The sequence below is a fragment of the Arthrobacter sp. Z5-13 genome (genome assembly GCF_056499105.1).
In genome coordinates, this window is sequence record NZ_CP096460.1 from 171,906 (window position 1) to 627,166 (window position 455,261).

The following is a 455,261-nucleotide window of genomic DNA, read 5'->3' on the forward strand; positions in this document are numbered from 1 at the left end:
GTGAAGGGCTGCCTTCCGCCAACCTTCTTGAGGCCATCAAACTGCGTACGGTGTCCACCAAGGCCCAGGACGGACCCCAGCACCCGGGAGCCGACGCCCTGGAAGTGGTCAAACCTCTGGCTGATGCCTCCAATGGTGACGTCTATATCTACATGACCGACATCTACCGCGGGTTCCCCTACCAGTGGCCCGGGAGCACGCCTGAAGCACGCCTGAACGACTACAAGGCCAAGGTTGCTGCCCAGGTTGATCAGGTGCTGCAGCTTCCCGTCGAGTACCGGGACAATATTGTTTTCGTGCCGTACAACGAACCCGAAGGGAACATGTTCGGCACAAGCACATGGAGCTACAACAACATCAGCTGGCTGAACGACCCGCAGTACTTCTTCAAGGCGTGGGATGACACGTACAAGCTCATCAGGGCCAAGATGCCAACAGCCCGGATCGCCGGCCCCAACACCAGCACGCTCTACAACCAGGTGGAGGGTTTCCTTAAGCACACGGTGGCGGCCGGAACGGTGCCCGACGTGATGACCTGGCATGAACTCAGCGCTCCGCAATTGATCCGCACCAATGTTGCCCGTTACCGCGGCTGGGAAGATAGAGCGTTCGCCGGCACTGCCCTGGCCGGGAAGCATCTGCCGATCAATCTCAACGAGTATGCCTTCAACTACCACACCTCAGTGCCGGGGCAGATGATCCAGTGGTTCTCCGCCATCGAGGACTCAAAGGTGGACGGCGACATCGCCTACTGGAACATCGACGGCAACCTCAGCGACTCGGCAGTCCAGGCGAACCGTGCCAACGGCCAGTGGTGGCTCCTGAACGCGTACGCCCAGATGTCCGGGGATACCGTGAAGGTCACCCCGCCCAAGCCGAATGTCAGCTACACCCTTCAGGGCGTGGCAACTCTGGACAAGGCCAAGGCGCAATCGCGCATTCTCCTGGGTGGAACCAGCGGCAACCAGCATGTGCAGGTCAACGGAGTGGATCCGGCAGTGTTCGGCAGCAGCGTGCACGCCCTGGTCAAGGAGATCGGCTGGAGCGGGCAGCTGGGTGATGCGGCCCAGCCGTCGGTGGTTGGTCAGCTGAACCTCCCAGTGACGAACGGCTCGATCGGCTTCGATTTCGGTGCGCACCTGCCCGCCCTCAACGCTGATTCCTCCTATGAGATCATCCTCACCCCAGGCGGGAAAGCCTCCACCGGCACCCCCGCAACCTCGCTGTGGAAGGGAACGTACGAGGCCGAGAACGCCGCCTTCACCGGAACCGGCTACACCAAGAACGGGCCGGAAGGCTCGCCGTCGGCCGTCTCAAAGTTCTACACCTCAGGAAACTACAACGTGGGCGGCCTTCGCACGGATTCAGACATCAAGCTGAACTTCGATGTCACCGTGCCGCAGAACGGGGACTACGATCTCAGCGTCTTCGCAAACTCCCTGAACACCTTCGGGCTGGTCCAGGAACAAGGGCCCACAAACGTGTTCCTCACCGTCGACGGCGGAGCCGAGCAGGAAATGTACCTCCCGCTGGGTTACAAGTGGGTGGTCTGGGACCACGCAGACACCAAGGTCAAGCTGACAGCCGGGAAACACACCATTTCCCTGTCTGCGAAGAATCTGGCCGGAACCAAGGGGACCAAGGGCGACGCCATTGTGGACAAGATCGACCTCATCCTGAAAAACCCAGCCGGGGCACAGGCCATATATGAGGGCGAAAACGCAACCTTCAAGGGGGCAGTAGCCGACTACACCCGTACCGGGGTCTCCGGTTCGGGAACGGCACGCATCACTCAGGGGCAAAGCGCCACGTTCTGGGTCTACTCCGCGGCTGACGGCGAGGCTGAGCTCTCCGTGGACATCCTTGGCACCGGCGCTGCGAACATGAGCGTAAACGGCCAGAGAGTGGCCGAAGGAATCACCGGGCCGCTCACCAAGCCGGTGTTCCTCGCAGGAGGCATCAACAAGGTCCAGGTAACAGCCGATTCGGGCACACTCTACGTGGACCGGGTCCGCACCGGGGCATCATCCGGGAAGCTCACTTCCACCGCCTATGAAGCAGAGACTGCTACGCTCTCCGGTTCCGCCGCCATCACCAACTACCTGCTGGCCTCAGGCGGCAAGGCAGTGACGAATGTTGGCGGAGATCCAAACAACACCAACACCCTCACTTTCGGAAACGTCCAGGCACCCGTGGCCGGTACATACGCGCTGACCGTGCGCTACTCCAACCAGGAGCAGTCACCCGCCACGCACTACAACCCGGACCCGCTGGCACGCCACGCCGAAATCCAGGTCAACGGCGGAACCACCAAGCGAGGCTGGTTCCCCCACACGTTCCACGCGGACAACTTCTGGGAAATCACAATCCCCGTGGAGCTGAAAGCAGGAACGAACACCATCAGGTTCTCCTCACAGGAGCTGCCGAACTACAACAGCACCGAACTGCTCTCAGCGTCCGCTCCGGAACTGTTGAGGTCGAAATACGCGCCAAACGTCGACCGCATCCGGGTGACCGCACTGAAGTGACATTCTGGTTCTTCATGACGTAGTACGGATGCACGACTCATCCTGACCCCGTGAGCAACGAGGGAGGGGAGGCCACAAAGCCTCCTCTCCCTCTTTGCGTTGTATCAGAACCGCGGAATACCCAGGGTGGAAAGAAGGTCTTCGTGCAGCTGGAACCAGACGGAGTGATACGAGGCCGGACTGTCCGTCACGTAGTCCAGGTCTCCGAACTTGCTGCGCTTGATCGCGTCCCCGAGCCGCAGGGCGTACCGCTCGAACCGGGGCAGTGCCGTGGCCAGCTCGGCACAGACCACTCCGGCGCGGGCATGGAACTCCACAAACCTGTACAGGATTCTCGCGTCATAGCCGGAGTCGCTGTGATCGTTCATCTTCAGTGTTCCCTCACCGGGAATCGTTTGCCACGCGGTACAGAGATCCAGGAGTTCCGGATTCAGCACCAGGAAGCGCACATATGCAGCAGTCAAAGCTTCCCTTGTGCCGGCCGCTGAGAGCTCGTTGGCGATCAGCTCCGCATCTTTTGTGCGACCGGCTTCCGTAAGGCCCCACCCACCGAAATGGCCGGAAACTCGGGTCACCAGACCAGCCACAGCCAGGTCCAGCAACTGCGACTCCGTCTTGGATTCAGACAGCCCGGCAGTTTGAGCAATGCGCTGGAGGCTCGCGAAACCGATGCAGCGGATGGTGTGTAGCACCAGGAGATCGACATTGCTTGGTTGGGGCAGCTCACGCATGGCCTGATGGTATCCGGTTGAAGTCGATCTGCGGCCACATCCTCCAAGTCCTTTGTCAATCCCTTTCTCGCCGAATTCGTATCCGCTAGGCTCACCTCACCACCGGTCCGGACGAAGATGTCCGGACCGGATTCCGCATAATTCAGGAGACCCCTAAATGCAGAAGAATCGGAAGTACGGCCGTGCGGCCATCGTCGCCACCATCGCACTCGCATTCACCTTGGCACCACCTGCCAATGCCGACAACGGAACGGACACCTTGGCCCTTCGGGAGGCCGTGTCTGCAGCCAACATCACAGATCACCTTGAAGCACTCCAGGCCATCGCAGACGCCAACGGCGGCACCAGGGCAGCCGGAACGCCGGGCTACGAAGCATCGGCCGTGTACATCGAACAGCAGTTGACCGCTGCCGGTTATGTGCCTACCCGGCAGCACTTCAGCTACGACCAGTTCAATGTGGTCAGCGCCGTGTTGGACCGTATTACACCGACAGCGAGAACGTACGTCCCTGACGGCGAGGAGCCTGAGTTCCAGGTGATGACGTACTCCGGGACAGGCGATGTCACAGCCGCAGTCACAGCCGTTGATATCAACCTGGCCGGGGACAGGGCGTCCACCAGCGGGTGTGAAGGTACCGACTTCGCCGGGTTTACCGCCGGAAACATCGCGTTGATCCAGCGGGGCACCTGCCCGTTCCGGACGAAGGTGGACAATGCCGCCGCAGCCGGGGCTGCGGGTGTGATTATTTTCAATCAAGGCAACGAGGTGCCCGACGACGACCGGTTTGGTCTCATTTTCGGCACCCTGGATCCGCCGCAGGCCTCCATTCCCGCCGTCGGAACCACGTTCGAGATCGGCGAGGAGCTCGCAGGACTCAGCAACCTGACCATGCGCGTGGCCGTGGACGCTACCCTCACCACGATCAACACGTTCAACGTCCTTGCTGACACCATCGGACGGACGGACAGGACCGTGGTTGTTGGCGCGCACCTTGATTCCGTCGCTGAGGGTCCCGGTATCAACGACAACGGGACAGGTTCAGCTGCCATCCTGGAGACCGCTCTTCAGATGGCCGCGTCCGGAGATGCCCCCACCAACCGGGTGCGTTTCGCTTTCTGGGGCGGGGAAGAAGATGGCCTGGTGGGATCGGACTATTACGTTTCCCAGCTGACGTCAGCGCAAATCAAAGACCACGCCGTCAACCTGAACTTCGATATGGTCGGTTCGCCCAACTATGTGCGCTTCGTGTACGACGGTGACGGCTCGGCCTTCGGAGAAACCGGACCCAACGGATCCGCACGGGTGGAACAGGTCTTCCTGGACTATTTCGCTTCCCAGGGTCTGGCCGCGGAACCGACCGAGTTTGACGGACGCTCGGATTATTTCGGATTCATAGAGAACGGCATCCCGGCGGGCGGCCTGTTCACCGGCGCCGAGGGGATCAAGTCTGCTGCGCAGGCGGCCGTGTACGGCGGTACCGCAGGTGCCCCCTACGACCCGTGCTACCACAACGTCTGCGACACCATTAACAATGTCAATGAAACGGTGCTCGAAGAGATGGCGGATGCGATCGCACACGCCACTCTGACGTTCGCCGAGACAACGTCTGCCATCAATGGCTCGGCCAAGGGCAAGGGGTCAGGCAATGTGGAACTCGAACACAGGGGACACAACGCGCTGAAGTAGGACTCAGCCCGGAATTCAGCCAGTAAGGCACGGCCGCATCATCGCCCTACCCGGTGGTGATGCGGCCATTCCTGTGCCGCAGCGTCGTCGACCCGGAACCCGGTACGTTGTCAGGGAGCCGCTACGGCCGCCGTGACCCTCCCCAGCGTTCCGTCAACCTGCACGCTCTGCCCATTGAGTAGTGTGCTGGTCCCCGAGCCGGTGCCCATGACAGCCGGGATTCCATATTCCCTGGCCACAATCGCAGCGTGGGAGCCGATCCCGCCAGCGTCCACCACCACTGCTGCCGCCCTCCGGAACAATGGCGTCCAGGCAGGGTTGGTGTACGGGCAAACGAGTACCTCACCGCTGCGCAGCAACCCGAATTCGTCAGGCCCCCGGATGATCCGAACCGTACCGGTGGCAACACCACGGCTGGCGGGCATCCCCGAGATGAGTGCCCCCGCAGCACGGCGCTTGTGTCGGAACAAGACTGCCGGATCCACCAGCGGAATCCCTTCCAGTTCCCGGCGTTTGGCGGCCCTGGCCAGCACCAGCCGGCGGTACCGTTCACGTTCGACGGCGGGCAGCGCGCCGCCGTCGTGCATTTCCTCGAGTTCCTCGAAGCGGAGGTGATGGACGTCCGCAGCGTCCGCGAGCACTCCGCCCTCGTGCAGCCGCTGGCCCAGGTCCAGCAACGCCTGGCGGAGGGAAGGCATCACCTTGGTGGCGTAGAAGTGGCTGTCCTCGCGGAAGGCCATGCCCGTTTTTGCGGCCTCTACCGCGGACAGCAGGTGCCGACGCACAGCTGGCCTCCTCGCGGCGGGATGTTTCATGAGTTCGGTCATCGCCGCCCCGGTCTGGTCGGTGGCCGGTCTCCTTTCACCAAGCATTGAGGTGATGAGGCCCAGCACGACGTCCGGAGCGTCGGACCATGTGGGCGAACTGCTCAGCACGATGCTCACCGTTTCCCGGTGCCCGTACTCCGCCAGGAAGGCCTGAAAGTTGCTGTGAAACTCCCGGAATTCCGGCTCCGATTCCAACCTGGCCAAGAGTTCGCCCGGGCCGCCTGGCCCAGCGAAGGCCAGCATCAGGCCGGGATCTGCCCCCACCTGCAGGGCGAGGTTTTCCAGCGCCCGGTTGGCCTGGCTGGTGCGTGTTTCCGCGCCTGCAATGAGGACTGAGCCGAGGTGCTTCTTGCCCAGCAGCAGGAGCATGAGGCGCAGCTTCAGCTGTGGAACAAACGCGCCGGGGAGGTAAGAGATCCGCAAATCGGTAATTCCGCGCATTGTAGCGAAGGCATCCTCCGCGAGCCCCACCACCCCGCGCCAGGTCAGGGACCGTGGATCCTGCTTCTCGAGCCGGCGGACGTTGTCCAGGAACATCGTGAATCTGCTGTCCTGCGTCCAAAGGGCAGGATTGAACCGGCGGGCCCTGCGCGCAACCGAGATGGGGGCGGCGAGGGTGCGAAGTGTCGGATGCGGCACCGGAGTAATCAGCTGCAGCACCACGCCGTCCTCCTCAGGAAGCAACTTTTCAACCGGGGGAAAAACGACACCCACGCTGCCCGCCATGCCACGCAGCATGGCCAGCACCCCGCGCTCCATCCATCCCGAGACGTCCAGCGGGTAGGGCCGCATCTGGAACATCTCAACAAAGAACGGTCCCATCAGGAGCTGGAACGGGTTCAACCGCAGCGGCGGCGGAGGAAGGGCCGTCACGGGGTGCGACTGCAGCACGTACACCCTCCCGTCCGCCACAGCCCATTCCATATCCTGCGGCCGGCCGAAATGGCCCTGGGCCCGGAGCGCCAACCGGGCCAGCTCCTCGAGGTGCCCGTCCGAAAGGGCCGGGCGGTTTGTGCCGGTACCGGCACTCTCCGCTGTGCCTCCGCCGGCAAGGGAACGGATGCTTAACTGGCGGCCTCCAGGGGTGAAGGCCCGGACCTTTCCCGTACTGTCCAGGACGTAATGCTCCGGTGTGACCAGCCCTGAAACCACGGCCTCGCCGAGACCGGCGCTGGCGTCGACTACGATCTCACCGCGCTCGCCAGTCACCGGGTTCGCGCTGAACATGACCCCGGCGGTCTCCGCCTGAACCATCTCCTGGACAACGACGGCGATGGCAACCTGCCGCTGGTCTATCCCCTGGCGCTGCCGGTATGAGATGGCCCGGTCGGTCCAGAGTGAGGTCCAGCAATCCAACACGGCCTGAAGAAGCGCTTCCTCGCCGACGACGTTCAGATAGGTGTCCTGTTGGCCGGCAAAAGCGGCGCCGGGCAGGTCCTCAGCCGTAGCGCTTGAACGCACGGCCACTGGCACGTCTCCCATTGCGGCGTAGGCCGCAGCGATTTCGGCGCGGACAGCGTCCGGTATCTCCGCTTGGGTGAATAGGTCCCGGATTTGTGCTCCGGATGCCTTGTCGGCGTCGTTGGACGTGACCAGCAGCCTGTCCAGCTCGGCGCCCAGGCCGCCTTCCGCCAGGAGAGCCGCATAGGCGGCGGTGGTGACAACGAAACCTGGCGGCACCGGGAAGCCTTGGCTCATCAGTTCGCCGAGGTTGGCGCCTTTTCCTCCAGCCAGTAAAAGATCGTCGGCACCAAAATCGGCCAGGAAGCCGACGGTCTTCTTCTCAGTCATTCGGGGCTCCTGACGGGAACTGGCTGGTTCTTCACAAGCTACGCTCAGCTGCCGGCCACGGCCACCCTTGAATGCAGGCGTTCCAGTGCAATCTTCCGGCATTGGGCCGCCTTCGCTCGAGGATGTTCCTCAACCACCACTGACACAGCCAAGGCGGCGCAAATCACCAGCATGCACACGGGAACGGACACTCCTACGGCGGCCAGCCCCACGCTGAGCCCAAGCAGAAGCACCACTACCGCTGCCACACCGATAATTGTCCGGTCAAAGCCCAGCATGGCGATGTACAGCCAGGTCAGCGAGAGCTTGAAGAGCGCGACGGGAACGGCCATGGTGGCCACCGCAACCGCGGCGCTGATATGGGCCTCATGGTCTATGAAGTAAGCGGCAACATGCAAACCGGCGCCAGTTGCGGCAATCGCGGCAAAAATCGGCATGTGGGCGTAGCCGAAAAGAAAAGAACGGTGCCGCTGGAGATGCAGCGACTGGCCGGCCGGCAAGATGAAGTAGATCCACCACATCCCGAAGGCAATGGCAGTCCCGGCAAAGCCCACAATCGCAGCATCAAGTGTCCAGTCGTGGTTCGCAACGATAGCGCGCAAGGTTTCGATGGCCCCGATAAGGCATTCGCCCAACGCGATGATGGCCAGGAGTCCGTAGCGTTCCGCGATGTGGTGGGCGTGCCAGGGTGTCCTGATCCTCCGTTCGGCGAGGGAAGGGGTGGCCATCTCGAACAAGAAGAGCGGCACCATCATCAGGAAAGTGGTCAGGATGTCGGCCTGGACGATCATCACCACAATCCAGCCGAGCTGTGCCAGCACAAGATACTTCGCATAGTTGAGGCAGGTTTGCCGCCTCTGTGGATCTTGCCTGGCAGCCCGCAGCCACTGGGAAACGAGGGCCAGCCGCATTATCACGTAGCCGGCAACCATCACCGCGTTGTCAACATGGCCGCCTTCCACCAGGGAGTGAAACATCGGCTCGATCCCCATCGCCAGGATCAGGACGCCCATCATCTGCACCATGGTGACAACCCTGAATATCCAGTCGTCGGTGTCGTAGGCGCTGGCAAACCAACTGAAGTTGATCCATGCCCAGATCACCGCGAACATGGCGAAGGTAAAACCCAGGAGGCCCGCCCCGAAGTGCGCCTCGGCAATCTCATGGGCAAATTGGCTGCCGGCCACGCCGAAGGCAATCACAAAGGTGAGATCGAAAAAGAGCTCCAGCGGAGTAGCGGCCCTGTGCTTCTCCCCGGGATCCCGGCCTCCCATCCGGATGAGTGCATGCCCGAGTGGGTTCGTGGCCATAAAAGCGCCTCCTGCTATACGCGACCGAGGGAGTCGATGTCCTCCAGGAATTCAGCGTAGACCTCTTTGCTGACGGTGGTCCGCGTTTCTCCGATCGCGTCCAGGTAGTCCTGGGTGGCCGGACCCTTCCGGACGGCTTCCCGGACTGAGGCGCTTCCGCCGGACGCGAGCCCGCCGTCGTCGTACACTGCTTTTTCCAGCGCCCGCTGGGACGCACTGCGCGCCGCATACTCGATGTCCGCCGGCGAGAAGCCTTCGGTGCGGTCCACAAGGAGTTCGATATCAACGTCGTCCACCACTGTGGGAGGGATGAAGCGCTGCCACATGGCCTCGCGGGCGATGCGGTCTGGAAGGCCGATGGGGATGACGTAGTCGAACCGGCCGTGACGCAGGAACGCACTGTCCAGGGCGCGGATGAAGTTGGTGGCGCAGACCAGCAGGCGGCCGGGCTGTTCGCGGAAGGCCGGGATGATTTTGAGTAGTTCATTGGTGACGCCCTGCAGCGGGGACGGCGGTTCGCCGGAGCGCTGGGCCGCAATCTCCTCCACCTCGTCAATGAACACCACCGCGTGCTCCAGTTCCGCGATCTCCAGGAAGGTCTCCCGCAGCGCACCCGCGAGGCCTTTAGGATCCGAGGCCAGGCGGGACGGGAATACCTCCACGAACGGCCACTCCAAGCGGGAAGCGATGGCCTTCGCAAACGTGGTTTTGCCGGTACCAGGGGGCCCGAACAACACCACTGCCCGGGGCGGAACCACACCGTATTCGTCAGCGAGATCCGCCTCGGCCAGCGGCAGGACCAGCCGCCGCTCCAGCAGTTCTTTCTCGTTGTGCATGCCGGCAACGTTCTCCCAGAGGTTCCGGGCCAGAACCCGGCCGCCCAGCAGGCCCAAAGGCTCCAGTTCCTGGCGTGCCACAGGAATTTTGCGTTCAAAGTAACGCAGGTTCTTCTTGAGCTGGAAGCCGCGGCTGAGGAAGGCCTCCACCCGGGTCTCGGATTCCGGCATCAACGCAGAGAGCTTGTTGAGCCCGTGCGGAGCCATCCGGTTTTCGACGGCGGCCAACAGTGACGTGCCGATTCCCCGGCCGCGGAACTCGGGCAGCGTGGCCAGGAAAACCACCCAGCCCTGGTCATGGGCGGCACGTCCGACGGCGGCCCCCACCACTTGCTCGCCCTGCACCGCCACTACCGCGTAGTCCTTCTCACAGGAGGCCAGAACTTCAGACAGCGCATAGACGGGTTCGACGTTGGTGGCTTTGAGGGATTCCCACAGGTGCAGGATCCCGTCAAGGTCGGCCGAATGAAAATCCCTGATCCGCCAGGTGGTCATGAGGTGTCTCCCGCGTGGTTCGTCGTTGAGCCAATGAGTGCCCTTCGAGCATATGGCAACGGAGGTGACGCCGGCGTGTGTACGGGGACTATCGGGGTACTCGGTTATGCCGGGAGATCAAAGTCCAAATCAAGGTCTTCGGGGGAGTGCAGGCGCCGCCAGGCCGAACCTACGCGTGCGGATGGCAATACCGCGGCGATGGGCATACGGTCCAGGGCAATCAGGTGTGCGAGTTCGAGACCACTGAGTGTGGCGATGTCCCGGATCGGTACTTGGAACGTCCGGAATGGACCAAGCGGCGGAGCGTCTTCCTCAACCCCGGGCCGCGGCACATCCGGCAGCTCTGCCAGTTGCGGTGACTGGTCTACCACATACCCCGTCGCAGCCAGCGCGCCGCTCTCGATAAACACGGCGACCTTAAAGAACTGCAAGGGAATTTCGACACCCCGGTATACGGGATCTTGTTCACTGAAGATGGGACCAGTGAAGATGACCAGGCGCCGGCGGTTGTCCGCCGCGTTCTCCAGCAGGTAAGACTCCAGGCCCAGCCAAAGCTCCAGTCCCTGGTTGAACTTGGCCGCCTGAGGCGCCGCGTTTGTGTAGTGAAAGGTGTCTTCATTCGCCATGGCCGCTTCTGCCAGCGTGTCACCCCACACGGCTGAAGCCCTGCGGACCAGGTGACCGCGGTCGATGTCGTTGCGGGCGTAGACCCTTTCGCCTGTCTGCTGGTCCTGGGACAACCGCGGGTCCAGCCTCCATTGGATTCCATCACGGTCCACGTTCATCAGCTTCTCACCGTCAATTCCGAGGGCGGTTACGGCGGCCAGTCGCTTGTCCAACCGCATCAGAACCGAGAAGTGCGTGTACGGGAGCAAGGCGGTGGCTGCGTCGTCCAGGGTGGGGAGGGGAACACGGGTCCCGAGGAATTGATCGTCGTATCCAGCGCGGTCAGAGAGATCGTTCACCATCAAGGACATGGGCTCGGGCAGTAGCTGGTTCATCCGCAGAACGTATCAGCGGCAGGTGACAGTAACGTGAACGTAAGCTGCACGGATCCCGAATTGACCCCCATTGTCAGGGAAGGGCACCTGCACCGTTCTCATGTCCTGGATCTGGATCGGACCACTAAGGCCCGGAGGAACGTCCCTGCCAATGCGATTGCCAACGCCAGCAGTACGGCGGGTCCTGCTGTGCCGGGAGCCAGCGCGGCGGCAAACACCCCAGCACCCTGCTCCGCCATCGCCGGCAGGTCGCCGCCGAGAACGCGCGAGCCCAACGCACTCCTGATCCCGCCAAACAAGGCTGGAATCACCCAAAGCAAGGCCAGGTTGACGGCCCAGACCAGCACTCGATTCATGGGCCGAAACCCGCACCATACAAGTGCCGTCCCCACAAGCACCGCCGGCAGCCAACGCCAAAGCATGGCCACCTCAGACGGCACGTTGTAGGCCCCTATAACGTGGGTGACCCCGGTTGCTGCCCAGGCGACAAAAGGCACTGCCATGACGCCGACGCCAAGAGCGGTCAAGGCCGTGGATTTTGCCGAGAGGAGCAAGAGTGCCACCAGACTTGCAACGATCGCCGCGCCCACCCCTGCCAGCAGACCGGCCAGGTAAAGGGCAGACCGGGCCCCGGGTGCCAGGCCGTTTTCAACCACCGAAAATGCCTGGATCGTTGCCGTGGCTTGGACTAACAGCAGACCTGCCGCAGCGCACCAGACAGTCAGACCGCGCCTTTTTGGAGACCAGCACCTCACTGCCAGGCCGGCTGCAGCTCCGCCAGTGGTCAAAAGGGCCACCAATGTGATGGCTTCGTACTGACTCAGTGGCAGCAGCGCCAGCGGCATCTCGGCGGCCCACACCTGCGTGCCCCAAAGGTTTTGCAGTGGCAGCCGTCCCCCGGTGATCAGCCACGGGACCAAACCCAGCAATCCGGCAGCGAGCCCAATTATGAAGGCAATTGTCACCAAGCGCGCTGTGCCCCTTGGTCCCCCCGAATGCGCTGGCCGCGGCATTGCCGCTCTATCATGCACAGCGTCGGCCGCCACTCCGGCAGTCATAGTCGGGGAAGTCGATGGATCTGGCCGGGTCATAGAAGCTCCTTCGGTTTTATGCGGAATCCGGGCGCCCGCTGTGCAGTCTAGGCGCCCGGATTCATGTCCGCCAGAGACCAAAGGCATCTGGTCGAATATACACCGAGTGGATAAATACTGCTCCGCAGCAGGGAATTTCTATGCGTCGCGCAGGTTCGGCGAAATTGTCTTTGCCGGATCCGTCTCGGCCACGGAGCCGATGGCGTCGTCAATCTGCTTCATAACGGCCGGTTCCAGCTTTACGCCGGCAGCCTTGACGTTCGATTCCACCTGCTCCGGACGGGAAGCCCCGATGATGGCGGCGGCTACGTTCGGATTCTGCAGGACCCAGGCGATGCTCAGCTGCGCCATGGTAAGCCCTGCCTCGTCCGCAATGGGCTTCAGTTTCTGCACGGCGGTGAGGACGTCGTCCTTCATCCAGCCCTTGACCATGTCGGCCCCGCCCTTCCCGTCGGTGGCCCGGCTGCCCTCCGGCGCCGGTTGGCCGGGAAGGTACTTTCCAGTGAGCACGCCCTGAGCAAGCGGTGACCAGACGATCTGGGACAGGCCCAGTTCCTCCGACGCCGGAACAACTTCTTCCTCGATGACCCGCCACAGCATGGAGTACTGGGGCTGGTTGGAAATCAGCTGGATGCCAAGGTCCTTCGCGAGGGCATGGCCCGCCCTGATCTGCTCCGCATTCCACTCGCTCACGCCGATGTAGAGTGCCTTGCCCAGCCGGACGACGTCCGCGAAGGCCTGCATGGTTTCCTCAAGCGGAGTGGAGACGTCGTAGCGGTGGGCCTGGTAGAGGTCCACGTAGTCCGTCTGCAGCCGGCTCAACGAACCGTTGATGGACTCCATGATGTGCTTGCGAGACAGCCCGACGTCGTTCTTCCCGCCGGGGCCGGTTGGCCAGAAAACCTTGGTGAAAATTTCGATGGATTCGCGCCGTTCACCCTTGAGAGCCTCGCCCAGGACGCTTTCGGCGGCAGTGTTCGCGTAGACGTCCGCGGTGTCGAAAGTGCTGATGCCGGCGTCCAAAGCGGCCTGTACACACTGGGTGGCGACGTCGTTCTCCACCTGTGAGCCGTGCGTGAGCCAGTTGCCGAACGTGATTTCGGAGATTTTGAAGCCGCTGTTGCCCAGATACCGGAATTGCATGGTGTTGAAGCTCGCTCTCTTGAATTGAACAGTCATTTCCCCGTGCGCAGCGGACAGCACTGCGGTTGCGGAGGTTGTCTCCAACCTAAGTGCTTCCCGTCCCGGGATAAACCCCTTTGCCTGTCCCTGCTCTTCCTAGGACTCGGAAACCTACCCTCGGCATATTGGGCACCTCCATTGGTTGAGAATGATTATCATGTGCTTTAGAGTCGAGAAGTTCCCCTTTGACCGAAAGCAGCCGTGCCCTTCATCGCCCGTTCACCTCGCCACGGCACTGCCGTGTCCGTCACCGTGCTCGCTGCCCTTGTGGGTCTGCTCCTCGCAGGGTGCGCGCCCCCGGTGCAGTTCAGTGTGCAGGACCCCCGGCTCAAGGTCATCGCGACGACGGGCATCATCGCTGATATCGCCCAAAACGTAGCGGGGCAGCGGGCTGTGGTGACCTCGCTAGTGCCACCAGGTGCGAGCGTTCACTCCTATGAGCCCACTCTGCGGGACGTGCGTTCCATCGCCTACGCGGATCTGGCGCTCTCGAACGGCCTCCTCCTCGAGGAGCACCGCATTGTCAAGGCTCTTGCGGCGAACCTGCGTCCCGGTGTCGGCAACCTGGCGCTGGGCGAAGAGGCCGACAAGCGTGGTGGCAAAGTCATCCCCCTGATTGAGAACCTCACGTTGGATACGGTGTGGCTCGGGATCCGGGCGCGCGGCAGTGGTGCGGCACTTGGGACGACAGCCGGATCCGACGTCGAGCTCCGTGCGGCCGCGGTCGAAGGGCCCGGCCGGCTGGTTGCTTACACCACCGAGACACTCGGCGCCCGCCGCATGTTCATTGACTCAGACCAGATCGGCGCCGACTCTGCCGTTCTGCCGCCCAACGCGCACTCGCATATGAGCTGGGCCTTCACCGCCCCGGGTGTCTACCGGCTCACGCTCGCCGCGGCTGTCCGCAGGGAGGCCGGGGCCACGCCATTGCCTGTCGGTGAGTCGACGTACACGTTCGCCGTCGGAGTGGCGCCGGAAACGGCGGCGAGGACGCTGGCCCATGCGAACCCTGCGGTTGATCCGGATGCCGTGACCGTCCTCGAGGGTGGCCATGTGGATGTCTCCGTGGACCTCGACGCCGGCCACCTCGACCTCTACGGCGATGTCCATGGACAGCAGGGCGAGCGGATGAGCTACGATCCGGAATCGACGGTAATTGAGGTCCCCAATAAAGCCATTCAGGAGATTCCCAGCGGACCCGGCTACCGCTTTCTGGGCAACCCCGGCGACCGCCTCTACCAGCTGCCCCAGGCGGTGCTTGGCAAACACGTCCATGGCGAGCTTGATCCACACTTGTGGCAGAACGTCAAAAATGCCAAGGCCTACGCGCTGACAATCCGGGATGCACTGGTACTGCGGGACCCGGATGGCAAAGCAACATATGATGCGAACACTGCCCGCTTCACCGCCGAACTTGATGCGCTCGACGCCGAGATCGCCGCCGGGATGAGCGCGATCCCGCGGGAGCGCCGGCAGCTCGTAACCACCCACGACGCCTTCGCCTACTTCGCGGACGCCTACGGCCTGACGGTCGCAGGTTTTGTCACGCCGAGTCCAGTTGTCCAACCGAGCGTCCAGGACCGTCGCAAGCTCACCGAGACCATCCGCAACCTGGCGGTCCCTGCCGTCTTTCTCGAGCCCAACCTTCTCACCCGAACCTCGGCATTAACCTCGATCGCCCGGGATGCCGGCGTGGCCGTCTGCCCGATTTACGGTGACACGTTCGACTCTGCCGTCACCACCTATGCAGCGATGATGCGCGCAAACGCAGACTCCGTCTCGCGCTGCCTCAACCCGGAAAGCACCACCTATGAGAAGCATTAAACATCTCCCCTCCCTGCTGCTCGCGGCTGTTCTCGCCACCGGCCTGGCTGGTGGGACGGCCCTGTTTGTGCCGGGCACCGTGCTTGTTGCGCATGCTGCCAAGCCCGCGCCTCCGGACGGTCGTGTGGTAGTTGACCGCGGGCACCTCGACCTCGCTCCTCGCTTCGTCGACGGTGCTTGGCGCGTCCAGGTTCGCGACGGCACCCTCGAGCCACCAGTGTGGCGTGAGACGGAGGATGTAGTGTTCCACGTTCGCGATACCGCCGAACTGACCATGCCGGACGACCCGGCCTACGCGTTCGTCGGAAAGGCTGCGGGGCAGGCCGTCCATGTGGTACCCCAGACGGAGATGCCAGGAGATGTCTGGATCGGTTGGAACACGCAGGATAGCGGCGTTATCCAGGGCGTTAAGCGGCAGATCGCTTTCACGCTGGTGGGCGCAGAGGGACCCGGCGATCTCCTGCTATATCTCCAGAGCGGCAACCTTACGGCCCCGCAGGTGCTGTGGGATTCACGTGTAACCGGGCTTCAGGACATCTTTATGGACACCAACGTCCACACTCACGGGAACTGGATCTTTACAGAGCCGGGCACGTACCTGCTGACGGTCGAGTTCGCCGCGGAACTCGCCGATGGAACGCCCCTGGTGGACCGGAAGGTGCTGCGCTTCGCCGTCGGCGACTCGGCGGACACGCAGGCGGTGTTCGACGCCGTTCCCGCCGCTGCAGCCGAGGGAAAGACGGAGACCAGGGGCAACAAAGACGGGGTCGAGTCGGCGGCACTGGCGGGAACGGGGCCGTTTGGCCTTCCTGCAGAAGCGGTGACTGCCGCGATGACGGGGGTCGGTGCCGTCGGAATCCTCGCAATTGGGGTGATCGTTGCAGCGGCGGCCGTACGTGGACGACGCGCCAAGGCTGCCGCAGCGGCGGAGCTTGCGCATACCCGCGGGGCCGACAAGGCGGCCGCCAATGCCGGGGAGACTCGGGCGTGAGCGCCTTGGCCCCAGGGGATGCCGCCGCAGGAGGAACCTTTCCAGGTCCGCCGGGCCCTCTTATCGACGTCGCGAACCTTGCTGTGACACTCAGCGGGCGCGAGGTGCTCAAGGGCGTGGATCTACAGGTCAGGGCAGGCGAACTCGTGGGGCTCGTAGGCCCCAATGGCGCGGGTAAGACAACACTCCTGCGCTCGATTCTCGGGCTGGTGAAGCCCTCCAAGGGGCATGTGCACGTCAGCGCGGCGCGAATCGGCCGGAGCCGCCAGCGGCTTGGCTACGTGCCGCAGAAGCACGAGTTCGCATGGGAATTCCCCATCACCGTCGAGGACGCCGTTATGACCGGCCGCACTGCAGCACTGGGTTGGCTGCGGCGTCCGGGTCTGGAGGATTGGCGCGCTGTCAACGCCGCGCTCGACCGCGTCCAGTTGGCCGATCTGCACCGCCGCACGGTGGGGGAGCTCTCCGGTGGGCAGAAGCAGCGCGTTCTGGTGGCCCGCGCACTGGCCCTGGCGCCGCAGGGTCTCCTGCTCGACGAGCCGTTCACTGGCCTGGATATCCCCACCCAACAGCTTCTCACCGGGCTCTTCGCGGAACTGACTGCCGAAGGAACGGCCATTGTGATGGCAACCCATGACCTGGCCGGCGCCGTTGCTGATTGCACGCGCCTGTGCCTCGTGAACCGGACCATCGTGGCCGACGGGACGCCGGCCGAGGTCATAACAACAGACGGGTGGATGCGGGCCTTTGGCGCGCAGCCCTTGCCTGGGGCCGGGCCAAACGCTGTGCTGGCTGCCGAACAGACCGAAATGGTGCGTGCATGATGTCCTTCGCTGATTTCCTCGCCGATCTGGCTAACCCGGACCTCGCCTTCCTGCCGCGCGCGCTGCTCGTGGCTGTCGCCTCGTCAGTACTGTGCGGGATCGTGGGTAACTTTGTGGTGTTGCGGGGCATGGCCTTTATCGGCGATGCCGTCTCACACGCCGTGTTTCCGGGCCTCGCCGTCGCGTTCGTCCTCCAAGGAAACCTGATCCTCGGCGGAGCGGTGGCGGGAGTACTCACGGCACTCCTCATCGCGGTGTTCACCCAGCACCGCCGGCTGCGCGAGGATTCGGTCATCGGTGTCTTCTTCGCCGCGGCGTTCGCCCTGGGTATCGTCGTGGTGAGCCGCGCGCCAGGGTATTCCGGGTCGCTTGAGTCCTTCCTTTTCGGCTCGATCACTGGAATCCCGGATGAGGACGTCATCACGGTTGCCGTAGGGACGGTCCTCGTTCTCGGCGTTCTTGCGGCTCTGTACAAGGAGTTCGTGGCCGTGAGCATCGACAGGGACATGGCGCGCGCGTCGGGGCTGCCGGTGATGTGGCTGGACATGGCGCTGTACGTGCTCGTCACCATCGCGGTGGTCCTCTCTCTCCAGACCATCGGTACCATCCTCGTCCTCGCCCTGCTCATAACACCGGCCGCAACCGCGCGCCTGCTCACAGACAGCCTGGGCCGCATGATGCTCCTCGCGCCGCTCATAGGAGGAAGCGCGGCAGCGGTGGGCCTCTATGTGTCATGGAGCTGGGACCTTCCCGTCGGCGGGACGATCGTGCTCGTGGCCACCGGGCTGTTCGTCGCGGCATGGGCTGTGGCTCCCCGGCATGGGGTCCTCTTGCGCCTGGTCCACCGCAAGACGCCGAACCCGCCGGATGAGATGTCTGAGCCGGCTGGGTTGACTACCGCCGAATAACCCAGTAGGGTCCAGCTTGTTTGAGAATCATTCTCAATAAGGATGGTTATCCACCGTCCGCACACTACTCGCACCAGAAAGGTGCCCATGCTGCACTCTTCTATTTCCGCCGCCTCATCCCCAACGTCCGGAGCGCACACAGCCACAGCCAAGGTAAGGACCCGCAGGTCCCTCGGGCTTGCCGGGTCAGTAGCCGCCGGCGTCGCGGCTCTCGTCCTCGCATTCGGGGTCCCGGCCGCTAACGCCGCGACATCCCACGTCTCACAAGGGCATGCTGACATTGCCCGCGCGAGCATCAATCCCACGACGAACAAACTCATCCTGGGCCTCAACCATGAGTACACGGGCGCGTACTACACGGCTGCCCAGGTTGCCGCGTCGCCCACCAAGGAACCGGTGGTCGACGTCGTCGTGACCCAGCGTGAAGGCTCTTCGTGGGTGATCAAGGCCAACGATTCCAATCCGTCCCAGCTCCTCGCGGGCTTCGCCCTGTCCGGCTCGGAAGCACCCCAGGGGATCGGCGCCGAAGGAGTTCTCGTCAACGGCGACCGCATTGCCTACAGCGTTGTCCCGGCGTCCGGGAACCCGGGCAGCGTAAGCGTTGTGTTTGATTCGACCCAGAACGTTGTTTCCTCCGGAACCACACACACCGCAACGGTGGCAGACGTGACGGCCCCCGAGGCGCTCCACGTCCACCCAAAGTGGACCTTTTCCGCCGCGGGCACCTACTACGTGACCATCAAGGCCTCGAATGTTGAGGGCAAAGTAGCCGCGTCCGATCCGCTGACCTACAAGATCGTCACCAAATAGTCGACGGCGGGTGCCGGGATTCTCATCCCGGCACCCGCTGGACATACCGCCTCACATCCCCACCCACAGCCACCCGAACCCCTGGAAAGCCACAACGTGACCCGCTTAAGCCCCCTCCGCACCGCTCCCGCCGTGGTCCTCCTGACCGCGGCGCTGCTCAGCTCCGCCGCGGGGGTCCCGGCGTGGGCCACCGAGCCGGCTCCAGCACCGGCGCCCACCTCGACTGCTCCCGAGCAGGAACCGGTTGATCCCTCTCCTGCCCCGGACCCTGATCCGGCTCCCGAGCCTTCAGGCCCGGCTCCTGGCCCGGACCCGGTTCCGGCCCCCGAGCCTTCAGGCCCGGCTCCTGCGCCAGCGCCTTCCGCCGACCCGAATCCACCGGCGCCGTCCCCATCCGAACCGCTCACCTCGACAGACCCAGCCTTGGGTCCTGACGCCGCCGCCGGGCAGACTGCGTTTGCAAAGCAGGGCGAGTCCTCGGAGTCCTCCGGGCTGCGGACGGTGCGCACGAGTGCGGGTGATCTTCCTGTCCTCGACAGAGGCCGCGTGAGCCTGGCACCCAAGATCACCCCGTTCGAGGGCAACCCGCTTGTGGTTGAGACCATCACGCCGGGCTATGGCGTGGACACCGAGCATTGGGGCTCTGGTTTTAACGGCGATTACCGGAGCCAGCAGTTCTACCCGGCTGGGGGTGCCGTCCTTAACATCCCGGCCGCGGATCGTGCTGACGACGGCACCTACGCCACACCAGGAATCACCCCTGACGGGACAGTAGGTACCTCCGGGCTGACTCCGGTTGATTATGCCACCGGGGCGAATGCGCGGCTCTTCCTCCAGACCCACCTGCTGAATGGGCAGGCTGACTTCGAGATCCCGGAAGCGCAGCCCGAGATTAACCGGCGCTCCACCGCTACAACGGACCTCAGGCCCAGCACGAACGGGTACCTGGCCCTTACCGGAGCATTCACTCCTGAGGGCGCCCATGCGACGGTGGCGGGCCGCGGCCCGGGCGGGATAGCGACATCGGTGGTGTGGGATACCCGTGCGCTCAGCCCTGACTCCGCACAGCAGCGCCTCGGCATGAGTCCGAATAACTCCGTCTACGCACTTCAGGCAGGCCTCAGCGCTCCAGGCGTCTATTGCCTCACCATTGAGATGGCACCCGTCCTGCGCAGCAGTGGAAGCCAACCCGCTCCGAGCACAGCAACCTACACGGTGGTGGCCGGGGACCTTCCGGCAACGGTTCCAATGTGCAGCGCCCAAGGCGAGCCTGACCCGGGCCCGGGAGACGGCGGACCCGGTCCGGGTGGGCCGGCTGAGAAGCCGGTGACTGTTTTCGCTACCGGCCACGTTGACGTCCGCGCCCCGCTGACCAACGACGGCGGGTCCCTGGCCCTGCTCATCGACGCCGGTAACTACGGCCGCATTCCCTTCCGTGACGTTGTTACTTCCGGACTTGAGCAAACCACAGTGCCCTCACCCAGCGTCGCCTCGGACCTGTCCGCGATAGCACCAGCCGGCAGCCCTCTCTGGTTCTGGAGCGAAGGCGGCGGCAATTCCGGAACAAACCTCTGGCCCGGTGTGAGCGGGCAGGACTTCGTGCCCGGGTCCATGGGCCCTTACGACTTACAGGACCTCAGCCTGATGGAGGTTCGTGGTCCCGCAGGCGGCTCGTTCGCCCTCTACGACAGCCGGGCTGTGACCGAACGCTTCGATCCGTCGTCGCTCCTTTGGTCCACGCGCAGCGGGCTGCCGCAGAGCCTTTCCGTGGGAGCCGCTAACCACCGCCACTTCACCTGGGCGTTCACTGCAGAGGGAAAATACTGCCTGGCCATCAACGCCAAGATGCTCAAGGGTGACGGCACGCGCGTGGGTCAGGACGCCCGCCTGACCGTCTGGGTCGGCGATCCTGCCAAGGCCCGGGACCAAGTCCCGTGCGACCGTCCAGCCGGGCTCGACGGCCTGGCCACGCTCTCACACGGCAAGGAGCCTGTGGCTGTAGCGGAGCCCGCGAGCAAAATGGCAGACTCCGGGCTCGTGGCACTGGAACCGCGTCTCGATTCAGGGAATATCGCAGTGGGCGCTCGCGTGCACGCCACCACCACGACGTCTGCCCGCGACGTGGATCCAAGCCGAATCGTCATCTCGAGCTCGGTCCGCAACGGCAGCAACTATGTATTCGGACCCGACGGGGCATGGGGTGCGCCCGGACTGCGCTTTTCAACGGACAGGCTCGACCCTGCAGGGATCGTGGGGGAGGCCGGAGTTAGCCTCGGGGCCGTAACCGGACCCGGAACTGTTACAGCGGAGCGCTCCACCGGCGCTGTCCTGTCCTCCGATCCCTCAGCAGGGCGGACCCAGGCGGACCTCGCCCCGCGCTCGCTCAACATGCTCGTATGGAGCTTCTCTGCGCCCGGCCTGTACTGCGTCCCACTCACGTTTTCGGCTGTTCCTGGCGGGACGGCGGCAGCCTCGAGCACGACGACGACTCTCACCATCGCGGTAGGGAGCACTACGCCGGGCGAGCCGGACTACGTCGACCGTGACGCCGTCGTGCCTTGCGGCTCCGGCGGGACGGGCACGCCCCCCTCCCCATCCCCAACGCCCAAACCGACGCCGGATCCCGGCCCGGGCACACAGCCCAGCAATGTGACCGTCATCGGTGCTGGGCACCTTGACCTGGCGAGCCGCCAGCTGGGCGGCCTGTTCACCACCCAGGTTAAAGATTCAAGCCAAGGCGCGGTCGTGTATCGCGACCCTGCCAAGACCGTCCTGCAGGTGCGCGATGCAGCCCGCAGGCCTGTCACTGCTGACTCGCCATTCGGGTTTATCGGCACCGAAGGCTCCACTGCCTATGTACTTGGGCAAAGTGAGGAGGCAGGGCTCATCTGGCCCGGCTGGTCCACCGAAGAGGTCCCCGAAGCCGGGGACGTGACGTGGACGCTCAAGAAGCTTGGCACCACAGGCAGCGAGGGTGCGGCACCCGGGAAGATGGCCCTGTACCAGCTGGGCACGTTCGGTGCGGCCGCGATGAAGTTCAACACCACGGACGGTACGAACCAGTTCACCATTCCGGCCGGCGTGCACCAGCACGGCACTTGGGCGTTCTCCAACCCGGGGGTGTACTGCATGGCGTTCAACCGGACTGCAGCCACAGGCGCCAGCAGCGACTTCACCGTCGCGTGGGCGGTGGGTGAGTCCGTGAACGCATCGACTGTGGATCCGGGCGACTGTTTCGCAGGGAAGTCCATCGACACCATCGAAGGTGGCGTGAAAACCGCACCGGTCGTCTCTTCCAGTGCGGTTCCGGGTGAGGCACAGGGCACCGCGGGTTTGAGGGCGGTTTCGGGCAGCGCTCTTGGGCCTGGCAGTGTCTGCCTGCCGGGTGCGCCTACGACGGCGGGCGGAGCCCCGGCGGGCTCGACCGGCGGATCGGCGGCGGGCTCGGCCAGTGGCTCAGCTGGAGCCGGGATCGCCGCCGGTGCGGCAGTGATATCGGCCGGGCATGTGGACCTTGCGACCCGCGTGATAGACGGGCGCCTGCGCTCCTTTCTGAAGGACGGAAGCACTGCCGTGCCGGTCTGGCGGGAGCCGGGCGCCGTTGTCCTGAATGTGGGAGCCGGTGCTGCCACCCGCGTTCCGGAGGGCGCATTCGGCTTCCTCGGCGCTCCTGGAGCGATCGTGTACCAGTTGCCGCAGACGCAGGCAGCAGGCCTTCCATGGCTGGGGTGGAACACCCAATCGCTCGGCTCCGATGTGGTGGGGCCTGTGACCTGGTCGCTCGATAATGTCAGCGGCCCTGGCGCTGTGACCATCTATGAACTCGGCGCGTTTGGAGAGCCCATCCAGCTCCTGAGCCCGGGGCGGAGCCTTTCAGTGCCGGCAGGCGTCCACGCGCATGCCACCTGGGCGTTCCCGGCTGCCGGTCAATACAAACTCACCATGACCCAGTCAGCCATCCTCGCGAACGGCAGCCGCAGCTCGGACACACAGGTGGTCACCGTCATGGTTGGCAACGGCGAAACTCCCGCTGCGGGGGAGGGTGTTATTGGCTCTGTAGCCGGGCCGGGTAATGCCACAGCCGGCTGCCTGCCCGCTGGGTCTTTGGCTGCCACTGCGTCGGAGGCATCTCCGGTCAGCGCAACGGTTACCACCGGGACGCGCCCCGGTCCAGGCGCCGCTTCCGCCGGAGACCTCGCACCGTCATCCGACGGAGTGCCGATGTGGCTGTGGATCGCCATGGCAGGGGGTCTTATGCTCCTGGGAGCCGGCGCAGGTGGCGGGACAGTCTGGTTCCTGCGCCGCCGGTAACGCCCCTGGAATGAGCCCCCCGGTCCCGCCCAAGCTTCCAGCATTCCTTCATCGGAAGTCCGCGGTCGTGTCTTTGGCTACCTCCAGGAGCGTTGCCTGGAAGGCCATTTCCGCCGCGGCACGCACCCTGTCATGGCGGTGAGCGAGGAGCACCCTCCGGGACGGGGCGCTCGAACCGAGGGAAACTATGCTGACCCCTGGATGCTTGTTAACCACTGCTGTCCGCGGAGCCAGCGCTATACCCAGTCCGACACTGACCATGGCTTGGGCCTCCTGGTAGTCGTTGGCCTGGAAAGCGATTCGTGGAGTGAAACCCGCAGCACGAGCACTTCTTTGCAGTACTTCAACCACAGGATGGGCGTCCCCACGGACGATCCATTCTTCAGTGGCCAGGTCTGCCATGTCCACCTGCTTCCGGCGCGCAAGTCGATGGTCCTTGCCCACAATGAGCGCCGTGGCGTCTTCGAAGACAGTAGTCAGGGCAAAGTCTCTTGGGTTGATCCGGTTCCATTCGTAGTCCCACAGGAGAGACATCCCCACCTGGCCGTTTTCCAGCATTTCAACCAGGTCCTCGAAGCGGCTGCTCCGGACGTGCAGCTCGATCGCCGGGTACTCCTTTTTGAACCGGCTGATTACGAGCGGAAGAAAGGAACCGCCCAATGTGGGGAAGGTCCCCATGGTGAGGCTGCCCCGGTGCAGTCCTGCGATTTCTGCCAGATCCGCCTCCGCCGCCGCCATCTGACGCAGGATACGGCGCGTGTGCGCAGCCAGAACATGCCCGGCATCCGTAGGAACCATCCCTCGCGTTTGCCGCTGAAGTAGCGGCTGCCCGATCTCGGCTTCAAGGCGCCGTAACTGCTGTGACACTCCCGACGGGGAGTACACGTGCTTTTCTGCGGCAGCGGTGATCGATCCAAGCTCCACCACGTCCAACAGCAGTTCAAGTCGCCGAATGTTAAGCACGGGTCCCTCTTCTAGTTTGAAGTATTTGTTACTCCCCCTGCACGATCTTATGCGCATGCTTCAGGCACTGGGCTATTCCGCTGGTTGTCTGATCCGATTTTTCTTTCAGTGGGTTGAATTGCTCCGGCTCCGGCTCCTTCTAGGTCCGGTGATTGAAGTAAAAGTGCATGGAGGTGCATTTACTGGTGCTTGTAATTCATATATGCCACGGACCACACTGAGACCCAGCCGGCAGGGTTTACAAGCCCCGGTGAAGGGCCAAGGAAGGTGTGAAAGCAATTATGTTCAAGATCCCAGCAGCGTGGATGCGCGGCGGAACCAGCAAATGCTGGGTGTTTGAGTGGGACAACCTGCAGGTTCCGGGGAAAACCATCGATGAAGTTCTTTTGCGTCTTTTCGGCAGCCCCGATAACCGTCAGGTGGATGGCGTCGGAGGTGGAACGTCCACCACAAGCAAGGCCGTCATCCTGTCCCGCTCCCTCAGCGACGAGGCCGATGTCGACTACACGTTCGCACAGGTGGCAATTGACGAGCAGCGGGTGGATTGGGGCAGCAATTGCGGCAACTGCTCAGCCGTAGTCGCCCCTTACGCAATCCAGCGCGGTTGGGTGGTACCGGGCCCGGAGAACACATCGGTGCGAACGCTGAACACCAACACTGATCAGCTCATCCTGCAGAAGGTTCCTACGCCCGACGGCAAACTTGAGGATCCGGGCACCCAGATGATTCCCGGCGTTCCGTTCCCCGGGCTGTCGGTAGGCATGGGATTCCTGGACCCTGCCGGAAGGACCACCGGAAAACTGTTCCCAACGGGCGAACCGGTGGAGAAAGTGACATTCGACGGACGTGAAGTTTCGGCCACGCTCATCGACGCCGGTGCTCCCCTGATCATTCTGGACGCGGAATCCATCGGCCTGACCGGTACGGAGACGGCCGCGGACATCGACAGCCAAGCCGCACTCCTTGTGCATTTGGACGATGTTCGCAGGGACGCCGCAGTACGCATGGGCCTTTCGGCCACAAGGGCTGAAGCCGCACGGGCCATACCGAAGCTGGCGCTGGTGGGCAAAGCTTCCCAGGACGATGAAGCTGACCTCAACGTGAGGATGCTGTCCATGGGCAGGCTTCATCCTGCCTTGGCCATCACGGGAAGCGTGGCACTGACGATGGCGGCACAACACGAAGGCACTGTGGTCAGCCACCTCCTCACAACTGATTCTTCGTCCGGGCTGATCATGCGCACTCCGGCCGGCATCGTCCAGACATGGGCGGAAATACGCGACGGCGTGCCAGTCGTCGGAACCATTCGGAGCGCCCGCCTCATCGCGGACGCCGAACTGCTGCTTCCAGAGTCCTGGTAAGCGGAACACAAAAACAACAGCCTGTCCTCTCATTGATGCCGGAGTGGTGTTGCATTGAGGTAGGCCCTAACCAAAAGGATTTCTCAATGACGAGTAAAATGTCATCCTTGGAACCGCCGGGGCTTTCTCCGGAAGGTATTGACGGGCAGGCCGAGCCGAGCGAACAGCCTGATCCGCCCCAGCACTCCCGGCGCACCATCCTTACAGCCGTAGGCGCCTTCGCGCTGCTGGGCACTGCAACTACCGTCCTGGGCGGAAGCTTGCTGAACCCGCCCTCCAGCACTGAAGACGGCGACTTTAACGGCGAAACCCTCGAATTCCTGATTCCCCTGGCTTCAGGCGGAGGAACAGATACCTGGGCACGGTTCATCGGCACAGAGCTGACCAACTACGTCCCGGGTCGGCCAGGTTTTGCGCCCGTCAACGACGCCGGCGGCGAAGGCATCCTGGGCACCAACAGGTTCGCCCGGTCGGCCAAGACCGATGGCACAGAGATCCTGGTGGGGACGGCCTCCACGGTGGTGCCGTGGGTTTTGGGACGCTCGGCGGTGAAGTATTCCTTCGAAGACCTCAAGCCTGTCGTTGTGAACGGTACCGGCGGAGTCATCTATGCCCGTGCCGAAGCAGGCGTGGCCGGTTTGGAAGACCTGATTAACAGGGACCAGCCGCTCGAGTTCGGTGGTATCAGCGCCACAGGCCTGGACATCACCACACTGGTTGCCTTCGACCTGCTTGAAGCTGACGTGACAAGCACGTTTGGGTTCGAGGGCCGGGGCCCCGTCAACCTGGCGCTTCAGCGCGGGGAAATCGACCTTGATTACCAGACAACCTCCGCCTACGGCTCCGCCGTCGCAGGAATCGTCAAGGAAGGCAAAGCCGTCGTCCTGATGTCCTTCGGCCAGGTGAACGAAGCCGGAGACGTCATCCGTGACCCCAACTTCCCCGACGTTCCCACAGTCGCAGAAGCGTACGAAACGCTCCATGGCAAGAAACCCTCGGGCGAAAAATTTGAGGCCTACAAGACACTGCTCGGGCTGACCTACACCTACCAAAAAGGACTCTGGGTTCCACAAGAGACCCCCGAGAACGCCTACGATCTGCTGCGCCAGTCCAGCGAAAAGCTCGGCACCGACGCAGAATTCCAAAAGAAGGCCGCCAAAGTGCTCGGCGGCTACCCCCTCGTTGCGGACCCCGGCGTAGCCGACCGCGTCAGGGACGCCTACAAAGTCAGCGGCTCCGTCCGGTCCTATGTCACAGGGCTGCTCGCGAGCAAATACGACATCCACGTTGAATAAGGAGCATCATGCTCGACTCCGCAATGGCAGCGCTGGCATCCCTCGCTGACCCCTCCCTGCTCATCATGCTCCTGATCGGCACTGTCGCCGGCCTGATCATGGGCCTCATCCCCGGCCTCGGCGGCACGGGCGCCGTCGCGATTCTTCTGCCCATCACGTTCGGAATGGAACCGCCCCAGGCTCTGGCACTCCTGATCGGCGCCCTCGCCGTAGTTCATACCTCGGACACCGTCTCGGCGGTATTGCTCGGTGCCCCCGGCTCCGCCTCAGCCAGCGTGACCATGCTCGACGGATACGCCATGGCAAAGAAAGGGCAAGCGGCGCGGGCCCTAACCCTGGCGTTCCTGTCCTCCATGGCCGGCGGCATCATCGGCGCCGTCGGTCTGACCCTGGCCATCCCGTTGGCCCGGCCTCTGGTCCTTTCCTTTGCCAGCCCGGAACTCTTCATGCTGACCGTCCTGGGCGTGGCTCTCGCAGCCGTGCTTTCGCGAGGAAATATCATCAAGGGAGTCTCAGCAGGCCTCCTTGGCCTGATCCTTGGGATGGTCGGGACGTCACCGACCACAGCAGAGGAACGCTTTACCTTCGGCAGCCTCTTCCTCGGCGACGGGTTGTCCCTCGTGGCGGTCGCTCTGGGCATTTTCGGTCTGGCCGAAATCGCGTCCCGCGCCAGCCAACGCCGTGGACAGAAGCAAATCATCACCCTCGGCGGCGGCTGGGGACAAGGCATCCGGGAATGGCTTACCCACTGGACACATGTCATCCGTGGAGCGCTCATCGGTATCTGGGCCGGCGTCCTGCCTGGCGTCGGCGCCACGGCAGGAACCTGGATGGCCTACGGCCAGGCCGTCGCGACGGCAAAGGATAAGCGGCAGTTCGGCAAGGGCGACCCCCGCGGCATCGTGGGCCCCGAAAGCGCCAACAACTCCGTGGAGGCGGGCGACCTGATCCCCACCCTGCTGTTCGGCATCCCTGGCGGCGTCCCCTCCGCGATGCTCCTGGGAATGCTCCTCACCTACGGCATCCAGCCGGGCCCGTCCATCATTACTGAGCACCTCGACCTGATGTACCTGATTGTCTGGTCCTTCGCCATCGCCTCCATTCTTGGTGCACTGCTCTGCTTCCTCAGCGTCAAGCAGCTCGCCAAGCTGACAAAGGTCCCCTTTGCTGTATTGGCGGCAGGCCTGGTAGCCATCATGCTCCTGGGCTCATTCCAGGAAGGCGGCCAGCTCGGCGACCTCTGGATCATGATCGTCCTCGGCGCTTTCGGCTGGCTGCTGAAATCGACAGGCTTCCCACGGGCACCATTCCTGATCGGCTTCGTCCTGGCAATTCCGCTGGAACGCTACTATTTCCTCACCGACAGCCTGTACGAAGGCTTCGATTGGATGGCCCGCCCCGGTGTTCTGTTCTTCCTGGCAATCCTGATCCTGCCAATGATCTGGGCGTTCATTAAGTTCATCCGCGCCCGTCGCCGCACCAATGTCGACGACGGACACCGGGACGAGCAGCCCGAGGACGACGAAGCCCCGCTGAAGAATTCAACCTGGTCCCTCGTAGCGTCAGGAATCTTCTTCGTCGCCTTCGCCGCGGCCTTAGTCGCGTCCTTCTCATTCTCACCGGAAGCCAGGCTGGTCCCCCAACTGGTGAGTACCGGAGGCCTGATCTTCTCCGGCATCCTGCTCTTCATTGAGACCAGGAGAAGGCTTCGCGACAGAATGCCCAAGGCAGATGCGACCCTTGCTGCGGAGGCAGAGGGGATCCTTGACACACAGACCACGAAGGCAGGTTGGACCCTTGACGCAAAGTTCGCCTTGAAGACCTTCCTATGGATGACAGGCTTCCTGGCTCTCACGGCCGCCTTCGGATACCTGATTGCAGTCACGATCTTCATCCCGGCGTTCCTGCTGATCGTGGCACGGGCCCGGGTCAAGACGGCCGTCGTGTACACGCTGGTGCTGTACGTCGTACTCCTGGCACTGCCCTCCCTGCTGCCAATAGACCTTCCGCAGGGATGGCTGAACACATTCGTCTAACATCCGGCACCCTGCACATCGAAAGCCATTGGAGAATCACAAGTGACCGTACTCGTAGCCTATGCACCCGCTCCCGAAGGCAGGGAGGCGCTGACTGAGGGGATCAAGGAAGCCCATCTGCGGAAGTCAGACCTGCTCATTGTTAACGTCGGCCGTGGCCACCACGACCTGGACGCGCAGGAACTGCAAGAGTTGGACGGCCAACTTACCCAGGCCGGGCTGGCACTGACCATCGAATCATCCATCCTGGCAGATCCTGGGGACGCGGTCATCCAGATCGCACAGGACCGCAACGCGGAAATGATCGTCATCGGACTGAGGCACCGCTCCATGGTAGGCAAGCTGATCCTGGGAAGCACCGTTCAGCGCATCTTGCTGGAGGCCACTTGCCCTGTACTCGCAGTCCGGTCTGACAAACTCTGACCGGCGCCACTGCTGCCGGACTTCATTTGTCCGGTGCGCGTGCTGCCGTTCCCGCACTCCATCGCAACAGGTAGCCCGAAGGACGGGCGCGCGGACAGTGCAGCATGCAAGGGAGGCAGGGTGACCAAAACGGTCGCCCTGCCTCTTCCTTTAACCACAAGCGTCCGGCCATGGACAATGGAACCCATGGGTCAGAGCGTGGAGTTTGGAAAGTTCCTGAAGGCGATGCGGTCACGGTTGAGTCCGGAGCAAGCCGGAATCAGCACGACGTCCAGCGCCCGCCGTGTGCCTGGTCTCCGGCGCGAGGAGATCGCGCGGTTGGCAGATGTCAGTACCGACTACTACACCCGGCTGGAACAGGGCAGGAACATTCATCCCTCCCGGGCGGTGCTGGATTCGGTAGCCCGGGCGCTGAGGTTGAATCCCAGTGAACACGCGCACATGCTTGACCTCCTCGAGAATTGTGCGGAGTCTTCGCCGATACCGGCACAGGGCGTCCGGCCTGCGCTGCTGCAGCTTCTCGATGCCGTGGGAAATGTGCCCGCCCTGGTCCTGGGTCGCCGGACCGATGTTCTGGCCGGAAACCCACTTGCGTTCCTGCTGCTTGCCGACTTCCCTGCCATGCCCGAAACGGAGCGGAACCTCACCCGCTGGCTCATTCTCGACCCTTCAGCACGGGAGCTCTTCCGGGACTGGAAGGCTGTAGCATCCGAAGCCGTGGGAACTCTCCGCTCGGATGTCGGACGGCATCCCAACGATCCGCGGGCCAACCAGCTGGTGGGCGAACTCGCTGTGCGCAGCGAGCACTTCCGCCAGTGGTGGGCAGGGCATCGTGTGGCCAAAGGATCCGCCGGTGTCGTGCGCCTCCACCACCCGATCGTTGGAGACCTGGAACTGAACTTCGAAGACTTGGCACGCCTGGACGATCCGGATCAGGTGCTGCGGGTGTTTTCCGCCAAGCCGGGGTCGCCGTCGGCTGATTCCCTCACGCTGCTTGGCAGCTTCGGTGCCGAAGCGGCCGCCTCCAAGCCTGCGCAATTAGAAACGGACGCGTCTCACAGCCAGGCTGACAGAATGTGAGGATGTCACGCGGCTCTCTTCGCATTTTCCTGGGCGCAGCTCCAGGTGCTGGCAAAACGTATGCCATGTTGCAGGAGGCCCACCAGCTCCTGGCCGCCGGACGGGATGTTGTGGTGGCCACCGCGTATGACAAGGGCCGGCCTCAGACGCGAAAGCTTTTTTCCGGGCTGGAAGTCATACCGGCCGCTGCCGCTAAGGAAATGGACCTCGACGGCGTCCTGGCCAGACATCCGGAGGTGGCAATTGTTGATGAATACGGCCATAACAACGCCCCAAGAAGCCGCAACGAAAAGCGCTGGCAGGACGTGGACGAGCTCCTGGCGGCAGGCATCGACGTCCTTTCAACAGTGGATATCCAGCAGCTGACGTCGCTGGGTGATGTTGTGTCAGCCATAACGGAGGTCCCCCAGCAGGAAACGGTGCCTGATGACGTTGTGAGGAGGGCGGACCAGATCGAGCTGGTTGATGTTTCCCCCGAGTTGCTGCGGAAACGGTTGTCGGAGGGAGATGTCTATCCGCCGGACATGATCGACACTGCACTCGCCAACGAGTTCAGGCTCGGAAACCTCTCGGCGCTGCGGGAGATCGCCCTCATCTGGCTTGCGGACAGGGTGGATGAAGGACTGGCGAAGTACCGGGAGGTTGAGGGCATCCGCACCAGCTGGCCCGCACGCGAACGCGTGGTTGTAGGACTGAGCGGAGGCCCGGAGGGGGAAGTGCTCATCCGCCGCGCGGCCAGGATTCTGTCCAGGGTCAGCGGCGGCGATCTGCTGGCGGTTCATGCCCGCCGTGCTGACGGTGTTGCAGCAGAATCTTTGCAGGACCTGGAGATCCAGCACCGCCTGGTGACAGAACTCGGCGGAAGTTACCACACGTTGGCCGTTGATGACCCGGCCGAAGGCCTGCTTGAGTTTGCCCGCGATGTAAATGCCACCCAGATCGTGGTGGGGGTGTCCCGCGGTTTCAACAGGTTCCTCGGCGGCGGCGTAGGGGCCAAGGTGGTCCGGGATTCCGGTGACATTGATGTCCACATGGTGTCGCACCCTTGGGCTCCGAAGTCGCTGCCACGGCGGCTGCCCGGGCTGCTGGGTAGGACAAGAACGGGCCTGGGTTTTGTGTTGGCAGTACTTTTTCCTGTCCTGGCCACGGCATTGATGTCCCTTGGCCCGGAGCTGAACCTTGCGACGCACGTGCTGGTTCATCTGACCGGCGTGATCGCGGTGGCGTTCATCGGAGGCCTTTGGCCGGCCGTGGTTGCGGCGATCCTGGACTCAGTGTTGATCAACTACTTTGAGACGGGGCCCATAGGCACATTCAGCATCGATGATCCCCAAAACCTCTTTGCCCTTGTGGTGTTCCTGGGTGTGGCGGTGGCCGTGTCCCTGATGGTGGGCATCTCCGCGAAACGATCGCGCGAGGCCGCCCTCGCCCGCGCGGAGGCAGCCACCCTTGCTGATTTGGCGCGCGGTGCTCTCCTCGCGGACGACACCGTTGGTGCATTCCTTGAAAAAGTCCGGGAAACCTTCCGCGTCCGGTCGGCAGGGCTGTTCACGAGAGGGGCAGCTGCAAACCAGGAGGAGTGGGAGCTGAAAGCGTATGCGGGCGACGCCCCGCCGCTGCCTCCGGGAACCGCCGAATCAGGTACCGACACCACTGAACTCGCTGATCCGTTGACCGCCGTCGTCGTGTCCGGCCGGACCCTTACCGCGGGAGAGCGCCGCCTGCTGTTAGCCCACGGAGCACATCTTCTCCTGCTGCAACAGCGGCAGGCCCTCAAGCGAAGCCTCGAGCAGACCACCAAGCTTGCCGAGGGGAACAAAATCAGGACTGCCATCCTGCGTGCCGTCAGCCATGACCTGCGGACACCACTGGCAGGAATCAAACTGGCAGTCACCGCACTCCAGCGGCAGCCCGCCCGGCTACCCGAGGATGTCCGGGCCGAGATGTTGCAGACCATTGACTCGTACTCAGAACGCTTGGAGGCCCTCATCGGCAATTTGCTGGACATGTCCAGGATATCCAGCGACGCCATCGCACCCCACACCGCCCCGGTCACGTGGCGCGACGCCATCGAAGACTCGCTGCGCGGAATACCCGGCGGACGCTTGCGCGTGGAACTGGCCCCCAACATGCCGGCGGTCGACGCCGATCTGGGCATGCTGGAGAGGGTCATTGCCAACATCGTGGAGAACGCCCTCAAGTACGCGCCGGACTCCGACGTCGTCATTCTGGGACCTTCAAGTGCTTCCGTAGTTGGCACCGTCAACGGGCGGCCCTGCGGTGAACTGCGGATTGTGGATCATGGCGAGGGTGTCCCGGCCGCCGACGTCATTGCCATGTTCCAGCCCTTCCAGCGCCTCGACGACGCACCGGAAGGCCTTGGGATCGGACTTGGCTTGGCCGTCGCCAAAGGTTTCAGCGAAGCGATGGGCGGAACGTTGACGGCAGAACCCACGCCGGGAGGCGGGTTGACCATGATCATCCGCCTGCCCCTCTCCGCCGGAAGTGCCGCATGAGAACAGTCCTTGTGGTGGATGATGAACCACAACTGCTCCGCGCACTCCAGGTCAACCTGCAGGCGGAGGGGTATCAGGTCCTGGTTGCCTTGGACGGAACGACAGCCCTCCAGCACGCTGAGAACCATCATCCTGACCTCATCGTCCTTGACCTCGGACTGCCCGATATCAACGGCGTGGACGTCATCAGAAAAGTCCGCCGCACGGCTGGCACGCCCATCATCGTGTTGTCCGCCAGGCATGGATCCGAGGACAAGGTACGGGCGCTGGACGCGGGCGCGGATGACTATGTGACCAAACCCTTTGGCCTCGATGAACTCCTTGCCCGGTTGCGGGTTGCGGAACGGCGCCTCACGGCCTCCGACGGCGGCGAACAGCTCAGCGTCGTGGATGCCGGTGGCTTCAGTGTCGACCTGATCAACCGGAAGGTCATCCGCGACGGCGGGATAGTGCGTCTGACTCCGCGGGAGTGGGCCATTCTGCAGCTCCTGGTCCTCAACCCGGGCCGCCTTATCACCCAGCAGCAGATGCTGAAAAAGATCTGGGGTCCCGCATACGGGAGTGAAACCCAGTACCTCCGCGTCTACATGGGGCAACTCCGCCGCAAGCTGGAAGCCGATCCCGCCCGGCCCAAGCATCTGCTCACCGAAGCCGGCATGGGGTACCGCTTCGAGCCCTGAGCGGGTCTATGTGCGTTCGAGAGTGGTGCATTCCCCCAGAAAGCAGGCGTAAAGGATTCATCAAAAGAATCCTCTTTCCGGAATTTCCGTTCCCTGTCAGTGCTAGTTTCGGCTCCGGTCGCGGTGCCAGGTGCACCGCACGGAAAGGAAGCAGTGACCACTTTGAGCAGGCCGCCGGCGGACCCCTCGTTTCCCCGGCAGGCGGGCAAGGCAGCAGTCAAAAGCTGGCTGCTGTTCGGACTCCAGGACAGCAGGGGCAGCCATCAGGGTCCAGGCGGCGTGACCTCGCAGCAGGAAAAGAAGCATTCCTGGTGGCAGGTGATGTGCCTGACGGGCGTGGACTACTTCTCCACGCTCGGCTACCAGCCGGCCATCGCTGCCCTGGCTGCCGGTGTTATCTCTCCGCTCGCCACCCTCGTTCTGGTTGCGGTCACCCTCTTCGGCGCATTGCCTGTCTACCGTCGCGTCGCCGGAGAAAGCCCCCGCGGCGAGGGGTCTATCGCGATGCTGGAGCGCCTCCTGCCACGCTGGGGCGGCAAACTCTTTGTCCTTGTTCTCCTGGGATTCGCCGCCACCGATTTCATGATCACCATGACGTTGTCGGCCGCTGACGCCAGCGCTCACCTGATCGAGAACCCGATCGTCCCCGACTGGCTTCATGGACAGAACGTCCTCGTCACGCTCGTCCTGCTCGCTCTCCTGGCAGCCGTGTTCCTGCGCGGATTCAAGGAAGCCATCAACGTCGCCGTCGTCCTCGTCATCATTTATCTTGGCCTCAATGCCGTGGTGGTGGCAGTAACGATCGTTGGCGTCCTCAACCATCCCGTCGCCGTCGGGGACTGGTGGACAACCCTGTGGACGTCCCACGGCAACCCGCTGATGGCCGTCGCCGTCGCACTCATTGTTTTCCCGAAGCTGGCGCTCGGGCTGTCCGGCTTCGAAACCGGCGTGGCCGTCATGCCCCAGGTCCGGGGACATGCTGGTGACACCGAGGACAACCCAACAGGACGTATCCGCGGAACCCGCCGAATGCTGACCACTGCCGCGGTGATCATGAGCTCGTTCCTCATCACCACCAGCTTCATCACGGTGGTGCTCATCCCTGCGCAGGAATTCCAGGACGGCGGCCAGGCGAACGGCCGCGCCCTGGCCTACCTCGCGCACGAATACCTCGGCCTTGGCTTCGGCACCGTCTATGACATCAGCACCATCGCGATCCTGTGGTTCGCAGGTGCCTCGGCCATGGCCGGACTCCTGAACCTCGTTCCCAGATACTTGCCCCGCTATGGCATGGCTCCCGAATGGGCCAAAGCCGTGCGCCCGCTGGTGCTCGTGTTCACGCTGGTCGGCTTCCTGATCACCTACCTCTTCGAGGCCGACGTCGACGCCCAAGGCGGTGCCTACGCCACCGGCGTGCTGGTGCTGATGACCTCCGCAGCCGTCGCCGTCACGCTTTCCGCCCGGCGGCGGAAGGAGCGCAGACAAACGATCGGCTTCGGGATCATCGCTGTGGTGTTTACGTACACCACAGTGACCAACATTGTTGAACGCCCCGAGGGCATCAGGATCGCCAGCGTTTTCATTCTGGGCATTGTTGTGGTGTCCCTGCTCTCCAGGGTCAGGCGTTCGTTCGAACTGCACGCCACCCGTGTCTACCTTGACCAGGAGGCGCTGGAGTTTATGTCCTCCAACCTGGACGGGCCCATCACCATCATCGCCCACGAGCCTCTCCGGACATCCGCCGAGGCGTACAGGGACAAGCTCAGATCCGCGATTGAGGTCAGCCACCTTCCCCTCGCACACGAGGCCCTCTTCCTGGAAGTGATCGTTGACGATTCCTCCGACTTCGAAACAGAACTCCACGTCCGCGGGGTGGTCCGTCACGGCTACCGGATCCTGGAAGTCCATGGTCCCGTGGTGCCTAACACCATCGCCTCCGTGCTGTTCCACATCCGGGACGTCACGGGTCTGATGCCGCACATCTACTTCCGCTGGACTGAAGGAAATCCTGTGGCAAACCTGCTGCGGTTCCTGTTCCTGGGGGAAGGTGAAATCGCGCCCGTCACCCGCGAGGTACTGCGCGAAGCCGAGCCGGACGTCACCAAGCGACCTTGGGTGCACGTGGGCTGAGGCAAACAAATAACAGTCCTGGACCCTCTTGCCAGGCAGCTATTCAGTGTTACTATCTAGTGGTAGTCAGTAACACTGAGTAGCTGTAGAGGAGCCTCCATGGGCAAGCAGATGACCGAGATGCTCAAGGGCACGCTGGAAGGCATTGTCCTCGCGATCCTGGCCGTGCAGCCGGCATACGGATACGAGATCACGGCGCGGCTTCGCGAGCAGGGCTTCTCCGACATCGTCGAGGGCACCGTCTACGCACTGCTGGTCAGAATTGAGCAGCGCGGCCTGGTGGACGTCGCGAAAATCCCATCCGAGAAGGGGCCTCCGCGCAAGGTCTATTCGCTGAACGCGGTGGGCGGCGAATACCTCGAAGAGTTCTGGAGGAGTTGGCGCTTCCTCGAACAACGGATCGAACAGCTCCACCACCACATTGAGCACGCTCAGACACAAGGAGAGAAGTAGCCATGGCAGCAAAGTGGATTGAAGCCATCACCGGATCGCTCGAGCAGAAGAAGCAGTACAGGCAGTACAAGGCCCGCATCGAGGCGCTCCCCGAACCATACCGCGCAGCCGCGAAGGCCTTCGAGCGGTACTTCATGTACTACGGCGGAGTCACCGACGGCGAGACCCTCGTCAGGATGTTCGGCGACTTCGCCGACCTCTGGGAGCGGGCCGCCGTCGACGGAACGCCGGTGCGGAGCATCGTGGGTGAGGACCCGGTGGAGTTCGCCGAGACATTCACCCAGGCCTACGGGGGTACGCGCTGGATCGACAAGGAGCGTGCCCGATTGATGAAGGCGATCGACGCCGCCACAAGTCAGAACGGGAAGGAGACCACAGCATGACCACCAGCCAGGCCCTTGAACCGGCTATACGGGTCCACGGCATCGAGAAGTCATTCAAGGACCTGCATGTGCTGCGGGGCGTTGACTTCGAGGTAAGGGCGGGCAGCATCTTTGCGTTGCTCGGCTCTAACGGTGCGGGCAAGACCACCCTCGTGCGGATCCTTTCGACGCTGCTGAAGTCCGACGCCGGCACCGCCACTGTTCATGGCCACGACGTCGCGGCGGCACCCGGCGACGTGCGCGAGTCCATCAGTCTGACCGGGCAGTTCGCCGCGGTGGATGAAGTGCTCACCGGCCGGGAAAACCTCGTACTGGTCGCGAAGCTGCGTCATTTGGAGGACCCGGGGGCGATCGCCGATGGCCTGCTCGCACGCTTCTCGCTCACCGAAGCAGGGAACCGCAAGGCCTCAACGTACTCAGGTGGCATGAGGCGCCGGCTCGACATTGCAATGAGCCTGATCGGGAACCCGCCCATCATCTTCCTGGATGAACCGACCACCGGGCTTGACCCCCAGGCGCGCATCGAGGTGTGGCAGACCGTGAAGCAACTTGCCGGTCAAGGAACAACGGTGCTGCTCACCACTCAGTACCTCGACGAGGCCGAACAGCTCGCCGACCGGATCGCAATCCTGCACAAAGGCAGAATCATCCAAAACGGGACTTTGAGTGAACTCAAGCAACTCCTCCCGCCCGCCAAGGTGGAATACGTCGAAAAGCAACCGTCCCTTGAGGATGTCTTCCTCGCCCTCGTCGGCGACACCGTACCGGAACGAAAGGAACCACGATGAGCACCCATGTCCTCGGCGACACCGGCATCCTGACCGGCCGCTCGCTGCGCCATATCCTCCGCAGTCCTGACACGATCATCACCACGGCTGTCACCCCGATCGCGCTGATGCTGCTGTTCGTGTACGTGTTCGGCGGTGCGATCAACACCGGCTCCGACGACTCGTACCTTAACTACATGCTCCCCGGCATCCTTCTCATTACCATCGCGTCCGGCGTCGCGTACACCGCGTACCGGCTGTTCCTGGACCTGCAGGGCGGCATCTTCGAACGTTTCCAGTCCATGCCGATCGCGAGGTCGAGCGTGCTCTGGGCGCATGTGCTCACATCCCTGGCGGCGAACCTGGTCTCGGTGGCGATAGTCGTAGCCGTCGCGCTGGTCATGGGGTTCCGCACGGGAGCACCCGTGAGCGCCTGGCTTGCCATCGCCGGCATCCTGATCCTGTTCACCCTCGCGCTGACCTGGATCGCCGTGATAGCCGGGCTGTCGGCCAAAACTGTCGACGGCGCAAGCGCGTTCAGCTACCCGCTGATCTTCCTGCCGTTCATCAGCTCGGCATTCGCGCCCACAGACTCGATGCCAGGCCCGGTGGCATGGTTCGCCGAGAACCAGCCCGTCACTTCCATCGTGAACACCATCCGGGCCCTGTACGCAGGGGAACCGGTCAGTGGTGACATCTGGACAGCCCTCGTCTGGCTCGTCGGGATTCTCGTCGTGGCGTACGCCTTCGCGACCGCCATCTACCGCCGCAAGATCAGCTGAGTGGCCTGAGCCGCAGCCCCTGCAAACCGCCGTCCACTGCCAGGGCAGTGCCCGACGTTGACCCTGACCGGGGGCTCGCCAGGTACGCCACAGCCTCAGCCACTTCCTCCGCCGCCACCAACCTGCCGTGCGGCTGGCGTGCATTGAGGGCGGCGCGCTCGGCGTCAGGATCAGCCGCTTGGCTCAGCAATCGGGATACCCACGGGGTATCCACTGTTCCGGGGTTCACGCAGTTCACGCGGATGCCTTCCCGGATGTGGTCCGCCGCCATGGCCAGCGTCAGGGACAGGACTGCGCCTTTTGATGCGGAATAGAGTGCCCGCTGAGGGAGCCCTGCTGTGGCGGCGATGGAGCAGGTGTTGACGACGGCGGCTGCGGGCGATTGGCGCAGGTGGGGGAGGGCCGCGCGGGTCACCCTGGCGACTCCCACCACGTTGATGTCCAGCACCCGGGCCCATTCGTCGTCGTCGTTTGCGGCAATGTCACCCATGGCTCCGATGCCCGCGTTGTTCACCACGATGTCCAGCCGGCCGAAGCGCTCAGTGACGCTTTCGACGGCGGCCCGCACCGAAGCGTCATCCGCAACATTGCATTCCATCCCGAAGTGGGGCGTGCCGTCCGGGTTCAGGTCCAGGACAGCTACCTGGGCGCCGCCGGCCGCGAGCCTGTCCGCGACTGCCGCCCCGATCCCCGATGCTCCTCCGGTGACCAAGGCCACCAGGCCTTCAAATTCGCTGTTCACTGCACTGTTTCCTAACGTGGTCACTGCGCTGCTCCCTGCCGGTAGAACTCCTGGCGCTGCCGGCCGAGTCCTTCTATGTCCAGCTCCACTACGTCCCCGGGCTGGAGGTACGGGAAGCGACCCGACAACGCCACTCCCTCGGGGGTGCCGGTGAGGATCACGTCGCCGGGCTCCAGCAGCATGTACTGGCTGACGTGGTGCACCAGGGTAGCCACGTCAAAGATGAGATCAGCTGTTGAGGAATCCTGGCGGACGTCACCGTTGACCAGGGAACGCAGCCTCAGCCGGCCCGGATCAATCTGGTCCGCGGGAACAAGCCAGGGGCCCAGCGGTGTGGAGGCAGGCAGGGATTTACCTTTGGTCCATTGGCCAGCCGCGCCCGGCAGTTGGTAATCGCGCTCCGAGAGGTCGTTGGCAACTACGTAGCCTGCGACGTAGTCCATGGCGTCTGCGGGGTCAGCAAGGTAACTGACCTCGCGCCCGATGACCACTCCCAGTTCCACTTCCCAGTCGTACTTCTCGGACGACGGCGGGATGGGGGCGGCGTCGAACGGTCCGCTGATGGTGTTGGTCGGCTTGAGAAACACCACCGGGATCTCCGGCGGCGCAGCACCTGACTCGGCGGCATGCGCAGCGTAGTTCATGCCTATGCAGACGATGGCGCCGGGCCGCGCAACAGGTGCTCCGATCCGAAGGCCGGGCGGAAGCTCGGGCAATGTCCCTGCTGAGAGGGCCTGCCGGGTGCGGGAGATGCCCTCATTTGCCAGGAAGAAGCCGTCGACGTCCTGGGTCAGTGGTTTCAGGCTGAAGTATTTCTCGTCCCCGTTGGCGTCGGTGGTGAGCACCGCCGGCTCTTCTTTGCCGTGTTCGCCCAGACGGGCCAGCTTGATATTCATGATCTCCTCTGACTTTGGCGCAAGGTGTGCCGCTAACATCCGAGCTTTTGCTGCGGGCCTCCCCTAATAGTACGCAATAGTTACCCATTGACAAGTGAAACATCGGATGTTTAGGTTAATCCCAGATTCCCCGGCCCGGCAGCTTCATGATGTGCCCGGTCGGCCACAAAGCGCCCCTTCCGGCCGCTGCACAGTCAGGAGCACAATGAGCGTCATTACTGCGGTAGAAACCTTTGATATCCGCTTCCCCACGTCCCAGGAACTGGACGGCTCCGACGCGATGAACCCGGATCCCGATTACTCCGCGGCCTACCTGATCATCAGCACGGATGCGGGAGATGAGCTCGAGGGACACGGCTTTGTGTTCACCATCGGGCGTGGCAACGAGGTTGAGGCCGCAGCCATCGACGCGTTGCGTCCCCACATTCTGGGCCGGAATGTCGAAGAGTTGCTGGCCGACATGGGCGGAACATGGAACCTCCTGGTCCATGACTCCCAACTGCGGTGGCTTGGTCCGGAAAAAGGGGTGATGCACATGGCGATCGGCGCCGTTGTGAATGCGCTGTGGGACCTGAAGGCCAAGCGTGCCGGGCTTCCGCTGTGGGAGTTGCTGGCGTCCTTGACGCCTGAGGAGATCGTGGCCCTGGTTGACTTCCGTTACCTCAGTGATGCGCTGACCCCTGAGGAAGCACTGGAAATACTCCGCCGCGCCGAGCCGGGCAGGGCGGAACGGCACGCAAGGCTCCTCGCCGAAGGCTATGCCGGCTACACCACAACGCCGGGATGGCTGGGGTACAGCGACGAGAAGCTTGCGCGGCTGGCCAAGGAAGCTGTTGCCGATGGGTTCACCCAGATAAAGCTCAAAGTCGGCGCCTCGCTGGAGGATGACATCCGACGTGTGCGTGTAGCCCGCGAGGCTGTGGGTTCCGACATAAAGATTGCCGTCGATGCCAACCAGCGGTGGGACGTCAAGGAAGCCATCGACTGGATGGCGCACCTGGCACCTTACGACATCGCCTGGATCGAAGAACCCACCAGCCCGGACGACATTCTGGGGCACGCCGCCATTGCCCGCGGTGTGGCACCGATCCCCGTTGCCACCGGTGAACACGTGCAGAACCGGGTCATGTTCAAGCAACTTCTGCAGGCAAATGCCATCGAAGTGCTCCAGCTCGACGCAGCACGCGTGGCTGGCGTGAACGAGAACATCGCCATCCTGCTGCTTGCGGCGAAGTTCGGCATCCGGGTCTGTCCGCATGCCGGCGGAGTGGGCCTTTGTGAGGCCGTTCAGCATATTTCCATGTTCGATTTCATCGCTGTCTCCGGAGAAAAGGAGGACCGTATGATTGAGTTTGTGGATCATCTCCACGAGCATTTCGTCACCCCCGTGGATGTCCGCGGAGGCTGCTACTGGCCGCCCTCAGCACCCGGTGCCGGCGCCGAGATGCACCGGCAGACGCTCTCCACTTTCAGCTTTCCCGACGGTGCGACCTGGAGCGGCCCCACCGTGGACGGTCAGTCCACCGAGCAGCATGCCGAGCGGGAACTGGCCCTGAAAAGAGGCCCCGGCTGATGCCTGAGACAGTTGTCCTGCACACCAGGCTGAAGCCCGGAGCAGCAGGGGCCTATGCCGAGGCCCACGCGGCCATCCCGGCCGAGCTGGTGGCCGCCTTGAAGGATGCCGGCGTAGCCAATTGGCGCATCTGGCGCAGCGGCCTGGAGCTGATTCACGTGGTGGAAGTAGAGGACTACAAGGCCATGCGCAGAGACCTCGCCCAGCACCCCGTTAACCTTGCCTGGCAAGCCCGCATGGCTGAGTTGCTGGAGATCGAAGACGATTACAGCGGCAACGATTCAGGCGTTCCGCTGGTCTGGGAGCTGCCATGAGCGCACAGACTACTACTGACGCCGGCAGCCTGAAACCTGGCAGCCTGCAACTCGGCAGGCTGGGCTACGGCGCTGCCGGGCTCGGGAATCTTTACCGTGCCATGACCGGCAGCACGGCCACGGCAACTGCAGATGCGGCCTGGGACGCCGGCATCAGGTATTTCGATACAGCCCCGCACTACGGCCTGGGCCTGTCTGAACACCGCCTGGGTGCTTTCCTCAAAGGCAAGCCCCGGCAGGAATTTGTCATCTCCACCAAGGTTGGGCGCCTCCTCGTACCCAAGCAGGGCGTGGGCGCCGCTGACACGTCTCCAGACAACGAACGCGATCCGGAAGGATTCGACGTACCAGCCTCCAGCCGCCGCGTCTGGGACTTCAGCGAACGGGGAATCCGGCAAAGCATCGAGGAATCCTTGGAACGCCTGGGCCTGGACTCTGTGGACATCGCCTACCTTCATGATGCCGAGGTGCACGACCTCGCCGGAGGTATCCGTACCGGACTTCCGGCCCTTGAAAAACTGCGCTCTGAGGGGTTGGTCCGCGCTATCGGCGTCGGACTGAACTCAGCCGAAGCTGCCCTTGAGTGCGTGGAGGCGGCCCACTTGGACCTCGTGATGCTGGCTGGCCGCTACACGCTGCTGGAGCAGCCCGAAGTGCCGCTGATGGAGCGCTGCATCGAGAAGGGCACAGGCGTGGTCAACGTCGGAGTCTACAATTCCGGGCTGTTGGCGCGGCAGGAAGTTCCCGATGACTCCCACTACAACTACGGGCAGGCACCGCATGAGCTGCTGGAACACGCTCGCCAACTGGCAGCAATTTGTGCCAGTTACGGGGTAGAGCTCCCGACGGCGGCGCTGCAGTTTGGTTTGCGTCATCCCGCCGTGGTCAACGTGACAGTCGGCGCAACATCTCCTGAGCAGATCCGGGACAACGCGCAGCGGATGGCTGAAGTGGTCCCCGAGGAACTCTGGACCGAGTTCACACGCCAAGGATTGATCCCGTCATGATTGACTCGCACCTTCATCTTTGGGAACTGACTCCGGCCACCGAGCAGCCAACCGGAACGGGAGCGCAACCGCGTCCGTACTCATGGCTGGGCCCTCAGCATGGTTCTCTCTTCCGCAGCTATGGCGAAGCAGAAGCCCATGAAACGCTTTTGGACGCCGGTGTCGGCGGAGCGGTACTGGTTCAGGCCGACGACGCCCTGGCTGACACAGAATTTATGCTCGCCGCAGCTGACCGCAACGACTGGGTGCTCGCCGTCGTCGGCTGGATTCCTTTGGAACAGCCTGAGGAGGCAGAGGCAGCGCTGGAACGGCTGGGCCAGAACCCGAAGTTCCGTGGTGTCCGCCACCTGGTCCACAATGACCCGCGGGATAACTTCCTGGAGTTGCCTGAGGTCCGGCAGTCGCTGAAGATACTGTCCGCCAAGGGACTGACTCTCGATGTCCCGGACGCCTATCCACGCCATCTCCAGCGTGCCGTAGACCTTGCGCAGGACATTCCGGAACTCACCGTAGTGCTGGATCATCTGGGCAAACCGCCGCTCTCGGGCACGGTCACCTCCGGCGGCAACGGGTCATGCGGCGAGCTGGAGCGTTGGCGCCGCGAATTCCGGGCACTGGCTGAATTGCCCAACACCGTGGCCAAGGTCTCCGGCCTGCACTTGCCGGGACTGGAATACACGGCCAAGGCATTGCGTCCCCTCTGGGAAGAGGCCCTTGAAGCTTTTGGACCCGAGAGGCTGATGATCGGCATGGATTGGCCGGTCAGCACGCTCGGAGCTCCCTACCGCCGCACAGTGGAGGTGCTGCTGGAACTGGCGGCGGACCTGAGTCCCGCAGAGCGGCACGCTTTCCTGGAAGGCACAGCAGTCCGTACTTACGGCCTGGAAACCTCCGCGCTGTCTTCGGCGTCGGCATCGACAGCGGGACAGAACGATGCCGGAAACGGAATCACTACCAAGCAGGATGAGGTGAAAGCATGACGGCGGATCAGACACCACTGTTATCCGTTCATGGCGTGGGAAAAACCTTCCCCGGAGTCAGGGCTCTGCACAACATGCAGCTGGACCTTCGGCACGGTGAAGTGCTGGCCCTCGTGGGCGAAAACGGCGCAGGCAAATCAACGCTGATGAAGCTGCTCTCCGGTATCTACGTCCCCGACCAGGGAACCTTCGAGCTCAACGGGGAGGCCTTCACCCCGGCCGGACCGAAGCATGCCCAGGAGCTGGGCATCAGCATCATCCACCAGGAATTCAACCTGATGCCGGATCTGACAGTGGCCCAGAATATCTATATCGGCCGCGAACCCCGCAGGTACGGGATGCTCAGCGAACGCGCCCTCAACCGCAAGACCCAGGACTTGTTCGATGGAATGGGTCTCAAACTTGACCCGCGTGAGCGCTGCGGTGAACTGACGGTTGCCAAGCAGCAGATGGTGGAGATCGCCAAGGCACTCAGCCACGACTCCAAGGTGATCATCATGGATGAGCCCACTGCAGCCCTTAACGACGCCGAAGTGGCCACGTTGCACGATCTGATCCGCGGCTTTGTCTCACCCAGCACCGGGGTTATCTACATTTCCCACCGGATGGACGAGCTCAAACAGATCTCCCAACGCATCACTGTGATCCGTGACGGCGAGTACGTGGACACGGTCGATACCGCGGAAACGACCATGCGGGAGGTTATCTCGCTTATGGTGGGCCGTTCCATCTCCGGCGAACAGCGGCCGGCGCCGGAAGAGGCGCAACGGGCGGACGACGTCGTGCTGTCAGTTGGGGGACTAAGCACCCCTTCTCTGCTCAAGGACGTCAGCTTTGAGCTGCGCCGCGGCGAGATCCTTGGGTTCGCCGGGTTGATGGGCGCGGGACGGACAGAAGTGGCCAGGGCGCTGGTCGGAGCGGACAGAGCCAGTTTCGAGCGGCTCCAGGTTAAGGGGGCCGACGAACGGATCCCCAATCCTGCAGCAGCCGCCAAGCTCGGCATCGGTTACCTCTCCGAGGACCGCAAGCACCTTGGCCTCATGCTGGAACGCGACGTGAAGGAGAACATCATGCTCTCCTCGCTGGTCAAGAACTCCTCCGCCGGCTTCATCAATGATGCGTCGCTCCGCCGGACCGCTGACGAATACGCCCGCAAGCTCAGGATCAAGACGCCGTCCATCAGGCAGCTGGCCCGGAACCTTTCCGGCGGCAACCAGCAGAAGGTGGTCATCGCTAAATGGCTCGTCAAGGACTGCGACATCCTCATCTTTGACGAGCCCACCCGTGGGATCGACGTCGGAGCGAAAGATGAGATTTACAAGCTTCTCAACGAACTGGCAGCCGCCGGCAAGGCGATCATCATGATCTCCTCCGAACTGCCCGAAGTCCTCCGCCTGTCGCACCGGATCGCCGTTATGTGCGAAGGGCGAATCACCGGCTTCCTCACCAACGCCGAAGCCACCCAGGAAAACATCATGGAACTTGCCACCCGGCGCGTCTCCATCACCACAGGAGCACCAACCTCATGAGCATCGTAGAAACCCCCGCGCCCAAAGAATCCAAGGTGCTAACCTCCCCGTCCTCTTCTTCACGGGGGCAGGGCCTCACTTTGCGGCTTCGCTCGTCCCTTCAACAGCTCCTGGCCTTTGGCTCACTGATTGTCCTGGTGGTGTTCTTCGGCGTCATGAACGCCCGGTTCCTGCTGCCGGGCAACCTCTCTGACATCCTGCTTTCCACGGTGGTCATCGGGCTCCTTGCCCTCGGTGCGACGTTCGTCATCGTCACCGGCGGCATCGATCTGTCCGTGGGCACCGGCATGAGCCTGTGTTCGGTGATGGTTGGCGTCTTGCTGACTTATCTGGGCCTGCCGCTATGGGCGGGCGTGCTGGGTGGCATCCTGATGGGAGCCCTGATCGGGGCCATAAACGGCTTCCTCATCTCCTTCCTGAAAATCCCCCCATTCATTGCCACCCTGGCCACCATGCTCGTCTGCCAGGGCATGGCACTGGTGGTCTCCGGAACCAAGCCCATCTATTTCACAGGCACCGAGGGTTTCGCCAACCTCGCCCTTGGCAAACCCATTGCCGGACTGGTGATTCCCAACGCTGTGTTCATTTTCTTCGGAGCGGCAGCACTGGCCGGCGTGGTGATGAGCAAAACCCTCTTGGGCCGCTACACCTTCTCCATCGGCTCCAACGAGGAGGCGACGGCACTGTCCGGCATCAACGTCCGCAGCTGGAAGCTCTGGATCTACACCGCCGCCGGAGCCTTCACCGGACTGGCTGGCGTGATCATCGCCGCCCGGTTGAACTCAGCACAGCCCGGCCAGGGCATGGGGTATGAACTCCAGGCAATTGCCGCCGTCGTCATCGGTGGAACCTCATTGGCCGGCGGCAAGGGCTCCATCATCGGAACAGTGATTGGTGCCCTCATTATGTCCGTCCTCACCAACGGCCTGCGCGTCATCTCGGTGCCGCAGGAGTGGCAGAACGTGGCGATCGGCGTCGTCATCCTGGTGGCTGTCTACCTGGACATGCTTCGCCGGAAGGAGGCCGCCACGTAGCCCCGCCAACTGCCCCGCGAGTGCATTGTCCGTCCCCACCATTCCCTACCTTCCTTCCCTATTCTTCCCAATGAGAAAAACAACGGAGTTTTCATCCATGAACAAGTCAACTTTTGACCGGCGCAGTTTCCTCACCTTGTCCGGCCTGGCGCTCGGCGTCGTTGCGATCGCCGGCTGCGAGGCCCCCGCCGGTACCCCCGGCGCCTCTCCCGCCGACGGAGCCAAGCCCTACATCGCCATCGTTTCCAAAGGCTTCCAGCACCAGTTCTGGCAGGCCGTGAAGCAGGGCGCTGACAAGGCAGCAGCTGAATTCAACGTCGAAGTGAGCTTCGAAGGTCCCAATACCGAGAAGGATGTGGATCAGCAGGTCCAGATGCTGACAACGGCACTGGGCAAGTCACCTGCAGCTGTCGGTTTCGCCGCCCTGGACTCCCAGGCCGCCACGCCGCTGTTGGAGCAGGCCAAGAGCAAGAACATCCCCGTGATCGCTTTCGACTCCGGCGTTGATTCCGACATCCCGGTGACCACCGCATCCACGGATAACAAGGCTGCTGCGGCTGAGGCCGCCAAGCACCTCGCCGAACTTATCGGCGGGAGCGGCGACATCGCGATCATCGGCCACGACCAGACCTCCAAGTCCGGCACTGACCGCCGCGACGGCTTCAAGGAATACATCGAAAAGAACCACCCGACCATCAAGATCGTGGCCATCCAGTACGCCGGTGGCGATCAGCTCCTTTCAGCCGACGCAGCCAAGGCTATTGTCACGGCCAACCCCAACCTCAAGGGTATGTACGGCACCAACGAAGGTTCGGCAATCGGCGTCGTCAAGGCGGTGGAAGAACTTGGCCTCAAGGGCAAGCTGACCATCGTCGGCTTCGATTCGGGCAAGGCCCAGATTGATGCCATCCGGTCCGGTCTCATGGCCGGCGCCGTCACGCAGAACCCCGTAGGAATCGGGTACGAAACGGTGAAGGCTGCCGTGGCCGCCATCAAGGGCGAAAAACTGGAGAAGATCATAGACACCGGCTTTTACTGGTACGACGCCAAGAACATTGATTCGGACGAGATCAAGCCGAACCTCTACCAGTAGCGGTTCTCTTTCTCTTCCCTCTGCTGCGGCCGCCCATCTTTCGATGGGCGGTCGTCGGCGTTTGTGGCTGTTAACGGCCCGGCCATCCAACTCCAGCCTGTTCTGATCCCGTGAGCGTACCGGGAGCAGACGAAAGCGGCGCCCGGCGGGGTAATCCCGGGCGCCGCTTCCTGGTCTCAGTTCTCGGTCTCAGAGAGAGCTGTACCTCTTATTGCATCGCCCGGCTATTGCATTGCCCGGCGACGTACCTTGCTGAACGTCATGGCTCCTCCACCAAGAAGAACCAGCAGGAGCGCGCCCAAGGCGAGCGGTCCGGCGTCGAGCCCGGTGTTAGCCAGGTTGCCTGCAACATTCACTGCCGAGACGGGTGCCAGCGTGGCGAGATTCGCCGTGGAGGAAGCCGAGTTGATGGCTGGTCCTCCCGGCGTGGCGCCGGTACCTGTTGCGGTATTGGTGATGTTCCCTCCGGTGAGGTCTGCCTGGGTGACCGTGTACGTTGCCGTGCACGTGACGCTCATGGCAGGAGCCAGTGATGCGGCTTCTGCCGGGCAGCTAACGGCGGAAAGATCACCGGTTCCGGTGAATTCGCCTTCCACCGCAGTGACGTTGGTCAGGGTTACGTTGCCCGTGTTCGTGAGGAAGAACGAGTACGTGAGCACCTGGCCAACCGTTGTTGCCTTTTCCGTGCCGACCGTCTTGAGCAGCGTCATGGCGGGCGCGTTCGGTGTGGGTACGGTTATGCCCGACGGCGGTGAGACCGGCGGGGGAGTGGTTCCCGGCGGAACGCCGGTGGCCGTAGCGGTGTTGGTGATGGAGCCGGCGTCGATATCTGCCTGGACTACCGTGTACGTGGCGGTGCAGGTGATGACGGCGGCGGGTGCCAGCCGCGCAGCTTCAGCCGGGCAGGTGACGTCGCTCAGTTCGCCGGCGCCGGAGAAGTTGCCTTCATTGACGGTGACATCCCGCAGAGTCACGTTACCGGTGTTGGTGACCAGGAACGAGTACGTGATGTTCTGGCCGACGACGAGGTCCGCCTGGGCGGCCTCATCAGCGGTCTTCACTACTGTGATGGCCGGTGCGGGAGGTGCCGGAACCGTGATTTCCGACGGCGGTGAAACCGGCGGAACCGGGAAGCCTTCGGGCGGGGTTCCGGTACCGGTAGCGGTGTTGGAGATGGAACCGGCATCGACGTCGGCCTGGGTGGCCGTGTAGGTGGCGGTGCAGGTCACGGTTGCTGCCGGGGCGACAGGGCCGGCCGGGCAGACAGCCACCGGGGCGTTGCCTGTTCCAGTGAATTCAGTTTCATCGATACGGATATCGCTGAGGGGCACGGCGCCGGTGTTGGTGAACGCGAACGAGTACGTGATGATCTGGCCAGGTTCGATGTTCTCCATGGCCGCTGCGTCAGCTGTTTTTTCCAAGCCGACGCTGACGGGCACGGGTGCGTTGGTGACTGCACACGTGAACGCTGCTGCCTCCGGAACAGTGAACGTCCATGGACCTGTGCCCTCGGTTGCGACCGCGTCACCGGTTGCTGTGTTGGTGCACGTTACCTCGGCGTTGTACGCGTTGATAGCGCCTGCCGAGCCTGCCGCCATGGCATCGGTGATCGTGTAGCTTGCGCCTTGGGATACCGGCTGGTCGGTGGTGCTGACCGTAGTGGCCGTTCCGGTAGTGGTGGCTGAGGTGAGGACAGTGCCGCCGGCGTTCTGCAGGCCAACTGTGAACTGGTCCGCAGGAGCCTGACGGCCTTCGACGGTCTTGGTCACCGTGAGGGTGGGGATCGGTGCCAGGGCACAGCGTGCACCGTCATTGCCGGCCGCCGCAGGACCGGCGGACAACAGGATCGTCGCCCCGGTGGTGGGGTCGATCCGGTAGATGTTTCCGGTGGCGTTGTTAGACGCGTAGAGGTAGCCTCCGGCATCAACGTAGACAGCACCTGCGGTCAGGCCGCTGAACTGGGTCCCGTCCGGGCCGTTCATGGGTCCAACAACCGTAGAAGCACCGGTAGCCGGATCGAACCTGACGACGACGTTGCCAATGGCATCGGTGCCGACGCTGTAGAAGGCGCCGTTGATGTATCCCCAGTCAGGGCTGACCACAATACCGAGAGGAAGTGTCCGGACGATGGTGTTTACAACCGTGCCGTAAGTGGGTGATCCGGGTGCAAGGTCAATTTTGTGGACGATGTTGTCGACGCCGCTGGGGGTAACCCAGTAGTGTCCGGCGTCATCGAAGTCGCCGACAAGGGAAAGGGTCCCGGTGGTCCCCGCCGGGATGCCGAGGTCGCTCAGTGAGCCGTTCGCCCCAACCTTGACCAGGTGGCCCGTAGCCGTGGTTCCGTAGAAGAAATTATCGAGTGTGTTGTAGCCGGCAGCATTGACGTGCTCCGGCAACTCGAACGCAGTGCTGTAAGCACCGGTCACCAGGTCAACCTGTTGAACCAGGTGGGGACCTGCAGGGAAGTTCGGGCTCTGGAACAGGTAGCCGGAAGCGTCGCAGGTCCAGGGCTCCTCAACGAATTCCACTGTGGATTCCCCGGGAGGATTGATCCCAACGCCGGTGATGTTCGACGGGCCGTTGGTGAAGGAGCCTGCTGCAGTGGCCTTTACGTTGACGGTGACAGTACAGGCGGCCATACCGGCATCAAGGTTTCCGGTCACAGCCACTGAAGTGGCCCCGGCAGCAGCTGTGACAACGCCCGCCGGGCAGGTGGTGGCGGCAGCACCGTCGGCTACGGTCAAACCAGCCGGAAGCGCATCGGTAAAGGACCAGCCGTTCTTGGCGGCCAGTTCATCGGTGTTGGTGACCGTGAGGGTCAGAGCGGAGGCTGCACCAACGGGCGCAGATGCGGGGCTGAAGGACTTATCCAGCTGCGGAGTCAGGTCAAGGACGCGGATGTCGTCGAAGGCGTGGTCATTACCTGTGCCTGATCCATTGGCATTGCGCATTGCGATACCAAGTGATGACCCGCTGAAGAGAACGGAACCGGTGGAGTGGAAGGTTGCAACCGCATCGCAAGGTGCGATGGGTGTGGTGTTTGCTGAACGTTCCACACCGTTGTCCACGAGATAGAAGTTCAGAAGAGGGGTACTCGCAAAACAGTTGATCGCTGCGACATTGACGGAGAAGCCGATGAACCGGTTCTGGACATTCACCGGGATCGGCGTCTGGGTGCCGAACTCGATCAGGTTCGCACCCGGGGACGGATTGGCTGTATAGGCGCTGACTGCATGGTTGTTTGCAGAATCAGAGGAGCCGTTTATGGTCCCGAGTGAATTGGCGAGATTCCTGATCTGGGTCTCTCCGCCACCCGAACTTGGATTACTGGCGCAGGCGACGTTGTTGGGGCTGTTGAGGCTCGTGACAATCCCGTTGCACGTGCCAGGGTTAGCCCACTGGCCCTCTGCCGTGTAGGCAGTTCCAGTGGCGCCCACGTAGTTCACCAGCGGCATTTCGGCGCCATCGGCAATGTTCTCAAAATCTTCGTGGAACAGGACCGTGCCGGACTGCGGTGTCCCCGGGCTGCCCGGAACGGTTGCCGCCTGGACGACGCTTGCGGTGCCTGCAAAAGAAAAAGCGAGGAGCGCTGCAACAGCAAAAATGGCTGTAGCTGGCTTCCCTCCGCTTCGCTGCGACATCCAACGGCTCATTGAGCCCGGATTCTTACTTTGCTGTCTCAAGTGCGATTCCCCCTGATAGGTGAACAGGGTCAGACCTTGACCCCCCATAGATCCGAGTGGCAGTCGACAGCGCTTTTAAGCGAGTGAGTGCTCCCCCCAAGCTAAATACTATTGAGCAATTCTTTATTGTCAAAGAATTGCTCAAAAATCGGACGAGGAACTGTCAAAAGAGTCGTCAGTGAGCTTACAATCAGCACGCCACCAGCAAATTATTGGAAGTTGACCTACCAAATTTAGCTCGGGAAATTTCATTTTCGGTGGTTGAGTCTCGTGTGGTCGAGTTACCGAATCGCCTGCTATGACAGGACACAGCGAGTCAACCGAAAAGTAAAGACACTTCTGGTGCTTAATCTCCCAAAAAGGATGCAGCAGACTGAACTTCTCCGCCTATCATGAGCAAAATCAACGGTTTTGAAGAACAAATCCATGCCAGAAGGTCGGAAAATACCACCACCAAGCAACGTTTATTGAGTGGTTTTTGGCTTTCTTCGCCGGCAGGGGCGCACCTTTTCCTTTGGCTGCAGCGAGACTCTGTGACAGTATCTGCACATGAATGCAGATAAGCAGACTTGTACATTCGACGTCGACAGTCCTTATGTTGAGTTGGCGGTGGAAGTGTTTGCCATGCTTGCAGACGCAACGAGGGTGCGGCTCATCCTGGCCCTGAGGGAAGGCGAAATGCCAGTGAACGCCCTCGCAGAAAAAGTGGGTAAACCGGCTGCGGCCGTCTCGCAGCACCTGGCGAAGATGCGTCTGGTGGGGATGGTCACGACGCGCCAAGAGGGCACAAAGGTCTACTACCGAATGCAGAACGGCCATGCTCGGCAACTCGTGGTGGATGCGGTCCATCAGGCGCAGCATTCACTCGGCACAGCCCCCCATCATGCCTCATGAGCGGCCCGGACCAGAGCCTTGGCGGGCGCGGGCACGAACACGGCGGCCAGCACGACCACCAGCACGGGCAAGGCCATGGGCATCCGCACGGCCACGACCACCAGCATGAGGAAAGCCACGGACATTCCCACGGCCACGGGCTGAAGGGATGGCTGAGGGAAGTGTTCGTCCCTCACTCGCACGACGCCGCCGACTCCATTGACAGTGCCCTGGAATCGAGCGCGCAGGGCATCCGTGCCGTCAAGATCTCCCTGCTGGGCCTTGGTGCCACCTCGCTGTTCCAGCTGATTATTGTGCTGGTCAGCGGATCGGTTGCGCTCCTTGCAGACACAGTCCACAATTTTTCGGACGCGCTGACCGCTGTGCCCTTGTGGATCGCTTTTCTGCTTGGCCGCCGTAAACCAACCAAGACGTATACCTACGGCTTTGGCCGTGCTGAGGACCTTGCGGGGCTTTTCATTGTTGCCATGATCGCCCTTTCCGCCGTGGTTGCGGCCGTCGAATCCATCCGCCGCTTCTTCGAACCCCAGCCGGTCCAGAACCTGGGCTGGGTACTGGCAGCCGGATTGGTGGGCTTTGCCGGCAATGAGCTGGTGGCGCTGTACAGGATCCGGGTTGGCCGGCGGATAGGCTCCGCAGCCCTGGTTGCCGACGGCATTCATGCCCGCACCGACGGATTTACGTCCCTCGCTGTAGTGGCCGGAGCGATCGGCATCATGCTCGGTTTCCCGCTCGCGGACCCCATTGTCGGGCTGCTGATTTCCGCGGCCATCGCGGTGCTCTTGTGGGGCACAATACGCGACGTCGGCCGTCGGCTGATGGACGGAGTGGACCCGTCCCTGACTGAGAGGTTGACGGACGTCATACGGCAGCATGCCCCAACAGGAACTGCCCGGCTGCGCTGGTCAGGCCATCACCTGAACGCAGAAGTCACTTTTCCCGCAGCAGCAGCCGCCAGCCTCGAGGAGTTCAGCCTCAATGCGGCAAAGCTGGAGCAGGATCTTAGGGCTGCCCTTCCTGAGATCCATTCCCTGACGGTGGTTCCGCAGCTGCAGTAGCCAGTGAGTCAAAGAACTCCAACTGCCAACTCTGCGTGGCTTGGGCTTGGCCGCTGGTTGGCAGGCTCCACGGCGGGTAAACACGAAAGGCCCGCTTGCCGCCGAGCAAGCCTTGCGAAACCACGCCGCGCTTGATCAGGGCTTCCTGGGGGAAGACGAACTGTCCCGAATTCACCGCGTCCCCAACGCTGACGACAAAAAGGTCCACTCCGTCGCTTACATCAAATGGCCGGATGGGCTGTCCGGGTCCTGGTGATCGCTGCCAAAGCGTCACGAACTGGCCGATCTTTGTCGGGGTGGTCTTGGCGATGCGGAAAACCACAGCCTGGGCGTTGAGGGAAAACGTGTAGGCGCCGTACTCCTGGCTCTCGGACTCCGCCTCAGGCTCGGAACACCGGTATCCGAGGGAACGATAATCGGCAATTGTGGTCAGGAGTTGGGGAGGCAGTGTCACTCACCTCATACTACGGCGGCCCATAGCGGACGACGGCGGCACCCAAGGTTCCGTAAAACAGAACCTTGGGTGCCGCCGTCGAACTTAGCCGGGTTGAACTTAACCGGAAGGGCTAGATGCGGTCAGCCTTGCCGGGAGCCGGGAGGTTGGCCACCACCGGGGACATACCGGTGTAACCATCGCGGGCTTCGGCGATCTCATGGATCTGCTTCCGGCACATGTACCAACCCACCACCATTAAGGCGCAGGCGATGAGCGTCACCAGGAGGGTCAGGGGTGACTCGATGAAGACCATGACCAGGACCCCGACAAGGAAAAGCAGCGAGAGGTAACCGGTGTACGGCGCGCCGAACATCCGGAAGGAGGGACGCTTGAGCCAGCCCTTGTCCGCCCAGCGCTTCAGCTGCATCTGGCACAGCACGATGGTGGCCCAGGTGACGATGATGCCTACGGAGGCGACGTTCAGGACGATTTCAAAGGCATCGGAAGGGACGAGGTAGTTCAGCGGAACGCCCAGGAGCGAGACGCCGGCCGTGATGGCGATGCCGCCGTAAGGGACGCCTGCCTTGTTCATGCGCTGGGCAAACTTCGGGGCGGAACCGGCCACGGACATGGAGCGCAGGATGCGGCCGGTGGAGTAGAGCCCGGCGTTCAGGGAGGACAGTGCGGCGGTGAGGACCACGAGGTTCATGATGACGTCCACGCCCTGGATGCCGATGGAGCCGAAGAAGGTCACGAAGGGGCTGACGCCCTTTTCGTAGGCGGTGAAGGGCAGCAGCAGCGCCAGCAGGATAACGGAGCCGACGTAGAAGACCGCGATGCGGAAGACAACCGAGTTGATGGCCTTGGGCATGATCTTCTCAGGGTTCTCGGTCTCGCCTGCGGCAGTACCCACCAGCTCGATCGAGGCGTAGGCGAACAGCACACCCTGCATCAGGATGATCATGGGCAGGATGCCGTTCGGGAAGATTCCGCCGTTATCGGAGATGAGGCTGAAGCCCACTTGCTGGCCGTCCACAGGGGTGCCGAAGATGACGAAGTAGGTGCCGATGACCAGGAACGCGACCAGGGCGGCCACCTTGATGATGGCGAACCAGAATTCCATTTCGCCGAAGACCTTCACGGAAACGAGGTTCAGACCCAGCACAACAACGAGGGCGATCAGGGCCCACGCCCACTGGGGGACGTCGGCCATCCAGGGCACGTAGTGGCCGAAGAAGTTCATGTAGAGGGCAGCGGCAGTGATGTCCACGATTGTGGTGGTGGCCCAGTTGATCCAGTAAAACCAGCCTGCAACGAATGCGGCTTTTTCGCCGAAGAATTCACGGGCATAGGAGACGAAGGAGCCCGAGGAAGGCCTGTGCAGGATGAGTTCGCCCAAGGCGCGCAGGATCAGGAAGGCGAAGAAGCCACAGACGGCGTACGCGATGACCAGGGAGGGGCCCGCGGCATTGAGCCGGCCACCAGCGCCGAGGAACAGGCCGGTGCCGATGGCGCCGCCGATCGCGATCATCTGGATCTGCCGCGGCTTCAGGCTCTTGTGGTAGCCCTTGTCCTCGGCATGGAGAAGGCTTTCGCTGGCGTGCGCCTGGGCCGGGACGGTGTGGTCCGTGATGGCCGCTTGCTGCTCGGCGGCCACTGGGGGCTGTGTCATGGTGGAGTCCTTTGTCTCTTGGTGGGCCCACGACCGCCGGGTTCCCTGACCGAGCTTGCGAGGTCAGGGGGCGGATGGGGAGGGACTATCTGGATGGAGCGGTTACTGTCGTTTTGCCAGGTTGGGGCTGAGCGGTTCTTCGCGCTGCGCTTCGGTGAGCAGCCCGTGTTCAAGGACCAGTCCCGCCGTGCCCTTGCCGATGGCGAGGGCTACCTGAGCGATTTCTGTGGCCGCCGTTGCATAGCCCGGGTAGGGGTTGAGCTCGGCGACCAGGCCGGTTGACGGTTCCACGGTCAATCGGAGGTTTTGGGGGTTGGCGGTGTTGCCGCGTCTGGGAAGAGGAAGTCTGCAGCCTGCAGAAGGCCCACCTGATGGCCGCCTCCCAAAACGGGCGCGGTGGCGATGCCCGCGAGCTGTGAGGTGTCGACGTCGAGCGCGTCCAGGACGCGTACGGTGACGGGCATACGCGCGCGGTCACCGCCGTCGGAAATTTTTACGGCCACGCCGCGGCCATCGGGGAGGCCCACCAGTTGCACGCCTTCAAAGCCGTCCTTTGCCACCAGTCCCGGGACCAGCCGCATGAGTTCGGTGACGTCGCGGCCCTCGCCGGCCACCATCTCCGGATGGCGGGCCATGGCATGGGCGACGGCGGCTTCCGGGCTCCCGTTTACGGGTTCGGCTTTCACCTCGGCTTGGGCATCAGCGGCGGTTGCCGCCGCAGCAAGCCGGCCGAATGCGCGGGCCATTCCCAGGAGGGTCAGGGCGAAAAGGGGAGTCCCACAGCCATCGGTACTCATCCCTGCCGGTTCCTCGCCAGTGAGTTCTCCGATGGTATCGGCCACAAGCTGCTGAAGGGGGTGACTCGGATCAAGGTAGCCGCGGACCGGCCAACCGTTGATCACGCAAGTGGCTGCCATGGCGGCGTGTTTTCCAGAGCAGTTCTGTGCCAGTTGGCTTGGCTCGCCGCCTTGCCGAAGCCATTCCTCACGCTCGGGCGTGCCATAGGGAAGGTCCGTGGTGTTTTCCAGGGCGTCCGGAGTGAGCCCGTGAAGTTCGAGGATCCTCAGGGCGCCGTCCCGGTGGATGGCTGCACCGGAGTGGCTCGCAGCCGTCAGGGCCAGCAGCTCAGGGGAGATCTTGAGTCCGCCACGGACCAGGGCAACTGCCTGCAGAGGCTTCAGGGAGGAACGGGGGTAAAAGGGTTTCAGGGGGTCGCCTGCCTCCAGCAAGATTCCGGCGTCCGGAGCCGTTGCGATGAGGGAACCGTAGTGAACGCCTTCAACCAGGCCACCGCGCGTGAGGACCGCGAGGGGAGTGTGCCGCGGCAGCAGGAACTGTGCCGGGTCGGAGGCGTGCTGGGCTAAGGCGGGGGAGAGCATGGAGTCCTTGAGTCTTGGGGGTTACTTGTTGAGGATGGAGTTGAGCGCGACACCGACGGCGTGGAGGTGCGCCTGCATTGCTACCTGGGCATCCGTGGCACTTCCGGCCTCGATGGCTCCAAGAATGCTTTCGTGTTCCCGATCTGAGGCGAGCTTGCGGTCGGCCACCATGTTCAGGGTTTCGGACTGGTTGGCCAGGGCTTCACGGATGTCCGCGACAACGCGTTCAAACACCCTGTTGCCACTGGCGCGGGCGATTGCTGCATGAAAGCTGGAGTCCAGGGTGACCCAGACCTCGGGATCGTCCTCGGATGCCATGGCGGCCACAATGTCGCGGAGGCTTTCGAGTTCTTCCTCAGTGCGGCGCTCGGCCGCAAGCCCAGCGGCAGGAACTTCGATGTGAGGCCTGGCCTCAGTGAGGTCCCGGGCGGAGTACTGGCCGAGAACCAAGTCAGCGGCCACCCTGTTGGCAATCACGAATGTCCCCTTGCCCGTCCGGGTCATGGTGAGCCCGAGGGCTGTGCAGGAGCGTAGGGCTTCGCGAACCACGGAGCGGCTTACGCCATACTCCTGGGCAAGCGCTGCTTCAGAACTGAGCTTGGCCCCGACTTCGAGCTTGCCGGATTCGATTTCCTCGCGGAGAACGTTGAACACAGCTTCGGCAGCGCCAAGGCGCGCCAGGGGGCGGCTCGCGGCTCTTTCCGATGCAGGCTGTCCTGCTGTCCGGCTGTCTGACAGGTTCACAAGAGAAAATATGGCACGGGTCACAGCTTGCTGTCAATGCCTGGCCGAGAAGTTCAAAAGTGTTAAGCACGCCCTTGCGGGCGAGCAGCACGGCCTCAGCCAGACCCCGCATGGTCTAGTGGAGTCATGCCAATGAACATTGAAATAAAAGCGCGGGTGGAAAGTCTCGCGAAGCTGCTGCCGGCGGTCGCAGCTTTGGCGGATGCGGAGCCCGCACATGTTGTGCAGGACGACACCTTCTTCTCCTGCCCGAACGGCCGGCTCAAGCTTCGGGTTCTCGGTGAAGGCCACGGCGTGCTGATCTTCTACAGGAGGGCCGACGCACCCGGCCCAAAGCCATCGTTCTACGTCCATTCAGAAACTGCGGACCCAGACGGACTCCGGTCAGTCCTGACTGACGCCCATGGGAAGTTGGGCGGATTCGAAAGCACCGCACTGTGTTCCGCATCGGTCAGGCCCGGGTGCATCTGGACCGAGTTGACGGCCTGGGCGAGTTCCTGGAAGTCGAAGTCGGCGTCGATGACACGCTGAAATACGAGGCCGCGGTTTCAGAAGCCAACCGGCTCCTTGCTGTTCTCGGAATTGAGGACTCCGCGCTCGTTGAAGGTGCGTACCTGGACATCCTCGCCGGAGCCGCCGCCACACCACTCCGGTCTTAACACAGGTCACTGACCCTTTCGGGCAAGCAGCACGGCCTGTCCCGTCCGCTCGAACTCGCCGGGAGCGCGCACTATCTGCGCAACGACGTCGAACCCGCCTTGGGCTAACAGGCACGTGATGTCTTCGGGCGTAAACAGAAAAGCGTCCAGCGATACCTCATGGCCGTACGCGTTTTCCATATGGCGCCGCCCCTCACCAATCTGGAAGCCGAGCAGGAGAAAGCCGCCAGGAGCCAGGACGCGGAAGAATTCACCGAACACGCGCGGGAGTTCGTCGGGTGCTGTATGGATGATGGAGTACCAGGCAAAGACCCCTCCGAACTGGGCGTCTTTGGCGGGAAGATTCGAGAGCTCGGCTACGTCGAACTTAAGATCCGGGTGTTTGCTCTGGGCGATCTCGATCATCGCGGGCGACAGGTCAACTCCACAAACCTGGGCTCCTTGAGCTGTGAGCAAGCCTGTCATCCGAGCGGCGCCGCACCCAGCATCCAGGACGGAACTCACGTCCGCTGTATTGACGTATTCCACGAAGGCGTTGATCATCGCCCGGTCGAGCGGAGCTTCGAAACTCGCGTCAGGAAGAACCTTCGAGTAGCTCTCGGCGACGGTGTCGTAGGCCGACTGAACTGAGACGAGCTCCTCGGAAAGGTTCATGGCCATAGGGTACCGGCCTCGAGACAGGGCTGCCGCGGGGGCGTCAGCTAGAGGTGCTGGATGCCTGCGCGCTGCATGGCGTCTTTGTAGATGTCCACGCTCTTGGTGAGGAGTTCCTCTTGCTTGGTCTCGGAGACCGCGAACGCCCGGCCGCCCAGTGCCGTGGCCTTGTAGATCTTGATGCCGTGGTTCTTCAGGGATGAGTGGTAGGTCTTCTCGAAGAGTGTCAGGAAGGTGTTGGCGTCAGCTCCGTGGGCGATGATCGCTGATACCCGCTTGTTGATCTTCAGGAACTGGCGGAAGGGCCTGAGTCCATCCGTTTTTTCCTGGACGTTGAGGGCGGAAGGCAGGTCCGGGTCGCGGACCCAGGGGTAGGCGTTCCAGGGCATCACATACCGGGGATCCAGTTCTGCCAGCTCATAGATGGACGTGGCCCGGCGGGCAGCTTCGTCATCGTTGAAGTGGGAGATGAAACCCGACTCAGTTCCCCGTCCGGGGCTGGTCTGCAGGCTGACGATCCGGCATTCGTCTTCGTCGTGGACGGGGTCGATGTACGGGACAACCGATCCTGGCCTCTTAGCCATGAGTTCGTCACAAAGCTGCGTTACAGCCGCGATATTCGGTTCCTGCAGCAGGGCCTTTTTTTCGTCCCAGTCAATCGTCACGATCTCTCCCTCAGCACACGGCGTCCAGAATCAGGCGTCTGGGTCCACTCTACGCGCTGGCGTGGGGTTGGTGGGCGGGAAACTTTCTGGCGCAGCAGTGATGGCCGTAATGTGTCCGCCCTGCTTTCAGCGGGATGCGCGTACGGTTGGCAGTCGATAGAGACGCCCTTACAGGGGTGGAAGGAACGGCAGTCAGATGGATAGACAGAAGCTTATCGACGATGGATTCACTGGATTCCGGGCGTTTTCGAATCTGGAAATAAACAGAATTCCGCAAGGTCCGGGCATCTTTGCTGTGTTGATTCCGGAAGGGTTCGAGCCGGTGTTTCTCCCAAAGAGCACGGCTGGCCGGTTCAAGAAAAAGGACCCTTCATTGAAGCCGGGCGAGCTTGCCTCCGAGTGGGTGGACGAGGCCGACATACTTTATGTGGGGAAGGCGGGCATCGGCAGTAAGGGCAACCGTGGCCTGCGGAGGCAGATCCAGGAACTAATGGATTTTGGGGAGGGGAAGCCTCCGGGGCACTGGGACGGAAGGTTGCTCTGGCAGCTCGCCGACTCCAAGTCCCTGCTTGTCGCCTGGAAAGAACTGCCCCCGGAGCGCGTAAACCGGGCAGAGGCGGAGTACCACGCAGCCTTTTATGCACTTCACGGCAGACTTCCCTTCGCCAACCTTGTCCAGGCACGGGTGTGAAGAACTGAATATTCCTCAACCGTTATAGGTGCATCTCCCGCCCACAACGGTTGCCGCCACGGGCATACTGGCGAAAACGTGGTCCGGTACAGCCAGCGGATCGCCGTCGAGTATTGCGATATCGGCCGGGTCTCCTACACGGATCCGCTTCCGTCCCCGGGCCGAGGATGCCAGAGCCTCTTCGCGTGTGATGGACTGCTCTGGGTGCCAGGGCTCCCGCCCGTCAGGCCTGGACCTTGTGGCGGCCGCCGACATTGCCGCCCAGGGATCCAAGGGCGCCACCGGAGCATCAGATCCCAGCGCAAGAGTGGCTCCCGCTTCCAGCAGTGAGCGCAAGGGGAAGGCCCGGTCAGTGTGACCGGCCCAGTTGGCATCTGCCGCATCCCGGTCATCCAGGGCATGCAGGGGCTGGACACTGGCAGTCACATTCAGTTCGGCGAACCGGACGAAGTCCTGCTCCCGGACAAACTGGGCATGTTCTATCCGTCCGGAGACGCCGGCATTCGCGAACGCATCAAGCGCCACCTTGTTGGCGGCGTCGCCGATGGCGTGGACTGCCGGAACAAACCCTGCCTCCCCCGCCCGCACCAACAGCGCGAGCAGTTCGGTTTCGCTCACCGTGAGGACGCCCTTTCCGCCATGGGGGTATGGATCCACACAGAAGGCGGTGCGCGTGTTGAGGGAGCCGTCGATGAGTACCTTCATCGGTCCCACCCGCAACAGACCACTTCCAGGAAACGCCTGCCCGGTCCGGAGCCCCAGGCCCGCGGCGCGCTCAAGATGCTCGGCATAGACACCGACGTCGACCCTCAGCGAATCAAATCCGGCCGCCTCGCGTCTGATCCAGGCATCCCGGTTCCAGGCCATTTCAAAGTCCACAATTCCCACTACCCCGCGGGATGCGGCCTTCCTTGCGGCTTCGGCCACCCAGGCGTCCACCAGGTGATCAGGCAGGTGATCCAGTTGACGGGTGAGGGCGAAGGCGGCGTCTTCCCGCACCAGGCCATCTGCCTTTAGTTGAACTCCATAGCGTTCGGCAGCAGCGCTGTTCAGCCACACACAATGGAGGTCGTGGCTGAGGAGCGCCGTCGGCTGGCCTTTGGTGACGGCGTCGAGCATCTCCAATGTGGGAGCGTCAGCCCATACGGCGTCCCGGAAACCGACCCCGACCATGGTTGTGCGGGGCTCCGCGCCGGCGAGGTGGGGGCGGAGGAGTTCGACGGCGTCCCTCGCCGACTCTGCGCGGGAAAGGTCCAGCCGCTGGGCGGCAAGTGCCCACTGAGTCATGTGGACATGTTCGTCCCAAAGCCCGGGGATGGCGTAGCCGCCGTCGAAATCTAAAACCGTGGGGCCGGCGGGACGGTCTCCTGCTGGTGAAATCCGCGAAACCACGCCGTCAACGATGTGAATATCAGATGACCGGGCATCGCCGGGTTGGCGGATGGAGGCAAGAACTACTTCGGGCGGGTCGGCTGCGGCGGGGTGGACCATATGCAACAGGCTAGGCGTGCTGGGGCAAGCAACAAAGTGCACCCCTGCCGGCGTCATCGGCCACGGGATCTAGGCAGCCTTGACGAGCGGGAGCTCGTCCCAGTGTGTGGTGTAGCGGGGGGACATCATGTCGCGTTTCATGGTCCAGTCCGGCCCGCCCCTGATCCCGGCATGGCCCAGGCCGATGGAGCCCCGGCCGTAGCGGCGGGCAACATCCTCCAGGAGGGGGCCAATGCCGCGTTCCTCGTGCGGGTTCTCGAAGGGAGAGAGCGGTGGTTGGTTGCCGGAGGGGCGCAGATCGGTCACCATGATTCCCGCCTTCGCGTACTTGATTCCCTCCTGGATTTGCGGGAGGAGAGCATGTGCGGCCCTGGTCAGGAGCACAGGATCGGCGGTGGGCATGGGCAAACTGATGCAGGCCGAGGGGTAGGAAGTGTCCTTTGGGTTGTAGTACGACGTAGCGGCGAATGCGGTGAGGACCTTGGCCTGCAATCCGTGCTTTGCAAGCCTGGCGCTGGCCTGCTGGCCATAGATACTGAGGACCTGGCGCAGTTCATGGACGGTAGTGATGGGCGTGGAGAAGGATCTGCTGAAAATCAGCTGATCCCGGCCGATCCGTTCCTCCTCCATCGGAATGCACGGGGTGCCCTGAAGCTCAAGGACGGTGCGCATCACCACCACTGAGAAGCGGTCCCGGATCATCACGGGGTCTGCTCTGGAGAGGTCAAGGATCGACTGGATTCCCATGGCGTTCAGTCGTTTGGTGAGACGTGAGGCGATTCCCCAGATCTCGATCACCGAAAGCCGGCCCATCAGCGCTTCCCGCTGGGAACGGGGGAGCGAATCCCAGAGGCAAACGCCGTTGAAGCCCGGGTTGTTCTTGGCCCACTTATTCGCGAGTTTGGCCAAGGTCTTGGTGCCTGCGATGCCGACGCACACCGGCACACCCACGTTGCGGCGGACGGCGGCCTTCATCTCCAACCCGAGCCGGAGGAGCTCATCAGGGCTTCCCTTGACGCCGAGGAAGGCCTCGTCAATGCTGTAGACCTCCAGCCAGGCGGAGAACCTGCTGAGGAGTTCCATCACGCGTGCGCTGATATCGCCGTACAGTTCATAGTTACTGGACCTGGCTACCAGGCCCCACTCTTTGACGCGGGGTGCAATCTTGAACCAAGGCTCTCCCACGGGGATGCCCAGTGCTTTGGCCTCTGGTGAGCGGGTAACGGCACAGCCGTCGTTGTTGGAGAGCACAATCAGCGGCCGGCCTTCCAATGATGGGTCAAAGGCGCGCTCAGCCGAGGCATAAAAACAGTTCACGTCCACGTGGGCGATCTGCTGCATGCGGTGCATCAGTGCCGGCTTAGACATGATGAAGGCACCTCGTCGCTACGCCCCAGATGACGAGGTCAGATAGTGCTGCTACGCGGATGTCCGGATAGTTGGCATTTTCCGCCTGAAGCAGGACGCCACGCGGTGTGAAGCGGAGGCGTTTGATGGTCAGCTCGCCATCCAGCACGGCGACGACCACTGAACCGTCCTTGGGTTCCAAGGCACGATCAACGATCAGTTCGTCACCGTCACTGATGCCCGCACCTTCCATGGAATTCCCTGAGACCCTCACCACGTACGTGCTGGTGATGTCCTTGATGAGATGTTCGTTGAGGTCGATCCGGCCGTCAAAGTAGTCCTGCGCGGGCGAGGGATAGCCGGCAGCCACCGCGACAGGGGAGATGAGCACCGTAAGCAGCGAGCTGCCGGCAGCTATCACACGAGGACCTACAACAGCGCCCACAACACACCTTTTTCGAATATATGTTCGATAATTCAGTGTACTGCGAGGTCGGACAAAAAGGCTCTTCCAACTGGATCAAGACCTGGTCCGCCGCATCCAGGATCCAGTAGGTGCCGGAAAGCATCGTTGGGAGCGGCCGGGTGAGAAGGACACATGTTACGTCTGTTACCTAAACGTGACTTTAACGGAGGCTTTCCTGTACGGTTTGGGGGTGGCCCATCTGGATCGGGCCGCGTCCGGGCTGACGCCGAGCTCTGCCACATCCCGGACTCCCAACACTAAGGCAGAGACGGGGGACCCAGAGTCTTCGGGCCGCTACCCAGCGGCCCGTGGGGTGAAGCCGTCACGTCTTACGTGCCGGCCGGTTGACCTCTTCCGAACCCGACAGCTAACCTCGCAGGCGTTTGAGAGGCAACCATCATGTCCCGTTCCTTGGAAGAGTCGCGCCCTTTGCGGGCCGGGCGGCATCGTGCAGAAGCCGCGGCACCCGTCACCGAACCCCTCACCGAACCCCTCATCCCGCCGGTTCCCACGGCGTCGGCCACCACAGCACTGCGGCGAAGGAGGGACAGGCGCCCGGCCTTCGAAGTACCTGCGGCTCCTGAAACCGCGCCCATAGCCGAAGTACCTCCCGCACCCGCAGCGACGCGACGGAGCAGGACCCGGCGTCTGGCAGTTGAAAAGCCTTCAGCGGCCACACTGCCTGCCACCCCAAGCAGCGGGCCGAGGAGCACACACAGCCCTCAGCTAGCCGCCATACTCAACTCCCAGCCCGATGACGTCTTAAGAAAAGCCGGTTCGGCTCGTGTCATGGGTCAAAGGATTGCAATGGTTGCCGGCGCGTTTGTTGTCCTGCTTGGCGTTGGAGCAGCCAGCCAGGCCACAGAGCTGCCCTTCTTCGGCAAGGAAAGTTCCGCCCAGGAGGCCGCCAGCCCAACAAAGGTGACTCGAGCGACGTCGGGAAACCGTCCGACCGCCGGAACCGCCACGCCCCAGCCAACCGTCTCGGCCACGTCCCCGGGAACAACCAGCGGCGCTCCTGCCCAGGCAGCCGCGGGCGCAGATGCCCCCGCTGCTGTGAGTCCGCAAGCCAATGGGTTGCCCGATATTGGCAGCCTCCCCCTTCCGCTCGATGCACCCACGTTGGCTGGAATAGCAGATGCGACGAGCGCTGCGGCTCCGCCGTCATCAGCCAGTTCCGTGAACGCACAGCCTCCGGCTTCTTCCTCGAACCCGCCTGTCCCTTCAGCGGCGCCAGCTCCCGCTCCGGCTTCCGGTCCCGCTCCCGGTCCCGCTCCCGCTCCGGCGACCGCGCCGACACCCACAACGGCGTTGACGCCAATTACCGGCCTTGTTGCGCCTTTGCTGGGCACGTCGCCGGGTACTGGGTCTGCCCCCGCGGATGGCACAGGCGACACCACTACCTATGCCAGCACCCGCCTGTCCTTGTACGGTCTGATGGCGAGGAGATAACGGCCCTGAACACGCTCTGGCACCGAGGCTTCCACCAGCAGCAAGGCTGACTTTTGTATCAGGCCCCCACGTAGGCGGCCAGGTGCTCGCCTGTAAGCGTGGAGCATGCTGCCACAAGGTCGGCGGGGGTGCCCTGGAAGACGATCCGGCCGCCGTCGTGCCCGGCGCCGGGACCAAGGTCGATGATCCAGTCGGCGTGTGCCATTACCGCCTGGTGGTGCTCAATGACGATGACGGACTTGCCTGACTCGACCAGACGGTCGAGCAGGCCCAGGAGGTTCTCGACGTCGGCGAGGTGGAGACCTGTGGTGGGTTCGTCGAGAATATAGACATCGCCCTTTTCCGCCATCTGGGTAGCCAGCTTGATGCGCTGGCGCTCGCCGCCGGACAGGGTGGTGAGTGGCTGGCCCAGGGTGAGGTAACCGAGCCCGACGTCCACGATCCGGTCGAGGATCTTGTGGGCGGCAGGAGTACGGGCTTCCCCTTCGCTGAAGAACGTGTTCGCTTCTGTCATCGACATTGCCAACACCTCGGCGATATTCCGCCCGCCGAGCGTGTATTCAAGGACCGAGGCCTGGAACCTCCGGCCCTCACAGTCCTCACACGTGGACTCGACGGTGGCCATAACGCCCAGTTCGGTAAAGATGACACCGGCGCCGTTGCAGGTGGGACACGCGCCCTCGGAGTTGGAGCTGAACAGCGCCGGTTTGACGGAATTGGCCTTCGCGAATGCCTTGCGGATCGGCTCGAGCAGACCCGTGTACGTGGCGGGGTTGCTGCGGCGTGAGCCTTTAATGGCCCCTTGGTCAACCACCACAACACCGTCGCGATCGGCCACGGAACCATTGATCAGCGAGCTCTTCCCTGAGCCGGCAACGCCCGTGACCACCACAAGAGCGCCGAGTGGAATGTCGACGTCGACGTCTTTGAGGTTGTGGGTGCTCGCTCCGCGGACCTCAAGCGCGCCCTTCGGTGCGCGCACTGCCTCCTTGAGGGCAGCCCGGTCATCGAGGTGCCGCCCGGTGATGGTGTCGCTCTTTCGCAGTCCTTCAAGGGTGCCCTCGAACACCACCTCACCACCGCCGGTGCCGGCGCCCGGGCCGAGGTCGACGACGTGGTCAGCGATGGCGATGGTCTCCGGCTTGTGCTCGACGACGAGCACTGTGTTGCCCTTATCGCGCAGCTGCAGCAGGAGCTGGTTCATCCGTTCGATGTCGTGCGGGTGCAGGCCGATGGTGGGCTCGTCGAAGACGTAGGTGACGTCGGTGAGGGAGGACCCGAGATGCCGGATCATCTTGGTGCGTTGCGCCTCTCCGCCGGACAGTGTCCCCGCCGGCCGGGCCAGTGAGAGGTAGCCAAGCCCGATTTCCGCGAACGAGTCGAGCAGATGCCGGAGCCCTTTGAGCAGCGGTGCAACCGACGGCTCCTGCAGTTCGCCGACCCACGCGGCCAGGTCGCTGATCTGCATCTCACACAGTTCGGCAATGTTCTTGCCCCGGATTTTTGAGGACCGGGCCTCCGCGCTGAGCCGGGTGCCATCACACTCGGGGCAGGACTGGAAGGTAATGGCGCGCTCAACGAAAGCACGGATGTGCGGCTGCATCGCCTCGACATCCTTGGAGAGCATTGACTTCTGGATCTTCGGGATCAACCCCTCATACGTCAGGTTGATGCCCTCCACCTTGATCTTGGTGGGCTCCTTGTAGAGGAGATCGTGCATTTCCTTCTTGGTGAACTTCGCGATCGGCTTCTCCATGTCGAAACCGGCGCCGCTGAAAATCCGGCCATACCAGCCGTCCATGCTGTAGCCGGGGACAGTCAGCGCACCTTCGCCGAGCGATTTGCTCCCATCGTAGAGGGCCGTGAGGTCAAAGTCGGAGACCGAGCCCATGCCTTCGCACCGCGGGCACATTCCGCCCAGATAGACCGCGTTCTGCACCACGGCCTTCTCCACCCGGCCGCTCTTCTCGGTGCTCATCACGCCGCTGGCCTTCCGGGTCGGGACGTTGAAGGAGAACGCCGTGGGCGGCCCGACGTACGGCTTGCCGAGCCGGCTGAAGAGGATCCGGAGCATGGCGTTGGCGTCAGTGGCAGTGCCGACTGTCGAGCGTGGGTTTGCCCCCATCCGCTCCTGGTCAACGATGATCGCCGTCGTGAGCCCCTCGAGGAAGTCGACGTCCGGCCGCGCGAGCGACGGCATGAAACCCTGCACGAAGGCGCTGTAGGTTTCGTTGATCATCCGCTGCGATTCAGCGGCGATCGTGGCGAACACCAGCGAGCTCTTGCCCGAACCGGAGACGCCGGTGAACACCGTCAGCCGTCGCTTCGGGATCTCGATGGTGACATCTTTGAGGTTGTTCTCGCGTGCACCCTGCACCCGGATCAGATCGTGGTTGTCGGCGGGGTGCAGGTCGTCTGACCGCATGTCCGTGCTCGTGGCCGTGGTCATCGTGTCTCCATCTGTTACGGGGGGTGCCTACGCGGGCTCCGTCGGCGTCACTTGGCTTGATCTTAACCAGCTTCCAGCAGCCATACTAGGTGCGCCTTGGCAGCCGCGCTTCTCCATTCCTGATCGCTTGCCTGCGGCACCATCCGATCTTGACCGGATCCTTGGTTGGTGTTGCCGGGACCTTAAGTAACGTTCGCAACACTTGAATTCAGGCACGGAATCAACCTGCTGAAGGACGGCGGATCCATGGCGAAAATTCTGAGCGGACCGAAGCTGCCGGCTGTTGTGCCGGCAACCCGGAAGTTGCTGACGCAATCTCTTGAGCAGTGCAGGCGTGTCCAAGGCTATTTGAAGCATTCGTGGAAGATTCGCACGCTCTCAAAGGCGCTGGCCCAAGCATTGGCCGACTCTCATGAGGCGTCCACCTGGCCCGGTGACCGTCTTCCTGTCGGGCTACAGATGTCTCAAGAGGTCGAATTGCTCACGCAGCGTATCCAGCGTGAAACCGAAGCCTGGGGCAACCAGGCCGCCCCCGCGTGAATCGGTTATTTTTGCCCGTTCTCTGATGCGCGGCGGACGGCGGCAAGAATTGCCTCGCCGAGTTCAGCAGGCCTGGTGAACTGGGGCCAGTGCCCGGTGGGCAGGTCTACGTAATCAACGTCTTGGATCCGTGCGAGCTCCGCCACGAACGGATGGCCCGACTCCATCCATTCAACGAGCAGGGAAGACGGGAATTCACAGGCGATAACGGTGGCCGGGACGTTGTAGCGGCGTTCATCGTGCAGATGCTGCCGGTCGCTGGTCACACGGCGTGGCTCAGGGATGGCACGTGCCCGGAATGCTGCACGCAGTTCGTCATTCAGGTCCGTGAGGTCGGCGTCTTCAAAACCCTCCCACGGGGGCAGCGGGACCTCATCCCCTTCGGCAGGGAGCTCGTCGTTGATGACCCCTCCCTCGCCCAGCGGGCCGCTGTCCACATAGACGGCCCGGGCCACACGGTCAGGCCGGGCATCTACAGCCCCATGGATAATGGCGCCTCCGCCGGAATGGCCCACCAGCACCACCGGATCATCAACGGCGTCTACGGCAGCAACGACGGCGTCAATATGGTCGCGGAGGCCGATTCCGGCTCTTGGCGCATCCTTTGACTCAAGCCCTGGCAGCGTCAACGGATGGACCCGATGGCCTGCTGCAACCAGCGGCGGGGTGACCTCTGACCACGATGAAGCATCCAACCAAAAGCCGGGAACCAGGATGATGTCCATGACCGTACCCTACGCCAGGCGTCCCCCGGTTTTCGAGCAGGCGCTGGGCATTTTGGACACTATCCGACCGGTCCTGGTCCCTCTCCTCTGACGACTGTTACACCTGCCATGGCCGGTTCCTGCGGCGTATCGTGAGTCTTAGCAAGAACGATGCCGTTCATTGCAGAGTACGGTGTCGCCGTCCTGAGGAGGGATCGCCGTGGCCAGCCAAAGCCTTCAGTCTGCTATCGATCAGCAGGGTAACGCAGTGGAGGTGTTGCGGAACGCGAAGTCCCGGCCGTTCACCTTCCCGGTGACGCCCGAGTTCACCAACTGGCGAAGCGAGCAGGCCTCCTGGCGGGATTCGTGCGCCTTGCTTGACCAGTCGCACCATATGGCGGACCTTTTCGTCAGCGGTCCCGACGCGACGAAATTTTTCACCTGGATAGGCTCAAATTCCGCCGCCGGCTATCAAGTTGGGCGGGCGAAGCAGCTGGTCGCCGTGAACCATGACGGACACCTCATTGGTGACGGTATTCTGTTCCACCTCGACGAGAACTCGTTCGACCTGGTGGGCCTTCCCATGCTGACCGATTGGGTCGAATACAACATCTCCTCCGGCGACTGGGACGTCACCCTGGAGCGCGATGACCACTCGCTGATCCGCAAGGGTGATCCAAAGCTTTTTAGATACGAGCTGCAGGGGCCGAATGCGCTCGCGATCGTTGAGAAGATCACCGGCAACCCGGCGCCTGAGCTCAAGTTCTTTCACATGGGAGGAGTGGAGATTGGCGGGCACCGGGTGGGTGCACTGCGCCATGGCATGGCAGGACAGCCTGGTTTCGAGCTCTGGGGTCCTTGGGCTGATGCTGCCGCGGTACATGCAAAACTGCTTGCCGACGGCGAGGAGTTCGGCATCACGCAGGTGGGGGCGAAGGCATATTCGTCGGCGAACCTTGGCTCCGGATGGGTTCCGTCCCCTCCGCCGGCGATTTTCCAGCCCGAGCTCAAGGCGTATCGCGAATGGCTTGACCTGTCCAAGGGGGGTTCGCTGGGAGGTAGCTTCTACTCCACTGACATCACTGACTATTACGTCACTCCTTACGACATCGGGCTCGGCCGTTCGGTCTCGTTCGATCACGAGTTTCTCGGCAAGGATGCGCTGCGGGAGCACTTCGAAGACCAGCGGCGCACAAAAGTCACGCTTGTTTGGAACGACGATGATGTGACTAATGCTCTTGGATCGATCCTTGGTGATGATGTTCCTGCCAAGTACATCGAGCTCCCCAAGTCGCGGTATGCCCTCTACCAAACTGACCGGGTCCTGAAGGATGGCGAGACGGTGGGGGTGTCGTTCGACGTCGGTTACCTCGCGAACGAGAGGGCATTCCTGTCCCTGGCGACGATCGACGTCGCGCATTCCCAGATCGGAACCGAGGTGGTGGTCCTTTGGGGCGAAGACCCTAACTCCAGCAAGGGCCAGGTGGAACGCCACCGCCAGGTGGAGATGCGGGCCACGGTGGCTCCGGCGCCCTTCTCGGAGTATGCGCGGGCAGGTTACCGGACACCGTAACGGTCAGATCAAGGCTCATCCAAAATCGTTGACAATTTCGTTTCCAATCCGTAGCGTCGGTTTCGAGTGGACGTGAATGATCGCTCCCATCCCGAGCATTGATGCGACAGGAAGGTACAGGGTGGCGGCAAGCCTGAGCCTCAAAGGCGTGAACCTTCACTTCGGCGGGGTCAAGGTTCTTCAGGAAGTGAGCTTCCACGTCGAGCCGGGAGTTATCTTCGGCCTCGTGGGCCCCAACGGTGCAGGCAAGACCTCGCTTTTCAACTGCATCAGCGGCCACTACAAGCCCAACTCCGGATCCATTGCCATCAGTGGCACAGAGGTGTCGGGGAATGCACCGTACAGCCTCGCCCGCCTCGGGCTGGCACGGACCTTCCAGCAACCCGCACTTCTGTTGCATGCCAGCGTGTTGGAGAACGTGCTCCTCGGAGGGCACATCAGGCTGCCCGGCGGACCTGTTTCATGGGCACTTCGACTGCCCTACACAGCGCGTGCCGAGCGCGGGATCCGAGCAGAAGCGCTTGAGCTTCTCGACCAGGCAGGTCTGGGCTGGGCCGCCAACCTGCCAGTCGGGGAACTCTCACATGGACTGCACAAAGGCGTGGAACTCTGGCGGGCACTTCTCTCCAAGCCAGCGCTTCTGCTGCTCGATGAGCCTGCCGCCGGGCTCTCACACGGCGAGGTGGAGCAGTTCATCCAGACCGTGAGGCGGCTCCGTGCCGAGCAGGACATTACGATCATCATTGTCGAGCACCACATGGGTCTCATCTCTGCCCTCACAGACAGGGTTGTGGTGCTGGACCACGGTCGAAAGCTCATGGAGGGCACCGCCGCCGAGGCCCAGTCCGATCCCCGTGTGATCGAGGCCTATATAGGGAAGGATGCGGCGGATGACGCTGCTTGAGCTTTCCGGCGTGACCGCGTACTACGGACCTGTGCAGGTCCTGAACGGGGTGGGGCTCAGTGTGCCGGAGGGCGGCTCCGTGGGCATTCTCGGCGCGAACGGGGCAGGCAAAACGACGACGCTCAGGGCTATCAGCGGCACGGTCCGAACGGGCGGACGGATCAGCTTCGAAGGACGCGACATCCGCGGATTGCGCCCTGACCAGGTGGCAGTGCGGGGGGTGGCCCACGTTCCGGAAGGCCGCGGAACGCTCGGCCAGTTAAGCGTGCGGGAGAACCTCCTCGTGGGCGCCTACTTGCGCAAGGACAGGGCGGCAATCGCCGGCGATATCGACTATTGTCTTGACCTGTTCCCACAGCTGCAGGACCGCGTCGGCTCGCGGGCTGCTTCGCTTTCTGGGGGTGAGCAGCAGATGCTCGCGGTAGCCCGGGCATTTATGGCCAAGCCCAAACTTTTGTTGCTCGATGAAGCGTCGCTGGGGCTTGCACCCAGCACATCCAAGGCGGTGTACGAAGCGATCAGGCGGCTGCGGCTCGAGTCAGGCATCGCCATGGTGGTGGTGGAGCAGAACGCAAACCTCGCCTTCTCGTTGGTGGATACCGCCACCGTGCTCGAAACAGGACGCAACGTGCTGACTGGATCCGCGGCCGAACTTAAGGGCATGGACGAGATCCGCCGTGCCTACCTGGGGGGCTGAACCACATGGGCACCTTCATCCAACTCGTGGTGGACGGGCTCGCGACCGGCTCAATTTACGCAGCTTTGGCCCTCGCGATCGTGCTCGTGAACCAGGCCACGGGTCTGATCAACTTTGCCCAGGGCGGCATGGCCGTGTTGTCCGCTTATATCGCCTACGCCTTCACGCGGCTCGGCCTGCCGCTCATCCTCGCCATCTTCATCGCTGTGGTGATCTCGTTCCTTATCGGTGCTGTGATTGAACGGTTTCTCATCCGCAGGTTCGAGGGCGGCGACCCCGACACGGCCGTTGTGGTCACAATCGGCTTGCTCGCCCTGGTCACAGGCATTTGCGCGGTGCTCTGGGGTTACAACAACCTGGCGTTCCCTTCGCTGTTTCCACTGACAAGCGTGGAAGTTCTGGGGGCGGTGGTGAGCGTCAGGTCCCTCGCCACGACCATAACGATCGTGGCCATCATGGTGGCCCTGCAAGTGCTCTTCCTGCGGACCAAGCTCGGGCTCGCGCTCCGGGCTGTCGCCGACAACCCGTCTTCCGCCGCTCTCTCAGGTCTGCCTGTCGGCCGCCTGCTGATGGTGGGCTGGGGCCTTGCCGCGTCTCTGGGAGCGATCGCCGGCGTGCTTGTTGCACCGCAGCTGACCCTTACCCCCGGCATGCTCGATACGGCGCTGGTATATGCGCTCGCAGCAGTGATCCTGGGCGGACTGAGCAGCCCCATCGGGTGCGTGGTGGCGGCTTCGGCCATTGGCGTCCTTGAAAACCTGGCGGCCGTTTATGTGCCGCTCGTGGGGCATGACCTCAAGATTGCAGTGCCGTTTGTGCTGATCTTCGTCATCCTCGTCATCCGGCCTCAAGGTTTGTTCGGGCGAAAGGTTGTGGTGAGGGTCTGATGCGAACGATGTCCGCCGTTCTAGCGAACAGGTCCACGCGCACCATCCTGATAACAGTGGTGGCCATTGCGCTGATCGTTGCGCCGCTCGTCCTCCCGGCGTTTACGAACCAGACTCTCGTGCGGATTGGCGTTTATGCCGTTGCGGTGCTGGGCCTGAACATCGTCATGGGCTACACGGGGCAAGTGAACCTTGGGCAGATCTTCTTCGTCGGGCTCGGGGCTTATGTGGCCGCTTACGGCGTCAACCACGACTGGAACATCCTCCTGGTATTCGTCGCGGCCTGCGTGATTCCGGGCATTGTTGGGCTGTTTGTGGCCTTGGCGGCAGCCCGGCTCGGTGGCCTTGCGATTGCCATGGTCACCATCGCCCTGCCGATCGTAGGCGTCCCGCTGGCCAAGCGCCTCGATGAGTTCACAGGTGGGTCCCAGGGCACCTCGGCCCGTTTCACGGATGCGCCCGACTGGTCCGGGCTGTACAACGACCAGTGGCAGTTCTACATCGTGTTGCTGGTGACCGCCGCCGCCTTCCTGCTGGCCCGCAACCTCGTCCGGGGCAGGTACGGCCGGTCTTTCGGCGTCGTGCGGGAGAACGAAGCAGTAGCGGCGTCCATGGGTATCTCACCGTACCGCACCAAGGTGCTCGCCTTCACTGTGGCGTCGATATTCGGCGGGGCGAGCGGCTTCCTTTATCTCGCCGCCGTACAGTACACATCGCCTGAGACCCTCAGCTTCGGGCATTCCATCAGTCTGGTAGCCGCGATGGTCATCGGTGGCGCGGGAAGCATCACGGGGGCACTGATCGGCGGCGCCTACTACGTCTTCGTTCCTCAGCTGACCAACGCCATCGATCCCAACCTGACCGCCATCAGCCAGGGCGCCATACTCCTCGCAGTGCTCTTCCTGCTGCCCCAGGGGCTGGTCAGCCTTCCAGGAGTTCTCCGTCGGCTTGCCCGCCGGCGGGGCGCTCCCTCCACACCATCGGGGAATCCCCCGCAGAACTCTCCTGTGCATCATCCGACTGCTGAAGCCGCCGTGCGGGAGGGAATCGAAACACAGAGAGGCAAGATCGATCATGAAGATTAGAAACAAGCCGGGCGGGGTGCTCGGTATCGTCGCGGCGGCATCGATCGTCGCGCTCTCCCTTTCAGGCTGCGTCCGGGACGGGGCCGGCCAGGGTGGTGGCGGCTCTGCTACGAGTCCAGGCATCACCGACACGTCCATCACGCTTGGCGTAACCACTCCGCTCAGCGGCCCGACTGCGGGGCCCGGAACATGCACTGTTGCGGGTCTTGCAGCCTACTTCGGAGCTGTGAACGCGGCCGGCGGGGTGCAATTCGGGGATGGCAAGAAGCGCACTGTGGACGTCAAGTCCTATGACGACGCCTACGATCCGCAGAAATCGCTGTCCAACTTCCAACAGATGGTGGCCGATAACGTGTTCGCCGTGACGTCCGGCCTTGGTACCCCCACCAACCGCGCCTTCCGTGATGCGGCTATCAGCCAAGAGGTACCCCAGGTGCTGGTAATGACCGGTGACCCCCTGTTCAGCGATCGGGAGGAGAGCCCCTGGCAGCTGGGGTTCGTGCCGATTTACCAGAATGAAGGAGCTGCCTTCGGCAAGCTGCTCGCAGAGTCCGGCGCTCAGCACAAGGTGGCGATCCTGTCGCAGAACGACGACTACGGCAAGGGTTACGTTTCGGGCTTCAAGGAAGCCATCGGCGGCGCAGCCAATGTCTCGGTGGTCGGAGAACTGACGTATGAGGCTACCGACACATCTGTGGACGCCCAGCTCACCCAACTTGCTGCCTCGGGCGCTGACGTGTTCTTCAACGCCATGTCTATCACTCCGCTGGTGATCTCATCACTCCAGAAGGCGCAGCAGATCGGCTGGAAGCCCAGTTGGTTCCTTCCGTCCAATACGTCGAGCCCGACGGCGATCCTCCAGCCCGGTGGTGCCACGGCGTACCCGGGCATCTACTCGGTTTCCTTCTCCAAGGCGCCGCAGAGCCCGGCCTTCGCTCAGGACGCTGACGTCGTCAAGTTCCTGGCCGACCTCAAGCAGTACGGCAACTACCCGGATATGCCGGCGTTCCCGCACTGTATGTGGAGCTACATGGTGGGAGCGACGCTTGAGGAAGCGTTCAAGAAGATGACCGAGCCCAACCGCGACAGCTTCATGACGGCATTGCGGGACATTAAGGGCCTCCGGGCTCCCCTGATGCTGGAAGGCACGGCCGTGGACACCACTACCGACGGCCAGCCGGCTGTTTCTTCGGTTCTTGTTCAGAAGTACGACGGGAGGGGATACACCACCGCTGAGAACTTCGGGTAGTCAGGCAGAACCGCACGCGGAGTCTGCACGCGGGACCTGAGGGGCGCGAGAGCGCCCCTCAGCCACGCCGATCAACTAAGCCGACTTGTAGTTGGTCCGCCAGCCGCCACGGTAGGAGGCGCGAGCGACGGCGGAGTAGGGGACAGGGCTTACCACCGCGCGCACCTCGGTCTGAACGTGCGGCTCAACGGCGGCCTTGGCGGTACCGCCGCCGGGTTCTCCCCAGACAACCCTCAGCTCTGTGCCTTCGGGCACGTCAGGATCGATGGTGGCCAGTGACAGTGCTTGCCGCTCGTTTGCGCTGTAACCGGTGAACATGGAATACCCCACCACGACGCCGTCCGCGTCGATCACGGAGTCGTAGTTTGCCGAACCGTAGTTGGCCAGCGGGAGGTCAAAGAACTTATAGCTGGGTCCTTCAGGCTTGAACAGCGACGCGAAGATGGATGTGACGTCGTCGCCGTCCCAGGCGAGGGTGACCTTCTTGCGCTGCGAAGCCTGGTCGATCCGCTCCAGGGCGTCGCGTCCTATGAAGTCATGGTCGAACTTCACGAAGGTGCCGTAGCCCAGCTCCCAAGGTGTGAGGTAATAGTCCTCGATATTCTCGGATACGAACGATCCGGCGAGGGTTCCGGTGGCCTCGTATCCGTCGGCGGGAAGCCACTCACGGTATCCGCGCTCCGCTTCCCCTGAATAGATGGCCGGCAATGGCGACGGAATCCAGCCCGATTCAAGGGTGTTGGACGGATAGGCGCGGGAACCAACAGGCACCAGCCCGAATTCGGCGCCGGCCTCGATGACCGCGTCCCGGATGCGACCGTGGTCCGAATACGGTCCAAAGATTTCGAGACCCGGAGCCCCCGCCATGCCATGCCGAAGGGTCCGGACGTTGGTGCCGTCGATGCTCATTGTTGACATGTTGAAGAACTTCAGCTGTTTAACAGGGCCGCGGTTGAGTTTTTCGATCACCTGCCAGGCGTTCGGCCCTTGGATCTGGAAACGGTAGTACTGACGGGTGACCGGCTGACCGTATGGCCGGGACGGCGAGCGGCGGTCCACGGCCATCTCCAGGTTGGGGTAGCCTCCGGTCTGGCCTTGGTACAGGAGCCAGTTGGCGGCCGGTGAGCGTCCAACATACACATACTCCTCCTCCGCCAGGCGGAAGAGGATGCCGTCGCCGATGACGTGCCCGGACTCAGTGGTGGGCACGTACTGCTTGGCCCTGTTGACGGGGAACACCTCGGTGGAGTTGATGGCTGTAGCTGAAATCAGCTTGATCGCATCGGGGCCCTTCATAAACAGATTGTCCATGTGGTGGGACTGGTCGAAGAGCACGGCCGTCTCGCGCCACGCCGTCTGCTCCTTGATCCAGTTCTGGAAGTCTGCCGGGACCACCGGATAGATATACGACCCGATTTGCGAATTGCGGAGCAGGTCCACTGCGCCACGGGACGAATCAAGGACTTCCTGCAGATTCCTGGGTGCCATGATCAACCTCTTTTTCTGTAGCGGTTTGTTGTTCTCTCTGTCTGTTCACGACGGCGGTGCCTCCTCACTCCTGCCCGGCCATAAAGCGCCGGGCCCAGTCGGCAGTCTCTGTCAGGCCGCCGAAGGTGTAGAAGTGGAGCCCAATCTGTCCCGGCCGGCCAGAGTCCCTGCCGGCAGAACGGTCGGCCAGTACGGCCGCAAGATCGTTGACAAAGTTGTCCGGGCCGGCCGTGCCCACGAGGTTGGTGAGCGAGAAGCCGTACTTTTTGACGATCATGGCATTCGCACCGACGCCGAAGCGGCGGGCAAAGCCCAGGAGCCGCTTGATCCCCGCCGGTCCCGGGGTCCCGACGCGGATCGCAGCGCTGATGCCTTTGGCCCGAACAGTCTCAATCCAATCGGCAACGGGATCTGTATCGAACGCGAACTGAGTGAAAATGACCGCATCAAGGCCCTGTTCCTGCAGAGCGGCATACTTGTCTTCGAGCGCGCGCCACAAGGTCTCCTGGGGGATGTCCGGGTGACCCTCGGGGTACCCGCCGATTCCGACTTCACGTACTCCGAACTCCTGCAGAAGGCCGCTGCGTATCAGCGCGAGTGAGTCGTTGTACGGCCCCTCGGGGTGGGCGGGATCACCGCCGACGGCGAGAATGTGCTCCACAGCGTCAAACTCCCGCAGTCGCCCGAGAAACTCCTGAAGGACCTCCTCGGACTTCAACCGACGCGCCGAGATGTGGGGTACGGGGACGAACCCCATTTCCCGGGCCGCTCTTGCCGCGGCCACCCGCATCTCAAGGTCTTCATTGCCGAGGAAGGTCACGTTGATTCTGGTACCAACCGGGATGAGGTTTCTTGCCTCGAGGAGCGAAGGGACGTCTTTGCCCGTCATCTCGAGCGAGAAGTCCTTCATCAGGTCCAGCGAGGCCGCCCGATTGATTGTTTGTGTACTTTTAGCCACAAGCCCACGTCCTTTCGGCGGGCCCTGAATCCCTCACAATTTTACCTTCGCGCCTCAGCCTGCGGACAGGGCCTCGGGATCGAGGTAAGCCAGTGAGCGCGTGTCCTGGAAGGCGCGAACGCCCTCAATGCCCTGCTCCCGGCCCATACCGGACTGCTTCATGCCGCCGAACGGCGCACGAAGGTCAAGCCGCGTGGCACCATGGTCGTTGACCCAGACGTAGCCGCAGACCAGCCGTCCGCCCACCCTGTTGGCTGACTCAGGATCGGCGGTCCAGACGGAGCCGCAAAGCCCTGACCAGGATTCGTTGGCGGCGCGGATGGCGTCATCCTCGTTGTCGAACGGAATGACCGGAATGACCGGCCCAAACTGCTCCTGGGTTACTACGCGCAGTGATGGGTCGGGGTTGATCACCAGCGCGGGACGCAGGAAGTTCCCGCTCTGCAGATCCGGATCGTCCGGCAGGGTTCCGAACTCCCTGACATCGGCGCCCGCCTCCTTTGCTTCCTCGATGATCTCCGAGACGAAGGCCTTCTGTGCCGATTGGTGCAGGGGCCCCATCGTGCTCCCCTCGTCCAGCCCGTAGCCGATCACGGCCTTTTCCAGCCGGGCGGACAGTCCAGCCACCAGCTCGTCCAGGCGCGAACGGTGGACGTAAATCCGTTTCGCTGCCATACAGATCTGGCCCGTGGTGTCGAAGATGGAGGCGTAGAGGCGGTCGAGGTGGGCGTCGTCAAGGACAGCATCTTCCAGCACTACGGCGGCATCATTTCCGCCCAGTTCCAGCGTTACCCGGGTCAGGGACTTGGAGGCCATCTCCATGATGCGCTTACCGCCGGCAACACTTCCGGTGAAGCAGACCTTCGCGATGTCGGGGCTCGTGATGAGGGCTGACATGTCCGCATCCTTGCCGGTGACTACGTTCAGCACGCCGGGCGGAAGCTTCTCCGCAACTCTCTGCACCACCCGTGTAGTGGCGAGCGGCGTGGTGGGCGGCGGCTTCACAATGGCCGTGTTGCCGGCAAGCAGGGCGTGGGGAAGCGAAGCGGCGAGGATGGCGATCGGCCAGTTGAACGGCACGATGACCGTCACGACGCCGAGTGGCTGGTACGCAACGGTAGTGGACACAGGAATTCCCGGCGCCGGCGGGAGCACCTTGGTGGCGTCCACCTCGTCCGCCAGTTCCAGCGCGAGGTTCCACCGCAGCTCGAACACCAGTGAGTCCACCCACGCCTCCATCCGGATCTTCCCGTTTTCCTGCGACAGGATGGCGGCATCTTCATCACGGTAGTCTGCGATTCCCTCTAGGGCGGCCCGCATCTGGTCGGCGCGTTCCCGTGCGCTCAGCGCAGACCATCCGGGGTAAGCCGCCTTCGCAGCCGTAATCGCGTCGTCGACATCACTGGGGTCCGCCGCTGCCGCGTAGCCGACTATCACCCCCGGTTTACCCGGATCGGCCACCTCCAAGGTGGCTTCAGCCTGACGTTCGGCGCCTCCGATGTACAGGCCGGTGGTCACTGGCGCCGACGTGTTAACTGTGTTGGTCATGATTTCGCACCTTTCTGGGCTGTGCTGACAGATTCTTTTGGTTCATCACTGACGACGTTTGGCGTTCCATGGGTGTGGAATGTTTCTATGGTCTTCATTCCCCAGGCCTGCCCTTTTTTGCGCTCCTCCTGGGTCCACTCCACTACCGGGGAGTCGGGGTCCAGCAACAGGCGGGCGCCGGCGTTGGCCAATTCAATGCGGTTGCCGCCCGGCTCCCAGACGTAAAGGAAGAAGGTCTGGTTGATCGCATGCTTGTGGGGGCCGGACTCGATGTGGATGCCGTTTTCAAGGAAGATGTCTGCTGCCTTGAGGATGTCCTCGCGGGTATCCGGGGCGAAAGCGACGTGGTGCAGCCGGTTGCCGTGCTTCAGCCAATCATCGGAATACACGACGTCATAGGACTTGTTGTTGAAGTGGAACCACCAGGCGGCGTAACCGCCGTCGTCGAGCTTGATGCGTTCGCTTTCGCGTCCCCGCAAGGCCGTAGCCACGAACTGCCCGTTGGCAACCACGTCCTTGGCAAGGAAGTTCACGTGGTCCAGCCGTCTTGCGTTGACGCCACGGCCCGGAAACGCTGAGGCTTGGTTTTTCAGGGCGGGTTTGTCGTCGGTGGCCACGTACCGTTCGGTCTCGTAGTAGACCGCCATGTCGTGTCCGTCGGGGTCCCTGAAAGCGTAAGCGGGGCCCGTGCCCACCTCGCCGTCTACCCAGCCGACGCCCAGGCCGGTGGCTTCGATCGCCGCCACCCGCCTCTCCAGCGCCTCGGCGCTGGTGGTACGGAACGTCGTCCGGCCCACGCCAGCGTCTGCGGATGCTGTGAGCTTCAATGTGTACAGCTGATATTCGTCCCAGGTGCGCAGGTATACCGACTTCCTGGCGTCTCCGGTTTCCGCCACTATGCGCATGGCGAGCAGATCGCGGAAGAACCACAGGCTTTCGTCGAAGGTAGGCGTCAGCAGCTCCACGTTCCCCACATGGGCTACGTCGAACGACGTGTACTCGGTCATGGACCTGTCCTCTCTCGGGCCGTCTCACAAGCGGGGACGCGGGAATATGCGCCCGTCAAAGATCTTCCGCGCCGTACGGAGAGCCGCAGAACGGCTAACCATGAACCCGTCCGGGGTCGAGTCGACCGCCACGTCGACATCGAAGTGGCCGGTGGGATGCTCGATGCGAAGCGGGGAACCCGGTGACGGCAGCGCCGCGAGTTCATGACCGACAGAGCCCTCAGCGAGCAGTCCGGCGCCGACGGTGAGGGCACCCAGGACGCCGATCGAGGTATGGACCCGCACAGGCAGGAAACTGCGGGTGGCGATGGCGCCGCCAGCGCGGGGCGCGGACAGAAGAACAAGCTTGGGCACTGTCGTGTCCGACACATCTCCCAGGCCCATTATTTTGGCCGCCTCAAGACGGAGGCCTCTCAAGCGGTCCGCCAGATCGGCGTCAGCCTCCAGATCCTCGGGGGACTCGTCGCCTCTGAGCCCGAGGTCAGCGGCGCGCATCAGCACCGTCGGCATGCCGTTGTCCACGCACGTTACGTCTATCCCGTCGATCCGGTCCAGCACGTTCCCGGACGGGAAAAGTGCTTCCGTTGACGAGCCCGCCGTTCCCTCGAAGTTGAGCTGGATGGCGCCAGCGGTACCTGGAACGCCGTCGACCGCCAGGCCGCCGTCGTAGTCCATCACGCCGTCGGGAGTAGCGAACCTGGCAGTGGCGTTGCTGTCCGTGTTGACCATGCGGATGCGCACTTCAGTCTGCTCGTCGCCGGCAGGAATGAGGCCTCGTTCCACCGCGAACGGACCCACGCCGGCCAGAATGTTGCCGCAGTTCTGGCGGTCGGTCACGAACGCACTCTCAACGCCCACCTGCAGGAAGAGATAGTTCACATCAGCACCGTCATCGGGGGATGGAGCGATCACCGCCACCTTGCTTGTCAGGGGATCTGCGCCGCCAAGCCCGTCGATCTGCCGGGGGTCGGGTGTGCCCATGATTCGCAGGAGAAGGTTGTCGCGTTCCTCGGGGTCTGCCGGGAGATCGGACGCCAGGAAGAACGCGCCCTTCGACGTGCCTGCGCGCATATAGAGGCAAGGGATCCCTTCAACCGCGGCCATCATCCGCCCCGTTCTCAGCGGCGCTGAACTCTGCAGCGGTGATGTAGCGTACGCCCAGGTCCTCCAAAAGGCCGCGAAGCTTGTTCCGGTCAAGGCTCAGCTCACCGGCAAGGTACGCGGCGCGCGAGACCGCTTCCTTCACCACCCTCGCATCGGCAGCTTCGCACACAATCTGTGCTTCCCGCCGCGGCACGCACAGCACGCCGTCGTCGTCGGCCACAATAACGTCGCCGGGGCGTACGAGGGTGCCGCCAACGGTGACGGGCACATTCACCGAGCCGGGAGTCGCCTTGACCGTACCCTGCGCGTTGACCGCTGCACACCAGACCGGAAAGCCCATTGCCCGCAGGTCGGCCACGTCCCGCACCCCGCCCGTTGTCACAAGCCCCCGCACCCCACGGTGCTGCAATGCCGTCGCGAACAGTTCGCCGAACGATCCGTCCAGCGAGGGGGAGGCCGTGGTCACAACAAGCACATCGCCAGCGCGGCACTGCTCCACCGCAACGTGGATCATGAGGTTGTCTCCGGGCCAACAAAGTACTGTGACAGCAGAACCTGCAATGCGGGTTCCTTCCTGGATGGGGCGGATTGAGGAGCCCACAAGCCCTGTTCGCCCCATTGCTTCGTGCACGGTGGCAACGCCCTGCGATCCGAGTGCGTGAATGGTGGAAGCACCGGCCCTCGGGATATCAGTGATCACAACGCTTTTCATTCAAGGACCTCGGTCACCTGGGGGTAGTAGCGCATGACGACGTTGCCGGCGAGCGCGCTCACAACCAGCACGGTGCCTCCATTGGCCATGATGGGTTCCTCCCGGACCTGTGTCCCATCTCCGCATCCTCTTGCCAGACAACCACTCTCTGGTACTGCGGTCAAGGCGTCGGCTACAATTTTGTTACCAATCTTGGTCCCGATATTTGTTGCTGCCCGGGGCGATCGATCGGAGGAAAACCTGATGGCGCAAAAGACCCTGCAGGACGTTCTCGACGAGGCAGGCAACACCGTCGAACTCCTGCGCAACTCCCGGCTCGGCACTTACATCTACCCGGTGGTCCCAGCTGAATTCACCAACTGGCGGCGCGAGCAGCGGGCGTGGCGGGAAACAGCGGTGCTGTATGACCAGTCGCACCACATGGTGAACTTCTTTATGAAGGGCCCGGGCGCCCTGAAGCTCCTTTCCGATACCGGCATCAACAGCTTCGCGAACTTTCCCCTCAACACAGCCAAGCAGTTTGTGCCGACGGCCTCCAACGGCGGGGTGATCGGGGACGGCATCCTCTTCCACCTGGCCGAAGACCACTTCGTTTTCGTTGGCCGCGCTCCTGCCGCCAACTGGCTCCAGTACCACGCCGAGACCGGAGGGTACGACGTCGAATGCATCTACGACGACAGGTCGCCGTCGCGTCCCTATGGCCAAGCGGTCCACCGCGAGTTCTATCGCTTCCAGATCCAGGGCCCGAACGCCTGGCAGATCATCGAGAAGCTGAACAACGGAACGCTCGAGCAGGTGAAGTTCTTCCACATGGGGCACCTGGGTATCGCCGGGGAGCAGGTGCGTACCCTGCGCCACGGTATGGCCGGAGCGCCGGGACTGGAAATCTGGGGGCCGTATGAACAGCATGGAAAGATCCGTGACGCCATCCTTGAGGCCGGTGCTGAGTTCGGCCTCGAACCCTGCGGCTCAAGGGCGTACTCGTCGAACACACTCGAGTCGGGGTGGATCCCGTCGCCACTGCCCGCGATCTACAGCAGCGAGGCTGAACGCGGTTACCGTGAATGGCTGCCCGCAACGAGTTATGAGGCGATCAACGCGCTCGCCGGATCCTTCGTCTCGCAGGACATCGAGGACTATTATCTGACACCGTGGGAGCTCGGCTACGGTTCGTTTGTGAAGTTCGATCACGACTTCATCGGCCGCGACGCGCTTGAGCAGATCGATCCCGCCCGGCAGCGGAAGAAGGTCACATTGGCCTGGAACGACGAGGACCTCGCGAAGATCTGGGCGTCCTTCCTGGACCGTGACACCCGGGGCTACCAGTTCTTCGACGTCCCGAATGCCAACTACGGATCCTCGAACTATGACTCAGTGGTGGACGCCGGCGGCACCAGGGTTGGGCTCTCACTATTCACCGGCGTCACCGCCAACGAGCGCCGAGGGCTGTCGCTTGCCGCTGTTGATCCCGCCGTCGAGTTCGGCACGGAGGTCCATGTCATCTGGGGCGAGCCTGACGGCGGATCCAAAAAGACCACCGTGGAACCGCACGATCAGTTCAGTGTGCGAGCAGTTGTGAGCCCCGCACCGTACGCCGTCACGGCACGCACTGAATATCACGGCGGCTGGCGGACCGCTGCCGGTGCAGCCGGAAACCCCGCCGCTGCCACCGGGAACGGCGGGTTCGGCAGGAACCTGTGACTCAGGTTCCGGCTGCCGGCCCAGTGTCCGAGGACAGTTGCCGCAGTGCGCCGATTACGCTCAGCAGGTGGCTTCGTACGGCTTGCTCGGCAGCGTCCGGATCGCGGGCGACCACTGCGTCGATGATTGCGACGTGCTCCAACACCGAGACCTTGGCCCGCTGCGGCCGGGACGACAGCTTGAACTGGTGCCGGACGCTCTGGGCGTGCAAGCGGGCCAAAATGTCAGAGGCGGTGGAATGATTGCTCAGTTCCCGGACCCGTACATCGAGGTAATGGTTCAGCCGCGCATATTCGACGAGATCGCCCTCGGCAACCGATTCGAGCAGCTGCGTGCGAAGGTGGATGAAGGCTGCAACGTCTTCATCCGCAATGCTGGCTGCTGTCTTCGCCGCGCACAGGCCCTCGACGCCAATCCGCACTTCAAGGATCTCTATGGCCTCCTGGATGGAGACGGCCCGGACCCGGGATCCGCGGTGGGGCAGGCGCTCTACGAGGCCTTCAGATGCGAGCTGAAGCAGCGCAGTTCGCACTGTGGCCCGGCTGGCCGAGAATTCCACGCCAAGGTCTGCCTCCACGAGCCTCTGGTTGGGGACGTACTCGCCGCGAATGATTGCATCACGGATGAGGTCGGTCACTCTCAGATCGACGGCTGCATCCGCATCGGCCACCGGTGAAGTACTTTCAAGCGCAGACGACATGTGTACTCAATCTCCCAAATCACACGATAACAAGGGGCCCGGAATGCGAGCCACAATTTTGTCTACAATCTTAGAACCAATGGAGCCGGCTGATCCCCTGCGAATTGCCGTTTTGGGTCTCGGAGAAGCCGGCAGCATCTATGCCGCCGACCTCGCCCGGCAGGGAGCGAGCGTTACCGCTTGCGATGTTGTGGCCACGTCAGTGCCGCCGGGCGTCAATTCTGCCAAGGACATCCGTGAGGCAGTCCAGGGGGCCGGCCTGGTGTTGAGCCTCGTTGGCGGCCAGGCATCGGAAGCCGCGCTGGATGAGGCCTTGCCTGCGATGGAGCCAACGGGCATCTTCGCCGACATGAATACCAGTGGGCCTGCGAAGAAGCAGTTGCTCGGGAAGCATGCGGAAGAGAACGGCATCCTTTTCGCAGACGTGGCCATCCTCGCCCCGGTTCCGCGGGCCGGCATCAGGACGCCCTTGGTCCTGAGCGGCACCGGCGTATCGGAACTACTCCGCATCTTCTCTCAACTGGGAATACCCGCGAGCAGCGTGGGGGATAAGGCGGGAGCTGCGGCGGAATTGAAGCTGCTTCGCAGCGTCTTTATGAAGGGACTTTCCGCCACTGTCCTCGAAGCCGTCACGGCTGCCCGGGCCATAGGAGCCGAGGAGTGGGTGGTGAGCCAGATCGCCTCAGAGCTTGGTCCCGATGGCCATGCACTCGTCGCGCGAATATTGGAAGGTACAGCCGCCCACGCAGTCCGGCGTGAGGACGAAATGCGCCAGGCGCGTTCGTTACTTGACTCGCTGGCTGTCCCGCACCCGATGACCGACGGTGCCATCGGCTGGTTGCAAGCACTTTCGCAAGCGAATCCAACCTGATCCGGTCTGTTTGCTTTTTAGTGGAGCCCAACGAAGTCATCTTTTCCTAACATGGTGTAAAGTTTTCTATACATCCTCCGAGTGGGGATTCCCTTGAAGAGGAGTGAAGATGGGTTCCGAAGAAAGAAGCGCCTGGATCATGCTGGTGGTGAGCATTGCCGCCTACGCGATCTACGTAGCAATAGTCCTGGGCCAGGCCGGCAAAGCTCCTCTCGAGGAAGCCCCCTACGTCGCCGCCATGTTGTGGATCACGGCAGGAGCCATCGTTGGCTCGATCCTGCTCAACATCATCGGATCAATGGTCATGCGCGAAGGGGCCGGCAAAAAGGATCAACGGGACCGGGAAATCTACCGGTTCGGCGAATCCATCGGTCAGTCTTTTCTCGTGATCGGCGGTGTGGCTGCACTTCTGATGTCAATGGCGGAGCTTCCCTACTTCTGGATCGCGAATGCCGTCTACCTCGCATTCTTCCTTTCAGCAGCATTGGCATCCGTTGCCAAAATCGTCGCGTACAGGCGGGGACTTCCCGCATGGTGAAGCCAACGCGGGTAACCAATGAGATTAGGCGTCTTCGGTTCGCCCACAACGAGATGACACAGGCCGAATTGGCCGATCGCACCGGAGTGACCCGCCAGACCATCATCGCCATTGAGCAGGGCAGGTATTCGCCGTCCCTCGAAATGGCCTTCCAGATAGCCCAGGTCTTTGGGGTCAGGCTGGATGAAGTATTCCAATACCCGGCACAAGAGAGAGAAACACCATGAAGGCTATCGTCCAGGATGTATACGGTTCCCCCGACGTGCTGCGGCTCGAGGACATTGACACACCGGTTGTTGGAGACAATGATGTGCTGGTCCGTGTCCATGCTGCGGGAGTGGATTCCGGCGTCTGGCACCTGATGACAGGCAAGCCCTACCTCCTGCGCCTCTTCGGCTTTGGCGTACGCAAGCCAAAACTGCGGGTCCGGGGGCGGGATCTCGCCGGGACTGTAAGCGCTGTGGGAGGGAACGTCACCCGGTTCCAGCCAGGGGATGAGGTATTCGGGACGTCCTTGAGCGGGACTTACGCAGAATATGCAGTCACAGGGGAGGGCAGGCTGGAATTGAAGCCGGCAAACCTCACGTTTGAAGAAGCTGCCGCCGTACCCGTCTCAGCCTCAGCAGCCCTTCACGGCCTTCGCGACGCCGGCCGCATCGAGGAAGGGCAGGAGGTCCTGATTATTGGTGCGGGTGGCGGTTTCGGTTCGTTTGCCGTGCAGTTCGCGAAGGCGTATGGGGCCAACGTCACCGGAGTGTGCAGCAGCAGCAAGGTGGAACTGGTACGTTCCCTCGGCGCTGATTACGTCGTTGACTACACTAAGGAGGACTTCGCCGACGTCGGCCGCCGGTACGACCTCATTTTGGAGATCGCGGGAAACAACACTCCGTTGTCCCGCCTTCGGAAGGCCCTGACACCAAAGGGAACCCTGGTCCTTGCTGGCGGTGAAGGCGGCGGCGAGATCTTTGGCGGCGTCGGCCGGCAGCTCGGCGGGCTCCTGTGGTCCGTCTTTACCAGTCAAAAGATCCGCGCCCTGGTGTCCGGCGAGGGTGTAAAGGACCTGCAGGATCTGCGGGAGTTCATCGAGGCAGGGAAGATCACACCGGCGATCGGCAAAACCTTCTCACTGGTGGAGGTTCCCGAAGCGATTCGCCAGCTGCGCGCCGGGGAGGCGCACGGCAAGCTGGTCATTTCTCTCGTGTGAAACTTCCAGGTGGGGCGGTTGTTACGCCCCGGTGCCTGCTTTTGTTCCAATGACTACCGTTGAGCAGAAATCCTCGGAGTAGATCGAGCGCGCATGTAACTCGGCGGTTGCCAGAATCTTGGCGGCCGCCGGGGCTTGGCGCCCGTCCGTCTCGATGAAGACGTTTCCACCCGGCGCCAGCCAAGGCAACACCCCCTCCGCCAGCCGCCGCAGGACTTCCAGTCCGTCGTCGCCCCCGTCCAACGTCACTCGTGGCTCATGGTCGCGGGCCTCGCCTGGCATCAGCCCGATAGCGCTTGTTGGCACGTAGGGGACGTTGGCAAGGAGGACATCCACTCTGCCGGCCAAGCTGGTGGGCAGCGGATGGAAAAGATCGCCCTCATAGACGCAACCGCCCACCTGCTCAAGGTTTTGCCGGGCACATTCGACCGCTTTCGGTTCGATGTCGACGGCGTGAAGTTCAGTAGCGCCCATCCGGGAGGCAAGAACCAAGCCGAGGGCTCCGCTGCCGCAGCACATATCCAGGATCACAGACTTCGGGAGAGTCACTCTCTCAGCTTGGTGTACCAGGAACTCCGTTCGTTGGCGGGGAACGAAGACATCCGGAGCAACCCCGATCCGCATACCGCAAAAGTCCACCCAACCGAGAATGTGCTCCAGCGGAATACCTGCCTCCCGTCTTGCGAGCATGATTTCCAGCGCTTCCCCTTTGCCGGAGCGCGACAGCAACAGTTCCGCCTCCTCCTCGGCGTAAACACAACCTGCTGCACGGAGTCGGGCGACGACAAGGGGCAAGGAATAGCGGGAACTTCGGGAATAAAGGGACGAGGAAGCCGGCATCGGAGCGCCTTTCGGTTAGTGCTGTTGGCGCTCCCGCCGGTGCACTAGTTCAGGTGCACCACGTGAAGGGAGAGCGCCATACCTGTGACTGCGGTAATTGGTCCCACCTCCTTGATCCGGATATTGCTGATGCGATCGTACTGGAAAACTTCCCAGGTGTATCGGTTGCTGCAGGGCCAGAACCGGAGCCGGGGCTCGTTGTTCGCACTGGAAGCCGCCCACCAGGGACTTTAGTCCCTTACGGCAGCGGCGCTGTGTCGGGCACTGTTAAGGGCGAGCGGTTCCTGAACAGCAATTGGGGGGAGGAACGGCTCGTTTACACCATGGTCTCGTGATGCTGTGGGGAGCACAGGAACTCCTCGCAGTTTCGGTACGCAGCAATACTCAGGAGACCTTGGGGACCATGACCGTTTTTCAGCACCGATGCATCAGCGGTGCGTTTCCCCTTGCTCTTCTTCTGGCCGACGGCGTGGTCTAGGACATGGTTCAGCAGTCAGGCAACTCACGGCTGAAAGTTACCGTTCGGATTCAAGAGAATCTGCAGACCGCACGGATCGAAGTGCGGGGAAGCGTCACCCGGGAGAACCTGCGCGCCCTGTATGTTGTCGCCCGGAGAACCAGTGCCATGCTCCCGGGCCGGGAAATAGTCCTTGATCTCACACATGCGCGGGCAGCACTCGAAGCAATCCTGGAACTCCACGACCCCGATCAGCTGCTGCGGGTGATAGGTGCCGCTGACAATAAGGAGCCCTGCCGGCTCAGGGTCCTGGACCCCATAACTGCGCGGGACACCAAAGAATCCGTGTAATCCCACTGCATTCAGGGCCACCGGGTATTGCCAGCAGCCACCCGCGGGAACATAGTGGAGAAATTCACTGCTCCGGCGTAAGGACGGCCGTGCTGTGTCTTCCTCGCTGGTAGGACACAATCCAAGCTCGACAAAGTGGCCGACGGGATCCGTGAGTTTTGCGGAGCAAGTGCCCTATCTGACGCTCTCGGATTTCGGGCGGGCAGCAAGGGAAACAAGGGAGCCGGTGTCGAGCAGGTCCTCCGTACCGGGCGCGGGCTTCTTGAATGACCGGGGAATGGGAACAGCGCTTCTGTCCGCAGGGCGGTGGTCCAACACCGATTCCACTAACGGGGCCACCCGTGTCACCTTTTCGGGAAGTCCTCCCGGGGGCGGGGCGTCAGGGGCGGTAACGGTGATGGCCGGCTTTTGCGCCCTTGCCCTTGCCACAGCGCGGGCATCCGCGCGCGCAACTGCCTCTGCCCAGTCAGCAGCCATTTCGGCCGGTGGGCGATGTGCTGTGCCGATCAAAGGCAGGTTACCCATGGCGGTCCGCAAGATCTCGGGAATCCGCTTCAGGTTTTGTGACGCGGAAGGGGCATTGGCTGTATTGGCCGAAGCCGGTTCCGTACTCTTCCGGGTAACTTCGCTCTCCGGCGTGCTGTCCGGTTCTGGTGTACTGGCCGGCGCGGACGTGATGGCCGGTTGGGGGGCCAACGCAGCGGGCAAGCGCACAACTTCCACGGTGTCCTCGCCGGGCAGCCTTCCAAACATGGCCATGACCAGCACTGTGGCCAACCTACCCACGCCGGCAATGACCAGAGTTGCAATGAACACCAGGAACAGGCCCAGGAACATTACGAATGCCACTCCCAGGGTGCCAAAAAAGGTCAGGTTCAGGGCGATGGTCGTCGGATCTTCCACTTACCTCTCCTATCCAGCCTGCAGCGAGGTAGTTGCCTGAGTCAGCCGCACGGGCAACTGCCCCTGTCCACCTTACGTACAATTCACGCGCCATGCTCCCGGCAGGCGGCTGGTGGCGGACTTCGTGTCGCAGCCGTTACCGTTTGTTCACTGCTTGCGGACGATTCGCCGGCCAGAACCAACTTCCGAAGGAAAGAACTTGACCTACAGCGGACGGTGCCCGTGCCTCTCCGGCGAGCAGTACAACGAGTGCTGCGGACGCTTCCACTCAGGAGAGGCGTACGCCCCCACCGCGGAGCAGCTGATGCGTTCGCGGTACAGCGCTTTTGTGGTGCTGGACAAGGAGTACCTGCTGCAAACCTGGCATTCCCGGACGCGGCCGTCGTCGCTGGAGCTGGATCCTGACATGCAATGGCGCCGGCTGGACATCCTGTCCACCAGGCTCGGTGGCCCGCTCGACGCGGAGGGGACAGTCGAATTCGCAGCGCATTACAGGTCCGACGGCGAACGGGGAGTCCACCATGAAACCAGCCGCTTCCTGCGGGAGGACAGGCGCTGGTACTACCTCGATGGACAAATGCCCGCATAGAGGCAGATGATGCACCGGACGCCGGGCATCGTTGCCCGCCGTCCGGCGATTCGCTACCGGTCCTCGTACGCCTCATCGGGAGTAAATCCTGCCCTGTCCACCTTGCGGTGGTACCGCATTCCCGCCAAACCGCCCAGAACAGCGGCGGCCAGAGCAACCGCTGCCACTACCACCGCAGCAATAATGCCCGTGGTGGTCACCTGGCCCTCATTCACCGGGATGCGGGGGAAACTGTTCAGGTTCGCCAGAATGTTGAACTGCTCGCCGGCAATCATGCCCAGCAATGCCACCAGTATGGCCACGATGACGGCCCAGAACCAGACCATCAGGCCCTGCTTGGCGCCGTTGAACCTGGCCATCCGTCCCGCCACATAGCCGCCGGAGTAGTAGGAGAGGAAGAGCACCACCAAGAGAACGATGATCCCCACGATTCCCACTGTCTGGTCCGACGCTGCCTGATTGACGGCTTCGTTGACATCAGTATTTGTGGCGAGACCCACGGCGGTTCCCGCGGCGGCGACCAAGGCGGTGAGCAGGACTGCCATTCCTGTTGCCGTCAGCCATCCGAAGAAAGCCGAGCCGATTTTGATTCCGCCGAATGCTTCCTTCTCGCGGGCCACCACAGTTTCCCGGGTGGCCAGGCCCGGATCCACGGGGGGAACGGCCTGGTAACTCCTGGTGGCGTCGTATTCGTCTCCGGAAGAGACGGCTGTCGCACCGGTGTCGCCATAGTCTCCGCTTGGAGAATAGTCGCGGCGGGTGGTGTCGTGCACTGGTGTGTCGCTGTAGTCGCGCCCGGCGTCGTCCCTGGGATCCACCGCGTCGGGAACGCCGTCTCTGTCGCGGTCATGCCTGGACTGCTTGCCGTCGGGGCCGATTGTGCTGCTCATCGGACATCCTCGCTTTCATTGGTCCAACCTGACCATTTTTTGGGCAGGCCACTGCAATGCAGAGACCATAGGTCTCAGTTCAACCTAACCACGCTGTGGATAAAGTAGCAAGGATGCTTACTATTTTTTGTACTGTCCAGGACTTGACCGTCAGCGGTATTTGCGGTGCAGATTTTCGCGGTTGGAGGCGCCGGGTGTTGCGTCAGCGATCCACGGTCCGGTGCCTTCGGACTGGTCCAGAACTCCTGCCTCAAGCCATTCATAATCACCGGCGAGCACCCGACGCGAAACCTCGTGGTCGGCGTCGTCCGTGTTTCGCCACAACTGGTCAAAGTATTCGTCTACCCGGACCCTTGCCTGCTCACAAAAAGCCTCCGCCAACTCGTACGCCGAGCCGCCCCGTTCCGGCGTCGTCCTGAGAATCATTTCCGCGCGGGAACAGCTTGCGGCCATGGCGAACAACTCGGCTCCGATGTCCACGATCCGGCCGAGGAAGGCCTGCTTGTGCTCCAGCTTGGCCTGCCACCGTCCCATGCCGTAAAACGTCTGCCGAGCCAGTCTCCGCGAGGACCTTTCCACGAATCTCAGCTGCTTGGCCAGCCTGCCAAATTCCCCGTATGACCTCGGGTCCATGCCCGCCCCGGCCACGAGCTTTGGCAGCCATTTGGCGTAGAAACCTGATGCCCCGACGGCGGCCTTGGCTTTATCGGACAGGCTCGCGTCAGCGGAGGCGAGGTCACCGGCAGCTGCCAAATGGGCGTCCACTGCCTCGCGGGCGATCAGAAGCTTCATGATTTCTGAGGAACCCTCAAAGATCCGGTTGATACGGAGATCGCGCAGCTGCTGTTCGGCTGCGACTGCACGCTCGCCGCGCGCCTGGAGTGAATCGGCTGTTTCGAAGCCGCGCCCGCCCCGGATCTGGACCAGTTCATCGGCGATCCGGCAGCTTATTTCCGTGGACCAGAGTTTTGCCAGAGCCGCTTCAATCCTGACATCCTTCTGCCCGGAGTCAGCCAGCTCGGCGGACAGCTCAAACACGGCATCCAAGGCGAAGGCGGACGCCGCGATAAAAGCGATCTTCTTGCCCACGGCCTCGTGCTTCCCCACAGGGCGGCCCCATTGGGTGCGGGCGTTGGACCATTCCCTGGCGATCTTCAGGCTCCAGCGCCCCGATGCCACACACAGGGCCGGAATGGACAGACGCCCTGTGTTCAGCGTAGTCAGGGCGATCTTCAGGCCCTGCCCCTCCCGGCCCAACCGGTTGGCCGCCGGAACGCGGACCTGGTGGAACCGGGTAACGCCGTTTTCGATTCCGCGCAGTCCCATAAAGGTATTCCGGTTCTCCACGGTGATGCCGGGAGAATCCATTTCGACGACGAACGCACTGATGCCGCCCTTGTGACTGGTGCCGTCGGCATCGGTATGGGCCGGAACCACCGCCATTACAACCACGAGCTCGGCGATGACGCCGTTAGTGGTCCAGAGCTTCACGCCGTCCAGAACGTAGGACTCGCCGTCGTCCGAGGGAACAGCCGTGCTGCCCATCCGGGCGGGGTCGCTGCCGACGTCGGGTTCTGTGAGGAGGAAAGCAGTGATGGCCCCGGCGGCGCATCTGGGCAGGTACTCGCGCTTCTGCTCCGGCGTGCCAAAGACCTTCACCGGCTCGGGCACACCGATGGATTGGTGGGCGGACAGCAACGCTCCCAGGCTGGGATGGACCGAGCCCATCATCGCGAGCGCGCGTCCATAATAGACAAGGGACAAACCCAGCCCGCCATACTCCCGTGGAATCTTCATACCGAAGACGCCGAGTTCGGACAGGCCCGCAATGTATTCGTCGGGTATTTTGGCTTCCCGCTCGATTACCCGGCCGGACATTGTCTTGCAGTACTCCGTCAGCCGGGCCATAAAAGCCTCGCCGCGTTCGACGTCGTCCGGCTTTGCCTCCGGCCAGGGATGGACGAGGTTGATATCAAAGCTGCCCAGATACAGTCCCTTGGCGAAGCTGGGCCTGTCCCATTGGGTCTCGCGGGCTGCCTCTGTAATGGCACGCGCATCCGCTGCTGTGGCCGCAGGGCCTATCTTGTCAGGTGCTACGGGAACATCTGCGGCTGGGCTGTCAGTGGCGGAGCTCATGGGGCATCTCCTCTAACCGGGGTGACCGGGTCGAGCCCTGGGTCCGCCGTGGGTGGAGAACCCTTCAGCTGTCCCTCAATGCTACCCGCGGGTAGCTTCCGGTGCTAGGGGATGGCTGACCGCTCAGATCCGCTGGCAAGTCCGAGGTAGCGGTGTGGTGGAGGACGCGGTCCCAGGCGTGGTTGATTCCGTGGACCACTGCGAGGAGAGTCCCTGCGACTATGAACCAGGCCAGCCTGCCCACGCCCAGCAGAACCAGGGCTGCGAAAGCCGCGGCCGCGATGAACGCGACAATCACCAAGGCAAATACCAATGTCCCGACGAACACCATTGTTGCCGTCTCCACCGAACTGAGATCAAACTGCATGCTTCCCCCTGCATCATTACTTTGGCCCACGTTGTGGCATGAGCGTAAAGCCAGGGAATGGTTGCCTGCCAGAGTCCGGGCGCCGCGCCGCGGCTGTTGATACGGGATTGAAACCCTACTGGCTCGTAGATCACGAACCGGTTTCGGAAACCCCACCAGTAACAGTGGTAACAGAGCTTACGCGTCCCACCGCAGGCTTATCTGCTCATCTGGTTCTGGCCGACTCTCCCGGAGCCCTGCGTTAACCTTGTACTTGGCAGTTTTCCGGTTTGCGCTGCCACAAGTCCCGCAGCTGAAGGAGAAACGCGTGCCCCGCTCCGCACTGTCCTCGGCTGAAGCGATCAGTACCAGGCTGGCGGAACTGGAACTCCTCACCAAGGGACCGGCCTGGGCGTTGACGCGTTCCGCACCGTGGGTCATCGCTGTCCTCCAGGCCTCCTTTACCCGCACCCGCCCGCAGCTTCCGCTGGAAGAGTTCCATGCCGACGTCGACGCCTTCCTTGAGCAGCTCCGTCGCCAGAATCCCGCTATGGGCGAGTCGCAGGGCGGCCCCGCCACCGGGGCATCTTCCGGCAAGAAGTATGCCGATGAATGGACACGGAAAAACTTCCTGACCCGGAGGAACCAGTCCGGGCAGATCGTTTACGAAGTCACGGAGTCGGCGGCACGTGTCCTCGCCTTCCTCGACAGCTTGTCCAGTGACCGGTCCACTTTGAACGGCTCGCGCCTGGGTACCCTGCTGGGCGACGTCGAAAAACTTGCGAACGAGACCAACCCTGACCAAAGTGCCCGGCTGGAATCCCTCGAAGACGAGATCCAGGAAAGGCAGCAGCTCATCCAGGACATCAGTTCCGGAGAATTCGACGGCCTGCTGGATGACGACGATGCTGTGGAGGCCGCCGGGAATATCCTGGATCTGGCAGCCTCCCTTCCCGCCGACTACAAGAAGATGCGTGACCGGATCGAAGAGCTGGTGGGCGAGCTCCGGAATCAGATCATCGAGGAATCTTTGAGCAAGGGTGCCACCATGGCCCAGGTGCTGGAAGCGGACAAGCGGCTTCGGCAAAGCCCGGAAGGCCGGACCTTCCGCTCCTTCGCAGCCTTCCTCGAGGACCCGCAGCAGCAGTTGAGGTTCCGCTCAGCAATCGGTGAAGTGCTCAGCCGACAATTCGCAGACGACCTGAGTCACGAGGACAGGGAGACCCTGAAAAACCTCGTAGCCGAACTCCGCACCCAGCACAGCCAGATCCAGCGCATCTACGGCAAGCTCAGTGAAAGCCTGAACACCTATGTGCAAAGCGACGACTACCGCCAGTCCGTGAGGCTCCGGAAGGTGCTGCGGGAGGCGGAACAGGCTATTCGCTCCCTTCCTTATGAGCGTGACCGCCCCGGCCTGGTCCAGGGCCCTGCACTGTTTAATGCAGGCTTCGAATCCGTGGCCATGGTCAAGCTGTTTGACCCGGACGAATTCGCCGTTCCGGCCAAGCTCGCAGACCCCATCGCGTTCAGTGACGGTGACAGAGTGCGCTCGCCCCGTACGGGCAAGGCCAAACCGGAGGCTGTTCGGGCCGCCCTGGCAGGCGCTTCCACTTTGTCCGAAGCCTGGAACCAGCTGCCGGCCGAGGAACGTCACATCAACTCCATCCGGGCTCTGCTCTCCCACGCGCTCCAGGACGGTGGAGGATTCCACAGCGAAGCCTGGGAATCCATCGAATTTGACCAGATAGACGGAACCACGCGAACGGCGTACCTGCCCGTGGTCACGCTCAAGAAGGACTGAAGATGACCGAACTTTCCGAAGACACATCCTCCGCAGACACATCTGTCGGGGGGCAGAGTGGGCTGCAGACGACGGGCGAACCACAGCACGTCCACCCCGATGCCTTCACACTGACTCCCCGGGACACGTTCGTCGACGGTGCCGCACTGTTTCCGGGTGACACTGGCGTCCTCCCAATGAAGGTCCGGCAGGCACTTGTGAAGTTACTGAAAGGCCCCTATATCGACGGCGGACGCGACGAGAAACTCTGGACCACCCTGCTGGATAACCAGCTCATTCTGCGCAGCCGCCTGTCCGAGCTGTTCCTGACCCTGCAGCTTGACCATGACAGAAAAATCGCTGTGCTCCGTCCTGTTGACCCTGAGGCCATCGGCGGCAGTACGCGGTCCAGCATCCTCCGCCAGCAGCGTGCCCTGAGCCGGGTGGAAACCATCGTCCTGCTCCGCCTGCGCCTCCTTCTTGATCGCCACGTCACCGCGCAGACAGACCCCACCGTCACACGCGAGGAAATTGCCGAGCTGGTTGCCCATTACCAGCCCTCCGGCCAACAGGATGCGCTGCGGGACTCTGACGTCGTCAACAGGGCCGTCAGCAAACTCCTGGCCCGCCAGCTTCTCCTGCCCACGGGCCTGGACGACGTCTACACCATCTCAAACGCCCTGCCGCTGGCCCTGCCCTTCGAAAACATAGGCGACATCCCCGCCCAAATAGAGGCTCTGGTAGCAGTAGCCTCGGACCCCGCAGGCACCGAACCGTTCTTAGAGCTCGACGACGATACTCCTCCTGACGCTGAGGACGCCGACGACGATGGCGCCCCCAATGACGACGCCGATGGGAGCGTCAAGTGAGCATTGCAACTATGCTCCCGATGGGGGAGCTGACGAATCCGGGCCAGATGCGCCTGGCCCTGGTGCAGGTGGTCAACTGGGGCACATTCCACGGGGCCCACTCAATCCACGTTGACCGGAACGGCACCCTGCTCACCGGCAATTCGGGCGTAGGCAAGTCCACGCTGTTCGATGCCATGTCCAGGGTCTTCGACGCCCGCCCCCGGTCCAACGAGGCCGCGGCCCAACGCGTCGGCGGGGCTGTGGAAGACAAGCGGACCACCTTTACGTATATGCGCGGCAAAGTCGGCGACAAGGCTGTGGGGGAGGGCTCCGCCAGCGCCTTCCAGCGCCCGGGCGCCATGTGGTCCGCCGTCGCCTTGACGTTCGATAACGCCGCAGGCAGCCGGGTGACCATCTCGGCACTGTTCGATCTGCCGAAGAATGGAACCGAGTCCAGCGTTGGCCGGTTTTACCTGATCGACAACAAACCCCTCGACATGGAGGCTGTTGACGGTGTCGCGGAGAAGCGTTTTACCAAGGCGTCCCTCGATGCCCTCTTCCCTGACGCACAGGTATTTGATGTGCACAAGGCCTTCGCAGAGCGGTTCCGACGGCTGCTGGGAATCAACTCGGATCAGGCACTACCCCTCCTGCGCGTAATCCAGGCGGGCAAGGGGTTGGGCGGAAGCGTCAACAATTTCTTCCGCGATCAGGTGCTGGATGCGCCGGCGACGCTGGCCGCGGCTGACGATGTGGTGGAGGAATTCAGCAATCTGATGTCCATCCGGCAGCGGCTGGAAGATGTGCGCCAGCAGCGGGACCAGTTGGCTCCGGTACCTGCGCTGAACAAGGAATATGCCCAGTCCCTGCTGGAGGCGAACCGGCTGAGGGAATTGGCGGGCGAGGAGTTTGACGCTTACAAGCAGCAGCTGGCAGTCAAGGTGCACCAGCAGACACTCGCCCGCATCAAGGACCTGGCCCATGCGAAAGCCAAGGAACTCGGCGCTGAGCGTGGCATCAGGGATGGCCTGGCCAAGGAACTGCGCCGGCTCGAGGCCGACTACAACAATCAGGGCGGCAACGCCATCTCCGCCATTGAGCAGTCGCTCGAGAACGCCCGCGTGGGGCTGAAGCTTAGGGAGCAGGTAGAGGAAGCGGCCCGCAAAGCGCTCGCCGACGCCGGCCTGGACCTCGAGTGGACCGCCGCCGGATGGGAGCAGGCACACGCGCAGGCTGCTGCCCGTTCCGAGGACCTTCATGAGGATTCGGAGTCGCTCAAGGAATTGCGCTTTGAAGCTTTCGACGGTCATGCCACCAAGAAACGCGAATTGGCGGCCGCTCAGCAGGAGCTCGTTTCGCTGAAGACGCGCAAGTCTCTGCTGCCGCCGTCGAGCATTGAAAACCGCGCGGCCATCGCAGCAGCTACGGGCGTGCCTGAGGATCAGATGCCCTTCGGCGGGGAACTGATCGACCTCGCGGAAGGCCAGGAACAGTGGCGGCCAGCCGCAGAGCGCGCGCTTCGGAACCTTGCGACCACGCTGCTTGTCCCGGGCCAGCATTTCCCGGCCGTAACGCGGTACCTCAACGATCACACCGTCCGAGGTGCCCTTCGCGCGGTAGATGTCTCCAAGCCTTTGCCCGGTGGAGCACTGGCAGTTGAGGACGTTGCCGACGGCGACCTCCTGACCAAGCTGGAGATCCTCACCACCGGGGCTGTCGCTTCTGCCTCCTCCTCTTCGTCACTGTCTGCCTTGTCGCAAGCGGCAGAGTGGATCCGTGAACGCATCGCGTTGGACTTCGATTACCCCTGCGTCGAAAACCCGGACGAGCTTGCCTCCCTGGAGAAGGGCCTGAGCCTGGGGGGAGTGGTGAAGCGCAACCGCTACACGGTGGAAAAGGATGACCGCTTTACCGGCAGGCAGGACTATGTCCTGGGTTTCGACAACGCCTCCAAGCTTGAACTCGTGGCCGCCCAGGTTGCGGACTTGCAGCAGGAACTGGCGAAGGCAGCCGAACTCGCACAAAGCCGCGAGGAATCCCATCAGGGGATGACCCGCCAGCTTGAGGCACTTCGCCGGGTGGCCGAGGATCATCGGCCCTGGGAGCAGGTCTCCGCGGCCGTTGCAGCCGACGAACTCGCCCGGATCGAACAACGGCTCAAGGATGCCCTGGCCGCGCAGAAAGACCTCGAACCCCTGCGCGCCAACATCGAGACTGCCCGGCAGAAACACCAGAGCAGCACCGAATCCGCGGCCGTCCTCCAGAGCGAGTACAAGGCACTGGACCAGCAGCTCACGGCGGCTGATTCACTCCTGGAAGCCGCCCGGGCCCGACTGAACCAGGCACCGCCGTCGGAATCCACGGTCTCGGCGCTGGAACCTTACTTCACCGGCTTCGGAGATGTGCTGGAGATGCACGAGCTGGACAACCTCGCCAACCAGGTGCGGACCCGGCTCCTGGGCGAGTTGCACGCCGCTGAGTCCAAGGGGCAGGCAACGGCCGAACGCCTGACCCGGATCTTTGAGGGATTCGTCCGCGAGTGGGGCACTGCGATTTCGGCGGACTACGGCACCTCCATTGGTGCGGCCGGCGAGTTCGAGTCCCGCTACCACGCGATTGTCAGTGACGGGTTGCCGGCCCAGGAAGCCGAGTTCCGGGCGTTCTTCAACCAGCGCACGCATGAGTCCTTCAGTACCCTGCTGCACCTGCTCGATGAGGAACGCCGCTCCGTCACCAGCCGCATCCTTCCCCTTAACGGGATCCTCTCGGAGGTCAACTTCCATGAGGGAAGCTTCCTGCAGCTGGATATTAAGCAGACCCTGCCGCCCACAGCCAAGCAGTTCAAGGACGCCATCCACAGCGCTCTGAAAACACGGCATTCGCGGCCGGCGAGAGCACAGGCCACCGCTACTGAAGGATCCGACGACGCCGAGCTCACCGCCCGCTATAAGTCCCTGGAAACGCTGGTGAAGCGTCTGGGCTCCCAGACACCCGAGGACCGGAGATGGCGGGCCGAGGTCCTCGACGTGCGCGGGCACCTGTTTATCCAGTGCAAAGAGCATCGGGAGGTGGCGCCCGCTGAGTCCGGGAAATCCGGGGCTTCAGCGGTTTCCGCGGCAAAAACGGAAGTATTTATGCATGCTGATACCGGCTCAATGTCAGGCGGTGAGCGTCAGCGGTTCACGGCCTTCATCATGGCTGCCGCGTTGAGTTACCAACTGGGCATTGCAGAGCAGGGCTTCACCACGTACGGCACGGTCATGATGGATGAGGCCTTCGTTTTGGCGTCGGAGGAGTTCGCCGGCGCCGGGATCAAGGCGCTGCACGAGTTCGGTTTCCAGTTGCTGCTGGCCGCTCCGGAGAACGTCATTGACCTGTCCCGCCACCTTGGTTCCGTCACGGAAATCCTGAGGGACAAGCGGACCAACCGCTCAGGAGTCCTCTCTGAACCCCTGATCAAACCCGGTCCCGACACATTGGGCAAGTGGCGTTCGGAGGCCAACCCGGTGGATATCGTCCTCCGCTGACCCCGCCCCCACCAGACGCTCCCTCACCTTTCGCACGTTTTTGGGTGACCCTCCCTCACAAGATGTGAGGGAGGGTCGGCGCATTGGGGTCGGGAAGGGGAGCGTCCTGGCTGGTCCGGGGACTGCCTACTTCCCCTGAACGCGCTCGAGGAACTGACCGGTCCGGGTCAGCAAACCGTCAATCTGCCGCTCAACCACCGCGCCCGGATCGGGATTGATGGCATTGGCCGGCGGCTCCACGCGCACATTGTCGGAGCACAGAAAGTCGGCGCAGATCAGGGTTCCCAGCGTGTTGCCATCGCGGCCGGACTGCCCGGCTCGGCGGGCTACCCACAGCAAGACGTCCTCTTTGGAAAACACGGCCCGGCACAGTTCACAGAGAACGGAGCGGCCCTTTTTTGGGCCGCCTTCCGGAGCCCGGAGCATGATGCCTGTCAGCCCTGTTGGCTGCGGAACCACCAAGTAACCGCGGAGAGGCATTTTTGGGTCTCGCCATCCCAGGAAGTCCAACCGTTCCCAGTCCAGTGAGTCAAAGTTCCTTGGCAGGTTCAGCTTGGACGCCTCGGATCGAGTGGCATTAATGAAGGAAGCGCGTATTTGGTTAGAGGTAATTGATTGCATTGACAGTACAGCTTTCGAATCGTCGGGATCCGCGCGACCACATGCGGCAGCCAAGACATGACCGCAGGTTGTAAGTGACCGCAGGGGCGTGGCAGCGGCGTCAGCTGTTTCCGTGCACACCGAATAAACTCGGTGCACCTTTCGGTTGGCGGCTCTGCTCAGAGACTTACGCTGCGGGCAAAAGCTGACGGAGAAGCGTCCGCGGAGCAGGCCATAGCGGCCACCCCACTCACCATGGCTGCCGAGACCTCTGTGGTGGTCTGCACGCTCATTACCCTCGATCCATTCAAAGTGCCGGATCCCAATACCAGCACCAACGCCATCCTGCCAAAAGGCATTGTTCCAAGTCCAGCCAAGCGACTCTCTTCGGTGACCTTCCTCACAAGCAGGAATTAGGTTACGCGACCCTTTCTTAATGGGCGCGAGGATAGGCTAGCCTTACTTGGGTTCGCATCGCTCACCTAAGGAGTTCCGTGGCTTCCCCCGTTTTCCCCACCCCGGCCGCAGTCGCCACCCGCCGTGCCGTCTTCAAGACCGCAGGCAAGGCGGCCGCCGTTCTGGCCGCCGCCGCACTGACCCTCACCGCCTGCTCTACAGGCCCGGTCAGTTCCGCAGATGCCGGAGCCAGCACCCAAGCCGCCAGCTCTCAGTTTCCGGTAACCATCAAGAATGTTTTTGGTGAGACAACCATCAAGGAACAGCCCAAGCGCGTTGTCACCATCTCGTGGGTCAACGACGACGTCGCTATTGCTTTGGGCGTAGTCCCGGTTGGCGTTCCGAAGAACGACTGGGGCGGAAACGACAAGGGATCCACCCCGTGGAAGGACACCGCCCTTGAGAAGCTCGGCGCCGGCTTTGGTACAGACAAGGCGCCGGTCCAGTTCTCGGAGACCGATGGCATCAACTTCACTGAGATCGCAAAGCTCAACCCGGACGTCATCCTGGGTGCTTACTCCGGCCTGACGGAAGAGGAATACAAGAAGCTCAGCGAGATCGCGCCCGTCGTGGCCCAGCCGGAGCTCGCTTACGGAACGTCCTGGCAGGACGCCACGACCATTATTGGCAAGGCACTGGGCAAAGACGCCGAGGCGACCAAGCTGGTGTCGGACACCGAGGCGACTGTGAAAGAGGAAGCCGCCAAGTACCCGCAGATCCAAGGTAAGACCTTCATCTACGGCTACGCCCTCCCATCCGATCTCACGCAGACCGGCTTCTACACCGCCAACGACAACCGGCCGAAGTTCCTGACCGCCATCGGGATGAAGCTGGCCCCTGTCGCAGAGAAGGCATCTGCCGGCTCCAAGGACTTCTTCGTGCCGTGGTCGGCCGAAAAGGCCAACGAACTCGAATCCGATATCTTCCTGAGCGCCGTCGAGGACGACGCTACCGCTGACGCAGTCAAGAGCGACCCCCTGCTGGGCCAGATCCCTGCCGTCAAAAAGGGCGCGTTTGTTGCCGACAAAGACAAGAGTCTGGTTCTCGCGATCTCAGCATCCTCGCCGCTGAGCCTGCCCTGGGCCCTGGACACTGTCTTGCCGCAGCTGGGCAAGGCAGCGGACGCCGCTAAGTAATACAGCCATGACAACGACGACGGCGGCCAAAAGTACGCGCCCGGCTTCGGCTTCCGCCGAGCCCGCCTCGCGCGAACAGGCAGCAAATGACGCCAAATCGCCCGCAACGGGCCATCAACCGCCGGTCCGCGGTGGTTCCAGGGCCGCCTGGCTGTTTGCCGTCGTCGTCGTTCTTGTCCTTATCAGCGCTGCGTCCCTGGCGATTGGTGCCAGGGACGTTTCCCTGCAGACCGTTTGGCAGGCGCTGACCAGTTTTGATCCCACCAACGGGGACCACGCCGTTGTGCAGGCACGCCTCCCGCGGACCGTTTTGGGCCTGGTGGTGGGCGCCGCGCTCGGGCTCGCAGGGGCCGCCATGCAGGGTGTGGCCCGCAACCCCCTCGCGGATCCGGGCATCATGGGCGTCAATGCCGGCGCTGCCCTGGCCGTCGTTACAGGCATCTACCTGTTCGGCATCTCGTCACTGACCGGCTACATCTGGTTCGCGTTTTTCGGCGCAGCCGCTGCCGCCACCGTGGTGTATCTGGTTGCGTCGCTGGGCAGGGACGGCGCGACGCCGGTAAAGCTCGCCTTGGCGGGGGCTGCCCTGAGCGCGGGCCTGTTTTCCCTGACGAACGTGATCCTTGTTTCCAGCCAGGACACGCTTGACCGGTTCCGGTTCTGGCAGGTCGGCGGCATTGCCGGGCGTGAATGGTCAGTGGTGCTTCCGGGACTTCCGTTCCTCGTGATCGGGGCCGTCATCGTCCTTGGCACCGGCAGGATTCTGAACAGCCTGGCGCTCGGGGATGACACGGCTAGGGGGCTGGGCCAAAACGTCAGCCTGGTTCGGGCAATTACCGCGGTCGGTATTGTGCTGCTGTGCGGCGCCGCCACGGCCTTGGCCGGGCCTATCGGCTTCGTCGGGCTGGTCATTCCGCACACCGTGCGTTTCCTCACCGGTCCTGACTACCGGTGGATCCTGCCGTTCTCCCTCATCCTTGCCCCGGTCCTGCTGCTGGCGGCTGACATCATCGGCCGAGTGGTGCTGCTTCCAGGCGAAGTTCCGGCAGGCATCATGACGGCGCTTGTTGGTGCGCCGGTGTTCGTCTGGCTGGTCCGACGCGGGAAGGGGGCTGGGCTATGACCACTCTGAAGACTGAACGCGGCGCCGAGGTGGCACTTCGCGGCAGTACGGGGCGCCAACATTGGCGTGTACTGCTACATGGGCGCACCGTCAATCGCACCGCGGTCCTCGCGGCCGCCGTCGTGCTTCTCTTCGCCGCGAGCGTGCTGCTGGGTAGCTACACGGTCACCATCCCGGACTTCTTCAAGATCCTCGTGTCCCACCTCACCGGCGGACCCAAGATCCCCGGCGCGAGCTTCATCGTCATGGAAAACAAACTGCCCCGGGCCGTCATCGGGACCATGATCGGGGCTGCCTTCGGCCTCGCGGGAGGGCTGTTCCAGACCATGCTGCGCAACCCCCTCGCCAGCCCTGATGTCATCGGCATCAGCTACGGCGCCAGCGCAGCGGCAGTGACGGCGATCGTCGTGTTCGGCGCCACGGGAGCAGCAGTCTCCGGTGCGGCTTTTGTCGGGGCCCTTGGTGTCGCCGCGTTGATCTACGCTATTTCGCGCAGCGGCTCACTCGGCTCAGGCGGCGGACGCGGGGGCAACGCCGCAGGTAACCGCCTCATCCTGGCCGGCGTCGGCATAGCCGCAGCCCTCCATGCGGTGGTGAGTTTCCTGATGACCAGAACGGATATCCGCACCGCCGCGGATACCCTCGTATGGCTCAACGGGTCCCTGAACTCGGCCACGTGGGACCGCGCCGGTGTTCTGGCATTGACCCTTCTTGTCCTTATGCCGGCCGTCGCGGTCCTGGCCGGCCCTCTGCGCATCCTTGAACTTGGTGACGCCGCCGCCACCGGCCTGGGCATTCGGGTCGGAAGGACCCGTCTGGCCGTCGTCCTCACCGCTGTGGCACTCGCTGCCGTTGCGACTGCGGCTGCTGGCCCCGTCGCGTTCGTCGCCTTCCTCGCCGGTCCCATCGCCCGCCGCTTCACGCGGAAGGCGAGTTTGCCGGCGTCGGCCTTGGTGGGCGTGCTCATCGTTCTCGCGGCAGATTACTTTGCTGCAAACATCGCTCCCCTGCTGCTCGACGGCACCGTACTACCGGTCGGCGTGGTCACAGGCGCCCTCGGTGCTCCGTTCCTGCTGTGGCTCCTGGTCACTTCCAACCGAAAGGATGCCTGACATGGCAGTTCTGAACGCCAAGGACCTGACGCTCAGGTATGAGCAGCGCACTGTCATAGAACAGCTGTCCGCAGAGATTCCGGAAGGCAAGGTGACCATGATTGTCGGCGCCAATGCCTGCGGGAAATCCACATTGCTGCGCGGACTATCCCGCCTGCTTAAGCCTGCGGCCGGAACCGTGACGCTGGATGGCAAGGACATTCACTCCAGGCCTGCACGGGAGGTGGCCCGGACGCTTGGCCTGCTCCCGCAGCACCCTACAGCGCCTGACGGCATCACAGTCCGTGACCTCGTGGGCCGGGGACGATACCCTCATCAGGGCTTTTTCCGCAGCTGGAGCCCTGAGGACGATCTCGCTGTGCAGACCGCGCTGGATGCCACCGAAACCATGGAACTTGCCGATCGGAACGTGGACGAACTCTCCGGCGGCCAGCGTCAGCGGGTGTGGATTGCCATGGCCCTGGCCCAGGAGACGGATGTGCTGCTCCTGGACGAGCCCACCACGTACCTGGACCTGGCGCATCAGGTTGAAGTGCTGGATCTCGTGACGGATCTGAACCGCAAAAACGGGACTACAGTAGCCATCGTCCTGCACGATCTCAACCTTGCCGCCCGCTACGCGGATCACGTTATTGCCCTGAAGGCGGGAAGCATCGTGGCAGAGGGTCCTGCGCTTCAAGTAGTCACGGAACACCTGGTCCGGGAGGTCTTCGGACTCGAATCCCGCGTGGTCCCCGATCCCGTTTCCGGGACTCCACTGATCATCCCGATCGGGCGCCATCACGCGGAGGACACCACCGCCCCAAAAGTGCCAAGCAAAAACCTGGAGTTGGTCTCATGAGCACAGCAAGTAACGTTCCGGCAGGCACCGTCAAGAACCAGCTGGCCACTGAACCCATGACCTTGGCGTTCGACGTCACCGTCAGCGCGGTCCAGGAACTCAGCCCTAACTTCCGGCGGGTGACCTTCGGCGGATACTCACTGCGGGACTTCGGTGTGCACGGAGGAACCCTCGATCTGCGCATCAAGCTGATGATTCCCTCGCTGGCAGCTGACGGGACCTACCTGCCACTGCCCGTTTTCGAGATGGAACAGTCCGGTTGGTACCAGGAGTGGCTGGCCATGGACCCGGCCATCCGGGGATCGATGCGTACGTACACCGTGAGGAACGAGCGCCTTGACGGGGTCTACCCGGAGATCGACGTCGACTTCGTGATGCACTTCGATTCAAAGGGCGACGGCGGCCCGGCGGCCAACTGGGCTCTGAACGCCAAGCCGGGCGACGCCATCACCATCATCGGACCGAACAACCGCGCGGCCCATTGCGTCACTGCGGAAATCTACTCGGGGATCGAGTGGCGGCCGGGTCTGGCTCAGCGGGTCCTGTTGGCCGGAGACGAGACGGCGGTGCCTGCAATCAGCGCCATCCTGGAATCCCTGCCTGCTGACATGACCGGACACGCTTTCCTGGAGGTCCCCGAAGCGGGCGACTTCCTGGACATCAAAACGGCGGCCGCCGTCGAAATCACCTGGCTGGCGAGGGGCGCCTCCATCGGCCGCTCCCGCCCGCATGGGCAACTCCTCACGGAAGCGGTTAAATCTGCCGTCCCGGTGCCGGGCTGGGTTGGCATCAGGACGCCGGATGGTGCTGCAGGGCCAGAACCTGAGGACGTGGACGTGGACCAGAACATCCTGTGGGAGACTCCAACCCGGATGGACACTGCCGCGATCGGGGCCACAAAGAACCCGGGAATGCCCGCAGGTGCCATGCCCTTCTATGCGTGGATCGCAGGGGAGGCGGGCGTGATCAAGGATTTGCGCCGCTACTTGGTGCGCGACGTCGGCATTGACCGGAAGCAGGTCGCGTTTATGGGCTACTGGCGGCAGGGAAAAGCGGAACTCTAACTGTGCTGGGCGTCTCGGACACGAGCCACCCAGTATCGTTTTCCGCCGAGCCTCCGTGGGCCGGAATCCCGGCCCACCGCAGTGGCAGCTAGATCAGGCTGCCATCCTCGATTGATGACGCGCCCGCGGACGGCGGGCCTTGTGAGGCTTGGCGGCAACGGCAACAAGACCGCCGTCGGGAATCCTGCTGTCCCCGTCAAGCGTGGTCCCGTGGCCCAGCTGGGCTCCGGCTCCAATCCGTGAGTGGCTGCCGATGCGGACCCTGTTGCCCACAATCGTTCCCTCGCCCACGTAGACGCCGTCTCCAATGAGGGCCAGGTCGCCAATCTTCGCCCGGCGGTCGATCCAGCTGCCATCCCCGATCCGGCAACCCGAACCGACGCATGCCCCTGCTTCGATATATGTAGTTGAACCGATGAAGGAACTCTCTTCCACTGCAGCGCCAGGGCCGATCAGCCCGCCGCCATTGGGGTGCCGGCGGTATCTGGTGATCTTGCCGGCGTCGTCCTCTACTGATTCGATTTTCTTGCTCATTCCATTCCTAACTAGTGCGCACACCGCACCCAAGAAAATTAACGTTTTCCGGGTCAAATTGATTCCACAGCGTTACTGATTCCCCGACCTCCCACACTCTCCCGGCCGCCGGCGAGTGCCGCCCGCGATTTACCGCATCGTTGCCTGCCCGCCGCCTCCCGGTCGACTGTTCGCCGCCTGTTCGTCGCGTGGGCGAACTAGGTTTCTGGGGTGGCTGTCGACCCATCCCCAGGGCATGCTCTTCCGGGCAAAGACGGACGACGGCGTTTTGTCGCCTTGGGGGATTCCTTCACGGAAGGCGTCGGGGACTGGAACCGGAACCTGCCTAACGGCGTGAGGGGCTGGGCGGACCGGGTGGCGGAAAAGCTGGCGAAGGCGGAGCCGGGCTGGGAGTACGCAAACCTGGCAGTAAGAAGCAAGCGCCTGCGGCATGTCATTAACGAGCAATTGGAGCCTGCGCTGGCCCTCAGGCCCACGCTGATCACGCTCTACGCCGGCGGCAATGACATCCTGGACTTCGGCACAGACATCGACGCCCTAATGGAGGACTACGAGTATCTGGTGGCCAGCCTCGCGGGCACGGGTGCCACCCTACTGCTCTTCACGGGGTTCGACGTCAAAGTGTCAGCGGTTCTGGAGCCGCTGAAGAAACGTAACAGGGTCTACAACCAGCGAGTCAGGGAACTGGCTGACAAGTATGGGGCCATCCTGGTGGACTACTGGTGTTTCGACGCCTTCCACGACCCGCGAATGTGGTCCTCGGACAGGCTCCACATGTCTAAAGCCGGGCATAAATACCTGGCAGCCCGCGTGCTCGATCACCTGGGCGTCCCCCACAAGATCAGCCCGAAAGATTGGGAGCCACCGGCGAAACTAACCCTGAAAGAGTGGGAACGGCTGCAACGGCGCTGGGTCCACGACTGGGTGCTTCCCCTCTTAGGCCGCAAACTGAGGGGGGTGACCCTAGGGGATCGCCTGGGACCGCGTTGGCCGGTGCCGGTCGAGGTTCCTGTCAAAGGCGGCTTGAAGCGAGTGGCTGAAATAGAGGACAACAAGGCGCGGTAGGGGTTACACAAGGTATGGCGTTGTAGGGCCGGGGCGACGCTAGGCGGGGATGACCCTCAGTTGTCCAGCAGATTGTCGAATCCGGGCGCCACCCTGTTGGCGTGGAACTCCATCACCTCAAATTCAGCTACGCCATTGACGTAGAAGGGGTCCTTGGCCAGGGACGCGTCCAGGCTGTTCCGGTCGGTCGTGGACAGAAGCAGCCCGCCGGTGCGCGGAATCTTGCGGCCGGCAGCAATGAACACACCTTCATCGAAGGCGTCCTGCAACCAGGAAACATGGTCCGCCAGGTGGAAATCCACGATGTCCATGGGCACCTTGTAGCTCAGGGAAATAACGTACATGGGGACAGCCTATCGAGGCAGCGCCAAGAGGGACTTGAACCGTCAAGCATTTTTCCTCTTAAGATGTACCTATGAGCGAACCACGATGGCTGAATGCAGACGAACGCCGCGCGTGGCTTGCCCTCATGAGCGTCAACACCCTGCTGCCGGCAGCTCTGGACTCGCAACTTCACAGCGTCGGAAAACTGTCCTTGTTTGATTACCACGTCCTGGCGATGCTCTCTGAGACCGAATCCCGTTTCCTGCCCATGAGTGAGCTGGCTGCGCGGACCAGCGCGTCCCTTTCAAGGCTTTCGCACGTTGTTACCAAGCTGCAAAGCCGTGGCTGGGTGGAGCGGCGCCCGCACCCCGGTGACGCACGGGTTACCACCGCACACCTCACCGATGCCGGGATGGACACGATCGTGGGTCTGGCGCCCGGGCATGTGGAATCAGTCCGCGCCCTGTTCCTGGACGCACTCAGTGAGGAAGACGTAGCGGATCTCGCCCGGATCGGTGAAAAGATTGTGTCCCGCCTGGACGATGACCACTGGATCCTCCGCGAAGGCTGAACAGAACCGGCGTTGCGCGTACTTTTGTTGCTCCCAGCAACTGATGGCAGACTGTCGCTATGGATTTTTCTACCCGGTATGTGGCTTTGGGGGACTCCTTCACAGAAGGCGTGGGGGATAACGATCCCACTCGCCCCAATGGCGTCAGGGGATGGGCAGACCGTGTAGCGGAACAACTGGGCGCTGCTGATCCGTCATTCGGCTATGCGAACCTCGCGATCCGCGGCAGGAAGCTGCGCCGGATCCTCGCCGAGCAGGTGGATGCCGCCGTCGAGCTTAGGCCCACGCTGGTGACCATCTACGCCGGAGCCAATGACATCCTCCGTCCGAAGGTTGATATCGACGGACTTCTTGAGGAGTACGACGCCGGTATCCGCAAGTTGAGTGCCACCGGCGCCACCGTGGTGATGTTCACCGGGTTTGACGCCCGCGGCTCGAAAATCTTCAGCACCACCCGCGGGCGCACGGCCATCTATAACGAGCTGGTGAGGGGTATTGCCGGTGACCATGGCGCCCTGCTGGTCGACTACTGGCGCTTCAGCGAATATTACGACTGGGGAATGTGGGCGCAAGACCGGATGCATATGTCGGCTGCCGGGCACGCCAACATGGCAAAGCGTGTACTCACTGTTCTGGAGCATGATCACTCCATTGAGGTCCCTCCCATGACTCCCGTTCCCGAGATGAGCCGTGCCGAGGCACTGCGTGCCAATGCGCGATGGGTCCGGGAGTTTGCGGGCCCGTGGGTCGTTCGCCGGGTAACAGGAAAATCCTCGGGCGACGGTCTCAATCCGCGGTATCCGGAGCTCACACGCCTCTAACGGTGCACGCAGCTTATACACCCTGGCAGGGCGGATTGGTCTTTAGTTGCCTTAACTCGTAGACTTGGTAGGCGCTAAGTGCGCGGAGCGTGCGCAATTGCTCCGGTGGCCCGGTAATTTTCTCCAGGGTAGCCGGTAGTTAGGGGCTCAAGTTGCGTGACTAACCGTTCACCCTGATCACTTTGGGTCGCACTTACACGCATGATCCAGCAGAAGATATGCGGATCATTACTTTCAATTCTTGAGGAGAAGTCATGGCAGCACACTGCCAAGTGACCGGAGCCGAGCCGGGCTTTGGGCACAGCATTTCGCACTCGCACCGCCGCAACAAGCGTCGGTTCGATCCGAACATTCAGAAGAAGCGCTACTGGGTTCCGTCCCTGCGCCGTAATGTCACCCTGCAGGTTTCTGCACGTGGCATCAAGACCATCGACGTTCGCGGCATCGACGTAGTCGTCGCCGGCATCCTGGCACGAGGAGTAAAGCTCTAATGGCAAAGGATAAGGACGTACGTCCCATCATCAAGCTCAAGTCGACCGCTGGCACGGGTTACACCTACGTCACGCGCAAGAACCGTCGTAACGACCCGGACCGCATGGTTCTGAAGAAGTACGACCCCAAAATCCGCCAGCACGTCGAATTCCGAGAGGAGCGCTAAACATATGGCTAAGAAATCCAAGATTGCTCGTAACGAGCAGCGCAAGGTCATCGTTGAGCGCTATGCCGAAAAGCGCCTCGCACTGAAGAAGACCCTGGTTGACCCCAACGCTACTGACGAAGCACGCGAAGAAGCACGCCTCGGCCTGCAGAAGCTGCCCCGCAACGCGTCCCCGATCCGTCTGCGTAACCGCGACATCATCGACGGCCGTCCCCGCGGTACCTTCCAGAAGTTCGGTATCTCCCGTGTTCGTTTCCGCGACATGGCTCACCGCGGTGAGCTCCCGGGCATCACCAAGTCTTCCTGGTAATCCAGCACTGCTGATTCCAGCTGCTTGAGAAGGGCCGGCAACCGTTTTGGTTGCCGGCCCTTTTGCTTTAAGACCGCTTCCGCACTTGGGTGACGCACCGCACACAGCTGAAGTGCGACGGCGGGTGGCCCAGTGAAGCCTTTTGTGGCCCGTTTTCCCCGGAACGGCGGGGATGCGGAGAGTGCCGCGGGTGGGTTTGCGGTGGGGCCGTTGTGGGTGTATTGTTTTCTAAGTCGCCGAAAGGGGCGCCAGCGAAGAGCTGGTTACCGGAGAGCGACAAACCCCCAAATTCAAGACCAGATTCTGGTAGAGCTTTCGAGTGCTGCCGATCGGGTTGGGGGACGTGTTTTCGACCGGTGCGGTCCTGAAAGATGGATTTGCACAGGAGCTGGAAACCGGGTAAGTTTGAAAAGTTGCTCCGGAGCGATCCACGGCTGTTTGTTGTTGTGGTGGTGCCGGGTGTGTCTGTTGTTTGAGAACTCAATAGTGTGCCAAGTTTGTTGATACCAATTGTTTTATTGATTGGTTGAATTGGCCAGGTTGTCCACCCCGTGGATGGTCTGGTTTTTTTGGCTGGTTTCAAATTTTGTGCGGCCTTGTTTCCCGTTTTCCCGGGGGATTTGGTTGTGTCTGTTTTTGTTTTACTTCAACGGAGAGTTTGATCCTGGCTCAGGATGAACGCTGGCGGCGTGCTTAACACATGCAAGTCGAACGATGATGCCAGCTTGCTGGTGGATTAGTGGCGAACGGGTGAGTAACACGTGAGTAACCTGCCCTTAACTCTGGGATAAGCCTGGGAAACTGGGTCTAATACCGGATATGACTCCTCATCGCATGGTGGGGGGTGGAAAGCTTTATTGTGGTTTTGGATGGACTCGCGGCCTATCAGCTTGTTGGTGAGGTAATGGCTCACCAAGGCGACGACGGGTAGCCGGCCTGAGAGGGTGACCGGCCACACTGGGACTGAGACACGGCCCAGACTCCTACGGGAGGCAGCAGTGGGGAATATTGCACAATGGGCGAAAGCCTGATGCAGCGACGCCGCGTGAGGGATGACGGCCTTCGGGTTGTAAACCTCTTTCAGTAGGGAAGAAGCGAAAGTGACGGTACCTGCAGAAGAAGCGCCGGCTAACTACGTGCCAGCAGCCGCGGTAATACGTAGGGCGCAAGCGTTATCCGGAATTATTGGGCGTAAAGAGCTCGTAGGCGGTTTGTCGCGTCTGCTGTGAAAGACCGGGGCTCAACTCCGGTTCTGCAGTGGGTACGGGCAGACTAGAGTGATGTAGGGGAGACTGGAATTCCTGGTGTAGCGGTGAAATGCGCAGATATCAGGAGGAACACCGATGGCGAAGGCAGGTCTCTGGGCATTAACTGACGCTGAGGAGCGAAAGCATGGGGAGCGAACAGGATTAGATACCCTGGTAGTCCATGCCGTAAACGTTGGGCACTAGGTGTGGGGGACATTCCACGTTTTCCGCGCCGTAGCTAACGCATTAAGTGCCCCGCCTGGGGAGTACGGCCGCAAGGCTAAAACTCAAAGGAATTGACGGGGGCCCGCACAAGCGGCGGAGCATGCGGATTAATTCGATGCAACGCGAAGAACCTTACCAAGGCTTGACATGGGCCAGACCGCCGCAGAAATGTGGTTTCCCCTTTGGGGCTGGTTCACAGGTGGTGCATGGTTGTCGTCAGCTCGTGTCGTGAGATGTTGGGTTAAGTCCCGCAACGAGCGCAACCCTCGTTCTATGTTGCCAGCACGTGATGGTGGGGACTCATAGGAGACTGCCGGGGTCAACTCGGAGGAAGGTGGGGACGACGTCAAATCATCATGCCCCTTATGTCTTGGGCTTCACGCATGCTACAATGGCCGGTACAAAGGGTTGCGATACTGTGAGGTGGAGCTAATCCCAAAAAGCCGGTCTCAGTTCGGATTGGGGTCTGCAACTCGACCCCATGAAGTCGGAGTCGCTAGTAATCGCAGATCAGCAACGCTGCGGTGAATACGTTCCCGGGCCTTGTACACACCGCCCGTCAAGTCACGAAAGTTGGTAACACCCGAAGCCGGTGGCCTAACCCCTTGTGGGAGGGAGCTGTCGAAGGTGGGACTGGCGATTGGGACTAAGTCGTAACAAGGTAGCCGTACCGGAAGGTGCGGCTGGATCACCTCCTTTCTAAGGAGCACCTACAGTCACCTTGCCTCATGTATGTGAGTGTGGAGGGGTTGTCAGGAGTAAAGGCCCATTGCGCAGGCGATTGTTCTGCGGTGGGTGCTCAAGGGTGGAATATCAACAAATAGCGGCCTCGTGGTTGTTGTCCCTGTTCAGTACGGTTGTTCTCCTTTTGGAGGGTGTCCTGGAACGGCGGGGGTGGTGGTTCACGGGTTTAGTGTTTGGCACACTGTTGGGTCCTGAGGCAACAGGACCGGGAGGGTAACTTTCCGGGTTTGTTTGTTTCTGGTTTCCTGGCTGCATCGATCATGCGCGTTGAACCCTTTTTGGGGTGGTGTGTGGGGTGTGTGGTTTGGGGTTGTTGTTTGAGAACTACATAGTGGACGCGAGCATCTTTTATAAGAAGCAATTTCCAAGAATATGAACCTGGATCTGTGCTGCGGATGTGGTTGTGCCTTTGCCTCTTTTGGGGGTTGGGTGTGGCTGTGTTTGTGGTGTGGTTCCCATAGGTTCTCTCGAAATGTTTTTTTGATCTTTTGTGGTCAAGTTTTTAAGAGCACACGGTGGATGCCTTGGCATTAGGAGCCGAAGAAGGACGTAGGAATCTGCGATAAGCCTGGGGGAGTCGATAACCGGACTTTGATCCCAGGGTCTCCGAATGGGGAAACCCCGCCAGACGCGCGAGTGATCTGGTGACCCGCATCTGAACACATAGGGTGCGTGGAGGGAACGCGGGGAAGTGAAACATCTCAGTACCCGCAGGAAGAGAAAACAACAGTGATTCCGTTAGTAGTGGCGAGCGAACGCGGATCAGGCTAAACCGTTCCATGTGTGATAGCCGGCGGGCGTTGCATGGTCGGGGTTGTGGGACTTTCCGTTCTGTCTCTGCCGGGACAGTGAGGTGAGAGTACGGGCATAGGTGAACGGTCTTGAAAGGCCGGCCAGAGAGGGTGTGAGCCCCGTAACCGAAATGTTGTGTACCGCCTGGAGAGTATCCCAAGTAGCACGGGGCCCGAGAAATCCCGTGCGAATCTGTCAGGACCACCTGATAAGCCTAAATACTCCCTAATGACCGATAGCGGACCAGTACCGTGAGGGAAAGGTGAAAAGTACCCCGGGAGGGGAGTGAAACAGTACCTGAAACCGTGTGCTTACAATCCGTCGGAGCAGCCGTGAGTAATCACAAGTAGCTGTGACGGCGTGCCTTTTGAAGAATGAGCCTGCGAGTTAGTGTTACGTCGCGAGGTTAACCCGTGTGGGGAAGCCGTAGCGAAAGCGAGTCTGAATAGGGCGTTGCAGTGGCGTGATCTAGACCCGAAGCGAAGTGATCTACCCATGGCCAGGTTGAAGCGACGGTAAGACGTCGTGGAGGACCGAACCCACTTCAGTTGAAAATGGAGGGGATGAGCTGTGGGTAGGGGTGAAAGGCCAATCAAACTTCGTGATAGCTGGTTCTCCCCGAAATGCATTTAGGTGCAGCGTTGCGTGTTTCTTACCGGAGGTAGAGCTACTGGATGGCCGATGGGCCCTACAAGGTTACTGACGTCAGCCAAACTCCGAATGCCGGTAAGTGAGAGCGCAGCAGTGAGACTGTGGGGGATAAGCTTCATAGTCGAGAGGGAAACAGCCCAGACCACCAACTAAGGCCCCTAAGCGTGTGCTAAGTGGGAAAGGATGTGGAGTTGCGAAGACAACCAGGAGGTTGGCTTAGAAGCAGCCATCCTTAAAAGAGTGCGTAATAGCTCACTGGTCAAGTGATTCCGCGCCGACAATGTAGCGGGGCTCAAGTACACCGCCGAAGTTGTGGCATTCAGATTTTTGCTAAGCCCTTGTGGTTCAGGCGTCTGGATGGGTAGGGGAGCGTCGTGTGGGCAGTGAAGTCGCGGTGTAAACCAGCGGTGGAGCCTACACGAGTGAGAATGCAGGCATGAGTAGCGAAAGACGGGTGAGAAACCCGTCCGCCGAATGATCAAGGGTTCCAGGGTCAAGCTAATCTGCCCTGGGTAAGTCGGGACCTAAGGCGAGGCCGACAGGCGTAGTCGATGGACAACGGGTTGATATTCCCGTACCGGCGAAAAACCGTCCATGCTGAACAGGGGATACTAACCGCCCGAGACCTGACCGATCACCCTTGTGGTGTGAGGTTTTTGGTGGAGCGCGGGACCTGATCCTGGGAGGTAAGCGTATTAACAGGTGTGACGCAGGAAGGTAGCCGAGCCGGGCGATGGTTGTCCCGGTCTAAGGATGTAGGGCGAACGGTAGGCAAATCCGCTGTTCATGATGCCTGAGATCTGATGGGACTCCCGTAAGGGGGGATTCGGTGATCCTATGCTGCCTAGAAAAGCATCGGCGCGAGGTTTTAGCCGCCCGTACCCCAAACCGACACAGGTGATCAGGTAGAGAATACTAAGGCGATCGAGAGAATTATGGTTAAGGAACTCGGCAAAATGCCCCCGTAACTTCGGGAGAAGGGGGGCCCCCATCGTGATGGACACTTGCTGTCCGGAGCGTGCAGGGGCCGCAGAGACCAGGGGGAAGCGACTGTTTACTAAAAACACAGGTCCGTGCGAAGTCGCAAGACGATGTATACGGACTGACTCCTGCCCGGTGCTGGAAGGTTAAGAGGACCGGTTAGCCGCAAGGCGAAGCTGAGAATTCAAGCCCCAGTAAACGGCGGTGGTAACTATAACCATCCTAAGGTAGCGAAATTCCTTGTCGGGTAAGTTCCGACCTGCACGAATGGAGTAACGACTTCCCCGCTGTCTCAACCATAAACTCGGCGAAATTGCAGTACGAGTAAAGATGCTCGTTACGCGCAGCAGGACGGAAAGACCCCGAGACCTTTACTATAGTTTGGTATTGGTGTTCGGAGTGGCTTGTGTAGGATAGGTGGGAGACGTTGAAGCCCGGACGCCAGTTCGGGTGGAGTCATCGTTGAAATACCACTCTGGTCACTTTGGACATCTAACTTCGGCCCGTAATCCGGGTCAGGGACAGTGCCTGATGGGTAGTTTAACTGGGGCGGTTGCCTCCTAAAAAGTAACGGAGGCGCCCAAAGGTTCCCTCAGCCTGGTTGGCAATCAGGTGTCGAGTGTAAGTGCACAAGGGAGCTTGACTGTGAGAGAGACATCTCGAGCAGGGACGAAAGTCGGGACTAGTGATCCGGCGGTACATTGTGGAATGGCCGTCGCTCAACGGATAAAAGGTACCTCGGGGATAACAGGCTGATCTTGCCCAAGAGTCCATATCGACGGCATGGTTTGGCACCTCGATGTCGGCTCGTCGCATCCTGGGGCTGGAGTAGGTCCCAAGGGTTGGGCTGTTCGCCCATTAAAGCGGTACGCGAGCTGGGTTTAGAACGTCGTGAGACAGTTCGGTCCCTATCCGCTGCGCGCGCAGGAAATTTGAGAAGGGCTGTCCTTAGTACGAGAGGACCGGGACGGACGAACCTCTGGTGTGTCAGTTGTACTGCCAAGTGCACCGCTGATTAGCTACGTTCGGATGGGATAACCGCTGAAAGCATCTAAGCGGGAAGCTCGCTTCGAGATGAGATTTCCATACACCTTGTGTGTGAGAGGCCCCCAGCCAGACCACTGGGTTGATAGGCCGGATGTGGAAGCGAGGACTAACGACTCGTGAAGCTGACCGGTACTAATAGGCCGATAACTTACACCACACACCAATGCGTGAACGGCATTCAAAAGACGTTCACACCAAGCACTGGTAAAAAGAAAACAAGACTGCTTGCGTCCACTATGTGGTTCCCAACCAACAAACCCGAACACGGTTTGCCTGGCCACGGGAACAATAACTGAATAACAACACCACAACTGCCCCCAAAAAGGGCAGGAAACATGTTGTAACCACAAACTTCCCACACCACCCCACCAGGGGTTGCGTGAACGGGTAAAAAGGTTACGGCGGTCATAGCGTGGGGGAAACGCCCGGTCCCATTCCGAACCCGGAAGCTAAGACCCACAGCGCCGATGGTACTGCACCCGGGAGGGTGTGGGAGAGTAGGTCACCGCCGGACAACCATTAAGGTCGAGAGCCCCAACCAGGAAACCGGTTGGGGCTCTCCCCATTTAAAAAACCCCCAACCCCCCCCACAAACCCTCCCTCACCACCCGCAGGATTTGACCGGGACCCTCCCTCACCACCCGCCCCGGCCACCGCCGTCGCCACACCAATCCGACGCAGAACCTGAGGGACCGTCGCGGTAGAAACCGCAGAACCTGAGGGACCGTCGCGGTAGAAACCGCAGAACCTGAGGGACCGTCCGGGCACAACCTGCGAAACGTGAGGGAGCGTTGAAGCCGGCACAAACCCGGCCCACCGCAGCTGACCCCTAGACTTACGATCATGACCCAAACCCCTGCTGGCCGCCGCTCCCAGCGAGCCACCATCCTGGACGTAGCTGCCGCAGCGGGTGTCTCGCGACAGACCGTCACCCGCGCCATGAACGATATGCCGGGCATCAAGACGGAGACCCGTCAGCGTATTCAGGAGCTTGCCAAGGAACTTGGGTACACCCCGAGCCGGTTCGCCAAGGGCCTGGTTCAAGGCGCTCGGACGTCGGTAGGCCTGGCAATCCCCGATCTCACCAATCCCTACTTTCCCGCTTTCGCCTCAAGCGTGGTGGAGCAGGCCACTCAACGTGGCTGGCATGTGGTTATGGACGACTACGGTCATGGCGGACGTAGCGGCCTTGACGCCGTCGAGCATCTTGCTCCTCACGTGGACGCGGTGATTGGATACCTCGGCGGTTATGCGGGTCAGGCCCAAGCGATCTTGGGCCGGCGGCCGCTGGTAGTCCTTGATGAGGAACCCGGTTCGGCAGCTGGTGCAGTTACCTTCGACTACCGTCATGCAGCAGAACTCGCCATCGGTCGCCTGCGAAGCGCTGGTCGCCATCGGATTGTGTATGTTGATTCCATCCGTGGCCCCGCGAAGCCCGCCTCCGATGACGGCTTCGCCACATCCAGGGGGAGGGCCTTCGCCGCCGTACTCGGGGAATCGTACGGCGATACCTTCGACTGCTCGGCCGTGGCAGTGGAGGAGTCGACCTCGGAGACTCGTATTGTGGTCGGAGAACTGCTTGCGCGGCAACCAGGGATCGATGGAATCGTTGCCTTCAATGACCTTGTGGCATCGGGAGTACTGAAGGCCCTGGCGGATGCCGGCAAGCGGGTCCCTGAAGATTGCCTGGTGATCGGTATGGACGGGATTCCACTCGGAGAACAGCTGTCTCCTGAGCTGACCACATTGTCGTTGGATCTTCGGGAAGTGGGCCGAACCGCCGTCGAACTCCTTGACGGGTTGTTGGCTGGATCCCCGGCTGCAGGGAGTGCGGAAGCGCACCTTGTGCTTCGGCACCGGCTGGTGGTCAGGCAGTCCGGCTGACCAGGAAATGGGACCGGAACTATGGCCAAAGTCTTTGGCCTGCCGTACTGTTGTACCCAGTCCGTGAACGTTCACGTTTCCACTATCCACCAACGAATCCCGCGACCAGCGAGACGAGGAACACTTATGTCAGTCGAATCATTGCCCGGCGCACGGGACCTTCAGCAGCCCCCGGCCCAGCAGACCCCCGCCCAAGCACCTGCACCGGCGCGGGAACGCAGCCTGGAACTCGGCGGGGGACGTGTGGCAGAACTGGCATCGGTCGCGCCGGCTGAAGGAACCCTCCCCGCCAGGGCTTTCCTTGATAGTGACGCTGCCCGGCTCTCGCTGAACGGAACATGGAAGTTCCGCCTGTTCCCTGGCGTCAGGACAGCACCCGAGGACGGCTGGCAGCTGGGTCAGGACCCATCCGGATTCAAAGAGTTGCCGGTGCCCTCAAGCTGGTCCATGCACGGCCACGGCAGCCCCGCATACACCAACATCCAGTACCCGTTCCCCGTGGAGCCGCCGCAGATCCCGGAAGCCAACCCTATTGGCCAGCACGTGTTTGAGTTCACCGCAGGGCCCGAGTTCAATCAAAGGTCCGTGCTCCGTTTCGACGGCATCGAATCAGCAGGAACCGTGTGGCTGAACGGGAAGCGTCTTGGTACCACCCGCGGCAGCCGCCTGGCGCACGAATTCGACGTCGCGGGCGTCCTGACTGAGGGTGTCAACGTGCTCGCCGTCGAGGTCGCCCAGTTCTCTGGAGCAAGCTACCTCGAGGATCAGGACATGTGGTGGCTGCCCGGCATATTCCGGGACGTCACCCTCCAGGCCAGGCCTGCAGGAGGAATCGACGACGTCTTCGTGCACGCCGACTTCGACCATCTGCGAGGCGAAGGAGTCCTCCGCATAGAGGTGAGCCGGGATGGTGAGGCGATTGACGCCGTCGTGCGTATTCCGGAGCTGGGACTGGAACTTGACGCGGGCGCAGAGCACGTCATCCCCGGAATCGAACCATGGTCGGCTGAGCTGCCAAAGCTGTATGCAGCCACCGTCAGCACGGCAGCTGAATCCGTGGAGCTTCAGCTCGGGTTCCGTTCGATCGTGATTGAGGACGCCCAGTTCAAGGTGAACGGCAAGCGGATCCTGCTCCGCGGCGTGAACCGTCACGAGCACGATCCGAAGCTGGGCCGGGCAGTGCCCAGGGAGCGGATGGTCAGCGAGCTGCGGCTCATGAAGCAGCACAACATCAATGCCATCCGGACATCCCATTACCCGCCTCATCCCGAATTTTTGGCTCTGGCTGACCAGCTCGGGTTCTACGTGATCCTCGAGTGCGACTTTGAAACCCATGGGTTTGAAAGCGCCGGCTGGAAGCAAAACCCGAGCGACGATCCCCAATGGGAGGCGGCGCTGCTGGACAGGATGCGCCGAACCGTGGAGCGGGACAAGAACCACGCCTCGGTGATTATGTGGTCACTCGGGAATGAGGCGGGGGCGGGTAGGAACCTTGGTGCGATGTCGCGCTGGACGAAGCACCGCGACCCGTCACGGCCCATCCACTATGAAAGCGACCGGAGCTCGGCCTACGTGGACGTCTATTCGCGGATGTACGCCAGCCACGAGGAGACCGAGCTGATCGGCCAGGGCATGGAGGAACCGCTGGAGGATCCCGCCCTTGACGCACGTCGCAGAGCCATGCCCTTCATCCTGTGCGAGTACGTTCACGCCATGGGTAACGGCCCCGGCGGGATGTCCGAGTATCAGGAACTGTTTGACCGCTACCCCCGGCTCATGGGCGGCTTCGTGTGGGAATGGCTGGAGCACGGCATCACCGTCATTGGAGCGGACGGCCGGGAACACTTCGCTTACGGCGGTGACTTCGGTGAGGAGATTCACGACGGCAACTTCGTGACGGACGGCCTCGTGGACGCCAACCGCAAGCCCCGGCCCGGACTCCTGGATTTCAAGAAGGTCATCGAACCCCTGACGCTCTCTGTAGCCCCCGACTGGTCCGGTTTCACTTTGCGCAACGGCTTCGACTTTGCTGACACATCCGCCTTCAGCTTCCGGTACGCGGTGGTGGCCGACGGTGCAACGCTCGACGGCGGGAGTGTCACCGCGCCGCTGGCGCCGGGCGAAGAAGTCTTTGTTGAATTGCCTGCGGGCTTGCTGGAACTCCCCGCCGGAAGCCCCGCGGTTCTCACCGTCAGCGCTGTGCTGAGTGACGACACTGAGTGGGCCGAGGCCGGTCATGAGATCGCCTGGGGGCAAGCAGCTGCTAACCTGACCAGCCCTGGCAAGCTGCCAGCCCAGGTTTCCGTGGAGGAAGAAGGCAACGAACTTCGGCTCGGCCCGGCCGCTTTTGACCGCGTGACCGGAGAACTGAGGCGGTTGGGGGACCTGGCTGTGGAGGGAATGAAGGTGACGCTTTGGCGTGCCCCCACTGACAACGATCTGGGCAGGGAGTGGAGCGACCCAGACCCGCGCACCATTGAACGACGCTGGCTGGACGCGGGTCTGAACCGCCTCCACTCGCGTCTGATCAGCATTTCAGCTGTTTCATCCGACGACGACGGAGGGGAGACGCTGCTGGTCCGTACCCGCATGGCTCCTGCCGACAAGCAGTATGGCGTGCTGGTGGACTACGCCTGGAGCAGTGACGGAACCAGCGTAAGCCTGAACACGTCTGTCCGCCCCGACCGTGAATGGATAGACAGGGGGACAGCCGTCCGATGGGCGAGGGTTGGAGTTGAGCTGATTCTCGGAGCAGGAACGCAGAACGTCGAGTGGTTCGGCCAAGGCCCGTACCAAAGCTACCCGGATACCGGCCAGGGCGCCCGCCTGGGCTGGTATGCACTCCCCTTGGATGAGATGGACGAGGACTACGTACGGCCTCAGGAGGCCGGGGCCAGGTCCGCTGTACGATCGGCTTCTCTGGAGCTCGACGGCGGTTCGCTCAGCATTGCCGGTGACGAATTTGCGCTCACTGTCCGGCCGTACAGCCAGCAAGTGCTGGATGCGGCAACACATTGTGAGGATCTAAGCCGCGATAGCCGGAGCTACATCTACCTGGATGCTGCCCGGGAAGGCGTTGGCACCGCTGCCTGTGGACCGGGAGCACTGGAGCCTTACCAGCTCACTCCCCGGGAAGTTGATTTCACGGTGGTGCTCACCGCCGGGAGGTAGGCTCCTCATGTGACTCAAGCCATAGAGGGCACGTCCGCCTGATTTCCGTCAGTGGAGGTTCAGGAGGGGTCCCGAATCCTTGATTTTCCGGGGATTTTGGGACCCCTCTGGCATGTGTGGGGCTGATTTGTTTTGGGGGTGACCTGCGTGTATTGTTTTCTAAGTCGCCGCGAGGGAGACCAGCGAAGAGCTGGTTACCGGAGAGCGGCCAACCCCCTGAAAACAGCCTGAAAATGGTTCGCTGATTGGCGTGCCGGATACAGGCGGGGCTGGTTATCTGAAGCTGAATTCGCCGAAACGCTAATTTGCAAAGCATAAGGAAACCGGGTAAGTTTGAAAAGTTGCTCCGGAGCGATCCACGGCTGTTTGTTGTTGTGGTGGTGCCGGGTGTGTCTGTTGTTTGAGAACTCAATAGTGTGCCAAGTTTGTTGATACCAATTGTTTTATTGATTGGTTGAATTGGCCAGGTTGTCCACCCCGTGGATGGTCTGGTTTTTTTGGCTGGTTTCAAATTTTGTGCGGCCTTGTTTCCCGTTTTCCCGGGGGATTTGGTTGTGTCTGTTTTTGTTTTACTTCAACGGAGAGTTTGATCCTGGCTCAGGATGAACGCTGGCGGCGTGCTTAACACATGCAAGTCGAACGATGATGCCAGCTTGCTGGTGGATTAGTGGCGAACGGGTGAGTAACACGTGAGTAACCTGCCCTTAACTCTGGGATAAGCCTGGGAAACTGGGTCTAATACCGGATATGACTCCTCATCGCATGGTGGGGGGTGGAAAGCTTTATTGTGGTTTTGGATGGACTCGCGGCCTATCAGCTTGTTGGTGAGGTAATGGCTCACCAAGGCGACGACGGGTAGCCGGCCTGAGAGGGTGACCGGCCACACTGGGACTGAGACACGGCCCAGACTCCTACGGGAGGCAGCAGTGGGGAATATTGCACAATGGGCGAAAGCCTGATGCAGCGACGCCGCGTGAGGGATGACGGCCTTCGGGTTGTAAACCTCTTTCAGTAGGGAAGAAGCGAAAGTGACGGTACCTGCAGAAGAAGCGCCGGCTAACTACGTGCCAGCAGCCGCGGTAATACGTAGGGCGCAAGCGTTATCCGGAATTATTGGGCGTAAAGAGCTCGTAGGCGGTTTGTCGCGTCTGCTGTGAAAGACCGGGGCTCAACTCCGGTTCTGCAGTGGGTACGGGCAGACTAGAGTGATGTAGGGGAGACTGGAATTCCTGGTGTAGCGGTGAAATGCGCAGATATCAGGAGGAACACCGATGGCGAAGGCAGGTCTCTGGGCATTAACTGACGCTGAGGAGCGAAAGCATGGGGAGCGAACAGGATTAGATACCCTGGTAGTCCATGCCGTAAACGTTGGGCACTAGGTGTGGGGGACATTCCACGTTTTCCGCGCCGTAGCTAACGCATTAAGTGCCCCGCCTGGGGAGTACGGCCGCAAGGCTAAAACTCAAAGGAATTGACGGGGGCCCGCACAAGCGGCGGAGCATGCGGATTAATTCGATGCAACGCGAAGAACCTTACCAAGGCTTGACATGGGCCAGACCGCCGCAGAAATGTGGTTTCCCCTTTGGGGCTGGTTCACAGGTGGTGCATGGTTGTCGTCAGCTCGTGTCGTGAGATGTTGGGTTAAGTCCCGCAACGAGCGCAACCCTCGTTCTATGTTGCCAGCACGTGATGGTGGGGACTCATAGGAGACTGCCGGGGTCAACTCGGAGGAAGGTGGGGACGACGTCAAATCATCATGCCCCTTATGTCTTGGGCTTCACGCATGCTACAATGGCCGGTACAAAGGGTTGCGATACTGTGAGGTGGAGCTAATCCCAAAAAGCCGGTCTCAGTTCGGATTGGGGTCTGCAACTCGACCCCATGAAGTCGGAGTCGCTAGTAATCGCAGATCAGCAACGCTGCGGTGAATACGTTCCCGGGCCTTGTACACACCGCCCGTCAAGTCACGAAAGTTGGTAACACCCGAAGCCGGTGGCCTAACCCCTTGTGGGAGGGAGCTGTCGAAGGTGGGACTGGCGATTGGGACTAAGTCGTAACAAGGTAGCCGTACCGGAAGGTGCGGCTGGATCACCTCCTTTCTAAGGAGCACCTACAGTCACCTTGCCTCATGTATGTGAGTGTGGAGGGGTTGTCAGGAGTAAAGGCCCATTGCGCAGGCGATTGTTCTGCGGTGGGTGCTCAAGGGTGGAATATCAACAAATAGCGGCCTCGTGGTTGTTGTCCCTGTTCAGTACGGTTGTTCTCCTTTTGGAGGGTGTCCTGGAACGGCGGGGGTGGTGGTTCACGGGTTTAGTGTTTGGCACACTGTTGGGTCCTGAGGCAACAGGACCGGGAGGGTAACTTTCCGGGTTTGTTTGTTTCTGGTTTCCTGGCTGCATCGATCATGCGCGTTGAACCCTTTTTGGGGTGGTGTGTGGGGTGTGTGGTTTGGGGTTGTTGTTTGAGAACTACATAGTGGACGCGAGCATCTTTTATAAGAAGCAATTTCCAAGAATATGAACCTGGATCTGTGCTGCGGATGTGGTTGTGCCTTTGCCTCTTTTGGGGGTTGGGTGTGGCTGTGTTTGTGGTGTGGTTCCCATAGGTTCTCTCGAAATGTTTTTTTGATCTTTTGTGGTCAAGTTTTTAAGAGCACACGGTGGATGCCTTGGCATTAGGAGCCGAAGAAGGACGTAGGAATCTGCGATAAGCCTGGGGGAGTCGATAACCGGACTTTGATCCCAGGGTCTCCGAATGGGGAAACCCCGCCAGACGCGCGAGTGATCTGGTGACCCGCATCTGAACACATAGGGTGCGTGGAGGGAACGCGGGGAAGTGAAACATCTCAGTACCCGCAGGAAGAGAAAACAACAGTGATTCCGTTAGTAGTGGCGAGCGAACGCGGATCAGGCTAAACCGTTCCATGTGTGATAGCCGGCGGGCGTTGCATGGTCGGGGTTGTGGGACTTTCCGTTCTGTCTCTGCCGGGACAGTGAGGTGAGAGTACGGGCATAGGTGAACGGTCTTGAAAGGCCGGCCAGAGAGGGTGTGAGCCCCGTAACCGAAATGTTGTGTACCGCCTGGAGAGTATCCCAAGTAGCACGGGGCCCGAGAAATCCCGTGCGAATCTGTCAGGACCACCTGATAAGCCTAAATACTCCCTAATGACCGATAGCGGACCAGTACCGTGAGGGAAAGGTGAAAAGTACCCCGGGAGGGGAGTGAAACAGTACCTGAAACCGTGTGCTTACAATCCGTCGGAGCAGCCGTGAGTAATCACAAGTAGCTGTGACGGCGTGCCTTTTGAAGAATGAGCCTGCGAGTTAGTGTTACGTCGCGAGGTTAACCCGTGTGGGGAAGCCGTAGCGAAAGCGAGTCTGAATAGGGCGTTGCAGTGGCGTGATCTAGACCCGAAGCGAAGTGATCTACCCATGGCCAGGTTGAAGCGACGGTAAGACGTCGTGGAGGACCGAACCCACTTCAGTTGAAAATGGAGGGGATGAGCTGTGGGTAGGGGTGAAAGGCCAATCAAACTTCGTGATAGCTGGTTCTCCCCGAAATGCATTTAGGTGCAGCGTTGCGTGTTTCTTACCGGAGGTAGAGCTACTGGATGGCCGATGGGCCCTACAAGGTTACTGACGTCAGCCAAACTCCGAATGCCGGTAAGTGAGAGCGCAGCAGTGAGACTGTGGGGGATAAGCTTCATAGTCGAGAGGGAAACAGCCCAGACCACCAACTAAGGCCCCTAAGCGTGTGCTAAGTGGGAAAGGATGTGGAGTTGCGAAGACAACCAGGAGGTTGGCTTAGAAGCAGCCATCCTTAAAAGAGTGCGTAATAGCTCACTGGTCAAGTGATTCCGCGCCGACAATGTAGCGGGGCTCAAGTACACCGCCGAAGTTGTGGCATTCAGATTTTTGCTAAGCCCTTGTGGTTCAGGCGTCTGGATGGGTAGGGGAGCGTCGTGTGGGCAGTGAAGTCGCGGTGTAAACCAGCGGTGGAGCCTACACGAGTGAGAATGCAGGCATGAGTAGCGAAAGACGGGTGAGAAACCCGTCCGCCGAATGATCAAGGGTTCCAGGGTCAAGCTAATCTGCCCTGGGTAAGTCGGGACCTAAGGCGAGGCCGACAGGCGTAGTCGATGGACAACGGGTTGATATTCCCGTACCGGCGAAAAACCGTCCATGCTGAACAGGGGATACTAACCGCCCGAGACCTGACCGATCACCCTTGTGGTGTGAGGTTTTTGGTGGAGCGCGGGACCTGATCCTGGGAGGTAAGCGTATTAACAGGTGTGACGCAGGAAGGTAGCCGAGCCGGGCGATGGTTGTCCCGGTCTAAGGATGTAGGGCGAACGGTAGGCAAATCCGCTGTTCATGATGCCTGAGATCTGATGGGACTCCCGTAAGGGGGGATTCGGTGATCCTATGCTGCCTAGAAAAGCATCGGCGCGAGGTTTTAGCCGCCCGTACCCCAAACCGACACAGGTGATCAGGTAGAGAATACTAAGGCGATCGAGAGAATTATGGTTAAGGAACTCGGCAAAATGCCCCCGTAACTTCGGGAGAAGGGGGGCCCCCATCGTGATGGACACTTGCTGTCCGGAGCGTGCAGGGGCCGCAGAGACCAGGGGGAAGCGACTGTTTACTAAAAACACAGGTCCGTGCGAAGTCGCAAGACGATGTATACGGACTGACTCCTGCCCGGTGCTGGAAGGTTAAGAGGACCGGTTAGCCGCAAGGCGAAGCTGAGAATTCAAGCCCCAGTAAACGGCGGTGGTAACTATAACCATCCTAAGGTAGCGAAATTCCTTGTCGGGTAAGTTCCGACCTGCACGAATGGAGTAACGACTTCCCCGCTGTCTCAACCATAAACTCGGCGAAATTGCAGTACGAGTAAAGATGCTCGTTACGCGCAGCAGGACGGAAAGACCCCGAGACCTTTACTATAGTTTGGTATTGGTGTTCGGAGTGGCTTGTGTAGGATAGGTGGGAGACGTTGAAGCCCGGACGCCAGTTCGGGTGGAGTCATCGTTGAAATACCACTCTGGTCACTTTGGACATCTAACTTCGGCCCGTAATCCGGGTCAGGGACAGTGCCTGATGGGTAGTTTAACTGGGGCGGTTGCCTCCTAAAAAGTAACGGAGGCGCCCAAAGGTTCCCTCAGCCTGGTTGGCAATCAGGTGTCGAGTGTAAGTGCACAAGGGAGCTTGACTGTGAGAGAGACATCTCGAGCAGGGACGAAAGTCGGGACTAGTGATCCGGCGGTACATTGTGGAATGGCCGTCGCTCAACGGATAAAAGGTACCTCGGGGATAACAGGCTGATCTTGCCCAAGAGTCCATATCGACGGCATGGTTTGGCACCTCGATGTCGGCTCGTCGCATCCTGGGGCTGGAGTAGGTCCCAAGGGTTGGGCTGTTCGCCCATTAAAGCGGTACGCGAGCTGGGTTTAGAACGTCGTGAGACAGTTCGGTCCCTATCCGCTGCGCGCGCAGGAAATTTGAGAAGGGCTGTCCTTAGTACGAGAGGACCGGGACGGACGAACCTCTGGTGTGTCAGTTGTACTGCCAAGTGCACCGCTGATTAGCTACGTTCGGATGGGATAACCGCTGAAAGCATCTAAGCGGGAAGCTCGCTTCGAGATGAGATTTCCATACACCTTGTGTGTGAGAGGCCCCCAGCCAGACCACTGGGTTGATAGGCCGGATGTGGAAGCGAGGACTAACGACTCGTGAAGCTGACCGGTACTAATAGGCCGATAACTTACACCACACACCAATGCGTGAACGGCATTCAAAAGACGTTCACACCAAGCACTGGTAAAAAGAAAACAAGACTGCTTGCGTCCACTATGTGGTTCCCAACCAACAAACCCGAACACGGTTTGCCTGGCCACGGGAACAATAACTGAATAACAACACCACAACTGCCCCCAAAAAGGGCAGGAAACATGTTGTAACCACAAACTTCCCACACCACCCCACCAGGGGTTGCGTGAACGGGTAAAAAGGTTACGGCGGTCATAGCGTGGGGGAAACGCCCGGTCCCATTCCGAACCCGGAAGCTAAGACCCACAGCGCCGATGGTACTGCACCCGGGAGGGTGTGGGAGAGTAGGTCACCGCCGGACAACCATTAAGGTCGAGAGCCCCAACCAGGAAACCGGTTGGGGCTCTCCCCATTTAAAAAACCCCCAAACCCCCCACAAACCCTCCCTCACCACCCGCAGGATTTGACCGGGACCCTCCCTCACCACCCGCCCCGGCCACCGCCGTCGCCACACCAATCCGACGCAGAACCTGAGGGACCGTCGCGGTAGAAACCGCAGAACCTGAGGGACCGTCCGGGCACAACCTGCGAAACGTGAGGGAGCGTCCGGGCAGAACCTGCGAAACGTGAGGGAGCGTCCGCTGTGGGCGAAATATGCCCTCGAAAGGGGAGATTTCGATGGTTTTTCCTCAAAAAAACGCGGAAACACGCGGAATTTGCAGCCCCCACCGCGGCAAGCTGGTAAGTTTTCGAACAGTGGCTTGTACGCATGCCGCATGCAGGCTCCAGAATCATGACCGTCCAGGAGGACATAAATGGCTAAGAACCGTAGTGAACTTGTTGCAGAGGTAGCAGGCAAGGCCGGCACCAGCCAGGCAGCCGTCAACTCCGTGCTGGATGCACTGTTCGAGGTTTTCGAGACCTCTGTCGCCTCGGGCGAAAAGATCACCATCCCGGGCTGGCTCGCAGTTGAGCGCACCGACCGCGCTGCCCGCACCGGCCGCAACCCGCAGACCGGCGAGACCATCCAGATCGCCGCTGGCCACAGCGTCAAGCTGACGGCAGGCTCCAAGCTGAAGGCTGCTGTCTCCAAGAAGTAGAGCCTTCCAGGCTTAAGGGAACGGCAGCCGTGAGGCTGCCGTTCCCTTGCTGTTTAAGCCCTACACTGCTGAAGCCCAGCATGTATTGGTGCCCCGCCCTCAAACCGGCCGCTCGATTCGCGGAGTTCACCGGTGTAGCGGACAATGGATAGGTGCCTTCCGCATCAAAATCCCCCTCCACAGCCCCGTCGCTGCCGCCTTCAGAAGGGCAGCGGGGAGCCGCCGGTGTGCTCGGCATCTCCAGGGCGTGGCTGCTGGGAGGCGTCATCGCCCTAATGCTCGGCCTCACAGCGGCACTGCTCTTTTCAGGGGCAGCAACCGACCGTGACGTCGCCGATCCCGGAGCCTTTGTCCGGTGGGGACTGCCCATCAGCAAGGCAATCCATAACGTCTCGCTGGCAGCGGTGATCGGCGGACTCATCTTCGCTGTAGGCATTCTCCCCACGTCAGTGGGGGGATCCCGCTCCAAGAACAACGAATCGCCGGAGCACCCTGCCTTTACGAGGGCCTTGGCTGTGGCCGCGGCGGCAGGGGTGGCGTGGACTCTGTCCGCCATCGCCGTCCTGGTACTTACCTACGCGGATGTCGCAGGCCAGGCCGTTGCAGGAGATGCGGAATTCACGCGTGCGCTGGTCTATTTCATGACGGATATTGAAACGGGCCGGGCCTGGCTCGCCGTCGTCATCATCGCTGCCGTCGCAACCACTGCACTGTTTGGCGTGCGGTCCCTCACCGGTCTGGCACTCACTCTGATACTCGCTTTGATCGGATTGGTGCCGCCAGCCCTTGTGGGCCACTCATCCAGCTCGAGCGATCACGAGGGCGCCATCAACTCCCTGGGCCTGCACGTGATGGGGGTAACCGCCTGGGTGGGCGGAATCATTATGCTGGCGGCCCTGTCCGGAATCCTCACAGGGTCCAAAGCGGCAACAAAGACCGACATTACCGAGGCTGTGCTCCGTCGATTCTCGGCCCTTGCCGGCTTCGCCTTTTTCCTGGTCTTCGCCTCGGGCGTGATCAACGCCAGCATCCGCCTCACTACCTGGAACGACCTGTTCGGCTCGGAATACGGCCAGCTGGTCGTGGCCAAAGCCCTTGCCACGCTGGTGCTGGGCGCTATCGGACTCATGCACCGGCAATGGATCATCCCGCAGCTGAGCCGGGCAGGAGTCGCGCTTTCGACCCGGCGGGTTCTTTGGCAGCTGGTGATAGCGGAACTGCTGATTATGGGCGCGACGTCGGGGATCGCCGTCGCGCTGGCACGTTCAGCCCCGCCCCAACCCACCACGTACGCACCGAACGCGTCTCCGGCCTTCATCCTTACCGGCTATGAGCTTCCCCCCGAGCTGACCCCGGAACGCTGGTTCACTGAGTGGCGGTTGGACTGGCTCTGGATCACTGTGGCTGTCTTCGGGCTTGTGGCCTACATCCTGGGTGTTCGGAAAGTCCTGCGGCGCGGTGATAAATGGTCCTGGTTCCGGACGGTCAACTGGGTCATCGGGCTTCTGGTCCTGACCTACATCACGTCCGGTGCGCCGGCGGTCTATGGACGTGTGCTTTTCTCTGCCCACATGGTGGACCACATGGCGCTGACCATGGTGGCCCCCATCTTCCTGGTGCTCGGATCGCCCGTGACTCTTGCTCTGCGCGCGCTCCCCGCCCGCTCAGACGGTTCGCGCGGGATCAGGGAATGGCTGCTGCTGTTTGTCCATTCGCGGTTCTCAAAGCTGGTGACCCACCCGCTGTTCGCCGCTGCCAACTTCGCCGGTTCGATTGTCCTGTTCTATTTCTCAGATGCCTTCAGCTTTGCCATGCGCGAGCATGTGGGCCACGAGCTCATGAACCTGCACTTCGCACTGACCGGCTATATTTTCGTGCTGACAATGATCGGTACTGATCCGTTGCCGCTGCGCGCCCCCTACCCCATGCGGCTCCTGCTGCTGCTGGCCACCATGGGCTTCCACGCTTTCTTTGGTGTTTCCATCATGGGAGGCACCGGTTTGCTCGCCGCCGACTACTTCGGCAACCTGGGACGGGCATGGGGCCAGCCAGCCCTCCTGGACCAACAAACAGGAGGCGCCGTGGCATGGGGAATCGGCGAGGTCCCCACACTGCTGGTGGCGATCGGCGTCGCCGTCATGTGGTCCCGCTCGGATGAACGGGAAACCCGGCGGACAGATCGGGCGGCGGACAGGAATAACGACGCCGATCTGACTGCTTACAACGATATGTTTGCCAAGCTGGCCGAGCGTGATGCCAAGGTTGCCGAACGAAACCAAAAGCTGGAAGGACGCTGATGAGCGACACCGTACGCACCCACCTCCGGGTCCGCGCTTCTGAACTCGTGGGCAGGGGTTGGCTCAACACGGGCGGAAAATCCCTGGACCTGGAATCACTGCGCGGCAAGATCGTGCTGCTGGATTTCTGGACCTTCTGCTGCATCAACTGCCTCCATGTACTTGACGAGCTGCGCCCCCTCGAGGAGCAGTACTCCGACGTCCTCGTCACAGTGGGCGTGCACTCGCCGAAGTTCGAGCACGAGGCCGATCCCGTGGCCCTTGCGGCTGCAGTGGAACGGTACGACATCCATCATCCGGTTCTGGACGACCCGGAGCTGGAAACGTGGAAGGCCTATGCTGCCCGTGCCTGGCCCACCTTGGTGGTGGTAGACCCTGAGGGCTACATCGTGGCCCACCTCTCCGGCGAAGGCCATGCTGACGGCCTGTCCGTGCTGATCCCTGAACTTATCGCCGAGCACGAGGCCAAAGGCACGCTGCACCGCGGCAACGGTCCCTACGTGGCTCCGGAGCCGACGTCGGGAACCCTGCGGTTCCCGGGGAAGGCGCTGTACCTGCCAGCCGGGCGTGGAACTGCTGCCGGCGACGCGACCGGCACGCCGTCCGACGTCGGATCCTGGCTTTTGACCGATACCGGGCACCACCGTCTGGTGGAACTGGATACTGACTTCCAGACCGTCCTGGGTACGTTTGGTTCCGGAATCAAGGGCCACGAAGACGGCGCCGGTGCCGGCCCGGACGCTACGGCCCGCTTTAACGAGCCGCAAGGCCTGGTTCTGCTGCCGGAAGACGTCGCCGCCGAAGCTGGATACGACGTGGTCATTGCGGACTCCGTAAACCACCGCCTGCGCGGACTCTCGCTGACGGACGGAACGGTCCGGACGATCGTGGGCAACGGGGTCCAGCGTCTCCTCGAAACCGGCCCCGCCCGGGTGGACGAAGACGGCGCCGGCTTCGGCGGGTCCCTGGGGGATCACCCGCTGGACGTCTCGCTCAGCTCACCGTGGGACGTGGTGTGGTCCAGCAAACTGGGTGCGGTGGTGATCGCCATGGCCGGCGTGCACCAGATCTTCAGTTTCAACCCCCGCTCCAAGGCTGTTTCCATCCTCGCCGGAAACGGGCTTGAAGGCCTCCTGGACGGCGATGCGCATGAGGCATGGTTCGCCCAGCCGTCAGGCCTGGCTGAAGACGCTGACGGCAACATCTGGGTAGCTGATTCTGAAACCTCTGCCCTTCGCAAACTTGTGATTGACGATTCAGGCTCGCTCACGGTGCACTCCGCCGTCGGTAAGGGCCTGTTCGATTTCGGCTTCCGCGACGGGGAGGCGTCCGCCGCGCGCCTGCAGCACCCGCTCGGCGTGACGGTCCTGCCTGACGGTTCCGTCGCCATCGCCGACACCTACAACGGGGCGGTGCGCCGCTATGACCCGGTGGCCGGAACGGTCTCCACTTTGGCCCGCGGACTCTCGGAGCCTTCCGACGTGATCGTGGATCACACCCAGGTTGCGGGAAGTGAGCCTCTGCTGGTGGTGGTGGAAGCCAACAAGCACCAGCTGGTTTACGTCCCGATCCCCAAGGAAGCGCAGCAGGTGGACGAGGGTGCCGTGCAGACCCACCGGCCCAAGAGCCCTGTAGCGCCCGGGCCAATGGAGCTCACAGTCCGCTTTACGGCTCCCACCGGGCAAAAGCTGGATGACCGCTGGGGTGATCCCACGCAGCTGAAGATCTCTTCCACGCCTCCTGAGCTGCTGGTATCGGGGGCCGGAACCTCGGTGGGTCTGCTCCGCACGCTTGAGCTCGCGTCCGATATCCCGGAGGGGATTCTGCATATTACGGCGCGCGCTGCGGCCTGTGACGGCCCTGAAACGGCCGACGGCGAGATCCCTGACCACGCCGCCTGCCACTTGTACCAGCAGGACTGGGGCATCCCGGTTCTCCTGCAGGCCGACGGCGACACTGAACTTGTGCTGGATCTGCGCGGTATGGACTAAGAAGAGTCTGAGGGGTGCCGGTCAATACGTCAGGATGGGCGTCAGGGTGATGGTGTCGGCGGCTATGTCCAGGCGGGTTGTGAAGCTGAAGTCCTGAACGACATTCAACTCCGAGACACGACCAGTGAACAAATCCTCCTGCTGCGCAGTGACCCTGGCCTTGCCATCCAGAGGTGAGACCACCCAGCGCCCGCCGAAGGGCTCAATGGAAATCTTGGGATACTCAGTAATTTCCCACTTGATGGTCCCGGGGGTAACCCGGTTGTCGGTGGCGTGATAGAACGGGCAGTCCGGTTGGAGTCGTTGCTGCTCAACAGCGCTGGCGGCACACGTATCGAGGAACTCCTTGACTTTGCCGCTCACTGCTTCCTTTAGCCCGTCAGTGGCCTGGGTCAACAGGTTCAAGGGCGCGGGCGAGACATCCCGTCCGGATACTGTGGCCTTGGTTGGCGGTGCCGAAAAGTACTCGTCGTTGAGGCTGGCTTCGTATTCGCCGGGATAAAAGACTGCGAAGGAATTACGGCCATTAGGCATATTCACCGGCACGCCATTGAGCGTTGCCTGGCTTGAGTTCACTACCGTTGCGTCCAGAACGGGAAGGGGGGCGGGAACAAAGGCCCAGGTATCAAAGAACAGCCACTCGGTTCCGGTTTTTTCCAGCAGGAAGTCGGTATGAAGGCGGCTGCCGTCAATGGTGTAGTCCATGGGGACCTTCACATGTCCATCTGACTGGATCTCTTCTTTGCCCAGCTTGACGTTGGTGATCCTCGCGGCAGAGGTCTGTAAGGCTGAACCGTCCAGCATCGCGGCGCTGCTCGCGGGTACGGATGCCCTCAACAACCCCAGGGCTTTTCCGCCGTCGCCCTTGTGTAACGCGTCAAGATACTCCCGGACGGGCTGCTGCGGGCTGGCGACGGAGTCGTTCACGAGGTTGACCGCCACAACGGCAGCGGCGACAGCAAGCATTAGACCCAGCAGCCATCCGGCCGCGATCTTCACCAACGCTTGACTCATCTGCACTTACCTTACGTTACCTGTTAGGCGCTGATATCCCGGTGAAGAGTGTCATGGGTATGACGAAAGGCCAGTAAAACAGCGTCCCAATGGCGGCAGGGGGCTAACGGCGGCGCCTCGAGGACGTGCCGAAAACGCTGCGCAAGAGTTCCCGCCCCAACTGGGTCCCAACTGACCGGGCCATGCTCTTCAGCCCGCCTCCCAAAGCATCCCCGAGAACTCCCGGGAACCCGTCATTCGTCCCGCCTCCGCGGGGCTCTGGCACAGGTGCTGTCCTCCGCTGACGAGTAGGAGACTCACCTTCGGTTGGAAGCTGCCGGCTGCTGGGGCGGCCCAGAATCTCCTCCTCGATTCGGCGGGCTTCGGCGTCGATGTCAGAAGTGTTGACGCCTCCCGTTTCGGCGTGTGCCCGTTCGCTGTGAACCCCGTCCCGTTCGAAAGGAGTGGGCGGCAAGCCGGGTGCTGCCGGCCCGGTGGGGGTAGCAGATTTGCCGGCAATTTTTTCATAGGCGGAGATGTTGTCAACGGCCGTTCCGTATTTTGCGAGCAGGGACGAGCCTGCCACGGTACTGGTCAGGAGCTCCGTCGAGCTGGGACCCATCACGGATTCAGGGGCTCGAAGCCGCGTAAGGGCCACGGGGGTTGGGGCTCCCTTCTCGTTCATTACGGTGACCACGGCCTCGCCGATCCCGGCCGATGTGAGGATTTCCTCGAGATCGTAGTCACTCAGGGGGAACGTGGAGACGGTGGCCTTGAGTGCCTTGGCGTCCTCGGGGGTGTAGGCACGCAAGGCATGTTGTATCCGGTTGGCGAGTTGTCCCAGAACATCGGCCGGAAGGTCCTTCGGAGTCTGGGTCACGAAGAAGATTCCCACTCCTTTGGATCGAATCAGCCGGACGGTGGTGGTGATTGCCTGGAGAAAAGACTTGGACGCGTCGTTGAAGAGCAAATGCGCCTCGTCGAGGAAGAAGACTAGCTTGGGCCTGTCCAGATCGCCGGCCTCCGGCAGTTCTTCAAAAAGGTCAGCCAGAAGCTACATAAGGAACGTTGAAAAGAGCATGGGCTTGGCCTGCAGTGTAGGAAGTTCGAGGCAGGAGATGACGCCTCGGCCATCCGGCGCCGTGCGGAGTAGCTCGGCTGAGTCGAATTCCGGTTCGCCGAAGAACTTCTCCATGCCTTGCGCTTCCAAGGAGACCAGCTCCCGGAGGATGACCCCTGCGGTGGCTTTGGACAGTCCGCCGAGCCCGGCCAGTTCCTCCTTGCCTTCGGCCGATGTGAGGAACTGGATGACGGCGCGAAGATCTTTCAGGTCGATCAGTTCCAGGTTGTTCTTGTCGGCGAAATGGAAAACCAACTGCAGGCTCGATTCCTGGGTATCGTTCAGTTCCATGACGCGGGAGAGCAGGATAGGGCCAAAAGAGGTGACAGTCGCCCGGACGGGGATGCCGATCCCATCACCGCCCAGGGCCAGGAATTCAACCGGGAAAGTTTTGCCCGCCCATGCCTGGCCGATCCCGTCTGTCCGGAGGCGCAGCTTTTCACTTGCGACGGCGGCGGTGGCCAGCCCTGACAGGTCGCCTTTGAGATCGGCAAGAAACACTGGCACGCCTGCTGTGGACAGCTGCTCGGCCATCATGTGAAGAGTGACTGTCTTGCCGGTGCCTGTTGCTCCTGCCACGAGGCCGTGCCGGTTCATCATGCTTAGGGGCAGTCTGACCGGGGCGTCCTTACGCAACCCGCTGTCGACTATTGCCGCCCCAAGGTCAATCACCGGGCCTTCAAGATCGTAGCCCTGCTGGATAGTGAGCACTTTGTCCGCAGTTGATTTCTCAGCCATGCGGCTTAGCTTAGCGGCGCGCTATGGGGAGGGTTACGTCATATCGGCGGTGATTTTTTCCGGCGCAGCGTCTGCGGGCAGGGTCTCCACTGCGCACGGTTCGCGACGGCTGGCTGCCCGGGGCACTGACGACGACGTCAATGAACCACCGGAGTAAGGCCTTGGCCCTGTGATTTGAGCGATCCCTTGACGATCGAACAGGCAGCGGTTAACTCTGTCAGGTGGCCGTGGGCGCAGTGGAAAATTCTCAAAGGCGAGGAAATTAAGACAATGTCACAGCAGTTGTTTACGCGTTCATCCATGTCCGCCTCCCATCGATTGAAATCGGACATCCTGGATTTCCTTAGGCGGCACGGGGCCTCGCGGGTCTCGTCCCTCACCGAAGAACTAGGGGCCAGCCGCGCACAGGTCCAGTATCAGTTGTCGCTGCTCGAGGCGGAAGCGTTGGTTCTCTCTGACAGACCGAGTGAACAACGCCAACGTTTCACTCCTTTCTACCGCCTTGCCCAACGGAACCAGTAAACTCCGCTAGCGCGAATACTTCTGGCTGGCCAGCTTCGATATACCCATTCCCGGCAGAGGCACAGCAAACGTTCAGAAATGATGCATTAATGGTTCTGAACTGCGAATTAATTCTTGTGGCTGTGCAAAAGCCGAAATTTCAGCTATTGGGAAGTGATACCGTTTTCTCATGGCAAAAAAGACGGTAATTCTCCTTGAAGATGACCTTGACGGTTCCGAAGCAAATGAGACATTGAACTTCGCAATCGATGGTGTTGGGTATGAAATAGATCTGAACGAACGGAATGCCGCCGAGCTCCGCCTCGTCCTTGATCGCTACGTCTCTGTTGCACGCCGTTCATCGGCAACAAGCCGTGGCAGGGGACGTCCTCGCGCCACCGCTCAGATCTCTTCGCCGACTTCCGGCGAAGTTCGCGAATGGGCCAAGGCGCAAGGACTGTCAGTGAATGAGCGCGGCCGGGTCCAGGCTGCCGTCATGGCTGACTATGTGGCGGCACACTAACGCCATTCCGAGCAGCGTGCCTTCCCTCCTGTAGCCCCCAACAACACAGGAGGGAATGCTGCTATTCCTGCCGGCAAGCCAGGCAATTCAAAGTGCACCCCTTTATAAACGACGCACTGCCTAAATCGTGACGGCATAAATGCCAGATTCTTTAAATAACGCCTGGGCAGTTCAGCGCGCGCTGCGGGGACCAACTGAATCATCGTGAACCCCGGACATTGGCGGCACATACTAAATGTGAGGATGACCACAAAAAGAATTTGCCAAATCAGCGTCACGATTATGCTCTATGTCCGTGGAACATTCTTAGCTCTTGTTTATTCCAGCGCGGTCTGAGCAGCCAGAAGCAAAGGGAGTCAGGTAAAGTTCCCGTACTCTGCCGGTCAGAGACCCAGGCAGACGGACACGACAATAATCACTGCGCAACTCTCGTCAGGATCCGTAGGGCTTTGCGGCACTGTTGGAACCGGCGTCACGATCAGACTTGGTACGGGAACTGATGTGACCAGCGGGATGGGGGAGGACGGCAGGACTCCTGCAAGGGGATCGGTTACTGCCGGTGGAAGGAGTGCCGGAGGCAGGAGGCCGATCAAAGGATCCGTCACCGCCGAGGGAAGGACTCCTGGAAGCAGGACCAGTTCTGAAGCGCCGGACGGTTGAGGAGGCGGGCTGGTCACAGCCAAGGCCTCCCTGTCCGTCCCGGGCTGTTCCCCGCCACGGTTCCCAAGAGCAGCGGTATCGGGCACCCCTGCAGGATCTGCCGGACTCCTAGGCGCTAAGACATTCGCGCTGGGCGGTGGATTGGATCCGATCGCCTGGCCCATTGGATTCTCTGGTGCGGCCGATACCTGAACCCTTGCATCTGCGGAAACACCGGGCGGTGGTGGGGCCAGCAGCGTAGGGGCCACGACCGCCGTCGCGATGCCTCCGACGACAGCTATGCCTGCCGCAGCCACCGACAACTGGGTAAGGGCAGCTTGCCCCGCCAACCAGGAACCCGGATCAGCAGGCAAAGACCCGAGCTGCCCGGCACCCTTGAGCCCCAGCATGGGGATCAGCGGGCCAACAAACCAGGGGCCCACCGCCAGGCGCATTGTTGAACTCACGTCTTCCAGATCGCCCAGCGCAGTCTTGCACTTGAGACAGCGGTCAGTGTGGATCCTAAGTTTCCTGGCCTCTCGTCCTGAGAGGTCTTCCACCACCGACTTCGCGAGCAACGGCAACGTTGGTTGGCACCCTTCATCGAGAGATCCGGCCACGTAGGCCTGCAGATACGCCTGTCGCAGGCCCTTGCGTGCCCGAGCGGCGACAGCGGACACCGCATTTGGCTCCAGTCCCAGCAGCGGGCCCACTCGCCGGGGAGGATCACCCTCAACATCGAGATGCCACAGTACTGTTTGCCAGCGAATGGGAAGTGCAGCGAATGCCGACGCCGCCAGGGACCGGTCAGCTTCATCCAGGACCCTTGCATATCCTGGGTCCTCTTCAGGAGCTGCCTCAACAGCCCCGTCAAGGGTATGCCTTGCTTGAGCGCCCCAATGGTCGGCCGCACAGGAACGGACAGCCCGGAACATATAGGGCCGGAATGGCCCCCGCGGTCCAAGACCGCGGCGAATGGCTGCGACAACCTTCAAAAAGGACTCGGACGCGATGTCCTCTGCGTCGAAGTCGTTTGCCATCAGCCGCTTGGCGAACACGAGGTTGGCATCCCAGTGACGCCGGTAAAGCTCTTCGACAGCCGTGGGGTCATCGCCATCTGCAACGGCCGCGACTAAATCTTCATCGGCAATCAGTGCGACATTGGTGGCAGTCATGTCTTCTGGCTCTGCGGGAACACCCTCTGCGGGCGCGCGATAGTGACTCTGGCCGTGGCATCATGGCCCCAAAATCCTGATTTCCGCTCCAGCGTCACGATTTCTCGTCTTCCACCCCATGGACGTGCCCTGGATTTCAGGGCATCTTCTTACGCACTCCATTGCAACTGACGGGGCCCGCAGAACGTCCACTCAGTTTACGGACTTCGAGCCGAATCGTGACGGTTAAATGGAAAAAATGTTTGCGCTACCAATCTGTCTACTTACGGGCTCGCTGACAGTAGGCCTCCACTATCAGTGCACATGGTGTGGGCCGTCCTCGGCGGCGTCTTTACAGGCAATCTCCTTCTGGGAAAGAGAACGGCCCGGAAGGGATGAACAGGCAGTGACGTGGTTACCGGAGAACGACAAGATCGTGAACTGAGTACTCACGGCCAAAACCAAGTAGTTGCCGCTCGAAGAGCAACCAAAAGACAGGTACTCATCACCCAAAAACGGGTGATGTTGTCTCGTGTTTAAGCTGATTGCCACCCGTACGATCGACCTTACATTGCGCTCAATGGGGGCGGCGGTGTTCGCTTTGGAGGCGCTGAAAATGAAGAATTATGGAGAAACTACGGGCAGGCGGTCGCTGCTTGCCACGAGCGGAGGATCTGGTCCACTCCCGAAGCATCCCTTAGGCCTGATAGCCAGGAAGGTCACTGCAGCCATTGCCGCCGGCGGTTTGCTGCTTGCCACGGCCGGTGTGGTGCACGCGGACCTGGTGGCGAACGACCTCGACAATGTTGCCGATGCGGTGGCCGAGGTCATGTCTCTGAACGTGGGAGGGACAGTCGGCACCACGAGTCTGAGGATCATCACGGCCAACGGTGACGGCAAGCAGGGCTGCAATCTTACGGGGGGCACGGCGCTGACTCTGGACCTGGCTTCCAGCAGCACAAGTGTGGCTACCGTCAGCCCCGCTTCCGTGACTTTCGGGAGCTGCTCAGATACGAAGCTCCTGACCCTGACGCCTGTTGGCGAGGGGAGCACTACCATTTCCGCCACGCAACGCGTGAACACTACAGGGGGTACTTTCAATCTCGCCCCGGCGAGCTTCAGGGTGGACGTTGCACCGCCCCCCAATGAGGCTCCGGTCCTGACCATTGAGGACGTTGCATCGGGCGGTACCTACAGCAAGGGTTCGGTTCCGTCGGCCACCTGCAAAGTCACGGACGCTGAAGACGGACCCTCCTCATTCGCCGCTGAAATCAGCGCAGTTACCGGCCCCGACGCAGAGTTTGGTGTTGGCTCCCAAACAGCCAGCTGCACTTACACAGATAACGGCGGGCTGTTTGTCAGCAGCTCGGTGACTTATAGCATTGCGGATTCCACCGCACCGGCTGTCAGCTACACGCTGAGCCCGGCTGCGCCGAATGGACTCAACGGTTGGTACACGAACAGCGTTTTCCTGGACTGGACTGTGGCAGAGTCGGACTCGCCCAGCACTCTGACAGCGGCAGGCTGTGGGGATCAGACAATTTCCGCAGATCAGAGCGCCACGAAGTACACCTGTTCGGCCTCCAGCTCCGGCGGCACCTCGAACGTTGAGACGGTGGCGATTAAGTTGGACCAAACGGCCCCTGAGGTCACCTACACCAGCGCGGCAGGAACCGTGGGGAACGCCGGTTGGTATACGAGCCCCGTAACCGTCACCTTTACCGGCGTCGACGGATTGTCCGGCCTGGCGCCCGCTAACCAGACGGCTGTTTCAAGCGGCGAGGGCGCTAATGTGCCTGTGGCGAGCCCGGCCTTCCAGGATCTGGCGGGCAACACCACACTGGCGGGTGCAGCGGGCACCGCCTTCAACATCGACTACACCCCACCGTCTGTGACATACACCGGGGCTGACCGTGGTCCTGATGCCAACGGCTGGTACAACAGTCCCGTCACGGCAACGTTTACTGGAGTTGATCTGATCTCTGGCCCGGCATCCCAGAGCCAGCCGGTCACGTCCACTACTGAAGGTGCTGCAGTGGAGCTGAAGAGCCCGGCCTTCGAAGACGTCGCCGGCAACGTGAGGTTGGCAGGCGAGGCCACGGCCACGTTCCAGATCGACACAACCGCCCCTGTTGCCGCATTCGCGGGGGATCCGATCGGATCGGTCTATTTTGGTTCCGTTCCGGTGGCTCCCAGCTGTACGTCTGCTGATTCCCTTTCGGGTCCAGATGGCTGCGCGGTCTCGGGCTACTCCGCATTAGTGGGCACTCATACTCTGACGGCGACGGCGAAGGACAAGGCCGGCAACGTCTCTACAGTGGAGCAGACGTACCAAGTTCTGCCCTGGACCGCCAAGGGGTTCTACCAGCCGGTGGATATGTCGAACGTGACTAACGTCGTCAAGGCGGGAAGCACAGTACCTGCCAAGTTCGAACTGTTCATCGGTAACCGGGAGATCACGGATACGAGCGTTGTGTCCATGAGCGTCGGCAAGACCACGTGCATTGCATCCAGTGCCTTCGACGAGATTGAGATTACGGCTTCAGGCAATACGATGCTGCGCTACGATGCGACAGTCGGCCAGTATGTCTACAACTGGAAAACCCCGTCCACGCCGGGATCCTGCTACAAGCTGAATATGACATCTCTCGACGGCAGTGTCATCAGCGCCTTGTTCAAACTGAAGTAAGAGCTCAAGTCAGGATGCTATAGCAGCGGCATCCGGGAAGAGGGCCGGTCTACATCAGACCGGCCCTCTTGCTGCGCCCCGTGCCCTGACCGCCGTGAGCCCTGCCCGCCGTGGCTTGTGGTCAACGTCGCGTGACGTTCAGAAATAAGGGGACTGCCGCCGTCGTTGTCCAAAGAGTGGGTCCGCCCGCAATCGCCGGGGCCGTGAAGCGGCCGGGACTAACTGCTGCTACGAAAGGCCGCTACCTATGACTATCCCGTTTTCCATCCTTGACCTGGCCACAATTGGCAAAGACCAGACGGCGGCGGAAAGTTTTGCGGGCAGTGTAGCCATGGCGCAACTCGCGGAGGAACTGGGGTACCGGCGGGTCTGGTATGCCGAGCACCACAACATGTCCGCCATCGCGTCGTCGGCCACCAGTGTGTTGATTGCCCACATTGCTGCCCATACAAAGAGCATCCGGTTGGGCGCCGGCGGAGTTATGCTGCCCAACCACTCGCCCCTGACCATTGCCGAACAGTTCGGCACGTTGGAGACGCTTCACCCCGGCCGCGTTGACCTAGGGCTTGGTCGCGCGCCCGGTAGTGACCAAAACACCATGCGTGCCCTCCGAAGGGATCCGTTGGCAGCGGACAGCTTCCCCCAGGACGTTCTGGAACTGCAGGGCTACCTGACTGGTCCCACCCGTATCCAGGGCGTGGAAGCCACCCCGGGCAAGGGCACAAACGTGCCGCTCTACATCCTGGGATCATCACTATTCGGAGCCAGGCTGGCCGCACAACTTGGTCTGCCCTACGCCTTCGCCTCGCATTTTGCCCCGAATGCCCTGCAGGACGCCGTCGCTCTCTATCGACGCGAATTCAAACCGTCCGACCAGCTTGAGGCGCCCTACGTTATTGCTGGCGTCAACGTGGTCGCAGCGGATACCACGGCGGAGGCGCAGGAGATTTTCCTGGCCACGAAGCGCGCACGGGTGGGCCTGTTTTTCGGTAACGGCCGCGTTTTTACAGACGACGAGGCTGACATGATCCTTGACTCACCGCAAGGACAGCACGTGTTGACCATGATGAAGTACTCAGCCGTGGGCACGTCCGAGGCCGTGCTGGAGTACCTTGACGGCTTTGCTTCCCATGCCGACGCCGACGAGCTCATCATCGCCCACCAAAGCACGGGAACCGAGGGCCGGCTCAGGTCTGTGGAGCTCGTGGCTGAGGCGGCCGGTCTTGTGAATAATGTGACTGCAAGGTGACAAGCCAGCATTCACAGAGTGTAATAAGGGAATGACTAACCAGCCGGACAAACGCCGTGCGTTGGTTATTGAGGATGACGAAGATATTCGGGGGTTGCTGGTCCACATCCTGACCAAGCAGGGCTTCGAAGTTTCCTCTGCCTCAAGCGGAGTGGCCGGCCTGGAGATTATGCGCCGCGATGGCGCCGAGCTGGTCACTCTTGACCTCAACCTGCCCGATATCGACGGCGTGGAAGTGTGCCAGCAGCTACGCACCTTTTCAGATGCGTACATTCTCATGATCACCGCTCGCGGAGAAGAGTTGGACCGCCTCACCGGTCTTGAAACCGGGGCGGACGATTACCTGTCCAAGCCCTTCAGCCCACGTGAGCTCGTGGCCCGGATCGACGCCCTTTTCCGGCGGCCCCGGGTCAGCGCCATCCAGCAAGCCGCTACCGACGACGAACTGCGGCGTGCTGTCGAGGTCCAACGCAGCCTCCTGCCAAAGGAAAAGCTGAGTATGGATGGATTCGACATCGCTGGGTCCTTCAGGCCGTCGCGTGAGGTCGGAGGCGATTTTTTCGACTGGTACCGCTTCGACGGCAGCCTGCAGATGACATTGGCGGACGCCATGGGCAAGGGGATGGGTGCTGCACTCATCGCGGCAACAGTCAGGGCGGTACTCCGCTCCGTGGCGCACAAGACCCCTATCAGCGGAGCCCTGAAGTCTGCCGGGGAGGTTCTGGAAGGGGATCTGGAGCAGTCCGGATCATTTGTCACCATCTTCCACGCCCGTCTTGATGCCACTACCCGCATCCTTGAGTACGTTGATGCCGGCCACGGCCTGGCCCTGCATATCAAGGCAGACGGCAGTTGTACCCGGTTGAAGACCGGGGGCCCTCCGGTGGGGGCGTGGCCCGGCCAGGAGTGGGACGCGTTCCAGGTCCGGTTGGAGCCAGGGGACATTGTTGCTGCTGTCAGTGATGCCCTGCTGGACATCTACCCCGACGTCGGTGTGCTGGCCGCGGTGGCCACCGGTGCAGTCCTGGGGAGTACAAGCGCGCAGGAAGCCTGCGACGCGATTCTGTCACTCATCGACGGGCGGGACGTCACCGACGACGCCACGGTGGTGGTTCTCCACTGCGCCGCTTAGCCTGCATCAATCCTTTGAGATCAATCATTTGAGCAGGAAAGCCACCGCGATCAGGACCGGGACGGCGACTACCGTCGTGATGAGCACCGTATCCTTGGCCACCGTAATTCCTGTCCTGTAGCGGCTTGCAGCCACAAAGACGTTCTGTGCAGTCGGCAGGGCAGAGGTGACCACAGCCGCAAACAGTGCATGGTCTTCCATTCCCAGGGCAAAGCGGGCGAACAGATAGGCCAGGAGCGGATGGACGAAGAGTTTGAACCCGCTGGCCAGCAACGTGTCCAGGCGCCGGCCGGCCGAGGCCTGCAGGGGCCGTGAGCCGTTCAGGCTCATGCCGAACGCTATGAGCATCGCAGGGATGGCTGCGCCCCCGATCAGGTGGATGGGTTGCATCACCAGCGCGGGAACTTGCCAGCCGGTTCCAGCTACCAGCAGTCCTAGCCCGGAACCGACGATCATGGGGTTCCTGACGATCAACAGGAGAAAGCCCAGTGGAGTTGTTCGATGTGAACTGGTGGTGGCATCAAGGGCCATCAGGAGAACAGGCGTGAAGAAAGCCAGTTGGAAGATCAGCAAAGGAGCCACATAGTTGGCGTCGCCGAGGACGAACACCGCGATGGGGATGCCCAGGTTCGCTGAGTTGGCCAGTGAGGCGCTCATGGTGGAGACCAGTGCCTCCGGCATTTCCCGTTTGAGGAGCAGCCGGGAAATCAGCAGGTAAATAGTGGCGGTTGCGACCGCGCCAACAGCAGCGACCAGCAGGGGAGCGGCGAAGACGTCCTGTAGCTTCGCCTTGCTCAGTGTTTCAAACAGGAGGGCCGGACTGGCCACGAAAAACGTCAGTGCACTCAGGACGGAACGGGCATTGTCACCCAGAAGTTTTCGCCTGCCGACGAACATTCCCACCAGGATGATGGACCACACCACAAAGAAGCCTGCGAGAACATCTACCACTGTGACAAGCCAAAGGCGTCAATGGTGCAATGTTCAGGGGTCACGGATACAGCTAATCAGATTTATTCGCCGGGAGTCGCCGGGGCACTCCATATCTCGGAATGCGGACTTCTCGGAATGCGGACGGGACGGGGCGGCACCACGGGCTCAAGCAGGGGACAGCCAGCAGGTGTCCCAAAGCAGTGAAGGTGAAGGAGGCCCAGTCAGCTCAGCGTGGCATTGTTCAAGGCGTAAGGCGGACGCATCAGCCCAGGAGTGATGCCCTCGGCGGGATCGTTGCCCAGCTGAACGATCTTGTTGTCCTTGTCCACGTGGACCACTTTGGGGTCGTAGGCTTTGGCTTCTTCAGTAGTCATCTCGGCATAGGTGATCAGGATGACGATGTCATTTACCTGCACAAGGTGGGCTGCCGGACCGTTGATGCCGATCACGCCGGATCCGCGCTCGCCGGCAATCGTGTATGTCTCCAGGCGCGCGCCATTGGTGACGTCGACGATGGCCACGAGTTCGCCGGGGAGGATGTCGGCAGCGTCCAACAAGTCGAGGTCAACAGTGACTGAACCGACGTAATGCAGATCGGCGTGCGTCACGGTGGCCCGGTGAATTTTAGACTTGAACATTGTGCGATTCATAACCCGCCCAGTGTAGCGCCACGTGCCCGGTAGCCACAGTGATGCAGGTAACCCCCGATGGCGGCTCGTCCGGCCTTTACGTCCCGGGCCTATCCGTTTTGGGGACGGCCGGCGCGATCGACTCTGCGGTGAATGCCAGGTTTTCCCGGGCTGCAAGGATGGCTGGGCGCTTGACACTGGAGCGGCGCACTGACGTAAACACCGTCCTGTGGGGATCCCCCGGCAGGGCCAGGAGTTGCGCCGTCGTCGTTTTCCCCGTCCAGACGAGGTCAGGCATAAAGGCCACAGCGTTCCCCGACTCGATCAAGCGGATCTGGGCCTGCAGGTCGGCGGTTTCGAAGCGCACATCGGGTTCGAATCCTGCGCTCCGGCAGGCCTGTTCTGCCCAGTGGCGGGAAGCTGCTCCGCGCGGTTCCATGACCCATGCAAGGTGGGCCGCATCAGCAATGGAAGTGATCGGCGGACGGTCCGCAGAAGGCGGCGGAACGGCGAGCCTGATGGCATCGCTGGTTAATTTGATGCGGTCAAGTTCGGGGTAGCGAGGGGCAGCGTGGCCTGGATACTGCTCGGCAATAACCAGGTCAAAGTCCCGGGCCCACGTCTCATGCAGGGCCGTCTCCGGCTCCCGTTGCGTCATCTCGATCCGGACTTCCGGATATGTGGCTGCCATTCTCGTCAAGGTATCCGGCATCAATGCAAGGGCTGCGGATTGGAAGACGGCGATCCTGACGGTTCCGGTCACAGTTGTGAGGGAAGCGGCGAGGTCGGCCTCTGCCTGCTCCAAAGTCTCCAGGAGCTGGGCTGTGTGGGCCACGAGGACCTCGGCTTGAGGGGTCAGCTGAACCCTTCGGCCGGTCTTCCGCAGCAGTTCAACTCCGGCCTCCTTCTCGAGCAGGGCAAGCTGCTGCGAGACCGACGACGGACTGTACTGCAGCGCCTCAGCCACCTCCGCCAGTGTGCCCCTGATGTGAAGTTCACGGAGCAACCTCAAGCGCCTTACGTCGAGCATGGTTCCTCTTCCGCATCGCTGATCCCTATATGATTAAAGATTCTAATGAATAATGTTTAGCAAAAGTCACTTTATCTAATGGGATGACACTTGCATACTGTTCAGGATGCAGTAACCCCCATCACAGGGCGGAGCGATGGGTCCACACACTAAGCAGGAGTCCCTGATGAGTACTAAAGATTTGACCCAGTCAATCATGCGGCGAAAGCCGATTGACGATATGGAAGAAGAAAACAAGCACAGCGGGTTGTTCAAGAGTCTTGGACTCTGGCAGCTCACGGCCATCGGCGTTGGCGGAATCATCGGCGTCGGGATTTTCTCCTTGGCAGGTCTGGTGGCTGCCGGCAGTGAAGGAACGCCCGGCGTTGGTCCGGCAGTGCTGTTCTCCTTTCTGATCGCCGGTCTCGCTTCCGCAGCTGCGGCGCTTTCCTACGCAGAGTTTGCCGGCATGATCCCTCGTGCCGGTTCGGCTTACACCTACGGTTATGTCGCTCTGGGTGAGGTGATCGGCTGGTTCATCGGCTGGGATCTTCTCCTTGAATACATTGCGATTGTTTCTGTGGTGGCCATCGGTATTTCCGGTTACTTCGACGCTTTCCTTTCCGGGATCGGCATCCACATGCCAACGTGGATGACCTCGACGGCGGATGAGGGCAAGGGTGGCATCGTCAATATTCCCGCCATCGTCGTCTGCCTGATCGTCACTTGGATCCTTTCCCGCGGCACCAAGGCCTTCGGTCGTTTTGAACTCGTGGCCGTGGCCATCAAGGTGGTCCTGATCCTGTTCATCATCGGCCTCGGTGTCTTCTACATAAATGCGGAGAACTACAACCCGTTTATGCCCAGCGGATTCGGCCCGGTCCTGGCCGGCTCGGCAACAGTGTTCTTCGCAGTGTTCGGATATGACGCCATGAGCACCGCAGCCGAGGAGGCCAAGGACGGTAAGAAGCACATGCCGAAGGCCATCATCCTGTCCCTCATCATCGCGATGCTCCTGTACGTTGCCGCCACACTGGTCCTGACCGGTATGCAGAATTACAAGGACATTGACCCCAAGGCCGGCTTCGCATCAGCCTTCACGGGTGTGGGACTGCCCGTCATTGCCACCATCATTTCCGTCTTTGCAGTGCTCTCCATCCTTACCGTTATGCTGACCTTCCTCCTCGGCGTCACCCGCGTCTGGTTCTCGATGAGCCGTGACGGGCTGCTGCCCGGCTGGTTTGCCAAGACAGACCGGCACGGCACTCCTCAGCGCGTCACCTGGATCGCCGGCGTCGCCTCGGCTCTCCTGGCTGGTGTGTTCCCGATCAAGGCCGTGGCGGACCTGACCAACATCGGCATCCTGGCTGCCTTCGTCGTCGTCTGCTTCTCTGTGATTGTGTTCCGCTACAAGAAGCCCGACGCCCCGCGAACCTTCCGCCTGCCACTGATGCCACTGATCCCTGCCTTTGGTGTGTTGGCTTCGGCATTCCTGATGTTCCAGTTGCACTGGGAGACCTGGGCTCGCTTCGGTGTCTGGCTCGTGATTGGTTTGGCCATCTACTTCTTCTACGGACGCAAGCATTCCCTGATGAACCCGAACAGCCCTCGCCATAACGAACCAGTTGAGGAGCCGAGCCGCGTCTAGCCGGATCAGCACTACAACGCTCCCTCACCTTCTTGAGTTCTAGCGGTCGTTGCAACACCCAGAGTTTTGGGAGTTGCAACGACCGTGTCGTCTTTGTCGAAAGAAGCGTCGGGCCGAGGGAAGTACACGCAGGAGCAGAAAGAGGAGTTCTTCGCCGTTCTGGACCGGGTCAGGAATGTGACCGTCGCCGCAGCCGAGCTTGGGCTGAACCGGATGACCTGTTATCACTGGACCCGCGCTGCGGGCATGGCCGGAAAGCGTCCGGACTCTTCGAGGCGTGAGGAGTTCCTGCGGTTGCGCAAGGCTGGCCTGGGCCGGCAAGAGGCCGCCGGGAACGTGGGTGTGAGCGTCCGCACGGCCAGGGACTGGGACAAGGGAATCCGACACTCCGGCAGCCGGCGCTTTTACCCTGACGGACGAGTTGTGGACTACAAACGGGGTGTGACCACTTCGACGACTGCCGCTGGTGGGACCGGGACGGTTCCCGGCCCCCAGATCCCCGTCTCGGAGTTGGAGAAGGCTATCGATCCGCGTTATCTGTCTTTGTCAGAGCGTGAAACGATCCGGGACATGTCAGCAACCGGGGCGTCTCTGCGGGCGATTGCGTCCGCATTGGGCAGGTCGGCTTCGACCATCAGCCGAGAACTCTCCCGCAACACCACCTCAAACCTCGGCTATCAGCCGTATGCGGCGCAACGGGCCGCTGCCGCCCGCCGTCCCCGGCCCAAGGATCGGAAGCTGCTAACAGTGCCCCGGCTGAGGGAATACGTTCAAACCAAACTGCTCGTGCGCCAATCACCGGAGCAGATCAGCAACACTTTGATCAAGGACTTCCCCAACGATCAGGAAATGCGCGTGAGTACAGAGACGATTTACCAGGCCCTCTACTTCCAGGCCCGCGGAGGTCTCAAACGCGAAATCCAGACCGCCCTCCGCACCGGCAGGACCCGCCGCAAACCCCACAACACCGGTGAACAACGCACTCAACGATTCAGGGACCCGATGGTGATGATTTCCGAACGCCCACCCGAAATTGAGGACCGCGCCGTGCCTGGCCACTGGGAAGGGGACCTGATCACCGGGGCATTGAACCAGTCCGCTATCGGGACCCTCGTCGAGCGCACGACCCGGTACGTGATGCTCGTCCATTTGCCCAATGACCACACCGCCGAAACCGTCCGCGACGGCCTCATCAACACCATGACCACGCTGCCGGCCCATCTCCGCGGTTCCCTGACTTGGGACCAGGGCGCAGAAATGGCCAACCACAAATCCTTCACGCTCGCCACAGACATGCAGGTCTACTTCTGCGACCCCGCGAGCCCCTGGCAGCGCGGATCGAACGAGAACACCAACGGGCTCCTGCGGCAGTACTTCCCCAAAGGCACCGACTTATCCGTCTACGGACCCGAAGACCTCGAACACGTAGCCCAGGAACTAAACGGCAGACCACGCAAAACGCTCGGCTGGGATACCCCGGCCGAGCGCCTCCGTGATCTACTTTTGACCACATAGCTACCATCTGTGTTGCAACGACCCCCAGAATCCGCCGTTTCGCCGGAATTCCTGCGACGCTCCCTCAGATAAGGGACGTTTATGGCGGACCCTCCCTCACTTCAGGTGAGGGAGGGTCCGCTGTTTTTAGGCGAAACGTGAGGGAGGATCGCCCAAAAAGCGGCGAAATGTGCGCGAGGGTCCGCTGTTTTTAGGCGAAACGTGAGGGAGGATCGCCCAAAAAGCGGCGAAAGGTGAGGGAGGGTTTTCGGGGATTTTTGAACGCTCGGACGGTTTATCCAAAACAATGGTTTTCCTAACCTGTATTGCTTAGAAAACATCGCTTTATCTTATGTGACCGGAAGCTCATACTGATGAATGAAGACGGTTCCACATCACGGAAAGAACGAGTACCAGTCATGACCAACATCTCCACGGAGCACGGTGCCCGCACTCGAAAGAGGGCCCAGGAGGCGGCTATCGCCGGAGCCCCCGAAGTCCTTGAGGCCCATGCCCTTGCCAACGAAACCATCGCACTGGTGCGCCATTGGCTGACCGCAGCTTCCAAGGTTCCCGTCGACGCCTCAGCAGAGCAGCTGGCCGGCGTCCTGAAGGATCCCAACGGCTTGGAATTCACCGTTGGATTCGTCGACGGCGTCATCCGCCCGGACGATCTCCACGTCGCCGCCCGCAACCTGGCCGAACTCGCCCCGAAGGTCCCCTCCTTCCTGCCGTGGTACATGCGCACCGCTGTACGGGTAGGCGGCACCGTGGCCCCGGTTCTGCCGCAGGTTGTAATTCCGATCGCCCGCCGCGTTCTGCGCGAAATGGTGGGCCACCTCATCGTGGATGCAACCGATGCCAAGCTGGGCCCGGCCATTGCCAAGATCCGCAAGAACGATGTCCGCCTCAACGTCAATCTGCTCGGTGAGGCAGTGCTGGGCGAGCGGGAGGGATCCCGCCGGCTCGAGGGCACCCACACCCTGCTGGCGCGCCCCGACGTGGACTACGTATCCATCAAAGTCTCCTCCACCGTGGCCCCGCACTCGCCGTGGGCTTTTGACGAAGCCGTCGAGCACGTCGTTGAGAAGCTCACGCCGCTCTTCGCACGCGCTGCCTCCTACGCCAAGAACGGGCAGAAGGCGAAGTTCATCAACCTGGACATGGAGGAATACAAGGACCTGGACATGACCATCGCGGTCTTCACCAGGATCCTGGACAAGCCCGAATTCAAGAACCTTGAGGCCGGGATCGTTCTGCAGGCCTACCTCCCTGACGCACTGGCTGCCATGATCCGCCTGCAGGACTGGGCAGCCGCCCGGCGCGCAGAGGGTGGAGCAGCCATCAAGGTGCGCGTGGTGAAGGGCGCCAACCTCCCCATGGAACAGGTTGAGTCCTCCCTGCATGACTGGCCGCTGGCCACCTGCTCCTCCAAGCAGGAATCCGACACCAACTACAAACGGGTCATCAACTACGCCCTGCACCCGGACCGGATCCGCAACATCCGGATCGGTGTAGCCGGCCACAACCTGTTCGACATCGCCTTTGCCTGGCTCCTGGCCAAGCAGCGCGGCATCGCGGATACCGCAGAGCAGAGTATCGAGTTCGAGATGTTGCTTGGCATGGCGCAGGGACAGGCTGAAGCGGTCAAGAAGGACGTCGGCTCGCTCCTGCTCTACACGCCTGTGGTCCACCCGGCCGAGTTCGACGTCGCAATTGCCTACCTCATCCGCCGCCTCGAAGAAGGCGCCAGCCAGGACAACTTCATGTCCGCTGTGTTCGAGCTCAGTGAAAACGAATCCCTGTTCGAGCGTGAAAAGCAGCGCTTCCTCAACTCCCTGGACAAGCTCGACGGCCAGGTACCCGGGCCAAACCGCACGCAGAACCGCAACCTGCCGCCGGAGCCAATGCCACGGACGGGTTTCCGGAATACCCCGGACACCGATCCTGCCCTGCCGGCGAACCGGGATTGGGGCCGGGCGATCCTTGGCCGCGTTCCGTTCTCCACTCTGGGCAACGCTTCCGTGGCAGCAGCCACCATCAGTGACGAGGAAACCCTCAACACGGTGATTGCCACGGCTGTGGACAAGGGCAAGGCCTGGGCTGCCCTGTCCGGAGCCGAACGTGCAGAAATCCTGCACCGCGCCGGCGACGTCCTGGAAGCACGCCGCGCTGACCTGCTTGAAGTCATGGCCAGCGAAACGGGCAAGACCCTCGATCAGGGCGACCCCGAGGTCAGCGAGGCCGTCGACTTTGCTCACTACTACGCCGAGTCCGCCCGCAAGCTGGACGACGTCGACGGCGCCACGTTCGTTCCGGCGAAGCTCACCGTGGTGACCCCGCCGTGGAACTTCCCGGTTGCCATCCCGGCCGGCTCCACATTGGCAGCGCTCGCTGCCGGCTCCGCCGTCGTGATCAAGCCTGCCAAGCAGGCCTGCCGCAGCGGTGCCGTGATGATCGAGGCGCTGTGGGAGGCGGGCGTTCCCCGCGATGTCCTCACCCTGGTGCAGTTGGGCGAGCGGGAACTGGGCAAGCAACTCATCTCCCACCCGTCTGTGGACCGCATAATCCTGACCGGCGGCTATGAGACGGCCGAACTGTTCCGCAGTTTCCGCCAGGACCTGCCGCTGCTGGCAGAGACCAGCGGTAAGAACGCCATCATCGTCACCCCGAGCGCCGACTTCGATCTGGCAGCGAAGGATGTTGCCTACTCGGCCTTCGGCCACGCCGGCCAGAAGTGCTCCGCTGCCTCACTGGTGATCCTGGTGGGCTCGGCTGCAAAATCGCGGCGGTTCCATAACCAGCTGATCGACGCCGTCACATCGCTGACAGTGGGCTACCCGGAGGACCCCACGAGCCAGATGGGCCCGATCATCGAACCCGCCAACGGCAAGCTCCTCAACGCCCTGACCACTCTGGGCGAAGGCGAAAGCTGGGCGGTGGAGCCGAAGAAGCTGGACGAAACGGGCAAGCTCTGGAGCCCGGGAGTCCGGTATGGCGTAAAGCGTGGTTCCTACTTCCACCTGACCGAATTCTTCGGCCCGGTGCTGGGAGTTATGACCGCAGACACGCTGGAGGAGGCAATCGCCATCCAGAATGAGATTGAATACGGCCTCACCGCCGGCCTGCATTCCCTCCACAGCGCCGAACTGGCTGTCTGGCTGGAGAGTATCCAGGCTGGAAACCTCTACGTGAACCGCGGGATCACCGGCGCGATCGTGCAGCGCCAGCCGTTCGGTGGCTGGAAGAAGTCAGCCGTTGGAGCGGGCACCAAGGCCGGCGGGCCCAATTACCTCGCCGGGCTCGGCGACTGGGTGAGCAAGGCCAGCACGGCAGAGCAGCGTGGCGGCGGAAAAGCCGCAGTCAGCAACTCCGGTGTGCAGAGGCTGCTCAACGCAGCGAAGGACTCGCTGGAACCGGCCGAGCTTGAAACCCTGCAGCGTGCCCTCGCTTCAGACGCCCTGGCCTGGGCCGAGGAATTCGGTACAGCCAAGGATGTGTCGGGCCTGAGCGCCGAACGCAACGTCTTCCGGTACCGCCCGCTCCCAGTGACGGTCCGGCTTTCCGAGGGCCAGGCACTCGGTGATCTCATCCGCACCGTTGCCGCCGGGGTGCTGGCCGGTTCGGCAGTGACCGTGTCCAGCGCCGTCGACCTCCCTGCCCGGCTTCAGGCAGTCCTTTCGGGGCTGGCTATCCACCCCCGGACCGAGAACGACGCCGACTGGCTGGCTGGCGTAGGCCGTCTCGCTACTGCGGGCAAGCTGGCGAACGGTCGCATCCGCCTGATCGGCGGTAATGCGTCAGCGCTGGCAGAGGCGCTTGGTGGACGGCCCGACGTTGCCGTCTATGCCCACGAGGTGACAGAGGCCGGACGGGTGGAACTGCTTCCGTTCGTGCACGAGCAGGCTGTCAGCATCACCGCGCACCGGTTTGGTACGCCAAATCACCTCTCCGAGGGCCTGATCTAGACCGGCTGTAATCGCTCAAACGGGAAACCGGGCTGGCACCGTTGGTGCCAGCCCGGTTTCGCTTAATGTTCAATGCCGCTGCCGTGCCGGGGAATTGCTCCGCGGCTGAGACCCAGTGGCTGGTTTCTAGCCGAAGTACCAGCCCGGCGGCACCCACGATGCCGGGACCGAGTGCGCAGAAAAGTCATCACAGCCGGTGCAGAAATAGGTGACTTCACCCAGCTTCTTCACGGAACCGTCGGACCGGTGCTTGGCCGGAACGAAGGCTTCCAAGTAGATGAACTCATCGGTGCCGCAACGCTCGCAGTACGGGTTGCCGACGTAATCGGCATCCACCCAGGTGGCGGCGGGGCTGCGGTTGGTGTGATGGGCCCCGGTGCTTGTGGGGCGCGTGGTTTCATGGGGGCGCACTACGGGCGCGGTGTGAGCGTGTGCATTCTGGGCTGTCGTCATTGGCGGCCTATCCCGAACGCTTCCAAGAGTGGCGGACACGCGTTCGTTGTCAGAGCGATGTCTCAGGCCTCTTCTTGACCATAAGCAAAATTCAGCATAAGCGATACTGGTTCGATGTTCAATCGTTATCTTTGCTAGGCGGATCGCTTGATGGTCCGCCCCACGATGGACTGCGTCAGGGCATCGATGACTTCCGAGTTCGCCAACGGGTTCCGGATCAGCGTGAAGTCGACGTCGCCTACGGGCGGGAGATCGAAGCGCCGGGTGATGATTTTCAGGTCCTCCGGAACCAGGGACGACGGCATAACTGCCACGCCAATTCCTGCCCGGACAGCGGCGAGCACACCACTGATCTGCTTGGTGGTGCAGGTGATGCGCCAGGTCCGGCCGCCGGCTTCGAGGGCATCGATGGCAAGTTTCCGGCTGAGGCTCGGGGAGGGGTAGGCAATCAAGGGCACTGGATCAGTGGGTGAAAGTAAGGTCTGTTCCAGCCCCACCCAGGCAAAGGAATCATGCTGGACCACGGTTCCGTCTTTCGCCCCGGCCACCCATTTCACAAAGACCAGATCGAGTTGCCCGGCGTTGAGGCGTTTGTACAGCTGATCGCTCTGTCCCACCGACAACTCAAGGTTGATTTGCGGGTAAATCTGCCTGAATTCCCTCAGAATGCGCGGCAGCCCGGTAATGGCCAGGTCATCAGCCGTGCCGAAACGCAGCCTTCCCCGCATTGCCGAACCTGAGAAATAGCGCGAGGCGGCATCGTGTGCGGCGAGGATGTTCCGGGCGAATCCGGCCATGGCATCACCGTTATCGGTCAACCGCACGTCCCTGGTATCACGCGCTATCAGGACCCTCTTCGCCGCCGTCTCCAGCTTCCTGACATGTTGGCTAACGGTGGGCTGCGCCAAGCCGAGGCGCTCGGCAGCCTTGGTGAAGCTGAGGGTTTCAGCCACCGCAAGGAATGACCGGAGCTGGGCTGGTTCGAACATCATTGTCTCCTCTTGCGGCCGGCGTCGCTTTCCAAATGGCGGAGCACCCACATCACAGGCATTGCGATACGCAATGTTAGTTATAGGCACCATAGGCTTCCATAATCACTGAGCGCCATCCTAGCGTTAAGAACGTCCCCGCTCACCGCTTCCTTAGGATTCTCTGTGGCACCCCCACCGCCGTCAACGGCAACTGTCAGCCAGCCCGTCATCGATTCCGCCACCTCCGCAACCCACCCTCCAGCCGAACCAGGCAACATTACCCAGCCGATCGACGTCGTCAGTGAAGGGTTGCCATGGCGCCAGACTTTTATTTCCCTTCGGGTGCCGAACTTTCGCCTTTTCGCCATAGGCCACTTCGTTGCCGTGGTTGCCGTGTGGATGCAGCGCATTGCCCAGGACTGGATGGTGCTGCAGCTCTCAGGTTCCGTGACAGCGGTTGGGATCACCGTGGCCCTGCAGTTTATGCCGTCGCTGTTCCTGGGTCCCTGGGCAGGGATGATGGCGGACCGCTTCGCCAAACGCAAAATCCTGATCCTGTGCCAGTGCATGGCTGGTGTCCTTGCCGCTACCCTGGCCGTTCTCGCCATCAGCCAGGTGGTCCAGGTGTGGCACGTCTATGTCATCGCCTTGGTGCTGGGGCTGGTCACCGTGCTGGATCAGCCGGCACGACAGGTGTTTGTCAACGAACTCGTGGGACCTAAATACCTCCGCAATGCCATCAGCGTGAACTCGACAACCTTCCAGCTGGGCGGACTGATCGGGCCCGCGCTCGCGGGAATCCTGCTTACTGCAGTGGGTGCGGGCTGGGCCTTCGCGGCCAACGCCCTTGCCTGCTGCTCGACTGTGACCATGCTGCTCCTGCTCCGCAAGGACAAACTCTTCATCACGGCCCCCGCTCCCAAGCGAAAAGGCATGCTCCGGGAAGGGCTGCACTACGCATTGAGCAAGCCCACCATCTTCTGGCCCTGGCTCATGGCTGGCTTTGTGGCAGTTTTTGCGATGAGTCTTCCCGTGATTCTTGCAGCCTTCGCTGACCACGTTTACGACGTCGGCGCCGCCGGCTACGGCCTGCTGAACGCCTTGGTGGCCCTCGGCGCCCTGGCCGGCGCTGTGGCATCAACGCGGCGGCGGCAACTCCGGCTGCGCTCGGTGGTGAGCTGCGCCGGCATGTACGGATTGATGCTCTGCCTGGCATCGCTGGCGCCGTCCCTGGTGTGGTTCGGCGCCGCGATGGTCCTCTCAGGCTTTTGGTGCCTCATGTTCCTCACCGGCTCCAATCAGCTGGTGCAGATCAGTTCCAACATGGGCATCAGGGGCCGTGTGATGAGCCTCTACATCATGGTGCTGATCGGCGGCCAAGCGATCGGCGGCCCGATGATCGGCTGGGTGGCCGAGCACGTTGACCCGCAGACCGCCATCCTTGTTTCCGGCGGGGTCCCCGCGCTGGCGGCGATGGTTGTCGCCGTCGTGATTGCACGCAAGGGCCACCTGACCCTCAAAGTGGATGTGAGGGACAGGCGGCGCCTGGTCCGCGTTGTCCGGCGGGCGTCGCCGGATTGAAGCCGGTTTAGGTGACGTCGACAATTGTCCATTGCTGGTGGGCGGAGCCACGGTAGAGCTGTTGCTCCGTGGTTGTTCCGTCCGTGGTTGCTGCGGATGTCAGGCCGAGGGCGTAGGTGGAGAAGCGGTTGGTGAGGGCCACTTTTCCGTTGCTTACGGGGGTGATTGCCCACTGCTGCTGCAGGACCTCGGCGCTGGAATAGATCGCGGCCTTCTCGCCGATGGTCCGTGAGCGGAAACCGATCTCGAGGACCTTTCCGCTGTTGGCGTCCCTTAGCTTGTAGTAGCCGTCGACGTCGGTGGTCAGCGTCCAGCGCTGGTTCGCGGCGTTGGTGTCGGCGGCCAGGACAACGGCGGCCCTGTTGGCAGTGGAGCCGTTGAGTACGGTCAGCGCCTTCCCGCTGGCGGGGTTGATGAGTTTGTAGGCGCGGTTAGGGGCGACGGCGAACGACTGCCGGACAGGCTTTGCGGTGCGGCCGCCCACCCGCAGGCCAGCCACGTTGGTGTAACCGCCGGAGCCTGCCTTGGCGGTGAGCCGGATGAACCCGGCAGTGACCGGGGTCCACTGGGCGAGCTTCGGGGTGGGGCCGGTGGCCCAGCTGCCGGCCGCGACGGTAGTGAAGGTCACGCCGTTGGTGCTGGTGGAGATCTCGAAGGAGGTCACGTCGCCGTCGGTGCCGTTTCCGCGGTTCCACTGCTTGGGCAGGTACTCCAGGATGCTGACACCGGTGTAGATTCCGCCCAGATCCAGCGTTATGGACACCGGAGCCGTGAGTTCGCCGGTGCCGGGCCAGGTGGACCAGCAGGTCTGCAATTTGTTGTCGGCGCGTCCGTCGATCGCGAAGTATGGGGGTTCGGGATCACGGAACGCGGATGCATAAGCCGCTACCGGAGTGATCAGGTGTTCGGCGCGGAGGGGCTGTGCAGGGAGTGCTCCTCGTGATGTGTTGGGGGACCACGCCGCGCCGACTTCAGCGAGGCGGGCCACCACGTTGGGGTCAAGCTTGCCGTTCCGGTTGGGTGCGCAGTTGAGAATAAACGAGGTCCACCTCGATTCGAGTTCGGTGAGGTGGGTGATGATTGCGTCCTTGGACATCAATCCTTCGGTGGGGGTGGATGGGTGCCAGAACCAGCCGTTGCTGATGGTCTGGCCCTGCATCCCGGCCCACGTGTTCCCGGCCGGCGCGGTGATCCCGAAGGGTTCTTCCCAGAAGATGGCATCGGCCAGCCAAGGGGTGAGGACGGCGCAGATGTCGACGATGAGGCAGTTGGGCTGGAGGGTTTTGACCAGGTCACGGATCCGTTGCATGGGGACCTGTTGGTGGCCCATCTGCCAGGCGTAGCCATCGAGCATCAGGACTTCGATCTCGCCGTACCCGGTGAGCAGTTCGGTGATCTGGTTAAGCACGTACTTGATCTGGGGCTGGTCGACGCCCGCGGCAGGGTCGCTGACATGGTATCCGCCGGTGGCCTGCACCGGATAGGTGCGGTCCCAGATGGAGAAGTAGAAGCCCACCTTCAGTCCGCGCGAGCGGAATGAGTCCACGTACTGCCTGACGACGTCGCGCTTGTAGCCGGAGTTCATAACGTTCTGGGTGCCGTATTTGGTGGGCCAAAGCGCAAATCCGTCATGGTGCTTGGTGGTGAGCACCCCGTAGCTCATCCCTGCTGCGAGGGCGGCGTCCGCCCACTGATCTGTGTCCACCGACGGCGGTGCGAAGATCGCGGGATTCTGGTTGGGCGCGGCCCACTCCTGGTTGGTGTAGGTGCCGAGGTTGAAGTGGTTGAACATGCCGAAACGCATGTCCATCAGCTTCTGCAGCAGAGCCTGTGTGTCCCACCCGTCTCCGACGGCGGCCGCCGCTGGCGATGCTCCACCGATAGATGCTCCACCGATGATGGAGGTAGTTAGCAGACCCGCAGCCGAGGCGCCTGCTGCGCCGAGAAAGTTCCGGCGGCCAAAATTAAGTGACGTCATCGTCTGTGCTCCATGTTGATTAGGTCCGCAAGGGGATTGTTAGCGTAAACAGCTTTTGTGATACGTCCGATGTTATGGCCAAATTTCCGACTGTCAATAGCAACTTTGGTGGGGATGGCGCGGACACTCCCGTCCGGCGGCTTTCTAACATATGATGTCTGTACGCTGCTTGGCGCCAGTTGAGAGCTCACATAGGAGGGTGACCCAGGAAGCGGTAGTGAGTCTCTTGGCGTGGTGGGTCAGGCAGGCTGGCAGTCCGTCCGTGGATGAGGCCTGCGATGCAGAGGGGCCGGGGCCGCTAGTCGGTGAAGGAAACGTCAAGCTGTGATGGTGAGGGAATTCCGGGCTCAGATGCCGGTAACTCTAACCTCGGCCAGGGGCGCGGGAGGCTTGCAGGCGCCGCGCAGGCAATTTGGCCTATTGATCTTGCAATGCTGAAGTCGGCCGCGGCTGTCACCCGCGGTCCGGATCACTTCTTTTTAGCGGCCGCCGGTTTTGAGGTGGCTTTGTCCAATGACGTGGCCGGCGCTGCTGCAGCCCTCTTGTCCGCGCGCTTTTCCTTGATGGACTTGCCGGCTTTTTTAGATGCTGCTTGACGGGGGGACTTGTCAGCCATGATCGCTCCTGTAGCGGAACCGAAGAGGTTCCTGACTCATGACGATACACCGGGGGTGCTAATGCCGGGCAGGAGCCCACACCGGGACTTCAATACCTTCCCGGGAACGGGTGATACCCGATTGTGCCAGTGGGCATCGGGTGTCAAAATGTGGCTGTGGGCACTGTGAGGGGCAGGCCCATCGAAAACAGGATTTGGCAATGGGTATTGTTCTGGAAAACACGGTCCTGGTGCCGTGTGCGCCCTCAGATTTTTACACGTTCTGTGTTGAGGGCAGGCACCATTACGACATTCCGGGCTACGAGAGCCTGGCTCCCGATTTTCTTGAGTGCGTGCCGGGCAGGTCCTGGGTAGAGAAGGTGGAAACAGGCAGCGATTCCATCCGCTACTCCTATACGCTCTACCCCATTGCGGACAGTACGCGCGTCACCATTGGCATGGAAATCGAACCCAAGGGTATTGGCGTCCTCATTGCGGGGCTCAAAGCTGCCGGTTACCGTAAGCGCGAGACTGCCCGGCTTGCTGCCATAAAGAAGAGCCTGGAAAAGAACCTGGTTCGAAAGGGGATCCGGGAGGTTGAAAGAGAGAACTCCCGCAGGGTCTTCCCCATGCGGTTTGGTGAGGAGAGCGGCTGACGGGAATCGAACCCGCGTGTCGAGCTTGGGAAGCTAGCGCACTACCATTGTGCTACAGCCGCAGTGGGACCGGCCAAAATGCTGGTGAATGGTCCCGGTGAAACATCGAGATTCACATTACCCCAGTCTTGGACTTTCCCGGAACATCTGAAACCCCACCTCCTTTGTGTCAGGCTGGTGATCGTCAGAATCGTCAGAAGCAGCGACGAAGGAGATCCCATGGCAACGCCGAACCTGTTTCTCATCTACGTGACCGATGTCCAACGCTCCACCGGCTTCTACAGCGACCTTTTCGAGATGGAGCCGGTCATGGTTACCCCTCGCTACGTCCCATTCGAAGTCGCCCCGGGTGTTTTGTTTGCCCTGTGGTCAGGAGGCGGCGAGGCTGTCACCGCAACTACACCTCGATCCAGTGAAGTGGGGCTCATGTTGCCCGGTTCAAGTGACGCCGTGGACCACTGCTACGCCAAATGGATGGCCAAAGGCGTTAACGTCATCGATGAGCCGCGCGATGAAGTCTTCGGACGTACTTTCGTGGTGGCTGATCCCGATGGAAACCTCATCCGGGTCTCTCCCCTGGATTGAACCTGGGAACGGTTCCGGCCCGGCGCTAAGCGGCGTCATATGAAGGGGTGTCCGGTAACCATTCGGTAAAGGCCCGGGCCTTGCTTAGGAGCCTCGAGAGCGGGCTGGCTATCCTGAATCAGTTAGCTGCAGTCGTTGGGGAACGGGCTACGCCGATCAGCCGTCCATCACCAAGGGGTTCCCCGTGGCATTTGCAGAGTACGAGGTGCTCATTCAGTGCGATGCCATCAGCGTTTATCGTTTCCTGGCTGACGGGCTGAACCTGCCACTGTGGTGTAAGGAAGTCCGCAGCATCGAATTGCTCTCCGGCGCCCCTGGAGCCAAGGGCAGTGTTTACCAACAGACCATCGATGGACCTGGTGGCCGCCCTGTCGCCTGCGATTTCCAGATCACCCAGGTCCGTCCTGGTGCAGAGATACAGTTCCAGGTCATCGCAGGTCCTTCACAGCCGCGGGGCGGGTACTACCTCAGCTCCGAGGGCAAGAGCACACGGGTCCGCTTCGCCCTCGAGTATCAACCGAAAGGGCTGATGGGACTGGTTAATGGTGCCGCCCATCAGTCCCTGAAGACTGAGGTTGCCCAACTGGAGCGGCTCAAGGTCCTCCTCGAGAAACAATCTCCCGAGGAGTAGGCCCGTCCTTCGCGGGCTTTGCCGCGCTCTACTGCGCCAGCTTCAGCCCTGTCCAGGGACCGGCAACCGTGCTGGGCGAATTGAGTCCGCCACCGGTGAGATCCCAGTACTGGACCAAGTCACCCAGACTGCCGCCGGAGCGCCGCAGCGCCAGCCCGGTTGAATTAAGGCCAGTGACATCCCGCAGTGCTCGGACGGCGGACACATCGTTCCACCCTGTGGCTACAATCGGGCGCGATTCGGCTCTCGGGGTTGTGCTGCCGGCCCCTCGATAGAGCAGCACGTTTCCGTCACTCCGCCGTGCCAGCAGATCCTCGAACCCGTCGTCGTCGTAATCCACCATGGCCACTCGGGTTGCAGCGATGCCCGTGGCGATCTGGGTCCGGATGATGTGGTCACCTGTGCCACGGTTTGGGTAGAGCCATAGATTTCCGGAAGGGTCCAGGGCCAACAACTGCGGCAGGCGGTTGTTGGCACACCATTCCCCGACGGCGAGGGTCATGGCTGCCCAGCCGGACTGTCCTAAGGTCACCAGCGGCATAAAGCCTCCGCCTGAAATGCCCTGGTGCAGGGTAATACGGCCGTCGCCCCACTGAGTCAGGACGTCAAAAACCCCATCCTTCTGCCAGTCGATGATAAACAGTTCCTTCGCTGAGGTGAAGCCTGACCCAATCACCTGTTGGGCGCCATACGCCCGGTTCCCCAGGGATGGCCGGTTGAGGAGCTGCCCCGACGGGTCCACTGAGACGAGGTCTCCTGCACTCTTAATTGCGGCCGCCGAGAGATCCACGGTGGGGGGCATGTGCCTTACCTGGGGATCGCACATGGTGGCCGGCGCGGGCGGGATGGCTCCGCTGCCGCCGGGTTGGTTGATGGTTCCGCCGGGGAGGGTGTTGTAGCCGAAGAAATTGACGACGCCCCACATGGTGTAGCGGTTGGGAGTGGTCTGCCAGTTGCCATCGGTAAACGTGATTCCAATGCCGATCACGTTGAATCTGGGGTCTTTCATGATGGCGTCGTGGGGCGCGGAGCCCTTCCACATCTCCACGAGCTGCGCTGCGTTCCTGTCCCACCGGACCGCAATGATCTCACCGGCTCCGTTGGTGGGATTCATGGCCCTCGGATCTGTCCAAAAGTTCGCCCGGTGCTCGATCACCTCGCGGGCGGCGATGTTGTCGGACCACTCCTGGGCCATGCCGGCGACAGTGGGGTGGTACTTGACGGACGCCAGCCCCAGGGAGTTCCGGTAGCTGTTGATGGCTGCGAATACTTCCCTGATGTGGGCGGAGTTGTCGTCACGGATCAGCGCTTCGGGGGTCATGGTTCCTGGCGTGGCGCCTGATGTGCCAGGGACATCGGCACCGGGCGCCTGCCCGGAAAGCTCTTCAAGGTCCGACGGCGACGCGGACAACGGCGGAATGAGCGGCGGTTCCGGCGGGGTGGACACAGTTCCGGGCGCGGGCGCGGGCGGGGCAAGGGCAGGCACACGCTTAACGGCTGGTGCAACTACGGTGGCGTTCCCACCCGGGTCAGCTGCTTGGGCGAGGCCTGACGGGGGCCAGATGGCCAGCCGCCTGGGGCCGTCGTCGTCGGGCGTCTTCGAAGGGACTTCCGAAACGTCAGTGGACGACATGGAGCGGGCAGCAGTGTTCAGGCCGGAACTGGGGGACGCTGGGCCGGCAGTCACCGGGCCGGCGGCCGGACCCAGAAGAACGGGACCCATCAGGGCCAGGGCAGAGAGCATGGCAACAACAGCGGGCGCAGCAAGTTTCTTCAAGACCAGACCCCAGTTCCCCTCATGCCGCATCCCACCCCTCTGCGGCGTGCATAGGAGGCCAGACTAGCCCTGAGAAAGCGCAGAGAACAGGTGCATGCGGTATTTTTGAGCTGTGCTGATCTCTGACCGCGATATACGCGCCGAAATAGACTCCCAACGGATTGTGCTGGAACCGTTCGACCCCGTGATGGTGCAGCCGTCCTCAGTGGACGTCAGGATCGACCGGTTTTTCCGGCTGTTCGACAACCACAAATACGCGCACATCGATCCCGCGGAGGAACAGCCGGAGCTCACGCGTCTGGTGGAAGTGGACCGCGGCGAGCCGTTCATCCTCCACCCAGGGGAGTTCGTGCTGGGTTCAACGTATGAGACAGTCACGCTTCCGGACGACATCGCCGCGAGGCTGGAAGGAAAATCCTCGCTGGGCAGGCTGGGTCTGCTGACGCACTCCACGGCCGGATTCATTGATCCGGGATTCTCCGGGCACGTGACGCTGGAACTGTCGAACATGGCCACCCTTCCGATCAAGCTCTGGCCGGGCATGAAGATCGGGCAGCTCTGCTTCTTCCGGCTCACGTCCGCCGCCGAATACCCCTACGGCGCAGGGGAGTACGGCAACCGCTATCAGGGCCAGCGCGGACCTACCGCTAGCCGCAGCCACCAGAACTTCCATCTGACGGACATCCAGGCACCCTGATGCCCGGCGGGCGGGGCCACTAGGCTTCACCTATGGCTAGAGGAAGCCAAAGACCGGCGGGAAGATGACGACGACGACGGCGGCCCACGCGCCGTAAACCGGCAGGTACCGTGTTTGCCAGCGCTCGAGCGAGGCAAACGGACGCCGCCCCCGCAGGAAGCCGACGGACAGCCAGGCAGACCGCAACAGGTGCACCAGCAGCAGCAGGTTCAGGCCCAGGGCTGCGATCTTGTTGGGGCTGGAGCCGAACTCGGCGATACGGGTGAGCATTGCCGTAAGCATCGCGGCATCGACGGCCAGGGCCGCAACGACGAGGACCAACTGCAAGGCGTCGAACAGTGCGGGAGGCGCGAGTGAATCGCGGGCGGAAATCGAGTAGAGCAGCAGGCACAGCACCAGCACGAGGATCGCGTCCATAAGGATCAGCAGGCTGCGGTCGATGTCCACGAATCCGCCAGCTGTAGCAATCACGGCCAGAAGGACCAGCAGCATAACGACCGTCAGGGGTGTGAAAATTCGGGTGAGGACCGGGGCGATGTTTTCGACGACCTGCTGCTTGGCCTCGACGAGCCAGGTTGCGACAACGAGGGCGCCGGGCACTGCGAAGGGCAGGATCCAGTCTTCCAGGACCGGTTCGAAGTCGACGCCAACCACCTGGAGTGTCGCGAGAGTGAGTCCAATCAGGACTGCGCCGCCGAGCGCAATCAGGGTGTAGTAAATGGCGAGTTCGCCGGTAAACCGGACGAAATCCATGCGCCCCTTGTCGGAGTTCCACCGTCCTCCGACGTACGCCACTCCCGCCAGCAGCCACAGAATCACCGGGGCGTGCACTGCGGCGAGGATCTCGGTGGAGCCGCCGGCGGCGAAGGGGTAGACGTTGAGCACTATCGCGAGGGCGACGAAGGGTATGAGCAGCATGGCCCCGACCCGGCCTGTAAGACGCCGCTTCCAGGCGAAGTAGCCTGCGAGGAACGGGAAGACGAGCAGGCCGAGGTTTCGCGTCAGTGCTGTGCCGTCGCCGATCAGTGCAAAGCCGGCCTTGACCGCGATTCCAGCGCCGACGGCCAGTGCGAGGACCACCGCCAGCTCCCGCCACCGTGGCGCGTCGCCGTCGGAGCCCTCGGGTACCAGGACAAGCTGCTTCCACAGCCGTTCCGAGTGTTCGCGGGCAAACTCCCGGGAGACGGCGTCGAGGTTGCCCAGGCGCTTGATGGCTACGAGGAAGGCCTCGTCGTCGTCGAGTCCGGTCGCTTGCCTGTCCGCTATCTGCTCACGGAGGTGGTCCTCCAGTTCGTCCACGTCCGAGGAGGAGATGGCCTGGCTCCGCTGAACGTATCCGCGCCACCGGTCGATTTGTGCCTCCAGCTCAGCATGCGGCTCCATCATGCCCAACCTTCAACCGGGGCGGAGGACCCTTGAGTGCTCCGCCACACCTGACGGAGGGCGTCTGCGACAACAGCCCACTGCTGCTGCCGCTCGGCAAGGGCATCACGGCCCGACGGTGTGATGGCGTAGTGCTTGCGTCGGCGCCCAGCCTCAGAGGTACCCCACGACGACGACACATATCCGAGCCGCTCGAGCCGGTGCAGTAGCGGATAGAGCATCCCGTCCGTCCATTGCATGCCTCCGCCTGACAGCTCACTGACGCGCTTGAGGATCGCGTAACCGTAGAGATCGCCGTCGGACAGGATCCCGAGAACAAGCGGCGTGGCCGAAGCAGCGACCAGATCCTTATCAATGCGCACTGCGCCTCCTATACCTAGAGCTGAAGGGTATCAAACATAGCACCTCTAGGTATAGGGAGTGGCGTTGAGGATTAGCAGTAGCTGGGACCCCCTGCTCCCGGAATTTACCTACTCGCAAGTAAACGGTTCCGCCCCTACATTTAAAAGTGGCATGGCTGGGAGCCGGGACGCAGCGTCGCGTTTCGTTAGTGAAACAGCCCCGAGGTCAGATTCCTCGGTTGAAAATATAGGGGTAATCATGTCTGGAACATTCGAACTGTTTGCTGATGGCAACACGTCCTACGCGTTCAGGATCAAAGCTCCCAATGGGGCGGTCGTAGCGGTGTCCGGGAATTTTCCGGACAAGGCCTCGGCAGTCCAGGGGATTCGCGCCGTCCGCGAATATGCCGGGATGGGGCTGATCAAGGATCTTTGCGAGGCATCCCCGGAGCCTCGGTCAAAGGCTGCCTAGCCCTTACTCGTTGGCGGCGGGCAAGTAACTGCCTCAGGCAACGCCGGTCGGCTGCGGTTTCGCGGGCCTTCGCCAGACCCTCACAAGCGGTTCGATGTACTTGGCTGCGAGCGGGCCGATGATGGCCATGATCAGGACATAGGCTGTGGCCAGCGCCGCCAGTTCAGGCAGCACTGCACCTGAGGCCACGGCGAGGCCGGCGATAACGATCGAAAACTCGCCCCGGGCAATGAGTGTTGCCCCGGCACGGAAACGGCCGGGAACCGCGATCCCTACCCGCTTGGCTGCCCAGTACCCGGTGAGCATTTTTGTGGCAGCCGTAAGCAGTGCAAGGATCAGCGCCCAGCCGATGACAGGCGGAATTGAGTTGGGATCCGTGTTCAAGCCGAATGCCACGAAAAAGATGGCGGCGAAAAGGTCCCGCAGGGGCTCCAGGATGCGCGTGGCGTTGTGCGCTGTCACCCCGGAGATGGCGATGCCGAGCATAAACGCGCCAACCGCGGCGGAGACCTGAAGGGCTGACGCCAGTCCTGCCACCAGCAAGGCGGCGCCAAGCAGGTTCAGCAGGAAGACTTCGGAGTTTTCGCTGTGCACCGCTTGGGACACGCGGTGGCCATGCCGCAATGCCACCAGAAGCACCACGGTGACGACGGCCAGCGAAATCCCCACCGTCTGAAGCCCGCCCAGGAAGCTGACCCCGGCCAGGATTGCGGTCAGGATGGGGAGGTACAGGGCCATTGCCAGGTCCTCGAACACCAGAATGGAGAGGATGGTTGGCGTTTCACGGTTGCCAACCCTGCCCATATCAGTGATGACCTTGGCGGCGATCCCCGAAGACGAAATGTAGGTCACCCCACCCATCACCATCGCCCCGACGAGGCCCCAGCCAAGAAGGACGGCCAGCCCGGCTCCGGGCAGGAAATTCAGGATGAGGTCCAGGATGCCTGCCTGCCAGGAGCGTCGCAGCCCCGTGACTAGTTCAGTGGCCGTGTATTCGAGCCCGAGCATCAGCAGGAGGAGGATGACACCAATCTCCCCCGAGATATGGGCAAATTCCTGGATCCCTTTGAACTCCATGAAACCGCCGGCACCAAAAAACAGTCCGCCCACGAGATAGAGCGGTATGGGCGACATTCCGATCCGTTCAGCCAGCCTGGCCAGCAGGCCGAGGCAGAACACAACGGCCCCCAGTTCGATGAGGGTCAGTGCCAGCGGATCCATTTGCCGCTTATCCGTTGCGCAGAATGTCGGCCGCTGTATCGAGGCCTTCCTGAGTGCCTACGGCAACGAGGAGATCCCCCCGGTGGAGGACGACGTCGGGTCCGGGGGAGGGGACCACCTCACCTTCGCGCATGATGGCCACGATGGAAACACCGCTTCGGGTGCGGATGCACGCCTTACCCATCGGCTGGTTCTCGAAGGGCGAACCTGAGGCAATGGAAAACTGCCGGGTGACGATCCCCGGGATTTCGCGGTGGGCTTCAGAAAGCTGCATGGCAAGGTGCTGCCCTCCCAGCAGATTGCCCAGCGTTGCAGCCTCGTCAGCTGTCAGTGGAATGGATGCCTGGCACGTGTCGGGATCGTCCCAGGTGGAAACGATGAGTTCGCTCTGGCCTTCCCGGTATTCCACGACGCCGATCCGGCGCCCCGATGCCGTCATAAAATCCTTGCGCCTGCCGAGGCCGGGGAGATCTGTCTCATCCACGTTCATGGGTCCAGCCTAATGCTGCAGTGGGCCCTGCGGGGCTGATGCGGCAGAGGATTCAGGAGAATACGCGCAGGGCTAAGCGTCCTCCCGCTGCGGGTTCTCCAGCCTGAAGAAGTTGGACTGGTTGCCGTCGCTTCGCTGTTCCTGATAAATGAAATTCAGGCCTCGTTCATCGAAGGTCTTGAACCACTCCTCCCAGCTGACGTGGCGGAGCTTGCTGTCGTCGCCGCCGAAATCGATGCGGAGCACCCCAAGGTGGTCCCCGTGTTCCGTTCCTTCAACGGTGGCCGGAAGTCCGTCGCGCTCCTCTGCCCACTGCCTGATGACTTCATGGTGGGTGGTAACGAGGCTCCTGCCTTCGCGCTCCGGCTCATCCTCCGTTGAGGTGACCTCCTGGGAGTACTTCAGTGAATCGGATGAGCCCGGCCCTTTGCGGACCTTGCCGTCGTCCGGTCCGGCGCCCAAGTCGCCTTCATTTCCTCGTTGGTCCTGCATCTGGTTGTCCGCTTGGTCTGCCACTGAACTGATCCTTTCCGGTCGGTGTTCCACCAAATAGTAAGCGTACTTATTAAGTGGGCAACAAGCGTGGGTGGACTGTCAAGAGGCCGTTTTCGCTACGCGGAAGGAACCACTGCAATCTCTGCCTTGCCTGGCGGTTTGACTGGTAGCAGGACCAGGAGTCCGGCCAGCAGCACCACCATAATGCCCAGGATTCCCCAGCGCTGGGCCTCTCCTTCGGCCACCAAGGGTGCGGCCACCGCAATGCAAAGGGTAAAGAGCGTGGGTGCCAAGAAGCTCACGGCGCGGCCCGTAGTGGCATAGAGGCCAAAGAGCTCACCCGACTCGCCATGTGGTGCGAGCCTGGCCAGGTAAGCGCGGGACGACGACTGGGCCGGGCCAACGAACAAACACAGGAACAGGCCGAAGACCCAGAAAGTGGTGGCCCCGGCCCAGGTGCTGCCGAAGAACACGTAGTCGCCGTTGCCCAGGACGAGGATCACCGTCCCGGCAATCAGGAGCCCTACCAGCGAGCCAAGGATCACCGCTTTGGGACCTACTCGGTCATCCAGGAAACCTCCAACCATGGCCCCCACTGCGGCCACCACGTTTCCGAAGATGGCGAAGAAGATCACGTCCTTCAACTCAAACCCGAAAGTACCCGCAGCGATGATTCCCCCAAAAGTAAAGACGGCGGCCAGGCCATCGCGGAAGATGGCACTGGCCAGGAGGAAATAGATCGTGTGCGGACTCGTCCGGTAAATGGCCTTGATCCGCCGGATCAGCAGCCCGTAGGACGCGAGGAAGCCAAGCCTGGCCGCCCCGGCCGGCCGGGGAAGCTCGGGAACGGCAAACAGCACGGGGAGAGCAAAGATGAAGAACCACAAGGCGGAAAAGACTGCGACGAGGCGGATGTTGAAGCCGTCCTCCGTCGAGGCCCCGAACCACTCGAAGCTCGGCTGGACAAACAGTTGCAGCACAATCAGCAGCGCCACGATCCCGCCGAGGTAACCCATGCCCCAGCCGAAGCCGCTGACCTTCCCAATGTTCCGGGGGTTCGAGATCTGGGCCAGCATGGCGTTGTAGTTCACCCCGGCAAATTCAAAGAACACGTTGCCCAGCGCAATCAGGGTGACCCCGAGGAGCAGGAACTCCGGCCGCGGGAAGACAAAAAAGCACAAGGCGGTCAGAAGCGCGACGACGGCGGTGTTGACTCCCAGCCAAAGCTTCCGCCGGCCGCCGATATCGGAGCGTTGCCCCGTAACCGGCGCCAACAGGGCGATGGCCAGACCGGCGACTGCCAATGCGCCGCCGAGGACGGCCGAAGCCTGATCTTCGCCGCCAAAGGCTTCGGAGGTGAGATAGACAGTAAAAACAAATGTGGTCATGATGGCGTTGAAAGCCGCAGAGCCCCAGTCCCAGGAGGCCCAGGCCAGGATCTGGCCCTTGCTGACCGCCTGGCTTCCGGTCTCAAGTTCCGACGATGGCTGTTGTGCCTCAGACGCGGTGGCGGAGTTCATGACCCGATGCTATCGCCCCTATGGCGGAAATCGCCGTCAAAAATGCTGGGGCCCACTTGGTAAACTAGTCATGCTGAACCCGACTACTGACCGCCAGCTCCAACCTTTGATAATCGAATTCCTGACGTTGCGGAGATACCAGTGATTACAGTCCTTGCCGTGCATTTTGCGGTGGCTGCACTGGCGCCCTTTTTGTTCGGAAAGTTCGGCAGGAATTCGTTCTACGCGTTGGCCCTGGTGCCCGCAGCATCGTTTGTCTGGCTGATTCTCCAGTATGCCTCTGTCTACTCTCCGCCCTCCGGACAAGGCGCACAGCCAGGAGCCGCCGTCGAGATAATTCCCTGGATCCCTGAACTCAAGCTTGAACTCGCCTTCCGCCTGGATGCCCTTGCCTGGGTGATGTCGCTGTTGATCCTGGGAATCGGATCGCTGGTGCTGGTCTACTGCGCCCGCTATTTCAAGGACAAGGACAGTAATCTGGGCGGATTCGGCGCTCAGCTGCTGGCCTTCGCCGGCGCAATGTTCGGCCTGGTCACGGCGGACGACCTGCTGCTGATGTTCATATTCTGGGAATTCACTACAGTCCTTTCGTATTTGCTGATCGGCTACGCCCGGACCAGGCTGTCGGCACGCCGCTCCGCCCTCCAAGCCCTCGTAGTCACCACAGCCGGCGGCTTGACTATGCTGATTGGCCTGATCATCCTTGGCCACAGCGCAGGCACGTACAGGATCTCGGCCATTCTGGAGCAGGCCCCTGCCTTGATGTCAGGTGACGAGGCCGCAGCGGTGAGCGCCGCCGTCGTACTTATCCTGGTCGGCGCGGTGACTAAATCCGCTCTGGTGCCCTTCCACTTCTGGCTCCCCGGCGCGATGGCGGCCCCGACGCCGGTGAGCGCCTACCTGCACGCCGCTGCGATGGTCAAGGCCGGCGTGTACCTGGTGGCCCGGCTGGCCCCGGGCTTCGCGGAAACAAACTTCTGGCTGCCGGTGGTGTTGGGGCTGGGCCTGGCGACGATGCTGGTGGGCGGTTACCGAGCCCTGCGGCAGACAGACATCAAGCTCATCCTGGCCTATGGCACCGTCAGCCAGCTCGGCTTCCTGATCATGGTGGTAGGGCTCGGCAAACCTGACGCAGCCCTGGCCGGACTCGCTTTGCTGCTGGCCCACGGCCTGTTTAAAGCCACTCTCTTCCTGGTGGTTGGCATCATCGACCACCAATCAGGTACCCGCGACATCAACAAACTCTCAGGTGTTTTCAGTTCATCACGCGCCCTGGGCATCGTGGCCGCTGTTGCCGCCGCATCCATGGCCGGAGTACCGCCGCTCGCGGGATTCGTTGCGAAAGAGTCAGTGTTGGTGGCCTTCGTGCATCACGCTGAAACGCCGGGAGCAGGCCAATCACCGGTCTGGGGTTATGTGGTGCTGATCGGGCTGGTGCTGGGCTCGGTCCTGACGTTCGCCTACAGCGCCCGTTTTATGTGGGGCGCGTTCGCCACCAAACCAGGCGTCGAACGAACAAAGTTCAAACCCATCAGCCCATCCTTCCTGGCGGCACCAGCGGCGTTGAGCCTCCTGACTATCGTCTACGGCCTGTGGCCGCTGCCCGTGGACGGTTGGCTGCAACCCTACGCAGCCCTGTTCGTCACCGGCAGCGTGGATGCAGGAGGGGCCGACGGCGGCGCTTCGGCCGTGGTGGAGGCAGGACACCTTGCGCTGTGGCATGGTTTCACCCTGGCGTTGGGCCTCACTGTCGTCACCTTTGTGCTGGGGTGGGCCATGTTCCGCTGGCGGGGAGGCTTCTCACGTCTCCAAGAGAGAGTCCCGGGCTGGATCGACGGCGACCGGTCCTACCAGCTGACCATCGGCGCCCTGGACGACGTTGCAGTCTGGGTCACCGGGCGCACCCAGCGTGGATCACTGTATTTTTACCTCGCAGTCATCCTGTCGGTGGCGTTCATCCTGCCGCTGACTGCCCTCTTCGCTGCCAACAAACCCCTGCCCGGTGACTTGTATTTCATCGACCCCAACTCGCCGCTGCAGATAGTGGTGGGTGCTGGGATTGTGATCGGAGCGCTGGCCGCGGTGAAGGCCAACAAGCGCTTCCTGGCCGTGCTCATGGTGTCCGTCACCGGATACGGAATCGCCCTGATGTTCGCCCTGCAGGGCGCTCCGGACCTTGCCCTGACCCAGATGCTGGTCGAAACCATCATCCTGGTGGCCTTCGTCCTGGCCATGCGCAGCCTTCCACCGGAACTGCGGGACAGGACGGGAGGCAAGTACAGGGTCACCCGCGTAATCATCGGCCTCGGCTTCGGGATCACCATGATCTTCGTGGGCATCTACGCCATGGGAGCCCGCATCGCGGAACCCGTCTCACTCGCCTTCCCCAAACTTGCGTATGAAGGCGGCGGCGGTTTGAACATAGTCAACGTCACGCTCGTTGACATCCGGGTCTGGGATACCTTCGGCGAAATTTCGGTGCTTGCACTCGCGGCCACAGGAGTTGCGAGCCTGATCTTCATCCGCGGCCGGGGTGACGGCATCAAGGCGTCTTCGACAGTTGCGGCAGGGACGGTAGGCAGGCGAACCGGCGTCGTGCGCAACTCCCGTGAAAGCGCAGCCCTGGCAGTGAGCCGCAAATTCGCTGCATCAACCCGCGATGCCTGGCTGGTTGCCGGCCGGACACTCGCCCCCGAACGCCGCTCCATCATCTTCGAGGTGGTCACACGACTGCTGTTCCACTCGATGATCATCTTCTCCCTCTACCTGCTGCTGGCGGGGCACAACCTGCCCGGCGGCGGTTTTGCCGGCGGGCTGATGGCCGGCCTGGCCCTGACTATCAGGTACCTGGCCGGGGGACGTTTCGAGCTGAGCGAGGCAACCCCCATCAGCGCCGGCACCCTGCTGGGAGTGGGCCTGGCGACGGCGGCGGCGTCCGGAGTTGTCCCGTTGCTGCTGGGCGGGCAGGTTTTTCAGACCGCCATTATCGAGCTGTGGCTGCCCGTCTTCGGCGACATCAAGTTTGTCACCTCAACCATCTTCGACATCGGCGTCTACATCGTGGTGGTAGGGCTGGTCCTGGATGTCCTGCGCAGCCTCGGCGCCGAAATCGACGAACACTTCGAGGAAGAACCAGCGGAGTCAACAACTGAGCAGGAATCCGCCGGAACGCCAGCCGAGACCACAGTTAAGGGCAAGGCATGAGTGTAAACCTGACCCTGCTCACAGTCATGGGGGCGCTGTACGCCTGCGGCATCTACCTGATCCTCGAGCGCAGCCTCACCCGCGTCCTGTTGGGCCTGATGCTCCTGGCCAACGCCACCAACCTGCTCATTCTTGCCACTGGAGGCTACGCCGGCCTCGCGCCCATCTTCAGCAAAGAGACGGCCCCGGCTGAGTACAACGACCCCCTGCCGCAGGCCTTGATCCTGACCTCGATTGTGATCTCGTTTGCCGTCACCGCTTTTATGCTGGGCATCATCTACCGCACCTGGGTGCTGGCCCGCCAGGACGAGATCCAGGACGACGTCGAGGACCTCCGCGTCGCCGAGACCCCCAGTTACGATGCCGAGGACGATGCGGAAATCCCCGTGGAAACCTCCGAGTTCCCACTCACCATGCTTGGCTCTGACGGGCGGGCAGTCTCGAACAGGCCCCGTGCCGACGAGACTGGCAGTGGAGAGCCGCATGCCGACGACACCGTGCACGCCGGCAGTGCCGTGCTGACTGTTGAAGATGCGGCGGCAGAGGAAAAACCCGGTTCCACCAATATTGACCCTGGACCGGAAGGAGGCCGAAAGTGAACATTGCCAGCCTTGCACCGCTCGCCGTCGTACTTCCCATCCTGGGGGCTGCCCTCACCTTCGTACTGATCCGGCACTCCCGGGCCCAACGGGTAGTGAGCATTACTCTTCTGTCCCTCACGCTGCTCCTGGAATGCGTGCTTCTGGCCTCCGTCTGGAACGGCGGGACCACGGCCGTGAACATCGGGGGCTGGCTCCCGCCGTGGGGGATCGTCTTGGTGGTGGACCAGTTCTCATCACTGATGCTGGTGGTGTCATCCTCGGTAAGCCTGGCGGTGCTGGTTTATGCGACCGGGCAGGGAATGGCCGACGGCGACCAGGACGCCCCGCTGTCAGTGTTCCACCCCACCTACCTGATCCTCGTGGCCGGCGTCTCCAACGCGTTCCTGTCCGGCGACCTCTTCAACCTCTACGTGGGCTTCGAAATCCTGCTCACGGCCAGCTACGTGCTGATGACCCTCGGCGGCACGGGCCCGCGGATCCGGGCAGGCGTGACATACGTGGTGGTGTCCGTGGTGAGCTCCGTGCTGTTCCTGATCGCCATCGCCATGATTTACGGCGCCACCGGCACCATCAACATGGCCGACCTCGCCATCAAACTGGCCGAACTCGATCCCGGCACACGCACCCTCCTGCACGTTATGCTCCTGGTGGCTTTTGGCATCAAGGCCGCCGTGTTCCCGTTGTCGTTCTGGCTTCCTGACTCGTATCCGACGGCGCCGGCTCCGGTCACCGCCGTGTTCGCAGGCTTGCTCACCAAGGTGGGCGTCTATGCCATCGTCCGCACGGAAACCCTCCTTTTCCCCGGAGACACCCTCAATACACCGCTCATGATCGCCGCGCTCCTGACCATGGTGGTGGGCATACTCGGTGCCCTGGCTCAGAGCGACATCAAGCGTCTGCTGTCCTTTACGCTGGTGAGCCACATCGGTTACATGGTGTTCGGGCTTGCCATGTCCTCTGTGGCCGGACTGGGTGCGGCCGTGTTCTACGTGGCGCACCACATCACCATCCAGACAAGTCTGTTCCTCGTCACGGGCCTGATCGAACGCCGTGGCGGAAGTTCCTCCATGGACAGGGTTGCCGGCCTGGCCAAGCTGTCACCGCTGCTGGGACTCCTGTTCTTCGTTCCGGCGATGAACCTTGCCGGCATTCCGCCGTTCTCAGGCTTCCTTGGCAAGCTGGGCCTTATGCAGGCTGGTGTTCAGCTGGGCACGCCTCTGGCTTACGCCCTGGTCATCGGCGGGGTGCTCACCAGCCTTCTCACACTGCTGGCGGTTGCGAGGGTGTGGAACCGTGCCTTCTGGCGCAAACCAAGCGACGCGGAACATCCCGATCCGGTGCTCCTGGCAGCTCCCGGTGACGCGGACACCGGAACGCGGAACGGACGCAAGAACGTGATCCTGCTGCCCCGGACCATGGTGGGTTCCACCCTGGCACTGGTGCTTCTGGGCGTGGGACTGACGGTCTTCGCCGGGCCAATCTTCAAGGTAGCGGACCACGCTGCGCAGGACATGCTGGACAGGACGTCCTACATCCAGGCCGTGCTTGGGGACAACGCGCCGGTCCCGGCGATTGCCCTGCCTGATTCAGCATCGTCTAATCGGCTGGAGCCGGCACTCCCAGGGGCGGGCAAATGAGCCGGCGTCGCGTTTCGCTGCGGCAGGAACTGCCGCTGCTCGTGTGGCTCGTGTTTGTGTGGGGTGCGCTGTGGCAAAACTTCACACCCGGAAACCTGCTGCTCGGCGCGGTCCTGGCCGTGCTCGTGTCCCGTATGTTCTACCTTCCGCCCGTAGAGTTGAGCGGCCGGTTCAGCATTCTGCAGGCCATTCCGTTTGCGCTGCAGTTCCTTGGAAAAGTGGCGGCCGCCAGTTTCCAGGTCTTCTACCTGGCCCTCGCCCGCGGCCCCAAGGTGACCAACGCCGTCGTCGCGGTCCCGCTGCGCAGCCACTCTGACCTGATGGTGACGGCTACCGGTCACGTCATCTCCCTGATCCCCGGGTCCCTCGTGGTGGAGGTGGACAGGTCCACCTCCACGCTCTATATCCATGCCCTGAACGTGCGGAACCCCGACGACGTCGTAAAGTACCGCCGGTCTGTCCGGGACGCGGAAGCCGGACTCATCAGGATCATGGGTACAGAAGAAGAACTCGCCGCACTCAAACAGGAGATTGGCGCATGATGCAGCTTGTCCTGGTAATTACTGCGGTGACCCTGTCCATTGCTGCGGCCGGGGCGATCGTCCGAATCGCCGTTGGCCCTTCGCTCCTGGACCGGGTACTTGCCGCGGACGTCCTGCTGGCCATCCTGGGAGCAGCGCTGTGCATTGACATGGCCGTCAACCGGCACCTGAACAACCTGATGCTAGTTGTGGCCGTCTCCGTCATCGGCTTCATAGGATCAGTCACTGTTGCCCGTTTTGTGGCCGACCGGCGGGAGCAACCCAGTGACTCCTGATATGACCCTGGACACAGTGATCGATGCGGTCTCGGCCGTCTTTATGGTGGTGGGGGCCGCGATGTCCCTCGGCGCTGCCATCGGCCTGCTGCGCTTCCCGGACCTCATGAGCCGCATGCACGCTGCCACCAAACCCCAGGTGCTGGGACTCTTTCTGCTGCTGGCCTCTGTAGGGCTTCAGCTGCGCACATGGTGGGTATGGCCGGTGCTGCTCCTCGCCTGGATATTCCAGCTCTTGACGGTCCCGGTCTCGGCACACATGGTGGGCCGGGCAGGTTACCGGACCAAGCACCTTCACCGCGAGCTGCTCAGCACCGACGAGCTGGAAGCAGTGGTGCAGAAAGCAGCTGCCAAGGACGCGGCGAACCCCGCCATAGAGGACGACGACGATCCCGCGTGAGCGGTAAGTGGTGAGCTTGGAGCGGCAAAGCGCTAAGGTGCTAAGGCGGTGAGCGGTGGGCCGTGCCGCTAGACGATGTCCTGGGTCTTGGCGAAGCGTGTGATGGCTCGCTGGGTTCCGCGGTTTGCGAGGACCTGGATGATGGCGCTGACTGAGGCGGAGACCAGGGCAAACGTCAATGCTGTGCGGAGCGTGGTGGGCACGTCATCCTTGTCGCCCTTGGGGGGCTTCCGGCCGGTGAACTTCTCCCAGGCCGCATCCACCACCTTGGTGCCGGCATAACCGGCCAGCAGGCTGATGCCCGTACCAAGCAACTTGATGAAAAAAGTCATTTCCAAAACACCTATCAGTAGAAACAGTAAAACAGGAGGAAACGGGACTTCCCCTAGACTAACGGCATCGTTGACGGAGTTCGGTCAAGGGCGGAGCTGCTACTGCCGCCGTTCCTCCCGGACGGGCCTGAGGCGGGCCGGCGTCCCTTCCTCTGACAGAGGGGGAAAGCTACACGTAAATTCGCCCCGGTAACCGAACAGGAAACCGAAGAGAGGGTTCCGGACCTGCATCTGGATGGTGAACACGCCGCGCTGATCGTCATAACCTTCGTATAGATCAGCCGTCCCCGTCAGGAAAGCGGGAAAGGTGAAACCCAGCCTGCCCTCGTAGAAGCGCTGCCCTTCGGACCGCAGGTGGAGGGAACCGTCGGGAAGGACTTCGAGCTTCAGATCTGTGGCCAGATGCTGGTGGGTCCCCAGGTAGTCCACAATGCGGCCCGTTTTCTTGCTGTAGATCATGGTGGCGTCAAAGCGGCGTTTCTTGCCCGGCTTCACAGTCATGGTCCGCACGAAGGTCACCGTCGGGCGCCCCAAGCCGTCAAGGTAGGGGTAGTTTTCGATGGTGAAGGGGATGTCCTTCCCCTGGTCCGGAAAGAGGATGTTCCGGAAAGCGCCGAGGCGGAGGAAAGGGACGGTCCACCATGCCCCGCGGCGCACTTCCGAGAAGATACCGGTGCCGATGCACGCATAGCCTGAGGCGAGGTCCACGCCGAAGCGCCGCTGCAGCATCGGGTGTAGCCGGTGGAAATCCGGGCCCAAGGCGGTGGCGAAGATGGAGGTCATGCCCGCGCTCCCTCAAATTGTGGCTGCGTCCTGTGGCCCGGATCCGGCAGCGTCTTCAGTGACGCCGGGGCTTCCGCTGAACCTCTGTCCGGTGGCTGACGAAGGCATCGTCTTGCTCTGGGCACCGTTGGATGGGAGGGCAGCGTCAGGGCCGCAGCTGCCAGGACCAAGCCGAGCGCTGCAGCGGGGGCCCTGGCCGGGAGATTCAACGCTTCGGGACTCTTTGAGGAAGCAGCCCGGGGACGTTCCGCAACAGCATGGCGGAGGAGCGCCGCCGCTCCTGCGAGGCCGGTGGCGCGCGCGGCAGCGTCAAGGAACCAGGCGTTGCGGCTCTTGGCCGGATCAACGCCCGATTCAGTCCACATACGGAGCCGGTCAAAGCTTAATGCTGTGGCCCAGCCGAGGCCGGGGCGGATCAACCGGGCGTCCAGCTTCCGGCCAATGGCACCCATGCCGGGAGCGTAGTTGTAGCCGGTGATGAAGCGGATGCCCTGATCCACGGGTACGTAGCGCCAGTAGCCCGAGCCCGGGCCGATCGGCGAGAGAGGGTTGCTGGTGGAGAATTTGAGTACCGACGTAGCTTGTCCGCCTGCTGTCGTTCTATGCCCCAGCGATGTACCGGTCCCGGTGATGGCGTAAAACGGCAGCTGGAATTCATACCGGAACTGTGAGTGCCCGTCGCTGCCCACGCCGGTCGAGATGATCCTGGAGAACCGGAGATCCCAGCGCGGATGCCGGGCCGGGTTCTGGCTCAGCTCCCAGAGGTTGTCCATGGACGATCGCACCAGGATCTCCACATAGATCTGCCGGCCGCTTCGCGCTTCATTCGTACGTGTTGTTTCCCCCATCCCAGGATCATAAGGGGTGAATAGGCCGGCAGCTGAAGTACCGTATCCCGCGGGAACGTGCTCCACGGAAACGCAGGAGTCCTACGCCGCCGATTGTGACATCCGCACAGGAACCCCACCACCGCCCAGGTGTAAACTGGACAACGCCCACAAGGGCAGATTGATTACGACAGGGGAGCGCCGCCGTCGGGCATCACCGGTTTTCCGGGAGTGCGATGGATGGGCGCTGAGAGTGCGGACAGCCGCAGACCCTCGAACCTGATCCGGTTAGTACCGGCGCAAGGGAGTCGAGTTCTCAGAGTGTCCGGCAGAAGCGGCGCGATTCCGCTCCAGCCGGGGAGCACTTTCCCCTCCTGTTCCTCAGGAGGAAGACATGACTGGAATTTCTGCAAAGCAGACCCCCACAACCAGCAAAAAGAGCTGGCGCGTTGTGGACATCGTGGTGGCGGCACTGATCGCCGTCGCCGGTGGCGTGATCTTCTGGGCTTGGTCCCAGGGCGCCAACGTTATTTCCGCTCCGCTCAATGCGGTTTACCCGCCACTGACCGGTCTCTACGCCGGTGGCTGGATGATCCCCGCAGTGCTGGGAATGCTCATCATCCGCAAGCCAGGCGCGGCCCTGTTCTGCGAGACCGTTGCGGCTACGGGTGAACTCCTCATGGGTTCGCAGTACGGCACCACTGTGCTGATTTCCGGCCTGCTGCAGGGCCTTGGCGCGGAACTGGTGTTCGCGGCCTTCGTGTACAAGAAGTTCAACCTGCCGATCGCTTTGCTGGCCGGTGCCGGCGCAGGCTTCTTCTGCGGCCTGAACGACTCCTTCGCACCATGGGGCTGGAACATTGCTTACGCAGCCGGTGACAAGGCCGCTTACATCCTGTTCACCGCCATCTCGGGTGCCATCATTGCCGGGGCCCTGTCCTGGATCGCCACCCGCGGCCTCGCCAAGACCGGAGTTTTGAGCTCCTTCGCCTCCCGTAAGGCTGCGACGGAGCCCGTCTTCTCCTGATGACACCGATTCGCGACGGCGGCGTCCGCCCCGCCGGGGTAACGGCACAAGGCTGGGCCTGGCGCCATGCCGGCAGGCCCCGCCCCGCCGTCCAAGGGCTTGACCTGGACATCCGGCCGGGGGAGCGGGTGCTCCTGCTTGGCCCGTCCGGTGCCGGTAAGTCCACGCTCCTGCACGCCCTCGCAGGGGTGCTCGGTGACGCGAACGACGACGACGGCGAGGCAGGGGACTCCGACGAGTCCGGTTCGCTGCTCATCGACGGCCAGCCTCCACGTGCGCAGCGTGGGCGGGCCGGGCTTATGCAGCAGGATCCCGAAACGCAGGTGATCCTGTCCCGGCTCGGCGACGACGTCGCGTTCGGTGCCGAAAACCTTGCAGTGCCCCGGGCAGAAATCTGGGCCCGTGTGCATGAGGCGCTCGACGACGTCGGGCTGGGTCACTTGCCATTGGACCACCCGACGTCGGCTCTCTCCGGCGGGCAAAAGCAGCGCCTGGCGCTCGCCGGCATCCTGGCCATGCGTCCCGGGATCCTTCTGTTGGATGAGCCCACCGCCAACCTTGATCCTGCCGGGGTGCTGGAAGTCCGCGACGCCGTGGGCCGCTGCCTGGAGAAAACCGGAGCAACGCTGGTGGTTGTGGAGCACCGTGTTGCGGTGTGGAAAGACCTCGTGGATCGAATCGTTGTGCTTCAGCCTGGAGCGTCGAATGACGGCGCGGTGCTCATTGACGGAACCCCGGACCAGGTCCTGGAGCAGGCAAAAGAGATGCTGATCAGGGCGGGGGTCTGGGTTCCTGGCCACATTCCGGCAACCCGCCCGCGGGGCTCGGCTGCCACCGCAGCGCTGCCTGGCGGAGCAGATTCCGGCCAGCTGCTCCTTGCCGCGGAAAAGCTTGCCGTCTCGCGTGAACGGCCCCGGCGTCGTGGCTTTAAGACGCTTCTTCCCACCCCGGTGCAAAGCGGCATCTCGGCGCAGGTCCGGGCCGGCGAAGCGCTCACCGTCACGGGACCCAACGGCTCGGGAAAATCCACCTTTGCCCTCACCTTGGCAGGGCTGCTGAAGCCCGTGGCCGGAGCGGTGTCGGCCACCCTCGAGCTCAGCGCGGGCGCCGGGATTGACCCGTACAAGTGGAAGGCAGAACAGCTGATTTCCAGGATCGGCACGGTCTTCCAGGAGCCCGAGCACCAGTTCGTGACCGGCCGGGTCCTGGACGAGCTCCTTTTCGGCCCCAAACATCTGGGCCATGGCGAGGAACGCGTGGACGAACTCCTGGAGCGGCTCAGGCTCACCTCCCTTGTGGACGCCAACCCCTACACGCTGTCCGGCGGCGAAAAGCGAAGGCTCTCCGTGGCAACCGTCCTGGCTGCCCACCCGCAGGTGCTGGTCCTGGATGAGCCCACCTTCGGCCAGGACGCCAACACCTGGGCCGAACTTGCGTCCTTCCTCTCCGAACTCCTGGACGCCGGCGCGGCAGTGGTTTCCGTGACCCACGACCAGGAATTCTCCTCGGTCCTTGGCGGCACGGAACTCGCCCTGGGAACCCCCGAAATGGCAGCATCATGAGGGAAGCCCTGACCCTGCGGGGGGATTCGCTCCTGAGCCGCGCCAATCCGCTGGCCAAGTTTGTGGCCGTCTTCCTCATCACGCTGGTCCTGGCGTTGTCCATCGACTGGGTCTCGGCGACTGTGGCCCTGGGCTTCGAGTTGCTGCTGTTTCCGCTGGCCGGTCTGACTCCCATTCTCCTGTGGCAACGCGGCTGGCCCCTGATCCTTGCGGCCGCCCTGGGAGGCTGGAGTACCGCCATTCTGGCTCCAGACACCGGACAGATACTGCTCGACGTCGGCATCTGGTCCATCAGCGCGGGTTCCCTCGAGCTGGGGATGGGATTCATGCTCCGGGGGCTGGCCATTGCGCTGCCGGCGGTGCTGCTGATGAGCTGCACCGACCCGACGGACCTTGCCGATGCCCTGGCTCAAAAAGCGAAACTGCCACACCGCTTCGTCCTGGGAACCCTGGCTGCGATGCGCCTCGTAGGGCTCATGGCGGAGGAATGGCAAACCATAGGGATGGCACGCCGCGCCCGTGGAGTCGGTTCGCGCGGCACCCCTTTGCAGCGGATCCGGGCAACGCTGGGCCAGAGTTTCGGGCTCCTGGTGCAGGCCATCCGCCGCGCTTCAAGGCTCGCCGTCACCATGGAGGCCCGTGGTTTTGGTGGAGCCGAGCGGACTTGGGCGCGCGAATCCACGTACAGCCCGCTGGACGTCTGGGTGCTCGTTGGGGGTACGCTGATCGCCGCGGCCGCCGTGGCGGCCGCCATCGGTGCAGGGACGTGGAACCTGGTCTGGGCAGGGACAAGCTGAAGCAGTATCGCACCAGATGGGTAAGAATGTGTGATTGCTCGCAGAATCAGCCCTTATTGAGGACTTCCGAACTCATAAATGGTATATTCCTGCTATGACTCAAGAGACTGCGGAATCCGTCGGTGCCATGCTTCGCGACGCTCGAACGGAGAAGGGCTGGACCCAAGGGCAACTTGCCGCAGAGCTCGGAACAAGCCAGAGTGCCATTGCCCGGATGGAACAGGGCAAGCAGAACCTGAGCCTCAAGATGATTCAGCGGCTGGAAACCATCTTCGGCCATGCCATCGTAAAAGTCGGCCGGCCACAAATGACCCACCTCCGGGTGGAAGGCGGACTTACCCTCTCCGGCTCGGTGGACGTAAACAGCAGCAAGAATGCCGGTGTCGCGCTTCTTTGTGCCAGCCTCATCAACAGGGGCACCACCACTCTCCGCAGGCTGGCCAGGATCGAGGAAGTCAACAGGATCGTGGAGGTCCTCACCAGCATCGGCGTTGAATGCACCTGGCTCAACGACACCGATCTCCAGATCCGCAGGCCCGCAGTTCTGGACCTGGGCTCAATGGACGCTGAAGCAGCCCGCCGCACGCGCAGTGTGATCATGCTCCTGGGCCCGTTGCTGGATGAGTCGGCAGAGTATCACCTCCCCTACGCCGGAGGCTGCGATCTAGGCACTCGCACAGTGGAACCGCACATGCAGGCACTGCGGCAATTCGGCCTTTCGGTGGAGGCAAGTGCAGGGTTCTACGCCGTCCAGGCTCCCCAGTCCGATGAAGAAGACCGCTCGTTTGTGCTCAGCGAACGCGGCGATACCGTCACCGAAAACGCAATCATGGCGGCAGCACATCGCCGTGGCACCACCGTCATCCGTAACGCCAGCCCCAACTACATGGTCCAGGACCTCTGCTTCTACCTCGAGATGCTGGGAGTGGAGATTGAAGGCGTTGGCACCACCACGCTCAAGATCACCGGCCAGCCCTCCATAGACGCCGACGTCGAATATTTCCCCTCGGAGGACCCCATCGAGGCCATGAGCCTCATCACGGCCGGCATTGTCACCAATTCCGAGGTCACAGTCCGGCGGGTCCCCATCGAGTTCATGGAGATCGAGCTGGCCACGCTCGGGCAGATGGGGCAGGAGTTGGAGGTGTCCGGAGAGTACTTTGCCCGGAACGGACGCACAAGGCTGGTGGATGTCACCACCAAGCCGTCAGAACTGCACGCTCCCCAGGACAAAATCCATCCCATGCCGTTCCCGGGTCTGAACATCGACAATCTGCCGTTCTTTGCCGTCATAGCCGCGAACGCGGAGGGTCAGACGATGATCCACGACTGGGTCTATGAGAACCGCGCCATCTACTTGACCGAGCTGAACAAACTCGGCGCCCAGGTTCAGTTGCTGGATCCGCACCGCATCTACGTCAACGGGCCCACCAAATGGCGCGCAGCTGAAGTCGGTTGCCCGCCTGCACTCCGTCCGGCGGCTTGCCTGCTGCTCGCGATGCTGGCTGCCAGGGGCGTCTCGGAACTCCGCAATATCTACGTGATCGAGCGCGGCTATGAAGATCTCGCAGAACGCCTCAACACCCTCGGCGCGAGGATCGAGTACTTCCAGGACTGAGTCCTGCCCTCAGCGCTGACGCACAATGGATCTATGCGGACCTTTGGCGTTGAGGAAGAACTGCTCATAGTGCACCCCGAAACGGGGGAGCCGCTGGCCTTGGCGGATGCGCTGCTGGCGGTCAGGACCCCCGCTGCCGATGACGGCCCGGAAACAGACGACGGCGACAGGGCACTAACCGCCGAGCTCAAGCTCGAGCAGATCGAAACGCAGACGCTGCCTTGCCGGGACTATACGGAGCTCCTCCAGCAGGTCCGGGACGGCCGAGCCCTGGCCGACCACGCCGCCCGGCAGCACGGTGCGCGTGTGGCTGCGCTGGCCACATCGCCAATTGCCTCCACCACCCACATCACACCGGACCCCCGTTATGCGGCCATCAAGGAGCGTTACGGCCTGACGGTGCACGAGCTGCTCACGTGCGGTTTCCACGTCCATACCTCCATCGAATCACCCGAGGAGGGCGTGGCCGTCCTGGACAGGATCCGGGACAAGCTGGCCGTCCTTGTTGCCCTGAGTGCCAATTCTCCGTTCTGGAACGGAGTGGAGACCGGGTTCGAAAGCTACCGCACCCAGGCCTGGAACCGCTTGCCGACGTCGGGTCCCTCAGCGATCTTCGGTACCTTGCCCGTCTACCGGCGCACGGTAGCCAGGCTCCTGGAAACAGGGGTGCTCCTTGACGAGGGCATGATCTATCTCGATGCCAGGCTGGCGCGGAACCATCCCACCGTTGAGGTCAGGGTGGCCGACGTCTGCCTTCGCGCTGAGGACGCAGCCCTCATCGCAGTGCTGGTCCGCGCGCTGGTGGAAACGGCAAGCCGCGAATGGCATGACGACGTCGACCCGCTCCCGGCGCCCACTGTCCTGTTGAGGACCGCGTCCTGGCAGGCCAGCAACCGTGGACTCCGCAGTGAACTCCTCCATTTTGGAACCTTCAGACCTGCTCCGGCGGCCGACGTCGTACACGCCCTGGTGGATTACCTCGAACCGGTCCTGCGCGAGCAGGGCGAGCTGGAACTGGCCCGGGCCGGCGTCGCCCGGATCCTGTCGCACGGTACGGGAGCCGAGCAGCAGCGACGGGCCCGGGATGAGGCGGAAGCGGACGCGGCGTTCGACGGCGGCGGGCTGAGCGCCGTCGTCGCCCACGCGGTGGAGGTCACCATGCGTGGAGCTGACGCACTTCCGACGGCGGCCCAGCCTCCGGTCCTCCAGCGCGTCAGGCGCGGCTGATCCGTTTCGTGAAACCGGTGTATCTGCGTGACACAAATGCAGGCCCCTGAAATCAGGAGCCTGCATTTGCTTACGGCCGGCTTTCACCAGGGCCGCTTTCGGTCACCGCCGCACCAGGGGGAAACAGCGGGGACCGAAGCTTCGGGTTAGAGCAGCGCTCCTCCCTCGGATGATGCGGCAATTGTCTGCGTTGCGCGGCGACGGCGGAAGTTGACCATAGCGAAGCCGGCGATCAGCAGCACCAGGGCTACTCCGAGTCCGCTGAGGATGTTCGTTCCGGTGTTTGCCAAGGCCACGGCCTGCGAGATCACTTTGTGGGTTGTGGTGCAGTCCGGGTTCTGGTCCTCGGCCGGAACGCAGACGCCTCCGACGCCGGGGGCGACGACGTTGGTCAACGTTCCGTCCCCGGATCCGACTGCTCCCGTGACCACCGAGTAGGTGATGGTGACTACGTCCCCAACGGCAAGGTCCCCGGTCCAGGTCAGTTTGTTGCTGACCTGGGCCACGCTGACGGCCCCGGCGGAGGCCTTGGCGTCATTGTTGTAGCTCGCGTCGTCCAGGACCTTGGCCAGATCGTCGGTGGCGAGGGCCCCTGTCACAGTTCCTGGCCCGGTCTGGCGGACCTGGACAGAATAGGTGACCTTGTTTCCTTCGACCACGTTAGAACCGTTGTCCGGATCCGAGGTCTTGGAGACGGTGTAACCACCCTGCAGATGGGTGGTGGTGCACTCGGTGCTCTGGCCCTCCACCGGAACACACTCACCGCCAGGTCCTGGAGTGACTACGTTGGTGAGGGTCCCGTCGCCTGCTCCGAAGGTTCCGGTGGTGACGGAGTAGGTGATGGTGACTACGTCCCCAACGGCAAGATCCCCGGTCCAGTTCAGTTTCTGCCCGCTCTGATCCGCAGCGACAGTTCCCTTGGAGGCGACGGCGTCACTGTTGTAGGCGGCGTCGTCCAGGACCTTGGACAGGTCATCGGTAGCAAGAGCGCCCGGTACTGCTGCGGGCCCGGCCTGACGGACCTGGACCGTGTAGGTGATCTTGCCGCCCTCGGTGACCGAGGAACCGCTGGCCGGGTCCGAGGTCTTGGAGACGGTGAAGCCGCCCTTGAGGTGGGTGGTGGTGCATTCCGTAGTTTCGCCTTCAGCAGGAACACATTCACCTCCGGTGCCGGGGGTGACAACGTTGAGCAGTTCGCCGTCACCGCCGTCCAGCGGTCCGGTGACCGTGACGGAGTACGTTAGCGTGACGGACTGACCCGGCATGATCTGCCCGGCTGACCAGGAGAGGTTATCCCCGTTCACAGAGGCCGTACCGCTGTTCGCTTCAACAACGGTGATGTCATCGTTGTAGTCGGCGTCATCAAGGACGCCGGCAAGGGTGTCGCTGATCGAAGGATTCGGGTACGGCGCTGCACTGGTTGCCGGCTCGGTGATGGTGACCGTGTAGCGGATCACGTCACCGGGCTTGACGTCGGAGCCTGACGCGGGGTCGGCGACCTTCACCACTGTGTAGGGCTCGGGGACGAGGAAACCTGCCGGATCCTCCGGAGTAAGAGCTGGCCCGTCCGGAGGGGTAACCGAGGCGGTTGCCGTGTTGACGGTGGTGCCCACGGCTGCCGTCATTTCACAGTTCACAGTGGCTGAAGCACCCACAGCGATGCTGGCAACAGTTGTTCCGCAGTCCGGAATCAGGGAGTCGGCGACCAGGACGTTGGTCAGTTCGCCGGTGCCCTTGTTCGTGGCAATGATCCGGAACGGAACGGTGTCGCCCACAAGGTACTGCGGGTAGTCAGCCGCGGCGTTGGCATCACGCCAGTCCGCGTCGTTTGCCGGATCCCCGCCCTTGACCAGGACGTACTTTTTCAGGTCCATGGCGTAGCAATCCCCGATGGTGGTCGATGCGGAGGAAAGCATCGGCAGCAGGGTGTGGCCGGCAATGGAGTTGGCCGTGTTGACCAGGACCTGACCGGGCTTGTTGTCTCCGGCGGCCGGGGCAACACAGTCCGTTCCTGCAGGCGTGGCGAAATTGATCGAGATCCGCTGGGAAGCACCGGGCTCCAGTGCGGGCCCGATAATCCTGACAGCAGTCGGGTTGGCAACAGGGGTGGTGGACCAGTTCACGGTGTTACCCGTGACAGATCCGGGAGTGCCGCCGTTGGAGGCATGGCGCGGATCGTTACTCAGGCCCGCGAAGGCCGCCGTCGTGTAGTAAACGGTGGAATCGGCAGGGGCATCAACCCCGGTGACGGAGTAGGTTCCGTCGATGTTCGTGCCGCGACCATCGCCTACTGCGGGAAGGATATCTATGGTGTCTGTGAACGGGTTGACCTCAGGGTCCTGGGAATTAACGATCAGTTCCCACGACGAGTTGTCGCCGTAGAAGGACAACACATTGTCCGCCGCAGACTTTCCCAAAGTGGTGGCCGAGGAGCTCGGAACCGTCACAGTGGCCGAAGCGGACCGGGCACCGACAGGGCGCTGGTCACCGGGGACGCTGATCACTGCTGTGTTGGTCAGTTTGCTGCCGGGAATGGGTGCACCGTCCTCGGGGACCTGGGCCTGGTACGTGATGGTCTGATCCACGTTCGCGGGGACATTCGTGAAGTTCCAGGTAATGGTCCGCCCGTCAACCGAAACCGATGACGGGGCAGGGCTGGCTGAGCCCGGAACGTAAACCATGCCCTCGGGAAGGGTATCCACTACCGGGAACGAGACCGGCGGAGGGCTGGTGACGAGGTTGTCGGCCCTGGCCGTAATGGTGTACGGGATGGGGACGCCCGGCCGGGCTGTTGTTTCGGTGGTTCCCTTGGTGATGACACCCTGCGGTCCCTGCAACCGGTACGCATCGGCGGAGCCGTTCATGTTCGGCCCGAAAGTGCTGCCCGGCAAGTCAATGCCACCAGGGGCGCTGCTGATATTGTGCCAGCCGTTCAGAGACGGATACTCGGGGAAAGCACCCGGAATCCAGTGGTTGAATGCTCCTACTGTCCAGCCTTCACCCGTGGTAGGAGCGCCAGGAGAAATGTAGCCAAAAGCCCGGAGGAAAGTGTGCGGTGAACGATCCACAGCCGGATCCCAGGTCATCTTCACCGCGGTCACGCCGGCCGGAAGAATCATCAGGCTATCGGTGGTGACACGTGGGTCATTTAGCGAGGTGCCCGGAGCAGGGGACATCTCAGTCCACATGGCACCCGGCGACGCCTGCCCGCACGTTTCGGTCTTCGGGTTAATAGCAGTGGTGGTGTAGAAGTACCGTGCAGTTGGGTAGTTGATGTATCCCTTCTCACCGCCAATAACGCCGTCGAAGCCCCCGCCATCCATATGGGTAGGAATGAAGGCCGGGTTCTGGTTCATCGTGCAAATGCCGGCCATCTGCGCTCCGCCGGCACCGGTGTAGGTCGCCCAGAACGTGCTGTTGGCCTGCATGTACATTCGCAAGTCGACGTCCTCGCCGGCTGAGGATGCAGCCAGCAGTTCGTTAAAACTGTCAATGCCAGGGATCGGCAGGGGCATGTCCTGGCTGGTGCCGGGGCTGACCCACAGATTCGCGTCCCAGGCGGTACGGGAATTGGTGGGAGTTCCGGCCCAGTGGTTACTGAAACCTCCGGGTGGCGGGAGCGTTGCCGAGGAGACGTTATTGGTCTGCGGATCCGGGGACGTGACATTGTCAGTGAACGTGAACGGAGGAGCGCCGGCCGCGCTGAACGTGTAGGTGGTGAGCACAGTTACCGGTGTTGGAATGCTGAACTCGATGGTTCCCGAAGCGATGTAGGCGCCGCTTCCAGGCAAGGGGGAGCCCATGCTGTCATTCACAGGAGTATTGACCAGCGTGTAGGTCAGGTCCGAGGCAGTAACCGAGTAGTTCGCACCCGATCCCGTGACCGTGCAGGTAGGGAAGTTGGTTTTATCCGCCTGTGTGGGATCGGAGTAGGGCTGGCCGGTTGACCTTGAACGAGCGCCCACAGGGACACAGCTTTCCCACTGGAAACCTGTCATTGCACCGGGAACCGAGCCTGTGACGTTGACGGGGAAGGTGTAGGAGGCGGGTCCGGGACGGCTGCCCGCATCGAGAATCAGTGAGTAGTTCATCTTGATAAATGTGCGGTTGCCGCCGGAGCGGCTTTCCTGAATGCCTCCCTGATATCCCTGCCCGGGAGCTGAGACGAGGGAGAGATCCATGCCGTGGGAATAGGAGATCGGCAAAGGTGTCGGACTGGCGGGCCCTGCCGGGGCAATGGCCTCGTCCGACGTCGCTGTGCCTGAAGCGGTCAGGTTGCCGCCGTTTTCGCCGGATACCCGGATGGCTGCCTGGATAACGGTGGACGTGCCTTCGACAACTGTCCCTACGTTGCACACGAGCGTTGTGCCATCGGCGGAGATCGAAGAAACGGGCGTGACGTCAGACCTCTTGCACACATCGGGGATGCTCGTGAAGACACCATTTCCAGTGGTCAGAGTAGCCCGGACGTTGTCTACGGGTTCATTGAGCTCCGGAGCGGCGGAATCGTTGGTGTTGACATGGAATTCCGCCATCCTGGAGGAGGCGAAAGGGGCGTCAGTAGGGGCAGGGTTGCCGGCCCAGTTCGCCGTAATTTCATGAATGGAGCCCGGGGCGGCCCAAGCTGCCGGGAGAGTTCCCATGATGAGGGCCGCCAACAGCGAGAAAGCGAGAGTGAAAGACAGGGTCTTCCGGGCGATGCTGCGGTCTCTGGTCATAGGGAAAGTCCGGGAATTTATACCCCCGGGGAGGTCACCTAGGCCTCTCCGGAGATTCTGGCCTTTACGTAAAAAGTTCAACTGAGTACCACCTGACGGTTGGATCAGGGCACAGACTCGACCCTAATGATTTCTTTGGGTCGCGTCATTTACAGCTGATGGCTCTGAAATTTGCTTCCCCCCAAGGTAAATATTAGGGACAAACAAGCGCCTGTCAATTACTGTCAATTCACATAGCAACTACGCCAGTAATGTAAGGATACTTACGTTCTTATAGAACGTTGTGACTTACTTGAACATTCAATACTTTGTGCTTACATGGCAAGGCCCAACAGGGCGGGATCATGAGAGCCTAGTGGATTCTGTGCGGTTCCCTGTAGAAATGAGGACCGTAAATGTAGCGAGGCAGAAGAATTCCGAGCTGTGCATAAATGCAGCAACTCTAAAAGTCCCCTTATCCTTTGGCGAAAGGCGAAGACAAAACCGTGACAAGATCACGGGAAATAAGTTGTCAAGGAATTCGCAATATGTTTGCTCAATTCCAGCACAACAAAAACTCTGCCGGGGAATTCCCCGCACTTTTCCACGGATGGGGTTTTCAGGTGATCCGGCATCCTGTTCCGCCCGACCCTGATGGCGGGCAAGCTGTCTTTCATGCCCGGAGAGTGTTCAACCACATCCAGGGAGGGGCTTTTTGTCCCACGCCCTACTAACCGCATGCAGGACAAATCGTGACGCGGTTACCGGAAGTGGTGAGGGAACCGCTACGGCTTGTCTTAGCGGCGGGAACCCGTAAGTCGATCCTTCACAGGTCGGCCTGACACGGTAACGATGTATTTGAAATGGATTTCTATGACCCGCAGAACCGCACTCGAGGCACCTCTGCGGGACGGTTTAGCGGGCCGGGTATACGGAAATCGGAAGCATCAGCATTCGTATTGGACTTTTCATGGTGGGGGAGTGGCGCGAAGTGGTGGCGGTGGAGGACCGGCTTACTGGCGACTTCCATTCAAACTCTCGTCCTGGTTGCGCAGGGGTCAGTGAATCCCAAGAACCCTCAGACAGGCGGATACTCCGGCAGCGGCGACCACAACAATGACAAGGGGTGCGTGCATCGCGGTCAGGCCGGCAGCCGCAGCCACCCCAGTGATGCGGGCCCACCCGGCGAAACCCTGTCCGTCATAGATAGTTGCGGCCGCGGCGACGCTTGCGAGAAGCACGATCACCGCGGGTTCACTCCATTGTTGGAGCCGGAGGGCGAAGCGGGACCCGCCGAAGCTGACCCCGCCGAGTCTGATGACATAGGTACCGACGGCGAGAACGAGAATCGCGAGAACGAGATTTATGTCAGCCACCGTGCCCCCGCTTTCGCACAAGTGTGAGCAACCCGACTAAACCCAGGACGGGGGCGACTCCAGCGGCCACGACGGGTGTGGCAGCCGCGGCGATCGTCGCGCCGGCAAGCGCAGGACCAACGGTGCTGCGCGTGATGGTTCCGAGGAGGATCGCGACAAAGATGGCAGGGAAAACCGCATCGAGCCCGAGGCGCCTGGGGTCGGGCACGACGTACCCGACAAGCACGCCAATCGTCGCGCCGAGCGGCCACGCGACCAGAATTGCGACCCCGACGACGCTGAATGCGTTGAGGCGTCGGGCTGGTTGCGGCTCGGCTAGCGCGAAGGCGACGCTTTCGTCGTTGATCAGGTGGGTCGACAAGTACCGAAGTAGGCGCGGCCGCGGCAGAAACGCGGAAGCCGAGAACCCATAGACGACGTTCCGAAGATTCACCAGCAGTGCTGCAGCTACCGCCACCCAAGGCAGCCCGCCCGCCGCGATGACCCCAACGAACAGCAGCTCCGAGGATGCGCTGAGCACAAGAACGGCGGCAAGCACGACGAGCCACGGCGGAAATCCCGCAGCAAGCGCCGTTGAGCCATAAGCCACCCCGACCATGAGCACAGCTGAGGCGATCGATATCGCAGGGGAAAGAGGCGAAGCTGTTCGATAGAATGAACGCATGACTATTATTGTGAACGACGCTCACTTGCCTGTCAAACCGATCGATTGTTCGATATGGTGAACGCATGGTGGAACAGCTCGGCGCACGAATCGGTGCGGGAATTCGACGGGAGCGCATTGCCGGAGGCCTGTCGGTTTCCGAGCTCGCCCGTCGCGCAGGATTGTCCAAGGGGACAGTTTCTCAACTTGAATCGGGCGGGGGTAACCCCAGCGTTGAGACGTTATGGGCACTGGGAGACGCGCTCGGCGTGCCATTTGCCCGGCTCGTAGACAAGACAGCTGAGCCTGTCACGCTGATTCGTGCCGCGGATGCGCCGCGCATCCGTTCTGCCGACAGCGACTATATGGCCGCACTCCTCTCCGCCAGTCCCCCCAACGCGCGCCGCGACGTTTACTTGGTACAGGCCGACCCCAGCAGCCCCAAGGTGTCCGCTCCCCATGCCTATGGCACTGTGGAGCACGTGGTGCTGATATCGGGTGCGGCACTCGTCGGTCCGGCGTCCTCGCCCGTCGCCCTGTCGCCCGGCGACTACCTTTGTTATCCGGGCGACGCTCCCCACATCTTCGACGCCCAGGACAATGGCACCGCCGCAGTGCTCATTTCAGAACTCAGGTAGCGCGCGAGCGAATGCGTTCGCGTGCACTACGTCCGCACGCCCCTGAGGGATCCTTCTCGGGCAATCGGATTGCCCGGTCAGGGTTCGGCGTACGGGCACCAGATACGACCTTTAGCACCTGAATCCGGGCTTGCAGCGATTTCCACTCTGCCTTGGTCCGTGAGTAGGGATATGACTGGGAGGATCCCGATGCCAAGGCGCAATCCTCTATTCGTCATAACGGGAGTGCTGGCCTGCCACAGCCAGACCGTGCGGCAAGGCGTGTTTGCGCATTTCCTCTTCAGTTAGTGGAGGAAAGCTTGCTCCGCAATCAGCTGCTGTAGCAGCGTTGGATGTGGTTTTACTGGGTTCGGCTGGATTGTCCGGTGGCTCTGATGTCTCCGGGCATTCAGCTTTGGAGGACCCGCTGTCACTCGTCTCTCCCGGTGAAGGTGTTGCAGATGGTAGCGGCGGCTTTTGCCCTTCTTGCTCGGGTCCGCTACTGGCTGTGTTCCCACAGGCAGCGACGGCGAAGATCAGGACGCACATGGTCATGAACACTTGTATGGCTCTGGGACATCTGACGCGTTGATTTCTAGTCGTCACCATGAACACCCCCCTTTTCCTATCCGTTTCGGAACTCGTTATAAGTCGTCCCAATATTCTGATTTGAAAAATAGGGCGAATTGCTAACAGTCGGATTTACGATCCGATCAAAAGTGCTCACAACGCCGTTAGCGTATCCGCTACTCGTGTCGTAACCCCTTAGCCAAGGGCCGCCGCTGCGCCCACGGGTCATGTTGCACGCAATTTGAATTTGACCGGTGCTCCAATGCATTGATTGACCGGTGCAGAAGTATTGTCCTGACGCGTCGAATGGAGGTTCAACAGGGTAGCCTTGCGCAGTGAACTGACCGATCTCTGGCTGGCCCCACGTAACTCCCAGACCACCTACGACATTAAACCAGATTTTGGCCGCTTAGTGGATAGACCACTTTCAAGGAACTGGGACAGTCGATCCCAGCATGCTAGGGCGGCGTGCATGACCGGTCTCTTCCTTATGTGGAGGGTTTCACATTCCTGCGAGTGATGGAGCCTCTTGGTCTTCGTTCCGGTACGAATGACCCCGGACGATGCCGGTGGTGCCTATGGCTATGCATGCCAGAACGGAGAGCAGAGAGAGTCCGGCGAGGGCCAGGGGGAACACGGCCCCGGCAGTATCGGCTGTGACGGTGGCACCGAGTAGAGGGGGGAACGCTATGCCACCGATCATTGAGATGGCGATCAATGACCCGCTCACCCAGGATCGTCCACCGAAGAGCTGGTTTGCCCAGGCCAAGGCAGTCGGAAAAATTGGTCCGATCGCGAACCCCGCCAGAGCCAGGCCTATGACGGCGGCGCCAGGGATGAAGGCGATAGCTGAACCAATTGTCATGAGGGTGCAGCTGAGGGTCACAACTGTCCCGGGACGCAGCCGCTTAATCGCTGAGGCCAGGATGAAACGACTTGCGGTCATGCTGAACCAGAACAGTGACGTGGCCGCGGCCGCCTGCTCGACACTGATCCCGCTAAAGATCAGGTAGGTTGCTTCCCAGCTGCCGATTCCGCTACCGACTGCGACATGGAAAACGAAGACGCAGACCATTCCCAGGAAAGCAACGATGAAGTAAAGCCGTTTACCTGACGCCATGGGAGCGGTTGCTGGGGTTTCTGGTGCCGCTGAACCCTGGGTGGGGAATGATCGGACTCCTTGGATTCCCAAGGCTGTGATGAGCGTAAGAACGGCAAAGCCGGTGAAGTATGCCGGGTAGTGTTCGGGACCGAAGACGGCGACCGCAAGAGGGGCGAGGATGGCCCCGATGCCGAAGAAGCCGTGAAGAAGATTCAGCATCTTTCCGGAACCGGAGCCAAATGCCAGGGCAAACAGGTGGCTGAAAGCATAATCAAGTGCTCCGAAGCCTAGACCGGCTGCAGCGGAGGCTGCGATGGCAAGAATCAGGTTCGGTGCCCAGCCAAAACCCAGGCTGCCCAGGAGTAGGAGTACATAGCCGGCCGTGAGTGTAATTCTGTTGCCCACCCGTGCATGGACACTTTGGCTGCCGACCACTCCGAGGAGACCTCCAATGAAGTGGGCGCTGACGACGATTCCTACAGCGGAGGGAGAGGTCTCGAAGCGTTCTATGAGCCGGATCAGCGATGGGCCGTAGAGCGCTTCGAGGGCGCCGATGAGTAGCATCCCACCGAAGGAGGAAGTGATTCCTAGAGGGGTGAACAGGCGGTTGGACATGAAGAATCCTTAGCGGGTGTGAGAAAGGGTGCAATCCGAATGCGGACTGAAAAGCGCCGCTCGTGCGGCGCGCTCAATCAAGACTGCGAGGCAGGCCGGATGCGGACAATGAAAACAATCCCTCTATACTTTTTTACTCATGGTCCCCGGACGGAAAGGCGGGGTGGCATGTGCTCGTCACCGGGTTCTGTTGAAAGAGGAGAAATTTGATGGTGATCCAGGCTCGTGCCGAAAAGACTCGATCCGCCGTCCTGCGGGCGGGGGCTGTTGTGTTCAACCGCGAAGGGTTTGCCCGAGCTACCGCCGCTGCCATCATTCGGGAAGCTGCAGTTACCAAGGGATCCATGCAGTTTCACTTCCAGACCAAGGAGAAACTTGCCCAAGCCGTGATCGCTGAATACAAGCAGGAGTTCAGCCCGGCTTCCGAGCACGTATCAAATCAAGCGGGCCGTGGCATGATTTCTGCGATGGAACTCTCGGCGGTGATCGCTCGCCAACTTACTGAAGAACCGTTCGTCGGGGCGGCTTACCGGCTCACCATGGAAGAATCTATCTTCGCCTCGCGCGTAACCAAGCCCTACCTGGACGCTATCGGGATTTTCGAAGGGCTGTTCCGCCAGGCGGTCTCTGCCGGGGAGCTCCGCCCAGGCATCAATGTAGAGGACTTGGCCCGCCATGTGGTGGCCTCATTCATCGGCGTGCAATTGGTCTCGAACGCCCTCACGAGCCGCACAGACCTGATCCAACGGGTAGCCCATATGTGGACATTCCTTCTTCCCTCCATCACAGAGCCCCGATACCTGGATCTACATATGAAGATGGCCCGAAGCATCTTCGTTTCCCACTACACGAAGTCTCGCTCGGATCTTTCCGCGAACTAATCCTCCGCGGCGCATACGGCTTTATCGTTCTGGTTGGGTGGGGGAGTGTCCCACGGTGGCTGTCCCGGTTCTAAGGAAGTGGGACAGGCCCTGACATTAGTCTTTGGATAGTGCAGTTGTAGGCCAAGTAGCCTGTTGAGGTGGTTGGAGATGAGCATGAACTGTCAGGTGGAAATGCGTCCGGACGTGTTGTGCGCGTAGGCGATACGGTACGAAAGCCCTGGCTGAAACATTCCGCGGCCGTGCAGAGCTATCTCACTGCACTCCGCTCAGCTGGCGTGGAGGTTCCCGGCCTCTGGGCCGGGATGAAGACGGCCCGGTATGTGATCGAGTACGTAGAAGGAGCGTCTGTGCTCGAGCAGTTGCCGCTTGGGCATGAGGATTTGATACGGGTTGGGCGGATGATCCGGCAGATCCATGATGCGAGCGAAAACGTGGCGTTTTCCGATCCTGACAGTTGGGACTGCTGCTGCCCGAGGCATTGACTATAAGAAGCTATCTTCCTATTCTCTAGGTATGGGGCGCAGAAAACAGGGAACCCTTCTCCCAATAGAGCTGAAGATCTTGCGGGTCGTTGCAGAATTGGATGCGGCGGACCGTCAGGCGTACGGCTTCGCCCTTGCAAGCGCGCTCTCCGCCCAAGAAGGAAAGAAGCTGGCTGCGCATGGAACTCTGTATAAGGCGTTGGCCCGGATGACAGAGGCAGCTCTGTTGGATTCCCACTGGGAGAGTCCCGAGGTCGCTGAAAGTGAGGGCCGGCCTCGTCGGCGGCTGTACAGCATTACCAATAGCGGAAGGGACGCGGTGTCGATGGCCGCAAAGGTTGCCCTTGCACCCGCACCGGCTCCGAGGGCTTTCAGGCCGGTGCACCCTTGAGAGAGCAGCAGGGATTCCAATCCTCTTGGAGCGCGAAGGTTGTCATGTGGTGGGCAGGGATCTATACGCGCTCAGTCCTGCCGGAGGTTGCTGCCGCCCGCCGCGAGGAACTGAAGTCTGACCTCCATGAACAATTTAGTGAGGGCGCACGAAGCGGCCTTTCTCCCGCGGCTATCAGCCGCTCCGTCGCCTGGCGGGCAGTGCGCGGGGTGCCGGGAGACCTTCGCTGGGGCGGCGCTCATTACAACCGAAAGAGGAACGCCATGGGGACGACAGCGGGTAATCGTGAGACCAGAAACCTGTTCCACGGTATGAACATTCTTTGGGTCGTCCTGGCAGCAGCGTTCGTCGTCGGATTTGGCGCCACGCTTGCAGAACACCTCGTGCGAGGTTACCTCTTGCCTCTCGTGATGTTCGGCAATATGGGCTTCCCCGCCTCGGCTCTTTTGGTCCTGACGAGCATGGTGGTTTTCCCTATTGCACGAGCCGCCCAACTGATTGGTCAGAAGTTCACCCAAATGCCTGCGCCCCATGAGGACTAGTCGAGTCTGCCGACAGCCATAGATTGGTGGCGTATCGACACACAGGCTTCTCGTCCGCCGTTCGGTACATCCCGATACCAAGGAAGTGGGACGGAGGGGAGCGCAGCGTTTAGGGCACCCCGAATATAACCGGGATGTCGGGCCTTTGAGAAAGCGTGCCAGGTGTTCTAGTGGTGACGGGTGGAGGACCGCTATCTGAAGCCATCCCCGCCCATCTGTCTTCAACCTGTGGGATGGAGCGAGCTGACCCAGCCATTCCAGTACCTTGCGGTTTGGCTCTCCTGGCGAACCACGCGGTCGGGCGCATCGCCCTTAGCGGGCCAGAAGCTGAGCTGGTAGGTGTCGATCGGCTCCTCCGTTTCAAGGATTGTGTCGACTGCTCGGGCAGAGTCCATTCCCCTTGCCGCGTACCGGACGCGGTATGTGCCAGGAGCTAGGTCAATTGGATACAAGACCTGGCCTGCCCACTCCTCTAGGAAGGGACGGGCGACCACTGTGGATGAGACTTCGACGACGTCCTCCCAAGCCCGGTCCAGTGGTGGTTCTGAATCGGAGAACTCGACGCTGAAATTCACATGGCCGGTGTGCAGACCCGTGATTAGAAATAGGAGGTTGGGGCTGGATGCGCCGCACAGGCCGTTGGACTGCCCTCGAAAAGATGCCTCCAAGTCAGAGCCGAAGACGGGCCCGGACACGACATAGGCCTGGCCATAGTGCACCCACAATCGACCATTGAAAAGGGTCTTCATTGCAACACTCTAGACGCCGGCGAAATGGCATCTCAGCACGCAATCTGTCCCAGCCACGGTTCCCCACATGGACGCAGTGCCCGGCGGCGTGACTAAAGGAAAGCCCACCAGATGGGGGACTGGCTGGCTTTCCGGATTCGACAGTAGTGAGCGGGGATTTAGACATCGAGTGGAGGTTTCCCCAATCTCAGCTCAACGGAAAGAGCCATTGATGCAGTTTTGACTAATTCCTTGTCGGTTTGGGCGTGTTCCTTGAGAGGCATCGGGGAACGTTGTTCATGCCAGCAGGGGGTTGGCCTGAACTAGTCAATCCTTCTAGTCTCCTGGCGGTCTGATGCAACCGAAAAAAGATGGCGGAACTGAGCCGGTACTGGACGGTTCCTGTTTCCGGGTCCTGGCCTACGAACTCGACGACGAAGCCATCGCCCTCCGGTTCATCGCCGAATTCCGGAACCTGCTCCCGTTCCGAACAAACAGGATCCAATGCGCCGTGGGCAATCAGGACCTGAGCGCAGCCCTGGACGCCGTACTGAGCCTGGCAACTTCAGCGTCCATGGTGGGAGGACTTCAGGTCGCACAACAATGCCGCTCGATCGGCCAGGCTGTGAAGAAGTCCGATTTCGCGACCGCCCAGCAGGCAAGCCTGACACTCGAAGGACAAACACAGGTACTAGCCAACGAGCTCACTGCGATGCTGGATCGCTTTTCGGCAGGGTCATGAGCTGGCTGCGCATATGGCGCGGTGGGTATTTGCCTTGAATGGGTGTGTGCCGTGGTCAATAAATGAGTACGCATTACTCGTGCCCCGGAATGGTTCATTCGAGTTCATTGGGGGTCAGGGCCGGCGGCAATCAAGCCTTCTGAGACCGAGGTTTGCCCCCCAGTCGCCGCCGACCCGGGGCCCGGAGGTGCGACCAGGGCCCACGCCCTGGCCAGCGCCCAAGGAACTGAAACCATTTCCTCCTGGCCATGGCGCGAGTGAACGAAAGGACACCATTATTGGGGCCATGATTGGTTCATGGCATGCCACTGTCATCGACTGCGCGGATCCGGATCCGCTGGCTACGTTCTATCAGCAATTACTGGGCATGATCCGCGTTCAGGATGATGATGGCTTTATCACGATCGGTGACGCTGAGGATCGGCCTGCGCTGGCATTCCAACAGGTGGAGGACTACCGTCCGCCACAGTGGCCGGGACAGGAGGTTCCACAGCAGGCGCACCTCGATGTGCGCGTGAAGGACCTCGACGAGGCAGAGCGGCAGGTTCTTGACATTGGAGCCACTTCACTCGATCGGGGCACCGACACGTTCCGCGTGTATTTGGACCCGGCAGGGCATCCATTCTGTCTCGTGCAGTGGTAACAGGAAGATGCGGGGAGTCCACCTGGGGTGTGCCAGATCCAAGGAAGTGGGACGGAGGGGAGTGCAGCGTTTAGGGCACCTTCACCGGGCATTTTTGCGGGCGGGTCATATGGGAATCAGGGAAAAGCGGGATGTCGGGCCTTTGAGAAAGCATGCCAGGTTTTCTTGTGGTGTCCGTTGGAGGACCCGCTTACGGGCATGGATCGGATAAGCGCTGAAGCGGAGACATATGCTGCAACTATGAGCGAAGTCATTCGAGTACGACGACACGTCGACCTCACTGAAATGGAAATTGATGGCCTCCAGAGCCTTTTCGATGGCGAGTACCTGAAAGAATTTGGCCCGTGGAACCCCGATGCGCCCTACGGCTATTCGCCTGCAGACACTCATGTCCTGGCGTTCCGCGGACAAGCGGTGGCTGCTCATGTCGGCTTTCAACGTCGCCGGATCGCAGTGGGCACAGATGATGTCATGGTGGCCGGCACGGGAGGTGTCTTAGTCGACGAACGCTCACGCGGTACGGGTCTCGGCCGGCGAGTAATGCGACACGCTCAAAAGGTAATGCGTGAAATCCCCGAGATCGACTTTGGCTTTCTCGGATGTCGAAGGGAAGTCGTGCCGTTTTATGAGTCAGCGGGGTGGGTTCAGGTCTATGCCACGGAACGGTGTTTGTCTCGTATGGACCAGAAAACCGTCCTCGTATCTCAGGGTGGGCCAAACCTCATCTGCTCCGCCAAACGCGATGCGAGCGAGTGGCCAGAAGGTGACATAGATCTTCGGGGAACGCCCTGGTGACGCATCTGTCCCAGTGGAGGATCCGCTTACGGGCGCACCTAGCGAGACGCCGTACTGGGGCCTCGAAGAATCCGGCCGGAGGTACGGGGCCCACGCCCCGGTAGTGTTGCTTGCAACAGTCTATGGAAGGGGCAACTGCTCTCGTGGATGATCCCTCGTTCGTTGACCATGTCGCCGGCCAGCTCGCCGCCCTTCCCGGAGTGCTTGCGGTTTCGCTGGGAGGGTCTCGAGCATCCGGCACGCATGGGCCAACCAGTGACTGGGACTTCGCCCTGTACTACAGGGATCGTTTCGATCCCGCAGACCTGCGGGCCCTCGGTTGGGAAGGAATGGTCTCAGAGGTAGGTGGCTGGGGTGGCGGCGTCTTCAACGGCGGAGCCTGGCTTGAGATCGAGGGCCGTCGGGTCGATGTCCATTACCGAGACCTGCATGTTGTCGAACATGAGCTGGCCGAGGCTCACCAGGGCCGCTTCCACATCGAGCCCCTCATGTTCCACCTAGCTGGTATCCCCAGCTATCTGGTCGTCGCCGAACTCGCGATGAATCGAGTCCTACGGGGAGATCTGCCCCGTCAGGCATACCCACAGCGACTCCGCGACGCTGCCCCGCCTGAATGGCTCGGGCGGGCCGACCAAACGTTGCATTACGCGCGCGCTGCCTACGTCGACGCCGGAAAGCTGACGGAATTGGCTGGAGCCCTTGCCACCTCCGCCATGATGTCCGCCCACGCGGTACTGGCTGCTCGTGGCGAGTGGGTTACGAACGAGAAGAGGCTTCTAGAACGTGCCGGGTTGCGTGACGTAGACGAGCTCATCCAGGGCCTCCGCGCCGATCCGTCCGTTCTTGAAGATGCGATCGAACAGGCCAGCCGCAGCTTTCACCGGGCCCTGGGCGCCGCTACCGGCTGATGTCCGCAAGGTGGCTCGAGAAGGCTCCTCCTGCGCCCCACCCGAACGCCTATCGGACATGGCAAGCGGCATGGAGCGCTGACATCCACAGCGTGGCGAGATGCCTCTGGACTGTCCGTTCAAGGTTCGGCTTACGGGCACCAAGGCGACATTTAGCGCCGCAAAATGCCGCCATCTATCGCTGCGATTCACAAAAAATCGACACGCGGATGGTAGCTATTCAAAACGGTCGCTACTGGCCGACTGACCGGCATCACCGTAGCAAGGGCTGCTGAATGGCACGCGGCGACATCAGCAAGCCAGGCACACAATCTTCCGGAGCCGCCTCGGCTTTAAAGGAAAACCGCTTCAGCTAACCTTTGATGAAATTGCAACCGACTGCCATTCGCGGCTGACAGCGCTACTTTTTGCGGAACACGTATTTCTCGTCAGTGTCAAAATCATGGACGATTACTAACCGCCGGGAGTCACCGCTGCCTCGTGCAAAAAGGTCCGTTCCACGACGGTTCGGGAAACCGCAGATCCTGACGTTGAGATATGAACAACAGGCTCATTCACGCCGGACTGCCTCTCCAGGATTTCCCATGTTCCGCGTTCCGACGTCAGAGTGCTCGGACCAGCAGGGGTGATGACGTCTCCGGGGACCTGGTCGAGTTGAAACATGGCATCGTCCTTGAACTCGATCTTTCCGTGCAGTGCTTCCCTAGCGTAAGTGCTTTCCGTCGGGACGTATTCCCACGTTCCGACGATCTCTTCCTGCGTGGGTACCGGCGCCGGCTCGCAAGAAACAATCGTCAGGCAAAGTAGCGCAGCGAAAATGACGACATATCGCGGGAATGGGACGGTTCTGCATCTGATCAGAGGGGGTTGGCCTCGCGGATCCCGCTGCCGGAGATTAGTCCGACCAGTAGAACAGCGGCTACGGGTCCAGACCAGACGTCTCTGACGTCTGGTCTTTGTCCGCGTTTCCCCAATGTCCATATCCGGAGTCTAAAGCGTCCTTGTCCCCACCTCTTTACGGCCGGCTCGGTTTCCTCGAGAGCTATTCGTTAGAAAAGCTACTCCGCAAACTACCGATAGACCATGTGGTCCGGCTGGCTTCAGTCTGGGGAGGGGGCCGACAATAAGTAGTCTCCACCGATCGTGCTTACAGAACTCCATCCAAGACGGTAGCTAGGGCTTTGTGTCGGGCCCCGCCGGGCCGTGGGTGAGCCGGAATGGGCTGGCTCCTTCTCCAGATGGTGTGATTTCGAAGACCGGTAGAGTCTGTCCGTCGCAAACTGCTTGTACCCCGGTTCGGTTTCCCGTGATCTGCGGAAGAGTCCAGGGGTCGAAGGCGTAAATCATCCCCCATTCGTTGAGCACGACGGCGCGGTCGGCGTACGAGGCTCCGTCGATCCTGAATTCCCCGTTTGGATCCTGGGGGAGAGAACGTGTTGCTGCGGTATAGCCGGCGGGCCAGCGCAGAATGACTTTTTCTGCGCTGGTCTGGAACGTAAAGCATGCCTCGGAGGCCGTGATGTGTCCGTGGATAGTTCCTTCCTGCATGACGTCATTGCCCGCTGGGACAGGCGGTGCGGCCGGATAGATTGACAGGGGCACGTCCCCGGTCGGCATAACCGAAATCCGGGAACGAAGATCCGCGCCGATGTCCAGGGGCTTCTGCATCAGGGGATCGCCCGCCGTGGCGGTTCGGAGGTTGAGGATCTGCACCAGGGCGTTCTGTTCGCTCATGAGCCGTCCGAAAGTGTCCGGGCCCTTCTTGATGAACGCAAGATATGTCAGTGGGGCGACGGTGTTGGTGTTTTTCCACTGACCGGCGTCCGGCATGGCTGAAACGTCCAGGGTGCTTCTGCCGGTGGTGCGAGTCCCTTTGAGTACTTGAAGCACATTCACCGGTTCCACGCCGAGTCCAGGCGGACCGTATGCAGTGCCTCCTGCTTGACCGAGCTGGGACTGGAAGGTTTTGTCTTGCTGCTGCCATACGGCAGTGTTTGGCAGGGCCTGGAGGACCAGGACCTCGTCGGCGGCGATAAACAGGTCCTCGAGTGGTCCTGACGGCGGAGGCTGCACCGCAGTGACTTCGACAGTCGGAGCTGCCGTCATATTGACCGGTTTCGATGCCAGATTCGAAGCGACGAGTACGGAGGCCGCGACGGCGGCCACCGCAATCCCCGCAGCGGCGAAACGCCCCCAACGACGTTTGGCTGGTGTGCGGTGGAAGTCGTGGACGGATCCACCGACGGCTATGTGGGTCACATCGGAATTCATGAACGAAAGAGACCGTTCCCGGCTGCGGTCCAGTTCCTCGTCGGTGATCATTCGAGCAGGATCGGCGGCTGAAAGCAGCTCGGCGGGGGATTGGTCCTGGCTCATTCTGTTGCTCCTTCTGACACTGTCTGCTCCTGGAGTATTCGGCTTAGTTCCTTGCGCGCCCGATGCAGCCTCATTCGCACGGCGGCCGCTGATGTGTTGAGGAGAGTGGAGACTTCGACGGCGTTGAGTCCGTCCCAATACGTAAGCAGCAGCACCTCCCGCTCCTGCGGACCCAATTGGTCGATGCCGTCCCGAACCGCCGACCCCTCTGCGGGTGTTCCGGGGATGCGCTCCAAGCGCAAAGCACCGATGAGCCCGGCGGAGCGGGATAAGGACCTGTCATGGTTTCGGAGCACGTTCTTGGCCACACCGAAAATGACGATCACCGAGAGGTCAGCGCCGTGTCCGGACTTCTCCCAGACAATCCTGAAAACCTCCGCGCACAGATCCTCCGCGGTAGCGGGGCAGGCCGTCCTGCGTCGAAAATAGCGGTAGATACGGTCGTGGGACGCCGCGTGGGCGGCCAGGAACCGTTTTTCCCTTTCCAGATCCACCCGTTCCCCCATAGTTTGCAAGCTCATGCCCTGTTAATGTCCGGCAGCCAACAAACTGTAACGAGAATCTTGAAAAACTTTGTCCAAGATGGTGGATTCGGAGCGAGAGCGCGGCTGGTACGTCTTGGGCTCCTTTACCCTCATGGAATTAAGTCCGGCGATAAGGATCAGATCCGCGCTGCGACGCAGCTTCCGCCTTCCGTCCTCAGGTTCCGACTGCCGTAGCTTTGACTCTCAGTGCTGGGCAGGGCGAAAACCATATTGGCGGCTCGGGAACCATTTCGGGCGCAGCGGACACTACAAGGCATGAGGCTAATGGCGGAGAACGACGAAGACCTGTGGCGTAAGTGCATTGCAGGAGATGCTGATGCCTTCGGGGTCCTGTTCGACAGGCACGCCGATGCGGTCTTCCGGTACTGCCTGTCCCGGTGCGGTATCTGGCACGACGCGGAGGAACTCGTCTCGATCACCTTTTTGGAGGCGTGGAGGCAACGGAACAGGCTCAGACCGGAGAGGGACACTTTGCTGCCGTGGCTGCTTGGCGTGGCAACGAACGCGAACCGCAACCGCGCCAGGGGATCCAGGCGGCATGCTGATTTCCTTGCTAGGTTGCCGCATTCGGATCCCCGGCACGGCCAACCCGAAGCAGACCACGCGGAAGTGGTCGCCGGGAGGCTCGACGCGGAACGTGCCGTCCGTGAGCTGCTCGATACGACCGCAGGGCTGAACGACGGGGAACGGGACGTCGTGATCCTGTGCCTGATGAACGGTGTCGGGCAGGAAGAGGCTGCTAATACCCTCGGCGTCCGGATCGGGACTGTGAAATCGAGACTGCATCGTGCACGAGCCAAGTTGGCCGTTATGAACCGGGACCTGGAGCCCACTGAACAACTCGACCCGACGATCGTTGAAGCGAGGCTGTCATGAATCTGTCTGAAGTGACCTATCCGAAAGACAAGAAGAACCGTGTCCGGAACCTCCTGGTCCAAGAAGCCCGGCGCACTCCAAAGCTCATCCCGCGATGGCGCAAACCCGCAATGCTGACCTTCGCCGGGCTGGCACTCGCCGGGACCACGGCCGCCGGGGTCTACGTTGCCCTGGCTCCGGTCGAGGACAAACGGGACATCCGCTGCTACTACCGCGCCGATCTCACCAGCAGACCTCCTGTTGAAAGCGTGCCTGGGGAGACCAAGCCCCCTTACATCACCACCGGGATCTTCATCACCGGATTCGACAGCAAGAACAACCCAAACCCCGACGATAAGAACGCCGGAATGAAACAGGTCGCTGATCCCATAAACCAGTGCAGCCGCGTGTGGGACATGGGGAATATGCACCAGACTGGCGTCAACGACGACCTCATCCCCAAGGGCTTCGTGTCCCCGACTCCAGGTGCTATGCCCAACGTAGAGGGAGCTAAAGACCAGAACGGCAAGCCCCTCTACCCGGATCCCACACTTAAGTCATTCGGAAACTACATTCCGTTCCTGACCGCATGCGTCGTGGACAACACCGTCTCTGTCATCCCCGGCCCGGCCGAGGTCTGCGCCCAACTCGGAATCCCCACATTGGAAAAATAGGCTTTAGGGCGGGGCCCTGCTCCGCCCCCGGCGAGTGAGCTATTCGTTGAAAAGCTACTCGGCAAGTTACCGGTACTCTCTTCGAATCGCGTGGTGTCCATTGTGGGGAGGGGTAAGACAGGAACGGGTTGCAGGCCCAATGTGGAGAGGGTGGTTTGCTCATCTGCCCTCCACAGCGGCCGCTGACTTTATTGAGCGGTTCCCGGCTGACCTTCCCCATGCCACTCCCGCGAACGTTCCCGCGAGGAAGCCGCCGAACCAGGCGTATCCGGCTGTACCCAATGCGAGCCACACCGAGATGAACAACACGAGCACGACAGATCCTATCCACCGCCTAGGCACACCAAAACGCACCAACCCGGCTCCTGCGAGCAACCCTGCCATCAGGACTGCAACCTCCAGCAGCACCTGCTCCGTTGGCACAAACACCATTACCGCAAGTGTGGTCAGCAATACGATCCCGCTGAAGATCAGCGCGCCCTTCCGCGGACGCCGACGTCTGTTTCCCACAACTACCAACATTCCTAACTCTGCTCGTCACCATCCAAGGCTTTGAAAAGAAGCTTCCGGCGAATCCGACGGCGACACCCTCGGATCATGCCCCAGAGTCCCACAGTATTCCTCTGGTTTTAGTTGAAGGTGCCATTCAGGGTCTGGTATCCGTTGCTCTCCTTTAGATGGTGCTCAGTGCGGAGCTTTGGGCCTTGTAACGCTGGATGTGAATCAACACCCCGAGTTCATGCTCCAGACCACCGCTGGTTGTTTTGTACCGGGTCAGTCGTGCCTGGTCACCCGTCCCGATTTCGAACCCGCGGCCGCGGCGTGCTCTTCCTGCAGGCCAGGGCCAAGGCTCCGGGCCACGGCCAGATCGTGCCTTCCCGTCCGGAGCGGGGCCCCGGACTGCTCTGCGATCCTTGCGGGACCCCTGATGTTGGGCAAAAAACTACTCCCCGCCCGTCAGACTGTTTTCAGTCCAACGTACGGGGAGCGGTTCAAGGCTTCCTGGCGCTTGCCAGCCTCGCAGGCGGCGAGGTTGTCAGCGCAACCAGCGCAATGACGGGTTTTTGATAAGGGCAGACCACTGTTGGCCCAGGCCCCAGGTGTCCCCTGCGCGTGCTGCCGCCAGGGCGATGATCACCGTGGCGTACACAACGTGTTCGTCAATGACGGGATTGTTCTGCAGGGGCAGGGATGACAGCCACATCAGGCCAAGAAGAAGGGTTCCGCCGGCAGCCGCGGTGCGGAGTGCTATTCCCAGAACCAGTGCGGTTCCCGCGCCCAGGAGTCCGAGCATAAAGAGCCAATCCACGATGGGTGCGCCGGCCAAAGCCTGGAACATTCCGGAGAACGAACCCTTTACGCTGCCCAGGTAGCCCGCAGTGGGGGAGCCGCCGGCAATCCACGCTTTAGCGGGCGAAGTGGCAAAGCCGAGTCCGAAAGTCTTGTCCAGGAATGCCCAAAGAAAAACGCTGCCAAGCACGATCCTGACGACGGCGAGGGGGCGGGCAGCTGCAGGTGGGAGGGCTGTGCCGCCGGCTGCTGGTTCCTGGGCGGCTGGGGTTGGGGTTGGGGTTGGGGTTGGGGCCGACGTGCGTTGCTCTTCGGCTTCAATGTCTTGTCCGGTCTGCATTGGTTCTCCTTTTATCGAACGATCTGAGTATCGCTGAACACCGAATGCCCTTCCTGCTGATGGCCAGGAACTGCAGTACCCGCGCCTGAAGGGCGCCGGGTTCTGATGCTGGGAAATAAACCAACACAAATGGCGGTCGGTACCGCCACAATATATACGACGTCAGACCTGCTTGAGCGCCTGCTCCAGGTCGCCGATGAGGTCATCCACGTCCTCCAGGCCCACGGAGAGCCGCACCACGCCGTCAGTGAGCCCGATGGCTGCCCGGCCTTCCGGGCCCATCGCCCGGTGGGTGGTGGTGGCCGGGTGGGTGATGAGGGACTTGGAATCGCCAAGGTTGTTGGAGATGTCGATGATTCCCAGGGCGTCAAGGAGGGCAAACGCGGCGTCCTTGGCGGTGCGCCCCGCCGAGGGGTTCAGCTCCAGGGTCAGCACCGTTCCTCCGGCCTTCATTTGCTTGGCTGCGAGTTCGTATTGCGGGTGCGACTTCAGCAGCGGGTACTTGACCCAGCTGACGCCCGGCTGCTGCTCAAGCCATTCGGCGAGGCGAAGCGCCGAAGCAGAGGAATGGTTGACGCGCAACGACATGGTTTCCAGGCCCTTGGTCAGCACCCAGGCATTGAAGGAGGACAGCGAAGGGCCGGTGTGCCGCATGAGCTGCTTCACGGGGCCGTCGATGAATTCCTTGGTCCCCATGATGGCGCCGCCCAACACCCTGCCCTGGCCGTCAATGTGCTTGGTGCCGGAGTAAACAATGACGTCGGCGCCGAGATCTCCACAACGCTGCAGCAGGGGGGTGGCAAAAACGTTGTCGACGACGACGGTTGCGCCGGCGGCGTGCGCCAGGTCGCTGACCGCCGCGATGTCCACGATTTCCTGCATGGGATTGGATGGTGATTCGAAGAAGACAGCGGTGGTGGGAACTGACAATGCCTCGCGCCACTGGTCCAAGTCCGGGCCGTCGATGAAGACGGTCTCCACGCCCCAGCGTGGCAGGATCTCGTTGAGGATCACAAAGCAGGAACCGAACAGCGAGCGGGCCGCGACCACCCTGTCACCGGCAGCCAGCAGTGCACCGAGGGCTGTGAAGACAGCGGACATACCGGACGCCGTCGCAAAGCAGGCTTCGGTGCCTTCCAAAAGCCGCAGGCGTTCCTGAAAGGTTGCCACGGACGGGTTGCCGTAGCGGGAGTAGACGAAGCGTTCGTCCTCCCCTGTGAAGGCGCGCTCGGCTGCGGCCGCGGATTCGTAAACAAAGCCGGAGTTCAGGAAAACCGGCTCAGCTGTCTCCTGGAAGTTGGTACGGTCGAGCCCGCCGCGAACAGCCTGGGTGTCAGGGCTCCAGCCGGCGGCGTCAGGGTTGAAGGTCACTTAGTTCTTTCCAAGGTTGGTGGGAAGGCCGCGGTTCTTCCAGCCGTTGACGGTGCGCTCGCCGTAGCGGTCGGGCTCGCCTTCAAACCCCTCCAGGACGTTGTACGAGGTGTAGCCGGCTTGGGTTGCGGCGATGGCTGCTGAGATGGAGCGTTGGCCCGACCGACAGAGGAAAATGAGCTCGACGTCGGAGTCCTCGGGCGCCTGCTGCTTGAGCTGGTCGATAAACTCGGTGTTCCTTACTCCGCCAGGGAACGACCAGGAAATGAACAGCGGATCGTTCTCCGTCGCCTTGGTTTCCGGGATACCGATGTGGGCCCATTCGCCCTCAGTCCGGACGTCCACCAGGATGGCGCCGGCTTCGAGTTTGGCCCAGGCATCCGTGGGAGTCAGATCTCCTGCGTAGCTCATGCGTGCCCCTCAAATGCACCTTCGGCGTCGTCAGCGGTTTCATCGGTTTCAAGCCGGTCAACAGCGGTGGCAACTGCGGCGTCGGCGCTGGCGATGGCCGTGGGGAGCACAAGGGCCTGCGCCACGATCACGTTGATGCCGTTGTAGGTGGCAGCCGGGCTTCCGTGCAGCACATAGCCTTCGGCCAACGCAGTGGAGATTCGCTCGCAGAAGCTCCGGTCATCCGGGCCGGTAATCAGGCGGTAGGCCAGTTTTTCTTCCGAAGCGGCCGCTTCGGCGCTGGGGGCCGGAATGGTTTGGGCAGGTGCGTCAGACACGAGGGTCTCCTTCTCTCACGCTTGCAGCTCGATGTGGTCGAATGCCGAGTATTCACCTGAGGCACCCCGCCGCGAAAGGAGGGTTGCCGACCGGTAAGTCAGGGCTTGGCACCGGTTCTCATTACTCCTCAAAAAAGTAACACTTACGACGGCGGCCTGCACCGCCGTCGTCGTCATGTTCCGTAACGGGTGGTCATGTCCACCGTTGCCATTCCGGTCCGCAAGAATTTTCCGCCTGGACGCAAGGGTTGCCCGGGGGCGGACGCAAAGAGTTGATAAGCATACTTGCCATAATGATAGTAAGCATGCTTATGGTAGAGCGTTGGACGTTTTTGCTGAGGAATGCCCTGAAGATGACGTCCAGGGCGCTGGAAGCAATGATCGCAACCAGGAGGAGAGCTGGACGGATGATTCGGAATCAGGACGCCAACACCTGGAGCACGCATCAGCTGCTGTCCATGGCTGCACGGCTCGTTGAACGGCGGCAGGACCGGGCCCTGGCAGCGTTAGGTCTCACTCATGCTGCAGTCATAGCCCTCCAGTGCCTCGATGGTGGTCCCCTGAATCAGGAACGGCTGGCAGCCCAAATAAAAGTCCAGAGCCAAAGCCTGGGCAAAGTGCTGGCGCGCCTTGAAGCCAGCGGCCTGGTGACGCGCTCCCGCAGCCCGGTGGACCGGCGCAGCATAGACGTGGCCATCACGGAAGCCGGGCGGAGGGCGCTGGAAGCCGCACGGCAGGCCGAACGGGATGCCCTGCCCCCAGGCATTTCCCGCCGCCGGTCGCTGCACGATGAGCTTGCCCGGGTAATCGATTTTTTTCCGGACCGGCCGGGTCCGATTCCGGAGATACGGACCGGACCGCAGGCCCTGGTCGAAGTGCGTCCCGAATCCCTTCCCGAGGCCCAGCAAGAGCAGGTTTCCGAGGAGTCCACGGAGCAGGATGAGCCCCCACGAGACCCGGTCTGACATCACCTCAAGACGCTCAAGTGGGCTTTGAAGCCTATTCAGTACCCGCGAAGAGTTCGCTGAGTTCTGCCGTCAGCTGCTTCCGAAGCGCCGGGGTCCCGATTTCCTTCCCGTCAATGTGGTTGACCGGTGCAAGGAGCCGGATGCTGGAAATGAGCCAGACGGCGTCGGCATCCAGCAGGTCCTGCGGTTCCAGCGGGCCGTAGCCCAGCTCCCAGCCAGCTGCCTTGGCAGCAGTGAAAAGAGCACCTTGGGAAGTGCCCGGCAGGATCCCGCTATCCAGTTGGGGAGTGATAAGCCGCTTGGCCGTACGACTGACGCCGCCCTCGTCGACCGTTTGAACATGGGCAAGCAGGACCGTTGAGGTGGGGCCCTCCAGGACCCGGCCGTCCGCGGACGTAAAAATCACGTCGTCAGCGCCCTGCTTATGGGCATACCTCAGGGCAGCCATGTTGACCGCATAGGACAGCGTCTTGGCTCCCAGGAGCAGCCACGGGGCGCGCTCGCCAGCCTCGCTGTCATAGCCGCGATCCAGCAGGATGACGTCAACGCCTGTTTCACGCTGACGCCGGCCGGTGGGAGGCACCGGTGAAGCCTGCACCCAGCAGGTGGGACCGGAGGAGCCTTCGACGCCGCGGGTGACCAGGAGCTTCAGCACCGCTTCGTCTTCCGCCGGGTCCGCAGCAGGATGCGTCGTGCGGTACTCCGCCAACGCAGTGCTGATGGCCAGCCGCCATGCCTCTTGAGCGGGGATGTGAAGGTCCAGGAGCCGGGCGGAACCATCGAGCCGGTCCAGGTGAGCCTGCAGCTTCCGCGGATGTCCGGCTACGGCAAGGAGGGATTCGAAGACGCCATCGCCGCGGGTGGCTCCCTGATCCGTGGCCATCAGTTGAGGCTGTGAGGCGTCGGCAATCCGGCCGCTGGGAAACTCGGGATCAAGGAACACCAGCACCGTGGCGGGAGCAGCAGAAGTCATGCCTCCAGCTTAGTGCGGGCTGCCGCGGGATAGGCTGGGCATTGCCCGCTCCGGAACAGGTCCGGCGGGCTGTGAACTATGGGGGTTCATTTTGCTCTGGCCGTTTCCGTTGGCTGGCACGTTGCCACCGTGGCTCATCTTGTTCCTGAGCCTGCTTGACCTGGTGATCCGCGTCCTGGCCGTTGGAATCATTCCCGGGAACCGCCGTCCCACCACGGCCATGGCATGGCTGCTGGGAATCTTCTTTGTGCCTGTGCTGGGCCTGGTGCTCTTCCTGCTGTTCGGCAACTTCAGGCTTTCCCGCCGGCGCAGGGCACAGCAGGAAGCCGTGAACAAGCGGATCCAGGCCGGCACCTCGCAACTGGCCACCCTCGCCAGCAGATACTCCGGCCCGGAGTGGGTGGGTTCCGCCGCCGAGCTCAACCGGAAACTTGGCTCGCTTCCCATGGTAGATGGCAACAGCGTGGAGTTGCTGCCCGGGTACCCGGACTCGATCAAGGCAATGACTGCAGCGGTGCGCAAGGCCAGGGTCTTCGTCAACGCCGAGTTCTACATCATGAGCACAGATCACATCACCGAAGATCTCTTCGAGGCCCTGGTGGAGGCAGCCGAGCGGGGTGTTGAGGTTCGCGTACTGTTCGACCACCTCGGCACGTTGCGTATAAAGGGCTACAGGAAGCTCATCAGAAGGCTCAACAACAGCAAGATCCAGTGGCGCCCCATGCTGCCGCTGCGCCCCGTCCATGGACAGTGGCGCCGGCCGGATCTTCGCAACCACCGCAAGATCATGGTGATCGACGGCGAAGTGGCTTTCACGGGTTCACAGAATCTGATCGAGCCTTCGTACAACAACCCCCGCCACCGAAAGGTCGGCCGCGAATGGGTAGAGCTGATGACGTGCCTGCGGGGACCGATTGTGACCACCTTGAACATGGTGTTCGCCACTGACTGGCTGAGTGAAACCGACGATTCCCTGGAGGACCAGCTGGAGTACCCGCCGGAACTCTCGCCCGGCACCGTGACGGCTCAGGTGGTGCCCAGCGGCCCGGGATTCAGCACCGAAAACAACCTCCGGCTGTTCAATACCCTCATCTATTCCGCCCAGCACCGCATCTCCATCTGCAGCCCGTATTTCGTCCCGGACGACTCCCTGCTCTACGCGGTAACCACAGCAGCGCAGCGGGGGGTAGCCGTCGAACTCTTCGTCTCGGAAAAAGGCGACCAGCTCCTGGTGCACCACGCCCAAAGGTCCTACTACCAGGCGCTGCTGGAAGCCGGCGTGCGCATTTACCTCTACAAAGCGCCGTTTGTGCTTCACGCCAAGCACTTCACCATCGACGACGAAGTGGCCGTCCTCGGTTCCAGCAACATGGACATGCGGTCATTTTCGCTGAACCTCGAGGTGTCCGTGATGCTGCTGGGGAAGGACATCGTCACCCGGATGAGGGACGTGGAGGACACCTACCGGGACATCTCGCATGAACTCCTCCTCGACGACTGGATGCAGCGGCCCATGCTGGTCAAGTACGTGGACAACGTGGCCAGGCTGACCGCCACCCTTCAGTAGCCGCAAAACCGGCCCTGGCCCACATGACCGGCCTTGCCCGGGGCCGTTCGAGCGGGTTTCGGACGGTCGTGGTGCGGCAGCGCTCGCCGGCAGGGCTAGTCGGGGAAGGCGGCGCCGAGCGCGGACAGCACGCCGAAGGCCTTGGTGCGGATCTCCTCGTACTCCTCCTGCGGCGAGGAATCGGCCGTGATGGCACCGCCGACGCCGAGGCTCAGTTCGCTGCTGCCGTCGTCCCCGGCAACAATCACCAGAGTCCGGATAGCGACGGCGAGATCCGTGGCGCCATTGAGTGAAAAGTAGCCGATGGCGCCCGAGTACACGCCGCGGGGCGCCACTTCCAGCCGGTCCAGGATGGCCATGGTGCTGATTTTCGGGGCACCCGTCATGGAGCCGGCCGGGAAGCACGCTGCAACAGCCTCGGCCCGCGAGGCCCCCGGCAGAAGTTGTGCATCGATGGTGCTCACCAGCTGGTGGACCGTGGCGTAGCTTTCCACCACGCACAAACGGCTCACGGTCACGGTGCCAGGCTCGGCAAAATGGCTGAGGTCGTTCCGCAACAGGTCCACAATCATGATGTTCTCGGCGCGGTCCTTTGGCGAGGATTCCAGGTCAGCCCGAAGGGCAGCGTCCTGCCCGGCATCCGCTGAGCGTCCCCTTGTGCCCTTGATGGGTTCGGCCCGCATGCTTCCTGCCGAAGTGATCTTGAGGAAACGCTCGGGGGAGGTGCTGGCCACGGCGAGGCTGCCGAAGCGCAGGAAGCTCCCAAAAGGGGCAGGATTTTTGCGCCGGAGCTGAACATAGCTCCGCCAGGGATCCACTGCCTCCCCTTTTGCGTGGAGCGCTGTGGTCAGGCAGATTTCGTAGGAGTTGCCTTCGGCAATCTCGTGCTGGGCCACGCCTATCTTGTGTTTGTAGCCCAGCTCAGTGTCCCGGGCTGTGAATTCCAAGGCACCTGAACCTGCTACTTGGAAAGGTTCGACGGCGTTGCCGCCCGTGCCGGTCCCGTCACCTGCGGAGTCCGTGGCGGGGCCGGAGGCAGCCCCCACGGCTTGGGCGGCGGTGGACAGCCACTCTGCGGCGTCAGGCGCTTCAAGGGCGAACAGCCAGACGGAACCGTCCCGATGGTCCAGGACCACAGCACGTCCGGCGAAGATCAGGGCGGAATCCGGGGCGGGGGATGCGACGTCGTTTCCGCCGGTCTCGCGCTTTAGCTCGTAGCCCAAATAACCCAGCCACCCGAGGGTGAATTCGCCACCGTAGCCCTCCGTGGAGGGGTCCATGCTGCTTCCCCAGGCCGCGTCCAGCCAGCGGAAGAAGGGGCCTTCGATCCTCACGGTGGCGCAGCCTGTGCGCACGGTGGTGATCCCGTTGTGGTGCGTGGCCAACCGGCCATGGCTTCCGCCGTCGTCGGCCAGAACACTGAACCGCCTCCGCTCCGCCGCAGGGGAGACCCCAGAGGCGTCGGCAGAAGAACCGGCATCCCGGGCGAGGTCCGGGCCGTCCGAAGAATCCAACCACACGGCATTGGCTGAGGCTCCGTACAGAGTTTCGTAAAGGGCAGCGGCGTCGGGCTCTGCCGCAATCCGTTCGGCCCGAAGCTTCAGGCCGCGGCGGGCTGAGAGCTCGGGCGCCATGACGCTGGAGCACGACGGCAGGTATTGAAGGGCATGCAGGACGTCCCCGGGAGCGTTGCCGTCTGCCCGGTTGGCTACCCGCACGTCAATGTTTTCCAACACGGCATCTGCGGCCAGCCACTCGACTTCCTGGGCGGCCCAGAGGTCCCAGTACGGCTCATAAGTGCTTCCGTCGCGGGACAGGGCGCGTGCCCGGCGTTCGTCGTCGGGGGCTTCCGCCCAGACCACAGCGTCTATCAGGGGCCGGGCGGCGTCCGAAGCCGCTCCCACACCTTCAACAATCACAATTTCAGCGGGAAGCGTGACCCTGGCCTCGCCGTCGTAATGCTTCTCCCAGTCCCACGTAACCCATTCGGCGGCCTGGCCCCTCCGCAAGGGAGCGAGCACGGTGGTGACGTAGCGTTCGACGCCGGCCGCGAGCCCGTTCCAGCCCGGATAGATGTCCTCAAGGTGGAAAAGGGAGACCTTGTGGTGGGCGCGCAGACGCGCCGCCAGCTCGATAGCGATGGTTGTTTTGCCTGCTCCGGACCGCCCGTCGATGGCGATGATCACAGGTGCTGGGCTCATGGAATAGAGCGTACCTGTTGCTCCGGAGGGTCCTGGTACTTCTGCTGCTGGAGCTGGGCCCTGGCATGCTCAACAATTCCGGGAACGGCGGCCTGGATGAGCCGCCAGGTTTCTTCGAAGTCGGACTGCCCTCCGTACCAGGGGTCGTCGATGCCGCGGTCAAGGTTGTCGCCGTCGGCTACCACCGGATCGAAGGAGCGCAGCATCCGGATGCGGGCGCGGGATTCCTCGTCTGGCGCCTCTGCCAGGAGCCAGCCGTAGTGGTCGACGTCCAAGGCCAGAATCAGGTGGCGCTCAGCGAACCATTCCTGTTGCCATTTCCTTGCGCGATGCCCGCTGGAGTCGATTGACCGGGCCGCAAGAATCCGGGCAGCTCGGGGATCAACGGGCCGGCCTGCTTCATAGGCCGTGGTGCCGGCGGAATCCACCACAACCACGTCGCTGAGACCGGCCGCCGCGAAGGCGTCTGCGAGCATACGTTCAGCCATGGGGGAGCGGCAGATGTTGCCGGTGCAGACCGCAATGATCCGGTACGGGTTGGGCGACGGGGACATGCGCTAAGCATGGTCTGGGGATGCCGCTTCGTCAACGGCAACGGCGCGTCTTGAATAGCCTGGATCCAGGCCAGGTCATGGCATGATGAATGCGGTTCAATCTTGGGGGATATGTTGCATAAGGACCGCCGGTGATCGGCAATCCAGGGCGCCGTGCGCTACTTTTGTCCGCGGCGGCCGCGTTGCTGGTCTCCGGCTGCAGGCCAGGCGCGGATCCGGGCCCCTTGCCATCCGGAGGACAGACCGCGGCCCTGCCCACCCCTGAGGCGCCAACCAGTGCTCCCGCTCCTGCCGCTTCCGCCACAGTGAAGACTCCAGTGACTCCACAACTAACCCCACAGGTCACCCCTCCAGTGACTCCGGCGCCGGCGGTAACAACACTCTCGCATGAGCAGATCTCGGCCAGATTCTCAGGTCACGTCCCGTCCTATTGGGGCCTGGAGGCACCTAAGGTCCTGCGGGTACTGACAAAGCCTGCGGCAGGAATCGCGTTGACCCTGGACTTTTGTGGTGGTCCTCGCGGAAACGGTGTGGACCACGCTGCCTTGGACATGTTGCAGCGGCTGCAGGTCCCCGCGACGCTGTTCATGAATGCGCGGTGGATCCAGGCCAACCGTTCCCTTGCAGGGGACCTGGCCGCGGTACCGTTCTTTGAATTGGCCAACCATGGCAGCCAGCACTTACCGCTGAGTGTGGCGGGGCACTCCGCCTATGGGATTCCCGGAACGCAAAGTAGCCGGCAGGTCTATGACGAGGTCATGACCAACGACAAGCTCTTGGCAGAGATTACCGGTAAACGCCCGCGTTTCTTCCGCCCCGGGACCGCTTTCCTGGACGAGGTTGCGGCGGAAATTTGCCATGCACTGGGCACCATCCCTACCGGATTCAGCATCAACGCCGACGGCGGGGCGACGTACCCCAAGGAACTGGTTGCGGAGGTAACAGCCAAGGCCAGCCCGGGCGACATCATCATCTCCCATGGAAATCAGCCCGGATCCGGAACCGCCGCCGGGCTGGCGATGGCAATCCCGGTGCTATTGGATCGGGCCTGCGCCTTCACCACTTTGAGCGCAGGCGTGCCTTCCCCGTAACCAACCTTTTGGTCCTTTCCTTTAGCTGGAAGGAGAGGGCTGGGCTGACTCGGTATGGAGTGAGAAATCTTCAAACGGGAGCGTTGTGAGGAACTCTTCAGCGGGAAAGGCGGAAGCCGGGGAGACGACGCCGGACGCTGCTTCGCCGGCAAGGATCCTTGCTGCTGCCTCCACCACGATTGGTGCCGAGCTGGCATAAATATCCTGGCCATGGACACGGGCTGTGCGGCGGAAGCCGTCGCGCATCGCAACCGCTTCCATAACAAAGCGCTGGGCGGACCGTCCGGCGGAATCTGCGGCGGCCGGTGGAGGCGTATGAGGGTCCCGCAGCTCGGCGAGTGCGCTCAGGTTCAGGTAACTGCTGATGCGTGTTGCGGGCAGGTGCCGGGAAATGCAGATGGTCTCCGCCAGGCCGAGTTCGCCCAGCTCGCAGGTGCCGAACGGGGCGGGGAAGGTCCAGCTTAGCGGTGGGCCTTCCTTCGAATGGGCGGAGGCAAGCGGGACAAGGCTGCCCCCTGCCACCTTGAACCTCGGTCCGGTGTTGCGTGCCCCTGTGCGACGCGTCCCTGATGTGGGATGCCAGTGATCAAGGGCGGTGAACAGTAAGATCTCCTCAAGGCCGTCCATCTGAGCCCAATCACCGGCAGCCGCAGTGGCCAGCAGATCGCCGAGAGCACCGAAAAAGCCAGCGGCCGGCATGACCGTACTGGCTACCGGGACACCATTGAATTCCCTGGCGAAGTCCAGAACAGGTTGCTGCTCGGCACTCAGGTCCAGATAATGAACGCCCGCCTGCACGGCGGCGGACGCCAAGGGGACGGCAGTATCCGCGAAGGGACCGGCGCAATTGATGACCAGGTCCACTCCTGCTAACAAGTCCGGTGCCTCCGTCACCCCGGCAGCCCTGTTGCTGAGATCGGGATAATCTCCGCACAGCGACTGGAGCCGCTCCGGGCTTCGGCCGCCCAACACTGGCCGGGAACCTCTGCGGACGAGTTCATCGATGACAAATCGGGCTGTATGGCCATAGGCGCCGTACACCAGTACGGACGCGGACTCCGGAAAGATGCTCATACGGCATTCTGCATGACGGAATCAGGAACATCCAGAACCGCTGCCCCTGCGCGTGGCATGCCCTAATCGTTGACTTTTTCAACAATCTATATTTTCATGGATATAGCAAGCATCCCGTGCCGGCTGGCCGGGTGCACACGTCCGCGGCATCACAATGCCAGCAGCAAAGGAGCAGCCATGAGCCTGTCAGGCAAAGTAGCAATCGTCACCGGGGGCGCCAGGGGCCTGGGGCTCGCCTATGCGAGGGAGCTTGCACGGCAGGGCGCCGCCGTCGTGGTCAACGATGTTGACGCCGCCGCAGCGGAAGAGGCTGTGGCATTGATCCAGTCCGACGGCGGCAGGGCAGTAACGGCAGTTGCTCCGGTAGGCAGCACAGAAGCCGCAAAACTGCTCGTAAATACCGCAGTTACCGAATTCGGACGCCTGGACATCCTGGTGACCAACGCTGGCATCCTGCGGGACAAGAGCCTGTTGAAGATGACCGACGAGGATTTTGACCTGGTGATCAACGTCCACCTGCGCGGAACCTTTACCTGTGCCCGCGAAGCGTTCGGCTACTTCAAGGAAAACGGGGTGGCCGGCCGCATCATCACCATCGGCTCGCCCACCGGCCAGCGCGGAAACTTCGGGCAGACCAACTACGCCGCAGCCAAAGCCGGAATCGTTGGGATGGTCCGCACCTGGGCCCTTGAAATGAAGAAGGCAGGGGTCACCGTCAACACCGTGGTTCCCGTGGCCGCCACCGCCATGACCAAGACCATTCCGTACTTCCAGAAGGCTGTCGAGGCAGATGAACGCGGCGAAGCGATGCCGGACTTCTTCCGGCAGGAACTGGGTTTTGGAACGGCCGGCGACGTCTCCGGACTGATTGCCTTCCTCGCCTCGGACGCGGCTTCCGGCATCACCGGCCAGGTGATCGGCGCGGGCGGGGACCGCCTCCAGCTGTGGACCCACCCGGAGGCAGCCATCACCCACTATTCTGACGGTGGCTGGAGCTACCAGGAACTCGTGGAAAACTTCACCCCGCTGTTCGGAGGCAAGCTGCAGAGTGTGGGCGAGGAATTTCTCCCGCTGCCGGAGGAGCTTCAGCCGGCACAGGACCCCGTACCGGCACAGGCGCGCTGACATGTCGGCACACTCCACAGTGCAGCGCTACGAGCTGGGCATTGATGCCTCGAAGCTCGCTGCAATCGACATGCACGTACACCTCGAGGTGGATGGGCACGGGCACGGTTCCCTCCCGGAAGCGCTGACTGAGGCATCAGCAAAATACTTCAAAGCCGAGGACCGGACGCCTTCGATAGACCGGATTGCTGAGCTGTACCGCGAGCTGAACATGGCCGCCGTCGTGTTCACCGTGGACGCCCGCACGCAGCTGAAGCATGAGCCCAACAGCATTCCGGAACTCATCGCCGGTGCCGCCCGGAACAATGACGTCCTCATTCCCTTTGGCAGCGTGGACCCGCGCACCGGCACGGATGCTATCCAGGGCGCCAAACACCAGGCGGTGGATCTGGGTGCCCGCGGCTTCAAGTTCCACCCCAGCCTGCAGGGCTTCGATCCCTCGAATGAACAGTTTTATCCGCTGTGGGAGACGCTGCAGGAACTGGGGCTGCCGGCAATTTTCCATACAGGGCAGAACGGCATGGGTGCCGGACTCCCTGGCGGTTACGGCATCAAACTGGCCTACTCCAACCCGCTTCTGCTCGACGCTGTCGCGGCTGACTTCCCCGGGCTGCAGATCATCATGGCCCACCCGTCGGTGCCGTGGCAGGATGAGGCCAACTCGATCGCCACGCACAAGGCCAACGTGTTCATTGACCTTTCCGGCTGGTCACCGAAGTATTTTCCGGAATCCCTGGTGAAGGCAGCAAACTCGATGCTGCAGGACAAGGTGCTGTTCGGCACGGACTTCCCGCTCATCACCCCGCAGAAGTGGCTTGGCGCCTTCGCTGACCTTCCACTCAAGGACGAGGTCCGGCCGAAGATTCTCAAGGAGAACGCCGTCCGGCTACTGCGGCTGGGCGCCTAACGTGACCGCGACTGAGATGACACCCGCTGAAATGACGGTGATGGCTGATCCGGTACAGGAACGGCTGTACGGGGTATGCGACTATTACGACGCCGAGTCTCTCCTCACTGACGCAGAGCGCCGGGTACTCGGCAGGCTTCGGTCCTTCCTCGATGAAACGGCAAGCCCGCTGCTCGCCGACTATTGGGAGCGGGGCGAGTTCCCCGAGGAACTGGTCCAGCCCCTCGTCGGCCTGGACCTCATGGAGCCCGCCGAACTTACAGCTGATGGGCCCGCGCGGGGAATCTACCACGGCTTCCGGATCTTCGAGCTTGCCCGGACCGACGCCTCGCTGGCTACCTTCTACACCGCTCAGGCCGGGTTGTTCCGCACCGCCCTCGGGGTGGGCGCCTCAGCCGCGCAACGGGCCGAGTGGATGCCACGGGTCATTGATTTCACGCTCAAGGGTGCCTTCTCGCTCACTGAACCAGGTTCCGGCTCCGACATTGCCGGCGGACTGTCGACGACGGCACGGCGTGAACCGGATGCCCGCGGAGAAAGTTGGGTTCTGCAGGGCGCCAAGCGCTGGATCGGCGGCGCGGCTACCGCCGACGTTCTGGCGGTGTTCGCTCGCGACGTGGCCGACGGCCAGGTGAAGGCTTTCCTCGTGGACCGGGATGCCGCCGGAGTGACGCTTGAGAAGATCAACGGCAAGACGTCATTGCGGATGATGCAGAACGCCCACATCACCTTGGAGGGCGTGCGGGTTGCGGAGTCCAGGCGTCTTCAGAATGTGAATTCCTTCCGCGATGTCGCCGCCATGCTCCGGGCTATGCGCTCGGATGTCGCGTGGATCGCCACCGGAATCCAGGCCGGAGCGTTTGAAGCCGCGCTCCGTTACGTCAAGGAGCGCGAGCAGTTCGGCCGGCCGCTGGGATCCTTCCAACTGGTCCAGGAAAAGCTGGCACGCATGCTGGGGAACCTCACTTCCTCCCTCTCGCTCGTGGTCCGGTTAACGGGGCAACAGGCCAACGGGATCTACCGCGACCAGGATTCCGCCCTGGCCAAGATGCAGACAAGTTTGCTGATGCGTCAGACCGTGGCATTGGCCCGTGAAGTTGTGGGCGGAAACGGCATCACGCTCGAATCCGGCGTCGCCCGGTTCCATGCCGATGCCGAGGCGGTCTACTCCTATGAGGGAACCCACGAAATAAACGCGCTCATCGTCGGGCGCGCCCTCACTGACGAAAGTGCCTTCACCCGCTGACCCTGCTCATCCAGGTCGCGCGCAAAACCCCAAACTTCCATACCGCCGTCGTACTTACCCACTAAAAACCCGCTACTTCTGGAGGCAACAATGCCCAATCTCGTCGTCGACTTCGACAAACTGCTCACCCTCGCCGGCACCGATCTCGGGGTCACCGAATACCGGGAAATCACCCAGGAACAGATCAACAGGTTTGCGGACGCCACGGGTGACGACCAGTGGATCCATGTGGACCCGGAACGGGCCAAGGACGGCCCATTTGGTGCGCCGATCGCCCACGGCTTCCTCACGCTCTCGCTCATCATCCCGTTCTGGGGCGAACTCTTCGACGTCGAAGGCGTAGCCACGAAAGTGAACTACGGGCTGGACAAGGTCCGCTTCACTTCACCTGTGAAGGTGGGCTCACGCATCCGGATGCAGGCCACCATTGCCGAAGTCACCGAAGTGAAGGGCGGCGCCCAGATCAAAGTGGCTAACACCATCCAGATTGAAGGCCAGGAGCGCCCCGCTGTGGTGGCAGAGTTCCTGGCCCGCTTCTACAAGTAGAGACTGCCCGGGGAACCGCAGCAGGACTAACTTGGGATAAGAGAGGATTCAGATGGAAAATTTTGGCATCGGCTCCTGGCTGCAGCGTCGCCGCCCGAAGTCGGGCACTAAGACGGCGCTGGTGGCCGGAGACCGGCAAGTCAGCTACGAACAGCTTGCGGACCGCACCTTGCGCCTCGCCCATGGGCTCAAAGACCGCGGCGTGGCGAAGGGCGACCGGGTGGCCTACCTGGGCGAGAACCACCCGGCGTTCCTTGAAACGCTCTTTGCCTGCGGCATTCTGGGGGCGATCTTCGTCCCGCTCAACACGCGGTTGGCGCCACCGGAAATCCAGTACCAGCTGCAGGACTGTGCCGTCACTGCCTTAATTCATTCGCGGAGCCTCAGCGAACTGGCCACCCGCGGAGCTGCGGGGACCGGCGTTAGGAGGCTCGTCGTCGTCGACGATTTGGTGGAGGGCGACAGCCGCACGGACGCCCGCAGCGCAACTGCCGGCGCAACCGGCGCCGTTCCGATCGAGGACTTTGAGGAGGTTCTCGCGTCCTCTGCTGCCGAGCCCCTGGATGAACCGGTGGGAATGGATGACACGGCGATGATCCTGTACACCTCGGGCACCACCGGTCAGCCCAAGGGGGCAATGCTCACACACGGAAACATCACCTGGAACTGCTTCAACGTGATCGTGGATTTTGACTTCTCCTCCGCGGATATCGCGCTCATGATCTCGCCGATGTTCCACGTAGCCTCGCTGGATATGGGTGTCCTGCCCACCATCCTGAAGGGCGGCACCGTGGTGCTTGAGTCCAAGTTTGATCCTCGACGGACCCTGGAACTCATCGAGCGCCACCGCGCCACCACCATCAGCGGCGTTCCCACCACGTACCAGTTGCTCTGCGAGCACCCGGACTGGCCGACGGCGGACATCAGCTCGCTGAACAAGCTCACCTGCGGCGGGTCTGCAGTGCCCATGCGCGTGCTGGAGGCTTACGAGGCGCGCGGCCTGCGGTTTTCCAACGGCTACGGAATGACCGAAACAGCACCCGGAGCCACCACCCTTCCGGCCGACCGTTCCCGGGAGAAGGCCGGTTCCTCGGGCCTGCCTCATTTCTTCACTGACATCCGGATTGCAGACCCCCTGGGAGATGTGGTCCGCGCAGGCGAGGTGGGAGAGATCCAGATCAAGGGGCCAAACGTCATCCACGGGTACTGGAACAGGCCAGACGAAGCTGCTGAATCCTTTGCCGACGGCGGCTGGTTCAGGTCCGGCGACATGGGCTACAAGGACCAGGACGGTTTCCTGTTCATCTCCGACAGGCTCAAGGACATGATCATTTCCGGCGGGGAGAACATCTACCCTGCGGAGGTGGAACAGGCCATCCTCGAACTTGTTGCGGTTTCGAGTGTGGCGGTTATCGGCATACCGGATCACAAGTGGGGCGAGGTGCCCAGGGCGGTGGTAGTGCTGCGCGAGGGCGCGCGCCTCAGCGAAGACGAGCTCAGGGAGCACCTTGAAGGCAGGCTGGCCCGCTATAAGATCCCGAAGTCAGTGATCTTCGTGGACGATCTGCCGAGGACGGCGAGCGGAAAGATCCGCAAGGCCGCGCTGCGTTCATCCTTTAGTGGATGAGTGCCAGCATTACACCGACCCCGACGAACAGCACACCAAAAACCCGGTTCAGGATGGTCTGTCCGCGGGCGTTCTGAGTGAAACGCTGGAACCAGGCGGCGGCCGCCGCGAAGAAGAACCACATCACCAGGACATCGATCAGCACAACGGTTGCTGTGAGGACCAGGTACTGGGGGATCAGGGACTGCTCAGGACGGATGAACTGCGGCATAAAAGCGAGGAAGAATACGATCGCCTTGGGGTTGAGGATGTTGACCCACAATCCGCGCCGGAACATGGAGGTAGCGGGTTCGTTCCGGAGGGATTCGACGACGGACTGGTCCAGGTTGGGCTTGTGCATAAACTGCCGGATCCCCAAGTACACGAGATAGGCGGCGCCCGCGTAGCGGATGACGTTGAACAGCAGCGGTGATCCGGATACCAGCACGCCCACGCCCAGCGCAGCAAGCAGGATGTGGATTATCAGGGCAGTCTGCTGGCCCAGGATTCCCCAGATGGAGCGACGGAAGCCGGAGTTCAGCGAGTTGCTCATCGTGTTGATCGCACCCGCACCAGGCGTCAGGCTGATGAGGACTCCGGTGCCCGCGAGAGCGAGCCACAGGGAAGGTTGCATCAATTAAGTTTACGGGCCACCTGTAGGTGATGAGTCCTCGAAGGGGCGGGACGGGATGGCGCTACGACGCGGGACTTCCTGCTGCGCTCGCGAGGCTGGCGGTGGATTCACGCGGAACGAGTTGGACGGGCAACCGGTGATTTCCCGTGCGTGGCTTCCCGGCGATGGCGTCCTGGAGTTCCTCCGCCACGGCCCGCCCCATCTGTTCGAGGTTCATGTCCACGGTAGTCAGGGGCGGCTGCGAGGTAGTGCTGAACAGCTCCCAGTTATCGAAGCCAACCACCGCAACCTCGTGCGGTACAGAGATCCCCCCGTTCCGCAGTTCGTCCACTACTCCGCGGGCAATCTGGTCACTGCCGCAGAAGATCCCATCCACGGGCAGCCCCGAGTTGAGCAGCGCCTGTACGCCTTGTCGTCCCCACCGTTCACTCCAGTCTCCGTACAAGACTTCGCCGGTGACTAATCCCAGCCCGTGACCCTTGAGGGTTTCCACAGCCGCATCCCCGCGTTCGAGGGCAGCGTCATAGCGGGGTTCGCCGTTGAGCATGGCTATGTGCCTCCGGCCGCGGGCCACAAGATGGTCGATGGCCAGCCTGGCACCCATGGCGTTGTCGGGTGTGTAGGAACAGTCGGTTTCGACATCCGATGGTGTGTAGGCGTACACCACGGGGACGGGGACGTCGCCGGAGATTGACTGGCGGGGATTGGCGTCAGCGCCCAGGACAATGATGCCGTCTACGCGCTTGGCAATCAGGGTCTGCAGGAGGAACTGTTCGCGGACCCTGTCGTTGCGTGCATCGCTGATAATCACCGACGTGGAGCCCGCCCCGAACGACTCCTCCACACCCATCAGGATGGGCAGGACGAACCTGCTGGACAGGTCGGCGGTGAGCACTCCGATGGTCCCTGTGACTGGAAAATTGAGCGCCTGCGCGAATGGATTCGGCGTGAACTTTAGTTGTTCGGCAGCGCCGAGCACCCGCTTACGTGTGGCCTCGTTGACGTGGTGCCTGCCATTCAGCGCCTTCGATGCCGTTGCCACCGAAACGCCGGCTGCCGCCGCCACGTCACTAAGAACCGGCCTTTTGCTGGTCTTCGCCATTACGTCCCCTTTGCATCATCCTCAACTACATCCTCGCACAACAGAAAATGTTTCGGGAAAGCGGAAGCGGGTGTTTTCGTAACTTGAGCCATGGTTGCTAGAGGAATCGTTGACGTAGGCGGTTTTCGCTGATACGTTTTCGGGCAGAAACTAGTTTCGTAGTTTTTCGGAAATGACTGATCGAGAGTCCGCTCCGGGAACTGACCTGAACAGTCCAGCAGTCAGAAGTCATCTTTCAACGGAGAAAAGGACAACCAGCCGTGTCGAAAAAATTCACCCAGATCGCCATGTCCACTTTGGGGGCAATATCCCTCACTTTCGCTGCCACCGGATGCTCCGGAACAACCGATCAGGCATCAGCTTCCCAGCAGGGCGGCGGCAGCTTCACTGTCTGGGACCCCTATCCCCAGCATGACGCGACTTCGGCCTGGGCCAAGCGGATCGAGAAGTGTGGACAGGAAGCCGGCGTTACCATTGCGCGAACGGCGTATGACACCCAGGCACTCACCAACCAGGCACTCCTCGCCGCGCAGGAGGGCAAATCGGCCGATGTGATCCTGCTGGACAACCCTGCCGTTTCCACCCTGGCCGAAACCGGTGCGCTGGTGGACATGAAGACAGCGGGCCTGGACACCTCAGCCATCGAACCCAACCTCCTCGCAGCCGGTGAGCTCGACGGCGAAACGTTCGGCATCCCTGTAGGGGCCAACACCTTGGCCCTGTATTACAACAAGGACATCCTGGCCGCAGCCGGCGTGGACCCGGCTTCCATCACCAGCTGGGATTCACTGACCGCAGCCCTGCAAAGCATCAAGGGTTCCGGACACAAGGGGATCACCTTCGCCGGCATCGGCACCGAGGAAGGCTCCTTCCAATTCCTGCCGTTCTTTTGGGGTTCCGGGGCGAAACTGACCGCTCTTGATTCAACCGAAGCGGTCAGCGCGCTTGACCTGTGGAGCTCGTGGGTCAAGGACGGGCTGGCGCCCAACTCGGTGATCAATAATTCTCAAAACACTACGTGGGAGGAGTTCCTCACTGGTGACTTCGGTTTCGTGGTCAACGGCACGTGGCAGGTCAACAGAGCAGCGAAGGCGGGCTTCGCCACCGGCTATATCCCCATTCCGTCCAAGGCAGGCGGCGTAGCCCCCGCACCCACTGGCGGCGAATTCTTGCTCATGCCCGTCCAGAAGGATGAAACCCGCTACAAAACGTCGACAAAGATCGTTGAGTGCATGAGCACCACCGAGGGCCAGGTGGAGACCGCCAACACCTTCGCCTATTACATCCCTGCAACCGTCCCGGGCCAGGAACTGCTGCTGAAGGAACACCCGGAGCTGAAGGTCTGGGTGGAGGCGGTAAACGAGGCCAAGGGCCGCACCAGCGACAACCTGGGCACGGACTACCCCGTGATCTCGGAGCAGCTCTGGACCGCCGTCCAGAATTCCCTCAGCGGCGCCCAGTCATCACAGGACGCACTCAAGGGCGCCCAGCAGAAAGCCGCGGCGACCACCGGCAAATAGCCCGGGGCAACGAAGACAGAACGGACAAGATGATGACTGTGACCCACACGGCTGAAAGCCGGCCGGACGTGGGGAAGAAGGTGGATGCTGCAGCGCCGGGAAACCGGCGGCAGCGTTCGCCGGGCCCCCGTACCGCGGCAGTGCTTTTCGCCGCACCACTGCTGGTGTACCTGCTCGTGTTCTATGCGTTCCCGCTGTACCGGAACATCGAACTCAGCCTTCACGATTACACTCTGCGGGCTTTTGTGCAGGGCAAGGCTGAGTTTGTGGGCTTCGACAACTACCTTGCCGTTTTCAGCAGCAGCACCTTCGTAACAGCACTCACCAACACGGCGGTCTTCACGGCAGTTTCCCTGGTGTTCCAGTACGCCCTGGGCCTTGCCCTGGCAGTGTTTTTCAGGAGCAGCTTCCGGCTGTCCGCCGTGTTGCGCGGCCTATTCCTTATCCCGTGGCTGCTGCCGCTCATCGTTTCCGCATCTGCCTGGTCCTGGATGCTCAACAGCGACAACGGCATAGTCAATGCTGCGCTGGTGGGCCTGGGCCTCGAACCGCTCAACTGGCTGACCAGCCCCGGGCTGGCCCTGACGTCGGTAATCATCGCCAACATCTGGCTGGGCATCCCCTTCAACCTGGTGATCCTCTACTCGGGACTTCAGAACATACCCAAGGACTACTACGAGGCGGCCGCACTGGATGGCGCTTCCTCGTGGAAGCAGTTCTGGAGCATCACCTTCCCGCTCCTTCGGCCGGTTACAGCCATTACGCTCCTCCTGGGCCTCGTCTACACGCTGAAAGTGGTTGACATCATTTGGATCATGACATCCGGCGGTCCGGGGGACACGTCCACCACGTTCGCCACATGGTCCTACCGTGAAGCGTTCGGCACCGGGACGCCGGACTTCAGCCCCGCCGCCACGGTAGGCAACCTGCTGATCCTGATAGCCCTCGCCTTTGGCCTGCTCTACCTCCGGGTACAGAAAAACCAGGAGGAATCATGACCCCCACACGAACCTGGTGGAAAACGGGCCTCGGCCTCATCTTCACCGCTCTGATGCTGTTTCCCGCCTACTGGATTGTGAACGTGTCCTTTACCCGGACTTCGGACCTGCGGAAATCCCCGCCCAGCCTGCTGCCACTGAACCCGACGCTGGAAGGCTACACCGCAGCCCTGAACCAGCAACTGCCGCACCTGACCACCAGCCTGATCCTCGGCGTCGCCACGGTAGCGCTGACCCTGGTTATCGCTGCCCCCGCTGGCTATGCAATGTCCCTCCTGGCGTTGCCGGGGCGCAACGCGCTGGGCTTTGTCCTCCTTGTGGCGCAAATGATCCCAGCAGTGGTGATGGCCATGGGGTTCTATGCCATTTACCTCCGCCTGGACCTGCTCAATACGCTGCCGGGTCTGATACTGGCCAATTCCACGGTGGCGGTACCGTTCGCAGTTCTGCTCTTCCGGGCGTTCATGTCCGGGATTCCCCGCGAACTGATCCAAGCGGCCCGGCTGGACGGTGCGGGCGTGTGGCGCACGTTCACGCTGATCGTGCTGCCTATCAGCAGGAATTCCATCCTTACGGTATCGCTGTTCGCATTCCTCTGGGCCTGGTCCGACTTCATTTTCGCGTCAACGCTCAACCGCAGCGGCGACCAGATTCCCATCACCCTGGGGATCTACCAGTACATCGGCAACAACACCACGCAATGGAACGCGATCATGGCCACAGCTGTTGTTGCGTCCGTTCCCGCGGCCATCCTCCTGGTGATCGCCCAGCGCTATGTCGCCGCCGGCGTCACCGCCGGGGCGGTGAAGGACTAGCGACTCCCGAGATCCGCAGTACCCACACAGCATGCCGGGGCCTTCCGAACCCGGCGTGCGCTGGTCTATGCCCTTCTATACCAACCATTTACTCTTGGAGATTCCTCGTGAGCATCACCAACCTGTCCCTGCTCGGCGGCCCAGTCCAGCCCAGCACCGGCACTCTCCGTCCCCTCGGCGCCCACGAGGTCAGGATAACGGGCGGCTTCTGGGGCGCACTGGTGGACCTCAATTCGCAGGTCATCCTGGCGCACTGCGAAAACTGGATGGAGCGCATTGGCTGGATCGGCAACTTTGACCGGGCAGCGGATGGAACCGTGGGAACGAGCCACTCGGGCATCGAATTTGTGGATTCCGAGGTTTACAAGCTCCTCGAGGCCATGGCCTGGGAGCTGGGCCGGGGGCACCAGCAGGCGCTGGCGGACCGATACGCCACGCTCGTTGCCCGCGTGGCTGCCGCCCAGGATGTGGACGGTTACCTCCACACCAGTTTCGGCCGTCCGGGCCAACGCGCCCGGTATTCCGATCTGGAGTGGGGCCATGAACTGTATTGCTTTGGGCACTTGCTCCAGGCGGCAGTCGCACGTTTGCGTACAGGGCACGACGACGGGTTGGTCACCGTGGCCCGCAGGTTGGTTGACCACGTGTACCGGGAGTTCGGCCCCGACGGACGTCCGGCCGTGTGCGGACACCCGGAGATCGAGCCGGCCCTGGTGGAGTTCGGCCGCGCCACCGGAAGTGCGCAGGCGGTGGAATTGGCGCGGCTGTTCGTCGAACGCCGTGGGACGGGGACGCTGGCCACCATCGAGTGGGGCCAAGAATACTTTCAGGATGATATGCCGGTCCGTGAGGCGACCGTCCTTCGCGGCCACGCCGTACGCGCCCTGTACCTCGCTTCCGGGGCGCTTGACGTGGGAACCGAGGCCAACGACCTTGGACTCATCCGCGCCGTGGAACAGCAGTGGGCCAACACCGTTGCCAAGCGGACCTACATTACGGGCGGCATGGGCTCGCACCACCAGGACGAGGCTTTCGGCGCGGACTACGAGCTGCCTTCGGATCGCGCCTACTCCGAGACCTGCGCCGGCATCGCCTCTGTGATGCTCAGCTGGCGCCTGCTGCTGCGGACGGGTGATTCGAAGTACGCGGACCTGATGGAACGGACCCTGCTCAACAACATCCTGGCCTCCCCGCGTGAGGACGGCCGCGGCTTCTTCTACACCAACACCCTCCACCAGAGGACCGCCAGCACCGTACCCAACGACGACAGCATCAACGTCCGAGCGCTTTCGACCCTCCGGGCGCCCTGGTTTGAGGTTTCCTGCTGCCCCACCAACGTGGCCCGCACCCTGTCCAGCGTGGAACTGTACTTTGCCACGGCCACTCAGGATACGGTCCAGATCCACCAGTTCGGCGACATCGACATCCGCACCACCTTGGTTGACGCCGGTGAGGTAGCACTCGCAGTACGCACCGAATATCCCCACGCTGGCACCATCCGGGTTGAGGTCATCGAGGCCCCGGAGCGGGAGTTCGGTATTGAGCTCCGCATCCCTTCATGGGCCAAGGGCGCCCGGGCGAGCATCAACGGGCAGAAGGTTCCGGCTGGAGGGGTCCTCCGGCGTCGTTTCCTGGCCGGTGACGTGTTGGTCCTGATACTGCCCATGGAGCCGCGCATTACCCACCCTCACCCGCAGATCGACGCCGTCCGGGGCAGCATCGCGGTGGAACGGGGACCTCTGGTGCTGTGCGCTGAAGACGTTGACCTGCCCGATGGATGTACCGTCAACGACATCGTGTTGGATGCGGGGCACGGCCTGCGCGCTGACGCCCACGGTCACACTGTGGCACGGGCCCGCCTGCGTTCTGCGGCAGCCAGGGTCTGGCCCTATGCCGACCATGACCAAGCCACCTCAACCGGAATCGTGGACCTGAACCTGGTGCCGTACTACACCTGGGGAAATCGCGGTCCGGCAACCATGCGCGTCTGGATTCCCACAGCAGAGCCTGGTTCCACATTCCTTGAATCACCGGGGGGAAAGGAGAACTGAACAGGGCAGTAATCCGGCCGGGAAGTACCGGCCGCCAACCTCACCTACGCAATGGAGCAATACGTGAAGAAAAACCGCTTTGTCCTCGGAGCAGCCGCCATGGCTGTCCTGGTTTCCTCCCTGGCCGTTCCAGCGCCGCCGGCAGAAGCCGCCGGCAACACCCTTGTGGTGGACGCCTCCTCGCCGATCCGTCCTGTTACCCGGGTAGGTGCGGGTGGACTTTACGCCCTCGCCACGGCAACGGCTCCCGCACCCGGTCTTCTAACCCCTTTGCGTCTGAAGCAGCACACACAGCCAGCCCCGGGCGTCCAGCAGTTGGGCAACGGCGCCACCTCACCCACCGGGGACATTCTCAAGACAGCCCCGCAGTTCACCTCCGACGGCGCGCAGTCCTACGCGCGGATGCCCGACGTCTACCCCGACTTCCCGTACCGCTGGATCAGCTGGGCGGACTGGGAATCCAAAATCAACACCATGGTCAAAGCAAGACTGGACGCAACAGCAACCACCAACATCAACGGCTGGGAGCTATGGAACGAACCCGACTGGACCTGGGATACAACCAAGGCCGGTCCCTTCCTTGACGGCTGGACGCGAACGTTCCGTCAAGTCAAGCGACAGGACACCGTGACTCCTATAGTGGGCCCCAGCTACAGCCGCTATGAGAGCCAATGGCTGCGTGACTTCCTTACCAAAGCTAAGGCGGACAACACACTGCCCGACGTCATTTCCTGGCACGAACTGGAAGATGGCACCTGGAACGCGGTGGACGAGCACGTAGCCGACTACCGTGCGATTGAACGTTCCTTGGGGATTTCACCGCGCCCCATTTCGATTAACGAGTACGGTTCGCCCAACCAGGTGGATTCGCCCAGCGTGGCTGCCCACTACATCGCGCAGTTCGAACGCACCGGTGTCAAAGACGCCGAACGGGCCTACTGGTACGAGTCCGGGACCGTGGGCGGCCTGGTCTGGAACAACCGTCCCACCGGTTCCTACTGGCTCTACAAGTGGTACGGCGAAATGGCAGGCAACATGCTCGCAGTCACGCCTTCCGGTGACCTGGATGGCTTCGCGTCCTACGATTCCAGCCGCAAGATCGTCAACGTGGCCTTTGGCGGGACTTTTGGCGATAACGCCGTGCAGGTCAAAGGTCTCTCCGGTTTCGGCACCTCGGCCAAAGTCACTCTGAAATACACGCCGCGCTCGGGTCGGCAGACCAACGTTGATGCACCCACCACGGTCTCCACCACAAGCCTTCCGATCACGAACGGCAGCATCACTGTTCCAGTGACTAACCAGGACTACCTGGGCGCGTACCAGATCGTGGTAACCCCTGCGGCCGGACCCACCACGAGCTACCAGCAGGTTTACGAGGCGGAGAACGCCACCGTCGTGAACGCAAGCATCCTCAGTGCGGGCTCGGCGTCGAATGGGGCTTACGTTGGCCGCATAGACGGTTCGGCAAACGCGCGGAACAGCAGTTTCGTGGACTTCGTTGTCGAGGTCCCCGCCCAGGGCACCTACTCGATGGCCGTTCGCTACGCCAACGGCGGAACGGGGACTGCCACGCAGGGTCTGGCAGCCAACGGCAGTCCCTTCACACAGGTGTCCTACCCGAGTACGGGCAGCTGGGGCAACTTCTCGCAGAGTGTCACCGCGCCGCTGACCCTCAAAGCCGGATTCAACACCATCCGGCTCGCCAAGGGTGCCCCGAACTATGGGGGCGGCACGGGGTTCGCCGAGATCGACTCCATTACCCTCACCCGCTAGCGCTTTCCGGGCCCGGTTCCTTCCATTCGGAAGGGGCCGGGCTCTTTTGCGCCCGCGGAACCTTCAGTGGTGGTCATCTCGGGCGGCTGTTCTTCCCATCCAGCCACAGTTCCGTGGATTCGTCGCGGTGGACGCCATCAGACCCGACGTGCTTTTCGCTGATCATCGGTCCGTTCTTGATGACGTGAACCAGTGCCATGGCGTGCCCACGGCCCAGGCCGTAGTCCTCCTTGAGCCAGCCGATGATTTCTCCGGCTTTGGTCTTCGGGTCATTGAAGCCTCGCTGGTGAGCGAACGCGACGAGCTCGCGAGGCGTCAGCCCGGTCTTATCTTCGATGGTGTCCAGGTAGGCCTGAAATGACATGAATTGGTTCCTTCCGCTTGGTTCCTGGTTTGAATTGCTTTCAGACCTTTGTCAGCTGGAACGGACTCCGTAGCTCAGGATCATGTTCCCCTTGCTGGTCCGCTGTGAGTCCTGCAGTTCCAGCCTCGTGAGGGGATCGCCATCTTCGAAGAGGTGCTTGCCCGTTGCCGCAATCACCGGGTGGATCATCAGCGTCAGCGAGTCGAGCAAGCCGGCGAACAGCAGTTGCCGCACTACTGAAATACTGCCGAACACGTTGATGTCGCCTCCTTCGGTTTCCTTCAACTGCCGGACGAAGTCCTCCAGCGGGCCCTGGATCAGTTGAGAGTTCTCCCACTCCAGCCGGTCCTGAAGCGTGCTGGACGCCACGAACTTCGGCAGTGAATTGATGAAGGATGCGAAATCCTGATCCTGGCTGGCATTGGGCCAATAGCCCGCCCACTCCTCATAGCTCACCCTCCCCAGAATGCCTGCGTCAACGCTCCGCATCATGCTGTCCAATCCTGCCCCGAGCTCATCATCGAAGCTGTCGAACTGCCACATGTTCGGGGACTGGGCGACGCCATCGAGAGAATAGAAAAGGCCGGCTGACAATTTACGCATTGATGTTCTCCCGGAGGACTCGGTAACAGATTGTTCTTGCACCCTATAGACGCTTCCGGGCAGAGGGAACCACCGCGGGACGAAAAATATCGGTCCTCATGACAGAGTCTGGATTGTAGGCCTTCCCGGGCGCTGGGTTAGCCTTTATAAGGCATGGGCGGATTCCGGAAGGCATACTGCCCCTCTTCCCGTGCCCCGGTGCTGTGCCGCACCTCTTGATTCTTCAACAACCAGAAGGCGCTCCAGCGCTTCTTCAAGACCACGGATGGAGCCAGTCATGGCCGTTAGGACGGACCCCACAGTCCCGGCTCCCAAAGCCCCTAAAGTCACAGCTCCGGCGCACACTCCAGAACAGCTTCAGTCCGTCCGGGGGACCCTGCGCTCCGCCCGTAGGCTGAAGACGGAAGTTCTGGGCGGGCTCGTGGTGGCCTTGGCCCTCATCCCGGAAGCGATCGCGTTTTCCATCATTGCCGGCGTTGATCCCCGGCTCGGCCTTTTCGCATCCTTCACCATGGCGGTCACCATTGCCCTGGTAGGCGGACGCCCGGCCATGATCTCTGCCGCCACCGGCGCCGTCGCCCTGGTGATCGCGCCCCTGGTTAAGTCCCATGGCGTGGACTACCTGATCGCGGCCGTCATCCTTGCCGGGATTTTCCAGATAGTCCTGGGCCTGGTCGGCGTGGCAAAACTCATACGCTTCATCCCCCGGTCTGTGATGGTGGGGTTCGTCAACGCCCTGGCCATCCTGATCTTCATGTCGCAGGTACCGGACCTGCTGGGCGTCCCGTTGCTGGTCTACCCGCTCGTTGCCCTTGGGCTCGCGATTGTCTTCGGGCTGCCGAAACTGACCAAGGCAGTTCCGGCCCCGCTTGTTGCCATCGTGGTCCTGACGCTCATTGCCGTAGTGGCTTCCGTGGACGTGCCCACTGTGGGGGACAAGGGCGCATTGCCGGAGTCGCTGCCGTCGCTGCTGATCCCCAATGTCCCGTTCAGTCTCGAGACCCTGCAGACCATTTTCCCCTTTGCCCTTGCCATGGCTTTTGTTGGACTGCTGGAATCGCTCATGACTGCCAAGCTCGTCGACGACGTCACGGACACCCGTTCGAATAAGAGCCGGGAGGCCTGGGGCCAGGGGGTCGCCAACATCGTCACCGGCTTCACCGGCGGTATGGGCGGCTGCGCAATGATCGGCCAGACCATGATCAACGTCAAGGCCTCCGGTGCGCGTACCAGGATCTCAACCTTCCTGGCGGGTGTCTTCCTGCTTATCCTGGTGGTCGCCCTCGGGGACGTCGTGGCCGTGATCCCGATGGCCGCCCTCGTAGCCGTGATGATCTTCGTCTCCTGGGCCACGTTCGACTGGCACAGCATCCACCCCCGGACGCTGAAGATGATGCCCAGGAGCGAAACCCTGGTCATGGTGGCCACCGTCATCGTCGTCGTCGCCACCCACAACCTGGCCATCGGCGTCGGGGTGGGGGTCCTTGTGGCAATGGTGCTGTTTGCCCGGCGCGTGGCCCACTTCGTCACCGTGGAACGGACTGTCACCAGCATCAACGGGCAGGAGACAGCGAGCTACGTTGTGGACGGGGAACTCTTCTTCGCTTCCTCCAATGACCTGTATACGCAGTTCGAATATGCCTTGGATCCTGAACACGTGATTATCGATATGCACGCCTCACACCTCTGGGATGCCTCAACCATCGCCACCCTGGACGCCATCACCGACAAGTACCACAAGCACGGCAAGGACGTGAAGATCATCGGCCTCAACGACGCCAGTACCCTCATGCGGGAACGACTCAAAGGAAAACTCGGTGCCGGAAACTAGTCGAGGGCCGGTGACCCCGGATACCCAGCCAGCAAATGATCATCACGGTTCCGCCCGGACCGAACGGCTTTTCAGTGCCCTGACGCGCTACAGAAAAACCCTGATCCCGGAAAAGCTGGAGCGGCGCCTCAACACGCCCTCAGGCTTCCTGTGGGGTTTTATTGTTGTCCACCTTTTTTTCCTGGTGTACATGCTGACCTTCGTGCTCCAGGGGCAGGCTTTCAGCGACACCAACATCTACCGTGACTGGGCCGCCGGAGGATTCCGTGAGGAGAACCTCGGCGGGCTGCCCAGCCCGTGGGTGTACCCGATTCTGGCCCTGCTGCCCATCGCCGTCGCGGGAATGGCCGGACCCGGGCCGTTCCTGCTCATCTGGGTGCTGATGATCATCGCACTCAACGCACTGGCGGTTGGCCACCTGACCAAGTGGGGCAAGAACACCACTGCCCTCCCCGCAGCCTGGTGGTGGCTCAGCTTCATCTTCCTCATGGGCTTCCTTGGGTTCGCCCGGGTGGATGGCTTGACCGCCCCGCTGGTCCTGAGCGCGCTTCTCTTCGGAGTCTCCCGGCCCTTCGCAGCCTCCCTGCTGCTCAGCGTGGCCACCTGGATCAAAGTATGGCCTGCTGCCGTTGTGCTGACGCTGCTCACCGTCGCCAAGCGCCGGCTCCACGTGCTCGCTGCCGGCATGCTGGTGACAGTTGTGGCCGTCGGAGCGGCACTGGTGCTTGGCGTGGCCCCGAAGCTCCTGAATTTCCTGACCGCCCAAGGGGACCGGGGGATGCAGCTGGAGGCAACCTTCACCACTCCATGGCTGTGGCTGAGCGTTCTGAATACAGGCAGCTCCCGGATGTACATGAATACCGAGATCAACTCAATGCAGGTGGATGGTCCCGGGACCGAGGTCATGTCCTTCCTGATGCAGCCGTTGCTGGCCCTCGCTGCCGTATTGGTCGGAGTCCTGATCTTCCGGGCGCTGCACGCTGGAAACCGTGTCGGCTTGTCGGACCGCACTGAGCTCCTGCTGGTCGGAACGCTCACTATGACCACTGCCTTTGTGGTGTTCAACAAGGTGGGATCGCCGCAGTTCATGGTCTGGCTGGCTCCTGCTGTTGCAGTGGGACTGGCAAGCCATTGGAAGCAGTGGCGGGTGCCTGCGGCCATCCTGATCGCCATCGCTGTCACCACGTACTTTATCTACCCCCTTTTCTACGACGCCTTGAGCCACAACAACCCCCTGATGGCGTTGGTTCTGACAATCCGGAACGTGCTTTTGGTGGTGCTCTTCTGCTGGTCCGTGCGGCGTCTCTACCGTCTGAGCAAGCACGAGACTGCGGGTGAAGTTGCCGACGAAGCCGAGGCCCGCTGACATGCTGCACAGGGTCGGCCAGGTACTGACACGGGTTGGTGACAAGATCCTGACACCGGCTGCTCTGAAGTGGCTGAGCAGGCCCTCATCTGTCTGGTGGGGTTTCGCAGTTGTTCATCTCTACTTCCTGGCCTGGATGATGTCCTTCATCCTCAAGGGTGAGATGTTCAGCGATACGCTGCAGTACCGGGAATGGGCCGTGAACGGAGCCAACCCCGGAAACGGTGCGGCATCGATCAGCCCGTGGGTGTATCCGGCCCTGGCCCAGCTGCCCATTTACTTCTCCAACATCGCCGGGCCGGATTTCTACCTGCTGGTGTGGACTCTCATGATCACTGCCTTGAACGCGGGGGCCGTGGCCTACCTTATCCGCGGCGGACGACGGCCTGAAGGTATCGCACCCGCCTGGTGGCTGCTGGGCTTTACCGTGTTCATGGGATACCTCAGCTTTGCGCGTGTTGAGGGCATTACGGCCCCGATTGTCCTGGTTGCGTTGCTGTTCGCGGCCCGCAGGCCGGCCGTTGCCACCGTGCTGCTCAGCGTTGCCACGTGGATCAAGGTCTGGCCGGCTGCTGTTCTGCTGCCGATCCTGATTGCCAGCAAGGACCGCCTGAAAATCATCGCCGCCGGCATCACTGTCAGCGCAGCCGTGGTGGTGGGCACCTACTGGGCGGGCGGAATCAGCCACCTGTTCGACTTCCTCACCAACCAAGGCGAGCGGGGGATGCAGCTGGAAGCCACGTTCTCCACTCCCTGGCTCTGGTTGAGCGTCCTGAACATAGGCGACGCAAAAATTGCTGACAATGTGGCCATCAACTCCTCGGAAGTTTATGGTCCAGGGGTTTCCATCGCCGCAGTTCTGATGCAGCCCCTCTTCCTCGTGGCCGTGGCGGCCGGTGCTGTACTCCTGATGTGGGCCTTGCGCAGGGGGGCCGAGCGCGAAGAGCTGTTCCTCGAAGGCGCGCTCATGATGACGGCCGCCTTCATTGTCTTCAACAAGGTGGGCTCCCCGCAGTTCATCATCTGGCTGGCTCCGGTGGTGGTAGCGGGACTGACCCATGACTGGAACCGCTGGAAGGTGCCGGGCGCCCTGCTGATGTCCATAGCAGCTCTCACCTTCGTGATCTATCCCTTGTTCTACACACCGCTGATCCACGGCCACCCACTGATTGCCCTGGTCCTCACGGCACGGAACGTGCTCCTTGTGGTTCTCCTGTACTGGTCCGTGAAGCGCACGCTGGAGTTGGCGGCCCGCAAGAGCCGGCCGGTCGCGGCTGCGGCCGGTACGGGACCTCCGCAGGACTAGCTTGGAACGTCCTCCGGGCGGCGCTGGCGGGACAGCAGCGCCGCCTTGGCCGCCGGTGTAACCAGCAGCCTGCGCGTCTTGTTATCTATGAACAGCAGGTACAGGACGAACGCGAGGGCCACGAAGAAGGCCAGGGTGGAAGCCTGGTAGTCCAGTTCCACAAATCCCCACACTGAGAGCTGGTCCTGCGCACCGAACACCACAAAGAAGGTGATGATGACGTAGACGGTCCAGATCTGCCAGTCGTCCCGTATGCCCGTTACAGCGAGCAGGGGGATGAACCACAGGACATACCAGGGCTGGATGATCGGGGAAAGCACCACGATTGCGGCGAAGCCCAGAGCCATCCTCCGGATAAGCCGGGAGTGGTCTCCCTTGAACATCAGCAGGATCACCAGGCCTACCCCTGCCCATTTGAGCAGCGACCGCAATCCCGAGGCGAGCATGCCGCCGTCGAGCCCTAACGCGTTTGCCAGGCCCTCCACCTGCTGGCCAAGGAAGCCCGACGGCGAATAGCCGGTGTACCCCGGGGTCGGATCCGTGATGGCCGAAACCCAGCCCATGCCCAGGCCGAACGGGAGGCCGCTTACTGCCAGCACGCCGAAACTGATGGCCGCTGTGAGGAACCAGTACCAGAACTTCCGTCCCCAACCGGCGGCCTGCCCGGCCCAGAGCAAGCCAATAAAGGGGAGGAGAACTATGGAAATGGGTTTGATGCCAATGGACGCTGTCACCAGCAGGACACCCCACAATCCACGGTTCGTGGCCGCGAAGTAGGTGCCTGCTACCGCCAGTCCCACCATGAGGGCATCGTTATGGGCACTGGCTACAAAGCTGATGAGGAAGAGCGGGTTGGCCACGGCTATCCACAGGGCCCTGCCGCCGTTGATTCCGTGAAGCTGCGCGAGCTTGGGAACGTAGACCATGCAGAGGACCACGCCGGCAACCGCAATCAGGCGGAAAAGGAAAACCGAGAAGTCAGGCTGCGCGCCAGTGATCTGGACCACCAGCCCCTCAAGCCAGAGGAAGTAGGGTCCGTAGGGCGTCCGTGCCTCCGCCCAGGCGGGGTCAGCGCCGAGGGCGAACCAGTTGCTGAGGGCAGAGATGCCGGTGTTGTAGGGGTTGAGGTTTTCCTGGACCAGCCGCCCTTGTCCTGTGTAGGCGTAGACATCGCGGGAATAGATGGGGACGGCAAAGAGCATGGGCGCTGACCAGACGGCGATAGCCCAGGCTACCGACCGGAGCGAGCCCGGGCCCCAGTTGCCCAGCCGCTGTCCGAGGCGCAACCAGGAACGCATCAGCATCATGGCACCAAGGGTGAGCAGCAGGGTTGCGGTGGTGACTCCCCAGCCTTCTGTCCGCAGGGCAATCACCAGCGGGTGACGGATCATCGGGGAACCGTTCGCGATCCATCCTGTACCGATGGATCCGACGAACATCATGAGGGACCCTACGAGGCCTTGGATGATTGCCCAGTAGGCACGCGGACGAGCCTCGACGGGGATCTCCCCTGTGCCGGAGCGGGAGGACTGACTCTCCTCTACTTGGTGCTCCACCTGACCTCCGGTGCCCTTGGACGAATTGGCGGACATCATGATGGGGAACTCTCGGGTGGGCTAGGCTGAACCGACAGCGAAGGCGGTTCAGACGACCCCCAAGCGCAGCTCCATGTTAGCACCGAGGCTCCAGCAGCCACTGTTGTTTAACAGCCCGACGCCGTCCGTTACGATCCGCCGCCGGCGGGCCTCCTGCTTGGGCTGCTCGAGCTCAGCTCCCGGAGGAGTGGCTGTCCTGGCCGCCGTCCGGCAGCTCCCGTTCCGTATCCGGACCGCCGTCGTCGTCGCACCCCGTCTGGTTGACCAGGGAGCTGGCCTGTGCGCCACCGAGGTGGAGGCCTGTGCTGGCGGTGGCAGGAAGGCGGTGGGCGTGGTCAGTCCCGTTCCGATGCTCAGGGCCAGCAGCACGCCCGCTGTTCCGCGAACGATCCTTCCCATCTCTGCACTCCCATCCCTCGCCTGCTTGTACCCAGCATGCGGCAGCGGGTTGTGGAAGGACCCTGTCAGGGCTGAGCGAGGACTGCGAGGCCTTCGCGTTCCAGATTCGAATCCGTCTAGCGCAACCGGGCCGCACGAGCGGCGAGGTAACGGCGCTCCGGCAGGCTCGCCGTCGAGCCAGCAGCGCGGAGATAAGCCTCGCGGGCAGCCGCCGTGTCCCCCGAGAGTTCGAGAAGGTGCGCGCGCACTGCGTCAAGGCGGTGGCTGCGGGCGAGCTGCGGATCTGCTTCCACAGTTCCCAGCACGGCCAAACCAGCGAGCGGTCCCTTCACCATGGCCACCGCTACGGCGCGGTTGAGCGTGACCACCGGGCTCGGGGCGATCCGCTCCAGCACATCGTAAAGTGCCAGGATCTGCGGCCAGTCCGTGTTGTCCGCCGTGGCAGCTTCGTCGTGGATTGCAGCGATGGCCGCCTGCAGCTGGTACGGCCCCACCGGGGCTTTGCCCAATGTGCTTGTCAACAGCGCAACTCCTTCCCGGATCTGGGACGTGTCCCACAGGCTGCGGTCCTGTTCCGCCAGCGGCACCAGTCCGCCGTCGGGCAGCGTGCGGGCCCGCCGCCGGGCATCGGTCAGCAGCATCAGTGCCAGCAGGCCGCAGGTTTCGCCGCGTGCGGGTGACGTTGCGGGGATGACGTTCAGCAGCAGTCGGGCCAGCCGGATGGCCTCGCCGGTCAGATCCGAGCGTTGCAGGGAACGCCCGGAGCTCGCGGCATACCCCTCATTGAAAATCAGGTAGAGGACCTGCTGGACGACGGCGGTCCTCCCCATCACCTGGTCAGGTGCCGGCGCTTCAAAGCGTGCACCGGCGCGGGCGATGGTGCCCTTGGCCCGGCTTATCCGCTGTGCCATGGTGGCCTCGGGAACCAGGAAGGCGCTGGCGATTTCAGCAGTGCTCAGGCCGCCGACGGCCCGAAGTGTCAGGGCAAGTTGGGACGGCGGCGAAAGGGCCGGGTGGCAGCACAAGTACAGCAGCGTCAGAGTGTCATCGGCGTCAGGTGACACCCCGCCGTCGTACTCCCGGTGCTCCCAGGCCGGCTCCCCGGCGGCATCCCCGTGGGCGGGCACGGCTCCGGCAGGCTGCAACACCGAAGACTCCAGGATGAACGTTTCTTCCCGACGGCGGCGGGCGCTCTCGCTGCGCCACTGATCCACCAGGCGCCGCCCGGCGACAGTCAGCAGCCAGCCGTGGGGATTTTCCGGGACGCCCTCGTCCGGCCATTTGAGGGAGGCTTCCAGCAGGGCCTCCTGTACCGCGTCCTCGCACGCATCAAACTGGCCGGAGCGGCGGGCAAGCACGCCGAGGACCTGCGGCGCGAGGGTGCGCAGCAGGTCCTCCAGCTGGCGGCTTCCCGGTTCCATAAGGGCTCGGTGCTTCCCGGCTTACTGCCCGCTAGACATCCGGCGGTCCGTCCTGGACGGCCCTCAGCTCCACGGTTCCCGCGTACTTGACGATGCTGGAGCAGATCTCGACGGCCCGTTTCTCGCTGGCCACATCCACCACCCAGTAGCCGATAAGGGACTCCTTGGACTCGGCGTACGGACCGTCTGTGGTGATCACACCGTCGTCAGTCTGCTTGACCAGTTTTGCGGTGCTGCCGTCGGCCAGGCCGGCATTGAACACCAGCTCGCCGGAGTCTGTGAGATCCTTGTCGATCTGGATCATGAACCCGATCATTTCCTGGATCCATGCCGGATCGGCGGTTTCCATCATGGTTTCGCCCGAACCGAACATCATGATCATGTATTTCATCTCTGGCTCCTTGGTTAGTGGCACCTGTGGGTGGTGCCTTCATTCATAGGTCGGAGGCGCTGCCTGTTTCTCTACATGCTCCGGAACATATTTTGAAAAAGTTCGACGGCGGTTTTGCGCCGGGTGTGGACCCGCCCTCGCGCCCGAGGGTCGCGCCTGTCGTCATGCCCGGGCGATGATCTCACCATTGGGAATCAGAAACCAGCCATCGTCAGTGGAGCCCCAGCGGTGCCAGCCGGCAGAGAGGCGGGTCAGGTCGGCCTCCTGGGCGAAGCCGTACTCCAATGCCTGCTCTGCGAAGGCGGAGTGCAGTACCCGCTCGCCCCAGACCCGCGCTTGCCAGCGGCGCTGCTGGCCGGTGGCGTAGAGCCAGTTGCTGCTGCTGGGCGCGACGTCCGTGAAGCCGGCGGCCTGTGCCCAGGAAACGAGCCTGCGCCCGGCATCCGGTTCGGCACCGTTGCGGCGGGCGATCTTTTGATACAGCTCCATCCACTCATCCAGTTCCGGGATGGCGGGGTACCAGCTCATGCCGTGGAAATCGGCGTCGCGTACTGCCACGATCCCGCCGGGTTTGGCCACGCGCCTCATTTCACGCAGCGCTTCCACTGGGTCGGTCACATGCTGGAGGACCTGGTGGGCATGGACGACGTCGAACGTTCCGTCTTCGAAGTCCAGATCGTAGATATTCCCGGCCACAAAGTCGACATTCTCCACACCGCGCTCGGCCGCGAGGGACCTGGCCTGGGCGATGATGTCGGGGGATCTGTCCAGCCCGGTCACTCTGCCAGGGGTAACCAGGGCGGCGAAATCGCAAGTGATGCTTCCCGGACCGCAACCCACGTCCAGGACGGACGATCCCCTGGTGAGGTAGGGGATCACAAACGCTGCCGAGTTCTCGGCAGTCCGGGACGCGTGGGCGCGCACAACAGATTCATGGTGGCCGTGGGTGTAGACGTCGTCAGGCTGCTCGGCACTCATAGTGAAACGCTACCCCCGGAGCGTTGAAAAGGAGCGCAACCCGGCACATCACAATGTGGGCCCAGCGCCTACAGTGAAGGAGGAAATCCAAGGGACGAAGGAAGAGGAGCCATGTCAGAAGGTCCGCGTCATTCGCTCTCTGATCTGCCGCGCCTGGCACACCCTGACGGAAGCCCCATCAGGGCCCTCGTTGTAGACGACGAAAAGAGCCTGGCTGAACTGGTGGAGATGGGCCTGCGGATGGCCGGCTGGACCGTTGCCATCGCCAATGACGGGCTGTCCGCCGTCAAGATCGCCAGGGATTTCCGTCCTGATGTGCTGGTCCTCGATGTCATGATGCCGGGGGCCGACGGACTGGAGGCGCTGCGCAAGATCCGGGTGTTCGCTCCCCAGATTCCAGCGCTGTTCCTCACGGCCAAGGACGCGGTTGAGGACAGGATTTCCGGGTTGGCGGCTGGCGGCGATGACTACGTGACCAAGCCGTTCAGCATGGAGGAACTGATGCTGCGGCTGCACCGCCTTGTCCAGCGGTCCGGGGTTGCCGCCTCGGATTCAGCTGAGCTGGTGGTCGGCGACCTGGTGCTGAACCTGGAGACGCGGGAGGTGACCCGCGGGGGCGACGAAATATCCCTGACTGCAACCCAGTGGGAGTTGTTGAGATTCCTGATGGAGAACCCGCGCAGGGTTGTGAGCAAGAGCCAGATCCTTGACCAGGTGTGGAACTACGATTTCGGCGGGCAGGCCAACATCGTGGAGCTCTACATTTCCTATTTGCGGAAGAAGATTGAGGCGGGGAAGCCGCCGATGATCCACACAGTCCGCGGTGCGGGCTACGTCATTAAACCGGCCGCGCAGTGACGGAGCCAAGCGTGGCGGGGGCCGGACCTGCGGGACCGGCAGGGGCCCGACCTGTCGCCCGACCTGCGGCGGTGCGCGCCGGGCTGGGAGCGGGGCGGAGGGCGTGGCATCTGCGCACCAAGCTGGTTGTGGCCACGCTTGTTCTGCTGACATTGATCTGCGCGGCGGTCGGTGTGGTGAGCCACGTGGCCATGAACGCCTACCTGACAAGTGAATTGGACGGCGGGCTGGCGGCCGCTGCCGAGCGTGTGGTGCGTCCACCTGGCGGAGGGCCGCGGCGGCCCTCCGCGCCGGATCCATCGGAAGCCCGCGGGCAACGCCCCGGCACTTTGAACGCTTTGTTCGACGACGGCGGCGGGAGAGTCTCCGCCGTCGTCCAGGATGACGGCAGCACCAAACCGCTGACGGCTTCTGACTTGATGGTTGTGTCCCGGCTGACGCCCGGGTCAACTCCGGTGGAAACTGTGCTGTCCAGTGGACGGTACCGGGTGGTTTCCGCCGTCGTCCCGGACACAGGCGATGTCCTGGTGACAGGACTTTCGACGGCGGATCGTGACAGGACGCTCGCTTCGCTGGACGGAACAATAGCCGCCGTTTCGCTGTTCGGGGTGCTCGTGACAGGCCTGGCCGGAACCCTCATCATCCGAAGATCGCTGCGGCCGCTGGAGGAACTGTCCGCTGTTGCCACCTCCGTAACGGAGCTTCCGCTCGCCTCAGGTGAAGTCGCCGTGAACGTCCACGTCCCTCCGACGGCTGCCCAGCCCGGCACTGAAGTGGGGACGGTGGGAATTGCCCTCAACGAGATGATTGACCACGTCACCCGCGCGCTTAAGGCCAGGCAGGACAGCGAGACGCGAGTGCGGAGTTTTGTTGCCGACGCCAGCCATGAACTGCGCACTCCCTTGACGTCCATCCGAGGGTATACGGAACTGGTCCTGATGGGCGACAGACTCCAGGATGCCGATAAGGCAGCCTTGAAGCGTGTGGCCAGCGAATCCGAGCGCATGTCCTCCCTCGTGGAGGATCTCCTGCTGCTTGCTCGCCTTGATGAGGGTCAGCGCGGCGAGCCAACGGAGGTGGATCTGACGGAGTTGGCGGTGGAGGTGACCAGAGACGTCCAGCTGTCCGCCCCGGACCATGTCTGGACGCTGGATCTGCCGCAGGAACCTGTGCACATCACTGCCGTCGAGTCTGAGATCCGTCAAGTGCTGATCAACCTCATCGCCAACGCCCACAAACACACTCCGCCGGGGACCACCATCCGGACAACGCTGCGGAAGGAAGACTCAGTGGTCACAGTTACCGTTTCAGACAACGGGCCGGGGATCGACGACGCCTTCCTGGGAAGCATCTTCACACGCTTCAGCCGGGCAGACACAGCCCGTTCCGCCACCGGCAGCACAGGTCTTGGGCTCGCCATTGTGCAGGCGCTGGTGCACGCCAACGGAGGAACCATCAGCGTCACCAGCCAGCCTGGGAACACGCGCTTTACTGTCACGCTTCCGGTTTAGCCCGCGACCAGCTCTGCTTCGAACCCGTCGCTGTTGGCGAGGTAGGCGGCGTAGTGTCCGGATCCACCCGCGTTCGGGTACTTTTCCTCGAACAAGGGCATCCATCCATGGGCTCTGGATTCCCCGGCCAGACGATCCACGTCGGTTTCGCTTCCCGCGTTAAAGGCCAAATGGTTCAGGCCGGGCCGGGTGCGCTCATGGACACGGCCGGTGATGTGGGGTGATTCCTCCAGCACGATGTATGTGGGACCCAGCCGCCAGCTCCGTCCAAGGGACCATTCCTGAAAAGGCAGATAGCCAAGACGGGACAGCAGCCAGCCCCATTCCTCACTGGCCCGCTGAAGGTCGGGGACCCAAAGTTCCACGTGATGCAGGGCGCCCACTGATTTTCCTGTCATGGTCCGAGTCTTGCATCCTTCCAATGCCTTGACGTTCAGGGCGCGGAGTCCACCACGGATGTCCGCACCGATCTCCAGCCCACGACGGTCCCTGCCGGCTCACCAGGGTAGTCCTTGAGCAGGATGTCCCGTTCCCCGATCACGAGTCCGGACACGGGATCGATGATGATGTCCTGCCGGGAACCTCCCCCGGGAATGGCCACGCCGATGGCGATCCCGGTCCTGCCGTCGACCGTTGCCTGTTTGTCCGCGACGGTGACGCCGGTGATGAGCGCGGCGGCCTTGTACATGGCGGCCCGCAGATCCGCGGGAACGACACCGGTGCGCAGGCTGTCCGCGATGGTAACGAAGGCCTCCAGCTCAGGAGATTTCCCGGCGCCTTTTGTCCGCTCGTAGATGAGGTCCAGTAGGGCCCGTGGATCCCTGGGCAGACTGTCCGTTTCCGTCAGTGGCGCCCCAATGATTCCTGCCTGTTCGCCCTCGTAGAAGACGCCCTTGTGGCCACGCTCCAGGCCGTACGGGGACCGCCCTTCCGGTCGTGCCTTCCGTATCTCGGCTTCCACGGCTTTGGCGGTTTCGCTGGAGAAGCTAACCGGGACGCTATCTTCACGGTTCCAGACCCATTCCCCGTCCCGGTCCGCCGGCACGTAGAGCTGCCCATTGGTCTTCTCCATCCAGGAGACCTGGCTTCCGTTCACTGCCGAGGTGCTGGCCCCGTAGACGGCGGTCGTTTCGATTTTCAGATACTGGCCCGGTCCCACCACCGGATCGGAAGTTCGGATGGTGGCCGCCGCAGCGTTGTTCAGGACTTCGACGGCTTCGGCGGTTGCTCCTGGACGGTTGGGCAGGACAACGTCAGCGGTCACGAGGACGCCCACGAGGAAAGCGGCGGCCGCGGAGGCCAGCGCGATGCGGCGGCGGATATGGATGACGCCCGCCTTCGGTAAGACGGGCGTGCTGGTGGACAAGGATCCGGGAAGGGAAGCTGATGAAGAAAAGCTGGTGACCGTTGCTAGTGGCGCTGTGGAGAGGATGCGTTGAAGGTCGACGGCGGCTCGTTGTGTATTGACGGGATCGCCATGGTCAGCGGCGTCGAGCGATCGAAGCAGGGTGTCAAAGTCTTGATTGCGGGTCATGGCGTGGGTGCCCCTTCGAGGGAGGGTTCTGACATTGGGGAGGGCTGGGGGAGATGTTCGGTAAGCAACCGAAGGGCCCTGCGGGCGCGGCTTAGTCGCAGACGGAACGCAACCGGTGAGATGTCGAGGACGGCTGCAGCCTGGGGCGCGTTGAGCTCTTCAAAGACGGCCAGGCCGAGTGCCTCTTGATGGACCTCGGAGAGGAGCCGCCACGCTCTCCCGAGGTCTACGCGGTCCATGACCAGTTCGGCGTCGTGATCAAGGCTCGAGACCAACGCGGCATCCGCGAGACGGACGCCGAGTGCTTGTCGCCGCTGCTCGCCGCGCTGTGAGTTCAGCAAGATATTCCGCGCTATGCCGAAAATCCATGCTCTCGCGTCGTCATGGATGCGAGGCAACTCATCGAAACGACGCCACACTACGAGGAACGTCTCCGCAACGACGTCCTCGGCGCGGTCCGGAATCTCACGGCGTTGAACGAACCGGAGCAGATCCTTGTAAACCGCCTCGTACAACAAAATGAAGGTCTGCTCCCGATCAGGAGCACGCGAAAGGTGACTCATAACCTATACCTGTCCGCCACCTGACCAAGTGTGTCGCAAAAGGCAGCAAGTGGCCTCACGTATATCGGCGCGTTCCCAAACGCCCGAAGATAAGCCTGGAGGCCAGAAACAGGCAGCTTTGTTTCAGCGGACCTTACGGAAAAACTCCCGTACGTCACCTACGAACAGGTCTGGGGCCTCCATGGCGGCGAAGTGGCCGCCACGGTCGAATTCGGACCAGTGCACCACCATGTGTTCGAGCTCGACAGTTCGCCGGATCGACGTATCCAGGGGGAACACAGCAACCCCGGTCGGCACCGGGGACCGTTCACTCGCGCCCCAGGCTCCGGCATGCGCGGTCTCATAGTAGCTGTTGGCCGAGGACCCGGCTGTGCCGGTCAGCCAATACAACATCACGTTGGTGAGCAACAGATCCCGGTCCACCGCGTCCTCGGGCAGTTCAGCGGCGGGGTCGGTCCACTCCTTGAATTTTTCCACGATCCAGGCCAGCTGCCCCACCGGAGAGTCGTGGAGCCCGTGCGCCAAGGTCTGAGGCCTGCTGATCTGGATCATGGCGTAGCCGGACTGCTCGGTCTCCAGATACTGCAGGTGCTCCAGCCGCTTCCGCTCGGCCTCGGTCAGCTCCGGCACCTCGTCAGGGTCAACCGCTGTGAATGCGGCGAGCCCGTTCGCGTGCACGCCAACCACCCTGCCGGGGTTGAGCCGGCCAAGCCCCGGGGAGATGACTGCTCCGGTGTCGCCGCCCTGTGCACCATAATGTTGGTAGCCCAGCCGCTTCATCAGCTCAGCGAACGCCCGGGTTACCCGGTTGGTGTCCCAGCCAACGTCGCTGGTGGGCCCGGAGAATCCGCTGCCGGGGATGGACGGGATCACCAGGTGGAACGCGTCCGCCGGATCTCCACCATGTGCCCTGGGATCCGTCAGGGGGCCGATGACATTCAGGAACTCAACGATGGAGCCGGGCCAGCCGTGGGTCATGATCATGGGCAATGCGTCCGGCTCGGGCGAGCGGACGTGGAGGAAATGGATGTTCTGTCCGTCGATCTCGGTAGTGAACTGGGGGTACTTGTTCATCTCCCGCTCGAAGACGCGCCAGTCGTAGCCATCGCGCCAGTACTCGGCCAGGCCTTTGAGGTAGCCGACAGGAACGCCGCGGCTCCAGCCGACGTCTGGCAGGTCGGCTGCCCACCGCGTCCTGGCGAGTCGGTCATGCAGGTCGTCCAGGTCTGCCTGGGGAATGTCGATAGTGAAGGGCAGGATCTCGTTGTTTTTCTCCATACAAAAAACTCTAGGAGGCAGCTAGGTCAGGTTCGGTCCTAGGTGATGGAATCCAGCGAGGTTTGGAGCCAATCCGGGCTTTCAGAGGTGGAGAAGTGAGAGGAATGCGGTGACGTGGGCGGCCATGTCCCCGTCGGGTGTGCGTGGCCGGTCCTTGAGTCCTTGGCACCACACGGTCCTGAACCTCGCCGAGAACCGGCGGCAGGGAACAATCCCTGCCGCCGGTTCTTTGGCCGTCTTTCTTGTTCAGGCCGCCTAGGCGGGGGTTCCGGTCACCGTCGTGCCGGACTTGGTGACGGTGTAGTCGATCGTGCCGCCGCCCCAGAAGTGGAAGGTCAGGGTGACGGGCTCGTCGTCCCTGATCTCCTTGAAGAAGTCAGGGGTGAGGCTGATCGTGCCCGCGTTGTAGTCGGGACGGAAGGTCACCCAGAACTCCTTGAACTCGGTCCACTCGTGGGGCCCGGCAGTGGTGCCGTCGGCGTACTTGGCCTCCATCGTGGAAAGCTCGTCGCCGTTGAACTCGGTCGGGATCGCGAAGCACGAGGAGTTGCAGGCCTCCCACTGGGACCAAGGTAAGCTGTCCGTGTTCCCGGTGAGGGCGGAGATCTGCGGCGTGTCGTAGGTGATGACGTGGATCTGCCACGGCACACCGTCCGAGAAGCGGGCCTCGATCGTGCTGTTCACGCCGTAGGCGCGGTCGCCGGCGAGGCGGGTGAGCGCGGCGGCGGTGAGGGTGAGCGTGTCGCCCTCAACGGTGTAGTCAGCGCCTTCGGCCAGTGCGGTGTCGCCGTGCCACAGGCCCGCGAACTCGAGGCCGTTGCGGTTGAGGGTGAGCGACTCGTCCGCGATGGTCCCGGCCTTCTCGAGGTAGATCGAGTCGAACGAGGTGGTGCCCGAACGCGTCGTCATCCCCGACTCCATGTACGAGCGCAAGAGCGGGTCGCGCCATTCGAGGGTGTTGCGGTTGAGGTACGAGCCGGCGTCCCAGAGCATCAAGGTCAACTTCTGCTCCCGGGCCTGGTACACGGTGGCCTCGAAGAACTTCAGCAGCTCGCCGTACTGCTGGGACTGGGGGACGCCAGGGCGCGTGTAGTCATAGCCGAGGACGCCCCACTCCCCGACGATGACCGGGATGTCGTTGTCGACAAAGGTGTCGTTCACGCGCTGGAAGGTGTTCTCCAGGTCCTGCTGGGTCGCCTCGTCGTAGGTGGTGACCCCGGCGACGTTGACGCCGAAGGGCCAGAACCCGTAGAAGTGGACGGTCGCGGCGATCATCGGGTCGTCGAGGGAGTCGATGGTGGCCTTGAGCGCATCCAGGTGCGGCTGCTCGGAGTTGGTGACCCACGTCGGCAGCACCAGGAGCCGGTCCTCGTTGTTGCCGCCGGTGGCGCGGACGGTCTCGTGGAAGGCGACGTTGAGCGTGGCGGTGTGGGCGTCCTTGTTGGCCTCGTCAGTGGGGAAATGCGGTTCGTTGATGCTCTCGAAGGACAGCTCGGACGGGTAGTACTTGAACCGCTCGGCGATCTGGGTCCACATCGAGTTGAACTTCGCCAACACGTTCTCGCGGTCGTCCGGCAGCTCCTTGGTAAACATCTGGTCGTGGATGTTGACCAGCACTTGGAGGTCGTTCGCGATCGCCCAGTCGACGACCTGCGCGACACGCTCCATGCGCTCGGGGGCGATCGTGTAGTCCGGTCCCGGGCCGGTGTGCTCGTAATCCCAGGCCACCGGGAGGCGGATCGAGTTGTAGCCCTCGGCTTTGATGGTCTGGAGGAGTTCCTCGGTGACCGGTGGGTTGCCCCAGGCGGTCTCACCGCCGGTACCGCCGAAGGCGTCGAGGCTGTTGCCGACGTTCCAGCCCGGCTGCATGGCCGCGACCTGCTCCATGGCGGTGAGCGGGGTGGCCGGCTCGCAGAGGTGGCCGTTGAGGCGGAACTCGGTCGGGTCGGTGTTCGCACCCGACCACGAACCGGTGAACCCGAACGACGTCGAACCGCCGGCGGCGAGCATGGCGTTGTAGCCCCGGCTGGCGGCCTTGGCCGATCCGGCCTTGCTCTTGTCCTTCGCGTTCCACATGTCGGTGACGCTCTGGCCGGTGGGCCAGGTCCACCCGAGGTCCCAGTTTTTGATCGGCTCGCCGAGGTTGGTGACCTCGACGTTGGCGTTAAAGCCGCCCGACCATTGGCCGGTGACCTTGTAATCGACCTCGCAGCCTTGGGCCGCTTGGGCGGTGACTGTGCCCAGGAATACGGTCGCCAGCAACGCGAGCACGGCGCCCATGACGGCGACCAGCCGCAGACGGGTTCTTCGATGGGGGTACAAACTCATGTGGGACTCTCCTTGACGGTTCGGGTTCTTGAAGTGAGCGAAGGCTCCGCCGTGCGAACGGCGGGTCTAAGTTTTGTCATACAGCTTTGTCGATCGTCATTACATAATCTGTCATTGTTCTACGAGCAGTTAGCATCTGGCTCGCCGCTACAGGAGACACGCCCTAGGCGTCCAGGAATCCTGCGTAGAACTCACGCAGTTCGTCTCCTCCGTTCTTCTTCCAGGTGGCGATGGCCCCGTCAAGCTCCGAAAGGCTCTTGCGCCCGCGGAGAATGTCCTTGGAGAGGTCATCGAACGGTTTCCCCAGGGACCCGAACTTGCTGGGCTCCTGGATCTGCAGGCCGTAGAAGAGGGGGTCAACCACGTAGGGGGCCTGGCGGATTTCCCAGTCCGTCTTGGCCTTCACGTAGCCGGGGTACTGGACCTGGTTGGTCACCGTGCTGGAGCTCACCAGAAACGCGTACGTGCTGGTGACTTCCGCCTTGCCCTTGGCCGTGGCCTGCGGAACGTTCTGTGCGTCGCGGGTGTAGTGGATGCCTTCAACGCCGTTGACGATCAGCATGTTCTCCTCCGTACCGAAGGGCGCGGCCGCAAAGTTGGCCAGGGCCAGCATTTCCTCAACCTTCGAAGGATCATCGGTCTTCTTGATGAAACTGAAGATGGCGGCGGGCGAGCCGCGGAACAACGTGGGCTTGCCGCCGTCAGGGGCAAAGAAGTCCATGGGCTGCATCTGGAACTTGGGGTTGCTGGGCAGGTTCAGGCCAAGGGCTCCATGCCAGCCACCAACCCCGTCGTTGGTCATCAGCGACGCGCCGGACCCAAAGCGCTGCCCCATCTTCTGGGTGTTACCGGCCACGGCGTCGGGGTGGACAGCGCCTGAAGCGTAGAGTTTTGCCCCCCATTCCAGGGCAGCCCGGTATTCGTCAGACTCGAACCTGCTCTGGAGCTTGCCGTCCACCAGTTTCCAGTTGTCCACGCCATGCATCAACTGCGCGCCCGTCCACACATCTTCAGAACCCCAGCGGTTCTTGGCCGGATCCGTGATTTCCTTGGCTATTGCGATGTATTCATCGGCGGACTTTGGCTGTTCCAGGCCCATTTCATCGAACAGGTCCTTACGGTAGAAGAAGGCGTTCCCGACCTGCTCGTTCGGGAACGGCAGCCCATAGAGGCCGCCCTCGAAACAGCTGTACTTCCAGGCAGCGGTGGGGAGATTTGCGAGGTTGGGGTACTTTTTGATCTTGTCGCCGGCAAGGTACTCGGAAAGGTCCGTGAAGAGGCCCTTGACTGCCTGTCCGAACCGCGGCGGGATGTTCCAGGACGGGATGACTATCCAGTCCGGCACGTCCTTGGGTGAGGCCAGTACTGTCTGGACTTTGTCTGCGTAGGTGTTTCCGTCACTGACCTGGAAGTTCAGCTTTGCGCCCAGCCGCTCGTTGACGGCCTGGTAGTAGCTGTTATCCGCCTGCGGGATTGCCCACCAGGCCGGGGTCATGACTGTATAGCTTCCGCCTTTACCCGGAACACCTTGGACTGACTTGACCAAGGTTGAGGGGATGCTGGTGAAGCCGGGCGCAGTACCGTTCACACTCGGGATGTCCGGCTTGACAATGTCGAGCGGGATGTAGCTGGGGATGAGCTTGGACGTGGCATCGGCCATCCCCGCGGACGTGGTGGCCTGCGGGGCCCCGCCACCGCTGCTGCATGAGGTGAGCGCAGGCAGGGCAGCAAAGGCCACGGCACCACCCACGAGGCTAAGGAAGGACCTGCGGCCCACGCCGGCGCGGCCCAGCTCCTTCAAGGACGCGCTGCCTTCCGGTGAGGCATTGTTTCCAAGCATGTTTGCACTCCTTTGTGTGGACATCTGTTGGCCTGACGCATGCGTAATTGCCGCGTCGGCTGCTGCCCTGCGCAGCTTTGCGACAGGGCAGCTAGGCCAGGAATCTGTCGAAGCGATTCGATTACTCAGCTTCCGGCTGCGTCTGCCGCGGACTGCATCGTTGTGAGGCGTAGTGCTGCTGGCAGAAGTCCGGAATGCGCCTCAAGGAGCTCGTCAGTCATGGCGCGGATCTGATCGAGTGTGAGCAGGGCGCTCGTCAACGGGTCGAGCATTACCGCGTGGTACACGTGTTCACGCACGCCTGTTAGCGCAGCTCTGACGGCGAGATCCTGTACGCCGATATTGGTTCTGTTGATGGCTGCGAGCTGAGCCGGCAGGTCGCCGACCGCAGTGGGTTGCACGCCATTCGCGTCCACCAAACAAGGCACCTCAACGCAGGCGGATTCCGGAAGATTCCCGATCAATCCGTCGTTCGGCACATTGCCGTAAACAACGCTCGGTGTTCCCGTCACGATCGAGTTGATGATGCTGGCGCCGTACTCGACCGAGGTGGCGAGGTTCGCTTTTAAATATTCGAGCTGGTCTTCGATTTCGCCCTGCTCATCATGGCTGGAACAGATTTCGTAGTAGTCCCAGCGTTGCGGAATGTATTCCAGAGTAAGGTCCGGCGACTTCCGGAAGTACGGCAGGTACTCGGACGCGTGGTGACTGGACTCGGTCTGGAAGAACCCGAAGGCGTCCATAATCGTCGTGCGTACTTGTTCGTTGCCCCCCTCGTAGTTGCTGGCAGCTTCAGCGGGCTCGCTGTGATCACCGTCGTCCTTTGCGAGGTTGTCTGCCCCCTGGCCTCGGAGGTGGCGGCTTTGCATGACCGCACGCAGGCCTGGATAGAGGTCTTCTTCGCCGCGGCGGAAACTGAGAATCCAGGCTTGATGGTTAATGCCGGCAGAGACAAAACTCACATCGTCGTAGGGAACATCGAGGGTCCTGGCCAGCATCCGCGTCGTCCCCTGGACACTGTGGCAGAGCCCGACGGCCTTAAGCCCTTTTGCGTTGAGGAATCCTGTGGCCATGGCCATCGGGTTGGCGTAGTTGATGAACTGCGCATTGGGGCACAATTCCAGAGCATCCGCTGCGATGGCTTCATACGAGTTGACGGAACGGAGGAATCGGAACACACCGCCCGGACCGACAGTATCCCCGACCGCTTGGTCTACACCGTATTTCCGCGGGATCTCAACGTCGTGCCTGTAGGAATCGATACCACCGACTTGGAAGGTAATGATAACGAAGTCAGCATCGAGGAGGGCCTCGCGGCGGTCGGTGGTCTCGACAATCCTGGCATCGAAACCATGGTGGGCTATGAGGGATCGGGCAGCATCAGCAGTGCGCGATAGCCGCTCCGGGTCAAGGTCCATCAAACACAGGGTGCTTGAACGGAGGGCCGGAAAACTCATCAGATCACCTATGAGGCGAAACGGAAACACGAACCCACCGGCACCGATGATCGTAATTTTTTGGGAAGAGGACGTTGTCATCCATCCAAGCTAGGCTGCAGACCAGAATCTCACTTCCGTTCCAAACGGCGAATGTTCCGGGATACTACGCTGGCCTGTATGTTTAGGGCCATGCCCGTCGAAACCCTGCTGCCAGAATCTCCTGACTCGGTCGAAATAACTGCGTCCCGGCTCGGGGTATGGCGAGGCGAGGTGCCTTCGATGCCGAGAGCGCACCGGCACGACGACCTTGAACTTAATTTCGTTCTGGACGGCGCCTTGGAGTATCTGTTCGGCGGCTCGCGGGTCAGAGTTGAAAGCGGTCAATTGGCGTTGTTCTGGGCGGCTACGCCCCATCAACTCATTGCTAAAGATGCGACGCCGAGCGACGTCTGTTGGCTGCACATTCCACTTGCCAAGGTTTTGAGCTGGGGGCTTCCCAACCGAAATCTCAACGAACTCCTCATGAATCAACTGATCGTTGTTCCAGCAGCCGCTGTCGAGCGGAACTTGGAATCAATGTTCAAGTCCTGGATAAGTGACTTGGAAAGCTGCGAGGGCGAGACGATTGCGCTCCTTGAGGCGCATGCGGTGACAAGACGGGCGCTGCAACACCATTTGCAGTCAAGCTCTGATGCCGACGAAAATCAAACCCTTCCTGCCGCGACAGGTGACTGCATGATGCGTGTTACTACGATGGCGCAGTTCATGACCACCCATTTCCGACAGAACATCTCGATGTCGGACATTGCCTCCTCCGCGCATTTAAGCCCAAACTATGCAATGACGCTGTTTCGTGACATGGTCGGCACGACGCTGGGCAACTATCTCACTCGTTGCCGGGTTGCTGAGGCCCAGCGACTGCTCATCACGACATCAATGACAACACTAGCCATCGCCCACGCGGCGGGATTCGGTTCGCAAAGCAGTTTCTACGACCACTTCACCCGCCTGTGCGGATCGTCACCAGGTACATACAGGCGGCAAAGAATATTACCTTGACCTGAGAGCACTGGTTGGGAACCTAAATCAAGGGCCACAAGTGGCGCTTCAGCCGGGCCTTTCAGTCAGGCCCTGACGCTCTGCACGGTGCCCATTGTCCTGGCTGCTTTGGGCTCGTCTGTATCCGCGCGTAGTAAATGCAGAGCTTCCGCTGCCGGTGTGCCGGGGTCGGCGGTGTACATCAGAATCCGGTGTCCTGACTCATCGTTTTGCGTCAGCACTTCAAAGTACAGCTCAAGGTCACCCACCTCAGGATGATGCATGTGCTTCAGGCCTGACATGCAGTTCACCACCGGATGCTTAGCCCACATCGTGGCGAACTCCGGGCTCTTCATGGTCAGTTCACCCACAAGGGCCGCCAGTTCAGGATCATCCGAAGACATACCGGCCAGAAGGCGAAGCGAAGCGACCGCGCGGGTGGCCTCCTTCTGCCAGTGCGGGTAGAGCTCCCTCGTGTGCGGATCCAGGAACAGCATCCGGGTCAAGTTCGGACGGGTCGATGGCGAATCGGGCGCGGCAAGATCCAGATGCCCGGCAACCAATCGGTGGCCAAGCGGGTTCCATGCCAGCACTTCGCTGCGGCGGCCCAAAACAACCGCTGGAGTGGTGAACATCGAGCGCACCAGGCGAACGGTTCCAGGCCTGGCCTTGTCCGGTTTGGCCAACGTGCGGCGTTTTGTTTTGCCGGGCCGGGCGAGGTTGAACAAGTGTGCGCGCTCATCGGTGTTCAGGCCCAGGGCCTGTGCAATGGAACCGATGACCGATTCGGAGGCGTTTGTGCTCAGTCCCTGCTCCAGCCGGGTGTAGTAGGTGTTACTGACTCCGGCCAGCATGGCCAGCTCTTCCCTTCGTAAACCGGGCACCCTGCGGATCCCGTAGTTCAAAAGGCCCACGTCCTCCGGCTGAAGGGCCGCCCTGCGGACGCGAAGGAACTCCCCAAGTTCGTTCAGATTACTCATGAACTCCAGTCTGCCGGTAACAGGAGTGATTGTCCTGTCACTGCCAGGGGTACCCACAGCGGGGTGTGGTTGATGTTGCCGTGTTCCTCGAAGCTGAGGATTGAGCCCGCCGCCTTGGCGGCCCGACAAGCGGACAAGGACCACCACATGACCACTCCATCCGAGACCATCGATCCAGGCGCACTACTGGGGCCAGCTGTTTCCAACACCTCATCGGCTCCTGGGATGAGCGGCAAACAGCGGCTAGCTCTGATCGTGCTCCTGACCGCAAGCTTTACGCTCGCCGTCGACTTCTCCATCCTCAACGTCGCCCTGCCCACCATCGGTGCCGACGTCGGCTTCAGCCTGGATAGCCTGCAGTGGATCGCCACGGCATTTTCCCTTTGTGCCGCAGGACTGACCCTCCTGTTCGGCAGGGTCGCCGACCTGGCTGGCAGGCGAAAGATGTTCCTCACTGGCATGGCGCTGCTGGGCGCGGCATCCCTGATGGGAGGTCTGGCGGTTGAGCCCGCCGTGCTGCTCATTGCCCGTGTAGGCCAGGGCGTCGCTACAGCCATGGTTGTGCCGGCGGCGCTGTCACTGCTGTTGGGCGCATTTCCGGAGGGCCCGCTGCGTGACAGGGCGCTGGGACTCAATGGGGCGCTCATGGCCGCAGGCTTCACCACGGGTGCCATCCTGGGCGGGCTCCTCACCGATATCTTCAGCTGGCGGTTGGCGTTCTTCATCAATATCCCGGTGGCAGTAGCCGTGCTGGCCATTGCGCCCGTCGTACTCGCTGAGAGCAGGCCGAACACCAAGACAAGACTGGACGTCCCCGGCGCCATCATGGTGACTCTTGGCCTCCTCGCCCTCGTTTTCGGTACGTCGCATGCTGCGGAGAACTCCTGGACAGATCCGCTAACGCTCGGTTCGTTGACCGCAGCAGCTGTTTTGTTCATTGCCTTCACCGCGGTGGAGCGACGGGCCGAATTCCCACTCGTGCCCCTGGCAATCCTCAAACGGTCCACCGTCGCTTGGGGCAACATCGCCGGTGTTCTGGCCTTCGTGACTGAGACGTCCCTGGTGTTCCTGCTGACCTTGTACCTCCAGCAGGTTCTTGGTTACACGCCCCTTGGTGCCGGACTCGCCTTTGCCGTGCTGGGCCTGGGCACCGTTCTGGGCGGAGTCCTTGGACCGAAGGTCATCGCCAAGGTAGGAAACAAGCAGGCTATCGTCTACGGCTTCCTGGTCCAGGCCATCGCGACAGCATCCCTGGTCATGCTGAGCAACCACGCCGCGGCCATTGCACTGCTTTTGGCCGCTACCTTTGTGGGCGGTGTTGCCAACCTGGTTGTCATAGTGGGCTTCATGGTCACAGCCACGTCCGGGCTGCCGGAGGGGGAGCAGGGCCTCGCCACAGGGTTGGCAACCATGAGCCAGCAGATCGGCATCACCATGGGCATCCCCGTCATGAGCGCCGTCTTTACTGCGCAGCTCGTGTCCCTGGGGTCTACCGATGGGCGGGCCGTACTCAGCGGAGTCACTCTGGCCATTGGGGTCAACGCAAGTCTCTGCCTTGCCGCAGCGCTGATGGTGGCGCTGTTCCTCAAGAAGCCGCGGAAAGCTTGCACCTAAGGGCGCGATGAGCCTGGATCCTCACGGCGGTTCCCTCTGTTGGCGCGGCGTACCGTCCACATAACAATGAGGGTCACTGCAACGATGACAACTACCGCCACCACCAGCATCGCCAGGAATAAAACTACGTGCCAGCCTTCAAGCCTCATGGATCCCCATTTCCAGTCGCATGCCTTGCGCGGACGCTATCCGTCGTGGGGTTCAGTATGACGCAGAAACGGCGGGACGCGGCGACCAGGATCCCAGGTTTTATGAACGTGAGGCCACGTCCGTCTCGCGAGCCCGTCCGTAGCGGGTGAGTCCGCGGGGCTTGTAGACGGAAAGCACTGTGGCCACGAGCAGAACCAACAGTGCGGCCCCGGCGTCGACCAACAGTTGGGTTCGCATCCCCGTCATTTCGCCCGGGGAGAGCTCAGACCCCGTAGCTGTGTGGGCCATCGCGGTGACCGGCTGCAAGTGGAGGAGCAAGAAAGCAGTGGCCAGGGCTGTGACTATGAGTTTGATGACCACCCAGTAGCGACGGAAAAGGCCCCACGCCGTGCCAAGCGCCTGAACGATGCCGGTGATCAGAGAGGCGAGACTCAGCGGAAGAATGACGAACCATCCCAGGAGGTCCATCCCCAGATAAGCCGCACGAACCAGCTGGGGGTCAGCGCTGAGCAAGCCCGCGAGGGACAGGGCGAGGAAAGAGGCTACGGCTCCGAGCCAGCCGACTGAAAAGACGACGTGGGCGGTCAGCATGAGTTTTCGCAGGCCCCCGGGCATCACTGTCACGGTGTATGGCTTGCCATTCCGCCCCCAGCCAGGTGCACAATGACGAAGACGGCCACGAGGATCGGGGCTGCGATCATAAAGCCTTTGACCCAACGCGGTGTTCCCTGCTGAGGGCCACGGGCGATGGAGTGATGCTTCTCTTCGGGCGATTTGGCGGGCTCAGTTGGTTCAGCCATTGCCGCAACTCCTCAATAGACTCCGGCGGGTTTTATAAGACAGTATGTATCCTATCCGACGGCCTGTATATAGGGGCGTCAGGTTGTATACTCCGTAGATGCCGAAGCTCTGGAACACGACAGTTGAAAGCCACCGGCAGGCAGTGAGAGAAGCGATTTTGGACGCCGCTGCAACGTTGGTGGCGGAGCACGGACTGTCCTCGCTGAAGATGTCGCAGGTAGCCCAGTCTGCCGGCATCGGACGAGCCACTCTGTATAAGTACTTCCCTGACGTGGATGCCATTCTGGCGGCCTGGCATGAACGTCAAATCCACAGCCATCTGCAGCAACTGGCCGAGGTTCGGCAGCATAATGAGGGCCCGGCCCGCCAGCTCGAGGCCGTCCTGGCGACCTACGCCCTGATCGCGCATTCGCACCGTAGCGGCGAAGAAGCTGCCCAGTTGCATCGGGGGCCGCATGTAGGTCACGCTCGGCAGCACCTCAATGACTTCCTCACGGAGCTGATTCAGGAAGGGGCTGAGGCTGCGGTATTCCGGAGTGACGTTGCCCCGAACGAGCTGGCTGCCTACTGCCTTCATGCCCTGGAAGCGGCTGCGGGGATGAGCAAACGGGAGGCTATTGCCCGCTTGGTGAAAGTCACCCTTGCAGGGCTGCAGCCGCCACTGCCCGCCGGTGAGTCCGTTCAATGAACGACGGCGGGCAGCGGCTGACAGCGTAAGCTGCGGCAGTTGGTCAGAGGGTACCCAGCAGGTTCCGCATTTCGACGATCTCCGCTTCCTGCGCGGTCACGATCACCTTGCTGAGACTCACGGCGTCGGGGTTCACCCCGTCTGCTGCTTCAGCTTTGGCCATGGTCACAGCGCCTTCGTGGTGGGTGATCATCTGGCTCAGGAAGAGCTTCGCAGCTTCCGTCCCCTGAGCGGCTTCCAGCTTTGCCATATCCGCTTCGCTCATCATGCCCTCCATGCCGTGCCCGGCGTGGGCAGTGGCGGATTCATTCCAGTTCTTCAGCCACCCGGTCATCGTTTCGATCTCCGGACCCTGGGCGGCCTTGATCTTGGTGGCGAGGTCCCTCACTGGAGCCGGGATGTCCTGCTTTTCCAGGACCATGTCGCTCATTTCCACAGCTTGGGCATGGTGCGGAATCATCATCTGGGCAAACATGGTGTCGGCCGCGTTGTGGAGCACGGCGGAGGCGGTTGCAGTGTCGGATGGAGAGCCGGCAGCAGTGCTGTGACCGGTCATGTTGTGCCCGCCGGATCCGGAATCAGCTGCACAGCCCGCGAGGGCAAGCGTAGCGGCGAGGGCGGTGGCGGACATGGTCAAAAACGTCTTCTTGTTCATCAGTCAGATCCTTCGAGTTTCAGGTGTGGCGTTTGCGCCGTCGGGGTGGTCCAAGTCATCAGTGCGATCACGGGCCGTTTTTATGTCCGACTGATTGACAGCTCGCCTGGAGAAGGGCTCGAAGGGTGGAAAGCCCAGTAGGCAGTTGCCTGGTTCGCCCTGGCATCGGTGTTGACGCCCACCCAGGTGCTGCCTGGAAACGGTGCCGCCAGGGTGGTTGTGTTCGTGGAGAGCGTGCAGGACGCCGCGGCCGCCTCCATGCTGGTGCAGTCCCCTGAGCACGAGCAACGTTCCATCGACCATGCGGCAGCCACATCCGGGACCGTGGTGTGAGCGTGGACTGATGCGTCATGCTGGGAGACCGTCTGCTGGTGAGCCGTTCCCTGATGATGGGCCGAGTGCGCGGGGCTTACGACGTGCATGCCGAAGATGCCGGCGATGATCGAGAGAACCGCGGCGAGCAGGCCCATCCTGCGCAGGAACGCCATGGCGTTATCTGTCCTGTTGCGGTTCATGGCGTTCCTCCTTCCAAAGATTCAGGCGGTTTCAAGGCTACCGTCCTGGATGCTGGCTTACTGTTCATCAACGACGGCGTCAGGCACCTTGGGGCTGCTTACCGTACCTGAGCGGGGTTCAATTTCACCCGCCGCAGCAGTTGCGCATTCAACGCCACCACGATGGTCGAGGCTGACATGAGGACGGCACCGGCAGCCGGGGAGAGCGAAACTCCGGCGAAGGCCAGCACCCCAGCAGCCAGCGGGACGGCGAGGACGTTGTAGCCGGTGGCCCACACTAGGTTCTGCCACATCTTCGCGTAGCTCGCGCGGGACAGGTCCACCATGGAGAGCACCGCCCGGGGATCGTTGCCGGCAAGGACCACTCCCGCCGACTCCATCGCGACGTCGGTGCCGGCCCCGATGGCGATGCCCACCTCTGCCCGCGCCAGAGCGGGAGCATCGTTGACGCCGTCGCCCACCATCGCAACTTTCAGACCGCGGGCCTGAAGTTCTGCCACTTTCTTGTCCTTGTCTGCCGGCAGGACTTCAGCGAAGACTTCGTCGATACCCAGCTCGGATCCAACAGCCTGCGCTACCTGCTTCGCATCTCCGGTGATCATGGCCACCTTGACGCCGCGGTCCTGCAGGGCCTTCACGGCTTGCCGCGATTCAGTGCGTACGGCGTCCTCGAGACTCACGGCGCCAAGGACCTTTCCGTCGTCGACAACGTGCAAAACGGCAGCGCCGCGGTCCATCCAAACCCGGGTTGCCCGGGACAGTTCCTCAGGCTCGGTGATCCCCAGTTCGCGGAGCAACGCCGGGCCGCCCACCTGAATGCTGCGGCCATCCACCGTGGCGCGAACACCCCTCCCGGTCATGGAAGTGAAGCCTGTGGCCCGGGGAATGTTCAGAGATTCTCGTTCAGCGGCGCGAACCACTGCACGCGCCACCGGATGTTCGCTGTCGGACTCCACCGCGGCTGCCAGCGCCAGCAATTGATTCCGGCTGACACCGTCTGCCCCCGCGGCGTCTTTAAGCTCCGGCTCGCCTTTGGTAAGCGTTCCCGTCTTGTCGAACAGGACGACGTCCACCGTCCGCATGCGCTCCAACGCCATCCGGTTCTTGATCAGCACCCCGGCCCGGGCGGCCTGTTCGGTAGAGATCGCGATGACCAGCGGGATGGCAAGGCCAAGAGCGTGCGGGCAGGCGATCACCAGCACTGTAACGGTCCGGGTGACGGCGTCGGGGACGCTCCCAAACAGCGTCCAAGCGATGAACGTGATGATGCCTGCGACGGCGGCGAAGTAGAAGAGGAACGCTGCCGCCCTGTCCGCGAGGGCCTGTGCCCTCGACGACGACGCCTGTGCTTCCGCGACCAGGCGTTGGATGCCGGCAAGGGCAGTGTCCTCACCGATTGCCGTAACCCGGACCCTGACCGCGTTGTCTGTGGCAACCGTTCCGGCGATGACCCGGTCACCCGGGGTGCGGGAAACAGTTTTGGATTCGCCCGTGATCATCGATTCGTCGAATTCGGCTTGGCCATCAATAACAGTGCCGTCCGCAGGCATCCGCGCTCCGGAGCGCACGAGGACGACGTCGCCGGCCCTGAGTTCGGCGACGCCGACTGTTTCCGTGCCTGAGTCAGTGACCCGCTCGGCCTCGTCAGGAAGCAGGGCGGCCAGGGCATCAAGGGCACCTTGTGCGGAACCGAGGGCGCGCATTTCGATCCAGTGCCCCAACAGCATGATGGCCACCAGCAGGGCCAATTCCCACCAGAAGTCGAGGTCAAATCCGCCAATGCCAAGGCTCGTGGCCCAGGACGCTACAAATGCGACACTGATGGCCATGCCGATCAGCAGCATCATGCCGGGCCGCCGGGACTTCAGTTCCTTGAGGCCGCCCTTGAGGAAGGGGTGGCCGCCGTAAAGAAAAATGACAGTTCCCAGTACCGGCGGGATCCAGCTCGATCCGGGAAAGACCGGCGCCATGTAGCCGAGCAGATGCCCTACCATCGGGCTGAAGTACACCACCGGTAGTGACAGGGCCAGGGTCAGCCAGAACCTGTTCTTGAACATCGCAGTGCTGTGCCCGGCGTGCTGGCCGTGGCTGTGAACCACGTGGTCATCGTCGTTGGTATGTGCCTCGTGGGCCTGGGCTTCATGACCGTGGGTGTCATTAGTCTGGTGGCTTCGGGTGGTTTCAGGGCCGGGCTCATGGTGCTGATGCTCACCGTGGTGTTGGTGGCCATTTGCGGCGGCCATGGTGGTTCCGGGGGCAGCTGGCTCCTGCAGCCCTTTTGCGTCTTCTGTTCCGCGCATGTCAGGTCCATTCCTAGAAGAAGTTATGGCGCTGGGGTTGAACGGCTGTGACGGCCGGGGGCCCGGCCTGGACATACCACTTCACTGACAACACGACCAATATACCCCTAGGGGGTATCTGAAGCAAGCGGCGAATTCAGTTGCCTGCATTGAACATGCGGCTAAGCACGGGTCACTGCCTCATCGATCAACCTGACCGGGTCCCAGGCACCGTTCTCGCTATTGGCTACGACCGCAACAGTGACGTCCTGTGCAGGATAGTGCCTCACCATCGCGCTGGCCCCTGTATTGATCCCCTCCTTGTAGAGCGAGCGGACCGCCCCCTCTGAAGTCATTTCGACGGCGGGCCCGAAAGCATAGTGCAGTTCCGCCGTCGCGCCTTCTGCCGGATCCGTTATCCGGTGGTGCAAGGCCTGCGGGGTGGTGACCGGAATCCGCCAACGGCGGCTGGCCATCCCGTGGGCCGATTCCAGCAGGACTTCGCCCCCATGCTCCACCCGGACGACGCCGGAGAATGCATCGGCGTCCGCAAGGTGGGCGAGTTTTTCGTCAACCGACGTCAGACGATCGAAAAGTGGTTCGGCCATCATTCTTCCTCCGCTAAACGGAAAAGGGGCAACAGTACAAAGCTACGATGACCTCATGCTGCTTGAACACCGAGGTGCCCGCCCGTCCGTTCATCCCTCGGCCTATATTGCGCCCACGGCCGTAGTGTCGGGTGCCGTGGTGATTGCCGAGGGAACCCGGATCCTCCACGGTGCGGTAGTGACGGGGGAGGACGGCGAGGTCCGGATCGGCCGGAACGTTGTAATCATGGAGAACGCTTTGGTCCGCGGACGTTCCCGGCATCCCGCCCTCATCGGGGACAGCGTCATGGTGGGACCACATGCCCACATCAACGGCGCCTCAGTGGAAGCCGAGGCCTTTATAGCCACCGGGGCTTCGCTTTTTCCCGGCTCCTATATAGGTCCCGGAGCAGAAGTCCGCATCAACGGCGTGGTTCAGGTGAATTCCAGGCTGGAGGCCAGAGCTGTAGTGCCCATTGGTTGGGTGGCAGTAGGCGACCCCGCCAGCATCCTTTCCCCGGAACGCCATGAGGAGATCTGGGAAATCCAGCGGACCCTGGACTTCCCCGGCACTGTGTACGGCGTGCCGCGCGGGACCTCAATGAGCGAGCTGATGCAAAACCAGTCGTCGTACTACGGGGAACACCTGAACGACAGAGTGCTGGAGGGCTGAACGGTGGGTTCTCTGCTGCTTCGCCCGTGGCGTCCCGGTGATGCTGCAGACCTCTGCCTGCTTTATCGGTCCGCCCCGGACCTCGGCACTCAGTTCAGCGATGTGCCTGATCACGATTCGGCTGAGCGGATCATCCGGACCAGCCTCACCTTCGACGCCGACGTCGCGTGTAATTTCGCCATCGAGCGGAATGGCGTGGCCGTCGGCAACGTGGGGATCAGCAACATCAACCGGACCCATCACACGGCCTGGGTGTACTACTGGCTGGCATCTGACGCTCGTGGCCAAGGGTTGGCCACGAGGGCGGCTGCCACCCTATCCGGCTGGGCCATCGAGGAACTCGGCATTTTCCGGCTGGAATTGGGGCACAGGGTCAACAACCCAGCGTCCTGCCGGGTGGCGCTAGGCTCCGGGTTCCAGCCGGAAGGCGTTGAGCGGTCCAAACTGCAGTACGGGGGCGAGAGATTCGACGTCGAAACCCATGCCAGGCTTCGAAGCGACCCGGCACCCGCAGTCGAATTGCTCCCCGTTCAACTTTAGTGATGAAGCGCCTCTGACCGGCGCGTTCCGAGTCATTACAGGCGGGCCTGAATCAATGCTCGCTTAATCTATACACTCAGTGTATAGATAGATCTGTGAACAATTCCCTGACCCTGCTGGGTCTTCTCAGCCGCCAGCCCAGTTACGGCTATGACCTCAAGCATTCCTATGACCGCTACTTCGGCATGGGGAAGCCGCTGGCCTTCGGGCAGGTCTACTCCACCCTGGCGAGGATGATCCGGGACGAGCTGATTCGAGCTCTGGGTGAAGAGACCGGCGCCGGCCCGGACCGCAAAAAATACGAGATCACGGGCGCCGGCCAGGAGAGGGTGCGTGAGTGGTTATTCACTCCGGATGTTCCCTCGGAAACCCTGCAAAGCAACCTTTTTGCCAGGACGGTCATCGCGTTGCTCATTGACGACGACGCCGACCGGCTGCTGGATTTACAGCGTGCCGAGCACATGGCCAGGATGCGTGAGCTCACCAGGCTCAAGCAGGACGCTGACATCCTGCAGGTCCTGATCTGCGACCACGGACTCTTCCACATTGAAGCCGATTTGCGCTGGATCGAACTCACCAGCGCACGCCTGACCCAACTCAAAAAGGAGCTCCAGAGCGCATGACTGCATCGGAAACCGCCTCACCGATCCTGAGAGCGCGTGCGCTGCATCAGTCGTACGGGCAGACACAGGCTCTCCGGGGTATCGACGTCGACGTCCACCGCGGTGAGGTGCTCGCCGTTATGGGCCCTTCGGGGTCCGGGAAGTCCACTCTGCTGCACTGTCTGGCGGGGGTTATCGCACCGGATCAGGGCACGGTGACGTACACCTCCAGCGGAGGGGATGCTGTGGAGATCAGTGCCCTCAATGAACCAAAGCGGTCCAGGCTGCGGCTGTCCGAATTCGGCTTCGTATTCCAGTTCGGCCAATTGCTGCCGGAGCTGACGGCGTTGGATAACGTCAGCATCCCCTTGCTCTTGGGCGGGACTAAGCGCGCTGAGGCATTGCACCGGTCCGGGGAAGTGCTTGACCGGCTGGGACTGGATGGAATGGGGGGAAAACTCCCCGGCGAGCTGTCAGGCGGGCAAGCTCAACGGGTTGCTGTTGCCCGCGCACTTGTCACCAATCCTGCAGTGCTGTTCGCCGATGAACCTACAGGTTCCCTGGATTCACTTGCCTCCGAGAACGTGCTGACGCTGATGCTCGAGCTGGTCAGGGAAGTCGGCACCACGGTGGTGATGATTACCCATGACGCGCGGACTGCGGCCTATGCGGACAGGGAAGTGATGGTGCGCGACGGCGTGATTGGCGCCGGCTACCGGGTGTCATCATGAATCCGGGGTTGCTGAAACTCGCAGTGGTCGGCAGCAGGTCCTCCTACGGCAGGCTTTTGGGAGTCACGGGCGGGGTAGCAATCGGCGTGTGCCTGTTGCTGTTGCTGTGGGGCGGGGCAAATGGATTGAGCCATCGCGATGAGCGCGGTGCCTGGTTGCGCGAAATGGGGAATCCGGCCGCCACTGTTGCCCTCGAGGCAGACGGGCGCTCGGCTTCGGGGCCAGCAACGCCGAGTCCTTTGACTTCCAATGAAGTGCTCATGAGAGCAAATACAGTGGAAGTTTTTCGCGATCAACTGATCAACCGCCGGGATGTTGCCTCACTCACGACGACGACCGTCAGGATTCCCGGGATTCCGGAACCTCCTGCGCCCGGACAGTATTACGCGTCGCCGTCCCTCCAGCGCCTGATCGAATCCACGCCTGCGGACCAGTTAGGGAACAGGTTCGGGCAGTTCGTGGGCACGATCGAGGACGCTGCCCTCCCCGGGCCGGATTCCCTGGTGGTCATCACAGGCGCTACGGAGGAAGAAGTCCGGTTGGGCGGGAGGGCAGCCCTGGTGTCGGGGTTCACGACGAATCCCTATGGAGGCAGCGCAAGCTCGTACATCACAGTGATCATCATCGGCGCGATTGCGGTGTTCTTTCCTGTGCTTCTGCTGATCAGTATCGTTACGGGTTTGGGTGCTGCCCAGCGCAGGGAACGCTTCGCCACCCTCCGTTTGATCGGCGCATCACCCCGGACCGTCGGGCAGTTTGCTGCGATAGAAACGGCGGTTCCCAGCCTTTTCGGGGCAGCTCTGGGCGTCCTGTTGGCTTACGGGCTGAGGCCGGCCGTCGCCCAGATACCGGTCAGCGGCACCCGGATGTTTGTGGATGATCTGGCTATTGGCTGGGCAGCGGCAGCCGCCGTCGTCGTTGTTGTGGTCACGGCTTCGGCGCTGGTGGCGGGCCACCGGACATCCCGGGCCGGGATCGGGCCGCTGGGGGTAACCCGTGCGGTTCTTGAAAAGACGCCCCGGGCCTGGCGGATTGTGCCCCTGCTGGCCGGGTTGGCGTCCATGACCATGGCCGTCATATTCATCCGGGTCCTGAAGGTGAGTTTGCCGTGGCTTGAGTCTCCGCTGCTGATCGGCGGTTTTGCGCTGATCCTCGTGGGAATAGTGGTGATCGGACCCTGGCTCACGCTGGTGGCGAGCCGGGTGGGGCTGTGGCGGGCGCGTAAGGTGTCTGCAGTCATAGCTGCGAGCCGGATCGGAAAGACACCGGTGGCCACCTTCCGTTCCGTGTCGGGGCTGGTGGTCGGGGTGTTCGTGGTGTCGGTCTTCGCGGGAGGATCCAGCATCATCCAGGACGAAGCGGTTCCACCTGCCCGCCCCGGCCTGCTCCAGCACACTGCCGTGCATGCGACCATAGCCGAGCAAAGCTCAACTGCTGAGGTACTGGAAGTCGCTCGGCGGGCTGAGGAGCTCCCTGGAATCACAAGCGCCGTCATCGGCTATTCCCAAGCACCGCTTTTGGGGGCAGCTTCCATCCCTGACATCAATATCCCGGCTGATGATGCTCCCAAACTGGGATTTGAGAACATCCCGGAAGCAGGAGTAGTTGCCTTCGATTTCTCCTTCCTCTATTTCTGGACCACACAGCCGGTGCCGCTGAAAGAGGCTCCTATTAACGAGGTGGAGGGACTGCTGCCGGCGGTGGTGGTGGTCGGCACCGACGGCTCGCCCGAAGCCCTGGACCGGGCGCGGACAATTTTGAACAGTTCCGGCATCACAGCCATGCCGGCGGCTTCAGCGGCGGACAATAAACTTCAAACCGGCACGCGCCTCGTCCAGGGTCTGGCAGTACTCGCCTACCTGGGTATGTTCGTGGCGATCGCCATTGCCGGAATCTCCCTGGCCGTGGCCACAGCCTCCGCAGTCCTGGACCGTGCAAGAGTCCTCGGCCTGATGCGGTTGATGGGAATGCCCGTGTCAGTCATACGCAGGATCATCGCCCGGGAGGCTGCCGTCCCCCTGCTGGCCGTGCTGCTCTTATCGATTGGACTCGGGTTTCTTGTCGCCTGGCTTATGGTCACAGGCATCAACGACACCTATAGGGTCACGTGGCCGGCTCCTGACTACTTCGTGGCCCTGGGCCTCAGCCTCCTGCTGGCACTTGGAGCCGTAACGGCAACCTTCGGGCTCATCCGGTCCAGCACTGCAGTGACCACCACCCGCTTCGAATAGCCGTTACTGTTCGCGCCACCAGGCCACCGTGGCGCGGGCGGCCTCGTGGTGGGGAGTGGGTTCCAGGGCAAGGGCCTGCTGGCTCACGCGGGAATCCATAACGAAAGGCCGCTCGAACTGGTACAGCATCTCGGCCAGCTCGCGCATGCCCGCCGAGAAGACCCCTGCCGTACGGAGAATCCACCCCGGCACAGAGCTCACCTTGGGAGCGTCCATCCCTGCGGCAACGGCGAATGAGATTGCAATGCTGCGCTGGGTGAGCGCCGGTCCGGTTGGGGCATGCCATACCCGGTTCCACAGTGACGGCGTCTGCGCAGCTTTGATCATGGCGGCCGCGAGGTCCGGAACATAGGTAAACGAGTGAGGCTGCTCTGCACTGCCGATCACCTGAACGCCCTTCCCTGACAGCAGGGTGGGCACCATGCGCTCGCCGGCGTGCGCCGTCCGGACCCGCGGCCCAAAGAAGTCACCGGCCACAACACTGACCGTGTCAGTGGTGGACGCAGACCTCCTGTTGAGCAGGGCAGTCCGGATGCCGCGCTTGCCGCCCCTGGCATCACGGGGACTGTGCTCGGCCATTGTTTTGTCGGGCTCGCTATAGGAGTAGAGGCTTTCCGGAAATACGACGACGGCGCCCGTCTCGCCAGCCGCTGCCAGGACTGCACGCTCCGCCTTTGGCAGTTCCTTTTCCCAGGCTGAGGCTGCGTACGCGGATCCATGAATGCAGTGAAAGATGGCTTTGGCACCTTCGAAGGCTTCTCCGAGCCGGGCAGGATCTGAAACATCCAGGGTGCGACGCTCCACGAGGGGGTGGTCCGGGCCGCTGCCGGAGCGTGTGAGTACCCGCACGGAGTGGCCCTGTTCGGCCAGCTGCCCGGCAACTGTCCAGCCAACGGGCCCGGCACCTGTTACTACGTACAAATCAGTCATGGGAAACTCTCTTTCAGTTTGGCTTGTGTCGAGAGCACTGCTCTCACAACACAGCATGAGCGAGCCGCAAAGCGAAGTCAAGAGCAGTGCTCTCTTTTGTTTGCACTGCTCTATTTGTGGCATGCTGAGGCCATGCCACGCGACAAAAGCAAAGTCCCGCTCCCAGCTGCGGCAAAGACCCAGACGCCGCGGGAACGTGCGAGGGCCCAGACGATTGCCGATATTGTCCGCCTGGGCCGGGAGCATTTGGCGGTGCATGGGGCGGCCGGGCTGTCGCTTCGTGCGGTTGCCCGGGAGCTTGGCGTTGTGTCTTCCGCTGTCTACAGGTACGTGGAAAGCCGCGACGAACTGTTGACCCTGCTGCTCATCGAAGCGTATGGCGACCTGGGGGATGCTGTAGACGCGGCGGTAGCGAGGGCCGGAGAGCGGGACCATCATGGGCAATTCCGTTCATTGGGCCGGGCTGTCCGCGAATGGGCAATCAACGAGCCTGCCCGTTATGCCCTGCTTTTTGGAAGTCCCGTTCCCGGGTACCAGGCCCCCGCGGAGCGGACCATGGAGCCGGGCACCAGGGTGATCAGGCGGCTGATGGGAATCTTCGACGCCGCCGCCCGGGCAGGTGCCCTGAAAGAGCAAGGCGGACCCGCCGTCGTCGTTCCTCCCCGGTTGGCTGCGGACCTGGAGCGGATCCGTGCAGAATTTGGCCTCGCCATCCCGGACGCGTTCCTGGCCAATTGCGCACTGGCGTGGACCTCCCTTTTCGGGGCTGTCAGCTTTGAGGTGTTCGGGCAGTATGGGGCCGACACTTTTGCCGCGCGCGAGGAGCTTTTTGACCATCATCTTGAGGTCCTGGCGAGGATGGCGGGACTTTCCGCCTAGCCCACCGTGGGCCGTCCAGGCACGGGATGCGTGGGGCTCTGTCACCGGAACGGCGGCGTGGATAGACTGCCAATATGCCCGCCTGGGCACCACTGACTGAGGAGGAAACCACTCATGTCCGAGAATGAAGAATTCGAAACCCCGCGCGAAGAAAAGCGCCACACCAGCACTCCAAATCCGTCCCTGGAGGGGGAGCGTGGCCAGTACGTCGACGGTGACTATGGGGATGCCGGTGTTGTGGATGAGTCCACTACCGGCCCCGGTGAAGGCGAATACCCTGAGGGTGACTACGGCGATGCCGGTGTTGCAGATGAGGCAACGACTGGTGGCGCGAAGGGTGCGTATGCGGAGGGTGACTACGGCGACGCCGGTGTACCTGAACCAACCACTCCCGGTGAAGGCGAATATCCTGAGGGTGACTATGGCGATGCCGGAACGGTGGACCCTTCCGGATTGACGCAGCGCCAGCGGAACGAAACCGGCGACGACGTCGTTCCCGGCCGTGCCGACGACGATACGGAGGGCCGCATCCAGCGGGACTAGCGGTTCCGTGGTTCATGCTGTGGACCCTCCGTGTCACAGCATGAACCAGTGTCCTGACGCCGACGGTCTGGCCGGCCTGGTGGGAGACCTCATCAGGAAGCCGCTTCAGGAGAAGCCGCACCTTGGAATTGGGGTCCATCGCGTCTTTGTCTGTCAGCAAGTCGTCCGGGTCCAGGAAGCTCGTTCCGACCAGTCCGATATCGATCAACCGAAAAAGCGTCCGACGAGCCGCCGACAGCTCTAGCTCAGGGTGGGCGCTTTCGCAGCGATTACGTTAGTCTGTTCGTCATGACCGAAGATGTTTCGCCGTTGCCGAATGAGGGTAGTGACCGCTATACGCTCCGCAGTGTTTCGCGCGCGCTGCGGCTGTTGGACCTCCTTGCTGGCGCTGGTGCGGCCGGGTTTACAGTGACCGAGGTCGCGGCTCAGCTGGACGCGTCAAAGAGTGCGACCTTCGCGTTGCTGCGGACATTGGTGTCGCAATCGTACGTAGCCGAGGTCCAGCCCGGTCCCCGGTACCGACTCGGCCGGGCAGTGGTCAGGCTCGCCGACAGCCTCAACGAAGGTCTCGGGCTGGTGGACGTGTGCCGGCCCATCATGCACGAGCTGACGGCACGGACGGGATGGACAACACGTCTGGCGGTCCCGGACGAGGGACACCCGGTGTTCATTGACAGGGTTGACGGTCCGGGAACCGTAAGGTTTCATACACCGCTGGGAAAGCGCGAATCTCCCCATCACAGCGCTGCAGGCAAGGCTCTTCTCTCCACCATGCCAGAGGACCAGGTCCGACGCATCGCCGCTGACTCGGGGCTGCCGCAGCGCACCCGCCACACCATAACCGATGTCGCATCCTTACTTTCGGACCTGGCGATAAGCAGGGAACGCGGTTACGCCATCGATGACGAGGAAGACGACGAGGGGGTGTACTGCGTCGGCGCAGCTTTCCTGGGCCGCAACGGCGAGACTCTCGGGTCCATCAGCATCACAGGACTGAAACACAACATCACTACCTGGCGCGCCCGCGAGCTCGGGGAGCTTGTGCGCGAACACGCCGACAAGATATCAACCGGCTTTGGAGGCCCATCATGGCAGGAACAACTGCGCAACAACCTCACAGTTCCCAGCTGACCCCGCAAAACCACGGGGGCCCGGCTCTCGTCGTTCGAGGACCCAACGATATTTTATGAGTCGTCTGACCGTGCCTCCCGCCAGCGTGAGCACATCCCCTTTGGTCATGTCGAGCCAATGGATCCGGTCGTCCGCCCAGACCGCCCCTTCGCCGTGGTATGTGACCGGTTCGGTGACCTGTTCTGCTGCTTTCATCGCATGACTCCAGTCGGGGTTTCGATATCGCTTCTCGCGGGCAGGCCTTCCCAGTCACCGAGGTTCCCGACGGTATGGGCGGCGCATTCCGTGCCCCAGCGCAGACAGCTACTCAGATTCTTGGTTTCTGAGCGTGCCGCCAGGTAACCAGCCACAAAGCTGTCACCTGCACCTATGACGTCAAGTACTCGGACGCCTCGAGCTGCAACGGATTCGATGGCGCCGTCGGAGCGGTAGACGGTAGCGCCGGCGGCGCCTTGCTTGATCACTACCTCGCTCACGCCTTCCCGGAACAGCATCCGGGCGCCATCAGCGGAGGCAGGTATGCCCAGCTCCTCCAACTCATCGTCACCGACGAAGACCACGTCACTCAGCACGGCGATCTCTCTAATGGATGCCCGTGAGGATTCCGGATAGGGGAGGGTCCGCCGGAAGTTCACGTCGAAGGAGACGCCAGCGCCGTGCCTGCGCGCCTCCATGACGGCGTACCCCACCGCGTCCCGTGCACTGGCACTGAGCCCCAGCGTGATCCCTGTAACATGCAGCATGTCGAAGCCTGGCACTGTGCGAATTGCGTGCGTGATGTCCGAGCGTTCGAGCGCCGCCCCGGCGCTCGAAGAGCGGTAGTAGGAGACCTGTGTGCGGCTGGTGGAGCGGTGATCACGGAGCATGAATGCTGTCGCCAGGTCAGGAACGGTCCTAATGCTGTGAACGTGCACTCCTTCGCCCGATAGGTCCCTAACAATTCGTTCTCCGAGAGAGTCCTTACCGATGCATCCCACGTAGGTAGCCTCGTGGCCCAGCCTTCTCACTCCAATTGCCACGGTGGCCTCCGCACCCGCGGTGCCCAGCCGTAGTTGTCGGGCTGACTTGAGCGGGTCGCCCGTTTCGGTCGCTGCGTAGCCGAGCATCTCACCCACCACGATCAGGTGCATTGTTCCACGAACCCTTCTGCAGCGCAGATGATCCACCTACACATCGCGTACTGCCTCGATGAGTAGTGCTGCACGGCCACGCAGGGCGCGGAGCGAACCGCCCTCTGTGGAGTCACCGATCAGGCTCCGACCCACACCTACCGCGATGGCGCCCGAACGGATGCATTCACCGGCGTTGGTTCGGTCGATGCCTCCTGTTGGAACGAGTGGGATGAAAGGCAACGGATCACGAAGGGCCCGGACGAACTGAGCCGCTCCGGGTCCCGCAGGAAAGATTTTTACTGCCAGGGCGCCGGCGCGGTGGGAGGTAAGGGCTTCGGTTGCCGTGGCGGCACCACATAGAACTGGGAGGCCGAGGCGTTGTGCGTCGTCGAGGACTTCTGGGACGACAGCGGGTGTGACAAAGAAAGAGGCTCCCGCGTCTGCTGCTGCCAGTGCGAGATCGCTGGTAATGACAGTGCCCGCACCCAGTCTCACCCCCGCCGGCACCTTCGGGATGATTGACGCTACCGCGTCGACCGCTCCGGGAGTCGTCAAAGCAAATTCGAGGGTGGTGATCCCTGCTTCGACCAGGGTTTCTACGACAGCGGGAAAGTAATTGGTCCGTTCGCTGCGCAGGATAGCGACGATGCCGCTGGATCGTAGTTCCTCAAATGTGAGCGGCATTATGCTCCGGCACCTTTCGTTGGGAGTAGCAGAACTTTCCCTCGCGGTTTATCACTGGAGCTGGTTTGTCCCCTGAGAGTTCTTAGCGCCTGTTCATACTCCCCCAAAGGGAACCGGTGGGTTATCACGGCTTGCGGTTCCAGATCGCCACTGTTCAACAGGTCGACCACAAGGCTCCATGCCTTGGCGGTGTATCCGAAGCTGCCTCTGATGAGCAGGTCATTGTTGACTATGTCGTCAGTGTTGATCGGAACCGCGCGATCGTGACCGGCAATGCCCAGAAGCAACAGCTGCCCGCCGCGCCGCGGTGCGGTGAAAGCGGTCCTGACCGCCTCCGCGGCGCCAGCGGCCTCAATAACGTAATCGAATGAGCGCGGCTCGATGTCCTGGGTTGTGAACTCAGTGGCTCCAAGTTCCTCGGCCAGAGCGCGTTGTCCTTGCCGCCGTCCGGAAACGACCACGGACGAGGGCGACCATAGACGGACTGCGTGTGCTGCGAGCAGACCGACTGTCCCGTCGCCGATTACGAGAACACTGTTGCCGCGGCCTGGGGGCAGTTCCATCAGCCCACGGAGGACCACTGCAAGCGGCTCAACCAGGGCGCCGACTTCAAGCGGCACTTCCGGTGCAAGCTTGTGGACTAGGTGTTCGGCCACCGTCACGCCTGGTCCGGCGGCGCCATCCCGGGTGAAACCGAGCTCGTCGTACACTTCACACAGATTGGTATCGCCAGCCCGGCAAGCCGCACATACGCCATCAGGGATAATTCCTTCAGTTACGACGTTGTCGCCAGGGGAAAGGCGGCTGACTCCTGGGCCGACCTCAGCCACGACTCCGCTCCACTCGTGGCCAATAACCATCGGGTATCGCACGTAATCGGGGTCCATCGCCCCATCAATTATCTCGAGGTCAGTCCCGCACATCCCGACGAATACCGGAGTGATGCGTACTTCATTCGGGCCGGGTAATCTGTTGCTCCGGTTCTCCAATCCAATATCGTTGGGTCCTCGAACGACGAGAGCCGGGCCCCCGTGGTTTTGCGGGGTCAGCTGGGAACTGTGAGGTTGTTGCGCAGTTGTTCCTGCCATGATGGGCCTCCAAAGCCGGTTGATATCTTGTCGGCGTGTTCGCGCACAAGCTCCCCGAGCTCGCGGGCGCGCCAGGTAGTGATGTTGTGTTTCAGTCCTGTGATGCTGATGGACCCGAGAGTCTCGCCGTTGCGGCCCAGGAAAGCTGCGCCGACGCAGTACACCCCCGCGTCGTCTTCCTCGTCATCGATGGCGTAACCGCGTTCCCTGCTTATCGCCAGGTCCGAAAGTAAGGATGCGACATCGGTTATGGTGTGGCGGGTGCGCTGCGGCAGCCCCGAGTCAGCGGCGATGCGTCGGACCTGGTCCTCTGGCATGGTGGAGAGAAGAGCCTTGCCTGCAGCGCTGTGATGGGGAGATTCGCGCTTTCCCAGCGGTGTATGAAACCTTACGGTTCCCGGACCGTCAACCCTGTCAATGAACACCGGGTGTCCCTCGTCCGGGACCGCCAAACGTGTTGTCCATCCCGTCCGTGCCGTCAGCTCGTGCATGATGGGCCGGCACACGTCCACCAGCCCGAGACCTTCGTTGAGGCTGTCGGCGAGCCTGACCACTGCCCGGCCGAGTCGGTACCGGGGACCGGGCTGGACCTCGGCTACGTACGATTGCGACACCAATGTCCGCAGCAACGCGAAGGTCGCACTCTTTGACGCGTCCAGCTGAGCCGCGACCTCGGTCACTGTAAACCCGGCCGCACCAGCGCCAGCAAGGAGGTCCAACAGCCGCAGCGCGCGCGAAACACTGCGGAGCGTATAGCGGTCACTACCCTCATTCGGCAACGGCGAAACATCTTCGGTCATGACGAACAAGCTCGTTCTTCTCGCCAGACAGCGTAATGGGAACTCACTGAAGGGTCTCTAACGATGGCATCGTCACTGAACACCTTCCGCTCCGACTGCTCCGACGTACGGACGTCGTCCAGTCTGTCTACGGTGGCGGGAGCCGTCATGCGTTTTCGGTATCCGAGTCCCGTACGGGTACCGTGCCGAAGCACAGGACCACAGTATTGACATACGTCTCGCCGGGTCGAAGCTCAGGTGAGGGAAAATGTGCCATGTTCGGTGAATCGGGAAAGGTCTGCGTCTCGAGAGTGAAGCCTGCAAACTGCTCGTATGCGGTCAAAGGCGCTTTAGCACTGACTCCGCCCAAATACCCGCCGGTGTAGAGCTGTACACCGGGCTGGTCTGTCATGAGTTCAAGCACGCGACCGCTTCCGGGATCGGTGATCTTGGTGACCGGCCTCAAGCCTCGGCCGGATAACACCCAGTTGTGGTCGTAGCCGGGATTGTTGGCTACTGTCCTGCCGGCAGCGTCGTTCTCGACCATATGCAGGTCAGCGCCGATTTCCTTCGCTCGGGTGAAATCGAAAGGGGTTCCCTTGACCGAAAGGATCTCCCCAGTAGGTAGTAGTGCGGAATCCACTGGTGTGTAGAAGTCAGCATTCAACTCCACCTCGTGCTGGAGGATGTTTCCCGAGTCGTGCCCACCTAGGTTGAAGTACGAGTGATTCACGACGTTCACGATTGTCACTGCGTCCGTTGTTGCTGTCATCGTGATGCGCAGTGCGTAGGACTCCAGTCGGTACTCTGACGTGATAACCAGTTCGCCCGGGTAGCCTCGGTCGCCGGTGGGGGAGGTCAGGCGGAACATCACCGAGCCGCTGTCCGAACTTATGATTTCCCACAATCGGCGGTCGAAGCCATTGTGCCCGCCGTGCAGGTGATTTCGCCCTTCATTGGTGTCCAGTTGGTGTTCGATGCCGTCAAGCTCAAAGCGGCCGTCCCGGATACGGTTTGCGTAACGGCCCGCCGTGGATCCCATGTAGTTAGGGTCGTCGAATGCTTCGACAAGCGAGGGACGGCCCAGGACAACATCAGCATGTTTGCCTTCTCGGTCGGGCACCCAGAGTTCAAGCAGGCGTGCTCCGGCATCCGTGACTACGGCGCGCAGGTTTTCGTTCTTCAGGATGATGATCTGAGGCTGGGGGTCAGGTTCCGATGTGAGGTGCGGCATGAGTTGTTCCTTTTATTGTCCTGTAAGGGTGGCGGGTTAGTTAGTGGAAAATCGGTCTGATGGTCAGGCTTGGCAAAGTTCTGCCGCCCGCCGCTGGACTTGTATACAAGTGCGGACATGGTCCCGCGCGATTCGCTGCCTGATGTGGTGGTCGCACCCTTTCATCAGAGAGAACCTCCACGTACGAGGCGCCGGACGAACTTGGCCGCCTAACGCGGGATCTCAACAATCGGCTGCCCCAGCCGAAGCGCTGGTCGTGCCTTTCACCAGAGGGACCCTAACAGGAGTGGCCGTATAGTATTGGGTATCGCCACCAGTTCGCAACAGCCGAAAGTTGTTCTGTACAGCAAACTAATGAAGAAACTGACACCTGTCAAGAGCGCCCTATGAAGGAGGGATATTGACGTAGTCCCCCGGTAACTGGTTTTATACGAACAGCGTTTGTCTTTAACGAACAATGCCAATGCAGCCTCGGACCTCGAGGTATCGCTGAACTGTACGACCTTAGAATTGAGCTGACGATGATCCAAGGTGTGCTTCCGGTTCTCCTTACTCCCTTTGACGCAGATCTTGCTGTGGACAAGAGGGCACTCCGCGACGAGATCGAATGGGTGCTGCAGCACGGCGTTGACGGCGTCGTGATGGGCATGGTCTCGGAGACCCATAGGCTCTCTTCGACAGAGCGTGACAGCCTTGTCCATTCGATTTGCGAATTCACGAACGGCAGGGTGCCCGTCATCGCCAGCACAGGGGCCGAAAGTACCGCCCAGGCCGTCGCTCATGCTCGTTCTGCGGCTGCATCAGGTGCAGGTGCGGTGATGGCCATCCCTCCGATCTCAGTTTCACTAGATGATGACGAGGTGTACGGGTACTACTCTGCAATGGTCAATGCGATCGATATTCCAGTGATCGTCCAGGACGCCAGCGGTTACCTCGGTAACGGCCTGAGCATCTCGATGCAGGCCAAGCTTTTCGCCGAATTTGGTGACCGAGTACTTTTCAAGCCCGAGGCCCAGCCGATCGGCCCGAAGCTGTCTGCCCTTCGCGACGCTACGGGAGGAAAGGCAACGATCCTGGAGGGCAGCGGCGGAATGGCGCTGGTAGATAGTCACGCGCGTGGCATAGCGGGAACCATGCCCGGTTCCGACATTATCTGGGCGGTTGTCGAGCTTTGGCGTGCGCTGGAGGCCGGGGATATCGCTCGAGTTAATGAGCTAAATGGTCCGATCAGTACACTGGTGCTCATCCAGAGCAGCCTGGACGCCTATGTGGCTATTCAGAAGCATCTTCTGGTTCGACAGGGCGTCATCTCCAATCCCATCGCGCGAGGACCTGTTGCTTACCGCTTGGATGCGGAATCGAAGCGGGAAGTGGACAGGCTCTTCGACGTTCTCCTCACAGCGATGTCACGTACGACCGTGGTGCCGGCGGGACGGTGACCGGGATGGAGTCCTCACATACAGCTCTGCGAAGCGCGGCGTGGTTCTCACGCGATGATGAGGTTGGACTGGAACACCGCGCAGCCATGCGCAGTTCGGGCTTTCCTGTGGACGACAGGGAGCCGCGGCCCATCATCGGTTTGATCAGTTCCGTGAATGAGCTGAACCCCTGTAACCAGCCTTTGAAGAAGCTGGTGGAGGCCGCCCGAGCCGGCGTCACCGCAGCCGGTGGCACTGCTGTCGAACTGCCCGTGATGTCTCTTGGTGAAGACTTGATGAAGCCGACGGCGATGCTATACCGCAACCTGCTCGCGATGGAGGTCGAGGAGTACATCCGCTCCCAGCCTATCGACGGCGTGGTGTTGTTCGGGAACTGCGACAAGACCGTGCCCGCCCAACTTATGGCCGCCGCGAGTGCGGATGTCCCGGCCATCCAGATCACCGGGGGGTACAGGCAGCCTGGACTCTTCAGGGGAACGGAAGTCGGTGCGGGCACCGACCTGTGGTCGTACTGGGCGGAGCGTCGAGCTGGGATGCTCGATGACGAAAGTTGGAAAGGGCTGGAGACTGCCCTCTCGTGCAGCCAAGGTGCCTGCAATGTGATGGGGACGGCCATGAGCATGGCGATCGCCGCCGAAGCGCTTGGAATGATGCTCCCGGGCAGCGCCGTACTCGCGTCCAGAGACCCGCGGCTTGAGGAGTTTGCCGAACAAGCAGGTCGTCGGGTCGTGGACATGGTTTCAACGCAGCTGAAGCCCAGCCTGGTCCTCACAGAGGAGGCATTCGAGAATGCCCTGCACGTGTTGGCGGCCTGTGGAGGTTCATCGAACGCCGTCGTGCATCTGGCGGCTATCGCAGGTCGACGAGGCATCAAGCTCCCGTTGGTGAATCTTGCAAGAGCAGCCCGACGCGCCCCAGTTCTTGTCGATGTCACGCCCATTGGGCGTGGACACATCGCTCAGTTCGACAGGGCAGGCGGGGTACCTGCACTCCAGAGGCAGCTACACGGGCTACTTGTGGAGGGACTCACGACGGTCGCACTCCCCTCGGATTCGCCGGCAACGTCCGCAACCCACGCTGCCGGCACCGCAGTGAGGACGATGGACAACCCCGTCACTACAGTGCCAGCGTTCTCCGTCGTGCGGGGAAACCTTGCACCGGACGGGGCGCTGATTAAGACGGCGGCTGCCACGCCGCAGCTGCTTCAGCATTCAGGGCCAGCGATCGTGTTCGACAGCTACGATGACATGCTCTCCCGAATCGATGATCCCAACCTCGGCGCAACCGAGTCCTCCGTACTGGTCCTCAGGAACTGCGGACCGCGAGGCGGCGACGGCTTCCCCGAATGGGGCATGATTCCGATCCCTAAGTATCTCGCCGAAAACGGTGTCACGGACATGGTGCGACTAAGCGACGCCCGAATGAGCGGAACGAGTTTCGGTACCTGCATATTACACATCGCCCCCGATGCCGCTTCAGGAGGACCCCTCGCCCTCGCACGGACAGGGGACATCATCGAGCTCGATGCCGAGGCCGGCATCCTGAATCTGGTCGTCACGGACGACGAATTGGAAGCCCGCCGGTCGCGATGGTCACCTCTGAGCCCCCGACACAGGCGTGGATGGCCACGCCTGTTCGACGAGCACGTCCTGCAGGCACCACAAGGTTGCGACTTCGACTTCCTCGTGCCCGACGACGACGACGCTCTTCAATGGCACGAGCCCACTGTAGGCAGGTCATGACAGCCCGGTGTCGTCGACCGCTGCATGCGATCCCGTCCGTACCTCGGTGCTCATTCGATCCTGTACCTGTGGTCGGTGGTCGCGGTCTCACAGTCGGCATATCGAGACACGTACCCGTACAGGCACCCGCGAGTGCGGGGTGGACAGTGAGGCACTCCCAGGGGCCATCCGACCATACCGGGCGAGGAGCACGACGGCCGACCTGCATGGTCATCGAGTCATCATCAGGCTTCACAGCCATTGGAAACGGATCCCTTCTCGGAATCAGCAACCTCATCTGGATCCTCACCCTGGTTTTTGCTGCAGCTGGCGTCCTGCTCAACCGCACTGCTTTCGGGTCCAACGTTTTCGCCCTGGGTGGTAATGAGATGCCGCGCGCATGATGGGGGTGGATGTCATCCGAACAAAAGTCATCGTCTACGTCATCAGCGAAGGCCTCGCAGGACTCGCGGGTGGACTACTCGCCTCAGGGCTTTCCTCAGGCGTAGCCACCTTGGGGGCCCGAACCTCGTGAAGCACCAGGTGAAGCATCAGGTGAAGCACGCCCATCCGTTAGGAGGGTCCATGTCGGCCTGCTCACCCGCCTTATGACGATAGGCTCGTGCCTTCTCCGCGTCCAGCGGGACTAGCGGTCCGGCTGACAGCCAGAACTGGAGGCTTTCCGGAGACCCGTTCCACTGGAAGAAATCAAAGTTGAGTGGAGTGCGCTCAACTACGATTGACAACGTGCTGCTCCTGAGTAAAGTTGAGTGTAGATCGCTCAACAACCGGGCGTGCCCTGATTTTCGACCCCGATTGCGACAAGCGTTTCGACGGGTTCGAGCGCCGGGGCCAGCTAGTTTCCAAGGAAAGAAGGAAGCAACACATGTCACGTGCAGTAGGTATCGACCTCGGAACCACCAACTCCGTCGTCTCCGTTCTCGAAGGTGGCGAGCCCACCGTTATTGCCAACGCCGAGGGTGGCCGCACCACGCCGTCGGTCGTTGCGTTCTCCAAGTCCGGCGAAGTCCTAGTTGGTGAAATCGCCAAGCGCCAGGCCGTCAACAACATCGACCGCACCATCTCCTCCGTCAAGCGCCACATGGGCACCGACTGGAACGTCGACATCGACGGCAAGAAGTACACTGCGCAGGAAATTTCCGCGCGTATTCTCATGAAGCTGAAGAACGACGCCGAGTCGTACCTGGGCGAAAAAGTCACGGACGCCGTCGTTACCGTTCCCGCCTACTTCAACGACGCTGAGCGCCAGGCCACCAAGGAAGCCGGCGAGATCGCGGGCCTGAACGTCCTGCGCATCGTCAACGAGCCCACCGCGGCCGCTTTGGCATACGGCCTGGACAAGGGCAAGGAAGATGAGCTCATCCTGGTCTTCGACCTCGGTGGCGGAACGTTCGACGTTTCCCTCCTTGAGGTAGGCAAGGACGAAGACGACTTCTCCACCATCCAGGTTCGCGCCACTGCCGGTGACAACCGTCTCGGCGGCGACGACTGGGACAACCGCGTTGTGGAGTACCTGCTCAAGCAGCTCAAGGTCAAGGGCATCGACCTCTCCAAGGACAAGATCGCCCTGCAGCGTCTCCGCGAAGCAGCAGAGCAGGCCAAGAAGGAACTCTCCTCCTCCAGCAGCACCAACGTTTCCTTGCAGTACCTCTCCGTCACCCCCGACGGACCGGTCCACCTGGACGAGCAGCTCACCCGTGCCAAGTTCCAGGACCTGACCAAGGACCTCCTGGACCGCACCAAGAAGCCGTTCCACGATGTCATCACGGAAGCCGGCATCAAGCTCTCCGACATCGACCACATCGTGCTCGTTGGTGGCTCCACCCGTATGCCCGCTGTGTACGATCTCGTGAAGGAACTTGCCGGCGGCAAGGAGCCCAACAAGGGCGTCAACCCCGATGAGGTTGTGGCCGTTGGTGCTGCACTGCAGGCCGGCGTCCTGAAGGGCGAGCGCAAGGACGTTCTGCTGATCGACGTCACCCCGCTGTCCCTCGGCATCGAGACCAAGGGTGGCGTGATGACCCACCTCATCGAGCGCAACACGGCTATCCCCACCAAGCGGTCCGAGACCTTCACCACGGCTGATGACAACCAGCCCTCGGTGGCCATCCAGGTCTTCCAGGGCGAGCGCGAGTTCACCCGCGACAACAAGCCGCTGGGCACGTTCGAGCTCACCGGCATCGCCCCGGCTCCCCGTGGTGTCCCGCAGGTGGAGGTCACCTTCGACATCGACGCCAACGGCATCGTGCACGTCTCCGCGAAGGACAAGGGCACCGGCAAGGAACAGTCCATGACCATTACCGGTGGCACCGCCCTCTCCAAGGACGACATTGACCGCATGGTCCGTGACGCCGAGGAGCACGCCGCAGAGGACAAGGCACGCCGTGAGGCAACGGATACCCGCAACACTGCCGAGCAGCTCGCCTACTCCGTTGACAAGCTGATCGCCGACAACGACGACAAGCTGCCTGAGGACGTCAAGACCTCTGTGAAGGCCGACGTCGACGACCTCAAGAAGGCACTCGAAGGCACCGACGACGCCGCTGTGAAGACCGCGTTCGAGAAGCTGCAGGCTTCCCAGACCAAGCTCGGCGAGGCCATCTACGCGCAGGCCGGATCACCGAATGGTGATACGGGCGCAGCCGGCGCTGAGGGTGGTCCCGCAGGCGGCGCGGCTGGTTCCACTTCTGATGAAGACATCGTTGACGCCGAAATCGTCGACGAAGAAGAGAAGAAGTAGCCATGCCCCATCACGGTAACGAAGAAGAGCACGTTTCTTCCGAAGACCGGGCTCAGCAGAGCGAGAACGAGAACCAGAAGCCCGTCATCCGGGACAACCGCAAGGTTGACCCGGAGACCGGGCAGGCCAGGCGGCCGGACAACGAGGCTCAGTCAGGCAGCGCGGGCTCACAGTCGGGTTCAACCCCGTCCGGTTCAGCCCAGTCGGGTTCAGACGAGCTGGATGGTGACGCGTTGTCGCAGGTGGAGGACATCCTCAACAGTGTTGAGGTGCCGGCCGAGGAATCGGTGGCGCAGGGTGTTGCGTCTGCCGAAGCTGAGGAGCTCCGGAACGACCTCCGCAGGCTTCAGGCCGAGTACGTCAACTACCGCAAGCGGGTGGAGCGCGACCGCGCCGTGGCAGGGGAGATGGCCGTCATTGGCGTCCTGAACTCCCTGCTCCCGGTGTTGGACGACGTCGACGCCGCCCGCCAGCACGGTGACCTGGCAGACGGTCCGTTCGCTGCAATCGCCGCCAAGCTGGAGAACGCGCTGAAGACCTACGGACTGGTGCGCATCGATGAGACCGGAGTGGAGTTCGATCCCACCATCCACGAGGCCCTCATCCAGCAGCCCGGCGAGGTGGAACTGGATACCGTCAGCCAGGTTCTGCGCTCGGGTTACAAGTCCGGTGACAGGGTCCTCCGCGCGGCACAGGTTATTGTCGCGGTTCCGGCCTAGCATTACCCCATCGAGATGACAGTTCGCGGCAGTGATTCGAGAGAACATTGCCGTGAACTGTCATCTCGGCACACAGATTTGAAAGGAAACGCCATTGGCTAGCCAGGACTGGGTGGACAAGGACTTTTACGCGATCCTTGGAATCGCCAAGGACGCTTCCGATGCTGACATCAAAAAGGCCTACCGCAAGCTGGCCCGTCAGCACCACCCTGATACCAACTCAGGAAACACCGCCTCGGAGAAGAAGTTCAAGGACATCTCCGAGGCCTATTCCGTGCTTTCGGACCCCGATGAGCGCCAGCAGTATGACGCCATCAGGGCCATGGGCGGCGGCGCGCGCTTCGCCCCAGGCGGCGCAGCCGGAGGAAACGCCGGCTTCGAAGACCTCTTCGGCGGCCTGTTCACTGGCGGCGGCGGCCGTCATTCGGGTGGCTTCAGCACCGCCGGAGGCATCCCGCCCGAGTTCGCTGACCTGTTCGGTGGCGGCTTCGGGGGCGCGCCCGCCGGGTACCAGCGGGCACCCCAGAAGGGCGCCGATCGTACGGCGACCACCACGATTTCGTTCGCCGGTTCCATCCGCGGCACCACCATCGGCCTGCGCGAGCCCGACGGCGAGGTCATCGATGTCCGTGTTCCGGCCGGTATCAAGGACGGCCAGAAGGTCCGTGTCCGCGGGAAGGGGCAGTATGGCCCCGCCGGCAACGGAGACCTCATGGTCACAGTTAATGTGAAGCCGCACGAGTTCTACACCCGCGACGGCGACAACCTGCGGATGCATGTGCCGGTCTCCTTCCCCGAGGCTGCGCTGGGTGCGGACATCGAGGTCCCCACCATCGACGGCGACAAGGTCAAGGTCCGCGTCCCGGCAGGCACGCCCTCGGGCAGGACACTCCGGGTCAAGGGCCGCGGCGTTAAGACAGCCAAGGGTGCCGGGGACCTTTTGGTGACCATCGACGTCGCCGTTCCCAAGAAGCTGACCAAGGAAGCCGAAGAAGCCGTCAAGGCCTTCGCTGCTGCCACTGCTGATGCCGACGTTCGTGCCGGTCTGGCTGACAAGGCCCGTCTGTAGGGAAGGGATTCGCCATGGACATCGAGTTCGACCAGCCCATCTTCGTCATCTCGGTGGCGGCGGAGCTCGCTGACATGCACCCTCAGACCCTGCGCCAGTATGACCGCCTGGGCATCGTGTCGCCGCGCCGCGCGCCCGGGAAGTCACGGCGCTATTCGCAGCACGACGTGAACATGCTCAGGCAAGTGCAGCGGCTCTCGCAGGAGGGCGTCTCCCTGGAAGGCATCAAGCGGATCCTCCAGTTGGAAAACCAGGTAGCCGCTCTTCAGCGCCGCGTCAGTGAGCTGACCGAGGAACTGAGCCAGCGGCGTCGTCCTTTGGATGCGAGGATTTTTGCCGCTGGTGCCGCCGGCGACGTCGTCACCCTGGCCAGGGGCCAGCGGCCGAGGGCACGCTCCCAGGCACTGGTTGTCTGGAAGCCCCGGGCCGAGCAGCAGTGATGGGGACCAGCAGTGATTAAGAAACGCGGTCGGATTGCTGAAAGGCTATTGGCCGGCGGAAACGAACCCGATCCCCGGTTTACGTTGGCCAACGAGCGGACCTTTCTGGCGTGGATTCGGACCTCGCTTGCTTTCCTCGCCGGCGGCGTGGCCGTCGAGGCCTTTACCGGTGATCTTTTCCAGGAGCCGGTCCGCAAGGCGCTCTCTGTGATTCTGCTGCTTTTGGGCATGTTCATCAGCGGGGGATCAGCCGTGCGCTGGATCAACGTTGAGCGGAGCCTGCGGCATGGCCTGCCGTTGCCGCTGCCCCTGATTGCGCCGATTCTGGGCATCGGCGGCGCAGTAGTGGCCGCCGTCGTCGTGCTTCTGGTACTTCTTTCCTGAACGTGGACAGCGACTGAACATGGTCAGCGACGACGGACAGCCTCCGGTCCGGCTACACAGTGACCCCGGTCTTCAGCCGGAGCGGACATCGCTCGCCTGGGGCCGGACCATGATGGCGCTGGCCACCGTCAGCACCATCTTCCTGCGGTGGATCGAACAGCACGGCCTGTTCGTCCTGACGCTATGGGGCATCTCCTGCCTCACGGCCGCCGCCATCTTCGTCACCCAGCGGCCCCGCTACACCCTGCACGGGGAAGGGATCAACAGGGGGCTGATGGGCCCCAACATCCGGTCAGTGCTGTGGACGGCGTCTTCTGTGCTGGTCCTGGGAGTGTTGGGGATCTACGTTGTGGCCATCACCCGCTAACGCACGCCACTAGTGCTACGCGGTCTGCTACCTCAGGGGTCAGTCGTTGAACAGCCCGGCCAGGTCCTCGGCTGTGAGCGATCCGCCAGCGAGGGTATCGCCTTCCATCACGTCCGAGAACAGCTGGGATTTCCTGGCTTTCAGAGCCATGACCTTTTCCTCAATGGTGTCCTTGGCTACCAGTCGGTAGACCATAACGTTCCGCGCCTGGCCGATCCTGTGGGTCCGGTCCACGGCCTGGGCTTCCGAGGCGGGGTTCCACCAGGGATCCAGGAGGAATACGTAGTCGGCCTCCGTGAGGTTCAGGCCAAAGCCGCCGGCCTTGAGGCTGATGAGGAAAACGGGTGCGGTTCCGTTTTTGAATTCGTTGACCACATCGGAGCGGTTGCGGGTGCTGCCGTCGAGGTAGCAGAATTCGATCTTTTCCTCGATGAGCCGCTCACGGACCTTGCCCAAAAAGCCTGTGAACTGGCTGAAGATGAGCGCCCGGTGGCCTTCAGCCACAAGATCGTCCAGTTGCTCAAACAGCACATCGAGCTTGCTGGACCGCACCGCGGTCAGGGCAGGATCAACCAGGGAGGCGTCCAGGGCCAACTGGCGGAGCAAGGTAAGGGACTGGAAGATGGTGAAGCGGTTCTTTTTGACGTCGTCTATCAGGCCAAGGATCTTTTGGCGCTCACGTTGCAGGTGGGTCTGGTAGACCTTCTGGTGACGCGGATTCAGGACCACTTCCAGGATCTGCTCCTGCTTGGGCGGCAGGTCCCGGATGACTTGCTCTTTGGTGCGGCGCATCATCAGCGGACGGATCCGACGCCGGAGCTTGTCCAGCTGCGCCTTGTCCCCGTTCTTTTCCACCGGCTTCTGGTAGTTCTCCGCGAAACGGCCCGGGCTGGCGAAGAGCCCGGGAGCCACAATGGACGTCAACGCCCAGAACTCCATCAGGTTGTTCTCCAACGGCGTGCCGGTGATGACCAGTTTGAAACCCGCCTGCAGCTTCCGCGCGCACTGGTAAGCCTTGGACTGGTGGTTCTTCACGAACTGAGCTTCATCCAGCATCAGGCCTGCCCAGGCGCGGGACGCGTAAGCGTCATAGTCAATCCTGAAGAGGGCGTAGGAGGTAATCACGACGTCGGCTCCGGCCATCGCTTCCACCGGATCGGCGCCGCTTTTGGCAAAGGTCTCGCCGACTGCCCGGACCGTCAGCCCCGGAGCGAAGCGTGCAGCTTCGGCCTCCCAGTTACCCACCACACTGGTGGGCGCGACCACGAGGAACGGCGCCTTCCCGGAGGCGGCTGCAGTGCCAGCTGTATCAACCCCGGCCGCCTCTTTGGCCGCGCAAATCAGTGCCAGCGCCTGGACTGTCTTGCCTAGCCCCATGTCATCTGCCAGCACTCCGCCCAGGCCGTGCTTGTACAGGAAGGTAAGCCAGTTGAATCCTTCGAGCTGGTAGGGGCGCAGCTCGGCGTTCAGGGAAGCCGGCAGCGGAAGCCCCTTGGTGCCGCCGTCGAGCAGCCCGCCAACCGCTTCCCGCCAGGCAGCCGCCTGCTCATCCACAATTCCCAGATGCGCCAGCTCGTCCCACAGGCCTGCCTGGAACCGGCTGATCTGGAGCGGTGCGTCCTTGTTGTCCTGCAGCGACCGGGCTTCGTCAATCAGGGCCCTGAGCTGGTGCAGCTCCGGAAGATCCAGGGAGAAGTAGGCGCCGCTTGGCAGCAGCATGCGGGTCTGTCCTGCTGCCAGCGCGGAAAACAGTGCGGCGAAGGAGACGGGCTGGCCTTCGAGGGTGATGACGATTCCGAGGTCGAACCAGTCCCGCTGCTCGGTGGCCTTGGTGGAAATAGCGACGACGGGGGCTTCGTCGGCCTCGCGGTAATCGGCGATCACCCCTGCCGTGTCCACCTCGACGCCGGCTGTTTCGCGGAGCCGCGGCAGCACCTCCTCGGTGAACGCCAGCGTATCCAGCCCTTTGAGCTCAACAGACGCCGCGATCCGTGGCGTGCCCCAGCCTCCGGCTGCGGATTCACCTAGGGCGGGCACAACGTCCCACGGCTGGCCCACGGCCTCCAGAATGCGGGCTTCGCTGGGGTCGTCGCGGTAGCCATGGTCGTCCGAATGGCGCCACAAAGGCTGGGCGGTCACCAGGTTTCCGGACTTGTAATGCCATTCCCAGTGCAGCCGGACCCTGTGGTCTGCGCCATAATTTGCCAGCAGAGACAGCGTGGGAACGGCCAAGGTGGGCAGTTTCACCGACTCATCAGAGGCCGTCACTCGGGCAGCCTGCTTGAGCTTCGGATAGAAGCCCGTGAGGAACCGGCTCTCATCCTTGGCTGGGATATGAAGGGTGTTCGCAGCGGTCACAAAGTTCAGGAGCTCTTCGCTGAGCCCATTCTCCAGCGGAGCGAGTGTGATCACCGGTTCGGCGGAGGAGGTTCCGGGACCTGACGCGGGCCCGTCCACTCCCGGAAGCGTGGCGTGGTCCGAAGTCAGGAAGATTCCATGGGCTGGCCGGCCAATGGTGCCCACTGAAGCGGGGTCCACCACTTCGCCTTCAACGGTGACCGTGGGTGATAGCACCAGCCCGCCGCCGTCGGCTCCCACTACACCGTCAGCTGCAACAATGCCGCCGGCCGCATCAGCGGCGACTTCAGCCGCCGTCCCTTCGGCTGAATCCGATGGGTCCCCGGCGCCTGACCCGGAACGGGTGAGGTTAAGCCCGACGACGGCGGGAGACTCCGCGAAGCGCACAGGTTCCTGTCCTCGTCCGTGGACCAGGGCGACCCCGATCTTCCGTGCTTCAGCGAGCAGGCTCCACAGGTTCTTGCCGGCGTAGGTGTTCAGCCCAAGCCATGGGGCCGAGGCGACATGCTGGCGGTTGGCCTGGACCGTATGCGAGGCCAGGAACTCCTGCATCCACTCCACATGCTCCTGATTGCACTCCCGTTTGAAGTTCAGGTAGCTGAGGGTGTTCCACGAGACGTCGCCGCGGATCCATTTCCCCTTCGCCCCCATGATCACAGGCCGGGCCTTCAGCTGCCGGACGCTTCGGAGCGGGTCACGGCGCCCTGTGTAGGAGAAGTGCGGCGCCGGCTCTTCGATCTCAAATTGCAGGGCCAGGGGGATGCCGTTGGTGGACTGGGTGATACCGGGCTTGGCGATGAGTGGGCTCAGTGCCTGCTCCCAATCAGCCAGTTCCACGGTGTGCTGATCACGGGACAGGCGCGAGATCTCGGCGGGTGCCAGCAATTGGACGCGGGTGGCGGGATTGTCCTCGGCGGCAAACAGCAGCGCAGCGACGTGTTTGCAGTCCTTGCGAACCGGGCAACTGCATACGCCCACCGTGCAACTCCAGCCGCCGGCCTTCCGGACAAGCTTGGCGGTGGTCGAATACGGGACCTCTGCCCCGCCCCTGACTTTGCCGAGCATTAGCCCGGTTGCGGCGTCGAAAGTGATGCCCGAGACGCGGCTGCCCATGGCATAGGCCAAGCCGGCCGCAAGGGAGCGGTCGTTGATAGCGGGGGTCTGAATTGCCAGCGCCGAACTCTGGTCCGGTTGGGATGGAATGGTATGCACTACTTTCGGCAGGTCAAAATGCTGCAGGTTATCTGATCCATCTTAGTCAGCGAAACGAGCGCCTGAACGTAGCCCCGGACGGTTCCCCTCGAAACAGCCCGATGCTAGCGTTGAAAGTGATCTGCAGAACGTTTGGCCTTTGGTTCAAAAGGAAAGGAGATCAAGATGGTTGAGCGGGGAAATACCACCCATGGCGCGAAACACAGCCACTTCCAGACGACACCGAATACCCGGGAAGCGGGTGAACGGCATGAATTCAACCCTTGAGAGGTTCTCGAAGCTCCTTGAGATGGACGGCACCTGGTGCACAGTGCTGGCCGACGCCGGAACGGGAACAGTCGACTCCCTCGAAGCGGCAGACGTCCGGCCCGGGCAGATCCGTGACGCTCTCCTTGCAGCAGGGGCTGCCAAGGCAGATGCCCAGGCTGTGGAGCAAGCTATCCAGCCACTGGAGGGTGTGCCGAATCCGGTGGCCCGCTTCCTCCTGGTCCACGACGGCCGGGTAGAAGTGGACGAGGTGCTCGCGGGCGAGCGAGTCGACAGTCCCTACGTAAAAGTCGGCGTAGTGCCCGACCTCCTGCCGCTTCTCCGGCATGCCGATTCGGATATTCCGGTGGTGACGGCCAGCGTTGACCGCTCGGGCGCTGACATCAGGCTCGCCTATGCGCGCCGCGCCATGACGGGTGGGCCTGAATCCAGCCGATCAGTGCAGGGAAGCACGGAGAACCTCAAAAAGGTGCCTGGTGGCGGTTGGTCCCAAGGGCAGTTCCAGCACCGGACCGAGGAGATCTGGCGGAAGAATGCCGAAGACGTGGCGGCGGAAATAGACCGTCTTGTTCGGACTGAACGCCCCGCAATCGTTGCTATTGGCGGGGATGTCCGGGCCCGGGACCTGGTCCTGCATCAGTTGTCGGAGAACGCACGGACTATTGCTACCACCGTGGACTCGCACACCAGGGCCGGCGGTGCACATCCGGAAGTTATGGATACCGCCGTCGAGAAGTTGTTGGCTGAAAACCAGGCGTATTTACAGCGCCGGCTGCTCGAACAGCTCGAGGAAGAGAAGGGGCACAACAACGGAAAGGCGGCATTCGGCGTCGGGTCCGTGGTTCACGCCCTTCAGCAGGCACAGGTGCAAACGCTGGTCCTGAGCACGGAGCTGACGGCAGATCCAGGCGCCGGAAACACGGCTACCGATCATGACAACCACCCGGCGAGGGAAATGCTGGTCCTGGGCTCAAGCCCCTGGGTAGCAACAGTGGAAGAGGAAACCCTCGGAGCGCAGATCCTGGGTAAGGCTGCTGCGGCTGCTGCGCTGGTCAGGGCTGCCGTACTGACGGACGCCGACGTCGAAATCCTGCCCAAGGCAGCGATTCCGGGCGGCGCGATGGTGGCGGCGCTCCTGCGTTGGCAGGTGGGTCCGCCGGTTCCCGGAGAAGGCTAGCAACTGCCGAAAGCCGCACCCGACGGCGGGACGCCCGGGAACATCTGGGCGTCCCGCCGTCGTGGTAGGGGCGGTTATCCGCCGCTATTGCTCCTCCGCGACTGCCGGTTCCCCCACAGATGCTTCCTTGCCCGCGCTGATGGTGGCCTCGATCATCGAATTCATGAATCGGGTGGCGACTTCGAGCTCCTCCGGTGTAAATTCCGCCAACGCCTCGCCCATGTGCCGGGCGAGTGGCAGGAACATGGCTCCGCCGTCGCTGTATGCCTTCGGCGTCATCCGGAGCTGGACCTGCCGCCGGTCCGTGCCTTGACGTTCGCGGACCACATGGCCTGACGCGTGGAGCCTGTCGATGAGCGCAGTGGTGGCCGGCGAACTGAGGTTCAGCTCTTTTCGCAGAACGCCGGGGGTCACCACCTGGCCCTTCGCGGAGTGGCGGATGATCACGGCCAGGGCGTTCAGGTCGGTACGGTGCATGTCGTTCCGCCCGCCGGCAGCGTCCACATATCTGTTGGCTTCCAGGGTGAACTCCTGAAGCAGCCGGACCAAGGGTGGTGACTCGCGCTGTTGGGATGGATCGAGTGACACAACTGCCTTCCGGTATCGCTTTCAGTGGAGCATATCGCTGTTCCTTACATCAGAGCTTGTTTTACTGATCCAATTGTATCCATCATGGAGATACTTTACGATGGAACTACTTCGGTTTTGGCAGGATTGCTGCTGACCTTCCGGAGCCCACTGCCAAAGGAGAACCATGAGCCGCTTCGGCCGCGGGCAAGCCAGCCAGCAGGACCCCAGGCAAGCCAGCCAGCAGGACCGAACGGAAAACCGTTCTCCTTTCTGGCTGCGCGCGCTGCTACCGGCTCTCCTTGTTCTCACCTGGATCGGCGTGGCTGGGGTCGGCGGCCCCACCTTCGGCAGGCTCGACGAAGTATCCTCCAACGACCAGGCCTCTTTCCTGCCCGCAGGGGCGGAGGCTACGGCGGCGCAGGAATGGCAGAACAAATTCCGCGATTCCGCCGTCATTCCTGCAGTGATCGTCGTCGAAAATGAGGCGGCTTTCACTCCTGCCCAGCTGAGCGAAACAGCCGCCTTGAAGGACAGGCTTGAAGGAGTGCAGCCCGGCGGGACCGTGATTGGTCCGATTCCCTCCGAGGACGGGCAAGCGGTGCAGTTTCTGGTTCCGGTGCCCTCGGAAGGGGAAGTCAAGGAAGTGGTCCAGGAACTGCGGGCTGTATTGATGGAGTCTGCCCCCGCCGGAATGGAGACATATGTCACCGGCCCAGCTGGCCTGACGGCAGATCTCGTCAATGCATTCGCAGGGATTGACGGCATCCTCCTGCTGGTGGCGTTGAGCGCTGTCTTCGTGATTCTGCTGATCGTTTACCGCTCGCTGCTGCTACCGATCGCCGTCCTGCTGACCTCTGTCTTCGCACTGTGTGCTGCAATCCTGCTGGTGTTCGGCATGGCCAAGCTCGGCTGGATCCAGCTCAACGGGCAGAGCCAGGGAATCCTGTCCATCCTGGTGATCGGTGCCGCCACAGACTATGCGCTGCTCTATGTCGCCCGGTTCAGGGAGGCGCTGACCCACACCATCAACCGGACGGCCGCGACGGGTGTCGCCTGGAAGGCCTCGTTCGAACCGGTCCTGGCATCCGGAGCAACGGTGATCATTGCCCTCCTCTGCCTGCTGTTCTCCGACCTCAATTCCAACAAGGCCCTTGGGCCCGTGGCTGCAGCCGGCATCCTCTGCGCCCTCCTTGCGGCCTTGACCCTGCTTCCGGCCCTGATGGCGCTCCTGGGCCGCTCCGCATTCTGGCCATTCCGCCCGAAACTGGTGCCCGACGTCGACCGCGAACCGCGCCTGACCACGGGTTTGGAGGGTCAAAAAGGATTGTGGAAGGCCACGGGCTCGCTGGTCTCCCGGCGGCCCCGGATCGTTTGGGTGGCATCGGTCCTGCTGCTGCTGGCAGCATCAGGGGGCATCCTTCAGCTGAAGGCCAACGGTGTGCCGCAAACGGAAGTCATCCTTTCGCCGTCGAACGCGGTGGACGGCCAGGACGCGCTGGCCCGCCATTTCGACGCCGGTTCAGGCAGCCCCGCTGTCATCGTCACCGGCGAGTCCAGCGCCCAGGCGGTCCTCGACCAGACAAAGGCCACTGACGGCGTCGGAAACGCCTACGTCCTGGCGGAAGGAAGCGTGCCTGTCACCGGGGCTTCCGGCGTCCCGGCGGTGCGTGAGGGGAAGGTGCTCATCAATGCCACCCTGGACTTCGCGGCTGATTCCCCTGACGCCGAGAAAGCGGTCTCGAACCTGCGCAGCAACGTCAAAAAGGCGGACGCCGATGCCGATGTTGGCGGCGTCACGGCTACGGCCCTGGATACGAACACCACAGCCCAACGGGACCTGGTAACCATCATTCCCATAGTCCTTGCCGTCATCCTGCTGATCCTGATGCTGCTGCTGAGATCCGTGCTGGCCCCGGTCCTCCTGGTGGCGTCTGTTGTGCTTTCGTACGCCGCCGCCATGGGCGTCTCAGCAGTGGTGTTCAACGAAGTTTTTGGCTTCCCTGGCGCTGACGCCACTGTGCCGCTTTTTGGCTTCGTCTTCCTGGTGGCGCTTGGGGTGGACTACAACATCTTCCTCATGAGCCGCGTCCGCGAGGAGTCGCTGAAGCACGGCACCAGGCCAGGAATCCTGCGCGGACTGGCCGTGACTGGCGGAGTGATCACTTCTGCGGGAGTGGTGCTGGCAGCCACCTTCGCTGCCTTGGGAGTCATCCCCATCATGTTCCTCGTGCAGTTGGCATTCATTGTCGCCTTCGGCGTGCTCGTTGATACTGTCCTGGTCCGCTCTCTCCTGGTTCCCGCTTTGGCCTACGATCTGGGCCGGAAGGTGTGGTGGCCGGGAAGGCTGAGCAGGAGCACAACAGGCGAGGACGCGTCAGGTCCACGCGGGCGGAGCGAGGGCGACGACGGCGAAGGGGACTTCGCGGGATCGGCTAGCCGTTCTGCTCCAGGGCGCTCTGCAGGATAGCCAGGGCCTCGCCATCAACTTCTGAAGGGGTTTTGAGGCGGAGCCGGCGGGTGAAGGGGTCATCTGCCCGGGCCTTCACGGCCTCCAATCTTCCCTGAGTGGGTGAATCCAAACGAAGGGTTACGTCCACGATTGTGTTGGTGGTCCGTGCCACCTGTGCAAACTTCCGCCGTGGGCTGTGCAGGGAAACGTAGCCTTTCCGCAGTTGGATCTCCACACCGTCTGTCGCCGCCGCCCAGGCCAGCAGGGCATCGGCGATCGGTCGCAGCTCCGGATGCTCGGCGTACTGGGCATCGAGTAGTTCGTCCGCATCGCGCAGCATGAACTCCGGGTAGCCGAACATCTCCCAGGACACTGCATATTGGGCGTAGCCGGTGATGCTGTGCTCCTGCCGCATCCACTCCCGGAGTTCGGCGTCGTTTTTCAAACCTGCAGCCCGGGCGCGTTCCGCCCACCAACCCACATCGTGCCCCGATTTACGCAGCAGCAGGGCTTGGTTGCTATCCACCATGGTCTGCCACGTTTTGGCAGCATTTTTCAGATCGCTCGGCTCGGCCATGCTCTAAATGCTAGCGGCTGGCGGCCATAGTATACTCACGCCGCTTATGGCAAAGTTGCTGCTACGTCCCCAGGTGCTGTGGACAGCTTTCCGGGTCCGGGGATCGGTCTTGGCGTTGGTCTGGGGGATTGGTCGGGGGATCGGGGGCTTCACATGCTTACGCTTGAAAACAAACCTGCCGTGGAAGGGCGAGGCTCTACAGGACGAAGGGGGAGGCTACCCTGGGTGTTCGCCGTTGCCTCGGCTGTATTTGTGGCTGCCCTGGGCGTGGTCCTGGGCTCCAACCCGGGGGCACCTTCGTCCCAGACCCTTGGCAACATCTGCATCCTGCTGGCGGCACTCAGCGCCGCAGTCAGCTGCGCCCGGGGTGCACGCAAAAAGCCGCATCAGGCCCGGGCCTGGCTCTTCCTCAGTATCTCCGCTCTTGTTTATGCAGCCGGCATGTCCGTCTGGACCTACTACGGCCTCACCCTGAATCACCAGTACCCGTTTCCTTCAGCGGCTGACCTCGGCTTCCTTGGCTATGCCATACCAGCCGCCATAGGGCTATTCCTGTTTCCGAGGGACCCTGCACCACTGGTTGCGCGGCTGCGGGTGGTCCTGGATGCGCTGGTCATCGCCAGCTCCATCCTCTTCATCAGCTGGGTAACCGTACTAGGTCCCCTTCACCAGGTAGAAAACGCCGACCACCTCAGCCAGATCACCGGCCTCGCCTACCCCATGGTTGATGTGCTGATGGCCTCCCTGGTGCTTTCGCTCGGCATGCGCAGCCTCCCCGGAGACCGGCTACCGTGGCTCTGCCTTGGCGGGGGACTCCTGGTCCTGGCGATGACAGACAGCATCTACGTGAGACTGGTTTTCGAAGGCTACACCGGCTCCACCGGAACACCGCTGGCAATGGGCTGGGTGTCAGCCTTCCTCCTGCTGGCGCTGGCGCCCCTCGTCCCGGAGAAGCCAAGATCAACTGGTGATCGGCGCGAATATGTCCTCATGCTGGAGTTGCTCCCGTATGTACCAGTGATCGGTGCTGTAGTAGCTTCAGCCGTGCATTCGGTCACCAATTCTGACGGATTCCTCCTGATCAATGGAGCGGTGCTGCTTGTGCTGGTCATGGTGCGCCAGGTCCTGATTGTCTTCGAAAACGTCACGCTGACAAGGGAGCTGGAATCCAAAGTAACCAAGCGAACGGCAGAGCTGGAGGGCCTGGCAGCCATCGTTAACTCCTCCGCTGACGCCATTATTGGAACCACCCCAGAAGGAGAAATCACCAGCTGGAATCCCGGGGCGGAGCGGATCTACGGCTACCGCATGGAGGATGTGATCGGCCGGAACATCTCCTTCCTCATTCCGGACCACCTTCGCGGAATCGAGGAATCCTTCACCGCGAATGTTACGGAAGAGGGGGAAACCCGCAGCTACGAAACCGAACGGGTTCACAGTGATGGAGCCACTATCATTCCGGTCGCCCTGACGATGTCTCCGATCCGGGGAGAAACCGGAACCCATGGAATAGCAACTATCGCCCAGGACATCACGGAACGACGGCGTAATGAGGCGGAGCTCCGTGACGCGAGGGAGGCAGCACTCGAATCCAGCCGGCTAAAGTCCGAGTTCCTGGCAACCATGAGCCACGAAATCCGGACGCCCATGAACGGGGTGGTGGGACTTACCGCTCTCCTCCTGGAAACGCCCCTCGATGCGACCCAGCGGCAATATGCCGAAGGAGTCAAGGGCGCAGGAGAAGCGCTGCTGGCACTAATCAACGACATTCTCGACTTTTCAAAGCTGGAAGCGGGCAAGGTTGATTTGGAGTACTCCCCGTTCGAGCCCCGGCTCGTAGTGGAGGAAGTGGCCGGACTGTTGGCGGAAGCAGCGCAGGGGAAGCAGCTGGAACTGATTGCGTATTGCCACCCGGAAGTCCCCGCCCAGCTGGTGGGGGATTCCGGCCGGATCCGGCAGATCCTGCTGAACCTGGCGTCCAACGCCGTGAAATTCACCCCGTCGGGGGAGGTTGCCATCCGCGTCACTGTCACGGACCAAGACGCGTCTGAGGTAGTCCTTCGCTTCGAAGTGAGTGACACGGGTATCGGGATAGCTCCGCACGACCATCAGCGGCTGTTTGAATCTTTCTCGCAGGCAGATGCCTCCACAACCCGCCGCTATGGAGGGACCGGGCTGGGACTGGCCATTTCCCGGCGCCTCACCGAAGCGATGGGTGGGCAGATTTCCGTCGAGAGTGCCTTGGGTGAAGGCAGCACCTTTTGGTTTATGGTGCGCTTGCCGATATTGGAGGGCGGCGTTCCGGCTGCTCCCGTGCAAGGTGCCCTCACCGCGCTCCGGGTTCTTGTGGTGGATGACAACGCCACCAACCGACTCGTCCTGGAATCACAATTGAGCGGCTGGAGCATGAAGCCCGAAGCATATTCTGACGCCCCCTCAGCCTTGGCGGGATGCCGCCAGGCCGCCGCCGAGGGCCGGCCTTACGATATTGCTGTCCTGGACATGTGCATGCCCGACATGGACGGCTTGGACCTTGCACGCGCACTGAGCAGCGATGCGGCCCTTCAATCAACCCGGATCATCATGCTGACGTCCACTATGCAGGTTGACCGAAAAGAGCTGGCGGCCGCGGGGGTGCGCGAATGGCTGACCAAACCTGTTCGCAATTCGGAATTCTTTGACCGGCTGATGCGCTTGACGGCTGTCACTCCTTCCCCGGGCCCTGACGAGAAACCGGTGCCGGCACCAACCGTCAAACCCGATGTTCCCTCCAAAGGCAGAATATTGGTGGTGGAGGACAACGAGGTCAACCAGTTGGTGGCTCGCAGCATGGTGGTGAAGCTGGGCTACGAGGTGGATATTGTGTCGGACGGCTCGCAAGCCCTGGAATCCACTGGGGCCGTTGATTATGTGGCCGTTCTCATGGACTGCCACATGCCTGTGATGGACGGGTTTGCAGCTACGAGGGCCATCCGGGCACGAGGAGGCAAGGGGGCCACGCTCCCTGTCATTGCCATGACCGCCGGAGCCATGGCCGAAGACCGCGAAGCTTGCCGGGCAGCCGGTATGGATGACTACCTCACCAAACCAGTGGACATGGCGGAGCTCGATCAGGCCCTTGCCCGCTGGGTAACGTCAACGCCGGCGGCGTCGCTGGCCCCGGCGTCGGCTCCACAGCCTGCTCCGGACGCCATGACTGTTGACCCGGCACGCTTGGCCGTGCTGCGTGAATTGGGTCCGGACGACGGAATGGGCCTTTTACCGGCAGCTGTTCAGGCATTCAGTCAGGACATTGCCCCGAGTCTGGAGGCACTCCGTCAGGCTTTGGATAATGGGCCCGATGGATCACTTGAGCGGGCCGCGCACAAGCTGAAAGGCGCGGCAGCCAACATCGGCGCCCGGGGCGCCGTCGCACTTTGCGAGCAGCTTGAGGAGCAGGGACGTTCCCGTCAAAAAGGCGATTCCGAACTCCTGAACCGGTTGGCGGCCGAGCTCGCCCTAGTGGACAAAGCACTGCACGACGCGTTGGCAATGGCGCCATGAGGGTGCTGGTGGCCGATGATGATCCGGGTTCGCTGCTTGTAGCCAAGGCCGCCGTCGAACAATCGGGTCATGAATGCATCGCGGCCGCCGACGGTGATTCGGCCTGGAAGCTGTACCAGCAGTACCGGCCGCAGGCAGTGGTTACAGACCTTGTGATGCCCGGGCTCGACGGGCTTTCGCTGTGCCGGGCAATCCGTGCCGCGGGGACGGACTCTTACACGTACATCGTCCTGGTCACCTCGCAGGGTTCACGGAAAGATGTCCTTGCAGGGCTGGAAGCAGGGGCGGATGATTACGTCACCAAACCGCTGGATCCCTTCACTCTGCACACACGTCTGCTCGTGGCGCTCCGGATCACTTCCCTGCATGCGGACCTTGCCCGCTACCGTTCCGCTCTTGCCGAACAGGCACGGACAGACCCGCTGACAAAGCTGTCCAATCGGCTCAAGCTCGACGAGGACCTGAAGTTGTTACACGGCTTCAGTGAAAGGCATGGCCAGGACTATTGCCTGGCCATGTGCGATGTGGACAATTTCAAGAGTTATAACGACATCTACGGACATCCGGCGGGTGATATTGCGTTGCAGGAAGTGGCGGCAGTGCTGTCCAAGCAGGGCCGAAAGAGCGATGGAATTTACCGGTTCGGCGGCGAGGAGTTCCTGCTGGTGTTGCCGAATCAGTCCTGGCGCACTGCGAAAACCCTGGTGGAGCGCGCCAGGGCCTCTGTACAGGCCCTGGGGATCGTTCACAGCGGTGACCCTACAGGCGTTTTGACGCTCAGCGCGGGGATCGCGGCCTTCAGGGAGGGTCACAGGCCAGGCAGCGAGCAGCTCCTCGAGGAGGCAGATGCCGCACTATATGCAGCCAAAGCTGAAGGACGGAACAGGGTGGCAATGAACTCCAGAATCCCCCGTGACGGGGCCTGATCTGCTGCTGTTTTTGGGAAGCAATGGTCCTGTCCCGGGTTCCCTTCCCTGAAGTGATTGATTAGTGTGAGTCACTATGGTCTCTCCAATGTTCACCGTTTTACCGACGATGACTGGTTTCCATGGGGGTCTTCGACGCGCTGCTGCAGCCGGTGTAGTCGGAGCGATGCTGGTTCTTTCCGCAGGAATTCCTGCGGCCAATGCTGCAGGCCCAACGCCACAGGACTCGTGCTTCCTGTTGTTCTGCTCCCCGTCCCCACCTAAGACGGCCGAACCCACACCCACCCAACCTCCGCCGAATCCGGGAGATCCCCCGGAGGCTCCGGCTCCTCCGGGAACGCCTTCAAACCCGACTGCGGCCCCCGCACCCACCTCTCCCGCTGAACCCTTCAACCCGGGTCCGACGGAAGGGGCCGTCGCTCCATCCGAGGGCCCCCGTCCAAATCCTTCTGCCTCACCCGACAACACAGCAGCCGTGGGTAGCCCCGGCGCATCCTCCACAGGCGCCGCTCCGGTAGCCGACGGTTCTGGCTCAAACACCCAACAGGCCCAGCCAGCCGGGGGAATAGGATCCGCTGGCCAAGGTATCGCTCCTGCCTCCGGCGCAAAGGATAACGGCGCCACATCCTCACGGAACCTTGAGACGGCGTACATGGTCAACCAGGACAAGGGAAACATTGCATCACTGTGGTGGGGGATCGTTCTGCTTGCCGTCGCCGGCATGGCACTGGTGATCTTTTTCAGGCTGCGGCGGACGGAAAAGCTGCTCACAATGTCTGCGTGAAAGTCTCCGGAAAAAACTTTTGGATATCGCGTAACCGATCCGTGGTGCAGGGCGATGTATAGGGAGTGCGGGCGTTGCTTCGCACCACCTGACCTACCGGTTGTACACGAACCGGTTTTGCACCAGTCCCAAATTCTTCGGAGGGTTTCATGTCCTTGTTCACTGTTATTGCCACCAGTAAAGTCGCCGCGAGCGCATTGGCCGCAGGCGCCCTGGCCGTTGGTGGCACCGGTGCCGCAGCATACGCCGGCGCACTTCCCACCGAGGTCCAGCAGAGCGCCCACGAGCTGCTCGGAGCCCCGGCACCCCACGTTGACGGCGTTTCAGACGCAGCCAAGGCTGCCGCTGACGCTGCCCCCAAGGCTGTTGAGGACACCAAGGTTGAGGCCGGAGCAGAAGCCGGAGCAGAGGCTTCGGCCGCTGCCAGCGCGACCGCTGCTGTTGACGCAGCCGGTCCTGCCGCTTACGGTCTCTGCACCGCCTTCACCAAGGGCGGCCTCGCAGCTTCCTCCGAAGGATTCGTTTCGCTGAGCATCGCTGCCGGCGGCGAAACCGGCATTGAAAGCTACTGCGCCGGCGTCATCGAGGCAGGCAAGGCTGCAGGTAACGTTGAAGGCCAGGCTGAGGTCTCCGGATCGGCCGCTGCTAAAGTAGAGGCTCCGGCACTCCCCGAGCTGCCGACCCAGGCTGCCGTACCGGCAGCTCCGGAACTGCCTGTCGCGGTTCCCACGGAGGCCGCTGACGTTGCCTCATCGGCTGTACGCCCGTAGCGCTTTATCTCTAGTGGCCGCGGGGCCTCGTGCCTAACCGCAAGGAGCTCCGCGGCCCACAAACGCGCGCGACGTCAGGGCCGTTCCATGATCAGGAACGCTGACTTCGCCGCACGGATGGAGGAGCCCGATTGCTGGACTCTGTGACTGATGAATACGTGCACACTGACGGCGCAGATCCGTCCGTGCTATTCACGGTCGCTTACCGCAGATATTCCGGCGCAGTATTGGGCTACCTTCGGGCCAGGGGAGTAGACGACCCCGAGGCTGTCACCCAAGACGTCTTCCTGGCCTTCTTTCCCAAACTGGAAAGCTTGACGGGCGGGCTGCAGGGGGCAAAATCGTTGATCTTCTCCATTGCACATGCCCGGATGGTGGACCACTACCGCCGCAGCGAACGTACGCTCGCTCTGAGCCCTTACGAGGCAGAGCTGGATGGACGCAGATCGGCATCTGCTGAAGACCAGGCGATGTCGCAGGCCAACGGGCTGGGAGCCGCCGCTTTGTTGGAGGACCTCAGCGAGGACTACCGCGAAGTGTTGGCGCTGCGGGTCGTAGCCGACTTGTCAGTAGAACAAGTGGCAGACATTATGGGCAAGACTCCGGGAGCTGTAAAGCAGTTGCAGCGCCGGGCACTTTGCGCACTTAGGGACCGTGCGTCAATTACGAAACAAGGCACATCATGAGCTACACACCCGTATCCGGAAGCGAACGGATCATTGACCAGGTCCTGGCTGAAGCCGGACTTGAAGACGCAGACGATCTCCGCCCCGTCCTGCTTGAGCTTCGTTCTTTGGGAGCCGAGCAACCAGGGCCAAGCGCCGAGATCCTTGCCCTCATGGAGGGAACCAAGAGCGCTGGATCCGGCCTCGATGCCGGAACCCCCGACGCCGTGATTCACCACGACGAGACCGACGCCGGAAGTGCTGTCGTCGTCGACCTCGCCGCCCGCCGTCGTAACAAGCGCCGGCTCCCGCTGACAATCTTTGGCGTAGCTGCTGCGCTTGCCGCTGGAGGCGGTGCAGCGGCAGCAGCCGACCAGGGCGTCCGCGATACCCTGCACTCGGCCTTCAGCTCCATCGCCGCCACTTTTGCGGGCGAGAGCAACAAACAGGATCCTAAGAACCAGACGGTACCGGCACCAGCGGAAACCGGTGGGGAGGTCCAGGGGACGCTGCCGTCGCCGACTGGTGCTGCCCCTGCCCCGTCGGGGACGCAGGGGAGCCCAGGCAATGGCGCCCAGCCCGGTCAGGACGTCGGGTCACACGGTACCGCCGATCCGGGTGCAGTGCCCGGGAAGTCATCCCAAAACCCCTGGCTGAACAGGACACCGCCTGCGATTCAGGACGTGCCGGGAGCGCCCGGGATCCCTGCCCCGGGATTAACACCACCGGACCTGGGCCTGCCGTCCCTGCCGGCAGTCCCCACTCCGCAACGTACTGACGGGGCCACCCCGCAGCCCTGAGCCACGGCAGCGAGTGGAGCTTTCTGCACAGCAACGTATTCAGCTGCTTGAGTGCCACCCGTCCAGCACAACCGGGCCGAGCGGCGATTCCAGCGTCGCGGTGAGCGGTGGATTCTGCGCGACGCCGGTAGGACCTGTGTGAACGGCGGGAAGCTTCAGCACATCGAGGGCCTGCGCCGGAAGCTCGCGCTGCTGATGGCAATCACCCGGTTGTGAGTACCCATGAACGCATGCTTGCCACCACCGGATGGCTGAACGCCGAATGCGGCCGCGCACCAGGCCTCGCCCTGCTCCAGCGAATCGGCGGCAATGACCAGGTGATCGATAGTGGCGTTCAAAACTCAACCGTACCGCTCGGGGCATTCGACAGAGCGTCCCTGCGCCCCTGCGTCAGTATCCGCCGGCTGCCGCCGACTTGATCATGTCTCCTGCGGGACTGACCAGATACCAGACATCCATGACCCCCTGGCCCAGAATGTCGCCAGGCTCCTTGTCCTGGGCGAAGTAGTAGATCGGCAGGCCGTTGATGGTGATCTGCTTCGAGCCGTCCGCTGTATTGATGGTGCCGATTGTCCCAGTGACGCCTTCCACTGTGGGTGCATCGGACGTGGTAGTGACGGCAGGCCAGGCAGCAACACAGGCATCCTTGCAAGCACTGGTTCCGGAATCCTTGACGTCCTTCGTGAAGAAGTAGACACTTTTCCCTTCGGCGTCCACCACAATCTGCCCCGCCGTCGAGGAGGCAGTCTTGAGTTCGACGTCGGCTGCCGCAGCGGTGGTGGCGCCGGGCGCCGGAGCTGAGGTGACCGGGAGAGGCGCACCGGTGGTGGGGCTGGTGGTTCCGGGGTTTCCGCCGCAGCCAGCGAGTGCCACCGCCAGTGCCAGTGCGGAAAAGGCCACGCCCCATTGCTTGTTCATATCTGCTCCTTGAGGTGAGTACGGAGTCTTGCATGCATCGATGATTCTGGTTGGGCTACCACCAACGATGGCACTCAGCCGGGGATAACAGGTATGACGCCAAGGGGCGGAGAATGGTTCAAATGAACCAATCACGGGGCTGGAACGTCGTACGGGGCGGGATAGAAAAGAGGAAGGCACGTGCCGCTTGATGAAGAGGTAGTGGCTGCCATCTATCGGGAACACGGGCAAGCGCTCCGCCGTTTTGTCCTGAACGCTTCTCCTGACCCGCACGGGGTGGATGACATCGTGCAGGAGACAGTGCTCAGGGTGTGGCAGCATGCTCCGCAGATCACAGGCAGCCTTCGCAGCTACCTCTTCCGTACCGCCAGGAACATCATGATTGACAACTACCGCAAGGCCCAACGGCGTCCCATCGAAGCGACGGAACGCGATGTAGCCGATCCCGTCGAGGCGGCCGAACGCGTCGACGAACTGCTGAACAGGGTACTCATGCAGGAAGCACTGTTGCGGCTCAGCGCAGAGCACCGGGACGTCCTTGTCGCGCTGCACTACCGGCGTTTCACGGTCAGCGAAGCCGCCGTCCAACTCAACATTCCACTGGGCACGGTGAAATCGCGCGCCTATTACGCAGTCAAAGCGCTGAGAACCATCCTGGATGAAATGGGAGTGCAGCGGTGAGCGGGGACCAGCTCCACCACTTGTTGGGCGCCTACCTCCTGGGCGGCCTTGATGCGGCCGATACTGGCCGCTTCCAGGAACATCTGAAGGTTTGTGCAGAGTGCCGCAACGAGCTTGAGGATCTCAAGAGCCTTCCCTCTCTGCTGGAGACACTTCCCGTCCCGGACGCAGTAGCCCTGACCTGTAACCGCTCGCCGGAGGGCGAAACTGAAGATGCCCGTACAGTTCCGCCGGCTTTGCTGGATGAACTTGCTGTGCGTCGACGGAAATTACGACGGCGCTGGTCGGCTGTTGTGGGCGCCGTCGCTGCCGCTTGCCTGGCTATCGGCTTCGTCGCCGCGCCGCTGCTGAACCCGCCACCCACGCCCGATGCCAGCTATTCGGTGGAGGCAAGCAGCGGGCTGCAGGTGACAGTTGGGCTGGTCAAGAAAAACTGGGGGACCGAGCTCGCCCTGGAAGGCCGCAGCATGCCCTTGAACGGAACGTTGTCCTTGTGGGTGAAGGACCGCTCCGGCGTTGAGGACAGGGCGTGCGCGTGGACGGCAACGCCCAGTGGCCGCATCCGCGTCACGGGGGCAACGCCGGTGCAGCTCACCTCCATTTCCGAAGTCGAGTTACGCAATGATCGGCAGCAGGCTGTGGCTGTTATCTCGGTACCGGAGGGTCCGTCCTGATTGATGTTTCTGCAGCCGGAGAGTGGAACCGTCCACCGTGCGTCAACTGTCGAGTATGAAATCCCGCCAGGAGCCCCGACGCGATGGCAAGACTGGCTCCGATGACCGCCGGAGCAGAGCCAGTTGCTCCGAGGAATATGAACGCGATGGCAACGTAAATGAGTGCTATTGTGCCGGCTCCGACCCCTGCAGTAAGTGCCCGCGGCAGCACTTGTGTTGGGGCCTTATTTGCTTCAATCCACAAGGCGGCCAGGGAACCGGCACACGTTGCCAGGCCGGCAAGGGCTCCGAGGATGAGGCCAAGCATGGCCATGAGGAGGATTTGTCCAGCGTTCATGCCCCAAAGTCCGAACTGCCCTGGATACAGGTTTGCCTGCAGCGTAGAAAAACCCGCTATCCCAGCGCTGATGCTCGCTCCCAGCAGGGCTCCGGTGGTGGCAGCCCGAACCAGGAGCACCCCCGCAATCGTTTTAACATTGCGCACAGCTACCGTACCCATGGTCGACACACTAGCGGATGTCGAGGAAAGCCCTGCTTGTACTCCATTCGCTGGTTCTCGAGCGAATACAGTTTGGAAGTGAACATTCGCCCACTCAAGCGCTTTATCGGCCTTGCGTCTGTTCGAGGCCACGCAATTAGAGCAGCACCCAAGACCTAAGGGATCCCTGCATGCAGAGCGAAGATGTTCCGAAGATGGAGACGGACCTATACGAGGCCATCGAGGGTGCGCAATCCAACGAGAGCTTTGTGCTCGCGAATTACTATCCGCTTCCCTTCGATGCGGAAGAAATCAACAGCTGCGTTATCGAAGTCAAGTCGTTCCCTGATCGAACTGAGTGGACTCCTATCCTGCCGCTTCCGCTCTGGTTTCAAAGCATCACGCGACTGGCTGCTGGCGGTTTTCTGCTCAGCTCCGATGATGGCACCCTGATGCGGGTGATCGATGACACCGTTGAAGAACTTCCACTGTCGCTCAGCTTCGCTGTCACGGAGATTTGGGAACGCGCCAGCGACGACTATTGGATTTTCCACAGCAAGGGCCTGGTGCACTGGGATGGTGGGCAGACCTTAAGCGGCGCAATCAAGACAGGCCGGATCTTGAACGTGCATGCCTTTGGGCCTGATTTCGCCGTCGCTGTGGGGCAAGCGGGGATGGTGCTGGCGTTTGACGGCCAGCGTTGGAGCGAGGTCGGCTCGGTTCCCACCAAGAAGGTACTCAATGGCGTTCTCTGCGTTGCCCCGAACGAAATCTATATTTCAGGCTGGCAAGGGGTTTTGTACAAGTGGGATGGAAACGCCGGCTGGAAGAGAATCAAATATGTGGGCGATGTGGATGGCAGTGAGATTTACGGCGGCAGCCTCGCCTGCTATCGCGGCACCGTCTACCAATGTGCCGATGCATATGGTCTTTATCGGATCGCCGGTAAAAAGGCCAAAGCAGTGGAGACATTCTTCTCGGCACGCGCCATGGTGCTTCATGACAAGCTCATTGTCACGGGCGAGAACATGTGGAATGAGTATGACGGGAACGAGTGGATTCAGGTCGAAATGTCGCTTTAGTCTAGGTGGCCTAGTTTCTGGGGGTACGCCCCAGGAGCTTCAGCGCAGTGCGCGCAGGTAACGCCTCTGGACAATGCGTTGTGCGGTCAGGAGGAGTGGGAAGAGCAGTTTCCATGGTTGTTGTGTTGCCGCCCTGGTGAGCGAGCGAACGGTGAGATGCACTTCGTCGCCGTCGCGGTGAACAACGAAGGCTTCCTCACCGTCCACTGGATGGCCGGGCAAGGTGCGGTAAGAAAATCCGCGCCTCGCATCTTCTTGGACGACAGCCATGACTTCCACTGGTTCTGTGACGGTGAGGCCAAACAGGCGCGCAAAGACGAGGACACGATCCCCCGGTGAAACCGGACCTGTGGTGTTCACGACGAAGCCGCTCTCGGTCTTCACCCTCCAGAGGAGCACTTCCTGAGCTACGCGTTGCCATACCGCATCGCCACTGCCGAGGTGAGTTGTCAGCTCTGAGCGACGGTACTTGCGGTCGCTGGCAGGCCACTGGTCAAGATGCGGTGTCGTCATGCGGTTGTCCCTCTCGCGGTTCTGAATTGCGGCTGTTTTTTGGTTGTCTGGGCGCGTGATCCGGTTTCATCTACCGCTGCAGCTCTTCGACAATGCTGTTGCCGGTTTCGGGACGTGATTCCCAAGCCCACGTCTCATGGAAACGTACCCGGCCGTCACCAAGAACCTCGATACTCGATTCACAAACTCCGGTTGAGGTTTCCTTGTTGGTACCAAGGTGGGCATAGCGAAAGTTCAACTTCCCGGCGTTTCGGGTTCCGACGAGGTAGCCGCGGATGACCGCACCTCCTGAGTACTCCGCCCAAATCACGTCATCTTCCTGGTGATAGGTGAAAGTAGTGGATTGTCCGACTTCGCCGGTTGCGGAGTTCTCAACTCCGGCGAATATGCGACCGTCCAGGGACACTGTTTCGGCTTTGGCCGCTGCTTCATTGCTCACGCTCCGAACCATAGCAACGGTTTGCGCAGGAATTCCCAATGGTCCGGATATGCAGCCAAGGTCCGGTCAATGGCGCGTTGTCGCGTAGAGCAGCATGTCGCGGCGGAGACCACCAATCTCCTGGTGGCTGCGGAGCAGGCCCTCACGCTGGAAACCGGACGCCTCGGCAACGCGACGTGAGCTGCTGTTCCACGGCTCGATATACAGCTCGATCCGGTGCAGTGCAGGAATGGTCCAGGTGAACGCGGTCAGTGCTTTCGGTGCGCTGCTGGCGATCCCGCGGCCCCGGTGTGCGGGGGCAACCGAGTAGCCGACCGTCGCGCGTCCGGCTGACATGTTCTGCAGCCACAGTCCGATCGCACCAACGGCGTTGTCGGATTCGGCATCGGCAATGGCGAAGGACAGTCCTGCTCCTTCGGAGTACCGCCCGCGCTGCCGGTAGATCCATTCCAGAGCCTGCTGTGCCGTGGGGAGTGCGGGAAGGCTGCCAATGAGGGGGATGTAAGGATCGTTCCCCAGCTCGAAGGCGAGATGTACGTCGTCGTCGGTGAACGGGCGCAAAATGACTGAACCGTAGGTGGGTGGTGTGGTTGGCCAGGGCGGGAAGGGCTCAGTCATGCGTCGATTACCGCCGTTGTCATCGTCCCTGCTCGAGTCAGACAGCGGCAAGGGTCACTTCCGGGCCGACGATCATAGCTAAGAGGTCTTCTAGAGTTCCGTGGCACTTCTCCACCTCAGGCAGGTGGTAGAACGCGCTGGTGGTCTCAAGGTTGTTGATGACTTCGTCCGGCGCATGCAGGATTGTCCTTTTCCCTTGAGCGATTCTTTTCAAAGCTTCTGCCTCCTGATTGGAACTGCGACCATTGTTCCTTATTGACCCGGCCCAATGCCTTAGGTACGCCGCCTAGAAGCCAGCTGCCCGCACCTGGGCGGATTGGTGCGCCTCGGGGACTTGGGTTAGGCTGTCAACATCTTGACAATAGCTGTCAAGAGAAAAATTTGGGGAAATTTTCATGCGTTCTTTGTCGTTCAAAAAAATTGCTGGTACCACTGCGTTGACCGGGCTTCTGGCGGTGGGGGCACTCACGTTCGCGCAACCCGCTTCGGCGATTTCAGGCTTGTGCGGTGACTACACCAGCAGCCGGGCGATAAACGCTACCTGTAGCTTTCCTATCAAGAGCACCGTGACCGTCAACTTCGGGACTCGGTATGAAGGACCTGCTGCTTATCGAGGACAGACATCTTGGCAGTTCATGGACTACGCCAACATCACCTCATACGGGTGGGCCCGGGTCTAACTCCGCAATGGCTCTTTTCCCGCAATGTGCGCGCATTGCCTTGGCATCGGCGTTCCTAGCCGTATCGCTGATTGGATGCTCTGACAGCAGCGGCCCAGAGGTCACAGGTTCCAAGGTCCAGCAGGATGCCGGTACGCCGGCCTTCTCTGGGCCTTGGGCCGACCTTTTCCGCACCGCTTACTCTGAAGCAACGACTGACCTTCAGAAAAAAATCCTAGCTGATGAGAAGATCACGGACCAAGAGAACAACGAGGTCAGGACTGCTTTCGTTACCTGCATGGCCGGCTTCAATATTCAGGTGGAGCTTCAAGAACGAGACTCCATTAAGTCCCAGGCGCCCACCAGCATGACGGACGAGAAGTATGAGGACATCAGTAAGAACTGCCGCGCAGAAACGTCCAGCCACATTTCGGGCCTATATTTTCAGATAAACAGGAATCCCGAGAACAAGGATGAGTTTGCGATCATGGCTGACTGTCTCGCCCGCAGCGGTTTAGTGGAGAAGGGATACACGGCCAACGACTACGAAGAAGGTTTCGCCGCGGAGAACTTCCCATTTGATGAGGCGGATCCAAGATTTCGAACTTGCGGCTTGGACCCACTAAACCTAGAAGCGGCCGGTTCTTGACTCTACGGAAGACAGTAAAAGAGGCCACATGGAAACTTCCTGCCATCGCGGCAGTGATTGCGGCCAGCGTTGCCTTCGGAGCCGGCATGGCCTTGACTCCGTCGCCGGTTCCTAGCGACCTCGCATCGGCCACGCCAGCGGCGATAATGCCCGTCTCTACCGTGAAGTTCAAGGATTCAATGAGTGTCCAGGTCACCCTCGGGCTATCTGAGCCACGCAAACTCATCGCGGGACTGTCCGGCACGGTGACAGCATCGTCCTGTATCTCGGGCCAAGCTGTGGCCTCCGGGAGCAGCACATTCGCGGTGGATGGCAAACCTTTGCTCAATTTGGCAACGGCGACACCGCTCTGGCGAGATCTCAATACCGGAGACGTCGGCGAGGACGTCAGGGCGCTACAGGCAGAATTGACACGCCTTGGGTATCAAACACCCGTGACCGGTGTCTTGGACGCGGCAACTCTTGACGCATACGCAAGTCTTGCCGCCACGCTCGGCATTACGGGCGACGGCACTCGTGTTCCTCGTGACCACATGATGTGGCTTCCGTTGGCCGAGCAAACGATCCAAAAGTGTGCAGCCCTGCCGGGTGCAAGAGTTGTTGAAGGAGATGAGCTGGCCGACTTGCCGGCGCAAATTACCACAGCACGACTAGCTAATAGCCTGGAGCGCCGTACACCTGGTGGGAGGGTGCTCGTCGTGGATGGCGTCCAGTTCGACGTGGCGGCTGACGGAACTATCACTGACGCAACGGCCTTAGCGGAGTTGGCAGGATTGGCGAGCTATGCGGCGGCCCAAACGTCAGACACGCCCGGAACTCTCACTGGACAGTACGAACTCGCTACTCCAGCGGAGGTGCTGGCGGTTCCGCCAGGTGCGCTTTTCGGCGTTGAAGGAACGAAGGCCTGCATCTCTTCCCGCGACGTCGTTTACCCGGTAGCCATTGTGGGGTCACAGCTTGGCGTCTCGTATCTCACTGGTGAGGGCACCGGCCAGCTCTCCGAAGTGGACCTTGACCCAGGACCTGAGGACCTGTGCGAGTAAGTATTCAGAAGCTCAGCCACGCGTTCAGCGAAACAACTGTGCTGTTTGACGATCTGAGCCATGATTTTCACCTGGGACGAAAATATGCTCTTGTAGGGCCGTCAGGATCCGGCAAAAGCACTCTACTGAGCATCATTGCTGGCTGGGTAGCCCCAACCGCCGGCACAGTTACGTTGGAGAATATTGAGCGGATCGGATGGGTTTTCCAAAACCCGCACGGCGTTGCTCGGCGCAGCGCACTCGATCACGTGGTGCTGCCCCTCTTAGCCCAAGGAATGTCTAGAGCTGCCGCCGAAGTCTATGCTCTGGACTTCATGTCGTCAGTGGATCTGGGAAACATTTCAGGGCGACGCTTCCAAGAACTCTCCGGAGGAGAAGCCCAGCGGCTGATGCTGATTCGTTCAATTGCCGCACGGCCGGACCTACTCCTAGTCGACGAGCCAACAGCCCAGCTGGATCCCAGGACCGCCGCGACCGTCAACCAGACCCTGCAGAAAGTCTCAGCTGAGGGAACGATCATCATCGTCGCCACACACGACCCCCGCACACGCGATGCCTGCACAGACGTATTGGATCTAGAGGCGACCAGCCGATGAAGATGACAGCAGTGTTGAGTGAAGCCTGGCGCAATCTCATTTCAGGTACATCCAGAGCCATATGGTTCGCTCTGGCTCTGGCCCTCGTCGGAGGTGGGCTCGGCATAGCAGATCTATCCGCAACCGCCGCCCTACTCGCGAAAGCGAGTGTTTATAAGAACTCAGGTGCGGCCATCACTACCTTGGTGGCACCGGGGCAGATAGACGGCAGAAAATGCACTATGCTCTCGGAAATGCCAGGTGTTACGGCGGCCGGTGCCATAAGATCCGCAAGCAATGTCAAGCTCCTTGCCCTGCCTGCCTCGCCGGTTCCGGCGAAGGAAGTGACAGCTGGATTCCCCCAGTTGCTAGGACAGATCCCTGCCACCCAGCCGGGTATCTTTATCCCTCAGGAGCTAGCACAAGCATTCAACATCACAAGAAAAACGCTAGAACACGACACTCAAGTTGACACCGATCAAGGGCCTGCGGCCGTGGCAGGCATTTTCGATTATCCCTTGGATGGACGCCGCCCTGGGTTAGGTTATGCACTGCTCATTCCTGCCTCTACCAACGCTGCATTCGATGAGTGTTGGGTCGAGTCCTGGCCACAGTCAATCGAACTCCGAACGCTCATCCGTTTATCACTGTCGGCAGACGATCCTGGCGCTTCGACGGAGGAGCCACTTGTTACCCAGCTCAATAGCCGCCATGGAGCTTCCTTTGACGGCTTCTCGCAGTTCGAGGAACGCGTCACCCGATTCGGTGGCCCCGCAGCTCTGATCGGTGGGGCGATACTGGGGTACCTTTTCATCCGCGTTCGCCGACTGGAACTCGCTGCTGCCAAACATAGTGGCGTCACTTTCGCGGACCAAGCCATACAAATAAGTATCGAATGCATTCTGGTGGCCCTAACGGCGTCTGCTCTATGTATCACCAGCGTTTCGTGGGCCATAGCAGTCGGAAACGATTCTGGCGATCCAGCCCTACTTACCATCGGTCTCAAGCCGATCCTGATCGCCTCAACGGCGTTCATTTCGAGTGCCTGCTTTAGCTCCACTGCAGCTAAAGAAAAGCATCTGTTTGAGTACTTTAGGAACCGGTAGCTCTACGAGGGCACGCACAATGTAAGCAGTTCTCCTAGTGAACATTTGAACTTTATCTGGCGGCGGAGGTGAAAGCCGAGCTACACCGGTTCTGAGTGCGTGCTGCGGAACTCGGCCACCAGCGCAGGGTCTTCACAGGCGCGTGCAAACGCGTCAATACGCTGTTCGATCTCGCGGGCCAGGAGCCAACTGCCCACCTTCTCGGCCACGGGCTTCAGCCAGCGGGGGCGGCACGAGAACGTGTATTTCCACACAGCGCGCGTGCCGTCGTCGTCCGCCGTGAAACGCCAGCCGCCGCCGAAGTTCTCAAAGAACCACGGCCCGGACACCATCGTCATCCCTACGTTCCGAGGCGGGACGAAAGAGACGTATTCGCTGACCATCACCAGCCCCATCCGGGACACCGTCCGCGTCCGGACTCCCTTGCCGGCCGCCCGGGCGCCGTCGAGCCAGCCCTGGGCGGAAATGAACGGGTCCCACTTCAATCGGAATTCCCCCGTGGTCTGTGAGAATGCAAAGGCGGTTTCCGGATCGAGGTTGATGAACCGCTCGGCGCGTACTTGTGGCATCCCGCCAGTGTAGTGGTGACGAGTGCCGGCCCCAGGGAGGAGACCGCCCGTCAGGAGCCCACGGACTCGGCCCGGTGGGGGATGACAACGTCGTCGGCGGAGCGGCCCGCAGTGGGGAAGAGGACCAGGAGAAGGCCCATCCCTGCTGCTGCGCCCACCAGCTGTGCCAGGACGAAGCCCGGCACGGAGCCGGGTACGATTCCCGCGAACGTGTCACTGAACATGCGGCCCACCGTCACCGCCGGGTTTGCGAACGATGTTGAGGAGGCGAACCAATAGGCAGCCCCGATGTATGCGCCGACGGCCGGGGCCGCAAGGACTCCACGCGAGGTCCGGGCCAAGGCGAAGATCAGCAGGATCAGCCCGGCGGTGGCTACGACCTCGCTGAGGAGATGGCCCGGCGTGAGACGTTCCTTGGTGGAAATTGAGGTCCCGACGTCGAACATTGCGTTCGCCAAAACGCTTCCGCTGATTGCCCCCACGGTCTGGGCCACCACGTAGGTGCCCACCTCTGGAAGGCTCAGCCCGGAACCGCTGCGCCGCCCCAGAATCCAGTCGGCGAGGGAGACCACGGGGTTGAAGTGCGCTCCACTGACGGGCCCGAATATCAGAATCAGCACGGTCAGGCCGAACACGGTGGCGGTGCTGTTCTCGAGCAGTTGCAGGCCGACGTCGCCCGGCGAGAGCTGTTCGGCGGCGATCCCGGAGCCTACGACGACGGTCACAAGAAGGCCGGTACCGAGAAGTTCAGCGATGGCACGGCGCCATAGAGGTGGCTGGGAAAAATTCATGGAACCAGCTTGACCCAAAGAATTATCTCAGTCAAGCTTGAGGCAATGAATATTGACGTAATTGACGAGTTTCGAGAGCGGGTAGCCAAGCATGCCGCCCTCGCCGATGCAGCGCGTCTGCGCATCGTGGACCTCCTGACCCTCGGGGACCTTTCTCCTACCGAGCTGCAGGCCGAGCTCGGCATGCCTTCGAACCTGCTGTCCCACCATCTGCGTACTCTCGAGGAAGCCGCGCTGGTGACCCGGCGCCGCTCGGAAGCAGACCGGCGGCGCAGCTATATCCGCCTTGCTCCCGGCGCTCTCGAGGGCCTGGTCCCAGGGATCGAGCACGGAGCCCGCCGCGTGGTCTTCGTCTGCACACGAAACAGTGCACGGTCCCAACTTGCCACAGCGCTCTGGCAACAGATCAGCGAAATCCCATCAACGTCAGCGGGAACCCATCCCGCCGATCACATCGCCCGCGGGGCCATAGAGGTTGCCCGCCGTCACGGCCTCAGCCTTCCGGACAGGGCGCCGCGTCGCCTTGACCCGGTGGCCGGAGAGGGGGACTTTGTGGTGACTGTTTGTGACAACGCCCATGAGGAGCTGAGCGGACTCGGAGGCGTTCACTGGTCAGTGCCCGATCCCGTGCGTCAGGGAACCCCTGAGGCGTTTGAGCATGCCTTCGAGGAGATCGCCCACCGGGTAGGCGATCTTGCCCCGCGCGTTCGCGCGGCCTGACCCTTCCCGTAAATTCCATCAACCAGGAGAAACACGATGACCACCGAAACAACAAAGAAGCCATCCGTCCTGTTCGTCTGCGTCCACAACGCGGGCCGCTCGCAGATGGCCGCAGCCTTCCTCACCACCCTGGGCAAGGGCGAGATCGAAGTCCGCTCAGCAGGTTCCCAGCCCGCCGAGAAGATCAACCCTGCCGCCGTCGAGGCCATGGCCGAGCTCGGCATCGACATGTCAAAGGAGACCCCCAAGGTCCTCACCACCGAGGCCGTCAAGGAATCCGACGTCGTGATCACCATGGGCTGCGGCGACGAATGCCCCTACTTCCCGGGGAAGCGCTACGAGGACTGGGTCCTGGAGGACCCCGCAGGCAAGGGCGTCGATTCCGTCCGCCCGATCCGGGACGAGATCAAGGGCCGCATCGAGAACCTGATCGAGTCCCTCGTTCCTTCAGCGAAATAAAGCGAAATAACAGGAGTCCTGCCATGAGCGACACGAAGAGCCCCGACACCAAAAGCACAGAGCAACTGATCATCATCGGGTCCGGCCCCGCTGGCTACACCGCTGCCATCTACGCGGCGCGGGCCGGGCTGAAGCCGCTCGTCCTGGCCGGGTCCGTCACCGCGGGCGGTGCACTGATGAACACCACCGACGTCGAGAACTTTCCGGGTTTCCCGGGCGGGATACAGGGGCCGGAGCTTATGGACGGTCTGCAGCAGCAGGCTGAACGGTTCGGCGCGCAGGTGGTGTCCGACGACGTCACCGAGGTGACGCTGACCGGGCACCTTAAGCGCGTGGTCACCGGCGCGGGTGAGACCCATGAGGCGCCCGCCGTCATTCTCGCCACCGGCTCCGCCTACAAAGAGCTCGGCCTGCCGGAGGAGAAGAAGTTCAGCGGCCACGGCGTCTCCTGGTGCGCCACTTGCGACGGCTTCTTCTTCCGTGACCAGGACATCATTGTGGTCGGCGGTGGGGACTCCGCAATGGAGGAAGCCACCTTCCTGACCCGCTTCGGAAAGTCCGTGACCGTCGTCGTCCGCAAGGACCAGCTGCGTGCGTCCCGGATCATGGCCCAGCGGGCAAAGGACAATCCCAAGATCAGTTTCGCGTGGAACTCGGCCGTCACTGCCATTCATGGCGATGGCAAGGTCAGCGGCGTGACATTGAGGGACACCCGCACCGGCGAGACCCGGGAGCAGGCGGCGACCGGTATCTTCGTGGCGATCGGGCACGTGCCGCGTACCGAGCTGGTGGCCGGGCAAGTGGAGCTGGACGCCGAGGGCTACATCAAGGTTGATTCCCCCACCACTGTTACCAATCTTTCCGGTGTGTTCGCATGCGGCGACGCCGTGGACCACCGCTACCGCCAGGCCATCACTGCCGCAGGCACCGGCTGCGCCGCAGCCCTGGACGCCGAACGGTACCTTGCCGCGTTAGACGATGCGGACAGCATCGCCACCGCACTGGTGGAAGAGCCAACACACGCCTGATCGAGGGATGGGACCGGGTCCGCTACATCTTTCCGAACTTGGCCCGCACCGCCTGGAACACCCCATAACAGGCCAGCCCCACTCCCACGGCAGCCAGGGCATACACGCCCAGAGGCTGCTCGCGGAGTGCCCTCAGCCCGCCGTCCAGTCCGGTGGACTGCTCCGGTTGCGCCTGCACCGTGGCGATGACGATCAGCAGGCCCACAAGAACAAGGGCAATTCCCTTGGCCGCGTACCCGGCGATTCCCACAACCTTCACGGCGCGGCGGGCAGGGGCGGAAGCGGGCCATCGGAGAAGTTTGGCGAAAGATTGCCGGAAACCCCGAATGCCGTAGACCACGCCGGCAATGGCCACTGCCGAACCTACCAGGATCAGCAGCACCACGCCCCCGGGGAACGTCATCACAGCAATAGTCAGATCGCTCGCGGACTCCCCGTTGTCTTGTCGTGCTCCCAGGGCGAAGGAGATTAGGGTGACGGCAAAGGTAACGAAGACCAGAGCAAGGCCGGCCGCCTTCAGTTTCTTCTTGAGCTTCTGTTTGCCTGGGAGGTGGTTGAAATCGAAGATGGCGTCGCCGGTCTGCCAGAGGGCAAGTGCCACGCAGGCTACAAAAGAGCTCCAGAGCAGGATAGGGCCAGCGGGCTGGCTTGAGAGCTCAGCCACGGCTCCGCTCACATCTGCCTGGCCCTCACCGCCGGTTGCGAGGCGGATGGCGATGGCGCCTACGAGAAAGTGGAGGACGCCGCTGACGGCGAATCCGGCGCGCGCCAGCAATTCAAGCGCCCGTGACTCGCTCGCTTCTTCGGCGGTCGCTGCCGCCTCTTTGAGTTCCTTTTTGATGATCGGCCTCTCGTTCTTGACTCAGTGATGGTGATTCCGTGAGAGGCCTGTCACGGTGATGATTGCATGTTCTGTTGCCGGATCAATCTTGATGACGCGTTTGTTGTTGGCTGTGCTCGAAGAGCGGTCGGATGGCCGCGGTGTCATAAATGATGTGCAGTTCGGTGATGAGCCCTTCGGGGTTTAGTTTTGCGATGTCCACCACCGAAAAGGGCGCCGGAGACCCATTCGCCAGGGTCCAGTCGAAATCAAACCAGAAGGCCACAGTCGGCGAGCCATCGTGGTCTCCGTGCAGCACAGTTTTGAGTGTCAGCTTGGATTCGGCAGTATCTGCGAAGAGGGCGGGGTAGAACTCACTGGCCGGCATCTCGCCATATAGCGGTGAGTGCACCACGCCATCTGCAGTGAAGAGCGTAAGGATCCGTTGCACATCGCCAGCTTCCAATGCCGCCAAGTAATCATGCACAAACACGCTGGATCCTCACTATGTTGTATGTATCCCTACAACATAGACCGTGCAACGGTGAGACGGAACAAGGGGCCGGCCGCCCTGTTGTCAGGTGCGGCCGGCCCCTGTCCTGCAGGAAGGGCTTAGGGCTGTCCCCAGAATGCGTCCTCTGCCTGGCCGTCCTCCGAGAACAGATGCACTTCGGCGATCTTTCCGTTGCGGACGGTGAGGAGATCGACGCCGGACATGTCCATCGATCTATCCGCACGCTTGCCGGAAAACCGCACCGGAACGGCCACAAGTTCGCCGTTGACCATTGCGGGTCCGGTGACGGCGAGCTGGAACGTGCCCTGACTCGTTTCCATCATCCCGCCCAGCAACGAACCCACGCCGTCGAGGCCTTTATGGTCGCCGGAGAAGCGGTTCGAACCCGGCTGGTGCCACACCACGTCAGGGCTCAGGAGCGCCATTGCCGCTGCTACGTCACCGCTGCCGAGGGCGTCGAAGTATGAGGCGGATACGGCCGCCGGAGTCTGGTCAGTCATCTGGTTCTCCTTCGTTTGGGCTTACCCGCCTATAGTTACAGTCGGTAACCTGTTACATCAACGTAACTAAGGAGCTTGATTCAGTGAGTGTTCCGGCCTGGAACGTAATGGTGGCCACGTGCCCCTCGCGGACTTCCTTGGCGAAGATCGCAAACAAGTGGACGGCCATGATCGTCATCGCTCTCAGCGAGGGTCCGTTGAGGTTCGGGGAGCTGCGGCAGGCCGTAGACGGCATCAGCGGCAAAGTCTTGGCCGACACGCTGCGGGACCTGGAACGGGACGGGATCGTGGACCGGACCGCTTATGACGAGATGCCGCCCCGCGTTGAGTATGAGTTGACCGCCCTCGGCCAGACGCTGCGGGAGCCGCTGACGGCGCTGGGCCTCTGGGCGGAGGAGTACATCGAAGACGTGATGTCAGCGCGGGAGTCTTACGACAAGCGCGTCCACCCGGCTGCCTTCACTTAGGTTTCACTTGGGTCAGCCGGCTACAGCTCAATCCGCCGGTAGCAGAGATCGAAAATCAGCCGGCCGGCCTCGTGCGCTTTGTTCTCGAAGCTGGTCCGGATCCTGCCCTCGAACCGCGGTGCCCAGCCGCCGGTTTCATCGATCCCTTCGTTAGGGCCGGTGTGTTCCGTACTCACCGGGGCGCGGCCTTCTTTGACCGGTGCGCCGCCCACCAGGGATTCGACGCCGGACTGCCACACCTGGGTAAGAGGGCTCTGCGGGCCGCGGCGCTCGCCGTCGTGCAGGTTCTCGAAATGAGGGGATCCGGCCATGACGTCACGGACGTGCACTGCGTAGTTGGACCAGTCAGTGGCAATCCGCAGCAGCCCTCCCGGTTTGAGGGACTTTGCCGCGAGCTCGGCGAATTCCGGCTGGATGAGGCGGCGCTTGTGGTGGCGGGACTTGTGCCACGGGTCGGGAAAGAACACCCAGATCTCGGTGACCGAGCCCGGCGGCAGCATAGTGGACAACACCTCGGGAGCGTTGGCTTCCACAACCCGGACGTTGCTGAGCTTGCGGCTGTTGATCTTGATGATGGTGTTGGCCAGGCCCGGGGTATAGACCTCCACGGCCAGGAAATCGGTGCCCGGGTTTTCCTCCGCTGCATGGCACACGGCATCGCCGAGGCCTGATCCGATCTCCACAATCAGCGGTGCCTTGCGTCCAAACTCCTCTTCGGCGTCGAACACGTAGTCAGGGTGCACCGAAGTGTTGGCTACATGGCGGGGGACATCCAGCGCCCAACGGTCGGCATGCTCTTCCCAAGCCTGCTGGCGACGGCCCTGGAGCCGGGTCCCGCGGCGCACAAAGCTGACCGGCCGGCCGCCGTAGGTACCGAAGGAAGCCTGCGTGCCAGGCGTGACCGGCCGCGGAGTCTGCGGCTGCTGGGGATTTTCTGGGGATTCACTCATCACTCCCAGAATAGTTGAGTCCCGGACGTGTACTCCCCTCAGGCTCCCAGCGGCGGGGACCGCTTCCGCTGCCCGTCCCGCCGAGTTCGTCCTGCGGATTCTGCAGCCGGCACGCTTTCAGGCTCAGGCAGCCGCAGCCGATGCATCCGTCCAGGTCCCGGCGCAGATGCTCCAGGGCCTCAATCCGCCCGTCGAGTTCGGAGCGCCACAGCCTGGAGAGGCGGGCCCAGTCCCGCTTAGTGGGGGTTCGGGCCTCGGGCAGGGAGTCCAGCGCAGCTCCAATGTCCTTCAGCGGTATCCCCACGCGCTGGGACACCCGGATGAATGCGACCCGGCGAAGAGCATCACGGCGGTACCTGCGCTGGTTTCCGGAAGTCCGGATGGAGGAGAGAAGGCCGTTGCGTTCGTAGAAATGAAGGGCCGACGGCGCCACTCCGCTACGCTCGGCCAACTCGCCTATCGATAGAACATGATGCGTTCCGCCCGGTACCTGTGGCATGCTTCCCCTTTAGCGTTCCCTCGGCCCCAGACCGACCAAACCAGAGACCAGCACCACGAAAAACCGACGCCGGACCGAACCTTGACCTCAACCTTAGTTGAGGTCCTACGGTAACGTCCATGACTACCGATCAGGCCGTACCAGTGCAAAGTTCCGCCCCTCCCACCGTGACCGCAAGCGCCGGGATCTTCCATCGCCCATACCTGCTGGTCACCGTGGGTGCCTGCGCCCTCGTGTTTCTGGCCGCTTTCGAGTCCCTCGCCGTGACCACCATCATGCCGGTGGTGAGCCGCGAACTGGACGGGGCGACCCTGTACGCCCTGGCCTTCGCCGGTCCGCTGGCCACCGGAGTCATCGGCATGGTGGCAGCAGGAAACTGGTCCGACCGGAACGGCCCTGTAGTTCCCCTCTATACGTCGGTTGTGATGTTCGTCCTGGGGCTCCTGATAGCAGGGACTGCCGGGACCATGGGCATCCTTGTTGTGGGCAGACTGGTTCAAGGACTGGGCGGCGGCGCCATGACGGTGGCCCTGTACGTTGTGGTGGCCCGCGTCTACCCGCCGGTGCTGCACCCCAAAATCTTCGCCGGATTCGCGGCAGCCTGGGTGATCCCTTCCCTGATCGGACCGTTCGCCGCCGGAATCGTGGCTCAGGCAACCAGTTGGCACTGGGTCTTCCTGGGAGTGGTGGGGCTGGTTGTGCCAGCCTTGATCATGATCATTCCTGCCCTCCGTGGCCTGCACGGACCATCCGAGGACGCGCAGGAAGGGACGCAAAAGCCATGGGCCTACGGACGCCTCGCCTGGGCCGGGCTCGCTGCCGTCGCTGTCCTCGGCATGAACCTTGGATCCGGAGTTCCCACGGTAGGGGGAGTTCTGGCCGTGGCCGCCGTCGTGATTGCGTTGTTTGCCGTACGCCCCTTGGTTCCACGTGGAACCCTCACTGCATGGCGTGGCCTGCCGAGTGTCATCCTCAGCCGCGGCCTGGTCTCTGCCGCGTTCTTCGGCGCTGAGGTTTACCTGCCGTATCTGCTGGTGGAGCGGTATGGGTTCTCTCCCACATTTGCCGGGCTGACCCTGACGGGCGGGGCACTGGCCTGGGCGGCCGCTTCCGCCGTGCAGGGGCGGCTCGGCGGTCGCCTCAAGAACCAGATGGCCGTAACAATCGGATCACTGCTGGTGCTGGGAGCAGTTGCCACGACGCTGGTGACAACCCTCTTCAGCTGGCCGGCCGCCGTCGCCATTTTCGGCTGGATTTTCGCGGGAGCCGGGATGGGCCTGATGTACCCCCGGCTGAGCGTCATGACCCTGGCACTGTCAACGCCGGACAACCAGGGCTTCAACAGCTCGGCACTGTCCATCTCGGATTCCCTCGGCGGGGCCCTGGCCCTGGCCACCACCGGAATTATCTTCACGGCCCTGACGACGGCGGGAGCCTCCTTCTCCGGCGTCTTCGCCCTGACGGTGGTAATCGCCGTCGCCGCGGTTTTCATTGCCCCACGCGTGCAGGCGCGAGCTGTTCAGGCAGCTGCAGCGGAGGCCCCTGGGGCGGAGACTCCTACGCGAGCTTCGTAGCGCGGAGCACGGCGTCGGCTACCGTTATCTGGCTCCCGTCCGGACCTTTGGTGCTGCGCTCCCGAGAGTCCATTGTCTCCACTTTCCAGCCGGGAGATCTGATCCCGAGTTCATAAGCGGCCTGCTCGGCGGTGAAAAACTTGCCGGGGGAGTGATGCCTTCCCCCGGGCGGCAGCCCGTCCGGATGGTGGCCCACGATCAGCAGCGTCCCGCCGGTACGGACCGCTGTAACTGCCGGGCGCAGGGGGTCCTGCCAGGCCATAACGTCCGAATGCAGGAACTGGGCGCTGACCAGGTCGTATTCTTGCTCCGGAGTCCAGTCGGCGAGGTCCTGCCTGATCCACTCAACCAGGCAGCCGGCGTCGGCCGCATGGGCAGCAGCCCGTTCAAGGGCGACGGCGGAAACGTCCACACCGGCAACCCTCCAGCCGTGCTGGGCGAGCCAGATGGCATCTGCTCCTTCGCCGCAGCCCAGATCGAGGGCGCTGCCGGGAGCAAGCGCGGAAGCCTCGGCAATCAGTTGGGCATTGGGCTGGCCACTCCACACTTTGGGTCGGCTGCTGTACATGGCGTCCCACACTTCGGCGTTGCCGGCCTTTCGGGTCCCGCTGCCGGCGTCGTCCGTTGAGTGCTCGTGCTGCTCAGAGTGACCGGGGTGGCTGTGGTGCGGATCCTTGGCGTCCTTCATGGGCACCACCATGCCACAGAACCTCGATCGATTCATGAGCGGCCAGCGAATTCCCGCTGGCCTGGATTTCTAAAAGGAACTGTCGTAGCTGGTCAATGTGCCCCTGGCGGACGCGCCGTGCCGAGACTGTCCTAATGGCTCACATAGTGGCGGTCGAGCAGTTAGGCGGGATGGCAAAAGAAAGCCCACCAGATGGGGGATTGGCGGGCTTTCCGGATTCGACAAGTGGTTTTCGCCGACCGTTGCGCAGGTATTAGTTTTCGCCATGTTTCGAGTGAGGGGTTCGGGACCTACACTTAGTCATGGATACGATCCCGACGATGTTTTTCGTTATCGTGGCGGCCTTTGTCTGGCTGGGCTTGATCGTATTTGCAATCCTTCGCTTACGGCGCCGGCGGAGCGGTTCGTCAGCAGTCGTTCCGTCTTCCGTTCCCGTTGACCCGAACCGTGGACGGCTTCGCATGGGTCGAGGGCGTTACGGCCGGCGGCGGGTCCTAGTGCGGCGCGACCGATCCAGGGCGACCGTCAAGAAGGCCGGCGGATAATTGCGGGCCAGTCACCTCGACTGACCAGGCGGATTTTCGCTGGGCTAAATGTCGCCTCTGGTGCCCGTAAGCCCAACCCTGGACGGATCCAGGCAGTCTTGAGCGTTTATTGCCGGTTCCTGTCAAAAAGCTTGGGAGAAATCGACGGATCCTTGAGTACGGACCGCAAGAATTCTTGCAACAGGACGCTAAGGTCCCGGGCAGCAAAAAGGTCTCAGCCACCAGACAGGTCTTGGCGAGAACTTAGTGCAAAAAAACAACAAAAGGCGCCGTAGCAGCCGGCGCCCGAGGGGTATCTGCTCCTGGGGGAGCAGGTACCCCTTGCGCTATGGGGCGGTTACTCGGCGAGACTCACGCCCTGAATTCGACTGCCCTGGCTTAGGGGTGCTCCATCAGGACCTTGAGGGCGGCTAGGGCCTTCTCGACGTCTCGCTTGAAGATCACCGATTGGCCCATGGGTCAGCTCACCGATGCGTTCATGACTGTCTACGGTGACAGCACGTACCACCAGCTCGTTGTCGAGCGCGGCTGGAGCCACGATCAGATCATGACATGGCTCTGCGACGTCCTTTCAGGCAGGCTGAAGGCTGAAGGCTGAACGGCGTTACGCATCCAGCCTGGCAGTTGCGCGCTTGCGGAGCAGCAGTTGGCCGATGGTTCAGGCCCGTGAGAGCAGGGCTTCTCCCAGTTCGCCTCGCTGGTAGAAGACCTCACGGCCGGAGCGAAGCGACTCCGCCAGGCCGCTCCCGGAGAGCACCCGGAGGTGACCGCTGACGGTCGCGGCCGCGAGGTCCAGGGCGCAGGCGAGTTGAGTGGTTGTCATTGGGACGTCCAGTTGCGCCAGGATCTGTGCGCGGGTGCGCCCGAGCAGGGCGGAGACGGGGGATTCTGAGGTTTCCCGCACCGTCTCCCAGAGTCGCCCGACGCCGCGCGGGGCGTAGGTGATGGTGGGGACGAAGGGTTGTACGTTCAGGACCATGGTGTCCGGCCAGACGAAGGCGTTCGGGACCAGTATGAGGCCCATTCCGGGTTCCGGGACGTTGTTCGTGTAGTGGCAGCAGGTGACGCCTCGCATGATCTCCAGACCGGTGCTGTTGGGGCGCACTCGCGGATGCAGGGTCTTGAAGACCTCTTGGATGCCGTGCCGGGCCAGCTGTTCCAGCCGGGAGTCAACGTCGGCCAACAGTACCGAGCGCAGCCGGGGCCAGAAAGGCTCGACGGCGGTGGCCCAGTACCATTCGAGGGCTGCGAGGATCCGGGAGACGGCGGTGTCGAGGTCGTTCAGGAGCTCGTCGATGGTGAGGCGGGAGGGGCTTCCGACCGTCCGGTCCGCTAGATGGCGAAGATCACGTTCCCAGAATTCCGTAGGGACGGCCCGGATGGCCTCTAACGACTCCCCGAAGCTGTCCTGCCGTGGCTGAGTCGGAGTCAGCGAGTCAGCGATGTATCCGTCTGGCAGCACGAGCGTTGTGAGGATGCTGAGGTGCTCCTGCGCCCGCGAGTCCGAAGATGCCGCGATGCGCTCCTTCGCCATCTTGATCCACGGCCGATGGAGAGGGGTTCCCTTCTGCAGCGCTCTAATGCTCCCGACGGTTTCCCAGAGGGGCGAGATGAGGAAACGGACCTTCGTAAGGTCCTCAGTGCCGAGCGCGATCTGCATGTCTTCACTGTATTCTCCGCGCCGCGATGCGCCACGATTCGAGCTGGGCCGAATCGTGGCATGAATTACTGGAACGGCTCAAGCTGGGGACATGAGCACAAACACCCGCACCGCGTCCCTGGCCCCTGCCGGCCGCCGTCTATCCGCCCTGGTCCAATCAAGGAACCGTCTCGCGGCCCGTGTTCAGGGTCCTCGCGCGGGGCTGCTGCGGAAGATCGGTGCTTCCTTGCTCTCCGTCCTTCGCGAGGCAGTTCTTATGGATGCCCGTCTTCGGGAGCGACGCGAGCACGACCGGGTCGAGTTCCATCGAGCCGGCGGCAACATCCGTCACTTCTGAGCATTCAAGGCGTCCCGGCGAAAGACCCTGACGGGAGGATAAACGGGGGACGTCACTTCACAGTAAAGCTTGGTAGTAGTTGCTGAGAGAGTTCACTATTCGGAACATGATGCCGTTCCAGAGTTGGTTTTCGTGCGTCCATCAGCCTTATTGCCTGACCGGTTGCGGAATTGGTCTTCGCCGACCGGACGTGCGGATCACTAGCCACACGAGGAGGGCCGCGGCTGCAAGAGGTGCAATGAAGGCAGCCATCATCACCAGATTCAGTCCGACAATGGCGCCGGCCAGACCGAGCACCGCCGTCACGCTAACGCGCAGCAGGCGGGCTCCGGGGACGAGTCGTTCGAAAGGCAGCGCCAGCGCGAAGCCCATCAGTGTTGCCGCAGCAAGGATCAGTGGCCACTGCGTGGGATGCCCAGCCCCGAGAAGCTGCGCGATTGCAACCACGATCAAACTTAGACAACAGAGGAGGGCAGACCAGCGCATGGCGCTGCCAAACCGCGGCGTAAGGACCATCCCGGCTGCGAGGGACACAGGGATGGCGGCCAGTGCGCCGCCAGCCAAACCGAGGTTCATGGCATGGGTGGAATCGTTGATCATCGGTGCCCAATCGCTGCCGGTCAGGGCAAACACTGCGCAACAAACTCCGGCTATCAAGGTCACTAGCGCCGCTGCATAGGCTGCAGCACCCGTCCACCGGTTCAACAACAGCGCCCGTGTCGGCGGGGACGGCTGCGCAGCTGCCCGAACAGTCTGATGCATTCCTGCCGGTCGTTTGACACTGCTGCTGTGCCGCAGCGCCACGACGAGCAGGACGGCGGCACCAAGTGTCCCGAGCATCGGTGCCGCCACTGTAACGGCACCGAGGGCCAGCGCGACGGGTGCTGCCAGGACACTGCTTTGCACCAGGCGGAGGGGCAAGGCACCATGTTTCCCCAGCATCGAGCTGATCGGTGGAACGAGAGCGATCGTGCCGGCACTCCAGGCAAGGATGAGAAATACCAACGTCGAGGATCCAAACCAGCTGCGCCCGGCACCGGCATCGGCCTCCTCGAAACCGAGAGCCCAGCTGGCTGCAGTCAGCGCCGCGAAAGCGCATGCCGGGAGGGCGGTGGCCGCGGAGGACAATGCAGCCGGGGCGGAAAGCCTCCCGGCCTGATGGAGAAGTACGACGACCGCGAGGGCAAAGGCAAATGGTCCGATGAAAACCGCCAGCAGTAGCTTGACAACGCCCGCCCCAGGGAGCATGCCCACGCTGCTGAACAAGAGTGCCGTGGCACCCAGGAAGGCGGTCAAAGCTGCACCGGCGAAACCTGGGGCCCACCCAGGTGTTGCCCTCTCGCCCAGTCCGTGAGCCCGAAGAGACCAGGCTTCCGGAATGGACGGGCGCGTAATGCCCTGGTCGCTGGCATGCTGTTCGAGACTGTCGAGCACGATCCTGCTGTTGTCCTCCCGCCAGGACCGCGGATACCAGCGCAACAGCCGGGCATACCGGCGCCGTCGGTCAACGCTCATTGCGCAAACCCCCAAGACATTGTTGCTGCAGCAGGACGGCTGTTAGCAGGCCGGGCTGCCAGCCGGTTTTCCACAGCACGAAGCCTGGCAGCGAGCCTTTCCGCTTCCGAGGCCAGTGCTTCACGCCCGTCGTCTGTGAGTTCGTAATAACGGCGCGCGCGTCCGTCGACCGTTTCTTCACCTGCCCGGCGTACGTACCCGTCCCGTTCCAGACGCTCCAGGGTGGCGTAAAGGGTGGTGACCCGCAACGAGACCGCGGCCGCCGTCAGTTGCTCGACGTCCAGCAGGATGGCGTATCCGTGGCGGCGTCCCCCCGCCAGCGCCGTCAGAATCCAAAAGGCAACTTCGCTCATGTCGGTAATATACCCGTAATGGGTATATTGGGACAAGGTAAGATTTCCCAGTCCCTGCCGGTCTTACAGAACGTGCCGGGGCGATCCGTCAGCCCAGTTGCAGCACGATGTTGTGGTCCGCGTCCACAAAAACCGGGTAGGTCTGCAGCGGCGGGGCGCCGGTGCTCGAACAGCCCGTGTCCAGTTCAAACGCATGCTGGTGGAGGGGACACAGGACCTCCCGCTGGTCGATGGTCCCGTCAGCGATCGGGCCGCCCCGATGCGGGCAGACGGCAGCGACAGCCCGGAGAGAACCGTCCCGCAGACGGAACACCGCAATTTGCTGGCTGTTGACGCCGAAGGACCGGCCTTCCCCAACCGGCACCTGCTCAAGTGGTCCCAGCCTGTGCAGCCCCGCGCTTGCCGCACCGGAAGTCATGGCATCGGCGCTCATCGGACCGGCACCTGGGGGAGGACCGCAAGCGGAAGCGAGGTGCGGAACTGTCCGGGAGTGAACGGATCGCCGCGTTCAGTCCAGGGGTCAACGTAGTTGTCGATGGACGCCTGCATCGCCGCGTCCAGGTGAGCCCCCAGCCCTTCAGAGTCATCAACAATCACTGAGCGAAGGTGGTCGATGCCCACCCGGGGCACAAAGGAGTACGTCCGTTCGAGCCAGTTGGCGCGCTCGCGGTAGTACTGCATAAAACGCCCGGTCAAAAGCTTCACGGTCTCAGGACTGTCCACTGTGGCCAGCAGATCCCCCTTGCGGATGTGAGCGCCCGCAGCGCCGCCGATATAGATTTCCCAGCGGCCGCCGTCGACCGCTACCACCCCCACGTCCTTGACCAAGGACTCGGCGCAGTTCCGGGGACAACCGGAGACTGCCAGTTTCAGTTTCGCGGGGGATTCAATGCCCTGGAACCTGGATTCGATCTCGATACCGAGCTTGGTTGAATCGCCGGTGCCGTAACGGCAGAAGTCCTGCCCCACGCACGTCTTCACCGTCCTGAAGCTCTTGCCGTACGCGTAACCGGAGGGCATGTCCAGGTCAGCCCAGACTTTCGGGAGGTCCTCTTTCCGGATCCCCAGGAGGTCGATCCGCTGCCCACCGGTCAGCTTCACCATGGGCACGCTGTACTTGTCCGCGACGTCGGCAATCCGGCGGAGCTGGTCCGGCGTCGTTACCCCGCCTTTCATCTGGGGCACCACCGAGAAGGTGCCGTCGCGCTGGATGTTGGCGTGGACGCGGTCGTTGATGAACCGGGCATCACGCTCGTCGATGTACTGGTCCGCCCACATCATCTTCAGCAGCGAGGCGAGGCCCATCTTCGACTTCGCGTCTTCCACACCGTCCGGAGCCAGTGCAGCAAAAACCGCGGAGACGGAGCGGAGTCCCTGCTGCCGGATGGCCTCCATCAGCGCGGCCTTCTCGAGCGGCACGCCCGGCACATAGTAGCTGGCAGCGGGATCCTCTGCCACGGCGCCGTCGGCGGCCCATTCCACAACCTGGCGCACCAGCAGCTTGCACGAGCCGCAGCCCTTCCCGGCCCGCGTGGCATCCATAACCCCTGCAACGGTGTTGCAGCCGCCCTGCACGGTTTCCACGATCGCTTTTTTGCTGATGCCGTTGCAGTTGCAGACCTGAGCGTCCGGATCCAGCTCAGCCACGCCCTCTTCCTCGCCCGGTCCGCCAATATCGAAGAGCAGGGAGACCCGCTCCTCCGGCAGTGGCAGGCCACGGTCGAACGCCTGCGTCAGGTAAGCCACCTTGCGGCTGTCACCGAGCAGCGTTGCGCCCACAATCTTGCTGTCCCGGATCACTATCGATTTGAAAACACCGCGGCTGGGCTCCGAGAAAACAACGTGCTCGTCGGTGTCACGTTCCGGCGCCTGGAGCCCCATGGAGGCGACGTCGACGCCGGCGACCTTGAGTTTGGTGGCGGTCCGGGAACCAAGATAGGCCGACGACGGGTCAGCCCCCGTTACATGGTCTGCCAGGACGGCGGCCTGCTCCCACACGGGTGCCACCAGCCCGTACACTTCGCCGCGGTGCTGGACGCACTCACCCACGGCGTAGATCTCATCCTCGTCCGGTACCCGCATGTGGTCATCGACAACAATTGCGCGCTCTACTGGCAGCCCGCTGGTGACAGCGACGTCGACGTTCGGCCGGATCCCCGCAGCAACCACCACCATGTCGCACTCAATGTCCGGTTTGTCCCGGAGCTGGACTCCCTCAACCTTGTCCGTTCCCAGGATTGCCGTCGTCCGGCTGCTGGTGTGCACCTTGATTCCCAGAGCCTCCACGCTGCGCCGCAGGACGGCGCCGCCGTCCGGCCCCATTTGCGTATTCAGCAGGTGCCCGCCCGAGTGGACCACTTCGACGTCGATACCGTGGCTTTGCAGACCGCGCGCGGCTTCCAGCCCCAGGAGGCCACCGCCGATTACCACCGCCCGGTGATGATGATCCTGTTGGGCGTACGCCACCATGTTCTGTGTGTCGTCGATGGTGCGGAACGCGAAGATCCCAGGACGCAGGAGCCCGCCCGCGGTGTACAGGCCGTCCACTGCGGGCATGAACGAGCGGCTGCCCGTGGCAATGATCAGGACGTCGTAGGGAGTGGCCCTGCCGTCGTCGGAAAATACCAGCTTGGCGAAGCGGTCGATCCGCTCCACCCGGATTCCTGCATGAAGGGTGATGTTGTTTTCCTGGTACCAGGCCAGGGAGTTGAGGAAGATGTCGCCGGCATCCTCGTCACCGGAAAGGACGTGACTGAGCATGATGCGGTTGTAGTTGCCGTAGGGTTCGTCGCCGAACATGGTGATCCTGTGCTGGGCACCACCGCCGCGCGCCAGGATTTCCTCCACAGCACGGGCTCCCGCCATGCCGTTGCCGATCACCACCAGCCGGCGGCGGGAGTCCTTGGTGCTTGGCCTCGCGGCCCTGCTGACCGTGGCGGTCATCAGTGCTCCACCATTCCCAGGTCCACCACCACTGAACCGGTGACTCCCGTGTCCGCCAGCAGCCTCAACTCAATCAGCGAACCGCCGTCGATGTCCTCCACAACGCGCAGGGGTACATGGACATCACCTTTCGCTCCGATCGGGAAGTACCGCAGCGGGATGCCGTCCCTCATGAGCGCCACGGTGATCAGCTCCGGAGAGGAGTTGCCGCCGCGGAAGTAGAGAATCTGGTTGATGACGCCGTCCGGAACGAAGTGGGAGAGCTGGCTGTGGATGGGGACGGGTTTATCCAGCCCGGCTCCCACAAAGGGGAAGATGCCTTGGAGGAAGAGGTTCTTCAGAATCATGGGCAGACCCTTTCGGCAAGTGGTGCACTTATCCCGGCATAGGGCCATCCTGCGCTCGCCGTGTTACAGCCTGCTGCGGGCTGTGTAATTTCCGCATAACACCTTTCTCACCACAGTCCTCCGTCCTGCCCGTGAGCGGTGGCGGTCAGTAACAGGTCCAGCCGGATGCTAAGCTGGTGGAACTTGATGTGCAGTGATGCCCACTTTTGAACCGGTTCATCAACCGGTTCCCCAAAGGATTTATCCGGCAGGGAGTGGGTTTTTTCATGTGAGAGGCACATCCTGCGTCGATGAACGCGTTCTATTTGGTCCCGACTTCCGCCTTGCACTACGGCAGCAGCCTGGTTGATCACCTGACTTTTCTTCGGCGAACCCCTGAGCCAACCGGCGTCGGGGGCCGATATCCGCATGGATACCGCCTGAAAGACCTTGAAACACATGACTACTTTCGCTGCCCTCGGCACGCCCAAAGCACTTGCCGATACCCTGACAGCCCAGGGGATCGTGGAACCGTTCCCCATCCAGGTCAAGACCCTCCCGGACACGCTGGCCGGACGCGACGTCCTGGGCCGCGGCCGCACGGGCTCGGGTAAGACCATTGCCTTCGCCATCCCGCTTGTAGCAAGACTCGCTGAGCGGGAAGCAAAGCACTTCCGCAAGCCCGGTCGCCCCATGGGCCTGGTCCTTGCACCTACCCGTGAACTGGCCACCCAGATCAACGCAACCATCGAGCCGCTTGCCAAGGCTGCCGGGCTGAACACCACCGTGATCTACGGCGGCATCTCCCAGGCCCGCCAGGAGAAGGCACTCCGCGCTGGCGTCGACATCGTCATCGCCTGCCCGGGCCGCCTCGAGGACCTGATCCGCCAACGCATCCTGACCCTCGAAGCCGTCGAGATCACCGTGCTGGACGAGGCCGACCACATGGCCGACCTCGGCTTCCTGCCTGTCGTGAAGAAGCTCATGGACATGACCCCGAGCCAGGGCCAGCGCCTGCTGTTCTCGGCCACTCTGGATAACGGTGTGGACAAAATCGTCCAGCGTTACCTGTCCAACCCGCTGACGCACTCCGTTGACGATCCCCAGGCCGCCGTGACCACCATGGAGCACCACGTGCTGGTGGTCAACGACCAGACCGTCAAGAAGCAGCTGATCGTTGAGCTCGCCTCGGGATCCGGCCGCCGTGTGCTCTTCATGCGCACCAAGCACCATGCCCGCAAGCTTGCCAAGACCTTGACCGACGCCGGCATCCCCGCCGTCGATCTTCACGGCAACCTTTCGCAGAATGCCCGTGACCGCAACCTCGCCGAGTTCTCCAACGGTGACGTCCGCGTCCTGGTGGCCACCGACGTCGCCGCCCGCGGTGTCCACGTGGACGACGTCGAACTGGTTATCCACGTTGACCCGCCCACCGAGCACAAGGCGTACCTGCACCGTTCAGGGCGTACGGCCCGCGCGGGATCCGACGGAACCGTAGTCACGCTGACCCTGCCCGAGCAGCAGTCGGACGTCAAAAAGCTGATGAAGGCTGCCGGCGTCGAAGTTAGCTTTGAGCGCGTCACCGCCAACTCACCGCTGGTTGCTGAACTGGTGGGCGAAATGGCCGACAAGATCGATCCCCGCACCCGCGCAGCTCTCCTTGCTGCCAAGGCGCAGCAGCAGGGCGGCGGCACCTCCACAGGTGCAAACGCGGAGCGCAAGCGCGCCCGCCGCTCCACCCAGGGTTCTCCAACCGCCGGTGGCCGTGGCGGCCGTGGCGGGCGCGGACGCGTTTCAGCTGAAGCGCCCCGCACCGATCTCCCGCGTGCCGAGCGTCGTGCAGTGGCCTACGAAGGCCAGGCTGCGGCCCGCAATGCTGCAGAGCGCGTCACCGAGCGTAACGAGGACCGCCTGGACGCCGAGCGCGCAGCACGTCGCAGCGCCCGCACCCGGACTTCCTCGTACAACTCACACCGCAACGATGTTCCCGCGGCAGGTGGCCGTGCAGCGGCTGGCCGCGGATCGGACGGACGTGCTACTGATACCCGCGGCGGCGCAGCCCGCTCCGGTGCAACAGGTGGCCAGCGTGGCGGACGCCCGGCAACCGGCCAGCGTGCCGCAGCCAGCGGTGCCCGCACCGGCGCTTCGGCTGGCGGCCAGCGTGCCGCTGCCGGCGCTTCAGCTGGCGCTAAGTCAGGCGGAAACGCTGCTGTCTGGTCCTCGAACACCGGTGGCACCTCGGGTGGATCCTACTCGGGTGGCGGCAACGGCGGCTCGAAGTCCGGCGGCAACGGCGGCTCAGGCCGTCCTGCGCGCAGCGGCCCCCGTCGCGCCTCGGCTCCGGCATCGAACGAACGCCGCGGCCGCTAAGGTCTTCCGGCCTTAAGAATTACCGCGACAGAAAAGGACGGCCGCACCCTGGATCCAGGGTGCGGCCGTCCTTTTGCGTAGCGCAAACGCTAGTGGGAGACCTCGGCCGGGAGCAGCCATGAACGCTCGGCTTCGAAGGCGACTGAAACGAAGGTTCCGGCCGGCATAATGTCGCCAGGAAGCGGATCGTAAACCATGGCGGTCATGTTGCCGGCTTCTGTTTCCACGTCGTACTCAATCCATGCCCCATAGAAAACTGAACTGAGGATTCGCCCGGTCCGGCCAACAACTTCCAGGCCCTCGCCCGGGAGTTTTCGCACTGAAACGGACTCGGGCCGGACCAGCAGCACAACAGCAGAATCCGGGGTGATGCCCGAATGGGCCGGAACAATCTGGTCCACGCCGAGCACGCTGACCCGTGCCGTGGTTGTCGCGCCCGTACCGTGCACAGTGAAACTGGCGACGTCAAGGAAGTTCGCTTGTCCGATGAAATCCGCCACGAAGACCGAGGCCGGCCGCCGGTAGACCTCCTCCGGCGATGCGAGTTGCTCGATTTTCCCGTGCCGCATGACCACGATCCGGTCCGAGAGACTCATTGCCTCGTCCTGGTCATGGGTGACGTAAACACTGGTGATTCCGAGCTTCTGCTGGAGCCGGCGGATCTCGGTACGCATCTGGACCCGCAGCTTGGCGTCCAGGTTGGAGAGGGGTTCATCGAAGAGCAGGACCTTGGGCTTCATCACCAGCGCCCTGGCCAGAGCCACCCGCTGTTGCTGACCACCCGAAAGCTGGTTGGGGGACCGGTCTGCAAAGGCCAAAAGACTCATCGATGTCAGGGCGAAGTTGACCTCCTGTTCGATCTGTTTCTTGCCCATCTTCAGGAGTTTCAAGCCATAGGACACGTTGTCGTACACGGACATGTGCGGGAAGAGGGCATAGGACTGGAACACCATGGCCATTGGACGTTTATCCGGCGTCAAGCCGGTCATGTCCTCGCCGTCCAGTGTGAGCTCACCGGCCGTCGGGTTTTCGAACCCGGCAATCATCCGCAGCGTAGTCGTTTTGCCGCATCCTGAAGGGCCAAGCAGGGTAAGGAACTCCCCGGACCTGATCTGCAGGTTGATGTCGTCGACGGCGGGTGCGGCAGTGCCATCGCCGTAAGACTTGCTGATTCCGGTCAGTTGGAGCGAGCCGGCCTCGGCATTGTTGGTATCCGGGCCGGACGTCATTTCAAGTGTTGTATTGGCCATGGTGTCCTCGTGGAAGTGTGTTGGAAGCAGCCGGTTCAGCGGGTGCGGGTCTTGGGGCGGGGGTCCCGGACCAGGAGATTCATCAGACCGATCACCGAAAGCACGACGACGATCAGGATGGTGCAATAGGCGAAAGCGTTGCCGAAGCGCCCAGCGTCTACTTCGGAGAGGATCTGCGAAGTCATGATTTTGGTCTGGGGAGTTGTGATGAAAATGATGGGGGAGAGCGTGGTCATGGCCCGGGCGAATGCGTAGGTCAGCCCGGACAGCAGCGCCGGCCTGATCAGCGGAAGCGTGATGGTGCGGAACGTCGTGATGCCCGATGCACCGAGCGACGTGGAGGCCTCATCGATCGCCGGATCAATCTGTTGCAACGCCGCGACGCCGGAGCGCTGCCCGGAGGGCATGGAACGGATCACGTACACCATAACGATTGCCATGGCGCCGCCAAAGATCGCTCCACCCCCTGCCAGGGCTGGCAAGAGCTGGATGTTCCCGATAATCAGTGGCTTGTTGAAGGCCAAGGCGTATCCGATGCCCAGCACTGTTCCGGGGACGGCAAGCCCCAGCATGCCCATAAAATCCAGCACACCACGGCCGCGCTTGACCTTACGGACAATCAGCCAGGCGAGGATCATGCCCAGAACTCCGGCAATGGGCGTGGCGATCAACGCGAGGATGGTGGTGGTGAACATAGCGTCAGAACCGATTCCAGCCAGGACGTACTGATAGTTCGCCAGGGTAAAGCTGTTGTTGACGCCCAGGATCTTTGTGAAAGCCCCTACAAAGACCGTGACGTAGATGGTCACGATGAGGGCTGCAATCAGAAGCACGACGCTGAGGAGGGGAATGCGTCCCAGAGGGGAAGAAATCAGGTTCACCCTGCCCGACGGTTTGCCGGTAACGGACACCACACTCTTGCGCTCGGCCCAGTAGCGCTGAACAAGGAAGACGAGCAGCCCTGGCAGCAGGAGCACCAGCGAGTACGCTGCACCACCAGCCACGTTGTATTCGCCGGTGATGGCGATGTAGGCGCGGGTCGAAAGGACAGTGAAGTCGCCGCCAATCACCAAGGGGTTGGCAAGGTCAGCGATCGCCTCGACGAACAGCAGCAGGAAGCAGCTGGCAAAGCCTGGGATCAGCATGGGGATGGTCACGCTGCGGAAAATTTTCCATTTGCTCGCGCCGAGGTTTGACGCTGCCTCATCCATCGCCGGATCCAGGCTGCGCAGCATCCCGAGCAGGTTCATGTACGCCACAGGAAAGAACGACAGGCCCAGCACCACCGTCAGCCCGGTCAGGCCATAGATGTTGTAGTCCAGGCCGAGCAGCTTGTTGCTGATCAGGCCGCTTCGCCCGAAGAGGCTGATGACGGCGGTCGCCACGGCGAACGGTGGCGAGACGATCGGTAGGAGCGCGATCAGGTGCAGGATGCGCTTTCCACGGAAGTCCAGCCGGGCCTGCGCATACGCAAAAGCGAACCCGATGCCCGTGCCGACGGCGCCGACTACAAGGCCCAGGACCACCGTGTTGAGCAGGACGCCGCGGTTGGTGGCGGAGGTGAGGATCTGGCCGAGGGTGTCCCGGCCTTCCGGGCTGAAGGACTGTGTGAGGATCCGGACCAGCGGATAGCCGATCAGGAGAAGGAGAATGCCTACCACAAGGCCGATAACTACCTTGGTGACGGTGTCGAGCTTGCTGAATTTCGCGCCCGCCCGTTTGGCGGGAAGAGGGGGAGGAGCGGCCGGCGCTGTTGCCGGCTGCAGGGTGTCAATACTCATGGGAGCTCCTGGCTCGGGCGGCCCGGGGTGCACGGGCCGCCCGCCTTGATGGATCGGATGGTGGGAGTTTCTACTCCTTGGGCTGTGGCGCGATCTCCGCGTCAAACCGCTTGGTGAGCTTCGACTTCTCGGCCGCGGCCAGAGTGAAGTCGTAGTCCACCAGCTTGACCTCGTCGAGGTCCACCATCCGGTCGTCGTGCTTGGCGTCGGGGTTGGTAAGAATCTGGTACGAGCCCACTGTCGGGCCCAGGTCCTGCGCCTCGGCTGTCAGCGCCCAGTCCACATAAGCCTTTGCTGCGGCCGGGTTCTTCGAGTTTTTCACCACACCGACACCGCCCACTTCATACCCTGTGCCTTCCTTGGGAAAGGACACCTGCAGGTCCGTCATACCGGCTTCCTTGTACTTGACGCAGTCATGGGAGAACACCAGTCCGACGGCGACCTCGCCGCGTCCCGCTGTCTGGCCAGGCGCCGTCCCGCTCTTGGAATACTGCAGGACGTTGTTGTGCATCTTGCGCATGTAGTCGAGCCCGGCATCCTCGTTTCCGTTGTTCAGCGTGACCTGGGTCCAGAGTGTGGTGAACGCTGTCCCTGAGGTGGACGGGTGGGCTGTGGAAACCTGGCCTTTGAGTTTGCTGTCCAGGATGTCGTTCCAGGAGGTGGGGACACCGACCCCCAGCCTTTCCAGGCCGGCCTTGTTGGAGCAAAATCCAAGTGCTCCTACATAAACGCCTGCCCAGTAACCCTCGGCGTCCTTGTACTTGCCTGGAATTACGCCGGCATTCGGGGACTCGTACTGCTCCAGCAGGCCCGCCTTCTTGGCCGCACCGTAACCGTCGGCAGGGCCGCCGTGCCATACGTCGAATTCCGGCGAGTCCTTGCCGGCGTTTAGCCTGGCTACAGTCTCCCCTGAGGAGAGCCGCACGAAGCTTGTCTTGACGCCTGTCTTTTCGGTGAAGGCCTCGGTCATGGCCTGGCACCAGTCTTCCATCGCGCCGCACGCGACAGTCAGGTTTCCGCTGAGCTCGCCACCCGCTGCCGCAGCCTTGGGGCTGGTGTCCACGACGCAGCCCGTAAGGGCCAGCGACGCAGAGGCCGCGACGGCGAAGGAGAGCGCGATTTTGCGCTTCATGTCATACCTTTCGTAGGTGAAGCAACGTTGCTTCACGACGTCGGAGCTGACCGCTAAGCGGTTCCTTCCGTGTCGATGTCAAAACCTTAGGCAGCGTCATGGGGCCTTGGAGTGTCGTGACGGTCACACATGGTCACAGCTGTGTGACCTTCAGATTTTCCCGCCACAAGGGCAGGTTGTGGCATGACTCATTCATTGAAGGGGATCAGCTGATAGCCGTCGCCGCGGACGGCCTTGATGGAACGAAGGTAGCCTTCGGCCGCGAGCCGGTGCCGCAGCCGGTAGATGGCGGTCTTCAACATTTGGCGCCCGCCTGGACCTTCGGTCTGCCGCCAGCCAGCGAGGAGCAGCTCGTCGAAGGGGACGGTGCGTCCGCTGTTTTGGACGAGCCTGGTTAACAACCTCAGTTCCGTGGAGGACAGGTTCAGGTAGCGGCCGTGAACGCTGGCCCTGTCAGCTTCCAGCCGCAGCGGGCCGTGGTGGATCACCGCTTCAGCGGCTCGGGGCCGTGTCCTGCGGACAATTGCCTCGGCGCGCAGGGCCAGCTCCCGGGGATGGAACGGTTTAGTAACGTAGTCGTCGGCGCCGGATTCCAGTCCCGAGACCCTGTCAGAGCTCTCGCCCCGTGCCGTCAGCAGGATAATCGGCACCTCGCTGACCTCGCGGATACGGCGGCAGAGAGCCAAGCCAGAGGAATGCGGCAACATAACGTCGAGGACCAAGAGGTCCAAAGCTTTTTCCCTGAAGAGGTTCCAGCCGGTTTCCGCATCCCTGGCCGTCACTGTGGTGAAGCCCTGGGTCTCCAGCGCAAAGGTGACGATGTCCAGCATCTGGGGTTCGTCGTCGACCACCAGTGCCGTCAGAAGAGGGGCACTCAAGGGGAAACCTCCAGCCGTACTGCTGCGGGGCCTGCCGGGTGGTTCTCACCGTTCGGCAGGCTGAACATCATGGTGGTGCCGCGCTGGGGGGTTGAGTCAACAAACACTCCACCGCCATGCATCTGGACGATCTGCCTGGTGATGACCAGGCCGAGGCCTGTGCCGTCGCGCAAGGGCTTCCCGCTGGAAAAGCGCTCGAAAAGCTGCTGGCGCTCGGCGGGCGACATGCCTGCACCGTCGTCGCTGACTGAGACGAGGATCTGCTGGTCGGTGTTGATGATCCGGACTGTTACCAGGGTTGCGTCGTGGGCGTGGATCACCGCGTTGTTGATCAGGTTCGTCAGCGCCTGGCGCATAAGTTCGGCGTCTGCCCAGGCCCGCGGCGGTGCCCCCGGGCAGTCCAGCGCTATTGCCAACGTGTGGAGGAGGCGCAGCTCGGAGATGACCTTGGTGGCCAGGGACCTGAAATTCACTCGCTGAAGGTGCAATTCAAACATGCCGGCATCGATCCGGGCTTGGATGAGCAGGTCCTCCGCCAAGCTGATCACGGAGTGGCAGTTGCTGCTTATGGTCCTGATGAAGCGTTCCTGGCTCGGCGTCAGGGGCCCTGGCGTCCCCTCGGCCAATAAATCGGACGCGCCCTTCATCAGAGCCAACGGAGTCCGGATCTCGTGGCTGACCACGGAGATCTGGTCCGCGTTGCGTTGGGCTGTGGCGCGGAGCCGTTGGATGTCTGCCCTGTCAGCCAGCCACGATCTGGCAAGCAGGAACAGCCAGAGACCCGTAGCTGCTGCAACGGCTGCAAGGATGACGGTGGCTTCATCACCAGAAGAGTCGCCTGCAAGCCCGGCAAGGATCAGGGCGCCCGACCAGGCCAGGATCAGCCCGCTCGCACCAAACTTGTAGGGACGCAGCAATGAGGTTCTCCATACGGGAATCAACGCCGCCAGGCCGCTTGCCCCCACGAAGTACCACAATGTATTCACCGAACAACTGTAACGAGGAGAACAACCCCAACATCAGAGTCTTGGCGAAGCGCGGCGTCACGCTACCAGCCGCGGGTGCGCCACTCCTCCAGGTGCGGACGTTCGGCGCCCAAAGTGGTCGGCTTGCCGTGGCCCGGGTGCACCACGGTATCGTCCGGGTACACGGCAAACAGCCGCTCGGTCACATCAGTGATCAGTTGGTTGAACCGCTCGGGATCCTTCTGAGTGTTGCCCACTCCGCCCGGGAAAAGGGAATCGCCCGAGAAGATGTGGGCCGGACCTGCCGGGTCCTCATAGACCAGTGCTACCGAGCCCGGGGTGTGCCCGCGCAGGTGCACTGCCGTCACGTCGAAGCCGTCGAAGTTGCCGACGTCCCCATGATCCAGCAGCACATCAACGGGCACGGGCAGTTCCGGGGCATCGTCGGTGCCTGCTGCCGTCATGGCTCCGGTGGTTTTCACGAGCTCCGGAAGCGCCCGGACGTGGTCCCAGTGCTGGTGGGTGGTGGCAATCAGTGTCAGTTTAGGCGCAGCAGCAGTATCCGCCGCCGCGTCAGAGAGCAGATCGAGGATCGCCGGCAAATCATCTGCCGCATCGATCAACAGCTGGGCACCGGACTTTTTAGCGGTGAGCAGATACACGTTGTTGTCCATCTCGCTGACGGAAATGCGCCGGATGGTGATGTCCCGGAGTGAGTGAATGAGCGTTTCCATGCGTTATTCGCGTCCCTGCGAGACCCAGTTCGGGTCAGCGGACCGGGAGCCGACGACGGCGTCCGCAGCGGCGTCGAGCGTCTCCAGTTGTGATGAGGTGAAGTCGAGCGAGAGCGCTCCCAGGTTCTCGTCGATCCGGTGCGCCTTCCGGGTACCGGGGATCGGCACCACAGGCATGCCGAGACGCTGGCCGTGGGCGAACAGCCAGGCAAGGGCAACTTGGGCGGCAGTTGCTCCGAGCTCCTCAGCGACAGACTGCACTGCCGCCACAACCCCCTGGTTGGCGTCGGCTGCGACTTCGGCAAAACGGGGGATCTTGCGCCGGAAGTCGGTCTCGGACAGCTGGGCGGCGTCCACGGTTCCGGTCAGAAATCCGCGGCCCAGCGGCGAGTAGGGGACAAAGCCCACACCAAGTTCGGCAGCGGCTGGAACCACGTTCTTTTCCACGTCGCGGCTCCAGATGGACCATTCACTCTGGACTGCCGCGATGGGATGGATGTTGTTGGCTTCCCGCAACTCAGCGGCGGTCACCTCGGACAGGCCGAGGTGCAGGACTTTGCCCTCGCGCACCAGCTCGGCCATTGCCTCAACGGTTTCCGCAATCGTAACGTTGAGGTCGCGGCGGTGCATGTAGTAGAGGTCGATGGTGTCCGTGCCCAGGCGGCGCAGACTGTTTTCCACTGCCTGCCTGACATAAGCGGTGTCCCCTCGGACACCTGAGTAGCCGCCGGCCGGGTTCCCGACGATGCCGAATTTGGTGGCAAGCTGGACTTCACCCCGCCGCTCAGCCAGCAGCTGTGCGATCAGTTCCTCGTTGCTGCCGCCGCCGTACACATCCGCGGTGTCAATGAAGCTGACTCCCGCATCCACAGCGTGATGAAGGGTACGCAGGGCATCGCCTTGATCTACCCCTCCGTAAACCGGCGTCAGCGCCATCCCGCCAAAACCCAAGGGGCTTACCTTGAGGCCATCTCCCAGGTCTACTGATGCTGCAGTCATAGGTCGCTCCGTTCGTTGCTGTGAAGTGGTGTCCCAGCCAAGAACCCCACCGCCGTCCGAGGTATTCCTGCGTGTCCAGCTGATGTGCTCCTCCATTCGCTATCCGTCAAGGGTTATTCCATTATCGAAACGCTTCGATTATTCTGGTGACGCACGCCGTGTCGCACCTGCAGTAACTGAAGCGGCGCCAGTGCCCGGAACAACCACAAAGGAGTGTACGAGATGCACCGCGCCCGAAGAATCACCGCCCTTATCGCTGTGGGAGGTTTCACTGCAGCGCTGATGAGCGGGCCAGCAGTTTTGGCCGCCCCGCCCTCAGATCCCACCCCTGCTCCCGGCTATACATGGAGTAATGCTGAAATTGTGGGCGGCGGATTTGTGCCCGGCATCGTGTATAACGAGACCGAGCCAGGCCTCGCTTATGCTCGGACGGACATCGGTGGCGCCTATCGGTGGGACGAAGGCTTGGAGCGGTGGAAGCCTCTCATGGACTTCGTCGGCTGGGACGATTGGAACCTAACTGGAATCGAAGCGCTTGCGTCGGATCCCGTAGATGCGGACAATGTCTATGTCCTTGCGGGCACTTATACGGGGGCTTGGGCCAGCAATGCAGCCCTGTTCCGTTCCGGCGACCGCGGCGAGACGTTTGATCGTGTGGACCTACCGTTCAAGGCAGGGGGCAACGAGAACGGCCGTTCCATGGGTGAGCGTCTCATGGTGGACCCAGGTGACAACAACAACCTCTACCTGGGAACCCGCAACGACGGGCTCTGGCACAGTACCGACGGCGGCCGCACCTGGTCCAGGAACGAGCCCTTCCCCCGGTTGGGTGATGCAGGTATCGGAATCTCGTTCATAGAATTTGGCCTGCCTGCCCCGGGGGCGCCCACTGAGGTCTATGTCGGCGCGGCGGACAAGGCAGGGGGTATCTTCAAGAGCAAGGATGGCGGGCAGTCCTGGCAGCAGCTACCGGGCCAGCCCGCCGGCTTCTACGCCCACCATGGCAAGCTCGCTCCAGATGGGTTCTTCTATGTCACCTACGGTGACCTGCCGGGGCCGTATGTAATGCACGACGGTGGTGTCTGGCGGTTTGACCCTGCCGGCATGGCTTGGAAGGACATCACCCCGCTTCGTCCCAATACGGGAACCGAAGGAGGCTTCGGCTATGCGGGATTGGCCGTGGACGCGTCCAGGCCAGGCACTGTTATGGCCGCGACGATGGGCCGCTGGGGTCCCGTTGATGATATTTTCCGAAGCGTCGACGGCGGCGAAACCTGGACGTCCATCACTGAGAAGAAGGTGATGGACACGTCGGCATCTCCGTATCTCAACTGGCACGGCGAGCCCAAGCTTGGCTGGATGATCGGGACCCTGGAGATCGACCCCTTCAACTCTGACCGTGTCCTTTTCGGCACAGGGGCGACCATTTTTGGAACAGATAACGCCACGGACGCGGAGGATGGTGGGTCCACCACATGGTCCGTTCGCGCACAGGGACTCGAAGAAACGGCTGTGCTCGATTTAGCAAGCCCCACCTGGGGTGACGCCCCGTTGTACAGCGCCCTTGGAGATATCGGAACCTATCGCCATGACAACCTCTCCGAGGTTCCGGCCAACGGAATGGACCCCAACCCCATCTTCGGCACGTCCACGTCCATCGAATACGCGCCACTTCGCGAAGGATTCCTGGTCCGCTCGGGCTGGGGCGAAAAGCGCGGTGCATACACCCTTGACGGCGGCGATACGTGGCAGCCGTTCCCTGGCGAACCGGTAGGAATCACCGAGCCCGGACATGTTTCACCATCCGCCGACGGCTCAGCAGTGGTGTGGTCCACACCAGGGATGCAGGCCTTCCGCACTACCGATCTGGGCAACTCCTGGACGCAGGTGCAGGGCCTGCCCAACGGTTTGGAGGTCGTGGCGGACAGAGTGAATGCCGCACTCTTCTTCGCGTTCGACCCCGCAACCGGAACCGCGTATGCCAGCAACGACGGCGGTGCCACGTTCAGCGCAACCCAGACGGGGCTGCCTTCCGGTTCAGGGGTACTGGAGCCGGTCACAGACCGTGCCGGGAACGTCTGGCTTTCCGCTGCCGGGGGCGGACTCTGGCGATCCACGGACGCAGGGATCTCCTATCAGCAGGTCCTCAGCGGGGTGGGGTCGGCAGACCAGGTTGCCTTCGGTAAGGTGGCGAAGGGCGCGAGCCACATGGCCGTGTATCTGAATGGTGTGGTGGGCGGCATCCGCGGGATTTTCCGCTCCGACGACGCGGGTGCCTCCTGGTTGCGTATCAACGACGACGCCCATCAGTGGGGCTGGACTGGTGCTTGCCTCGCCGCCGATCCTGATCAATACGGGAGAGTCTTCATCTGCACCAACGGACGCGGCATCCAAGTGGGCGAACTGACGGCTGCCCCGAAACCGGGGAAGGGTAAGGAAGACAAGAAGGACAAGAAGGACAAGCCCGGGAAACCAGCCCGGTCTGTCCATTCCAACCCCGAGGACTAATCACCTCAGTAGTAGCTGCAGCGCAGGCGGCGAAGTCAACCGTCTGCGCTGCAGCACTGCCTTAGGACCAGCTGATAATCCGGTCAGCAGAGGCCTTGGTGCTCTCGATCAGCTCGGCGTTGACCTGATCCGAGCCGCCCGCCCACGCCTCTGCCGCTGCCTGTGCCTTCCCAAAAAGCACGTGACGTTTCACGAGGCGGGAAAGGCGCACGCTGTCCTGGACCTCAATGAACCAGACTTCGTCCAGTTGCGCCCTGACCTCCCGCCATTGCGGGTGGTCCGCCAGCAGGTAGTTTCCCTCTGTGATCACGAGCGGAACGGAAGCCGGAACCGCAATCGACGCCGCCACGGGTTCCTCGATGGAGCGCCGGTATTCAGGCGCATAGACGACGTCCTCATCCCGCCGCCTCAGCCTCTGCAACAGCGAAAGGTAGCCCCCGACGTCGAACGTATCAATGGCGCCTTTGCGTTGCTGCAGTGGCTTCCCGTCAATGATCGCGTTCCCAAGGTGGAAGCCGTCCATAGGGACTACGACGGCGGTTTCGGGACCGAAAGCGTCCTGGAGGCAGGCCGCGAACGTTGATTTTCCCGCTCCCGGAGATCCCGTAATGCCCAGGAGGACGCGGTTTCCGTCGGCCAACCGGGCCCGGAGATCATCGATTGCCCCGGCAATTTCGCGTGAGCGCAGGGCCGCGGGCAAGGGGGGATTCACGGAGTCCATTGGTGAATCCTAAAGCACGCTGGACTGCTCCGGTGCCGGCCGCACAGCGTCGGGCCCCGGCCCCGCTGGCAGCATCTTCAGCCCGGCCGCACAGGCAACGATTCCCGCGATGAACAGCAGCTTGAGCGGACTCGCCGGTTCGACGCCGCTGGCCATCGCCCAGCCAACGGTCAGGGCCGCACCGATCCCGACCCAAACAGCGTAGGCAGTCCCCAACGGAATCTGCTTCACAGCCAGGCCGAGGCCAAGCATGCTCAGGGTGGCCGTGACTGCGAAGACCATAGTGGGCAGGGGCTTGGTGAAGCCATCGGAGAGGCCAAGGGCTGTGGCCCACACGGCTTCAAGGACTGCGGAAGCCAGCAGGACACTCCAGGCAATTGCTGGTTTGGAGAGCATCACGCCACCACCTTCAGCCCGACCACGCACGCGGCTATCCCGCCGAGCAGCAGGAGCCGGGCCGCCGTCGCCCGTTCCACTTTGGTGATGATGGCATAGGCGCTCGTCAGCACAACCCCCACGCCCACCCACACTGCATAAGCAGTGCCGGTGGGAATGGATTGCATGGCGATGGCCAGTCCGCCGGTACTCGCCATGACTGACACTAGAAACAGCAGGGCGGGAAGGGTCCGGCGGCGGCCCTTGGCTTTGAAGGTATGGTGCAGCGCGGCGGCCCAAACGGCCTCAAGCGCACCGGAGAGGATAAGAATTACCCACGACATGACAGATCCTTTGGCCAGTCTTGTCGCGTGCCGGGTACTGAACCGTCGTCCGGAGGGTCCGGTGCGGACCCTTCAGGCCAGCCTAGCAACGCCCGACGCCGGCGGGCCACTTTTGGTGGCCAACCTCACCACGGACAGTGTGCTTGAGCTAGCTAGGACGGAGAAGGCTCCGTCCCGGATGGGACGGAGCCTTCTCCGAAGGGCTGAGCCTCTCGCCGCTAGAGCGACTACCTCACCCCTCGGTGGTTCTCGATGAATCAATCAGGCCCCGTAGCGCGTGGCGAGTGCTGACAAGTTCCGCAATTCGCTCGTCATGGGCGCGAAGGTGCTCAACCAGGGTTGGTATCGCGCAGGGCTCCAGGCGGCGTGGGTCGTGGACGCAGTCCAGGAGCTCGTTAATGATGCGTGTGGGTAGTCCAGCTTCCAGCAGCAGACGAATGTGCCGGACATGGTCCACCGCGGCTTCCTCGAAGAGTCTCTGTCCGGTGGAGGATCGTTCTGCCTCGAGAAGGCCCTGGTTCTGGTAGTAGCGAATAAGCCGTGGACTTACACCGGTACGAGAGGCAAGTTCACCGACTCGGAGGAGCTTCCCGTCCCCAGGACTTGCCTTTGACACTAGTGTCAACTCCTAAATTCACAGGTATGTCATTCTCATTTGCTTACTTCAACGGCCGGTCCGCTACGCCAGAGGACCTTTTACCTTTGGCCTTCGCAGGCTACGCCCATTTCACCGCCATGCAGGTACGCGACCACTCGGTGAAGGGCTTGGACTTGCACCTAAGCCGTCTCCAAACCGCCAGCAACGTGCTGTTCGGTAAGCAACTACCGGATTCCCACATCCGTGAGTACCTTCGCATGGCCGTGGAGGCCACACCGCCGGACTCGTCCGTGACATGCTTCCTCTCCTCGCGTCCCGGGGAGTTCATGCCAGCTGACCCAAAGAGCGCTCTCGATGTCCTGATCAAGGTTGTTGACCCGGCGGAACCACCCACGGGACCTCTGGCTTTCGATGTGGTGAGGCACGAACGCCATCTGCCCCACGTCAAGCATGTGGGCGAAGTCTCCAAGACGCTGTACCTCCGAAGGGCTAACTCTCGCGGTTTTGACGACGCCGCCTTCGAAGATGGCGTGGGTCGCCTAAGCGAAGCCACGATATGGAATCTGATCTTCTGGGATGGCGAGTCAGTCATCTGGCCAGAGGCCGGCATCCTCTCAGGGGTGACTATGCAGATCTTGGTTCGACAGCTCGAAGCCCGGGGCATACCCCAGCAGACTCGGCCGGTCCGTCAGTCCGACTTGACGGACAGCATGTCGGCGGCAGCGATTAACTCTTGGACCCCAGGCATATTGCTTACACGCCTCGGCGAACGCCAGCTAAATCACGATCCGGCATTCACACGGCTTCTTCACGACGTCTACGCCGCCGAGCCACTGGTCAGATTTTGACCAGTGGACTCGTGAGGGTGTTGTTTACGGGCCCCTAGAGTGCGCCGCCCGCCGCTTCGGGGGCTGAGGAGTCGTGCCCGCCGTCGCCGATGGTTTCCCTGGCGATGAAGTTTTCGATGTCGAACAGATTGTCTGCGCGCTGGGCGATGTTCAGGAGCGTGGTCATGGACGCCACTTCCTCCACCTGCTCTTTGAGGAACCAGAGCATGAACTGCTCGCCGAGGGCGTCGTCCTCCGCGCGGGCAGCACGGAACATGTCCTCGATGTTCTTGGTGACTTCCTTCTCCTGCTTCAGCGCGAGCGCCAGAGGCTCGGTCACCGACGTGAAGTCATTGCGGACGGCGGGAATGCCGGGAATGTTCACGGGAAGGTCCCGGTCCAGCATGTACTGCACCATCATCATGGCGTGGTTCCGTTCCTCAACGGATTGCCGGTAGAAGTACTTGGCAAGTTGGGGCAGATCCTGGTTCGCAAACCACGTGGCCACGGCGATGTATTGCTGGGAGGCCGAGAATTCGTTGCCAACTTGAGTGCTCAGCAGTTCGTTGAAAGATGCTTTTCTCATGGACCGAGTCTATGGTTCGCCAGGCTGAACTTGCCACAGCGGGCTCATCAGCCTCCCGATGCGGCTGGATCCACCCGGTCGATGGACACGACGCGGTCGATGGACACGACGGCCAGGAATCCGCGGCCCAGGATTTCCGGCGTTTCGGTATCAGAACCGACGACGGCGTCGTAGCGGCCCAGGGGCTGCGCCCCGTCGTCGGGACCTGCAGCGGATGGGCCTGTGTCGGATGAATCTGCGCCGCCGGGACTGACAGTCGCCTGGCCGTGGAGAAGGATGCCCAGTTGGCCGTCGAAAACCGGGTGGGCGCGCTTCTTGGACAGCTCGATGATGGAGGTGTAGCCCTTGAACGATCCCTTCCGGGTCAGGACGTTGAGGGCCTGGACGTTGCCTGTGGGGAGGGTGGCCGAGGACGGCGCGTCGCCGGAAAACCGGAAAGGCCGGTGCTTCTCCAAGGGCTGCTCGGCACCGTCCACGTTGAGGAGCAGTAGTTCTCCATCGATCACGGTCAGCACGCGGTCTGTGCCGGCAAAGGGGGAGAAGGGCCCCGCCTTGGAGATCTCTGCAATGCTCACGCGCCAATCCCAGGCGTCGTCCTGGGCAGATGCAGCCTCCGGGTGGCTGGCGAGCTCCCTGGTCACCCCGCCGCCGTTGCGCCATGGTTGGGGCTTCAGCTGGGAATAGCGGATGATCTCCATCCGCCCAGCCTAACGGGACAGCGCCAGCCTCGCGGGACAGCGCAGCCTGCCGGGCCCACCTTCAGTCGATGGTGTCGAACCAGTGGACCACGCTGTTGCCGCCGTAAGCCCTGGCCAGGGTTTCCTGTAACCCCTCTGCCTGCTGTGCGGCGAGGTCAAGCTCGGCTACGGAGGTCATGATCCCGAGAGCGCTTTCCTCGTGCCCTTCGGCGTAGTGGACACCGGGGGAGGTGGTGCGGTGCCATTCGGCGAGCTGCCGCAGGGTCTGTTCGATGGCCCGCTGGGTCTCCAGGAGCTCGCCCAAAACCGCGTAACTGTCGGAGGGCCGGCTCAGGCTCCTCGTGGAGTGCGCAAGCTGCGCAGCGGCTTCTGCCATCCGCTGCGCAGATCGGCGCGGGTCATCTGTTTCGGCCACGGTGACTTCCTCTCCACAGGATGGGTGCCGCTTAGGTTCATTCTGCACCATGGAAAACCTGCTGCCACCGATTGCTTGCTAACGTCAGAAGAGCAAGAGAATTGAAGGAGCCTGATGTTTGTCAAAGTGTGTGGCCTCAGTACCCCGGAATCGGTCCAGGCGGCCGTCCACGCCGGTGCCGACGCCGTCGGCTTTGTCCTCACCGCCAGCCCGCGCGAAGTCACTCCGGCGCAGGCCCTGGAGCTGCTGGGGCACGTTCCCCATGACGTACAGGCCGTGGGCGTCTTCAGGCATGAACCTGTGGCCCGGGCGATCGATCTGGCCCGCCAGGCAGGCCTGCAGTGGATTCAGCTTCACGGCGAGCGGACTCCGCTGGACGTCAAAACAGCGCACGACGCCGGGATGAAGGTCATCCGGGCCGTCACCATGGGTGCCGCTCCGGACGCCTTCACCGACTGGGGTGAGGAGCTGCTGCTGATCGACGCGGCGGTACCCGGCTCCGGTGAGGCCTGGGACTATGCCTCCGTCCTCGCTAAAGGGCTCGAACACCGGGTGTGGCTGCTGGCCGGCGGACTGGACCCGCTCAACGTGGCCAACGCGGCGAAACAGGCAGGTGCGCCGGGAGTGGACGTCTCCTCCGGCGTCGAAAGTTCCAGGGGTGTAAAGGACCTGGCCAAGGTCACAGCATTTGTCAGGGCGGCCAAAAGCTAGGCCACTCCTTCGCCCGCGGGAATGAGACTGCTGCCCACTTTGTTGCCCTTCCCATGAAGCGCATTGGATTTCTCTCGTTCGGCCACTGGGGAAACGTTGAGGGTTCACAAACCAGGACCGCGCGCGACGCCTTGCTCCAGGGCATCGAACTTGCGGTAGCCGCCGAGGAACTGGGAGTGGACGGCGCCTTTTTCCGGGTCCACCACTTCGCCCGCCAGCAGGCTTCACCGTTCCCGCTCCTTGCCGCCATCGCTGCCCGGACCAGCAGGATCGAGATGGGCACCGCCGTCATTGACATGCGTTACGAAAACCCGCTCTACATGGCCGAGGAGGCAGCCGCCACTGACCTGATTAGCGGAGGACGCCTGCAGCTCGGCATCAGCCGTGGTTCACCCGAACCCGCCCGGGACGGCGCGGCTGTGTTTGGCCACGTCCCGGCAGAAGGCGAAAGTGCCGCTGACATGGCCCGCCGCCACGCGGCAGTCTTCAGGCAGGCCGTCACAGGCGCCGGAGTTGCCGAGGCTGACCCGCGCTACGCCGGAGGCGCCACCGGCCTGTTGCCCGTCCAGCCGAATTCCCCCGGCCTCGGCGAGCGGATCTGGTGGGGCGCCGGAACCAGGGCAACGGCGGTCTGGACTGCGGAGCAGGGGATGAACCTTATGAGTTCTACGCTGCTGACCGAGGACACCGGTGTGCCGTTCCATGAACTCCAGGCCGAGCAGATCAACATGTTCAGGAAGGCCTGGGCGGATGCCGGGCACGGGCATGAGCCGAGGGTCTCAGTAAGCCGGAGCGTGCTGCCCCTGGTGGATGAGGAGGACCGAAGGTATTTCGGGCTTAGCGCCTTGCGGGAAACGCGGGACCAGGTGGGCATCATTGACGGGTTCACGGCACGGTTCGGCAAGAGCTACGTCGGCGAGCCGGATGTGCTGGCCGAACAACTCGCTGCCGATTCCGCAGTCCAGGCCGCCGACACCCTGCTGCTCACCGTCCCCAACCAGCTGGGCGTCGACTTCAACGCCAAGCTTCTGGGCAACATCGCCACACACATAGCCCCGGCCATCGGCTGGAAGCCCAACCGGTCAGAGTAGCGGGTGGTGGCTCAACCGGCGTTCGCGCTTGGCCGATCAGGCCGAGGAGTCCTGCAGGGTTTTCACTGCGGACGTCAGGATCTGGATCGCTTCTTCGTATCTCTCCGGCTGTGGACCGGAGTAGTTCAGACGGATGAACTGTCCGGAGGGTTCCTCGGGAAACCACTCAGGACCCGGCGAAATCAACAGGCCCTCGGCCTCGCAGCGCCGGGCCAGTTGGAGCGTATCCACGGAATCGGGGAGTTGGAGCCAAAGGTTCATTCCGCCCTTTGGTATGCGCGTGAGTGTTTCCTTGCCGAGGTACTTGGTGACCAGGGCGGCGAGGTCGTCGCGGCGCTGACGCAACTGCCTGATCCGTTGCTTGTTGTGCGAGTGCCAGCCCGGCTGGGTCACGACGTCAAGGGCTGCTGATTGAAGGAAGCCGCTGACGTAGAGGTGGTCAACCGTTCTGTCGGTTTGGATCCGCTGCATGGCCGGACCCTTCGCGATGATTGCTGCCACCCGGATTGAGGGCGACACACTCTTGCTCAGGGACCGCATGTAAACCACGTGGCCATCTGCGTCGTCGGCCGCAAGCGGTTTGGGGGTCGAGTCGATGGCAAAGTCATGGGCCCAATCGTCCTCGACGAGAAAGGTGCCGGTGTCCCGCATGACTTCCATAACTGCCTCGGACTCAGATTCGGTCCACTGGTACCCGGTGGGGTTGTGGAAGTGGGGTTGGGCATAAAACACTTTTGCACCGCTGGAGCTGAGCGCTGCCCTGAGGCTTTCGGGGTCGGGGGCTGCTGAACCACTGGAGGCTATGGGGATGATGCGCAGTCCGGCCTGCCGGGCGGCGGCAATTGCTCCCCAATAGGTGGGCGATTCCATGACAATCGCCCCTCCCCGGGCCGTGAGCGCGCGGAAGATGGAGGAGAGTGCACTCTGCCCGCCCGGGGTGATGACGACGTCGTTCTTGTCCGGCGCCGGCCCGCCTCTCCGGGAACCCGCGGCTAACTCGTTGGCGAACCATCTCCGCAGCTCAGGAAGACCTGCGGCCGGTGGCCGCACCTCGACGGCATCGGAACGGCTGGACCTGATGAGGGCTGCCCGAAGCAGGCGCAACGGCACAAGGTCCGAGGTTGGATAGCCGGCGTGCAGGGCAATGGCGCCATCGGGGAGCGAGGACATGATGGAACCAAACTGAGAGGTTCTGTGGGCCGGGCCCAGGGCCGTGGTCTGCCAGCTGAAATCCGACTTCCCCTTTGGGCGCTGAGCCGCCACGAAGTTGCCTGAGCCCGGCCGGGTTTCAATCAGACCTTCACTCACCAGATTTTGAACCGCGCTCTGTACCGTCACCGGGCTCACCGATAGCTCGGCAACGAGGCTCCTGGTGGAGGGCAGTTTGGTTCCGGGCCGAAGACCGGAAGACATTTGCCGCAGGTACTCTGTTGTCCGCCTGCTGCTACTGCTATCGTGGTTCATGAAAGACAACAATAGCGCTACTGTTCCAAGGAAGAAAGCGCTACTCTCCCGCCCGGCCCGTTCAGCGACGATTCTCCGCGAACCCGGCCCGGCCCTGTATCGGGCATCCCAGGCCGTAAATCAGGCATCGCCGAATATCGCTTCGCCCAAAAGGCGGCAGGGCAATTCTTTGCGCCTGAAAGCAGGCACCCCCTTCTCACCCTCAAGGGGAACCGGCACGGCCGGGCCCGACTCAACCTCCAAGAAAGCGAGTTCGAAATGCTGCTGATAGTCGCCGTCGTCGTCCTGTTGGTTCTTGTTCTGTCGGTGTTTCTTGTTTCCGTTGTGCGCAGCGACGGAAACGGCAAACTGCCGCCCGAGCCCACCCATCGCCCGTGGACTGCAGGCGAGCTCCCCAGTGAGCCTTACTCCTCAGCGGACCTCCCATAACTCCGGCCGGGGTAGCGGCTGGGATTGTGTGGCGATTAGCATGCACAGTGGGAGCGCCCCGTCGACGGAACATTGTTGGTGTGGGCCGCCGCTCCCGGCCAACCGGCTCGAAGGAGACAGCAATGACACTTCCCCAAGGACTGACTCCAGGCATCTGGACTCTTGATTCGTCCCACAGCGAGGTCGGCTTCACTGTCCGCCATGCCGGGATCAGCAAGGTGCGCGGCCGCTTCACGGATGTCACAGCGGAAGCCCACGTGGGGGACTCGCTGGCGCACTCCAGCCTGAATGCCACGGTTAAAACTGCGAGCTTCGATTCAGGCGACGCCAACCGGGATGCCCATGTGCGCGGCCCCGAGTTCTTCGACGTCGAGGAGTATCCGGAGATGACCTTTCATGCCACAGGCATAGAGGGCGACGGCGAGGACTACACCCTCACGGGCGATCTCACCATCCGCGGGGTCACCAAGCCTGTAGAGCTGGAGGTCGAGTTCACGGGCATAGCTGTTGACCCGTTCGGTGCCACCCGTGCAGGTTTCAGTGCCGAGGCTGAAATCAGCCGCAAGGAATTTGGACTGACCTGGAATGCGGTGCTTGAGACGGGTGGGCTGTTGGTCAGCGACAAAGTCAGGATCACCGTGGACGCTGCAATGGTGAAGCAGGCCGCATGAAAACACTCCTGAACATCATCTGGTTGCTTTTTGGCGGTCTGTGGTTGGCGCTTGGCTATTTCCTCGCCGGCATTATCTGCTGTGTGCTGATCATTACGATTCCCTGGGGCATCGCCTCGTTCCGGATCGCCGCGTACACACTGTGGCCTTTCGGTCGGATGGTGGTGGACAAACCCGGCGGCAACGGAGTGTTTGCGCTCCTAGGCAACGTTATCTGGCTGGTGGTGGCGGGCATCTGGATCGCGATCGGGCACGTGGTGACTGCAATAGCCATGGCCGTCACCATTATTGGCATCCCGCTGGCCATCGCCAACCTTAAGCTCATTCCCGTCTCGCTCATGCCGCTGGGGAAGCAGATCGTGCCGACGGACCGGCCATTCGTGCAAAGCTACCGGTAACGGGCCAAGGACGGCGGCACCGGCTGCCTGTGTGCAGTTAACTGCAGATCGAGGTTCTCTTCGGTAGCGGACACTCCCGCGTACCCGATCACGGCTATTGGCTGGCCACCGTATTCTCCTATTCCCGACAATTTGCAGTTGTGAGACAGTCGGTTGTTAGACGGCAATTCGAGACGGCGCACTTGAGGCACCTCTGCGGGACAGCTTTTCGGGCAGGGTATACGCGCATCCGAGAAGCCTCTATTGGACAGCGATGTCACCGATGAGCACTAGTGAGCTCGCACTCGTCAGTGCATTTGGTTACGGCAGCCCATACCTAAACACTCGAAAGTCTAAAGCTAAGCCTCTACGGGTCCTGGGGCCGAAGTCGTCTTCCTCTAGGCGCCAAGGGAACGTATCGCTTCGGCCTCAGCCCACCCGACTGCTTTGAAGGCAGCGTTGTCAACTGATGTCTGTCGCCTCCACTTAGCCGGGTCAGCAAAGATTTGAGAGCGACAAGGGGATGAGATAGCAGCATCGAGGCGACTAACAGCGGGAGATCCCGCTTCAGAGGCTGGATGGTCATGAACCGGGATTCAGGACCCTGCCCGGCCAGAGTCTTATCACAACACTCCGAAAAATTCCCTTCCTGCATTTGCGACTCAAAACAAATCATGTGTACTGTTCATCTCGCGGAGGGATTGTCCAGCGAGTGGAATATCCGGTCTGTCTCGGCACTTTTTCGCCACTAGTCGAGACCTGCTAATCATGAACGCCGTGCAGCTGGCGGGCTAGGGCGTCCGATTTATTTCAGAGGAGCAGCGTTGGATCCGCAGATACGTAGTACTCAAGAGTGGCTCAACAGCACGTACGGGTCCGTGGCCGGCTGGGTGCCAGTCAGCGAAAACGGCATGACAGGGTGGGATGTCATCTTTGGTCTGCGCCGCGCGCTCCAATCCGAGTTGGGAATTTCTCCGGTTGCCTCAGGGTTTGGTGCAGCCACCACCTCGGCATTTATTTCCCAAGTCGGCCGCATTGATGCCACTTCCGTAACCAAGAAAAACCTACTGGAAATACTCAACGGCAGTCTGTGGTGCAAGGGTATACAGGGTATCTACAGTGGCGGCGACGACGACGTTGTTTTTTCGGATCTTGCTGGGTCCGTCAGTGGCCTGAGAAGTGACCTGGGTTTGCCTGCCGGTGATCCCTACGTAGACGTCAAGCTCATGGCATTTTTGCTCTCTATGGATGCTGAGGTTATTCCCTTTTTCAGCAGTGGCACATCATCCATACGCGACGTACAGCGGTGGCTCAACGGGAAGTACTCCACTAGAACGGATTTCTCACTGGTGCCGTGTGATGGCATCTTCTCGAGGCAGGTGCAGACGGCGACAATGTTCGCCCTCCAATATGAGTTTGGCATGGCGGACGGAGTTGCGAACGGCAATTTTGGTCCAGGGACAAGAGACGGGATACGCACGAAGGCGTCCGTTGGGCCGGGCAGTGTGGACTCGACGAAAAACTACGTGCGGCTTTTTCAGGCAGCGATGCGGTTCAACAATTTTGATGTTCCGTTCAGTGGGACATTCGACACCACGACATCGTCGAAAACCAGTGAGTTTCAGAGGTTTATGGAGATTCACGCGTCCGGAGCCGGGGACTACACTACTTGGTGCAACTTGCTGGCGTCTTCGGGGGACACGACAATTGCTACAAAAGGGTTCGATACAAATCGGCAATTATCTGCAAGTCAAGCTTCGGGAGCGCGTGCACAAGGCTATACGCATGTTGGGCGATATACGGTGGGTGCAGGTAAATTCATTACCTCACCTGAGCTGGACATTCTGAAATCCGCCGGACTACGTCTATTTCCGATACACCAGCGCTACAACAACAGTGTTGAGACCATGACCTACTCAGCAGGACAAACTCACGGGCGAGAAGCCATCGAGAGGTGCAGGGCGCTAGGTCTTCCGAACGGTAGCTTGGTTTTTTTCACGGTTGACTTTGATCCAGTTGGGGAGATTATCCAAGGGCCGGTGGTCGATTTCTTCCAAGGTGTGAACGACCTCATGAATTCCGCGTTGAGTACTAAGTTCACGGTCGGTGTCTACGGTACGCGCAACGTATGCCAAGTAGTACTTGATGAGGGGAAGGCTCACGGGGCCTTCGTTGCTGGGATGTCTACCGGATTCTCCGGCAACATGGGTTTTGCCATGCCCGCCCTGTGGCACTACAACCAAATTGTTGAGGTGACGGAAAGCCTCGGGGGTGTACAAACTGGCATCGATCACGTGACCGTTTCCTCGAAGGCCTCTTCTGTGGATCTGTCAGGAGTTGTATCGCCACCAATCGAGCGGGAGAAGCCTTCGGACTCGGCAACCGGGTTTGATCTAGCGTTTGAGTGGGTCATCCGGGCTGAAGTCGCTTGCGAACTGGCTATTAGCGCCGCAAGCTCTGTTTTCAACCCCATTACGTCCTACCATCTCTTCAATGCAGAATACATCCTGGATTGGCTGCGGACCCCCAAATACTCGGGTGGGCAAATGTGGCCTTACTACACGCCTACAGTCGATGCGAACGAGGGTGCGGTCATCGCCAGGGCAGCCGCAAGAAGCGCATTGCAGAACATGAGTCCAACCACGCCATCAAGCGGGCGGGACATTCCCCACTGGGCAGTAACTATCCTCGGATATCTAACGTGGGGAGTGCCAACCTCAGTCAGTGACTATGGACTCGGCGATCTTGGAGGCTGGTCGCTAGATCTCCTGCAGGCGTGGGGCGAATATGAGAAGTTGACCTCCAAACCGGATCTCATGACATGGATGGTGGACAACCTTGGAGGAGCGTCCAGTGCTTTCGGTTACGCCGACGTCGTTGCCGACGCAGATGCATGGTTGATCGCAAAGGCGCTTAGGTCGAATGATGGACTTTCGCTATCAGGCGCCATGCGCGTTTTGTATAAGCTGACGCCGGGTCAACGGATCAAGAAGTTTTACCTTGAAAGGTTCGGATCCTCTGAAGCAAATGTTGCATCTGCTTTCAAGCCTCTGGCTGATGGAATCGATGCGGCCGGAGCCAACATTCCGTTGACCACGTCTGTGCTCCTGAAAGCAGCTACTGCAGAAACACTTCCGACTCAAAGCCAAGCGGATATTTGCGGCCGTGCATACGCTCGGGTAATGGCGCGACTGGGGGCCTGATGGGGGAAGAGATCAAAGCCGTCAGCAATGAGACGACAGTGAGTCTGGCAGGGGGGAGGAGTAGAAGGTTTCTCCAAAGATTCTTGCGCGTTATTCAGTTGTCGGCTGGGTTTTGTTTCCTGGCTTCAGGAGGCTATTGGGTCGGCGTCGGAGGAGCAGGCTTAGCGACAATTTCTCTCGTACGACCCTCCCTGGTATATCCAGGCCAGGAGACTGGGATTTGGCTGCTCATGACCTTGGTCGTCACGGCAGGATTGGCCCTGTGGTTCACGCCGAACTCGTGGAGTCACTACCGAACCGACTTCGTGCAGTTGACCGGTGCCGTGATTCTCACTGTCCTTGTTCTGGCATTTCTGCCCTTCGTATCTGGACCTGAATTCTTGAACCCGTCGATGTCGTGTGTCTATGCCACATGCTGGCCCCAGCCTTATCAAGAAGTGCTTTTGGCCGCACCTGTCCTCATTGCTGCTCTCGCTATGGGCGTAGCCGCAGTCATCGGCAGCCGGATGCGGCTCTGGCTTCGCATAGTTCTTCCCGTTTCCCTGTATGTCATCCTTGCCATCGTGCAATACGCGACTTGGCAGCCTATCATCGTCCCTTTTTTGACCGCTCCCGCGTCTAACTGACTGCAAGGAAAATCATGCTAAACACAATGCAAACTACAACCGGACTAAGCAGAATTGCTCGACGAACGGTTCTCTCGGCGGCTCTCGGCGGACTTGCCGCAACGACGCTGGCACTGATAACTGCTGAGCAGGCGCAAGCCACTGATGCCGGAACTACGTTGAGATTGCAGGCAGAGCCAGAGCAGTTTTACGTTCCCATGCCTGAAGGACAGGTTCTGGCGACACCGAGGCTGTTAGGAGGAGGGTTGTCAGTCGAAGGGAATGCCCTTCCTGCCGGATCTACGATTGTGGTCCTTTGGGATGATCGGTTGTACCAGTCTGAGTCGCCGGTCTTGCTTCATGGTAAACGTGTGATCAAGTCACAAGCACTTGGTGACGCCCTCCTGCGAGAAGACGGCCGCATGCAGCGGACCCTCAGGATAGATGAAAATCTGCAGTCCGGAACTCAGTATTCACTGCGCTTGGGATCGGGGCGCACACGTCAATACCCCAACGACATTGTCACCGGGCCGCTACCGACGGCCATCGAGGTCCAGAGCGTGCGCGGCGTCATGAGCGCAGAGCCTGTGCTTATCCCGCAGTCAACGTTGAACAGCAGCGTATGGGGAGTATTGCTAGGCGCGTCATGGGTACCAGCCATTTGGGGTAAGGATTATCATACGTGGCGACCTGACTTCGTGACCATCCGCTCAGCCGGACCGAACGCAATCCCTTCTGGAACTCTTCTACGAATACAGCTTGACCGAACGCTCTTCAAAAATCTGTCACTGCGGAACCTGTCGGATAACACGATTTTTGGTAAAAACTATTCGAGTGGCCAACTGATCGGGATCTCCTGGCCACTACCGTCAGGTCTGGAAGTGGGCCAGCGGGTAACCCTTCAACTCACAGCAGACTTCGCACAGCCGCATGGTGAATTCCCTACTCTTCAAGCGCCCACAGTAGCGATGGATGCTGCCCCAGCCTCAGTCGGGCAGCGAACCACTGGATTTGAATCTCTAACCAGAACCGACAGTGGGAATACAAAAAAAACGAGGGAGCAGTTTCCTCTCGTGCAGTTTCCGGTCAGATCATGATGGGAGAAAACTTATAGGTGGGACGCGGCTGTAACCCCGGCCACTCCACTGGTCCTACCCGAGTTTTTTCAGTGAATGTCCAAAACTAGCTACTCGCGCATCATTGATGAGATGGGGGTATTGAGGGCACGTATGGCTGGTGCCCCGCTCCCTAACAAGGCTGTCATCATTCCCAAGCCCAGGCCCATAAATGCTGACGTCCAAGGGTAGGGAGGGCTTCCTACCCCAAATGGTGCCCCAAATTGTGCCGCAACAACAGGGTAGATAAGGTAGGAAACAGGCACGGCCAGCGCTCCGGCGAGCAAGGCAATTATTTGCGATTCCAAGATCATTAGGCCGGGAATCTGCCACCGGCTTCCCCCTAAAGCGCGTCGAAGCGAAAGTTCAGCTGACCTTTCCCGAAGTGCACTCAATCCAACGTTAGCTACAGCAAGCGCCGTGGATAGAAGGCCTAGTATCCCCACGATGAGGAAGCTGGATCGCGTCGCGAAGACTTCGGAGGACAGCTGTTCAACTGTGTCCCTTCTATTCACCTGCCACGATGTTGTTGTTCCCGATAGATTGTCCAATTCGCTTAAGCGGGCGGTAATCACATTGCTGGTCAGCTCTGGCGAAGACAACTCCAGAGAAATGCTGATGAGGTTCTCTTGGTTTACCATCAGGCCGGGAAGGTGATTGATGTTGGCGTAAGCAGAAGGACGGGAGCTGCCATCATTGATGACTCCTGTGACTGTGACAGGGATCTTCTGCGCGTTTCTCTCCACGCTCACTCTGAGCTGTTCGTTCTCGGTCACCTGGCTCGCTTCGAACGCCGCCTCATTCAACACAAGAACCATTCCTGGCTGCTCATCATCGATCCACTGTCCGGCGACGATCGGGAAACTACGTAGTTCTCGGAGATACGGTTCTGTGAATATCAGGTCTGCGTCGAATGGCTTACTTCCCAGCTCAAGCTTTGTTGCGGATGAACTGGCCAGCCGGCTCCCGCGCACGTTAGAGGAAAAGCTGCTTCCGAGCTGGGCCAAGAGCACACCACTCCGCTCCAGACCTCCTTTTCCTCGGAGGCCAGAGATATCGAAAGTAGAGGCTTGGCCCCCGGTCAAGATCGCTTTTTGCTTGACAGTCGCGACTATTGTTTCAGAGGCAGAAAAGACCGATACAAGTCCGACTATTCCGACCATGAGCCCTAACGTCGTCAATACTGTTCGAACAGGGAAACCACGGACGCCTTGCCAGGCGATGGCGATCATCCTCAACGATTTCCCCAGCCATTGGGGAGAGACTGAGGCGCAAATCCCTCGATCAGTGTGCCGTCCTTCATGTGGGCCATACGATGCGTTCTCGCGGCGATATTGATGTCATGAGTGACCACGACAATTCCCGAACCCTCTGCAGTTCCCAGTTCAAGAAGCAGTTCCATCACCGAGCTTCCGATCTCTTCATCCAGGGATCCCGTGGGCTCATCCGCAAGGATGAGTCTCGGATTCATGACCATTGCTCTAGCAATGGCAACGCGTTGTTGTTCACCGCCAGAGAGCTGCCGGGGCTTCTTCATGGCCATGCGGTGCATCTGGACGCGCTCGAGAGTTTGCATGGCCGCGCTACGCATTGACTGAACTCCTCCTCGTCCACTGTGCCTGAGCGGGACCATCACATTCTCGATTACGGAGAGATGTGAGATGAGGGAGAACCGCTGGAAAACGAAGCCGATTTCGTTACCTCTTTGATGGTCTAGCTGCCTATGGCTCAGGTTGGCGACAGCACTTCCCCTGTAGAGGTGCTTTCCTGAATCGAACGTATCCAAAAGGCCAAGTACAGAGAGTAAGGTGCTCTTCCCCGAGCCGGATTTGCCAAGGAGAGACAGAGATTCCCCGGCAGCCAGGGACATGCTCACCTTCTCAAAGAGGATCTTGCCATCAGGTAACAGCTTCTTGGCGTCTACGATGTCCAGAATGTTCCATTGTTCAGTCATCAAGCAACGACGGGCTGGGGAGGAGGACCACGTCACCCTCTTCCAGGCCCTCCGAGATGACGACGTGAATTCCGTCCGACGGTCCTAAGCGAACTGAACGGAGTGAGGACGTTGTAGTCTCCTGGATCCTGACGCTTCCGTCGGCTACTGTGCCTCCAACCGCTTCAATTGGAAGTAGCAAGGCGTTTTGAACAGTGGGGAAACGCAGAGCCAGAACTCCTGTCAGCCCACCTATAGCCGGTTGCTCACGGGGGACGACGCAGTAAAGGCGTCTGAGTGAAGGTTCAGCAGAGGGCGTGGGAACCATGTCCAAGAGTTTGCAGGGGAAGGGAGCAGCTCCACCACTGATTTGTGCACGAGCCGATTCCGGCGGTGACTGCATGCGTAAAAGATCAGCGCCTCCGACGTCGCTTCCCATCACAAAACCTGCGTAAACAGACCTAGCAATTGGGAGACCGCGAGAAACGGGGGCTCCGTCTGGAACGAGGTATTTCACCTCGGTATCGAGTTCATGCAAGGGAATTTGATGAGCCTTTCCCAGCACGTCCACGACCGTTAAGCCTTCTGGCCCACGAACCAAACGGCCGTCTGTGGGGGAGGTAATTTCGTACTCGACCGAACTGCCGACAGCAGAATCCAGCGCCAGGACCGGCGTCAGGCTTCCGCGGGTCACGGTGGCTGTTTGAATGCCCCCGCCGACAGCGTCTATGGCAACCGGTGTGGTGGCTTCACTGGAGGAGTTGCAGCCCCCGGCGCACACCACAACAAAGGCTAAAAGCCCCAAAAAGCCAATGCGCCGCCGCATGTCCACTCCTGATCCAACTCGTCCACTATCCACTGACGCTAACTCAGGCTCTTCCTGTCCAGCGCTGACTCATTGGAGGGCTTTTGCGCCACTACCTCGCCGAGTGTATGGTTCTCACGATATCAGTTTCTAAACCGACTTGATGTGCCTCCACCATTGCCTCATTACACATTATGACTACTTTGTCACTAAAAATTAGGGGAATACATGTTTCGAACACTTAAGCGTGCTGGCATCGCAGCGGCCCTGTCCCTGTTGATGCTTGTAGGCGCCAATATCCCAGCTCAGGCTGCAGACACTTTTCATGACGTCACCGGTTACACAAGCATGAATGGAAGCGTCGTCCAGCACGCTACCTGGCGTTGGCATGGCGGAGGTGAGGCTCAATGGCGTATGAACGCCATGAATAGCTGTGGTGGCTGGACTCGGGTCGCACTGCGTTACCAGAATGGGGTTCAGTACACCCAAGCCAAGGAGTACTACGGAGCGTCAAACTTTTCGAGCTTCCTAGTCGTGGGCGGCACTGGGACGCAGTTGGTTACTGGCTCGTATGCAATGAATTCCTCGGGGCTTGGCGCTGGTTGCGGAGTCACCAGTAAGTACTTCAATGGGACTCTCTACCTCTAAAGCGTTTAGGAGCAAAATGTTCGGCAACAGGTCGGGGCCCGGTCTCAGGCTGCAGCTTGCACTTATAGCAACGGCGGCCTGCTTGACGCTCTCGGGGTGCTCAGGTAGTGCAGGTAGTCCCACTGCAAAGGGGGGAGATGCGGCCAGCGGTCCTGTCCTGCACGAGGCAAGCGAGATGGACGAAGAAGTTAGGAGCGCTATCAGTGCGTTTACGGAACCTCTCCCGTCCGGTGTCGACTGGTTTCAAGGTACCCCTGAGTCACTCAAGAAAGCTGACACGCAGTACGAAGAGGGCGTTGCAGAAGGTGAAGTGGCTTTCTACTGGTTGTGCGCGTGGGAAAAATCCTATTTAGTGGCCTTCGAGAAGTCGGATGACGAAGGACAGGTCAAGTCATTAAACATGATCGAGAAATTTCCTAACCTCCCTTGGTATAAAGCCCACATGCAAGACCCCGAAAAAGGTTGGATAAAGACTGTTGTAACTCCTGCAAAGTTGGGTGATCCTTCCGGCCTTAAGAAGGAATTCACTTCCGCCTGTTCACAGTTTTCACTTTAGTTGGGTAAAAGCTCCTTTTAGGGAAAACGCTACGCTCAATGCGCCGCGGCCTGGAATCCGTCCTTAACTGGCGGGTCCGGGTCGCGGCGTTTTCTCCGTGAAGGCCGTTGCCCATCCGAATCCTAAGGCCGTTCTTTCAAATGCTCCGATACTTCCTGATGAGGCCGCGCAGACAGACGGGGAATGGCCTGGTCTAGATGCCGCCGGTTGGGGAAGTCATGTCGTGTCGCTGCCGTGATGGGCCCTCAATGAAGTCGACCTGGAAGGCATCCTGCAGGTCTTCGGGGACGTCATGGGAAGCTGTAGAACGAGTCAAATGGTGAGGCGGCGATGACTTCGTTGGCCTGCCAGCACTCCTGGGTGAAGTCTGCGGAGGCTTCAAACGGTGAAAGTGCAGGTCTACGGGACAAGCTCCTGCGGGTTTGCCAGAATCCTGCGGAGGCAGCTTCCCGCTGCGCCCATCAGTGCGGCAGTCTGCCGCAGCGAGGAAAACGCGACGGCGTCCGCAGCCACCACGCCGGGGGCAAACTCGCCCAGGCTTCGCTGCAGGGCCGGCCGGATCCACTCCTCGAGCACGGCAAAATGGCCGCCCAGCACCACAGCGGCCACGTTCATGATCCTGGCGCTGGTGGCTGTCGCCACTCCCAGATAGTAGCCAGCCTCGTCGACTGCCGCTAAGGCCTTGGCGTCCCCGGTTGCCAGAGCAGCCAGAAGCAAAGCCATCCGCTGTCCGGTGGGCCCATCGCCGATGCCGGAGGCCGAGAAGATGGCTTCCTGGCCTGCGAATGTTTCCAGGCAGCCGTGGCCGCCGCAGGTGCACTTTGGTCCTTGCGGGTGGACCACGGTGTGCCCGATTTCGCCGGCATGACCGGCTGGTCCGGTGAAAAGCTGTGAATCGATGATGAGGCCACCACCGACGCCTACTTCACCGGAAATATAGAGGTACGCGCGGAAGGATCCTCCCTGCCCGTACCAAAGCTCGGCCAGGGCGGCACTGTTGGCCTCGTTGGAAAGTGTGACCCCAAAGGCCTTACGGGGAAGCAGGGCTTCAAGCTCTCCGGAAAGTTCGACGCCGGACCATCCCAGGTTTGGGGCGGTGGCCACTAAATCCCTGTCCGGGTCAACGAGGCCAGGAACGGCCAGCCCTCCGCCAAGGAGGAGAATGCCGGCATCCGAGGCGGCATCAGCAGCGCGCTTGGTCATCACTCGCAATTCCCCAAGGACTTCCTCCGGGCTGCTTCCGCTGTTGTGACGCTCCACTGTTTCCTGGAAATGGAGATTGCCGTTGAGATCGACAACGCCGACTCCCAGGTAGTCGACGTTCACTTCAGCCCCCAGCGCCCCACGCAAAGGATTGAGCGCCAGCCCCACTCCGGGCCTTCCCCTCTCGCCGTCGCGGGTGATTCCCACCTCAGTCAGCAGTCCGGCGTCGAGGAGATCGGCCACGAGGCTGGAAACAGAAGCCTTAGTCAGGCCCGTTTCGACTGCCAGTTGGGCCCTGGTTGTTGGGACGCCTGTGTGGACGTTCCGCAGCACCAGGGCGAGGTTCTGCTTGCGCACGTCTCCCACGCGGCCGGGCGTGGGTCTCTCCTCCGGGCGTGCAGCGGACATTTCACTCCTAGAAATTCTCAGCGGGTCATTGACCTCAGTTGATCATGCCACTTATAGTTCAGAACGAAAACTAATTGTTGTTTTTTCTCCTACAAGCCCAACGAGGTGCCTGAATTGTCAACACATCCCACACCTGAGGACCGCTTTACCTTCGGACTTTGGACGGTCGGCTGGACCGGCGCAGACCCCTTCGGCACGCCCACTCGCGCCGCTTTGGACCCCGTGGAGGCAGTCCACCGCCTCAGCGACGCCGGCGCCTACGGCATCACATTCCACGACAATGACCTGATCCCGTTTGATGCCAGCGCCTCAGAGCGCGAGCTGATCCTGAAGAACTTCCGGGCAGCCTTGGCCGAGACGGGCCTGAAGGTCCCCATGATGACCACCAACCTGTTCAGCCACCCGGTGTTCAAGGACGGCGGCTTCACGTCAAATGACCGCTCAGTACGCAGGTTTGCCCTCAGCAAGGTGCTCGCCAACATTGACCTCGCCGCCGAGATGGGCGCAGAGACGTTCGTGATGTGGGGCGGGCGTGAAGGCAGCGAGTACGACGGCTCCAAGGACCTCTCAGCAGCCCTGGACCGCATGAAGGAAGGCGTGGATACGGCCGCCGGCTACATCAAGGAGAAGGGCTACGGGCTGCGGATCGCGCTGGAGCCCAAGCCCAACGAGCCCCGCGGTGACATCTTCCTCCCCACCGTTGGCCATGGGCTCGCCTTCATTGCGCAGCTCGAACACGGCGACATTGTTGGCCTCAACCCGGAGACCGGCCACGAGCAGATGGCGGGCCTGAACTTCACCCACGGCATCGCTCAGGCGCTGTGGGCCGGGAAGCTTTTCCACATCGACCTCAACGGCCAGCGCGGCATCAAGTACGATCAGGACCTCGTCTTCGGCCATGGCGATCTCACCAGCGCGTTCTTCACCGTGGACCTGCTGGAGAACGGCTTCCCCAACGGCGGGCCAAAGTACGACGGCCCCCGCCACTTCGACTACAAGCCCTCCCGCACCGACGGGTACGACGGAGTCTGGGAATCGGCCAAGGCAAATATGGCCATGTACCTGCTGCTCAAGGAACGCGCTCTCGCCTTCCGTGCCGACGCAGAGGTCCAGGAAGCCCTGAAGACCTCCGGTGTGTTCGAGCTCGGGGAACCGACGCTGGCCGCTGGCGAGACCGCAGCAGATCTGCTGGCCGACCCTTCTGCCTTTGCAGAGTTCGACGCCGACAAGGCCGCCGAGCGCTCCTTCGCCTTTGTCCGGCTCAACCAGCTGGCCATCGAGCACCTCCTCGGCGCCCGCTGAACAATCCGCTTCACTAGCCCTCCTCTGAAAGAGCCCAGCAATGCCCTTGGTAGCCGGAATTGATAGCTCCACCCAGTCCTGCAAGATGGTCATCCGTGATGTCGAAACGGGAGTTCTGGTGCGCCAGGGGCAGGCCCGGCATCCGGAAGGAACGGAAGTGGACCCGGAAGCCTGGTGGAGTGCGCTCCAGGAGGCCATTGAGGCAGGCGGCGGCCTGGACGATGTTTCAGCTGTTTCGGTCGCAGGGCAGCAGCACGGGATGGTCTGCCTTGATGCCGATGGCGCAATAGTCCGGCCGGCACTGCTGTGGAATGACACACGCTCGGCAGCCGCGGCTGAGCTCCTGATCAGTGAGGCGCCTGAGGGTGCTGGTTACTGGGCGAACGCCACCGGGACGGTCCCGGTGGCGTCGCTCACGGCCACCAAGCTGTTGTGGCTGTCCCAGCATGAGCCGGGGAACGCCGCCCGCACTGCTGCCGTCTGCCTGCCGCATGACTGGTTGAGCTGGCGCCTTGCCGGGTTCGGGCCCGGAAGCGGTGCGGAGGGACTTGCTGCCCTGCGGACAGACCGGTCCGATGCGTCCGGCACCGGCTACTGGTCCCCGGCCACCGGCGCGTACCTTCCCGAGGTCCTCGAGCGGACTTTGGGTCACGTCCCGGTGCTTCCGGAGGTGCTCGGTCCGCTGGATGCAGAGCTCAAAACGCCGTCGGGCATTCTGATTGGCGCGGGCGCCGGTGACAATGCCGGAGCCGCGCTCGGAGTGAACGCCCGATTGGGCGATGTTGTGGTGTCGGTGGGGACATCGGGAACAGTTTTTGCCATCGCCAACCAGCCGTCCGCGGACCCGCGAGGGCTGGTGGCCGGCTTCGCGGACGGAACAGGGGCCTACCTTCCCCTGGTCTGTACCCTCAACGCCTCGCGGGTCTTCGATGCCACGGCTGCCGTGCTGTCTGTGGATTTGGCGGAGCTTTCCCGGCTTGCGCTGACTGCGCCCGCCGGGGCCGGCGGCCTGACAATGGTGCCCTACTTCGAGGGGGAGCGGACGCCCAACCTGCCCGGTGCCACAGGCTCTCTCCATGGCCTGACTCTCGCTAACTTCACACCGGCAAACGTGGCCCGGGCCGCCATCGAAGGCGTTGCCTGCTCCTTGGCTGACGGATTGAAGGCCCTCACTGACCTCGGAATCACGGCGGACCGGGTCATCCTCGTGGGCGGCGGCGCGCGGTCACTCGCGTTGCAGCAGGTCATCGCAGGGGTCTTCGGCCTGCCTGTGACAGTCCCGGAACCGGGAGAATACGTGGCCGACGGCGCTGCCCGTCAGGCCGCGGGGGTCCTGCTTGGAGGGCTCCCTGTCTGGGACGCGGAGGGCACCGCCACGGTCAACGCGGGGCCGACGCCGGAGGTCCTGGACCAGTACAGGGCCGCGGCTTCCAGCGTGCAGTTGTTGGCCCGGAACAATGACAGCAGTGGCGGTCAGGCCCCCGCGAGACGCCCGGCCAAGGCAGCCTCGGAGGGGCTAAGCGTGGCCGCTGCGCCGTGAAGAAAGTCCCAGTGGGCGGAGGTACCGTCCGGCCTGCTGACCGTTCCCGCCCGCAGTGCCTTCTCTATCCTTTTGCGCACCTGCTCTTCGTTCTCGGGCTGCGTCGCGAAGACCACCCGCACCGTCAGGGCTCCGTCTATCCGCTCCGCCCTGCTGTTATGCGGCGCTAGAGGGCACGGCGGCGGATGCTCCAGGCTGCCGCACAACTCCAGCGTCACAGCGGCGCCCGGGGCGTCGTCGTCGGAGTTCCCACTCATCGCAAGAACCGCCTCGTGAACATAGGGTGCCAGCATTACTCCCCCGATTCTTTTGGGCCGGATAACTCGCCGGCGAGGTTCCGACGCGCTGCTTCCAGCCAGAGCTCCCGTGCGCGCAGGGTGTGGAAAAGCGGATCGAGACGCAGTAAGTGACGCACGACGGCGGCCCTCCCGGCAGCGAAGTCGGCGTCACCGATGTGTCCGTATTCTTGGCGGACGGCGCTGACGTACCGGGCATATTCCTCCGGTTCGCCGCCGAGAACTGAAAGGTCAGCGTCCGACAGGAGGGCGCCGTCGCGGTCTCCCTGCTCCGGGCGGTGATCAGCTGTCATGCGTACCAGCCGCGCCACTTCCGCTATCTCGGCAGGGGGAAGCCCGGCGTTGTGGAGGCGCTCCTCAGCCAGGACTGCCGAATCCTCCTCGTCCTGGCCTGCTATCCCGTGGTAGACGGCGTCGTGAAACCAGGCAGCAAGGACCACGGTCCGGGGTGGTTCCTTCGGTTCGGTCAGCACATCAAGGGCTTCGAGCACGGCCAGGAGGTGGGTGCGCCCGTGGTACTTCCGGTGCTCTTCACCCCACCGGTCCAGCAGGTCAAGGAACAGCGCATCATGGCCAGGCATCACACTGTTCCACCGGTTCAGGAGCGGGACTTTGAGCGACTTGTTCCGCAATCGTGCCGGGATGCGGAGGCCGCTGGCAAGCAGTTTGCGGACCAGGATCCGGGCCTCCACGGGAATGGCACCGGCCTCCACCAAGGCGGCATAGCGGATCTCGGAGACGTCGTAGTGGTCGCCGTCGAACGCCCGCTCCGGAATGCCGGCCTTGGCCGTGAAAGCGTGGAGCTCCTCAAGGGAAGTGTCCGAGATGAGGTGCGAGAAGTGCGTTCCGTGGGCTGGCCACAGCGGCGGATCCAAGTAGATGGCCATGGAGGAAGTCTAGTGCGCCGGGGCGGAGCCGCCCAGTTGCTCGCTACGAATGGAAGAACATTTGCGGAAGAAGCAGGCCCCATACTCCGCATCTGAGGATTATGCTGAATTCATGCCCATGATCCGCATTGCCGAAGCTGCCCGATTCCTGGGCGTCAGCGACGATACCGTCCGCCGCTGGACCGAGAACGGGACGCTGACCCCGATGAAGGATCTGACGGGACGCCTGGCCGTGGATGGGCTGGAGCTGGCGAGGCTCGCGAAGGACCAGGCCCAGCTTCCCGATGACCCCACCAAGGTAGGCAGCTCTGCCCGGAACCGGTTTGTGGGGCTGGTCACCGGGATCACGATGGATAAGGTCATGGCCCAGGTGGAGCTGCAGTGCGGTCCCTTCCGCGTGGTCTCCTTGATGAGCAGTGAAGCCGTCCGGGAACTTGGGCTGGAACTGGGCTCCGTAGCGACGGCGGTGGTCAAGGCCACCACCGTCATCATCGAGACGCCTCGGGGCAAGTCCCTAGGATGAGCGGGCGCAGTAGGCGTGGCATGAGCGGGGGCAGCAAACGGGCGGTCCTGCTCGCGGTGAGACTGGGGGCGGCGGGCCTGTCTGTAGCTCTCAGCGTCGGACTTTCCGGCTGCGGAAACATCAGCGCGTCCGGATCCGGGACGGTCACGGTCTTTGCTGCCGCCTCGCTGAAGGGGAGCTTCACGGAGCTGGCTGACAGCTTCGAAAGTCAGCATCCGGGAGTCAAGGTGGTCCTCAGTTTCGCCGGCTCCTCGGACCTGGCAACGCAGATTATCCAGGGTGCGCCCGCGGACGTCTTCGCCTCGGCAGACACCCGGAACATGGCCAAGGTAGCGGAGGCCGGCCTGGTCAACGGCAGTGCCAAGGACTTCGCCAGCAATACGCTGGCCATCGCCGTACCGCCTGCCAACCCGGCGTCGGTCCATTCCTTTGCCGACCTCGGCAGACCCGGTGTGAAGGTCGTTGTCTGCGCTCCCCAGGTTCCCTGCGGTGCGGCAGCCTCAGCGGTTGCACAGTCCGCCGGAGTGGAGCTGAAGCCCGTGAGCGAAGAATCCTCGGTCACGGATGTGCTGGGCAAGGTGGCCTCGGGAGAAGCCGACGCCGGCCTTGTCTACGTGACCGATGTCCGGGCAGCCGGGAGCAGGGTCCAAGGCATTCCGTTCCCTGAAGCTTCAGCAGCCGTGAACACCTACCCGATCGCGGCCTTAAAGTCGGCGGGAAGGGCAGAATTGGCGGACGAGTTCATCGCCATGGTCAGCGGCAGCGAAGGGCGGCGGGTATTGTCCGCTGCCGGCTTCGGTAAGGCCCAGGGGGAGTAGCCTTATGCGCCCCAGAACGCCGGCCCCGGTCAACCGCTCCGCGGCGTACAGCGGCATACCTTCATGGGTTTACGCAGTAGCAGCCGCAGGGGCGCTGCTGGTCATATTGCCGCTCGTGGCCATGCTGGCCAGGGTCAACTGGCCACAGTTCATTCCGCTCATCAGCTCCGAATCCTCTCTCGCCGCCCTTGGCCTCAGTCTCCGGACCTCTGCGGCGAGCACGGTGCTGTGTGTCTGCCTCGGTGTTCCGCTTGCCCTGGTCCTTGCGAGGGGGCACTTTCCCGGTCAGCAACTCCTCCGCGCGTTTGTCCTGTTGCCGCTGGTCCTTCCCCCGGTAGTTGGCGGCATCGCACTGCTCTATACGTTTGGCAGGCAGGGCCTGCTTGGCGGAACGCTTGAAGTGCTGGGCATGCAGATCGCGTTCTCCACGACGGCGGTGGTCCTCGCCCAGACGTTTGTGGCGTTGCCGTTCCTGGTGGTGAGCCTTGAGGGGTCCCTGCGTTCAGCTGGCGGCCGGTTCGAAGCCGTGGCCGCCACGCTCGGCGCCCGCCCCACCACAGTGCTTCGCCGGGTGACGCTGCCCCTGGTTCTGCCTGGGCTGGTTTCGGGTGCAGTCCTTTCCTTCGCCCGCAGCCTGGGCGAATTCGGTGCCACCCTGACTTTCGCCGGAAGCCTTGAAGGGGTGACCAGAACTCTGCCGCTTGAAATATATCTGCAGCGGGAAGCGGACGCCGATGCCGCCGTCGCCCTTTCATTGGTCCTTGTGGCCGTAGCCGTCACGGTGGTGGGGCTTTCCTACCGTCGTCGCGGTTTCCTTGGCGGGTGCGGCGGCAGCGGGACGGTCAGGGAAACTCCGACGGCGGCTGTCACCGGCGGGAGCCTGCGGTGACGTTCACGTTCAACGCCGCTGTCAGCGAGCGCAGTTTCGACGTCTCTTTCACCGTGGGACCGGGGGAAACGGTGGCGGTTATGGGACCCAACGGAGCGGGGAAGTCCACGTTGCTGGATCTGATCGCCGGGTTGCTCCATCCCGACTCGGGAAGATCCGTGCTGGGCGGCAAGGTGCTTTTTGAAGCCCGCGACGGCGAACGCACCTGGCTGGCGCCGCACCGCCGGGGGACCGCGCTCCTGGCCCAGGACCCGCTCCTCTTCCCGCATCTGAGCGCCCTGGAGAATGTCGCCTTCGGTCCACGCAGCACTGGAGCAAGCCGGACCTCCGCCCGGACCACGGCGCAGGAGTGGCTGGACGCCGTCGAAGCCGGAGGCCTGGCTCAGAGGCGGCCGGGTGAGCTGTCCGGCGGGCAGGCGCAGCGTGTCGCCGTAGCAAGGGCTCTGGCGGCCAGTCCCGAACTGCTGCTGCTGGACGAGCCGCTGGCCGCGCTGGACATTCACGCCGCTCCCTTGCTCCGGCGCCTGCTCAAACACGTACTCGCCGGCCGGAGCGCCATCATCATCACGCACGATGTCCTCGACGCGCTCATGCTGGCTGACCGCGTTATTGTCCTGGAGCACGGCAGGATCACCGAAGAGGGGCCCACGCGCCAGGTGCTGCAGCGGCCCCGGAGCAGGTTCGCGGCCGGGCTGGCCGGGCTGAACCTCCTGGCCGGAACCGTCACAGAGGACGGCATCACCACTGCGGACGGCGTGCACTTTTCAGGCCAGCACGACGACGGCCTGGAACCCGGGCAGGACGGCGTGGCTGCCTTCCCGCCGTCGGCCGTTTCGGTATTCCTTAGCGAGGCCCACGGCAGCCCGCGGAACTCCATGGCGGTGACCGTAACGGACCTTGAACCCCACGGTGACCAGATCCGCGTGCGTGCCGGGGCCCGCGGTGAGCTGGCAGCCGACATCACGCCGGCAGCAGTCGCGGACCTCGGACTGGCGCCGGGAATGCGGGTGTACTTCGTGACCAAGGCGGCAGCAGTGGCTGTCTATCCTGCCTGATTCCTTGTGTGCCTGAGCCCCGGCGGAGCGTCAACACGCCCCGGGCTCTGCAGCCTGGATCCAGGAATCGTTACTTTGCGGCTGTGTCCGTTGCCTGATTGAACATGCATTGGCAGCCAGGTGCAGATCAAGGCTGATCATCCCGTCGCTCCGTTGAGACGTGAACATAGGCAACAGCCCGTGGCGCCGTGCGTGGGACGACGCACAGCAAGGGTTTGGTTGAAGTCATTGTTCGCGGATTTCTGGACTAGCAGGCTCGGCTTGGCCGGCGAGGAGACTGGCTGTCAGGCAAAAAGCTCCGGGCAACGTCTCTGTTGCCCGGAGCTTTGCATGAATCGCGTTCGTTACCGATCAGGCTGGGTGAAGTTCGCGTCCATGGAAGTAGCGTGAATGGGTAATCTTGATGGCGTCCAGAGATCGAGCATTCAGGGAGACGATTTCGATATCTCCGTCGGTGCGCTCAGTTTCGAGCTGAAGGCGACGCAGCATGGCGTCGCGGGTTCCCCCGACACCTTCGAAGGCTTCAAGGGTGTAATCACCGTTCTTACGATGGTATTGGATTACGTATCCGGGCATAGTTTCCTACCTTTCTTCCTTGGCACCGATTGTGAAGTACTCTTCTAGCTGCAATAGCTGCTGGGCAAGGGATTGCTCCCGATGATACACCTGCTGGATTAAGGCTTCGTCGCCTCGTCGAAGTTTGACCATTCTTGCGCGCAGCACCTCCCTGGTTTCGGCGGGCAGGTGTGAGTCATCGAGATCGGCCTCCAATTCCGCGTATTGCAGAGCTAAGCGCGCGAGTCGCTCCTTGCTTTCCTCCAGCCCCACAATCCTCTCGCGGGAGATGGTCTGCAGGCCCTCGACTACGTCGCGGCCCAAGGCGAAGTCTGGGTATTCGCCGTAGCGAATCTTGCGTCCGAACCGGTCGGCGGCGCGTTCGTACATGTTGGCCCAATTTGCTTGCAGCTTGGTCCGGATCTGCACCTCAGCCTTACCGCGGAGATGGGTGAAGTCCACCCAGACATGGACCGCGCGGTATCCGCTGTGCTCACCGTCCCGTAGGTCTTTGATGGTGCATGTGGCTTCATCCTTGAGCGCCTCCGCAATGGTGGTGGCGACACGCATTTGTTGGGTCAGTGTCATGTCGCATTCGATCCGGACTCCGCAGATATCTTGGATCCGGCCCAACGTATACGTCGGAAGGCGTACCAGCTTCTCTTTCAGCGTGTCCAACGTCTTGGTCCGCGAGGAAACATTGGGCGGGGTAGCCAGCCTAACGACTGAAAAGTCGGTGCCCTCAATGTGGGCATGAAGGTAGTCTGTTAGTTCGCTGAACCAGAGCATGACGTCGTCATAGGCGGGATGATTATCCGGGACTGGATTTCCGTCTCTTAGGCATTTTCCAAGGCGTCCGAGTGCTTTTCCTGACCACGGCAGAGGATCCACTATGGTCCGCCGTTTCCGGGTGGTAGTTCTAGCCTCGGTTTCTCATACACCGTGTCTGGTCCTCGCAGTTCCATGCCAGGCAGAGCAGGAGGAGGAGTGACTGCTTGGATGTCTCGCAGCGTGTAGCTCGTCTTGACCGTTTCGGATCCTGCCTCGGGTGAATAGGTCCGTATTTCTATCATGGCGACAACGAGGGCCTCTTCAGCGTCAAGCTTGGCGACCTTGCGATAGAGATCGCTGTCTGTGACGCCCACGGGGAAGGACTTCGATTGCCCTTGCTGTATGAACCAGGCGGCACCGAGAGATCGCTTGTGCCCGTCTATCTTGCCGTAGAACTGCTCTGTCTTGGTGGAATCGACTTCGGCACGTAGTGCTTCAATGATTTTTGCGGCGCCCCTGCGAGTGAGTTCCAGTTTTTGGTTCTTCTCCCCGGGCTGCTTTAGTGTTCCTTCGATGTGCCAGGCAGACTCAACGACTGGCTTGAGCGCTGCCCGAAGCTTCTTCTGGGCGGATGGAGGTAGGTCTGAGACTTCCCCGGCTAGTGGTGACTCCGGAGACTCGTCAGAGGATTGGGCCAGGATGGCCGTGATGACAGCCAATGCGTCAGAATCAGTCGAGATTGGAGGTGGGACTGAGTCATGAGGTTTTTCATTTCGCGGGTTCGTCGGCTCGGGAACCGTGAACGTGACTTGAACGCTGCCGCGCGCAAATTCCGCGAGCAAACCTGTGTGGGCACTGGAGGTGCCTGACAGTTTTTTCCCGACCTCTTTTACCGCTTCGGCAAACCGGGCGACGAATGTACCGAAAGGTAAGGCCTCTGCAGAGTGCTCAATGATCGTCGAACCCGTGAGATGAAGTTCCAAGGCGACCTGTGTGGGGGCGGTTAGCTGCTCCAAGACGATGAGGAGTTGCGGGTCGTCCATCGCGCGGAATCGCAAGTCCATGCGTTCATCGCGTGCGAGAGCGTCATCGCCGTCGATGGAGCGCCAGGCATCAGCAAACAGTTGCTGACGCTGCGTATAGGTCACGCCATCACCTCCACGTAGCCTTTTTTCATACCGCGCACGATGAGCCTGTCAGGTCCTCTAACACTGGACCAGTCGTCGTCCCAGCTCAACCAACTTGCCTGATTGGCGATGTTGAACCGGGATGCATCGACTGCACCTCCCATTACCTTAATTTTGTTGCCGCTGGCCGAGACGGTGTTGAAAACAAGTGCCCTCTCCCAATCCTGCATTGCCCGGTACTGGGCGAGCTCGACGCCGACAGTCACATCGATGTCATCCGGCGCTTCCCATGGTTTGTGTGTCGTGAATCCGCCATCCAGAAGGATTCTGCATGAGGGAAGGTGCGCCCTCACCTTGCGAACGTATGTGGGAAATACATCCCAAAGTTGCTGTCTGCGTTCAGCATAGGGTGCACCAGCGACAAAATGTTCGAAGATCTCTTCGAGTGTTGCCAGGTGCGGCGTAGCAGATTCCGGCAGCAGCCCGTACTCCCCCTGTAGAGCTGGTAGCAATTACTTCCCCTTGGATTTCGTGCCGGCTTCTCGTTGAAAGCGCTTTTTAGCGGACCGTGCAATTCTTACTGCTGTCTCGTCGGGCGTAGCTGTAATTGTGCCGTTGTAGTCGTCTTCGAGGTCGTATGGAACATTCACAGTCTCCAGACTATCCATTTCAGTGGACAACTCGCCTGTACCTAGCTAGCCGACTCCATGTGCCGTGCCCCGACGTCTTCGAGGCCGAAGCGAGTAAAATTGTCCGCGCCGTGACAGAAGTATCAAGAAATGAACGTCATCGAGATGCCGATCGACATAGCAGGAAAAGGACGGCATGAGCCTGGATGTGCTTTTTCTGGTTCTCCAAACATCCTTAAAGCTCCAGGTTGATAGCTGAAAGGCCCGTCTCCGTGCAGACAATCGCCAAAGTGAACAACACTCTGCCGCGAACTGGGCGCAAGGCGGGGCTAAATTTGCTTGCCGAATGAAGATCTTCTTATTCAGTAGCGGCTTCGTACAGGCTGGCTACCACAAAAGCCGGTCGACGTTGGTGCCCGGGATAAATGCGGGGCCCATGCCTGAGGGGTTTACCCGTCTGAGGTTATCCAGCCCTGAGCCTTTGGGCCTGGAGCCAGCTCTCAGGCGTCGTTCTGTATGGGGTGGTGGCTGATGATGGACACCCGGTTGAAGGCGTTCATGGTGATGGCCAGCCAGGTCACAACCGAGAACTCCTCATCGCTCAGGTGCTCGCGGGCGGACTCTTCCTCGCGCTCCCGGGTGGCCGCATCAGGGAGTTCGGTAACGGATTCGGCCAGGGCGAGAGCAGCGCTTTCCTGCTCGGTGAAGAGGTCGGTCTCCCGCCAGGCTGAAAGCACAGCGAGGCGTTGGGTGGTCTCGCCTTCCTTCAACGCGTTTCTCACATGCATGTCCAGGCAGAAGGCGCAGCCGTTGAGCTGAGAGATGCGGACATACAGGAGTTCGACCAATGAGCGGCTGATTCGGTATATATCAAGCTGTTTGTGACAGCTGGTTGGTTTTGTAGTTGATGCCGGCGTCGGCCGGGGCGTCTGGTGCGGTGGGTTTGTTGCGGTAGCGATGAGGATTCCGGGCGTGGCAGGCGTTGAGTGTTGTCTGGCGGCGTCGGCGTGCCTGCTCGACTCGTCCTTCGTGGACGGTGTCGGGCGTGTAGTAGTTCAAGCCGCTGTGGCGGTGGCTGGCGTTGTAGTCAGCGAAGAATGCCGTCATGTATTCGCGGGCTTGCTGGAGGTCGCGGAATCGGCGGGGAAAGTCCAGGTCGTATTTCACTGTCTTGAACAGGGATTCTGAGTAGGGGTTGTCGTCGGAGACCCGCGGGCGGGAGTAGGACAGTGTGATGCCCAGGGATTGGGCAAGCTGGAGGGTGCTGCCGGCCCGCATGGGTGCGCCGTTGTCGGAGTGGAGTACGGAAGGGTGCTGCTGGTTTTCGGTGACCGCGACATTGATTAGGGCGGCTGCGAGGGCAGCCGTTTCGGTATGTTCGACGCGGTGGCCGACGACTTTGCGGGAGAACACGTCCAGGATCGTGTATAGCCGGTAGGTGTGTTTACCCGGTCCGTGGAGCATAGTGATGTCCCAGCTCCAGAGCTGGTTCGGGGCGGTCGCATGCAGAATGGGTTTGGCTCTTTTAGGGCCGGTTCCCATGCGCTGTTCGCGGCGGTCACCATTCTGCCCGTTCCGGGCCACGATGCGGTGGGCGGCGGCGATGGAGAAGAAGCAGTGCCCCGCATCGAGCATCCGGTAGTAGGCCTGAGTGACGGAGAGGTTGGCGTATTCCCTGGAGTTCAGCAGCCCCATGAAGGCGTCGGCTTCGGCGCCGGTGATCCGGTTCGGGTAGTCGCGGTCGGCATGTGGCACCATGATTCCCGGTGGCGTGGATGGGCTCAGACGCCGGTACCAGGCCGTGCGGTGAACACCCACCAAGGCGCAGGCCTTCACCGCGGACCAGCCGGCCGTGATCAGTTTCCCGGCAAAGGTCAGGGCGATGTTTTTCCAGGTTTTGGCGTCAGCCACTCCGGCCGGCCCGGCTCCGGCTCCTCCACTTTTGGATCCGTCGCGGCCGCGCTCTTGGCCATCGCGTCCAAGAGCGCGGAAGCTTTTCCCAAAATGTCCACGGCAGCCTCGGACCGCGCCAGCTTGGCCTTGAGGATTTCGTTTTCCTTCAGGACCCGTTTGAGCATCTGTTTATCGCCCACGTTCAATCGCTGATCCTCCTCTAGATTGTCGGATCTGGACCTCAGCTGCCCGGACTCCCGCTCGCGGCACCAACGGTTCATAGTGCCCTCGGTGATCCCCGCTGTCCTGATAAAAGCGGCTTTAGAGCCCCACTCGAGGCATTTATCGTACTCATCCAGAATCGCGTGTTTCTGATCGGTAGTGAAGTGCTTCCGATTCGAAACACGGACAGGCATAACGAAATCCATGATGGACCTTTCCCCCGCTCTGAGCACCAACTCCGGGTAACAGGGAACCTGTCACACAACAGCCTGACACACAGGGGATTCCAGCCTCCTCGGCGGCCTCCCGCACTTTCAAACCCAGTCCATTCAGCGCCCGCCAGAGTGGAGGATGCTGCTTGTCGATGAAGACATGCTTGGTGGGAGTATCTTCATGCGGATTTTGGTTCATGTCTCCCACAATAGGCACCTAATCCTGGCAATGGAGGTTGACGCTCCTGCGAGGATGAGGGCATGTCATTCTTCGATGATTTGCCTTCTCGAGCTGAACGGCCACGTCGCCCCAAGCAGGTACCGCCTGCTTGGGCGGGGCCGCCGTCGGACGAACTGCCAGCAGTAATTCCAGTAGGTCGGTTCCTGTACCGCTCAGCCCGGATGGTGATGGCAATGAAGAAGGTGAACGTGTTCTCCACCGGGTGCCACATCGAAGTTGTGCGGTCGGTGCGTAGAGGGGAGAACGATACGGACACTGAATGGAGTTGGATCACCGAGCAATGCTTCAACCGATCAGCCTTCCAATACCCTGATGCGGCAGGCGATACCGGGGGTCTGCGATTCGGGGTAGCGTACCCGGACGGGAGCAAAGCTACAACGGCGCCTCCGAGCGCCGGAATGTTTGACGGTACTGAACCGGTCACAGGTCCCTTGCTGATGATGACGGGCGGGGGAGGAGGATCGGGCAATGACGATGAAGTGTCCTCGTCCACCAGATTCTGGCTCTGGCCAATGCCCGGCAACGGCGACGTTCGCTTCGTAGCCCAGTGGAATAACCTGGGCATGAAGGAAACATCCATCATCATCAGTCGCGACCAACTGGCGGAGGCTGCCGGTCGCGTGCAGAAATACTGGGATCCGTAGGACGAGATCGTGCAAGGGCCGTCGGAGCCGGCATTTCCATGACGACCCGCGGCCACCTGTTCAGCCCGTTGGCGTCCTCTTCTGCGACGACCCGGCGGACGCCTTCTGACCATTCGTTCTCCGGGACCTCCTTGAAGCCGAGACGCCGGTAGTAGGGCGCATTCCAAGGTATGTCCCGGAACGTTGTCAGCGTCAGCCCTTCAAGACCACGCTTGGCAGCCCAACGTCCAGCTTCCAGAATCAGGCTCTGGCCGAGGCCTTGACGGGAATGGTCCGGGTGGACGGTCACCTGGTCTATGTGCGCCCACCCATCAAGTTCCTCCAGGGCCAGGTAGGCAATGGGCAGGTCCACCGTGTCTGTGGCCACCAGGATGTACCCGGCCCGCTGCTGAGCAGCCAAGTCGCTGAGCTCCGGCGGAGGATCCTCGGCTACCGCGTCCATCCCCACGCTCAGGAACATCGCTCCCGCGGCCACTTCGATGTCCTGAAGCGTGGAGAGTTCGTCGGGTCGTGCTGGCCTGATCAAATGGTTGCCCTGATCACTTCGCAGATCAGTCCGCAAGGATGTGATAGAGCGCCCGGCGGGTTTCATCGATTTTCTCGATTGCCGCATTGCGTTGTTCCTCGGTGGCTGAGAAGCGGAACTGGTGGATGACGCCCATCAGCTTTCCCACGCTTTGGTGGAACGCGGGACCGGTTCCCTTGGGGTCGGAGTTCCAGGCGTTTTCGAGCTCCTCGGCGTTCTCTGCGACATAGGCCCTGCCCTCGTCAGTGAGCGTGAACTCCGTGCGCCGGCCTTCGCCAACCGGGGTAATGAGCTCCTCATCAACCAGTTGCTGCAGAGTCGGGTAGACGGAGCCCGGGCTTGGACGCCAGGTTCCTGAGGTCTTCTCGGCGATCGTCTTGATCAGCCCGTATCCGTTGGATGGTGCTTCGGCGAGGAGGGAGAGGATCGCCGAACGAACGTCCCCCCTGTTGGCGCGCCGTGATCCACCGGGACCAAAACCCGGGCCAAAGCCAGGCCCAAATCCGGGGCCGAAACCACGGCCGCCGGGTCCGAATCCGCCCGGTCCGAATCCGCCATGTCCATGGGGTCCGCGTCGGCTCCTGCCGCGCCCGAAGCGACCTGGCACATGCTCCATATGACCCGCGTGCCCTTCTTGACCCGCTTCATCGGGGTTTGCAAATTTGTTGTCGTGAATGCCCTTCATAACGGCATCTTCCTTCCATTTGGTTGTCTCTTGTCAGAGTATCGCCGATGCCTCGGCGATAGTTAACGATATATCGGTAAGTATCGCCGGTCAAGAACAAGTTTTGAGCAGCTGATGAAACGCCATCTCGTTGGCAATCAGAGCCGCGGGACCCTGCGCGAAGAGCCGAAGTTCAGGCAAGATGGAGAAATGGACGCCACTGATGCACTCAATGAGATTGCTTTCTGGCTCGAGCGTGACCTCGCCCCCTCTTTCAAAGTGAAGGCTTTCCGGAACGCAGCGGACACCATTCAGGGAATGGGACGGGATGAGCTGGCTGAGGGAGTCCGGACCGGCCGGCTCAGGAAAATGGGTGGAATCGGGGACAGGACATTCGAGGTCATCAGGCAGGCACTGGAAGGCCAGGTGCCTGACTATCTGGAGAAGCTCCGCAGTGCGGCCAAGCCCCTCGTCCAAGGGGGCCAAGGGCTACGGAAAGCGCTCCGCGGGGACCTCCACAGCCACAGTGACTGGTCCGACGGCGGTTCCCCCATTGAGGTCATGGCGGACACGGCGCGGATGCTGGGGCACGAATATCTGGCCCTGACGGACCATTCCCCGAATCTGAAAGTTGCCAACGGGCTGACACCCGAACGCCTCGCAAAGCAGCTTGACGTGGTGGCCCTCATCAATGAACAAAGCGGGACTGAACAGTCCGACGGGTTCCGCCTCCTGACGGGTATCGAGGTGGACATTCTGGAGGACGGCACCTTGGACCAGGAGCCCGCCATGCTGGACACCCTCGACGTCGTGGTGGCGAGTGTGCATTCGAAGCTTCGCTCGGACAAGGGCACCATGACCAGGAGAATGCTGGGAGGCATCAGGGACCCCCACACCAATGTTCTTGGCCACTGCACTGGCCGGCTCGTCACCGGCTCCAGGGGCACGCGCCCCGAATCGGAGTTCGACGCCGAAAGGGTGTTTGCAGCATGTGTTGAGAACGACGTCGCAGTCGAAATCAACTCCCGGCCGGAGCGTCAGGACCCGCCGGACAACCTGATCCAGCTGGCCCTCGACGCGGGCTGCCTGTTCAGTATCGACAGTGACGCCCATGCCCCCGGCCAGCTCGATTTCCTCCAGTACGGCGCGGAGCGGGCTGTCCTGAACGAGGTGCCGGCGGACAGGATCGTCACCACGTGGCCCCTGGAAAAACTCCTTGAGTGGACGCGGCGTAAACGCTGAGAGCAGCTGTTCGCCCACGGCAAAAGTGCCCCCGCACGGCCGCAGCTTAAAGTTGAGCGTTGTACACTCAACTTAGAAAATCTTCCCCGAAAGGAGCCCTGTATGGACGCCAATTTCACCATCAAGAGCCAGGAGGCTCTTTCGGCCGCAGCCATGAATGCCTCCACGGCAGGAAATCCGCAGGTGGAGCCTGCGCACCTGCTGAAGGCGCTCATGGACCAGCGCGAGGGTGTCGCCGTCGCACTCCTGCGCGCCACCGGTGCCGACGTCGATGCTGTCAGCGTCCAGGCCAGCTCGGCCATCAAGGCCCTCCCCGCTACATCGGGATCTTCCACCCAGCAGGCCCAGCTGTCCCGGCCCGCTCTTCAGGCTATCCAGAACGCCAAAAACGAGGCTGACAAGCTGGGGGATACCCACATCTCCACCGAAGTCCTGCTGCTCGGGATTTCTGCCGGCAACGACGCCGCTGCAAGGTTATTGCGCGACGCCGGTGCCTCCCATGAAGCGCTCCTTGCCGCCTTGCCGGGCCTCCGCGGGGACCGGAAGGTGACCAGTGAGAACCCCGAAAACACCTTCCAGTCGCTGGAAAAGTACGGCACGGACCTGACGGACATGGCCAGGGCGGGCAAGCTGGACCCCGTCATCGGGCGCGATTCCGAGATCCGCCGCATCATCCAGGTGCTGAGCCGCCGCACCAAGAACAACCCCGTCATCATTGGTGAACCAGGCGTTGGCAAGACGGCCGTCGTCGAAGGCCTGGCCCAGCGGATCGTGGCCGGCGACGTCCCGGAAAGCCTCCGTGGCAAAAGCCTGATCGCCCTGGACCTGGCTTCAATGGTGGCCGGGGCTAAGTACCGCGGGGAATTTGAGGAGCGCCTCAAGGCTGTCCTCGAGGAGATCAAGAACTCCGAGGGGCAGATCGTCACTTTCATCGACGAGATCCACACCGTGGTGGGCGCGGGCGCCACCGGGGACAGCTCCATGGATGCCGGCAACATGCTCAAACCCATGCTTGCCCGCGGAGAACTGCGCCTGATCGGTGCCACAACCCTTGACGAATACCGCGAGAACATCGAGAAAGACCCGGCGCTCGAGCGGCGCTTCCAGCAGGTCTACGTCGGGGAGCCGAGCGTGGATGACACCATCAGCATCCTGCGTGGCCTCAAGGAGCGCTACGAGGCCCACCACAAGGTAGCTATTGCCGACTCCGCCCTTGTAGCTGCTGCCACGTTGTCCCACCGGTACATTTCCGGGCGGCAGTTGCCGGACAAGGCGATCGACCTTGTGGACGAGGCCGCGTCCCGCTTGCGGATGGAAATTGACTCCGCCCCGGAGGAAATCGACCAGCTGCGGCGCCAGGTGGACCGGCTCACCATGGAGGAACTAGCCCTCAGCGGCGAAACCGACGCCGCTTCCGTGGAACGCCTTGCTGCACTCCGCGCGGACATGGCGGACAAGAAGGAACAGCTCGATGCGCTGAACGCGCGCTGGGAAGCTGAAAAGGCCGGACTCAACCGCGTGGGCGACCTCAAAGCCAAGCTGGACGAACTGCGCTCCGCGGCGGACAAGGCCCAGCGCGAAGGTGACCTGGAGACGGCGTCACGCGTGCTTTACGGTGAGATTCCTGCCCTTGAATGGGAGCTGAACGCCGCCGCCGAGGCCGAGGCGGCCGTGACGGACAAGTCCAACCAGATGGTGGCCGAGGACGTCACCGCGGATGACATCGCTGAAGTCATCTCCGCCTGGACCGGGATTCCGGCAGGGCGGATGCTGCAAGGCGAAAGCCAGAAGCTGCTGAACATGGAGCAGGTGCTGGGGGCGCGGCTGATCGGTCAAACCAAGGCAGTCGCTGCCGTCTCGGATGCTGTTCGCCGTGCCCGTGCAGGCATCAGCGACCCCAACCGGCCCACCGGTTCCTTCCTGTTCCTGGGCCCCACCGGCGTGGGGAAGACGGAGCTGGCCAAGGCGCTGGCGGACTTCCTGTTCGACGACGAACGGGCCATGGTCCGGATCGACATGTCCGAGTACTCGGAGAAGCACTCCGTGGCACGGCTGGTGGGTGCCCCTCCCGGCTACGTGGGTTATGAGGAAGGCGGTCAGCTGACTGAAGCCGTCCGTCGTCGTCCGTACTCCGTGATCCTTCTGGACGAGGTGGAGAAGGCCCACCCTGAAGTCTTCGACATCCTCCTGCAGGTGCTCGACGACGGCCGGCTGACCGACGGCCAGGGCCGCACCGTTGACTTCCGGAATGTGATCCTGGTGCTTACGTCCAACCTGGGCAGCCAGTTCCTGGTAGATCAGACCCCGGATGAGAAGGCGAAGCGGAACGCCGTGATGGCTGCAGTGAACGCATCCTTCAAGCCCGAATTCCTCAACCGGCTTGACGAAGTGGTGCTCTTCGACGCCCTTACCATCGACGAACTCGCAAAGATCGTTGAGCTTCAGGTGAACGAACTCGCCGCGCGGCTGCATGGGCGGCGGCTGACGTTGGAGGTCACGGATAGTGCACGGGCCTGGCTGGCGATGTCCGGATTTGACCCCGCCTATGGCGCCCGCCCGCTGCGCCGCCTGGTCCAGCGCGAGATCGGCGACCGGTTGGCCAGGGCGCTGCTCGCCGGGGACATCACCGACGGCGACACAGTCCTCGTTGACACCGCCGCCGACGTCGACGAGCTCACCGTCGAGGGCCTGATGACAGCAGGCATGAATGACGGCAGGGAACTCGTAGGAAGCGGTCTGTCGGTCCGCCGTAAGGACTAGCGAAGGCCCCGGGATTATCAGGGCCGGAAAGGGCAGCAGCGTTCGGGGAAACTGCTCAGGGGAGCAGGGTCTCCTTGATGACGTTGCCGTCCTGGGCGGTGACGTAGCAGTCCACGCGGCGGTCGCCTGTTTCCCAGCTTGTAGTGCTCGGGAATGCCGTGCGCTGTAAGAGCACGTAGTTTGCCTCGGCGCCATTGAGTTTGGCGTTCTGGCAGATTTCGCGCCCCTTGGTTCTGAGCGCATCTTGCCCCGGGTAGGCGTCGCTTTCCGGATAGTGATGGACAGCGACGAGTTGAGCTGAGTGCTCCGTGTCGCATGCCACCATAGTGGAGCCTGTGGCGTTGGGGTCGAAGTCCTTGAAACAGTCACCGAGGCGGAAGTCCAACGGACTCACGCCTTCCCTGGGGAGCGGAAGGGGGCTCGCGTCGGCAGTGGGCGCAGGGGTGCCGCCGTCGGAAGCCTGTTCACTCCGGGAATTTGTATTGAGGAAGGTCATCAAACCCCAGGCCATCAGCCCCAGCAGCACCAGGCCGGTTGCAATGATGCTGCCGTTGATGAGGAGCTGCTTGGTGCGGTCTGACATAGGCTGTCTCGGCTTCCGTTCGGCTGCCGCTGGCTTAAATTCAGTTTGTTCCCGAGTACTTGGCTCAATCGGTTCCCAGGTGCCTGTTTCGGGCGCGTCAGGTTCAGGAGTTCTTGTTTCAGGCGCGCTGGGTTCGGGCGGCATCTTGGCCGTTTCCGGAAGGACTGCCGGTTTTAGTGGCGGGGCGGGAGGAGTTACGGCATTGGGAACGGTGGGAGGTTTTGCAGGTTGCGGCGGCACATGCGGGGTGCTTTTACCCGTGCCGGAGGCGGGCTGATGCGAGTCGTCTTTGTTCTGCCCGGCATCTTTTCTATCCACTGCGGACCTCACCTCTTCCCTGCTGGTTCTGGTGCGGGATACAGGCTGTAGCCAGCAAATCCGTGCATCCCCCACCCCGACTCTACCCAAGAAACAGTCAGGGAAGTGGTCTACGAAGTGTGCACCACGCGAGACTCTTCCCACAGGGGCGGTGAACTGGCGCGCAGTTGCCCCAGAAAGCATGTAACCTAGGTGTACGACAAATTGACCAAACATTCCGGGGCCTCACCGATCGCCAAGGTGACCACCTCCGGTCCAAGTACAAAAGGGGGTCACGCCATGGGGCGCGGCCGTCAAAAGGCAAAAGCTACAAAGCAGGCTCGGGACATCAAGTACTACTCCCCGAACACTGACTACACGGCACTTCAGCGTGAGCTGACGGGCCCGGGAAGTCGTGCCACGAGCCATTTCGCGGATGACCCGGTAGAACCGGACTATTCAGCTTATGTGGATAAGTACGCGGACGATTTGGAAGAAGACGACGACGAGGTAGACAGCCGCCGCATCGGCTAGTTGTCGCTCACTGAACTTGCCGTAAGGCTCACTCAGTAGCGTGTCGCCGTCGTACATGAAGTGCGATGCTTCTTTTTCGGTACCCGAATCCATGCGTGCATGGACGAGGAGTTCCGACCTCAGTTATCAGGCCCGTTGGCACACTGTTTCTTTGTGTGCCAACGGGCTTTCTGTTTAACCAATTCATCTTGCCGGCCTGCGGTTCGACTGTTGGTAGGGACCCTTTCCGGCACTAGATTGATTGGGTTACCGAAAGCTGTGGAGGGATGATCATGTCGCGAGTTGAACGCTACCAAGAAGGCGAACCCTGCTGGGCGGACGTCCAAACTCCAGACGTAGAGGCAGCCAAAACCTTCTATGCCGCCGTCTTCGGGTGGACCTTCCAGGACCTTCCCACGCCGGACGGCCGAAGCTACGCTCAGGCGTTCATCGGCGAGGAACTGGTCAGTGTGATCGCGCCCCAGAACCCGAGCCAGGAGGCTGCAGGCCAGGCCGCCCAATGGAACGTGTATTTTGCCGCCGATGATGCCCGGAGCCTTGCCCACGACGTGGTCCACGCTGGCGGCACAGTCCAGTTCGGGCCGGAGGACGTGGCGGATACGGGGGTGATGCTCTTTATGGAGGTGCCCGGCGGCGGCACAACGGGAGTATGGCAGGCCGGCACGCATAAGGGCTCGGGGTTGCACAACGAGCACGGCGCATTCGCCTGGGCGGAGCTGCTGACGCCCGAGCCGCAGACCGCCGTCGCGTTTTTCCAGCACCTTTTTGGCCACGACGTCACCGAATACGCCCAGGACGACGGCGGCACTTACATCACGCTGATGGTGAACGGCGCTGAGGTGGCCGGAATCGCATCGGCGGGAGGTGCCGTCGGCGATAAAGCGACGGCATCACCTGCCGGCCAGGGCTGGCAGGTCTACTTCGGTGTGTCCAGCGCTTCCGAAGCTGTTATGGCAGCTGCGGCGGCCGGAGCGGAAGTTCTGGTGGAGCCTGAGTTTGCTGAGGATGCCGGAACCCTCGTGGCAACGCTGAAGGACCCCCAGGGCGGCGTCTTCAGTGTGGTGGAAATCGAGCCCACTCCCTAAACACCATCGCGGTGAAGCGGTAGGGCTAGGCGTAGGCGTTGACCAGGCGGACAGCGCCGCCGTCCACACCCTTGGCACCCTGGACGTAGTCCACTCCGGTCTTGATGATGGAGTCGGAATCCTGTTCCACTGTGCCCATGATCCATGAAGGCAGGCCTCGGTCGTTCAGGCGATTCACAGCGGCGTCGGCAACTTCCGGAGAAACAATAGCCACCATGCCCACGCCCAGATTCAGTGTGCGCTCCAGATCCGCGAGAGGCACGTTGCCGAGCTCGGAGACCAGCTTGAAGATGGCCGGCAGTTCCCAGGTTGCCCTGTCCACCGTGGCTACGAGGCCCTGCGGGAGAACGCGGGCGAGGTTCGCCGCGAGGCCTCCGCCGGTGACGTGGCTGAAGCCGTGGACTCCTGCCCCGGAGTTGACCGGGAAAGTCCGGGCAAGGTCCAGGCAATCGGCGGCGTAAACGCGGGTGGGTTCCAGCAGTTCTTCGCCGAGGGTGCGCCCCAGTTCGGAGACCTGGCGGTCCAGTGCCCAGCCGGCGTGGTTGATGACCCGGCGGACCAGGGAGTAGCCGTTGGAGTGCAGTCCGGACGAGGCCATGCCGATCACAACGTCGCCCGCACGGACACGGTCGGGGCCAAGCAGGGAATCGGCTTCGACCACACCGGTGGCAGCACCGGCAACATCGTATTCGTGCTCGCCCAACAGGCCCGGGTGCTCTGCGGTTTCGCCGCCCACCAGCGCGGTACCGGCCACGGAGCAGGCGGCGGCAATGCCGCGGACGATGTCCGCGATGCGTTCGGGAACAACTTTGCCGCAGGCAATGTAGTCAGTCATGAACAGCGGCTCGGCGCCCACCACCACGATGTCGTCCACCACCATGCCCACGAGGTCGTAGCCAATGGTGTCGTGGATGTCCATGGCCTGGGCGATGGCGACCTTGGTGCCCACGCCGTCCGTGGAAGTTGCCAGCAGCGGACGCTTGTAGGTCAGCAGCCGGGAGACGTCATAAAGGCCCGCAAAGCCGCCCACTCCACCAAGCACCGAGGAATTGTGGGTCGCCTTGACCGCGCCCTTCATCAGCTCGACGGCGCGGTCGCCCGCTTCGACGTCGACGCCGGCAGAGGCGTAGGTGATTCCGGTGCTGTTGGCTCCGGTGGCTGGGGAAGCGGAAGTCATACTGGCTCTTTCTTGTCAGAGTCGATCAGGCGATCAGCGTCAGTCAGCAGGTTTTCAAATTCGGAGTCGGGCCCCGGATCGCAGCCGGTGGCGCCGGCTTTTTCCGCGGGATCCTCGTCAGCCGGTACCTCGTCGGAGGGGCTGACCGGAGCGGAGGCTCCGGCGGCCGGGAGGCCGCCGAGGTCTGTGCGCTCAAGCAGGTTCTTGCCCAGCTTGTCCGCGCCCGGGAGCTCGATGGGATATTTGCCCGTGAAGCAGGCGGTGCACAGGCGTTCGCGCGGCTGCTGGGTGGCGCCGATCATGCCATCTTCGGAGATGTAGGCCAGGGAGTCGGCCCCGATGGCCTGGGTGATCTCATCCACGGTGGCTCCGTTGGCAATGAGCTCTGCCCGGGAAGCGAAGTCGATGCCGTAGAAGCATGGCCATTTCACTGGTGGCGAGGAAATCTTGATGTGGACGCTGGCGGCACCGGCCTCGCGGAGCATCCGGACGATGGCGCGCTGGGTGTTGCCGCGGACAATCGAATCGTCCACCACGACAACACGCTTTCCGCGGATCACTGATTCCAGGGCGTTGAGCTTGAGCCTGATGCCCAGTTGGCGCAGCGTCTGCGATGGCTGGATGAAGGTACGGCCCACATAGGAGTTCTTGACGAACCCGTGGGCGAAGGGGATGCCGGATTCCTCGGCGTAGCCCACGGCTGCCGGCGTTCCTGATTCTGGGACCGGGATGACCAGGTCGGCTTCCTGGGTGTTTTCCCGGGCCAGCTGACGGCCCATTTCAACACGGGACTCGTACACGGAGCGTCCTGCGATGGAGGCGTCCGGGCGGGCGAGGTAGACGTACTCGAAAACGCAACCGGCCGGCGTCGCCTCCGCAAACCGTACGGACCTTACGCCGGCTTCGTCGATGGCGATGAATTCGCCGGGTTCGATCTCGCGGATGAAGCTGGCGCCGACGGTGGCCAGGGCTGATTGCTCGGAGGCGACAACCCAGCCGCGTTCCAGCCTGCCGAGGCACAGGGGGCGGATGCCGTAGGTGTCGCGTGCGGCGTACAGGGTGCCTTCGTCCATGAAGACGAAGCAGAATCCGCCCTTGATCTTGGGCAGGAGCTCGATTGCAGTCTGCTCCAGCGACTTGCCGGGTTCGCCTTCCAGGAGCGCCGTGACCAGGGCGGTATCTGAGGTGTTTCCCTGCTTCATTTCGCCGCTGAGCTGGCCGCCGTTGCGGCTCATGATCATGGCCTTGAGCTCGGCAGTGTTGGTGAGGTTGCCGTTATGCGCCAGGGCGACGGTGCCCGTGGAGGTGGCGCCGAGGGTGGGCTGGGCGTTGGCCCAGTGGCTTGCGCCGGTGGTGGAGTAACGGCAGTGGCCTACGGCAAGGTGCCCCGTCAGAGTGTTCAGCGTGGTCTCGTCAAAGACCTGGGACACCAGGCCCATGTCCTTGTAGACGTTGATCCGCTTGCCGTCGGAAGTGGCTATGCCAGCCGACTCCTGACCGCGGTGCTGCAATGCATACAGCCCGTAGTAGGTGAGTTTTGCTACTTCTTCACCTGGTGCCCAGACCCCAAAGACGCCACATGCGTCCTGAGGGCCTTTTTCGCCAGGGAGAAGATCATGAGAAAGTTTTCCGTCGCCGCGTGCCACTGGTCGATTATCTCACGCCCTACGCTAAGACTTTTCCGGCGGGGCATTTATGACTGCGGGGAAGGCCGGCCGTCCGAGCCTGCGTCGGGGTTGATTTCCGTCTCACCATCAGTATCGGGAACGGATTCGACGACGGCGTGCTCGACGCGCCGTACGCTCAGGCGGTCCAGTATGAGGGCTGCAGCGGCGCCGAGGAGGGCCCCGCCGGCAGCGAACAGGATCATGAAGAAACCAAAAACTGAACCGGGGTCATAGCTGGCACTCCCCGGCACTGCAAAGGCGACGACGGCCGCTACCGCCACGCCCACAATGCCGCCCAGTATGAGGAAAGGCACATACCTGGGAGCCCTGCGAACAGTGACGCCCCGGCGCTCCGGCTCCGGAAGCGGATTGTTGCCTGCAGGGCCGGGAGTTTCTTCGAAAGACATGCCATCAAGCCTACTGTGCGGTGTGTCCTTCAGTGATGCGGGTAGCAATCGACAGGGTTACTCGGGCTGCCTACGATTAATTCCCAGAGGAGGACGATGAAAGCATATGAATCGCTCCCGCCTGCAGCGCGAAGGCTCGCGAAGTGGGGGTCTATTGGATTGCTGTTGGCTGTAGGGCTTGGCCTGGTGCTGATGACGTTCCTGGAGTTCTGGACGGCGTTCTTCATTGCCCTGGGACTGTACCTGGCGCTTTTCGGCCCGCTGAATGCGGCGGCACGAAGGGAACACCTCCAGATGCTGCGGAATCGAAACCGGTCCTGAGAGTTCACCTCATGTCAGCCAGGGGCCGAGATGCCGTAACTGTACATGGAAACTAAGTACGCTTACTATTGCTTACCAAAGGAGAACACCTGCTTGTCCGAGCAGCCACTCCGGGCCTCTTGGTCCCGGCCCGATCGCTGAAGGGAGACCTGGCATGGCCACTGATTATGACGCCCCCCGGAAGTCCGAAGCAGATGTGGTCCCTGAATCTCTCGACGAGCTCCAAGCAGTCCCGGGCGCAGTCCGCACCAGGGATGCCGACATCGATGAAGCTGAGACTGCAGAAGGCGTTGAGCTACCCGGAGCTGACCTCTCGAATCTGGAACTGACAGTCGAGATCGTTCCGCCCCAGAAGGATGAGTTCGTCTGCTCGTCGTGTTTCCTGGTCCGCCACCGGTCACAGGTTGCCCGTGAGGCCAACGGCATGACCTACTGCAGTGAGTGTGAAGGGTAGACCCGTAATGGGTGAAGACAAGGAACAGCACCGCGACGACGATTTGTACCGTACCGGAGTCAACGATCACGCCTGGGAACGAGAGCATCGCACTCCCACCACCGGCCAGCTCCGGGCCATCGGCTACCGGCGCCGTGACGCCGAAGCGAAGCTGGAGCAACACCTCCAGGAAGCCCGCCACAAAAATGAGGATGAGCAGGACGTCAAAAGCGAAGACGATAGCAAGCAGCCGCCGTCGGACAAGCAGTAAGAATAAGTTTCAGAATGGCCCATCCGTTGTGCCTTCGCTCCCGAATACCTGCTAGAACCAGCAGGTTCTGTTACCCATTCCTCATAGGTATTCATCAGGAGCGATCATGACAACAGTCAGCAACTCACGCACCGGGGTGCGCACTAACGTGCAAAAGGCAGCTTTGGCTATCGGTGCCGTTTTCCTCCTCGTCGGAATTCTGGGCTTCATCCCGGGGATCACCAGCAACGCGGACCAGTTGAGCTTCGCCGGGCACCACTCAGGCGCCATGCTTCTGGGCCTGTTCCAGGTTTCCGTGCTGCATAACGCCGTGCACCTGTTGTTCGGCGTTGCGGGACTGGTCCTTGCCCGCAACGCCTCAGGGGCCCGTTCCTACTTGCTCTTCGGAGGCATCATTTACCTGGTCCTCTGGATTTATGGACTGGTGGTTGATCAGGAATCGGCCGGCAACTTCGTCCCGCTGAACGCTGCTGACAACTGGCTTCACCTGCTGCTGGGCGTGGCCATGATTGCGCTCGCCCTGGTTCTCACCAGGGGCCGGAACAACCAGGCCCGGGCGCACGCATAACGGACCACGTGTAAAGCCAAAGCCGCACTAAGGGAAGCTGAGCTGGTGCGGCCCGGCGGATGGTCAGGGCTGACCTGTCCTCCCCGGGCCGCCAGCCAGCAGATAGGAATCCTCCAGGAGCTCACGGAGCTCCTCTTTGGTCACCTTCTCCAACCGCACCAGGACCAGTTGAGGCGAGCGATCGTGATGGGGAGTCCAGAAGTACGTTTCGGGATCCGTGCCGGCCAGCGCCTCACGCTCTGAGGTTTTGACTGTGAGAACGCCCTCCTCCCAAATCCTGGCCATGAGCGTTCGGGCAAACCAGGCCGGCTGGTTCCAACTGAGCCGCTCAGTCACCCCTGGCATGGCCAGACAGATGTTCCGCACGTCCTCTTCGCTGGGCATGCCTTACTCAGCTGCCGCGGTAGGTGGAGTAGCCAAAGGGGCTCAGCAGCAGGGGCACGTGGTAGTGCTCACCGGGGCCGGTAATGGTGAACACCAGGTCCACCTCGGGAAAGAATGTTTCGGTTCTCAGGGCCTCGTAGTAGCTCCCGGTACCGAAATTGAGGCGATACCTACCCTCCGGTAACTCTGCGGGTCCCAGGTCCTTGATCCGGCCGTCTGTATCTGTGGTGCCGGTGGCCAGCAGGTCCCAGCCGTCGCCGTCGTGAGCATAAAGCCCGACGGCGACTCCCGCAGCCGGCTTCCCAGAGGCTGTGTCCAGGACATGGGTGGTTATCTGTGAAACGCTCATTTGCTGATTACTCCTTGCAGGCGCAGCAGGGCGATTTCCCGCAGCTGTTGGGCAACGATGGCGTGTTCCTGGTCAGGGGTATGGGTGAGGCGTTGCCTGAGTGCGGCCAGGACCTCGGGCGCTGTTCGGCCGGCCGCGCGGATCAGGAACACCTGCCCGAACTTTTCCTCGTATTGGCGGTTGCCTTCAGCGAGTTCCTGTGCCGCCTTCGCATCTTCCGGATCCACCCCTGCCTGCTCGGAACGGGACATGGAGGCTTCGGCGGATTCCGCCGTCGGGCGTTCCCCGATCCGGGGGTGATGGCTTAGCGCCCGCTGGAGCTCTGCGTTGGTGAAGGGGTTTGCGGCAGTCCTGGCCAGATCTGTTAGGGCTTGCAGTGAAGGGAAGGGGCGGGCGTCCGCAATCTGCTCCAGCCAGCGGTCCACATCAAGGCAGGGGCGGAGCGCCGCGAGGGCATCCCCCCGTTGGAGGGCATTGAATGCTGCAAGCTGCATGCTGGATCTTCCTGTGCACAACGTGAAGAGACGGGGAGCAACGGTGTCACGAGACTACAGCACAGCCCTTCGGGACTATGATCCTGATTGGGGGCTGGGGCTGGAGGCCGGGGGTCCTTCAACCAGGGGGTCTCATTGTTCAGTGGCGCTACGCTTCGCTTGCTCCTGATACGCCTAATCGCGCTTTGCATCTTGCTGCTCCTGTCCGCTCCGGCTGCCGCGGCCGTTGCTTCCGAGCACGACGGCGACTCCCTGGCTACCCGTCCCGGCCAACCACTGCTGGGTGCGGTGCTGGAATGGGGCGAGGACGACGCCGTCGGGTTCTCCGAGCGGCTGGGGGCAACGCCGGCCATCCTGGGCCATGAGGTTTCCTTTCCAATGAGCGACGTCGAGCGGCGGTACCTTCGCGAGTTTCTGTCCCAAAATGCAGCCGTGGGCGCCCATGCTCTGCTCACGGTTAACCCCAAAGTTTCCCTGACAGATGTGAACGCGGGCAATGCTGCTGAGCTCGCGGGGAGTCTGGAGCAGCTGGCCGAAGGGTTCCCCGGGAAGCTGCTGATCAGGTTTGCCCCGGACATGAATTCAAGCTGGATGCCATGGGGGCAGCAGCCTGAGGTGTATGTCGCTGCCTTCCGGACAGTGGCGCAGGCATTCTCGGACATGGACGCTGCAGTTATGGTGTGGCAGCCATTCCTCGGCCGCGACTACCCCTATTCCCCCAATCACGCTGCTCCGTCGCCGGGAACCACGGGCTTCGCGGCGCTGGATACCAACGGGGACGGGGCTTGGAACCGCGATGACGATGCCTACTCCCCGTACTATCCGGGCGACGAGTCCGTGGATTGGGTGGGGCTGACTGCCAGCCATGACGATACCGGTGGTGCTGCGGCATTGAACACACTGCCCGCGGACCGGGAACTGGCAGCCATGTTGACCGGCAGTGGGGCTGATGGAGGCAAGGCCGGAGGCGAAAACTTCTACAAGCAATACTCGGGACCGAAACCTTTGCTACTGCAGACCTCGGCATACTACAGCCCGTCCGCCGGCGGTCCCCGCGAAGCTGACGTCAAGTCCGCGTGGTGGCGGCAAGTACTCGCAGAAGTCTCTTCCCCGGCCTTTGACCGGGTGGGGGCCGTGGTGTGGGATGAGCGCACGGCGCAGGGCGACACTGGAACTGTTGCCATCGACTGGCGGCTAACGCGCAACGGCGAAGTTGCTGCGGAGGCCGGGAAGCTTCTCAAGGAGTCCGCTCTGGTCACCGGCCCGGTGACGGAACAGGCCCAGGACTTGGCCCCCTCGTCATCCTCAGCCCCGGCCGGAACGGGATTTTCCGGAAGTGTTTTGTCGGGGCCGGCAGCGTGGCTGGTGGGCGGTGGTGTGTTACTGGGTGCCTGCGTTTTGTGGCTTCTTCCCGCCCGGCTGGGCTCGGCGCGTAACTGGCGCTACGAGGACACTTCTACCCGGGATGCAAGGGTGGACATGCTCCGTGGCCTGGCCATCCTGTTCGTGGTTGTTAACCACGTGGGCATCTCGTCCTTCTTCCAGCTTTTGACCCAGGAAGCAGTGGGCTTCGTTTCGGGTGCGGAGCTGTTCGTGCTGCTTTCGGGGGTGGTGGTGGGAATGGTTTACGGTCCCAAGGCAGCCGATGGCATGGGGGTAGTCCTGGACAAAACCAGCAAACGCGCCGGCAAGCTCTATTTGACAGCGTTGGCTGTGGTGACCCTGGTCTTCATCGTCAGCCTCATCCCGGCGGTGAACACACAGGCCCTGACAACCTTTACGGATCAAGGGACTGGAGGAGCGGGGAGGACTGCTGCGGGTCGGAGCTACGATCTTTTCAGCGGAATGCAGGGGCTCTTGGAGTATCCGGTTCCAGGTGCCGTCATCCCGGCTGTCCTCTTATTGCAGTTCGGGCCTTGGCAGTTCAACGTGATGGGCCTCTACGTGGTGATGCTGCTGCTCAGCCCGCTGATTCTGTGGGCGTTGAGCAGAGGAAAAACAGCCTGGGTTCTGGCCGCCAGTGCTGGGCTCTACGTTATTGGTACAGTGTTCCGCTTCCGGCTGCTGCCCTCCCAGTTTGAGGACTCCTTTCCTTTGCTGGTGTGGCAGGTCTTGTTTGTCCTTGGCATCGCGGCAGGCTACCACCGCGGGCGATTGGTGAATTGGCTAAGAGATCATCGATGGGTGGTGGCGGTGTGCGTGGCACTTACGGTGGCCTTCACGTTTCTGTCGTGGGCAAACCCGTACCTAGCCAACGAGTTCGACGTGCGCGTCGCTTCCCTGAGTGACACGAGTTTCCGTGCCCTGTACGAGAATCTGTTCGGCCGCACGTATCTGGAGCCCGGCCGCCTCCTGAACGTCCTGGTCCTGCTGGTCACCGTCTACGCCCTGCTGACCGCGTACTGGAAGCCACTGGAGCGTGCCTTGGGTTGGCTCCTGATTCCCCTCGGGCGGGCCACGCTTTACGTTTTTATCATCCACATTGTGCTGATCGCTGTGGTTTCCAACATCCCCGGGCTGCAGCAGGACAACATCTGGTTGAACACTGCTGCCTATGCCGGCATGGTGGCGCTTCTTTGGGTGATGGTCCGGACGAGGTTCCTGTTCAAGATCATCCCAACCTGACGCCGTCGTAGATTTTGCCCCAATGACACCCACAACTGACGGGAAGACCTCACAGATGGAAAATGAAACAGCACCGCTGCCGCGGGTCGACGGCGACGACCTCGAGTGGGAGGGCCAGGTTCAGACCTGGAACGATCAGCCCTTCACCGGAATCGAAGTGTGGCGCTTTCCGAATGGCGCCATCGAGAGCGAATCGACGTACAAGGATGGCTTCAAGGACGGACTGGCGCGCACCTGGGACGAGCACGGGCAGCTCCGGTCGCAGTACACATGCCGGCTTGGCGCCGCGTACGGCAACCGCAAGAAGTGGCACGCCAACGGGCAGCTCGCCGAGGACAGCAATTACGAATGGGGCGTACGTCTGGATGAAAAGGCGTACAACGAACAAGGGGTGCTGATCAATGAGTTCATCATGGATCCCTCCGACCCCGAGTCGCACTACGGCATCCTGCTCAATTTCAAGGCTGCCTACGACAAGTACCTGTAAGGAGCCCTTGCTTGTGCGGATACCTCGGCGCATCAAGTGAAGTAGCGCAGCCAGGTGAGCGTCACGTCAGTTCGTCCATGCGCCGGGCAAGGATGTCGTTCATCGCGAGCAGGCCGACCAGCCGGTTGCCTTCGACCACAACGAGCCGGCTGAGGTGGTAGCGGCTCATCAGGGCCGCTGCCTGGCGCACCGACAGGTCCTCGTTGACTGTGATGGCAGGAATTGTGGCGGCGTCGTATACGTTCAGAAGATCCACATCGCCCTCCTGGGCGACCACGGTGTCCAGGAGTTCTCGGTAGCTCAGCATGCCGTAGGCGTCGTGGGCGTGCTGCCGCTCCACCACAAGACTCTTGACCTGGCGCTCCTTCATCATGGACAGTGCCTCGCGCAGGCTGCTGTAGGGGGAGATCGTGACCACCTGGGGGACCATGACATCTTTGACCGTTAGCATCTTCTTCTCTTCCTCCTCGTAAAAGAGTGGGTCGTGTTCAGGCGCCCTCTCGGCGCAGGTGTTCCTCGAAACTGACTACCTGCCGCCTATCTATGCCCGTGAGGTGTTCGATCGGGACGGCGAACGCCAGGCCGCGGGATTCAGTCCCCTTGACCAGGACCTGGTGAAGTTCCTTCAGGATCGGAGCAGTCAGGTGTGCCCCGACAACCATCAGCAACACGGACTGGGTTCCCTCGAAGGTCAGGCCGAAAAACGTTCTTCTGGCTTCGCCACCGATGCCCTTCCCCGCCAGAATTGTCACCCCCGTGGCGCCGACCCGCTGGGCGTGCTGAATCACCTGCTCTTCCAGGTCGTCGGGGGCGATGACAACTATGGCCGTGAATTTCATGCGGGTTCCCTCCTCAGCCGGGGAAATCTCTCCATCACCATGGCATACACCATGACGGATATGACAGGGAATATGGAGGCGAAGGCGATCAGACCGAACCCGTCGATGAGCACGTCCCTTCCCTCCACCGCCGCGGCCAGTCCGATGCCGAGGGCGGTCACCAGCGGGACGGTGACTTCCGACGTCGTCACCCCGCCAAGATCAAAGGCCAGCGCTGTGATGTACTTCGGGGCGAAGAACACCAGGACAATGGCCACTGCGTAGGCGCTCATGATGAAGTAGTGGAACGGCCCTCCCACCAATATGCGGCAGACGCCGAAAGCGATGCCGAGCGCAACCCCGACGGCGACAATGATGCGGACGGCGAACGCGCTGATCCGGCCCGGGGCTGCGTCCTGGGCCTGCTCACCGATCGCCACCAGCGCAGGTTCTGCCATGGTGACAGCGAAGCCGATGAGTAGTCCGAACAGCACAATCAAAACCGGTGTGCCCTGTTCGATGAGCTGCTCGGCCATCATCGTCCCGATCGGAAATAGACCGAGCTTGAGTCCCACCACGAAGGCATAAAGTCCTACCAGGACCATCATGAACCCGACGACGACACGGACAGGGTGGGGCAGTCTTCGCCGGAGCGCAACGAACTGGAAGAACAGAACGACACCCACAATGGGCAGGACCTCGCGGACCATGCCCGCAAGGCCAAAGATCATCCCCACCACCCAGTCGGTTGGATCCGCCCCGGAGTCTGTGACCGGAGGGGCGCCCGCGGAGTCGCCAAAAGTGTAAACCCAGATGCCGTAGAGCTGAACCCCGATCATGGGCACCATCACACACAACGCCACCAGACCAAAACCATCGGCGAGCAGGCTGCGCCCCCTGATCGAATTGGCCAGACCAAGGCCAATCGCGGCGATAAGCGGGACACTGACGATGTTGGTGGTGACCCCGCCCGAATCGTAGGCAAGACCGATGATCTGCGGCGGGGCGATATACGTGAGCCCCAGCGCCAACGCGTAGCCCCCGATCAGCAGTTTGTACACCGCCCAGCCCCGCAGAACACGAAGGATGCCCAGAACCATGACAAGCCCCACCGAAACGGCGATGACAAAGCGGAGCATAATCCCGTTGACCCGCCCCTCACTGACCAGCTGGGCCTGCTCGGCAACAGCGATCACCGCCGGCTCGGCAATAGAGGCTGCGAAGCCGATCGCAAAACCAAACGGCAGCAACAACGCCAAGGCACCGCGGCGGACGAACTGATTGGCCAGGTTCTTTCCAACAGGGAAGATGCTCAGGTCAAGACCGTAGAGGAACAGGGCAATGCCCACGGCTACTATCAGGAGCCCCGTCATCAGCTGCAGAGGCTCATCAGGTAAGGAGCGGAATACCAGCAGTTGAAACAGGACAACGACGATAACGATGGGCAGGAGGTTCTTGAGCGCCTTTAGGAATTCGCTGGCGAATCGACTGAGGTGCTTCATCCGGTCCTCTCCCGGGAATGATCCTGCGAGTAACTGGCTCTCAGTTGTCCGCGAGCTGGGCAACCCGCCGTTCAAGCCGGGAGATCTGGTCGGCGAAGGACGGGCCGTGGAGGATCTCGGAGACCTGCTGGGCCTCGTCCTCCTCGAGCACAAGCGTCACCACGGCCCGATCTGATTCGCTCGAGTCGTAAACGAAGATCTCGCGGCTGCCGGAACGCGAGACAAGGATCCGGAATTGCTGGCCGTCACGGGTCAGGCAGTCGTGCAGCACCCCGGCGCCGGCCAATGTGCTTTGGGTGGTCTCCATTTCGGCCTCCGTCCGTCGGTTTCCAGGTGTACATTCAGTATCACTTCCGGCGACACAGAGGTGCCATCGGGGCTGACACCCATTTTCGGACCGTCGATTGTGCGAGCTCTGGTGCTCGTGGGTGCGAGCCCTCATGGACAAAGGACCAGGCGCGCGCAAGGCTAGTCGCATGCGGACCCTGCCCGAAACCAGGCCTTTCGGCACAATACGCGGCATGCCTCTCAAAGGACCGGCACAGTTGCTGTTCTGGCGGCTGTTCGTCATCAACGGATTGCTCTTCGCGATGGGCACGCTCGTCTTGGCGCTCTCTCCCGCGACAGTGTCGTCGCCCGTCCTGCTCACTGAAGTACCTGTCCTCCTCGTTGGACTGGCTCTCATACTCGCCGCGAACGCCGCATTGGTTCGGGCCAGCCTCGCGCCGCTTGACGCACTGACCGATGTGATGCGCAGGGTGGGCCTGCTTCGACGCGGCGGCGATCGGGCGATCGAAGCCGGCAACGGTGACCTTGGACACCTGATCCGCACCTTCAACGAGATGCTCGATCGGCTGGAGGCGGAGAACACCGCGAGCAGCGCCCTGGCGCTGGCGGCGCAGGAGGGGGAACGCCAGCGGATCTCGCGGGAACTGCACGACCAGATCGGCCAGAGCCTGACCGTTGCTCTCCTGAGCTTGAAGCGAGTCGTCGACAGGTCTCCCGACGATCTCCGCGAGGAGAGCCTCGTCGCCCAAGAGGCCGTCCGCGAGAGCCTTGAGGAGGTCCGTCAGGTGGCGCAGCGCCTGCGCCCGGGCGTGCTCGCGGATCTCGGCCTGCGGAGTGCGCTGAGTTCGCTCGGCTCTGAATTCATGCGCTCGAGCGGGATCCCGCTGAAGTGGGAAATCGATGAGGAGCTCCCGGAGCTCAGCGGGGAAGTCGAACTGGTGCTGTACCGCATCGCGCAGGAGGCACTCACCAACGTGGCCCGGCACGCGCACGCGACACGAGTCGAGTTCAGACTCACCTCATCGGCGAACGGGCTGACCCTTCGGATTCTCGACGACGGGCAGGGCGGGGATCTCCGCGAAGGAGCGGGCATCCGTGGGATGCGCGAACGCGCCCTTCTCATAGGTGCCGCGCTGACTATCACCGTACGGCCAGGTGGGGGGACCGACGTCTGCCTTGTCGTTCCAGGCAGGGAAGCAGGGAGCTTGGACCGTGGCTGACCCGACGCGCATCCTCCTCGCCGACGACCATGCCCTGGTTCGCCGCGGCCTTCGCTTGATCCTTGAGGCGGAACCGGACCTCACCGTTGTGGCCGAGGCAGCCGACGGGGCAGAGGCAGTTACAGCCGCGACTGGGGGTGGGGTTGACCTCGCTGTTCTTGACATCGCCATGCCCCGGATGACCGGCCTTCAGGCGGCACGGGAGATATCGCGGAGCGCACCCAGCGTGCGGATCCTCATCCTCTCGATGTACGACAATGAACAGTACTTCTTCGAGTCGCTGCGGGCCGGGGCCTCAGGTTATGTGCTCAAGTCCGTCGCCGACCGGGACCTCATTGAGGCATGCCGCTCAGCGATGCGTGGGGAGTCCTTCCTTTACCCGGGAGCTGTCACCGCGCTCATCCGCGACTATCTGGAGCGAGACCGTCGTGGTGACCGGATGCCGGACACTATCCTCACTCCCCGCGAGGAGCAGATTACGAAGCTGATCGCAGAGGGGAACTCAGCCAAGGAGATCTCGGACATCCTGACCATCAGTGTGAAGACCGTTGATCGGCACCGGGCGAACATCCTGCAGAAACTGGGGTTGCGCGACCGGCTGGACCTCACCAGGTTTGCCATCCGCACCGGGCTCATCGAGCCGTAGCCGGCCCCTTCTTCGGTCCCTCGTTTTGAGACAGGTTTGAACGGCTCTTCAGCCCGTGGGAGCGTGTTCTCATGAGTAAGGTCTACGACGCGATTGACGAGCGGTTGAGAAGCTTCATTGCACGGCAGCCGGTGTTTTTCGTGGCCACGGCGCCGTTGTCTGCCGATGGCCACGTCAATGTCTCACCTCGGGGACTGCCAGGCACCTTCGCAGTCCTCGACGAGCACACCTTTGCCTGGCTTGACGTCACCGGCAGCGGGAGCGAAACCATTGCCCATCTCCGCGAGAACGGCCGGGTCACGGTCATGTTCTGCGCCTTCGATGGTCCTCCCAACATCGTCCGCCTCCATGGCACCGGGCGTGTCATTAGCCGGTACGACGACGGATTCGAGTCACTCGCCCGTCATTTCGACGACAAGCCCGGCACGAGGGCCGTCATTGTGGTCGACGTCGTACGTGTTTCTGATTCATGCGGATGGGGCGTACCGCTGATGAGTCTGGAAGGTCATCGCGATCTGCTGGGACCCTACTTCGAACGTAAAGGGACTGACGGTAGCGCCCAATACCGGATCGCCAAGAATCGGACAAGCATCGACGGGCTTGCCGCTTACGACTTCGACCCGAGGGCAGCTGATTAGCTGGGGAACATGGAGTCGATGTTTGTGCGCTACCAGGCAAGGATCCCCAACGCCCGTGGCAGCTACCCGGGAATCTTTGCCCTTGCTAACGGCCTGGCAAGGGACGGCAGGCTCAACCGCCAGGACTGGGCTGCCTGGCGGAGAGCGAACGATTACTTCGACTCCGCCTACACAGACCCTTCAACACTGGACAGATCGATCTACGACCGGGCAATCAACCCATTGGCGGAATCCTGGTTTAAGCGCACGGCCACCGGTTTACTAGTCGGAGTCGAGTTCTACACGGATCTCCTTCGCCGCTACGGCGTTGGCTGGCAGGTGGTTTATTCAGACGATCCAGGAAAGGTCCTGTACGCAGACGACGTGCAGATAGTTGTTGCCCCTCATCGAAGGAGATCCGATACGGCGGCAGTGAATCGTCCTTAGCGGGACGCCTTGAAGAGAACGAGCTCTGAACGTCCGTCGTCAGCTGTCACTCCGTGAATCTCGAGGGAACGGGCGACGGGCCGGAAGCCGAGTGTTTCATGCATTCTGATGGATGCCGTGTTGTGCTCGTTCGCGAAGTAGTAAGCATTGAGAGCCCGGCGCCAGATCCAATTCACCCTCATCCGCGTGAGGGCAAGGCCGACTCCTAATCGTCGGAAACCCGGGGCGACCATTACGCCACCCAAATAGTGGCCTGCAGGGGCGATGCCATCGGGGTCAGAGTGATGATGCGTCTTGGCCGCCCCAACGACGTCGCTGTTCATGACCGCCACTAAAACGAGGCGGTTGTTCCCTGGCGCGATCACCTCTTGGGTCCAGCGTGGGCGACCGCTGGCATCGCAAACTGCGTTCACACGTCCGAGGTCATCCGACGCCATTTCACGAATCTGCACGAAACCAGCGTATTAGACGAGTCCATCGGCTCCTTCATTCGTGCGCACTGGCAGCTCCATCTGGTAGTCCTTCACACCATTACGTCTCTTTCCCGGATCAGGCGGATGGCAGCGGCCGCCGCAGCGATGGCGATAGCGGCCATTAGCATGGCGCCCTCGGGGTTGAAGGCTTCAACGGGCATGGCTGAAGAATGCCGGAACGGGCTCAGCTCCTGCAGCCAGACGGGCAGTCCCAGCAGTTCCCCGAACTGTCCCAGGACCAGGGCGGCGGCTAGAGCCCCCCATCCGACTGCGCTGCTCCAGCGGGGTGCGAGTGCGAACACCAGCAGGGTCACGGCAGGGAAGACGAGCGCCGCCGGGATATGTGCCAGAGCTGCGGCAAACACCGTACCGGGGCTGCTGCCCCCTGCTTGTCCCAGCGCGAGCACGACGGCGGCTGAGGCTCCAGCGGCAACGGCAGCCGCCGTCGTCGTAAATACCGCGACGGCGAGGGTACTGCCGAGCCAGCGGAACCGCGACGTCGGGACGGCCAGCAGCAGTTCGGCCCGCCCCTCGGCCTCTTCCGCCCGAAGCCGCAGCACAGCCTCGATGCCCGCGGCAGCTGCCAGGATCCCGGCGATGCCCAACATGGCGGTGGTAAACAGGTCGACCAGACCGGCGTCGCCCGGAACAATGCGGCTCATCAGTTCCGCCACGGACGGATTTCCTTCCAATGCGTCGCGGACCACCGGGCCCAGACCGCCGGCCACGGCCCCCAGCGCAGCGGTGGTGAAGCTCCAGCTGGCTACGCTTCCACGCTGCAGCCTCCACGCCAGGCCCAGCATCGACGCCAGGCCGGCGCCCGCCCGTTCCTCGCCCGAATCGTCCGCCGCGATGTAGCTGGCGCCCAGGTCCCTGCCGCTGCGGAGCGCCACGGCAACCACCACCAGGACTACTGTTGCGGCACCGATAACCAGCAAAGGCAGCGGGTCTGCCTCAGTGAACGGCCGGATGCGCTGTACCCAGCCGATAGGTGAGAACAGCGAAGGCCAGGCGGCGGTGACGTGCAGCAGCGATGAGTCGGCGATGCCGAGGGCGTCGCCGGCACCGCGGATCAGATAGGCGCCACCCACCAGCGCCGCGGCTGTCCCGTTGGCGCTCCTTGCGGAGGGCATGACCTGTGCCAGCAGCGCGGCGGAACCCATGAAGAACAAGCCTACGGCGCCGACAGCCGCGCCGGCCAGGAATGATCCGGGTACCGGGAGTCCTGCACCGATGAATCCGGCGGCAACGGCCACCGCAAGGACGACATTTGCGCAGGTGCCGAGGAGCAGTGTTGCGTACAGGGAAGTCACCCGCGTGACCTGTGTGGAACCGACCAGCTCAAACAGGCCCTGGTCCTCATCGGCGCGCGTGTGCCGGACCACCAGGAATGCACTCATCAACCCGGCCAGCACCGCTGTGAACGAAAAGCCCTGGAAGAACGTGACCGCCCCGGCGCTGATGCCGTCGGGAAGCCCCCGGAGGAACAGGAAGGCCGGACTGGCCGCAGCCACAGAAATCAGGGCGGCCCGCTCATTGTCCTCGCCAAACTGTATAGTGACGGCGGTGGCGGCCGCGTATCCCAGACCGGCGATGCCCAGGATCCCGGCAGCCAAGCTCCCGCGGTCCCTGTGTGCCTGGAGCAGTGCCAGCCGGAGAACGGCGGGCATCAGAGCACCTGGCTCTTGTGGCTGGCTTGCCCGGCATCATGTCCGGCGGCCTGCGCGCCGTAGTGGCGCATGAACAGCTCCTCGAGAGAAGGGGGCGCGGCCGTGATGCCCGTAATGCCTGCGGTAGCCAATGCATCAAGGACGTGGCCCAGGTCCGCTGCATCGGCGTCGAACTCTATAGCAGTCCCGTCGACGCGGAGGTTGTGAATGCCCTGCCATGCGGACAGTACCTCGGGTTTCGCCGCTGCCGTCACTCGGAAGCGGGTACGGGTGAGGTGCCGGAGTTCGGCCAGGGTCCCGGATTCCACGGCCACCCCGGACCGGATGATGGTCACCCTGTCACAGAGCTGTTCCACCTCGGACAGGATGTGGCTGGACAGCAGCACGGTGGCCCCGTCCGACGTGACCCTGCGGACGTGACGGCGGAACACGGTGTCCATGACCGGGTCAAGGCCCGAGCTCGGTTCGTCCAACAGATAGAGTCTGGCGGGGCGGGAAAAGGCCGCGATCAGGGCTGTCTTCTGCCGGTTGCCCTTCGAGTAGGTCCGTGCCTTCTTCCGTGGATCGAAATCGAACTCGTCGATGAGTTCCCGACGCAGGTTTTCATCCACGCCGCCGCGCAGCCCGGCGAGCAGGTCAATGACCTCGCCGCCGGTCAGGTTGGGCCAGAGCGTCACGTCCCCGGGGACGTAGGCAACATCCCGGTGGGCCCGCACCGGCTCAGCCCACGGATCGATGCCGAACACGCGGGCCGTTCCCGCTGTTGGCCGGATGAGGCCCAAAAGTATCCGGAGCGTTGTGGATTTTCCTGCGCCGTTGGGTCCGAGGAAGCCGTGGACCTCGCCTGGCATCACGGACAGGTCCAGGCCTGCCAGCGCGGACGTGCGTCCAAAATTCTTGACAAGGCGCGTGGTGTGGATGACGGGAGTTGGGTCGGTGCTCATGGCCGGTTCCTTAATCGCAGCGATCACGCCCAAGGCAGTTGCCAAGGCATGCCGCAGGCGTTTCCACTTGCGGGCCGACCAGGCTTCCCGGCTCTCCGGTCCTCATCATACAAGCGGTGCAGGGCCTCCGGAAGGGGTGCGATTTAGGCCTCAAACCCTCTTGCGGTCCTTAACTCCAAGTGCTATAAAATCTGTATCAGCGGATATACATCCGGTTCATCGATTGGATCACAGGAGGTATGCGATGTTGATGCTCAACGACCCGTTCCGCCAATTCGACAGGCTGGCCCAGCAGGTCCTCGGCACCACGGCCCGCCCTGCAGCGATGCCCATGGACGCCTGGCGTGAAGGGAGCGAATTTGTGGTTGCGCTGGATCTTCCCGGTGTAGACCTCGACTCGGTGGATCTGGACGTCGAACACAACGTTTTGACGATTAAGGCCGAACGGAAGGACCCTGTCAGCGAAGATACCGAGATGTTCGCCTCCGAACGTCCCCGCGGCGTGTTCAGCCGGCAACTGGTCCTCGGTGAGACCCTGGACACCCAGAACGTCAAGGCCACGTACGACGGCGGCGTCCTCACGGTGCGGATCCCTGTCGCGGAACAGGCGAAGCCCCGCAAGATTGAAATTGAAACCAAGGGCAAACAGCAGCAGATCAACGCCTAAAAGCGCCGCCTAAGAACCGAAAAACAGTGGTCCCCGGCCAACAAGGCCGGGGACCACCTCACCCAGAGCTGCAGGAGTCAGCAGCAACACCCACTTGCCTATAACACGGCTGTTGATCGGGGAGTCCAATGGACGAAGCGACGATCGTCGGCTACCTTGCCGGATACCTCGCGACTTTCATCGCAGTGTTCCTTTACTTCCTCCCGGGACTACTGCTTTTCATTGCGCTGGTGGTGACCGTGGGCCTGTTGCGCCTTCTGGCCCAGCCATTCCTCTTCCTGATCCACAGACTGCACAGGTGAGTTCCTAACCAGCCGCCACGAGGCAGGATTCCGCTGCCCCCTCAGTCCACCATCCGGAATGTAGCATCGGAACGGTCGAGGTCGCTCGCGATCGTGGTCAGGCTGAGGGTGTAGTTCTTGTGCCTGATGTAGCGGTCCGGATAGTTGTGCGAGCGGAACGATTTCAGGTAATTATGTGCCAGCCCTGCTACCGGGAGGAAGGTGGCGTCTGCCTTGAAGGTAGCGGAACCGTCATTTTGGACCAGGCTGAACTGGTAGTTCCAGTGGCGCAGGAAGTACCCGGGCATGTCAACGGACTCGAACGAGATGCGACCGTCCGCCTGGCTGGCCAGCCCGGGGACTATCCGGAACTGTGAGTCCTTCACCGGCGATGTGGTGGGATCGAGGCGGACTGTTGCACCGGAGTGCCGAACGTAACGGTCTGGCACGTTGAAGCTTTGCAATCGGGAGACACGCCTGCCGATCTGGGCCGGGTACTGCATAAGGGTGCCGAATCCCAGGGCGTCATATCCTCCCGAGTTGCTGCCGTAGTCGCCGCCTCCGCCGTCGGGCCGAAGAGTGGCGGCGATCTGGCTGACCCAGGGGGTGTTGAGGCCCTTGCGGCCGGAGTAGTGTCCCAGAACCTGGTCCCAGACAGGCCGTGCCTGCCCCCGCGAGTCCGCTCCCGGGACTGTGTGGGTCTGCCAGCCTGCGTGGGCGGCGGTGCTCGAGGGGCCGGACTGCCAGGTGTACGGGGTGAAGGGGACGTCATTGCCCAGGTTGTACTTCGCGACGTACTCGGCAGCCTTGAGGAAGCGGTTGTTGTCGTGTCCGTAGCAGTCGATGCCCTGGTTCCAGGCCATTTCGCAGAAGGCGCCCATGAGCCCGATGCCCATAATGCTGTGTGCCTGGTCGCGGCCGCTCTCCTGCCACTGGGCCAAGCCCTCGTCTTCGTAAACGTAAGGCACAGCGTTCGGCAGTGAACCGTTGCCAGCGCCGCTCTGGAAGTAAGTAACAGCGCGGTCCACCAGGTCGTCGCGGTCCGCGAAGATGCCGATGGCCAGGACCGATGCCATGTTGCAGAGGTCCCAGTTCGCCCAGTAGTTGGTGATGACAGCACCGTTGTGATTGGTGAGGAAGTGCTCATTCATCGGGTGGAAAATGTTGAGCAGCATGCCGCGGAACCGCTCAAACTCGAAGTCCGGATGGTCCCGCACCAGCTCGGCCGCGTTCGCAAACTGGTAGCCGTAGATACCTGCAGCCAGGAAGCGGTCAGCGTTGCCGGTGACCGTCGTCAACTTCCCGGACCAGGCATTGAGGATCCGCACGGCAGCTGCGCCATGGGCGGCCACGCCGGAGATCCGCCACCGCAGGGCATTCTGGTACGCGGCATGGATATCCGTGAACAACGGCCCGTAGTTTGAGCCGTCACCACCGCGGATGACTGTCTCCAGCGGACGGGGCTGCCAATCGGAACCGGAGCGGCCGTTTACCACCAGGCGGTTCCAGCCTCCCAGCCAGGGCTGAGCGCTGTCCGCCACGCGCAACGATGTCGCCTCAACGTCAGCCAGAGTATGAACCATGCCTGGATGCGCATACTTGGACGGTCCAAGAGAGACTGTCGCTTGCGGAATGGGGCCGGGCTTGGGCTTCGCCCAGGAGGCGCCGGCTGCACCGGCTGCCACCAGGGGTACAGCAAGGGAGGCACCAGTGATGAAGGACCTGCGTGAAACCGCACTGCGGGATGACCGAAGGGGGCGATAATTCGTCGTCATTGACTTCCGTTCGCTAGGGAATTCCTGAGAAATGAGCCGATCGGACACCGGGACGACGACACCGTCGCTCTGGCAGGGGCCCAAACCCGCGGCGCCTCACAGCAACAGAGCGAGGGAAGGGAACGGGGAAGGAGGCACGCGAATGCACCCACCCGAGTAAAACACCCGTCCGCAGCACTGAGGACTTGATTTGTGAGACCCGAGAGGGCGGGAAATCGTTATCCCGCTCGGGCCTATACTCACACGTGCAAGGCGGAGGTTCAAGAGGTCAGGCTGCCTTTTCTTCAGGGGAACCCTATGCCACCGTGTTACTCAGGCTTCCCAATCCTCCGAGGCCCTCGTGTAGTTGACCCCGGCCTTCCCTTGGGAGTTCCGCTCGTTCACGGCCCCTGGTCCACGTTTGTGACGTCATTGACCAACGTGAACAGGTGCTGATTTCCCTGGCCATCACACGGGAGCTTGAACTGCCGGGATTGTTCAGGTTCAATGACGAGATCGACGACTTCATTGCCACACTGGCCGGCGGGTCCCTGTTCGTGGACCCCGTCATCACCCGCGTCTTCCCCTTGGAGCAAGGCCTCGAAGCGTTTGAAAAGGCGAAGAACTCTGCCGAGTCGAGCAAGGTGCTGTTGAGCTTCGCACCAGATTCCCCAGCCGGTGAGGTGGCCCCGTGACTGCTATCCGTCCCATAGTGGTCATGGGCGTGTCCGGCAGCGGCAAAAGCGTCCTGGGACACGCCCTGGGGGAAAGCCTGGGGATACCCTTTATCGACGCCGATGACCTCCATCCCCCGCCCAACAAGGCGCTGATGGCCGCGGGCACTCCGCTTACCGACGAGGGTAGGATTCCCTGGCTGAAAGTGGTGGCGGCGACCATTGCGAAGGGAGTCAGCGAGGGCCGGCCCAGCGTCGTGGCCTGCTCGGCGCTCAAGCGCTCCTACCGGGACCTGCTGCGTACCCAGGTGCCGGATTTGCTCCTTATCTACATCGACGGTGCTGCGGAATTAATCGCCCGCAGGCTCGAGGCGCGGGAGCACGAGTTTATGCCGGCGACGCTTCTGGCTTCCCAGCTCGCCACGCTGGAACCGCCCCAGGCCGACGAGGCCCACCTCCGGGTTCCGGCCGATCTGACGGTCGAGGAGGCCGTGGAGCTGATCCGGAAGACTCTGGGGCAATCAGCGGCCACTCCGCCGCACTGACACGCTCAGGATGAACCGGCAGAGGGCCTGACGGAGGAGGATCTTCTCCGCCGGTACGTGGTGCTCATGCGTCCTGCCAGTGCGATGGCATGGTCAGATCCGACGGGAGAAGTGTTGCGCGGCTGCCTCGTGCAGCATTGAGCTGCGGTTGCGTTACGAACAGGGCCTTGGACAGATCAGCGCCTTCAAGCCGCGCATCCCGTAAGTCGGCGCCGAGCAGGTCCACGCCTGCCAGGTCAGCGTCGCGCAGATCAGCCGCAATAAGGTAAGCCCCTCTGAGATCCGCCCCGCATAACCGCCGGGACCTGAGAGTCCTGCCCATCAGATCCGCTCCGGCTTTTAGCTCGGACCCCAAATGATCATCCCCGGCCGCGAAGTAGGAAGTCCGCACGTCTTCGCTGACCTCAATGAGTAGTGCCCTCACCTCGAAGTGAAGCTGTTGGAGATCGAGTGCAACGAGCGCGGACAGCTCGCCGCTGACCGCGTGTTCGATCGTTTTTCGCATTTGTCCGGCAACTGCTGATAAGTCAGGATCGAAGGTTCGTGATTGGGCCTCGGCCAGATACCAGAGCATTTCGTGCAGCTGCCGGGCGGCTTTGAATGCTGAAAACATCCCGTCTTTGGTCTCTGGATGTTCAAGCCAGCTCTTTCCGGCGAAGAACCGTTGAGACACGTTTTGGCCAGCCCCGAAGCAGTCAAAGACCGTGCAGCCTCTATATCCCCTGGGGCGAAGGCGGTCATGGATGGTGCAGGAGAAGTCGGCCGCCAGGTTTTGGCACGGTGAACCTGCCGGTTTGTCCAGTGCAAAATCAGCTGAACGTGAGAACCCGAAGGCAGTACAGCAGAGGGCAAAGCAGTTTGCGCAGTCAGGGCGCAGGGATTGCCGATCGAGGGCAGGTGAAGAGGGCTCGGCGGAGTTTCCAAGTATTGTTTTCATGCGATCTTCCAGTGGTGAGTTCGGTGTTGGGCCTCTGGGCGAGGGGACTCGAATGGAGTTCCCCTCGCAGGGCGCACGGAATCATCGCTCCTCCAAGGAGCGGACTGGAATCCCTAAGTGGATTCTGGGTCACAGAGAAAATTGAAATAACACTGCCGTCAGAATAATCGACGGCCGAGGGTAGGTGCTACTTGCGGCGTTGCCGTTCTGCCGCCCTGATCATCTCCCCGGCCCCAGGCACTGCTTCATGGACCCGTCTGCGGACTTCCTTAAGGATCTCCTGCATGTCCCCTGGCTGGGAGGCGATGTAGTCGTCTATGGAGTCAATTGCCATGGGCTTCAGCTTCCTTCGGGGGAGTAAATCCACTGTAGAACGCTGCACGGATAATCACGCTGAGGATCACCAGGTCATATACCACCCAGCCAATGTTGACGAGGGTCCCGGCAGGGGCACCGAGTCCGGTAAACATCCGAACCAGGCCCACCACGGCGGCGAACACCAGGGCCGCGATTGCAACCAGTTGGGGACGGATCAGGGACCAGGCTGGTCCCCCGTTCTGCCGGGTTTTGGGCGTGACGGCGAAGCCCAGGTCACGGCCGAACAGAACGTTCCCTGCCGCCGTCGTGCATGCTTTGATCCAGACCGGGAAGAGCGCGAGGCTGTACTGCTGGCCGCGCCAGGTTTTCCTGCCCCGGGCCGCAACGAAGAACAGGAGCTGATTGAAGATCAGGAATGGCACCAGGCGGACGAAGAAGTCACTGCTGAAAGCGTTCACCGGCATCACGCCGAAGCACAGGAAGATGATGGGCGCCGCAATGTAGACAACGGCTGCGAAGCCGGAGAGATAGCTCCACATGGTGGCGAAGTACATCAGCCGCTGACCCGCTTTGAGCCCACGCTGGAGGAGCGGGTTTTCGCGGAGGAAGACCTGCATTGTGCCCTGCGCCCAACGCAACCGCTGGGTCAGCATCGTTCTGAGATCCTCAGGCGCCAGTCCTTTGGCCAGGATTTCGTGGTGGTAGACGCTGTCCCAGCCTGCAGCATGAAGATGCATACACGTGGCCATGTCCTCGGTCACGGAGTTTGTGGCCATTGGCATAACCGGCAGGGCCTCATGGGACCGGTCCACATCCAGCGCCTGGACCATCTTCCGGACCGATCCGATCGCACCAAGCGGTGACCAGTCACGTTGGGCAAGGCGGTCAATGGCGTCGTCGTCGATAAAACCGCCTGAGGACGTGAGCCCTGAAAGACGCTCGATCTCCACAAGGTCAGCTTCAAGAGAAGTCACGTCCACCGTGACGATGCCGCGGGCGGCGGCGTCGACCTTTCGCTGGAAGTCGTAGGTGACGTTCCCTACCGGCCTGTTTTCCTTGAGTTCCCGGCGTGCCCCGCGTACCGCCGATCCGATGTCCGTCAGAGCCCTGGTCACATGCAGGCCTGACGCACCGTGCTCTGACCTGGCGTTGGCGATGACTTTATCGGCTGCCTTCAGGGCCCGCTCTACGGTGGCCCTTACCCCTTTCACATAGCCTGTGACGCCGATCTGCATCAGCGCCTCACGGCGGATGATGGCGTTGGAACCGCAGAAGAAGGCAGCGTTCCAGCCGTCCTTCCCTTGCTGGATGGGTCCGTAGAACAGCGGGGCCTGGCTCCCTAGCAGGTCATCGTCATTGACGTTGGAGAACCACTGCGGCGTCTGGACCAGGGCAACCTTGCGATTGTTGAAATGGCCCAGCATCCGGTGCAGGATCTGAGGTTCGGGGATCTGGTCTGCGTCCAGGATGAGCAGGAATTCCCCTCCTGTCGCGGCGAGGGCGTTGTTGAGGTTGCCTGCTTTGGCGTGGCGGGGGAGATCCGCCCAGTCGGCGGAGCGGGTGATGTAGCCGATCCCTGCCTTCCCGGCGGCCTGTTCGATTGCCGGCCGTGCACCGTCGTCCAGGATCCACGTTTTGTGGGGATAGCTGATGTTCCTGGCGGCGAGGGCTGTGGTCATCACCAGGTCAACCGGTTCGTTGTACGTGGTGATGAACACGTCCACATCCAGGCCTTCCGGTGGGGAAGGAGCCGCGGGGCGTTCGCGGAGCCGCCACATGGTGACGCCGAAGAGGAAGGCGTCGATCAGACTGTAGGTTTCGACCATGACCAGCGGCACGCTGATCCAAGCAGCGGACCAGTTCACCGAGAACAGCCACCGCCAGAGGATGTAGTTCACGCCCAGGACTATGGTCAGCGTGGTGAGGATCCGGACCAGGAGCTGGTGATTGAGGACCCGGTGAGCCGGGGGTCCGGGCCTCAGGGCTCGGGTGTTATCGATTCTGTGGTTCACAACGGCCCTTCGATCCTCAGGCTCGATCGGCCCCGCCGGACCTCCGGAAACATCTCCGGAGGTGCGGCGGGGCAACGATCATGGTGAATGGATTCCTAGTTTCTCGCGGCCAGTGCTGCGGCGAGGGCGCTGGTGGAGGTGGTGGAGCTGTTGATCCGCCAGTCCACTTCCTTGTTGTGATGGAACCAGACCAGCGCGGTGACGTCGGATTGGGCGGCGAGGTAGGAGACGAGGGCGGTATTCCAGCTGGCCTTTGAACCGCCGGCTTCAGCGGATCCGGTCTCGGAAATCATGATCGGCTTGCCCGGGGCGAGGCTGCGGAGGGCCGTCAACCCGTCGCCGAACAGGGCGGACGGTGAGGTCCAGGAACTCCATGACACCGCGGTTCCCCAGTTGTAACCGTCCAGGGACACGACGTCGACGTATCCGGCGCCGGGATAAAGACCGCTGAGGGCGGTGGATCCCCAGTACGGTACGTTGGGGCTCCACACCCACGAGACGTTGGATGCGCCCGTGGCGGCTACAACATCATGCACGTGACGCCAGGCGGCCACGTAGTCCCCGGCCCCGTTGCCGTTCGCGGACTCGGCCCACGGGTACCAGTTCCCGTTCATCTCATGGGCGAACCTGAGCATCACCGGCTTGCCCCAGGAAGCCAGGGCGGTGCCCCACTGAGCGATATAGGTGTCGTAGTCTCCCGCGGTTATGCGGTCCAGTGCGAAGACCGGCTGGTTGGCGCCGTTGCCGCTCCAAAGCCAAGGCTCCCAGGTGATAAGGCTTGTGGCGCCACGGGCATCCACGGCATTGAGGTCTGCGATGGGTGCAGACTGGCTGAAGTCCTTGTAGGACATCACGATGGACGGGCTTTCGTTCACAAGCGTAGCGACGGCGTCCAGCTCGCTGGAGGCCAGTGGGCCGCCCGGGGTAGAGACCCCGAACCGCAAGGGATCCGAGCTCATCGGAGGAGGCGTCGTCGTCGTGGTGGTTGTTTTTGTCCGGGCGGCCATGGTCATGGGGGCGGGACCTGCCTCAGCAAGGCTGTCCCTGCCGGCGCTGGTGGAGGCGGGGCTGTACGTTACCGCGTACGACGCCGAGGCTGAGGCTTTGCCCGCAGTGGCGGTAACAGCCACTGTGGGGGATGTGGTGACAGGGATGGTCACCGCGGCGGTAAAGGTGCCCTTGCCGCTCGTCGCGAAGGGCACACTGACAGTGCCCGCTGTCAGCGTACCCGCACTTTGCCTGGTGAAGCCTGTGCCGGTAACGGTCACCGAGGATCCGGCCGGCCCGGCGGAAGCGCTGAGCGTGACCTCAGCACGCCCTGCTGCTCCGGCCGGCACGGCAATACCAAACAACACACTTAGCGACAGTACAAGGCTGGCGACAACCAGCCGAAGGAAACGATGATGCACGAGGCACTCCCAGCATTAGTAGACGGTCCCGGAGGAGTAGTGGGGGTCCGAATCGTTCCTTCCAAGCCCTGTCCGGGCGAGCTGACGGGTGCCCCGGTTCTATGGTGGCAAGGGTTACGGGCTGCGAGTATCAAACTGTTCGAATCCTCGGCCAATCCTGCGGACCGGGGACCTAAACCTTGCAGTTTCCTTGGTAACTGCTGAAGCGGGCTCACGGGAGTCACTCATGCAGCCGGTCAGGGGCGGGTCAGGGTCTGAAGGCCACCGGGCCGGCCGACGAAGTTGCCAGGTAGATTTCCGCCGAATTGCCCAAGGCCGCGATCCGCAAGGCAGAGACCTTGTACTCGCCGGCCACAGACGTGCCCGCGGCGGCGGCAGTGGCGGGTGCTCCAGGTTGGTCCGGCTGGACGTTCACGGTGAAGGACAGAACCCCGGCCAAGGGACCCAGTATGACCCCCAGTTCCTGAGTGACCGCCGCCGTGGCTCCTGCAATTTCAGCCACAGCCGTGGGGATCACCCCTGTGGCTCCCTGCAACGCCGGAACCAATGCGTCCTGGACAACCGTCCCGGCTCCGTTGGTCACGGCAGTAAGGATTGGTGCAAGCAGCGTATTCAGTCCGGGAAGGGGTGTTCCTAGAACTTGGGTGGTGATGGTCGGGGCGGGTACGGTGGCCCCGAGGAAGGCTCCCACGGTGGTTCCGTAGCTGATGGTGAGCCGGGCGACGTCGACGGTGGTAAGCAGAACGTCAGCGCGGAGCACCACTTGTGTTTGCATGGAGAATGTGGCTGCTCCCAAGGCCTGCTTGAGTTCAAGGACAGTGTCCGAGGACCACTTTCCGAGCAGCGCCGTTGTCCGCTGGCTGGCTTTCGTAAGCAGGGCCTGGTCAATGCCGATCACAGTGTTTGGCGGAAGGCCGTTGAAGCCGTTGGCGTCTCCCCGGAGTGCGGCGAGATCGACTGTGGCGCTGCTGTTGCTGAGGTCTATCGTGACCGCGCCGTCGCTGAGGGACCCCGTCAGGTGTTGAGGCAATCCGCTTAAATCGAGGGCTCCTATGGTGATGACGGTGCTCACGGTACCCACTTTGAGGGTGCCTGCAGAGCCCTGAACAAGCCCGGCGATACCGGCGTTCACCGTCGTCGTGACCTGCCCGCCGACGTCGTCCAGGGCGGCAAAGTCATCCTCTGCGTCATCAATGGCGGACGTTGCTGCCGCCGTCATCGCTTGAACTGAAGGGACTCCGGCCTTCAGGTCAGCTCCCGCAATCCCATAGGCCCGCTTCTCTACGGGCACGGGATTGGGAGCAGGCCAGCCATTCACCAGCACACACGCATCAACCTCAGCGGAACTTGCCACAGCACCAACATCCAAGGTCATGGCTGCAGTGGCCGCCGGGACGAGCGATCCCATATTGATGCTCGCAGACTTGGGCATTGTGGCTGAACCGTCGGCCGTTCCGGTGGCATCGACTGCCCCGGACTGATCGTTCACTGCCCCCGCGGAAGCTGCAGACTGCCCGCTTGCTCTGGCACGTCCCCACTGGTTGTACGCGCCCGCATCTCCCGCAGCCGCGTCAAGCCCCAACGCCGCCGAAAGTACCGGATTTCCCAGGGCGCTGACGTCCAGCGGAGCGCTGAAAGTAACGGGGTCGATCTGGATGGCCGAGCCCGGGGCCACTGAAAGGGTTCCGCTTGTATTCTCGACGGCGAGGCCTTGGAGGGCTGCCAGCGAATCCAGGTTCTGGGCTCCCAAAACGCCCGAGAGGTGGCGTGAAGCGGACTGGGTCTGGAAGAGCGTTGTTGTGCTGCAGTCTCCGGCAATCATGACTCCGGCTGTGCTGCTGACATATTCGTCGTCGGTCCAGACAGCATCAGTGACCGAGCTGAGGCTCAGCAGAGATGCGGCAGCGATGGCCATTGCGGCTGTCCCGGCCACAGCCTGGCGCCTTCGGCTCGGGAACCTCATGGCTGCTCCTTCCGGCGTGCGGTCCGGATCAGGACTGTGCCGATCAGGGCAAAGCCGGCGGCACCGGCGAGGTAGGGCAAAATGCTCATTCCTGTGACGGCCAGATCCGGCTGCGGGTGGGTCCCGTCGTCGTCATCGCCGGCCACAATGCCGATGCCGAACGCCAAAGTCCCGTCAGCTCCGGCGGCACCCGCGGGACGTTCCAGCCGGAACAGCACCCAGGGCTGGTCGGCAGTGGTGAACCGACCCAGCGGGTAGGCCACGCCTCCGCCGCTTCCAAAGCTGTCGACGGCGGCAATCTGCCTCGCTCCGGGCCCGCACAAAAGTGTCGCATTCTTGCCGCTGGTTCCGGTCCATTGCGCCGGGCAGGACTGCGCCGTAATGGAATAGGCATCAGGGCCGGCGGACAGCGAACCCGAACCCTGGAGTTCCAGAGTGGCGGTGGCCGAATCGGGACCGTCCAGCACGGCACCAACCTGCCAGCTGAATGACTCTCCGGGGCCCAGATGGGGAATGTCCAAGGGGTAGACGGAGGAGGTGAGACGGAGCATGCCGTCTTTACCCGTTTGCGGTACCGGTAGTGCCGGGTCCGCGGCCAAGGCCTGGTTCTGCCCCATGAGGGACAGGACCAGGCAGGCAGCGGCCAACGCCGCGGCACGTTGAAGTCTTCTCATCCGGTGCCACTCCTTCGCGGCCAGAAGGACCAAGCCACCAGCGCTGCCAGGAGTGCGGTGCTGCTGCCCAGAATTGCGGGTGATCTGAGGCCCATCACCCATCCGCCCAGTTCAGGTACGGCGAAGAGCATCTGCCGCGCCGTGGCTACGCGGTATTCCACAGGGTCCGGAGAACGGTTGGCGTCACCCTTGAGGACCAGGATCGAGTGGCCGGGCGATGCTGGATCGGATTGAATGCTCACCACGCGGTGCGTGATGGGTGTCGAGGTAGGTGTCCGGGAAACGGTGGCCACGTCACCGGGTTTCAGCGATGAGGCTGGTACTTCCCTGACGGCGGCGAGCGAGCCAACAGGAAAGGCCGGCTCCATGGACCCGCTGCGGAAGACCACAAAGTTGACGCTGAAAACGGCAGAAGCGATCACGGCAGCAAGGCAAAGCGACCCGAGCACGGCAAGCACGGTGAGTGCAGTCTCGCGCACTCCTGTCCGAAGCCCTATGGCTCTTGGCGCCCACACTTGTGCCCTGATTCCTTCCACGGGCGTCACGGATGCCGCCACGCTAGGAGCCGACGACGCTGGTGAACCTCCACAGCGGAATCACGTTCTTGCCCTGAAGGGTCACATCGGAAGTTCCAGCAGGGAGGGTCAGCGCGAAACAGAGGTTCACGGCGGCGCCGGCAGCTCGGGCCGCTCCTGCTGGCAGGGCGAAGGGGGCAGCCCCTGCCGTGTTCAAGCTGGAATCGGCAGCAACAAGGACGGTCCCGGCGGTCTTATCGCCCGCGTCGCTGCAGTTTGCGGCCCCGACATTCACCCAGGCCTGGACGGTCAGTGCGCCATAGAGTGCAGCGCTGTTGGCGTCCCCTGCCGCTGGAACTGTCGCCTGTTTTGCCTCGGCGAGGCTGACCGTCAGCGCCTCAGACCCGGCCTTCGCCCGAAGCTGGAAGGGAGCGTAGACGGTGTCGCCGGGAAGGAGACTGGCAGCCTGGACGGTGAAGTCCAGGTACCCGCCGTTTTCCTCCGGCTCATCCGTCCAAGTTCCTGCGGCGAAGGGGGCTACGGTGTTCTGCTCCATGGCATAGGTCTTGGTGCCGGGATTCTCATCATCCGGACCGGCGCCGCCAAAAACCCATTCGTTATCCGTCCAGGCGGCCAGAGTGAAGGCCGCCCCGATCCCCAAAACCAGGCCCCCGGCCAGCAGCGCCCGCACCTTGTCCTTGCAATGCGTAGAGAATGCGGTCGTGTTCTGGTCAGTCATTCCTGGTCCCCCCAGTTCTAGCGCAGGACCAATCCCATTGGGCCTGCGGATATCCATGATCGAGCGATGCGCCGGATTTTCGCCTTGCAGCGCGGTCCGCTCGGAGGCCCCTTTAGTGCCCTACAGGGATCCTTCAAGGGCCCGATCAATATCCGGACAGGATTTCCGCAGGATTGGCCAAGGTGATCGGAAGGATCACCTAGGCCGGATGCGTACGGCGCCTCGCGTTTGATTGCTTGGGCCGACGTTTCCTCATAGCTGTGAACTGAAATGCGAGAAGAACACCAATGGCGAGTGGAACCCACTGTGCGGCCAGAGCCCCGGGCGAAAGGATTGGAGCTACAACAAGCCCTAAGACCAGGCAAAAAGCTGTTGCTGCAATTACGGTGATCTCCGATGCCGATAAGCGGCTTGATTTGGTCATTAGTTTTCCCCCAAGTTGTAGACCTATGCCTCGCGTCAACTATTTCCAGGGGTGTCGCAAATGTCAAAGGGAGTCAGGACCGCCGTTAAAAGCAGCCGGCACCACAACTTCTGTGGTGCCGGCTTTGCGAGATGTGAGGGAGGGCGTGGGTTTTTCCTGCGAGAGGTGAGGGAGGGTGCGGGTTTAGACGCCCAGTTCGGCCCGCAGCTTCTCTACGTGGCCCTGGGCCTTGACCTGGTATTCGGCCAGTTTCACTTTGCCCTCGGGGTCCAGCACAACGGTGGAGCGGACAATGCCTTCGTGGACTTCGCCGTCGATCAGCTTCTCTCCCCAGGCGCCGTAGGCAAGTGCTACTGCGTGGTCCTCGTCAGCGAGGAGGGGGAACGTCAGGGAGAAATCGCCCGTGAAGCGGGAGAGCTTCTCGGGGGCGTCCGGAGACACTCCCAGCACCTCGTAGCCGGAGCCCTTGAGGGATGCAAGATTGTCGCGGAAATCGCAGGCCTCGGTAGTGCAGCCAGGGGTTGCAGCTTCCGGGTAGAAGTAAACGATCACGTTTTTGCCGTGATAGTCCGACAGCGAGATCTTGTTGCCGTTGGCGTCGGGCAGGCTGAAATCAGGGGCCTGCGATCCGGGCCGCAGCTTGTTGATCAGGTTCGGGCTCATAGTGGTCCTTAAGGAGATTACTTGGAATCAATCATAATAAGTGAAACCGGTGGTCGTCTCTGAGATCAACTCCGCCGTCACATGCAGTATTCCTCGGCCCTCAGAAACCGCTCCTGTCAGACGCCTGGACGACGGATTAAACGGCCCCGCGGATTCCTGAAATCCACAAGGTTGCCGCGGAGGTAGGTCCGCCGGATCACACCGGAAAGTTCCCGCCCGTCGTACGGGGTGATGGGGTTCTTGTGCTTCAGCCTGGACACGTCCACAACGAACCGTTCGTCCGGGGCGAAGACGGCAAAATCGGCGTCGTGGCCCGGCGTAAGCTGCCCCTTATCCTTCAGGCGGACCAGTTCCGCAGGCTTTGCAGCCATCCAGGAGACCACTTGTTCCAACGGGATGCTGCGCTGCCGGGCTTCGGTCCAGATGAGGGACAGGCCCAGTTGAAGCGAGGATACTCCGCCCCAGGCCACCGCGAAGTCCCCGTGTTCCAGGTCCTTGAGATCAAGGGTGCTGGGGGAATGGTCCGAGGCGATGAAGTCGATGGTGCCGTCCAGCAGACCGTCCCACAGCCGTTCGCGGTTTGAGGCCTCCCGGATGGGCGGGCAGCACTTGAAGGCGGTGGCGCCGTCGGGAATTTCCTCGGCGGTGAGGGTGAGGTAGTGGGGGCACGTCTCCGCGGTGAGGCGGACGCCGTCGCGCTTTGCGGCGGCAACCAGGGGCAGCGCGTCCGACGACGAGAGGTGAAGTATGTGCGCACGGGCGCCTGTTCGCCGGGCCCGCTCGATCACTTCGGTGATGGCCTGATTCTCGGCAGCGCGCGGCCGGGAGGCCAGGAAGCCGGAGTAGCTGCTGCCCCCGGCGCCGGGGGCCTCGTCGATAGTGTGAGGGTCCTCGGCATGGACGATCATGACTGAATCGAAGGACTTGAGCTCGGCCATGTCCTCTTCCATCTCGTCCGCGCCCAGCTGGGGGAATTCGTCCACTCCGGAGTGCAGCAGGAAACACTTAAAGCCGAAGACCCCTTCTGCGTGGAGTGGCTGCAGGTCAGCCTTGTTCCCGGGGATGGCTCCACCCCAGAAGCCCACATCCACAAAGGCCTGGTCCGCGGCGGCTTCACGTTTGAGTTTCAGCGCCTCAACCGTTGTGGTGGGCGGAATGCTGTTCAGTGGCATGTCGATGATGGTGGTGACTCCGCCTGCCGCTGCCGCCCGGGTGGCTGAGGCGAAGCCCTCCCACTCCGTGCGGCCAGGCTCATTGACATGGACGTGGGTGTCCACAAGGCCGGGAATCAGTGTTTCGTCATCGGACAAATCCACAATCTCCCTGCCGGCCAGGCCATGCCCGCGCGGCTCGACAGTCACGATGATTCCTCCGCGGACACCCACTTCCCGGGGCGCCGTTCCGTCCGGGGTCAGAACGCGTTGGCCACGGATCACCAGGTCAAAGGCCTCATCAGTCACGCAGGTCTCCTTCAGCCGGCTTCTACCCACGTGTCTACCCTGCTTTGGGGCTGCGTCCAAGCAAGCCGCGGCGGTTAAACAGCAGTTAAACAGTTCCGTCCCGCCGCCGTAGCGTTGTGGAAACACCCGGAGCCTAGCGTGACTTGTGACCACAGCGGTGTTCCCGGATGCCGCCCCCACGATGATTGGCGGCCTCGATGAAAATCCCACTCACTGCGGAGACCCTGACGGCGGAAACAACGGTTACGGCGAAGAAACCCCTCTATAAGTCCCTGTTCTTCCAGCTCCTCGTGGCTGTAGTCCTGGGCATCGTGATCGGTCACTTCTGGCCAACCATCGGGTCCACTCTGCGTCCGTTGGGGGACGGGTTCATCCAGCTCATCAAGATGATCATTGCCCCGTTGATTTTCCTCGTGATCGTCACAGGCATCTCGGCCGTGGGCGACGTCAAGGCAGTGGGCCGGGTGGGCGTGAAGGCCCTGGTGTATTTCACCGGTGCCACGCTGTTCGCGCTGGTGTTCGGCCTGATTGTGGCCAACATAGTCCAGCCCGGAGCCGGACTGAACATTGATCCCGCAACGTTGTCCCAGGATGCTTTGAAGGCCAAAACGTCCACCGCCCCTCCCGGCGACGCAGGCCAGTTCATCCTGGGCATCATTCCCACCAGCGTTGTGGGCGCCTTCGCCTCCAACAGCCTCCTCCAGGTCCTGTGCTTCTCAGTCTTCTTCGGCGCAGCGATAGTGGTGGTGGGCCGCGAGCGGTGCATGCCGGTTGTCAGTCTCCTCGAAACCGTGCTGGAGCTCTTCTTCAAGATCATGGGCTGGGTTATGCGGGTGGCGCCGATCGGGGCTTTCGGAGCCATGGCCTTCATCATCGGGCAGTACGGCCTGGGCACCCTAAGCACTTATGCGCTGCTCATCGCCGCCTGCTACGGCGCCGCCATCATCTTCATCGGACTCCTGTTCGTCGTCGCGTGGGTCTACCCTCGGGTACCGCTGTGGCAGTTCATCAAGTACTCCCGCGAGGAGTTCCTGTTGGCCCTCGGCACGGCGTCCACTGAATCGGTGCTGCCATGCATCATGACCAAGCTGACCAACGCCGGCTGCTCGCGCGCCACCACTGGGCTGGTGGTTCCCACTGGATATTCGTTCAACCTCGACGGCGCCGCGCTGTACCTCTCCATCTCCCTCCTGTTCCTGGCCCAGGCATTCGGACACAACCTGGACCTCGGCCAGCAGCTTGCTGCCCTGGGAATCCTGATGCTCACGTCCAAGGGCATGGCCGGCGTCCCGGGCTCGGCGTTCCTGGCCCTCTCGGCAACGGCAGGCGCCCTGGGTATCTTCCCGGTTGCAGGGGTGGCACTCCTGCTAGGCGCTGACCGTCTGATGGATTCGATGCGGGTGGTGGTCAACCTTTTGGGGAACTGCGTCGCGACGTTCGTAGTGGCCAAGTGGGAAGGACAGTTCGACCGGGATGCAATGTTGGCGGCATTCCAAGCGGGTCCCGCTGCTGAAGCTCCAGCTGCTGAAGCTGCGGCGTCAGGCCCCGCGGTTGAAGGCGGCAAGGAGTCTTCTTCCGCTGCCGGACTGCCGGGATCAACCGATGGTGCTGTGCCGGAGGCGGTACTGCTGAAATAGGGATTTGGACCCGGCTTCTCTGCTACTCTGGCGCCAATATCCCGGCTGCCTGAGGATCCTCAAAGATGAAGCCCAACTCGAGTGCCCTGGCTCAACTGCCTGCAACCCTCTGCGCAGGCAGGACGGTCTGATGGAACCCCTCGCAACTGTGCGCCAGCGACTGGCGAACCAGCGTCTGGCGGGGGAGCCGTTCGAGGGTGCGGCGGAGGCGGTCCGTTGGCTCGGGGCCGTGCAGGCGCAGGAGTTCGCCGAGGCTAAATGGTCGCTGGCTGAACGTACGAATGGTTGCACGGACGCCGAGATCGAGGCCGCCTTCGCCCGGGGCGACATCATCAGAACGCATGTGCTGCGCCCCACCTGGCATTTCGTGGCGCGCGAGGATCTGCGCTGGCTCCTCAGGTTGAGTGGCCCCCGTGTCCACGCGCTCAACAAGCATTGGTACGGCAAGTTTGGCGCCAGCCCTGAGCTGCTCATCCGGGCCCACGCCGTGTTCGCCAGTGCACTCGCCGGCGATGGTCCTCTGACCCGGAAGGAGCTGGTGGAACGCCTGGCTAAGGAAGGCATCGAGACAAGCGGCCCTCAGCTTGCCTACTTCCTTATGTACGCGGAGCTCGAAGAGCTCATCTGCAGTGGCCCACGGCGCGGCAAACAACACACTTATGCCCTGGTAGATGATCGTGTACCGGTAACCGCACTGGACGACCGGTCCCGTGAATCAGCGCTGGACGAGCTTGTGCTGCGGTACTTTCGCAGCCACGGCCCGGCCACGGTCAAAGACTTCACCACCTGGTCCAGCTTTACTGTCGCCGATACCAAGGCGGCTCTTCAGCGCCTGGACGGGCAGCTCGAGTCCATCACGAATGAGAATGGAACCAGCTGGTACTCCTCGCCCTCTCCCGGTGCTGCGACGTCCAGACTTACCGAGGGTTTCCTTATCCCCATGTTTGACGAAACCGTGGTGGCCTACCAGGACCTGCGCGTTGTGCTCGCCCACCAGCCGCCGCGCCCCGGGTTGTTCCTGGACCGGGCCATTGTGATCGACGGGCGAACGGTAGGCAGCTGGAAGCGAACCCTCAACGGACGTTCCGTCGTCGTGGAGGCGACCCTCTTCGGAGCCCTGACCAAGCCGGAGGAAGAGAAGCTTGATCACGCGGTCCAGCGGTTCGGACGCTTCCTGGAGATGGAGGCCACCTGGTCCAAGGTTGAGTGAACAACGGACGGAGCCGACGCTGACGAAAAGCTCTCCTTCCCGGGCACCCTTATTTGGCTAGACCGAGCTGTTTTTCGATCGCCGGAACCGAGGGCCTGTAGCTGCGCCGGTTAGCCAGTCTTAGTTCAAGGAGCCGCGGCAGCGATAGAAGCGGGGTGAGGTCGCCGTCCAAGGCCCTTGTGGACTCGTAGAGATACAGCCGCCTCAATTCCCTTAGATTCTGCAGGGGCTGGAGCGATGCTATGTCGCCGCAATTTCCCAAATTGAGGAACCGGACGTTGGCGGCTGAGGCGACCTCGTCAAGGACGCTGATCCTTTTACATGATTCAAGCTGCAATTCCATGAGATTCTGCGCTGCGCCAGAGTCGCGAAGGGTTGAAAGATCCGCCAGTTTGGAAGCTCCATGGATCGATAGCTGGAGCAACTTCTCAAATTCCCCAAGTCCGTTAAGCGATTGAATCTGCGGATAATGCTTCATGCTCAGGACACCCAAAGATTTACACGATGCAAGGGGTGCGAGGTCTGCACCTTGGTAATTGAGCAAGAAAAGATCGGTCACGTTTGCCATCGCTTCTGTCTGGCTCTTTATCAGTGACCAGGGCAGAGAAAGCGTTCTCAGCGAATCGAATCCGCTCAGGTCTAGAGTTCCCTCAGATGAGGGATGGACGGGTCCCACGCGCAGTTCTGTAAGAACGTGCTTAAGACGAGAGACGGGCTCTAAATCCCTTATGTTTCGATCCAACAAGTCCAACCTGAGTATTGGCCACGGCCGAATAAACTCTAAGTTTGGCTCGCTAAAACCGTGGGCGTAATTCAGGATGACTTCGCGGATACGCCCGCTTTGTACGACGCCTTCAACTGTGGGGGTCCACCGCCCATTGACGAAGAGCCTCGTACCGTCTGCGGTTTCCTCCAAGGAGTAGCCGTCGTACTGCACCATTCTCTTAGGGTTATACATTCGCCATGTCCGCTCCCTCTCATCCGCAGTGGATCAATCATCGTCCACAGCTGCCAGTAAAGCCCACGGCTTTATCGGCGAGAAGCTCGCCCTTAGCAGCAGGCTAGAGGCTCGCCAGGAGGCCCGCCGTCTGTTCGAGCGCACCCGGGACCAGCGAGTAGTAGGCCCAGGTGCCGCGCTTTTCCCGGTGCAGCAAGCCGGCGTCGACCAGGATCTTCAGGTGATGGGACACGGTGGGCTGTCCCAGGTCCAGGGGCTCAGTGAGGTCGCACACGCACGTTCCGCCCTCGCCGCCGGCTTTGACGATGGAAAGCAGGCGCAACCGGTTCGGATCGGCAAGTGCTTTGAATGCCAGAGCCCTCTGCTGGGCGTCCTCGGCGTTCAAAATCATTCCACCTGAAGGCTCGCAGCAGGTGTCGGGCGGCGCGACCTCGAGAGTTGGCAGAGAGTTCATAGCCCAATTATGCACATATATTGACACTCGTCGATATATCTGGTGATACTTCCATATCGACATCCGTCGATTTAGTAACCCTCATCCCGGGTCAGCCACCGCGATCAGAAAGAGGACACGATGGAGTCATCTAAGACCCTTCCCATCGCCGTGATCGGCGCAGGTCCGGTTGGTCTTGCCGCCGCCGCGCACCTGCTGGAGCGTGGCCTGGAACCGCTGATCCTGGAAGCGGGAGCGTCCGCTGGTGCTGCGATCGAACAATGGCGCCACATCCGGCTATTCTCACCGTGGCGGTTCAATCTTGACGCCGCTGCCGTCCGTCTCCTCGAAGCATCCGGTTGGGAGTCCCCCCGCGCAACGGCCCTGCCCTACGGAGGGGAACTGATCGACGGATATCTTGCACCGCTGGCGGCCCTCCCCGAGATCGCGTCACGGCTGAAGACCGGTGCGCGTGTTACCGCCGTGACCCGGCAGGGAATGGATAAGACCCACACCCGCAACCGGGACACCACACCTTTCATCGTCCGCGTGGAGCACGACGGCGGCAGCACCATCGATTACCGGGTGGCCAGCGTGATCGATGCCTCGGGTACCTGGTCCACCCGCAACCCCCTGGGAACCTCAGGGCTCTCCGGCATCGGCGAAGAGGCGGTTGCGTTCCGGATTTCTTCACCTCTTCCTGACGTTCTGGGCCGGGACCGTTCAGCCTTTGCCGGCCGCCGCGTGCTGGTGGTGGGGGCCGGCCACTCGGCGGCGAACACCCTGATCAATCTCGCCGACCTCACCAAAGAAGAAGCCGGCACCCGGATCCTTTGGGCCGTGCGGGGCGCATCCGCAGATAAGGTCTACGGCGGCGGTGACGCAGACGGGCTGCCGGCCCGCGGCCAGCTCGGCTCCCGGCTCCGCCGCCTCGTGGACGCCGGAACCATCCAACTGAGCACAGGCTTTGGTATCGCGGCTCTGAAGGATTCCGACGACGGCGTAACGGTCACCGCTTTGGACGGACGCACCATCGAAGCCGACGTCGTCGTTCCTTGCACAGGTTTCCGGCCTGACCTGGACATCCTCCGGGAACTCCGGCTGAACCTGGACCCCGCCGTCGAGGCGCCGCTGGAACTGGGGCCGCTCATCGATCCCGAGTTCCACTCCTGCGGCACCGTCCCCCCGCACGGCGCACGGCTCCTGGCTCATCCGGAGAAGGACTTCTACATTGTGGGCATGAAATCCTATGGCCGTGCGCCCACGTTCCTGCTGGCTACCGGGTACGAACAGGTCCGCTCAGTAGCAGCAGCCCTTGCCGGAGATCGCGAAGGCGCCGATACCGTCCAGCTGGAACTTCCCGAAACGGGGGTCTGCTCCAGCGGCGCCGGGACTAGTTGCGACGCCCCGGACACCACCCTCGAGGAGACCGAGGCGGTTTGCTGCGGCACTCCTGAGCCTGTGCTCGTGGGCTTCCCGACGGGCCTTTCCCATGGCCGCTCCGGGGACCAGTAGCCACGGTACCTATCCGGGGCCGGTCCACGTGAGCGTGGCGGCATACCCGATCCGCGCATTGACGGACAGGATTCTGCAAGGATCGGTTTCAGCTCCTAAGCGGCGTCCATCCCATTGGGAGGGGACCCCGGACAGCTGCTCTGCGCCGGTCCTCATCAGCTGACCAGCCTTGGGCGGCCTCGGCGTGCGGATCACCGACCGCGCCGCGGGCAACCCTGAAACCCACGTCCTCCAGTACAGCGTCCGGCGCGCTGCCGCGGCGCACCGATGCCCTGCAACTCCATTCCGGATCAGCCCAACCTCCACCCCGGAGGCTTCGGTAATCGCCATACCGGGCGGTATCGGCGTAGTCCCAGCACCATTCCCAAACGTTGCCGATCATGTCGAAGAGGCCAAAGCCGTTCGCTGCTTTCCCGGCAACTTCCTGAGGGCCGGCCACGTCGTCTGTTGCTGTCCAGGCGATATCTGCAAGTGCCGCGTAAACAGGGGTCCGGGTCCCTGCCCGGCAGGACCATTCCCACTCGGCCTCGGTGGGGAGGCGGAAACCGTTGGAGCTCACATCCCAGATGACCTCCCGGTCGCGAAGCCTGTACGCCCGGTTGAAGCCGGCGGCGGAGGACGCCCTGTTGCACCACCGGACGGCGTCGAACCAGGTCACCGGATGAGCCGGAGCGCTCATTAGTGAGTCTGGAGGCGGGGCATCGCTCAAGACAGTGCTCCAGATGGCCCACGTGAGCTGCGTTTGCCCTATCTGGAAGGGGTGCAATTGGACTTGGCGCGAAGATCCGGAACGGGCGTCGTGCAACTCAACTGTGCCTCCGGGAATCGCGGCGAGTGGGACAGCCCCGGCACCCACGTCTTCAAAAGTCATGTTCCCAACCTTGCACTACCGGCAAGACCTGGAACGCGAAGAGGCTCTTCTCAATCGCGTTTCCGCTACATGTAGGCGACGGGATCCACGGTCTGGTCGTTGAGCATGACCTCAAAGTGCAGGTGGCAGCCTGTGGAGTTGCCGGTTGTCCCTACGCCGGCGATCTGCCCACCCTGGGTCAGGGCCTGCCCAACGGAAACGCCGATCCTGTCGAGGTGGTTGTACGTGGTCTTCAGGCCGTTGCCGTGGTCGACGACGATCCGGTTTCCGCCGCCGTACTGGCTCCAGCCGGCCTCTGTCACGGTTCCCGCAGCTGCTGCCAGCACAGGGGTTGAACACTGTCCGGACAGGTCCATGCCCGTATGCATTTCGTCGAGCGAGCCGGTCAGCGGATTCACGCGGAAGCCGAACGGAGAAGTCACGCTCATCGAGGCCAGGGGAGCCCGCAGGGCCGGTGAAGGTGGAGCAGGCGGGGCAGGCACTGGTTCCGCAGCGGGGGCAGGTGCCGGGGCAGGTGCTGGTTCGGCTTGTGGTGCCGGGACGGAGCTCACCTGCGGGCGGTCAAAGGCCAGCGCTGATGCGGCATCTGCCGCCACCGCGGGCTGCGCCGTGGGAGAAAATACCGTTCCGGCGGCAAGGTCCTGCGCGGCTGATATCAGGCCGGGCTGGGCGTGGGCATTGGAAAGGGCAGTCAGTGCGAACATGCCCGTCACCACTGCCGCAATTCCCAACTTCCGGCCGCGATCCCGCAGGGTTGGGGTGGGGGATGAGGGCGCCCGGTGGCTGCCCTTGGCTGACATGGATGCGAAAAGGGCATGGCGATAGCCGCGTTTGTCCTGGGAAGTCAAAAGTAGGTCCTCTCGGCGCCGGCGAAATTAGCTGTCGGATTCGGACGAGTGGACTGTCCGGCCTGCCCCGGCGGACGCTCAAGGCGTGCAGCTACAGGGCCAGGCTTCACCCCAAGATGCTCAAGGCATCATCAGTGGGTTTTCCGCCCCCGCCAAGGGAAATAAAGGTTTCATGGACCGCCGGCGGGGTTTGGCGAGGCGGTCACACGCATACCAAATGAAGGTATGTGGTCCCTCTATGTAAGCAAGAAAAACCATGAGTTACAAATCCGTTACCAGAATAAGGTCACGTTTCGTCTTGCTGCAGGGTAGGATGCGGCGGCTGGGTGACGATGCTGGCTCATGCTGCTACCACCGTCGTGATCGCGACGGCGGCCCTTGGCCTACGATTGGCTGCGTGAGGATCGGAACTCTTGTCGCAGTGCTGGAAAGGCACCAGATCGGGTTCTATCTGGCCGCGATCATGGCTGGTGGAGGGGTTGGATTACTCGCCCCTGACTCGGCCGGGGCGCTGGAGTATGCAATCAATCCCGTCCTTGGCCTGCTGCTCGTCGCCGCATTTCTTGGGATCCCTTTTGCCTCGATAGGTACGGCCACCCACGATCTGCGCTTCATGTCCACAGTGCTGATACTGAATTTCGCTGTTGTGCCCGTGGTGGTGTTCGCCCTCACTCGTTTCATCGCCGGAGAGCGGGCGCTGCTGGTCGGTGTCCTCCTGGTCCTGCTGACCCCCTGCGTCGATTACGTCATTGTGTTCACCGGTCTTTCGGGAGGGGCCAGCGACCGTCTCCTTGCCGCGGCGCCGGTGCTCATGCTGGTGCAGATGCTCCTGTTGCCGCTGTACCTGATGCTTTTCGTGGGCCCGGAGATAGCAACAGCGATCGACCCTGCCCCCTTTGTTCAGGCGCTGGTGGGGCTCATCCTGGTTCCGATGGCACTCGCGGCGCTGACGCAGGCCCTGGCCCGGCGGGCGGCACTTGGGCGGGGGATCCTGGCCGTTATGCAGGCCCTGATGGTTCCGCTGATGATGGCAACCCTGGCCGTGGTTGTGGGCTCCCAGATCGTGGGAGTCCGGCAGGAGCTGGGCGTCTTGCTGGCCGTTGTTCCGCTGTATGCCGCGTTCCTGATCGTTATGGTGCCGGTGGGACTGCTTGCGGCCAGGCAGGCTCGCCTGGATGTTCCGGCCACCCGTGCCGTGGTCTTCAGCGGGGCCACCCGGAATTCATTGGTGATCCTTCCGCTGGCATTGGCTTTGCCCGGCCCGTTGGCGCTGGCTGCACTGGTGGTGGTCACGCAGACCCTTGTCGAACTCATCGGGATGGTTCTCTACGTCCGGTTTCTGCCGCTCATCATCCCTGCTGTTCAGCGGCAGCAGCTCACCTAAGCGGACTCACTGCTAAGCGGACTCACTGCCGGGCATCCTTCATCGCAGCGTCGAAGGCCGGCAGGCTTCGTTCGATCATGTCCTCGTTGGCAGTCAGGGAGATCCTGAAGAAGCCCGGCGTCTCGAAAAGCACGCCCGGCAGAACGAAGACGTCCCGGCGGGCAAGTGACGCGGTGAAGGCCTCGTCGTCGGGAATCGGGGAGGGGACGTAGAGGTAGAACGTTCCCTCCGGGCGCCAGATGCGGTATCCCATCCCGCCGAGCTCCTCCACCAGCCGGTCCCGGCGGCGCTGCAGCTGATCAATAGAAATGGAGAATCTTTCGAGCTCGGGAAGCGCATGCTGCAGCAGGGCGTTCGGGTACACCCAGCCCATGGCTACTTGCAGGCTGGTTATTGCCGGGGCCATTTCTTCCCTGTGCGGCATGGTGGGCGGCAGAGCCAGATAGCCTACGCGCTGGCCTGGGGAGAGATGCGTCTTGCCGTAGGAGTAGGCCAGGAGCGTGTGCGCATAGAACTCCACGGGGCTGTGGAAGCGCAGCCCGTCGAACACAATCCGGTTGTAGGGCTCGTCCGAGATGAGATAGATCCGGCGGCCAATCCTCAAAGAGGCGGCCTCCAGCACTTCCGCCAGCCGCAGCAGCAGTTCAGGCGGGTACACGCGCCCGGTCGGATTGTTGGGCGAATTCACGATCACAACCCGGGTCCGCTCCGTGATGGCTGCCTCGATCGCACCGAGGTCGAGGTCGAACGTGGTGGTGTTGATCGTGACCTTCACCGGTACCAGCCCTGCTTCAAGGACCAGCGGCTCATACAGGAACCAGGGCGGCAGGCTGTAGATGACTTCGTCGCCGGGATCAGCCACCGTCTTCAATGCCAACGCAATCGCCGCGAAGCCACCTGTGGTGAGGTAAATGTCCTCCGGCAGGAAAGGCACGTCCAGCAGCCGCTGCAGTGACTCCGCGGCCGCTTCCCTGGCGGCCTCGCCGTTGGTCTGGTACGCGAACCACTGGTCATTCTGAGGTGTCAGCGCGTCCCGCAGGGTGTTGACGTAGCGGTCGGCAGGCATCTGGTGCGGGTTCCCGAAAGTGAAATCGCAGCCAGGTGCCTGCCCGTGCCCGCGTGAGCCGTATTCGCGGATGTAAGCCTCAACCCTCCGGAACGAGGGGATGGATGCCAATTGAGCAGCGCGGGCAGATACTGCGGAAATGGTCTGGGCTGTGGCCGTGGGGTCGTTCATGTCAGCTCCTGTATAGGGCAGCCGGATGTGGCGGCAGCCGGGCGGACAGCGCGCTGCTGAGCCAGTGGAGGCCGTGCTGGGACCCATTCTCGACTTCAGCAAAGTTGATGTAAAGGCCCTTGGGAAAGGTAAAAGCCAAGGACGCTAGGACGACGGCGGGACTCACGGCGGACCGCCAGATGGCGGTCCGCGGGAACTGCTTTGAGCCCGGCTGGCGGTTAGAATCGCTGAACGAAATGCCTAGGCTGAATCACGTCACAACGCGGTGACCAGCCATCCAGGAGATCCATGATGCCAGCCTCTAAAGCCACCCCTAAAGCGCCGCCGTTTGATGTTGAGCTGGGCTCGACTCTTGAGGCGCTGGGGGACCTGCTCAATCCAACCCTTACCCCGGACATGATTCAAGGCATGCGGGGCGGGCCACTTACCGCATCCATCGAAGAGCAGCTTGCAGGCCATGCCGTCCGCCATGAGGAGCGGATAATCCCCGGCCCTGCAGGTGCGCCGGACATCATCGTTTCGATCTTCAGAAAAATCGACCACGTCCCCGGCGGCCCCGGGATCTATCACACCCACGGCGGCGGAATGATCATCGGTGACCGCTTCCTCGGCGCGGACATGCTCATCGAATGGGTCGAACTGATGGACGCCGTCGCCGTTTCGGTTGAGTACCGGCTGGCGCCCGAAAACCCTGACCCGGCCCCCGTCGAGGACTGCTATGCGGGCCTCGTCTGGACAGCGGCGCATGCCGACGAGCTTGGCTTCGACCCCGAGCGGCTCATCATCGCCGGCGCCAGTGCCGGCGGCGGCCTGGCTGCGGGTGTTTCCCTCATGGCACGGGACAGGGGCGGCCCGGCGCTCGCCGGCCAGGTCCTGATCTGCCCCATGTTGGACGACCGCAACGAAACAGTCTCCAGCTACCAGATTGACGGTTTCGGACTGTGGGACCGCACCAGCAACGACACCGGATGGGATGCCCTGCTGGGCGACAGGCGCAGGACCTCCGAGGTGTCCATCTATGCCGCACCGGCCAGGGCAACTGACCTGTCAGACCTCCCGCCTGCGTTCATCGATGTTGCTACCGCGGAAGTGTTCCGGGATGAAGTGGTGGCTTACGCCTCCGGTATCTGGGCAGCGGGAGGAGTCGCTGACCTGCACGTGTGGGCCGGCGGATTCCATGGTTTCGACATGATCGTCCCCCAGGCAGCACTGTCCATCCAGGCCCGCGATGTGCGGACGAAGTGGGTCCGCCGCATCCTTGGCGCCTGACCCGCCTGGCGGCCTGTGAACAGGCCAGCCTGTTGGGGGCGGAGTAAAATTCGGGCTACAAGCTAACTCGACGAGCGGCAGATATGCAGGGACTGGTGTGGCGCCTCAAAGCGCTTGACCCTGAGGCGTCCGAAAGCCTTAAGGTGATCGCGTACTTCGACGCGCTTGTTGACGGGCACGCCAGCGCCCAGGTTCTGCTGAGCGGCGCTGCGGTGCTGAGTGGCTGCCCGGCAGGATATGTCACTGACGGCAACGCCGTCCGGGTTGACGCCTCCGGAACCAAAACCGCCGTCGGGCTCCCGGCGCCGGGAGAGCCCGACGGCGGCTGGCCCGGGCACGCTTTTGGCGACGGCGGCCGGGTGTGGATTGAGCGTCCGGGCCCGGCCTTCGCCAACGACGAGATGATCCTCGAGCGCGTGGCCATTGCGCTGGGGATTTCCTTCGACCGCACCAGCCCGGTGGCCGCTTCCCGCCGGGCAATCGAAACCCTCCTGGACGTTGCGGTGCCATTGGAGAGGCGGATGGACGCGGCCGCCATGCTCCGCCTTGACCGCCAAACGTCCTACCGGGTGGTCGCTGTGCCGGCGTCCACAGACGTCGCAGGGCCAAGTGCCGTCATTTACACCGTCGTGGGGCCGGTGCGGGCAGCTGTGCTCCGGTTCTCCGCAACAGAGATGTTGGATTCACAGCTTCCACAGCCCGGGTCCACGGCAGGCGTCGGCCTGGCCATGACTCCGGAGGCGCTCCACCGCTCGTGGGCCACTGCCCTCCTGGCTCTCCGGCTGACCAGCCCGCGCCACCCCCGGCAACTTGCGGACGATCTGGGCAGTCTGCTCGTTTTTGCGGAGGCCGCCGATGCTTCGTCGTATGAGACGCCTGACCTTACGGCGCTCAAACGGCTGCTGACATCCCAGCCCAAGGCCCTCGCTCTCCTGGAGTCAATCGCCGAAACCACCAGCCTGCGTGCTGTGGCCGAAGAGATCGGACTGCACCACTCCAGCGTCCAGGCCCGCGCAGCCGAGTACTCCACGGTTTTGGGTTTTGACATCCGCACGGCCGCCGGACGTGTCCGTTTGTCCCTGGTGCTGACGCTTTGGAGACTCGCCCCCGATTCGTAGGAGGGCAGTTTCCAACGATCGTCGCAACACCTTGAACGTTTATCGGACGGTCGACGTCGACGCTTGTGCGATGACAGCCCCCACGGTGACGACGCCCTGGGCGAGGACCAGCCATGGATGAACAGATCCTAGAAACAGGGCGAGTAGGACCGGAACCATCGCCAGGACCGTGATGTCCGTTCCCCGCAGTAGGGATGACATCTGGTCCCTTGGCACAGGCCCGAAAGGCGTATCTACTGGCGGCTTGGTCCAGTCCGGCGCGGGACGTGTTGCCGCACGTACCGCTCCTGCGCCCATTCCTGCGCCAGCGAGCAGCCCGAGAAAAATCAGCGAGGGAGGAGTGGGGCCGAGGGCTACGAATGTTGTGGTCAGCGCCCCCATCCACACCGCCATGCTTAAGGCGGGCATGAGCATTCGGCTGCAGCGCACCAGCGCCGGGCTGACGGGCAGCAGCGAGTCGAGCCCGGTGATGACGGCGGTCCGTCGAGCAACTGTCCCTGTTCCCGAAGTCGTGAGGCAACCAGCAATGAGGATCACACCGAGCTGGAGCAGCACGGGAAGGGCCGGAGTGATTAGCGCGACGCCTACGCAGATACCCAACCACAGGAGCGGAATGGTGGGTGCGGGCTGCAGGCGCAGGAACGCCACGATATCGGCGCGCACCACGGCAGCGAAGGCCCAACGGGTAGGCCTCCCATAGAACCGGGAACCGCGCCTGCGGAGGGCCTGGCGCGGTTCTGATGCCAGGGCCCGGTGTAACTCGTTGACGTTGATAAAGAAGATGGACGCGGCGGCGTGGCCTGAAACAGCACCGCCGCGTAACAGCTCCGCACCACTCACCTCACCAAGACGGGGAAGCACATACGCGACGAGAGCCACCACTGCAATGAGCGCCAAAACGAGTGGCCAGGCAGCAGGGGCCTGGAAGGGCAAAACTGCTACGGGGATGAAGCCGGCGAAAATCGCCACCCGGTGTCCCCTGGATGTTGGAGTGCGTTGCAGGATCGCAGCGCTGGCAACAGCCAGTACGGCTCCGAGTCCAAAGGTCGCCGCGGAGCTGGCGTGCGCCCAGGCGGACCGGTCGATAGCAGTCAGGAGGCTGAAAGGGATGTAGGCCGCCGAAGCCGCACCGCCAGACGCCACGAGACGGGAACGAAAGGAAGGAAGGACCATCAGGCGCCGGTCAATCGGCAGCGGCAGCCACCACGCGCCTTCTGCGCGGCTGACCGTTACCGGTCCCAGCCGACGCGCTGTCAGTGCGATTCCGACTAGTGCCAGGTAGGTCAAAAACATCCACAGGAACTCCGCGGGCAACACCTGCCAATGTGCCGCGGTCAGGCTTACCTCGCCCAGGCTCCGGCCAGCAATTTCGTTGCGGAGCGCCACGACGAGTGACGCAGCGACCATGAGCACGCAGCCTCCGGCCAGGGCGTACGAGTACACATCCACGAAGATGTCGCGAAGCGATGAACGAACCCTGTTGTACTGCCGGGTCCTGCTCCGGGTGAAACGGACCACCTCCCGTACAAGGTGCGACGTGTCCCCGCGGGACGTATCTGGTTCCGACACCGGCCGCATCGAGTCAGGCGCCAGCAATTATCTGTGCACCTCGTTCCGTATCAACTGTCTCAACAACCTCATCAATGACCAGACATGTGGTTGCTGTCCGAACGAGCAATCGGGGATCGTGCGTAACAAGCACTACGGTGGTGCCAGCGTCGGCGAGCTGTTGAATGCGTTCGGCAAGCGCGTCCCTCATCACCGGATCCAGGCGCTGCTCCGGCTCATCGAGAATCAACAGAGATGACGGCCGGATGAAAGCAGCGGCCAGGAGCAATCGCCGGCGCTGGCCCGAGGACAGTGCATCAGGAACAGCATGCGACCGCTCTGCAAGCCCGAAAAAGCTCAACTCGGCCTCGACCGCGTCCTCAGGGGAGCGCAGAGAGTGACCCCGCGCCACCAACAGCAGATGCTCACGGACCGTCAAGGACGGGAAGAAGACATCTTCATCGAATACAACCGCAACATGCCGCCGGAACCACACAGCGTCAGGCATCACCGGCAACCCATTCACACGCACGTCTCCGGCCAAGGGGTCCTGGCGACCAGCCAAGGTGCGAACCACCGTGGACTTACCGGCACCATTGAAACCCACCACCCCAAGGACCTTCCCGGCAGCAACACCGAAGGAGACCTCTCCACATACCGGAGCCCCGGCATACCCTACTAACAATCGCTCCGCTTCAAGCACATCCCCCATCTTTCAACCCTATACGGGAGGCCAGCGCCGCCCGGGCTCACCACCTCTGGTCATCGGTCAGGAGGGGCTCTAGCGGTTGGCCGTCAACGTATGTTGACTTTCCAACTCTGCGTCAACTAATGTTGACGCAGTGGAGGTGGAACGAATGAAAACACTGGTGGCATCAATGGACGGGAAAGGTCCCGCCGAGGCGCTGTACGCCGTCGCAGAATTGCAAAAGGAGGTGGGCCGCACGGAGGCATCGCTGGTCCGGAAAGCCAGGCAGTCCGGCTTGTCTTGGGAGGCCATAGCGCTGTGCCTTGGAGTCAGCAAACAAGCCGTCCATCGCAAATACGGGAAGCAATAACCTTGGATCGATTGCTCCGTAGGTGCCCTTTTGGTGGGTCTAAAGGGCACCTACGGAGCAATCGATGGGCGCCGCTGGTTAGTGCCCGTCCGGGCCCGGCCGAAAACCGCTTAGTCGTTCACCAGCTGCAGGATCCCTGCTGAGGTGAGACGGGCAGCAAACCCGCTGGCGACGTCGGTAATTTCAGCTTCTGCGGTCCGCCGGCTGCCGTCGACGTCCATGTTGAGGACAGTGGGTGCGAAGCGCACGTGGGTGGCGTCGTTGATGCCAACGAAGTTCAGCCAGTCGGCAAAGAAGGTGCTGCTGAAATCCTGGCCGAATGCCGGAGCCACCCCTGGGCTGTACACGCCGCTGGTGTGGATGGCGAGGGCCTGCTTGCCCTCCATCAGGCCTTTGTAGCCACTGTCGGGATCAAAACCGAAGCTCCAGCCGGGCTGGGTAACGATGTCGATCCACTGCTTCAGCGCGTAGGGAACACCGGCGTTCCACATCGGGATGTTGAAAACGTAAGCGTCGGCGTCCGCAAACTGATCGAAGACAGCACGTGCAGCTTCCCAGGCGTTGACCTGCTCAGCGGTCTGATCCTGGCCTGAGAAGACAGCCATCTTCGCTGCTGCAGCAGTACGCCCGAAATCCGGAAGGGCGCCGTCGTCGAACACATTCAGTGTTTCAACCTCAAAGCGCTCCTCAGCCGCTGCCTGGATGGCATCGAGAGCATGGCGGGCGAGGCGGAGGGAGTCACTGTGGGCCTCGCGGGGTGATGCATTGACGTGAAGGATCGTAGGCACGGTCTACCTTTCGGTGGTGGCAGGAACGGGCCGAGCGACGGCCCATGAACCATCCTTGCTGCGGCTGCCGCCGGGGGTAAGAACGCACTTGGATGTGCCTAGGGCACTTTCAAGTGCCCTTGCCTGGCCTTTGGGCTGCCCTTCCGTGGAAGTAGTAGGCTGGCGGCCGGTACAGAACCAGCAGAGGAAAGTTTGGGGCAATGACTCTCACGGCGGAAGAAAAGCGGCAGGAAGCACAAGCGGAATTCAACAACGATCTGGGACAGTGCCCTGCCCGCCAACTGCTTGAGGCCATCAGCAGCAAATGGGTCACCTTGGTGATGCTGGCACTCGCAGACGGGCAATTGCGCCACAGCGAGCTCCGCAGGGTCATTCCCGGTGCGAGCCAGAAGATGCTCACCTCGACGCTCCGCTCGTTGGAGCGTGACGGCCTTGTATCCCGCCTCGTCACGGCCTCGGTTCCGGTCCGGACCGACTACGAGCTGACACCTCTGGGCCACTCCCTGCTTGGCGTGGTCCATCGGATGAAGGACTGGGCCGAAGCGAACATGGACGATGTCTCGCACGCCCGCATGCAACACGACCGCCGCCAGCTCAACCTGGAGTAGCGAGCCAGGATGTCCCTGGCTCATTCACGCTGTCAGTCCCTTCTGGTCCGCCCACGCCCGGTAGCTTCCTTCAAGCTCGACGACGTCGTACCCCTCGCGGCGCAGGACACTGGCCGCTACAGAGCTTCGGGCGCCGCTCCGGCAGTAGGCCACGATAGTCGAGTCCCGGGGGAGCTTGTCCAGGTTCCACAGCACTCGGCCGCCGTGCAGGTGCCTGGATCCGGGAATGTGGCCGTCCGCATGTTCGCTCGTTGTCCGGACATCCAGCAGCACGGCGGTGGTCAGCGCTGGGAGGTCTGCGGGCCGGATCAGCCGGGGAGTACTCTGAGGCAGGCCTTCAAGAGTGGTCACGTAGCCGGCCACCGAGTCGATGCCTACCCGCACTAAGTGGTTCCGCATTTCCTCTGCCCGCTCCGGCGCGCTGGCAAGTAGCACCAGAGGACGCGGATCACGTTCAGGATCGATGGCCCAAGCCGCATAGCTGGCGAGGTTTTTACCGGCAGGGATGTTGAGGGAACCGGCCACAGTGCCTTGGTGAACTTTGGCATTGTGGCGGGTATCAACGAAGGTCACGGCCTCGGCTGCGAGTTGCCTGGCGACTGTCTCGGCGTCGAGCTCCTCGAGCGGAGCATGCTCTGCCAGGATGGCCGGGCCCTGCAGGTTCTGCCGTTTCATGCGGCCGAAGTAAGAAGGGGCGTCGGGCTGGCCGTCGAGGAATTCCTTGATAAATGCCTCTTCGTCGTTGTTGGCCAGGTACCGGCCCCACCAGGCATAGAGCCTTTCGTAGCCCACAGTGGAGGAAGGGACGGACCCGATGGCCTTGCCGCACGCGCTGCCAGCCCCATGCCCGGGAAAGACCTGGATGTAGTCCGGCAGGGTCAGGAACTTGTCCCGGAGGCTGGCGAACATTTGCCTCGCTCCGGCAACATCGGTACCGCCAGCCTCCAGCCCGCCGGTTTCCTCCAGCAGGTCCGGCCGTCCGAGATCGCCTGAGAAGACGAAATCCCCGGAGAGCAGGTAGCCGGGATAGCCGCTGAAAGCGCCATCGGTCACGAGGAAGGACAGGTGCTCGGGAGTGTGGCCGGGGGTGTGCAGGGCCTGGAGGGTGACGCTGCCGATGGTGACCTGATCGCCGTCGTGCAGCCGTTCACCGTCGAACTTGTACTGCCAGTCCGGTCCGCCTTCCCCGGAGAGGTAGACCCACGCGCCAGTAGCGGCGGCTAGCTCGCGGGTCCCGGAGAGGAAATCGGCGTGGATGTGGGTTTCGGTGACGGCGGCGATCTTCACGCCGTGAGCCGAGGCGACAGACTGGTACACGGCGATGTCCCGGCGGGGGTCGATGACCATCGCTTCCTTGCTGTGTTCACAACCGATGAGATAGCTGGCCTGGGCAAGGTCGTCATCGTAAATGCGCTCGATCAACATGGTGTGCTCCTTTGACACCATTATTCCTCCGGAGCGAATGTCCAAGCCCTGAAGCAAGGGTCCTCGTCGTTGCGGAAGATTCACTTTGGTTTTGCTGGCGTTTGCGGCGGCGTTCTTCTGCCAGTCCGATACCGTCGCGAACCGCGGCACGGATGACGCCATAAAGGACGTAGAAAACGATTGCTGCGAAGACCAGGTTTACGACGATTCCGCCCGGATTAAACATTTTTGCTGTCCTCGTCCGGCCAGAACGGTTGCACGCCCTCCGCCGCAGTTCTCAATTGTCCTCCGTCCAGTTCAATCGAGGTCTCTTCCATGCCGAAGTCCGTCCACTGCGTGACCAGCCTGAGGGTGCCGGCGGGAGGAAGGGGCCAGAGCCAGAGGGTGCCGACGCCGGCCAGTTCGTCGTCCGCTCCGCTGCCGCCACCGTTGTTGAGGGCAAGTGTTGGGGGGTCAGGTTCCTCGTTGGTTCCCATAAATCCATGGGAGCCTCGGTTCCCCGTACTGGCTTTGGACCCGTCGGAAAGTTCTACGCCGAACATGAGCCAAGATTGCTGACCTGTTCCGCGGCGGAAGCCCATGCCCGGCTGAAAGAACAACGAGTGCTTTACGGCCCAGTCATCCTCGGTTTCTTCGCCACGGCGGAGGACCCAGGACAGGTTCAAGTAGCAGCCAGTGGAGAACACTTCGACGCTTCTGAGCGCCATCACCATCGCCGGACTGCGGTGCAGGAACGTACCGATGTGGACAACTGCGGGCAGTTCGTAGGCCGGAGGGCCGGCCCACGGTGGCGGAACAAACCTGGCGGCGGATGGTTTGGGGCTGGACGGTGGGATTGGAAAGTCTTGGAAGAAGGTCACGGTCATCCTCGGGTTCGCTGGTTGCGACCGACCAGAGGGACGGCGGCGCTGCCGCCCGGGATCCCCCAATCCGTCCTTGCCCCGCAAGTCTAACCGCGGCACCTCGACGGTGCATGGAACCGACAGGAATGTCCAAGCCGGCGCCGTCTGGGGGCGAGTCCTGGTCTCATCGGACTCGATCGTCGCCGGCTTGGAATCCCATTGAAGCCTGTCCGGACCACCTAAAGCACGAGTAATGCGTACTCGCTTTTCAGGGCGTATGTTACTTGCTGGTACGTGGAAAATGATGCGCTGGGTATTGGTTCTCTGACGAGGATATGAGGCTCGGTAGGTGACAAACTGTAAACCATGACTTCCGCCGGTGCCGCCGTCTTCGTCCACGGGCTTATCGGCCCCTTTTCGGAGCCTGCGGCTCTTCAGGCACTTCACCCACGCCCGACGTCGGCCCCTCACCTGAACGGGTACGGAACCTTGAATGGCTGCGCGCCCGCAGCCAGAAGCGCTGGGCTCGATGAGATTTCCACCGAATCCCAGGTGGCGGCGCTGCGTGAGCATGTTGAAGAGGTCAGCAGCCGCGACCCGGTCCACTTAATTGCCCACTCGGTCGGGGCCGTGTATGCCTTCACACTGGCGGCCCGCTATCCGGAGAAAGTGGCGTCCATCGTCACGGTGGAGGGTAACTTCTCTCTTGCGGATGCCTTCTGGTCCGCTGCGTTGGCGGCCATGCCTGTTGACCAGGCTGACATCGAAATCCGGGCTTCCCTCTCCAGTGCTGATACCTGGTTGGCCGACTGCGGGGTCGAACCCACACCAACGCTGACCGTCCGCGCCGAGGAGGCCTTGGCTTACCAGCCGTGGAGCACTGTCTGGTCTTCCGCCCGAGCAATCGTTGAGACCACCGGGAAACCGGACTACGACAAGATGCTGCAATACGTGTTCGGGCGCATCCCGGTGCATCTGCTGGCAGGAGAGCACTCTGCGTCGGCGTGGGCCGTTCCTGAGTGGGCAGTTGCCGCCTCGGCCTCCAGCACCGTGCTTCCTGGAGTAGGCCACATGATGATGCTGGAGCGGCCTGAACTGTTCGGGGCAGCGGTTGCCCGGATCCTCGGCTGACGGCTGTCAAGCCGAGGTTGCTCCACTAGGCTGGCAGGGAGAATTCCTGTCCTATTGAGCCGCAAGACCGAGGAGTCCCATGACCCGGAAGATCACCGTGAGCCTGCCCGATTCGGCACTTCGTCAGTACCTGAAGCCGAATCCGGACGTCACAGTGCTGGAATGGGACCTCGCGGGTGAACCTCCGCAGCCGAAAATCGACATTGTGGTGCCCCCGTACATGCGAGGCCCCGGAGTCCTGCGCAATCTTGAGGGCGTGGAGACCGGGCTGGTTCAGAGCCAATCGATCGGGTACGACGGTGTGGCGGACGCGCTGCCGCCGGGACGGGTTTTCGCGAACGCCGCCGGAGTGCATGAGACGTCCACTGCCGAGCTGGTTTTGGCCTTGATCCTGGCCAGCCAGCGGGAGCTTCCGCGTCACTTTCAGAACCAGCAACAGGGCAAGTGGGAGACAAGGCCTACTGCCAGCCTGGCCGACCGCCGCGTCCTGATTGTGGGCTACGGAGGAGTGGGCAAGGCCATTGAACAACGGCTTCTGCCCTTCGAAACCACCGTCACCAGAGTGGCCAGCAAGGAGCGGATCGACGGGACCGGCGTCGTCCACGGCATCGAGGAGCTCCCCGCCCTGCTGCCGGAGCATAACATCGTGGTGGTGGGGGTTCCGCTCAGCGACGCAACCCGGCACCTTATCGATGATGATTTCCTCTCAGCAATGCCCGACGGCGCGCTGCTGGTCAACGTCGCGCGCGGACCGGTGGCAGACACTGAGGCCCTGGTGCGTCACACGGGCAATGGACGGATCCGTGCCGCGCTGGATGTTACAGACCCGGAGCCGCTGCCCGCGGACCATCCGCTCTGGAGCACTCCAGGGGTGATCATCACCCCGCACGTCGGCGGGGCGAGTTCGGCGATGCGGCCGCGCATGGGCAGGCTTCTGCAGCGCCAGATCGATCTCATGGTTGCCGGGGAGCCGCCGGTCAACGTGGTGCTGGGCGGCTAACCCGGCTGGTAGCCAGGGTCGAAAGCGGCCGTTCATTTGAGAACAAGTCTCAATAACTGTTGACAATCCGTCGCCCCTTAATTTAGATTCAAAGAGAATCAAAAAGAGCTACACACACCACCCCAACCTTCCACAGCACCCCAACCTTCCACAGCACCCCAACCTTTCCGCAGCACCCCAACGAAACTATCTTTCCCTAACTCGTCGACAATCGACGACCATCTTCACCGAAGGAAACTAATGGCATTTGAATTCGAGACCAAGCCCAAATTCGTTACGTTCGACATGAACGGAACGCTGATCAAGTTCGCTATCAGCGACGCCCTGCGCGAGGTCCTTGGCGACCGGCTGCCGGCCGAGATCGCCGATGAGTACCTGCAGGCCTGCAAGGCATACCGCATTGACGAGTGCATGGGCGAATACAAGCCGTTCCGCCAGATCGTCGCCAACTCCATGGAACGCGCCTCAAACAGGCTCGGCATTGAGTACCGTGAGGCCGACGCCCAGGCTGTCTACGAGACTGTGACCACCTGGGGCCCGTACCCGGGAGTCACCGAGGCACTGAACCGCCTGGCCGAGGAAATCCCGCTGGTCATCATCACCAACAGCGACACCGCTGATGCCGCGCTCCTCGCAGCGAACCTCAAGGCCCCCTTCGAACTCATCATCAGCGCCGAGGAGATGGGCATGTACAAGCCGCGGCTCGGTGCGTTTGAGTACATGTTCAACAAGCTTGGCGTGACACCGGATGAGATCGTCCACGTCTCCGCCAGCCCGATGTACGACCTGCGCAGTGCCGCCATCCTGGGCATCAAGAACAAGGTGTACGTGGACCGCGGCTTCGAGCAGGACGAGCACTGGCTCGGCTACGAGCGGATCACCGACATCGCCGAACTCCCCGTCCTCTTCGGCCTGCCGCGTCCTACTTCCTGACAGTGGAATCAAGTGAAGGGCCGGACCGCGCTCGATGTGAGCGCGGCCCGGCCCGCGACTTCAAGCGGCCTATCGTCAGGCGGCTATCCGCAAGCCCGTTCGGCGTAAGCAATATCAGCGGTGTGGGTGACCAACTGTCCACCCACTGCCGCCTTGGCTTCCACCTTCACCGCTCCGGCCGGGACCGACGCAACACGGGCCGGGAAGGTCTGCACGGTTGACTTGCCGGGCTTCACGGCCTTGACCGACTTCTGCCCATAGGCCGACGTGAGAGTCAGCGCCATCGGCACGGTCCCGTCATTCCGCACTTCGACAGTGAGGACCACTTTGCCCTTTTCGCATTTGGTAGTCGCCGTAGCGGTCAGGGCCAGCGCAGGTTTCGGCTTCGCACGGACGATTGCAATCTGGTAGTTCACCTTCGTCACATGATCCTGCGCGTAGGACGTGAGAACGATGTTCGTCGGTTCCGTGCCGGCGTTCACCGTGATGGTTCGCGGTCTCGTGTCGTCGATCAGGATGTCGCCGATGGTGACCAGTCCGCTCGGGACTGCGGGGTCGGCGTCGAGCGCCACACTCGTGGCGTTCGTCGGCACCGTCAGGGTGTACGAGTGGAGGCCGGAAGCAAGCGCCGGGCTCAGCACCCCGGTGTCGGAGGTGAGTGCCTTGAGCTCAGCGTTGGTGTCGAAGGTGTTGGTCGTCGTCGTGTACACGCCATAGACACCGCCCACAAAACTGACGCCGTTGCCCTGGAAACGGACCGTGACCACGGGGATCTTTGCACCGTTGGCGTCCAGCACGTAATTGCCGTTCTGGTCGCGCTTGTAGCTGTCCTTGCCCGCGATGCCCTCCAGAACAGCCTGCGGGATTTGGTCGTACTGGAGGTACCAGCTGCTGGCGCCATTGGCGTTGGTGATCACCTCGTTTTTGAGCAGGACGTCGTTGAGGTACACGTCGAAGGTCCGGCCGTTATCGCCCCCGAAGTAGCGGACGCCGAGGTAGTTCTTGGCCAGGGTCGGGTCAACGATCATGTCGTACTGGAAGTAGGCGTCGGTGGCCCGCTGCCCGTCCCGGTACGGCTGCCCCAGGTGGGTGCCAACAGCGGACTTGTTGTACTTGTAGTTCTTGTCAGCCTCGCTGTTGTTGTTATCGAACGATGTCAGCGAATCGATGGTGGTCTCGTCAATCCGCAGCTGCTCCTTCTCCCGCCGGATCAGGTCCTGCGCTTCGGCGGAATCGGGCTGGACGAGGGTCATGTAGATCCCGTAGCGCGCGTTGTAGAGGCTGTAGTACGGCTCGAAAGTCAGAGCGGCCGACGCCGGATCGACGTTCTTCAGTGAGAACCGCATGGTTTCCACACCGTTCGCGTTCACGCCGTTTTCGTTGCGCACAAGGTTGTTCTCGATGCCGGCCTTCCAGGCCACAGCATCTGTGACGACGACGTTCGAGTTGACGGTCTTGTCTGCGGTGCTCATCCGGACGAGGACGCCGGCAGTGTAAGCCGCGTCCACGCTGTTCCGGTTCAGTTCGGTGGCAAGAAGCACCGGACCATACTTGAAGGCCACCCAGTTGGCGTTCTCCGTTTCGTCGTCGACCGTTACCTTGGCGGGCAGGGTGTATGAAATCGCATCGCCGGCACTAACCGGGACCACGATGTAGCCCGCGGACGTGAGCGGTGCGATATCGGTGATCGCGCCGTTGATGCTGAGGGTCGGTGTTCCGTTGACCCAGGACGGGATGCGCAACCGGACGCTGGTTCCGTCAACCACCGCTCCGCCGTCGAGCCCGGCAACCTGCAGCGTGACGGTCTCCTTGTTGGGGACATCGGCAGTCTGGGTCAGCTGCAGGTTGTGCGCGGACGAACGGAGGGCGGACGTGCGGAACTGATTGACGTACACCGAGTTTGTGTCTTCGAAGTAGATCGAATCGCCGAGCTTGGTGAAGCTTTCGATGCCGGTGCCGTGATCGCACCAGAACTCGTCCTGTTCATGTCCGAAGATCTTGGCGTAGCCGGCGGCCATTGGCTGGAAATAGGTGACCATGCCTGTCTCGGGGTTCTGGACCGGCAGGACGGAGTTGATGAAGGCGTGTTCGTAGTACTCCGCGTATTTCGCGTCCTTGGTGACCTGGAACAGCTCGCGGGTGAGCTTGAGCATGTTGTACTCGTTGCAGCCCTCTGAGGTGGAGTTTTCGCCGTAGCCGGTGGTCTGGCCGTTGGTTGCGTACTGGTGGAGGGTGTCCGGAGCATGGAAGTGCTCGGACTGGCTGTTTCCACCGTTGGCGTACGTGTGGTGGTCATGCACGATGGGCCAGAAGTTCTCAGCTGCCGTACGGTACATATTCAGGTTGGACTTCTCAGCATCCGTCAGCGTTGCATGGAGACGTGGATTGTCCGTGAACACCGTGTAGCGCTTGAGTGCCCCGATGAGCTTGGGGATGGTGGTGTTCGCGTGGAGGCCGTTGAGGACGTCCTGGCCGGCGGCGAGCTTCTGGAACAGCGTTACCTCATCGAAGTACTCCGCAGCGCGCTTGTGGGCCGGCTTTTCCGTGATGCTGTACAGCTCGTACAGGGCTTCGTTCATTCCGCCGTATTCGGTGCCGAGCAAGACTGCGGGGTTGGCCTGGCGGCCGGCCCAGTTGGTGATCCAAGTACCGAAACCGTCAGCAACCGCGAGGGCTTTTGCGGCTACAGCGTCAGGGGCATTGTCGTGGGCTTCGATCAGCCCGGCTACCACTTTGTGCAGGTTGTAGAACGGAACCAGCAGCCCATTCGCCCCCGACGGCAGATACGTCACGGGGAAGGGAGAAACGTAACCCGCATTGGCGGAATCCTTCGCCGCGTAGGCGTCCTGGCACCGCTTCAAACCGTCGACGGCGGCAGTCAGTTTCGCAAGCAGCGCGGACTTCGTCGTCGGGTCGGTGGTGGTGGAGTACGCCTGGGACAGGGCCGAGATGTAGTGGCCGAAGAAGTGACCCTGGAACCGGGTACCGGTTTCGCGTTCCCAGCCGCCGTAACCGGCCGCCGTCGTGGGTGTCAGTCCTGCCTGTTTGTAGAAGGAGAAGAGGAACTTCTCCGGGTCCAGGCTGAGCAGATAATCAATGGTTTTCTGGTTGCCGTTCACCAGGTAGGGATCCTGGACAGTCACGTCGCTGAGGCCCGCCTCGAGCAGGTAGACCGAGGATTCGAGGCCCTCCGGGAGTACCTCTACGTTGAATGTTCTGGTCACGGGGTTACTTCCTCCATAGGTGCCTGTTGCCGTGAGAGTCACTGTGACGGGCGAGCTCGGCGGGGTGACTGTTGCTGCGCCACCGTTGATTGCGATGGCGGCAGGGTTGGATGACGCCCAGCTGATGGCGGTTCCCTTGGAACCCTCCACAGGGACGGTGAAATTGGTGCTGACGGTCGGTGGAACGGTGACCGCATCAAGGTCTGACTGTGCAACAGCGCCGGCGTCGAACGTGGGGTTGTGCGCCTTGGTGAGGGCGACGACGTCGGTGGTGGACGCGACGCCGTCGTAAACGGTGTAGTCATCCAGCAGACCGTTAAGGTGGGCACCGTTGTAGAGGGGGCCGTTGTAGCCGAGGGTCTTGGTGGTGGTGCTCTCGGAACCCAGGACGCCAGTGGCAGTGCCAGCCACGGGGAACTTCACGATGGCTGACTGGCGGACGCCGTTACGGTAAATGGCAACGTTCTTGGTCGCCTTGTCGTAGGTGGCAACAATGTGAGTCCACTGGTCAGTGGGGAAGAAGGTGGACCGCGGAGCGTCAACGGCGACTTTGTACGGCTGTCCGGTGGAGGGGCCGATGGAGAGGGCCAGGGGCGTTGTGTTGTTCTCCGAGGTCAGGTACCAGCCGTCGGAGTTGTAGGCCTGCTTGTTCCAGCTGAACACCTGCTCGCCGGCCATCGCGATGTTCGGCTTGAACCAAAACGAAACGCTCAGGTCCGCTGGCTGCAAATGCCCGGCAGTGCCGAGGTTCACTGCGTTGGAGCCGTTGAAGTTGAAGGCTTGACCGGACAGTCCGGTGCCGTAGCCTGCCGTCCCTTTTTGCACGGTGGGTGCGTTGGCCTTGGGGCTGACGTCGGCGAGGCTTCCGTCGAAAGGCAGTTCCAGCACCTTCCTGTCATCCAGTGATGTTTCCGCCGAGAAGGCAGGTGAAGTCATTGAGACCAGTCCTGCCGCGAGCATGATCACGCTTGTGGTCGCGATCGAGCGTTGTAGTAGAGCCACTCTTGGTCTCTCTCCCTTGAGAAGACCCACCTGCTGAACGATGGGGAGCGTCGCAAGGGGATGCGAAAGCCAGCGGTGGATAGCTCATGTTAGCGTTCACAGTTGGAGCGCACAAGAGGCTTCTACAACGTGAGTAAGTGGGAAGCGAGTAGCAGTTGGGACGTGAGCGCTGCTGGCTACCGTGCCCCTTGAATTGCCGCCGAAAGCAGGCGGTCGAAGCTGTCGGTCCCGTTCTCCGGAGGGACTACGGTGAACACTGCGCGCCATCTCCCGGGTCCGCTCAACTCCAGGATTGACGCCCGTTCCACATGCAGATTCAAGCCCGGCACTCCGTTGACGAGGAGTGGAACGTGCTCGCCGCTCTTGACCAGTTGCCGGAACTGCCTGACTGAGAGCTGATCACCGGGAGTGCCCGTCACCTCGACGATTGTGTCGTTGACCCTCTTGGTCAGCCCTCTCATAAAACTCCTCTCGTCGGAGACAGCGGGAGCAGTGAGAATGGCTGCGAACATGAGAGTAAACAAGGCAATGGCCCCAAAACTCTGGAGGAAGGGCATGAACATCATCAGAATCAGCCCCAGGATCAAGCCCAAGATGCTGAGCAGGATGAACCTGACAATGGGATCTGGCTTTTTCGACCAGCGCACCAGCGTGACAGTGCTCTTGCCCGGTTGATTAAGCGCCAGGTTCTTCATGTTCAGTACCCCTTCACTTCCATAAGCGCTTCAGCCAGGATGACTGCCTGGCGTGCTTCCTTGAGATCGCTGTGGAGCCCCAGATCGGAGACGACGACGGCGGCACGGGTTGGGCCCGCAAGTTCAGAAAAGGCCCTGCTCAAGTTTTCGCGGTCTTGGGACAGCATCCGGGACGAATGCAGCTTGGCCCTGCTGACCTCAAGCTCCAGGAGCGACTTGTCGATCGCCTCGCGGCGTCCTTGCATGACCGCCAACTTTTCGGTCAGGTGCAGGATGCGGGCACGGAGCATTGACTCCATCTTCTGTGCGGTGTCGTGGAGCTCGCTCAGGGCAGTGTACGTCTGTAGCGAACCGGAAGGGGCGGCCGACGATGTGCCCGATGGTGCGCCAAAATGCAAGGCGAGCTGCTCGCCTACGTGGATCCGGCGTCGTTCCCATTTACGGAGTGCCACTGTGTACGGTCCCACAAGCAACGAGACGGCTTTGAGCGCATTGTCCAAGGAGGCGGCCCTTGTGATGAGATTTGCGGTGGCAGCGTCCAACCTTGCCAGGAAGGCGGCGTAGCTGTCAGGAGGGGGATCGTTTTTCCTGTTCATGCGTCACCGCCCGCAGGCCATGACGACGCCGGTGGGAATCCCTGCCGGTCTATCAGATCCTGCTCACGCTGGCGTGATTCCGCTCGCCAGAACGTGACCCCAACGCTCATGTCAAGAGGATAGATGTTCCGGGGCTGATTGTCATAGGGCTAATGGCCTGCGGGTTTGGGCCGGACTGTGGCGACGAATCCCGTAAACCCGGAGTACTCGCTCCTGGATGCTCCTATGTGAATCAACAAGGCAATCGACCTGAGGACATGCTGCCACGGCTCAGGCAGTTTGAGCATTGGGAAGACAGGCAGCTTAGCGGAACATCGCGTTCGGCTGTCTCGAGGTGTATGGAGGCTAGACTGCCGATCATGTTGTTGGAAACCGGTACGACGCGGCTCGTCAGTGAGTCTGAATCTTCAGTGCTGAGGTTCGGTGAGGAAAAACGATCGGATGGCCAGGGGGCCGGACGACGGCTGCTGTGGCATGGGTCAGACCCCGCGTTTGAACTCTCTTGGTGGTGTGGATCCTGCCCGCTGCTGTTCAAACGTCTGGAAGGTGCAAACGAGATATTATCGCTTCCAGAAATGCAGCAGATCCTGACCTCGGGCATCGACAGAATTGACGACGGTGTGCTCGATGCATTCACTGCACTGCTGCCGGGTGGATCCTACGTTCCTATGCTTCTAAGAGTGCAGCCCGAGTTGGTCTATCCGGGCCTTAAAGGAGACTATTTCAGCGAGGAACAAGTCGATACCTGGGGCGTGTCAGAATTCTGGGGTCTCCCCGAGTATCCGCAAACGCCGTACTACCGTACGTGGCAAGCACCGGTCGATCCGTCGGGGCACGCATTCGAGTTCGTCGTCCCGATGGTCCCTCCTACTTGGAATGACGCCGGTCGGGTGGAGGCGTACGCCCAAAAACTTTTGGGCTCGTCTGAGCTCACGGCCGTGGCTGTGTCGATTCTTGACGTTTGTCAGCCGGCCATGGACAACGGCACGGACTACTACGCCCACTGGGGTATTACTCATTTTCTACTCGATGGCCACCACAAAATGCAGGCCGCCGCAGAAGCGAACCGTCCGCTGCAGCTGCTGTCATTGCTCTCGGTTGAAGGCAGTCTCGCTGATGGATCCGATGTTGAACGGATCGTCGAACTACGAGCCAAGTCTCCCGTACGCAGGAATGCCGCAGCGCCTCGTTGAACTGTAACCGTCCGAATCGGGCCGAACCCAGGTTGAGAGGCAAATCTGATCCGCTGGACGCCTGGTTTCCGCTTGAGTCACACCGGTTCAAGTCCGTGTCCAGTATTACCGTTTCCGCTGCGCCCATTCTTCCTTTCTTCCTTGAGCATCTGGTCAGTTGGCGACACTGACGTGCGTGCGATTCAGGTCGTTGCGGACGGCGATGTCGAGCATCGCGGTCGCCATGTCGGCCGCCGTGATCGCCCAGCCTCCCTTCAGTGGGCCCTCGTCGCTCAGGCGATAGCGGCCTTTGCCCTCTGCAGACCGAATGCGCGGGGCTCGGATGGCAGTCCATTGCGCCTCGCTCTCCCATAGGACAATGTCCATGCGGCGCATGTCGTCATAGGTCGCACCGAGAAACTTCTGCAGTAACGGGAGCACGATCCAGAGCTTGAGCGGGCCCTGGTGCGCCCAATGATCAGCGACCTCTGAGGAGATGACCACGATCCGCGGAACTCTGTGCTCGTTCATGCACGTGATGAGGTTTCTGGTGCCCGCCGAGTACAAGCGGGTCGGTGTCCTCGATGCGCCGATGCCCACAGTGCTCACGACGGCATCGACCCCATCGAGCAGCGGTCGGACCGTCGCGAGGTCGAGTATGTTTGCTGGGCGTTTCATGAGCCTTGAGTGCTCGACGTTGAGCTGGTCGGGGTTGCGTGCGATCGCAACCACCTCGTGCCCTCGTTCCAGCGCCTGCTTCACAACGTTTCCGCCCACGGCACCTGACGCCCCGGCTACGAGGATCCGCATGTTTCCTTCTTTCCTGCGATGCGATCGCTACACTGGGACATATAGTACTGAAAGCGTATGGTTCCGATTCGGAAGTAACTCTAGCAGGAGGCTCGGAGATCGATGGCTGAGGAACAGGTCGCGTCGGTGCGCGCAGCGATGCAACGGCAGCTGGTCCACGCGGTCCTCAGCAACGACCGGGTGGCGCGCGACCATGGCCTGATGGTGACCGACCTGCAGGTGCTGCACCTACTGGTCCTGCGCGACGACGTGCGCTCCCCGCGTCAGATCAGTATGGCCACGGGGACTCCTCCCAGCACGGTGACCAAGCTTATCGACCGACTCGAGGCAGCCGGTTATGTGCGGCGAACCTCCGACCCAGGAGACCGCCGCCGGACAGTGCTCGAGTTGGTTCCGAATGCAATCGCCCCACTCCGTGTCCTGTACGGCCGCAGCGATGAGCAGTTCGATCAGATGAGCCGGCAGTTCACGCCTGCTGAACTGGAAGTTGTGAGTCGCTATCTCGATGCCGCCGCCGACTTCTACGCCGTTGACGGTGGATGAGCGCAGCCACCCTCGACCTGAATGTACATCGAGCAGTCGCGTAATGGTCTCCCCAATGTCGCTTCCCGCCGTTCCACCCAACAGCAGCCCACTTAGGGTTCCCCGCGGACGCCAAAAGACAAGTGAGCGACATCTGTCGCGCACTGGCAACTGCACTCTCACTGGCCCAGAGGTCAGCACGGCGGCGCTTCAAACCAGCAGAGAAATCCGTCGAGTCCTTGCCCTGGCGGGACCGTGGCGAAACCCCGCCATCACGCACAAAATAACCGCTGGACCCATCTCACTTGGGTTCCAACAACAGGGGACCCCCCCGTAAAGCGCCAGCCTCCAGCATCCGCTCCACCGCCACCCGGTGCCTTCGACGAGGTTCGGATCGGGCAGGTTCGGATTGACTAGCGTCGGAGCGAGCAGTTTTGGAGAAGCAGCCAGGGGAGGCCGGTGCCTAGAGTCAAAAGCATCACCCACCTACTCGCCAAAGGACCTGACATGACCTCCATCGAATCCGTCACCCTCGAAGTATCTGACCCGGCCGCCGCCACCGCCTTCTACGACGCCGCCTTGGGGTTAGGCGAGCGGTTGCGCGTGCGGGCCTCGGATGCCGGCACCACCGGGTTCCGCGGGTACACACTGTCGCTCATCGTGTCGCAGCCGTCCACGGTCAGCAGCCTGATTGACTCGGCTGTGGCTGCCGGCGCCGCAACACTGAAGCCTGTCAGCAAGTCGCTTTGGGGCTACGGCGGGGTTGTACAGGCTCCCGATGGCGCCATCTGGAAGGTCGCGACGTCGGCGAAGAAGGACACCGGCCCGGCTACCCGGGAGGTCGACAAGATCGTGCTCCTTGTGGCTGCCACTGACGTTGGCGCGACCAAGAAGTTCTACCTGGACCGGGGCCTCGCCGTCGGGAAGAGCTTCGGCAAGTACGTCGAGTTCGCCATGCCGTCGAGTCCTGTCCAGCTGGGGCTCTATGGGCGACGAGCCCTAGCCAAGGACGCCGGTGTCTCTCCCGACGGCGCCGGATCACACCGCATCGCGATCAGCAGCAACGCCGGCCCGTTCACAGACCCTGACGGATTCGCGTGGGAGGCTGTGTCGATGTGAGCCAATCCCGCAGCACTAGGTATGGCGGAGGCCTGGCGGCACCATTTTGAGGCTCCCACCGATTCCGTTAGGGTCTTCTGATGGAGCCACTCCTTCGATTCCCGGGTGACGTCCATACGTGGAGGCGGCCGCCGAGCTTCCTGCAATCTGCCGCTGTACAGGGACAGGTCTAAAGGAGATTCGTGAAATTCGTTGTCATATTTGGGCCCCCTGCGGTTGGCAAAATGACTGTCGGTCACGAGCTTTCGAAAATCACCGGCTACAGGCTTTTCCATAATCACATGACAATTGAACTGGTACTGAACTTCTTCAATTTTGGGGAGCCCAAGTTCGAAGCTTTGGTGTCCGAGTTCCGCCAACGCGTGTTCGAGGAAGTTGCCACAAGCGATTTGCCTGGGCTTATCTTCACCTTCGTTTGGGCTGTGGAGCACGAGGCTGAACGGGAGTACGTGGAGCGGATTTGCGACATCTTCAGGAACAAAGGTGCAGGCGTGTACTTCGTTGAGCTCCAGGCAGACTTGGAGGAGCGGCTGCGCCGGAACGAAACTGAATTCAGGTTGTCGCACAAGGCGTCCAAGCGGGACATAGAGAGTTCCAGGAAACGCTTGTTGGACGACGACGGGAAATACAAGATGAATTTCGACGGCGACTCTTTTATCAAAGACAACTACCTCAAAATTGACAACACGAATTTATCCGCAGCCGAAACAGCGCGGATAATTTCGGACGAATTCGCCTTTAGGGCGACTACCGAATGAAGACAGCCGGGTGCTTCAGCCAGCGAAAGTACCGTTGAGCAATGACGAGAAATTTTGAGGTGCGCCGCGCTAGACCCTCGGACGCGTCAGCTATGGCGAGAGTTCACGTGGACACTTGGCGCGAGACGTACCGGGGGTTGATGAGCGATGCCGTGCTGGACGATCCCGAGCTCCTGAGACAGCGCGAGGCATTCTGGGCAGCGGCTCTGACCGATCCAAAGTACAGCTTCAACACGGTAGCCGTGGCGTCGTACGAAGGCCGTCTGGTAGGCATCGCGATGTCAGGCCCTGCCCTCGGGGATGCCCGGCCGCAGCAGTTGCACTTGCTCTACGCATACGCTGCGCTGCACGGTTTAGGCGTGGGGACGGCGCTACTCAATGCAGTAATCGACAGCGCTGGGCCTGCTGCCCTTTGGGTTGCCGATCCGAACCCACGGGCTCAGACCTTTTACCGAAAGAACGGATTTGTCCTTGACGGGGCGGTGAAAACCGAAGACGGCGTCCGGGCAGTTCGAATGGTCCGGATTCAAGCTGCGCATCCCTAGGCTGGGTGGATGAAACAGCATGCTGAGGTAGTACTCGTGCATGGCCTGTGGCATCAGCCGGCGCACTTTGACCGGTTGGCGGACAGCCTGCGCGGGCTTGGAGTCACTGTCCATGTTCCCCCGCTGCACCGGGGGTCCGTTGCTGCTGACACAGCTGCAGTGCAGAGGGTCGTGGATCAATGCCGGGTGCCGCCAGTCGTGTTGGGGCACTCGTACGGCGGATCTGTCATCACCGGCCTGGAGCGCCTCAGGCATCTGATCTACGTTGCGGCTTTTGTACCGGCAGCGGGTGAAAGCGGTGCGCTGCTGGGAGGCGTTGACGCTCTGGTCAACGAAGCTTTGCAACACAACGACGACGGGACAACCAGCATCCAGCCGGGGCGGGCCCGTGAGATTTTGTATGCCGATTGCACTGAGGCTGACAGTAGATGGGCCACGGCGCTCCTAGTGCCGCAACAGCCCGGTCACGGCCGCGGGGTGCCCAATCGCATTGCCTGGCAGAACATCGAGAGCACCTACATCGTCTGTCGGCACGACAAAGCAATCAGCCCGGCCCTTCAGGAACGCATGGCCACACGGTGCACCACGACGATCAGCTTGGATTCAAGCCATTCACCATTTCTTAGCCGGCCGGCAGAGCTCGCTGCAGGGATCCTGGGAATCAGCGCTCCTTGAGCGTGATGACCGCGACCGCGACTGGCGAATGTCTTTCAACCTGGGAATCGTCCCAGCGCCCGAGAAGGTGGAGAGTCGCGATTCGGAACACCAGTGCTCTTAGCAGCAGCTGGCGCCACTCCGGAACACTGTGGTCATCAGTCAGCCCATCGTGTGGGTACCCATGCCAACACGCAGCGTCGACCACAGCTATCGCCGCGCCGAACCCGGGCGGCCGCCAGTATGGTGCCCAGTCAATAATCGCCGGCGGACGCCCTTGTGCAAACAGAACGTTCCCGAGCAGATCACCGTGGATGACCTGGGAAGGAGTATCGACGGGACGGTACTCCGCCACCAGCAGTTCCAGAAGCTCATCGGCAGGCGGGGCCGCCTCGCCCCAGGCAATCCGATCGGCCTTGCTCCATGGATCGTTGGACGCCGCGATGAAGGACGGGCGCGGGATCCCGGCGATTGCACGGTGAAAGGCTTGTCCCGCGCGCACAATGTCGGGGACACGGGTCTCGTCCGCGGCACCAGGAATCCACTCGCTGGCCTGCCAGCCATCGTGGACCCAGTTGCCTTGATTGTCGGGAATCGGCCGCGGGACGGTGAAACCTTCGGTGCGGATCGTTGCCAACACCTCGGACTTCCAGCTGGCCTCCTCAGAGCCGGCCGTTGGCCTCACCACCACCTGTCCCGATCGCCAGGTCAGCCCCCGGCCGCCGTCTAACCGTTCCGGTGCCTCAATTGCGCCGAACGCCTCGAAGACCGTGTGCGGGGGCATTGGTGACGGCGCGCTGGTTTCAGCCATGCGTCAAGTATGCCTGCGGGGGAGAAGGCTGTGACTGAGGGAGACTGTATGAATGTCTAGTGCCACGTCTGTACTTGAACGCTTCGTCAACGCCGTCAACGAAGAGAAACTCGGCGCCTACGGCGTTCATGTCCTGATGGGCGATGATGCCGTGCAGCATCGATGGCGCAGCGACGACCGGGAGAATATCTACTCAGTGTCTAAGGGCGTATGCGCCCTCGCAATTGGGATGGCAATCGACGAGGGCATTCTGTCGCTCGAGTCAACAGTGCCGGAACTGCTCCCCACAATGGAACTTGGGGCCGGAGTAGAGACAGTGACGATTAGGCATTTGCTGTCGATGTCGAGCGGGATCGACTTCGCATGGTTCGGCGACCAACCGGTGTCATGGCCAGACCTGGCCCAGGAGATGCTCAGGAGGCCCACGTCCGGCCCCGGTTCAAAATTCCAGTACACCGACGCGAGCACGTATGTAGCGATGCGTATGCTCGGCGCCGTCGTCGGCGATGTTCGTGACTGGCTCATGCCGCGCCTGTTCGACCCGCTGGGCATCCACAACCCGCAATGGCACCGGTGCCCCCTGGGCTGGATTATCGGCGGGAGCGGACTGGAACTGCGCACAGAGGAGCTCGCACGGATCGGCCGCCTGCTTCGCGACCGCGGCCGCTGGGAGGACAAGCAGCTCGTCGATTCAGCATGGGTAGACCGGATGCACACCTCGTGGGTGGAAACCGGCGGTAGCCCGCCTTCGGAAGGTTACGGCCTCGCTGCGTGGAACGGGCCGGGCAATTGTTGGCGGCTCGACGGAAGATACGGGCAGTATGTGGTCATCGACGACGCCCAAAACGCAGTAATCACCATCACCGCGCACGAAGAGTCACGCGACTGGCGCCTGACTGAACTCGCTCACCTGGCACTTATCGGCGGGTGAATGTGGAAATACACGAAAGCATTAAGCCCCTCGAACTCACACACTGTGCAAATGCGGCTTGGGCAACGGTGAGCCAGCGCGGCAATCAGCCCGGTTGGATGTGACGGGCAGCAGCGGTTGTTTCTCGGAAAAGCTTCGTGTTCACGTACGCCATGGGCCCCTGGAGGTAGCTCGCCAGCACCCGCTCCCCGGAGACGGTGAGCTCGTAGATTTTGCGCTTGGCACCGGTACCCGCCACTGATTCCTGGCTGTGGGTGATGAGGTTCAGACCTTCCACACGCCGCAGGGCCCGATGCAGGCTCTGTTCGTCCACCGCCAGATAGCCTTCGCTCAGGTCGGTGATGAAGCCGCGGATCTGTCCGGACCACCGCGGTTCTTCGGATAGGGCCAGCAGGATGAAGAGCATCAGGGTGCCCTTTTTATGGGTGTCGGTCCACGCGGCGAGGACTTTGCGCTCATAGTCGGACAGCCCAAGGTCAGGCCCGATCCCCGATTCAGACCTCGACATGTTCATAGCCCCTGCTGAGCATGGCGCCGATTGTGTGGGCCAGGAGCCCGGCGCCCCACAGCACGCTCATAGACACCAGAGGACCTGACCACCCCTGCTGCAGCAGTTCATTCCTTCCACTGAGCATCAGGATCCACGCGTGCAGCCAGAAACTGCCGTTGATGATCAGGTAGGCGACAGCGTGTGCGAAGTAGGTCCCGTACGCGCGTTGGCGCAATGCCCTCGCATTCCTCACCGTGAACACCACCATGTAGAGCGCCACTCCGGCCAGCAACAGTGCGGTGCCGGCTGTGACTCGTCCGTCCGTCACGAAGGCGGTATATCCCTGTACAACCAGTACGCCGACCACCAGGGTTCCCATGTGGCGGGCGAGTCGTTGATTCGTGATCGGCATGACGCCATCGGGTCGGTTCCCCATTCCAAGCTCCTTAGTAGACTATAGGTATAGTACCTAAGGCGGTCACGTTGGTCCAGCTCCAGTTCCAGCTCCAACTCCTTGTTTCCGCGGCGTATTCGGACATTCGCTAGCGTGGTCATGGGTGCGATCGTCCGAAATCGCCGCGCAGCCTGGACAGCACCTCTGCTCACCGCGAAACCGCAGCTCTCCCTCAGGAATCCGGTCGTAAACTGAACTCCGAATCTCTTCGCGTGAGTTGGAGCCGTGCATGCTCTGGAAGTTGCTCGTTGAATACCTGAAGCCTCACCGGCGGTTGCTGCTCGCCGTCGTCGTCTTCCAGCTGGCGCAGTCCATCGCGTCCCTGTACCTGCCTACCCTGAATGCCGACATCATCGATCAGGGCGTGGCGAAGGGGGACATCAACTACATCCTGGGCACCGGCAGCATCATGCTGCTGATTACCCTGCTCCAGATCGTCTGCGCGGTGACGGCCGTGTACTTCGGCGCAAAGGCGGCAATGGGTGTGGGACGCGATCTCCGCGGGGCGATCTTCACCAGGGTGGGGGAGTTCTCCGAGCAGGAGGTCACGCGGTTCGGGGCGCCGAGCCTCATCACCCGCTCCACCAACGACGTCCAGCAGGTCCAGCAGCTGGTGCTGATGTCGGCCACCCTTATGGTCACGGCGCCCATGCTCAGCATCGGCGGCGTGATCATGGCGGTGCGGCAGGACGTGCAGCTGTCGTGGCTGATCGCGGTGAGCGTGCCCGTGCTGCTGGTCGGCGTGGGGTTGATTGTCAGCCGGATGATTCCACTGTTCCGCAAAATGCAGGTGCGGATCGACGCCGTCAACCGGGTGTTGCGCGAACAGCTCACCGGCATCCGCGTGGTCCGCGCCTTCGTCCGGGAGGACATCGAGAACGCCCGCTTCGCCCGGGCCAACGACGACGTTACCGATACCGCCCTGCACGCCGGACGCCTTATGGCACTCATGTTCCCCGTGGTGATGCTGGTCCTGAACGTCTCCAGCGTTGCCGTGATCTGGTTCGGCGCATTCCGGATCGACGACGGCTCCATGCAGGTGGGCACACTGATCGCCTTCCTCAGCTACCTCATGCAGATCCTCATGTCCGTCATGATGGCCACGTTCATGGCAGCCATGATCCCGCGCGCCGCAGTGTCCGCGGACCGAATCGGCGAGGTGCTGACGACGGAATCGAGCGTGCGGCCTCCCTTGAACCCGGTTGGCTTTCCTGACAGCTCCGGTGCTGTTTCTTCCAACGGCAAGCGCCGCGGCGAGCTGGAAATGCGCGACGTCGGATTCGCCTACCCGGGTGCCGAGCAGCCCGTCCTGAGCGGCATCAGTTTCACTGCCCGGGCGGGGCAGACGACGGCGATCATCGGCAGCACCGGCGCCGGCAAAACCACACTGGTGAACCTCATGCCCCGGCTCTTCGATGCGACGAGCGGTTCGGTGAGGATCGACGGCGTCGACGTCCGCGAGCTGCACCCGGACCTGCTCTGGGGCCACATCGGACTGGTCCCGCAGAAGCCTTACCTATTCTCCGGAACGGTGCGCAGCAACCTCTTGTACGGAAAGCCCGACGCCACGGAGGACGAACTGTGGCAGGCGCTCGCCACCGCCCAGGCGCAGGACTTCGTCCGGGAGATGGAGGGTGGCCTGGACGCGGACATCTCCCAGGGCGGCACCAATGTTTCCGGAGGTCAGCGGCAGCGGCTCGCCATCGCCCGCGCGCTGGTGAAGCGGCCCGAGCTCTACATCTTTGACGACTCCTTCTCCTCGCTGGACACCGCCACCGATGCCCGGCTCCGGCAGGCGCTCAAGCACAACACCTCCGGCGCCACCCTGGTGATCATCGCCCAGCGGGTTTCCAGCATCGTCGACGCCGACCAGATCCTGGTGCTCGACGACGGCAGGATCGTTGGGCAGGGAACGCACGACGAGCTGCTGGAGACCTCGGAGACATACCAGGAGATTGTGAACTCGCAGCTGGCAGTGGAGGACGCGGCATGAGCGGCGCCGGAACCCCGGCGGCGGCCACGTCCAGCCCCACCCGCATACCCCGTCCGGCGGGAGGTCCCGGCCGCGGCGGACCCTTCGCTGGGATGAACGTCCCTGCCGAGAAGCCCATGAACTTCTGGCCCTCGGCCAAGCGGCTGCTGGGGACGCTGCGACCGGAGCGGCTCTGGCTGGTGCTGGTTCTGGTGCTGTCCGTCGTCGGCGTCGCGTTCTCGGTAATCGGTCCGAGGCTGCTGGGCGAGGGCACCAACCTGATCTTCGCCGGCGTCGTTTCCAAGGATCTTCCCGCCGGCGCCAGCAAGGCCGACGTCATCGCGGGACTGCGCGCTTCCGGCCAGAACCAGCAGGCCGACATGCTCAGCGCGATGCCGCTGACGCCCGGCGTCGGCATTGATTTCCAGGCGCTGTCCACCGTGCTGCTGTGGGCGCTGGCGCTGTATGTGCTGGCCTCGGCGTTTGGCTGGGCGCAGGCGTACATCCTCAACGGCGTCGTGCAGCGGACGGTGTACCGGCTCCGCGAGCAGATCGAGGCGAAGATCCACCGCCTCCCGCTGCGGTATTTCGATTCCATCCAGCGCGGTGAGCTGCTGAGCCGGGTGACCAACGACGTCGACAATATCTCCCAGAGCCTGCAGCAATCGATCAGCCAGGTGGTCACGTCCCTGCTGACGGTGGTGGGCGTGCTGGTGATGATGGTGCTGCTGTCGCCCACGCTCGCGGTGATTGCGCTGGTGACGGTGCCGCTGACGCTGGGGATCACGGCGCTCATTGCGAAGCGGTCGCAGAAGCTGTTCGTGGCGCAGTGGAAGAACACGGGCGAGCTGAACGGGCAGATCGAGGAGACGTACACCGGGCATGCGCTGGTGAAGGTGTTCGGGCGGCAGCGCGAGGTGGACGAGCGGTTCCGGCAGAAGAACGTGGAGCTGTACCAGGCGAGCTTCGGGGCGCAGTTCATCAGCGGCCTCATCATGCCGGCCATGACGTTCATCGGGAACCTTGTGTATGTGGGGATTGCTGTGGTGGGCGGGCTGCAGGTGGCGTCCGGTGCGATGCAGCTTGGTGATGTGCAAGCGTTCATCCAGTACTCGCGACAGTTCACCATGCCGCTGGCGCAGCTGGGGTCGATGGCCAACCTGCTGCAGTCCGGGGTAGCTTCGGCCGAGCGGGTGTTCTCGTTGTTGGATGAGGACGAGCAGTCGCCTGATCCTGCTGACGCTGCGACGCCGGATGGCAAACGCGGGCGGCTTGAGTTTGAGGAAGTCTCCTTCTCCTACTCGCCTGAGAAGCCGCTGATCTCTTCGCTTTCTTTGGTGGCGGAGCCGGGGCAGACGGTGGCCATTGTGGGGCCGACCGGGGCGGGCAAGACGACGCTGGTGAACCTGATGATGCGGTTCTATGAGATTGATGCGGGGCGGATAACGCTCGACGGCGTGGATGTCACCTCGATGACGCGGCACGAGTTGCGCTCGCGGATGGGGATGGTGCTGCAGGATACCTGGTTGTTCGGCGGGACGATCCGGGACAACATTGCGTATGGCCGGCCGGAGGCTTCGGAGGCGGAGATCCTGGAGGCGGCGCAGGCGACCTACGTGGACAGGTTTGTGCGGTCACTGCCGGAGGGGTACGACACCGTGCTGGACGACGAGGGTTCCAACGTGTCGGCGGGGGAGAAGCAACTGCTGACGATTGCCCGGGCGTTCCTGTCCCGGCCGTCGGTGCTGATCCTGGATGAGGCAACCTCTTCCGTGGACACCCGCACTGAGGTGCTGGTGCAGAAGGCAATGAGTGCTTTGAGGTCCGACCGGACTTCCTTTGTGATTGCGCACCGGCTTTCAACGATCCGTGACGCCGACCTCATCCTGGTGATGGAGGCCGGTCAGATTGTGGAGCAGGGGACGCACGCTTCCTTGTTGGAGGCGGGCGGGGCTTATGCGCGGCTGTATGAGGCGCAGTTCGCGGCTCCTGTGGCGGAGGTTTAGGGGCTGGCATCCCTCACAGGTTCGTTCGGCTCCCCAGCCAGCTAGCCATCCAACGGGCGATGCCGGGAACGGATCCGACTTATCGTCCAAATGACGACCCAAAACAGGACAACGAGAGTCAACGTTTCAGTCCCGTTTGGCGCACCGCCCAACCTCGCCAAGATGTAGGGAAGTGCAAACACAAGAAGAAGCGTGCCCGCCAAGCCGATGACCAGCACTCTTTTGCTCATCTCCATGTCTCCTTCGTACGTCTGGCCGGTGTTATGACCGCCACGATCCGCGCCTACAGATCCTCGGGGATGGGCGGCATGCCTTTCAGCCTCGTCGTTCTGGCATAGCTCCAGATACCGTGATCCAGGTCTTTTTGACTTACACCGAGCACGATGGCGGCTTCCTTCACGAGACCTCCGGCCTCCTCAGACGTTACGCGCCGTCCGACTGCTGTCCTCACGAACGCAGTGATCCATGTATCTGCCTTCACCCCTTCATGGCGTAGGAGCATGGTGAAGTATTCCCACGTCACAGGGCCCAGACCCGACACTCCTATGTACTGTTCCCGGTGATCAGCGTCTGTGGGGTCGAGATGAGTCGGTTCGGTTATGCCAACATCCGTGAATCGTTTTGCTGCCTCGATGATTGCAAAGGCCTTGGTCTTGCCGGCATGTACTTTCTGCCTATTCAGTATTTGTTCGAGCGCTAAGGGTTCTTGATGCGCCAGATAGTTCATTCTCTCGAGAGCGTTGATGTGTTGTGTGTGCTTCGCATATCTCAGCACGGCGCCCCGGGCTCCCGTCCACGTTCCGTCTGCTCGTTCCCTACCGTAACGAAACCGGATAGACATGACGGCGTCTACCAAGGCAAGGTCCAACCTGTCCGGGTAACCGCCGGGCCACTTGGGCCATGGCTTGGGAATCAGGTTAATGGCGAAAATAACACGCTCGATGTCCGTCAGGGGCGAGGCCGTCACAGGTAGCTCTTGACACTCGCGCGGAGCGCTTCGGTGTGTTCGTAGATCTCCTCAAGCGAGCTGATGGGGACACGGGTTTCTTCTTTGTCAGCGTCGAATATCCCGAGGTACTTCTGTGTACGGTTGAAATGCAGGCGGGCGATCGGCTTGCGATTGTTGTCGTCGAGCAGCACAGCGAAGTAAGACTTGGCGTCACGCTGGACTACCCGCGCGGGCTTGACCTCGCTGCAAACGATGGCGCGAACGATCTGGTATCCCTCGATTTCCTCCAGCGTTGTTGCAAGACCATCCGCCTCGGCCAAGTCCGCGTCCGCCACCGGGGCACTTGTAACGCTTGCGGCTGCCGCGGAGTCTTCAGCCTGCGGGAAGCCTGGAGCGCCGAGGGCCTTCTTGAGCCGCTCGTTCACCTGGTCGTTGAGGAACTGTTTGGAAGCTTTGGTCACCAGTGCCGTGAACTGTTCTCGAACCTTCTGGGTGTAAGGGCCGGGATAAACGCGGCCGGTTAGAAACTTCACCCATTCGTCCTCTGGTTCCTTAAACTGAGCGGCGAGAGTTCGCTTCAGTTCGCCGATGTACTTCAGTTCGCCAGCGGCACTGATGATCGAGTCAAGGTCAAAAACATCCTTAGACAGCTTCTGGAGTTCAGGGATGAGCGACTCGTCGATATCGTTCAAATCCAGAACCAAGAATGGCTTGGCGTCCATGCGGTTGGGGGCATCGAGGTCAGTAAAGAATTGGTACACCTCGCCGTTGGTGAGGATGGCGATTCGAGCGTTCGTCACAGCGAAGTACCGGAAGAGCTGGGAGGCATGCTCGATTTTCACCGGCTCTGATGACTTCTTGCACTCGATCAGGATTTGCACCTCGCCGTCCTTGACGATGGCGTAGTCGATCTTCTCGCCCTTCTTCAAGCCCACGTCCGCGATGAATTCTGGAACGACTTCCATTGGATTGAAGACGTCATAGCCAAGAATCGTTGAGATGAAGGGCATGACAAAGGCATTCTTTGTTGCCTCTTCGGTTTGAATCACTCCGCGCTGCTGGCGCACTTTTGCTGCCAAAGCCGAGAGTTTTTCTGCAAATTCCATTTGTCCCCTTTGAAAAATGTTGTGTTGCCAACCGTAACCCAGCACTAGGACAAATTTGAGGGAATCACCGGACTCAAATTGGTAAATCAATCCGAGTGCAACTTGGATTCGAGAGTTTGGAATCGTCGCCGTGATGGCTGGCATCTCGGCTTCGTGCCACACATCTCCTGTTCTAATCTCGTGGCGGAGCCGGGGCAGACGGTGGCGATCGTGGGGCCGACCGGCGCTGGCACGCTGGTGAACGTGATGATGCGGTTCTATGAGATTGATACGCGGCGGATACGGAGTTGGCCGCAGCATCCGAGACAAACGGGCACTCGTCGAAGAGATAGTCATACCTGATAGAAATGATTGCTGAACGTCAGTTTCCCGCCTGTCAATTCAGACAGATGTGCAGGCGGCTGTGCAGAAATCACTAATGCCGTCCGGCTGCGATCTGAGCAGCGGCCTGCCCTTTCCTTAAAGCCGAAGCTCCATGAAAACACTGTTGGGATCAAGGACGTAGTCCGCAAAGGGCGGGCACTCGGTGAAGCCGTGGCGGGCATACAGGCGTCGCGCGGGAGCGAAGTACTCCTCGCTGCCGGTCTCCAGAAGGACGCGCTCGAGGTTGCGGGTCCGGGCGTTGTCGAGGATGTGCCGGAGCATGAGCGTGGCCACGCCGCGACCCCTTGCCGTTGCTGTGGTGCGCATCGACTTTATCTCGCCGTGTGTGGCTGAGTCGGGCGCCGAATCTAGGAGCTTCAGCGCGCCGCACCCCAGCAGATTCCCTTCCTCGCGTGCCGTCCAAAAAGTAATCGACGGCCCGGACAGCGCGGAGTGGTCCAAGGCGTGAACGCTTTCGGCAGGCGAGGTGGCGAACATGTCTGCCAAGTGCTCGCTCAGGAGCCGGTGAACATCGGCGCGTGCGGGGTCGTCCCGGTCAATCTCAATCATCGCCTCAAATTTACCCGCTCCAAAGTGATTGTTCGTGCCCCGGGCCGGCTGCAAGAACAGCCGGCCCGGACGCATCCGTCAGCGCAGGTCGAAGCGGTCCAGCTCCATGACCTTCACCCAGGCGGCCACGAAGTCGTTGACGAACTTCTCCCGGCCGTCCTCGCTCGCGTAGACCTCAGCCAGTGCCCGGAGCTGGGAGTTTGAACCGAAGATCAGGTCCACGGGCGTTGCGGTCCATTTCAGCTCCCCGGTGCCGGCATCGCTGATCTCGAAGACGTTCTCCTCACCCTCCGAGGCCTTCCACTTGGTCCCCGGGGAGAGCAGGTTGACGAAGAAGTCGTTCGTCAGCACCTGGGGCCGGTCGGTGAGGACACCGTGGGTGGAACCGCCCACGTTCGTTTCCAGGGCGCGCATGCCGCCGACGAGCACCGTCATCTCCGGCGCGGAGAGGTCCAGCAGGTACGCCTTGTCCAGCAGGAGGGTCTCCGGCTGGAGTTTCTCGCCAGGGCGCACATAGTTGCGGAACCCGTCCGCCCGCGGCTTCAGGTACTGGAAGGACTCGACGTCGGTCTGGTCCTGCGCGGCGTCGGTCCGGCCGGGACGGAACGGCACGGTGACGGCGAAACCGGCGTCGCTTGCGGCTTTCTCCACCGCCGCGCAGCCGCCGAGGACGATCAGGTCTGCCAGCGAGACCTTCTTGCCGTTGGCCTGGGCGGAGTTGAACTGCTGCTGCACCGTCTCAAGCGCCTGCACCGCCGTCGAAAGCTGTTCGGTTTCGTTGATTTCCCAGCTCCGCTGGGGCTCCAGCCGGATCCGCGCACCGTTGGCGCCGCCGCGCCTGTCGGTCTTGCGGTAGGTGGACGCGGCGGCCCAGGCAGTACCGGCCAGCTGCGAGACTGAGAGGCCGGAGCCCAGCAGCTGGGCCTTGAGCGATGCGATGTCCTGCTCGTCGATCAGCTGGTGGTCTACCTCCGGGACAGGGTCCTGCCAGAGCTGGGCCTCCGGGACCCACGGTCCGAGCATGTGCGGCCCGACGGGGCCCATGTCGCGGTGCAGCAGCT

The 455,261-nt window shown here is 62.1% G+C and carries 423 protein-coding genes, 1 tRNA gene, 6 rRNA genes, 4 pseudogenes and 5 riboswitches (2 of these 439 cut by a window edge); of the genes and pseudogenes, 228 read left to right on the top strand and 206 right to left on the bottom strand.

Annotated elements, in window-relative coordinates; translation table 11 throughout:
• Positions 1–2,528 carry the 3' portion of a LamG-like jellyroll fold domain-containing protein gene (locus M1E02_RS00805; protein ID WP_479376282.1) on the top strand. The gene continues 925 nt to the left of window position 1, outside the view, so only the last 2,528 of its 3,453 coding nucleotides appear in the window; its start codon lies beyond the left edge, outside the window; it ends in the stop codon at positions 2,526–2,528.
• Positions 2,529–2,632: 104 nt separating this feature from the next.
• Here M1E02_RS00805 and M1E02_RS00810 read toward each other — a convergent pair whose 3' ends face one another.
• A complete protein-coding gene (locus M1E02_RS00810; protein ID WP_479376283.1) occupies positions 2,633–3,259 on the bottom strand; it encodes a transcriptional regulator in 627 nt (208 codons plus the stop codon).
• Positions 3,260–3,416: 157 nt separating this feature from the next.
• On the opposite strand from M1E02_RS00810, the gene M1E02_RS00815 reads away from it, so the two are divergent.
• Complete coding sequence (locus M1E02_RS00815; RefSeq protein WP_479376284.1) at positions 3,417–4,946, top strand: M28 family peptidase; 1,530 nt, start codon at positions 3,417–3,419, stop codon at positions 4,944–4,946.
• A gap of 110 nt (positions 4,947–5,056) precedes the next feature.
• Here the strand turns inward: M1E02_RS00815 and M1E02_RS00820 are convergent, their stop codons facing one another.
• From M1E02_RS00820 to M1E02_RS00845, 6 genes are all read right to left on the bottom strand, one after another.
• Positions 5,057–7,564 carry a PEP/pyruvate-binding domain-containing protein gene (locus M1E02_RS00820; protein ID WP_479376285.1) on the bottom strand — a complete coding sequence of 836 codons (2,508 nt, stop codon included), beginning with the start codon at positions 7,562–7,564 and terminating at the stop codon, positions 5,057–5,059.
• Positions 7,565–7,608: 44 nt separating this feature from the next.
• Positions 7,609–8,874 carry a low temperature requirement protein A gene (locus M1E02_RS00825; RefSeq protein WP_479376286.1) on the bottom strand — a complete coding sequence of 422 codons (1,266 nt, stop codon included), beginning with the start codon at positions 8,872–8,874 and terminating at the stop codon, positions 7,609–7,611.
• 14 nt (positions 8,875–8,888) lie between these two features.
• Positions 8,889–10,205, bottom strand: coding sequence for an ATP-binding protein (locus tag M1E02_RS00830; RefSeq protein WP_479376287.1), 1,317 nt, complete (start codon positions 10,203–10,205; stop codon positions 8,889–8,891).
• A 104-nt stretch (positions 10,206–10,309) separates the two neighbouring features.
• Entirely contained in the window at positions 10,310–11,206 is an 897-nt protein-coding gene (locus M1E02_RS00835; RefSeq protein WP_479376288.1) for a DNA/RNA non-specific endonuclease, read from the bottom strand.
• Positions 11,207–11,304: 98 nt separating this feature from the next.
• Positions 11,305–12,171, bottom strand: coding sequence for a hypothetical protein (locus M1E02_RS00840; RefSeq protein WP_479376289.1), 867 nt, complete (start codon positions 12,169–12,171; stop codon positions 11,305–11,307).
• A gap of 264 nt (positions 12,172–12,435) precedes the next feature.
• Positions 12,436–13,440 carry an aldo/keto reductase family protein gene (locus M1E02_RS00845; protein ID WP_479378250.1) on the bottom strand — a complete coding sequence of 335 codons (1,005 nt, stop codon included), beginning with the start codon at positions 13,438–13,440 and terminating at the stop codon, positions 12,436–12,438.
• 240 nt (positions 13,441–13,680) lie between these two features.
• On the opposite strand from M1E02_RS00845, the gene M1E02_RS00850 reads away from it, so the two are divergent.
• The 6 genes from M1E02_RS00850 to M1E02_RS00875 all read left to right on the top strand — a co-directional run bounded on the left by M1E02_RS00850 (position 13,681) and on the right by M1E02_RS00875 (position 23,147).
• Positions 13,681–15,303: an anchored repeat ABC transporter, substrate-binding protein gene (locus M1E02_RS00850; RefSeq protein ID WP_479376290.1), complete on the top strand. Its 1,623-nt coding sequence runs from the start codon at positions 13,681–13,683 to the stop codon at positions 15,301–15,303.
• Entirely contained in the window at positions 15,290–16,294 is a 1,005-nt protein-coding gene (locus M1E02_RS00855; protein ID WP_479376291.1) for a choice-of-anchor M domain-containing protein, read from the top strand. The genes M1E02_RS00850 and M1E02_RS00855 overlap by 14 nt, the downstream gene beginning before the upstream one ends.
• A complete protein-coding gene (locus M1E02_RS00860; RefSeq protein WP_479376292.1) occupies positions 16,291–17,118 on the top strand; it encodes an anchored repeat-type ABC transporter ATP-binding subunit in 828 nt (275 codons plus the stop codon). Before M1E02_RS00855 ends, M1E02_RS00860 begins: the two co-directional genes overlap by 4 nt.
• The gene (locus tag M1E02_RS00865) at positions 17,115–18,026 is read left to right on the top strand and encodes an anchored repeat-type ABC transporter permease subunit (protein ID WP_479376293.1); all 912 of its coding nucleotides are present in this window, start codon (positions 17,115–17,117) and stop codon (positions 18,024–18,026) included. The genes M1E02_RS00860 and M1E02_RS00865 overlap by 4 nt, the downstream gene beginning before the upstream one ends.
• An 87-nt stretch (positions 18,027–18,113) precedes the next feature.
• The gene (locus M1E02_RS00870; RefSeq protein ID WP_479376294.1) at positions 18,114–18,836 is read left to right on the top strand and encodes a TIGR03769 domain-containing protein; all 723 of its coding nucleotides are present in this window, start codon (positions 18,114–18,116) and stop codon (positions 18,834–18,836) included.
• A gap of 96 nt (positions 18,837–18,932) precedes the next feature.
• Positions 18,933–23,147: a TIGR03773 family transporter-associated surface protein gene (locus tag M1E02_RS00875; RefSeq protein WP_479376295.1), complete on the top strand. Its 4,215-nt coding sequence runs from the start codon at positions 18,933–18,935 to the stop codon at positions 23,145–23,147.
• 48 nt (positions 23,148–23,195) lie between these two features.
• Here M1E02_RS00875 and M1E02_RS00880 read toward each other — a convergent pair whose 3' ends face one another.
• Positions 23,196–24,110, bottom strand: coding sequence for a LysR substrate-binding domain-containing protein (locus M1E02_RS00880; protein WP_479376296.1), 915 nt, complete (start codon positions 24,108–24,110; stop codon positions 23,196–23,198).
• A gap of 281 nt (positions 24,111–24,391) precedes the next feature.
• On the opposite strand from M1E02_RS00880, the gene M1E02_RS00885 reads away from it, so the two are divergent.
• From M1E02_RS00885 to M1E02_RS00940, 12 genes are all read left to right on the top strand, one after another.
• Positions 24,392–25,471, top strand: a complete 1,080-nt coding sequence (locus M1E02_RS00885) for a PrpF domain-containing protein (protein WP_479376297.1) — start codon at positions 24,392–24,394, stop codon at positions 25,469–25,471.
• Positions 25,472–25,557: 86 nt separating this feature from the next.
• Positions 25,558–26,766, top strand: coding sequence for a Bug family tripartite tricarboxylate transporter substrate binding protein (locus tag M1E02_RS00890; protein ID WP_479376298.1), 1,209 nt, complete (start codon positions 25,558–25,560; stop codon positions 26,764–26,766).
• A gap of 8 nt (positions 26,767–26,774) precedes the next feature.
• Entirely contained in the window at positions 26,775–28,802 is a 2,028-nt protein-coding gene (locus M1E02_RS00895) for a tripartite tricarboxylate transporter permease (RefSeq protein ID WP_479376299.1), read from the top strand.
• Positions 28,803–28,844: 42 nt separating this feature from the next.
• Positions 28,845–29,225 carry a universal stress protein gene (locus tag M1E02_RS00900; protein WP_479376300.1) on the top strand — a complete coding sequence of 127 codons (381 nt, stop codon included), beginning with the start codon at positions 28,845–28,847 and terminating at the stop codon, positions 29,223–29,225.
• Between the two features lie 186 nt (positions 29,226–29,411).
• Complete coding sequence (locus M1E02_RS00905) at positions 29,412–30,305, top strand: helix-turn-helix transcriptional regulator (protein ID WP_479376301.1); 894 nt, start codon at positions 29,412–29,414, stop codon at positions 30,303–30,305.
• 2 nt (positions 30,306–30,307) lie between these two features.
• On the top strand, positions 30,308–32,821 hold the full coding sequence (locus tag M1E02_RS00910; protein WP_479376302.1) for a DUF4118 domain-containing protein: 2,514 nt from the start codon (positions 30,308–30,310) through the stop codon (positions 32,819–32,821).
• A complete protein-coding gene (locus tag M1E02_RS00915; protein ID WP_479376303.1) occupies positions 32,818–33,501 on the top strand; it encodes a response regulator in 684 nt (227 codons plus the stop codon). The genes M1E02_RS00910 and M1E02_RS00915 overlap by 4 nt, the downstream gene beginning before the upstream one ends.
• A gap of 153 nt (positions 33,502–33,654) precedes the next feature.
• Positions 33,655–35,631, top strand: coding sequence for an APC family permease (locus tag M1E02_RS00920; protein ID WP_479376304.1), 1,977 nt, complete (start codon positions 33,655–33,657; stop codon positions 35,629–35,631).
• Positions 35,632–35,730: 99 nt separating this feature from the next.
• On the top strand, positions 35,731–36,084 hold the full coding sequence (locus tag M1E02_RS00925) for a PadR family transcriptional regulator (RefSeq protein WP_479376305.1): 354 nt from the start codon (positions 35,731–35,733) through the stop codon (positions 36,082–36,084).
• Positions 36,085–36,086: 2 nt separating this feature from the next.
• Positions 36,087–36,467, top strand: coding sequence for a DUF1048 domain-containing protein (locus tag M1E02_RS00930; RefSeq protein ID WP_479376306.1), 381 nt, complete (start codon positions 36,087–36,089; stop codon positions 36,465–36,467).
• On the top strand, positions 36,464–37,255 hold the full coding sequence (locus tag M1E02_RS00935; RefSeq protein WP_479376307.1) for an ABC transporter ATP-binding protein: 792 nt from the start codon (positions 36,464–36,466) through the stop codon (positions 37,253–37,255). Before M1E02_RS00930 ends, M1E02_RS00935 begins: the two co-directional genes overlap by 4 nt.
• Positions 37,252–38,016, top strand: coding sequence for an ABC transporter permease (locus M1E02_RS00940; RefSeq protein ID WP_479376308.1), 765 nt, complete (start codon positions 37,252–37,254; stop codon positions 38,014–38,016). Before M1E02_RS00935 ends, M1E02_RS00940 begins: the two co-directional genes overlap by 4 nt.
• On the opposite strand, the gene M1E02_RS00945 is transcribed toward M1E02_RS00940, so the two are convergent.
• Both M1E02_RS00945 and M1E02_RS00950 read right to left on the bottom strand, forming a co-directional pair.
• A complete protein-coding gene (locus M1E02_RS00945; protein ID WP_479376309.1) occupies positions 38,009–38,758 on the bottom strand; it encodes an SDR family NAD(P)-dependent oxidoreductase in 750 nt (249 codons plus the stop codon). The genes M1E02_RS00940 and M1E02_RS00945 overlap by 8 nt on opposite strands.
• A 20-nt stretch (positions 38,759–38,778) precedes the next feature.
• Positions 38,779–39,654 (bottom strand): fumarylacetoacetate hydrolase family protein, encoded by an 876-nt coding sequence (locus M1E02_RS00950; protein ID WP_479376310.1) that lies wholly within the window; start codon positions 39,652–39,654, stop codon positions 38,779–38,781.
• A 205-nt stretch (positions 39,655–39,859) separates the two neighbouring features.
• On the opposite strand from M1E02_RS00950, the gene M1E02_RS00955 reads away from it, so the two are divergent.
• The 7 genes from M1E02_RS00955 (at position 39,860) to M1E02_RS00985 (ending at position 47,184) form a co-directional block, all read left to right on the top strand.
• The gene (locus M1E02_RS00955; protein ID WP_479376311.1) at positions 39,860–41,227 is read left to right on the top strand and encodes an L-fuconate dehydratase; all 1,368 of its coding nucleotides are present in this window, start codon (positions 39,860–39,862) and stop codon (positions 41,225–41,227) included.
• Positions 41,227–41,541, top strand: coding sequence for an L-rhamnose mutarotase (locus M1E02_RS00960; protein ID WP_479376312.1), 315 nt, complete (start codon positions 41,227–41,229; stop codon positions 41,539–41,541). Before M1E02_RS00955 ends, M1E02_RS00960 begins: the two co-directional genes overlap by 1 nt.
• Positions 41,538–42,548 (top strand): aldo/keto reductase, encoded by a 1,011-nt coding sequence (locus tag M1E02_RS00965; protein WP_479376313.1) that lies wholly within the window; start codon positions 41,538–41,540, stop codon positions 42,546–42,548. The genes M1E02_RS00960 and M1E02_RS00965 overlap by 4 nt, the downstream gene beginning before the upstream one ends.
• Positions 42,545–43,528: an amidohydrolase family protein gene (locus M1E02_RS00970; protein ID WP_479376314.1), complete on the top strand. Its 984-nt coding sequence runs from the start codon at positions 42,545–42,547 to the stop codon at positions 43,526–43,528. Before M1E02_RS00965 ends, M1E02_RS00970 begins: the two co-directional genes overlap by 4 nt.
• Positions 43,525–45,057 carry a sugar ABC transporter ATP-binding protein gene (locus tag M1E02_RS00975; RefSeq protein WP_479376315.1) on the top strand — a complete coding sequence of 511 codons (1,533 nt, stop codon included), beginning with the start codon at positions 43,525–43,527 and terminating at the stop codon, positions 45,055–45,057. The genes M1E02_RS00970 and M1E02_RS00975 overlap by 4 nt, the downstream gene beginning before the upstream one ends.
• Positions 45,054–46,091 (top strand): ABC transporter permease, encoded by a 1,038-nt coding sequence (locus M1E02_RS00980; RefSeq protein ID WP_479376316.1) that lies wholly within the window; start codon positions 45,054–45,056, stop codon positions 46,089–46,091. Before M1E02_RS00975 ends, M1E02_RS00980 begins: the two co-directional genes overlap by 4 nt.
• Positions 46,092–46,188: 97 nt before the next feature.
• On the top strand, positions 46,189–47,184 hold the full coding sequence (locus M1E02_RS00985; RefSeq protein WP_479376317.1) for a substrate-binding domain-containing protein: 996 nt from the start codon (positions 46,189–46,191) through the stop codon (positions 47,182–47,184).
• 224 nt (positions 47,185–47,408) lie between these two features.
• On the opposite strand, the gene M1E02_RS00990 is transcribed toward M1E02_RS00985, so the two are convergent.
• Positions 47,409–50,837, bottom strand: coding sequence for a DUF7507 domain-containing protein (locus tag M1E02_RS00990; RefSeq protein WP_479376318.1), 3,429 nt, complete (start codon positions 50,835–50,837; stop codon positions 47,409–47,411).
• Positions 50,838–51,416: 579 nt separating this feature from the next.
• Between M1E02_RS00990 and M1E02_RS00995 the strand changes: the two genes are divergently transcribed.
• Together M1E02_RS00995 and M1E02_RS01000 are read left to right on the top strand one after the other, a co-directional pair.
• Positions 51,417–51,761 (top strand): ArsR/SmtB family transcription factor, encoded by a 345-nt coding sequence (locus M1E02_RS00995; protein ID WP_479376319.1) that lies wholly within the window; start codon positions 51,417–51,419, stop codon positions 51,759–51,761.
• Positions 51,758–52,819 (top strand): cation diffusion facilitator family transporter, encoded by a 1,062-nt coding sequence (locus M1E02_RS01000; RefSeq protein WP_479376320.1) that lies wholly within the window; start codon positions 51,758–51,760, stop codon positions 52,817–52,819. The genes M1E02_RS00995 and M1E02_RS01000 overlap by 4 nt, the downstream gene beginning before the upstream one ends.
• On the opposite strand, the gene M1E02_RS01005 is transcribed toward M1E02_RS01000, so the two are convergent.
• The 5 genes and pseudogenes from M1E02_RS01005 to M1E02_RS01025 all read right to left on the bottom strand — a co-directional run bounded on the left by M1E02_RS01005 (position 52,764) and on the right by M1E02_RS01025 (position 57,050).
• Entirely contained in the window at positions 52,764–53,273 is a 510-nt protein-coding gene (locus M1E02_RS01005; RefSeq protein WP_479376321.1) for a MepB family protein, read from the bottom strand. The genes M1E02_RS01000 and M1E02_RS01005 overlap by 56 nt on opposite strands.
• A gap of 112 nt (positions 53,274–53,385) precedes the next feature.
• Positions 53,386–54,927 carry an amino acid permease gene (locus tag M1E02_RS01010; protein WP_479376322.1) on the bottom strand — a complete coding sequence of 514 codons (1,542 nt, stop codon included), beginning with the start codon at positions 54,925–54,927 and terminating at the stop codon, positions 53,386–53,388.
• A gap of 102 nt (positions 54,928–55,029) precedes the next feature.
• Positions 55,030–55,284, bottom strand: a pseudogene (aspA, locus tag M1E02_RS01015) (aspartate ammonia-lyase); the annotation flags it as partial.
• A complete protein-coding gene (locus M1E02_RS01020; RefSeq protein ID WP_479376323.1) occupies positions 55,221–56,306 on the bottom strand; it encodes an asparaginase in 1,086 nt (361 codons plus the stop codon). The gene M1E02_RS01020 and the pseudogene aspA, both read right to left, overlap by 64 nt.
• Before the next feature lie 21 nt (positions 56,307–56,327).
• The gene (locus M1E02_RS01025; RefSeq protein WP_479376324.1) at positions 56,328–57,050 is read right to left on the bottom strand and encodes a FadR/GntR family transcriptional regulator; all 723 of its coding nucleotides are present in this window, start codon (positions 57,048–57,050) and stop codon (positions 56,328–56,330) included.
• Positions 57,051–57,487: 437 nt separating this feature from the next.
• On the opposite strand from M1E02_RS01025, the gene M1E02_RS01030 reads away from it, so the two are divergent.
• Positions 57,488–57,709 carry a CYTH domain-containing protein gene (locus M1E02_RS01030; RefSeq protein ID WP_479376325.1) on the top strand — a complete coding sequence of 74 codons (222 nt, stop codon included), beginning with the start codon at positions 57,488–57,490 and terminating at the stop codon, positions 57,707–57,709.
• A 6-nt stretch (positions 57,710–57,715) separates the two neighbouring features.
• Here M1E02_RS01030 and M1E02_RS01035 read toward each other — a convergent pair whose 3' ends face one another.
• Positions 57,716–58,363, bottom strand: coding sequence for a class I SAM-dependent methyltransferase (locus M1E02_RS01035; protein WP_479376326.1), 648 nt, complete (start codon positions 58,361–58,363; stop codon positions 57,716–57,718).
• A gap of 47 nt (positions 58,364–58,410) precedes the next feature.
• Positions 58,411–59,028, bottom strand: coding sequence for a uracil-DNA glycosylase family protein (locus tag M1E02_RS01040; RefSeq protein ID WP_479376327.1), 618 nt, complete (start codon positions 59,026–59,028; stop codon positions 58,411–58,413).
• A gap of 196 nt (positions 59,029–59,224) precedes the next feature.
• On the opposite strand from M1E02_RS01040, the gene M1E02_RS01045 reads away from it, so the two are divergent.
• A complete protein-coding gene (locus M1E02_RS01045; protein ID WP_479376328.1) occupies positions 59,225–59,719 on the top strand; it encodes a hypothetical protein in 495 nt (164 codons plus the stop codon).
• Between the two features lie 15 nt (positions 59,720–59,734).
• Here the strand turns inward: M1E02_RS01045 and M1E02_RS01050 are convergent, their stop codons facing one another.
• The 5 genes from M1E02_RS01050 to M1E02_RS01070 all read right to left on the bottom strand — a co-directional run bounded on the left by M1E02_RS01050 (position 59,735) and on the right by M1E02_RS01070 (position 66,924).
• A complete protein-coding gene (locus M1E02_RS01050; protein ID WP_479376329.1) occupies positions 59,735–61,210 on the bottom strand; it encodes an amidohydrolase in 1,476 nt (491 codons plus the stop codon).
• A 69-nt stretch (positions 61,211–61,279) separates the two neighbouring features.
• Positions 61,280–62,578 (bottom strand): Y-family DNA polymerase, encoded by a 1,299-nt coding sequence (locus tag M1E02_RS01055; RefSeq protein WP_479376330.1) that lies wholly within the window; start codon positions 62,576–62,578, stop codon positions 61,280–61,282.
• Positions 62,571–63,002 (bottom strand): LexA family protein, encoded by a 432-nt coding sequence (locus M1E02_RS01060; protein ID WP_479376331.1) that lies wholly within the window; start codon positions 63,000–63,002, stop codon positions 62,571–62,573. Before M1E02_RS01060 ends, M1E02_RS01055 begins: the two co-directional genes overlap by 8 nt.
• 259 nt (positions 63,003–63,261) lie before the next feature.
• Positions 63,262–63,420: riboswitch (cyclic di-AMP (ydaO/yuaA leader) on the top strand.
• Between the two features lie 397 nt (positions 63,421–63,817).
• Positions 63,818–64,375, bottom strand: a complete 558-nt coding sequence (locus M1E02_RS01065; RefSeq protein ID WP_479376332.1) for a hypothetical protein — start codon at positions 64,373–64,375, stop codon at positions 63,818–63,820.
• Between the two features lie 158 nt (positions 64,376–64,533).
• Entirely contained in the window at positions 64,534–66,924 is a 2,391-nt protein-coding gene (locus M1E02_RS01070; protein WP_479376333.1) for an ATP-binding cassette domain-containing protein, read from the bottom strand.
• A 246-nt stretch (positions 66,925–67,170) separates the two neighbouring features.
• On the opposite strand from M1E02_RS01070, the gene M1E02_RS01075 reads away from it, so the two are divergent.
• Positions 67,171–67,464, top strand: a complete 294-nt coding sequence (locus tag M1E02_RS01075) for a hypothetical protein (protein ID WP_479376334.1) — start codon at positions 67,171–67,173, stop codon at positions 67,462–67,464.
• A gap of 5 nt (positions 67,465–67,469) precedes the next feature.
• On the opposite strand, the gene M1E02_RS01080 is transcribed toward M1E02_RS01075, so the two are convergent.
• The gene (locus M1E02_RS01080; RefSeq protein ID WP_479376335.1) at positions 67,470–68,189 is read right to left on the bottom strand and encodes an alpha/beta fold hydrolase; all 720 of its coding nucleotides are present in this window, start codon (positions 68,187–68,189) and stop codon (positions 67,470–67,472) included.
• 199 nt (positions 68,190–68,388) lie between these two features.
• Here M1E02_RS01080 and M1E02_RS01085 point away from each other — a divergent pair, with 199 nt between their 5' ends.
• The 6 genes from M1E02_RS01085 (at position 68,389) to M1E02_RS01110 (ending at position 74,563) form a co-directional block, all read left to right on the top strand.
• On the top strand, positions 68,389–69,741 hold the full coding sequence (locus M1E02_RS01085) for an aminomethyl transferase family protein (RefSeq protein WP_479376336.1): 1,353 nt from the start codon (positions 68,389–68,391) through the stop codon (positions 69,739–69,741).
• A gap of 76 nt (positions 69,742–69,817) precedes the next feature.
• Entirely contained in the window at positions 69,818–70,645 is an 828-nt protein-coding gene (locus tag M1E02_RS01090; protein ID WP_479376337.1) for an ABC transporter ATP-binding protein, read from the top strand.
• Positions 70,632–71,342, top strand: coding sequence for an ABC transporter ATP-binding protein (locus tag M1E02_RS01095; RefSeq protein ID WP_479376338.1), 711 nt, complete (start codon positions 70,632–70,634; stop codon positions 71,340–71,342). Before M1E02_RS01090 ends, M1E02_RS01095 begins: the two co-directional genes overlap by 14 nt.
• A 5-nt stretch (positions 71,343–71,347) precedes the next feature.
• Positions 71,348–72,229 (top strand): branched-chain amino acid ABC transporter permease, encoded by an 882-nt coding sequence (locus M1E02_RS01100; RefSeq protein WP_479376339.1) that lies wholly within the window; start codon positions 71,348–71,350, stop codon positions 72,227–72,229.
• Positions 72,229–73,314: a branched-chain amino acid ABC transporter permease gene (locus M1E02_RS01105; RefSeq protein ID WP_479376340.1), complete on the top strand. Its 1,086-nt coding sequence runs from the start codon at positions 72,229–72,231 to the stop codon at positions 73,312–73,314. Before M1E02_RS01100 ends, M1E02_RS01105 begins: the two co-directional genes overlap by 1 nt.
• A complete protein-coding gene (locus M1E02_RS01110) occupies positions 73,304–74,563 on the top strand; it encodes an ABC transporter substrate-binding protein (RefSeq protein WP_479376341.1) in 1,260 nt (419 codons plus the stop codon). Before M1E02_RS01105 ends, M1E02_RS01110 begins: the two co-directional genes overlap by 11 nt.
• A gap of 75 nt (positions 74,564–74,638) precedes the next feature.
• Here M1E02_RS01110 and ligM (M1E02_RS01115) read toward each other — a convergent pair whose 3' ends face one another.
• From ligM (M1E02_RS01115) to M1E02_RS01140, 6 genes are all read right to left on the bottom strand, one after another.
• The gene (gene ligM / locus M1E02_RS01115) at positions 74,639–76,051 is read right to left on the bottom strand and encodes a vanillate/3-O-methylgallate O-demethylase (protein WP_479376342.1); all 1,413 of its coding nucleotides are present in this window, start codon (positions 76,049–76,051) and stop codon (positions 74,639–74,641) included.
• A 64-nt stretch (positions 76,052–76,115) separates the two neighbouring features.
• Positions 76,116–77,009 (bottom strand): methylenetetrahydrofolate reductase, encoded by an 894-nt coding sequence (locus tag M1E02_RS01120; RefSeq protein ID WP_479376343.1) that lies wholly within the window; start codon positions 77,007–77,009, stop codon positions 76,116–76,118.
• Between the two features lie 54 nt (positions 77,010–77,063).
• Positions 77,064–78,557, bottom strand: a complete 1,494-nt coding sequence (locus tag M1E02_RS01125) for an aldehyde dehydrogenase family protein (RefSeq protein ID WP_479376344.1) — start codon at positions 78,555–78,557, stop codon at positions 77,064–77,066.
• A complete protein-coding gene (locus M1E02_RS01130) occupies positions 78,554–79,564 on the bottom strand; it encodes a VOC family protein (protein WP_479376345.1) in 1,011 nt (336 codons plus the stop codon). Before M1E02_RS01130 ends, M1E02_RS01125 begins: the two co-directional genes overlap by 4 nt.
• A gap of 24 nt (positions 79,565–79,588) precedes the next feature.
• Complete coding sequence (locus tag M1E02_RS01135; protein WP_479376346.1) at positions 79,589–80,671, bottom strand: 4-oxalomesaconate tautomerase; 1,083 nt, start codon at positions 80,669–80,671, stop codon at positions 79,589–79,591.
• The gene (locus tag M1E02_RS01140) at positions 80,655–81,380 is read right to left on the bottom strand and encodes a 4-carboxy-4-hydroxy-2-oxoadipate aldolase/oxaloacetate decarboxylase (protein WP_479376347.1); all 726 of its coding nucleotides are present in this window, start codon (positions 81,378–81,380) and stop codon (positions 80,655–80,657) included. The genes M1E02_RS01135 and M1E02_RS01140 overlap by 17 nt, the downstream gene beginning before the upstream one ends.
• 243 nt (positions 81,381–81,623) lie before the next feature.
• Here M1E02_RS01140 and ligM (M1E02_RS01145) point away from each other — a divergent pair, with 243 nt between their 5' ends.
• On the top strand, positions 81,624–83,081 hold the full coding sequence (ligM, locus tag M1E02_RS01145; RefSeq protein ID WP_479376348.1) for a vanillate/3-O-methylgallate O-demethylase: 1,458 nt from the start codon (positions 81,624–81,626) through the stop codon (positions 83,079–83,081).
• Position 83,082: 1 nt separating this feature from the next.
• Here the strand turns inward: ligM (M1E02_RS01145) and M1E02_RS01150 are convergent, their stop codons facing one another.
• A complete protein-coding gene (locus tag M1E02_RS01150) occupies positions 83,083–83,781 on the bottom strand; it encodes a GntR family transcriptional regulator (protein ID WP_479376349.1) in 699 nt (232 codons plus the stop codon).
• Between the two features lie 79 nt (positions 83,782–83,860).
• Here M1E02_RS01150 and M1E02_RS01155 point away from each other — a divergent pair, with 79 nt between their 5' ends.
• The 4 genes from M1E02_RS01155 (at position 83,861) to M1E02_RS01170 (ending at position 86,394) form a co-directional block, all read left to right on the top strand.
• A complete protein-coding gene (locus M1E02_RS01155) occupies positions 83,861–84,652 on the top strand; it encodes an NAD(P)-binding domain-containing protein (protein ID WP_479376350.1) in 792 nt (263 codons plus the stop codon).
• Between the two features lie 109 nt (positions 84,653–84,761).
• Complete coding sequence (locus M1E02_RS01160) at positions 84,762–85,190, top strand: hypothetical protein (RefSeq protein WP_479376351.1); 429 nt, start codon at positions 84,762–84,764, stop codon at positions 85,188–85,190.
• Positions 85,184–85,417, top strand: a complete 234-nt coding sequence (locus M1E02_RS01165; protein ID WP_479376352.1) for a helix-turn-helix transcriptional regulator — start codon at positions 85,184–85,186, stop codon at positions 85,415–85,417. Before M1E02_RS01160 ends, M1E02_RS01165 begins: the two co-directional genes overlap by 7 nt.
• A complete protein-coding gene (locus tag M1E02_RS01170) occupies positions 85,414–86,394 on the top strand; it encodes an NAD(P)-dependent alcohol dehydrogenase (RefSeq protein ID WP_479376353.1) in 981 nt (326 codons plus the stop codon). The genes M1E02_RS01165 and M1E02_RS01170 overlap by 4 nt, the downstream gene beginning before the upstream one ends.
• Positions 86,395–86,415: 21 nt before the next feature.
• On the opposite strand, the gene M1E02_RS01175 is transcribed toward M1E02_RS01170, so the two are convergent.
• On the bottom strand, positions 86,416–87,234 hold the full coding sequence (locus M1E02_RS01175) for a putative protein N(5)-glutamine methyltransferase (protein WP_479376354.1): 819 nt from the start codon (positions 87,232–87,234) through the stop codon (positions 86,416–86,418).
• Between the two features lie 481 nt (positions 87,235–87,715).
• On the opposite strand from M1E02_RS01175, the gene M1E02_RS01180 reads away from it, so the two are divergent.
• Positions 87,716–88,042: a hypothetical protein gene (locus tag M1E02_RS01180; protein WP_479376355.1), complete on the top strand. Its 327-nt coding sequence runs from the start codon at positions 87,716–87,718 to the stop codon at positions 88,040–88,042.
• 174 nt (positions 88,043–88,216) lie between these two features.
• On the opposite strand, the gene M1E02_RS01185 is transcribed toward M1E02_RS01180, so the two are convergent.
• Positions 88,217–88,945 (bottom strand): hypothetical protein, encoded by a 729-nt coding sequence (locus M1E02_RS01185; RefSeq protein WP_479376356.1) that lies wholly within the window; start codon positions 88,943–88,945, stop codon positions 88,217–88,219.
• 199 nt (positions 88,946–89,144) lie between these two features.
• Here M1E02_RS01185 and M1E02_RS01190 point away from each other — a divergent pair, with 199 nt between their 5' ends.
• On the top strand, positions 89,145–89,534 hold the full coding sequence (locus tag M1E02_RS01190; RefSeq protein WP_479376357.1) for a YchJ family protein: 390 nt from the start codon (positions 89,145–89,147) through the stop codon (positions 89,532–89,534).
• Between the two features lie 53 nt (positions 89,535–89,587).
• Here the strand turns inward: M1E02_RS01190 and M1E02_RS01195 are convergent, their stop codons facing one another.
• From M1E02_RS01195 to M1E02_RS01205, 3 genes are all read right to left on the bottom strand, one after another.
• The gene (locus M1E02_RS01195) at positions 89,588–90,424 is read right to left on the bottom strand and encodes a TIGR04086 family membrane protein (protein ID WP_479376358.1); all 837 of its coding nucleotides are present in this window, start codon (positions 90,422–90,424) and stop codon (positions 89,588–89,590) included.
• 150 nt (positions 90,425–90,574) lie between these two features.
• Complete coding sequence (locus M1E02_RS01200) at positions 90,575–92,560, bottom strand: acyl-CoA dehydrogenase family protein (protein WP_479376359.1); 1,986 nt, start codon at positions 92,558–92,560, stop codon at positions 90,575–90,577.
• 64 nt (positions 92,561–92,624) lie between these two features.
• Positions 92,625–92,927, bottom strand: coding sequence for a hypothetical protein (locus M1E02_RS01205; RefSeq protein ID WP_479376360.1), 303 nt, complete (start codon positions 92,925–92,927; stop codon positions 92,625–92,627).
• 307 nt (positions 92,928–93,234) lie between these two features.
• Between M1E02_RS01205 and M1E02_RS01210 the strand changes: the two genes are divergently transcribed.
• Genes M1E02_RS01210 through M1E02_RS01220 form a run of 3 tightly spaced genes read left to right on the top strand, consistent with a single transcriptional unit; the run spans position 93,235 to position 99,064 of the window.
• Complete coding sequence (locus M1E02_RS01210; RefSeq protein ID WP_479376361.1) at positions 93,235–94,707, top strand: DUF3375 family protein; 1,473 nt, start codon at positions 93,235–93,237, stop codon at positions 94,705–94,707.
• 2 nt (positions 94,708–94,709) lie between these two features.
• Entirely contained in the window at positions 94,710–95,555 is an 846-nt protein-coding gene (locus M1E02_RS01215; RefSeq protein ID WP_479376362.1) for a DUF4194 domain-containing protein, read from the top strand.
• The gene (locus tag M1E02_RS01220) at positions 95,552–99,064 is read left to right on the top strand and encodes an ATP-binding protein (RefSeq protein WP_479376363.1); all 3,513 of its coding nucleotides are present in this window, start codon (positions 95,552–95,554) and stop codon (positions 99,062–99,064) included. The genes M1E02_RS01215 and M1E02_RS01220 overlap by 4 nt, the downstream gene beginning before the upstream one ends.
• Before the next feature lie 126 nt (positions 99,065–99,190).
• Here M1E02_RS01220 and M1E02_RS01225 read toward each other — a convergent pair whose 3' ends face one another.
• Positions 99,191–99,685, bottom strand: a complete 495-nt coding sequence (locus tag M1E02_RS01225; RefSeq protein WP_479376364.1) for an FBP domain-containing protein — start codon at positions 99,683–99,685, stop codon at positions 99,191–99,193.
• Positions 99,686–99,817: 132 nt separating this feature from the next.
• Here M1E02_RS01225 and M1E02_RS01230 point away from each other — a divergent pair, with 132 nt between their 5' ends.
• From M1E02_RS01230 to M1E02_RS01255, 6 genes are all read left to right on the top strand, one after another.
• Complete coding sequence (locus M1E02_RS01230; protein WP_479376365.1) at positions 99,818–100,081, top strand: hypothetical protein; 264 nt, start codon at positions 99,818–99,820, stop codon at positions 100,079–100,081.
• 77 nt (positions 100,082–100,158) lie between these two features.
• Positions 100,159–101,256 (top strand): iron-siderophore ABC transporter substrate-binding protein, encoded by a 1,098-nt coding sequence (locus tag M1E02_RS01235; RefSeq protein ID WP_479376366.1) that lies wholly within the window; start codon positions 100,159–100,161, stop codon positions 101,254–101,256.
• A 7-nt stretch (positions 101,257–101,263) separates the two neighbouring features.
• Positions 101,264–102,379 carry a FecCD family ABC transporter permease gene (locus M1E02_RS01240; RefSeq protein ID WP_479376367.1) on the top strand — a complete coding sequence of 372 codons (1,116 nt, stop codon included), beginning with the start codon at positions 101,264–101,266 and terminating at the stop codon, positions 102,377–102,379.
• Positions 102,376–103,491 carry a FecCD family ABC transporter permease gene (locus M1E02_RS01245; RefSeq protein ID WP_479376368.1) on the top strand — a complete coding sequence of 372 codons (1,116 nt, stop codon included), beginning with the start codon at positions 102,376–102,378 and terminating at the stop codon, positions 103,489–103,491. Before M1E02_RS01240 ends, M1E02_RS01245 begins: the two co-directional genes overlap by 4 nt.
• A gap of 1 nt (position 103,492) precedes the next feature.
• Positions 103,493–104,332 carry an ABC transporter ATP-binding protein gene (locus M1E02_RS01250; RefSeq protein ID WP_479376369.1) on the top strand — a complete coding sequence of 280 codons (840 nt, stop codon included), beginning with the start codon at positions 103,493–103,495 and terminating at the stop codon, positions 104,330–104,332.
• On the top strand, positions 104,329–105,396 hold the full coding sequence (locus M1E02_RS01255) for a siderophore-interacting protein (RefSeq protein ID WP_479376370.1): 1,068 nt from the start codon (positions 104,329–104,331) through the stop codon (positions 105,394–105,396). The genes M1E02_RS01250 and M1E02_RS01255 overlap by 4 nt, the downstream gene beginning before the upstream one ends.
• Positions 105,397–105,489: 93 nt before the next feature.
• On the opposite strand, the gene M1E02_RS01260 is transcribed toward M1E02_RS01255, so the two are convergent.
• Positions 105,490–105,930 carry a transferase gene (locus M1E02_RS01260; RefSeq protein ID WP_479376371.1) on the bottom strand — a complete coding sequence of 147 codons (441 nt, stop codon included), beginning with the start codon at positions 105,928–105,930 and terminating at the stop codon, positions 105,490–105,492.
• A 210-nt stretch (positions 105,931–106,140) separates the two neighbouring features.
• On the opposite strand from M1E02_RS01260, the gene M1E02_RS01265 reads away from it, so the two are divergent.
• Positions 106,141–106,995, top strand: coding sequence for an SGNH/GDSL hydrolase family protein (locus M1E02_RS01265; protein ID WP_479376372.1), 855 nt, complete (start codon positions 106,141–106,143; stop codon positions 106,993–106,995).
• Between the two features lie 56 nt (positions 106,996–107,051).
• Here the strand turns inward: M1E02_RS01265 and M1E02_RS01270 are convergent, their stop codons facing one another.
• Positions 107,052–107,339, bottom strand: coding sequence for a YciI family protein (locus M1E02_RS01270; protein WP_479376373.1), 288 nt, complete (start codon positions 107,337–107,339; stop codon positions 107,052–107,054).
• Positions 107,340–107,410: 71 nt separating this feature from the next.
• Here M1E02_RS01270 and M1E02_RS01275 point away from each other — a divergent pair, with 71 nt between their 5' ends.
• From M1E02_RS01275 to M1E02_RS01350, 16 genes are all read left to right on the top strand, one after another.
• On the top strand, positions 107,411–107,890 hold the full coding sequence (locus tag M1E02_RS01275) for a MarR family winged helix-turn-helix transcriptional regulator (protein WP_479376374.1): 480 nt from the start codon (positions 107,411–107,413) through the stop codon (positions 107,888–107,890).
• Positions 107,891–107,949: 59 nt separating this feature from the next.
• On the top strand, positions 107,950–108,711 hold the full coding sequence (locus M1E02_RS01280; protein WP_479376375.1) for an SGNH/GDSL hydrolase family protein: 762 nt from the start codon (positions 107,950–107,952) through the stop codon (positions 108,709–108,711).
• Between the two features lie 254 nt (positions 108,712–108,965).
• Entirely contained in the window at positions 108,966–109,202 is a 237-nt protein-coding gene (gene rpmB / locus M1E02_RS01285; protein ID WP_309108344.1) for a 50S ribosomal protein L28, read from the top strand.
• Positions 109,202–109,369, top strand: coding sequence for a 50S ribosomal protein L33 (gene rpmG, locus M1E02_RS01290; protein WP_013602737.1), 168 nt, complete (start codon positions 109,202–109,204; stop codon positions 109,367–109,369). Before rpmB ends, rpmG begins: the two co-directional genes overlap by 1 nt.
• Positions 109,370–109,373: 4 nt before the next feature.
• Complete coding sequence (gene rpsN, locus M1E02_RS01295) at positions 109,374–109,679, top strand: 30S ribosomal protein S14 (RefSeq protein WP_247048144.1); 306 nt, start codon at positions 109,374–109,376, stop codon at positions 109,677–109,679.
• A 646-nt stretch (positions 109,680–110,325) separates the two neighbouring features.
• Positions 110,326–111,850: ribosomal RNA gene (locus tag M1E02_RS01300) — 16S ribosomal RNA — on the top strand.
• 537 nt (positions 111,851–112,387) lie between these two features.
• Positions 112,388–115,523: ribosomal RNA gene (locus tag M1E02_RS01305) — 23S ribosomal RNA — on the top strand.
• A gap of 240 nt (positions 115,524–115,763) precedes the next feature.
• Positions 115,764–115,880, top strand: a 5S ribosomal RNA gene (gene rrf / locus M1E02_RS01310).
• The 16S, 23S and 5S rRNA genes sit together here, the layout of an rRNA operon.
• Before the next feature lie 329 nt (positions 115,881–116,209).
• Positions 116,210–117,250 carry a LacI family DNA-binding transcriptional regulator gene (locus M1E02_RS01315; protein WP_479376376.1) on the top strand — a complete coding sequence of 347 codons (1,041 nt, stop codon included), beginning with the start codon at positions 116,210–116,212 and terminating at the stop codon, positions 117,248–117,250.
• Positions 117,251–117,376: 126 nt separating this feature from the next.
• Positions 117,377–120,421: a glycoside hydrolase family 2 TIM barrel-domain containing protein gene (locus M1E02_RS01320; protein WP_479376377.1), complete on the top strand. Its 3,045-nt coding sequence runs from the start codon at positions 117,377–117,379 to the stop codon at positions 120,419–120,421.
• A gap of 574 nt (positions 120,422–120,995) precedes the next feature.
• Positions 120,996–122,520 (top strand): 16S ribosomal RNA (locus tag M1E02_RS01325).
• Positions 122,521–123,057: 537 nt separating this feature from the next.
• Positions 123,058–126,193 (top strand): 23S ribosomal RNA (locus M1E02_RS01330).
• Between the two features lie 240 nt (positions 126,194–126,433).
• Positions 126,434–126,550, top strand: a 5S ribosomal RNA gene (rrf, locus tag M1E02_RS01335).
• 454 nt (positions 126,551–127,004) lie between these two features.
• Positions 127,005–127,289, top strand: coding sequence for an HU family DNA-binding protein (locus tag M1E02_RS01340; protein WP_247046834.1), 285 nt, complete (start codon positions 127,005–127,007; stop codon positions 127,287–127,289).
• Between the two features lie 152 nt (positions 127,290–127,441).
• Complete coding sequence (locus tag M1E02_RS01345) at positions 127,442–129,586, top strand: bifunctional copper resistance protein CopD/cytochrome c oxidase assembly protein (protein WP_479376378.1); 2,145 nt, start codon at positions 127,442–127,444, stop codon at positions 129,584–129,586.
• Positions 129,586–131,577, top strand: a complete 1,992-nt coding sequence (locus M1E02_RS01350) for an NHL domain-containing thioredoxin family protein (protein WP_479376379.1) — start codon at positions 129,586–129,588, stop codon at positions 131,575–131,577. The genes M1E02_RS01345 and M1E02_RS01350 overlap by 1 nt, the downstream gene beginning before the upstream one ends.
• 21 nt (positions 131,578–131,598) lie before the next feature.
• Here the strand turns inward: M1E02_RS01350 and M1E02_RS01355 are convergent, their stop codons facing one another.
• Both M1E02_RS01355 and M1E02_RS01360 read right to left on the bottom strand, forming a co-directional pair.
• Entirely contained in the window at positions 131,599–132,591 is a 993-nt protein-coding gene (locus tag M1E02_RS01355; RefSeq protein WP_479376380.1) for a hypothetical protein, read from the bottom strand.
• Positions 132,592–132,694: 103 nt separating this feature from the next.
• Positions 132,695–134,428 (bottom strand): annotated as a pseudogene (locus tag M1E02_RS01360) (helicase HerA-like domain-containing protein).
• Between M1E02_RS01360 and M1E02_RS01365 the strand changes: the two are divergent.
• The 3 genes from M1E02_RS01365 to M1E02_RS01375 all read left to right on the top strand — a co-directional run bounded on the left by M1E02_RS01365 (position 134,427) and on the right by M1E02_RS01375 (position 135,452).
• The gene (locus tag M1E02_RS01365; protein ID WP_479376381.1) at positions 134,427–134,585 is read left to right on the top strand and encodes a hypothetical protein; all 159 of its coding nucleotides are present in this window, start codon (positions 134,427–134,429) and stop codon (positions 134,583–134,585) included. The pseudogene M1E02_RS01360 and the gene M1E02_RS01365 overlap by 2 nt on opposite strands.
• Before the next feature lie 113 nt (positions 134,586–134,698).
• Positions 134,699–134,950, top strand: a complete 252-nt coding sequence (locus tag M1E02_RS01370; protein WP_479376382.1) for a hypothetical protein — start codon at positions 134,699–134,701, stop codon at positions 134,948–134,950.
• A gap of 169 nt (positions 134,951–135,119) precedes the next feature.
• Positions 135,120–135,452, top strand: a complete 333-nt coding sequence (locus tag M1E02_RS01375; RefSeq protein ID WP_479376383.1) for a histone-like nucleoid-structuring protein Lsr2 — start codon at positions 135,120–135,122, stop codon at positions 135,450–135,452.
• 383 nt (positions 135,453–135,835) lie between these two features.
• Here M1E02_RS01375 and M1E02_RS01380 read toward each other — a convergent pair whose 3' ends face one another.
• Complete coding sequence (locus tag M1E02_RS01380; RefSeq protein ID WP_479376384.1) at positions 135,836–137,266, bottom strand: RNA polymerase sigma factor; 1,431 nt, start codon at positions 137,264–137,266, stop codon at positions 135,836–135,838.
• A gap of 595 nt (positions 137,267–137,861) precedes the next feature.
• Here M1E02_RS01380 and M1E02_RS01385 point away from each other — a divergent pair.
• The 3 genes from M1E02_RS01385 (at position 137,862) to M1E02_RS01395 (ending at position 142,315) form a co-directional block, all read left to right on the top strand.
• Positions 137,862–139,934, top strand: a complete 2,073-nt coding sequence (locus tag M1E02_RS01385) for a PxKF domain-containing protein (protein ID WP_479376385.1) — start codon at positions 137,862–137,864, stop codon at positions 139,932–139,934.
• A 247-nt stretch (positions 139,935–140,181) separates the two neighbouring features.
• The gene (locus tag M1E02_RS01390) at positions 140,182–141,183 is read left to right on the top strand and encodes an LLM class flavin-dependent oxidoreductase (protein WP_479376386.1); all 1,002 of its coding nucleotides are present in this window, start codon (positions 140,182–140,184) and stop codon (positions 141,181–141,183) included.
• A gap of 31 nt (positions 141,184–141,214) precedes the next feature.
• Positions 141,215–142,315 (top strand): PP2C family protein-serine/threonine phosphatase, encoded by a 1,101-nt coding sequence (locus tag M1E02_RS01395; protein ID WP_479376387.1) that lies wholly within the window; start codon positions 141,215–141,217, stop codon positions 142,313–142,315.
• 24 nt (positions 142,316–142,339) lie between these two features.
• Here the strand turns inward: M1E02_RS01395 and M1E02_RS01400 are convergent, their stop codons facing one another.
• From M1E02_RS01400 to M1E02_RS01410, 3 genes are all read right to left on the bottom strand, one after another.
• Positions 142,340–143,266: an AEC family transporter gene (locus M1E02_RS01400; protein ID WP_479376388.1), complete on the bottom strand. Its 927-nt coding sequence runs from the start codon at positions 143,264–143,266 to the stop codon at positions 142,340–142,342.
• A 203-nt stretch (positions 143,267–143,469) separates the two neighbouring features.
• Positions 143,470–143,898, bottom strand: coding sequence for an aspartate 1-decarboxylase (panD, locus tag M1E02_RS01405; RefSeq protein WP_479376389.1), 429 nt, complete (start codon positions 143,896–143,898; stop codon positions 143,470–143,472).
• A gap of 76 nt (positions 143,899–143,974) precedes the next feature.
• The gene (locus M1E02_RS01410) at positions 143,975–144,907 is read right to left on the bottom strand and encodes a LysR substrate-binding domain-containing protein (protein WP_479376390.1); all 933 of its coding nucleotides are present in this window, start codon (positions 144,905–144,907) and stop codon (positions 143,975–143,977) included.
• 166 nt (positions 144,908–145,073) lie between these two features.
• On the opposite strand from M1E02_RS01410, the gene M1E02_RS01415 reads away from it, so the two are divergent.
• The 3 genes from M1E02_RS01415 (at position 145,074) to M1E02_RS01425 (ending at position 151,996) form a co-directional block, all read left to right on the top strand.
• Positions 145,074–146,534 (top strand): amino acid permease, encoded by a 1,461-nt coding sequence (locus M1E02_RS01415; protein ID WP_479376391.1) that lies wholly within the window; start codon positions 145,074–145,076, stop codon positions 146,532–146,534.
• Positions 146,535–146,843: 309 nt separating this feature from the next.
• Positions 146,844–148,049 (top strand): IS30 family transposase, encoded by a 1,206-nt coding sequence (locus M1E02_RS01420; protein ID WP_479378031.1) that lies wholly within the window; start codon positions 146,844–146,846, stop codon positions 148,047–148,049.
• Between the two features lie 398 nt (positions 148,050–148,447).
• The gene (locus tag M1E02_RS01425; RefSeq protein ID WP_479376392.1) at positions 148,448–151,996 is read left to right on the top strand and encodes a bifunctional proline dehydrogenase/L-glutamate gamma-semialdehyde dehydrogenase; all 3,549 of its coding nucleotides are present in this window, start codon (positions 148,448–148,450) and stop codon (positions 151,994–151,996) included.
• Between the two features lie 126 nt (positions 151,997–152,122).
• Here the strand turns inward: M1E02_RS01425 and M1E02_RS01430 are convergent, their stop codons facing one another.
• Positions 152,123–152,449: a hypothetical protein gene (locus M1E02_RS01430; protein WP_479376393.1), complete on the bottom strand. Its 327-nt coding sequence runs from the start codon at positions 152,447–152,449 to the stop codon at positions 152,123–152,125.
• A gap of 134 nt (positions 152,450–152,583) precedes the next feature.
• Complete coding sequence (locus M1E02_RS01435; RefSeq protein WP_479378032.1) at positions 152,584–153,438, bottom strand: LysR substrate-binding domain-containing protein; 855 nt, start codon at positions 153,436–153,438, stop codon at positions 152,584–152,586.
• Positions 153,439–153,603: 165 nt separating this feature from the next.
• Here M1E02_RS01435 and M1E02_RS01440 point away from each other — a divergent pair, with 165 nt between their 5' ends.
• The gene (locus M1E02_RS01440) at positions 153,604–155,001 is read left to right on the top strand and encodes an MFS transporter (protein ID WP_479376394.1); all 1,398 of its coding nucleotides are present in this window, start codon (positions 153,604–153,606) and stop codon (positions 154,999–155,001) included.
• A gap of 7 nt (positions 155,002–155,008) precedes the next feature.
• Here the strand turns inward: M1E02_RS01440 and M1E02_RS01445 are convergent, their stop codons facing one another.
• Both M1E02_RS01445 and M1E02_RS01450 read right to left on the bottom strand, forming a co-directional pair.
• Positions 155,009–156,979, bottom strand: a complete 1,971-nt coding sequence (locus M1E02_RS01445; RefSeq protein WP_479376395.1) for an alpha-L-fucosidase — start codon at positions 156,977–156,979, stop codon at positions 155,009–155,011.
• 469 nt (positions 156,980–157,448) lie between these two features.
• The gene (locus M1E02_RS01450; protein WP_247046689.1) at positions 157,449–157,595 is read right to left on the bottom strand and encodes a hypothetical protein; all 147 of its coding nucleotides are present in this window, start codon (positions 157,593–157,595) and stop codon (positions 157,449–157,451) included.
• 200 nt (positions 157,596–157,795) lie between these two features.
• Here M1E02_RS01450 and M1E02_RS01455 point away from each other — a divergent pair, with 200 nt between their 5' ends.
• The gene (locus M1E02_RS01455) at positions 157,796–158,230 is read left to right on the top strand and encodes an SRPBCC family protein (RefSeq protein ID WP_479376396.1); all 435 of its coding nucleotides are present in this window, start codon (positions 157,796–157,798) and stop codon (positions 158,228–158,230) included.
• Here M1E02_RS01455 and M1E02_RS01460 read toward each other — a convergent pair.
• A tRNA-Gly gene (locus tag M1E02_RS01460) sits at positions 158,222–158,292 on the bottom strand. The two genes, M1E02_RS01455 and M1E02_RS01460, sit on opposite strands and share 9 nt — an antisense overlap.
• Positions 158,293–158,449: 157 nt before the next feature.
• Between M1E02_RS01460 and M1E02_RS01465 the strand changes: the two genes are divergently transcribed.
• Both M1E02_RS01465 and M1E02_RS01470 read left to right on the top strand, forming a co-directional pair.
• The gene (locus tag M1E02_RS01465; protein WP_479376397.1) at positions 158,450–158,815 is read left to right on the top strand and encodes a VOC family protein; all 366 of its coding nucleotides are present in this window, start codon (positions 158,450–158,452) and stop codon (positions 158,813–158,815) included.
• Positions 158,816–158,999: 184 nt separating this feature from the next.
• On the top strand, positions 159,000–159,446 hold the full coding sequence (locus M1E02_RS01470; protein ID WP_479376398.1) for an SRPBCC family protein: 447 nt from the start codon (positions 159,000–159,002) through the stop codon (positions 159,444–159,446).
• A gap of 28 nt (positions 159,447–159,474) precedes the next feature.
• Here M1E02_RS01470 and M1E02_RS01475 read toward each other — a convergent pair whose 3' ends face one another.
• Complete coding sequence (locus M1E02_RS01475) at positions 159,475–161,223, bottom strand: CAP domain-containing protein (protein ID WP_479376399.1); 1,749 nt, start codon at positions 161,221–161,223, stop codon at positions 159,475–159,477.
• A 112-nt stretch (positions 161,224–161,335) separates the two neighbouring features.
• On the opposite strand from M1E02_RS01475, the gene dcd reads away from it, so the two are divergent.
• On the top strand, positions 161,336–161,920 hold the full coding sequence (gene dcd, locus M1E02_RS01480) for a dCTP deaminase (RefSeq protein ID WP_247046670.1): 585 nt from the start codon (positions 161,336–161,338) through the stop codon (positions 161,918–161,920).
• A gap of 36 nt (positions 161,921–161,956) precedes the next feature.
• On the opposite strand, the gene M1E02_RS01485 is transcribed toward dcd, so the two are convergent.
• Both M1E02_RS01485 and M1E02_RS01490 read right to left on the bottom strand, forming a co-directional pair.
• Positions 161,957–163,306, bottom strand: coding sequence for a permease prefix domain 1-containing protein (locus M1E02_RS01485; protein WP_479376400.1), 1,350 nt, complete (start codon positions 163,304–163,306; stop codon positions 161,957–161,959).
• Positions 163,303–163,665, bottom strand: a complete 363-nt coding sequence (locus M1E02_RS01490; protein ID WP_479376401.1) for a PadR family transcriptional regulator — start codon at positions 163,663–163,665, stop codon at positions 163,303–163,305. Before M1E02_RS01490 ends, M1E02_RS01485 begins: the two co-directional genes overlap by 4 nt.
• A gap of 238 nt (positions 163,666–163,903) precedes the next feature.
• Here M1E02_RS01490 and M1E02_RS01495 point away from each other — a divergent pair, with 238 nt between their 5' ends.
• A complete protein-coding gene (locus M1E02_RS01495; protein ID WP_479376402.1) occupies positions 163,904–164,116 on the top strand; it encodes a YegP family protein in 213 nt (70 codons plus the stop codon).
• A 33-nt stretch (positions 164,117–164,149) separates the two neighbouring features.
• On the opposite strand, the gene M1E02_RS01500 is transcribed toward M1E02_RS01495, so the two are convergent.
• The 4 genes from M1E02_RS01500 to M1E02_RS01515 all read right to left on the bottom strand — a co-directional run bounded on the left by M1E02_RS01500 (position 164,150) and on the right by M1E02_RS01515 (position 167,842).
• Positions 164,150–165,337: a cation:proton antiporter gene (locus M1E02_RS01500; RefSeq protein ID WP_479376403.1), complete on the bottom strand. Its 1,188-nt coding sequence runs from the start codon at positions 165,335–165,337 to the stop codon at positions 164,150–164,152.
• A 7-nt stretch (positions 165,338–165,344) separates the two neighbouring features.
• A complete protein-coding gene (locus M1E02_RS01505; protein WP_247046665.1) occupies positions 165,345–165,827 on the bottom strand; it encodes a cation:proton antiporter regulatory subunit in 483 nt (160 codons plus the stop codon).
• 72 nt (positions 165,828–165,899) lie between these two features.
• A complete protein-coding gene (locus M1E02_RS01510) occupies positions 165,900–166,343 on the bottom strand; it encodes a Rho termination factor N-terminal domain-containing protein (protein ID WP_479376404.1) in 444 nt (147 codons plus the stop codon).
• A 95-nt stretch (positions 166,344–166,438) separates the two neighbouring features.
• On the bottom strand, positions 166,439–167,842 hold the full coding sequence (locus M1E02_RS01515) for an MFS transporter (RefSeq protein WP_479376405.1): 1,404 nt from the start codon (positions 167,840–167,842) through the stop codon (positions 166,439–166,441).
• A gap of 141 nt (positions 167,843–167,983) precedes the next feature.
• Here M1E02_RS01515 and M1E02_RS01520 point away from each other — a divergent pair, with 141 nt between their 5' ends.
• From M1E02_RS01520 to mnhG, 6 genes are read left to right on the top strand one after another with little or no spacing between them, the layout of a single operon-like run.
• Positions 167,984–171,046 carry a Na+/H+ antiporter subunit A gene (locus M1E02_RS01520; RefSeq protein WP_479376406.1) on the top strand — a complete coding sequence of 1,021 codons (3,063 nt, stop codon included), beginning with the start codon at positions 167,984–167,986 and terminating at the stop codon, positions 171,044–171,046.
• Positions 171,043–171,645 carry a Na(+)/H(+) antiporter subunit C gene (locus M1E02_RS01525; RefSeq protein WP_479376407.1) on the top strand — a complete coding sequence of 201 codons (603 nt, stop codon included), beginning with the start codon at positions 171,043–171,045 and terminating at the stop codon, positions 171,643–171,645. Before M1E02_RS01520 ends, M1E02_RS01525 begins: the two co-directional genes overlap by 4 nt.
• Positions 171,642–173,285, top strand: coding sequence for a Na+/H+ antiporter subunit D (locus M1E02_RS01530; RefSeq protein WP_479376408.1), 1,644 nt, complete (start codon positions 171,642–171,644; stop codon positions 173,283–173,285). Before M1E02_RS01525 ends, M1E02_RS01530 begins: the two co-directional genes overlap by 4 nt.
• Positions 173,282–173,827: a Na+/H+ antiporter subunit E gene (locus tag M1E02_RS01535; RefSeq protein WP_479376409.1), complete on the top strand. Its 546-nt coding sequence runs from the start codon at positions 173,282–173,284 to the stop codon at positions 173,825–173,827. The genes M1E02_RS01530 and M1E02_RS01535 overlap by 4 nt, the downstream gene beginning before the upstream one ends.
• Complete coding sequence (locus M1E02_RS01540) at positions 173,824–174,102, top strand: MrpF/PhaF family protein (protein ID WP_479376410.1); 279 nt, start codon at positions 173,824–173,826, stop codon at positions 174,100–174,102. The genes M1E02_RS01535 and M1E02_RS01540 overlap by 4 nt, the downstream gene beginning before the upstream one ends.
• A gap of 1 nt (position 174,103) precedes the next feature.
• Positions 174,104–174,502, top strand: a complete 399-nt coding sequence (gene mnhG, locus M1E02_RS01545; protein WP_479376411.1) for a monovalent cation/H(+) antiporter subunit G — start codon at positions 174,104–174,106, stop codon at positions 174,500–174,502.
• A 68-nt stretch (positions 174,503–174,570) separates the two neighbouring features.
• On the opposite strand, the gene M1E02_RS01550 is transcribed toward mnhG, so the two are convergent.
• The 3 genes from M1E02_RS01550 to M1E02_RS01560 form a co-directional block, all read right to left on the bottom strand.
• Positions 174,571–174,834 carry a DUF4235 domain-containing protein gene (locus M1E02_RS01550; protein WP_479376412.1) on the bottom strand — a complete coding sequence of 88 codons (264 nt, stop codon included), beginning with the start codon at positions 174,832–174,834 and terminating at the stop codon, positions 174,571–174,573.
• A gap of 99 nt (positions 174,835–174,933) precedes the next feature.
• Positions 174,934–175,617, bottom strand: a complete 684-nt coding sequence (locus M1E02_RS01555) for a DUF4166 domain-containing protein (RefSeq protein ID WP_479376413.1) — start codon at positions 175,615–175,617, stop codon at positions 174,934–174,936.
• The gene (locus M1E02_RS01560; RefSeq protein WP_479376414.1) at positions 175,614–176,465 is read right to left on the bottom strand and encodes a hypothetical protein; all 852 of its coding nucleotides are present in this window, start codon (positions 176,463–176,465) and stop codon (positions 175,614–175,616) included. The genes M1E02_RS01555 and M1E02_RS01560 overlap by 4 nt, the downstream gene beginning before the upstream one ends.
• A 161-nt stretch (positions 176,466–176,626) precedes the next feature.
• Positions 176,627–176,768: riboswitch (TPP riboswitch) on the top strand.
• A 70-nt stretch (positions 176,769–176,838) separates the two neighbouring features.
• Here M1E02_RS01560 and M1E02_RS01565 point away from each other — a divergent pair.
• The 5 genes from M1E02_RS01565 to M1E02_RS01585 all read left to right on the top strand — a co-directional run bounded on the left by M1E02_RS01565 (position 176,839) and on the right by M1E02_RS01585 (position 182,675).
• On the top strand, positions 176,839–177,471 hold the full coding sequence (locus tag M1E02_RS01565) for an ECF transporter S component (protein ID WP_479376415.1): 633 nt from the start codon (positions 176,839–176,841) through the stop codon (positions 177,469–177,471).
• Positions 177,471–179,033, top strand: coding sequence for an ABC transporter ATP-binding protein (locus tag M1E02_RS01570; protein ID WP_479376416.1), 1,563 nt, complete (start codon positions 177,471–177,473; stop codon positions 179,031–179,033). The genes M1E02_RS01565 and M1E02_RS01570 overlap by 1 nt, the downstream gene beginning before the upstream one ends.
• Positions 179,030–179,830 carry an energy-coupling factor transporter transmembrane component T family protein gene (locus tag M1E02_RS01575; RefSeq protein WP_479376417.1) on the top strand — a complete coding sequence of 267 codons (801 nt, stop codon included), beginning with the start codon at positions 179,030–179,032 and terminating at the stop codon, positions 179,828–179,830. The genes M1E02_RS01570 and M1E02_RS01575 overlap by 4 nt, the downstream gene beginning before the upstream one ends.
• Positions 179,831–179,924: 94 nt before the next feature.
• Complete coding sequence (locus tag M1E02_RS01580) at positions 179,925–181,448, top strand: UDP-N-acetylglucosamine 1-carboxyvinyltransferase (protein ID WP_479376418.1); 1,524 nt, start codon at positions 179,925–179,927, stop codon at positions 181,446–181,448.
• Positions 181,449–181,481: 33 nt separating this feature from the next.
• Complete coding sequence (locus tag M1E02_RS01585; RefSeq protein ID WP_479376419.1) at positions 181,482–182,675, top strand: glutamate--cysteine ligase 2; 1,194 nt, start codon at positions 181,482–181,484, stop codon at positions 182,673–182,675.
• Between the two features lie 146 nt (positions 182,676–182,821).
• On the opposite strand, the gene M1E02_RS01590 is transcribed toward M1E02_RS01585, so the two are convergent.
• From M1E02_RS01590 to M1E02_RS01600, 3 genes are all read right to left on the bottom strand, one after another.
• Positions 182,822–187,393 (bottom strand): DUF7927 domain-containing protein, encoded by a 4,572-nt coding sequence (locus M1E02_RS01590; RefSeq protein WP_479376420.1) that lies wholly within the window; start codon positions 187,391–187,393, stop codon positions 182,822–182,824.
• Positions 187,394–188,430: 1,037 nt separating this feature from the next.
• Positions 188,431–188,748 carry an AzlD domain-containing protein gene (locus M1E02_RS01595; RefSeq protein ID WP_479376421.1) on the bottom strand — a complete coding sequence of 106 codons (318 nt, stop codon included), beginning with the start codon at positions 188,746–188,748 and terminating at the stop codon, positions 188,431–188,433.
• Positions 188,741–189,412 (bottom strand): AzlC family ABC transporter permease, encoded by a 672-nt coding sequence (locus M1E02_RS01600; RefSeq protein WP_479376422.1) that lies wholly within the window; start codon positions 189,410–189,412, stop codon positions 188,741–188,743. Before M1E02_RS01600 ends, M1E02_RS01595 begins: the two co-directional genes overlap by 8 nt.
• Positions 189,413–189,477: 65 nt before the next feature.
• Between M1E02_RS01600 and M1E02_RS01605 the strand changes: the two genes are divergently transcribed.
• Entirely contained in the window at positions 189,478–190,029 is a 552-nt protein-coding gene (locus tag M1E02_RS01605; protein WP_479376423.1) for a helix-turn-helix domain-containing protein, read from the top strand.
• 1,051 nt (positions 190,030–191,080) lie between these two features.
• On the opposite strand, the gene M1E02_RS01610 is transcribed toward M1E02_RS01605, so the two are convergent.
• Entirely contained in the window at positions 191,081–192,295 is a 1,215-nt protein-coding gene (locus tag M1E02_RS01610) for an MFS transporter (protein ID WP_479376424.1), read from the bottom strand.
• A 209-nt stretch (positions 192,296–192,504) separates the two neighbouring features.
• Here M1E02_RS01610 and M1E02_RS01615 point away from each other — a divergent pair, with 209 nt between their 5' ends.
• The 4 genes from M1E02_RS01615 (at position 192,505) to M1E02_RS01630 (ending at position 194,594) form a co-directional block, all read left to right on the top strand.
• Complete coding sequence (locus M1E02_RS01615; protein WP_479376425.1) at positions 192,505–193,176, top strand: ScbR family autoregulator-binding transcription factor; 672 nt, start codon at positions 192,505–192,507, stop codon at positions 193,174–193,176.
• Between the two features lie 140 nt (positions 193,177–193,316).
• Entirely contained in the window at positions 193,317–193,661 is a 345-nt protein-coding gene (locus M1E02_RS01620) for a BUD32 family EKC/KEOPS complex subunit (protein ID WP_479376426.1), read from the top strand.
• Between the two features lie 31 nt (positions 193,662–193,692).
• Positions 193,693–194,052, top strand: coding sequence for a PadR family transcriptional regulator (locus M1E02_RS01625; RefSeq protein ID WP_479376427.1), 360 nt, complete (start codon positions 193,693–193,695; stop codon positions 194,050–194,052).
• A 44-nt stretch (positions 194,053–194,096) separates the two neighbouring features.
• The gene (locus tag M1E02_RS01630; protein WP_479376428.1) at positions 194,097–194,594 is read left to right on the top strand and encodes a hypothetical protein; all 498 of its coding nucleotides are present in this window, start codon (positions 194,097–194,099) and stop codon (positions 194,592–194,594) included.
• A gap of 221 nt (positions 194,595–194,815) precedes the next feature.
• Here the strand turns inward: M1E02_RS01630 and M1E02_RS01635 are convergent, their stop codons facing one another.
• Complete coding sequence (locus tag M1E02_RS01635; RefSeq protein WP_479376429.1) at positions 194,816–195,343, bottom strand: hypothetical protein; 528 nt, start codon at positions 195,341–195,343, stop codon at positions 194,816–194,818.
• Positions 195,344–195,677: 334 nt separating this feature from the next.
• Here M1E02_RS01635 and M1E02_RS01640 point away from each other — a divergent pair, with 334 nt between their 5' ends.
• From M1E02_RS01640 to M1E02_RS01655, 4 genes are all read left to right on the top strand, one after another.
• Positions 195,678–196,064, top strand: a complete 387-nt coding sequence (locus M1E02_RS01640; RefSeq protein ID WP_479376430.1) for a hypothetical protein — start codon at positions 195,678–195,680, stop codon at positions 196,062–196,064.
• 286 nt (positions 196,065–196,350) lie between these two features.
• Positions 196,351–196,707, top strand: coding sequence for a VOC family protein (locus M1E02_RS01645; RefSeq protein ID WP_479376431.1), 357 nt, complete (start codon positions 196,351–196,353; stop codon positions 196,705–196,707).
• Positions 196,708–196,947: 240 nt separating this feature from the next.
• Positions 196,948–197,502, top strand: coding sequence for a GNAT family N-acetyltransferase (locus M1E02_RS01650; protein ID WP_479376432.1), 555 nt, complete (start codon positions 196,948–196,950; stop codon positions 197,500–197,502).
• Positions 197,503–197,645: 143 nt separating this feature from the next.
• Entirely contained in the window at positions 197,646–198,410 is a 765-nt protein-coding gene (locus M1E02_RS01655; RefSeq protein WP_479376433.1) for a nucleotidyltransferase domain-containing protein, read from the top strand.
• Between the two features lie 453 nt (positions 198,411–198,863).
• On the opposite strand, the gene M1E02_RS01660 is transcribed toward M1E02_RS01655, so the two are convergent.
• The 3 genes from M1E02_RS01660 to M1E02_RS01670 form a co-directional block, all read right to left on the bottom strand.
• Positions 198,864–199,073, bottom strand: coding sequence for a hypothetical protein (locus M1E02_RS01660; protein ID WP_479376434.1), 210 nt, complete (start codon positions 199,071–199,073; stop codon positions 198,864–198,866).
• Positions 199,074–199,583: 510 nt separating this feature from the next.
• Positions 199,584–200,786, bottom strand: coding sequence for a hypothetical protein (locus M1E02_RS01665; protein ID WP_479376435.1), 1,203 nt, complete (start codon positions 200,784–200,786; stop codon positions 199,584–199,586).
• Positions 200,783–201,307, bottom strand: coding sequence for an RNA polymerase sigma factor (locus tag M1E02_RS01670; RefSeq protein ID WP_479376436.1), 525 nt, complete (start codon positions 201,305–201,307; stop codon positions 200,783–200,785). Before M1E02_RS01670 ends, M1E02_RS01665 begins: the two co-directional genes overlap by 4 nt.
• A gap of 288 nt (positions 201,308–201,595) precedes the next feature.
• On the opposite strand from M1E02_RS01670, the gene M1E02_RS01675 reads away from it, so the two are divergent.
• Complete coding sequence (locus M1E02_RS01675; protein WP_479376437.1) at positions 201,596–202,207, top strand: RNA polymerase sigma factor; 612 nt, start codon at positions 201,596–201,598, stop codon at positions 202,205–202,207.
• Positions 202,204–202,860, top strand: coding sequence for a hypothetical protein (locus M1E02_RS01680; protein WP_479376438.1), 657 nt, complete (start codon positions 202,204–202,206; stop codon positions 202,858–202,860). The genes M1E02_RS01675 and M1E02_RS01680 overlap by 4 nt, the downstream gene beginning before the upstream one ends.
• Before the next feature lie 159 nt (positions 202,861–203,019).
• On the opposite strand, the gene M1E02_RS01685 is transcribed toward M1E02_RS01680, so the two are convergent.
• The 5 genes from M1E02_RS01685 to M1E02_RS01705 all read right to left on the bottom strand — a co-directional run bounded on the left by M1E02_RS01685 (position 203,020) and on the right by M1E02_RS01705 (position 206,589).
• Positions 203,020–203,370: a hypothetical protein gene (locus tag M1E02_RS01685; RefSeq protein ID WP_479376439.1), complete on the bottom strand. Its 351-nt coding sequence runs from the start codon at positions 203,368–203,370 to the stop codon at positions 203,020–203,022.
• A gap of 526 nt (positions 203,371–203,896) precedes the next feature.
• A complete protein-coding gene (locus tag M1E02_RS01690; protein WP_479376440.1) occupies positions 203,897–204,490 on the bottom strand; it encodes a hypothetical protein in 594 nt (197 codons plus the stop codon).
• Between the two features lie 162 nt (positions 204,491–204,652).
• Complete coding sequence (locus M1E02_RS01695; protein ID WP_479376441.1) at positions 204,653–205,861, bottom strand: O-succinylhomoserine sulfhydrylase; 1,209 nt, start codon at positions 205,859–205,861, stop codon at positions 204,653–204,655.
• Entirely contained in the window at positions 205,862–206,272 is a 411-nt protein-coding gene (locus M1E02_RS01700; protein WP_479376442.1) for a rhodanese-like domain-containing protein, read from the bottom strand. It abuts the gene before it with no gap.
• Positions 206,269–206,589 carry a DUF1737 domain-containing protein gene (locus M1E02_RS01705; RefSeq protein WP_479376443.1) on the bottom strand — a complete coding sequence of 107 codons (321 nt, stop codon included), beginning with the start codon at positions 206,587–206,589 and terminating at the stop codon, positions 206,269–206,271. Before M1E02_RS01705 ends, M1E02_RS01700 begins: the two co-directional genes overlap by 4 nt.
• A 12-nt stretch (positions 206,590–206,601) precedes the next feature.
• Positions 206,602–206,715, bottom strand: a riboswitch (SAM riboswitch).
• Between the two features lie 281 nt (positions 206,716–206,996).
• On the opposite strand from M1E02_RS01705, the gene M1E02_RS01710 reads away from it, so the two are divergent.
• Positions 206,997–207,554: a MarR family winged helix-turn-helix transcriptional regulator gene (locus M1E02_RS01710; RefSeq protein ID WP_479376444.1), complete on the top strand. Its 558-nt coding sequence runs from the start codon at positions 206,997–206,999 to the stop codon at positions 207,552–207,554.
• A gap of 34 nt (positions 207,555–207,588) precedes the next feature.
• Here the strand turns inward: M1E02_RS01710 and M1E02_RS01715 are convergent, their stop codons facing one another.
• A complete protein-coding gene (locus M1E02_RS01715; protein ID WP_479376445.1) occupies positions 207,589–208,530 on the bottom strand; it encodes an aminodeoxychorismate lyase in 942 nt (313 codons plus the stop codon).
• A 91-nt stretch (positions 208,531–208,621) separates the two neighbouring features.
• On the opposite strand from M1E02_RS01715, the gene cls reads away from it, so the two are divergent.
• A complete protein-coding gene (cls, locus tag M1E02_RS01720; RefSeq protein ID WP_479376446.1) occupies positions 208,622–210,097 on the top strand; it encodes a cardiolipin synthase in 1,476 nt (491 codons plus the stop codon).
• Positions 210,098–210,192: 95 nt separating this feature from the next.
• Here the strand turns inward: cls and M1E02_RS01725 are convergent, their stop codons facing one another.
• Together M1E02_RS01725 and M1E02_RS01730 are read right to left on the bottom strand one after the other, a co-directional pair.
• Positions 210,193–212,298: a chorismate-binding protein gene (locus M1E02_RS01725; protein WP_479376447.1), complete on the bottom strand. Its 2,106-nt coding sequence runs from the start codon at positions 212,296–212,298 to the stop codon at positions 210,193–210,195.
• On the bottom strand, positions 212,295–212,852 hold the full coding sequence (locus M1E02_RS01730) for a low molecular weight protein-tyrosine-phosphatase (protein ID WP_479376448.1): 558 nt from the start codon (positions 212,850–212,852) through the stop codon (positions 212,295–212,297). Before M1E02_RS01730 ends, M1E02_RS01725 begins: the two co-directional genes overlap by 4 nt.
• A gap of 131 nt (positions 212,853–212,983) precedes the next feature.
• Here M1E02_RS01730 and M1E02_RS01735 point away from each other — a divergent pair, with 131 nt between their 5' ends.
• Entirely contained in the window at positions 212,984–213,943 is a 960-nt protein-coding gene (locus M1E02_RS01735) for a polysaccharide deacetylase family protein (protein ID WP_479376449.1), read from the top strand.
• A 21-nt stretch (positions 213,944–213,964) separates the two neighbouring features.
• Here M1E02_RS01735 and M1E02_RS01740 read toward each other — a convergent pair whose 3' ends face one another.
• A complete protein-coding gene (locus tag M1E02_RS01740; RefSeq protein WP_479376450.1) occupies positions 213,965–215,017 on the bottom strand; it encodes a saccharopine dehydrogenase NADP-binding domain-containing protein in 1,053 nt (350 codons plus the stop codon).
• Between the two features lie 177 nt (positions 215,018–215,194).
• Here M1E02_RS01740 and M1E02_RS01745 point away from each other — a divergent pair, with 177 nt between their 5' ends.
• The 5 genes from M1E02_RS01745 (at position 215,195) to menE (ending at position 220,468) form a co-directional block, all read left to right on the top strand.
• The gene (locus M1E02_RS01745; RefSeq protein ID WP_479376451.1) at positions 215,195–216,142 is read left to right on the top strand and encodes an SDR family NAD(P)-dependent oxidoreductase; all 948 of its coding nucleotides are present in this window, start codon (positions 215,195–215,197) and stop codon (positions 216,140–216,142) included.
• Position 216,143: 1 nt separating this feature from the next.
• Positions 216,144–217,049, top strand: a complete 906-nt coding sequence (locus M1E02_RS01750) for an amidohydrolase family protein (RefSeq protein WP_479376452.1) — start codon at positions 216,144–216,146, stop codon at positions 217,047–217,049.
• A 31-nt stretch (positions 217,050–217,080) separates the two neighbouring features.
• Complete coding sequence (locus M1E02_RS01755) at positions 217,081–218,295, top strand: acyl-CoA dehydrogenase family protein (RefSeq protein ID WP_479378033.1); 1,215 nt, start codon at positions 217,081–217,083, stop codon at positions 218,293–218,295.
• A gap of 90 nt (positions 218,296–218,385) precedes the next feature.
• Entirely contained in the window at positions 218,386–218,841 is a 456-nt protein-coding gene (locus M1E02_RS01760) for a MaoC family dehydratase (RefSeq protein WP_247046632.1), read from the top strand.
• Positions 218,842–218,893: 52 nt separating this feature from the next.
• Entirely contained in the window at positions 218,894–220,468 is a 1,575-nt protein-coding gene (gene menE / locus M1E02_RS01765) for an o-succinylbenzoate--CoA ligase (RefSeq protein ID WP_479376453.1), read from the top strand.
• Here menE and M1E02_RS01770 read toward each other — a convergent pair.
• Together M1E02_RS01770 and M1E02_RS01775 are read right to left on the bottom strand one after the other, a co-directional pair.
• Positions 220,458–221,081: a LysE family transporter gene (locus tag M1E02_RS01770; protein WP_479376454.1), complete on the bottom strand. Its 624-nt coding sequence runs from the start codon at positions 221,079–221,081 to the stop codon at positions 220,458–220,460. The genes menE and M1E02_RS01770 overlap by 11 nt on opposite strands.
• A gap of 61 nt (positions 221,082–221,142) precedes the next feature.
• Positions 221,143–222,183: a LacI family DNA-binding transcriptional regulator gene (locus M1E02_RS01775; RefSeq protein WP_479376455.1), complete on the bottom strand. Its 1,041-nt coding sequence runs from the start codon at positions 222,181–222,183 to the stop codon at positions 221,143–221,145.
• Positions 222,184–222,443: 260 nt separating this feature from the next.
• Here M1E02_RS01775 and M1E02_RS01780 point away from each other — a divergent pair, with 260 nt between their 5' ends.
• The 5 genes from M1E02_RS01780 to M1E02_RS01800 all read left to right on the top strand — a co-directional run bounded on the left by M1E02_RS01780 (position 222,444) and on the right by M1E02_RS01800 (position 229,340).
• On the top strand, positions 222,444–223,703 hold the full coding sequence (locus M1E02_RS01780) for a sugar ABC transporter substrate-binding protein (protein WP_479376456.1): 1,260 nt from the start codon (positions 222,444–222,446) through the stop codon (positions 223,701–223,703).
• 29 nt (positions 223,704–223,732) lie between these two features.
• On the top strand, positions 223,733–224,701 hold the full coding sequence (locus M1E02_RS01785; RefSeq protein ID WP_479376457.1) for a carbohydrate ABC transporter permease: 969 nt from the start codon (positions 223,733–223,735) through the stop codon (positions 224,699–224,701).
• The gene (locus tag M1E02_RS01790; protein ID WP_479376458.1) at positions 224,698–225,516 is read left to right on the top strand and encodes a carbohydrate ABC transporter permease; all 819 of its coding nucleotides are present in this window, start codon (positions 224,698–224,700) and stop codon (positions 225,514–225,516) included. Before M1E02_RS01785 ends, M1E02_RS01790 begins: the two co-directional genes overlap by 4 nt.
• Positions 225,517–225,623: 107 nt before the next feature.
• Entirely contained in the window at positions 225,624–227,567 is a 1,944-nt protein-coding gene (locus M1E02_RS01795) for a glycoside hydrolase family 127 protein (protein WP_479376459.1), read from the top strand.
• A gap of 63 nt (positions 227,568–227,630) precedes the next feature.
• Positions 227,631–229,340 carry a CBM35 domain-containing protein gene (locus tag M1E02_RS01800; RefSeq protein WP_479376460.1) on the top strand — a complete coding sequence of 570 codons (1,710 nt, stop codon included), beginning with the start codon at positions 227,631–227,633 and terminating at the stop codon, positions 229,338–229,340.
• A 73-nt stretch (positions 229,341–229,413) separates the two neighbouring features.
• Here M1E02_RS01800 and M1E02_RS01805 read toward each other — a convergent pair whose 3' ends face one another.
• Together M1E02_RS01805 and M1E02_RS01810 are read right to left on the bottom strand one after the other, a co-directional pair.
• Complete coding sequence (locus tag M1E02_RS01805) at positions 229,414–229,704, bottom strand: DUF4287 domain-containing protein (RefSeq protein WP_479376461.1); 291 nt, start codon at positions 229,702–229,704, stop codon at positions 229,414–229,416.
• 51 nt (positions 229,705–229,755) lie between these two features.
• Positions 229,756–230,307, bottom strand: coding sequence for a dihydrofolate reductase family protein (locus tag M1E02_RS01810; protein ID WP_479376462.1), 552 nt, complete (start codon positions 230,305–230,307; stop codon positions 229,756–229,758).
• A 277-nt stretch (positions 230,308–230,584) separates the two neighbouring features.
• On the opposite strand from M1E02_RS01810, the gene M1E02_RS01815 reads away from it, so the two are divergent.
• From M1E02_RS01815 to M1E02_RS01825, 3 genes are all read left to right on the top strand, one after another.
• Entirely contained in the window at positions 230,585–232,138 is a 1,554-nt protein-coding gene (locus M1E02_RS01815) for a SulP family inorganic anion transporter (protein ID WP_479376463.1), read from the top strand.
• Positions 232,139–232,253: 115 nt separating this feature from the next.
• The gene (locus M1E02_RS01820; protein ID WP_479378034.1) at positions 232,254–233,504 is read left to right on the top strand and encodes a glycosyltransferase 87 family protein; all 1,251 of its coding nucleotides are present in this window, start codon (positions 232,254–232,256) and stop codon (positions 233,502–233,504) included.
• A 1-nt stretch (position 233,505) separates the two neighbouring features.
• Positions 233,506–234,810, top strand: a complete 1,305-nt coding sequence (locus M1E02_RS01825) for a glycosyltransferase 87 family protein (RefSeq protein WP_479376464.1) — start codon at positions 233,506–233,508, stop codon at positions 234,808–234,810.
• Here M1E02_RS01825 and mptB read toward each other — a convergent pair.
• The 5 genes from mptB to M1E02_RS01850 all read right to left on the bottom strand — a co-directional run bounded on the left by mptB (position 234,807) and on the right by M1E02_RS01850 (position 239,594).
• Positions 234,807–236,405, bottom strand: coding sequence for a polyprenol phosphomannose-dependent alpha 1,6 mannosyltransferase MptB (mptB, locus tag M1E02_RS01830; RefSeq protein ID WP_479376465.1), 1,599 nt, complete (start codon positions 236,403–236,405; stop codon positions 234,807–234,809). The genes M1E02_RS01825 and mptB overlap by 4 nt on opposite strands.
• 48 nt (positions 236,406–236,453) lie before the next feature.
• Positions 236,454–236,804, bottom strand: coding sequence for a hypothetical protein (locus M1E02_RS01835; protein ID WP_479376466.1), 351 nt, complete (start codon positions 236,802–236,804; stop codon positions 236,454–236,456).
• Positions 236,805–236,920: 116 nt separating this feature from the next.
• Positions 236,921–238,225, bottom strand: coding sequence for an RNA polymerase sigma factor (locus tag M1E02_RS01840; protein ID WP_479376467.1), 1,305 nt, complete (start codon positions 238,223–238,225; stop codon positions 236,921–236,923).
• A gap of 31 nt (positions 238,226–238,256) precedes the next feature.
• Positions 238,257–238,616 carry a YciI family protein gene (locus tag M1E02_RS01845; RefSeq protein ID WP_479376468.1) on the bottom strand — a complete coding sequence of 120 codons (360 nt, stop codon included), beginning with the start codon at positions 238,614–238,616 and terminating at the stop codon, positions 238,257–238,259.
• 162 nt (positions 238,617–238,778) lie between these two features.
• Complete coding sequence (locus M1E02_RS01850) at positions 238,779–239,594, bottom strand: methyltransferase domain-containing protein (RefSeq protein ID WP_479376469.1); 816 nt, start codon at positions 239,592–239,594, stop codon at positions 238,779–238,781.
• Positions 239,595–239,705: 111 nt separating this feature from the next.
• Here M1E02_RS01850 and M1E02_RS01855 point away from each other — a divergent pair, with 111 nt between their 5' ends.
• A complete protein-coding gene (locus M1E02_RS01855) occupies positions 239,706–240,452 on the top strand; it encodes a response regulator transcription factor (RefSeq protein ID WP_479376470.1) in 747 nt (248 codons plus the stop codon).
• Positions 240,449–241,963: a sensor histidine kinase gene (locus tag M1E02_RS01860; protein WP_479376471.1), complete on the top strand. Its 1,515-nt coding sequence runs from the start codon at positions 240,449–240,451 to the stop codon at positions 241,961–241,963. The genes M1E02_RS01855 and M1E02_RS01860 overlap by 4 nt, the downstream gene beginning before the upstream one ends.
• On the opposite strand, the gene M1E02_RS01865 is transcribed toward M1E02_RS01860, so the two are convergent.
• The 4 genes from M1E02_RS01865 to M1E02_RS01880 form a co-directional block, all read right to left on the bottom strand.
• Positions 241,960–242,361, bottom strand: coding sequence for a VOC family protein (locus M1E02_RS01865; protein WP_479376472.1), 402 nt, complete (start codon positions 242,359–242,361; stop codon positions 241,960–241,962). The two genes, M1E02_RS01860 and M1E02_RS01865, sit on opposite strands and share 4 nt — an antisense overlap.
• Positions 242,362–242,396: 35 nt before the next feature.
• Positions 242,397–243,497: a CU044_5270 family protein gene (locus M1E02_RS01870; RefSeq protein ID WP_479376473.1), complete on the bottom strand. Its 1,101-nt coding sequence runs from the start codon at positions 243,495–243,497 to the stop codon at positions 242,397–242,399.
• Positions 243,494–244,060 carry an RNA polymerase sigma factor gene (locus M1E02_RS01875; protein ID WP_479376474.1) on the bottom strand — a complete coding sequence of 189 codons (567 nt, stop codon included), beginning with the start codon at positions 244,058–244,060 and terminating at the stop codon, positions 243,494–243,496. Before M1E02_RS01875 ends, M1E02_RS01870 begins: the two co-directional genes overlap by 4 nt.
• Positions 244,061–244,183: 123 nt before the next feature.
• Positions 244,184–245,338, bottom strand: a complete 1,155-nt coding sequence (locus M1E02_RS01880) for an epoxide hydrolase family protein (RefSeq protein WP_479376475.1) — start codon at positions 245,336–245,338, stop codon at positions 244,184–244,186.
• Between the two features lie 109 nt (positions 245,339–245,447).
• Here M1E02_RS01880 and M1E02_RS01885 point away from each other — a divergent pair, with 109 nt between their 5' ends.
• On the top strand, positions 245,448–245,597 hold the full coding sequence (locus M1E02_RS01885; protein ID WP_479376476.1) for a hypothetical protein: 150 nt from the start codon (positions 245,448–245,450) through the stop codon (positions 245,595–245,597).
• On the opposite strand, the gene M1E02_RS01890 is transcribed toward M1E02_RS01885, so the two are convergent.
• The 3 genes from M1E02_RS01890 to melA form a co-directional block, all read right to left on the bottom strand.
• Positions 245,594–247,666: a cellulase family glycosylhydrolase gene (locus tag M1E02_RS01890; protein WP_479376477.1), complete on the bottom strand. Its 2,073-nt coding sequence runs from the start codon at positions 247,664–247,666 to the stop codon at positions 245,594–245,596. The genes M1E02_RS01885 and M1E02_RS01890 overlap by 4 nt on opposite strands.
• A gap of 163 nt (positions 247,667–247,829) precedes the next feature.
• Positions 247,830–249,506, bottom strand: coding sequence for an extracellular solute-binding protein (locus M1E02_RS01895; RefSeq protein WP_479376478.1), 1,677 nt, complete (start codon positions 249,504–249,506; stop codon positions 247,830–247,832).
• Positions 249,507–249,631: 125 nt separating this feature from the next.
• On the bottom strand, positions 249,632–251,044 hold the full coding sequence (gene melA / locus M1E02_RS01900) for an alpha-galactosidase (RefSeq protein WP_479376479.1): 1,413 nt from the start codon (positions 251,042–251,044) through the stop codon (positions 249,632–249,634).
• A gap of 90 nt (positions 251,045–251,134) precedes the next feature.
• Between melA and M1E02_RS01905 the strand changes: the two genes are divergently transcribed.
• Positions 251,135–252,004, top strand: coding sequence for a helix-turn-helix domain-containing protein (locus M1E02_RS01905; RefSeq protein WP_479376480.1), 870 nt, complete (start codon positions 251,135–251,137; stop codon positions 252,002–252,004).
• Between the two features lie 65 nt (positions 252,005–252,069).
• Here M1E02_RS01905 and M1E02_RS01910 read toward each other — a convergent pair whose 3' ends face one another.
• Positions 252,070–252,963, bottom strand: a complete 894-nt coding sequence (locus M1E02_RS01910) for a helix-turn-helix transcriptional regulator (RefSeq protein WP_479376481.1) — start codon at positions 252,961–252,963, stop codon at positions 252,070–252,072.
• A gap of 225 nt (positions 252,964–253,188) precedes the next feature.
• Between M1E02_RS01910 and M1E02_RS01915 the strand changes: the two genes are divergently transcribed.
• A complete protein-coding gene (locus tag M1E02_RS01915; protein ID WP_479378035.1) occupies positions 253,189–254,577 on the top strand; it encodes an MFS transporter in 1,389 nt (462 codons plus the stop codon).
• Here M1E02_RS01915 and M1E02_RS01920 read toward each other — a convergent pair.
• From M1E02_RS01920 to M1E02_RS01930, 3 genes are all read right to left on the bottom strand, one after another.
• A complete protein-coding gene (locus tag M1E02_RS01920) occupies positions 254,574–254,726 on the bottom strand; it encodes a hypothetical protein (protein ID WP_479376482.1) in 153 nt (50 codons plus the stop codon). The two genes, M1E02_RS01915 and M1E02_RS01920, sit on opposite strands and share 4 nt — an antisense overlap.
• 100 nt (positions 254,727–254,826) lie before the next feature.
• Entirely contained in the window at positions 254,827–255,351 is a 525-nt protein-coding gene (locus M1E02_RS01925) for a DUF2269 domain-containing protein (protein ID WP_479376483.1), read from the bottom strand.
• Positions 255,348–255,527 (bottom strand): hypothetical protein, encoded by a 180-nt coding sequence (locus M1E02_RS01930; RefSeq protein WP_479376484.1) that lies wholly within the window; start codon positions 255,525–255,527, stop codon positions 255,348–255,350. The genes M1E02_RS01925 and M1E02_RS01930 overlap by 4 nt, the downstream gene beginning before the upstream one ends.
• Before the next feature lie 98 nt (positions 255,528–255,625).
• Here M1E02_RS01930 and M1E02_RS01935 point away from each other — a divergent pair, with 98 nt between their 5' ends.
• Positions 255,626–256,216, top strand: coding sequence for a TetR/AcrR family transcriptional regulator (locus M1E02_RS01935; RefSeq protein ID WP_479376485.1), 591 nt, complete (start codon positions 255,626–255,628; stop codon positions 256,214–256,216).
• Positions 256,217–256,259: 43 nt separating this feature from the next.
• Here the strand turns inward: M1E02_RS01935 and M1E02_RS01940 are convergent, their stop codons facing one another.
• From M1E02_RS01940 to M1E02_RS01955, 4 genes are all read right to left on the bottom strand, one after another.
• Positions 256,260–256,871, bottom strand: a complete 612-nt coding sequence (locus M1E02_RS01940; protein WP_479376486.1) for a DUF305 domain-containing protein — start codon at positions 256,869–256,871, stop codon at positions 256,260–256,262.
• A gap of 80 nt (positions 256,872–256,951) precedes the next feature.
• The gene (locus M1E02_RS01945; protein ID WP_479376487.1) at positions 256,952–257,386 is read right to left on the bottom strand and encodes a DUF6153 family protein; all 435 of its coding nucleotides are present in this window, start codon (positions 257,384–257,386) and stop codon (positions 256,952–256,954) included.
• A 98-nt stretch (positions 257,387–257,484) separates the two neighbouring features.
• Positions 257,485–259,629, bottom strand: a complete 2,145-nt coding sequence (locus tag M1E02_RS01950) for a copper-translocating P-type ATPase (protein ID WP_479378036.1) — start codon at positions 259,627–259,629, stop codon at positions 257,485–257,487.
• Positions 259,630–259,847: 218 nt separating this feature from the next.
• Positions 259,848–260,276 (bottom strand): hypothetical protein, encoded by a 429-nt coding sequence (locus M1E02_RS01955; protein WP_479376488.1) that lies wholly within the window; start codon positions 260,274–260,276, stop codon positions 259,848–259,850.
• A 52-nt stretch (positions 260,277–260,328) separates the two neighbouring features.
• Here M1E02_RS01955 and M1E02_RS01960 point away from each other — a divergent pair, with 52 nt between their 5' ends.
• From M1E02_RS01960 to M1E02_RS01980, 5 genes are all read left to right on the top strand, one after another.
• Positions 260,329–260,925 carry a gamma carbonic anhydrase family protein gene (locus tag M1E02_RS01960; protein ID WP_479376489.1) on the top strand — a complete coding sequence of 199 codons (597 nt, stop codon included), beginning with the start codon at positions 260,329–260,331 and terminating at the stop codon, positions 260,923–260,925.
• 3 nt (positions 260,926–260,928) lie between these two features.
• Positions 260,929–261,465 carry a GNAT family N-acetyltransferase gene (locus M1E02_RS01965; RefSeq protein ID WP_479376490.1) on the top strand — a complete coding sequence of 179 codons (537 nt, stop codon included), beginning with the start codon at positions 260,929–260,931 and terminating at the stop codon, positions 261,463–261,465.
• A 95-nt stretch (positions 261,466–261,560) separates the two neighbouring features.
• Positions 261,561–262,088, top strand: a complete 528-nt coding sequence (locus tag M1E02_RS01970) for a PadR family transcriptional regulator (RefSeq protein ID WP_479376491.1) — start codon at positions 261,561–261,563, stop codon at positions 262,086–262,088.
• A complete protein-coding gene (locus M1E02_RS01975; RefSeq protein WP_479376492.1) occupies positions 262,085–262,798 on the top strand; it encodes an ABC transporter ATP-binding protein in 714 nt (237 codons plus the stop codon). Before M1E02_RS01970 ends, M1E02_RS01975 begins: the two co-directional genes overlap by 4 nt.
• On the top strand, positions 262,795–265,029 hold the full coding sequence (locus M1E02_RS01980) for an ABC transporter permease (RefSeq protein WP_479376493.1): 2,235 nt from the start codon (positions 262,795–262,797) through the stop codon (positions 265,027–265,029). Before M1E02_RS01975 ends, M1E02_RS01980 begins: the two co-directional genes overlap by 4 nt.
• Positions 265,030–265,032: 3 nt before the next feature.
• Here M1E02_RS01980 and M1E02_RS01985 read toward each other — a convergent pair whose 3' ends face one another.
• Positions 265,033–265,959, bottom strand: a complete 927-nt coding sequence (locus M1E02_RS01985; protein ID WP_479376494.1) for an NAD-dependent epimerase/dehydratase family protein — start codon at positions 265,957–265,959, stop codon at positions 265,033–265,035.
• 132 nt (positions 265,960–266,091) lie between these two features.
• Here M1E02_RS01985 and M1E02_RS01990 point away from each other — a divergent pair, with 132 nt between their 5' ends.
• From M1E02_RS01990 to M1E02_RS02000, 3 genes are all read left to right on the top strand, one after another.
• Positions 266,092–266,838, top strand: a complete 747-nt coding sequence (locus M1E02_RS01990) for a TetR/AcrR family transcriptional regulator (RefSeq protein ID WP_479376495.1) — start codon at positions 266,092–266,094, stop codon at positions 266,836–266,838.
• A 114-nt stretch (positions 266,839–266,952) separates the two neighbouring features.
• Entirely contained in the window at positions 266,953–267,381 is a 429-nt protein-coding gene (locus M1E02_RS01995; RefSeq protein ID WP_479376496.1) for a hypothetical protein, read from the top strand.
• Between the two features lie 288 nt (positions 267,382–267,669).
• Positions 267,670–268,512: an IclR family transcriptional regulator gene (locus M1E02_RS02000; RefSeq protein ID WP_479376497.1), complete on the top strand. Its 843-nt coding sequence runs from the start codon at positions 267,670–267,672 to the stop codon at positions 268,510–268,512.
• Between the two features lie 191 nt (positions 268,513–268,703).
• On the opposite strand, the gene M1E02_RS02005 is transcribed toward M1E02_RS02000, so the two are convergent.
• The 5 genes from M1E02_RS02005 to M1E02_RS02025 all read right to left on the bottom strand — a co-directional run bounded on the left by M1E02_RS02005 (position 268,704) and on the right by M1E02_RS02025 (position 273,409).
• Positions 268,704–269,642 (bottom strand): sugar kinase, encoded by a 939-nt coding sequence (locus tag M1E02_RS02005; RefSeq protein ID WP_479376498.1) that lies wholly within the window; start codon positions 269,640–269,642, stop codon positions 268,704–268,706.
• A gap of 36 nt (positions 269,643–269,678) precedes the next feature.
• Positions 269,679–270,308 carry a bifunctional 4-hydroxy-2-oxoglutarate aldolase/2-dehydro-3-deoxy-phosphogluconate aldolase gene (locus M1E02_RS02010; RefSeq protein ID WP_479376499.1) on the bottom strand — a complete coding sequence of 210 codons (630 nt, stop codon included), beginning with the start codon at positions 270,306–270,308 and terminating at the stop codon, positions 269,679–269,681.
• Complete coding sequence (locus tag M1E02_RS02015) at positions 270,308–271,396, bottom strand: zinc-dependent alcohol dehydrogenase (RefSeq protein ID WP_479376500.1); 1,089 nt, start codon at positions 271,394–271,396, stop codon at positions 270,308–270,310. Before M1E02_RS02015 ends, M1E02_RS02010 begins: the two co-directional genes overlap by 1 nt.
• Positions 271,354–272,196: an IclR family transcriptional regulator gene (locus M1E02_RS02020; RefSeq protein WP_479376501.1), complete on the bottom strand. Its 843-nt coding sequence runs from the start codon at positions 272,194–272,196 to the stop codon at positions 271,354–271,356. The genes M1E02_RS02015 and M1E02_RS02020 overlap by 43 nt, the downstream gene beginning before the upstream one ends.
• A 145-nt stretch (positions 272,197–272,341) precedes the next feature.
• Entirely contained in the window at positions 272,342–273,409 is a 1,068-nt protein-coding gene (locus tag M1E02_RS02025; protein ID WP_479376502.1) for an aldose epimerase family protein, read from the bottom strand.
• A 521-nt stretch (positions 273,410–273,930) separates the two neighbouring features.
• Here M1E02_RS02025 and M1E02_RS02030 point away from each other — a divergent pair.
• The 10 genes from M1E02_RS02030 (at position 273,931) to M1E02_RS02075 (ending at position 282,309) form a co-directional block, all read left to right on the top strand.
• Complete coding sequence (locus tag M1E02_RS02030) at positions 273,931–274,848, top strand: dihydrodipicolinate synthase family protein (protein ID WP_479376503.1); 918 nt, start codon at positions 273,931–273,933, stop codon at positions 274,846–274,848.
• A 5-nt stretch (positions 274,849–274,853) separates the two neighbouring features.
• Positions 274,854–276,590 (top strand): dihydroxy-acid dehydratase, encoded by a 1,737-nt coding sequence (locus M1E02_RS02035; RefSeq protein WP_479376504.1) that lies wholly within the window; start codon positions 274,854–274,856, stop codon positions 276,588–276,590.
• A gap of 206 nt (positions 276,591–276,796) precedes the next feature.
• Positions 276,797–276,973 (top strand): hypothetical protein, encoded by a 177-nt coding sequence (locus M1E02_RS02040; protein ID WP_479376505.1) that lies wholly within the window; start codon positions 276,797–276,799, stop codon positions 276,971–276,973.
• Complete coding sequence (locus M1E02_RS02045; RefSeq protein WP_479376506.1) at positions 276,970–277,104, top strand: hypothetical protein; 135 nt, start codon at positions 276,970–276,972, stop codon at positions 277,102–277,104. The genes M1E02_RS02040 and M1E02_RS02045 overlap by 4 nt, the downstream gene beginning before the upstream one ends.
• A gap of 351 nt (positions 277,105–277,455) precedes the next feature.
• Positions 277,456–279,330: a molecular chaperone DnaK gene (dnaK, locus tag M1E02_RS02050; protein WP_479376507.1), complete on the top strand. Its 1,875-nt coding sequence runs from the start codon at positions 277,456–277,458 to the stop codon at positions 279,328–279,330.
• Between the two features lie 2 nt (positions 279,331–279,332).
• On the top strand, positions 279,333–280,049 hold the full coding sequence (locus M1E02_RS02055; RefSeq protein ID WP_479376508.1) for a nucleotide exchange factor GrpE: 717 nt from the start codon (positions 279,333–279,335) through the stop codon (positions 280,047–280,049).
• 94 nt (positions 280,050–280,143) lie between these two features.
• Positions 280,144–281,118, top strand: a complete 975-nt coding sequence (locus tag M1E02_RS02060) for a DnaJ C-terminal domain-containing protein (protein WP_479376509.1) — start codon at positions 280,144–280,146, stop codon at positions 281,116–281,118.
• Between the two features lie 14 nt (positions 281,119–281,132).
• Positions 281,133–281,558: a heat shock protein transcriptional repressor HspR gene (locus M1E02_RS02065; RefSeq protein ID WP_479376510.1), complete on the top strand. Its 426-nt coding sequence runs from the start codon at positions 281,133–281,135 to the stop codon at positions 281,556–281,558.
• A 12-nt stretch (positions 281,559–281,570) separates the two neighbouring features.
• Positions 281,571–281,942 carry a YidH family protein gene (locus M1E02_RS02070; protein WP_479376511.1) on the top strand — a complete coding sequence of 124 codons (372 nt, stop codon included), beginning with the start codon at positions 281,571–281,573 and terminating at the stop codon, positions 281,940–281,942.
• Positions 281,943–281,961: 19 nt separating this feature from the next.
• A complete protein-coding gene (locus M1E02_RS02075) occupies positions 281,962–282,309 on the top strand; it encodes a DUF202 domain-containing protein (protein ID WP_479376512.1) in 348 nt (115 codons plus the stop codon).
• 39 nt (positions 282,310–282,348) lie between these two features.
• Here the strand turns inward: M1E02_RS02075 and M1E02_RS02080 are convergent, their stop codons facing one another.
• Complete coding sequence (locus M1E02_RS02080; RefSeq protein ID WP_479378037.1) at positions 282,349–285,870, bottom strand: DEAD/DEAH box helicase; 3,522 nt, start codon at positions 285,868–285,870, stop codon at positions 282,349–282,351.
• 259 nt (positions 285,871–286,129) lie between these two features.
• Here M1E02_RS02080 and M1E02_RS02085 point away from each other — a divergent pair, with 259 nt between their 5' ends.
• A complete protein-coding gene (locus M1E02_RS02085) occupies positions 286,130–287,323 on the top strand; it encodes a baeRF2 domain-containing protein (RefSeq protein WP_479376513.1) in 1,194 nt (397 codons plus the stop codon).
• An 84-nt stretch (positions 287,324–287,407) separates the two neighbouring features.
• Here M1E02_RS02085 and M1E02_RS02090 read toward each other — a convergent pair whose 3' ends face one another.
• Positions 287,408–287,911 (bottom strand): MarR family winged helix-turn-helix transcriptional regulator, encoded by a 504-nt coding sequence (locus M1E02_RS02090; protein ID WP_479376514.1) that lies wholly within the window; start codon positions 287,909–287,911, stop codon positions 287,408–287,410.
• A gap of 166 nt (positions 287,912–288,077) precedes the next feature.
• Here M1E02_RS02090 and M1E02_RS02095 point away from each other — a divergent pair, with 166 nt between their 5' ends.
• Positions 288,078–290,360: an MMPL family transporter gene (locus M1E02_RS02095; RefSeq protein WP_479376515.1), complete on the top strand. Its 2,283-nt coding sequence runs from the start codon at positions 288,078–288,080 to the stop codon at positions 290,358–290,360.
• Here the strand turns inward: M1E02_RS02095 and M1E02_RS02100 are convergent.
• A complete protein-coding gene (locus M1E02_RS02100; protein ID WP_479376516.1) occupies positions 290,326–290,919 on the bottom strand; it encodes a DUF5655 domain-containing protein in 594 nt (197 codons plus the stop codon). The two genes, M1E02_RS02095 and M1E02_RS02100, sit on opposite strands and share 35 nt — an antisense overlap.
• A 225-nt stretch (positions 290,920–291,144) precedes the next feature.
• Here M1E02_RS02100 and M1E02_RS02105 point away from each other — a divergent pair, with 225 nt between their 5' ends.
• From M1E02_RS02105 to M1E02_RS02130, 6 genes are all read left to right on the top strand, one after another.
• Complete coding sequence (locus M1E02_RS02105) at positions 291,145–294,462, top strand: response regulator (RefSeq protein ID WP_479376517.1); 3,318 nt, start codon at positions 291,145–291,147, stop codon at positions 294,460–294,462.
• Positions 294,459–295,388: a GGDEF domain-containing response regulator gene (locus M1E02_RS02110; protein WP_479376518.1), complete on the top strand. Its 930-nt coding sequence runs from the start codon at positions 294,459–294,461 to the stop codon at positions 295,386–295,388. The genes M1E02_RS02105 and M1E02_RS02110 overlap by 4 nt, the downstream gene beginning before the upstream one ends.
• 475 nt (positions 295,389–295,863) lie before the next feature.
• A complete protein-coding gene (locus M1E02_RS02115; protein WP_479376519.1) occupies positions 295,864–296,172 on the top strand; it encodes a hypothetical protein in 309 nt (102 codons plus the stop codon).
• Positions 296,173–296,321: 149 nt separating this feature from the next.
• Positions 296,322–296,942 carry a protein tyrosine phosphatase gene (locus M1E02_RS02120; RefSeq protein ID WP_479376520.1) on the top strand — a complete coding sequence of 207 codons (621 nt, stop codon included), beginning with the start codon at positions 296,322–296,324 and terminating at the stop codon, positions 296,940–296,942.
• 131 nt (positions 296,943–297,073) lie between these two features.
• Positions 297,074–297,628 (top strand): RNA polymerase sigma factor, encoded by a 555-nt coding sequence (locus M1E02_RS02125; protein ID WP_479376521.1) that lies wholly within the window; start codon positions 297,074–297,076, stop codon positions 297,626–297,628.
• Positions 297,625–298,407: a hypothetical protein gene (locus tag M1E02_RS02130; protein WP_479376522.1), complete on the top strand. Its 783-nt coding sequence runs from the start codon at positions 297,625–297,627 to the stop codon at positions 298,405–298,407. The genes M1E02_RS02125 and M1E02_RS02130 overlap by 4 nt, the downstream gene beginning before the upstream one ends.
• Positions 298,408–298,562: 155 nt before the next feature.
• On the opposite strand, the gene M1E02_RS02135 is transcribed toward M1E02_RS02130, so the two are convergent.
• A complete protein-coding gene (locus tag M1E02_RS02135; RefSeq protein WP_479376523.1) occupies positions 298,563–298,745 on the bottom strand; it encodes a VOC family protein in 183 nt (60 codons plus the stop codon).
• Positions 298,746–298,797: 52 nt separating this feature from the next.
• Positions 298,798–299,325, bottom strand: a complete 528-nt coding sequence (locus M1E02_RS02140; RefSeq protein ID WP_479376524.1) for a COG4315 family predicted lipoprotein — start codon at positions 299,323–299,325, stop codon at positions 298,798–298,800.
• Positions 299,326–299,505: 180 nt separating this feature from the next.
• Between M1E02_RS02140 and M1E02_RS02145 the strand changes: the two genes are divergently transcribed.
• On the top strand, positions 299,506–300,006 hold the full coding sequence (locus tag M1E02_RS02145; protein ID WP_479376525.1) for a sigma-70 family RNA polymerase sigma factor: 501 nt from the start codon (positions 299,506–299,508) through the stop codon (positions 300,004–300,006).
• Positions 300,003–300,680 carry an anti-sigma factor family protein gene (locus M1E02_RS02150; protein WP_479376526.1) on the top strand — a complete coding sequence of 226 codons (678 nt, stop codon included), beginning with the start codon at positions 300,003–300,005 and terminating at the stop codon, positions 300,678–300,680. The genes M1E02_RS02145 and M1E02_RS02150 overlap by 4 nt, the downstream gene beginning before the upstream one ends.
• On the opposite strand, the gene M1E02_RS02155 is transcribed toward M1E02_RS02150, so the two are convergent.
• Positions 300,652–301,179, bottom strand: coding sequence for a hypothetical protein (locus M1E02_RS02155; protein WP_479376527.1), 528 nt, complete (start codon positions 301,177–301,179; stop codon positions 300,652–300,654). The genes M1E02_RS02150 and M1E02_RS02155 overlap by 29 nt on opposite strands.
• Before the next feature lie 170 nt (positions 301,180–301,349).
• Between M1E02_RS02155 and M1E02_RS02160 the strand changes: the two genes are divergently transcribed.
• Entirely contained in the window at positions 301,350–302,240 is an 891-nt protein-coding gene (locus M1E02_RS02160; RefSeq protein WP_479376528.1) for a beta propeller repeat protein, read from the top strand.
• 39 nt (positions 302,241–302,279) lie between these two features.
• Here M1E02_RS02160 and M1E02_RS02165 read toward each other — a convergent pair whose 3' ends face one another.
• From M1E02_RS02165 to M1E02_RS02180, 4 genes are all read right to left on the bottom strand, one after another.
• Positions 302,280–302,753, bottom strand: coding sequence for a DUF1990 family protein (locus tag M1E02_RS02165; RefSeq protein WP_479376529.1), 474 nt, complete (start codon positions 302,751–302,753; stop codon positions 302,280–302,282).
• Between the two features lie 70 nt (positions 302,754–302,823).
• The gene (locus M1E02_RS02170; RefSeq protein WP_479376530.1) at positions 302,824–303,192 is read right to left on the bottom strand and encodes an avidin-fold protein; all 369 of its coding nucleotides are present in this window, start codon (positions 303,190–303,192) and stop codon (positions 302,824–302,826) included.
• Positions 303,193–303,258: 66 nt separating this feature from the next.
• Positions 303,259–303,810, bottom strand: a complete 552-nt coding sequence (locus M1E02_RS02175) for a GNAT family N-acetyltransferase (protein WP_479376531.1) — start codon at positions 303,808–303,810, stop codon at positions 303,259–303,261.
• A gap of 37 nt (positions 303,811–303,847) precedes the next feature.
• Entirely contained in the window at positions 303,848–304,024 is a 177-nt protein-coding gene (locus M1E02_RS02180) for a hypothetical protein (RefSeq protein ID WP_479376532.1), read from the bottom strand.
• 377 nt (positions 304,025–304,401) lie between these two features.
• Here M1E02_RS02180 and M1E02_RS02185 point away from each other — a divergent pair, with 377 nt between their 5' ends.
• Genes M1E02_RS02185 through M1E02_RS02200 form a run of 4 tightly spaced genes read left to right on the top strand, consistent with a single transcriptional unit; the run spans position 304,402 to position 307,842 of the window.
• Positions 304,402–305,118 carry a hypothetical protein gene (locus tag M1E02_RS02185; protein ID WP_479376533.1) on the top strand — a complete coding sequence of 239 codons (717 nt, stop codon included), beginning with the start codon at positions 304,402–304,404 and terminating at the stop codon, positions 305,116–305,118.
• Positions 305,115–306,161, top strand: coding sequence for a peptidoglycan-binding domain-containing protein (locus M1E02_RS02190; protein WP_479376534.1), 1,047 nt, complete (start codon positions 305,115–305,117; stop codon positions 306,159–306,161). Before M1E02_RS02185 ends, M1E02_RS02190 begins: the two co-directional genes overlap by 4 nt.
• Positions 306,152–306,757, top strand: coding sequence for an ATP-binding cassette domain-containing protein (locus tag M1E02_RS02195; RefSeq protein ID WP_479376535.1), 606 nt, complete (start codon positions 306,152–306,154; stop codon positions 306,755–306,757). Before M1E02_RS02190 ends, M1E02_RS02195 begins: the two co-directional genes overlap by 10 nt.
• Positions 306,754–307,842: a hypothetical protein gene (locus M1E02_RS02200; RefSeq protein ID WP_479376536.1), complete on the top strand. Its 1,089-nt coding sequence runs from the start codon at positions 306,754–306,756 to the stop codon at positions 307,840–307,842. The genes M1E02_RS02195 and M1E02_RS02200 overlap by 4 nt, the downstream gene beginning before the upstream one ends.
• 80 nt (positions 307,843–307,922) lie before the next feature.
• On the opposite strand, the gene M1E02_RS02205 is transcribed toward M1E02_RS02200, so the two are convergent.
• Together M1E02_RS02205 and M1E02_RS02210 are read right to left on the bottom strand one after the other, a co-directional pair.
• Complete coding sequence (locus M1E02_RS02205; protein WP_479376537.1) at positions 307,923–308,411, bottom strand: SRPBCC family protein; 489 nt, start codon at positions 308,409–308,411, stop codon at positions 307,923–307,925.
• 50 nt (positions 308,412–308,461) lie between these two features.
• On the bottom strand, positions 308,462–309,202 hold the full coding sequence (locus M1E02_RS02210) for an aquaporin (RefSeq protein ID WP_479376538.1): 741 nt from the start codon (positions 309,200–309,202) through the stop codon (positions 308,462–308,464).
• A 45-nt stretch (positions 309,203–309,247) separates the two neighbouring features.
• Between M1E02_RS02210 and M1E02_RS02215 the strand changes: the two genes are divergently transcribed.
• Genes M1E02_RS02215 through trxB form a run of 3 tightly spaced genes read left to right on the top strand, consistent with a single transcriptional unit; the run spans position 309,248 to position 311,409 of the window.
• Entirely contained in the window at positions 309,248–309,922 is a 675-nt protein-coding gene (locus M1E02_RS02215; protein WP_479376539.1) for an arsenate reductase/protein-tyrosine-phosphatase family protein, read from the top strand.
• Positions 309,923–309,958: 36 nt separating this feature from the next.
• The gene (locus tag M1E02_RS02220) at positions 309,959–310,381 is read left to right on the top strand and encodes an arsenate reductase ArsC (protein WP_479376540.1); all 423 of its coding nucleotides are present in this window, start codon (positions 309,959–309,961) and stop codon (positions 310,379–310,381) included.
• Positions 310,382–310,404: 23 nt separating this feature from the next.
• Positions 310,405–311,409 carry a thioredoxin-disulfide reductase gene (gene trxB, locus M1E02_RS02225; RefSeq protein ID WP_479376541.1) on the top strand — a complete coding sequence of 335 codons (1,005 nt, stop codon included), beginning with the start codon at positions 310,405–310,407 and terminating at the stop codon, positions 311,407–311,409.
• 22 nt (positions 311,410–311,431) lie between these two features.
• Here trxB and M1E02_RS02230 read toward each other — a convergent pair whose 3' ends face one another.
• From M1E02_RS02230 to M1E02_RS02240, 3 genes are all read right to left on the bottom strand, one after another.
• Positions 311,432–312,253: a DUF1206 domain-containing protein gene (locus M1E02_RS02230; protein WP_479378038.1), complete on the bottom strand. Its 822-nt coding sequence runs from the start codon at positions 312,251–312,253 to the stop codon at positions 311,432–311,434.
• Positions 312,254–312,332: 79 nt separating this feature from the next.
• Positions 312,333–312,722, bottom strand: coding sequence for a nuclear transport factor 2 family protein (locus M1E02_RS02235; protein ID WP_479376542.1), 390 nt, complete (start codon positions 312,720–312,722; stop codon positions 312,333–312,335).
• A gap of 119 nt (positions 312,723–312,841) precedes the next feature.
• Positions 312,842–313,243 (bottom strand): nuclear transport factor 2 family protein, encoded by a 402-nt coding sequence (locus tag M1E02_RS02240; RefSeq protein ID WP_479376543.1) that lies wholly within the window; start codon positions 313,241–313,243, stop codon positions 312,842–312,844.
• A gap of 83 nt (positions 313,244–313,326) precedes the next feature.
• Between M1E02_RS02240 and M1E02_RS02245 the strand changes: the two genes are divergently transcribed.
• Positions 313,327–313,710 carry a winged helix-turn-helix transcriptional regulator gene (locus tag M1E02_RS02245; protein WP_479376544.1) on the top strand — a complete coding sequence of 128 codons (384 nt, stop codon included), beginning with the start codon at positions 313,327–313,329 and terminating at the stop codon, positions 313,708–313,710.
• Between the two features lie 20 nt (positions 313,711–313,730).
• On the opposite strand, the gene trmB is transcribed toward M1E02_RS02245, so the two are convergent.
• Together trmB and soxR are read right to left on the bottom strand one after the other, a co-directional pair.
• Complete coding sequence (gene trmB, locus M1E02_RS02250; RefSeq protein ID WP_479376545.1) at positions 313,731–314,660, bottom strand: tRNA (guanosine(46)-N7)-methyltransferase TrmB; 930 nt, start codon at positions 314,658–314,660, stop codon at positions 313,731–313,733.
• Entirely contained in the window at positions 314,653–315,159 is a 507-nt protein-coding gene (gene soxR, locus M1E02_RS02255; RefSeq protein WP_479376546.1) for a redox-sensitive transcriptional activator SoxR, read from the bottom strand. Before soxR ends, trmB begins: the two co-directional genes overlap by 8 nt.
• Positions 315,160–315,278: 119 nt before the next feature.
• Here soxR and M1E02_RS02260 point away from each other — a divergent pair, with 119 nt between their 5' ends.
• Positions 315,279–316,733 (top strand): MFS transporter, encoded by a 1,455-nt coding sequence (locus M1E02_RS02260; protein ID WP_479376547.1) that lies wholly within the window; start codon positions 315,279–315,281, stop codon positions 316,731–316,733.
• Here M1E02_RS02260 and M1E02_RS02265 read toward each other — a convergent pair.
• Positions 316,717–317,433, bottom strand: a complete 717-nt coding sequence (locus tag M1E02_RS02265) for a class I SAM-dependent methyltransferase (RefSeq protein WP_479376548.1) — start codon at positions 317,431–317,433, stop codon at positions 316,717–316,719. The two genes, M1E02_RS02260 and M1E02_RS02265, sit on opposite strands and share 17 nt — an antisense overlap.
• A 987-nt stretch (positions 317,434–318,420) precedes the next feature.
• Between M1E02_RS02265 and M1E02_RS02270 the strand changes: the two genes are divergently transcribed.
• Positions 318,421–318,564 carry a hypothetical protein gene (locus tag M1E02_RS02270; protein WP_479376549.1) on the top strand — a complete coding sequence of 48 codons (144 nt, stop codon included), beginning with the start codon at positions 318,421–318,423 and terminating at the stop codon, positions 318,562–318,564.
• A gap of 60 nt (positions 318,565–318,624) precedes the next feature.
• On the opposite strand, the gene M1E02_RS02275 is transcribed toward M1E02_RS02270, so the two are convergent.
• Positions 318,625–319,626, bottom strand: a complete 1,002-nt coding sequence (locus M1E02_RS02275) for a DUF5937 family protein (protein ID WP_479376550.1) — start codon at positions 319,624–319,626, stop codon at positions 318,625–318,627.
• A gap of 91 nt (positions 319,627–319,717) precedes the next feature.
• Here M1E02_RS02275 and M1E02_RS02280 point away from each other — a divergent pair, with 91 nt between their 5' ends.
• Entirely contained in the window at positions 319,718–319,963 is a 246-nt protein-coding gene (locus M1E02_RS02280) for a hypothetical protein (protein WP_479376551.1), read from the top strand.
• Between the two features lie 147 nt (positions 319,964–320,110).
• Here M1E02_RS02280 and M1E02_RS02285 read toward each other — a convergent pair whose 3' ends face one another.
• The 5 genes from M1E02_RS02285 to M1E02_RS02305 all read right to left on the bottom strand — a co-directional run bounded on the left by M1E02_RS02285 (position 320,111) and on the right by M1E02_RS02305 (position 325,121).
• Positions 320,111–321,478 carry a hypothetical protein gene (locus M1E02_RS02285; RefSeq protein WP_479376552.1) on the bottom strand — a complete coding sequence of 456 codons (1,368 nt, stop codon included), beginning with the start codon at positions 321,476–321,478 and terminating at the stop codon, positions 320,111–320,113.
• Positions 321,475–321,831: a PadR family transcriptional regulator gene (locus M1E02_RS02290; RefSeq protein ID WP_479376553.1), complete on the bottom strand. Its 357-nt coding sequence runs from the start codon at positions 321,829–321,831 to the stop codon at positions 321,475–321,477. The genes M1E02_RS02285 and M1E02_RS02290 overlap by 4 nt, the downstream gene beginning before the upstream one ends.
• Positions 321,832–321,919: 88 nt before the next feature.
• On the bottom strand, positions 321,920–322,264 hold the full coding sequence (locus tag M1E02_RS02295; protein WP_479376554.1) for a Rieske (2Fe-2S) protein: 345 nt from the start codon (positions 322,262–322,264) through the stop codon (positions 321,920–321,922).
• Positions 322,261–324,774: a nitrite reductase large subunit NirB gene (gene nirB, locus M1E02_RS02300; protein WP_479376555.1), complete on the bottom strand. Its 2,514-nt coding sequence runs from the start codon at positions 324,772–324,774 to the stop codon at positions 322,261–322,263. Before nirB ends, M1E02_RS02295 begins: the two co-directional genes overlap by 4 nt.
• Positions 324,774–325,121, bottom strand: a complete 348-nt coding sequence (locus tag M1E02_RS02305) for a molybdopterin oxidoreductase (RefSeq protein WP_247046550.1) — start codon at positions 325,119–325,121, stop codon at positions 324,774–324,776. Before M1E02_RS02305 ends, nirB begins: the two co-directional genes overlap by 1 nt.
• A 438-nt stretch (positions 325,122–325,559) precedes the next feature.
• Between M1E02_RS02305 and M1E02_RS02310 the strand changes: the two genes are divergently transcribed.
• A complete protein-coding gene (locus tag M1E02_RS02310; RefSeq protein WP_479376556.1) occupies positions 325,560–327,470 on the top strand; it encodes a DEAD/DEAH box helicase in 1,911 nt (636 codons plus the stop codon).
• Between the two features lie 89 nt (positions 327,471–327,559).
• On the opposite strand, the gene M1E02_RS02315 is transcribed toward M1E02_RS02310, so the two are convergent.
• The 7 genes from M1E02_RS02315 to M1E02_RS02345 all read right to left on the bottom strand — a co-directional run bounded on the left by M1E02_RS02315 (position 327,560) and on the right by M1E02_RS02345 (position 335,209).
• Entirely contained in the window at positions 327,560–328,720 is a 1,161-nt protein-coding gene (locus M1E02_RS02315) for an ABC transporter ATP-binding protein (protein ID WP_479376557.1), read from the bottom strand.
• Positions 328,721–328,755: 35 nt separating this feature from the next.
• A complete protein-coding gene (locus tag M1E02_RS02320) occupies positions 328,756–330,501 on the bottom strand; it encodes an ABC transporter permease (RefSeq protein ID WP_479376558.1) in 1,746 nt (581 codons plus the stop codon).
• Positions 330,502–330,571: 70 nt separating this feature from the next.
• Positions 330,572–331,633 (bottom strand): ABC transporter substrate-binding protein, encoded by a 1,062-nt coding sequence (locus M1E02_RS02325; RefSeq protein WP_479376559.1) that lies wholly within the window; start codon positions 331,631–331,633, stop codon positions 330,572–330,574.
• Positions 331,634–331,821: 188 nt separating this feature from the next.
• Entirely contained in the window at positions 331,822–332,511 is a 690-nt protein-coding gene (locus M1E02_RS02330) for a response regulator (protein ID WP_479376560.1), read from the bottom strand.
• Complete coding sequence (locus M1E02_RS02335) at positions 332,508–333,497, bottom strand: sensor histidine kinase (protein ID WP_479376561.1); 990 nt, start codon at positions 333,495–333,497, stop codon at positions 332,508–332,510. Before M1E02_RS02335 ends, M1E02_RS02330 begins: the two co-directional genes overlap by 4 nt.
• Before the next feature lie 62 nt (positions 333,498–333,559).
• Positions 333,560–334,210: an MBL fold metallo-hydrolase gene (locus tag M1E02_RS02340; protein ID WP_479376562.1), complete on the bottom strand. Its 651-nt coding sequence runs from the start codon at positions 334,208–334,210 to the stop codon at positions 333,560–333,562.
• A gap of 3 nt (positions 334,211–334,213) precedes the next feature.
• Positions 334,214–335,209 (bottom strand): aldo/keto reductase, encoded by a 996-nt coding sequence (locus tag M1E02_RS02345; RefSeq protein ID WP_479376563.1) that lies wholly within the window; start codon positions 335,207–335,209, stop codon positions 334,214–334,216.
• Between the two features lie 222 nt (positions 335,210–335,431).
• Between M1E02_RS02345 and M1E02_RS02350 the strand changes: the two genes are divergently transcribed.
• Positions 335,432–337,717 carry a WD40/YVTN/BNR-like repeat-containing protein gene (locus M1E02_RS02350; protein ID WP_479376564.1) on the top strand — a complete coding sequence of 762 codons (2,286 nt, stop codon included), beginning with the start codon at positions 335,432–335,434 and terminating at the stop codon, positions 337,715–337,717.
• 61 nt (positions 337,718–337,778) lie between these two features.
• On the opposite strand, the gene M1E02_RS02355 is transcribed toward M1E02_RS02350, so the two are convergent.
• From M1E02_RS02355 to M1E02_RS02370, 4 genes are all read right to left on the bottom strand, one after another.
• The gene (locus tag M1E02_RS02355; protein WP_479376565.1) at positions 337,779–338,438 is read right to left on the bottom strand and encodes a nucleoside/nucleotide kinase family protein; all 660 of its coding nucleotides are present in this window, start codon (positions 338,436–338,438) and stop codon (positions 337,779–337,781) included.
• Between the two features lie 9 nt (positions 338,439–338,447).
• Complete coding sequence (locus tag M1E02_RS02360) at positions 338,448–338,834, bottom strand: DMT family transporter (protein WP_479376566.1); 387 nt, start codon at positions 338,832–338,834, stop codon at positions 338,448–338,450.
• Entirely contained in the window at positions 338,834–339,157 is a 324-nt protein-coding gene (locus M1E02_RS02365; RefSeq protein WP_479376567.1) for a DMT family transporter, read from the bottom strand. The genes M1E02_RS02360 and M1E02_RS02365 overlap by 1 nt, the downstream gene beginning before the upstream one ends.
• 9 nt (positions 339,158–339,166) lie before the next feature.
• Positions 339,167–339,232, bottom strand: a riboswitch (guanidine-III (ykkC-III) riboswitch).
• Positions 339,233–339,389: 157 nt separating this feature from the next.
• Positions 339,390–339,773 carry a MerR family transcriptional regulator gene (locus tag M1E02_RS02370; protein WP_479376568.1) on the bottom strand — a complete coding sequence of 128 codons (384 nt, stop codon included), beginning with the start codon at positions 339,771–339,773 and terminating at the stop codon, positions 339,390–339,392.
• A 26-nt stretch (positions 339,774–339,799) separates the two neighbouring features.
• Here M1E02_RS02370 and M1E02_RS02375 point away from each other — a divergent pair, with 26 nt between their 5' ends.
• Positions 339,800–340,603 carry an aminotransferase class IV family protein gene (locus M1E02_RS02375; RefSeq protein WP_479376569.1) on the top strand — a complete coding sequence of 268 codons (804 nt, stop codon included), beginning with the start codon at positions 339,800–339,802 and terminating at the stop codon, positions 340,601–340,603.
• A 34-nt stretch (positions 340,604–340,637) separates the two neighbouring features.
• Here the strand turns inward: M1E02_RS02375 and M1E02_RS02380 are convergent, their stop codons facing one another.
• The 3 genes from M1E02_RS02380 to M1E02_RS02390 all read right to left on the bottom strand — a co-directional run bounded on the left by M1E02_RS02380 (position 340,638) and on the right by M1E02_RS02390 (position 342,281).
• The gene (locus tag M1E02_RS02380) at positions 340,638–341,168 is read right to left on the bottom strand and encodes a ferritin (protein WP_479376570.1); all 531 of its coding nucleotides are present in this window, start codon (positions 341,166–341,168) and stop codon (positions 340,638–340,640) included.
• 47 nt (positions 341,169–341,215) lie between these two features.
• Positions 341,216–341,866, bottom strand: coding sequence for a HutD/Ves family protein (locus tag M1E02_RS02385; RefSeq protein ID WP_479376571.1), 651 nt, complete (start codon positions 341,864–341,866; stop codon positions 341,216–341,218).
• A gap of 61 nt (positions 341,867–341,927) precedes the next feature.
• Positions 341,928–342,281: a hypothetical protein gene (locus M1E02_RS02390; protein WP_479376572.1), complete on the bottom strand. Its 354-nt coding sequence runs from the start codon at positions 342,279–342,281 to the stop codon at positions 341,928–341,930.
• Positions 342,282–342,395: 114 nt separating this feature from the next.
• Between M1E02_RS02390 and M1E02_RS02395 the strand changes: the two genes are divergently transcribed.
• Both M1E02_RS02395 and M1E02_RS02400 read left to right on the top strand, forming a co-directional pair.
• A complete protein-coding gene (locus tag M1E02_RS02395; RefSeq protein ID WP_479376573.1) occupies positions 342,396–342,992 on the top strand; it encodes a phosphoribosylanthranilate isomerase in 597 nt (198 codons plus the stop codon).
• A gap of 53 nt (positions 342,993–343,045) precedes the next feature.
• Positions 343,046–344,083, top strand: a complete 1,038-nt coding sequence (locus M1E02_RS02400) for an LLM class flavin-dependent oxidoreductase (protein ID WP_479376574.1) — start codon at positions 343,046–343,048, stop codon at positions 344,081–344,083.
• A 36-nt stretch (positions 344,084–344,119) separates the two neighbouring features.
• Here M1E02_RS02400 and M1E02_RS02405 read toward each other — a convergent pair whose 3' ends face one another.
• Positions 344,120–345,496 (bottom strand): aminotransferase-like domain-containing protein, encoded by a 1,377-nt coding sequence (locus M1E02_RS02405; RefSeq protein ID WP_479376575.1) that lies wholly within the window; start codon positions 345,494–345,496, stop codon positions 344,120–344,122.
• 309 nt (positions 345,497–345,805) lie between these two features.
• On the opposite strand from M1E02_RS02405, the gene M1E02_RS02410 reads away from it, so the two are divergent.
• The 6 genes from M1E02_RS02410 (at position 345,806) to M1E02_RS02435 (ending at position 351,929) form a co-directional block, all read left to right on the top strand.
• On the top strand, positions 345,806–345,976 hold the full coding sequence (locus M1E02_RS02410) for a hypothetical protein (protein WP_479376576.1): 171 nt from the start codon (positions 345,806–345,808) through the stop codon (positions 345,974–345,976).
• A 122-nt stretch (positions 345,977–346,098) separates the two neighbouring features.
• The gene (locus tag M1E02_RS02415) at positions 346,099–346,647 is read left to right on the top strand and encodes a YceI family protein (RefSeq protein WP_479376577.1); all 549 of its coding nucleotides are present in this window, start codon (positions 346,099–346,101) and stop codon (positions 346,645–346,647) included.
• On the top strand, positions 346,644–347,045 hold the full coding sequence (locus tag M1E02_RS02420; RefSeq protein WP_479376578.1) for a YccF domain-containing protein: 402 nt from the start codon (positions 346,644–346,646) through the stop codon (positions 347,043–347,045). Before M1E02_RS02415 ends, M1E02_RS02420 begins: the two co-directional genes overlap by 4 nt.
• Positions 347,046–347,848: 803 nt before the next feature.
• Positions 347,849–350,227: a glycoside hydrolase domain-containing protein gene (locus M1E02_RS02425; protein WP_479376579.1), complete on the top strand. Its 2,379-nt coding sequence runs from the start codon at positions 347,849–347,851 to the stop codon at positions 350,225–350,227.
• 230 nt (positions 350,228–350,457) lie between these two features.
• Entirely contained in the window at positions 350,458–350,853 is a 396-nt protein-coding gene (locus tag M1E02_RS02430) for a hypothetical protein (RefSeq protein ID WP_479376580.1), read from the top strand.
• A 26-nt stretch (positions 350,854–350,879) separates the two neighbouring features.
• Complete coding sequence (locus tag M1E02_RS02435; protein ID WP_479376581.1) at positions 350,880–351,929, top strand: hypothetical protein; 1,050 nt, start codon at positions 350,880–350,882, stop codon at positions 351,927–351,929.
• Positions 351,930–352,018: 89 nt separating this feature from the next.
• On the opposite strand, the gene M1E02_RS02440 is transcribed toward M1E02_RS02435, so the two are convergent.
• On the bottom strand, positions 352,019–353,179 hold the full coding sequence (locus tag M1E02_RS02440) for an ABC transporter permease (RefSeq protein WP_479376582.1): 1,161 nt from the start codon (positions 353,177–353,179) through the stop codon (positions 352,019–352,021).
• A 2-nt stretch (positions 353,180–353,181) separates the two neighbouring features.
• Positions 353,182–353,901 carry an ABC transporter ATP-binding protein gene (locus M1E02_RS02445; protein WP_479376583.1) on the bottom strand — a complete coding sequence of 240 codons (720 nt, stop codon included), beginning with the start codon at positions 353,899–353,901 and terminating at the stop codon, positions 353,182–353,184.
• 1,607 nt (positions 353,902–355,508) lie between these two features.
• On the opposite strand from M1E02_RS02445, the gene M1E02_RS02450 reads away from it, so the two are divergent.
• Entirely contained in the window at positions 355,509–355,889 is a 381-nt protein-coding gene (locus tag M1E02_RS02450; protein ID WP_479376584.1) for a hypothetical protein, read from the top strand.
• 399 nt (positions 355,890–356,288) lie between these two features.
• On the opposite strand, the gene M1E02_RS02455 is transcribed toward M1E02_RS02450, so the two are convergent.
• Positions 356,289–357,500, bottom strand: a complete 1,212-nt coding sequence (locus M1E02_RS02455) for an ROK family transcriptional regulator (protein ID WP_479376585.1) — start codon at positions 357,498–357,500, stop codon at positions 356,289–356,291.
• A gap of 114 nt (positions 357,501–357,614) precedes the next feature.
• On the opposite strand from M1E02_RS02455, the gene xylA reads away from it, so the two are divergent.
• Positions 357,615–358,802 (top strand): xylose isomerase, encoded by a 1,188-nt coding sequence (xylA, locus tag M1E02_RS02460; protein WP_479376586.1) that lies wholly within the window; start codon positions 357,615–357,617, stop codon positions 358,800–358,802.
• Positions 358,803–358,842: 40 nt separating this feature from the next.
• Positions 358,843–360,342, top strand: a complete 1,500-nt coding sequence (locus M1E02_RS02465; RefSeq protein WP_479376587.1) for a xylulokinase — start codon at positions 358,843–358,845, stop codon at positions 360,340–360,342.
• Here M1E02_RS02465 and M1E02_RS02470 read toward each other — a convergent pair.
• Both M1E02_RS02470 and M1E02_RS02475 read right to left on the bottom strand, forming a co-directional pair.
• The gene (locus M1E02_RS02470) at positions 360,276–360,635 is read right to left on the bottom strand and encodes a hypothetical protein (protein ID WP_479376588.1); all 360 of its coding nucleotides are present in this window, start codon (positions 360,633–360,635) and stop codon (positions 360,276–360,278) included. The two genes, M1E02_RS02465 and M1E02_RS02470, sit on opposite strands and share 67 nt — an antisense overlap.
• A complete protein-coding gene (locus M1E02_RS02475) occupies positions 360,635–361,525 on the bottom strand; it encodes a DUF4031 domain-containing protein (protein ID WP_479376589.1) in 891 nt (296 codons plus the stop codon). Before M1E02_RS02475 ends, M1E02_RS02470 begins: the two co-directional genes overlap by 1 nt.
• Before the next feature lie 112 nt (positions 361,526–361,637).
• Between M1E02_RS02475 and M1E02_RS02480 the strand changes: the two genes are divergently transcribed.
• From M1E02_RS02480 to M1E02_RS02495, 4 genes are read left to right on the top strand one after another with little or no spacing between them, the layout of a single operon-like run.
• The gene (locus M1E02_RS02480; protein WP_479376590.1) at positions 361,638–362,048 is read left to right on the top strand and encodes a TOBE domain-containing protein; all 411 of its coding nucleotides are present in this window, start codon (positions 361,638–361,640) and stop codon (positions 362,046–362,048) included.
• A gap of 20 nt (positions 362,049–362,068) precedes the next feature.
• A complete protein-coding gene (modA, locus tag M1E02_RS02485) occupies positions 362,069–362,866 on the top strand; it encodes a molybdate ABC transporter substrate-binding protein (RefSeq protein WP_479376591.1) in 798 nt (265 codons plus the stop codon).
• A 4-nt stretch (positions 362,867–362,870) separates the two neighbouring features.
• The gene (locus M1E02_RS02490; protein WP_479376592.1) at positions 362,871–363,755 is read left to right on the top strand and encodes an ABC transporter permease; all 885 of its coding nucleotides are present in this window, start codon (positions 362,871–362,873) and stop codon (positions 363,753–363,755) included.
• Complete coding sequence (locus M1E02_RS02495) at positions 363,752–364,810, top strand: sulfate/molybdate ABC transporter ATP-binding protein (RefSeq protein ID WP_479376593.1); 1,059 nt, start codon at positions 363,752–363,754, stop codon at positions 364,808–364,810. Before M1E02_RS02490 ends, M1E02_RS02495 begins: the two co-directional genes overlap by 4 nt.
• 351 nt (positions 364,811–365,161) lie before the next feature.
• On the opposite strand, the gene M1E02_RS02500 is transcribed toward M1E02_RS02495, so the two are convergent.
• The 7 genes from M1E02_RS02500 to M1E02_RS02530 form a co-directional block, all read right to left on the bottom strand.
• Positions 365,162–365,386 carry a hypothetical protein gene (locus tag M1E02_RS02500; protein ID WP_479376594.1) on the bottom strand — a complete coding sequence of 75 codons (225 nt, stop codon included), beginning with the start codon at positions 365,384–365,386 and terminating at the stop codon, positions 365,162–365,164.
• 6 nt (positions 365,387–365,392) lie between these two features.
• Complete coding sequence (locus tag M1E02_RS02505) at positions 365,393–366,154, bottom strand: hypothetical protein (protein WP_479376595.1); 762 nt, start codon at positions 366,152–366,154, stop codon at positions 365,393–365,395.
• A gap of 101 nt (positions 366,155–366,255) precedes the next feature.
• A complete protein-coding gene (locus M1E02_RS02510) occupies positions 366,256–367,284 on the bottom strand; it encodes a hypothetical protein (protein WP_479376596.1) in 1,029 nt (342 codons plus the stop codon).
• Positions 367,281–367,775: a DUF6932 family protein gene (locus tag M1E02_RS02515; RefSeq protein ID WP_479376597.1), complete on the bottom strand. Its 495-nt coding sequence runs from the start codon at positions 367,773–367,775 to the stop codon at positions 367,281–367,283. The genes M1E02_RS02510 and M1E02_RS02515 overlap by 4 nt, the downstream gene beginning before the upstream one ends.
• A 617-nt stretch (positions 367,776–368,392) precedes the next feature.
• A complete protein-coding gene (locus M1E02_RS02520; RefSeq protein WP_479376598.1) occupies positions 368,393–368,740 on the bottom strand; it encodes a carboxymuconolactone decarboxylase family protein in 348 nt (115 codons plus the stop codon).
• A 22-nt stretch (positions 368,741–368,762) separates the two neighbouring features.
• On the bottom strand, positions 368,763–369,803 hold the full coding sequence (locus M1E02_RS02525; RefSeq protein WP_479374576.1) for an IS3 family transposase: 1,041 nt from the start codon (positions 369,801–369,803) through the stop codon (positions 368,763–368,765).
• Positions 369,767–370,213, bottom strand: coding sequence for a hypothetical protein (locus tag M1E02_RS02530; RefSeq protein ID WP_479374577.1), 447 nt, complete (start codon positions 370,211–370,213; stop codon positions 369,767–369,769). Before M1E02_RS02530 ends, M1E02_RS02525 begins: the two co-directional genes overlap by 37 nt.
• A gap of 267 nt (positions 370,214–370,480) precedes the next feature.
• Between M1E02_RS02530 and M1E02_RS02535 the strand changes: the two genes are divergently transcribed.
• A complete protein-coding gene (locus M1E02_RS02535) occupies positions 370,481–371,104 on the top strand; it encodes a hypothetical protein (RefSeq protein ID WP_479376599.1) in 624 nt (207 codons plus the stop codon).
• Here M1E02_RS02535 and M1E02_RS02540 read toward each other — a convergent pair.
• The gene (locus tag M1E02_RS02540; RefSeq protein WP_479376600.1) at positions 371,046–371,630 is read right to left on the bottom strand and encodes a GNAT family N-acetyltransferase; all 585 of its coding nucleotides are present in this window, start codon (positions 371,628–371,630) and stop codon (positions 371,046–371,048) included. The two genes, M1E02_RS02535 and M1E02_RS02540, sit on opposite strands and share 59 nt — an antisense overlap.
• A 25-nt stretch (positions 371,631–371,655) precedes the next feature.
• Positions 371,656–372,315: a PadR family transcriptional regulator gene (locus M1E02_RS02545; RefSeq protein WP_479376601.1), complete on the bottom strand. Its 660-nt coding sequence runs from the start codon at positions 372,313–372,315 to the stop codon at positions 371,656–371,658.
• Positions 372,316–372,504: 189 nt separating this feature from the next.
• Between M1E02_RS02545 and M1E02_RS02550 the strand changes: the two genes are divergently transcribed.
• Together M1E02_RS02550 and clpB are read left to right on the top strand one after the other, a co-directional pair.
• A complete protein-coding gene (locus M1E02_RS02550) occupies positions 372,505–373,536 on the top strand; it encodes a PHP domain-containing protein (protein ID WP_479376602.1) in 1,032 nt (343 codons plus the stop codon).
• Between the two features lie 102 nt (positions 373,537–373,638).
• Positions 373,639–376,296, top strand: coding sequence for an ATP-dependent chaperone ClpB (clpB, locus tag M1E02_RS02555; RefSeq protein ID WP_479376603.1), 2,658 nt, complete (start codon positions 373,639–373,641; stop codon positions 376,294–376,296).
• Positions 376,297–376,351: 55 nt separating this feature from the next.
• Here the strand turns inward: clpB and M1E02_RS02560 are convergent, their stop codons facing one another.
• Positions 376,352–376,879: a septum formation family protein gene (locus M1E02_RS02560; RefSeq protein ID WP_479376604.1), complete on the bottom strand. Its 528-nt coding sequence runs from the start codon at positions 376,877–376,879 to the stop codon at positions 376,352–376,354.
• 597 nt (positions 376,880–377,476) lie between these two features.
• Between M1E02_RS02560 and M1E02_RS02565 the strand changes: the two genes are divergently transcribed.
• Both M1E02_RS02565 and M1E02_RS02570 read left to right on the top strand, forming a co-directional pair.
• A complete protein-coding gene (locus tag M1E02_RS02565) occupies positions 377,477–377,710 on the top strand; it encodes a DUF3073 domain-containing protein (protein WP_479378039.1) in 234 nt (77 codons plus the stop codon).
• Positions 377,711–377,982: 272 nt separating this feature from the next.
• Positions 377,983–378,795, top strand: coding sequence for a VOC family protein (locus tag M1E02_RS02570; RefSeq protein WP_479376605.1), 813 nt, complete (start codon positions 377,983–377,985; stop codon positions 378,793–378,795).
• A 25-nt stretch (positions 378,796–378,820) separates the two neighbouring features.
• Here M1E02_RS02570 and purM read toward each other — a convergent pair whose 3' ends face one another.
• From purM to M1E02_RS02585, 3 genes are read right to left on the bottom strand one after another with little or no spacing between them, the layout of a single operon-like run.
• Positions 378,821–379,972 carry a phosphoribosylformylglycinamidine cyclo-ligase gene (purM, locus tag M1E02_RS02575; protein WP_479376606.1) on the bottom strand — a complete coding sequence of 384 codons (1,152 nt, stop codon included), beginning with the start codon at positions 379,970–379,972 and terminating at the stop codon, positions 378,821–378,823.
• Positions 379,969–381,618: an amidophosphoribosyltransferase gene (purF, locus tag M1E02_RS02580; RefSeq protein WP_479376607.1), complete on the bottom strand. Its 1,650-nt coding sequence runs from the start codon at positions 381,616–381,618 to the stop codon at positions 379,969–379,971. Before purF ends, purM begins: the two co-directional genes overlap by 4 nt.
• 47 nt (positions 381,619–381,665) lie before the next feature.
• Positions 381,666–382,046 (bottom strand): hypothetical protein, encoded by a 381-nt coding sequence (locus M1E02_RS02585; protein WP_479376608.1) that lies wholly within the window; start codon positions 382,044–382,046, stop codon positions 381,666–381,668.
• A gap of 96 nt (positions 382,047–382,142) precedes the next feature.
• Between M1E02_RS02585 and M1E02_RS02590 the strand changes: the two genes are divergently transcribed.
• The 4 genes from M1E02_RS02590 to M1E02_RS02605 all read left to right on the top strand — a co-directional run bounded on the left by M1E02_RS02590 (position 382,143) and on the right by M1E02_RS02605 (position 383,639).
• Complete coding sequence (locus M1E02_RS02590; RefSeq protein WP_479376609.1) at positions 382,143–382,367, top strand: hypothetical protein; 225 nt, start codon at positions 382,143–382,145, stop codon at positions 382,365–382,367.
• A 154-nt stretch (positions 382,368–382,521) separates the two neighbouring features.
• Entirely contained in the window at positions 382,522–382,821 is a 300-nt protein-coding gene (locus M1E02_RS02595; protein WP_479376610.1) for a DUF4193 domain-containing protein, read from the top strand.
• Between the two features lie 7 nt (positions 382,822–382,828).
• Positions 382,829–383,071, top strand: coding sequence for a hypothetical protein (locus M1E02_RS02600; RefSeq protein ID WP_479376611.1), 243 nt, complete (start codon positions 382,829–382,831; stop codon positions 383,069–383,071).
• Between the two features lie 106 nt (positions 383,072–383,177).
• Positions 383,178–383,639, top strand: a complete 462-nt coding sequence (locus tag M1E02_RS02605; RefSeq protein WP_479376612.1) for a DUF4383 domain-containing protein — start codon at positions 383,178–383,180, stop codon at positions 383,637–383,639.
• 63 nt (positions 383,640–383,702) lie between these two features.
• Here the strand turns inward: M1E02_RS02605 and M1E02_RS02610 are convergent, their stop codons facing one another.
• From M1E02_RS02610 to uraD, 3 genes are read right to left on the bottom strand one after another with little or no spacing between them, the layout of a single operon-like run.
• Positions 383,703–384,023 (bottom strand): MmcQ/YjbR family DNA-binding protein, encoded by a 321-nt coding sequence (locus M1E02_RS02610; protein ID WP_479376613.1) that lies wholly within the window; start codon positions 384,021–384,023, stop codon positions 383,703–383,705.
• A 7-nt stretch (positions 384,024–384,030) separates the two neighbouring features.
• Complete coding sequence (uraH, locus tag M1E02_RS02615; protein WP_479376614.1) at positions 384,031–384,372, bottom strand: hydroxyisourate hydrolase; 342 nt, start codon at positions 384,370–384,372, stop codon at positions 384,031–384,033.
• Positions 384,369–384,866, bottom strand: a complete 498-nt coding sequence (uraD, locus tag M1E02_RS02620) for a 2-oxo-4-hydroxy-4-carboxy-5-ureidoimidazoline decarboxylase (RefSeq protein ID WP_479376615.1) — start codon at positions 384,864–384,866, stop codon at positions 384,369–384,371. The genes uraH and uraD overlap by 4 nt, the downstream gene beginning before the upstream one ends.
• 189 nt (positions 384,867–385,055) lie before the next feature.
• Between uraD and opgC the strand changes: the two genes are divergently transcribed.
• Together opgC and M1E02_RS02630 are read left to right on the top strand one after the other, a co-directional pair.
• Positions 385,056–387,491: an OpgC domain-containing protein gene (opgC, locus tag M1E02_RS02625; protein WP_479378040.1), complete on the top strand. Its 2,436-nt coding sequence runs from the start codon at positions 385,056–385,058 to the stop codon at positions 387,489–387,491.
• A 22-nt stretch (positions 387,492–387,513) separates the two neighbouring features.
• Positions 387,514–387,978, top strand: coding sequence for a toxin-antitoxin system YwqK family antitoxin (locus tag M1E02_RS02630; RefSeq protein ID WP_479376616.1), 465 nt, complete (start codon positions 387,514–387,516; stop codon positions 387,976–387,978).
• Between the two features lie 61 nt (positions 387,979–388,039).
• On the opposite strand, the gene M1E02_RS02635 is transcribed toward M1E02_RS02630, so the two are convergent.
• From M1E02_RS02635 to M1E02_RS02650, 4 genes are read right to left on the bottom strand one after another with little or no spacing between them, the layout of a single operon-like run.
• A complete protein-coding gene (locus M1E02_RS02635; RefSeq protein ID WP_479376617.1) occupies positions 388,040–388,429 on the bottom strand; it encodes a CBS domain-containing protein in 390 nt (129 codons plus the stop codon).
• 37 nt (positions 388,430–388,466) lie between these two features.
• Complete coding sequence (locus M1E02_RS02640) at positions 388,467–388,817, bottom strand: P-II family nitrogen regulator (protein WP_479376618.1); 351 nt, start codon at positions 388,815–388,817, stop codon at positions 388,467–388,469.
• Positions 388,814–390,298: a DUF1538 domain-containing protein gene (locus tag M1E02_RS02645; RefSeq protein WP_479376619.1), complete on the bottom strand. Its 1,485-nt coding sequence runs from the start codon at positions 390,296–390,298 to the stop codon at positions 388,814–388,816. Before M1E02_RS02645 ends, M1E02_RS02640 begins: the two co-directional genes overlap by 4 nt.
• 40 nt (positions 390,299–390,338) lie before the next feature.
• Positions 390,339–390,605 (bottom strand): cation:proton antiporter regulatory subunit, encoded by a 267-nt coding sequence (locus tag M1E02_RS02650; RefSeq protein ID WP_479376620.1) that lies wholly within the window; start codon positions 390,603–390,605, stop codon positions 390,339–390,341.
• A gap of 214 nt (positions 390,606–390,819) precedes the next feature.
• On the opposite strand from M1E02_RS02650, the gene M1E02_RS02655 reads away from it, so the two are divergent.
• From M1E02_RS02655 to M1E02_RS02670, 4 genes are all read left to right on the top strand, one after another.
• On the top strand, positions 390,820–391,806 hold the full coding sequence (locus tag M1E02_RS02655; RefSeq protein ID WP_479376621.1) for a HAMP domain-containing sensor histidine kinase: 987 nt from the start codon (positions 390,820–390,822) through the stop codon (positions 391,804–391,806).
• Positions 391,799–392,452: a response regulator gene (locus tag M1E02_RS02660; protein WP_479376622.1), complete on the top strand. Its 654-nt coding sequence runs from the start codon at positions 391,799–391,801 to the stop codon at positions 392,450–392,452. Before M1E02_RS02655 ends, M1E02_RS02660 begins: the two co-directional genes overlap by 8 nt.
• 71 nt (positions 392,453–392,523) lie before the next feature.
• Entirely contained in the window at positions 392,524–393,090 is a 567-nt protein-coding gene (locus tag M1E02_RS02665) for a pyridoxamine 5'-phosphate oxidase family protein (RefSeq protein ID WP_479376623.1), read from the top strand.
• A 9-nt stretch (positions 393,091–393,099) separates the two neighbouring features.
• Positions 393,100–393,516 (top strand): hypothetical protein, encoded by a 417-nt coding sequence (locus M1E02_RS02670; RefSeq protein ID WP_479376624.1) that lies wholly within the window; start codon positions 393,100–393,102, stop codon positions 393,514–393,516.
• Here the strand turns inward: M1E02_RS02670 and M1E02_RS02675 are convergent.
• The 3 genes from M1E02_RS02675 to M1E02_RS02685 form a co-directional block, all read right to left on the bottom strand.
• Positions 393,513–393,968, bottom strand: a complete 456-nt coding sequence (locus M1E02_RS02675; RefSeq protein ID WP_479376625.1) for an N-acetyltransferase family protein — start codon at positions 393,966–393,968, stop codon at positions 393,513–393,515. The two genes, M1E02_RS02670 and M1E02_RS02675, sit on opposite strands and share 4 nt — an antisense overlap.
• A 71-nt stretch (positions 393,969–394,039) precedes the next feature.
• Positions 394,040–395,659 carry an ABC transporter permease gene (locus M1E02_RS02680; RefSeq protein WP_479376626.1) on the bottom strand — a complete coding sequence of 540 codons (1,620 nt, stop codon included), beginning with the start codon at positions 395,657–395,659 and terminating at the stop codon, positions 394,040–394,042.
• Positions 395,659–396,603 (bottom strand): ABC transporter ATP-binding protein, encoded by a 945-nt coding sequence (locus M1E02_RS02685; RefSeq protein WP_479376627.1) that lies wholly within the window; start codon positions 396,601–396,603, stop codon positions 395,659–395,661. Before M1E02_RS02685 ends, M1E02_RS02680 begins: the two co-directional genes overlap by 1 nt.
• A 244-nt stretch (positions 396,604–396,847) precedes the next feature.
• Between M1E02_RS02685 and M1E02_RS02690 the strand changes: the two genes are divergently transcribed.
• Positions 396,848–397,270 (top strand): Hsp20/alpha crystallin family protein, encoded by a 423-nt coding sequence (locus tag M1E02_RS02690; protein WP_479376628.1) that lies wholly within the window; start codon positions 396,848–396,850, stop codon positions 397,268–397,270.
• Positions 397,271–397,398: 128 nt separating this feature from the next.
• Complete coding sequence (locus M1E02_RS02695) at positions 397,399–397,572, top strand: hypothetical protein (RefSeq protein ID WP_479376629.1); 174 nt, start codon at positions 397,399–397,401, stop codon at positions 397,570–397,572.
• A 41-nt stretch (positions 397,573–397,613) separates the two neighbouring features.
• Here M1E02_RS02695 and M1E02_RS02700 read toward each other — a convergent pair whose 3' ends face one another.
• Complete coding sequence (locus tag M1E02_RS02700; protein ID WP_479376630.1) at positions 397,614–399,326, bottom strand: AbfB domain-containing protein; 1,713 nt, start codon at positions 399,324–399,326, stop codon at positions 397,614–397,616.
• A 422-nt stretch (positions 399,327–399,748) separates the two neighbouring features.
• Between M1E02_RS02700 and M1E02_RS02705 the strand changes: the two are divergent.
• Positions 399,749–400,000, top strand: a pseudogene (locus tag M1E02_RS02705) (L-idonate 5-dehydrogenase); the annotation flags it as partial.
• Positions 399,997–400,524, top strand: coding sequence for a gluconokinase (locus M1E02_RS02710; RefSeq protein WP_479376631.1), 528 nt, complete (start codon positions 399,997–399,999; stop codon positions 400,522–400,524). The pseudogene M1E02_RS02705 and the gene M1E02_RS02710, both read left to right, overlap by 4 nt.
• Positions 400,525–400,588: 64 nt before the next feature.
• On the opposite strand, the gene M1E02_RS02715 is transcribed toward M1E02_RS02710, so the two are convergent.
• The 10 genes from M1E02_RS02715 to allB form a co-directional block, all read right to left on the bottom strand.
• On the bottom strand, positions 400,589–401,461 hold the full coding sequence (locus M1E02_RS02715) for a pentapeptide repeat-containing protein (RefSeq protein ID WP_479376632.1): 873 nt from the start codon (positions 401,459–401,461) through the stop codon (positions 400,589–400,591).
• A 187-nt stretch (positions 401,462–401,648) separates the two neighbouring features.
• Positions 401,649–401,795, bottom strand: a complete 147-nt coding sequence (locus M1E02_RS02720) for a hypothetical protein (RefSeq protein ID WP_479376633.1) — start codon at positions 401,793–401,795, stop codon at positions 401,649–401,651.
• Entirely contained in the window at positions 401,785–403,716 is a 1,932-nt protein-coding gene (locus M1E02_RS02725) for a glycosyltransferase (RefSeq protein WP_479378041.1), read from the bottom strand. The genes M1E02_RS02720 and M1E02_RS02725 overlap by 11 nt, the downstream gene beginning before the upstream one ends.
• Positions 403,717–403,886: 170 nt before the next feature.
• A complete protein-coding gene (locus M1E02_RS02730; protein ID WP_479376634.1) occupies positions 403,887–405,200 on the bottom strand; it encodes a glycoside hydrolase family 26 protein in 1,314 nt (437 codons plus the stop codon).
• Between the two features lie 247 nt (positions 405,201–405,447).
• Complete coding sequence (locus M1E02_RS02735; RefSeq protein ID WP_479376635.1) at positions 405,448–407,163, bottom strand: choice-of-anchor G family protein; 1,716 nt, start codon at positions 407,161–407,163, stop codon at positions 405,448–405,450.
• Positions 407,160–407,837 (bottom strand): hypothetical protein, encoded by a 678-nt coding sequence (locus M1E02_RS02740; RefSeq protein ID WP_479376636.1) that lies wholly within the window; start codon positions 407,835–407,837, stop codon positions 407,160–407,162. Before M1E02_RS02740 ends, M1E02_RS02735 begins: the two co-directional genes overlap by 4 nt.
• Entirely contained in the window at positions 407,834–408,316 is a 483-nt protein-coding gene (locus tag M1E02_RS02745; protein ID WP_479376637.1) for a signal peptidase I, read from the bottom strand. The genes M1E02_RS02740 and M1E02_RS02745 overlap by 4 nt, the downstream gene beginning before the upstream one ends.
• A gap of 79 nt (positions 408,317–408,395) precedes the next feature.
• Positions 408,396–409,091, bottom strand: a complete 696-nt coding sequence (locus M1E02_RS02750) for a SipW-dependent-type signal peptide-containing protein (RefSeq protein ID WP_479376638.1) — start codon at positions 409,089–409,091, stop codon at positions 408,396–408,398.
• Positions 409,092–409,698: 607 nt separating this feature from the next.
• Positions 409,699–410,178 carry a thioredoxin-dependent thiol peroxidase gene (bcp, locus tag M1E02_RS02755; RefSeq protein ID WP_479376639.1) on the bottom strand — a complete coding sequence of 160 codons (480 nt, stop codon included), beginning with the start codon at positions 410,176–410,178 and terminating at the stop codon, positions 409,699–409,701.
• Positions 410,179–410,294: 116 nt separating this feature from the next.
• Positions 410,295–411,638 (bottom strand): allantoinase AllB, encoded by a 1,344-nt coding sequence (gene allB, locus M1E02_RS02760; protein ID WP_479376640.1) that lies wholly within the window; start codon positions 411,636–411,638, stop codon positions 410,295–410,297.
• Between the two features lie 197 nt (positions 411,639–411,835).
• Here allB and M1E02_RS02765 point away from each other — a divergent pair, with 197 nt between their 5' ends.
• Positions 411,836–413,275 carry a cation:dicarboxylate symporter family transporter gene (locus tag M1E02_RS02765; RefSeq protein ID WP_479376641.1) on the top strand — a complete coding sequence of 480 codons (1,440 nt, stop codon included), beginning with the start codon at positions 411,836–411,838 and terminating at the stop codon, positions 413,273–413,275.
• 130 nt (positions 413,276–413,405) lie between these two features.
• A complete protein-coding gene (locus M1E02_RS02770) occupies positions 413,406–414,485 on the top strand; it encodes a winged helix DNA-binding domain-containing protein (protein ID WP_479376642.1) in 1,080 nt (359 codons plus the stop codon).
• A gap of 49 nt (positions 414,486–414,534) precedes the next feature.
• On the opposite strand, the gene M1E02_RS02775 is transcribed toward M1E02_RS02770, so the two are convergent.
• Entirely contained in the window at positions 414,535–415,425 is an 891-nt protein-coding gene (locus M1E02_RS02775) for a leucine-rich repeat domain-containing protein (protein ID WP_479376643.1), read from the bottom strand.
• Positions 415,426–415,546: 121 nt separating this feature from the next.
• Positions 415,547–415,897, bottom strand: coding sequence for an ArsR/SmtB family transcription factor (locus M1E02_RS02780; protein WP_479376644.1), 351 nt, complete (start codon positions 415,895–415,897; stop codon positions 415,547–415,549).
• Positions 415,898–416,017: 120 nt separating this feature from the next.
• Between M1E02_RS02780 and M1E02_RS02785 the strand changes: the two genes are divergently transcribed.
• A complete protein-coding gene (locus tag M1E02_RS02785; RefSeq protein WP_479376645.1) occupies positions 416,018–417,391 on the top strand; it encodes an NAD(P)-binding domain-containing protein in 1,374 nt (457 codons plus the stop codon).
• 88 nt (positions 417,392–417,479) lie between these two features.
• Here the strand turns inward: M1E02_RS02785 and M1E02_RS02790 are convergent, their stop codons facing one another.
• Positions 417,480–418,262, bottom strand: coding sequence for a formylglycine-generating enzyme family protein (locus tag M1E02_RS02790; protein WP_479376646.1), 783 nt, complete (start codon positions 418,260–418,262; stop codon positions 417,480–417,482).
• Between the two features lie 65 nt (positions 418,263–418,327).
• Positions 418,328–419,110 (bottom strand): M23 family metallopeptidase, encoded by a 783-nt coding sequence (locus M1E02_RS02795; protein ID WP_479376647.1) that lies wholly within the window; start codon positions 419,108–419,110, stop codon positions 418,328–418,330.
• Positions 419,111–419,114: 4 nt separating this feature from the next.
• A riboswitch (cyclic di-AMP (ydaO/yuaA leader) is annotated at positions 419,115–419,314 on the bottom strand.
• 259 nt (positions 419,315–419,573) lie between these two features.
• On the opposite strand from M1E02_RS02795, the gene M1E02_RS02800 reads away from it, so the two are divergent.
• Complete coding sequence (locus M1E02_RS02800; protein ID WP_479378042.1) at positions 419,574–420,494, top strand: arsenic resistance protein; 921 nt, start codon at positions 419,574–419,576, stop codon at positions 420,492–420,494.
• Between the two features lie 22 nt (positions 420,495–420,516).
• On the opposite strand, the gene M1E02_RS02805 is transcribed toward M1E02_RS02800, so the two are convergent.
• Positions 420,517–421,731, bottom strand: a complete 1,215-nt coding sequence (locus M1E02_RS02805; RefSeq protein WP_479376648.1) for an aminotransferase class I/II-fold pyridoxal phosphate-dependent enzyme — start codon at positions 421,729–421,731, stop codon at positions 420,517–420,519.
• 288 nt (positions 421,732–422,019) lie between these two features.
• Between M1E02_RS02805 and M1E02_RS02810 the strand changes: the two genes are divergently transcribed.
• Both M1E02_RS02810 and M1E02_RS02815 read left to right on the top strand, forming a co-directional pair.
• Positions 422,020–423,000 carry an alpha/beta hydrolase gene (locus M1E02_RS02810; RefSeq protein ID WP_479376649.1) on the top strand — a complete coding sequence of 327 codons (981 nt, stop codon included), beginning with the start codon at positions 422,020–422,022 and terminating at the stop codon, positions 422,998–423,000.
• An 83-nt stretch (positions 423,001–423,083) separates the two neighbouring features.
• Entirely contained in the window at positions 423,084–424,118 is a 1,035-nt protein-coding gene (locus M1E02_RS02815; protein WP_479376650.1) for a helix-turn-helix domain-containing protein, read from the top strand.
• Positions 424,119–424,157: 39 nt separating this feature from the next.
• Here M1E02_RS02815 and M1E02_RS02820 read toward each other — a convergent pair whose 3' ends face one another.
• Together M1E02_RS02820 and M1E02_RS02825 are read right to left on the bottom strand one after the other, a co-directional pair.
• Complete coding sequence (locus M1E02_RS02820) at positions 424,158–425,687, bottom strand: DUF6297 family protein (protein ID WP_479376651.1); 1,530 nt, start codon at positions 425,685–425,687, stop codon at positions 424,158–424,160.
• Positions 425,688–425,700: 13 nt separating this feature from the next.
• Complete coding sequence (locus M1E02_RS02825) at positions 425,701–426,378, bottom strand: ABC transporter ATP-binding protein (RefSeq protein WP_479376652.1); 678 nt, start codon at positions 426,376–426,378, stop codon at positions 425,701–425,703.
• Positions 426,379–426,523: 145 nt separating this feature from the next.
• Here M1E02_RS02825 and M1E02_RS02830 point away from each other — a divergent pair, with 145 nt between their 5' ends.
• On the top strand, positions 426,524–426,724 hold the full coding sequence (locus tag M1E02_RS02830; protein WP_479376653.1) for a death domain-containing protein: 201 nt from the start codon (positions 426,524–426,526) through the stop codon (positions 426,722–426,724).
• Positions 426,725–426,834: 110 nt separating this feature from the next.
• On the opposite strand, the gene M1E02_RS02835 is transcribed toward M1E02_RS02830, so the two are convergent.
• Positions 426,835–427,512, bottom strand: a complete 678-nt coding sequence (locus tag M1E02_RS02835) for an FMN-dependent NADH-azoreductase (protein WP_479376654.1) — start codon at positions 427,510–427,512, stop codon at positions 426,835–426,837.
• 200 nt (positions 427,513–427,712) lie between these two features.
• On the opposite strand from M1E02_RS02835, the gene M1E02_RS02840 reads away from it, so the two are divergent.
• Complete coding sequence (locus M1E02_RS02840) at positions 427,713–428,120, top strand: winged helix-turn-helix transcriptional regulator (RefSeq protein WP_479376655.1); 408 nt, start codon at positions 427,713–427,715, stop codon at positions 428,118–428,120.
• Between the two features lie 24 nt (positions 428,121–428,144).
• On the opposite strand, the gene M1E02_RS02845 is transcribed toward M1E02_RS02840, so the two are convergent.
• On the bottom strand, positions 428,145–429,545 hold the full coding sequence (locus M1E02_RS02845) for an MBL fold metallo-hydrolase (protein ID WP_479376656.1): 1,401 nt from the start codon (positions 429,543–429,545) through the stop codon (positions 428,145–428,147).
• A gap of 218 nt (positions 429,546–429,763) precedes the next feature.
• A complete protein-coding gene (locus M1E02_RS02850) occupies positions 429,764–430,405 on the bottom strand; it encodes a hypothetical protein (RefSeq protein WP_479376657.1) in 642 nt (213 codons plus the stop codon).
• Positions 430,406–430,753: 348 nt separating this feature from the next.
• On the opposite strand from M1E02_RS02850, the gene M1E02_RS02855 reads away from it, so the two are divergent.
• From M1E02_RS02855 to M1E02_RS02865, 3 genes are all read left to right on the top strand, one after another.
• Positions 430,754–431,518 carry an alpha/beta fold hydrolase gene (locus tag M1E02_RS02855; protein WP_479376658.1) on the top strand — a complete coding sequence of 255 codons (765 nt, stop codon included), beginning with the start codon at positions 430,754–430,756 and terminating at the stop codon, positions 431,516–431,518.
• A gap of 79 nt (positions 431,519–431,597) precedes the next feature.
• Positions 431,598–432,518, top strand: a complete 921-nt coding sequence (locus M1E02_RS02860; protein ID WP_479376659.1) for a 2-hydroxyacid dehydrogenase — start codon at positions 431,598–431,600, stop codon at positions 432,516–432,518.
• Between the two features lie 240 nt (positions 432,519–432,758).
• A complete protein-coding gene (locus M1E02_RS02865; RefSeq protein ID WP_479376660.1) occupies positions 432,759–433,451 on the top strand; it encodes a haloacid dehalogenase type II in 693 nt (230 codons plus the stop codon).
• 83 nt (positions 433,452–433,534) lie between these two features.
• On the opposite strand, the gene M1E02_RS02870 is transcribed toward M1E02_RS02865, so the two are convergent.
• From M1E02_RS02870 to M1E02_RS02880, 3 genes are all read right to left on the bottom strand, one after another.
• Positions 433,535–437,611 (bottom strand): beta-L-arabinofuranosidase domain-containing protein, encoded by a 4,077-nt coding sequence (locus M1E02_RS02870; RefSeq protein ID WP_479376661.1) that lies wholly within the window; start codon positions 437,609–437,611, stop codon positions 433,535–433,537.
• 242 nt (positions 437,612–437,853) lie between these two features.
• Positions 437,854–438,372: a hypothetical protein gene (locus M1E02_RS02875; protein ID WP_479376662.1), complete on the bottom strand. Its 519-nt coding sequence runs from the start codon at positions 438,370–438,372 to the stop codon at positions 437,854–437,856.
• Between the two features lie 2 nt (positions 438,373–438,374).
• Complete coding sequence (locus tag M1E02_RS02880) at positions 438,375–438,968, bottom strand: hypothetical protein (protein WP_479376663.1); 594 nt, start codon at positions 438,966–438,968, stop codon at positions 438,375–438,377.
• 359 nt (positions 438,969–439,327) lie between these two features.
• On the opposite strand from M1E02_RS02880, the gene M1E02_RS02885 reads away from it, so the two are divergent.
• Positions 439,328–440,161 (top strand): hypothetical protein, encoded by an 834-nt coding sequence (locus tag M1E02_RS02885; RefSeq protein ID WP_479376664.1) that lies wholly within the window; start codon positions 439,328–439,330, stop codon positions 440,159–440,161.
• Between the two features lie 153 nt (positions 440,162–440,314).
• Here M1E02_RS02885 and M1E02_RS02890 read toward each other — a convergent pair whose 3' ends face one another.
• Positions 440,315–440,950 carry an NAD(P)-dependent oxidoreductase gene (locus M1E02_RS02890; RefSeq protein ID WP_479376665.1) on the bottom strand — a complete coding sequence of 212 codons (636 nt, stop codon included), beginning with the start codon at positions 440,948–440,950 and terminating at the stop codon, positions 440,315–440,317.
• Positions 440,951–441,052: 102 nt separating this feature from the next.
• On the opposite strand from M1E02_RS02890, the gene M1E02_RS02895 reads away from it, so the two are divergent.
• The 5 genes from M1E02_RS02895 (at position 441,053) to M1E02_RS02915 (ending at position 444,569) form a co-directional block, all read left to right on the top strand.
• Positions 441,053–441,493 carry a MarR family winged helix-turn-helix transcriptional regulator gene (locus tag M1E02_RS02895; protein WP_479376666.1) on the top strand — a complete coding sequence of 147 codons (441 nt, stop codon included), beginning with the start codon at positions 441,053–441,055 and terminating at the stop codon, positions 441,491–441,493.
• A 486-nt stretch (positions 441,494–441,979) separates the two neighbouring features.
• Entirely contained in the window at positions 441,980–442,591 is a 612-nt protein-coding gene (locus M1E02_RS02900) for a VOC family protein (protein WP_479376667.1), read from the top strand.
• A 224-nt stretch (positions 442,592–442,815) separates the two neighbouring features.
• On the top strand, positions 442,816–443,349 hold the full coding sequence (locus M1E02_RS02905; protein ID WP_479376668.1) for a hypothetical protein: 534 nt from the start codon (positions 442,816–442,818) through the stop codon (positions 443,347–443,349).
• A gap of 41 nt (positions 443,350–443,390) precedes the next feature.
• A complete protein-coding gene (locus M1E02_RS02910) occupies positions 443,391–443,894 on the top strand; it encodes an N-acetyltransferase family protein (RefSeq protein WP_479376669.1) in 504 nt (167 codons plus the stop codon).
• 9 nt (positions 443,895–443,903) lie between these two features.
• A complete protein-coding gene (locus M1E02_RS02915) occupies positions 443,904–444,569 on the top strand; it encodes an alpha/beta hydrolase (RefSeq protein WP_479376670.1) in 666 nt (221 codons plus the stop codon).
• Here M1E02_RS02915 and M1E02_RS02920 read toward each other — a convergent pair.
• Positions 444,556–445,359: a TIGR02569 family protein gene (locus M1E02_RS02920; protein WP_479376671.1), complete on the bottom strand. Its 804-nt coding sequence runs from the start codon at positions 445,357–445,359 to the stop codon at positions 444,556–444,558. The genes M1E02_RS02915 and M1E02_RS02920 overlap by 14 nt on opposite strands.
• Positions 445,360–445,411: 52 nt before the next feature.
• Between M1E02_RS02920 and M1E02_RS02925 the strand changes: the two genes are divergently transcribed.
• Positions 445,412–446,290, top strand: a complete 879-nt coding sequence (locus M1E02_RS02925) for a serine hydrolase domain-containing protein (RefSeq protein WP_479376672.1) — start codon at positions 445,412–445,414, stop codon at positions 446,288–446,290.
• 85 nt (positions 446,291–446,375) lie between these two features.
• On the opposite strand, the gene M1E02_RS02930 is transcribed toward M1E02_RS02925, so the two are convergent.
• Positions 446,376–446,798, bottom strand: coding sequence for a PadR family transcriptional regulator (locus M1E02_RS02930; RefSeq protein WP_479376673.1), 423 nt, complete (start codon positions 446,796–446,798; stop codon positions 446,376–446,378).
• Positions 446,785–447,216, bottom strand: coding sequence for a hypothetical protein (locus M1E02_RS02935; protein ID WP_479376674.1), 432 nt, complete (start codon positions 447,214–447,216; stop codon positions 446,785–446,787). The genes M1E02_RS02930 and M1E02_RS02935 overlap by 14 nt, the downstream gene beginning before the upstream one ends.
• 247 nt (positions 447,217–447,463) lie before the next feature.
• Between M1E02_RS02935 and M1E02_RS02940 the strand changes: the two genes are divergently transcribed.
• Both M1E02_RS02940 and M1E02_RS02945 read left to right on the top strand, forming a co-directional pair.
• The gene (locus M1E02_RS02940) at positions 447,464–449,227 is read left to right on the top strand and encodes an ABC transporter ATP-binding protein (protein WP_479376675.1); all 1,764 of its coding nucleotides are present in this window, start codon (positions 447,464–447,466) and stop codon (positions 449,225–449,227) included.
• Positions 449,224–451,212: an ABC transporter ATP-binding protein gene (locus M1E02_RS02945; RefSeq protein ID WP_479376676.1), complete on the top strand. Its 1,989-nt coding sequence runs from the start codon at positions 449,224–449,226 to the stop codon at positions 451,210–451,212. The genes M1E02_RS02940 and M1E02_RS02945 overlap by 4 nt, the downstream gene beginning before the upstream one ends.
• A gap of 283 nt (positions 451,213–451,495) precedes the next feature.
• Here M1E02_RS02945 and M1E02_RS02950 read toward each other — a convergent pair whose 3' ends face one another.
• Positions 451,496–452,179 (bottom strand): hypothetical protein, encoded by a 684-nt coding sequence (locus tag M1E02_RS02950; protein WP_479376677.1) that lies wholly within the window; start codon positions 452,177–452,179, stop codon positions 451,496–451,498.
• Positions 452,176–453,267, bottom strand: a complete 1,092-nt coding sequence (locus tag M1E02_RS02955; RefSeq protein ID WP_479378043.1) for a type I restriction endonuclease — start codon at positions 453,265–453,267, stop codon at positions 452,176–452,178. Before M1E02_RS02955 ends, M1E02_RS02950 begins: the two co-directional genes overlap by 4 nt.
• Before the next feature lie 156 nt (positions 453,268–453,423).
• Between M1E02_RS02955 and M1E02_RS02960 the strand changes: the two are divergent.
• Positions 453,424–453,549, top strand: a pseudogene (locus M1E02_RS02960) (ABC transporter ATP-binding protein); the annotation flags it as partial.
• Between the two features lie 177 nt (positions 453,550–453,726).
• Here the strand turns inward: M1E02_RS02960 and M1E02_RS02965 are convergent.
• Both M1E02_RS02965 and katG read right to left on the bottom strand, forming a co-directional pair.
• A complete protein-coding gene (locus M1E02_RS02965; protein WP_479376678.1) occupies positions 453,727–454,200 on the bottom strand; it encodes a GNAT family N-acetyltransferase in 474 nt (157 codons plus the stop codon).
• A 78-nt stretch (positions 454,201–454,278) separates the two neighbouring features.
• Positions 454,279–455,261, bottom strand: partial view of a catalase/peroxidase HPI gene (gene katG / locus M1E02_RS02970; RefSeq protein ID WP_479376679.1) — the 3' end only. It continues 1,312 nt past the right edge of the window; only the last 983 of its 2,295 coding nucleotides appear in the window; the start codon falls outside the window, past its right edge; the stop codon is at positions 454,279–454,281.

Excerpts from the sequence above, each read along its gene's own strand:
- M1E02_RS01635 (WP_479376429.1), bottom strand. The coding sequence starts at position 195,343 with ATGAAGACCCTTTTCAATGGTCGATTGTGGGTGCACTATGGCCAGGCC.
- M1E02_RS01955 (WP_479376488.1), bottom strand. The coding sequence starts at position 260,276 with ATGATGGCCGAACCACTTTTCGATCGTCTGACGTCGGTTGACGAAAAA.
- M1E02_RS02315 (WP_479376557.1), bottom strand. The coding sequence starts at position 328,720 with ATGGCCAATACAACACTTGAAATGACGTCCGGCCCGGATACCAACAAT.
- bcp (WP_479376639.1), bottom strand. The coding sequence starts at position 410,178 with ATGAGCCCGAACCTGATCAACAAGCTGCGGCCCGGATCGCAGGCCCCT.
- M1E02_RS02120 (WP_479376520.1), top strand. The coding sequence starts at position 296,322 with ATGTCCTTGTTCACTGTTATTGCCACCAGTAAAGTCGCCGCGAGCGCA.
- M1E02_RS01815 (WP_479376463.1), top strand. The coding sequence starts at position 230,585 with ATGGCCGTTAGGACGGACCCCACAGTCCCGGCTCCCAAAGCCCCTAAA.
- M1E02_RS01380 (WP_479376384.1), bottom strand. The coding sequence starts at position 137,266 with ATGACTGCCACCAATGTCGCACTGATTGCCGATGAAGATTTAGTCGCG.
- M1E02_RS01600 (WP_479376422.1), bottom strand. The coding sequence starts at position 189,412 with ATGCGTTCATTCTATCGAACAGCTTCGCCTCTTTCCCCTGCGATATCG.
- M1E02_RS01845 (WP_479376468.1), bottom strand. The coding sequence starts at position 238,616 with ATGAAATACATGATCATGATGTTCGGTTCGGGCGAAACCATGATGGAA.
- purM (WP_479376606.1), bottom strand. The coding sequence starts at position 379,972 with ATGACTTCCGCTTCCCCAGCCACCGGAGCCAACAGCACCGGAATCACC.
- M1E02_RS02800 (WP_479378042.1), top strand. The coding sequence starts at position 419,574 with ATGGCTGGTGGAGGGGTTGGATTACTCGCCCCTGACTCGGCCGGGGCG.
- M1E02_RS01280 (WP_479376375.1), top strand. The coding sequence starts at position 107,950 with ATGGATTTTTCTACCCGGTATGTGGCTTTGGGGGACTCCTTCACAGAA.
- M1E02_RS02325 (WP_479376559.1), bottom strand. The coding sequence starts at position 331,633 with ATGAAGCGCAAAATCGCGCTCTCCTTCGCCGTCGCGGCCTCTGCGTCG.
- M1E02_RS02420 (WP_479376578.1), top strand. The coding sequence starts at position 346,644 with ATGAAAACACTCCTGAACATCATCTGGTTGCTTTTTGGCGGTCTGTGG.
- M1E02_RS02455 (WP_479376585.1), bottom strand. The coding sequence starts at position 357,500 with ATGTCCGCTGCACGCCCGGAGGAGAGACCCACGCCCGGCCGCGTGGGA.
- M1E02_RS02810 (WP_479376649.1), top strand. The coding sequence starts at position 422,020 with ATGATGCCAGCCTCTAAAGCCACCCCTAAAGCGCCGCCGTTTGATGTT.
- M1E02_RS02140 (WP_479376524.1), bottom strand. The coding sequence starts at position 299,325 with ATGAACAAGCAATGGGGCGTGGCCTTTTCCGCACTGGCACTGGCGGTG.
- M1E02_RS01855 (WP_479376470.1), top strand. The coding sequence starts at position 239,706 with ATGTCAGAAGGTCCGCGTCATTCGCTCTCTGATCTGCCGCGCCTGGCA.
- M1E02_RS01630 (WP_479376428.1), top strand. The coding sequence starts at position 194,097 with ATGTGGTGGGCAGGGATCTATACGCGCTCAGTCCTGCCGGAGGTTGCT.
- M1E02_RS01410 (WP_479376390.1), bottom strand. The coding sequence starts at position 144,907 with ATGCTCGACGTAAGGCGCTTGAGGTTGCTCCGTGAACTTCACATCAGG.
- M1E02_RS01565 (WP_479376415.1), top strand. The coding sequence starts at position 176,839 with ATGACTGGAATTTCTGCAAAGCAGACCCCCACAACCAGCAAAAAGAGC.
- M1E02_RS01690 (WP_479376440.1), bottom strand. The coding sequence starts at position 204,490 with ATGCAGACCGGACAAGACATTGAAGCCGAAGAGCAACGCACGTCGGCC.
- M1E02_RS01515 (WP_479376405.1), bottom strand. The coding sequence starts at position 167,842 with ATGAACTCCGCCACCGCGTCTGAGGCACAACAGCCATCGTCGGAACTT.
- M1E02_RS02900 (WP_479376667.1), top strand. The coding sequence starts at position 441,980 with ATGACCTCCATCGAATCCGTCACCCTCGAAGTATCTGACCCGGCCGCC.
- M1E02_RS01390 (WP_479376386.1), top strand. The coding sequence starts at position 140,182 with ATGACTATCCCGTTTTCCATCCTTGACCTGGCCACAATTGGCAAAGAC.
- soxR (WP_479376546.1), bottom strand. The coding sequence starts at position 315,159 with ATGCCACAGGTACCGGGCGGAACGCATCATGTTCTATCGATAGGCGAG.
- M1E02_RS00870 (WP_479376294.1), top strand. The coding sequence starts at position 18,114 with ATGCTGCACTCTTCTATTTCCGCCGCCTCATCCCCAACGTCCGGAGCG.
- M1E02_RS02920 (WP_479376671.1), bottom strand. The coding sequence starts at position 445,359 with ATGGCTGAAACCAGCGCGCCGTCACCAATGCCCCCGCACACGGTCTTC.
- M1E02_RS02295 (WP_479376554.1), bottom strand. The coding sequence starts at position 322,264 with ATGAGCGCCGATGCCATGACTTCCGGTGCGGCAAGCGCGGGGCTGCAC.
- M1E02_RS01675 (WP_479376437.1), top strand. The coding sequence starts at position 201,596 with ATGGCGGAGAACGACGAAGACCTGTGGCGTAAGTGCATTGCAGGAGAT.
- M1E02_RS02885 (WP_479376664.1), top strand. The coding sequence starts at position 439,328 with ATGTTGTTGGAAACCGGTACGACGCGGCTCGTCAGTGAGTCTGAATCT.
- M1E02_RS01500 (WP_479376403.1), bottom strand. The coding sequence starts at position 165,337 with ATGGATCCGCTGGCACTGACCCTCATCGAACTGGGGGCCGTTGTGTTC.
- M1E02_RS02355 (WP_479376565.1), bottom strand. The coding sequence starts at position 338,438 with ATGGACTCCGTGAATCCCCCCTTGCCCGCGGCCCTGCGCTCACGCGAA.
- M1E02_RS02215 (WP_479376539.1), top strand. The coding sequence starts at position 309,248 with ATGAATATTGACGTAATTGACGAGTTTCGAGAGCGGGTAGCCAAGCAT.
- M1E02_RS01640 (WP_479376430.1), top strand. The coding sequence starts at position 195,678 with ATGCAACCGAAAAAAGATGGCGGAACTGAGCCGGTACTGGACGGTTCC.
- M1E02_RS02085 (WP_479376513.1), top strand. The coding sequence starts at position 286,130 with ATGAATTCAACCCTTGAGAGGTTCTCGAAGCTCCTTGAGATGGACGGC.
- M1E02_RS02610 (WP_479376613.1), bottom strand. The coding sequence starts at position 384,023 with ATGCCCAGCGAAGAGGACGTGCGGAACATCTGTCTGGCCATGCCAGGG.
- M1E02_RS02805 (WP_479376648.1), bottom strand. The coding sequence starts at position 421,731 with ATGAACGACCCCACGGCCACAGCCCAGACCATTTCCGCAGTATCTGCC.
- M1E02_RS02015 (WP_479376500.1), bottom strand. The coding sequence starts at position 271,396 with ATGGCAGGAACAACTGCGCAACAACCTCACAGTTCCCAGCTGACCCCG.
- M1E02_RS01165 (WP_479376352.1), top strand. The coding sequence starts at position 85,184 with ATGGTGAAGCCAACGCGGGTAACCAATGAGATTAGGCGTCTTCGGTTC.
- M1E02_RS00825 (WP_479376286.1), bottom strand. The coding sequence starts at position 8,874 with ATGGCCACGAACCCACTCGGGCATGCACTCATCCGGATGGGAGGCCGG.
- M1E02_RS01450 (WP_247046689.1), bottom strand. The coding sequence starts at position 157,595 with ATGGCTGACAAGTCCCCCCGTCAAGCAGCATCTAAAAAAGCCGGCAAG.
- M1E02_RS02720 (WP_479376633.1), bottom strand. The coding sequence starts at position 401,795 with ATGGCAATTGACTCCATAGACGACTACATCGCCTCCCAGCCAGGGGAC.
- M1E02_RS01315 (WP_479376376.1), top strand. The coding sequence starts at position 116,210 with ATGACCCAAACCCCTGCTGGCCGCCGCTCCCAGCGAGCCACCATCCTG.
- M1E02_RS02365 (WP_479376567.1), bottom strand. The coding sequence starts at position 339,157 with ATGTCGTGGGTAATTCTTATCCTCTCCGGTGCGCTTGAGGCCGTTTGG.
- M1E02_RS02130 (WP_479376522.1), top strand. The coding sequence starts at position 297,625 with ATGAGCTACACACCCGTATCCGGAAGCGAACGGATCATTGACCAGGTC.
- M1E02_RS02020 (WP_479376501.1), bottom strand. The coding sequence starts at position 272,196 with ATGACCGAAGATGTTTCGCCGTTGCCGAATGAGGGTAGTGACCGCTAT.
- M1E02_RS01435 (WP_479378032.1), bottom strand. The coding sequence starts at position 153,438 with ATGTTCGAACCAGCCCAGCTCCGGTCATTCCTTGCGGTGGCTGAAACC.
- M1E02_RS01110 (WP_479376341.1), top strand. The coding sequence starts at position 73,304 with ATGAAGATTAGAAACAAGCCGGGCGGGGTGCTCGGTATCGTCGCGGCG.
- M1E02_RS01465 (WP_479376397.1), top strand. The coding sequence starts at position 158,450 with ATGGCAACGCCGAACCTGTTTCTCATCTACGTGACCGATGTCCAACGC.
- M1E02_RS02560 (WP_479376604.1), bottom strand. The coding sequence starts at position 376,879 with ATGTCAGACCGCACCAAGCAGCTCCTCATCAACGGCAGCATCATTGCA.
- M1E02_RS00910 (WP_479376302.1), top strand. The coding sequence starts at position 30,308 with ATGTCACGCGGCTCTCTTCGCATTTTCCTGGGCGCAGCTCCAGGTGCT.
- M1E02_RS02845 (WP_479376656.1), bottom strand. The coding sequence starts at position 429,545 with ATGTTGATCGAGCGCATTTACGATGACGACCTTGCCCAGGCCAGCTAT.
- M1E02_RS02585 (WP_479376608.1), bottom strand. The coding sequence starts at position 382,046 with ATGTCTTTCGAAGAAACTCCCGGCCCTGCAGGCAACAATCCGCTTCCG.
- M1E02_RS01125 (WP_479376344.1), bottom strand. The coding sequence starts at position 78,557 with ATGACCAACACAGTTAACACGTCGGCGCCAGTGACCACCGGCCTGTAC.
- M1E02_RS02655 (WP_479376621.1), top strand. The coding sequence starts at position 390,820 with ATGCCTCTCAAAGGACCGGCACAGTTGCTGTTCTGGCGGCTGTTCGTC.
- M1E02_RS01940 (WP_479376486.1), bottom strand. The coding sequence starts at position 256,871 with ATGAACAAGAAGACGTTTTTGACCATGTCCGCCACCGCCCTCGCCGCT.
- M1E02_RS01135 (WP_479376346.1), bottom strand. The coding sequence starts at position 80,671 with ATGATGGCCGCGGTTGAAGGGATCCCTTGCCTCTATATGCGCGCAGGC.
- M1E02_RS02645 (WP_479376619.1), bottom strand. The coding sequence starts at position 390,298 with ATGAAGCACCTCAGTCGATTCGCCAGCGAATTCCTAAAGGCGCTCAAG.
- M1E02_RS01255 (WP_479376370.1), top strand. The coding sequence starts at position 104,329 with ATGAGCACAGCAAGTAACGTTCCGGCAGGCACCGTCAAGAACCAGCTG.
- M1E02_RS01865 (WP_479376472.1), bottom strand. The coding sequence starts at position 242,361 with ATGACAGGAAAATCAGTGGGCGCCCTGCATCACGTGGAACTTTGGGTC.
- M1E02_RS02700 (WP_479376630.1), bottom strand. The coding sequence starts at position 399,326 with ATGACGACGAATTATCGCCCCCTTCGGTCATCCCGCAGTGCGGTTTCA.
- M1E02_RS02910 (WP_479376669.1), top strand. The coding sequence starts at position 443,391 with ATGACGAGAAATTTTGAGGTGCGCCGCGCTAGACCCTCGGACGCGTCA.
- M1E02_RS01225 (WP_479376364.1), bottom strand. The coding sequence starts at position 99,685 with ATGCAATCAATTACCTCTAACCAAATACGCGCTTCCTTCATTAATGCC.
- M1E02_RS01240 (WP_479376367.1), top strand. The coding sequence starts at position 101,264 with ATGACAACGACGACGGCGGCCAAAAGTACGCGCCCGGCTTCGGCTTCC.
- M1E02_RS01895 (WP_479376478.1), bottom strand. The coding sequence starts at position 249,506 with ATGCTTGGAAACAATGCCTCACCGGAAGGCAGCGCGTCCTTGAAGGAG.
- M1E02_RS02360 (WP_479376566.1), bottom strand. The coding sequence starts at position 338,834 with ATGCTCTCCAAACCAGCAATTGCCTGGAGTGTCCTGCTGGCTTCCGCA.
- M1E02_RS02200 (WP_479376536.1), top strand. The coding sequence starts at position 306,754 with ATGAAGATGACAGCAGTGTTGAGTGAAGCCTGGCGCAATCTCATTTCA.
- M1E02_RS01890 (WP_479376477.1), bottom strand. The coding sequence starts at position 247,666 with ATGAGTTTGTACCCCCATCGAAGAACCCGTCTGCGGCTGGTCGCCGTC.
- M1E02_RS02905 (WP_479376668.1), top strand. The coding sequence starts at position 442,816 with ATGACTGTCGGTCACGAGCTTTCGAAAATCACCGGCTACAGGCTTTTC.
- M1E02_RS02345 (WP_479376563.1), bottom strand. The coding sequence starts at position 335,209 with ATGACTGCAGCATCAGTAGACCTGGGAGATGGCCTCAAGGTAAGCCCC.
- M1E02_RS01585 (WP_479376419.1), top strand. The coding sequence starts at position 181,482 with ATGCGGACCTTTGGCGTTGAGGAAGAACTGCTCATAGTGCACCCCGAA.
- M1E02_RS01275 (WP_479376374.1), top strand. The coding sequence starts at position 107,411 with ATGAGCGAACCACGATGGCTGAATGCAGACGAACGCCGCGCGTGGCTT.
- M1E02_RS01155 (WP_479376350.1), top strand. The coding sequence starts at position 83,861 with ATGGAGCCGGCTGATCCCCTGCGAATTGCCGTTTTGGGTCTCGGAGAA.
- mnhG (WP_479376411.1), top strand. The coding sequence starts at position 174,104 with ATGACCCTGGACACAGTGATCGATGCGGTCTCGGCCGTCTTTATGGTG.
- M1E02_RS02670 (WP_479376624.1), top strand. The coding sequence starts at position 393,100 with ATGGAGTCGATGTTTGTGCGCTACCAGGCAAGGATCCCCAACGCCCGT.
- M1E02_RS02400 (WP_479376574.1), top strand. The coding sequence starts at position 343,046 with ATGAAGCGCATTGGATTTCTCTCGTTCGGCCACTGGGGAAACGTTGAG.
- M1E02_RS01790 (WP_479376458.1), top strand. The coding sequence starts at position 224,698 with ATGACCCCCACACGAACCTGGTGGAAAACGGGCCTCGGCCTCATCTTC.
- melA (WP_479376479.1), bottom strand. The coding sequence starts at position 251,044 with ATGACAACGTCCTCTTCCCAAAAAATTACGATCATCGGTGCCGGTGGG.
- M1E02_RS01625 (WP_479376427.1), top strand. The coding sequence starts at position 193,693 with ATGGGGCGCAGAAAACAGGGAACCCTTCTCCCAATAGAGCTGAAGATC.
- M1E02_RS01985 (WP_479376494.1), bottom strand. The coding sequence starts at position 265,959 with ATGACTGATTTGTACGTAGTAACAGGTGCCGGGCCCGTTGGCTGGACA.
- M1E02_RS01590 (WP_479376420.1), bottom strand. The coding sequence starts at position 187,393 with ATGACCAGAGACCGCAGCATCGCCCGGAAGACCCTGTCTTTCACTCTC.
- M1E02_RS01445 (WP_479376395.1), bottom strand. The coding sequence starts at position 156,979 with ATGACGTCACTTAATTTTGGCCGCCGGAACTTTCTCGGCGCAGCAGGC.
- M1E02_RS01745 (WP_479376451.1), top strand. The coding sequence starts at position 215,195 with ATGAGCCTGTCAGGCAAAGTAGCAATCGTCACCGGGGGCGCCAGGGGC.
- M1E02_RS02030 (WP_479376503.1), top strand. The coding sequence starts at position 273,931 with ATGATCCAAGGTGTGCTTCCGGTTCTCCTTACTCCCTTTGACGCAGAT.
- M1E02_RS01205 (WP_479376360.1), bottom strand. The coding sequence starts at position 92,927 with ATGCAGTTTGATCTCAGTTCGGTGGAGACGGCAACAATGGTGTTCGTC.
- M1E02_RS01245 (WP_479376368.1), top strand. The coding sequence starts at position 102,376 with ATGACCACTCTGAAGACTGAACGCGGCGCCGAGGTGGCACTTCGCGGC.
- M1E02_RS02930 (WP_479376673.1), bottom strand. The coding sequence starts at position 446,798 with ATGTCGAGGTCTGAATCGGGGATCGGGCCTGACCTTGGGCTGTCCGAC.
- M1E02_RS01670 (WP_479376436.1), bottom strand. The coding sequence starts at position 201,307 with ATGAGCTTGCAAACTATGGGGGAACGGGTGGATCTGGAAAGGGAAAAA.
- M1E02_RS01770 (WP_479376454.1), bottom strand. The coding sequence starts at position 221,081 with ATGCAACCTTCCCTGTGGCTCGCTCTCGCGGGCACCGGAGTCCTCATC.
- M1E02_RS01910 (WP_479376481.1), bottom strand. The coding sequence starts at position 252,963 with ATGAGTAATCTGAACGAACTTGGGGAGTTCCTTCGCGTCCGCAGGGCG.
- M1E02_RS02750 (WP_479376638.1), bottom strand. The coding sequence starts at position 409,091 with ATGACTGACCAGAACACGACCGCATTCTCTACGCATTGCAAGGACAAG.
- M1E02_RS02110 (WP_479376518.1), top strand. The coding sequence starts at position 294,459 with ATGAGGGTGCTGGTGGCCGATGATGATCCGGGTTCGCTGCTTGTAGCC.
- M1E02_RS01000 (WP_479376320.1), top strand. The coding sequence starts at position 51,758 with ATGAGCGGCCCGGACCAGAGCCTTGGCGGGCGCGGGCACGAACACGGC.
- M1E02_RS02590 (WP_479376609.1), top strand. The coding sequence starts at position 382,143 with ATGAAAGCATATGAATCGCTCCCGCCTGCAGCGCGAAGGCTCGCGAAG.
- M1E02_RS02320 (WP_479376558.1), bottom strand. The coding sequence starts at position 330,501 with ATGAGTATTGACACCCTGCAGCCGGCAACAGCGCCGGCCGCTCCTCCC.
- M1E02_RS01455 (WP_479376396.1), top strand. The coding sequence starts at position 157,796 with ATGGGTATTGTTCTGGAAAACACGGTCCTGGTGCCGTGTGCGCCCTCA.
- M1E02_RS02880 (WP_479376663.1), bottom strand. The coding sequence starts at position 438,968 with ATGAACAGGAAAAACGATCCCCCTCCTGACAGCTACGCCGCCTTCCTG.
- M1E02_RS02305 (WP_247046550.1), bottom strand. The coding sequence starts at position 325,121 with ATGATTCTGAAGAACCTCTTCCTCCAAGGCATCTTCCCCTTTGTGGGA.
- M1E02_RS01730 (WP_479376448.1), bottom strand. The coding sequence starts at position 212,852 with ATGTCCCCGTCGCCCAACCCGTACCGGATCATTGCGGTCTGCACCGGC.
- M1E02_RS01425 (WP_479376392.1), top strand. The coding sequence starts at position 148,448 with ATGACCAACATCTCCACGGAGCACGGTGCCCGCACTCGAAAGAGGGCC.
- M1E02_RS01935 (WP_479376485.1), top strand. The coding sequence starts at position 255,626 with ATGCCGAAGCTCTGGAACACGACAGTTGAAAGCCACCGGCAGGCAGTG.
- M1E02_RS00980 (WP_479376316.1), top strand. The coding sequence starts at position 45,054 with ATGAGCATCGTAGAAACCCCCGCGCCCAAAGAATCCAAGGTGCTAACC.
- M1E02_RS01825 (WP_479376464.1), top strand. The coding sequence starts at position 233,506 with ATGCTGCACAGGGTCGGCCAGGTACTGACACGGGTTGGTGACAAGATC.
- M1E02_RS02205 (WP_479376537.1), bottom strand. The coding sequence starts at position 308,411 with ATGCCACAAGTACGCGCCGAGCGGTTCATCAACCTCGATCCGGAAACC.
- M1E02_RS02290 (WP_479376553.1), bottom strand. The coding sequence starts at position 321,831 with ATGAGCGAAGTTGCCTTTTGGATTCTGACGGCGCTGGCGGGGGGACGC.
- M1E02_RS01570 (WP_479376416.1), top strand. The coding sequence starts at position 177,471 with ATGACACCGATTCGCGACGGCGGCGTCCGCCCCGCCGGGGTAACGGCA.
- M1E02_RS01430 (WP_479376393.1), bottom strand. The coding sequence starts at position 152,449 with ATGACGACAGCCCAGAATGCACACGCTCACACCGCGCCCGTAGTGCGC.
- M1E02_RS01785 (WP_479376457.1), top strand. The coding sequence starts at position 223,733 with ATGATGACTGTGACCCACACGGCTGAAAGCCGGCCGGACGTGGGGAAG.
- M1E02_RS00960 (WP_479376312.1), top strand. The coding sequence starts at position 41,227 with ATGCCTGAGACAGTTGTCCTGCACACCAGGCTGAAGCCCGGAGCAGCA.
- M1E02_RS02220 (WP_479376540.1), top strand. The coding sequence starts at position 309,959 with ATGACCACCGAAACAACAAAGAAGCCATCCGTCCTGTTCGTCTGCGTC.
- M1E02_RS01070 (WP_479376333.1), bottom strand. The coding sequence starts at position 66,924 with ATGACCACGGCCACGAGCACGGACATGCGGTCAGACGACCTGCACCCC.
- M1E02_RS01395 (WP_479376387.1), top strand. The coding sequence starts at position 141,215 with ATGACTAACCAGCCGGACAAACGCCGTGCGTTGGTTATTGAGGATGAC.
- M1E02_RS01650 (WP_479376432.1), top strand. The coding sequence starts at position 196,948 with ATGAGCGAAGTCATTCGAGTACGACGACACGTCGACCTCACTGAAATG.
- M1E02_RS00930 (WP_479376306.1), top strand. The coding sequence starts at position 36,087 with ATGGCAGCAAAGTGGATTGAAGCCATCACCGGATCGCTCGAGCAGAAG.
- M1E02_RS02650 (WP_479376620.1), bottom strand. The coding sequence starts at position 390,605 with ATGGAGACCACCCAAAGCACATTGGCCGGCGCCGGGGTGCTGCACGAC.
- M1E02_RS02270 (WP_479376549.1), top strand. The coding sequence starts at position 318,421 with ATGGGTCAGCTCACCGATGCGTTCATGACTGTCTACGGTGACAGCACG.
- M1E02_RS02160 (WP_479376528.1), top strand. The coding sequence starts at position 301,350 with ATGCAGAGCGAAGATGTTCCGAAGATGGAGACGGACCTATACGAGGCC.
- M1E02_RS01055 (WP_479376330.1), bottom strand. The coding sequence starts at position 62,578 with ATGTCTAAGCCGGCACTGATGCACCGCATGCAGCAGATCGCCCACGTG.
- M1E02_RS01375 (WP_479376383.1), top strand. The coding sequence starts at position 135,120 with ATGGCAAAAAAGACGGTAATTCTCCTTGAAGATGACCTTGACGGTTCC.
- M1E02_RS02395 (WP_479376573.1), top strand. The coding sequence starts at position 342,396 with ATGTTTGTCAAAGTGTGTGGCCTCAGTACCCCGGAATCGGTCCAGGCG.
- M1E02_RS01090 (WP_479376337.1), top strand. The coding sequence starts at position 69,818 with ATGATCGCTCCCATCCCGAGCATTGATGCGACAGGAAGGTACAGGGTG.
- M1E02_RS02875 (WP_479376662.1), bottom strand. The coding sequence starts at position 438,372 with ATGAAGAACCTGGCGCTTAATCAACCGGGCAAGAGCACTGTCACGCTG.
- M1E02_RS02430 (WP_479376580.1), top strand. The coding sequence starts at position 350,458 with ATGACCTTGGTCGTCACGGCAGGATTGGCCCTGTGGTTCACGCCGAAC.
- M1E02_RS01320 (WP_479376377.1), top strand. The coding sequence starts at position 117,377 with ATGTCAGTCGAATCATTGCCCGGCGCACGGGACCTTCAGCAGCCCCCG.
- M1E02_RS01175 (WP_479376354.1), bottom strand. The coding sequence starts at position 87,234 with ATGCCGGCTTCCTCGTCCCTTTATTCCCGAAGTTCCCGCTATTCCTTG.
- M1E02_RS02375 (WP_479376569.1), top strand. The coding sequence starts at position 339,800 with ATGTCATTCTCATTTGCTTACTTCAACGGCCGGTCCGCTACGCCAGAG.
- M1E02_RS01505 (WP_247046665.1), bottom strand. The coding sequence starts at position 165,827 with ATGAACGTGGATGAGACAGATCTCCCCGGCCTCGGCAGGCGCAAGGAT.
- M1E02_RS01535 (WP_479376409.1), top strand. The coding sequence starts at position 173,282 with ATGAGCCGGCGTCGCGTTTCGCTGCGGCAGGAACTGCCGCTGCTCGTG.
- M1E02_RS01100 (WP_479376339.1), top strand. The coding sequence starts at position 71,348 with ATGGGCACCTTCATCCAACTCGTGGTGGACGGGCTCGCGACCGGCTCA.
- M1E02_RS02935 (WP_479376674.1), bottom strand. The coding sequence starts at position 447,216 with ATGGGGAACCGACCCGATGGCGTCATGCCGATCACGAATCAACGACTC.
- uraD (WP_479376615.1), bottom strand. The coding sequence starts at position 384,866 with ATGCAGCTTGCAGCATTCAATGCCCTCCAACGGGGGGATGCCCTCGCG.
- M1E02_RS01835 (WP_479376466.1), bottom strand. The coding sequence starts at position 236,804 with ATGGGAAGGATCGTTCGCGGAACAGCGGGCGTGCTGCTGGCCCTGAGC.
- M1E02_RS01980 (WP_479376493.1), top strand. The coding sequence starts at position 262,795 with ATGAATCCGGGGTTGCTGAAACTCGCAGTGGTCGGCAGCAGGTCCTCC.
- M1E02_RS02550 (WP_479376602.1), top strand. The coding sequence starts at position 372,505 with ATGGACGCCACTGATGCACTCAATGAGATTGCTTTCTGGCTCGAGCGT.
- M1E02_RS01415 (WP_479376391.1), top strand. The coding sequence starts at position 145,074 with ATGAGTACTAAAGATTTGACCCAGTCAATCATGCGGCGAAAGCCGATT.
- M1E02_RS02035 (WP_479376504.1), top strand. The coding sequence starts at position 274,854 with ATGGAGTCCTCACATACAGCTCTGCGAAGCGCGGCGTGGTTCTCACGC.
- M1E02_RS02640 (WP_479376618.1), bottom strand. The coding sequence starts at position 388,817 with ATGAAATTCACGGCCATAGTTGTCATCGCCCCCGACGACCTGGAAGAG.
- M1E02_RS01700 (WP_479376442.1), bottom strand. The coding sequence starts at position 206,272 with ATGAGCTACGCAGGAGATCTGACTCCCACGGATGCCTGGGCCAAACTC.
- M1E02_RS02075 (WP_479376512.1), top strand. The coding sequence starts at position 281,962 with ATGGTCAGCGACGACGGACAGCCTCCGGTCCGGCTACACAGTGACCCC.
- M1E02_RS02740 (WP_479376636.1), bottom strand. The coding sequence starts at position 407,837 with ATGAGAAGACTTCAACGTGCCGCGGCGTTGGCCGCTGCCTGCCTGGTC.
- M1E02_RS02350 (WP_479376564.1), top strand. The coding sequence starts at position 335,432 with ATGCACCGCGCCCGAAGAATCACCGCCCTTATCGCTGTGGGAGGTTTC.
- M1E02_RS01975 (WP_479376492.1), top strand. The coding sequence starts at position 262,085 with ATGACTGCATCGGAAACCGCCTCACCGATCCTGAGAGCGCGTGCGCTG.
- M1E02_RS02410 (WP_479376576.1), top strand. The coding sequence starts at position 345,806 with ATGCTGCTGATAGTCGCCGTCGTCGTCCTGTTGGTTCTTGTTCTGTCG.
- dnaK (WP_479376507.1), top strand. The coding sequence starts at position 277,456 with ATGTCACGTGCAGTAGGTATCGACCTCGGAACCACCAACTCCGTCGTC.
- M1E02_RS02505 (WP_479376595.1), bottom strand. The coding sequence starts at position 366,154 with ATGCTCTGGTTCAGCGAACTAACAGACTACCTTCATGCCCACATTGAG.
- M1E02_RS01160 (WP_479376351.1), top strand. The coding sequence starts at position 84,762 with ATGGGTTCCGAAGAAAGAAGCGCCTGGATCATGCTGGTGGTGAGCATT.
- M1E02_RS02340 (WP_479376562.1), bottom strand. The coding sequence starts at position 334,210 with ATGGAAACGCTCATTCACTCACTCCGGGACATCACCATCCGGCGCATT.
- M1E02_RS01180 (WP_479376355.1), top strand. The coding sequence starts at position 87,716 with ATGGTTCAGCAGTCAGGCAACTCACGGCTGAAAGTTACCGTTCGGATT.
- M1E02_RS01950 (WP_479378036.1), bottom strand. The coding sequence starts at position 259,629 with ATGGCCGCCGCAAATGGCCACCAACACCACGGTGAGCATCAGCACCAT.
- M1E02_RS02475 (WP_479376589.1), bottom strand. The coding sequence starts at position 361,525 with ATGGCCATCTACTTGGATCCGCCGCTGTGGCCAGCCCACGGAACGCAC.
- panD (WP_479376389.1), bottom strand. The coding sequence starts at position 143,898 with ATGAATCGCACAATGTTCAAGTCTAAAATTCACCGGGCCACCGTGACG.
- M1E02_RS00965 (WP_479376313.1), top strand. The coding sequence starts at position 41,538 with ATGAGCGCACAGACTACTACTGACGCCGGCAGCCTGAAACCTGGCAGC.
- M1E02_RS02605 (WP_479376612.1), top strand. The coding sequence starts at position 383,178 with ATGACAACAGTCAGCAACTCACGCACCGGGGTGCGCACTAACGTGCAA.
- M1E02_RS02860 (WP_479376659.1), top strand. The coding sequence starts at position 431,598 with ATGACCCGGAAGATCACCGTGAGCCTGCCCGATTCGGCACTTCGTCAG.
- M1E02_RS01215 (WP_479376362.1), top strand. The coding sequence starts at position 94,710 with ATGACCGAACTTTCCGAAGACACATCCTCCGCAGACACATCTGTCGGG.
- M1E02_RS00820 (WP_479376285.1), bottom strand. The coding sequence starts at position 7,564 with ATGACTGAGAAGAAGACCGTCGGCTTCCTGGCCGATTTTGGTGCCGAC.
- M1E02_RS01170 (WP_479376353.1), top strand. The coding sequence starts at position 85,414 with ATGAAGGCTATCGTCCAGGATGTATACGGTTCCCCCGACGTGCTGCGG.
- M1E02_RS01575 (WP_479376417.1), top strand. The coding sequence starts at position 179,030 with ATGAGGGAAGCCCTGACCCTGCGGGGGGATTCGCTCCTGAGCCGCGCC.
- M1E02_RS01050 (WP_479376329.1), bottom strand. The coding sequence starts at position 61,210 with ATGGTCCACCCCGCCGCAGCCGACCCGCCCGAAGTAGTTCTTGCCTCC.
- M1E02_RS01355 (WP_479376380.1), bottom strand. The coding sequence starts at position 132,591 with ATGAGTCAAGCGTTGGTGAAGATCGCGGCCGGATGGCTGCTGGGTCTA.
- M1E02_RS00935 (WP_479376307.1), top strand. The coding sequence starts at position 36,464 with ATGACCACCAGCCAGGCCCTTGAACCGGCTATACGGGTCCACGGCATC.
- M1E02_RS00815 (WP_479376284.1), top strand. The coding sequence starts at position 3,417 with ATGCAGAAGAATCGGAAGTACGGCCGTGCGGCCATCGTCGCCACCATC.
- M1E02_RS02635 (WP_479376617.1), bottom strand. The coding sequence starts at position 388,429 with ATGCTAACGGTCAAAGATGTCATGGTCCCCCAGGTGGTCACGATCTCC.
- M1E02_RS01930 (WP_479376484.1), bottom strand. The coding sequence starts at position 255,527 with ATGGCTGAACCAACTGAGCCCGCCAAATCGCCCGAAGAGAAGCATCAC.
- M1E02_RS01270 (WP_479376373.1), bottom strand. The coding sequence starts at position 107,339 with ATGTACGTTATTTCCCTGAGCTACAAGGTGCCCATGGACATCGTGGAT.
- M1E02_RS00865 (WP_479376293.1), top strand. The coding sequence starts at position 17,115 with ATGATGTCCTTCGCTGATTTCCTCGCCGATCTGGCTAACCCGGACCTC.
- M1E02_RS02175 (WP_479376531.1), bottom strand. The coding sequence starts at position 303,810 with ATGACTGAGCCCTTCCCGCCCTGGCCAACCACACCACCCACCTACGGT.
- M1E02_RS01080 (WP_479376335.1), bottom strand. The coding sequence starts at position 68,189 with ATGGACATCATCCTGGTTCCCGGCTTTTGGTTGGATGCTTCATCGTGG.
- M1E02_RS01560 (WP_479376414.1), bottom strand. The coding sequence starts at position 176,465 with ATGGGGGAAACAACACGTACGAATGAAGCGCGAAGCGGCCGGCAGATC.
- M1E02_RS02765 (WP_479376641.1), top strand. The coding sequence starts at position 411,836 with ATGAAAATCCCACTCACTGCGGAGACCCTGACGGCGGAAACAACGGTT.
- M1E02_RS00925 (WP_479376305.1), top strand. The coding sequence starts at position 35,731 with ATGGGCAAGCAGATGACCGAGATGCTCAAGGGCACGCTGGAAGGCATT.
- M1E02_RS01140 (WP_479376347.1), bottom strand. The coding sequence starts at position 81,380 with ATGAAAAGCGTTGTGATCACTGATATCCCGAGGGCCGGTGCTTCCACC.
- M1E02_RS02465 (WP_479376587.1), top strand. The coding sequence starts at position 358,843 with ATGCCCTTGGTAGCCGGAATTGATAGCTCCACCCAGTCCTGCAAGATG.
- menE (WP_479376453.1), top strand. The coding sequence starts at position 218,894 with ATGGAAAATTTTGGCATCGGCTCCTGGCTGCAGCGTCGCCGCCCGAAG.
- M1E02_RS00950 (WP_479376310.1), bottom strand. The coding sequence starts at position 39,654 with ATGAATATCAAGCTGGCCCGTCTGGGCGAACACGGCAAAGAAGAGCCG.
- M1E02_RS02565 (WP_479378039.1), top strand. The coding sequence starts at position 377,477 with ATGGGGCGCGGCCGTCAAAAGGCAAAAGCTACAAAGCAGGCTCGGGAC.
- M1E02_RS02955 (WP_479378043.1), bottom strand. The coding sequence starts at position 453,267 with ATGGAATTTGCAGAAAAACTCTCGGCTTTGGCAGCAAAAGTGCGCCAG.
- M1E02_RS01740 (WP_479376450.1), bottom strand. The coding sequence starts at position 215,017 with ATGAGCATCTTTCCGGAGTCCGCGTCCGTACTGGTGTACGGCGCCTAT.
- M1E02_RS01615 (WP_479376425.1), top strand. The coding sequence starts at position 192,505 with ATGGTGATCCAGGCTCGTGCCGAAAAGACTCGATCCGCCGTCCTGCGG.
- trmB (WP_479376545.1), bottom strand. The coding sequence starts at position 314,660 with ATGAGTGAATCCCCAGAAAATCCCCAGCAGCCGCAGACTCCGCGGCCG.
- M1E02_RS01805 (WP_479376461.1), bottom strand. The coding sequence starts at position 229,704 with ATGTCATTTCAGGCCTACCTGGACACCATCGAAGATAAGACCGGGCTG.
- M1E02_RS02440 (WP_479376582.1), bottom strand. The coding sequence starts at position 353,179 with ATGATCGCCATCGCCTGGCAAGGCGTCCGTGGTTTCCCTGTTCGAACA.
- M1E02_RS00835 (WP_479376288.1), bottom strand. The coding sequence starts at position 11,206 with ATGAACCAGCTACTGCCCGAGCCCATGTCCTTGATGGTGAACGATCTC.
- rpmG (WP_013602737.1), top strand. The coding sequence starts at position 109,202 with ATGGCAAAGGATAAGGACGTACGTCCCATCATCAAGCTCAAGTCGACC.
- M1E02_RS00970 (WP_479376314.1), top strand. The coding sequence starts at position 42,545 with ATGATTGACTCGCACCTTCATCTTTGGGAACTGACTCCGGCCACCGAG.
- M1E02_RS02895 (WP_479376666.1), top strand. The coding sequence starts at position 441,053 with ATGGCTGAGGAACAGGTCGCGTCGGTGCGCGCAGCGATGCAACGGCAG.
- M1E02_RS01550 (WP_479376412.1), bottom strand. The coding sequence starts at position 174,834 with ATGACTTTTTTCATCAAGTTGCTTGGTACGGGCATCAGCCTGCTGGCC.
- M1E02_RS02385 (WP_479376571.1), bottom strand. The coding sequence starts at position 341,866 with ATGGAGATCATCCGCTATTCCCAGCTGAAGCCCCAACCATGGCGCAAC.
- M1E02_RS02275 (WP_479376550.1), bottom strand. The coding sequence starts at position 319,626 with ATGCAGATCGCGCTCGGCACTGAGGACCTTACGAAGGTCCGTTTCCTC.
- M1E02_RS02010 (WP_479376499.1), bottom strand. The coding sequence starts at position 270,308 with ATGCCGCTCACATTTGAGGAACTACGATCCAGCGGCATCGTCGCTATC.
- M1E02_RS02380 (WP_479376570.1), bottom strand. The coding sequence starts at position 341,168 with ATGAGAAAAGCATCTTTCAACGAACTGCTGAGCACTCAAGTTGGCAAC.
- M1E02_RS02925 (WP_479376672.1), top strand. The coding sequence starts at position 445,412 with ATGTCTAGTGCCACGTCTGTACTTGAACGCTTCGTCAACGCCGTCAAC.
- M1E02_RS02100 (WP_479376516.1), bottom strand. The coding sequence starts at position 290,919 with ATGGCCGAGCCGAGCGATCTGAAAAATGCTGCCAAAACGTGGCAGACC.
- M1E02_RS00905 (WP_479376301.1), top strand. The coding sequence starts at position 29,412 with ATGGGTCAGAGCGTGGAGTTTGGAAAGTTCCTGAAGGCGATGCGGTCA.
- M1E02_RS01105 (WP_479376340.1), top strand. The coding sequence starts at position 72,229 with ATGCGAACGATGTCCGCCGTTCTAGCGAACAGGTCCACGCGCACCATC.
- M1E02_RS02775 (WP_479376643.1), bottom strand. The coding sequence starts at position 415,425 with ATGGTGCAGTACGACGGCTACTCCTTGGAGGAAACCGCAGACGGTACG.
- M1E02_RS00995 (WP_479376319.1), top strand. The coding sequence starts at position 51,417 with ATGAATGCAGATAAGCAGACTTGTACATTCGACGTCGACAGTCCTTAT.
- M1E02_RS01250 (WP_479376369.1), top strand. The coding sequence starts at position 103,493 with ATGGCAGTTCTGAACGCCAAGGACCTGACGCTCAGGTATGAGCAGCGC.
- ligM (WP_479376342.1), bottom strand. The coding sequence starts at position 76,051 with ATGGCACCCAGGAATCTGCAGGAAGTCCTTGATTCGTCCCGTGGCGCA.
- M1E02_RS01130 (WP_479376345.1), bottom strand. The coding sequence starts at position 79,564 with ATGACCGAGTACACGTCGTTCGACGTAGCCCATGTGGGGAACGTGGAG.
- M1E02_RS00990 (WP_479376318.1), bottom strand. The coding sequence starts at position 50,837 with ATGAGCCGTTGGATGTCGCAGCGAAGCGGAGGGAAGCCAGCTACAGCC.
- M1E02_RS01035 (WP_479376326.1), bottom strand. The coding sequence starts at position 58,363 with ATGAACCTTTCCGAGGAGCTCGTCTCAGTTCAGTCGGCCTACGACACC.
- M1E02_RS01340 (WP_247046834.1), top strand. The coding sequence starts at position 127,005 with ATGGCTAAGAACCGTAGTGAACTTGTTGCAGAGGTAGCAGGCAAGGCC.
- M1E02_RS02890 (WP_479376665.1), bottom strand. The coding sequence starts at position 440,950 with ATGCGGATCCTCGTAGCCGGGGCGTCAGGTGCCGTGGGCGGAAACGTT.
- M1E02_RS02470 (WP_479376588.1), bottom strand. The coding sequence starts at position 360,635 with ATGCTGGCACCCTATGTTCACGAGGCGGTTCTTGCGATGAGTGGGAAC.
- M1E02_RS02095 (WP_479376515.1), top strand. The coding sequence starts at position 288,078 with ATGAGCCGCTTCGGCCGCGGGCAAGCCAGCCAGCAGGACCCCAGGCAA.
- M1E02_RS01920 (WP_479376482.1), bottom strand. The coding sequence starts at position 254,726 with ATGAGGCTTGAAGGCTGGCACGTAGTTTTATTCCTGGCGATGCTGGTG.
- M1E02_RS00885 (WP_479376297.1), top strand. The coding sequence starts at position 24,392 with ATGTTCAAGATCCCAGCAGCGTGGATGCGCGGCGGAACCAGCAAATGC.
- M1E02_RS02815 (WP_479376650.1), top strand. The coding sequence starts at position 423,084 with ATGCAGGGACTGGTGTGGCGCCTCAAAGCGCTTGACCCTGAGGCGTCC.
- M1E02_RS00890 (WP_479376298.1), top strand. The coding sequence starts at position 25,558 with ATGACGAGTAAAATGTCATCCTTGGAACCGCCGGGGCTTTCTCCGGAA.
- M1E02_RS01020 (WP_479376323.1), bottom strand. The coding sequence starts at position 56,306 with ATGCTCTCCCCCGCCTTAGCCCAGCACGCCTCCGACCCGGCACAGTTC.
- M1E02_RS02680 (WP_479376626.1), bottom strand. The coding sequence starts at position 395,659 with ATGCCCGCCGTTCTCCGGCTGGCACTGCTCCAGGCACACAGGGACCGC.
- M1E02_RS01755 (WP_479378033.1), top strand. The coding sequence starts at position 217,081 with ATGACGGTGATGGCTGATCCGGTACAGGAACGGCTGTACGGGGTATGC.
- M1E02_RS02665 (WP_479376623.1), top strand. The coding sequence starts at position 392,524 with ATGAGTAAGGTCTACGACGCGATTGACGAGCGGTTGAGAAGCTTCATT.
- M1E02_RS00985 (WP_479376317.1), top strand. The coding sequence starts at position 46,189 with ATGAACAAGTCAACTTTTGACCGGCGCAGTTTCCTCACCTTGTCCGGC.
- M1E02_RS01905 (WP_479376480.1), top strand. The coding sequence starts at position 251,135 with ATGCCCGTCGAAACCCTGCTGCCAGAATCTCCTGACTCGGTCGAAATA.
- M1E02_RS02545 (WP_479376601.1), bottom strand. The coding sequence starts at position 372,315 with ATGAAGGGCATTCACGACAACAAATTTGCAAACCCCGATGAAGCGGGT.
- M1E02_RS01385 (WP_479376385.1), top strand. The coding sequence starts at position 137,862 with ATGAAGAATTATGGAGAAACTACGGGCAGGCGGTCGCTGCTTGCCACG.
- M1E02_RS01645 (WP_479376431.1), top strand. The coding sequence starts at position 196,351 with ATGATTGGTTCATGGCATGCCACTGTCATCGACTGCGCGGATCCGGAT.
- M1E02_RS02165 (WP_479376529.1), bottom strand. The coding sequence starts at position 302,753 with ATGACGACACCGCATCTTGACCAGTGGCCTGCCAGCGACCGCAAGTAC.
- M1E02_RS02480 (WP_479376590.1), top strand. The coding sequence starts at position 361,638 with ATGCCCATGATCCGCATTGCCGAAGCTGCCCGATTCCTGGGCGTCAGC.
- trxB (WP_479376541.1), top strand. The coding sequence starts at position 310,405 with ATGAGCGACACGAAGAGCCCCGACACCAAAAGCACAGAGCAACTGATC.
- M1E02_RS02825 (WP_479376652.1), bottom strand. The coding sequence starts at position 426,378 with ATGGGGGATGTGCTTGAAGCGGAGCGATTGTTAGTAGGGTATGCCGGG.
- M1E02_RS02415 (WP_479376577.1), top strand. The coding sequence starts at position 346,099 with ATGACACTTCCCCAAGGACTGACTCCAGGCATCTGGACTCTTGATTCG.
- M1E02_RS01715 (WP_479376445.1), bottom strand. The coding sequence starts at position 208,530 with ATGACTTCTGCTGCTCCCGCCACGGTGCTGGTGTTCCTTGATCCCGAG.
- M1E02_RS00975 (WP_479376315.1), top strand. The coding sequence starts at position 43,525 with ATGACGGCGGATCAGACACCACTGTTATCCGTTCATGGCGTGGGAAAA.
- M1E02_RS02535 (WP_479376599.1), top strand. The coding sequence starts at position 370,481 with ATGTCATTCTTCGATGATTTGCCTTCTCGAGCTGAACGGCCACGTCGC.
- M1E02_RS00845 (WP_479378250.1), bottom strand. The coding sequence starts at position 13,440 with ATGCAATTCCGGTATCTGGGCAACAGCGGCTTCAAAATCTCCGAAATC.
- M1E02_RS02965 (WP_479376678.1), bottom strand. The coding sequence starts at position 454,200 with ATGATTGAGATTGACCGGGACGACCCCGCACGCGCCGATGTTCACCGG.
- M1E02_RS02830 (WP_479376653.1), top strand. The coding sequence starts at position 426,524 with ATGAAAACACTGGTGGCATCAATGGACGGGAAAGGTCCCGCCGAGGCG.
- M1E02_RS02155 (WP_479376527.1), bottom strand. The coding sequence starts at position 301,179 with ATGGGTACGGTAGCTGTGCGCAATGTTAAAACGATTGCGGGGGTGCTC.
- M1E02_RS01045 (WP_479376328.1), top strand. The coding sequence starts at position 59,225 with ATGGATAGACAGAAGCTTATCGACGATGGATTCACTGGATTCCGGGCG.
- M1E02_RS01660 (WP_479376434.1), bottom strand. The coding sequence starts at position 199,073 with ATGTTTCAACTCGACCAGGTCCCCGGAGACGTCATCACCCCTGCTGGT.
- M1E02_RS02000 (WP_479376497.1), top strand. The coding sequence starts at position 267,670 with ATGACCGAAGATGTTTCGCCGTTGCCGAATGAGGGTAGTGACCGCTAT.
- M1E02_RS01555 (WP_479376413.1), bottom strand. The coding sequence starts at position 175,617 with ATGACCTCCATCTTCGCCACCGCCTTGGGCCCGGATTTCCACCGGCTA.
- M1E02_RS00940 (WP_479376308.1), top strand. The coding sequence starts at position 37,252 with ATGAGCACCCATGTCCTCGGCGACACCGGCATCCTGACCGGCCGCTCG.
- M1E02_RS01010 (WP_479376322.1), bottom strand. The coding sequence starts at position 54,927 with ATGACACAGCCCCCAGTGGCCGCCGAGCAGCAAGCGGCCATCACGGAC.
- mptB (WP_479376465.1), bottom strand. The coding sequence starts at position 236,405 with ATGATGTCCGCCAATTCGTCCAAGGGCACCGGAGGTCAGGTGGAGCAC.
- M1E02_RS02840 (WP_479376655.1), top strand. The coding sequence starts at position 427,713 with ATGACTCTCACGGCGGAAGAAAAGCGGCAGGAAGCACAAGCGGAATTC.
- M1E02_RS00855 (WP_479376291.1), top strand. The coding sequence starts at position 15,290 with ATGAGAAGCATTAAACATCTCCCCTCCCTGCTGCTCGCGGCTGTTCTC.
- M1E02_RS02210 (WP_479376538.1), bottom strand. The coding sequence starts at position 309,202 with ATGAATTTTTCCCAGCCACCTCTATGGCGCCGTGCCATCGCTGAACTT.
- M1E02_RS01260 (WP_479376371.1), bottom strand. The coding sequence starts at position 105,930 with ATGAGCAAGAAAATCGAATCAGTAGAGGACGACGCCGGCAAGATCACC.
- rpsN (WP_247048144.1), top strand. The coding sequence starts at position 109,374 with ATGGCTAAGAAATCCAAGATTGCTCGTAACGAGCAGCGCAAGGTCATC.
- M1E02_RS01750 (WP_479376452.1), top strand. The coding sequence starts at position 216,144 with ATGTCGGCACACTCCACAGTGCAGCGCTACGAGCTGGGCATTGATGCC.
- M1E02_RS02310 (WP_479376556.1), top strand. The coding sequence starts at position 325,560 with ATGACTACTTTCGCTGCCCTCGGCACGCCCAAAGCACTTGCCGATACC.
- nirB (WP_479376555.1), bottom strand. The coding sequence starts at position 324,774 with ATGACCGCCACGGTCAGCAGGGCCGCGAGGCCAAGCACCAAGGACTCC.
- clpB (WP_479376603.1), top strand. The coding sequence starts at position 373,639 with ATGGACGCCAATTTCACCATCAAGAGCCAGGAGGCTCTTTCGGCCGCA.
- M1E02_RS00810 (WP_479376283.1), bottom strand. The coding sequence starts at position 3,259 with ATGCGTGAGCTGCCCCAACCAAGCAATGTCGATCTCCTGGTGCTACAC.
- M1E02_RS01665 (WP_479376435.1), bottom strand. The coding sequence starts at position 200,786 with ATGAGCCAGGACCAATCCCCCGCCGAGCTGCTTTCAGCCGCCGATCCT.
- M1E02_RS02865 (WP_479376660.1), top strand. The coding sequence starts at position 432,759 with ATGGCATTTGAATTCGAGACCAAGCCCAAATTCGTTACGTTCGACATG.
- M1E02_RS02915 (WP_479376670.1), top strand. The coding sequence starts at position 443,904 with ATGAAACAGCATGCTGAGGTAGTACTCGTGCATGGCCTGTGGCATCAG.
- M1E02_RS02045 (WP_479376506.1), top strand. The coding sequence starts at position 276,970 with ATGATGGGGGTGGATGTCATCCGAACAAAAGTCATCGTCTACGTCATC.
- M1E02_RS01960 (WP_479376489.1), top strand. The coding sequence starts at position 260,329 with ATGCTGCTTGAACACCGAGGTGCCCGCCCGTCCGTTCATCCCTCGGCC.
- M1E02_RS02735 (WP_479376635.1), bottom strand. The coding sequence starts at position 407,163 with ATGAGGTTCCCGAGCCGAAGGCGCCAGGCTGTGGCCGGGACAGCCGCA.
- M1E02_RS02940 (WP_479376675.1), top strand. The coding sequence starts at position 447,464 with ATGCTCTGGAAGTTGCTCGTTGAATACCTGAAGCCTCACCGGCGGTTG.
- M1E02_RS02285 (WP_479376552.1), bottom strand. The coding sequence starts at position 321,478 with ATGAGCGTTGACCGACGGCGCCGGTATGCCCGGCTGTTGCGCTGGTAT.
- M1E02_RS02405 (WP_479376575.1), bottom strand. The coding sequence starts at position 345,496 with ATGTCTTCCGGTCTTCGGCCCGGAACCAAACTGCCCTCCACCAGGAGC.
- M1E02_RS01915 (WP_479378035.1), top strand. The coding sequence starts at position 253,189 with ATGAGCGGCAAACAGCGGCTAGCTCTGATCGTGCTCCTGACCGCAAGC.
- M1E02_RS01810 (WP_479376462.1), bottom strand. The coding sequence starts at position 230,307 with ATGCGTAAATTGTCAGCCGGCCTTTTCTATTCTCTCGATGGCGTCGCC.
- M1E02_RS02435 (WP_479376581.1), top strand. The coding sequence starts at position 350,880 with ATGCAAACTACAACCGGACTAAGCAGAATTGCTCGACGAACGGTTCTC.
- M1E02_RS02490 (WP_479376592.1), top strand. The coding sequence starts at position 362,871 with ATGCGCCCCAGAACGCCGGCCCCGGTCAACCGCTCCGCGGCGTACAGC.
- M1E02_RS02790 (WP_479376646.1), bottom strand. The coding sequence starts at position 418,262 with ATGACTTTTGAAGACGTGGGTGCCGGGGCTGTCCCACTCGCCGCGATT.
- M1E02_RS02570 (WP_479376605.1), top strand. The coding sequence starts at position 377,983 with ATGTCGCGAGTTGAACGCTACCAAGAAGGCGAACCCTGCTGGGCGGAC.
- M1E02_RS01150 (WP_479376349.1), bottom strand. The coding sequence starts at position 83,781 with ATGTCGTCTGCGCTTGAAAGTACTTCACCGGTGGCCGATGCGGATGCA.
- M1E02_RS01725 (WP_479376447.1), bottom strand. The coding sequence starts at position 212,298 with ATGAGCCCAGCACCTGTGATCATCGCCATCGACGGGCGGTCCGGAGCA.
- M1E02_RS02870 (WP_479376661.1), bottom strand. The coding sequence starts at position 437,611 with ATGACTTCACCTGCCTTCTCGGCGGAAACATCACTGGATGACAGGAAG.
- M1E02_RS02240 (WP_479376543.1), bottom strand. The coding sequence starts at position 313,243 with ATGACTGACCAGACTCCGGCGGCCGTATCCGCCTCATACTTCGACGCC.
- M1E02_RS01760 (WP_247046632.1), top strand. The coding sequence starts at position 218,386 with ATGCCCAATCTCGTCGTCGACTTCGACAAACTGCTCACCCTCGCCGGC.
- M1E02_RS01075 (WP_479376334.1), top strand. The coding sequence starts at position 67,171 with ATGGCGAAAATTCTGAGCGGACCGAAGCTGCCGGCTGTTGTGCCGGCA.
- M1E02_RS01605 (WP_479376423.1), top strand. The coding sequence starts at position 189,478 with ATGGTGGAACAGCTCGGCGCACGAATCGGTGCGGGAATTCGACGGGAG.
- modA (WP_479376591.1), top strand. The coding sequence starts at position 362,069 with ATGAGCGGGGGCAGCAAACGGGCGGTCCTGCTCGCGGTGAGACTGGGG.
- uraH (WP_479376614.1), bottom strand. The coding sequence starts at position 384,372 with ATGAGCGTTTCACAGATAACCACCCATGTCCTGGACACAGCCTCTGGG.
- M1E02_RS00895 (WP_479376299.1), top strand. The coding sequence starts at position 26,775 with ATGCTCGACTCCGCAATGGCAGCGCTGGCATCCCTCGCTGACCCCTCC.
- M1E02_RS02600 (WP_479376611.1), top strand. The coding sequence starts at position 382,829 with ATGGGTGAAGACAAGGAACAGCACCGCGACGACGATTTGTACCGTACC.
- M1E02_RS01495 (WP_479376402.1), top strand. The coding sequence starts at position 163,904 with ATGTCTGGAACATTCGAACTGTTTGCTGATGGCAACACGTCCTACGCG.
- M1E02_RS01850 (WP_479376469.1), bottom strand. The coding sequence starts at position 239,594 with ATGAGTGCCGAGCAGCCTGACGACGTCTACACCCACGGCCACCATGAA.
- M1E02_RS02595 (WP_479376610.1), top strand. The coding sequence starts at position 382,522 with ATGGCCACTGATTATGACGCCCCCCGGAAGTCCGAAGCAGATGTGGTC.
- M1E02_RS02450 (WP_479376584.1), top strand. The coding sequence starts at position 355,509 with ATGGACGAAGAAGTTAGGAGCGCTATCAGTGCGTTTACGGAACCTCTC.
- M1E02_RS01945 (WP_479376487.1), bottom strand. The coding sequence starts at position 257,386 with ATGAACCGCAACAGGACAGATAACGCCATGGCGTTCCTGCGCAGGATG.
- M1E02_RS01095 (WP_479376338.1), top strand. The coding sequence starts at position 70,632 with ATGACGCTGCTTGAGCTTTCCGGCGTGACCGCGTACTACGGACCTGTG.
- M1E02_RS01580 (WP_479376418.1), top strand. The coding sequence starts at position 179,925 with ATGACTCAAGAGACTGCGGAATCCGTCGGTGCCATGCTTCGCGACGCT.
- M1E02_RS02040 (WP_479376505.1), top strand. The coding sequence starts at position 276,797 with ATGGTCATCGAGTCATCATCAGGCTTCACAGCCATTGGAAACGGATCC.
- M1E02_RS02005 (WP_479376498.1), bottom strand. The coding sequence starts at position 269,642 with ATGCACCTGATCGTGGTGGGTGAGATGCTCGGCTACGCAGCGACCGAA.
- M1E02_RS02780 (WP_479376644.1), bottom strand. The coding sequence starts at position 415,897 with ATGAACTCTCTGCCAACTCTCGAGGTCGCGCCGCCCGACACCTGCTGC.
- M1E02_RS02065 (WP_479376510.1), top strand. The coding sequence starts at position 281,133 with ATGGACATCGAGTTCGACCAGCCCATCTTCGTCATCTCGGTGGCGGCG.
- M1E02_RS02770 (WP_479376642.1), top strand. The coding sequence starts at position 413,406 with ATGGAACCCCTCGCAACTGTGCGCCAGCGACTGGCGAACCAGCGTCTG.
- M1E02_RS02685 (WP_479376627.1), bottom strand. The coding sequence starts at position 396,603 with ATGAGCACCGACCCAACTCCCGTCATCCACACCACGCGCCTTGTCAAG.
- M1E02_RS01350 (WP_479376379.1), top strand. The coding sequence starts at position 129,586 with ATGAGCGACACCGTACGCACCCACCTCCGGGTCCGCGCTTCTGAACTC.
- M1E02_RS01365 (WP_479376381.1), top strand. The coding sequence starts at position 134,427 with ATGCGGCTTAGCTTAGCGGCGCGCTATGGGGAGGGTTACGTCATATCG.
- M1E02_RS01680 (WP_479376438.1), top strand. The coding sequence starts at position 202,204 with ATGAATCTGTCTGAAGTGACCTATCCGAAAGACAAGAAGAACCGTGTC.
- M1E02_RS02185 (WP_479376533.1), top strand. The coding sequence starts at position 304,402 with ATGAAGGACCTGCTGCTTATCGAGGACAGACATCTTGGCAGTTCATGG.
- M1E02_RS02630 (WP_479376616.1), top strand. The coding sequence starts at position 387,514 with ATGACACCCACAACTGACGGGAAGACCTCACAGATGGAAAATGAAACA.
- M1E02_RS02445 (WP_479376583.1), bottom strand. The coding sequence starts at position 353,901 with ATGACTGAACAATGGAACATTCTGGACATCGTAGACGCCAAGAAGCTG.
- M1E02_RS02695 (WP_479376629.1), top strand. The coding sequence starts at position 397,399 with ATGGACGAAGCGACGATCGTCGGCTACCTTGCCGGATACCTCGCGACT.
- M1E02_RS02500 (WP_479376594.1), bottom strand. The coding sequence starts at position 365,386 with ATGCCCGGATACGTAATCCAATACCATCGTAAGAACGGTGATTACACC.
- M1E02_RS01840 (WP_479376467.1), bottom strand. The coding sequence starts at position 238,225 with ATGGAACCGGGAAGCCGCCAGCTGGAGGACCTGCTGCGCACCCTCGCG.
- M1E02_RS00915 (WP_479376303.1), top strand. The coding sequence starts at position 32,818 with ATGAGAACAGTCCTTGTGGTGGATGATGAACCACAACTGCTCCGCGCA.
- M1E02_RS02055 (WP_479376508.1), top strand. The coding sequence starts at position 279,333 with ATGCCCCATCACGGTAACGAAGAAGAGCACGTTTCTTCCGAAGACCGG.
- M1E02_RS00955 (WP_479376311.1), top strand. The coding sequence starts at position 39,860 with ATGAGCGTCATTACTGCGGTAGAAACCTTTGATATCCGCTTCCCCACG.
- M1E02_RS01200 (WP_479376359.1), bottom strand. The coding sequence starts at position 92,560 with ATGAGCTCCGCCACTGACAGCCCAGCCGCAGATGTTCCCGTAGCACCT.
- M1E02_RS02715 (WP_479376632.1), bottom strand. The coding sequence starts at position 401,461 with ATGAAAACAATACTTGGAAACTCCGCCGAGCCCTCTTCACCTGCCCTC.
- M1E02_RS01995 (WP_479376496.1), top strand. The coding sequence starts at position 266,953 with ATGTCCGAGAATGAAGAATTCGAAACCCCGCGCGAAGAAAAGCGCCAC.
- M1E02_RS02855 (WP_479376658.1), top strand. The coding sequence starts at position 430,754 with ATGACTTCCGCCGGTGCCGCCGTCTTCGTCCACGGGCTTATCGGCCCC.
- M1E02_RS01775 (WP_479376455.1), bottom strand. The coding sequence starts at position 222,183 with ATGGCGAAGACCAGCAAAAGGCCGGTTCTTAGTGACGTGGCGGCGGCA.
- M1E02_RS01875 (WP_479376474.1), bottom strand. The coding sequence starts at position 244,060 with ATGAGTCACCTTTCGCGTGCTCCTGATCGGGAGCAGACCTTCATTTTG.
- M1E02_RS01195 (WP_479376358.1), bottom strand. The coding sequence starts at position 90,424 with ATGAGCAGCACAATCGGCCCCGACGGCAAGCAGTCCAGGCATGACCGC.
- M1E02_RS01525 (WP_479376407.1), top strand. The coding sequence starts at position 171,043 with ATGAGTGTAAACCTGACCCTGCTCACAGTCATGGGGGCGCTGTACGCC.
- M1E02_RS02785 (WP_479376645.1), top strand. The coding sequence starts at position 416,018 with ATGGAGTCATCTAAGACCCTTCCCATCGCCGTGATCGGCGCAGGTCCG.
- M1E02_RS02530 (WP_479374577.1), bottom strand. The coding sequence starts at position 370,213 with ATGGATTTCGTTATGCCTGTCCGTGTTTCGAATCGGAAGCACTTCACT.
- M1E02_RS01370 (WP_479376382.1), top strand. The coding sequence starts at position 134,699 with ATGTCACAGCAGTTGTTTACGCGTTCATCCATGTCCGCCTCCCATCGA.
- M1E02_RS02690 (WP_479376628.1), top strand. The coding sequence starts at position 396,848 with ATGTTGATGCTCAACGACCCGTTCCGCCAATTCGACAGGCTGGCCCAG.
- M1E02_RS02260 (WP_479376547.1), top strand. The coding sequence starts at position 315,279 with ATGACTACCGATCAGGCCGTACCAGTGCAAAGTTCCGCCCCTCCCACC.
- M1E02_RS01870 (WP_479376473.1), bottom strand. The coding sequence starts at position 243,497 with ATGACCCGCAATCAAGACTTTGACACCCTGCTTCGATCGCTCGACGCC.
- M1E02_RS01485 (WP_479376400.1), bottom strand. The coding sequence starts at position 163,306 with ATGATGGAGCCGCATGCTGAGCTGGAGGCACAAATCGACCGGTGGCGC.
- M1E02_RS00830 (WP_479376287.1), bottom strand. The coding sequence starts at position 10,205 with ATGACCACCTGGCGGATCAGGGATTTTCATTCGGCCGACCTTGACGGG.
- M1E02_RS02025 (WP_479376502.1), bottom strand. The coding sequence starts at position 273,409 with ATGCCGCACCTCACATCGGAACCTGACCCCCAGCCTCAGATCATCATC.
- M1E02_RS02265 (WP_479376548.1), bottom strand. The coding sequence starts at position 317,433 with ATGGTGGTGCCCATGAAGGACGCCAAGGATCCGCACCACAGCCACCCC.
- rpmB (WP_309108344.1), top strand. The coding sequence starts at position 108,966 with ATGGCAGCACACTGCCAAGTGACCGGAGCCGAGCCGGGCTTTGGGCAC.
- M1E02_RS01990 (WP_479376495.1), top strand. The coding sequence starts at position 266,092 with ATGCCACGCGACAAAAGCAAAGTCCCGCTCCCAGCTGCGGCAAAGACC.
- M1E02_RS01610 (WP_479376424.1), bottom strand. The coding sequence starts at position 192,295 with ATGTCCAACCGCCTGTTCACCCCTCTAGGAATCACTTCCTCCTTCGGT.
- M1E02_RS01710 (WP_479376444.1), top strand. The coding sequence starts at position 206,997 with ATGATTCGGAATCAGGACGCCAACACCTGGAGCACGCATCAGCTGCTG.
- M1E02_RS02280 (WP_479376551.1), top strand. The coding sequence starts at position 319,718 with ATGAGCACAAACACCCGCACCGCGTCCCTGGCCCCTGCCGGCCGCCGT.
- M1E02_RS01540 (WP_479376410.1), top strand. The coding sequence starts at position 173,824 with ATGATGCAGCTTGTCCTGGTAATTACTGCGGTGACCCTGTCCATTGCT.
- M1E02_RS01880 (WP_479376475.1), bottom strand. The coding sequence starts at position 245,338 with ATGGAGAAAAACAACGAGATCCTGCCCTTCACTATCGACATTCCCCAG.
- ligM (WP_479376348.1), top strand. The coding sequence starts at position 81,624 with ATGGCGCAAAAGACCCTGCAGGACGTTCTCGACGAGGCAGGCAACACC.
- M1E02_RS02945 (WP_479376676.1), top strand. The coding sequence starts at position 449,224 with ATGAGCGGCGCCGGAACCCCGGCGGCGGCCACGTCCAGCCCCACCCGC.